405 protein-coding genes, 1 tRNA gene, 1 pseudogene and 2 riboswitches (2 of these 409 only partly in view) are annotated in these 461,373 nt (G+C 50.3%); of the genes and pseudogenes, 282 read left to right on the plus strand and 125 right to left on the minus strand.

The window, feature by feature from the left end; translation table 11 throughout:
- Nucleotides 1-1,724, plus strand: the end of a protein-coding gene (pglX, locus tag ACEPST_RS06815; protein WP_395409167.1) for a BREX-1 system adenine-specific DNA-methyltransferase PglX. It extends 1,792 nt beyond the left edge of the window; the window shows 1,724 of its 3,516 coding nt (coding positions 1,793-3,516); its start codon lies off the left edge, out of view; the stop codon is at nt 1,722-1,724.
- Between the two features lie 55 nt (nt 1,725-1,779).
- Here the strand turns inward: pglX (ACEPST_RS06815) and ACEPST_RS06820 are convergent, their stop codons facing one another.
- Both ACEPST_RS06820 and pglX (ACEPST_RS06825) read right to left on the minus strand, forming a co-directional pair.
- Nucleotides 1,780-2,868, minus strand: coding sequence for a tyrosine-type recombinase/integrase (locus ACEPST_RS06820; RefSeq protein ID WP_395390986.1), 1,089 nt, complete (start codon nt 2,866-2,868; stop codon nt 1,780-1,782).
- A gap of 54 nt (nt 2,869-2,922) precedes the next feature.
- Nucleotides 2,923-5,082 (minus strand): BREX-1 system adenine-specific DNA-methyltransferase PglX, encoded by a 2,160-nt coding sequence (gene pglX / locus ACEPST_RS06825; protein ID WP_420492563.1) that lies wholly within the window; start codon nt 5,080-5,082, stop codon nt 2,923-2,925.
- A gap of 88 nt (nt 5,083-5,170) precedes the next feature.
- On the opposite strand from pglX (ACEPST_RS06825), the gene pglZ reads away from it, so the two are divergent.
- The 4 genes from pglZ to ACEPST_RS06845 all read left to right on the plus strand — a co-directional run bounded on the left by pglZ (nt 5,171) and on the right by ACEPST_RS06845 (nt 11,136).
- Nucleotides 5,171-7,714 (plus strand): BREX-1 system phosphatase PglZ type A, encoded by a 2,544-nt coding sequence (pglZ, locus tag ACEPST_RS06830; RefSeq protein WP_204121711.1) that lies wholly within the window; start codon nt 5,171-5,173, stop codon nt 7,712-7,714.
- A gap of 43 nt (nt 7,715-7,757) precedes the next feature.
- Nucleotides 7,758-9,071: a replication-associated recombination protein A gene (locus ACEPST_RS06835; RefSeq protein WP_204121712.1), complete on the plus strand. Its 1,314-nt coding sequence runs from the start codon at nt 7,758-7,760 to the stop codon at nt 9,069-9,071.
- Between the two features lie 167 nt (nt 9,072-9,238).
- A complete protein-coding gene (gene arsC / locus ACEPST_RS06840; RefSeq protein WP_204121713.1) occupies nt 9,239-9,655 on the plus strand; it encodes an arsenate reductase (thioredoxin) in 417 nt (138 codons plus the stop codon).
- A 287-nt stretch (nt 9,656-9,942) separates the two neighbouring features.
- A complete protein-coding gene (locus tag ACEPST_RS06845; protein WP_204121714.1) occupies nt 9,943-11,136 on the plus strand; it encodes an ROK family protein in 1,194 nt (397 codons plus the stop codon).
- Nucleotides 11,137-11,187: 51 nt separating this feature from the next.
- On the opposite strand, the gene ACEPST_RS06850 is transcribed toward ACEPST_RS06845, so the two are convergent.
- Nucleotides 11,188-13,497, minus strand: coding sequence for a MucBP domain-containing protein (locus ACEPST_RS06850; protein WP_395390588.1), 2,310 nt, complete (start codon nt 13,495-13,497; stop codon nt 11,188-11,190).
- Between the two features lie 522 nt (nt 13,498-14,019).
- Between ACEPST_RS06850 and xylA the strand changes: the two genes are divergently transcribed.
- The 6 genes from xylA to ACEPST_RS06880 all read left to right on the plus strand — a co-directional run bounded on the left by xylA (nt 14,020) and on the right by ACEPST_RS06880 (nt 23,434).
- On the plus strand, nt 14,020-15,369 hold the full coding sequence (xylA, locus tag ACEPST_RS06855; protein WP_204121365.1) for a xylose isomerase: 1,350 nt from the start codon (nt 14,020-14,022) through the stop codon (nt 15,367-15,369).
- 470 nt (nt 15,370-15,839) lie between these two features.
- Nucleotides 15,840-17,348, plus strand: coding sequence for a xylulokinase (xylB, locus tag ACEPST_RS06860; protein ID WP_203643968.1), 1,509 nt, complete (start codon nt 15,840-15,842; stop codon nt 17,346-17,348).
- Nucleotides 17,349-17,802: 454 nt separating this feature from the next.
- On the plus strand, nt 17,803-19,176 hold the full coding sequence (locus tag ACEPST_RS06865; protein WP_204121364.1) for a sugar porter family MFS transporter: 1,374 nt from the start codon (nt 17,803-17,805) through the stop codon (nt 19,174-19,176).
- A 335-nt stretch (nt 19,177-19,511) separates the two neighbouring features.
- Complete coding sequence (locus ACEPST_RS06870) at nt 19,512-20,885, plus strand: sugar porter family MFS transporter (RefSeq protein ID WP_204121363.1); 1,374 nt, start codon at nt 19,512-19,514, stop codon at nt 20,883-20,885.
- A gap of 342 nt (nt 20,886-21,227) precedes the next feature.
- Complete coding sequence (locus ACEPST_RS06875) at nt 21,228-22,007, plus strand: (S)-acetoin forming diacetyl reductase (protein ID WP_125765394.1); 780 nt, start codon at nt 21,228-21,230, stop codon at nt 22,005-22,007.
- 1,052 nt (nt 22,008-23,059) lie between these two features.
- Nucleotides 23,060-23,434, plus strand: coding sequence for an iron chaperone (locus ACEPST_RS06880; protein ID WP_275404332.1), 375 nt, complete (start codon nt 23,060-23,062; stop codon nt 23,432-23,434).
- 53 nt (nt 23,435-23,487) lie between these two features.
- On the opposite strand, the gene ACEPST_RS06885 is transcribed toward ACEPST_RS06880, so the two are convergent.
- Nucleotides 23,488-24,003, minus strand: a complete 516-nt coding sequence (locus ACEPST_RS06885) for a universal stress protein (protein ID WP_395390589.1) — start codon at nt 24,001-24,003, stop codon at nt 23,488-23,490.
- Nucleotides 24,004-24,022: 19 nt separating this feature from the next.
- Nucleotides 24,023-24,532 carry a YbhB/YbcL family Raf kinase inhibitor-like protein gene (locus tag ACEPST_RS06890; protein WP_125765392.1) on the minus strand — a complete coding sequence of 170 codons (510 nt, stop codon included), beginning with the start codon at nt 24,530-24,532 and terminating at the stop codon, nt 24,023-24,025.
- Between the two features lie 194 nt (nt 24,533-24,726).
- Between ACEPST_RS06890 and ACEPST_RS06895 the strand changes: the two genes are divergently transcribed.
- Both ACEPST_RS06895 and ACEPST_RS06900 read left to right on the plus strand, forming a co-directional pair.
- Entirely contained in the window at nt 24,727-25,911 is a 1,185-nt protein-coding gene (locus tag ACEPST_RS06895) for an ArgE/DapE family deacylase (RefSeq protein ID WP_204121361.1), read from the plus strand.
- A gap of 295 nt (nt 25,912-26,206) precedes the next feature.
- Nucleotides 26,207-26,968 (plus strand): potassium channel family protein, encoded by a 762-nt coding sequence (locus ACEPST_RS06900; RefSeq protein WP_204121360.1) that lies wholly within the window; start codon nt 26,207-26,209, stop codon nt 26,966-26,968.
- Nucleotides 26,969-26,998: 30 nt separating this feature from the next.
- Here ACEPST_RS06900 and ACEPST_RS06905 read toward each other — a convergent pair whose 3' ends face one another.
- Nucleotides 26,999-27,607: a hypothetical protein gene (locus ACEPST_RS06905; RefSeq protein WP_204121359.1), complete on the minus strand. Its 609-nt coding sequence runs from the start codon at nt 27,605-27,607 to the stop codon at nt 26,999-27,001.
- A gap of 206 nt (nt 27,608-27,813) precedes the next feature.
- Between ACEPST_RS06905 and ACEPST_RS06910 the strand changes: the two genes are divergently transcribed.
- Nucleotides 27,814-28,677 (plus strand): aldo/keto reductase, encoded by an 864-nt coding sequence (locus ACEPST_RS06910; RefSeq protein WP_204121358.1) that lies wholly within the window; start codon nt 27,814-27,816, stop codon nt 28,675-28,677.
- A 421-nt stretch (nt 28,678-29,098) separates the two neighbouring features.
- Here ACEPST_RS06910 and ACEPST_RS06915 read toward each other — a convergent pair whose 3' ends face one another.
- Nucleotides 29,099-29,488 (minus strand): hypothetical protein, encoded by a 390-nt coding sequence (locus tag ACEPST_RS06915; protein ID WP_125765387.1) that lies wholly within the window; start codon nt 29,486-29,488, stop codon nt 29,099-29,101.
- Between the two features lie 170 nt (nt 29,489-29,658).
- On the opposite strand from ACEPST_RS06915, the gene ACEPST_RS06920 reads away from it, so the two are divergent.
- The 9 genes from ACEPST_RS06920 (at nt 29,659) to ACEPST_RS06960 (ending at nt 35,663) form a co-directional block, all read left to right on the plus strand.
- Nucleotides 29,659-30,195, plus strand: coding sequence for a GNAT family N-acetyltransferase (locus ACEPST_RS06920; RefSeq protein ID WP_204121357.1), 537 nt, complete (start codon nt 29,659-29,661; stop codon nt 30,193-30,195).
- Between the two features lie 460 nt (nt 30,196-30,655).
- Nucleotides 30,656-32,098, plus strand: a complete 1,443-nt coding sequence (gene nhaC, locus ACEPST_RS06925) for a Na+/H+ antiporter NhaC (RefSeq protein WP_204121356.1) — start codon at nt 30,656-30,658, stop codon at nt 32,096-32,098.
- A 453-nt stretch (nt 32,099-32,551) separates the two neighbouring features.
- Complete coding sequence (locus tag ACEPST_RS06930) at nt 32,552-32,998, plus strand: hypothetical protein (protein ID WP_204121355.1); 447 nt, start codon at nt 32,552-32,554, stop codon at nt 32,996-32,998.
- A 79-nt stretch (nt 32,999-33,077) separates the two neighbouring features.
- Entirely contained in the window at nt 33,078-33,452 is a 375-nt protein-coding gene (locus tag ACEPST_RS06935; RefSeq protein ID WP_395409169.1) for a hypothetical protein, read from the plus strand.
- 41 nt (nt 33,453-33,493) lie between these two features.
- A complete protein-coding gene (locus ACEPST_RS06940) occupies nt 33,494-33,856 on the plus strand; it encodes a hypothetical protein (protein WP_204121354.1) in 363 nt (120 codons plus the stop codon).
- 80 nt (nt 33,857-33,936) lie between these two features.
- A complete protein-coding gene (locus ACEPST_RS06945) occupies nt 33,937-34,287 on the plus strand; it encodes a hypothetical protein (protein WP_395390591.1) in 351 nt (116 codons plus the stop codon).
- 77 nt (nt 34,288-34,364) lie between these two features.
- Complete coding sequence (locus ACEPST_RS06950) at nt 34,365-34,691, plus strand: hypothetical protein (protein ID WP_204121352.1); 327 nt, start codon at nt 34,365-34,367, stop codon at nt 34,689-34,691.
- Nucleotides 34,692-34,953: 262 nt separating this feature from the next.
- Complete coding sequence (locus ACEPST_RS06955; protein WP_204121351.1) at nt 34,954-35,286, plus strand: hypothetical protein; 333 nt, start codon at nt 34,954-34,956, stop codon at nt 35,284-35,286.
- Between the two features lie 41 nt (nt 35,287-35,327).
- Entirely contained in the window at nt 35,328-35,663 is a 336-nt protein-coding gene (locus ACEPST_RS06960; protein WP_204121350.1) for a hypothetical protein, read from the plus strand.
- 202 nt (nt 35,664-35,865) lie between these two features.
- On the opposite strand, the gene ACEPST_RS06965 is transcribed toward ACEPST_RS06960, so the two are convergent.
- Nucleotides 35,866-36,531 (minus strand): metal-dependent transcriptional regulator, encoded by a 666-nt coding sequence (locus ACEPST_RS06965; protein WP_204121349.1) that lies wholly within the window; start codon nt 36,529-36,531, stop codon nt 35,866-35,868.
- Between the two features lie 392 nt (nt 36,532-36,923).
- On the opposite strand from ACEPST_RS06965, the gene ACEPST_RS06970 reads away from it, so the two are divergent.
- The 6 genes from ACEPST_RS06970 (at nt 36,924) to ACEPST_RS06995 (ending at nt 43,188) form a co-directional block, all read left to right on the plus strand.
- Entirely contained in the window at nt 36,924-38,516 is a 1,593-nt protein-coding gene (locus tag ACEPST_RS06970) for an Nramp family divalent metal transporter (protein WP_203644013.1), read from the plus strand.
- A gap of 3 nt (nt 38,517-38,519) precedes the next feature.
- Nucleotides 38,520-38,951, plus strand: coding sequence for a universal stress protein (locus ACEPST_RS06975; protein WP_204121348.1), 432 nt, complete (start codon nt 38,520-38,522; stop codon nt 38,949-38,951).
- Between the two features lie 501 nt (nt 38,952-39,452).
- Nucleotides 39,453-41,015, plus strand: coding sequence for an Nramp family divalent metal transporter (locus tag ACEPST_RS06980; RefSeq protein ID WP_204121347.1), 1,563 nt, complete (start codon nt 39,453-39,455; stop codon nt 41,013-41,015).
- A gap of 12 nt (nt 41,016-41,027) precedes the next feature.
- The gene (locus ACEPST_RS06985; protein ID WP_203644015.1) at nt 41,028-41,459 is read left to right on the plus strand and encodes a universal stress protein; all 432 of its coding nucleotides are present in this window, start codon (nt 41,028-41,030) and stop codon (nt 41,457-41,459) included.
- A 164-nt stretch (nt 41,460-41,623) separates the two neighbouring features.
- Entirely contained in the window at nt 41,624-42,325 is a 702-nt protein-coding gene (locus ACEPST_RS06990; RefSeq protein WP_204121369.1) for a B3/4 domain-containing protein, read from the plus strand.
- Between the two features lie 95 nt (nt 42,326-42,420).
- Complete coding sequence (locus ACEPST_RS06995; protein WP_204121346.1) at nt 42,421-43,188, plus strand: CPBP family intramembrane glutamic endopeptidase; 768 nt, start codon at nt 42,421-42,423, stop codon at nt 43,186-43,188.
- A gap of 63 nt (nt 43,189-43,251) precedes the next feature.
- Here the strand turns inward: ACEPST_RS06995 and ACEPST_RS07000 are convergent, their stop codons facing one another.
- Nucleotides 43,252-44,238, minus strand: a complete 987-nt coding sequence (locus tag ACEPST_RS07000) for a GMP reductase (protein WP_204121345.1) — start codon at nt 44,236-44,238, stop codon at nt 43,252-43,254.
- A 25-nt stretch (nt 44,239-44,263) separates the two neighbouring features.
- Nucleotides 44,264-45,550, minus strand: a complete 1,287-nt coding sequence (locus ACEPST_RS07005) for an adenylosuccinate synthase (RefSeq protein WP_204121344.1) — start codon at nt 45,548-45,550, stop codon at nt 44,264-44,266.
- 274 nt (nt 45,551-45,824) lie between these two features.
- Between ACEPST_RS07005 and purB the strand changes: the two genes are divergently transcribed.
- The 4 genes from purB (at nt 45,825) to ACEPST_RS07025 (ending at nt 48,171) form a co-directional block, all read left to right on the plus strand.
- Nucleotides 45,825-47,123, plus strand: a complete 1,299-nt coding sequence (purB, locus tag ACEPST_RS07010) for an adenylosuccinate lyase (RefSeq protein ID WP_395390592.1) — start codon at nt 45,825-45,827, stop codon at nt 47,121-47,123.
- Nucleotides 47,124-47,171: 48 nt separating this feature from the next.
- A complete protein-coding gene (locus tag ACEPST_RS07015) occupies nt 47,172-47,402 on the plus strand; it encodes a hypothetical protein (protein WP_204121342.1) in 231 nt (76 codons plus the stop codon).
- Nucleotides 47,403-47,570 carry a hypothetical protein gene (locus ACEPST_RS07020; protein WP_204121341.1) on the plus strand — a complete coding sequence of 56 codons (168 nt, stop codon included), beginning with the start codon at nt 47,403-47,405 and terminating at the stop codon, nt 47,568-47,570.
- A gap of 148 nt (nt 47,571-47,718) precedes the next feature.
- On the plus strand, nt 47,719-48,171 hold the full coding sequence (locus ACEPST_RS07025; RefSeq protein WP_204121340.1) for a hypothetical protein: 453 nt from the start codon (nt 47,719-47,721) through the stop codon (nt 48,169-48,171).
- 385 nt (nt 48,172-48,556) lie between these two features.
- Here ACEPST_RS07025 and ACEPST_RS07030 read toward each other — a convergent pair whose 3' ends face one another.
- The gene (locus ACEPST_RS07030) at nt 48,557-49,495 is read right to left on the minus strand and encodes an alpha/beta hydrolase (protein WP_204121339.1); all 939 of its coding nucleotides are present in this window, start codon (nt 49,493-49,495) and stop codon (nt 48,557-48,559) included.
- Between the two features lie 78 nt (nt 49,496-49,573).
- Entirely contained in the window at nt 49,574-50,368 is a 795-nt protein-coding gene (locus ACEPST_RS07035) for a tyrosine-protein phosphatase (RefSeq protein WP_204121338.1), read from the minus strand.
- Nucleotides 50,369-50,536: 168 nt separating this feature from the next.
- Between ACEPST_RS07035 and ACEPST_RS07040 the strand changes: the two genes are divergently transcribed.
- Both ACEPST_RS07040 and ACEPST_RS07045 read left to right on the plus strand, forming a co-directional pair.
- Nucleotides 50,537-51,421 (plus strand): alpha/beta hydrolase fold domain-containing protein, encoded by an 885-nt coding sequence (locus ACEPST_RS07040; protein ID WP_203644330.1) that lies wholly within the window; start codon nt 50,537-50,539, stop codon nt 51,419-51,421.
- Nucleotides 51,422-51,997: 576 nt separating this feature from the next.
- Nucleotides 51,998-53,842: a S53 family peptidase gene (locus ACEPST_RS07045; RefSeq protein WP_239064513.1), complete on the plus strand. Its 1,845-nt coding sequence runs from the start codon at nt 51,998-52,000 to the stop codon at nt 53,840-53,842.
- 665 nt (nt 53,843-54,507) lie between these two features.
- Here ACEPST_RS07045 and ACEPST_RS07050 read toward each other — a convergent pair.
- The 4 genes from ACEPST_RS07050 to ACEPST_RS07065 form a co-directional block, all read right to left on the minus strand.
- Nucleotides 54,508-56,172 (minus strand): MucBP domain-containing protein, encoded by a 1,665-nt coding sequence (locus tag ACEPST_RS07050; RefSeq protein ID WP_395390593.1) that lies wholly within the window; start codon nt 56,170-56,172, stop codon nt 54,508-54,510.
- Nucleotides 56,173-56,451: 279 nt separating this feature from the next.
- The gene (locus ACEPST_RS07055) at nt 56,452-58,308 is read right to left on the minus strand and encodes a DUF5776 domain-containing protein (protein ID WP_204121335.1); all 1,857 of its coding nucleotides are present in this window, start codon (nt 58,306-58,308) and stop codon (nt 56,452-56,454) included.
- Nucleotides 58,309-58,711: 403 nt separating this feature from the next.
- Nucleotides 58,712-59,368 carry a hypothetical protein gene (locus ACEPST_RS07060; RefSeq protein ID WP_125765362.1) on the minus strand — a complete coding sequence of 219 codons (657 nt, stop codon included), beginning with the start codon at nt 59,366-59,368 and terminating at the stop codon, nt 58,712-58,714.
- 81 nt (nt 59,369-59,449) lie between these two features.
- Nucleotides 59,450-60,175, minus strand: a complete 726-nt coding sequence (locus ACEPST_RS07065) for a gamma-glutamyl-gamma-aminobutyrate hydrolase family protein (RefSeq protein WP_204121334.1) — start codon at nt 60,173-60,175, stop codon at nt 59,450-59,452.
- Nucleotides 60,176-60,889: 714 nt separating this feature from the next.
- On the opposite strand from ACEPST_RS07065, the gene ACEPST_RS07070 reads away from it, so the two are divergent.
- The 3 genes from ACEPST_RS07070 to glpK all read left to right on the plus strand — a co-directional run bounded on the left by ACEPST_RS07070 (nt 60,890) and on the right by glpK (nt 64,227).
- Nucleotides 60,890-61,150: a hypothetical protein gene (locus ACEPST_RS07070; protein ID WP_203644042.1), complete on the plus strand. Its 261-nt coding sequence runs from the start codon at nt 60,890-60,892 to the stop codon at nt 61,148-61,150.
- A 404-nt stretch (nt 61,151-61,554) separates the two neighbouring features.
- Nucleotides 61,555-62,205: an endonuclease III domain-containing protein gene (locus ACEPST_RS07075; RefSeq protein WP_204121333.1), complete on the plus strand. Its 651-nt coding sequence runs from the start codon at nt 61,555-61,557 to the stop codon at nt 62,203-62,205.
- A gap of 504 nt (nt 62,206-62,709) precedes the next feature.
- Nucleotides 62,710-64,227 (plus strand): glycerol kinase GlpK, encoded by a 1,518-nt coding sequence (gene glpK, locus ACEPST_RS07080; RefSeq protein ID WP_203644051.1) that lies wholly within the window; start codon nt 62,710-62,712, stop codon nt 64,225-64,227.
- Nucleotides 64,228-64,279: 52 nt separating this feature from the next.
- Here the strand turns inward: glpK and ACEPST_RS07085 are convergent, their stop codons facing one another.
- From ACEPST_RS07085 to ACEPST_RS07100, 4 genes are all read right to left on the minus strand, one after another.
- Entirely contained in the window at nt 64,280-64,558 is a 279-nt protein-coding gene (locus tag ACEPST_RS07085) for a helix-turn-helix transcriptional regulator (protein ID WP_204121332.1), read from the minus strand.
- 241 nt (nt 64,559-64,799) lie between these two features.
- Nucleotides 64,800-66,020 (minus strand): RNA-guided endonuclease InsQ/TnpB family protein, encoded by a 1,221-nt coding sequence (locus ACEPST_RS07090; RefSeq protein WP_204121331.1) that lies wholly within the window; start codon nt 66,018-66,020, stop codon nt 64,800-64,802.
- A gap of 102 nt (nt 66,021-66,122) precedes the next feature.
- Nucleotides 66,123-66,395, minus strand: coding sequence for a type II toxin-antitoxin system RelE/ParE family toxin (locus ACEPST_RS07095; RefSeq protein ID WP_204121330.1), 273 nt, complete (start codon nt 66,393-66,395; stop codon nt 66,123-66,125).
- Between the two features lie 182 nt (nt 66,396-66,577).
- A complete protein-coding gene (locus ACEPST_RS07100; RefSeq protein ID WP_204121329.1) occupies nt 66,578-67,435 on the minus strand; it encodes a DUF368 domain-containing protein in 858 nt (285 codons plus the stop codon).
- Between the two features lie 650 nt (nt 67,436-68,085).
- Here ACEPST_RS07100 and ACEPST_RS07105 point away from each other — a divergent pair.
- Entirely contained in the window at nt 68,086-68,829 is a 744-nt protein-coding gene (locus ACEPST_RS07105) for an SDR family oxidoreductase (RefSeq protein WP_204121328.1), read from the plus strand.
- A gap of 994 nt (nt 68,830-69,823) precedes the next feature.
- Here ACEPST_RS07105 and ACEPST_RS07110 read toward each other — a convergent pair.
- Complete coding sequence (locus ACEPST_RS07110; protein WP_204121327.1) at nt 69,824-70,273, minus strand: hypothetical protein; 450 nt, start codon at nt 70,271-70,273, stop codon at nt 69,824-69,826.
- Between the two features lie 477 nt (nt 70,274-70,750).
- The gene (gene rlmD / locus ACEPST_RS07115; protein WP_204121326.1) at nt 70,751-72,307 is read right to left on the minus strand and encodes a 23S rRNA (uracil(1939)-C(5))-methyltransferase RlmD; all 1,557 of its coding nucleotides are present in this window, start codon (nt 72,305-72,307) and stop codon (nt 70,751-70,753) included.
- A 239-nt stretch (nt 72,308-72,546) separates the two neighbouring features.
- On the opposite strand from rlmD, the gene ACEPST_RS07120 reads away from it, so the two are divergent.
- From ACEPST_RS07120 to ACEPST_RS07165, 10 genes are all read left to right on the plus strand, one after another.
- Nucleotides 72,547-73,194, plus strand: a complete 648-nt coding sequence (locus ACEPST_RS07120) for an ABC transporter ATP-binding protein (protein WP_204121325.1) — start codon at nt 72,547-72,549, stop codon at nt 73,192-73,194.
- Nucleotides 73,195-73,953 carry an ABC transporter permease gene (locus ACEPST_RS07125; RefSeq protein ID WP_125765351.1) on the plus strand — a complete coding sequence of 253 codons (759 nt, stop codon included), beginning with the start codon at nt 73,195-73,197 and terminating at the stop codon, nt 73,951-73,953.
- 880 nt (nt 73,954-74,833) lie between these two features.
- Nucleotides 74,834-75,664, plus strand: a complete 831-nt coding sequence (locus ACEPST_RS07130; RefSeq protein WP_204121324.1) for an oxidoreductase — start codon at nt 74,834-74,836, stop codon at nt 75,662-75,664.
- A 47-nt stretch (nt 75,665-75,711) separates the two neighbouring features.
- A riboswitch (TPP riboswitch) is annotated at nt 75,712-75,816 on the plus strand.
- 206 nt (nt 75,817-76,022) lie between these two features.
- Complete coding sequence (gene thiM, locus ACEPST_RS07135; RefSeq protein ID WP_204121323.1) at nt 76,023-76,811, plus strand: hydroxyethylthiazole kinase; 789 nt, start codon at nt 76,023-76,025, stop codon at nt 76,809-76,811.
- A gap of 330 nt (nt 76,812-77,141) precedes the next feature.
- On the plus strand, nt 77,142-77,957 hold the full coding sequence (gene thiD, locus ACEPST_RS07140) for a bifunctional hydroxymethylpyrimidine kinase/phosphomethylpyrimidine kinase (protein WP_204121322.1): 816 nt from the start codon (nt 77,142-77,144) through the stop codon (nt 77,955-77,957).
- Nucleotides 77,957-78,604 carry a thiamine phosphate synthase gene (gene thiE / locus ACEPST_RS07145; protein WP_204121321.1) on the plus strand — a complete coding sequence of 216 codons (648 nt, stop codon included), beginning with the start codon at nt 77,957-77,959 and terminating at the stop codon, nt 78,602-78,604. Before thiD (ACEPST_RS07140) ends, thiE begins: the two co-directional genes overlap by 1 nt.
- 696 nt (nt 78,605-79,300) lie before the next feature.
- Nucleotides 79,301-80,599: a Y-family DNA polymerase gene (locus tag ACEPST_RS07150; protein ID WP_204121320.1), complete on the plus strand. Its 1,299-nt coding sequence runs from the start codon at nt 79,301-79,303 to the stop codon at nt 80,597-80,599.
- On the plus strand, nt 80,592-80,900 hold the full coding sequence (locus ACEPST_RS07155; protein ID WP_204121319.1) for a hypothetical protein: 309 nt from the start codon (nt 80,592-80,594) through the stop codon (nt 80,898-80,900). Before ACEPST_RS07150 ends, ACEPST_RS07155 begins: the two co-directional genes overlap by 8 nt.
- 12 nt (nt 80,901-80,912) lie before the next feature.
- On the plus strand, nt 80,913-81,305 hold the full coding sequence (locus ACEPST_RS07160; protein ID WP_204121318.1) for a hypothetical protein: 393 nt from the start codon (nt 80,913-80,915) through the stop codon (nt 81,303-81,305).
- Nucleotides 81,306-81,468: 163 nt separating this feature from the next.
- Entirely contained in the window at nt 81,469-81,597 is a 129-nt protein-coding gene (locus tag ACEPST_RS07165; RefSeq protein WP_275404331.1) for a hypothetical protein, read from the plus strand.
- 14 nt (nt 81,598-81,611) lie between these two features.
- Here ACEPST_RS07165 and ACEPST_RS07170 read toward each other — a convergent pair whose 3' ends face one another.
- Together ACEPST_RS07170 and ACEPST_RS07175 are read right to left on the minus strand one after the other, a co-directional pair.
- Nucleotides 81,612-81,887: a type II toxin-antitoxin system Phd/YefM family antitoxin gene (locus ACEPST_RS07170; protein ID WP_204121317.1), complete on the minus strand. Its 276-nt coding sequence runs from the start codon at nt 81,885-81,887 to the stop codon at nt 81,612-81,614.
- Nucleotides 81,888-82,917: 1,030 nt separating this feature from the next.
- Complete coding sequence (locus ACEPST_RS07175) at nt 82,918-84,024, minus strand: hypothetical protein (protein WP_204121316.1); 1,107 nt, start codon at nt 84,022-84,024, stop codon at nt 82,918-82,920.
- A gap of 317 nt (nt 84,025-84,341) precedes the next feature.
- Between ACEPST_RS07175 and ACEPST_RS07180 the strand changes: the two genes are divergently transcribed.
- The 4 genes from ACEPST_RS07180 to ACEPST_RS07195 all read left to right on the plus strand — a co-directional run bounded on the left by ACEPST_RS07180 (nt 84,342) and on the right by ACEPST_RS07195 (nt 88,419).
- Nucleotides 84,342-84,905, plus strand: coding sequence for a sigma-70 family RNA polymerase sigma factor (locus ACEPST_RS07180; protein ID WP_204121315.1), 564 nt, complete (start codon nt 84,342-84,344; stop codon nt 84,903-84,905).
- Between the two features lie 91 nt (nt 84,906-84,996).
- The gene (locus ACEPST_RS07185; protein WP_203644119.1) at nt 84,997-85,194 is read left to right on the plus strand and encodes a hypothetical protein; all 198 of its coding nucleotides are present in this window, start codon (nt 84,997-84,999) and stop codon (nt 85,192-85,194) included.
- A 35-nt stretch (nt 85,195-85,229) separates the two neighbouring features.
- The gene (locus tag ACEPST_RS07190; protein ID WP_203644120.1) at nt 85,230-85,475 is read left to right on the plus strand and encodes a DUF2922 domain-containing protein; all 246 of its coding nucleotides are present in this window, start codon (nt 85,230-85,232) and stop codon (nt 85,473-85,475) included.
- A 625-nt stretch (nt 85,476-86,100) separates the two neighbouring features.
- Nucleotides 86,101-88,419, plus strand: coding sequence for a MucBP domain-containing protein (locus tag ACEPST_RS07195; protein WP_395390595.1), 2,319 nt, complete (start codon nt 86,101-86,103; stop codon nt 88,417-88,419).
- A 444-nt stretch (nt 88,420-88,863) separates the two neighbouring features.
- Here the strand turns inward: ACEPST_RS07195 and ACEPST_RS07200 are convergent, their stop codons facing one another.
- Nucleotides 88,864-89,592 (minus strand): hypothetical protein, encoded by a 729-nt coding sequence (locus tag ACEPST_RS07200; RefSeq protein ID WP_204121314.1) that lies wholly within the window; start codon nt 89,590-89,592, stop codon nt 88,864-88,866.
- A gap of 295 nt (nt 89,593-89,887) precedes the next feature.
- Between ACEPST_RS07200 and ACEPST_RS07205 the strand changes: the two genes are divergently transcribed.
- From ACEPST_RS07205 to ACEPST_RS07220, 4 genes are all read left to right on the plus strand, one after another.
- Nucleotides 89,888-91,126: an AAA family ATPase gene (locus tag ACEPST_RS07205; RefSeq protein ID WP_204121313.1), complete on the plus strand. Its 1,239-nt coding sequence runs from the start codon at nt 89,888-89,890 to the stop codon at nt 91,124-91,126.
- Nucleotides 91,127-91,220: 94 nt separating this feature from the next.
- Nucleotides 91,221-91,787 (plus strand): hypothetical protein, encoded by a 567-nt coding sequence (locus ACEPST_RS07210; RefSeq protein ID WP_204121312.1) that lies wholly within the window; start codon nt 91,221-91,223, stop codon nt 91,785-91,787.
- 56 nt (nt 91,788-91,843) lie between these two features.
- On the plus strand, nt 91,844-92,119 hold the full coding sequence (locus ACEPST_RS07215) for a hypothetical protein (RefSeq protein WP_204121311.1): 276 nt from the start codon (nt 91,844-91,846) through the stop codon (nt 92,117-92,119).
- Nucleotides 92,119-92,577 (plus strand): protein-export chaperone SecB, encoded by a 459-nt coding sequence (locus ACEPST_RS07220; protein ID WP_204121310.1) that lies wholly within the window; start codon nt 92,119-92,121, stop codon nt 92,575-92,577. Before ACEPST_RS07215 ends, ACEPST_RS07220 begins: the two co-directional genes overlap by 1 nt.
- Before the next feature lie 359 nt (nt 92,578-92,936).
- Here the strand turns inward: ACEPST_RS07220 and ACEPST_RS07225 are convergent, their stop codons facing one another.
- On the minus strand, nt 92,937-93,845 hold the full coding sequence (locus ACEPST_RS07225) for a LysR family transcriptional regulator (RefSeq protein ID WP_395390597.1): 909 nt from the start codon (nt 93,843-93,845) through the stop codon (nt 92,937-92,939).
- A gap of 664 nt (nt 93,846-94,509) precedes the next feature.
- On the opposite strand from ACEPST_RS07225, the gene ACEPST_RS07230 reads away from it, so the two are divergent.
- Together ACEPST_RS07230 and ACEPST_RS07235 are read left to right on the plus strand one after the other, a co-directional pair.
- Nucleotides 94,510-94,632 carry a hypothetical protein gene (locus ACEPST_RS07230; RefSeq protein ID WP_395425062.1) on the plus strand — a complete coding sequence of 41 codons (123 nt, stop codon included), beginning with the start codon at nt 94,510-94,512 and terminating at the stop codon, nt 94,630-94,632.
- A gap of 326 nt (nt 94,633-94,958) precedes the next feature.
- Nucleotides 94,959-96,173 carry a PLP-dependent aminotransferase family protein gene (locus tag ACEPST_RS07235; RefSeq protein WP_204121309.1) on the plus strand — a complete coding sequence of 405 codons (1,215 nt, stop codon included), beginning with the start codon at nt 94,959-94,961 and terminating at the stop codon, nt 96,171-96,173.
- A 69-nt stretch (nt 96,174-96,242) separates the two neighbouring features.
- On the opposite strand, the gene ACEPST_RS07240 is transcribed toward ACEPST_RS07235, so the two are convergent.
- The 4 genes from ACEPST_RS07240 to ACEPST_RS07255 all read right to left on the minus strand — a co-directional run bounded on the left by ACEPST_RS07240 (nt 96,243) and on the right by ACEPST_RS07255 (nt 97,965).
- Nucleotides 96,243-96,665: a protein-export chaperone SecB gene (locus tag ACEPST_RS07240; protein ID WP_204121308.1), complete on the minus strand. Its 423-nt coding sequence runs from the start codon at nt 96,663-96,665 to the stop codon at nt 96,243-96,245.
- Nucleotides 96,665-97,249, minus strand: a complete 585-nt coding sequence (locus ACEPST_RS07245) for a helix-turn-helix domain-containing protein (RefSeq protein WP_204121307.1) — start codon at nt 97,247-97,249, stop codon at nt 96,665-96,667. Before ACEPST_RS07245 ends, ACEPST_RS07240 begins: the two co-directional genes overlap by 1 nt.
- Nucleotides 97,239-97,583 carry a hypothetical protein gene (locus tag ACEPST_RS07250; protein ID WP_204121306.1) on the minus strand — a complete coding sequence of 115 codons (345 nt, stop codon included), beginning with the start codon at nt 97,581-97,583 and terminating at the stop codon, nt 97,239-97,241. Before ACEPST_RS07250 ends, ACEPST_RS07245 begins: the two co-directional genes overlap by 11 nt.
- 217 nt (nt 97,584-97,800) lie before the next feature.
- Nucleotides 97,801-97,965, minus strand: a complete 165-nt coding sequence (locus tag ACEPST_RS07255; protein ID WP_204121305.1) for a hypothetical protein — start codon at nt 97,963-97,965, stop codon at nt 97,801-97,803.
- 185 nt (nt 97,966-98,150) lie between these two features.
- Here ACEPST_RS07255 and ACEPST_RS07260 point away from each other — a divergent pair, with 185 nt between their 5' ends.
- Nucleotides 98,151-98,861: a hypothetical protein gene (locus ACEPST_RS07260; protein ID WP_204121304.1), complete on the plus strand. Its 711-nt coding sequence runs from the start codon at nt 98,151-98,153 to the stop codon at nt 98,859-98,861.
- A 166-nt stretch (nt 98,862-99,027) separates the two neighbouring features.
- Here ACEPST_RS07260 and ACEPST_RS07265 read toward each other — a convergent pair whose 3' ends face one another.
- Together ACEPST_RS07265 and tnpA are read right to left on the minus strand one after the other, a co-directional pair.
- Entirely contained in the window at nt 99,028-99,171 is a 144-nt protein-coding gene (locus ACEPST_RS07265; protein WP_374706462.1) for a DUF5776 domain-containing protein, read from the minus strand.
- Nucleotides 99,171-99,593, minus strand: coding sequence for an IS200/IS605 family transposase (gene tnpA / locus ACEPST_RS07270; protein ID WP_204121303.1), 423 nt, complete (start codon nt 99,591-99,593; stop codon nt 99,171-99,173). The genes ACEPST_RS07265 and tnpA overlap by 1 nt, the downstream gene beginning before the upstream one ends.
- Nucleotides 99,594-99,689: 96 nt before the next feature.
- Between tnpA and ACEPST_RS07275 the strand changes: the two genes are divergently transcribed.
- Entirely contained in the window at nt 99,690-100,943 is a 1,254-nt protein-coding gene (locus ACEPST_RS07275) for an RNA-guided endonuclease InsQ/TnpB family protein (protein WP_204121302.1), read from the plus strand.
- 122 nt (nt 100,944-101,065) lie between these two features.
- On the opposite strand, the gene ACEPST_RS07280 is transcribed toward ACEPST_RS07275, so the two are convergent.
- Nucleotides 101,066-101,326 carry a hypothetical protein gene (locus ACEPST_RS07280; protein ID WP_395425063.1) on the minus strand — a complete coding sequence of 87 codons (261 nt, stop codon included), beginning with the start codon at nt 101,324-101,326 and terminating at the stop codon, nt 101,066-101,068.
- A gap of 149 nt (nt 101,327-101,475) precedes the next feature.
- Here ACEPST_RS07280 and ACEPST_RS07285 point away from each other — a divergent pair, with 149 nt between their 5' ends.
- The 4 genes from ACEPST_RS07285 (at nt 101,476) to tnpB (ending at nt 105,456) form a co-directional block, all read left to right on the plus strand.
- Nucleotides 101,476-102,186, plus strand: a complete 711-nt coding sequence (locus ACEPST_RS07285) for a hypothetical protein (protein WP_204121301.1) — start codon at nt 101,476-101,478, stop codon at nt 102,184-102,186.
- Nucleotides 102,187-103,307: 1,121 nt separating this feature from the next.
- Nucleotides 103,308-104,849: a hypothetical protein gene (locus ACEPST_RS07290; RefSeq protein WP_395390599.1), complete on the plus strand. Its 1,542-nt coding sequence runs from the start codon at nt 103,308-103,310 to the stop codon at nt 104,847-104,849.
- 212 nt (nt 104,850-105,061) lie between these two features.
- Entirely contained in the window at nt 105,062-105,232 is a 171-nt protein-coding gene (locus tag ACEPST_RS07295) for a hypothetical protein (protein ID WP_395390600.1), read from the plus strand.
- The gene (tnpB, locus tag ACEPST_RS07300) at nt 105,229-105,456 is read left to right on the plus strand and encodes an IS66 family insertion sequence element accessory protein TnpB (protein ID WP_395390601.1); all 228 of its coding nucleotides are present in this window, start codon (nt 105,229-105,231) and stop codon (nt 105,454-105,456) included. The genes ACEPST_RS07295 and tnpB overlap by 4 nt, the downstream gene beginning before the upstream one ends.
- Nucleotides 105,457-105,626: 170 nt before the next feature.
- Here tnpB and ACEPST_RS07305 read toward each other — a convergent pair whose 3' ends face one another.
- Both ACEPST_RS07305 and ACEPST_RS07310 read right to left on the minus strand, forming a co-directional pair.
- Complete coding sequence (locus tag ACEPST_RS07305) at nt 105,627-106,001, minus strand: hypothetical protein (RefSeq protein WP_395390602.1); 375 nt, start codon at nt 105,999-106,001, stop codon at nt 105,627-105,629.
- Nucleotides 106,002-106,853: 852 nt separating this feature from the next.
- Nucleotides 106,854-107,774 carry an IS30-like element ISLsa1 family transposase gene (locus ACEPST_RS07310; RefSeq protein ID WP_071665519.1) on the minus strand — a complete coding sequence of 307 codons (921 nt, stop codon included), beginning with the start codon at nt 107,772-107,774 and terminating at the stop codon, nt 106,854-106,856.
- A 171-nt stretch (nt 107,775-107,945) separates the two neighbouring features.
- Between ACEPST_RS07310 and ACEPST_RS07315 the strand changes: the two genes are divergently transcribed.
- Nucleotides 107,946-109,328: a hypothetical protein gene (locus tag ACEPST_RS07315; RefSeq protein ID WP_395390603.1), complete on the plus strand. Its 1,383-nt coding sequence runs from the start codon at nt 107,946-107,948 to the stop codon at nt 109,326-109,328.
- 1,708 nt (nt 109,329-111,036) lie between these two features.
- On the opposite strand, the gene ACEPST_RS07320 is transcribed toward ACEPST_RS07315, so the two are convergent.
- Entirely contained in the window at nt 111,037-112,338 is a 1,302-nt protein-coding gene (locus tag ACEPST_RS07320) for a DUF5776 domain-containing protein (protein ID WP_395390604.1), read from the minus strand.
- A gap of 281 nt (nt 112,339-112,619) precedes the next feature.
- Nucleotides 112,620-113,921 carry a tyrosine-protein phosphatase gene (locus tag ACEPST_RS07325; protein WP_395390605.1) on the minus strand — a complete coding sequence of 434 codons (1,302 nt, stop codon included), beginning with the start codon at nt 113,919-113,921 and terminating at the stop codon, nt 112,620-112,622.
- Nucleotides 113,922-114,538: 617 nt separating this feature from the next.
- Between ACEPST_RS07325 and ACEPST_RS07330 the strand changes: the two genes are divergently transcribed.
- Nucleotides 114,539-115,327 (plus strand): hypothetical protein, encoded by a 789-nt coding sequence (locus tag ACEPST_RS07330; RefSeq protein WP_395390606.1) that lies wholly within the window; start codon nt 114,539-114,541, stop codon nt 115,325-115,327.
- On the opposite strand, the gene ACEPST_RS07335 is transcribed toward ACEPST_RS07330, so the two are convergent.
- Nucleotides 115,324-116,496 (minus strand): IS256 family transposase, encoded by a 1,173-nt coding sequence (locus tag ACEPST_RS07335; protein WP_057879063.1) that lies wholly within the window; start codon nt 116,494-116,496, stop codon nt 115,324-115,326. The two genes, ACEPST_RS07330 and ACEPST_RS07335, sit on opposite strands and share 4 nt — an antisense overlap.
- A gap of 124 nt (nt 116,497-116,620) precedes the next feature.
- Between ACEPST_RS07335 and ACEPST_RS07340 the strand changes: the two genes are divergently transcribed.
- The 3 genes from ACEPST_RS07340 to ACEPST_RS07350 all read left to right on the plus strand — a co-directional run bounded on the left by ACEPST_RS07340 (nt 116,621) and on the right by ACEPST_RS07350 (nt 119,029).
- The gene (locus tag ACEPST_RS07340; protein ID WP_395390607.1) at nt 116,621-117,658 is read left to right on the plus strand and encodes a DUF5776 domain-containing protein; all 1,038 of its coding nucleotides are present in this window, start codon (nt 116,621-116,623) and stop codon (nt 117,656-117,658) included.
- A 117-nt stretch (nt 117,659-117,775) separates the two neighbouring features.
- Nucleotides 117,776-118,561, plus strand: coding sequence for a hypothetical protein (locus ACEPST_RS07345; protein ID WP_395390608.1), 786 nt, complete (start codon nt 117,776-117,778; stop codon nt 118,559-118,561).
- Between the two features lie 60 nt (nt 118,562-118,621).
- Nucleotides 118,622-119,029: a DUF5776 domain-containing protein gene (locus tag ACEPST_RS07350; protein WP_395390609.1), complete on the plus strand. Its 408-nt coding sequence runs from the start codon at nt 118,622-118,624 to the stop codon at nt 119,027-119,029.
- Between the two features lie 685 nt (nt 119,030-119,714).
- Here the strand turns inward: ACEPST_RS07350 and ACEPST_RS07355 are convergent.
- The gene (locus ACEPST_RS07355) at nt 119,715-121,079 is read right to left on the minus strand and encodes an S-layer protein (RefSeq protein WP_395390610.1); all 1,365 of its coding nucleotides are present in this window, start codon (nt 121,077-121,079) and stop codon (nt 119,715-119,717) included.
- Between the two features lie 459 nt (nt 121,080-121,538).
- On the opposite strand from ACEPST_RS07355, the gene ACEPST_RS07360 reads away from it, so the two are divergent.
- From ACEPST_RS07360 to ACEPST_RS07380, 5 genes are all read left to right on the plus strand, one after another.
- A complete protein-coding gene (locus ACEPST_RS07360) occupies nt 121,539-122,432 on the plus strand; it encodes a ParA family protein (protein ID WP_395390611.1) in 894 nt (297 codons plus the stop codon).
- Nucleotides 122,422-122,790, plus strand: coding sequence for a hypothetical protein (locus ACEPST_RS07365; protein WP_395390612.1), 369 nt, complete (start codon nt 122,422-122,424; stop codon nt 122,788-122,790). Before ACEPST_RS07360 ends, ACEPST_RS07365 begins: the two co-directional genes overlap by 11 nt.
- Before the next feature lie 3 nt (nt 122,791-122,793).
- Nucleotides 122,794-122,973 (plus strand): hypothetical protein, encoded by a 180-nt coding sequence (locus ACEPST_RS07370; protein ID WP_395390613.1) that lies wholly within the window; start codon nt 122,794-122,796, stop codon nt 122,971-122,973.
- Between the two features lie 185 nt (nt 122,974-123,158).
- Nucleotides 123,159-123,851 (plus strand): hypothetical protein, encoded by a 693-nt coding sequence (locus ACEPST_RS07375; RefSeq protein WP_395390614.1) that lies wholly within the window; start codon nt 123,159-123,161, stop codon nt 123,849-123,851.
- Nucleotides 123,852-124,077: 226 nt separating this feature from the next.
- The gene (locus ACEPST_RS07380; protein ID WP_395390615.1) at nt 124,078-124,845 is read left to right on the plus strand and encodes a hypothetical protein; all 768 of its coding nucleotides are present in this window, start codon (nt 124,078-124,080) and stop codon (nt 124,843-124,845) included.
- Between the two features lie 166 nt (nt 124,846-125,011).
- Here ACEPST_RS07380 and ACEPST_RS07385 read toward each other — a convergent pair whose 3' ends face one another.
- Entirely contained in the window at nt 125,012-125,296 is a 285-nt protein-coding gene (locus tag ACEPST_RS07385) for a hypothetical protein (RefSeq protein WP_395390616.1), read from the minus strand.
- A 155-nt stretch (nt 125,297-125,451) separates the two neighbouring features.
- On the opposite strand from ACEPST_RS07385, the gene ACEPST_RS07390 reads away from it, so the two are divergent.
- A complete protein-coding gene (locus ACEPST_RS07390; protein WP_395390617.1) occupies nt 125,452-125,934 on the plus strand; it encodes a hypothetical protein in 483 nt (160 codons plus the stop codon).
- 174 nt (nt 125,935-126,108) lie between these two features.
- Complete coding sequence (locus ACEPST_RS07395; protein ID WP_395390618.1) at nt 126,109-126,687, plus strand: ImmA/IrrE family metallo-endopeptidase; 579 nt, start codon at nt 126,109-126,111, stop codon at nt 126,685-126,687.
- A gap of 99 nt (nt 126,688-126,786) precedes the next feature.
- Here the strand turns inward: ACEPST_RS07395 and ACEPST_RS07400 are convergent, their stop codons facing one another.
- The gene (locus tag ACEPST_RS07400) at nt 126,787-127,212 is read right to left on the minus strand and encodes a hypothetical protein (RefSeq protein WP_395390619.1); all 426 of its coding nucleotides are present in this window, start codon (nt 127,210-127,212) and stop codon (nt 126,787-126,789) included.
- A 307-nt stretch (nt 127,213-127,519) separates the two neighbouring features.
- Here ACEPST_RS07400 and ACEPST_RS07405 point away from each other — a divergent pair, with 307 nt between their 5' ends.
- Nucleotides 127,520-127,819: a hypothetical protein gene (locus ACEPST_RS07405; RefSeq protein ID WP_395390620.1), complete on the plus strand. Its 300-nt coding sequence runs from the start codon at nt 127,520-127,522 to the stop codon at nt 127,817-127,819.
- Between the two features lie 189 nt (nt 127,820-128,008).
- Here the strand turns inward: ACEPST_RS07405 and ACEPST_RS07410 are convergent, their stop codons facing one another.
- Nucleotides 128,009-128,929: an IS30-like element ISLsa1 family transposase gene (locus tag ACEPST_RS07410; RefSeq protein ID WP_071665519.1), complete on the minus strand. Its 921-nt coding sequence runs from the start codon at nt 128,927-128,929 to the stop codon at nt 128,009-128,011.
- A 292-nt stretch (nt 128,930-129,221) separates the two neighbouring features.
- Between ACEPST_RS07410 and ACEPST_RS07415 the strand changes: the two genes are divergently transcribed.
- Both ACEPST_RS07415 and ACEPST_RS07420 read left to right on the plus strand, forming a co-directional pair.
- A complete protein-coding gene (locus ACEPST_RS07415; RefSeq protein WP_395390621.1) occupies nt 129,222-130,673 on the plus strand; it encodes an S-layer protein in 1,452 nt (483 codons plus the stop codon).
- Nucleotides 130,674-130,905: 232 nt separating this feature from the next.
- Nucleotides 130,906-132,192 (plus strand): hypothetical protein, encoded by a 1,287-nt coding sequence (locus ACEPST_RS07420; RefSeq protein ID WP_395390622.1) that lies wholly within the window; start codon nt 130,906-130,908, stop codon nt 132,190-132,192.
- A gap of 64 nt (nt 132,193-132,256) precedes the next feature.
- Here the strand turns inward: ACEPST_RS07420 and ACEPST_RS07425 are convergent, their stop codons facing one another.
- On the minus strand, nt 132,257-132,913 hold the full coding sequence (locus ACEPST_RS07425; protein ID WP_204121299.1) for a hypothetical protein: 657 nt from the start codon (nt 132,911-132,913) through the stop codon (nt 132,257-132,259).
- Between the two features lie 336 nt (nt 132,914-133,249).
- On the opposite strand from ACEPST_RS07425, the gene ACEPST_RS07430 reads away from it, so the two are divergent.
- Together ACEPST_RS07430 and ACEPST_RS07435 are read left to right on the plus strand one after the other, a co-directional pair.
- Nucleotides 133,250-134,002: a hypothetical protein gene (locus ACEPST_RS07430; protein WP_395390623.1), complete on the plus strand. Its 753-nt coding sequence runs from the start codon at nt 133,250-133,252 to the stop codon at nt 134,000-134,002.
- A gap of 254 nt (nt 134,003-134,256) precedes the next feature.
- Entirely contained in the window at nt 134,257-134,637 is a 381-nt protein-coding gene (locus ACEPST_RS07435) for a MarR family winged helix-turn-helix transcriptional regulator (protein WP_203644244.1), read from the plus strand.
- Nucleotides 134,638-134,746: 109 nt separating this feature from the next.
- Here ACEPST_RS07435 and ACEPST_RS07440 read toward each other — a convergent pair whose 3' ends face one another.
- Both ACEPST_RS07440 and ACEPST_RS07445 read right to left on the minus strand, forming a co-directional pair.
- Nucleotides 134,747-135,004 (minus strand): hypothetical protein, encoded by a 258-nt coding sequence (locus ACEPST_RS07440; RefSeq protein WP_204121297.1) that lies wholly within the window; start codon nt 135,002-135,004, stop codon nt 134,747-134,749.
- Between the two features lie 171 nt (nt 135,005-135,175).
- Nucleotides 135,176-135,778: a hypothetical protein gene (locus ACEPST_RS07445; RefSeq protein ID WP_204121296.1), complete on the minus strand. Its 603-nt coding sequence runs from the start codon at nt 135,776-135,778 to the stop codon at nt 135,176-135,178.
- Between the two features lie 1,242 nt (nt 135,779-137,020).
- Here ACEPST_RS07445 and ACEPST_RS07450 point away from each other — a divergent pair.
- The 29 genes from ACEPST_RS07450 to ACEPST_RS07590 all read left to right on the plus strand — a co-directional run bounded on the left by ACEPST_RS07450 (nt 137,021) and on the right by ACEPST_RS07590 (nt 174,520).
- Nucleotides 137,021-137,287 carry a hypothetical protein gene (locus ACEPST_RS07450; RefSeq protein WP_203639342.1) on the plus strand — a complete coding sequence of 89 codons (267 nt, stop codon included), beginning with the start codon at nt 137,021-137,023 and terminating at the stop codon, nt 137,285-137,287.
- A 123-nt stretch (nt 137,288-137,410) separates the two neighbouring features.
- Complete coding sequence (locus tag ACEPST_RS07455) at nt 137,411-138,049, plus strand: SDR family oxidoreductase (protein ID WP_204121295.1); 639 nt, start codon at nt 137,411-137,413, stop codon at nt 138,047-138,049.
- Nucleotides 138,050-140,114: 2,065 nt separating this feature from the next.
- On the plus strand, nt 140,115-140,939 hold the full coding sequence (locus ACEPST_RS07460) for a phosphopentomutase (RefSeq protein ID WP_204121294.1): 825 nt from the start codon (nt 140,115-140,117) through the stop codon (nt 140,937-140,939).
- Nucleotides 140,940-141,233: 294 nt separating this feature from the next.
- Nucleotides 141,234-142,493 (plus strand): NupC/NupG family nucleoside CNT transporter, encoded by a 1,260-nt coding sequence (locus ACEPST_RS07465; RefSeq protein ID WP_125766241.1) that lies wholly within the window; start codon nt 141,234-141,236, stop codon nt 142,491-142,493.
- Nucleotides 142,494-142,738: 245 nt separating this feature from the next.
- On the plus strand, nt 142,739-144,052 hold the full coding sequence (locus tag ACEPST_RS07470; protein ID WP_203644253.1) for an NCS2 family permease: 1,314 nt from the start codon (nt 142,739-142,741) through the stop codon (nt 144,050-144,052).
- An 80-nt stretch (nt 144,053-144,132) separates the two neighbouring features.
- Nucleotides 144,133-145,047: a ribonucleoside hydrolase RihC gene (rihC, locus tag ACEPST_RS07475; RefSeq protein WP_204121293.1), complete on the plus strand. Its 915-nt coding sequence runs from the start codon at nt 144,133-144,135 to the stop codon at nt 145,045-145,047.
- A gap of 466 nt (nt 145,048-145,513) precedes the next feature.
- Nucleotides 145,514-146,395, plus strand: coding sequence for a metallophosphoesterase family protein (locus ACEPST_RS07480; RefSeq protein ID WP_203644256.1), 882 nt, complete (start codon nt 145,514-145,516; stop codon nt 146,393-146,395).
- Between the two features lie 1,284 nt (nt 146,396-147,679).
- Nucleotides 147,680-148,408 (plus strand): 16S rRNA (guanine(527)-N(7))-methyltransferase RsmG, encoded by a 729-nt coding sequence (rsmG, locus tag ACEPST_RS07485; protein WP_203644258.1) that lies wholly within the window; start codon nt 147,680-147,682, stop codon nt 148,406-148,408.
- A gap of 19 nt (nt 148,409-148,427) precedes the next feature.
- On the plus strand, nt 148,428-149,261 hold the full coding sequence (noc, locus tag ACEPST_RS07490; RefSeq protein WP_236000721.1) for a nucleoid occlusion protein: 834 nt from the start codon (nt 148,428-148,430) through the stop codon (nt 149,259-149,261).
- A 14-nt stretch (nt 149,262-149,275) separates the two neighbouring features.
- Entirely contained in the window at nt 149,276-150,043 is a 768-nt protein-coding gene (locus ACEPST_RS07495) for a ParA family protein (protein ID WP_125763884.1), read from the plus strand.
- Complete coding sequence (locus ACEPST_RS07500; protein ID WP_204121292.1) at nt 150,033-150,917, plus strand: ParB/RepB/Spo0J family partition protein; 885 nt, start codon at nt 150,033-150,035, stop codon at nt 150,915-150,917. Before ACEPST_RS07495 ends, ACEPST_RS07500 begins: the two co-directional genes overlap by 11 nt.
- 20 nt (nt 150,918-150,937) lie before the next feature.
- Entirely contained in the window at nt 150,938-151,141 is a 204-nt protein-coding gene (locus ACEPST_RS07505; RefSeq protein WP_125763845.1) for a DUF951 domain-containing protein, read from the plus strand.
- A 5-nt stretch (nt 151,142-151,146) separates the two neighbouring features.
- Nucleotides 151,147-152,247 (plus strand): redox-regulated ATPase YchF, encoded by a 1,101-nt coding sequence (gene ychF, locus ACEPST_RS07510; protein ID WP_203644262.1) that lies wholly within the window; start codon nt 151,147-151,149, stop codon nt 152,245-152,247.
- A 17-nt stretch (nt 152,248-152,264) separates the two neighbouring features.
- Entirely contained in the window at nt 152,265-152,990 is a 726-nt protein-coding gene (locus tag ACEPST_RS07515) for a DUF1129 domain-containing protein (RefSeq protein ID WP_204121291.1), read from the plus strand.
- Between the two features lie 1,388 nt (nt 152,991-154,378).
- The gene (locus ACEPST_RS07520; RefSeq protein ID WP_204121290.1) at nt 154,379-154,978 is read left to right on the plus strand and encodes a hypothetical protein; all 600 of its coding nucleotides are present in this window, start codon (nt 154,379-154,381) and stop codon (nt 154,976-154,978) included.
- A gap of 88 nt (nt 154,979-155,066) precedes the next feature.
- Nucleotides 155,067-156,701: a glycosyltransferase family 39 protein gene (locus ACEPST_RS07525; RefSeq protein WP_395390625.1), complete on the plus strand. Its 1,635-nt coding sequence runs from the start codon at nt 155,067-155,069 to the stop codon at nt 156,699-156,701.
- Between the two features lie 510 nt (nt 156,702-157,211).
- On the plus strand, nt 157,212-158,135 hold the full coding sequence (locus ACEPST_RS07530) for a hypothetical protein (RefSeq protein ID WP_395390626.1): 924 nt from the start codon (nt 157,212-157,214) through the stop codon (nt 158,133-158,135).
- A 202-nt stretch (nt 158,136-158,337) separates the two neighbouring features.
- Nucleotides 158,338-158,796: a histidine biosynthesis protein HisIE gene (locus tag ACEPST_RS07535; protein ID WP_125763833.1), complete on the plus strand. Its 459-nt coding sequence runs from the start codon at nt 158,338-158,340 to the stop codon at nt 158,794-158,796.
- A gap of 82 nt (nt 158,797-158,878) precedes the next feature.
- The gene (locus tag ACEPST_RS07540) at nt 158,879-160,528 is read left to right on the plus strand and encodes an ArnT family glycosyltransferase (RefSeq protein WP_395390627.1); all 1,650 of its coding nucleotides are present in this window, start codon (nt 158,879-158,881) and stop codon (nt 160,526-160,528) included.
- Between the two features lie 6 nt (nt 160,529-160,534).
- Nucleotides 160,535-162,226 carry a hypothetical protein gene (locus tag ACEPST_RS07545; RefSeq protein ID WP_204121289.1) on the plus strand — a complete coding sequence of 564 codons (1,692 nt, stop codon included), beginning with the start codon at nt 160,535-160,537 and terminating at the stop codon, nt 162,224-162,226.
- Nucleotides 162,227-162,424: 198 nt separating this feature from the next.
- Nucleotides 162,425-163,564: an IMP dehydrogenase gene (gene guaB, locus ACEPST_RS07550; RefSeq protein WP_204121288.1), complete on the plus strand. Its 1,140-nt coding sequence runs from the start codon at nt 162,425-162,427 to the stop codon at nt 163,562-163,564.
- 395 nt (nt 163,565-163,959) lie between these two features.
- Entirely contained in the window at nt 163,960-164,097 is a 138-nt protein-coding gene (locus ACEPST_RS07555) for a hypothetical protein (protein WP_239064511.1), read from the plus strand.
- Nucleotides 164,098-164,653: 556 nt separating this feature from the next.
- Nucleotides 164,654-165,343, plus strand: a complete 690-nt coding sequence (locus tag ACEPST_RS07560) for a response regulator transcription factor (protein WP_125763821.1) — start codon at nt 164,654-164,656, stop codon at nt 165,341-165,343.
- A 748-nt stretch (nt 165,344-166,091) separates the two neighbouring features.
- Complete coding sequence (locus ACEPST_RS07565) at nt 166,092-167,267, plus strand: sensor histidine kinase (RefSeq protein WP_203639321.1); 1,176 nt, start codon at nt 166,092-166,094, stop codon at nt 167,265-167,267.
- Between the two features lie 49 nt (nt 167,268-167,316).
- On the plus strand, nt 167,317-168,639 hold the full coding sequence (locus tag ACEPST_RS07570; protein WP_204121287.1) for a serine hydrolase: 1,323 nt from the start codon (nt 167,317-167,319) through the stop codon (nt 168,637-168,639).
- Nucleotides 168,640-169,379: 740 nt separating this feature from the next.
- Nucleotides 169,380-172,565 carry a YhgE/Pip family protein gene (locus tag ACEPST_RS07575; RefSeq protein ID WP_395390989.1) on the plus strand — a complete coding sequence of 1,062 codons (3,186 nt, stop codon included), beginning with the start codon at nt 169,380-169,382 and terminating at the stop codon, nt 172,563-172,565.
- 87 nt (nt 172,566-172,652) lie between these two features.
- A complete protein-coding gene (locus ACEPST_RS07580) occupies nt 172,653-173,153 on the plus strand; it encodes a GNAT family N-acetyltransferase (RefSeq protein ID WP_203644279.1) in 501 nt (166 codons plus the stop codon).
- 195 nt (nt 173,154-173,348) lie between these two features.
- A complete protein-coding gene (locus ACEPST_RS07585; RefSeq protein ID WP_203644281.1) occupies nt 173,349-174,155 on the plus strand; it encodes an AzlC family ABC transporter permease in 807 nt (268 codons plus the stop codon).
- Nucleotides 174,156-174,172: 17 nt separating this feature from the next.
- Nucleotides 174,173-174,520 carry an AzlD domain-containing protein gene (locus tag ACEPST_RS07590; protein ID WP_203644283.1) on the plus strand — a complete coding sequence of 116 codons (348 nt, stop codon included), beginning with the start codon at nt 174,173-174,175 and terminating at the stop codon, nt 174,518-174,520.
- 76 nt (nt 174,521-174,596) lie between these two features.
- Here ACEPST_RS07590 and ACEPST_RS07595 read toward each other — a convergent pair whose 3' ends face one another.
- The 4 genes from ACEPST_RS07595 to ACEPST_RS07610 all read right to left on the minus strand — a co-directional run bounded on the left by ACEPST_RS07595 (nt 174,597) and on the right by ACEPST_RS07610 (nt 179,506).
- On the minus strand, nt 174,597-175,418 hold the full coding sequence (locus tag ACEPST_RS07595) for a hypothetical protein (RefSeq protein WP_395390628.1): 822 nt from the start codon (nt 175,416-175,418) through the stop codon (nt 174,597-174,599).
- A 201-nt stretch (nt 175,419-175,619) separates the two neighbouring features.
- Nucleotides 175,620-176,447, minus strand: a complete 828-nt coding sequence (locus ACEPST_RS07600; RefSeq protein ID WP_395390629.1) for a hypothetical protein — start codon at nt 176,445-176,447, stop codon at nt 175,620-175,622.
- 327 nt (nt 176,448-176,774) lie between these two features.
- Entirely contained in the window at nt 176,775-177,653 is an 879-nt protein-coding gene (locus ACEPST_RS07605; RefSeq protein ID WP_204121283.1) for a hypothetical protein, read from the minus strand.
- 656 nt (nt 177,654-178,309) lie between these two features.
- Nucleotides 178,310-179,506, minus strand: coding sequence for an SAM-dependent methyltransferase (locus ACEPST_RS07610; protein WP_204121282.1), 1,197 nt, complete (start codon nt 179,504-179,506; stop codon nt 178,310-178,312).
- A 214-nt stretch (nt 179,507-179,720) separates the two neighbouring features.
- Here ACEPST_RS07610 and ACEPST_RS07615 point away from each other — a divergent pair, with 214 nt between their 5' ends.
- The 5 genes from ACEPST_RS07615 (at nt 179,721) to ACEPST_RS07635 (ending at nt 186,209) form a co-directional block, all read left to right on the plus strand.
- Nucleotides 179,721-180,623, plus strand: a complete 903-nt coding sequence (locus tag ACEPST_RS07615; protein WP_204121281.1) for a hypothetical protein — start codon at nt 179,721-179,723, stop codon at nt 180,621-180,623.
- Nucleotides 180,624-181,706: 1,083 nt separating this feature from the next.
- Nucleotides 181,707-182,891, plus strand: coding sequence for an ROK family protein (locus ACEPST_RS07620; RefSeq protein ID WP_125763799.1), 1,185 nt, complete (start codon nt 181,707-181,709; stop codon nt 182,889-182,891).
- A gap of 995 nt (nt 182,892-183,886) precedes the next feature.
- Nucleotides 183,887-184,978: an AI-2E family transporter gene (locus ACEPST_RS07625; RefSeq protein WP_395390631.1), complete on the plus strand. Its 1,092-nt coding sequence runs from the start codon at nt 183,887-183,889 to the stop codon at nt 184,976-184,978.
- Nucleotides 184,979-185,152: 174 nt separating this feature from the next.
- Nucleotides 185,153-185,845 carry a 2,3-diphosphoglycerate-dependent phosphoglycerate mutase gene (locus ACEPST_RS07630; RefSeq protein ID WP_125763795.1) on the plus strand — a complete coding sequence of 231 codons (693 nt, stop codon included), beginning with the start codon at nt 185,153-185,155 and terminating at the stop codon, nt 185,843-185,845.
- A 112-nt stretch (nt 185,846-185,957) separates the two neighbouring features.
- Nucleotides 185,958-186,209, plus strand: a complete 252-nt coding sequence (locus tag ACEPST_RS07635) for a hypothetical protein (RefSeq protein WP_125763775.1) — start codon at nt 185,958-185,960, stop codon at nt 186,207-186,209.
- 111 nt (nt 186,210-186,320) lie between these two features.
- On the opposite strand, the gene ACEPST_RS07640 is transcribed toward ACEPST_RS07635, so the two are convergent.
- A complete protein-coding gene (locus ACEPST_RS07640) occupies nt 186,321-187,094 on the minus strand; it encodes a hypothetical protein (RefSeq protein WP_204121279.1) in 774 nt (257 codons plus the stop codon).
- A gap of 339 nt (nt 187,095-187,433) precedes the next feature.
- On the opposite strand from ACEPST_RS07640, the gene ACEPST_RS07645 reads away from it, so the two are divergent.
- The 4 genes from ACEPST_RS07645 (at nt 187,434) to ACEPST_RS07660 (ending at nt 200,505) form a co-directional block, all read left to right on the plus strand.
- Entirely contained in the window at nt 187,434-187,811 is a 378-nt protein-coding gene (locus tag ACEPST_RS07645; protein WP_204121278.1) for a hypothetical protein, read from the plus strand.
- 50 nt (nt 187,812-187,861) lie between these two features.
- Nucleotides 187,862-188,350, plus strand: coding sequence for a hypothetical protein (locus ACEPST_RS07650; RefSeq protein WP_204121277.1), 489 nt, complete (start codon nt 187,862-187,864; stop codon nt 188,348-188,350).
- A gap of 839 nt (nt 188,351-189,189) precedes the next feature.
- On the plus strand, nt 189,190-197,724 hold the full coding sequence (locus ACEPST_RS07655) for an MBG domain-containing protein (RefSeq protein ID WP_395390632.1): 8,535 nt from the start codon (nt 189,190-189,192) through the stop codon (nt 197,722-197,724).
- Nucleotides 197,725-197,964: 240 nt separating this feature from the next.
- A complete protein-coding gene (locus tag ACEPST_RS07660; protein WP_204121275.1) occupies nt 197,965-200,505 on the plus strand; it encodes an AAA family ATPase in 2,541 nt (846 codons plus the stop codon).
- A 61-nt stretch (nt 200,506-200,566) separates the two neighbouring features.
- Here the strand turns inward: ACEPST_RS07660 and ACEPST_RS07665 are convergent, their stop codons facing one another.
- Nucleotides 200,567-201,085: a MarR family winged helix-turn-helix transcriptional regulator gene (locus ACEPST_RS07665; protein ID WP_204121274.1), complete on the minus strand. Its 519-nt coding sequence runs from the start codon at nt 201,083-201,085 to the stop codon at nt 200,567-200,569.
- Between the two features lie 149 nt (nt 201,086-201,234).
- Here ACEPST_RS07665 and ACEPST_RS07670 point away from each other — a divergent pair, with 149 nt between their 5' ends.
- Nucleotides 201,235-202,170: an ATP-binding cassette domain-containing protein gene (locus ACEPST_RS07670; protein ID WP_204121273.1), complete on the plus strand. Its 936-nt coding sequence runs from the start codon at nt 201,235-201,237 to the stop codon at nt 202,168-202,170.
- Nucleotides 202,171-202,187: 17 nt separating this feature from the next.
- Entirely contained in the window at nt 202,188-202,961 is a 774-nt protein-coding gene (locus tag ACEPST_RS07675) for an ABC transporter permease (protein ID WP_203643611.1), read from the plus strand.
- Nucleotides 202,962-203,030: 69 nt separating this feature from the next.
- Here ACEPST_RS07675 and ACEPST_RS07680 read toward each other — a convergent pair whose 3' ends face one another.
- Nucleotides 203,031-203,852 carry an aldo/keto reductase gene (locus tag ACEPST_RS07680; RefSeq protein WP_204121272.1) on the minus strand — a complete coding sequence of 274 codons (822 nt, stop codon included), beginning with the start codon at nt 203,850-203,852 and terminating at the stop codon, nt 203,031-203,033.
- A 432-nt stretch (nt 203,853-204,284) separates the two neighbouring features.
- Between ACEPST_RS07680 and ACEPST_RS07685 the strand changes: the two genes are divergently transcribed.
- Nucleotides 204,285-204,944 carry a helix-turn-helix domain-containing protein gene (locus tag ACEPST_RS07685; RefSeq protein ID WP_395390461.1) on the plus strand — a complete coding sequence of 220 codons (660 nt, stop codon included), beginning with the start codon at nt 204,285-204,287 and terminating at the stop codon, nt 204,942-204,944.
- Nucleotides 204,941-205,837, plus strand: coding sequence for an IS3 family transposase (locus ACEPST_RS07690; RefSeq protein ID WP_395390462.1), 897 nt, complete (start codon nt 204,941-204,943; stop codon nt 205,835-205,837). Before ACEPST_RS07685 ends, ACEPST_RS07690 begins: the two co-directional genes overlap by 4 nt.
- 102 nt (nt 205,838-205,939) lie before the next feature.
- Here ACEPST_RS07690 and ACEPST_RS07695 read toward each other — a convergent pair whose 3' ends face one another.
- From ACEPST_RS07695 to ACEPST_RS07720, 6 genes are all read right to left on the minus strand, one after another.
- A complete protein-coding gene (locus tag ACEPST_RS07695) occupies nt 205,940-206,611 on the minus strand; it encodes an NAD(P)-dependent oxidoreductase (protein ID WP_239064510.1) in 672 nt (223 codons plus the stop codon).
- 30 nt (nt 206,612-206,641) lie between these two features.
- Nucleotides 206,642-207,289 carry an NAD(P)H-binding protein gene (locus ACEPST_RS07700; RefSeq protein ID WP_395390634.1) on the minus strand — a complete coding sequence of 216 codons (648 nt, stop codon included), beginning with the start codon at nt 207,287-207,289 and terminating at the stop codon, nt 206,642-206,644.
- A 13-nt stretch (nt 207,290-207,302) separates the two neighbouring features.
- Nucleotides 207,303-208,253 carry a DMT family transporter gene (locus tag ACEPST_RS07705; RefSeq protein WP_239064506.1) on the minus strand — a complete coding sequence of 317 codons (951 nt, stop codon included), beginning with the start codon at nt 208,251-208,253 and terminating at the stop codon, nt 207,303-207,305.
- A 68-nt stretch (nt 208,254-208,321) separates the two neighbouring features.
- Nucleotides 208,322-208,699 carry a hypothetical protein gene (locus ACEPST_RS07710; protein ID WP_204121260.1) on the minus strand — a complete coding sequence of 126 codons (378 nt, stop codon included), beginning with the start codon at nt 208,697-208,699 and terminating at the stop codon, nt 208,322-208,324.
- A gap of 144 nt (nt 208,700-208,843) precedes the next feature.
- Entirely contained in the window at nt 208,844-209,731 is an 888-nt protein-coding gene (locus ACEPST_RS07715; RefSeq protein WP_204121259.1) for a LysR family transcriptional regulator, read from the minus strand.
- Between the two features lie 171 nt (nt 209,732-209,902).
- A complete protein-coding gene (locus ACEPST_RS07720; protein ID WP_204121258.1) occupies nt 209,903-210,259 on the minus strand; it encodes a hypothetical protein in 357 nt (118 codons plus the stop codon).
- 282 nt (nt 210,260-210,541) lie between these two features.
- On the opposite strand from ACEPST_RS07720, the gene ACEPST_RS07725 reads away from it, so the two are divergent.
- Nucleotides 210,542-211,474, plus strand: a complete 933-nt coding sequence (locus ACEPST_RS07725; RefSeq protein ID WP_395390635.1) for a BspA family leucine-rich repeat surface protein — start codon at nt 210,542-210,544, stop codon at nt 211,472-211,474.
- On the opposite strand, the gene ACEPST_RS07730 is transcribed toward ACEPST_RS07725, so the two are convergent.
- The gene (locus tag ACEPST_RS07730; RefSeq protein WP_015473476.1) at nt 211,440-212,369 is read right to left on the minus strand and encodes an IS30-like element ISLpl1 family transposase; all 930 of its coding nucleotides are present in this window, start codon (nt 212,367-212,369) and stop codon (nt 211,440-211,442) included. The two genes, ACEPST_RS07725 and ACEPST_RS07730, sit on opposite strands and share 35 nt — an antisense overlap.
- A 26-nt stretch (nt 212,370-212,395) precedes the next feature.
- Here ACEPST_RS07730 and ACEPST_RS07735 point away from each other — a divergent pair, with 26 nt between their 5' ends.
- From ACEPST_RS07735 to ACEPST_RS07805, 15 genes are all read left to right on the plus strand, one after another.
- Entirely contained in the window at nt 212,396-213,916 is a 1,521-nt protein-coding gene (locus ACEPST_RS07735; protein ID WP_395390636.1) for a DUF5776 domain-containing protein, read from the plus strand.
- A 192-nt stretch (nt 213,917-214,108) separates the two neighbouring features.
- Nucleotides 214,109-214,669, plus strand: a complete 561-nt coding sequence (locus tag ACEPST_RS07740) for a hypothetical protein (RefSeq protein WP_204121256.1) — start codon at nt 214,109-214,111, stop codon at nt 214,667-214,669.
- A 29-nt stretch (nt 214,670-214,698) separates the two neighbouring features.
- Nucleotides 214,699-215,262, plus strand: a complete 564-nt coding sequence (locus ACEPST_RS07745) for a hypothetical protein (protein WP_204121255.1) — start codon at nt 214,699-214,701, stop codon at nt 215,260-215,262.
- 98 nt (nt 215,263-215,360) lie between these two features.
- Nucleotides 215,361-216,431 carry a CAP domain-containing protein gene (locus ACEPST_RS07750; RefSeq protein WP_204121254.1) on the plus strand — a complete coding sequence of 357 codons (1,071 nt, stop codon included), beginning with the start codon at nt 215,361-215,363 and terminating at the stop codon, nt 216,429-216,431.
- Nucleotides 216,431-217,195: a CAP domain-containing protein gene (locus ACEPST_RS07755; protein ID WP_204121253.1), complete on the plus strand. Its 765-nt coding sequence runs from the start codon at nt 216,431-216,433 to the stop codon at nt 217,193-217,195. Before ACEPST_RS07750 ends, ACEPST_RS07755 begins: the two co-directional genes overlap by 1 nt.
- Nucleotides 217,196-217,323: 128 nt before the next feature.
- Entirely contained in the window at nt 217,324-218,247 is a 924-nt protein-coding gene (locus ACEPST_RS07760; protein ID WP_204121252.1) for a hypothetical protein, read from the plus strand.
- A gap of 649 nt (nt 218,248-218,896) precedes the next feature.
- The gene (locus tag ACEPST_RS07765; RefSeq protein ID WP_203643586.1) at nt 218,897-219,331 is read left to right on the plus strand and encodes a hypothetical protein; all 435 of its coding nucleotides are present in this window, start codon (nt 218,897-218,899) and stop codon (nt 219,329-219,331) included.
- Between the two features lie 80 nt (nt 219,332-219,411).
- Nucleotides 219,412-224,250, plus strand: coding sequence for a lectin-like domain-containing protein (locus ACEPST_RS07770; protein WP_395390637.1), 4,839 nt, complete (start codon nt 219,412-219,414; stop codon nt 224,248-224,250).
- Nucleotides 224,251-224,425: 175 nt separating this feature from the next.
- On the plus strand, nt 224,426-224,890 hold the full coding sequence (locus tag ACEPST_RS07775) for a VOC family protein (protein ID WP_395390638.1): 465 nt from the start codon (nt 224,426-224,428) through the stop codon (nt 224,888-224,890).
- Nucleotides 224,891-225,220: 330 nt separating this feature from the next.
- Nucleotides 225,221-225,949: a nuclease-related domain-containing protein gene (locus tag ACEPST_RS07780; protein ID WP_395390639.1), complete on the plus strand. Its 729-nt coding sequence runs from the start codon at nt 225,221-225,223 to the stop codon at nt 225,947-225,949.
- A gap of 412 nt (nt 225,950-226,361) precedes the next feature.
- Nucleotides 226,362-227,582: a Firmicu-CTERM sorting domain-containing protein gene (locus ACEPST_RS07785; protein WP_204121248.1), complete on the plus strand. Its 1,221-nt coding sequence runs from the start codon at nt 226,362-226,364 to the stop codon at nt 227,580-227,582.
- A gap of 46 nt (nt 227,583-227,628) precedes the next feature.
- Nucleotides 227,629-228,228 carry an exosortase family protein XrtG gene (xrtG, locus tag ACEPST_RS07790; protein ID WP_204121247.1) on the plus strand — a complete coding sequence of 200 codons (600 nt, stop codon included), beginning with the start codon at nt 227,629-227,631 and terminating at the stop codon, nt 228,226-228,228.
- A complete protein-coding gene (locus tag ACEPST_RS07795) occupies nt 228,228-229,583 on the plus strand; it encodes a TIGR03111 family XrtG-associated glycosyltransferase (protein WP_204121270.1) in 1,356 nt (451 codons plus the stop codon). The genes xrtG and ACEPST_RS07795 overlap by 1 nt, the downstream gene beginning before the upstream one ends.
- On the plus strand, nt 229,580-230,011 hold the full coding sequence (locus tag ACEPST_RS07800) for a 6-carboxytetrahydropterin synthase (protein ID WP_125763734.1): 432 nt from the start codon (nt 229,580-229,582) through the stop codon (nt 230,009-230,011). The genes ACEPST_RS07795 and ACEPST_RS07800 overlap by 4 nt, the downstream gene beginning before the upstream one ends.
- Nucleotides 230,004-231,593: a TIGR03766 family XrtG-associated glycosyltransferase gene (locus tag ACEPST_RS07805; protein ID WP_204121246.1), complete on the plus strand. Its 1,590-nt coding sequence runs from the start codon at nt 230,004-230,006 to the stop codon at nt 231,591-231,593. Before ACEPST_RS07800 ends, ACEPST_RS07805 begins: the two co-directional genes overlap by 8 nt.
- A gap of 121 nt (nt 231,594-231,714) precedes the next feature.
- Here ACEPST_RS07805 and ACEPST_RS07810 read toward each other — a convergent pair whose 3' ends face one another.
- Nucleotides 231,715-233,553, minus strand: coding sequence for a DUF5776 domain-containing protein (locus ACEPST_RS07810; RefSeq protein WP_395390641.1), 1,839 nt, complete (start codon nt 233,551-233,553; stop codon nt 231,715-231,717).
- Nucleotides 233,554-234,335: 782 nt separating this feature from the next.
- On the opposite strand from ACEPST_RS07810, the gene ACEPST_RS07815 reads away from it, so the two are divergent.
- Together ACEPST_RS07815 and ACEPST_RS07820 are read left to right on the plus strand one after the other, a co-directional pair.
- Nucleotides 234,336-236,795 carry a phosphoketolase gene (locus ACEPST_RS07815; protein WP_204121244.1) on the plus strand — a complete coding sequence of 820 codons (2,460 nt, stop codon included), beginning with the start codon at nt 234,336-234,338 and terminating at the stop codon, nt 236,793-236,795.
- A gap of 204 nt (nt 236,796-236,999) precedes the next feature.
- Nucleotides 237,000-237,425, plus strand: coding sequence for a hypothetical protein (locus tag ACEPST_RS07820; protein ID WP_204121243.1), 426 nt, complete (start codon nt 237,000-237,002; stop codon nt 237,423-237,425).
- Between the two features lie 79 nt (nt 237,426-237,504).
- Here the strand turns inward: ACEPST_RS07820 and ACEPST_RS07825 are convergent, their stop codons facing one another.
- The gene (locus ACEPST_RS07825) at nt 237,505-238,047 is read right to left on the minus strand and encodes a TetR/AcrR family transcriptional regulator (RefSeq protein WP_204121242.1); all 543 of its coding nucleotides are present in this window, start codon (nt 238,045-238,047) and stop codon (nt 237,505-237,507) included.
- A 318-nt stretch (nt 238,048-238,365) separates the two neighbouring features.
- On the opposite strand from ACEPST_RS07825, the gene ACEPST_RS07830 reads away from it, so the two are divergent.
- The 3 genes from ACEPST_RS07830 to ACEPST_RS07840 all read left to right on the plus strand — a co-directional run bounded on the left by ACEPST_RS07830 (nt 238,366) and on the right by ACEPST_RS07840 (nt 241,829).
- Nucleotides 238,366-239,370, plus strand: a complete 1,005-nt coding sequence (locus ACEPST_RS07830) for an NADP-dependent oxidoreductase (protein WP_395390642.1) — start codon at nt 238,366-238,368, stop codon at nt 239,368-239,370.
- Nucleotides 239,371-239,484: 114 nt separating this feature from the next.
- Nucleotides 239,485-240,429, plus strand: a complete 945-nt coding sequence (locus ACEPST_RS07835; RefSeq protein ID WP_239064505.1) for a helix-turn-helix transcriptional regulator — start codon at nt 239,485-239,487, stop codon at nt 240,427-240,429.
- Between the two features lie 722 nt (nt 240,430-241,151).
- Nucleotides 241,152-241,829, plus strand: coding sequence for a hypothetical protein (locus ACEPST_RS07840; RefSeq protein WP_395425064.1), 678 nt, complete (start codon nt 241,152-241,154; stop codon nt 241,827-241,829).
- A gap of 454 nt (nt 241,830-242,283) precedes the next feature.
- Here the strand turns inward: ACEPST_RS07840 and ACEPST_RS07845 are convergent, their stop codons facing one another.
- The 4 genes and pseudogenes from ACEPST_RS07845 to ACEPST_RS07860 form a co-directional block, all read right to left on the minus strand.
- Nucleotides 242,284-243,546, minus strand: a complete 1,263-nt coding sequence (locus ACEPST_RS07845) for an ABC transporter substrate-binding protein (RefSeq protein WP_204121239.1) — start codon at nt 243,544-243,546, stop codon at nt 242,284-242,286.
- 4 nt (nt 243,547-243,550) lie between these two features.
- Nucleotides 243,551-244,372: a carbohydrate ABC transporter permease gene (locus ACEPST_RS07850; RefSeq protein WP_374706461.1), complete on the minus strand. Its 822-nt coding sequence runs from the start codon at nt 244,370-244,372 to the stop codon at nt 243,551-243,553.
- Between the two features lies 1 nt (nt 244,373).
- Nucleotides 244,374-245,279 carry a carbohydrate ABC transporter permease gene (locus tag ACEPST_RS07855; protein WP_204121238.1) on the minus strand — a complete coding sequence of 302 codons (906 nt, stop codon included), beginning with the start codon at nt 245,277-245,279 and terminating at the stop codon, nt 244,374-244,376.
- 212 nt (nt 245,280-245,491) lie between these two features.
- Nucleotides 245,492-246,220, minus strand: a pseudogene (locus ACEPST_RS07860) (ABC transporter ATP-binding protein); the annotation flags it as partial.
- A gap of 896 nt (nt 246,221-247,116) precedes the next feature.
- On the opposite strand from ACEPST_RS07860, the gene ACEPST_RS07865 reads away from it, so the two are divergent.
- The 4 genes from ACEPST_RS07865 to ACEPST_RS07880 all read left to right on the plus strand — a co-directional run bounded on the left by ACEPST_RS07865 (nt 247,117) and on the right by ACEPST_RS07880 (nt 252,078).
- Nucleotides 247,117-247,821 (plus strand): response regulator transcription factor, encoded by a 705-nt coding sequence (locus ACEPST_RS07865; protein WP_203643541.1) that lies wholly within the window; start codon nt 247,117-247,119, stop codon nt 247,819-247,821.
- Nucleotides 247,802-249,187, plus strand: coding sequence for a sensor histidine kinase (locus tag ACEPST_RS07870; RefSeq protein WP_204121237.1), 1,386 nt, complete (start codon nt 247,802-247,804; stop codon nt 249,185-249,187). The genes ACEPST_RS07865 and ACEPST_RS07870 overlap by 20 nt, the downstream gene beginning before the upstream one ends.
- A 274-nt stretch (nt 249,188-249,461) precedes the next feature.
- A complete protein-coding gene (locus ACEPST_RS07875) occupies nt 249,462-250,130 on the plus strand; it encodes a GNAT family N-acetyltransferase (RefSeq protein ID WP_204121236.1) in 669 nt (222 codons plus the stop codon).
- Nucleotides 250,131-250,947: 817 nt separating this feature from the next.
- On the plus strand, nt 250,948-252,078 hold the full coding sequence (locus tag ACEPST_RS07880; RefSeq protein ID WP_204121235.1) for a GGDEF domain-containing protein: 1,131 nt from the start codon (nt 250,948-250,950) through the stop codon (nt 252,076-252,078).
- A gap of 701 nt (nt 252,079-252,779) precedes the next feature.
- Here the strand turns inward: ACEPST_RS07880 and ACEPST_RS07885 are convergent.
- The 5 genes from ACEPST_RS07885 to ACEPST_RS07905 form a co-directional block, all read right to left on the minus strand.
- Nucleotides 252,780-252,977, minus strand: a complete 198-nt coding sequence (locus ACEPST_RS07885) for a hypothetical protein (RefSeq protein WP_204121234.1) — start codon at nt 252,975-252,977, stop codon at nt 252,780-252,782.
- 647 nt (nt 252,978-253,624) lie between these two features.
- Nucleotides 253,625-255,088, minus strand: coding sequence for a WxL domain-containing protein (locus ACEPST_RS07890; protein ID WP_204121233.1), 1,464 nt, complete (start codon nt 255,086-255,088; stop codon nt 253,625-253,627).
- Between the two features lie 18 nt (nt 255,089-255,106).
- Nucleotides 255,107-256,189 carry a DUF916 and DUF3324 domain-containing protein gene (locus tag ACEPST_RS07895; protein WP_204121232.1) on the minus strand — a complete coding sequence of 361 codons (1,083 nt, stop codon included), beginning with the start codon at nt 256,187-256,189 and terminating at the stop codon, nt 255,107-255,109.
- Between the two features lie 306 nt (nt 256,190-256,495).
- Nucleotides 256,496-257,221, minus strand: a complete 726-nt coding sequence (locus ACEPST_RS07900) for a WxL domain-containing protein (protein WP_204121231.1) — start codon at nt 257,219-257,221, stop codon at nt 256,496-256,498.
- A 370-nt stretch (nt 257,222-257,591) separates the two neighbouring features.
- Entirely contained in the window at nt 257,592-258,023 is a 432-nt protein-coding gene (locus ACEPST_RS07905) for an Rrf2 family transcriptional regulator (protein WP_204121230.1), read from the minus strand.
- Nucleotides 258,024-258,763: 740 nt separating this feature from the next.
- On the opposite strand from ACEPST_RS07905, the gene ACEPST_RS07910 reads away from it, so the two are divergent.
- The gene (locus ACEPST_RS07910) at nt 258,764-259,339 is read left to right on the plus strand and encodes an NADPH-dependent F420 reductase (RefSeq protein WP_395390643.1); all 576 of its coding nucleotides are present in this window, start codon (nt 258,764-258,766) and stop codon (nt 259,337-259,339) included.
- A 132-nt stretch (nt 259,340-259,471) separates the two neighbouring features.
- Nucleotides 259,472-259,636 carry a hypothetical protein gene (locus tag ACEPST_RS07915; protein WP_204121228.1) on the plus strand — a complete coding sequence of 55 codons (165 nt, stop codon included), beginning with the start codon at nt 259,472-259,474 and terminating at the stop codon, nt 259,634-259,636.
- Between the two features lie 302 nt (nt 259,637-259,938).
- Here ACEPST_RS07915 and ACEPST_RS07920 read toward each other — a convergent pair whose 3' ends face one another.
- A complete protein-coding gene (locus tag ACEPST_RS07920; protein ID WP_204121227.1) occupies nt 259,939-260,979 on the minus strand; it encodes an alcohol dehydrogenase catalytic domain-containing protein in 1,041 nt (346 codons plus the stop codon).
- 108 nt (nt 260,980-261,087) lie between these two features.
- Complete coding sequence (locus ACEPST_RS07925; RefSeq protein ID WP_204121226.1) at nt 261,088-261,963, minus strand: LysR family transcriptional regulator; 876 nt, start codon at nt 261,961-261,963, stop codon at nt 261,088-261,090.
- A gap of 561 nt (nt 261,964-262,524) precedes the next feature.
- On the opposite strand from ACEPST_RS07925, the gene ACEPST_RS07930 reads away from it, so the two are divergent.
- The 3 genes from ACEPST_RS07930 to ACEPST_RS07940 all read left to right on the plus strand — a co-directional run bounded on the left by ACEPST_RS07930 (nt 262,525) and on the right by ACEPST_RS07940 (nt 265,594).
- A complete protein-coding gene (locus ACEPST_RS07930; RefSeq protein ID WP_204121225.1) occupies nt 262,525-263,394 on the plus strand; it encodes an aldo/keto reductase in 870 nt (289 codons plus the stop codon).
- 6 nt (nt 263,395-263,400) lie between these two features.
- On the plus strand, nt 263,401-264,264 hold the full coding sequence (locus ACEPST_RS07935; RefSeq protein ID WP_204121224.1) for an aldo/keto reductase: 864 nt from the start codon (nt 263,401-263,403) through the stop codon (nt 264,262-264,264).
- Between the two features lie 151 nt (nt 264,265-264,415).
- Nucleotides 264,416-265,594, plus strand: coding sequence for a DUF998 domain-containing protein (locus ACEPST_RS07940; RefSeq protein ID WP_204121223.1), 1,179 nt, complete (start codon nt 264,416-264,418; stop codon nt 265,592-265,594).
- Nucleotides 265,595-265,634: 40 nt separating this feature from the next.
- Here ACEPST_RS07940 and ACEPST_RS07945 read toward each other — a convergent pair whose 3' ends face one another.
- The 4 genes from ACEPST_RS07945 to ACEPST_RS07960 form a co-directional block, all read right to left on the minus strand.
- Entirely contained in the window at nt 265,635-266,174 is a 540-nt protein-coding gene (locus tag ACEPST_RS07945) for a hypothetical protein (protein ID WP_204121222.1), read from the minus strand.
- Nucleotides 266,175-266,300: 126 nt separating this feature from the next.
- Entirely contained in the window at nt 266,301-266,699 is a 399-nt protein-coding gene (locus ACEPST_RS07950; protein WP_203639757.1) for a transglycosylase, read from the minus strand.
- 239 nt (nt 266,700-266,938) lie between these two features.
- Nucleotides 266,939-267,766 (minus strand): undecaprenyl-diphosphate phosphatase, encoded by an 828-nt coding sequence (locus ACEPST_RS07955; protein WP_204121221.1) that lies wholly within the window; start codon nt 267,764-267,766, stop codon nt 266,939-266,941.
- 132 nt (nt 267,767-267,898) lie between these two features.
- Nucleotides 267,899-268,810 carry a hypothetical protein gene (locus ACEPST_RS07960; RefSeq protein ID WP_204121220.1) on the minus strand — a complete coding sequence of 304 codons (912 nt, stop codon included), beginning with the start codon at nt 268,808-268,810 and terminating at the stop codon, nt 267,899-267,901.
- Between the two features lie 373 nt (nt 268,811-269,183).
- On the opposite strand from ACEPST_RS07960, the gene ACEPST_RS07965 reads away from it, so the two are divergent.
- Nucleotides 269,184-271,373: a hypothetical protein gene (locus tag ACEPST_RS07965; protein WP_204121219.1), complete on the plus strand. Its 2,190-nt coding sequence runs from the start codon at nt 269,184-269,186 to the stop codon at nt 271,371-271,373.
- A gap of 98 nt (nt 271,374-271,471) precedes the next feature.
- Nucleotides 271,472-272,260, plus strand: coding sequence for a type I methionyl aminopeptidase (gene map, locus ACEPST_RS07970; protein WP_204121218.1), 789 nt, complete (start codon nt 271,472-271,474; stop codon nt 272,258-272,260).
- 58 nt (nt 272,261-272,318) lie between these two features.
- Here map (ACEPST_RS07970) and ACEPST_RS07975 read toward each other — a convergent pair whose 3' ends face one another.
- Together ACEPST_RS07975 and ACEPST_RS07980 are read right to left on the minus strand one after the other, a co-directional pair.
- The gene (locus ACEPST_RS07975) at nt 272,319-273,062 is read right to left on the minus strand and encodes a glucose 1-dehydrogenase (protein WP_204121217.1); all 744 of its coding nucleotides are present in this window, start codon (nt 273,060-273,062) and stop codon (nt 272,319-272,321) included.
- 134 nt (nt 273,063-273,196) lie between these two features.
- Entirely contained in the window at nt 273,197-276,346 is a 3,150-nt protein-coding gene (locus ACEPST_RS07980; RefSeq protein WP_204121216.1) for a bacterial Ig-like domain-containing protein, read from the minus strand.
- 458 nt (nt 276,347-276,804) lie between these two features.
- Here ACEPST_RS07980 and ACEPST_RS07985 point away from each other — a divergent pair, with 458 nt between their 5' ends.
- Nucleotides 276,805-277,689 (plus strand): tyrosine-protein phosphatase, encoded by an 885-nt coding sequence (locus ACEPST_RS07985; protein ID WP_204121215.1) that lies wholly within the window; start codon nt 276,805-276,807, stop codon nt 277,687-277,689.
- 375 nt (nt 277,690-278,064) lie between these two features.
- Nucleotides 278,065-281,088, plus strand: coding sequence for a KxYKxGKxW signal peptide domain-containing protein (locus tag ACEPST_RS07990; RefSeq protein WP_204121214.1), 3,024 nt, complete (start codon nt 278,065-278,067; stop codon nt 281,086-281,088).
- An 83-nt stretch (nt 281,089-281,171) separates the two neighbouring features.
- On the opposite strand, the gene ACEPST_RS07995 is transcribed toward ACEPST_RS07990, so the two are convergent.
- The 3 genes from ACEPST_RS07995 to ACEPST_RS08005 form a co-directional block, all read right to left on the minus strand.
- Nucleotides 281,172-281,495, minus strand: coding sequence for a nuclear transport factor 2 family protein (locus ACEPST_RS07995; RefSeq protein ID WP_204121213.1), 324 nt, complete (start codon nt 281,493-281,495; stop codon nt 281,172-281,174).
- A gap of 77 nt (nt 281,496-281,572) precedes the next feature.
- Entirely contained in the window at nt 281,573-282,355 is a 783-nt protein-coding gene (locus ACEPST_RS08000) for a DUF1828 domain-containing protein (RefSeq protein WP_204121212.1), read from the minus strand.
- A complete protein-coding gene (locus ACEPST_RS08005) occupies nt 282,355-282,789 on the minus strand; it encodes a DUF6978 family protein (RefSeq protein ID WP_204121211.1) in 435 nt (144 codons plus the stop codon). The genes ACEPST_RS08000 and ACEPST_RS08005 overlap by 1 nt, the downstream gene beginning before the upstream one ends.
- A gap of 197 nt (nt 282,790-282,986) precedes the next feature.
- Between ACEPST_RS08005 and ACEPST_RS08010 the strand changes: the two genes are divergently transcribed.
- From ACEPST_RS08010 to ACEPST_RS08045, 8 genes are all read left to right on the plus strand, one after another.
- A complete protein-coding gene (locus tag ACEPST_RS08010; protein ID WP_204121210.1) occupies nt 282,987-283,793 on the plus strand; it encodes a Cof-type HAD-IIB family hydrolase in 807 nt (268 codons plus the stop codon).
- A gap of 480 nt (nt 283,794-284,273) precedes the next feature.
- Nucleotides 284,274-285,470, plus strand: coding sequence for a multidrug effflux MFS transporter (locus ACEPST_RS08015; RefSeq protein ID WP_395390645.1), 1,197 nt, complete (start codon nt 284,274-284,276; stop codon nt 285,468-285,470).
- Between the two features lie 134 nt (nt 285,471-285,604).
- Complete coding sequence (locus ACEPST_RS08020) at nt 285,605-285,787, plus strand: hypothetical protein (RefSeq protein WP_204121208.1); 183 nt, start codon at nt 285,605-285,607, stop codon at nt 285,785-285,787.
- Between the two features lie 270 nt (nt 285,788-286,057).
- Nucleotides 286,058-287,515, plus strand: a complete 1,458-nt coding sequence (locus ACEPST_RS08025; protein WP_204121207.1) for an NCS2 family permease — start codon at nt 286,058-286,060, stop codon at nt 287,513-287,515.
- Nucleotides 287,516-287,643: 128 nt separating this feature from the next.
- Nucleotides 287,644-288,102, plus strand: a complete 459-nt coding sequence (locus ACEPST_RS08030; RefSeq protein ID WP_204121206.1) for a hypothetical protein — start codon at nt 287,644-287,646, stop codon at nt 288,100-288,102.
- Between the two features lie 102 nt (nt 288,103-288,204).
- On the plus strand, nt 288,205-288,657 hold the full coding sequence (locus ACEPST_RS08035; protein WP_204121205.1) for a hypothetical protein: 453 nt from the start codon (nt 288,205-288,207) through the stop codon (nt 288,655-288,657).
- Nucleotides 288,658-288,814: 157 nt separating this feature from the next.
- A complete protein-coding gene (locus ACEPST_RS08040; protein WP_204121204.1) occupies nt 288,815-289,534 on the plus strand; it encodes a matrixin family metalloprotease in 720 nt (239 codons plus the stop codon).
- 116 nt (nt 289,535-289,650) lie between these two features.
- Entirely contained in the window at nt 289,651-290,121 is a 471-nt protein-coding gene (locus ACEPST_RS08045; RefSeq protein WP_204121203.1) for a glutathione peroxidase, read from the plus strand.
- A 183-nt stretch (nt 290,122-290,304) separates the two neighbouring features.
- Here ACEPST_RS08045 and ACEPST_RS08050 read toward each other — a convergent pair whose 3' ends face one another.
- The 6 genes from ACEPST_RS08050 to ACEPST_RS08075 all read right to left on the minus strand — a co-directional run bounded on the left by ACEPST_RS08050 (nt 290,305) and on the right by ACEPST_RS08075 (nt 296,765).
- Nucleotides 290,305-292,242, minus strand: coding sequence for a copper-translocating P-type ATPase (locus ACEPST_RS08050; protein WP_395390646.1), 1,938 nt, complete (start codon nt 292,240-292,242; stop codon nt 290,305-290,307).
- A complete protein-coding gene (locus tag ACEPST_RS08055) occupies nt 292,239-292,511 on the minus strand; it encodes a cupredoxin domain-containing protein (protein ID WP_203643459.1) in 273 nt (90 codons plus the stop codon). The genes ACEPST_RS08050 and ACEPST_RS08055 overlap by 4 nt, the downstream gene beginning before the upstream one ends.
- Nucleotides 292,512-292,527: 16 nt before the next feature.
- The gene (locus ACEPST_RS08060; RefSeq protein ID WP_125763640.1) at nt 292,528-292,899 is read right to left on the minus strand and encodes a cupredoxin domain-containing protein; all 372 of its coding nucleotides are present in this window, start codon (nt 292,897-292,899) and stop codon (nt 292,528-292,530) included.
- Between the two features lie 194 nt (nt 292,900-293,093).
- Nucleotides 293,094-294,065, minus strand: a complete 972-nt coding sequence (locus ACEPST_RS08065) for a serine hydrolase (protein ID WP_239064504.1) — start codon at nt 294,063-294,065, stop codon at nt 293,094-293,096.
- A gap of 571 nt (nt 294,066-294,636) precedes the next feature.
- A complete protein-coding gene (locus tag ACEPST_RS08070; RefSeq protein WP_204121201.1) occupies nt 294,637-295,470 on the minus strand; it encodes a DNA-binding domain-containing protein in 834 nt (277 codons plus the stop codon).
- Complete coding sequence (locus tag ACEPST_RS08075; protein ID WP_395425065.1) at nt 295,470-296,765, minus strand: sensor histidine kinase; 1,296 nt, start codon at nt 296,763-296,765, stop codon at nt 295,470-295,472. The genes ACEPST_RS08070 and ACEPST_RS08075 overlap by 1 nt, the downstream gene beginning before the upstream one ends.
- Nucleotides 296,766-296,873: 108 nt before the next feature.
- Here ACEPST_RS08075 and argF point away from each other — a divergent pair, with 108 nt between their 5' ends.
- The 10 genes from argF (at nt 296,874) to ACEPST_RS08125 (ending at nt 307,185) form a co-directional block, all read left to right on the plus strand.
- The gene (gene argF / locus ACEPST_RS08080; RefSeq protein WP_203643451.1) at nt 296,874-297,872 is read left to right on the plus strand and encodes an ornithine carbamoyltransferase; all 999 of its coding nucleotides are present in this window, start codon (nt 296,874-296,876) and stop codon (nt 297,870-297,872) included.
- A gap of 14 nt (nt 297,873-297,886) precedes the next feature.
- Nucleotides 297,887-298,816, plus strand: a complete 930-nt coding sequence (gene arcC / locus ACEPST_RS08085) for a carbamate kinase (RefSeq protein WP_125763630.1) — start codon at nt 297,887-297,889, stop codon at nt 298,814-298,816.
- Nucleotides 298,817-298,924: 108 nt separating this feature from the next.
- A complete protein-coding gene (locus ACEPST_RS08090) occupies nt 298,925-300,475 on the plus strand; it encodes a YfcC family protein (RefSeq protein WP_204121199.1) in 1,551 nt (516 codons plus the stop codon).
- A 254-nt stretch (nt 300,476-300,729) separates the two neighbouring features.
- Nucleotides 300,730-301,398, plus strand: coding sequence for a hypothetical protein (locus tag ACEPST_RS08095; RefSeq protein WP_204121198.1), 669 nt, complete (start codon nt 300,730-300,732; stop codon nt 301,396-301,398).
- A 460-nt stretch (nt 301,399-301,858) separates the two neighbouring features.
- On the plus strand, nt 301,859-303,058 hold the full coding sequence (locus ACEPST_RS08100) for an NAD(P) transhydrogenase subunit alpha (protein ID WP_204121197.1): 1,200 nt from the start codon (nt 301,859-301,861) through the stop codon (nt 303,056-303,058).
- A gap of 2 nt (nt 303,059-303,060) precedes the next feature.
- Nucleotides 303,061-303,375 carry an NAD(P) transhydrogenase subunit alpha gene (locus tag ACEPST_RS08105; RefSeq protein WP_125575806.1) on the plus strand — a complete coding sequence of 105 codons (315 nt, stop codon included), beginning with the start codon at nt 303,061-303,063 and terminating at the stop codon, nt 303,373-303,375.
- Nucleotides 303,372-304,787, plus strand: coding sequence for an NAD(P)(+) transhydrogenase (Re/Si-specific) subunit beta (locus tag ACEPST_RS08110; RefSeq protein WP_204121196.1), 1,416 nt, complete (start codon nt 303,372-303,374; stop codon nt 304,785-304,787). Before ACEPST_RS08105 ends, ACEPST_RS08110 begins: the two co-directional genes overlap by 4 nt.
- Nucleotides 304,788-305,350: 563 nt before the next feature.
- A complete protein-coding gene (locus tag ACEPST_RS08115) occupies nt 305,351-305,740 on the plus strand; it encodes a GntR family transcriptional regulator (RefSeq protein WP_395390647.1) in 390 nt (129 codons plus the stop codon).
- Nucleotides 305,718-306,428 (plus strand): ABC transporter ATP-binding protein, encoded by a 711-nt coding sequence (locus ACEPST_RS08120; RefSeq protein WP_204121194.1) that lies wholly within the window; start codon nt 305,718-305,720, stop codon nt 306,426-306,428. The genes ACEPST_RS08115 and ACEPST_RS08120 overlap by 23 nt, the downstream gene beginning before the upstream one ends.
- Nucleotides 306,421-307,185, plus strand: coding sequence for an ABC transporter permease (locus tag ACEPST_RS08125; RefSeq protein WP_239064503.1), 765 nt, complete (start codon nt 306,421-306,423; stop codon nt 307,183-307,185). The genes ACEPST_RS08120 and ACEPST_RS08125 overlap by 8 nt, the downstream gene beginning before the upstream one ends.
- A gap of 60 nt (nt 307,186-307,245) precedes the next feature.
- Here ACEPST_RS08125 and ACEPST_RS08130 read toward each other — a convergent pair whose 3' ends face one another.
- Complete coding sequence (locus ACEPST_RS08130) at nt 307,246-307,680, minus strand: MarR family winged helix-turn-helix transcriptional regulator (protein ID WP_203643428.1); 435 nt, start codon at nt 307,678-307,680, stop codon at nt 307,246-307,248.
- 101 nt (nt 307,681-307,781) lie between these two features.
- Here ACEPST_RS08130 and ACEPST_RS08135 point away from each other — a divergent pair, with 101 nt between their 5' ends.
- Together ACEPST_RS08135 and ACEPST_RS08140 are read left to right on the plus strand one after the other, a co-directional pair.
- Nucleotides 307,782-309,170 (plus strand): MDR family MFS transporter, encoded by a 1,389-nt coding sequence (locus ACEPST_RS08135; protein ID WP_395390649.1) that lies wholly within the window; start codon nt 307,782-307,784, stop codon nt 309,168-309,170.
- 106 nt (nt 309,171-309,276) lie between these two features.
- Nucleotides 309,277-310,347, plus strand: a complete 1,071-nt coding sequence (locus tag ACEPST_RS08140; RefSeq protein WP_204121192.1) for a 2,3-butanediol dehydrogenase — start codon at nt 309,277-309,279, stop codon at nt 310,345-310,347.
- A gap of 46 nt (nt 310,348-310,393) precedes the next feature.
- Here the strand turns inward: ACEPST_RS08140 and ACEPST_RS08145 are convergent, their stop codons facing one another.
- Entirely contained in the window at nt 310,394-311,110 is a 717-nt protein-coding gene (locus ACEPST_RS08145; protein WP_204121191.1) for a sulfite exporter TauE/SafE family protein, read from the minus strand.
- Between the two features lie 132 nt (nt 311,111-311,242).
- Here ACEPST_RS08145 and ACEPST_RS08150 point away from each other — a divergent pair, with 132 nt between their 5' ends.
- From ACEPST_RS08150 to ACEPST_RS08165, 4 genes are all read left to right on the plus strand, one after another.
- The gene (locus tag ACEPST_RS08150) at nt 311,243-311,695 is read left to right on the plus strand and encodes a VOC family protein (RefSeq protein ID WP_204121190.1); all 453 of its coding nucleotides are present in this window, start codon (nt 311,243-311,245) and stop codon (nt 311,693-311,695) included.
- A 267-nt stretch (nt 311,696-311,962) separates the two neighbouring features.
- On the plus strand, nt 311,963-312,316 hold the full coding sequence (locus ACEPST_RS08155) for a VOC family protein (RefSeq protein WP_204121189.1): 354 nt from the start codon (nt 311,963-311,965) through the stop codon (nt 312,314-312,316).
- A gap of 154 nt (nt 312,317-312,470) precedes the next feature.
- A complete protein-coding gene (locus ACEPST_RS08160) occupies nt 312,471-313,001 on the plus strand; it encodes a MarR family winged helix-turn-helix transcriptional regulator (protein ID WP_204121188.1) in 531 nt (176 codons plus the stop codon).
- Between the two features lie 42 nt (nt 313,002-313,043).
- Nucleotides 313,044-314,813 (plus strand): ABC transporter ATP-binding protein, encoded by a 1,770-nt coding sequence (locus ACEPST_RS08165; RefSeq protein ID WP_204121187.1) that lies wholly within the window; start codon nt 313,044-313,046, stop codon nt 314,811-314,813.
- A 71-nt stretch (nt 314,814-314,884) separates the two neighbouring features.
- Here ACEPST_RS08165 and ACEPST_RS08170 read toward each other — a convergent pair whose 3' ends face one another.
- Nucleotides 314,885-316,609: a phosphatase PAP2 family protein gene (locus ACEPST_RS08170; protein WP_204121186.1), complete on the minus strand. Its 1,725-nt coding sequence runs from the start codon at nt 316,607-316,609 to the stop codon at nt 314,885-314,887.
- Between the two features lie 300 nt (nt 316,610-316,909).
- Here ACEPST_RS08170 and ACEPST_RS08175 point away from each other — a divergent pair, with 300 nt between their 5' ends.
- Nucleotides 316,910-318,469, plus strand: a complete 1,560-nt coding sequence (locus ACEPST_RS08175) for a glycoside hydrolase family 31 protein (protein WP_204121185.1) — start codon at nt 316,910-316,912, stop codon at nt 318,467-318,469.
- A gap of 27 nt (nt 318,470-318,496) precedes the next feature.
- Nucleotides 318,497-319,933, plus strand: a complete 1,437-nt coding sequence (locus ACEPST_RS08180) for a glycoside-pentoside-hexuronide (GPH):cation symporter (protein WP_204121184.1) — start codon at nt 318,497-318,499, stop codon at nt 319,931-319,933.
- An 83-nt stretch (nt 319,934-320,016) separates the two neighbouring features.
- On the opposite strand, the gene ACEPST_RS08185 is transcribed toward ACEPST_RS08180, so the two are convergent.
- Both ACEPST_RS08185 and ACEPST_RS08190 read right to left on the minus strand, forming a co-directional pair.
- Complete coding sequence (locus ACEPST_RS08185; RefSeq protein ID WP_204121183.1) at nt 320,017-320,331, minus strand: winged helix-turn-helix transcriptional regulator; 315 nt, start codon at nt 320,329-320,331, stop codon at nt 320,017-320,019.
- A 20-nt stretch (nt 320,332-320,351) separates the two neighbouring features.
- On the minus strand, nt 320,352-321,371 hold the full coding sequence (locus tag ACEPST_RS08190) for a PucR family transcriptional regulator (RefSeq protein ID WP_204121182.1): 1,020 nt from the start codon (nt 321,369-321,371) through the stop codon (nt 320,352-320,354).
- Nucleotides 321,372-321,662: 291 nt separating this feature from the next.
- Between ACEPST_RS08190 and ACEPST_RS08195 the strand changes: the two genes are divergently transcribed.
- Both ACEPST_RS08195 and pcp read left to right on the plus strand, forming a co-directional pair.
- Nucleotides 321,663-323,882 carry an alpha-galactosidase gene (locus tag ACEPST_RS08195; RefSeq protein ID WP_204121181.1) on the plus strand — a complete coding sequence of 740 codons (2,220 nt, stop codon included), beginning with the start codon at nt 321,663-321,665 and terminating at the stop codon, nt 323,880-323,882.
- Nucleotides 323,883-323,999: 117 nt separating this feature from the next.
- Nucleotides 324,000-324,647 carry a pyroglutamyl-peptidase I gene (pcp, locus tag ACEPST_RS08200; protein WP_395390650.1) on the plus strand — a complete coding sequence of 216 codons (648 nt, stop codon included), beginning with the start codon at nt 324,000-324,002 and terminating at the stop codon, nt 324,645-324,647.
- Nucleotides 324,648-324,738: 91 nt separating this feature from the next.
- Here pcp and ACEPST_RS08205 read toward each other — a convergent pair whose 3' ends face one another.
- Together ACEPST_RS08205 and ACEPST_RS08210 are read right to left on the minus strand one after the other, a co-directional pair.
- On the minus strand, nt 324,739-325,362 hold the full coding sequence (locus ACEPST_RS08205; RefSeq protein WP_204121179.1) for a DUF4867 family protein: 624 nt from the start codon (nt 325,360-325,362) through the stop codon (nt 324,739-324,741).
- A 130-nt stretch (nt 325,363-325,492) separates the two neighbouring features.
- A complete protein-coding gene (locus tag ACEPST_RS08210) occupies nt 325,493-325,840 on the minus strand; it encodes an iron chaperone (protein WP_204121178.1) in 348 nt (115 codons plus the stop codon).
- Nucleotides 325,841-326,064: 224 nt separating this feature from the next.
- Between ACEPST_RS08210 and ACEPST_RS08215 the strand changes: the two genes are divergently transcribed.
- Entirely contained in the window at nt 326,065-327,813 is a 1,749-nt protein-coding gene (locus tag ACEPST_RS08215) for a DUF262 domain-containing protein (protein ID WP_204121177.1), read from the plus strand.
- Nucleotides 327,814-328,003: 190 nt separating this feature from the next.
- On the opposite strand, the gene ACEPST_RS08220 is transcribed toward ACEPST_RS08215, so the two are convergent.
- Nucleotides 328,004-329,944, minus strand: a complete 1,941-nt coding sequence (locus ACEPST_RS08220; RefSeq protein WP_204121176.1) for a DUF262 domain-containing protein — start codon at nt 329,942-329,944, stop codon at nt 328,004-328,006.
- Nucleotides 329,945-330,170: 226 nt separating this feature from the next.
- Between ACEPST_RS08220 and ACEPST_RS08225 the strand changes: the two genes are divergently transcribed.
- The gene (locus ACEPST_RS08225; RefSeq protein ID WP_204121175.1) at nt 330,171-331,115 is read left to right on the plus strand and encodes a 3-hydroxyacyl-CoA dehydrogenase family protein; all 945 of its coding nucleotides are present in this window, start codon (nt 330,171-330,173) and stop codon (nt 331,113-331,115) included.
- Between the two features lie 48 nt (nt 331,116-331,163).
- Here ACEPST_RS08225 and ACEPST_RS08230 read toward each other — a convergent pair whose 3' ends face one another.
- Complete coding sequence (locus tag ACEPST_RS08230) at nt 331,164-332,588, minus strand: APC family permease (protein ID WP_204121174.1); 1,425 nt, start codon at nt 332,586-332,588, stop codon at nt 331,164-331,166.
- Between the two features lie 259 nt (nt 332,589-332,847).
- Here ACEPST_RS08230 and ACEPST_RS08235 point away from each other — a divergent pair, with 259 nt between their 5' ends.
- The 5 genes from ACEPST_RS08235 to ACEPST_RS08255 all read left to right on the plus strand — a co-directional run bounded on the left by ACEPST_RS08235 (nt 332,848) and on the right by ACEPST_RS08255 (nt 337,497).
- Nucleotides 332,848-333,297: a hypothetical protein gene (locus ACEPST_RS08235; protein ID WP_204121173.1), complete on the plus strand. Its 450-nt coding sequence runs from the start codon at nt 332,848-332,850 to the stop codon at nt 333,295-333,297.
- Between the two features lie 87 nt (nt 333,298-333,384).
- Nucleotides 333,385-334,785, plus strand: coding sequence for a subtype B tannase (locus tag ACEPST_RS08240; protein ID WP_239064502.1), 1,401 nt, complete (start codon nt 333,385-333,387; stop codon nt 334,783-334,785).
- 223 nt (nt 334,786-335,008) lie between these two features.
- Complete coding sequence (locus tag ACEPST_RS08245; protein WP_204121172.1) at nt 335,009-335,332, plus strand: thioredoxin family protein; 324 nt, start codon at nt 335,009-335,011, stop codon at nt 335,330-335,332.
- Nucleotides 335,333-336,673 (plus strand): dihydrolipoyl dehydrogenase family protein, encoded by a 1,341-nt coding sequence (locus ACEPST_RS08250; RefSeq protein WP_204121171.1) that lies wholly within the window; start codon nt 335,333-335,335, stop codon nt 336,671-336,673.
- Nucleotides 336,674-337,125: 452 nt separating this feature from the next.
- Nucleotides 337,126-337,497, plus strand: coding sequence for a hypothetical protein (locus ACEPST_RS08255; protein ID WP_204121170.1), 372 nt, complete (start codon nt 337,126-337,128; stop codon nt 337,495-337,497).
- Nucleotides 337,498-337,555: 58 nt separating this feature from the next.
- Here ACEPST_RS08255 and ACEPST_RS08260 read toward each other — a convergent pair whose 3' ends face one another.
- Entirely contained in the window at nt 337,556-337,966 is a 411-nt protein-coding gene (locus ACEPST_RS08260) for a peptide deformylase (protein WP_204121169.1), read from the minus strand.
- Nucleotides 337,959-338,507 (minus strand): DUF1697 domain-containing protein, encoded by a 549-nt coding sequence (locus ACEPST_RS08265; protein ID WP_204121168.1) that lies wholly within the window; start codon nt 338,505-338,507, stop codon nt 337,959-337,961. The genes ACEPST_RS08260 and ACEPST_RS08265 overlap by 8 nt, the downstream gene beginning before the upstream one ends.
- A 299-nt stretch (nt 338,508-338,806) precedes the next feature.
- Here ACEPST_RS08265 and ACEPST_RS08270 point away from each other — a divergent pair, with 299 nt between their 5' ends.
- The 35 genes from ACEPST_RS08270 to ACEPST_RS08440 all read left to right on the plus strand — a co-directional run bounded on the left by ACEPST_RS08270 (nt 338,807) and on the right by ACEPST_RS08440 (nt 370,241).
- Complete coding sequence (locus ACEPST_RS08270; RefSeq protein ID WP_204121167.1) at nt 338,807-339,352, plus strand: hypothetical protein; 546 nt, start codon at nt 338,807-338,809, stop codon at nt 339,350-339,352.
- A 209-nt stretch (nt 339,353-339,561) separates the two neighbouring features.
- Nucleotides 339,562-340,107, plus strand: coding sequence for a hypothetical protein (locus ACEPST_RS08275; protein WP_203643342.1), 546 nt, complete (start codon nt 339,562-339,564; stop codon nt 340,105-340,107).
- A 79-nt stretch (nt 340,108-340,186) separates the two neighbouring features.
- The gene (locus tag ACEPST_RS08280; RefSeq protein WP_204121166.1) at nt 340,187-340,885 is read left to right on the plus strand and encodes a type 1 glutamine amidotransferase; all 699 of its coding nucleotides are present in this window, start codon (nt 340,187-340,189) and stop codon (nt 340,883-340,885) included.
- Between the two features lie 199 nt (nt 340,886-341,084).
- Nucleotides 341,085-341,435, plus strand: a complete 351-nt coding sequence (locus ACEPST_RS08285; RefSeq protein WP_204121165.1) for an ArsR/SmtB family transcription factor — start codon at nt 341,085-341,087, stop codon at nt 341,433-341,435.
- The gene (gene arsA, locus ACEPST_RS08290) at nt 341,410-343,137 is read left to right on the plus strand and encodes an arsenical pump-driving ATPase (RefSeq protein WP_395390651.1); all 1,728 of its coding nucleotides are present in this window, start codon (nt 341,410-341,412) and stop codon (nt 343,135-343,137) included. Before ACEPST_RS08285 ends, arsA begins: the two co-directional genes overlap by 26 nt.
- 13 nt (nt 343,138-343,150) lie before the next feature.
- Nucleotides 343,151-343,477: an arsenite efflux transporter metallochaperone ArsD gene (gene arsD, locus ACEPST_RS08295; RefSeq protein WP_204121163.1), complete on the plus strand. Its 327-nt coding sequence runs from the start codon at nt 343,151-343,153 to the stop codon at nt 343,475-343,477.
- A 229-nt stretch (nt 343,478-343,706) separates the two neighbouring features.
- Complete coding sequence (locus ACEPST_RS08300; protein WP_204121162.1) at nt 343,707-344,429, plus strand: ABC transporter ATP-binding protein; 723 nt, start codon at nt 343,707-343,709, stop codon at nt 344,427-344,429.
- Nucleotides 344,429-345,643: an ABC transporter permease gene (locus tag ACEPST_RS08305; protein ID WP_395390652.1), complete on the plus strand. Its 1,215-nt coding sequence runs from the start codon at nt 344,429-344,431 to the stop codon at nt 345,641-345,643. The genes ACEPST_RS08300 and ACEPST_RS08305 overlap by 1 nt, the downstream gene beginning before the upstream one ends.
- Nucleotides 345,644-345,952: 309 nt before the next feature.
- Nucleotides 345,953-346,591 (plus strand): TetR/AcrR family transcriptional regulator, encoded by a 639-nt coding sequence (locus tag ACEPST_RS08310; RefSeq protein WP_395390653.1) that lies wholly within the window; start codon nt 345,953-345,955, stop codon nt 346,589-346,591.
- Between the two features lie 332 nt (nt 346,592-346,923).
- A complete protein-coding gene (locus ACEPST_RS08315; RefSeq protein ID WP_204121160.1) occupies nt 346,924-347,820 on the plus strand; it encodes an energy-coupling factor transporter transmembrane component T in 897 nt (298 codons plus the stop codon).
- On the plus strand, nt 347,808-349,454 hold the full coding sequence (locus ACEPST_RS08320) for an ABC transporter ATP-binding protein (protein ID WP_204121159.1): 1,647 nt from the start codon (nt 347,808-347,810) through the stop codon (nt 349,452-349,454). Before ACEPST_RS08315 ends, ACEPST_RS08320 begins: the two co-directional genes overlap by 13 nt.
- Before the next feature lie 70 nt (nt 349,455-349,524).
- Nucleotides 349,525-350,163, plus strand: coding sequence for an ECF transporter S component (locus tag ACEPST_RS08325; RefSeq protein WP_204121263.1), 639 nt, complete (start codon nt 349,525-349,527; stop codon nt 350,161-350,163).
- Between the two features lie 14 nt (nt 350,164-350,177).
- Entirely contained in the window at nt 350,178-351,227 is a 1,050-nt protein-coding gene (locus ACEPST_RS08330) for a fucose-binding lectin II (RefSeq protein ID WP_204121158.1), read from the plus strand.
- A gap of 24 nt (nt 351,228-351,251) precedes the next feature.
- Complete coding sequence (locus ACEPST_RS08335; RefSeq protein WP_204121157.1) at nt 351,252-351,971, plus strand: DUF4430 domain-containing protein; 720 nt, start codon at nt 351,252-351,254, stop codon at nt 351,969-351,971.
- Between the two features lie 280 nt (nt 351,972-352,251).
- Entirely contained in the window at nt 352,252-352,812 is a 561-nt protein-coding gene (locus tag ACEPST_RS08340; protein WP_203637931.1) for a cob(I)yrinic acid a,c-diamide adenosyltransferase, read from the plus strand.
- Nucleotides 352,813-352,858: 46 nt separating this feature from the next.
- Nucleotides 352,859-353,011: riboswitch (adenosylcobalamin (AdoCbl) riboswitch) on the plus strand.
- 270 nt (nt 353,012-353,281) lie between these two features.
- The gene (locus tag ACEPST_RS08345; protein ID WP_204121156.1) at nt 353,282-354,421 is read left to right on the plus strand and encodes a 1-propanol dehydrogenase PduQ; all 1,140 of its coding nucleotides are present in this window, start codon (nt 353,282-353,284) and stop codon (nt 354,419-354,421) included.
- 154 nt (nt 354,422-354,575) lie between these two features.
- A complete protein-coding gene (locus tag ACEPST_RS08350) occupies nt 354,576-355,145 on the plus strand; it encodes an ANTAR domain-containing response regulator (RefSeq protein ID WP_203637927.1) in 570 nt (189 codons plus the stop codon).
- Nucleotides 355,145-356,584: a sensor histidine kinase gene (locus ACEPST_RS08355; protein WP_204121155.1), complete on the plus strand. Its 1,440-nt coding sequence runs from the start codon at nt 355,145-355,147 to the stop codon at nt 356,582-356,584. The genes ACEPST_RS08350 and ACEPST_RS08355 overlap by 1 nt, the downstream gene beginning before the upstream one ends.
- 119 nt (nt 356,585-356,703) lie before the next feature.
- Nucleotides 356,704-358,137: an ethanolamine ammonia-lyase reactivating factor EutA gene (gene eutA / locus ACEPST_RS08360; protein WP_204121154.1), complete on the plus strand. Its 1,434-nt coding sequence runs from the start codon at nt 356,704-356,706 to the stop codon at nt 358,135-358,137.
- 39 nt (nt 358,138-358,176) lie between these two features.
- Nucleotides 358,177-359,541, plus strand: coding sequence for an ethanolamine ammonia-lyase subunit EutB (locus ACEPST_RS08365; RefSeq protein ID WP_204121153.1), 1,365 nt, complete (start codon nt 358,177-358,179; stop codon nt 359,539-359,541).
- A 16-nt stretch (nt 359,542-359,557) separates the two neighbouring features.
- Nucleotides 359,558-360,481: an ethanolamine ammonia-lyase subunit EutC gene (eutC, locus tag ACEPST_RS08370; RefSeq protein WP_204121152.1), complete on the plus strand. Its 924-nt coding sequence runs from the start codon at nt 359,558-359,560 to the stop codon at nt 360,479-360,481.
- A gap of 36 nt (nt 360,482-360,517) precedes the next feature.
- Nucleotides 360,518-361,171, plus strand: a complete 654-nt coding sequence (gene eutL, locus ACEPST_RS08375) for an ethanolamine utilization microcompartment protein EutL (RefSeq protein WP_203637918.1) — start codon at nt 360,518-360,520, stop codon at nt 361,169-361,171.
- Nucleotides 361,172-361,185: 14 nt separating this feature from the next.
- Nucleotides 361,186-361,791, plus strand: a complete 606-nt coding sequence (locus tag ACEPST_RS08380; RefSeq protein ID WP_204121151.1) for a BMC domain-containing protein — start codon at nt 361,186-361,188, stop codon at nt 361,789-361,791.
- Entirely contained in the window at nt 361,788-363,266 is a 1,479-nt protein-coding gene (locus tag ACEPST_RS08385; RefSeq protein WP_204121150.1) for an acetaldehyde dehydrogenase (acetylating), read from the plus strand. The genes ACEPST_RS08380 and ACEPST_RS08385 overlap by 4 nt, the downstream gene beginning before the upstream one ends.
- 29 nt (nt 363,267-363,295) lie before the next feature.
- Nucleotides 363,296-363,604: a BMC domain-containing protein gene (locus ACEPST_RS08390; RefSeq protein WP_203637912.1), complete on the plus strand. Its 309-nt coding sequence runs from the start codon at nt 363,296-363,298 to the stop codon at nt 363,602-363,604.
- Between the two features lie 38 nt (nt 363,605-363,642).
- Nucleotides 363,643-364,302, plus strand: coding sequence for a hypothetical protein (locus ACEPST_RS08395; protein WP_204121149.1), 660 nt, complete (start codon nt 363,643-363,645; stop codon nt 364,300-364,302).
- Nucleotides 364,302-364,934 carry a phosphate propanoyltransferase gene (pduL, locus tag ACEPST_RS08400; protein ID WP_204121148.1) on the plus strand — a complete coding sequence of 211 codons (633 nt, stop codon included), beginning with the start codon at nt 364,302-364,304 and terminating at the stop codon, nt 364,932-364,934. Before ACEPST_RS08395 ends, pduL begins: the two co-directional genes overlap by 1 nt.
- Nucleotides 364,935-364,943: 9 nt before the next feature.
- Nucleotides 364,944-365,555: a hypothetical protein gene (locus ACEPST_RS08405; RefSeq protein ID WP_204121147.1), complete on the plus strand. Its 612-nt coding sequence runs from the start codon at nt 364,944-364,946 to the stop codon at nt 365,553-365,555.
- Between the two features lie 29 nt (nt 365,556-365,584).
- Nucleotides 365,585-365,863 (plus strand): EutN/CcmL family microcompartment protein, encoded by a 279-nt coding sequence (locus ACEPST_RS08410; RefSeq protein ID WP_203637904.1) that lies wholly within the window; start codon nt 365,585-365,587, stop codon nt 365,861-365,863.
- 32 nt (nt 365,864-365,895) lie between these two features.
- Nucleotides 365,896-367,029 carry an ethanolamine utilization protein EutH gene (gene eutH / locus ACEPST_RS08415; RefSeq protein ID WP_204121146.1) on the plus strand — a complete coding sequence of 378 codons (1,134 nt, stop codon included), beginning with the start codon at nt 365,896-365,898 and terminating at the stop codon, nt 367,027-367,029.
- The gene (locus ACEPST_RS08420; RefSeq protein ID WP_203637900.1) at nt 367,019-367,462 is read left to right on the plus strand and encodes an ethanolamine utilization protein EutQ; all 444 of its coding nucleotides are present in this window, start codon (nt 367,019-367,021) and stop codon (nt 367,460-367,462) included. The genes eutH and ACEPST_RS08420 overlap by 11 nt, the downstream gene beginning before the upstream one ends.
- 31 nt (nt 367,463-367,493) lie before the next feature.
- Nucleotides 367,494-367,862, plus strand: coding sequence for a BMC domain-containing protein (locus ACEPST_RS08425; RefSeq protein ID WP_225893665.1), 369 nt, complete (start codon nt 367,494-367,496; stop codon nt 367,860-367,862).
- Between the two features lie 224 nt (nt 367,863-368,086).
- Nucleotides 368,087-368,941 (plus strand): ethanolamine utilization protein EutJ, encoded by an 855-nt coding sequence (gene eutJ, locus ACEPST_RS08430; protein WP_204121145.1) that lies wholly within the window; start codon nt 368,087-368,089, stop codon nt 368,939-368,941.
- Nucleotides 368,942-368,968: 27 nt separating this feature from the next.
- Nucleotides 368,969-369,415, plus strand: a complete 447-nt coding sequence (locus tag ACEPST_RS08435; protein ID WP_203637897.1) for a EutP/PduV family microcompartment system protein — start codon at nt 368,969-368,971, stop codon at nt 369,413-369,415.
- A 37-nt stretch (nt 369,416-369,452) separates the two neighbouring features.
- The gene (locus ACEPST_RS08440; RefSeq protein WP_204121144.1) at nt 369,453-370,241 is read left to right on the plus strand and encodes a tyrosine-protein phosphatase; all 789 of its coding nucleotides are present in this window, start codon (nt 369,453-369,455) and stop codon (nt 370,239-370,241) included.
- 51 nt (nt 370,242-370,292) lie between these two features.
- Here ACEPST_RS08440 and ACEPST_RS08445 read toward each other — a convergent pair whose 3' ends face one another.
- Complete coding sequence (locus ACEPST_RS08445; protein ID WP_204121143.1) at nt 370,293-371,384, minus strand: helix-turn-helix domain-containing protein; 1,092 nt, start codon at nt 371,382-371,384, stop codon at nt 370,293-370,295.
- Nucleotides 371,385-371,662: 278 nt separating this feature from the next.
- Here ACEPST_RS08445 and ACEPST_RS08450 point away from each other — a divergent pair, with 278 nt between their 5' ends.
- The 5 genes from ACEPST_RS08450 to ACEPST_RS08470 all read left to right on the plus strand — a co-directional run bounded on the left by ACEPST_RS08450 (nt 371,663) and on the right by ACEPST_RS08470 (nt 378,133).
- Nucleotides 371,663-371,932, plus strand: coding sequence for a EutN/CcmL family microcompartment protein (locus tag ACEPST_RS08450; RefSeq protein WP_204121142.1), 270 nt, complete (start codon nt 371,663-371,665; stop codon nt 371,930-371,932).
- A 26-nt stretch (nt 371,933-371,958) separates the two neighbouring features.
- Nucleotides 371,959-373,026: an NADH:flavin oxidoreductase gene (locus ACEPST_RS08455; RefSeq protein WP_204121141.1), complete on the plus strand. Its 1,068-nt coding sequence runs from the start codon at nt 371,959-371,961 to the stop codon at nt 373,024-373,026.
- A 117-nt stretch (nt 373,027-373,143) separates the two neighbouring features.
- Nucleotides 373,144-374,334 carry an MFS transporter gene (locus ACEPST_RS08460; RefSeq protein WP_204121140.1) on the plus strand — a complete coding sequence of 397 codons (1,191 nt, stop codon included), beginning with the start codon at nt 373,144-373,146 and terminating at the stop codon, nt 374,332-374,334.
- A gap of 528 nt (nt 374,335-374,862) precedes the next feature.
- A complete protein-coding gene (locus tag ACEPST_RS08465) occupies nt 374,863-376,056 on the plus strand; it encodes an MFS transporter (RefSeq protein ID WP_204121139.1) in 1,194 nt (397 codons plus the stop codon).
- A 289-nt stretch (nt 376,057-376,345) separates the two neighbouring features.
- The gene (locus ACEPST_RS08470) at nt 376,346-378,133 is read left to right on the plus strand and encodes an LPXTG cell wall anchor domain-containing protein (RefSeq protein WP_204121138.1); all 1,788 of its coding nucleotides are present in this window, start codon (nt 376,346-376,348) and stop codon (nt 378,131-378,133) included.
- Nucleotides 378,134-378,828: 695 nt separating this feature from the next.
- Here ACEPST_RS08470 and ACEPST_RS08475 read toward each other — a convergent pair.
- Both ACEPST_RS08475 and ACEPST_RS08480 read right to left on the minus strand, forming a co-directional pair.
- Complete coding sequence (locus ACEPST_RS08475) at nt 378,829-379,578, minus strand: DUF4811 domain-containing protein (protein WP_204121137.1); 750 nt, start codon at nt 379,576-379,578, stop codon at nt 378,829-378,831.
- A complete protein-coding gene (locus ACEPST_RS08480; RefSeq protein WP_204121136.1) occupies nt 379,575-381,029 on the minus strand; it encodes an MDR family MFS transporter in 1,455 nt (484 codons plus the stop codon). The genes ACEPST_RS08475 and ACEPST_RS08480 overlap by 4 nt, the downstream gene beginning before the upstream one ends.
- A 307-nt stretch (nt 381,030-381,336) precedes the next feature.
- Here ACEPST_RS08480 and ACEPST_RS08485 point away from each other — a divergent pair, with 307 nt between their 5' ends.
- The 5 genes from ACEPST_RS08485 (at nt 381,337) to ACEPST_RS08505 (ending at nt 384,794) form a co-directional block, all read left to right on the plus strand.
- On the plus strand, nt 381,337-381,906 hold the full coding sequence (locus tag ACEPST_RS08485) for a TetR/AcrR family transcriptional regulator (RefSeq protein ID WP_203643288.1): 570 nt from the start codon (nt 381,337-381,339) through the stop codon (nt 381,904-381,906).
- Nucleotides 381,907-382,077: 171 nt separating this feature from the next.
- Complete coding sequence (locus ACEPST_RS08490) at nt 382,078-382,497, plus strand: MerR family transcriptional regulator (RefSeq protein WP_203643662.1); 420 nt, start codon at nt 382,078-382,080, stop codon at nt 382,495-382,497.
- A gap of 15 nt (nt 382,498-382,512) precedes the next feature.
- Nucleotides 382,513-382,926 carry a cupin domain-containing protein gene (locus ACEPST_RS08495; RefSeq protein WP_204121135.1) on the plus strand — a complete coding sequence of 138 codons (414 nt, stop codon included), beginning with the start codon at nt 382,513-382,515 and terminating at the stop codon, nt 382,924-382,926.
- Nucleotides 382,927-382,938: 12 nt separating this feature from the next.
- Nucleotides 382,939-383,259: a carboxymuconolactone decarboxylase family protein gene (locus tag ACEPST_RS08500; protein ID WP_125763517.1), complete on the plus strand. Its 321-nt coding sequence runs from the start codon at nt 382,939-382,941 to the stop codon at nt 383,257-383,259.
- Nucleotides 383,260-383,663: 404 nt separating this feature from the next.
- Nucleotides 383,664-384,794, plus strand: coding sequence for a glycosyl hydrolase family 8 (locus tag ACEPST_RS08505; RefSeq protein ID WP_395390654.1), 1,131 nt, complete (start codon nt 383,664-383,666; stop codon nt 384,792-384,794).
- A gap of 131 nt (nt 384,795-384,925) precedes the next feature.
- Here ACEPST_RS08505 and ACEPST_RS08510 read toward each other — a convergent pair whose 3' ends face one another.
- The 3 genes from ACEPST_RS08510 to ACEPST_RS08520 all read right to left on the minus strand — a co-directional run bounded on the left by ACEPST_RS08510 (nt 384,926) and on the right by ACEPST_RS08520 (nt 388,743).
- On the minus strand, nt 384,926-385,870 hold the full coding sequence (locus ACEPST_RS08510; RefSeq protein ID WP_204121133.1) for a GH25 family lysozyme: 945 nt from the start codon (nt 385,868-385,870) through the stop codon (nt 384,926-384,928).
- Between the two features lie 271 nt (nt 385,871-386,141).
- Entirely contained in the window at nt 386,142-387,689 is a 1,548-nt protein-coding gene (locus tag ACEPST_RS08515) for an MFS transporter (protein WP_204121132.1), read from the minus strand.
- A gap of 124 nt (nt 387,690-387,813) precedes the next feature.
- Nucleotides 387,814-388,743, minus strand: a complete 930-nt coding sequence (locus ACEPST_RS08520; protein ID WP_204121131.1) for a matrixin family metalloprotease — start codon at nt 388,741-388,743, stop codon at nt 387,814-387,816.
- A 223-nt stretch (nt 388,744-388,966) separates the two neighbouring features.
- On the opposite strand from ACEPST_RS08520, the gene ACEPST_RS08525 reads away from it, so the two are divergent.
- The 5 genes from ACEPST_RS08525 (at nt 388,967) to ACEPST_RS08545 (ending at nt 395,773) form a co-directional block, all read left to right on the plus strand.
- Entirely contained in the window at nt 388,967-389,527 is a 561-nt protein-coding gene (locus tag ACEPST_RS08525) for a DNA-3-methyladenine glycosylase I (protein ID WP_204121130.1), read from the plus strand.
- Nucleotides 389,528-389,542: 15 nt separating this feature from the next.
- Nucleotides 389,543-390,676, plus strand: coding sequence for an exonuclease SbcCD subunit D (locus ACEPST_RS08530; RefSeq protein ID WP_204121129.1), 1,134 nt, complete (start codon nt 389,543-389,545; stop codon nt 390,674-390,676).
- Nucleotides 390,673-393,822, plus strand: coding sequence for an AAA family ATPase (locus tag ACEPST_RS08535; protein ID WP_204121128.1), 3,150 nt, complete (start codon nt 390,673-390,675; stop codon nt 393,820-393,822). Before ACEPST_RS08530 ends, ACEPST_RS08535 begins: the two co-directional genes overlap by 4 nt.
- Before the next feature lie 509 nt (nt 393,823-394,331).
- Nucleotides 394,332-395,315 (plus strand): choloylglycine hydrolase family protein, encoded by a 984-nt coding sequence (locus ACEPST_RS08540; protein ID WP_204121127.1) that lies wholly within the window; start codon nt 394,332-394,334, stop codon nt 395,313-395,315.
- Nucleotides 395,316-395,326: 11 nt separating this feature from the next.
- The gene (locus ACEPST_RS08545; RefSeq protein WP_204121126.1) at nt 395,327-395,773 is read left to right on the plus strand and encodes a GNAT family N-acetyltransferase; all 447 of its coding nucleotides are present in this window, start codon (nt 395,327-395,329) and stop codon (nt 395,771-395,773) included.
- Between the two features lie 85 nt (nt 395,774-395,858).
- On the opposite strand, the gene ACEPST_RS08550 is transcribed toward ACEPST_RS08545, so the two are convergent.
- Complete coding sequence (locus ACEPST_RS08550) at nt 395,859-398,108, minus strand: glycoside hydrolase family 3 C-terminal domain-containing protein (protein ID WP_204121125.1); 2,250 nt, start codon at nt 398,106-398,108, stop codon at nt 395,859-395,861.
- Between the two features lie 445 nt (nt 398,109-398,553).
- Between ACEPST_RS08550 and ACEPST_RS08555 the strand changes: the two genes are divergently transcribed.
- The 7 genes from ACEPST_RS08555 (at nt 398,554) to ACEPST_RS08585 (ending at nt 407,634) form a co-directional block, all read left to right on the plus strand.
- Nucleotides 398,554-400,194, plus strand: a complete 1,641-nt coding sequence (locus ACEPST_RS08555) for a peptide ABC transporter substrate-binding protein (protein WP_204121124.1) — start codon at nt 398,554-398,556, stop codon at nt 400,192-400,194.
- A 709-nt stretch (nt 400,195-400,903) separates the two neighbouring features.
- Complete coding sequence (locus ACEPST_RS08560; RefSeq protein ID WP_395390993.1) at nt 400,904-401,452, plus strand: DNA-3-methyladenine glycosylase I; 549 nt, start codon at nt 400,904-400,906, stop codon at nt 401,450-401,452.
- Nucleotides 401,453-401,972: 520 nt separating this feature from the next.
- Nucleotides 401,973-402,782 (plus strand): MetQ/NlpA family ABC transporter substrate-binding protein, encoded by an 810-nt coding sequence (locus tag ACEPST_RS08565; RefSeq protein ID WP_203637862.1) that lies wholly within the window; start codon nt 401,973-401,975, stop codon nt 402,780-402,782.
- A gap of 648 nt (nt 402,783-403,430) precedes the next feature.
- Nucleotides 403,431-404,495, plus strand: coding sequence for a methionine ABC transporter ATP-binding protein (locus tag ACEPST_RS08570; protein ID WP_204122240.1), 1,065 nt, complete (start codon nt 403,431-403,433; stop codon nt 404,493-404,495).
- The gene (locus tag ACEPST_RS08575; RefSeq protein WP_204122239.1) at nt 404,496-405,179 is read left to right on the plus strand and encodes a methionine ABC transporter permease; all 684 of its coding nucleotides are present in this window, start codon (nt 404,496-404,498) and stop codon (nt 405,177-405,179) included.
- A gap of 908 nt (nt 405,180-406,087) precedes the next feature.
- Nucleotides 406,088-406,999 carry a DMT family transporter gene (locus ACEPST_RS08580; RefSeq protein ID WP_125763868.1) on the plus strand — a complete coding sequence of 304 codons (912 nt, stop codon included), beginning with the start codon at nt 406,088-406,090 and terminating at the stop codon, nt 406,997-406,999.
- Nucleotides 407,000-407,010: 11 nt separating this feature from the next.
- Entirely contained in the window at nt 407,011-407,634 is a 624-nt protein-coding gene (locus tag ACEPST_RS08585; RefSeq protein ID WP_204122238.1) for a histidine phosphatase family protein, read from the plus strand.
- Nucleotides 407,635-407,769: 135 nt separating this feature from the next.
- Here the strand turns inward: ACEPST_RS08585 and ACEPST_RS08590 are convergent, their stop codons facing one another.
- On the minus strand, nt 407,770-407,985 hold the full coding sequence (locus tag ACEPST_RS08590; protein ID WP_125763483.1) for a hypothetical protein: 216 nt from the start codon (nt 407,983-407,985) through the stop codon (nt 407,770-407,772).
- Nucleotides 407,986-408,153: 168 nt separating this feature from the next.
- Here ACEPST_RS08590 and ACEPST_RS08595 point away from each other — a divergent pair, with 168 nt between their 5' ends.
- On the plus strand, nt 408,154-409,176 hold the full coding sequence (locus tag ACEPST_RS08595; RefSeq protein WP_374706476.1) for an aldo/keto reductase: 1,023 nt from the start codon (nt 408,154-408,156) through the stop codon (nt 409,174-409,176).
- Between the two features lie 44 nt (nt 409,177-409,220).
- On the opposite strand, the gene ACEPST_RS08600 is transcribed toward ACEPST_RS08595, so the two are convergent.
- Nucleotides 409,221-409,604, minus strand: coding sequence for a glycine cleavage system protein H (locus tag ACEPST_RS08600; RefSeq protein WP_125763477.1), 384 nt, complete (start codon nt 409,602-409,604; stop codon nt 409,221-409,223).
- Nucleotides 409,605-410,488: 884 nt separating this feature from the next.
- On the opposite strand from ACEPST_RS08600, the gene ACEPST_RS08605 reads away from it, so the two are divergent.
- From ACEPST_RS08605 to ACEPST_RS08615, 3 genes are all read left to right on the plus strand, one after another.
- A complete protein-coding gene (locus tag ACEPST_RS08605; protein ID WP_204122237.1) occupies nt 410,489-411,529 on the plus strand; it encodes a lipoate--protein ligase family protein in 1,041 nt (346 codons plus the stop codon).
- Nucleotides 411,526-411,840, plus strand: coding sequence for a DUF7671 family protein (locus tag ACEPST_RS08610; protein WP_204122236.1), 315 nt, complete (start codon nt 411,526-411,528; stop codon nt 411,838-411,840). The genes ACEPST_RS08605 and ACEPST_RS08610 overlap by 4 nt, the downstream gene beginning before the upstream one ends.
- A 164-nt stretch (nt 411,841-412,004) precedes the next feature.
- The gene (locus ACEPST_RS08615) at nt 412,005-412,847 is read left to right on the plus strand and encodes a Fic family protein (protein WP_204122235.1); all 843 of its coding nucleotides are present in this window, start codon (nt 412,005-412,007) and stop codon (nt 412,845-412,847) included.
- A gap of 109 nt (nt 412,848-412,956) precedes the next feature.
- Here ACEPST_RS08615 and ACEPST_RS08620 read toward each other — a convergent pair whose 3' ends face one another.
- Complete coding sequence (locus tag ACEPST_RS08620) at nt 412,957-414,609, minus strand: peptide ABC transporter substrate-binding protein (RefSeq protein ID WP_239064557.1); 1,653 nt, start codon at nt 414,607-414,609, stop codon at nt 412,957-412,959.
- A gap of 714 nt (nt 414,610-415,323) precedes the next feature.
- On the opposite strand from ACEPST_RS08620, the gene mutY reads away from it, so the two are divergent.
- From mutY to ACEPST_RS08645, 5 genes are all read left to right on the plus strand, one after another.
- The gene (gene mutY, locus ACEPST_RS08625) at nt 415,324-416,463 is read left to right on the plus strand and encodes an A/G-specific adenine glycosylase (protein WP_204122234.1); all 1,140 of its coding nucleotides are present in this window, start codon (nt 415,324-415,326) and stop codon (nt 416,461-416,463) included.
- Between the two features lie 88 nt (nt 416,464-416,551).
- The gene (locus tag ACEPST_RS08630; RefSeq protein WP_203637855.1) at nt 416,552-416,872 is read left to right on the plus strand and encodes a hypothetical protein; all 321 of its coding nucleotides are present in this window, start codon (nt 416,552-416,554) and stop codon (nt 416,870-416,872) included.
- A gap of 11 nt (nt 416,873-416,883) precedes the next feature.
- The gene (locus tag ACEPST_RS08635; protein WP_204122233.1) at nt 416,884-417,498 is read left to right on the plus strand and encodes an alpha/beta hydrolase; all 615 of its coding nucleotides are present in this window, start codon (nt 416,884-416,886) and stop codon (nt 417,496-417,498) included.
- 187 nt (nt 417,499-417,685) lie between these two features.
- Nucleotides 417,686-417,889: a cold-shock protein gene (locus tag ACEPST_RS08640; RefSeq protein WP_024746588.1), complete on the plus strand. Its 204-nt coding sequence runs from the start codon at nt 417,686-417,688 to the stop codon at nt 417,887-417,889.
- Nucleotides 417,890-418,058: 169 nt separating this feature from the next.
- Complete coding sequence (locus tag ACEPST_RS08645) at nt 418,059-418,301, plus strand: cytochrome b5 domain-containing protein (protein WP_125763463.1); 243 nt, start codon at nt 418,059-418,061, stop codon at nt 418,299-418,301.
- Between the two features lie 81 nt (nt 418,302-418,382).
- On the opposite strand, the gene ACEPST_RS08650 is transcribed toward ACEPST_RS08645, so the two are convergent.
- A tRNA-Arg gene (locus tag ACEPST_RS08650) sits at nt 418,383-418,456 on the minus strand.
- 127 nt (nt 418,457-418,583) lie between these two features.
- Here ACEPST_RS08650 and ACEPST_RS08655 point away from each other — a divergent pair.
- Both ACEPST_RS08655 and ACEPST_RS08660 read left to right on the plus strand, forming a co-directional pair.
- Nucleotides 418,584-418,901, plus strand: coding sequence for a hypothetical protein (locus tag ACEPST_RS08655; RefSeq protein ID WP_203637852.1), 318 nt, complete (start codon nt 418,584-418,586; stop codon nt 418,899-418,901).
- Nucleotides 418,902-419,009: 108 nt separating this feature from the next.
- Complete coding sequence (locus ACEPST_RS08660) at nt 419,010-419,159, plus strand: hypothetical protein (protein WP_164511283.1); 150 nt, start codon at nt 419,010-419,012, stop codon at nt 419,157-419,159.
- 570 nt (nt 419,160-419,729) lie between these two features.
- Here ACEPST_RS08660 and ACEPST_RS08665 read toward each other — a convergent pair.
- On the minus strand, nt 419,730-420,491 hold the full coding sequence (locus ACEPST_RS08665; RefSeq protein ID WP_204122232.1) for an SDR family NAD(P)-dependent oxidoreductase: 762 nt from the start codon (nt 420,489-420,491) through the stop codon (nt 419,730-419,732).
- 176 nt (nt 420,492-420,667) lie between these two features.
- Between ACEPST_RS08665 and ACEPST_RS08670 the strand changes: the two genes are divergently transcribed.
- Both ACEPST_RS08670 and ACEPST_RS08675 read left to right on the plus strand, forming a co-directional pair.
- Nucleotides 420,668-421,363 carry an NAD(P)H-dependent oxidoreductase gene (locus tag ACEPST_RS08670; RefSeq protein ID WP_204122231.1) on the plus strand — a complete coding sequence of 232 codons (696 nt, stop codon included), beginning with the start codon at nt 420,668-420,670 and terminating at the stop codon, nt 421,361-421,363.
- Nucleotides 421,356-421,535 (plus strand): hypothetical protein, encoded by a 180-nt coding sequence (locus tag ACEPST_RS08675; protein ID WP_203637849.1) that lies wholly within the window; start codon nt 421,356-421,358, stop codon nt 421,533-421,535. Before ACEPST_RS08670 ends, ACEPST_RS08675 begins: the two co-directional genes overlap by 8 nt.
- 806 nt (nt 421,536-422,341) lie before the next feature.
- Here the strand turns inward: ACEPST_RS08675 and thiD (ACEPST_RS08680) are convergent.
- Nucleotides 422,342-423,157, minus strand: coding sequence for a bifunctional hydroxymethylpyrimidine kinase/phosphomethylpyrimidine kinase (gene thiD, locus ACEPST_RS08680; protein ID WP_203637848.1), 816 nt, complete (start codon nt 423,155-423,157; stop codon nt 422,342-422,344).
- Between the two features lie 109 nt (nt 423,158-423,266).
- On the opposite strand from thiD (ACEPST_RS08680), the gene ACEPST_RS08685 reads away from it, so the two are divergent.
- Together ACEPST_RS08685 and codA are read left to right on the plus strand one after the other, a co-directional pair.
- The gene (locus ACEPST_RS08685) at nt 423,267-423,572 is read left to right on the plus strand and encodes a hypothetical protein (RefSeq protein WP_395409173.1); all 306 of its coding nucleotides are present in this window, start codon (nt 423,267-423,269) and stop codon (nt 423,570-423,572) included.
- Nucleotides 423,573-423,600: 28 nt separating this feature from the next.
- The gene (gene codA / locus ACEPST_RS08690; protein WP_204122230.1) at nt 423,601-424,836 is read left to right on the plus strand and encodes a cytosine deaminase; all 1,236 of its coding nucleotides are present in this window, start codon (nt 423,601-423,603) and stop codon (nt 424,834-424,836) included.
- A gap of 624 nt (nt 424,837-425,460) precedes the next feature.
- Here the strand turns inward: codA and ACEPST_RS08695 are convergent.
- Nucleotides 425,461-425,931 (minus strand): hypothetical protein, encoded by a 471-nt coding sequence (locus ACEPST_RS08695; RefSeq protein ID WP_203637844.1) that lies wholly within the window; start codon nt 425,929-425,931, stop codon nt 425,461-425,463.
- A 274-nt stretch (nt 425,932-426,205) separates the two neighbouring features.
- Here ACEPST_RS08695 and ACEPST_RS08700 point away from each other — a divergent pair, with 274 nt between their 5' ends.
- The 6 genes from ACEPST_RS08700 to ACEPST_RS08725 all read left to right on the plus strand — a co-directional run bounded on the left by ACEPST_RS08700 (nt 426,206) and on the right by ACEPST_RS08725 (nt 433,422).
- Nucleotides 426,206-427,126: a ribonuclease H family protein gene (locus ACEPST_RS08700; protein ID WP_204121820.1), complete on the plus strand. Its 921-nt coding sequence runs from the start codon at nt 426,206-426,208 to the stop codon at nt 427,124-427,126.
- A 117-nt stretch (nt 427,127-427,243) separates the two neighbouring features.
- Complete coding sequence (locus ACEPST_RS08705; RefSeq protein WP_203637841.1) at nt 427,244-427,714, plus strand: VOC family protein; 471 nt, start codon at nt 427,244-427,246, stop codon at nt 427,712-427,714.
- A 1,050-nt stretch (nt 427,715-428,764) separates the two neighbouring features.
- The gene (locus tag ACEPST_RS08710; protein ID WP_236000709.1) at nt 428,765-429,376 is read left to right on the plus strand and encodes a sugar O-acetyltransferase; all 612 of its coding nucleotides are present in this window, start codon (nt 428,765-428,767) and stop codon (nt 429,374-429,376) included.
- 309 nt (nt 429,377-429,685) lie between these two features.
- Nucleotides 429,686-431,299, plus strand: a complete 1,614-nt coding sequence (locus ACEPST_RS08715; protein ID WP_373300830.1) for a BCCT family transporter — start codon at nt 429,686-429,688, stop codon at nt 431,297-431,299.
- A 521-nt stretch (nt 431,300-431,820) separates the two neighbouring features.
- Nucleotides 431,821-432,279 (plus strand): universal stress protein, encoded by a 459-nt coding sequence (locus tag ACEPST_RS08720; protein WP_203643208.1) that lies wholly within the window; start codon nt 431,821-431,823, stop codon nt 432,277-432,279.
- Nucleotides 432,280-432,750: 471 nt separating this feature from the next.
- A complete protein-coding gene (locus tag ACEPST_RS08725; RefSeq protein WP_204121821.1) occupies nt 432,751-433,422 on the plus strand; it encodes an HAD-IA family hydrolase in 672 nt (223 codons plus the stop codon).
- Here the strand turns inward: ACEPST_RS08725 and ACEPST_RS08730 are convergent.
- Complete coding sequence (locus ACEPST_RS08730; RefSeq protein WP_204121822.1) at nt 433,376-433,768, minus strand: DUF488 domain-containing protein; 393 nt, start codon at nt 433,766-433,768, stop codon at nt 433,376-433,378. The two genes, ACEPST_RS08725 and ACEPST_RS08730, sit on opposite strands and share 47 nt — an antisense overlap.
- Before the next feature lie 56 nt (nt 433,769-433,824).
- Between ACEPST_RS08730 and ACEPST_RS08735 the strand changes: the two genes are divergently transcribed.
- Together ACEPST_RS08735 and ACEPST_RS08740 are read left to right on the plus strand one after the other, a co-directional pair.
- Entirely contained in the window at nt 433,825-434,454 is a 630-nt protein-coding gene (locus ACEPST_RS08735; protein WP_204121823.1) for a DNA-3-methyladenine glycosylase, read from the plus strand.
- Nucleotides 434,455-434,513: 59 nt separating this feature from the next.
- Entirely contained in the window at nt 434,514-435,362 is an 849-nt protein-coding gene (locus ACEPST_RS08740; protein WP_203637835.1) for a helix-turn-helix domain-containing protein, read from the plus strand.
- A 92-nt stretch (nt 435,363-435,454) separates the two neighbouring features.
- Here the strand turns inward: ACEPST_RS08740 and ACEPST_RS08745 are convergent, their stop codons facing one another.
- The 3 genes from ACEPST_RS08745 to ACEPST_RS08755 all read right to left on the minus strand — a co-directional run bounded on the left by ACEPST_RS08745 (nt 435,455) and on the right by ACEPST_RS08755 (nt 438,960).
- Nucleotides 435,455-436,174 (minus strand): demethylmenaquinone methyltransferase, encoded by a 720-nt coding sequence (locus ACEPST_RS08745; RefSeq protein WP_204121824.1) that lies wholly within the window; start codon nt 436,172-436,174, stop codon nt 435,455-435,457.
- Nucleotides 436,175-436,842: 668 nt separating this feature from the next.
- Nucleotides 436,843-437,637, minus strand: coding sequence for a type I methionyl aminopeptidase (gene map, locus ACEPST_RS08750; RefSeq protein WP_204121825.1), 795 nt, complete (start codon nt 437,635-437,637; stop codon nt 436,843-436,845).
- Between the two features lie 1,149 nt (nt 437,638-438,786).
- On the minus strand, nt 438,787-438,960 hold the full coding sequence (locus ACEPST_RS08755) for a hypothetical protein (protein ID WP_164511281.1): 174 nt from the start codon (nt 438,958-438,960) through the stop codon (nt 438,787-438,789).
- A 188-nt stretch (nt 438,961-439,148) separates the two neighbouring features.
- Here ACEPST_RS08755 and ACEPST_RS08760 point away from each other — a divergent pair, with 188 nt between their 5' ends.
- The gene (locus tag ACEPST_RS08760) at nt 439,149-440,567 is read left to right on the plus strand and encodes an MFS transporter (protein ID WP_204121826.1); all 1,419 of its coding nucleotides are present in this window, start codon (nt 439,149-439,151) and stop codon (nt 440,565-440,567) included.
- 62 nt (nt 440,568-440,629) lie between these two features.
- Here the strand turns inward: ACEPST_RS08760 and ACEPST_RS08765 are convergent, their stop codons facing one another.
- Entirely contained in the window at nt 440,630-441,073 is a 444-nt protein-coding gene (locus ACEPST_RS08765; RefSeq protein ID WP_203643195.1) for an ASCH domain-containing protein, read from the minus strand.
- Nucleotides 441,074-441,355: 282 nt separating this feature from the next.
- Here ACEPST_RS08765 and ACEPST_RS08770 point away from each other — a divergent pair, with 282 nt between their 5' ends.
- The gene (locus tag ACEPST_RS08770; RefSeq protein ID WP_020089766.1) at nt 441,356-441,664 is read left to right on the plus strand and encodes a DMT family transporter; all 309 of its coding nucleotides are present in this window, start codon (nt 441,356-441,358) and stop codon (nt 441,662-441,664) included.
- 15 nt (nt 441,665-441,679) lie between these two features.
- Entirely contained in the window at nt 441,680-442,063 is a 384-nt protein-coding gene (locus ACEPST_RS08775) for a DMT family transporter (protein WP_395390659.1), read from the plus strand.
- A gap of 87 nt (nt 442,064-442,150) precedes the next feature.
- On the opposite strand, the gene ACEPST_RS08780 is transcribed toward ACEPST_RS08775, so the two are convergent.
- From ACEPST_RS08780 to ACEPST_RS08790, 3 genes are all read right to left on the minus strand, one after another.
- Nucleotides 442,151-442,969, minus strand: a complete 819-nt coding sequence (locus ACEPST_RS08780) for an SDR family NAD(P)-dependent oxidoreductase (RefSeq protein WP_203643191.1) — start codon at nt 442,967-442,969, stop codon at nt 442,151-442,153.
- A 14-nt stretch (nt 442,970-442,983) separates the two neighbouring features.
- Nucleotides 442,984-443,835, minus strand: coding sequence for a quinate/shikimate dehydrogenase (locus tag ACEPST_RS08785; RefSeq protein ID WP_204121828.1), 852 nt, complete (start codon nt 443,833-443,835; stop codon nt 442,984-442,986).
- 656 nt (nt 443,836-444,491) lie between these two features.
- Nucleotides 444,492-445,724, minus strand: a complete 1,233-nt coding sequence (locus ACEPST_RS08790) for an MFS transporter (protein WP_204121829.1) — start codon at nt 445,722-445,724, stop codon at nt 444,492-444,494.
- 494 nt (nt 445,725-446,218) lie between these two features.
- Here ACEPST_RS08790 and ACEPST_RS08795 point away from each other — a divergent pair, with 494 nt between their 5' ends.
- Both ACEPST_RS08795 and ACEPST_RS08800 read left to right on the plus strand, forming a co-directional pair.
- Nucleotides 446,219-447,103, plus strand: coding sequence for a LysR family transcriptional regulator (locus ACEPST_RS08795; protein ID WP_204121830.1), 885 nt, complete (start codon nt 446,219-446,221; stop codon nt 447,101-447,103).
- A gap of 643 nt (nt 447,104-447,746) precedes the next feature.
- Nucleotides 447,747-449,465 carry a phosphoenolpyruvate carboxykinase gene (locus tag ACEPST_RS08800; protein ID WP_204121831.1) on the plus strand — a complete coding sequence of 573 codons (1,719 nt, stop codon included), beginning with the start codon at nt 447,747-447,749 and terminating at the stop codon, nt 449,463-449,465.
- A 404-nt stretch (nt 449,466-449,869) separates the two neighbouring features.
- Here ACEPST_RS08800 and ACEPST_RS08805 read toward each other — a convergent pair whose 3' ends face one another.
- The 5 genes from ACEPST_RS08805 to ACEPST_RS08825 all read right to left on the minus strand — a co-directional run bounded on the left by ACEPST_RS08805 (nt 449,870) and on the right by ACEPST_RS08825 (nt 455,924).
- Nucleotides 449,870-450,481 carry an ATP-binding cassette domain-containing protein gene (locus tag ACEPST_RS08805; RefSeq protein ID WP_204121832.1) on the minus strand — a complete coding sequence of 204 codons (612 nt, stop codon included), beginning with the start codon at nt 450,479-450,481 and terminating at the stop codon, nt 449,870-449,872.
- A complete protein-coding gene (locus ACEPST_RS08810; protein WP_395390660.1) occupies nt 450,481-452,487 on the minus strand; it encodes a hypothetical protein in 2,007 nt (668 codons plus the stop codon). The genes ACEPST_RS08805 and ACEPST_RS08810 overlap by 1 nt, the downstream gene beginning before the upstream one ends.
- 534 nt (nt 452,488-453,021) lie before the next feature.
- On the minus strand, nt 453,022-453,987 hold the full coding sequence (locus ACEPST_RS08815; protein WP_204121834.1) for an electron transfer flavoprotein subunit alpha/FixB family protein: 966 nt from the start codon (nt 453,985-453,987) through the stop codon (nt 453,022-453,024).
- 13 nt (nt 453,988-454,000) lie between these two features.
- Nucleotides 454,001-454,792 carry an electron transfer flavoprotein subunit beta/FixA family protein gene (locus ACEPST_RS08820; RefSeq protein ID WP_204121835.1) on the minus strand — a complete coding sequence of 264 codons (792 nt, stop codon included), beginning with the start codon at nt 454,790-454,792 and terminating at the stop codon, nt 454,001-454,003.
- A 10-nt stretch (nt 454,793-454,802) separates the two neighbouring features.
- A complete protein-coding gene (locus tag ACEPST_RS08825; protein ID WP_395390661.1) occupies nt 454,803-455,924 on the minus strand; it encodes an acyl-CoA dehydrogenase family protein in 1,122 nt (373 codons plus the stop codon).
- A 254-nt stretch (nt 455,925-456,178) separates the two neighbouring features.
- Here ACEPST_RS08825 and ACEPST_RS08830 point away from each other — a divergent pair, with 254 nt between their 5' ends.
- The 4 genes from ACEPST_RS08830 to ACEPST_RS08845 form a co-directional block, all read left to right on the plus strand.
- Nucleotides 456,179-457,201: an aldose epimerase family protein gene (locus tag ACEPST_RS08830; protein ID WP_204121837.1), complete on the plus strand. Its 1,023-nt coding sequence runs from the start codon at nt 456,179-456,181 to the stop codon at nt 457,199-457,201.
- Nucleotides 457,202-458,254: 1,053 nt separating this feature from the next.
- Nucleotides 458,255-459,988 carry a phospho-sugar mutase gene (locus tag ACEPST_RS08835; protein ID WP_203637811.1) on the plus strand — a complete coding sequence of 578 codons (1,734 nt, stop codon included), beginning with the start codon at nt 458,255-458,257 and terminating at the stop codon, nt 459,986-459,988.
- 793 nt (nt 459,989-460,781) lie between these two features.
- Complete coding sequence (locus ACEPST_RS08840) at nt 460,782-461,027, plus strand: hypothetical protein (protein ID WP_204121838.1); 246 nt, start codon at nt 460,782-460,784, stop codon at nt 461,025-461,027.
- Nucleotides 461,028-461,089: 62 nt separating this feature from the next.
- Nucleotides 461,090-461,373 carry the 5' portion of a glycoside-pentoside-hexuronide (GPH):cation symporter gene (locus ACEPST_RS08845; protein WP_204121839.1) on the plus strand. Its footprint extends 1,162 nt past the window's final position, so only the first 284 of its 1,446 coding nucleotides appear in the window; its start codon is at nt 461,090-461,092; its stop codon lies beyond the right edge, outside the window.

Genomic DNA, 461,373 nt, shown 5'->3' on the forward strand with positions numbered 1-461,373 from the left:
AGACTGAAGAGCCCGGCACTTACCTCAAATTATCAGCCTTCAAAGGTGGTATGGATGTCCAAAAGGACCGGGTTTTAGAGGCAATCGCTAATCCGGATATTGACTACCTTTATCGAACTAACCAAGCGAACTTTGCTAAGATTCCGGGGATGCCAATTGCTTATTGGGCTAGCGAGAATTTATTTAGATTGTTTAACAATGATGTCGAACTATCATCAAAATTCAGAGGAAAAGAAGGATTGGGAACTGGAGATAATGCTCGATTTTTAAGACAGTGGTTTGAACTCTCTGAAACGCAGAAGGGCTGGTATCCCTATCAAAAAGGTGGTTCTTATCGAAAATGGTACGGTAATAATGAGTATTACGTAAATTGGAAGAATAACGGGTTGGAAATGAAAAGCTTACCTAAATCCAACATTAGAAATATGGAGTACCAGAACCGTACCGGAATTACATGGTCAGCAATCTCATCAGGGAAACCTTCATTTAGATATTCCGTTCGAGATTTCTTTTTTGATTCAAAAGGTCCAATGATGTTCGGATTGGATGCGTATCCCTTTCAGTTGGTTTTAGGTTTATTGAACTCTAAAGTAGCAGAATTCATCTTATCGTTTTTATCCCCAACTTTAGATTATCGGTTAGGTCAAATTCAGAAGATACCTTTGCTTCCGGTTAAAGAATCAGCAATGAGCGTTAGTAAGTTGGTTGATTCATCAATAGAATATTCGAAGAATGATTGGGATTCTTTTGAAACCTCCTGGGACTTCACCCATCATCCACTGCTATCCCACATCGCTGACGACAAGCGAAATGAAGTTGATGGCAAGCTGAAAAACGCTTTTAGTTTGTGGCAGAATGAAGCACAAGAACGCTTTGATCAATTGAAATCCAATGAAGAAGAACTAAACAGAATTTTCATTGATCTCTATGGCCTAAACGATGAATTGACTCCAGAGGTTGCAGATAAAGATGTATCTGTACGTCTAGCAGATGAGGTACGTGACATTAAATCATTCCTCTCGTACTTTGTGGGGGTTGTCTTTGGACGTTATTCTTTGGATGTTGAAGGCTTGGCCTTTGCTGGTGGTGATTGGGATAAGTCGAAATACCAGTCCTTTGTGCCAAATGAGGATAACTTGTTATTGCTGAATGATGCAGATTATTTCGGCGATTCACGGGATATTATTAACCGACTACGAAGCTTCTTAACAGTTACTTTTGGTGCGGAGTCCGTCGATGAAAATCTAAGTTATATTGCATCTGTGATTGGGAAGAAAGCAGATTCTGACGAGATGGCAATTAGACGGTATTTTGTGGAGGACTTCTTTAAAGATCACAAAAAGATCTATCAGAAGCGGACAATCTATTGGGAATTTACTAGCGGACGACACAATGGATTTAAGGCACTGATGTACTTACATCGGTACGAGTCCAATGAATTGGCAATGGTACGAACGAACTACCTACATCCGCTGCAAGGCCAATATGAAGCACGAATTGATCAGTTAACGCAATTAGCTAACAATGAAGCAGTGGCAAGCCAGAAGAAACGGTACGAAAAGGATCTCAAGCATCTGGAACAACAGGTAAGTGAGATTCGAAAATATGATCCAGTGATTCAACATATTGCGAACCAAAAGATTGAACTTGATCTCGATGATGGTGTTGTTGTGAATTATGACAAGCTACAAAATGGCAGTGCAATCCTGTCCAAATTGAAGTAAGTAAAGAGGGCCTCTCAACGCTGAGAGGCCCTCTTTGTGCCAAGTTATGTGCCAACTATTTTATCCTGTTTTCCAAGATAGAAATAATTTTATCCTGGTCTTGAGATTCGAGCTCTTTAATGATGTGTAAATAGGTGGATTGGGTTGTCGTAATGTTGCTGTGACCTAATCTTCGGGAGACTGAGAGAACGCTAACACCCTTATACAAAAGGATTGAGGCGTGGGTGTGGCGTAATCCATGGAAAGTAATTCTAGGGATTTTAAGCGCCGCAAGTTTATCAGTTAACAGCCGATTAATTTCAGCACTAACGAAGATATGCCCGGTAGTAGTCATAAAAATGGGTTGATGTGGACTTAGTGAATGACTTTTTTCAAAGTCTGATAATTGCTGGACAGTTTGGTGGTCAATCGTCATTTCACGAATTGAAGAGTGGGTTTTGGTCTTCATGAATCCAGTCTTGTACTTGTAATCCCAGGCCTTGTTCACTTTGATGAGATGATTATCTAAGTCGATATCATTCATCGTTAGGCCAACGATTTCACCATAGCGCATGCCGGTCACAGCCGCTAAGTAGATAATCATTTCACCAATTTGAGAGGTGTCGAGGTTAGCCAATAAGGTTGCCCAGTCCGCATAGTTTAATGTTTTAGCAATTTTAGGCCGCTCATGACCAGTGATGACAGCTTTCCGAGTGGGGTCAGAGGTGATGATTTTTTCGTCCAGTGCTTCAAGAATGCAGGCACGAAGCTGTTTGTGGAAGCAAGAGACCGTTCGCCGGGCATGAGTCTCAGCGAATTTATTTAGTCGTTCCTGGTACACTAATTTAGTCAGGTCCTTTAGTTTAAGGTTGCCGAAGAGTTCAATAGCATGTTTAGCCGTGTTTTCATATTTGTTATAGGTGATGGGGGTAACGGCATTTTGCTTATAAACCTTGATCCAGCGCTGATAGTAGGACACTAGAGATTCACTGCCAGATTTCACGGTTATTAGATTGGGGTGCTCAGTCTGGACTTTGCTAGCAGCTAGAATAGCTTCAGATTTAAGTAGAAATCCGGATTTGCGAAGCTTCTTGTATTTGCCGTCGTGGTCTTTATAGGAAATTTCATACTGCCAAGCATTGCCGCGTTTTCGATAACTAACCATATATTTTTCCTCCATAAATCTTTTGTTGGCACAAGTTTGTCACAATTAAGCTTATTAGCCAACGGGAGAACGACAGTGTGATAGATTGTCGTCAGCGATGTGAGTTAGGAGTGGATGATGAGTGAAGTCCCAAGATACTTCAAAAGAATCATAATCCAATTTAGCATTAGTGATATTTTGTGCACTTAAAACATTTGTATTGGATTTCTTTTCGTAAAAGTGCTGAGACAAAGGAATTCGATTCATATCTCCGTTTTGTAACGATAGTGTTGGATTAATGATATGAATCAGGTAATTCATAACTGGTGAATTAAAGAAGCCTAATAAACTGTGAGCTTGTTCCACGCTATCGGGAAATATCATTGGACCTTTATTGGAATCAAATATACTTCCCGTAGGACTAAAGCGAAATGAATTTCGTGAACTCGTTAAAGCAGTCCAAGTTATTCCAAAATTAAAGTAGTGACTTTTCCCTTGAAACCCATGTGATTTTCCAGTCAAGATTCCATTCTTTTGAATCTGTGTACCGGAGTCTTTATAGTTAACGACTAATTCACGATTTCCATACCAATTCCGGAAATTACCACCCTTATTATAGGGAAACCATGTACTCAAAGATTCGCGCGCTTCGATGGCAGACTGATTAATCCCTATATTATTTATCGGAACTTCCCACCATCTACGCAAGAACAAATCATTATCTCCTGTTTTTAGCCCACTTTGCGCTGGGAAAAAAGAACCTAATCTTTTAGAGTCTTCAAATATTTTGAAAGTATGATTGCTAGCCCAGTAAGCAATCGGCATCCCCGGAATCTTAGTAAAGTTCGCTTGGTTAGTTCGATAAATATAGTCAACTTGATTGTCTTGAACAGCCCTTAAGTATGCCTCTTCCTTCTTCTGCTGCGAATCAAAATTAACCAACCGTTCATAGGTTCCAATGTAGTTTGGCACGCTATGCACCTTGAATACGAAGGTAGTGGATTGTACAACCTCACCACCAATTTCTTCAAAAGCCCGAGTACCCAGGTGAGCCATGTTAATCAGGGTATCTTCTTTCAAAACTTCTCGCAATTTTTCAAAGCTAGAGAGAAACATCCAAGCGTGCTGCGTAATCATGGCGTAATAGCCATCAGTACATGTCATTGCTCGCAATCTTTCCATAAAGACAGCGAATAAATCGGACTTACTATTTGGAAAATGGCGTTTGACATATTTCCCTAGGTTCGCATCCATTTTTCCTGAGCCCATGTAAGGCGGATTCATTGCCCCCAAAGTAAACTTCTTACTCAGGACTTTTCCTACTGCTGCGATTTCGCCTAACTTAGCTTGGTTCTCGGCCAGTAAAATAGTGTTTAAGGATAGTTGACCAGCTGGGATATCGGCGTTCACTAAACGATCAATCAACAACCAATCAACAGGTTTTTCAAATTGAATTAGTGACCCGTACTCGTTACCGTAACGAAACTTATCAAGCAGGTAGTCCAAGCTTTTAGCTTCATCCTCAGTCTCTAACAGTCCCTGAAAATCAGAACTGGTAAGCATTCCTGCTTCGGGAATATCAAACACTTGCGGCCGGATATGAAGTGTTAAGAAGCGTCGATTTGTCTCCCGTGCCTTCATCATCAATGAAAAATAGGCTAGCTGAAATGCCCGGGTATCAATATCTAAACCGTATAAATTGCTTTGAATAATAGATTTCGCGGCATCTCTGCGTGAGTACCCCTCACGTTCATAAATCTGCATGAAAATTTCAAAAGCATAGATTAGAATGTGGCCGGATCCCATCGCAGCATCGATAAGCGTAACTTGTTCAATCTGCTCGTCTGCCAATGCCACAGTATTGGATTGAACAGTTACTTGGTCAATCTGCTGTGCAGCAGACATAAAATAGTGCCATTCAAAGTCGTTAGCAATTTCCTTGTCAGAACGTTGGTCGCCTTTGGCCTGCAAGACGTCAATCCAGTATCTTCCTAACGAGTTTTCAACCATGTACTTAACGATCCAGTCAGGTGTGAACAGCTGCGTTACTGCTGGGATATCTGACTCGAGATATTTTTTCTTCTTGAAGGCCTGGTCCTTAGGCTCCGTATTATAGTACTGATACAGCCACCCAATAATCTCCACCTGACCACCAACAGCTACGTTAAAATCATCGGCACTCACGTCAGTAATCAAATGCTGAATGACGCCATCGTGATAGTTTGGAGTGAACAATAAATTTCACAAATTCTACTGCAGTCTTAACCGGTTTACGTTATGATTAGGCTATATCATAAAACGGAATAAAGAGGGAGTAACCACCGTGGCAGACGTGGACATTAATCAAATTATCACAACGCTTAAACAGCGATTCACTGCGCAAAACCAATTTGTTTTCTGGTACGACGACAATGGTGATTTTGTAGATAGTATTGCGGAAATTCAGGCGGCATTAGCCGGAATTGCTGAGGTTGTTGTGATGAAACCAGGACACCAACTAGAAACGAAGCAACATTTATTGGTAATGCCTTATCAGACTAAGGCATTGATCTATTCACCACAGGCAGAGCCGGCACTGGAAGAGGATCACCTGCGAAGCATTGTTTTGTACTCAGGAACCTTTACGGCGGATTCCAAAGAGATTTTGCGTAAAGAACTAGGATTACCGGAAAGTCTACGACCATTTATTAAGCAATACACTAGTTTCTTTGCTAATGGGCGCCGGCGCAAAATCTTTTCGCGGTATGACGTTGCCAGTTATTCTGCAAAGCCAGAGTTAGCTATTATGGCCTCGTTAGTGCCTTTGAACCAGCCAATTGTTGATTTCTTTGATCTCTTACAAGAGTTATTGGTTAAAGGCATTCAAGATAATCCAGTGCTGGCCGAGTTTTCCCGCTTTGGAGTGACTCAAGCCTTTTGGCAGGAAATCGCGACTCGCTTTGGGTATGTTTCAGAAACGCCGCAGCTAGAGGACTTAATGGCAGACCTTTATCTGACCATGACTTACCAGCAGATGGAAAAGCCAGTTCCAGTTAGTCTCAAACAATACGATTTAAGCGACCATGCTGCCAACGTTCAGACATTTGTGCAGCAGTTTGGTAATCGTGGCATCTCAAATGGGGCCAGCGCGAGCCAAGGTGAGGACAGCTTTGATAGTATTGCAGATTTAGTTTGGCAAAAAATTAACGGTGATCGAATCTTTAAAAACGCAAAAATTGATGATTTAGCGAAGTCGGATATGTTCTCCAGATTTGACCAGCTGATTTTACTGTGGATTCAGGAGCGACTACAGCTAGAAGATTTGGATAGTCGGTTGAACGACTTAGACATAGCTGCTGTGACGCGTCAGCGCTTGAACACACACTATGGCAGTCAGCCACGTTTCTCTCGTCTTTATCGAATGCTTCGACGTGCTTGGAATATTGTGCGCAAGGGCCATCAAGAGCCAGCAAACGGGCTACAACAGTTGCTAGCTGACTATGTGGCTACGGACTACCGAATGGACACAGATTACCGTAAATTTACGTTTTATTATCAACAGGCGGGGCTACCCGAGGCATTTGCCAAGACGAAGCAGCTGATTGAATCCATCTATGTGAATAATTATTTGGACAAATCAATCTATGCCTGGAACGAGCAGTTCGACGTCAGAGAAATCAAGCCACAACATTTGCAGCGAAACTTCTATCGATTTTATATTGCACCAGAAAAGAATCGGATTGCCGTCATTATTTCAGATGCCTTTCGTTTTGAAGCCGCTAAGGAATTAGAGAAGCGCTTGGGTCGGGAAGATCAAGTGACTGCTTTGGCAATGAACTACTTAGTCACAGGATTACCGTCAGTGACGTATATGGGGATGCCCATGCTGTTACCTAATCGTCAACTAGAACTTCAGGACAAAGAGTTGCTAGTGGATGGCCAGCCAACGACCAATCGGCAGCAGCGCCAGACTATTCTTCAGAACCAAAATTCAAAGAGTGCGGCCTATAGTTTAGATGAGCTTAAGGGAGCGACTTCCAAGGATATTCGGGCTAAATTCGTTGGGCAAGAGGTCGTCTATATTTACCACAATCAGGTTGACGCGATTGGTGATAATAAGAAGACCGAGGATGATGTTTTTAAAGCGACCGAAGAGGCCATTACTGAAATTCAACAGCTAATTACACGACTGCGAACGCAGGGAATCAGTCATATCTACGTGACCGCGGACCATGGCTACATTTATCGTAATGACCAATTGAAGCCAACTGACAAGATTGAGGTGGCCACGAACGACGATGAAATCAAGTCCCAACGCTATTTGGTGACGCCACGTTCGTTTGAGTTGCCAGGGGTTGGCCGTCAGAAGTTAAGTGATATTTTGGCGAACGATGATCAACGCTACGTGTACTATCCGAAGACGGCAAATGTGTTTAAATCAGTCGGGTCGTTTAATTATGTTCATGGTGGGTCCTCACTGCAGGAAATGGTTGTGCCACTGCTTGAAGTGAAAACAACCTCTAATCGTTCCGCCGCACAGAATGTTGAACTGGAACTCTTCAGTATGAATCGACAAATTACAGCGTTGACTGTACCGTTAGTCTTGCGACAGGCACAGCCAATCAGTGCAACTGTCATTCCCGCTGAATTTACGTTGTACTTTGTCAATGACCAAGGGCAACAGATTTCTGGACAACAGACAATTAATGCCAATAATCGTTCAGAGTCAGTGAAGGATCGCATGCAGAGCATCCAATTGATTCTGGCTGACCGAATCTATGATAAAACGAAAACTTATTCGTTAGTTATCGAAAATATGGGGAGCCATGAGAAGACAGAAATTCCATTTTCTATGGACATTGCCGATTTGAATGATTTTAATTTTTAAATTGAATTAGCGGTATCATAGACCTAAAAGGGTGGTGTTTCACGTGGAACAAGAGTCGTTGTTTGCCAGCCAACAGAAGTCGCCGTTGGCCAGTCGGGTACGGCCACGGACATTGGACCAGTTTGTCGGTCAGACGCACCTGCTGGGCACCGGGAAGATTCTGCGGGAACTGATTGAAAATGACCAGGTCTCGTCAATGATTTTCTGGGGGCCGCCGGGTGTGGGCAAGACCACGCTGGCTGAGATTATTGCCCGTCAGACCAAGGCCAAGTTTCTGAGCTTCAGTGCCGTCGACAGTAGCATCAGCAAGATTAAAAAAATCATGCACCAGGCTGAAAGCGACCGTGAAATTGGTGAGGAGACCATCGTCTTCGTTGATGAAATCCACCGGTTTAACAAGGCCCAACAGGATGCGTTCCTGCCTTACGTGGAACGGGGAAGCATCATCCTGATTGGTGCCACGACCGAAAACCCTTCATTTGAAGTGAACTCGGCCCTGTTGTCGCGGTGTAAGGTCTTCGTGCTCAAAGCGCTAGAGACCAGTGACATCACGCAATTACTAACTAATGCCCTGCAGAACCCCGATGGTTTCAAGGCAGATGTCAAAATTGGGCCGGATGAGCTGCGGGCCATCGCGGAGTTTGCCAACGGGGATGCCCGGAATTCCCTGAACACGCTAGAGATGGCGGTGTTAAACGGTGACAAACAGGGTGACCAGATCACCGTGACCATGGACGACTTGAAACAGCTGATCAGCCAAAAGTTTGTGCTCTACGACAAGACCGGCGAGGAACACTACAATATTATTTCCGCACTGCATAAGTCGATGCGTAACTCCGACGTGGACGCAGCCATCTATTGGTTGTCGCGGATGCTAGAGGGTGGCGAAGATCCCCTGTACATTGCTCGTCGGCTGGTACGGTTTGCCAGTGAAGACATTGGTCTGGCCGATACCAACGCGCTCAACGTGACCATCAATGTTTTTCAAGCCTGTCAGTTTCTGGGGATGCCGGAGTGTGACGTTCACCTGACCGAGGCCGTGACCTACCTGTCGCTGGCGCCCAAGTCCAACGCCATTTACAAGGCACGGCAAGCCGCGAAGAAGGACGTCAAGGAAACGCGTGACGAGCCAGTGCCACTCCAGATTCGTAATGCACCGACCAAGTTAATGAAGGATTTGGATTACGGTAAGGATTATCAGTACGCCCACGATACCGAAGCCAAGCTGACCAACATGCAGACGATGCCGGACGACCTGCAGGGCCACGTGTACTACGAGCCCACTGAACAGGGACGTGAGGGTCGTTTTAAGCAACGGCTGGCCTACATTAAGCAGTGGCATCGGGAACATCAATAGAAGATTTAAGGACCGACCGGCATGTGCCAGGGTTGGTCTTTTTTTGGTGGCATAAGTAGCGGTATGCCAGGATTTAATGCGCGTATTGCTGGATAGAAAATTAATGGTCGTAAACCGCCGAGCTTTCGATTATACTGGAGAAAATAACCTGCCAAGGGGGGTTCACCATGTCCCAACAACTCTATTTTCTCTGTACCGGAAACAGCTGCCGAAGCCAAATGGCGGAAGGTTTTGCCCAAGCGTTAGCGCCCGCCGATTGGACGATTGCCAGCGCCGGTGTTGAAACGCACGGGCTCAATCCCTTAGCCGTGAAGGCCATGGCTGAAATCGGTATCGATATTTCGCAGCATACGTCGAAGCTGATCGATACCGCCTACCTGAACAGCAGTGACGTGGTGGTCACGCTGTGTGGGGATGCCCGTGACAAATGCCCAATGACCCCGCCGACCGTGGAACGTCGCCACTGGCCGTTGCGTGACCCCGCGCAAGCAACCGGGGATGAGGCCGCACAATTGGTCGTCTTCCGCCAGGTTCGTGATGAGATCAAGGACCGTGTGTCCGCATTGATTGAAGAACTGTCTTAATTTAACAAGTGAACTGAAGCCACTGACAGCTTGCTGTTGGGGGCTTCTTTTGGCTAGTTAACAAAGAAACTGGTGAATTGCTCGTGAGTAGATAGAAAATTTTGAAAAATGGTTGAATTTTGATGATGAGTAGGTGATACTGAAGTTAGTTGGTTCACTAAACCATGATAGCGTGATTGTTACCGCTTTCAAAATCAGCTAATTCAGGATTTGTGACGAACACGGTTAGTTGGTTTTCTCAATGGTCCAACGTAATAATATTTACTGACCCAAGAGGAGGGGACAAGATGGTGCAACGAAGCATGAATCGGAATCAACTGCACGACCAAAATTTAAGTTTTGTCTTGCAGCAAATTTTTAATAACCATCCCACCTCGCGGATCGAGATTTCTCACCAGTTAAGCCTAAACAAGTCCACGATTTCATCACTGTACAACACCCTGATGGCCGCCGGTTACTTGAGAGAGCTGGGCCTGGGTGAGGCCTCGACCGCGGGTGGCCGCAAGCCGACATTGGTGGAAATCAACCGGGATTACGGGTACACGGTCACGTTTGACCTGGGGTACCGCCACTTGCACGCGCTGGTCACGTTCTTGGACGGCCACGTCTGGAAGTACGACCGGATCGAAACGCAGGGCCAGTCCATCCACGAAATGCTGGACCAAATTAAGCAGTACCTGGACGACCGGGACCAAGAAAGCACCACGAGCCACGGCCTACTGGGCATCTGCTTCTCCATTCACGGTATCGTGATGGACAACCAAGTCCAGACCTCACCGTTTATTGAGATGGCAGACGTTGATTTGGAACAGGTCTTCACGACCGCTTACCAGGTGCCCGTCGTCTTGGAAAACGAAGCCAATCTGGCTGCCGTTTACGAACGCGACTTCAACGGTGCCCGGGATCTCAACAGTACCGTCACCGTCAGCATTCACCGCGGGATTGGGGCCGGCATTATTTTGAAACGCGACCTCTTCCGGGGCGAGCACGGCGATGCCGGTGAAATCGGCCAAACCGTGGTCAGCGTTGCCCAGGATGGCGCGGGTAACCCGCATCCCGTCCACGCCGAAGATATTAGTTCCGAAGACGCCATTATCCAAGAGATTGAGGATAAAAAGGGCTTGGCTAGTTTAGACCGGGCCGGGGTCGTCGCACTGTACGAAAAGCATGACATGGATACGATTGCGGTGCTGACGCAGTTTACCACGGCGATTGGCGGGTTGATCTACAACCTGATGCGGTCGCTCGATCCTGATGCGTTCTTCCTGAACTCACCCTTAGTGGAAGAAATTCCTGATTTGTTGACGCAGATTCGGGGCGTTTACCAACGGTTGGCGCAAAATGATGTGCCGATTAACCTGACGCAAAATGCCCGTCTAGCAACGGTTTTGGGTGGGTGTTCCTTGATTACGCACCGTGTCTTAGGCTTGGATCACTATGAATTAAACTTTGAACGGCCGAGTGCCGATGAAACAGCATAAATAAAAAACTTGTCCCCTGTTAGTGGTGGACAAGTTTTTTGGTGGTTGCGCTTAATGCTGTTTGCGTTTCAAGCCAAATCCGAGGAACGTTCCCAGTAGAAGGGCAATGCCCAGCAGTGGGGTGACACGGTGTTCGCTGGTTTGAGGCAGTGTCGTTTTGCTGGCTGAGCTTGTGGCGACTGACTTAACCGGAGTTGTCAGTTTCTGATTAGTTAAAGTCGTTGCCGGAACCCGGACGGCCGCGCCACCTTTTTGGTTAGTGCTTCCGGGGTGATGGATCGTTGCGGCCTGGTCGCCGGTTGTTGGTTCTTGCTTGGCTGGCTGAGCGGGGTCGGCGGGGTCAATGTTGACTTCAACGCCGTTTCCGGAAGTGTGGTCGCTGTAGACGTAGGTCACGGACGTATCGGTGTCGCCAAACGTGCCGCTGGCATTTTCAGGCGTCGTCGTGAGGTCGTAACCTGGAATCGTGAAGGCCGTCGTGCTGTAACTGTCACCAGCATGGCCGGTCAGGACTTGGTCGGCGTGAACGGTCTTGCCGTTTTGGTCAACGTAGTGGGCGGTCACGGTCGTTTGCGTGGTTGGCGTGACGACTGGCGGGGTGACGGGCGGGGTGACGGGCGTTACGGGTTTCGTCGGATCCTTGGTGAAGTACAAGGTTACCGTCAATGGGTCGGCGGAAAAGTTACCAGTCAACGCACCATCCGCGTGGTCGAAGGTGTAGCCTTTAACGCTGGTTTCTTCGGTGACCAGGTCGTAGGTGTCGCTAGTGAGTTTATCCGTGATGACCTTGTCGTCTTGAATGGGTTTGTTGTCAGCCATGTCGACGTAGTGGACGGTGAGGTCGGCTGCTTTTTCGGGGTTGGCGTAGGGAATGAAGACGGTGAAGTGGACATTCTTTTTACTAGTACTCCCATTTGGGGTGTAAGAAACTTGAAGATTGGCCCGTAAATAATACTTGTAAGGGTGTTGAATAGGGGTGACATTGGGATATTCATAAATGCCAGTCCAATCAGTATAGTTGATGGTATAAGGCGTAATCTGTGGGGAGATATTGGTAAATTGCACGGTGCCAGTATCGTCGAGCACTTTATAATCAATGAGCGCTGTTCCGGATCGGTAGAAGAGCATATTGCCAGTTAGTGTATTAGCAGAGTCGACTGCCATTGAAACGAATCGGTGAAATGTAGAATAGTTACCTTGCTGATCGAAAGGCTGTGTATACTGACCATTAAAGTTTTGAGGTAATCTCATCAATTGGGATAGTGTGAGGGTTGGACTTTTTAGATCAATAAAATGAACAGTATCCGGAGTGACGAGCTGCTTATCAATGGACAAGCTAGTAAATTGAGAGGCATCTAGCATGGAAAAGTCAGAAATTTGGTTATCCGATAAATCTAGGACTTTCAGATTCTTAAGGTCCCCAAGAGGTGAAATATCTGTGATTCGATTGTGGGCAAGAATCAGCGTTTGCAGATTGGTTAAACCAGCAAGCTTCTCGAGAGAAGTGACATCACCCCAATATGAACGGGTACCACTTTGGAGACTAAGAAAGTCAACACTTGGGTCAAATGAGAGGTCCAAGTAGGTTAAATTGGTTGCCAGTTCTAATCCTGTAAGATCGAAAGAGTCGGTAGCATTAACAAAAACGTTTGGACTATATTGTTTATGCGTGGCGGCTAAGGTGGTTAGACTGGCCATGTCCTTTTTAGTCAAACTATCAACAGACTTATGCAGTTGGTTGGCAACTAAAGCCTGTAAAGCCTTATTCGGCATCCAAACATCAATCGACTCATCGTCTTCAGCAATGGGCGCAGTTACGGCAACCGGAGAATCCGCTGGAGCAGGAGTTGGCGCGCCTGGTGCCATAGCTAATCGTGATTGTGGGCGTTCAGGAGCGGCTTGCTTAATCGACGAAACATCTGAACCTCCTGGCGTTTTATTAAGTGAATCAGTGGTGACGCCGGAAGTACCGTAGTTGTTCTTATGTAGGTTTGAAGAGTTCGTTTCTCCATTATCTTGTTGGGTAATGTTTTTATCAGGCTCATCACTAGGTGTAGGGTCGTTATCTGATTGACTGTCCTTGGGCTCAGTCGGGGTGTTATCTTCAGGAGATTGCGCTGGGGCGGGATCTCCTGAAGATTTTGGCAGAGTAGTGGAATCGTCCTGGTTGGGTTGCGCGACTGGTTTTTCCGGACTCACTTGTTCCGTCTGTGGTGCGGCAGAATCTGCGGATGTATCGGCGAAGGCCGTTTCACCACCGAAGCCTAATAACAAACCAGCTGAAATGAGGCCAGCGAAGACCCACGACTTGCCACTTTTGTACATTTTGTAATGGATTGAATGATTATCGGTGCCTAACATGACAGTTCCTCCTTTAATGGCTGTGTAATCGTTGTGATAATCAATGGTGACGGGGAATGATTGCCCACGTTTATCGGTTGCTAAGCTACACCATTTGTCACTAGTATAGCCGGTAGTTGAAATAAAATCTACCGCATACTAATAAAAGTTAAACATAGTTATTATATGAAAATACCCTCAACGTCTTTAGTGGTCATAAGCTGTCATAGTAGTATTTATCGCCCATAGAAGGACATGCCCTTTTACGGATTTATGACGCCGACCTAGCTAAATCAGCTAATTGCACGCTTAATGGTGTGTGGCTAAAAAAAGAAGGAAACCAATCAGCCTGCGGGTGTCAGTCAGATTCGCCAGCTTACCGATCAGTTTTCGAAAGCTAGTCCACGAATCACCCCAATGTCCCCACCCAAAAAGTTTTTTAACTTTCTTCAAGAAAACGCTTGCAATAACGAAAAAAGATTGTATACTAGGATTTGTAAGTTGGTTGTCGCAACGAACTAACTAGGAGGGTATTATAAAATTATGACTGAAGAATACTGGAAAGGCGTCGACAAGATTCAATACGTCGGCCATCAAGATAAAAAATCAGGTTTAGGTTTCCAATACTACAATCCAGAAGAAGTTATTGCTGGTAAAAAGATGAAAGACTGGTTACGGTTTGCCGTAGCTTACTGGCACACCTTTGATCAACGCTTAGTCGACCCATTCGGTGACGGGACCGCGCAACGTCCTTACGACAAGTACACCGACCCAATGGACTTAGCTTTGGCTAAAGTTGACGCTGCATTTGAATTCTACAACAAATTAGGCGTTGACTACCTTTGCTTCCATGACCGGGACTTAGCTCCTGAAGGCGACACGTTACGTGAAACTAACGCTAACCTGGACAAGGTTGTTGACAAGATCGTTGAATACCAAAAGACTTCTGGCATGAAGGTTCTCTGGAACACCTCAAACATGTTCACCAACCCTCGTTTCGTCGAAGGTGCCGGGACTTCTCCATACGCTGATATCTTTGCTTACAGTGCTGCCCAATTGAAGCACAGTTTGGAAATTGGTAAGCGTGTCGGTTCCGAAAACTATGTCTTCTGGGGCGGCCGTGAAGGTTACGAATCACTCTGGAACACCAACATGAAGCAAGAACAAGAACATGCTGCTAAGTTATTCCACATGGCTAAGGACTACGCTAACGAAATTGGCTTCGACGCTCAAATGTTGCTCGAACCAAAGCCTAAGGAACCAACGACGCACCAATACGACTTTGATGCCGCTACCACGATTGCCTTCATGAAGGAATACGACTTGGAGAAAGACTTCAAGCTGAACCTTGAAGGGAACCATGCCAACTTGGCTGGTCACACTTACCAACACGAAATTCGCGTTGCTCGTGAAGCCGGCATGCTCGGTTCATTGGATGCCAACCAAGGCGACAAGCTGATCGGCTGGGATATCGATGAATACCCATCTAACTTGTACGAAACCACTGCCGCAATGTACGAAGTTGTTGAAAACGGCAGCATCGGACCTCGTGGTGGGTTGAACTTCGATGCTAAGCCTCGTCGTTCCTCATTTGCCCCAGAAGACCTCTTCTTAGGCCACATCGTTGGGATGGACAGTTTCGCTGCCGGCCTGCGTGTTGCTGCTGCTATGAAGGAAGACGGCTTCTTGGACAACTTGAAGGCTGACCGTTACAGCTCATACGAATCTGGTGTCGGTGCTGACATCGAAAGCGGCAAGGCTGACTTCAAGTCCCTTGAAAAGTACGCTATCGACAAGCCACAATCAGAATTGATTGCTGCTACGCACTCAGATCACCTTGAAGAAGTTAAGGACACAATCAACCATTACATCGTTGAAACCCTTAGCAAGTAATCTTCAGTTGAATACGAAATAACTGACATTAAATTGGCGGACGAACGGTGTGTTCGTCCGCCAATTTTCGTGACTGGATTGTGCGTGGGCAAGTATCATTAAAAAACACAATTCGGTAAAATAGGGCTAGCTGATTGGCTAGTTTAAACCAATCTAACAACCAGTTAGTCGATAAATAAGTGAAATGCGATTAGTTTTGTTGGGTTAAACACCCGTTAGCCGCAGGGGTGGTGAAAATGAGCCTAGCCGTGGGAATTCTCTTAGCAGCGGTCCTTGCTGGTTAGAGAATTGATAGTTTTGAGACTCGTTTTTGGAGGCTCAAAATAAGTCTGGAGACCGCTCCTTGGCTCCAGACGTTCGCCCACAGCGTCCCGGTCTCATTTTCACTACCCCGGAGGCGCTGCCAACGAGGTGTTTGACACAATTCAAGAACTAAACCAAATGAAAAAGCCATTTAGGAGGTATAACCCATGGGGAAGTACGTACTCGGCGTGGACCTCGGCACCAGTGCCGTCAAGGTTTCCGCCCTCGACCACAGCGGGCAGATTGTTGCCCAAGAAAGTTTTGATTACGATTTGATCCAGAAGCAACCCGGCTATAACGAACAGAATCCAGAAGACTGGGTTTCTGGGACGACCGTGGCCATCGTGCGCTTGATTTTAAACGACCACCTGGCCGCCGAAGACATCGAAGGCCTGAGCTACTCTGGTCAAATGCACGGGCTAGTTTTGTTGGACGAAAACAAAAAGGTTCTGCGTCCGGCCATTCTCTGGAACGATACCCGGAGCACGCCACAACGTGAAGAAATTGAAGCCAAATTGGGCGACGAGTTTGTGGACATCACCCGGAACCAACCGCTGGAAGGCTTTACGCTGACTAAGCTGTTGTGGGTCAAGGAAAATGAACCCGACATCTGGGCTAAGGCCAAGTATTTTGTGCTGCCGAAAGACTACGTGCGTTACCGGATGACCGGCAACCTCGCCATGGATTACTCCGATGCCACCGGGACCGTCTTACTCGACGTTGCCAAGGGTGAGTGGAGCAAAAAAATCTGTGACACCTTCGACATTCCGATGAGCATGTGCCCACCATTGATTAAGTCGGTGGACTTTGCGGGAACGGTCACGGCCGCTTACGCTGAATTCTCTGGATTGACGACCGCTACCAAGGTCTTTGGTGGGGCCGCCGACAACGCTGCCGGGGCCGTGGGTGCGGGGATTTTACACCCGAACATGGTGCTCTCCAGTATCGGAACCTCTGGCGTTGTGCTGAAATACGAAGACAATGCCGACGTGAACTATCATGGCGTCCTGCAGTTTGAGGACCACGCCATTCCTGACAAGTACTATTCCATGGGTGTGACCTTGGCTGCCGGCTATTCGTTGAGCTGGTTTAAGAAGACCTTTGCGCCAGCCGAAGACTTTACGGAATTCGTGTCGAGTGCTGCCAAGTCTACGGTTGGGGCCAATGGCCTGCTGTACACGCCGTACATCGTGGGTGAACGGGCGCCGTACGCGGACGCTGATATCCGGGGGAGCTTCACCGGTGTCGACGGGACGCATCAACGCTACGACTTTGTCCGCGCCGTGCTGGAAGGCATCAGCTACTCCTTTAGAGATCTCTTTGATATCTACGAGGAAAATGGCGGTGACTTCGATACGGTCGTGTCCATTGGTGGTGGGGCCAAGAGCCCACTCTGGCTGCAGATTCAGGCCGACATCTTTAACCGTAAAGTGGTCAGCCTGACCAATGAACAGGGACCAGGGATGGGTGCCGCGATGATTGCGGCCACCGGTCTGGGCTGGTTTGACTCGCTCCAAGACTGTGCTGAAACCTTCGTGCACTTCGGCAAGGCCTACGAACCAAATCCTGAGAACGTCAAGAAGTATGCCAAAATGCATGCCATTTACAAGCAAGTTTATCAACAAACCAAGAGCATCAGTGCGCAGTTACTCGCGTACCGGAAGGCTGAACTGTAGCCTGCTGGTCAGTGGCGACTGGCAACACTCTGTTTAATAGAGACGATACCCGAACTGACAATGACGTCGGTTCGGGTATTTGTCGTGGGATGAAAAAAAGTGGGACTAAGGGCGGTTAGCTAGGGAGTGGGCGGACAGACTTAACCTGGTTAGACCAATTTCATGGAAAATTTTTAGCCGAGATTTTGGGGAGATCCGTAAACCGCTAAAGCAGGGGTTAAGTCTGGCGTTAGTGAGTGGCCGATGACTTTCAGAAACTCGTCAAATAAGCTAAAATTCATATTTTTAAAAGAAAACGCTTTCAAAACAAACCGAAAGATGGTATTCTACTTTTTGAGGTTGGTTTATCCGACCAACCAACAGCAAAACCAACTTACATGTTCAGCTATACTTCCACATACCTTGTCACTTTTTAAAGAATTTGTGGCGCGAAGCCACATAAGGAGCGAAATCTATGCGAAAAGTTTCGACCGGATTTGTTTATTTCTTTGGCGCGTTGGGCGGCTTACTCTTTGGGTACGATACCGGGGTAATTTCTGGCGCAATCTTATTCATTCAAAAGCAGATGCACCTGGGTTCCTGGCAACAGGGCTGGGTCGTGAGTGCCGTGCTCTTGGGCGCAATCCTGGGGGCCGCCATCATTGGGCCATCCTCTGACCGCTATGGACGGCGCAAACTGTTATTGTTATCAGCTATTATCTTCTTCATCGGGGCCATTGGCTCCGGGTTAGCACCAGAATTCTGGACGCTGATCATTTCCCGAGTCATTCTCGGAATGGCCGTGGGGGCCGCTTCGGCGCTGATTCCCACGTATTTGGCGGAACTATCTCCCGCTGATAAACGGGGAACGGTCTCCAGTTTGTTCCAGTTGATGGTCATGACCGGAATTCTGCTGGCCTACATCACCAATTACGCCTGGGCGGGCATTCCCACCGGCTGGCGGTGGATGTTGGGTTTCGCGGCGATTCCCGCTGCCTTGCTATTCTTGGGCGGATTGATCCTGCCTGAGAGTCCCCGGTTCCTGGTGAAGACTGGCCACACGGATCAAGCCCGGGCCGTCTTGGATACCATGAACAAACACGATACGGCCGCAGTTGACGCGGAACTGAATCAGATTCAAGAACAAGCTCAGATGAAAAATGGCGGCTGGTCCGAACTGTTTGGTAAGATGGTGCGTCCATCTCTGATTATCGGGCTGGGCCTGGCTATTTTCCAGCAGGTCATGGGCTGTAACACGGTGTTGTACTATGCACCAACCATTTTCACCGATGTTGGTTTCGGTGTGAACGCGGCCTTACTCGCCCACATCGGGATTGGGGTCTTCAACGTGATTGTCACGGCAATTGCGGTGGCCATCATGGATAAGATCGACCGGAAAAAGATGTTGAACATTGGGGCCGTTGGGATGGGAATTTCCCTGTTCGTCATGAGTATCGGGATGAAATTCTCCGGTGGCTCACAAGCCGCAGCCATTATTTCTGTGATTGCGCTGACCATCTATATTGCTTTTTTCTCTGCAACCTGGGGTCCCGTGATGTGGGTCATGATTGGGGAAGTCTTCCCACTCAACATTCGGGGACTCGGTAATTCCTTTGCCAGTGTGATCAATTGGTCCGCGAACATGGTCGTTTCCCTGACGTTCCCAGCTCTCCTGAACTTCTTCGGAACCGGGAGTCTGTTCATCGGGTACGGTGTGCTGTGTTTCGCTTCCATCTGGTTCGTCCAGAAGAAAGTCTTTGAAACGCGGAACCGTTCGCTGGAAGACATTGAAGCGACACTGCGGGCAAAGGCTGGCGAGACGGCTAGTGACCTGAGTACGGTTAAATAATCTAAACACCCACGTGACTGTAGGCGTTTGAAATCTAGGGATGGCTGTTCGCAATTTGCGGGCAGCCATTTTGAATTATTACAAAATAAACCGTTAAACAGAAAACGCTTTCAAAAACCAGCAAAATGTGATACCATAATTGTCATGGTTGGTTGCGACAATCAACCAACTGAAATACCAACTTACACTTATTCACATAGATAGGCGTTTGCCACGCTACCAATCCAGAAACCAGACTGCGAGACAGCTGGTTGCCCGATTCCTAACTGACAGAACACCACAAGATTCTCGAAATTATTACGTCAACGGCTAAGGGCCGCATAAGGAGCGAGATTATGCGAAAAGTTTCAACCGGATTTGTCTATTTCTTCGGTGCACTCGGTGGATTACTCTTTGGGTACGATACCGGTGTCATCTCCGGAGCCATCTTATTCATTCAAAAACAAATGCATTTAGGTTCCTGGCAACAGGGCTGGGTCGTTAGTGCCGTCCTGTTAGGGGCCATCTTAGGGGCTGCCATCATTGGGCCATCGTCTGACCGTTACGGCCGGCGGAAATTATTACTGTTATCTGCCATTATCTTCTTCATTGGGGCGTTAGGCTCAGCCTTTTCACCCGAATTCTGGACGCTGATTGTGTCGCGAATCATCTTGGGGATGGCCGTCGGGGCCGCCTCAGCCTTGATTCCCACGTACCTGGCCGAACTCTCACCCGCTGACAAACGGGGGACTGTTTCCAGTCTGTTCCAACTGATGGTCATGAGCGGGATTCTCCTGGCCTACATCACCAACTACAGCTTCTCTGGCATGTACAGTGGCTGGCGTTGGATGCTCGGGTTCGCTGCGATTCCAGCGGCCTTGCTCTTCTTGGGTGGGTTGATCTTACCCGAAAGTCCCCGTTTCTTGGTCAAATCAGGCCATATGGATCAAGCACGTGAAGTCCTTGAAACCATGAACAAGCATGACGAAGTTGCCGTTAAAAAGGAAGTTGATGCCATTGAAGCCTCAGCCAAAATTGTGAGTGGCGGCTGGTCCGAATTGTTTGGTAAGATGGTTCGTCCTTCGCTGATTATCGGGTTGGGCTTGGCCATTTTCCAACAGGTCATGGGCTGTAACACGGTGCTCTACTACGCACCAACCATCTTTACTGACGTTGGTTTCGGTGTGGACGCCGCCTTGCTGGCCCACATTGGGATTGGGGTCTTCAACGTGATTGTGACCGCGATTGCTGTGACCATCATGGATAAGATTGACCGGAAAAAGATGTTGAACATCGGTGCCGTTGGGATGGGGATTTCCCTGTTCGTCATGAGCTTTGGGATGAAGTTCTCTGGCGGTTCGCAAACGGCGGCCATCATTTCCGTGATTGCCTTGACCATCTACATTGCCTTCTTCTCCGCCACTTGGGGTCCTGTCATGTGGGTCATGATTGGGGAAGTCTTCCCATTGAATATTCGGGGCTTAGGGAACTCCTTTGCGTCCGTTATCAACTGGACGGCGAACATGATCGTTTCCTTAACCTTCCCATCTTTGTTGGACTTCTTTGGGACTGGGAGCCTGTTCATCGGTTACGGTGTGCTGTGCTTTGTCTCCATCTGGTTCGTCCAAAAGAAGGTTTTCGAAACGCGGAACCGTTCTTTGGAAGATATCGAAGCTACGTTGCGGGAAAAGGCTGGCGAAGAAGCCACCACTTTGAGTGTAACGAAGTAAGTTAAATAGGTAACTAACTGAGGGCCTGACACTGTTGTCGGGCTCTTTTTGATGAATCGGTTTCTTTACGTAGGGGGTTCAACCAGAAAATTCTAGGTGAAGTCTTTCAGAAAGCTATCGGCACAGAGACGGCCTTTTTAAGTGAGCAAACTATGAATTTAACAAACTATTTAACACTGCATATAGCGATGGGACCAGCCTTGAGACGGATTAATTAACCGACCATGTGATAAATGAACATTTTTTCACAAAATATGATGCAATCGCTTTCCTTTTCATAATTTTTCCGTTATGATAAGAGCGTACCTGGAAATTTACTTATTCTGAAGGAGTGAATGGCACATGGCATCAAATGGAAAAGTAGCAATGGTTACTGGCGGCGGACAAGGAATTGGTGAAGCTATTTCTAAGCGCTTAGCTAGCGACGGTTTCGCAGTTGCAATTGCTGATTTGAACTTAGATAATGCCAACAAGGTTGCTTCTGCTATCGAAGCTGATGGTGGAAAAGCCGTTGCAGTCAAGACGGATGTCTCCGACCGCGACAGTGTCTTTGCGGCAGTTAAGGAAGCCTCAGAAAAGCTTGGCGGCTTTGACGTTATCGTCAACAACGCCGGCCTTGGCCCAACTACCCCAATCGATACGATCACCCAAGAACAATTCGACACAGTTTACCACGTTAACGTTGGTGGTGTTCTGTGGGGGATTCAAGCTGCTCACGCTAAATTTAAGGAACTCGGCCATGGTGGGAAGATTATCTCAGCTACTTCTCAAGCCGGTGTTGTCGGGAACCCTAACTTGGCCCTCTACAGTGGGACTAAGTTTGCCATCCGGGGGGTTACGCAAGTTGCTGCCCGTGACTTAGCTGCCGAAGGAATTACGGTTAACGCATACGCACCTGGGATCGTTAAGACGCCAATGATGTTTGACATTGCCCACAAGGTTGGTCAAAACGCTGGTAAAGACGACGAATGGGGCATGCAAACCTTTGCTAAGGACATTACCTTAGGCCGTCTGTCAGAACCAGAAGACGTTGCTAACGGTGTTGCCTTCTTAGCAGGTCCAGATTCAAATTACATCACCGGTCAAACTCTCGAAGTTGACGGCGGGATGCAATTCCACTAAACATTTAATGATTCATAAAGATTGATTGGTAAGGTCACCACGCAGAGATGTGTGGTGATTTTTTGTATAAGAGTGCGGAACGAGCCGTTTAGGTCCTGAGCATTAACGTCGGCTAAGTGATGACCCCGGGCTTGGGTCATTGCTTAGCCGGGGTTAAGCGCAGGGACCTGTCTCGTGGAGCACGTTTCGGAAGTTGCCGGGACCAGGATATAAGGGCGAGAGAAAGATTAACGATCTAAGCGAATATAAGAATTATAGGAGTCGACGTTAAGTGGAACTGTCTGCCCGGTAGTGGCACGTTTCGGAGGCTGCCAGGAACAGGATATAAGGGTGAGAGAAAGACTAACGGTTTAAGCCAACAGAAGACTATAGGAGTCGGGGTTAAGCGCAGGGACCTGTCTCGTGGAGCACGTTTCGGAAGCTGTCAGGACCAGGATATAAAGGCGAGAGAAAGATTAGCGGTCTAAGCAAATAGAGAATTATGGGTTAAGCGCAGGAGTCTGGTTCGTGGAGCACGTTTCGGAGGCCGCCAGGATCTGGCTATAAAGACGAGAGAAGTTAAGCGGATGGAAGTTCAGCCACATCTGGACTAAACGAAACTGTCTGCAGCAGCACACCCTAACAACAATAGGAATAGTATCCTGAATAATATATAAGGCTAGATGAACTGCCCCAACATCTATTCCCCCAAAACCAGTCCCCACAAATCGCAAACAAAAACATCCAGCAACGGAGGGTAAGGACGTTGCCAGGTGCTTTTGGCACTACTTTGATTGGAGTTCTTGGACGGCGGCAGTTAGACTGGGACTGCCAAAGCCGACCAGGAGAAGGGACAGCAAAACTAATTCGATGAGATTGGGTGTGTTGGTTTGAGACATTGATGAGGCCTCCTTAGGTATCATCGAGGTTCATTGTAGCAAGCTTATATAATGATTGCGTGTGGTTTATGTATTGAAGATGTAAAGACCCAAATTGACGATTAATACGGCAATATTCCCCCGAAAAACCATGGTACAATAGGGACGATTGATTAACCGTTTAGGGGTGAAAGCATGATTGCAGAATTTGAAGAATATATCGCTAAGATTGATGATCCGGCGCACCAAGACCGCTTACGGACCGTGTTGAATTGGGTTCAGGACACTTTCCCACAACTAGAGCAGCGGTTTGCTTGGAACCAACCGATGTTTACTGACCACGGGACCTTTATCATTGGTTTTAGCGTGGCTAAGGCGCACATGGCTTTCGCTCCGGAAGGACCCGTGATGGCCCAATTTGCTGACCAGATTGCCGCCGCAAAATACAATCCGGGCAAGAAGTTCGGGCGCATCAAATGGACGCAGGACGTGGACTACGACCTGCTGAAACAAATTATTGCCTTTAACATTGCCGATAAGGCCGACGTCACAACGTTCTGGCGTAAATGACTCAAAAAAATTCCCCGCTAGCTGAATAACAGCTGACGGGGAATTTTGATATTTTAAGAAAACTTGGGTTGGTTCTTGTTCTTTGTCGCAACTGTTGAAGCGTCAATGGCCAAACCATTTTCATCGGTCCGGACCACGAAGACGTCGACCGCCGTCATTCGGCTAACGTAAGCCGTGACGGAGCCTTCAACCATCCGGGCAACGGCGCTCATCCCGGTAGCCCCGATAACGATCAAATCGTTCTTATGGTCGGTGACGAACTCGTGAGAGATAACCGTTTTGGGATTGCCGAAACGCACGTGAATGGCCATATCTTTGAAGCCGGTGGCCGCGCGGGTCGTTTGGACCAGGGAATCCAGGTAGGACGTGGCGTCCGCAACCAAATCGTGAATGACACCACCGGGCATGGACCCACTCGCATAGAAGCCGTAATGGTTGATGCGTAAGACATTCAAGAGGTCAATGTGAGCATTATCTTGTTGGGCAACGATGACCGCTTTCTTTAAGGCCAGTTCCGCTTGGACTGAACCGTCCATGGGAACCAGGATGTTGGTATAGTGCTGTTCCATAATTAGCCTTCTTTTTAGTTTAAACGCGTCCGCGTAACGTAATCGTTGCGGTGTCGAGGACGTGGCCGTTGATTTGATGGAGCAGGTCGTTCAACCAAAAGCCTTCGTCCAGGTCTAGCTTGGTGTTCAGGGCGTAGACGGTCAGGCTGTAATCGTGGTCGCCGTTGGGTGGGAAAGGACCCGTGTAGTTTTGGAAAATAGCTGGGTCCGTGTTATTAATGAGGGAACCGGCATTACTGTTGCGACCGTGAACGTGGGGAATCGCGTTCGTCCGGGACACGTCCGCGGTAATTTCACGCGTGGTGCCAGGGAAGTTCGCGGCCACCCAGTGAATCCACGGAAAGCCACTGACGGGAACGGCATCGAAGTCGATGAGGTTCAGCGCAATGGTCTGTGTTTTCTTGGGAATCTTGGATAGACTGATAGGGAACGACTTGACGGGCGTCCCATCGTAAACGTCGTCGCCAGTGGCGTGCTTACTGTATTCGTCGGCTAAGAAGCCGTTTTCGGTTGGCACAAAAATTCTCATAAAACCCCTCCTATGATCAATCCTTAACTTTATTATACCGCAGGAGATGGTTGTTCCGCGAATATTCATTAATAATGTATAAAAATGCGTATAAAATGGATATAGGTAATAAAATTACGGAAATTGGTTGATTTTTTAGTTAACGGGCGTATGATGAATAACAATAAGTTTGGTTCCGAGAAAGGATGACGCCCATGACGCCCGCAAAGAAAATTGAAATTTTACAAAAGCTGATTCAAATTAAATCCGTTAACGACCACGAAACCGATGTGGCCGACTACATCGCTAGCCTGTTCGCCTCGTATCCACAGGCCAAGGTTGAGAAGGTGCCGTTCGCAAAGAACCGCGACAACCTGGTCGTGACGATTGGCAATCCGGATGGGCCGATGATTGGGTTGTCTGGGCACATGGACGTGGTGTCCGCGGGGGATGAAGCCGCTTGGCAACACGCGCCATTTGCCGGGGAAGTTGTGGGCGACCAACTCTTTGGTCGGGGCGCTTCCGACATGAAGAGTGGTCTGGCGGCTATCGTCATTACCATGCTGGAATTTTTGGAAACGGGCACGCCACTAGCCGGAAGTATTCGCTTACTGGCAACGGTCGGTGAAGAAACCGGTGAATATGGGGCCGCCACCTTGACCGATGCGGGTTATGCAGATAACCTAGCGGGCCTGGTCATTGCAGAACCGAGTGGCCTCGACAACGTCGTTTACACCGCGCGGGGCGTGATTGATTACAAGGTTGTTTCTACCGGGAAGGGCAGTCATAGCGCGCACCCAGAGAAGGGTATTAACGCCATTGATAATTTGATGAAATTTTATAACGCTGTGGGCCCACTGATGGCGCAACACACCAAGACCGATCCCGTCCTGGGTGGTCTGTTACACAACGTCGACCTGATCTCTGGTGGGGAGCAGATCAATTCGATTCCCGCCCACGCCGAGTTGATGGCCAACATGCGGACGATTCCGGCTTATCCCAACCAGGTCATTTACGACGAGCTAGAGGCCTTGATTGCCCAACTGAACCAGGAGGATGGCGTACAGCTTGAACTGAGCTACAGCTACCCTGAAGAGGCAATCCCGGGCGATCCCGAGGCACCACTGGTGAAACTGGCTAAGCAGATCAGTGATGCGGTCTGTGACCACGATACCCAGGTTGTCGGGTCAGGCGGCGCCAATGATGGGGCCGAATTCTTGCGGGCCAAGGGCGATTTCACCAGTATTGAAATGGGTCCCGGGAGTAACACGTCACATCAAGTTGATGAGTACGTCTCCGTCACGGAATATCTGCAGGCCATTGAGGTTTACAAGCAGTTGGTGCCAGCCTTCTTTGACCAGGTTGCTGCGAAGGACGCGCACGCAACCGCCAATAACTAACTAAATTGAACCGGGTACGACCAGTTGACTAGGAACTGATTGGGCCCGGTTTTTGATTGGGTGGGGAATGATTTGGGGGATGGGTATGATGACTGTAGAAATGACTTCGTTGTTTGGGTATACTGGGAAGAACCTTGGATAGAGACGCTTTTTAGACGGAAACATTAAGTTTGCAATTATTTTCTTACTAAATCACTAAAATTAACGATTATGGCTGGAAAAAATACGGAATCTGACTATATTAGAAGGTAACTTATGTCGGATAACAAATAAGTCATGGGGGAAGGGGAACACTATGGCCAAGCAATCACGCGGCCTGATTGCCTATCACGTGGGGGTCACTGCCTTGACGTTGGGCTCGGTGCTGAACGTTGGGTTACTCTTTTTAAAACAGGGAAATTACGCAGTCGAGATGGCGATTGCCAACGGGTTGTTGGCGATTTTTGCCATAGATTATTTGGTACGTCTGATGATCACCAAGAATCGTAAAATTTTCCTGATTCAGTCAGCGTTTGACCTGCTGGGTATCATCCCGTTACACCCGGTCTTCGCCTTCTTTCGATTGGCCCGACTCGTCCGGTTGATCCGATTTCATCATCTTTTCTGGCGGTTAGGCATCTCTGGTAAATGGACCAAAGCCTATCACCGGTTCATTTATCAAACGGGTTTTATCTATTTGTTCTCAATTAGTGTGGCGATTATTGTGTTGAGTGCCTTTCTCTTTTCGCTGACGGAGAAACAGAGCCTGGCCGATTCACTGTGGTGGGCCATCACGACGGCGACCACCGTGGGGTACGGGGATGAGACGCCGCACACGGCCTTTGGTAAAATCATCGCCAGCTTCCTGATGGTTGGGGGCATTGGTTTTATCGGGTTGCTGACCAGTACGATTACGGACTTTATCGCTGACCGGGCCTCTCAATCGGCTACGGCTCAGGAAATGCAGCAACAGACGGATATCACAGCGCTCTTAACGAAAATCGATACGCTAACTGGCAAGGTCGATCAGTTACAAAATCAGCTCGATCGACTGGAAAAATCAACGCCAAAAAAATAGCGCGAACCCGGTCAGGCTCACGCTAAAAAATTAACGGACAAACTGTAAATTGTAATTACCTTGGCCATCGGACGTGATGGTATAGGTGGTGTAGCCCGCCTGTAGCCACTGGTCCTTAGAGGCCTGAGCCCAGTTCTGAGCGTCGGCGACCGAGGAGAAGGTATGGGTGCTAGCAAACGTCGCGTCGGCATGGCTGCTGGCAGAGGAAGAACTCGTTGAATTGGCCGAACTCTTTTTAGTTTGGGCCTGATTCAATAATTTCTGCTCACGGTCTTGCACGGCACTGTTGGACTCTTCATTGACGATACTTTGTAATTTTTGTTTTTGCGTCACGGTTAACCCGTTGTCATTGTAGCTGCTGTACGTTGATTTAAAGCTCTCGAAGGCGGCCTGTTCCGACGCGGATGATGACTTGGCCACGACGGAGGCACTGGTGCTCGATGATGCACTGGTGTTGGAGCCAGCGTTATTGTGATGATTGATGGCTAAGACCAGCAAGATGGCAATCGCCAACGTAATCAGTGTCATGATCCAAGGCCACCAACGCCGCGGCTTCCGTTGCCGCTGACGGGTAGGCTGGTCCGGCCCCTGATTAAAGTTATACCGTTGTACGCGTGATTTTGGTTCTTGGTTGTTCAACTGAAAAACCTCCATGTCCAGAACGGTGTGAAAAAACGAGTTTGCCGCCGAGACGACAAACTACCACACCCTCCATAATACCTCAAAACGCCAAGAGAAGAAAATTTTACTCCTGATTTCGGTCATTTTTCAATCATTCTAATCCCGATATTTCCAAACGTATTGTATGATAGAAGTGGAACTAACTTTGAAAGGTGGTTTTATTTTTGCATAATGATATTCCCGAATTACCATTAAATAATGGCAACCGGATTCCACAGCTCGGCCTGGGTGTCTTCCAAGTCGATAACGCTGAGGATACGAAGAATTCAATCAAATGGGCCTTGGCCGCTGGCTACCGTCACATTGATACGGCCGCATACTACGGCAACGAGCAGTGGGTGGGCGAAGCCATCCGCGAGAGTGATGTCAAACGCGAAGACGTTTTCGTGACATCTAAGCTGTGGAACAGTGTCCGGGGCTACGATGAAACCAAGGCAGCCTTCCAAGAAACGCTGGATAAGTTAGGCTTTGACTACTTAGATATGTACCTGATTCACTGGCCAGCACCCGGCTATCTGGATAGCTGGCGGGCCATGGAAGACCTGTACAAGGCCGGCAAGATCAAGAATATTGGGGTCTCTAACTTCAATCAAAAGCAGATGGCAGATATTCTGACAAATGGCACGGTTAAGCCCGTCGTTGATCAGATTGAAACCCACCCTTACTTACAACAGGATGAAATGCATGCTTACCTGGAAAGTGAAGGCATCTTGCATGAAGCCTGGAGTCCATTAGGTGGCGGTTCAAACAACGCCTTAACGGATCCTGTCATCAATGAATTGGCCGCTGCCCATGACGTGAGTGCCGCCCAAATCATCTTACGTTGGCACGTGCAACGCGAAGAAATTGTGATTCCCAAGTCCATCCACGAAGAACGGGTCCAACAAAACCGCGACATCTTCGCCTTTGGCTTGGATGAAGACGAAATGAAAGCCATCGCAGACCTCGACGCTGGTAAGCGCGTGGGTCCTAATCCCGATGACGAAGAGTGGTTGAAGAAGTCCCAGACGTATTCGGGACGGAAGTAAAAGAAAGAGTGCGGAAAGAGCCGCTTAGACTCTGAGCATTAACGGAAATAGGGCTTCTGGTCGACAACGTCGGCCAGGAGTCCTATTTTGGTTAAGCGCAGGAGTCTGGCTCTTTCCGCACGTTTCGGAGGCCGCCAGCTTCCGGATAGATTGGCGAGAAAAAAGTTAGCGGTTTACGAAAGTATCGTCAGCCAGAATTTGTCTAACTCAAAAATATTCGAGATGGTAAATAAAAAAACCAATCAATACCTACGCAACGTAGCGTGGATATTGATTGGGCTAAAATGATCCTACAAGTTCTACTTAGTTAATCTGATTACGTGAAAAAGTCCCAAACATACAAAGCAGTGAGTCGTCCAAAGTAAGTGACCACAGCAGGCCAGCTTGAGCCCGCCGCCGGGAACGTAAATTTACCGCGACACTACTTATACAACGGAATCCCCTGTTCCTTAGCCAAAGGAATCAGCTTATCGGATAAGACGTTCACCACATTAATCGGCACCTTCGCAAAGGGGCTGAAAAAGTCCGGATGATCGGGGTCGGGAACGTCCTGGGTTTCCTTGCGATTGGGTACCAATGCCTCCAAATCAGCCTTATGGAGGCCCAGTTCCTTAGCGTAGTAGACGATTTCACGGTAGGTGACGTTTTTAAAATAAAAGTAGTAACAGAGCGCGGCAACGACAAAATACCAGAAGATGGTCCACTCTAGACCAATTTTACTGGGGTCTAAAAAGCCAATCACGATGGCCGCAACCACGAAGACGACGTAAATCAGGGCTGAAATAGCGGCCCAACGCTGTTTGTGCGTCAAATTTAAGTACCTCGATTTCCTTAATTGTGTTGGTACCAGTGTACGGGGTTTGGGGTAGTAAATTCAAGCGATTTCGCTAAAATCTAATTGGAAAGGTCGATTTTCCGCGTCAGTCGTGTATAATAACACGGTAATGTTGCCAATCGCTTAGGAAATGAGAGGTAGACGAAGTGAGTTTAAGTTTTGAAACAATCCAACCAACAGATTTCAAACAGGTAGACCAATTAGTTTCAGCAGCGTTCGCCCCCGTCGAAGAGAGTGACGGTCGCGAGGTCGACTTGATTCACCAGCTCCGGTCAACATACGAGTACCAGGGCAGCCTGGAAGTCGTTGCGAAGCCCGCAGTTGATCAGGTCGTGGGCCATGGCTTACTGAGCCCGGTCACGATTCGGGGCAACCAACACAAGACGACGGTGGTTGCTTTGGCGCCACTGGCCGTTCATCCCGACTGGCAAGGCAAAGGTGTTGGGAGCCAACTACTAAGTGAGTTAGAGACGCGGGCCCGGCAAGCCGGCTTTCCCGCTATCAGCGTGGTCGGCGACATGAACTACTATGGCAGTCGCGGTTACGTGATGGCCGAAGATTTTGCCATCCACAACACGTTACCCGTACCAATGGGCAGCCACTTGATCAAGCCGTTGACGGCGGGGTCGCTGGCTCACGTCGGTGGGATGCTGGAATATCCTGGCATGTTTTACAATGATTAACGTTTGCTGAGAACGGCCGAATTTGATGGTAAAAAAATTAATTGAACTTTTTTCGAATCACCGTTAAAGTCAACGGCTACACCGGATTCGGCGACTAGCCATTAAGATTAAAATTAAATTAGAGGTTGACGGGTATCTGTCGTCGTGATAGTATCAAAGTCAATCAAATACAGAACGCTAATTTCCATTACCAAGTAGCGTGTCATCTGAGTGTCAGAAAGTCGGTGGTTGCTGCGAACCGATCAGGGTGATTACGACGAAATACAGTGGAATGTCCTGGTACGCCAGGCGGAGAATGACTAGAACCGTTACCTTCTAGAGAGTGGAGTTACTGGGTCTAGAACCAGTGGCTCAAGTTGGGTGGTACCACGGTTTAGTCTTAATCGTCCCTGTTGCATAGTTGCAGCGGGGACGATTTTTTTATTACATAAAACTTGGCAAATAAGAGGGAGCGATTTTTATGAAAGAACAATCCAACAAGAGTCACAAGCCGGTTAGTTTCGGCGAAGCCATTATTATTTTATTAGCAATGTTAGCTATCATGGGTCTCGGTGTTATCAAATTTGGGCTTTCCCCAACGACGCCAGTTCTGCTGGTTATCGCGTTAGTGATTCTGTGGGCGAAGGTCCGCGGCGCCGACTGGGACACCATCCACGGCGGGATTACTGAAGGAATCAAGACCGGGATCATTCCCATCTTCATCTTCCTGTTGATTGGGGCCTTGATCAGTGTCTGGATCGCCGCGGGGATCATTCCATCTATGATGGTCTTCGGGTTCCATTTAATCTCTGCCCAATGGTTCGTGCCATCCGTCTTCCTGGTCTGTGCCATCGTTGGGACGTCCATCGGGAGTGCCTTCACCATCATCTCCACGATTGGGATTGCCCTGTTCGGGATGGGGACCACGATGGGCTTCAACCCCGCATTAGTCGCTGGGGCCATCATCTCCGGTGCCATCTTCGGTGACAAGACTTCACCGCTGTCTGACTCCACGAACCTGGCGTCAGCCATCGCTGAATCCGAATTATTTGCCCACATCAAAAACTTAATGTGGTCCACGATTCCCGCATTCTTTGTTTCCTTGATCCTCTACTTCATTCTGGGGACTGGGGCATCCGACAGTAACGCCATGGGTAAGATCAACACGACTGTGGCCACGTTAAACGCCAACTTCTCTATTACCTGGTGGGCGGCATTACCAATCATCGTCATGTTCGTCTGTGCTTGGCGGAAAATCCCAGCCATTGAAACATTGTTGTTAAACGTTGGTTTAGGGATTGTCATGTTATTCATCGAAAAGCCTTCAACGTCAATTAGTAGTATTGCCACAATGATTGAATCTGGGTTCGTTTCTAAGACCGGTAACGCCAGCGTTGATGCGTTACTGAGCCGTGGTGGGATTAGTGCCATGATGTCCACCGTTTCCTTGATTATCTTAACGCTGACCTTAGGTGGCCTGCTGATGCAGTTTAACATCATCCAGACGGCTATGGTGCCATTGGCTAAGCGCTTAAAGAGTTCTGGTTCCTTAGTCACCGCCGCCATCCTTTCCGGGATTGGCGTGAACATCTTCGTTGGGGAACAATACCTCTCCGTCATCTTACCAGGGAAAGCTTTCAAGCAAACCTTTAACGACCGAGGATTAGACAACTTGGCCTTGAGCCGGGTCTTAGAAGATGGTGGGACTGTCATCAACTACTTGATTCCTTGGGGGGTTGCTGCCGTCTTCGCTGCCAACACGTTGGGCGTTTCCACGTTGGCTTACCTGCCATTCTGTTTCTTCAGTCTCTTCTCACCCGTCTTCTCCATCCTCAGTGGGTTCACTGGCGTTGGTCTGAAGCGGTTGCCATCATCTGATGATCAAAGTGCCACGGCTGCCTCAATGGCCGCTGACGGACGTTAATCGCTAGGTAGAATAGAAGCATCGTGGGTTGTTACACGACCAGCAGTCGTTCTTGTGGGTGGTCTCAGGTTAGGGGCCGAGGATGAGCGGGTGGTTGTGAAATGACCGCGATGGATATGAATGTTAGTTAAAAATGGTCGTTTCCGTTGGATATTCTTTCCAGCGGGAGCGGCTATTTTTTTGAAATTAGTGAGTTAAATGGTTTTTAGCTATAACTATTAGTGGTAAAAATAGAAAAGGTGTTTACTATGCTTGGATTTAGGCTTACTCTTAAATATAAAGAGATGAAAATAGCCACGATGGAAAATATGTGCGGTTAACGATGGGCGTGAAAGATGGGTAACAGTCACTTTTACAGGATGTACACTGTTAGCCTATTAGAACCGTTACAGCCATAGTAGGAAAATGGCTAATTTATTGAGACAGAAACTCAGTAGAAATGGATTTGATTGGATGAATTTCGTTACCAAACGGCAACTCGCAATAAGTGCTCTATTCTTTAATTTAATATCTATAGGGGTACTGACAAAATGGAAAATTGGGTGGTTTCATCTGAATCAATCAGGGACTGTTTCCGCTGTCTTGTGTTTGGGGTGGTGTGTAGTAGCGCTGGGACTGGTGATGTTTCAGCATGGAGAAGAAACTAGCGAGAACATCGGTAGTTTTCGCTACAGAAGTTTATCCGAATGGGAAAAATTTGGTGTTGCAATAGTCTTTATCGCGGATGTTTTCCTAGCCAATACGGTCATAATTGGGTTCTTCATTATTTTCTTTATGATCTATTGGATTGTGACTTTTCGGATTGGTCATCGTCATATTTCAGGTGAAGCTGGCTATCAAATTGTGGGATCCATGCTGTGGGTTAATTTGATATCTATTTGGACGCTGTTCGCGGTATAAATTAGTTGCGCATTGTCTGGTCAATCTTAAGCCGGTGAGAGTTCTACAGGTAATTGGCTTACAAGTGAAGGAGTCAAGCATGAATCAGAGAAGAACAATCGCAACGTGGCTAAACATAATCATAGCCCTCTTAGTATTGGTTATTGCATTGGTAAATGGATTAAGCATTGTGGCAAGCAATCACGAACTGGCTCCAGGACCATGGAAAGTCAGCTGGATAGTTGTCAATATTCAGATGTGGGTGAACTTGCTTTGGGGCGTAGCTATCTTGGTTAAGCGGGTTCCAAACTGGTTTTTATTTATCTTAGGATTAATGGGAACGGCCTTATTTGGTTATCTGAATATCTACGTTCAGTATTTTTTCTGGTTCCAGGACTTGATCTTAAGTCTGGTTTGTCTATTCTTCGCGTATGAGACCTATCGCAATTATAAAGTTAGGGCGAGCAATACTTAATATGAGACCTGTATGACATCGGGTGAGTGGAGGCACTTAGCATGAACAGAAAAAGAACAATGAACAAATGGGGCAATCTGATACTCGGGTTGGTGGTACTGCTTCTAGCTTTGGGACACGGACTAGAAATTTTAGCAAGCAATGCTGGTGCTGGCTCGGAACCGTGGGGAATGCGGTGGACAATTATAAATATTGGCATGTGGGTGAATTTACTTTGGGGGCTTTTAATTTTCGTGAGGCGCCTACCTAACTGGATTTTACTGATTGTGAGTATGATTGGTTTGGCCTTTTTTGCTTATTTTAATTACTATGTTCAATATTTCTTCTGGCTTCGGGTTTTAATTCTGACAATTGTTTGTGGGTATTTTGTGTATGGCACTTATCGAGACTACCGGGAACGGTAGCTAAAGGTGCATCAGATATGCTTTACAGAGTCTATTTTAAGCAGTGATTCGAAAAAATATAAGGAAAGTTGGTGAGTGGCGTGCGCCATAACGCTAAGCAATGGATTAAATGGCCTGTTAGCTGGTTGTGGATGGTACTGGTATTGTTGGTGTTGCTTCTGACATTTACCCCATTTATCCCGAGCAACGCCGTTAGACTGTGTATTTTACAAAGCGGGCATCCGTTTGCGGCTGTGCTTTCAGGCCCCAGCAAGCTGCCTAAATCAGAAATTAAGTACTACAGCGGAAGCAAGAAACAGATGCATTATCAAATCAATGTGCCTTTTTCTACGGATAGTGCCGACGTGGATGTCTTAGTGGTACATAAGGTTTCTAAAAACCATTTTTATAATAAGTATGTTGCGACACTTGCCTATGCAGTTGGACCGTAAGGAGGAATCCGCAAGACTTGGTTTGACGATAAGTAAGGCATGGGTTAGTTAAAATGGGTGTGTCTGGGGGAAGTTATTTGAAGAAAAGAATTATTCTAATGTTTTTGCTCTTTGCAGTTGTATGGAGCGCTACAACTGTTGCAACAGCTATTCCGTATTCACCTCAAAATGCGGTTCGCTTGTATGTATTAAAGAACGGTCATCCAATTGCTTCTATGTTTGCATTCCCAAAAGTTATGTCACGAGCTGATAGTAAACTACAATCGGGTAATAATAAATTAACTTGTTATGGCGTAAACATCAATTTTTCGGCAGGCCCCGCAGGTGTGCCAATATACGCTGTTCGAGTTAAAAGAGTTGGTTTGCATAAATATCAAGCATATTCGGCGTATCCTTTGGGATAAGAAGCTTGAATGATTCACTGGATTTTTTGAAGCCACATTGTCACTTGTGAAAGATGATCGACAATATAGAGAAAGAGTGACACGACAATTGGAATAGAAGCGGACTGTTTAAGAAATGCTGTGAGACTATCATCATGTGACTGTTGCTTTTCTCAATGGATTTTGCGAATATATGACACTTTTCAGTGTATTTGCTCAGTTTGCATACATATGTGGTATTTAGATAGGCTGTTCCTTGTGAATTGTGCTGGGGGGGATTATTTTGAACAAGCTATTTTCAAAAATCATTATATTTTTTTCTACAATACTTCTTATTGTGGTAGGAGCTTTCGTGATACCATTTTCACCGAAAAATGCAGTTCGATTACGAATGATAGAGGATTTAAGTTTGAAGTCAGCGATTGTAGCTAATCCGACTAGGTTAACTGTGAAAGACACGCCGACTGTCATACAAAAGGAAGCAGCAGGTGACATTTATAGCGTAAAGCCATTTGAATCTTACCTCGCAGGAGGAGATGTCAGCATGCTGAGTGTATCGAAGATGGGTGGAAATAGTCCATTTTATAAAGCAACATACATTGCGAATGCTGTCTAAATAATGAGTAGCGTGTTGTCAAGACAGCGGGAGCAAGATTGATGAGTGACCTGATTAGCGATTTACGAAATGGACTAAAGGACATACGAAATGGCTGGGGAGAAGGGATGATATTGCGTAATAGTCAAATACCCATGAAATTATTTGGATTCGTTGGGCTCATAGTTACGGCATTTTGTATTCTAGGTTACATGATAAATGAGGAAGCCATTTCCGCTCAGGTGGCTTCCCCGATTAATAATTGGGTGTGGGGGATGACTACAGTCTTTGCGCTAGCATTTACGCTCTGTTCATTTTTAAAGCAAAAACGATTCGCAATTATTAGTTTTAGTCTCATGGTGCTGGGGATGGTTATCTATTTTGGCTTTTTTAGTTAGATAAGTGGCTAAAACACACCCTTAGCCTGAACAGAAAGAGAATGACTAACAGATGGGCAATGATGTATTTGGAAATGATGTGAGCGAGCTTACATTATCTCCATAACGATTCCAACAGCCTAACAAGGCACAATCTAAAAAGGCAGCAGGCACGACGTAATTCCTAAAGTCGTACCTGCTGCCTTTAACGTATTCTAATCGCTTAACTTTCAACCGAAGCCATGACCGGCACCGTATACAAGTACGTGGCTACCAACGTATTCACGGTCACTTCCCGGTCGTCCGGCAGTCGCAGATAGAGCAGATGGAGCTCCTCATCGCGCGCGGTAATCGTAATCGGCACGTTCAACGGGAGGTCCAGGTGGTTGACGTAAGCCACCAAATTGGCCGTTTCCAGGTAGCCGGTTAGGGTGACGGTCGTCGCCACTGGCACGTCGCTGAGACGGGTGATGTGGCTATCGTCCGGCAGGGCCGTCGAATCCAGCAGGCCGCCAAAGGGACTCCGCTGTGGGTGGTCGAGGTATTCGGCCAGCGCGCTCACCGTGACGGGTGTTAAGGCATCGGCCATTTGCCAGGCCTGCGTTGGAATCTGCGCGAGAGGTAGGTGTAACTGCTGATCACAAAAGACCTCGCACAGCCGGTAAGCGTAGAGTAACTGGCCAGCGACAGCTTTACCCTGTTCGGTCAGCGTCACCCCCGTATAGCGGCGCCGATGAACGAGACCCTGCGTCTGTAGTTGGCGGGTCGTCTCGGTGACTGTGGCAGGTGTCACGTTGGCGAAGTGAATAATTTGTTTATTGCTGACGCGAGGGCGGGCAAAGCTACACTCCGCGATGATTTTTAAATAAGTATTTTGATGGTTCGACATCCAATCAACTCCCCAGTGAATTGAAAATAGTTAAGTACCCCTAAAAATTTATTTTACTAGTTTAAATTCTACTGGTAACGGCCGAAAGTTGCAAATATTTCTGAGTAATCATAAATATCGTGATAGTCTTATATGTTTATTTTAAAATAAAACGCCTAATTAACGGCGTTTATCGTTGGAAAGTTTTGTGAACCAAAAAAACTTTTCGATGGATTTCACTTATTCAGTTCACTAAATTCAGTGGCGAAGGGCCGGGGATGAAACCGCTTAAATTACGAATATTATTATTAACAAGTTCACATTTTAAAGTTAAGCCACCCTAAATTTCTATTTGATTTAAGTGAACTTTACGGTACAATGGGCCTTGTAGGAAACAGAAGGGGGTCTTGATTTTGAGTGATACACCAAAGAAGCACAAACTCATTGAATATGCCAATGGGCGGTCACTTGAAGAGATTAACGGTACTGTTAAAGTGCCAAAGGGGAAAGGGTTCTGGAAAACACTATTTATGTATTCCGGGCCTGGTGCGTTAGTTGCGGTCGGTTACATGGATCCAGGTAACTGGTCAACGTCCATCACTGGTGGGCAAAATTTCCAATACTTATTAATGTCGATTATCTTGATTTCAAGTTTGATCGCGATGTTACTGCAATACATGGCGGCTAAACTTGGTATCGTGAGTCAAATGGACTTGGCCCAAGCCATTCGGGCACGGACCAGCAAGTCCCTCGGCATCGTGCTGTGGATCATGACGGAGTTTGCCATTATGGCAACGGATATTGCGGAAGTTATTGGGGCCGCGATTGCCTTATATCTGCTGTTCCACATTCCATTGGTCATTGCCGTGTTTATCACGGTGTTAGATGTTTTGCTCTTATTGTTACTGACCAAGATTGGGTTCCGGAAGATTGAAGCCATCGTGGTTTGCTTGATCTTAGTAATCTTGGTGGTCTTCGCTTATGAAGTCGCCTTGTCTAACCCTGACTGGGGTGGCGTCTTTGGCGGTTTGATTCCTAGCATGAAGACAGTTGCCTCAACGCCACACATTGGTGGACAAACGCCTATCAGTGGGGCCTTGGGAATTATCGGGGCGACGGTTATGCCCCATAACCTTTACCTGCATTCAGCTATTTCGCAAACGCGGGAGATTGATCACAAGGATGAAGAAGACGTGGCCCGGACGGTTAAATTTACCAGCTGGGACTCCAACATCCAATTGACTTTGGCCTTCTTCGTGAACGCCTTACTGCTGATCATGGGGGTTGCCGTCTTCAAGAGTGGGTCCGTCAAAGACCCGTCGTTCTTCGGCTTGTTCCAAGCCCTGTCTGACACCAGTACCATGAGTAACGGGGTGTTAGCCGGCGTGGCACGGACGGGGATTCTGTCAACGCTGTTTGCCGTTGCCTTGTTAGCTTCTGGGCAAAACTCAACGATTACTGGGACTTTGTCTGGTCAAGTTATCATGGAAGGTTTCGTGCACATGCGGATGCCATTGTGGTTGCGGCGTTTAGTCACCCGGCTACTGTCCGTGATTCCTGTCTTGATTTGTGTCATGTTGACCAGTGGCAAGAGTGCCATCGATGAACATGAGGCGTTAAATGATTTGATGAACAACTCGCAAGTCTTCTTGGCCTTTGCCCTGCCATTCTCCATGCTGCCGTTGTTAATGATGACGGATAGTGCGGTTGAAATGGGCAAGCGGTTCAAGAACGCGCTGTGGATCAAGGTGCTCGGCTGGATTTCTGTGCTGGCCTTGACCTACCTGAACCTGATCAACATGCCAGCTTCTATCCAAGGATTCTACGGCAATGCCATTACGGCGAGCCAAACATCCACGGCAAACGTGATTGCTTATGTCTTAGATGCAGCTATTATCATCCTACTGATTTGGATGATGGTGGAGCTTCATAAGGGGAGCAAGCGCTTAGTCGCAGAACTTGCAGCTGAAAAGGCTGAGAAGTCTTTAGGAAACGAGGAGGCATAGCTCATGGCAACGACATTTAAACGAATTTTAGTGGGGGTCGATGACTCAGCAGACGCATTATTAGCGTTTGACTACGCCATTCACCAAGCTAAACGAGATTCAGCCGAACTGATTATTGTGTCGGTTCTGGAACATGATGACATGAACGTCTACCAGGCCTTAGATAGCGACTACGTCCACGGGGAACGGGACGAGTTGCGTGAGCACATGCAAGCCTATCAAAAGCAGGCCCAAGATGCCGGTGTCGCAGACGTGAAAATGGTTATCGCGGAAGGCGAACCAGGGGAAACCATCGTCCGCGATGTGATTCCACACGTCAAGCCAGACTTACTGGTCATCGGCTCAATCGCCAAGAAGGGCGTCAGCCGCTACTTCGGGAGCCAAGCGGCCTACATGGCAAAGTACGCACCCATTTCTGTGATGGTCATTCGGTAGGGGATTAAAGTAGTAAGTATAGAAAATTTGAACTTATTAATGTAGATACTGACTGATTTATTGACTAAGTAAGTCTTGGTCGTAGAGAAAGTTTTTCAGTTAGAGCTGATGTGTTACATCAATGTTAGCCGAGAGGGTAGTTAAAAATAGGCTCAGCCGTGGGATTTCCTGAGGATTTTCCTCAGGAAATGGCGACTTTGAAACGCGGTTTATGCGGTTCAAAGCGAGTCAGAAGACCGCTTCTCAGGCTTCTGGCGTCCTGCCCACCGCGTTCCGGCCTATTTTTAACTGCCCGGCAGGCGAAATCACGTTGATGTAAGATAGTAAAAGCGTACGAACTAAGCCGTTAGCCCACTAAAACGTGGTCTAGCGGCTTTTTTGATTCCTTAAACTTAACCGGCAGCCCCCTAAATTTAACGACTCGGCATTTAACAGTGCCGTTAGCTAGGCATTGCCGTACACTAGCCTTGGTCAGAAAAGTTGGCCAGGAGGAGTGAGAGCATGCCAGAAGAAAAGAAGCACAAGCTGATTGAATATGCGAACGGCCGCTCACTAGAAGAAATCAATGGGACGGTCAAGGTGCCCAAGGACATTGGTTTCTGGAAAACCTTGTTTGCGTACTCAGGGCCTGGTGCGTTGGTTGCCGTGGGGTACATGGATCCCGGGAACTGGTCGACGTCAATTACCGGTGGTCAAAATTTTCAGTACCTGCTGATGTCTGTCATCTTGATGTCAAGTTTGATTGCGATGCTGTTGCAATACATGGCGGCTAAACTTGGTATCGTGAGTCAGATGGATCTGGCCCAAGCCATTCGCGCGCGGACCAGCAAGTCACTGGGGGTGGTCCTATGGTTATTAACCGAATTGGCCATCATGGCGACGGATATCGCGGAAGTCATTGGGGCAGCGATTGCGTTGTACCTGCTGTTCCACATTCCGTTGATCATTGCCGTCTTCATCACGGTCTTTGATGTGCTGTTGCTATTATTGCTGACCAAGGTCGGCTTTCGAAAAATTGAAGCCATCGTGGTTTGCTTGATTATGGTGATTCTCTTCGTCTTTGTGTATCAGGTCGCTTTGTCCAATCCCGATTGGGGTGGCGTCTTCAAGGGCCTGATTCCCACCGGTGAAACGTTCTCAACTGGTCATGCGGTTGCTGGAATGACGCCATTGAACGGGGCTCTCGGCATCATTGGGGCCACCGTCATGCCGCACAATTTGTACCTGCATTCGGCCATTTCACAGACGCGGTCGATCGACCACAACGATGAGGAAGACGTGGCGCGGACGGTCAAATTTGCTGGGCTGGATTCTAACATTCAACTGACCTTTGCCTTCTTTGTCAACGCCTTACTGTTGATCATGGGGGTTGCCGTCTTCAAGACCGGCGCAGTCAAGGACCCTTCGTTCTTCGGCCTGTTCCACGCGCTGTCAGATACGACGACCATGAGCAATGGTGTCTTGAGCAGTGTCGCACGGACCGGGGTTTTATCCACGTTGTTCGCTGTGGCCTTGCTGGCTTCCGGGCAAAATTCCACGATTACCGGGACCTTGTCTGGGCAAGTCATCATGGAAGGCTTCGTGCACATGCGGATGCCACTGTGGTTGCGACGGTTGGTGACCCGGTTACTGTCCGTGATTCCCGTCTTGATCTGTGTCATGTTGACCAGCGGCAAGAGTGCGATTGCGGAGCACGAGGCGCTGAATGATTTAATGAACAATTCGCAAGTCTTTCTGGCGTTTGCCCTGCCATTCTCCATGCTGCCCCTCTTGATGATGACGGATAGCAAATTGGAAATGGGCGAGCGTTTCAAGAACTCCTGGTGGCTTAAGATTTTAGGCTGGTTCTCCGTCATTGCCTTGACCGGGTTGAACCTGGAAGGCATGCCGGGGCAAGTTCAGGCCTTCTTCGGCAGTAACGTGACGGGTGGCACGTTGGCCTTGGCCAATGGCATTGCCTACGCGTTGATTGCGGCCGTGCTGGGCTTGCTGGCGTGGACCATCGTGGAATTACATTTTGGCAACAAGCGCTTAGCCGCATCGCTAGCGGCAAAGGGAAAGTAGGGGGATGAGTGCATGCCAACCACGTTTAAACGAATTTTAGTCGGCGTCGACGATTCGGCGGATGCCTTGCTAGCCTTTAGGTACGCGATTCATCAGGCAAAACGAGACGGTGCCGAGCTGGTGATTGCGTCGGTTTTGGAAAAAGAAACCATGAACGTTTACCAGGCATTGGATACGGATTTCATCCACGGCCAATATGATGATTTGAAACGGCATGTTCGTGAGTACCAGCAACAGGCAGAAGACGCGGGGGTTGCCGATGTCCGCATCATGATTGCGGAGGGCGAGCCGGGTGAAACCATCGTGAAGGAAATCATTCCCCAGGTTAAGCCGGACATTCTCATTGTCGGGTCGATCGCCAAGAAGGGCGTCAGTCGTCACTTTGGTAGCCAGGCCGCGTACATGGCTAAGTATGCGCCGGTCTCGGTGCTGGTGATTCGGTAAAGCAGAGTTAGAAAAAATTCCCATAAAAAACACACAAAACGACTCATCCGTAAAATAGGATGGGCCGTTTTTGACTATCGTTGCAATTTTTTTCCAGTGGCTTATGATGAGAGAGTAAGAATTTAAACCAGCGATTAACCGAAAGGATGAATAGAATTATGACGATGAAGGATGTCATTATTGACGATAGTTTTTGGCAAACGTATCCGGAGGCCCAGATCAATTTGATGTGGCTGACGGGTTTTGATAACCACGATACGGATGATAATCTGGCTGAACGCCAAGAATTATTGCGTACGGCGACGGCAGAATCTGACAAATTTACCAAGGTTGACCCCTTCCGGAACAACCCGGTCGTGGCCGAATGGCGGGATGCTTACCAACAATTCCCTAAGCGTAAAGGGGCACGTTCTTCGATTGAAGCCTTGTTAAAGCGGGCTAGCCAGGGTCACGAGTTCACTCCAATCGAGCCACTGGTTGACGTGTATAACAGCATTTCACTGCGTTATGGCGTGCCAGTCGGCATTGAAGACCGGGATAAAATTGCTGGTGACCTGCATTTAGGCACGGCGCAAGGTGGCGAATCCTTCTTCCCATTAGGTGCGGAAGAGGATGACCCGGCCCGGGCTGGCGAGATGATTTACTACGATGATGAAGGCGCCGTATGCCGGAGCCTGAATTGGCGGGAAGCCCAACGGACCATGTTGACGGACGACACCACCAACGGCATTGTTGTGATGGAATCGGTCAACGCGGACCAGGCTGCCCGTGCCAATGAAGCCATGGCAGCCTTAGCCGAATTAATTCCAACCTATTTCGGGATCAAACCGGATAAGACGGCCATTTTGACCGCGGAAACGAAGTAACTAGTTTAATCGCTACTGATACAGAAATTTCGGGGAAGCTTGTGTTGGTTAGCGATAGACTGAATTTTTAGTGGAAACAGAAGGGGAGAATTTTCTTGGAATTAAATCAGGGGAGAAGACAGCCGGCGTACCAGCTCATCCTAACGTGGGTACTGGTGATTGTCGTGATGAATGTCGTCGGCTACTTGCTGAAAAAAGCCAGCTTGTCGACGACGTTAACATCATTTTTAGAAGAAATTGTTGTCCTAATAATCGTTTGCTTGGCTAACCGGTTTTGGTTAGGTGTGCCGATTCATTTAAAGTCGGAACTGTCATTTTGGCAACAGGTTAAGACTAACGGGGGACCCGTGTTTTTTATGGTGGTGAACGGGTCCTTACTGGTCACGGCCAAACACTTTACGGGACACTCAGCCCTGCTGGTGTTACTGGCGCTGCTGATTGCCATCTTTGAGGAGCTGCTGTTTAGAGGCGTCTTGCTCGGCGGCTTTCTCCGGCGGTTTGCTAACAATGTGCGGTGGGGCGTGTGGTTAGCGGCAATTTCCAGTAGTCTATTGTTTGCTGCGAGTCACTTGATCAATCTGTCACACCAAAGTCTGACCATGACTGTCGGGCAGGTCCTGATGGCGTTCGGTTTTGGCCTGCTGACGAGTGCCATGTATCTCCGGACGGGGAGCTTGTTGTGGACGATTGCGTGGCATTTCTTGGAGGATGCCCAGGTGTTGGTCAATACGGGATTGCTTCAGCAGGGGGTAAATTTACCTGCTTGGGCTGGCATTGGGCCACTGGTCGTCTATGGCGGCATTGCCTGGTTCATGTTGCGGCGGTCTAAGTTGGCTGACATTCGAGCTCGTTTTTTAAACTAAATGATAAGCAAAAAGTCACGCGTCACTTTCCACACCGGAAAGGACGCGTGACTTTTAGTTTAATTAGTAATTGTCGCCGTTCATGATGGAACTCTTCACGATAACGTAGTCTACGGTCCGAATGTCCAGCAGATTACGACCACCTGCGTAGGAAATTGAGGATTGCAGGTCTTCTTGCATGGCGTTTAACGTATTGGCGATATCGCCACGGTAAGGGACCAGCATCTGCTTGCCCTCAACGTTGCGGTAGGCACCTTTTTGTTTTTCAGAGGCGGAACCCCAGTATTGCTTGAAGGTCCGGCCGTCGATGGTTAACAGGCTACCAGGCGATTGTTCGTGACCGGCTAACATTGAGCCAATCATGACCATGCTGGCACCGAAACGAATCGACTTGGCGATGTCGCCGTTGTAGCGGATCCCACCGTCAGCGATGATCGGTTTCCGGGCAGCCTTGGCACAGAGCCGAACGGCTGCGAGTTGCCAGCCGCCGGTCCCGAAGCCCGTCTTGAGCTTGGTGATGCAGGCCTTACCAGGTCCGATACCAACCTTGGTAGCGTCCGCACCGGCGTTTTCCAATTCCCGAACGGCTTCAGGAGTGCCGACGTTTCCGGCAATCACGAAGCTATCAGGCAGCTTCGTCTTGATCTGTTTGATCATCCGAATGACTGCGTCACTGTGGCCGTGCGCGATATCAATCGTGATGTATTCAGGCACCAGGTTGGCTGCGGCCAGTTCGTCAATGAAGGCGTGCTCGTCGTCTTTGACCCCTACACTAATGGAAGCAAAGAGGGACTTGGCGTGCATCCGTTCAATGAAGCCGCGGCGTTCTTCTGGGTGAAACCGGTGCATGACGTAGAAATAATCATGTTGAGCCAGCCAAATGGCTAGGGGTTCATTGATGACCGTTTCCATGTTTGCGGGAACGACCGGAATTTTAAATCGATGGGGACCGAATTCAATACTAGTATCGGCCTCGCTTCGACTGTCGATGATACATTTGTTAGGAATTAGTTGAATGTCTTCGTAATCAAATACTTCAGCAGGATGCATGTGCAGTCACTCCTTGTTCGTGGGGTTAGGCGTTCCAGACGTCTTGTAAAATGTTGGTCTGTTCGCGGTCGGGGCCGACGGAGAGTGTGGCAATATCCACACCCACCAGTTCGGCGAGGCGCTTGACGTAGTTTTGGGCGTTGACGGGAAGTTCTTCGACTGAGTGACAGCCGGTGATGTCTTCCGTCCAGCCAGGGAATTCTTCATAGATGGGTTGGCAAGCGTCCAGGTCAACCAGGCTAGCGGGGTAGTGGTAAATAGCCTCGCCGTTTAATTCGTAAGCCTTGCAGATCTTGACGGTCTTGAGACCAGTCAACACATCGAGGCAGTTCAGAGACAGGCTCGTTAAACCAGAAACGCGCTTGGCGTGGCGGAGAACGACGCTGTCGAACCAGCCGATTCGACGAGGACGCTTGGTAACTGTCCCGTATTCGTGGCCAATCTCACGGATGGTGTCCCCGATTTCATCAAAGAGTTCAGTAGGGAAAGGACCATCACCAACTCGTGACGTGTAGGCCTTGCAGACACCGACAACGTGGTCGATTTTGGTCGGGCCAACGCCGGCACCGATGGTTACCCCACCGGCAACGGGGTTCGAGGACGTGACGAAGGGGTAAGTCCCGTGGTCGATATCCAACATCACCCCTTGAGCGCCTTCGAAGAGGACGTTCTTGCCGGCATCAATCGCGTCGTTGATCACGACGGATGTGTCGGTGACGTGGCCTTTGATTTGTTGGCCCAGTGCATAGTATTCATCGAAAACATCAGCAAAGTTAAGTGGTTCGACATCGTATAACTTGGTTAAAACATTATTCTTTTCAATTAAGTTTTGGCGTAATTTATCAGCAAAAATGTCGTGATCCAACAGATCCGCGATACGAATCCCGATTCGTTCGGCTTTATCCATGTAAGCCGGGCCGATACCCTTGTTGGTGGTCCCAATCTTGTTTTCCTTCGCCTTTTCTTGCGCTTGGTCTAACAAGATGTGGTAGGGCAGAATCACGTGTGCCCGGTCGGAAATCCGTAAATTATCGGTAGAGATGCCATTTTCATGGAGGTAAGTCAGCTCTTCAATCAGAGATTTCGGATTGACGACGACCCCATTACCAATCACGCTCAGCTTGTCGGCGTAGAAAATCCCAGAAGGAATCAGCCGTAACTTGAACGTTTGACCATTGAAAACAATGGTGTGGCCGGCGTTGTCACCACCTTGGTAGCGGGCAATGACATCAGCCTTCTCACTCAGAAAATCCGTGATCTTTCCTTTACCTTCATCGCCCCATTGACTACCAACTACTACTGTTGATGACATTGCAAACACCTCATCGTTATTATTTGCCGGGCCGAACACCCAGCAAGAATAAGTGTATCAAGTTCGGAATTAAAAAGCAAGCGAAAAGCGAACAATTTATTTAATAATGCAGTATAAAGTTCTTTTAATTATGGGTAGAAATTAATTAATAAGGGATATACCACGTAAAACACTAGCTAAAGTGGGATATTCTGTGCTAAAATAGATATCAGAGAAAAGAACGAAAATTAAAATTAATGTTCGTGTTTCACCTATTTTTGAGGAGGAAATGTGCATGTTAGAACGCTATACCCGACCAGAGATGGGCCAGATTTGGTCCCTAGAAAACCAGTATCAGTCTTGGCTTGCCGTGGAGATTGCCATTGACGAGGCTTGGGCAAAGTTGGGCGAAGTCCCCGCTGAAGATGCACGTAAGATTCGTGAGAACGCGACCTTTGATGTCGACCGTATTGCCGAGATTGAAGCCGTTACCCACCATGATATGGTCGCCTTTACGCGGGATGTTTCGGAATCACTAGGTGCCGAACGCAAATGGATTCACTTTGGGGTCACCAGTACGGACGTGGTCGACACGGCTCAGGGTTACCGATTAAAACAAGCCAACGCCGTGTTACGACAGGATTTGGTGACGTTGATTGCGACGCTTAAGGACATGGCGCTTCATTATAAAGACACGGTTATGATTGGACGGACCCACGGGGTTCAGGCCGAACCCACCACGTTTGGCTTAAAGATTGCGCGCTTCTACGCGGAAATGGAACGGAACTTGGCGCGCTTTGACCAAGCCGCAACCGCCGTGGAGACTGGGAAAATCAGTGGGGCAGTCGGAACGTTTGCTAATGTGCCACCAGAAGTCGAAGCCTCAGTGTGTGAAGAGCTGGGTATCAGTGCGCAACCAATTGCCAGCCAAGTACTGCCACGGGACTTGCACGCAGACTACATTTCAATGTTGGCCTTGATCGGAACGGGTGTTGAAAATATTGCCACGGAGATTCGGAGCCTACAACGCTCAGAAATCCATGAAGTGGAAGAACATTTTAGTGCCGGGCAAAAGGGCTCCTCAGCCATGCCACACAAGCGTAATCCCATCGGTTCCGAAAACGTGACCGGGCTGGCCCGTGTCTTACGGGGAACCATGGTCACGGCGTATGAGAACGTGAGTCTCTGGCACGAGCGGGACATTTCCCATTCTTCAGCTGAACGCATGATTTTGCCTGAGAGCACGACGCTGTTAGACTACATTTTGCACCGGATTAACCGCATCTTGACGAACCTAGATGTCTTCCCAGAAACCATGAAGGCCAATATGAACCGGACGTACGGCTTGATTTACAGCCAACGGTTATTGCTGAAGCTGATTGAAACGGGACTTAGTCGTGAGGCCGCTTATGACTTAGTCCAACCATTGACTGCCCAAGCCTGGGACCAACAAACGCAGTTCCGGCCACTAGTGGAAGCTAATGCAGAAATTACGCAACGGTTAACGCCGGATCAAATCGATGATGCGTTTGATTATCATTACCATTTGCGCCGCGTGGACTTTATCTTTGATCGCTTAGGGTTAACCAAATAGGTTTGTCGACGTCGTTAGCTTGTCTGTGAACTATGGGAGGAATGGCCAATGGAAAAAGTGTATTCACCAATTGATGCGCAACAGAATTTGTTAGAGTTGTTACGGCAAGTTCATGCCGGAAAGGCCGTTAAGATTGCGTCACCTCAGCAAACTGATGACGGCGCCATTTTGATGAGTGAAGCGCAGTGGGCAGCCATTCAAGCACAACTGACTCAGGCAACCCAAACGCACGAGACGCAGCACCGGCAGGATCTGTATAAGGCTTGGCGGTGGTTGTAGGTGAGTGAGAAGCCTTCTGAAAAGATTGTGGTGGATGCGGATGAATGGCGTTCACTTCAAGAGACCTTGTTCCTAATTAATCAAGGTGTTGACCGGCAGATTAGGGAACATAGTAACGATAAGACTATCGGGTTCGCCGAAGCTTGGCGCCAAATTAAAGATAAATAGCATAAAGTAAACAGGAAAAGTCCAGGAGAGGTCTTCTGGACTTTTTTGGTGTCTAATGGTGTTCTGCCTTACGTCCCGCACTTTTTAAGACCATTTAGTTCGTAGTAGACTAACCATGAGTCTATACATAAACAAGGAGTGACAAGGTTTGAAGTTCAAGAGAATGATTTTAATGCTACTAGCAGCCCTCTCAGTTGCCGTAGTATTTGGCAGTACACCCCAGACGGCACAAGCGGCTAGTTGGAAGACTGGTTTGCCGAAGGTGTTGCGGGGTCACTGGTGGAGTAGCTATGTGCCAGGCGGCGTACGGGTTCGTTATAAATTTAGCAAGAAGTATATCGGTGAAACAGATTGTTTTTATCAAAGTCATGGTAGATGGATCAATAGTCACCAGGAGTTGAGCTCGGTCAATACGTTCAATCATCTCGTGAAAATTAAGCATTCTGCTAAGAACAAGTATGTGATTAAGCCTGCTGATAAGCTTCCATCCAGTGGTAGTAATCGGGTTAAGATTACCAGAAAAGGTAAGAACAAAATCGTCATGACATCTCGGTTTAAACGCGCGTGGTCAAAGCCAGAAACCTTAACACGGGCGAAGTAAGTCGATGTTCAGGTGGGGGTAGAATTCCAGCCCAAAATAAAAGGTTCGTCGCACTCTCGGGGAAGAGTACGGCGAACCTTTTTTTCATGAGGAGTGCATTTACATAGGGGGTGTAAACGCAACTTAGAGGGGTGATTAGGCTTGAGGGAACCTAATCAGGAAGGATTCTCTTAGGGGGAGAGAATCTAAAAGGGATTGGATATAGAATTTGGTTAGTAATAGTTATTGGCTAATTACTATGATGTTTACTATACCCGCCGCTTGTGAAGAGAAAAGGGCCAAATTCGTGATGACTTTTTGACAAATTACTAAAGAAAAACTAAAGTGTGAAGATTCTACGATAATCGTAAGGGAGCCGTAAACGCCGTTAAGTTAGGCTTAAGCTTCAGTCCTCGTCGAAGTAGGTTTGCAGGAATTCCGTCACATGTTGTTGGTAACGCGCCGGGTTAGTCCAGAAACTTTCCGCGTGAGAGGCATTTTTCACAATCCACAATTGTTTCGGTGCGTGAGTGGCGGCGTAGTTTTCGTAAGCCATGCCCACGGGCACGTAGACGTCCTTTTCGCCGTGGATAAAGAGAATTGGCCGCTGGTTTTTCCGCAATTGTTCCGTAGCGGTCACATCGCCCAAGTAGTAGCCCAATCGACGCTTGGAAATGGTACTGACGAGGGGTTCGATGGGGTATTTAGGTAAATGAAATTGTCGCTTCAACAGGTAAGTCAATTCGGCCTCGATACTGGAGTAACCACAGTCGGCGATGATGGCCTTGACCTGAGGGGGCAGACTTTCACCGGAGAGCATCTCCATCGTGGCGCCGCCCATACTGACACCAAATAACAAAATTTTGACGTCGTTGTCGGCACGGTCGATGACTTGCTGGATCCATTGCAGGTAATCCAACCGGTCTAGCCACCCAAAACTGATATACTTACCGGCACTCTCACCGTGACCCCGGTCGTCCGGCAACAGGACGTTGAAGCCCAGGCGATGGTACATCTGGGCAAAGTTTGCCATCGTTTCACCGTTACCCTTATAACCGTGAGAAATGATCACGGTCTTGGCGCTTGGCGTTTCCGCGGGGATGTACTCCGCCACCATCCGGTTTTTCGGGTCGTGTTCGTGCAGGTACCATTTTTCCTTAGGAATCTTCTGGTACCAATCAACGTAGGCGTAATAGGCATCGGCGTATTTTTGCTTGTCCGCAGAGGTTTCTGGGACGTAATTCACGCGCTTAAAGGCGAAATTAAAGAGGTGTTCACTGGCAGCCAGTGAGGTCAGGGCGATTCCGGCAAGTGGCAGGGCCCAAGTCAACGTTTTTTTCTTCATCAGCAATCAGTTCCTTTCGTAGTAGGTGGGGTTAAAAAACCAGACTACCCGTTAAAACGGTTAGCCTGGCGTGGATGTTTAGTCCAAATAAAGTCGTTTCAAAGTAGTTAAGTCACTGTGGGATAAGCCCAGAACGTCGTGCAAATAATCTTGGGTGCCACCGTATTGGGTGTTGATGACCTTCGTTGCCGCGTCTAAATAGTCGGGGTTGACCGTGGACAGTGCCCGGATGTTGGTCACAAAGGCTTCTGAATGGCCTTCTTCACGAGCTTTGTCACTTTGGCGGTCTACCAGTGGCATAACGTTTGGATTCGTTAATAGGTAGTCCTGATGAATGGTTTGGGGATCAACATTCAGGGCGCTCAAGGCTAAGAACGCGCCCATCCCGGTCCGGTCCTTACCAGCGGTACAGTGGAAGAGCACGGATTGATCGGCCGTTTCATTGCTGAGGAGCGTGCCGAAAAAGTTGTGGTAGGCTTCCTGCGCCGTGGGCAACGTCACCATTTTCTGGTAAACGTCTAACATGTGGCGGTACCCAGCCTGGTCATCGCCGTTGAACCGGGCTTCGAGTTCTTCCTGTGTGGCTGAAGCGTCGGTTTCATCGCCAGCCGGAAAGACGGGGAGAAAATGATAGGTTACGCCAGCCGGAACCTTGTCCGGTGCCAGTTTCTTTTCATCGTTGGAACGGAAATCAACGTCGGCAACAACGCCGTAGTCCGTCAATAATTGTTGGTCATCCGGGGTGAGGCGCGCTAGCCCGTCTGTCCGCAATAACTTGTGCCACTTAACCGAGTGGCCGTCAACGGTGGTGTAACCGCCCAGTTCTCGGAAGTTCCAGCCGCCCGTCACGTTTAATTTTCGGTTATTTGTCATTGGTTTCTTGCCACCCTTTCAGATTTACTGTTACGCCTTCTATTCTAACGGTTTTTCGGGAAATTACCTAGTAATTCAATCTGAGGGAAGCGTTTTTAGTGGAAACGCTGTATACTGGCAATATGAGTCGAGCAAAAAATGAAGTCAAAAAAGATAAGGGTGATAGTCGTGAGTTTGCGCGGGAAATGGTTACTCTTCAAGACCCAGCACAGTCAGCTCAAACAGCAGATTCAACAAGCATTTTTACAGCCCAGCCGGCAAAACCGGGCCGTGGTGCCAGAAAAGTTTCCGGCTACCATCGTGACTAAGGAACGCAAAGTCTTTGGCGGCCGCATCCTGACCGCTGCGTCGGGCGCACCATTACCGCAACACGTGTTGTTATTTCACGGCGGGGCGTACACCATGCAGGGCATCGACAGCCATCGTGAATTGATGGAAACGTTGGTCCAACAGGCTAATTTGCGAATCTCCTACATTGATTACCCCCTGGTTCCAGAGGCAACGGTTGACGAAACGGTGATTTTTGCCATGAACGCCTACGATTACCTGCGGGCCCAGTATCCGGACGATCAGTTCTTCCTGATGGGGGACTCGGCTGGGGGTGGCTTAGCGCTGACCTTGTTACAACAATTGAAAATTCACCAAGAACCCTTGCCAGCCGGGACGGTGCTGATTTCGCCGTGGACCGACCTGAGCATGATGAATCCTGACCTCCAAACGGCGGCCAAGCACGATCCGTATCTCACACTGGCCACTTTGAAAAAAATTGGCTTCGATTACGCGGGAGACCACCCCGTGACCGATCCCCTCGTCAGCCCCATTTACGGCGATTTTGACGACTTGGGGCCAATCCTCCTATATTACGGGACCAATGAATTATTGGCGGCAGATGACGAACGGCTGATTCAAAAGCTAAACGAAGCTAGCGGTACGCCAGCCAAGGTTCACGAACTGAAGTCGATGCTCCACGATTACATCCTGTGGGGCAAGCTACCCGAGTCCAAGCGGACGTTGAAGGAAGTTAAGCAGTTTATTTTGACTGGGAAGTTATAGAGTGTAGAGTGCGGAGCGGGGCGGTTAGGTCCTGAGCATTAACGTCGGTTCAGTGATGACCCTGAACTTGGGTCATTGCTGAACCGGGGTTAAGCGCAGGGACCTGCCCCGCGTAGCACGTTTCGAAAGCTGCCAGGACCAGAATTGTTCCGTGTAGAGCCAGAGCAACGAACCGAGACAAGCCAAAATAAAAGGGATATCTCGGGCTAAACGAGTCTCAAACTAGTCCCAGTATTAACCCCCAACAACCATTATGTACAAGACGCATTCAACCTAAAATACATTCAACCCAAAACAACAGGTTGCCGCGACCCCCAAAACAAGGTCACGGCAACCTGTTTTTAGTTAACCCACCAAAAGTCCGTCAAAATCACGAAATTGCCCCGCCCTTAACCCGTGAAACCATTTCAATTGCTCACAAACGTAAGCGGTAAGACCACTACGGCCGGTAACGGTCACCCACCATTTAGCGGGACCTTGGTTCGACCATTTAATTATGTCATCAGCAACTAGTGATTTGTGCCACCTTTTCGCGGAGTGGCGGGGTATAATGAAGCTTAAATGGAGGGGATGCTCATGAGGATTCGTCTGATTGTGGCCGGCTTAATTGTGGGGCTGGGCAGTTTCGGTGGCGTCACAGCGACCGCGGCTAGCACCAGCACGCTGGCGACACCGTACCGTGAGAGTGAATTAACCAATTTAAAAAATGTGAAATCCGTTTCTGGTAGTAAAACCGTGACGCTGGACCTGGTCCTCAACACGCGGAATAGCGCACAGCTGACCAAGACCGCCTACGCCGTGAATACGTCGGGGAATAAGCAGTTTAAGTCTTACCTGACGCCCAAACAGTTCCGGCAAAAATTTGGACAGTCCACGACCACCACAAAACGTTTGGCCAAGTATTTCAAGTCACGCAAGTTTAAGGTCACGACCTTTAACGACGGCCTGATCATGCAGATCAAGGGGAGCACGGCGGCCGTGAACAAGACCTTTGCGACGAACCTGAAGACGGCCACCTATCACGGCAAGAAAATTCAATTTTCTAAGAAGACGCCGAAGTTGCCAAGTAACGTGGCGAAGCCCATCAAGGCGGTCGTCGGCATCACCAACCTGGCGAAGATGAGTAGCTTGGCGGATACGTCCAGCACCAGTTCCGACGGGCCAACCAGTGATGGTGCGCCGCAGAATTTCTTGAGCCAGTACAATGCGACGAACCTGGCCAAGGGCAATGACGGCAAAGGCCAAACGATTGGTATCATTAGCTTTAGTAAGGTCAACCAGAATGACATCACGCATTTCTGGTCTGAGGAAGGCGTTGCGTCGTCCGCGAGCCGAATCAGTGTGAAGACCACTGGTGGCATGAATATCTGGGGCAACGTCGATCCGGGCAACGAGGAAACTTCGCTGGACGTTGAACAGGCCGGGGCCATCGCGCCAAAAGCCAAGATTCGCGTGTACACGGCTTCACTGAGCGACGTGGGTTGGCTCAATGCGTTTGCGACAGCCTTTGGTGAGAACCAAGCCAGTTCGTTGTCGTTGAGCTGGGGCCTATCCGAAGGCGTGCTCCAGAGCCTGAACAAGGAGCACCTGTTAACGCCACTTTATGGCAGCATCATGAACACGTTGCTGGCACAGGGCGCGATTCAAGGGATTTCGACCTTTGCGGCAAGCGGGGACACCGGGGCCTATGGCGAAGAGCTCGACAGCCAGGGCAACACCAACGAAGGCATTTACGCCAACTTCCCTGCCAACAATCCGTGGGTCACGGCTACTGGTGGGACCACGTTGCCAGTCTCTGGTACGCTGGCCAACGGCATCAAGGTCGACATCCCCAAGGAACGGACCTGGGGCGGCGACGAACTCTTTGGCGCCTACTTCCAAGATGAAGGCTTTTTCAAAAAGAATTCTGATTTGATGGACACGCTTCAGAGCGGCAGTGGCGGCGGTATTTCCGAACTGTACGCGACCCCGCAGTATCAAAAGGGCGTGTCTGGCGTGAACACCTATAACGCCCGCCAATACCTGACGGCGAGTGGGTTGCCACGAGAAAATCCGAGCCTGATCACCGGGACGGCCAGTGGGCGAAACTTCCCAGACGTCGTGGCCAACGCCGATCCGTTGACGGGGTATGACGAATACACCAGCGCAGATGGCTGGGAACTGACCGGCGGAACCAGCGTCGTGGCACCACAGTTTGCGGCGATGGCGGCCGTTATCAACAGCGGGCGCAGTAAGCGTATGGGTCTGTGGAATCCACAGCTTTATGCGTTGGCCCAGACGAGTCAGTCACCGTTTACCAAATTGGATTCGGCCACGAACAACGGGAATCTGTTCTACGTTGGGCAGCCGGGGAAGACTTATAACCAGGCGGCCGGCTTGGGTACCCTGGACTTCGACCAGTTAGCCAAGGTCTTCAAATAACTGGGTTAAACTGGGTTTTATCATCGCCTTCGGGCTGGTGAAAACTGGTCCTGGTCGCGTCCGTTCCCGGCGGCGCGCTCAAGGCGCCCTGCTGTGGGGCCGGTTCCAGCCAAAGGGCGGTCTGGGACCTCAACTTTGAGCCGAAGTGCGGTCTCAAAGGTTGTCCCATGCTCTAAACTGAGAAAATCGCTCAGTTAAGACCATCGACACAGCTGGGCACCTTGGCGCGCCTCTGGTCACTCCCACGACCGGCCCAGTTTTCCCAGCCCTGCGGCTGACACGGGTTTAACCCGCAAGCTTGTGACTGACTGGCTAACTGATTTATCCAGGCTGTCGACGTTATGGCTAAATAATATAAGCATCGTAATCAAAAAACCAGCAGCTCACCCAAATGGTGGACTGCTGCTTTTGATTTACATAGAAAGTAGATAATCGACGTCACTAACGCAACGGATGTTGGTCGGATGGTTAAACACAATGTTAGCCGTGAGGGTGGTGAAAATAGCCTCAGCCGTGGGATTTCCTGTGCTCTTCAGGAAATGGTGACTTTGAGACGCGGTGTTGGCGGCTCAAAGCAAGTGGGAAGACCGAAACTCAGGCTTCCCGCGTCCTTCCCACCGCGTTCCGGGCTATTTTCACCGCCCGGTAAGGCGGCCAACGATGGACTATTTAACCGTCTGAACCAGCTTCTTGTTAGCGGTGACGTAGGTGCCGTTGGTGAGGACGAACCGGGTCGTCAGGTTGTGGGTCACAATTTTCTTCACCTTGAGGACCTGGCCTTGACGGTAGTGGTGGCGCTTGCCCGTCAGGGACTTTTTACTGTAGGCGTTGACGCCGGCTTTGTTGATCACGGTGATCTTAGGTTGTTTCTTAGCATAATACACGCGAGCAGTGTAGCGGCTGTTGGCCGTGATATAACCGGTCTTGCCAGCGGTCTTACTGTGGTGGTTGACGTCCTTCACGCGGTAACGTTTGACGCCGTTCTTGGAGGTAGCATAGCCGGTGACGACAAACATCGGCCGGTTTTGCCGCGACTTTTTCGCGTACCATTGTTTACGAGCCTTTTTAGTGAAGGTGGCTGACCGATACAGGCCAATCTTCTTAGTGGCGTAAACCACTGTGCCCTTAGGTGCCACGACCGCGGCCCCAGCACCACTCGTCAGAATGGCCTGGTACACGTAGGTGACGGTCTGCGCCTGGCTGGTAAATTTACCAGTGGCGTTGGTTGGCGTCGTCTTTAAGGTGTAGTTGGCAATTTTCAGCGCGGTACTCTGATAGCTCGTTCCCAGGTCACCCGTCAACCTTTTGGCCGGGGCAATCACCTTGCCAGCGGTATCGACGTAACGGACCGTCACCGGTTGACTGGTCACGGGTTCTGGGTCGGGCGTTGGCTGCGGGTTGGGATTCGGATCTGGTGTCGTAGTCGGTGGCAACAGGGCGTCATCGGAACTGAAAATTTTAAACTCGATGGCCATCAGGAGGCCGCTGACTTGGTAGGTGCCATCCCCTTGTGGTAACAGGAAGTCAGCCATCGGTTGGTTCATGGCGCGTTCCGTTTCCGCCGCGGAGATTTCTGGATTCAACTGGGTCAATTGTTCGTTGGTATACTGGCCTAGGTAGTTCGCTTGGATGAGACCGGGGAATAGCTGGTTGTAGAGCATGTTCTGAATATATTGGTCTTCAAAATTTTCTTGCGCAGCGAACATGGAGTCATACTGGGTCATAACGCTGGTGTCCGCGCCAGTGGTAACCAGATAGTCACGCAAGAAACTGTGGTAATCCGACTGCATTTGCGCATAATTACTCTGGTCGATTTGATATTGTGCAAGGTTTTTCAGCCACCAGGTGGTGATGAAAGTGCTGAGGCGGCTACTTTCGATATAGTCAGCGGCGCTAGAAAAGTCCTCGGTATTCTGAACGTATAAAAATTCGCCGACAGTCGTGTCCTTGGCAATGGTTGGGTCGGCGTAGAGGCCTTGATAAATATAAGGCAGGCTGGCGGCCATATCGTCGTTATTGTTGTATTTGACGAAGTTGTCCATGTAGCCAGTATTTTCCAATTGACCAACGGTGAGGGCGTGGGGCCCACCATCGGGATCAGCGGTCATATCCTTTTGGAACCAGTAATCCTTGGTAACTTGCTGGTTCGCAATCAGTTTCGTGTAGGGTAGCTCGACAGAACTAATGGTGTAGGTTTGTTTGGCAGCTTGAGTCGTAGCGGTTGGGACGGCGGTGGCGGCTTCAGCGTGAATGACGCTGGGACTGAGAATCCCGCCAAATAAAATCATGGCGAGACTCACGGTCACGAGTTGTCTAAAGCCCCTAGTCATTTTTGAACACTCCTTTTACTTTTTGTCCTATTATCTAGTAGCAGTATACCATGGATATAGGGCTAAAAGCTACAACAATCGCCCATATAAAGGCGATTATAGCTAGTTCAACAAATGATTTCAAAGGTCGTTAATCAGTTGAATTAACATTGCACAGATTTTATAAAATGGGTTAACGTGAGAAAAAGAATTCCTATATAGTTCTCATGAAAATAGGGGAAATCCGTAAAAAAAGAAGCCCCGACCGGTAGGGTCAGAGCTTCATTTCAAGAAATCACATCAACGAACGGTTTTCACCAGGTGCCGGTTAGCGGTGATGTACCCGCCAGCCACGTGGTACCGCAGCGTGTCGTGTTTACTGAAGTCGTTGGCGTTCGAGTAAGCCCAGCCGCGGACGGCTAATTTGGTGCCTTTCTTGAGGTGTCTATTCTGCTTGGTGAGACTAACGTTGCTGTAACGGTTGATGGCGTGTTTAGTCTTGATCTGCCGTGGCATCGTGACTTTACCCGCCTGAACCAGTTTCTTGTTAGCGGTCATGTAACGGCCATTTTTGAGAACGAAACGGGTCGTTAACTTGTTGGAAACCACTTTCTTAACGGTCAGCGTTTGTCCTTGACGGTAGTGGGTCTTTTTGCCGGTTAACGTCTTCTTGGCGTAACTGTTGACCCCAGTTGGATTGATCACCGTCACGGTCTTGTGCTTAGCTGCGTAGTAAACGGGCGTGGTGTAGGCGTTGTTGGTCGTGAGGTAACCGGTCTTGCCAGCCGTCTTGCTGTGGTGGTTGACGTCCTTGACGCGGTACCGTTTGACACCGTTCTTAGAGGTCGCGTAGCCGGTGACCACAAACATCGGCCGGTTCATCCGGGACTTCTTCACGTACCAGCGCTTCAGGTTCTTCTTGGAGAAGGTGGCCGTCTTGTAGAGGCCGACCTTCTTGGTAGCGTAAACGACGGCGCCCTTAGGAGCCAGCGTGTTGGTCTCAATGGTGTCGGCCGCTGAACCGCTTTGCAGCGTGCCTTGCTTAGTGTACACGTAGGTCACGGTCTGTGCGTCGCTGGTAAACTTGCCAGTGGCGTTGGCGGGCGTCTTGCTCAGCTTGTAGCCGGCGATGCTCAGGGCGTCACTCTGGTAGGTGGCATCCAGGTCGCCGGTCAGCGTCTTGCTGGGTGCCAGCGTTTTGCCTTGGTCATCGACGTAGGTCACCGTCACGGGTTGGCTCTTGGCGGGCGTTGGTGTTGGGTCGGGGATGACGGGGTCGGGCGTACCAAAGTTTAGAAATTGGAAGCCAGTTGCCATTAGTCCGCTTACTTTGTATGAACCATCGGGAAGCTTAGTGTAGTAATTGGAAAGGGGGGCTAACCATAGTTTTAGTTGTTCATTGATAGTCTTAGCGGGGTCGAGTTTGACGAACTGCTCATCAGAAATCTTGCTAAAAAGTTGATTTTCTTTGAGCATGACATAATCGCTTTCGTATACTTTAGCCAGCTTATCGTTAAAGGTTTCTTCTGGGTAATTTCCAGGATTGTAGGCGTCAATGACTGATTGAGGAGCGTTTAGTTTGAGCAGTTCGGGTGCAGCGTTCTCTACATAATCTTTAATGACATCCTCGCGATTCATAAGCTTCAGGCTTAAGTTTACGTGGATGTACGCATCCCAAAGCTTCACATAGGAGTTTAGGAGCGACAGTTTTGCAAGGCTCTCTGCGGTATAACCATTACCAGCCGGTCCTGAGGAAGCTAGTATAAAATCTGCATAGGATTCCTTAGGGCTCGCTGTAAGTTCATTCGCGGCGATTCCAAGCATGGTATCTCTAACGTCATTAGAATCACTAACCGTGTTTTCTGGATGATCAGCGATAAACTTTGTCATGTAGTCGTTATCGTTGAGCTGTTCAGTTGTTAAAGAATCTGGCCAACCAGTAACAATGGGGGTCTTCTTGATGCCGCTGGTTGAAGAAATTAAGACATAAGGCGTTTCAACGGCACCAACGTGATAGGTGATTTTGTCGTCAGCTTTAGTCGAAGCTACGACAGTATCTGTCGAAAAATCCGCGTAAGCCACCGCTGGTGTGGCCACGCCCCCTAATAAAATCAGTGTGAAGGTGGCAGTCATTAATTTGCTAAGTCCCCTAGTCATTTAGCACACTCCCTTTACTTTTATTCTATTTATTAAATGCAGTATACCATGATTTCGGTAATAATTGCTAGTGTAAATCGTATTGTAACGGCGTTCATGAAGATTGAATAAAAGTTTAATGTGTAAATGTAACCGTTTAAATAAAATTGCACACAATTGATAGAATGGCAAAAGGACGGAACGGTTTTGGGCCAGAAAGTTCCGTGGGGATGGTAAGCTGTCGAAACTGACCCGGTGAAAACTGATGAGGTCAGTCTTTCTGAACGACGATAGTTGTCCTTATATTTATCGACCGATTAGTTGGCCAGCAAAACCAAGCACAAAAAGAGCAGCGTCGTTCGGCTCCGAAGAGTCAAACGACGCTGCTGAAATTAAATGAGAAAATTGTTAGTAAATTTTGAGGTTACACATCCACATGATGTTTTAACTGAGGGAAGACGTGGTAATCTGCCCAACCCATGACGATTCCCTGGGTGACTAACGCCCAAACCGTCCCGAAGCCAATCGCGTGTAACTCGCCCGTGAAAATATAGGAGAGAATGATGATTAGCAGGGGTGGTGCGTAACTGGCCCACTGGGCAATGATAGCCGATCCCCGCAGGTATTTAAATCGCAGGATATAGGCCAGATCGTCATTGGGATGCATGATGATATTACACCGGTTATAAATGGAGACGGCAAAGGCCACGCCAAACAGGCCAATGATATCGACGATGACCCGCCCAGTTAACGGCAGACGACCGACGCCAATCCAATTCCAGAAGTATCCGATCCACTCGACCAGGTAACTGAAGGGAATGATATACAGCAGGTTGGAAATAAACCGCCTGCGGTCAAATTGCCCCAGTAACAGTTGGTTCAACAGGGTAATCACGATGCCATACATGAACAGGGTGGTTCCCAATGGAACGTTGATCCAGTTGGCCAGGTTGACGGAAGACCCCGTCCAGACGGCACTCCCGAGGTTGGTTGAGATGGTTAAAGCGTTAGCGGCTGAGTTCAGGACGATAGAGAAACCCAAAAAGCGCATGCGTTGCCCAAAGTCCTTCATTTTTGCCACTGATGCTCGCCTCCGATTTTTTTGCTACAAGCTCTAGTGTATAGGAAGTGGCGGCCAATGAAAAGGGCCTTTACCACAATTTTACATGCGAGCTGCGGCCCGGTCGACGAAATTTTGGAAAATTTGCCGCGATTCGGCGTGGTGCTTGTACATATTCTCGGGATGCCACTGCACACCTAAGATTTGGTCGGTGTCCTTGGATTCCAGCGCTTCGATGACCTGGTCGTCGGCCGTCGCCGTGACGCGTAAACTTGGGGCGACATCCTTGATGGCCTGGTGGTGCCGGGAATTCACGTACGGGCGGTCGCCAGTCAACGTGGCCAGTGTGCTGCCGGAAACGACGGTGACGTGGTGGCTGGGTTGGTTGCCCATGGCGGCCTGACTGTGTTTAATCTGGGCCGTGGGGTCTTCACTCAGGTCCTGGTAGAGCGTGCCACCCAAGCCAACATTGATCAATTGCAGGCCACGACAAATACCGAGAATGGCCTTGTTGGCAGCAACCGCCTGCTTCAGCAGTTCGATTTCAAACAGGTCGCGCTTGCGGTAGGTCTTGCCCAACCGAACGTGCGGTTCCTCGCCAAAGAAGGTCGGGTCAACGTCGGCACCACCCAAGAAGGCGACCCCGTCAAATAGGGACAGGTAATCGGCGACATCTTCGGGATCGATACTAGGCAAAATAATTGGCAGACCGCCAGTTTTGACAATGGCTTCAACGGCCGGTCGGGGCGCAAAGGCCGCGTTTCTTTCATTAATAATGTTCGTCGCCTCGTCGAGCGTGTCGGCGGGCAAAGCAATACGTGGACGCATAGCGTCGCTTCCTCTCTTTTTTCGGGTTAAACTGTTGTTGTCAGCGCCTTACCGGGCGGCCCAAATTGACCGAAACGCGGTAGGCGGACGCACGGAGCCGAAGAGCAATCTCCGCACTCACTTTGAACCTCAAAGAGCGAGTTTCAAAGATGCCAGTGCTCTAAACGGCAAGGTTCAGCGTTAAGAGCACGCCTACGGCTGAGTCGATTTGGGCCGCCATCACGGCTAACACGAGTTTAACCCATGCCATCGTTTTTCTAACCTGCGTTGACGAGTGGGTAAGATTTTGAACTGGGTTAACCGTGAGAATGGTAAAACTGGGCGGATGAGGTCTGTGTTAGTGACCAGAGGCGTGCCAAGGTGTCCGGCTGTGTCGATGGTCTTGGCTGGAGTTCCTTTCCAGCCTAGCCCATGGGACGACCTTTGAGACCGATTTTTGGCTCAAAGTCGAGGTGGAAGCCTGATCTTAGGCTGGAACCGACCCCATAGCAGGATACCTTGAGCCCACCGCCGGGAACGAACAGTACCGCGTTCCGACCCAGTTTTCACCATCCCGGAGGAGCTGACAAAGACTAGTTTAGACTTAACCCTATTCTAAGGACCCAAAGAACGTTTGTCACCCGAAACTTAGGTGAGGTGTAACAAACTAGTTAACAAATTTTGTAAAGAACCCTACAATAGAGAAGTAGACTAAATTTAAGCGAGGTAAACATGATGACAGAACGGCAGTTGATTCAAGAAATTTTGAATTCCGAAGCGGTTGAATACAGTTTCGAAAACGTCGATGAAGACTCAAAAGAATACACGCTTTTATTGAAACGGCAAGAACAAGATGTCCGCGCCGTAGAGACAATCAACGATGAAATCAAGAAGTACTTCCAGAGCGCAAACTTCGATTACAAAGAAGAGTTGAACCCAGAAGGTGTTGACGACGATATTCGCTTGGTCATCAAGCGTAATAGCGACGCCAAATAAACAAAAGAATTAGCGGCCAACCACGATTTTTGTGGTTGGCTTTTTTGATGCGGTGAAGGGGTTGGGGACGGCCAAGCCACAGATTGACGTTGGTAGTTGTATAATTAAAAGTCTAATGTTGTGCGTTGTTAAGTAGAGCATTAGTTACAATTGCGGTGTTATTGGGTGTTTAAACAAATGTCAGCCGCAGGGCTGGTGAAAATGGGCTCAGCCGTGGGAATTGCCTTAGCGGTTTACCGCTTAGACAACTGATATCTTTGAGCCGCGTTTCTAGCGGCTCAAAGTAAGCCCGGAGACCGTTCTTTGGCTCCGGGCGTTAGCCCACAGCGTCCCGGCCCAGTTTTCGCCAGCCCGAAGGCGTTGACAAAGTACCAGTTTAACCAAAGAAATAGGGAGAGAATTGCATGACAATTGAAGAATTATACCGCGAAATGGCTAAGCAGATGGGCCCACAACCCTGGCTAAAGCCCGGCACACCGTGGGCCGAGACACCGGTTGAAATCATGTTGGGTGCCATTCTGGTTCAAAACACCAATTGGCGCAACGTGGAACCATCTTTGATCAATCTAAAACGAGAGACCGGGTTCGTCCCCGCTGAGTTGCGGAAATTAACGCCAACCGCCATCACACCACTAATCAAGACCAGTGGATTCTACAATCGCAAGGGGCCCACCATCCTGGCACTCGCCGATTGGTTGGGCCAGGCGGATGATGACCTGGACGTGTTGAAACACCGTGACGGCGCCAGTTTACGCCAAGACCTGATGAGCATCACCGGCATTGGTAATGAAACCGCGGATTACATTTTAATGTACACGCTGGACCACGGCACCTTTATGGTCGACACCTATGCCCGTCGGCTGTTCACGTGGCTGGGTGCAACAATGCCCAAGACGTACCCGGCCTTTCAAAAGAAAGTCCTCGGCCAATTTCAACTGGAACTGGCGGACTATCAGGAATTTCACGCACTAATTGACGAGTTCGGCAAGAAAATCAAGAACGATACGGACTTTGAGAACTCATTTCTAGCGGGGAAAAAGCTAGCCGTGGACTAAATAGACTGGCTTAACAGAACGTGTTTAAGGTGCTTAGTTAGATAACCTTAGCTACTAAGCCATTGTCGAATCCAACAGATTCAGCAAGAACAATAACAATTAAAAGTTAACGCCAAAGACAATTGAAAACACAATCAGGACCGCCGACTTAACGGTTTAAGCGGATGTTAGCCGCAGGCAGCCAGGGATGGAGCCTGCTGTGTCGGTGCCGTTAGACCGGGCGGGGTTCCCGGCCTTACAGCACGGGACGACTTTGGAGACTCGCGGTTCTTAGCGAGGCTTCAAAGCGAGGTGGCGGACCGTTTCTCAGGCCGGAACCGGGCCCCACAGCAGGTGGAATCCCTGGAGGCCGCAGGCGGGTAACATCCGCTCAAACCTTAAGAAAGTTTCAAGGGCGGGGGAGGCTGGGGCAAACCCTAGCGTTTTTCACAAGCGGCGTGCTATGATAGACGCAACGAATTTGGAACCGCTTACCACAGCGATATTTTGGAGGGAGTTTTACATATGGCACTTAAACAGCCGGAAAACTATATCTTAGCGATCGACCAAGGGACCAGCAGCACGCGGGCAATGATTTTCGATCATACTGGGCGCAAGGTCATCGAAGGCTACAAGGAGGTTCCCCAGTACTATCCACACAAGGGCTGGGTCGAATCCGACGCCAATGAAATTTGGAACAGTGTGTTGTCCGTGATTGCTAGCGCGCTGATTGATGCGTCGATTCACCCGGAAAATATTCAGGCCATCGGGATCAGTAGTCAACGGGAAACGACAATTGTGTGGGATAAGGTTACCGGCGAACCCATTTATCATGCCATTGGTTGGCAAAGTCAACAGACGGCGCCCCTGGCCAAGGAATTGGTTGCGGCGGGCCGGGCAGAAACGATTAAGGAAAAGACCGGTCTGGTGGTCGATGCGTACTTCAGTGCCACCAAGGTGCGCTGGATTTTAGACCACGTGCCGGGTGCTCAGGAACGCGCTGAAAATGGTGAGTTACTCTTTGGAACCGTGGATAGTTGGCTGGCTTGGAAATTGTCCGGTGGAAATATTCACGTTACCGACTACAGTAACGCAAGTCGGACCATGCTCTTCAACATTCACACGTTGGAATGGGACCAGGACATTTTAAGTTGGCTCAACATCCCGGCGGCTATGTTGCCAGAGGTTAAATCGAGTTCGGAAGTCTACGGCGTCACCCAGAATTTCCAATTTTACGGGGTGGAAGTGCCCATCGCGGGGATCGTCGGGGACCAGTCGGCGGCCTTACTGGGCCAGCTGGCCGTGGAACCCGGAACCGTCAAGAACACTTACGGCGACGGGGCCTTCGTCATGATGAACACCGGGAACGAACCGCAACTGTCGAAGCATAACCTGTTGACGACGATTGCTTATGAAATGAACGGCGAGGTGACCTATGCACTTGAAGGGTCCATCTTGGTGGCCGGGACCGCGCTAGCTTGGCTGCACGAAAGTATGCAGATCATCAGTAGTGTGCCCGAATCCCGGCAGGCGGCCATGGCCTCGACCGACGAGGATGAAGTTTATGTGGTGCCTGCCTTTAACGGGTTGGGTGCGCCGTACTGGGATCCGGACGCCAAGGGGGCTGTGTTTGGCCTGACCCGTGGGACCGACCGGAACGACTTCGTGAAGGCGACCCTGCAGTCGATTGCGTACCAGACACGAGACGTTCTCTTAACGATGAAGCAGGATACCGGCATCAAGGTGCCCGAATTAATGGCCGATGGCGGGGCGTCACGGAACCGCTACCTGATGCAGTTCCAGGCGGATATTTTAAATATTCCCGTTCAACGGGCCGCCGACGAGGAAACCACGGCGATGGGGGCGGCTATCGTGGCCGGCCTGGCCGTGGGTTTCTGGCAGAGCATTGATGAGGTCAAGGAAATCAGAAATGCCAGCCGGACCTTCACGCCAAACATGGACGACGACCAACGGCACCGCCTCTATGCGGGCTGGCAACAGGCCGTTGCGGCAACGCGGGCGTTTAAACCTAATCAAGATTAAGAGCTAATAAAAACAGCTAATCCACTTTACGGCGGGTTAGCTGTTTTTGGCGTTAAATAAATTGGATGGAGAGTTCTTTGTTGGCGGCGATGGCAATTTCCTTGAGTAACAGGACCGAGACGTTCATCTTGCCTTCTTCGATGCGGGCAATGGTTGATTGGGGTTTGCCCACTAACCGCGCAAACTCGCGCTGACTCATTTTTTGTTCGGCCCGCAAGCGAGTGACGGCAACGGCGACGTCAAGGTTTAGACTTTCTTGCTTTGCAGCCTTGGCGAAACTTGGGTCCTCGGCACTTCGCTTGGCAATATAGGCATCAATTTTAGTTGTCATGGGGGTGATCCTTTCTGGTTAGATAGATAATTCTTCGTTGACGCCCCTTGCTGATTTCCTTCAGAGGGGTCTTCTGTGTCTTCTTGGTAAAACCATGTGTGGTCAATTGCCCCTGAATTAATTCAGAGGCTTGTCGCTCACGTGTCTGTCGACACAGTAGTCCAACATGCCCGTTAGGCACTCCTACTCGTAGTGGCAACATCATCGGGTAATTGACGGCTACCCGTTTAACTATCGGGATTTACCCAATAGCTGTTAGCTTCGTAATCTTTGGGTGCTTAATGCCGGTCAACCATTCTTGACCTAGCATCTCAATATTCATAGCTCCTAATCGGTCATCATTACAACGATACTGGCATTGTTTACACCAATACTCGTGAGTATCGTGATGCCGGTTGGTTTTCTCAACCAGTCCACACTTGGGACAGCGTTGTGAGGTAAATGCTGGACTCACTTTCAAAACAGCACTTTGAATAGCCTGAGCCTTATACGTTAAGAAAGATTCTAGCTGGAAAAATGCCCACGAACGATGACTATTGCGTAGAGATTTAGGCAGGTCATCGGTGTTAAACGTCACATTAGTTAAGTCTTCCAAAACAAAAAGTGTATGCGACCCATATGCCGCAACGAGTGTCTTAGCTAACCAATGATTCACATCGGTCATCCAGCGGTTCTCTCGTTGAGCTAGTTGCTTAAGCTTTTTCTTGGCAGACTTGGTACCTTTACTTTGTAGCTGTCGACGAATTTCTAAGAACTTCTTGCGCCTGCGTAAGATTTTTTGGCCGTCGAAGAATAGTGTTTTTCCTTCATTATCAAAGGCAGTTGCTAGGAAGCGTAAACCACGATCAATTCCCACAACTTTAGGATTATCTTTGGTATCGAAATCACTAACTTCCTTTGTGATACCAATATGCAAAAACCACTTACCTCGATTGTGGACCAACTTAGCAGTACCAAGCTTCCAATTCTCAGTAAAGTATTTTTCGAATCCTTTGTTGGTACACTCTAACTTTGTTCGTTTACCCAGAGTGGTTATCGAGATTTCCCGCATGCTATCTACGAAAGAATAGTTACTCTGACGTACCAAGTCTGCTTGTGGTCGACGAAACTGGATGGGTTGCACTAACCAGTTCAGGTCTCTAGGAACTTGAACCCACTTTTTTTCTTCGTTCTTGCAACGGTAAGAATGTTGCTTCATTTGTTCCTGAACAGTTTTGTAGCGAGCTACTACTGTCCGAAAGACAGACTGGACCATCTGACTGTTGAGTGATGATTCTTGCCGAAGCTGTTTGTACAGCTGGTGATTGATTTTTAACCAACTTAACTGAAACTCATGGTCAAAGATCCATTGACTAACAATGTTAGCTAATCGTTGATACTCTTGACTCATTGCAAGAAATTGTTCTGCTTGATTTGTGTCTGGATAGAGTCTCAGCTTAATTGTCCGCCCTAATTTAACCAATGGATACCTCCCCTGTAGATTGGATTAAGTATACCATGTTCAGCTCTCTAGGGGAACATATGTTTCGAGAAAACTTATTAAGTTCTGGCATTCATCCCGCGATTAAAATCGCAGGTTTTCTGCTTGATCTTTAATAATATACTGGTCATTTTCGATGTGAAAATAGATGATCCGTTGAATATTGTGTGCACGTTGCGTTCTAATCTCGAATAGGTTACGCGTTAATTTCTTAACCCAACCCTGTTGCTTGGCAATCTGCATGCCATATTTCTGAATCTTTGAGATGGTTGATGTGAGTTCAACTTCATCTTTTTGTGGCAATGATGACAAAAATTTTTGAAATTCGGACCAACTATAATAATCAAATTCAATCAAATTGCACCTCCTATGATAGCCAATCCGCTATCAAAAAGCAAAGAATGCCTCCGAATAGGGGCCTGAATTTTGGCTTCCATAGGTTAACTGCGTAAAAAGAACGTGGAATTTTTATAAAGATAGATTTATTCGGACATACTAAAAAGCCATCCAACTAAGCTGCCAGTTGGATGGTTCATCGGTTATTTATATTTTTCTTCGAGCTGGCTCATCCAATAGCCCAGGGCAATGCCTGCGACCAACGCCAGGGCGCTCCACACCAGCGTCAGCCAGGTCGCACCGGCATACGAAATGCTCTCGGCGGCGTGACTGTTGGGGACGAGAATCAAAATGGTGCTGGCGGTCACGATGCCCAAAATGAAATGGTAGACCCGTGAGTGGAAATGGTGAATCAGGTAGTCCATGCCCTTTGAGAAGAGCGCCATGGATAGGATGCCACCCAGTGCAATTGGCAGGTAGACGCCCAGAATATCGAAATTTTTAAAGCCAGTCAACATGGGTGTGAACAACCCCAGAATCAACAGGAGGTTCGACGGACTCAGCCCGGGAACCAGGACGCCCAGCGCAATCAGGGCGCCGGCCACCACGAAGCCCCAGAAATTGGCGGGCAGGGTGCCAAAGAGGTCACTCATGAAATACAGGAGACCGCCGCTGATCAGCAGGGTGCCCCAGAACCAGAGATGGTCGATGCTATCCCGGGGTGTTTGGGAGCTGGCGGTCTGGGTCAAAGCCGGTAGAGTGCCCACGATGGCGCCGGCAAAGCCCCAGAGGACAATGACCTGCCAGTGGTCCAGCAAGTATTCCAGCGGGGCGGATAACAGGGCAATCCCCACGATGCCGCCTAGGCCAACCGGCACAAAGTACCAGAAGTCCCGTTTGAAATTTTGGCGGAAATGGGCCATGAAACCCAGGAGTCGTTCGTAAATTCCCAGAATGGCGGCCAATACCCCGCCAGAAACACCGGGGAGGATGAAGCCCAGGGCGATGATGATGCCTTTAAAGAAGCGTTTCACCGGGCTGTCGGGTCGAGTCGTTTGCATAAGCGTCTTCTCCTTAGTTCGTCGGTTCGCGTTTTCCCCTAAGATACCAGAATTGGTGGGCGGAGGCAATCACTCCCTAACAATCACAGGATAACTTAACATTTGCGGGTGGGTCTTTGTCATTGCCTCCGCGATGGTGAAAATGAGCTGGGACGCGGTGAGCAAGTAAGTCGTTCCCGGCGGCAGACTCAAGATACCCTGCTGTGGGGAACGACTCCAGCCTGAGGAGCGGTCTTCCGTCTCGCCTTGGAGCCTGAAATGCACAGTCTCCAAGGTCGTCCCATGGTCTAAACTGAGAAAATCGCTCAGTCAAGACCATCGACACAGCTGGGCATCTTGGTCTGCCTCTGGTCACTGATACTTACCCAGCTGGCTCATTTTCACCATCCTGCGGCTGAGACTGGCCTAACTCGCAGTTAAGTGATTCCGATTGTTTGGCGAGGTGTTTGGATTGTCGTAATGACAGGTGTTGTGTTCTAGCCGTTGGCGGGCGTTAACCGTTGCTGTTCCAGCCAATTAGTATTGCACGGTAAGAAATTGACCACAACCCCTGTAGCCAGCCAAAATTAATTTCAACCTGATGCTTGACTTCGAGTCGCTCGAACCTCATATACTGAGTGCATCAATTATGAGATAGGAGCGATTTATTTATGACAGTTACAAATAAAGTTGTTGTGATTACCGGGGCATCCTCAGGGATTGGGGCTGCGACCGCGAAGCTGTTGGCTAGTAATGGTGCCAAGGTGGTTCTGGGTGCGCGGCGTGAGGACCGGCTACAGAGCTTGGTCCAAGAGATTACCGCTGCTGGCGGGCAGGCTGCTTACCAGGTGACCGACGTGCGGGATGCCGCTGAAGTTCAGGGCTTGGTTGACTTGGCCAAGTCTCAATTTGGCGGGATCGACGTCATCTTTAACAATGCCGGCATTATGCCAACCTCGCCCATCAGTGCGCTAAAGACGCAGGAATGGAATGACATGATCGACATTAATTTGAAAGGGGTGCTCAACGGGGTCGCCGCTGTGATGCCTGACTTCACCGCGCAAAAGCATGGCCAAATCGTGACGACCTCTTCCGTTGCCGGCATCAAGAGTTTCCCTGGCGCTGGGGTTTACGGTGCCACGAAGTTTGCAGTGCGGAACTTAATGGAAGTTATCCGAACTGAAAGTGCTCAAGAAGGGACTAACATCCGGACGGCCACGCTTTACCCAGCCGCCATCAATACGGAATTGTTGCACACAATTACGGATGCTACGGCTAAACAGGGCATGGACCAATTGTACGATGCTGTTGGAATTACCCCAGATGCCATCGCACGCGTGGTCAACTTCGCTATCGACCAACCGGCCGAGGTCAATGTTAACGAGTTTACAATCTACCCAACCAAGCAGGCTTGATGATTGAACGAGTTCATGGGTTAAAAACTTTGTGAACTTTCCGTGTAGCATGGTATACTGAAACGGTCGAAAGTTTAGAGGATGATTTCTTAGATATCCGGATGTTTAAATTGGCGCCACGTCTTTTGTAACTTAGTGATAGATTTAAATGGTGGGAATCAGTTAAATCTCATGGTATACTGAACGCAACAAAGGCGAAGGTGTTCAAGCACCCCCGCCAATGGCAGAGTCGTTATTCACGACCAACAGTTATGAATCGAACAAAAAATCGTCCTGAACTGTCGTAAGTTTAGAGGACGATTTTTATTTGTCCGGATGTCTAAAGTCATGCCACGTCTTTTGTAACCTAGTGACAGTAGGTAAATAGATTTAAATGGTGGGAATCAGTTAAAACTCATGGTATACTGAACGCAACAAAGGCGAGGGTGTTAGAGCACCCCCGCCAATGGCAGAGTCGTTATTCACGACCAACAGTTTTATAAACGAACAAAGAATCGTCCTAACTGTGGAAGTTGAGAGGACGATTTTTTATTTGTCTGGGTGTTTAAATCGGCGCCACGTCTTTTGCAACTTAACGATAGCCTTAACGAGGCTCGTCAATCGATGCACCAACAGAGTGCAGAGCGATATCAAAACAACGCCAAAAGCGACTAGGTCAAGTAACGTGACAGCTATCCAAGACAAGGCAACCTCCTTTCGTTTGGTATGGTGAAACGTTCTTACAACTCACGTCATAAGCCCCAGTCCCTTACAATTAGATTTGCCGGTCGTCATTAACTTCTCTACAAAACTCAGTGTACCAGAGTTGTGACGAATAACCGCCTAAAAGCCCTCCATATCAGCATTTAAATGGTTTGTTATAACGGATTTTGTATTTCCGCGTTTAACGTCTAAAACAATAATCATCTGCACCAAAAAAGGATTGATTCAGCCATCAAAGCTGAGTCAATCCTTTTCGTTTACGTAAAATTTAGCAACCGAATCCCTAAGCCGCTTACTCTTTGGGTTGGGACCAGTAATGGGTCCGCGTTAAGAGGTCGCGTGACCGCTCATCTGCTGGGCGGAAACCGCGGTTGAATAGGTGTTTGAAGTACATCAAGTTGTAGAGTGACCCCCACACCAGTCCAAAGAACAGGGTGAAGGAGGAGTTGATGATTACGGCAAACTGGTTGGCAGTCGTGGTCATCGACAGGAGCATGAACGCGCCCAACTCGACCCCGAGAATACAGAGGAAGTTATACCAGTCCGCCCGAAAAATGCTGGGGAGGGGACTGAAGAAGAACATCGTCCACGAGAAACCAACCTTGGCGATCCGCATATTCCCCGTCTCAGGGTTAACGACGGTCGCATAGTTTGGGGGTAACGGCAGTCCTTGAGGGCCGTCACCATTTTGATTGTTTTGATCATCGTCATCGTCGTTAAAGCCCTTGAAAGGATCTTGCATGTCATTTGCCAACTTTCTAAAAATTCGATAGGTATCATTGATTGGGTGTTTGTCCAAACATCGGGTGGTACTAGTAATCCAATTAATCCGTTAAGCGGATAGTAGATTGCTGGTTAACTCAAACCATAATTACGCACAAGGACACGTGGAAAATAATCCGGAACGTCCTCAACCAGCGTGAGCCGCACAGGTAGTGAAAGTATCACGATCCCATGTGAGTGACCAGAGGCGGGTCAACCTGACCAGCTGTGTCGGTGGTCTTGGCTGAGGTTCTTACTCAGCCTAGAGCACGGGACGACCTTGGATACTCGCGATTCTTAGCGAGGTTTCAAGTCGAGACCCCAGACCGCTCCACAGGCTGGAGCCGGTCCCCGCAGCAGGGCTGGTTGAACCCGCCGCCGGGAACGGAACGGTTCAGGACTCCCAACCGATGTTTAACTAAAAGTCTAACACGAAAAGTGCATGCTGCCTATTAATCTATTGACGGCGACTTAGTTTGACGACCGCTTCGCACCGGGCCGTTTGGGGCATCATGTCCACGGACTGGATGTAATCAACCTGGTAATCGCTGGTTAATTTGACCAGGTCCTTGGCCAAGGTCGAGGGGTTGCAGGAAATGTAGACGAATTTTTCGGGGCGCACGCCGAGGATGGTATCGATCAGCGTGTCGTCCAGACCGGTGCGGGGTGGATCGACCACGATTGCGTCCGGCCGGAAGCCAGCCATCAGCCATTTTGGCAACAGCTCTTCGGCGGTCCCGACTTCGTAATGGGCGTTGGTAATGCCGTTAGCGGCCGCGTTGGCGTTGGCATCGTCGACGGCTTCGGGGATGACATCCATCCCGCGAACCTCTTCGGCCACGTCGGCTAAGGACAGGCCAATCGTTCCGATACCGGAGTAGGCATCGACCACGGTTTCACCCGGTTGGAGGTCCAGGGCCTTCTTGGCCTCACCGTAGAGAACTTCCATCTGGCTCGGATTCAACTGTAGAAACGCACGAGCGGATAGCTTGAAAGATAAGCCGTCTAATTTTTCGGTAATCGCGTCGTTGCCGGCCAAATGCTTGGTCTCGTCGCCCCAGACCAGTGAGGTCTTGCCGGGGTTGACGTTTTGCATGACGGAGGTCACTTGGGGCAGTTCCGCAGCGATGCGGTCCAGCAATTCGTGCTTGCGAGGCAGCTTCTGGGAATTGGTGATGATGGTCAGTTGGACGTCGTCGGTGTGTGCGGCGGCCCGGACGACCAGCGTTTTCACGATGCCAGAGCCGGCTTCTTCGTCGTAGATGGGCATGTCCAGGTCTTGGAGCATGGCCACGACGGCGCGCATGACGGTCATGGTCGCAGGCATTTGCACGGAGCAGGTCTCGAGGTCGACTAAATCATGGCTGCGTTCGGCGTACAGTCCGGCTTCGATTTTGCCATCGGCGTTGCGCCGAACCTGGAATTGGGCCTTGTTGCGGTAGCCGTAAGGGTCGGTCATGCCGAGCGTTGGCCGAAGATCGTAGCTGTGGAAACCTTGGGGTTGGTAGCGTTCCAGGGATTGGGCCACGATGTCGCGTTTGAAGGCTAATTGTTCGGGATAAGCTAAATGTTCCAGTTCGAAGCCACCGACCTCATCGGCGTAGCTGTCGCGGGGTTCAACCCGGTTGGGGCTGGCGAGACGAATCCGGTGGACCTTGCCGCGTAAGTAGCGGTTTGCCACGTTGGTGACCTCGACGACGGCCTCTTCACCGGTCAGGGCGCCAGGTACGAAGACGGTCATCCGCTTGTAGTAGCCGATTCCCTCGCCGTTGATGCCCATGCGCTTGATGGTCAGTGGAAAACGTTGGCCAACTTCGACCTCAACGCTGGGCGCTTCCCGTTCCTGGCGCCGGCGGTCGTTGTAGCCGCGGTCGTGGCGGTTGTCCCCGCGTTGGTCGCGGTAGCTGTGCCGGTCATTGCGGTTACGGTCGTTGCCCCGCCGGTCTTGCCGGTCGTTATGGGCGTGGCGGTTATAATTGTTGCCACGGTGATTATTGGATTCAAAGTTTGGCATATTTTCTCCTATATAAAACTTCAGTCATAAAGTGTCAGACACTTACCGATTAACACGGTCCTAAACATTATACCAAACTTTAGCAGTCGCCGGGCCGTGGCCGGTTCGGAAATTAGTGGTGGTGGGAACCCACTAAGTCCCTGGTGACGATTCGAAAAATTGTGGAGTCGTTTCCATAGTGAAAGGGCCGGCGTTTGGGTACAATTGGTGAGAACCTGATAAATGAGGAGGGATGGCTCGTGAGTTTGATTGAGTTGCAAAATGTGGGCTACCAGGTAGACGATACGCCCATCCTACAAGAGATTAACCTGTCCATCGATGCCCAGGAGTGGGTGACGCTGTCGGGACCGTCCGGCGGGGGTAAGTCCACGCTGGTGCGGCTCATCGCGTCGTTGTTGAGCCCGACCAGTGGGACGCTGCTATTTGATGGCCAATCGGTTGAAGATTATGACCCCATCGCGTACCGGCGGCGGGTCTCGTATAGCTTTCAACAGCCGACTCTGTTTGGCCAAACGGTGCGTGACAACCTGAGTTTTCCGTATCAAATTCGCCAGTTGCCGTTTGACGAGGAGCGGGCCGTTAGCGGACTGGAATACGTGGGCTTGCGCGCCAGTGACCTGGACAAGGGCGTCAACGACCTGTCCGGTGGGCAACGACAACGGGTGGCCCTGTTGCGCAACGTGATGATCTACCCGGAAGTTTTGATTTTAGACGAGGTGACAGCTGGGCTGGACGCCGATAACAAGGCGTTTGTCTGGTCCTTGGTCGAGCATTTTAACCAGGATGACAACCTGACCATCATCGCCATCACGCATGACCAAGCGGAAATCGATGCGGCCAAACGGCTGGTGACGATTGAGAACGGCCGCATCGTGGGAGGTGCCTAAATGAATTTAGCAGTGAATAATCAATCCTTGATGTTGGCGTTGGGGCTGGTCGTGATTGCCCTAGCAATCGGCTGGAAGGAAAAACTCGGCATCGACCGCGACATGATTATCGGGGTCGTGCGCGCCGTGATCCAACTGTTTGTGGTCGGCTATTTATTAAAATACGTTTTTCGCCTGAATAATATTTGGCTAACGGCAATTTTGATTTTGATTATCATTTTCAACGCGGGCTACAATGCGAAACAGCGGAGTAATGGGATTCCCAACGCCTTACCGATTTCAATTGGCGCCATTCTCATCAGTACCAGCGTGACGCTAGGCGTATTGATGTTGGCCGGCGCCATCAAGTTCATCCCGAGCCAGATGATTCCCATTTCGGGGATGATTGCCTCCAACTCGATGGTCGCAATTGGCCTGTGCTACCGCAACCTCAACGCCCAGTTCAGACAGGAGCGGCAGGCCGTGCTGGAAAAATTAGCGTTGGGTGCGGACCTGAAGGATGCTTCTAAGGAAATTCTCCGTGACAGCATCAAGACCGGCATGCAGCCAACGATTGATTCCGCCAAGACCGTGGGTATCGTGAGTTTGCCGGGGATGATGTCCGGTCTGATCTTCGCGGGCGTCGACCCGGTCCGGGCGATTAAATATCAGATCATGGTGACGTTCATGCTGATGTCGGCGACTAGCATTGGGTCGGTGCTGGCGTGCTACTGGGCCTACCGCGGCTTCTACAATGACCGGAAGCAGTTAACGGTTTAGTTTGGTCGTTGGTGGCGCCTTCCGGGTGCTGAAAAATAGGCCGGAACGCTGTGGGCAGGACGCCCGAAGCCTGAGGGGCGGTCTTCAGGCTCGCTTTGAGCCTCCAAGGGCGAGTCTCAAAGTCGCCATTTTCTGAGGAGAACACTCAGAAAATCCCCCGGCTGAGCCCATTTTTCAGCACCCTGCAGGCTGACATGGTGAGCGTCGTTAACTGCTTGCGGTTATGGTTTCATTGGCTGGTGTGTGGTGGATTTCGTGATAGTAGTTGGTTTTACCTAAACGAGAATAAACTAGTCGTTGCTGAAACGAGAGTGAATTTGGGACTAGAAGGCTTTTCTCTGTGAAACCGGCTGTTTTGTCTTAACTATTGGAGAAATCGGTCCGAGATTCAGAACGATTCACCTGGTGTTTCGGACGATACTTCCTAAGTAACGGGTAACCGATTTGTCCGACCCAATCTATTTTCCCAATAATCCAAGAAAACATGTCAGATTAATTGCAATCGCTTACTTAAACTGGCTATTCTAAAGACAAGTAGCTAAGATAACGGACTATCTAATGGTGATGGTCGCTCGAACTAGTTCAAAGTAGACTGACAAATAATAGAAGAACGAAGAAAAAAGACAAACGAGGCGTGGTTCTGGGGTTGGGACTGGAACCGGAGGCGTGGTGGGTACAGAGACCTGTGACAGTGGTGTTAGTCGGCGTTTTTGAGCCGGGGCCGACCTTGGAAACTCGCGAACTTTAGCGAGGTTTCAAGGCGAACCCGAAGACCGTACTTTGGCTTCGGGTGTGCCCCACAGGCGGGAGTACCCACCAAAGCCGCAGGTGGAAGTGCCAACCCCAGAACCCAGGACCAAACCCAGAGGAGGGTTATTTTATGAGAAAAGTGGCTTTAGTGACTGGTGCCTCATCCGGCATCGGCAATGCGATTGCCCGCAGCCTGCACCGTAACGGCGTGATCGTTTACGCCGGTGCGCGGCGGGTCAACCGAATGAATGATTTAGACGATTTGGGCATCACCACGTTGGCATTAGATGTGACGGACCCCATTAGCGTGGAAAACGTGGTCGACCGCATCGTGAGCGAAACCGGGCGGGTCGATATTTTAGTGAACAACGCCGGTTATGGCCTGATGGGGGCGCTCGAAGACGTTCCCATGGACCAAGCTCGTGACCAATTTGACGTGAACTTATTTGGGGCGGCGCGGTTGATTCAGTCCGTTCTGCCAATGATGCGGCAACAGCATAGCGGTCGGATCATTAACATTACCTCGGTGGACGGCAAGGTGGCGCAACCACTGGCTAGTTGGTACGTGGCGTCCAAATTTGCGCTCGAAGGCCTTTCCGATGCGTTGCGGCTGGAACTGAAGCCGTTGGGCATTGACACGGTGGTCATCGAACCCGGGGCCATCCAATCCGAGTGGGCCGACATTGCGGCGACCCATCTGCGGGAGACTTCGGCGCAGGGCCCATACCAGGAGACGGCGGACCGGGCGGCGGCCATTTTAAGCGCGGTCAAACGGTTCTCCAGCAAGCCACAGGTGATTGCCAGACTAGTCGACCGGGCGGCGTTATCCCGGCGGCCGAAGACGCGGTACCATGCCGGCTCCGGCAGTCAAATTTTGGTCGCGCGGCGGTTCTTGTCGGACAAGACGATTGACCGGTTGTGGCGGGTCATTGGTGAAGCAGCACAACGAATTACCCACTAATACGAGTGACGTTGCCCTGTTGTGGAAACCTGTTATACTTAACTTAACTAGAACACTAGGGGTGTCCACGACTGGGCTGAGATGCGGGTGACCGCGATCCCTTGGAACCTGTCAAGTTCAGACTTGCGGAGGGAATGTGTCGTGGCACCCAGACGGGCCACCAGTTCACCTCGATGTGAGCCGGTGACCCTTTTTATTTGGCCTATCAGTTAGTTAACCACCGGACCGATGCGGGTTAAGAAGTCATCAAATAACTTGACTACCTGGTATTCTAGACCTAACTAGTGGCTGAAATATCAGCCCGGAGCATCAACCGATCACAGGTAAAGTCAGCGGCGTTAATCAAGGGAGGACAATCATGAAAGTTACCTTGTTAGATGAATTGCGAGCTAAGAACCCCATTGTTTTCAACGTTTCCAACTTCGTCACCGTCCAGGACGTGGCCAACGGTATCAACGCGATTGGCGCGTCGCCCATCATGTCCGAGGAAGTGGCGGAGGCCGACGAAATGGTTGGGCTCGCTGGGGCCGTTTGCCTGAATTTGGGAGCGGTTACCTCTACCCAAATCACGCAGATTCGGGCGGTCGGGCAGTCGGCTAACCGGCAACAGCGGCCACTGGTCATCGATCCAGTGGCGGTTGGCGCCGTGAAATACCGGATGCAGATGGCGACCGGCCTCCTGAATGATTTTCACCCGGACGTGATTCGCGGTAATGCCGGTGAAATTGCGGCGCTGGCAGGCATTGACTGGCAGGCCAAGGGCATCGATGCGGGTGAGGGCACTGGTGATATCGAAGCCATCGCCAAGGCCTGCGCTCAGAAATTAGCGTGCGTGGTCATCCTGTCCGGCCCAACCGACGTCATCACCGACGGCACCCAGGCGGTCAAGGTCAAAAACGGCACGTCCTTGTTCCAGGTCCACGTGGGGTCTGGCGACATGCTGTCGAGCATCGTGGCGGCTTTCTGCGCGGTCACGGACGATTACTATGAAGCAGCGCAAACGGCCTGCCTGGTCTTCGCGGCCACGGGCCAACTGGTCCACGACGCCACGCCAAACCTGGGTGCGGGCACGTTCATCATGAAACTCCTAGACGCCCTGCAAACGACTACGGTTGCGGACATTGAGGGCATCGCCGACTTTGCGTAAAAGAACCAGGGATTCACAAGTACCACAGAAAAAGCATTGAGTGGCTAAAGCCATGAGGGTGGCAAACATCAAGAAGTAAAACCAAGCAAAGACTGGCTGTTCGGGCTCGGCTTGTGTCAGCCGGAGGGATAATGAAAATGGGCTCAGCAGTGGGATTTCCTGATGAAATCAGGAAATGGCGTCTTTGAAACGCGGGCTTGGCGGTTCAAAGCGAGTCCGGAGACCGCACTTAGGCTCCGGGCGTCCTCCCCACCGCGTTCCGGCCCAATTTTCATTATCCCGGAGGCGACTGCGAGCTGGAACCCGGACAGATGAAGGGATGAAGGTAGTATGGCAAATGAATTTCCACAAACCTTGACGATTGCGGGGACCGACAGCGGCGGCGGTGCCGGCGTCATGGCGGATTTAAAAACGATGCAGGAACGGAACGTTTTCGCAACGGCCGTGATTGTCGCGGTGACCGCGCAAAACACGTTGGGGGTGCAGGACTTTATGGCGCTGCCGCAGAAATTGATCGATGAACAATTTGCGTCCCTGGCGGCGGACCTGAAGATTCGAGCCTGCAAGACCGGGATGTTAGCGGATGCCGAGCACGTGCACGGCGTCGTTGAAAATTTGAAAAAGTACAATTTTGGTCCCTTAACGGTTGACCCCGTGATGATTGCCAAGGGCGGCGCGGCCCTGTTGGCAGACGACGCGGTCGCCACGGTGCGCGATGAACTCGTGCCATTGGCAGACGTGTTGACGCCCAACTTACCGGAGGCCGAACGCTTGACTGGCACGGCCATCACCGATAGCCAGGGGATGGAACGTGCGGCGGTGGCCTTGCAGGACCTCGGCGCCAAGAACGTCATCATCAAAGGTGGTCACGAGGCCACGCCGGAACAGGCGAGTGATTTTGTCTTGTTAGAAGACGGTCGGTCATTTTGGCTGACAGCGCCACGGGTGGATACGGTCCGGACGCACGGAACGGGCGACACGCTATCGTCGTGCATCACCGCCGAACTCGCCAAGGGCAAGGATTTTGAATCGGCTATTCGAATCGGTAAAGATTACGTGACGGCGGCCATCGCGAATCCCATCGCGGTCGGCAATGGTCACGGCCCACTGAATCATTGGGCATACAATCAAGGAGGCGCTGAGTAATGTCAGTAACGTTTGAACCAGGCCTATTGCGGGCCTACTTTGTGGCGGGGAGCCAGGACGTTCCCGGTCAAGATTTACGTCAGGTGTTGGCGACCATGTTAGACGCCGGCATCACGGCCTTTCAGTTTCGGGACAAGGGCAACAGCCAGCTGACCGAGGAACAACGGTTGGCGTTGGGCAGCGATTTGCGAGTCCAGTGTCACGACGCCAACATTCCCTTTATCGTGGATGATGATGTGGAACTGGCACTGCTGCTAAACGCGGACGGTATCCACGTGGGCCAAAGCGACCAGAAAATTCAGAGTGTGATCAAGGAAGTGGCCGACCGGGATATGTTTATCGGCCTGTCCTGCAACACGGCCAAGCAGGTCGCAGCGGCGAATAAATTGCGGGGCATCGACTACATCGGCAGCGGCCCCATTTACCCAACGGTGTCAAAGGACGACGCCGACCCAGCCATGGGCGTCGAGGGGTTGCAAAAATTGGTTGAGCAAGCCAACGTGCCCATCGTGGCCATTGGCGGCGTGACGGTTGCCTCATTGCCAGCCATCGCCAAGAGCGGGGCTGCCGGCGTGGCAGTCATCACGCTACTGACGCGTAGCGTGAACCCAGCCGCAGACGTGCAAGCGATGCGCCAAGCCTTTTAAATTAAATAGAAGCAAAGGAAGCACCACGGAACGTGTCCTAAAGGACTGCCGTGGTGCTTTTTCACGCAACTAATCGATTGTGGGCGAAAAGGTTCAAATTGGTAAGCGCATACAGTTGGACAGAACCGACTAGTTGTAACAGACAAATTAAATCGTTAAAATCACGAAAAAAACAGGATCGATTTCACCGTGTTTAAGTGCGGCAAACCAATCCTGTTTTAAAAGTTGAGGAAGCTAGTTGACTAGGGCTAACTTCACAAGTACATTCTAACACGACTCGCAAATAAAAGCTATCAAAAATGAATGAAATAACAGAATGTTGGTTAAGTAAATGAATGATGGTTGCAAGATGGTGAGCCGCTTGCGTAGTTTACGGAGTGCCACATATTATTAAAAAATTGGTAACTACTCATAACCGCTAATCATGGGATAAGTGAAATGAGCTGATGCCTGAGCGGGTTCTCAGTCGATTAATCGCAAAAAAATTGGCCAGGATTCGATAATTTTCCCTTGCAAATCAGAACAAGTGTTCGTATAATGAGAACAGCAAGTTGTTAAGCACTTGTTTACGTTAGTTGGATAGGAAAGACCTGGCCCAGATAGTTTGTGCTTAACGTGGTCAGATAACGGTTGAGGCTAGTATCTGTCTCAGGAGACTGGGTAACGCAAAAGCCTAAACCAAGGGAGGCATGTGCCATGGATTACTCGCAGGAACCACACGGATTGTTTTTCATGATTGATAATAAGTCCTTTTACGCCAGCGTCGAGAGCGTTGAGCGGGGACTGAATCCGCTGAAATCAGTCATCATTGTGATGTCGGAGGCAGACAACACGGGGAGTGGCCTGGTGCTAGCAGCCTCGCCCATGGCGAAGAAGTTGTTTGGTATCAGCAACGTGTCGCGGCAATACGAGGTTCCGCACGATGAACGGATTCTGGTGGTGCCGCCGCGCATGAATCTGTACATTCAAAAGAACCTGGCTATCAACAAAATTTTCCGTGAGTACGTGGCGGATACCGATCTCTTTCCCTATTCAATCGACGAATCCATTCTGGATATGACCAAGTCGTGGCGGTTATTTGGCCGCACGCCAGAAGAGGTGGCGCGCAAGATTCAGTTGCGCATCCGTAACGAGCTGGGGTTGTACACCACCGTGGGCATTGGCGAGAACCCCGTGCAGGCCAAGCTGGCCCTCGACCTGCAGGCGAAGCACGACCACGAACTGATCGGTCGCCTGACCTACGAGACCTTTCCCGAGCACATTTGGCCGATCACCAATTTAGAAAAGGTCTGGAGCATCGGGCACCGGACGGCCGCGCACCTTCAACGATTGGACATTCACAGCATGGGCGACTTGGCCCACGTCAATCCGTATGAACTCCGCCATGAAATGGGGATGATTGGCGCGCAACTCTTCGCGCTAGCTTGGGGCATCGACCGCAGTCATTTCCAACAGGTCCGTCCGCCCAAGGAGAAGAGTTGGAGCAACTCGCAGGTCTTGCCCCGTGACTACCGTGTCCAACGAGAAATTGAATTGGTCCTGCGCGAAATCGTCCAGCAGACGACCTCCCGCATGCGACATCACCACCAGCAGGCTGGCTGTATCAGTCTCTTCGTGGGCTTTGCTTGGGATGGCAAAGCCAGCGACGGCCGCAGTGGCATGAGTCATAGCCGCCGCATTGACCCGACCGACAACGCCCAGACGATTATCCGGGAATTCATGACGTTGTTTCGAGAAAATTGGGAGGGGCAACCCGTCCGGAACTTGGGCGTGGGCCTCTCACGGCTAAGTCACAGCGGCAACCTGCAGCTAGACCTATTTCAAAAACCTGACCGACAAATTAAGGATGACCGGTTCGACCGGATTCTCGATGAGCTCCGGGATAAATTTGGCAAGACGGCTGTGATTCCAGCCAGCAGTCTGATGCATGGCGGGACCATGTTAAGTCGGGCTTCGCTGGTCGGTGGGCATAATGGGGGGAATAGTTTTGATTGATGAAGCTAAGGAAGCGACGTTGATTCTAGAACGCCTGAAGCCGCTATTTACCGCGCAGTGGCATTACCAGTATCGCATCGACGTGGTCAACAATCAGTACGGTCACGTGTTCAATTTTTTCTTGGACATTCGCCGGCCGAAACATCGGGAACGGTCGATTCCCTTGCACTCGCTGCGGACGACCGACCTGGAAGTCTTAGAACGCGTCATCAGTCAAATGCGGCAGGGGACCGCGCTGACACTAAATTTTGTTGACTTCGGTCACGTGCGCTGGCCGTTGAGTCAACGCTGGATTCGCTAGGAAGTGAACGCCATGTACCTGAAAAAATCGTCAGATGATCAGCTCGCGCAAGATTTTTTTCAGCGCGATTACCAGGACCGAGGCATGTTGAAGTGGGGCGGGTTCTACCTGTCCGACCACACCAGTGCTTTGGCCAAAATGCACGCGGCGGAGCAGGTGGAACAGCCATTGCCAGAGCAAACTGCGGCGGACGTCAGTGAGCGTCTCGTCGCAGCCTGGCAAAGCCATCGTCCGGTCCATCTCCAGCTTAACGTGCTCGATGATAACCAGGCCATCACCGTCATCGACGGCGTGGTCGTGGGCGAATTTGACGACCAAATCGTGATTCAACTGGCTTCCGGTGAATTCCGTCGGCTCCAGCTGGCGGCGATTCGGTGCGTGGCACCAACCAAAGAAGCACCCTGACCAAGTTGATTTGGTGAGGGTGCTTCTTTTAGTTATATAGAAAGTCCTTGGGTCCGGCGACTAACAACCGGTTGACCGGATAATCCCATGGGTGCGATTACTGTGGCGATTTACCTGGTAAACAAGTAAGGTTAGGGATGGATCTAAGGGAGGTGTCTAGCAATTGAAATTACTGGAAACGCGTCATGTTAAGGTTAGTCTACGACGCACGACCCGCCAAGAAATGAGAGAGGGAATTTTTGCCTTGATCATCGTCTTTGCCATTTTTTGGCTCTGGTCTGTTTGGTCGTAGGGGATGCAGTTAACCTAGTTTTGAATTTTCTGCCATTCGGATTTGGAGAGTGTTTTGGTGTCTCCTGCCAGCATTTGATCGATTGACGTATCTAAAGCGTGATGATTAGCGGCGGATTCTAACAGGTACAAAGTTTCTTGCCAGGAATTGAATTCGTCTTCAGACATGATGATGACTTTGCGGTTGTGGGGCTTGGCAATGATAACGTGGTCCTGGTAATCCACAACATTGTCAGTTAAAGATTCTAAGTTTTTACGTGCGTCAGTGATATTAGTCGTAGTCATAGCCATCTTGTAGGTCTCCTAATCTGTGTCAGTACTAGTTGGGCATCAAAAATGACTTAGAGAGTTAGCAAAGGGACCATTAATGCCGACCGCGACGTTAGTGTTCCCTTTGTTGGAGATTGAGTTATGGTGTGTTTCACAGATGGGTCAAGCCCACCTCGGGGCCAGTATAACATTGTCCCCACCATTTGTTCAGTCCTTGGTCACTGGTCTTGTCTTTGAACTCGCCTTACCGGGCGGTCGAAATAGGGCGGAACGCGGTGGGGAGGACGCCCAGAGCCGAAGGGCGGTCTCTGGGCTTGCTTTGAGCCGCAGCCCACGTCTCAAAGGCGCCATTTACTGCGCTCCGCTCCGTAAATCCCACGGCTGACCCTATTTCGACCGCCCTCACGGCTAACACAGATGTGACCAGTACGAAAGAGGGGGATGGTTGGCCACAATATGGTGGATCAAATTTAGCGAGCCAGTGTAGTTTCACCCGGCACAGTGTCTCGTTGACCACATACATAGAAGTTGAGCGGTGGGCTAACACAATCTAAGCATAGCAATCTCCAAGCACCAGTTCAATCCAATGTAACAACATCGCCAGACCCGCACCACGGCCGCCAGAAAGCACCACCCCCACCCAAACCATTGGTTATCTTCGACCCAGTATGAGCAGGGTGGTGGCTGTGGAGCCGGAGGACGCTAGGTTGCGAGTCCTGTGTCGGTGGTGTTAAACTGGGCGACTTTTGCCCAGCCTTACAGCACGGGACGTCCTTGGAAACTCGCGGTCCTGGCGAGGTTTCAAGGCGAGGCGCCAGACCGTTCCTCAGGCTGGCACCGGTCCCCACAGGAGCGAAGTCAACCTAAAGCGGCCGCAGGCGGCGGGTCAGCCACCACACTGTCTCTACACGCTCTTGACCCTAATCCCTTAATCTCCAAACAGATAGATAACTAAACAAATACATAACCAAACAACAAAACCAAAAGAAGAAAACCAAAAAGAGCAGTAGCTGCGGACCACTCGCAGTTACTGCTCCATTTCAATTATAAGCTAAAAGTTGTTACTAGTCGTCTTCATCAACTCGGCGGCCTTGTTGGTCATCAGGTAACCGGCACCATTCTTGGTGAATTGGAGACTTTCGAATTCACGCTTACCGTTGAGGTTCGTGGCTTCGACCTGACTAGCCTTCAAATGGCCCAACTTGGAAACGGGCACGGATGAAATACTGCTGTCAGAGAGGAAGTACAGACGGTTACGCTTAACGTTGTAATCCATGGATTGTGGCTTGGTACCTGGACGGTAACGCAGACCTTGCATGACTAAGTGGAACTTAACGGACTTCTTGTTGATCTTACCCTTGTAGATCTTGACGGCGCCCTTAGGAGCCCAGCCACCATTGGAGTAAGTGAAGAAGTAGGCGTTACCCTTCTTATCAAACGTCAGGTTAGAGCCCATGGTAACGGTGCTCTTCAACATGAAGTTGATCTTCTTGGTTGGTTTCAGCGTGCTAGTGGAAACTTGTTGCACGTTGGAGTGAACTTTGACGGGGGCACCGATGAACCAGAGTTGGCCGTTCTTCGGGTTCATAGCCAGTGATTGACCATGGCCGGTGTTAAATACATGTCCAATCTTGATGTACTTCATGATGGCCTTGTCGGTGCTGGTCATTTGCTTGACGGAGTGGTCGTAAGTGGCGCGACGCAGGGCGTCCATGTGGTTCGTGCTGATGCCAAATTTACTCCGCAAAGCACCGAGGTTGTAACGAACAATCCAGCCACGCGTACTCTGTGAACTCGTGGTGATCAGTTCGTACAGCGTGTTGCCATCCTTAGACAATACTTCACTTTGGGGGTTGCCCCAGTCAGCGGAATGGTTGTAAGTAACGGGTAGGAAGACGTTGGACTTGAATGAAACCTTCTTGCCCTTGATGCTGGAAATGCTGGTTGGCGTCGTTTGGAAAATGTCCGAGTAACTTTGCTTGAACGTGTAACGCTTAACGAACATGTTCTTGTTCTTAACCGTCTTATACTTGTTGACGTTGTAGTTGGCCAACGCATTACCGTGTTGGGTATACGTCTTTGCGTGCGCTAAGGTCGTGGTACCGCCAAATAACAGGGCGGCAGCGGCCACAGCGGTTAACAATGCTGCTTTTCTCATAACTAAAAATCTCCTCTGGATATATGTAGGTAAACCGATTACATAACTATTTATACCACTAATTGGGGTGATGTGGACAAAAAATTAAAAATTTTAAGGCTTAAATCGACAAATAACTGAATTTTTCGGCAATTTCACTATTTTAACGAATCCCGTCAGCTTGCCCACGGTGGCTATTTGTGGGGTAAACCAGTTGGATATTTGATAAATATTGGGGTCATTTTAGATAATATTCGCTGTTCGTCAAAAAAAGGGCGCTCGGGTAAAGTGGGACTCATCCATGGCCATGGATCATCATGTTTGAGAGGATGATTCAAATGAAGGAGTCACCACACGCTGCTGCTTACCGGTTTCTGTATGACGGGGACCACGAGATTATTTTATTTGCCGCGCTGAAACGGCTACACATGAATCGTAGCCACGCCGATTACGAGGATTACCTGCAGGAGGCCCGGCTGTTATTTCCAGAAATCTACGCCGCCTTTCCCGAGAATCCCGAGGCCAAGCCGCATCAATTCTTGGCGTACGCCCAGCAGAAAATCTATTGGACGCTGTTGGATAAGCTCCGCCGCGACCGCAAACAGCTGGAACGCCAGGAACCCGGCAATCAGGACGAGTTGATCACGGCGGTCGCCAGTGACGACGATATTTTAGATGCCATCGGCCAGGCCGACTTTCGCCAGTATCTATTGAAGGTGATTGGCGGGGCCGGCACGACCGGGGAGTGGCGCTACCTGGTGGGCACGCTGCTCGACCAGCTGACGGCCGAGGAGATTGCGACCCGCCACGGCGTTAGTCGTAATACCGTTTATAAATGGCGGCGCTCGCTGATTCGCCGATTGGTCCGCAATTTGACGCCACCCGAAAACTTTTCGAATTAGGGGGTTACAAATCACCGCCGGATTTCGTTAGTAGGAGTGTAAGGGTTGGCCAATCACTTACCAAAATCAGCGTCACGAAGGGAGTACCACCATGCATAACAACTGGAATAAGACCACCATCATCTTTAGCTTAGGTGCCGACTCGGCCCACCCCGTGAAAGTTACCTTTCAAAACGCGGTGCCAGCACCGGATACTAAGCAAATTGAAAACTTTGGCGGCATTCTGGCACAATTGACCGGGTTACCTTTCCAATCCGCGACCGTTGCCAAGCAAGACATCGTCGCCTAACGTCCGTCACTCAGTCATTGAAAGGGAGTTATTAAATGAAGTCATTAGAATTGAGCTTTAAAGGGACCGACCTGCGGATCAAACATTTACGGTTGAAGTACGTCAACACCAACCTGACCGGCGAAGAAGTGGCGAGCCTCATGAAACAAATCGCCGACGCTAAGCTGTTTGTCAAGGATGACATGCCACTCTACGCCACCCCAGTGCGCGCCGACATCGTGGAAACGACGAAGACGGCCTTGATGGGCGGCACCGCGGTGGAACCAACGCCCGCTGCGTAGTCACGTAACCGAATAAAACGTCACACAACCTGAGAACGGCCGGCCTCCCCACGGAGTCCGGCCGTTTTTGGCTTGGTTTGGTCTGAGCTGGCTTCCGCCTCCGCCAGTTTCAGGTTGACCACCTATGGGGCCCACTCGAAGCCAAAAAGCGGTCTTCGAGTTCACGTTAGAACCTCGAAGGTCACGAGTTTCTAGCGTGGCCCGTGCTGTAAGCCGGAAGGGCATCGGCTAACACCACTGTCACAGGTGGCCAACCTGAACTGGCTCCGGCTCCAGCCAGCTCAGACCAAACAGACTGGTGGGGTGTTTAAATGTGTATGGGAATTATTGCGATGTCTAGGGCTTGGCGAAATTAAATAACTAGTAACGAGCGGCTAGGACACCACGTCTAGCCGCTTTTTTGATGCCTAGATTGGTCGTGCAAGATTGAAAGGCTTATCCTGCCATCAGTGAAAAGGCGTTGAAAGGTCAGCAGGCAAAGAAATCGGTTCAATTTGTTAATAATCCACCACGGATTCTAAAATACCAGCTATACTGATTTTTGTTCGAGGCACTTAGAAAGACTGGTGGCCTCAAAATAAAGCAGTATTAGCGAACTAGACCAATATTTCGGGGGAGAAAACGGATGAGAATTGAGCAGACTGAGAAACGCCATTATAAGATGTATAAAAAGGGTAAGCTATGGGTAACGGCTGGTATTATTAGTGGGGCCGTCTTGCTGGGTGCGGGGACGACCGCTCAAGCTAGCGTGGAACCGGGGGTGACAGAGAGTGCGTCGACCGTGACGGTTTCTACGGAAAAGCCTGTGGAGGATGAGGTGGAAACGACTGATTCGGCGGTGACGGATACAGAAACTGGTGCAACGGAGATGGTTGCTAACGAATCTGTTAGTGAGGAAACCACAACTGAATCACCTGCGACAGATTCCCATGAGACTGAGCAGACGGTTGGTGATAACTTTGTAAATGAGAACGCTACCACAAACGAACAATCGGGAGTTGGGGCAGGATCAGCCGAGACTGAAGCGCCAGTCCAAACGCCAGTTGGCAGCACACGACCAGTCACTGATTTGGCCGAAAGTGTGGTTCCGGCAACTGAGAGTGAGCCGGCTACGACCACGATGCCAGCCACAACTGAAACGGTAGTCGCGCAACCCGCAACCGCAGTCACACCGGCGACTACCGTGACGCCAGTGAATGTTACCGTGCCCGAGATCCGACCGGCTGAGGTGACTCCTGTGCCGGCGGACACCATGGTCGACACGCTGGGGGCTGATTTAGCCACCGCGGCCGTGCCGTTAGTTCAGACCGAGTTGGGTAAGACCACGACGATGAAATTGACCCACACCAAGGAGACGGCGACGATTGACTTGTGGATGCCGAATAAGAAGCTGCAACAGGTGATTCTTCAGGCACTACAAGAGTTGAAAGATACCGACAAGACCTGGGATAGTGTGGCTGATATTACGCAGGAAGACATGGCGTTAATCAAGAATTTGAGTAAACACAGTCACAGCACCTACATCGACGGCAAGACCGCGTACTCGCTGGAAGGCTTGCAATACGCGGTTAACCTGGAAAGCGCAAACTTTGGCGGCTCCTTTCAAGAGCATCCCGGCGCAGCCTATGGGGATATTGTGGACATCACGCCACTGGCTAATCTGCAGCACTTGACGGCGCTTGACCTCCAGTACAACCGGATTAAAGACATCACGCCGCTGGCGACTTTACAAAATATTGAAGAGATGTGGTTATTTCACAATAATATTCAAGATTTTTCACCACTAAAAGGAAAGGTTAAGCCTTCTAAATTTAATTGCATCGGCCAGCTGATTACGTTGGACCCGGTTGTCATCAGTGATAAAGATCGTGAGGGGCACCTGCAAATTGCCTGCACGACAATCGATGGTGAGGTTGTGCAGCTGGTAGGCAAGGAAGTGTTGACGCCGCTAGCCTTTTATAACAATGACGATGGTTTCACGTATCAGGCCTATTTTGCTGGCGGAACCGCGGCTTCAGATGGCCAAGGCGGCTTATACTACAGTGGGTTGCAAGACCAAAAGCCGGGAGCTACAGCCATTCCGGGTCATGAGGACGTGAACGTGGACGTCCAGCCCTACTACCATTACATGATTGGGGTATCCGATGTTAACACGGGCGCTGCCACATTCATAGTCGTCCAGCCCTACACCATCGCGCAATCGGCAGCCGACGTGACGGTCCACTACGTCGATGAGACGGGTAAGGACGTCGCGCCAGCTCAAACGCTGAAACCGGGCCTGGTCGGGGAAGCCTACACGACGACACCATTGGAGGTTTCAGGGTATGTGCTCCAAGAGACGCCGGAAAATGCGACCGGGACGTACGGTGAGGCCGCTATTGACGTGACCTACGTTTACGCGGAAGAGGAGGCGGACGCTGAAGGAAACAAGCCGGGTGGCAACGGCAACCAGGGGAGTGGCAACACGAACGGTGGCGGCACGACCACTACACCCGATGGCCCCGGGGTTGGGGCGGAAACGCCAGACAGTGGCCAGGACGGGGATGCCAGCACGTCGGGCAACGAGACCGGTAATGGCCACCACCCAGACGGCACGGTCACGGGTAATCCGGCTGGCGATGGGGATGTTGCGGTACCTGGCACGCCGGGTGGACTCCCAACTGGTGGCGCTAATGGCACTGGCACGGGCGTCAGTGTGGGTGGCCAAGCCAGTCAGCTGAGCACCGGCAGTTACGGCCATCAGCACCAATACCAGGGGCAAACAGGTAGTGCCACGACGGCCAATTTGACCGAAAGCGAAGAGACGGGCGACCAAGTCCTCTCGAACAGTGTCGGCAGTATGGCATTGCCGCAGACCAATGATAGTCGCGGCTCCATCGCGTGGGGCGTGGCATTGCTGGTGAGTTTACTGAGTTTATGCAGTTTCAAACGGAAGACCAAATAGATATTTGCCGCGCCTCCGGGATGGTGAAAATGGGTCTGGTCGCGTCCGTTCCCGGCGACGAGCTCAAGGTGCCCTGCTGTGAGGTCGGTTCCAGCCTATGAAGCGGGCTTCCACCTCAACTTTGAGCCTGAGAAACGGTCTCAAAGGTTGTCCCATGTTCTAAGCTGAAAAAAATCGCTCAGCTTAGAACATCGACACAGCTGGGCACCTTGGCTCGTCTCTGGTCACTCCCACGACTGACCCATTTTCACCATCCCTGCGGCTAATACTGGTTTGGTCCATTTAGCTAGTCGTATTGGATTCACCAGTAGTTATATATTTTCTGGAATCAAAAATGTGTTGTACTCAAATAAGATCAAACTGACTAAAAACACCTGAGAAGGCAGCGCAACCCATGCGCGTGCTTCTCAGGTGCTTTATTGGTTAGTTTAGTGGAAATGGGTGTTACCGGAGACTTGAAACAGCGTCTTGCAAAGCGTCAACGAGAGTTTGAGCAGCTTGGTCGATATCGAAATCATCGCTTGAACTGTCAGCCATCGTATCAGCTAATTGATCACTGAAGGCAGCTAATTTAGCATTGGTAGTAGAGCCGAAACGTCCTTTGAAACTGGCGTTTACTTGGAGTGCAGCTTGACCATCTTTGACCGTATAACCGTGGATTTGGTCGATAGCGTAAGGGAGTTGGGAATCGTCGTAGGTGTTGCTAGTAGTAACATCTTTCATAGAATCTAATGCCCAGCCTTGGTCGTCAGTACTCATCGAACGAATAGCAGACAATACGTGCTTAATGTCAGCTTTTCGTTGGGCTAAAGCCTTGGTGTTGACCTTCTTCAGGTTACCCTTCCAAATGTACCCCTTGACGTTGCCCTTGCTGTTCTTGATGTAGTAGTAAGTAGCGGTCTTGCCGTTAGTTTTCTTGACCGTAACTGACTTGGTCGCGTAGAAAGTCGTCTTCAGGTAATTGAATGCCTTGTGAGACTTCTTGGTCAGCTTGGCGCTGGAGTAGATGTAGCCGCCGTTAGCGTGGTAAGCGGTCTTCTTCATCTTCTTGGAGCGGATAACCTTAGCGGACTTTTTCTTAGCACTAGCTGATAAAGTGGTGCTAGGGACGATCACAGCGCCCAGGCTAAACGTCAGGGCAGTGATTGCGGAAACTTTAAGTAACTTGTTCATGGTGGTGCCTCCAATTTATGTATAGTCGAAATTACTTCGCCATTATAGCACGATAAGCATGGTGGATACTAGTTGTCTTGGGCAATTCTTTTTGCATTGAATAGTGCATTACTTTAAACAAATAGTGGGGTAGCGAAAAATACAGAAAATTTGGTTAATTTGTTATGGTGGATTATTGGTGGATTTATAGTGAAATTCTGTTATAAATTAACGATTTTTCTATATTTGAGAAAACATCTCAATTATTTGCTAATTGTTGTTATAGCAGGTATATTCAATCTAAGAGGTGAGGATGATGTTGCATCAGTTTACGTTTAAAAATTTTAAATCGTTTCGCCAGGAAGTCACACTGGACCTGACCGCTTCATCACTGAAGGAACTCCCAACGGATGTGGTGACCGACATTTTGCATGAACGGGTGTTAAAGCTGGCTGCCCTGTACGGCGCCAACGCGTCTGGCAAGAGCAACGTCATTCACGCACTGAGCGTCATGACGGCTGTGGTGCTGACCTCGTTTGCGGATGAGGACGCTTTGAAAAAGGTTACGCCTTACTGGTTTGAGGACCCCAGCGTTCCGACAGAGTTCAGCGTTTTATTCTCCACGCGGACAAACATCTATCAGTATGGATTTAGTGCCACCAAGCAAGCCGTGACAGAAGAATACTTGTATCAGCGGGATAAAAGCAAAGTGGGTGAGCAGTATCTGGAAATCTTTGACCGTACAGACGCGGGAATCGTGGGCAGTCTGACGGAACAGGTGGAGGTTCAGACACTAGCCAAATTAATCACGAAGAAATCGTTACTGCTGTCCGCATTATCTCGGTTAGAAATCCCCGTCATTCGGGAGGTTGCCGACTGGTTCCGGGCTTTACGAATCGTGGATTATGGGAATCCGCAGAATGAGGTGACCAAGACCGCACGCTTTCGTTCACGCCAATCACTGAGTCCGATGATTGCGCTACTGACTGATCCGCAAGAGAAGCAGAAATTTGAACAGTTTGTCCAAGCAGTCGATGTAGGAATCGCGCAGCTAGGTGTCGTGCAAGATGACTTCGCCGATGACAATGAAGCCCGGCAACGGGTCGTCAGCTATCACCGTAATCCGACGACGGGAGAGCTTCTCCAGACGCCAATCAGTGCGGAATCCAGTGGGACGCGCAAGATGTTGTGGCTGTATGTTGATTTGAAACAAACGCTGGATGAGGGTGGCACGGTCGTCGTAGATGAGCTGGATGCCAAGCTGCACCCGTTATTGTTGCGTTACATTCTAATCCTGTTTCATGATGCGCAAATCAACCCGCGTGGCGCCCAATTAATTTTTACCACCCAGGAACTATTTACGCTAGATAAAACTAATTTTCGCCGAGACGAGGTCTGGTTCGTGGATAAGAATCCGGCGGGGATGTCGGACCTGTATTCGTTGGATTCGGTTAAGGTCAACGGCAATCAGAAGGTACGGAATGATGCGAGTTATGGGAAGGACTATATCTTGGGGAGGTATGGGGCCGTCCCTCATTTAAAAAGAGAAAATTAAACTCTTATTTACAGAGACTTAAACTTTGGCGCAATGTGTTACTTGGGTGTGGTGAGTCTTTGCGTGGTATACTCTGTACATAAGGGAGAGAGATATGGAAAACCTAACTGAAGTTACGTCATTCCATGGAACAAACAAGCAAAATGCAAGTAAAATTGCAAAGCAGGGTGTCCGAATTTCTATACCACGGTTTGATGATCAGCGGGTCAAGAATCCGGGATCTTTGGGATATGGATTTTATACATTTATGGACGATTTTCCTGAGGCTCGGGAACTGGCATTTGAATTCTCGAACAAGTTTACTAGTGAGGTTGTTGTTATTAGGGTGATGTCACAAGTTGATATGTCTAGTATTCTTGATATGAATAATGCCAATGATAGAATGCAGTATCTGCACTATTTTCGACGCGCTCATAAAAAGATTATGGGCATATGTAAGCAGAGGGGACTCAGTTTATCTAACCGTAAGCAACATGTTTTTGATGGCCTCATGATTGAAAGTTACATTAGATATTTAAAAACAAGACAAAAAACGATCGTCAATGGCGTGATTCACGATACAGTCACATACGTAGGAACCGATGGTATGAGTGACATGGAAAATGGTCGTGAATTTTGCATCAGAAATACCGGTATGATTATAAGCACTAGCGAATGTTGATTTTTTCCTTTTAGCTACTGTTGTAAAACGGAAGTGTTAGATTGGAGATGTTTTTAATGGCTTTAAATGTTTTTGACCTAGATGATAAATCGATAGACGATTATATTGATTCAATTGATATGGAGAAGCTCCTTCGCCAGTTTGATTTAGTAGAGTCGAATGACTTTGTAGATAAGACAGATAGTCTTACTTTCAAAGAAAACAGAATTAAGAATCCTGTTTTATCAAATGGTAAGGATCTAGTTAAAATGATGACGAAAGACTACACTGATTTTAAAGGAAACTCATTCAGCGTGATTGCCAGTGCTAGTACTTACGGGGAAGCGGTCTAATGGCAAAAAAGCTGGAACTGAGCGATCTTAAGTTAACGGGTATTAGTGTGTTGGATTCAGAATTTTCTAGAAATATTGCGGTAGACTTTCAGCATTGGCAACAAGAGAATGATAATTATGAGTTTTCTATTGTGCCAACGTTAGCGAACGCAAAGAACGATGCTAACTCTGCAAGGGTGATTTTAGAGGCGCAACTCTTCTCTAAGGATTTTAAGGAAAGAGATAAGCCATTTTATATGCGGGTTAAGACGGCGTTTTACTTTCAAGATACTGCTGATTATCAAGATGGAAGTACGGTCTTGGATAAATATGCTGCTAATATGATTAGTATGGCATTTCCATATGTGCGGGCATATATACAAACTGTAACTTCGTTGTCTGGTATCTCTAGCGTGACTGTTCCTGGCATTAATGTTTTTAAGCTCATGGAGGATATGAGTAAAGAATCTGATCTCTAGCTAGTTTGCAAGAGTCTATTGAAATCAAAAGTAAATAGCGACATAAAAATACCGCGGAAGCCCAGCCAAACAAATGGCCAAGGACTTCCGCGGTATTTGGTTTAATCAAAGTTAAGTGAAAACAGGACAAGCACCAGAAACACACACCGCGTGGGCTAAACCAGTGTCAGCCGCAGGGAGCGTGAAAATGAGCCCAGCCGTGGGATTACATGAGCGGACCCGCTCATGTAATGGCGTCTTTGAAACGTGGTCTTGGCGGTTCAAAGCGAGGTTGAAGACCGCTCCTCAGGCTTCGACCGTCCTGCCCACCGCGTTCCGGTCTCATTTTTCACGCTCCCGGAGGCGAGGCAGACGCAAGTTTACCCCACGTGTGGGTGTTGCAGGACCTTGTCCGGGTACTTGTGGGCGACGTAAGCCGTGATCGCCGCAATCATCTTAGCCGTCGACGGCGCCTTGGCCTGCTCGGAGTTGACCACCAAACAAATCGTCCGGTAGAACCGCTGGTCAAACGGGTAGACGTTCACGTTGCCGCTGACCCGTTCCAGCGCCAGCTCGGGCAAAATGCCCATGCCCATGCCGGCCTCGACCATCGCCAGGATGGACTGGTCGTCGATGGAGAACCGCAGCGCGTTCGGCCGGATTTGGTAGTGGTCCAGCGCGGCCTTGGTGTCCTTATCGTAGTCGCCTCGTTGCAAAATGAAGTTCTGGTCGACCAGGTCGGCGGCCGTGACCGTCGTGCGGTTGGCGGGGATGAAATCGTTGGGCGTGATGCAGTAGATTTCGTCCTTGACCAGCGGCAGGACGGTTAATTTTTCTGCGACCGGCAAGGCGGATAGGCCTAAATCCAAGCGCCCGGTCTTGACGGCGGCCGCAATGTCACTGAAGCCGGCCTGTTCTAAATTGATATCGATTTGGGGAAAATCCTGTTTGAACTGCCGAATGATCGGTGGCAGCCAAGTGATGCAGACGGAGGAGAAGGCCCCCAGCCGCACGGATCCGGCGTTCATGCCGTTAATGTTGGCGGCGGCCTGTTGGAGCCGGTCCTCGGCATTGATGACGACCTGAATCAGTGGCAGGACGCTTTCGCCATCCGGGGTGAGCTCCACGCCGGTCCGGTTACGGATGAAGAGCGGAAAGCCCAGCTCCTTTTCCAGCTGGTTAACGGAGTGGCTGATGGCTGAAGGCGTCACGTTCAGCGTTTGCGCCGCTCGGTAGAAAGTTTGTTCCTGAACAATAGCTTGAAAGACGCGATAGGCAAACGGTAACATCGACGACACCTCCTGAGATTGGTAAAGATGAATTACATTCACGTTATTTCTGGATAGTTGAAATGGTTTTTCTTTCACCAGTATCTTATCATAAACGCGAGGTCAGAGGAAACCACCCCCAGCAGTTCGGCCGGTGACTGTACTGCTAAATACAGACTGGTTTGAAGCACGCGCCTTACCGGGCGCTCAAATATGGCCGGAACGCTGTGGGGAGGACGCCCCGAGCCAAAGGGCGGTCTCGGGACTTGCTTTGAGCCTCTGAGAAACGAGTCTCAAAGTCACCATTTACACCGCTAGCGCGCTGTAAATCCCACGGCTGAGCCATATTTGAGCGCCCTCACGGCTGACATTGGTTTCCTGACCGGCATTTAGCGGTCGTCACGGGCTGAACTGGGGGAGTGGTTTCACTGTCCGGATGAATGTGTGAACTAGCTGGAATACGTCATGGCTGAGCCCGTTTTTACCGCCCTCTCGGCAGGCTAGCCGTTGTTGGCAGCAAAGGCACCAGGTTTCCTGACCAGCATTTAACGGTCGTCACGGGCTGAACTGGGGAGTGGCTTCACTGACCGGCTGAGTGTGTAAATCCCATGATTAAGCCCATTTCCACTGCCCGACACAGTGTGGTGAAAATCTGACTGAGCTAGAACCGGAAGTATTAGCTAATATGTTAGGTTCCACAGTCGCCACCCACCAAGCCAACACGACCAGCTTAACCGGACCGCCACACCGACGGCCAACGGCTTTGGCTGCCGGTTCGCCACCACCGTTGACTCTGACCGGGCACTAAGCCGCGGTCAAAAGCAACGCACAACCAGAGCCGGAGGAAGCCAGGTACGGAGACGGCTGTGTCGGTGGTGTTAGACCGAGCGATTTTTCTCGGCCTTACAGCACGGGACAACCTTTGAGACCTGCATGATCCTAGCAGGGCTCAAAGTTGAGGTGGGAGCCTGCACCCTAGGCGGAAACCGGCCCCACAGCAGGCGTAGTACCTGGAAGCCGCAGGCGGCCAGTAAAGCATTGTTTTTGACCTTAAGGTCTTAGGTCCTAAGGTTTCAAACCAAAAGTAACCCAAGAACCGGCAGCCAAAGTAGCTGCCAGAAAGGTGTGACTGTCATGTTAAATGATCTGTTAGCAACCCGTGTGAACCCAGATGTCCCTTCCGCCCTAAGTGGCCTGTTCGTCAACGACCCAGACCCCCGCGCCATCTCGTTTGCGGCCGGGAGCCCCAACGAAAGCCTGTTCCCGGTGGCGGCGGTCAAGGAAGCCTTTAACACCGCCATCGACACGCAAGGCGCGCACCTTTTTCAGTATCAGTCGACCCAGGGAAACCCGGACTTGCGGGCAAAGCTGGCGGCGCGGATTGGCAAATGGGGGCGGGTCACGACCACGGCGGACCACGTGATTTTGACGGTCGGCGGCCAGCAGGCCATTGAGCTGGTGGCCAAGGCGCTTCTGAACCCCGGCGACGAGGTGGCGGTCGAGGTGCCGACCTACGTAGGCGCGCTGGCGGCCTTAGACCTCTACCAGCCGACATATTACGGCGTGGGCTTACAAGCAGATGGCCTGGACCTAGACGCGCTAGAAACCGCCTTGAAACGCCATCCGGGCATCAAGCTGTTGTACACCGTGCCGGACTTTCACAATCCGACCGGAATCACCATGAGCGTGGCCAAGCGCCAACAGCTGGTGGCCCTGGCGAACCGCTACGACTTCATCATTTTGGAGGATTCGCCGTACCGCGACCTGGGCTACGACCAACTGCCGCTACCGGCCATCAAGAGTTTTGACACCGAGGGCCGCGTGATCTTCGTGTCGAGCCTGTCGAAAATTCTGATGCCAGCGCTGCGGACGGGATGGCTGGTGGCCGACGGAGACCTGTTGGCGGCTATTTTAAAGGTGCGGCAGGCCAGTGACCTGGAGGCGACCGGCGTGACCCACGCGGCCATCAACGCCTACCTGGACGCCAACGATTTGGACGCGCACGTGACGGTCTTGAAGGACCACTACCGCGAGCAGTGTGCGGCGATGGTGGGGGCGCTGCGGGCCTACTTCCCGGACGAGGCGACGTTTACCACGCCAGCTGGGGGCTTCTTCGACTGGGTGACCTTGCCAGAGTCTGTCGACGTCGACCAGTTACTGCGGACCCAGGTCATGCCAAATGCCCACGTGAGCTACGTGCCGAGCACCAATTTCTACCCGGCCCGTGACGTGCACAACGGCATGCGCCTGTGCTTTAGCGGCCTGACACCGGACGTGATTGACGCCGGCATGCACCGGCTGGGCGACCAGATGAAGGCCGCCGTGCGTGGGGTGAAGCCAGTCTTTTAGTGAAAAAGAACCCGTGATTCAAGCCATAATTAAGTGGGCTTGAATCACGGGCTCTTTGTAAAAGACAAATTATTCTTCAGTCTTATCTTCAGATTTCGCTAGCATTTGCCCCACATTGATTGTGGGCATATTGAATCCAGGAAATTCATTGGACGAGGTTGTTAAGGATGCGACTAGAGCACGTGCATAGGGATATAAAATGGCAACGCAGTTATTACGGATGAATGTATCTATGCCAATATTATTATTATCTTCTGTAGAATTATAAATGAACTTTCCTTCAACAGAACAGAATACTTCAAAAGGATAATTTTTGTCTTCTAAGGAACCTACCCGAACATTAAGAATTACTCTGGCATTTTCACCATTATTAGTACTATTAACACTAAGATTGGGAACTAATTCTATGCTTTTCTGGTTTATATCAAAGGATTCATTCCTTTTGTAAGTCATTTCTTTGACAGTATATCCGATAAATTTTAGTACAGTCATTAGATGGCTTCCTCCAGTTCTATCGATGGTAAAATGTAAGTTTGATTATCAGGAGTTCTGTACTCTAGGGCGTTATTGCGATTGTAAATTAAGCTATTACCAGTATCTCCTGTAGTACTTGTATTAAAGGAAAATGGAATGTTAGAAGGAACGTTAATATTGGAAAGTGGTTCATCATCGGCAAATCTGAATAAAGTATCCTGGTACTTTACTTGAAGCCTCTGGTTATTCTCAATTTGCGATAACGTGGACACACCTAAGCCAAGCTTTTCGGCAAACTCTCGAAGTGACATGCCCTTTTTTCTACGAATATTGTATATTTCGGTAGGACTAAGGAATCCTTTACGATTTCTATATGTGTCAAAGTCTCTTCTAAGGTTTTCCGAAGGATCATCGAAATCACTCCAGAGTTCGCCGTCAGCATCTTTCCAGTATCGGTGGAGAACTAGTAAATTATGTTCATCCTTTACTGTCATAGATTTAATTGTTAAAACTTCCGTATAGTCTTCAGTAATTTCCTTCTCAGGATTAAAAAATTGCTTGGTTATAGTGTGCATATCAAGAACCTCACTTTCAGTAGTCACGGTAAGGATACCTCATAGGGTGTAGTGCAATATGGAGAGAAATCCACATGACTGTTTCATTGGGCTTATCTTGGAACTTCAAATAACATTCTTGACCAGAGATTATTAGCCCAAACACCCAAACGTCGCCAGGTAAATGATGATCATCTGCCATTGGCCCTTGAGAGTAATCTCTCCAAGAAATGCTATCGTAGATTTGGTTAAATGCAATTTCTTCCATTAGCCCGAGTTCAGCCAATGTGTCGCGATTAATGGCACGCTGACTAAGCTTCCATTTTGTGCGCCTGGTCTTGATTTTATCGATGATGTTTTTGATAACATCTGTCTCATTCAACTATTCCACATCCAGCCTTAGAGTTAACAGTTAGTAATCAGGAGCTTACTAGCTATCTTAACATGAATGTTTTCCCTGAAAAACTAATAAGCTCATTTAAAGGTGAAATGTAGAAAATTAATCGTTTTCTTTATTTATGGTATCTAAAGCCTCAATTAACTGAAAAGGTCCAGTAACGCGTTCAACCATCAAGGTTGTCCGGTTACTGGACCTTTACTTAGTTCTCATGCTTGTCATCAGGCTCATCTTCGTCGTCTTGTTCCAAAGCGGCCCACAATTCTTCAAGCGTGTCGTAGGTTTTGACCTTGTCAGAGGCAATCGTCTGACGAAACTCTTCTGGGGTGCGAGTGTTAGCAAATGGTTCGGATTCTGGTTCGGGCATGGTGCCACCTACTTTCTCGATTGCTGTTAGTATGAGCGACAAGTAGCCAATCACCTAAATTTTAGCTCGCCGGCAATTGAACCGCGGAACTATCCACCCACCAATCTGTCACCAACCAAAATAACCGGCCCACCAACCCCCAATCTGTGCTAAGCTAGGACCACTAATCTCCGGGGGCAAACGACTTGAAAAAAATTCTCATCGGCCACAAGAATGGCCACGACTACACCGATTACCAGACCTCACCCGCCGTGTACCAGGGCTATTTTCGCTACCGGCGGGAACAGTTTCCCCTGGAAGTCGAGGGCTTGGACGACTTCACAGACTACTGGCGCATCTTGGCGGAGCGCGACACCGAGCGCTTTGCCGCGGACTACCAGCGGTATTACTGGGAGGACCAGGGTGAGCACGACCGGGCTAGCTACTTCACCGACAGCGACACGCACAAGCTGAACTTAAACGTGTTCTGCGAGGCGGGCGAGTCGCTCACGGCCTTTGAACAAATGCTGACGCGGATTCGCCTGAACCACGTGACCATCTGGGACTACTGGCTGGACGGGCAGGACCCGGCCGTGAAAAATTGGCGCGACGCCGAACACAGTCTGGCGGCCAACTGGTCACTGGACTTCGCGTCCCAACAGGCCGAGGAAAATGTTTACTTCCTATATTGGGGTATCGACCGCCTGAATTGGCCGACGGCGTATCAACCGGACGTGTATGACCCCAAGGACCTGTCGCGGCAAAATGTGATCTTCATGCTGCTGTCAGCCTGGGGCTACAACTACCGGCGCAATAGCCCGGCCAAGTTCGCCGTGTTCATGACCAAACAGAAGGCGCAGTTCTCACAAAACCTCGGTGATTACTTCAAACACGTTGCCGATGGTTATTTGGGGTAAACGGAATATGTCAGACGCCTCCGGGCTGGTACACCTTGGCCGTGACGCTGTGGGCGGACGCGGGTTTGTCCCAGGTAGCCGCACACAACGTTGAGCCACGATTCTATAAAATTTAGCCAAATAAAGACGTCACAATCAAATCGACTGTGGCGTCTTTGCGTTGCATCTATTTAGCAATCACGAAAGTCTTGTTCCCGGTAATGTAGCGCCCGTTAGTGAGCACCAACCGCGTGGTCAGGCCATGCGTCTTAATGGCTTTAATATAAATTAGACAGAATTCCCTTGCTTTCAAACAAGGGATGAATGCCACTAGACCTTTCTCTGATTAGCAATGTAGTTTTCCACGGTCGTCTTGCTCATATCACCCAGGGTGCTCATGAAGTAACTAGGCGACCAAAGATGTCCACCCCAGAACTTTTGAGCCTTTATCTCTGGATGTAGTTCAAAGAATAGGCGGGCGGAACCGCCCTTGAAGGCTTTGACAATATTGGTTGGGGCGTATTTGGGCTTAAAGCTTAGCAGCAAGTGCACATGGTCCGGCATTACTTCCATCTGCTCAATGGTCACTTCATTTAGTCGGGCTATCTTTGTTAGAATATCCGTCATTTCGGCCACTAACTTTGGCGTTGTAAACGCTTCGTGCCGATACTTGGTGACCCAGACTAAGTGAAAATGAAAGTTGTAGACATAGCCTCGTTCGTGAATCATCATTTCCCCCTTATTTTCACTCATATGTTACCTCTATAAATATCATTATGAGACAACTTACTATGGTTACAGTATACTCATATGATATGCTTGTTATCAAGCAAAAGGAGGTGGCAGTTTATGACGAAGACGATGGCACAATTACCTTATCACTATGGGGTTAAGGTCCGGGTCTTTCCTTCAACCGAACAGAAACGGTTGATCAAACGTAACAGCGATGCTAGTCGTTTCATTTATAACGAAATGAACGGGATGAACACTGACCTATTCTGGCTAAAGAAAGTCAAAACACCAATTACACTTGTTTTGAAGCGAATCGCTGATTTGACTGAGCGTCTGAAAAAGCCATCAACTGCCATTTCCAATATCCACGGCTGGCTCAATCATCCGGATTTTGACAGTCTGATGAAGGCTAATGCCATCAAGAACTACAAGACAGCTTGGAAACTATTCCGACAGGTTCATCAGGCGGGGACGCCTAAGTTTCATAAGCGTGGCTATACACAAACTTATCAAACGTCCTGCCTCTATGGGACCAAGGTATTGAAGCCAACTATGAGTAATGGAAGCGTCAGATTAACTGATACCCACCACCTTTGGCTACCCAAGCTAGGACGTCTCTGTTTCAAAGGGCTTCCAGTAAACATTTTAGAGCGAGCTAATGACATTAGAATTGGGACGACAACAGTCTCGATGGACGCTGCGGGTCATTATTTTGTGTCCATGCAGATTGGGTCAGAACACCCCTTTGTTGCCAAGCAACCCGTGCTTGAATCTAAAGTCGGCGTTGATTTGAATCTTGATAATTTCCTGACGGATTCCGATGGCCAGGTGATTGATAATCCGCGCTATTACCGGATGATTAAAGGAAAGCTGGCTAAAGCCCAACGGAAACTTTCACGGCGGGCTAGACGAGCTAAAAAGAGTCAACGGCGGTTATCAGAATCAAAGAACTATCAAAAGCAGCGGTTACTAGTAGCTAAGTTACAGCTCAAAGTTGCCAACCAACGTAAAAACTTCCTGCACCACGTCTCTACGGCTTTGATCAAAAACCACGATTTAGTCGTAGCTGAAGAACTACGGAGTAAAAATATGTTGCGGAACCATGCCTTGGCAATGAGTATCTCGGACGTTGGTTGGCGAACACTATTGGACATGTTAGCTTACAAAGCTGACCTGTACGGCCGAAAATTTTTGACAATCAATCCCCGTAACACGACACAAACTTGTAGTCACTGTGGGCATGTCATGACCGGCAAGCGTAAGTTGACATTGTCTGACCGCAAGTGGACGTGTCCTAGTTGTGGCACGTTTCATGTGCGTGACCATAACGCAGCTAAAAATATTCTAGCTAAAGGTTTAGCAACTCTATAAGAAGCAAGTCCGTCTGGCAACCTGCGGACCTAAAAGGCTTTGGTAATTAGCGGATAAGTCCTATTCGTAGGCTAACGCTGTATCTAAGCAAATTGTAGTCGCCATGCCATAGGGTGTGGTTCTCACAAGCGTCCGTTTTTAAACGGGCGTGGTTGACCGGTCACAACGGATCCACGCTTGTAGTGCCGCAGTTTCTGACCATTCAGCGCCACGTTACCATAGGCATTCAGCCCCTTAGCACTGATGACTTTAACCTGAGACGGCTGACTCCGGTAGTATAGCGGCTGGACATACTGGCTATTCGCGGTGATGTATCCGCGCCGGTCATTAGTCAGCGAGTTATAGTTGAAGTCCCGAATCCGGTAACACAAGGGGCCATTCATACTGTAGGTGTGGCTGGTCACGATAAATTGGGGCCGCGCTCATGCCACACAAACCTCAATCCCCACTCACCAACCCAACCCACGCGAATCCATGTACTTCCCCCAACCACCGTGCTAAGCTGGCGGCAACACAGAGAGAACGTGAGAACATGCTAAAAGACTTTGAAGCATTCAGTATTGACGGTCACTACCACATGGGCTGTAACATCGAACAGGACGTGCCGAGCGTCCTCCAATGGTATCGCCGCTACTGTCGGCAAGAAGACCGAGTGGAGTACCCGCTGATGAACATCCTGGCCAACCGGCTATCGGACCTGCACGCGGGGCGCATCATCGGGACGGTTCGGCCCCAGGCCGTGCAAGCGACCTCGGCCTCAGAGGTTCTGTACCGCCTGAACGTGGACCTGTACGCCCATGGTGGCCGCAACACGAGCTGGGAGTGGCAACCGTACGTCGGTATCTCCTTTCGGCAAATGACCATCTGGGACTTCTACCTGATTCGTTACCGCGAGCGGTTCCTGGCCGCGACGCACTTGGCGGCCGACTACCAGGACCTGCCCTGGTTCTTTCCGTTACCCTATACGGATTCGCAAATAGATGCGGACCTCATCGCCCAACTGGAACGGCTCTACTGGGTGTTCAAGGGGGATCCCGTCAAGCCAACGACGGACCCGGCGCCGTGGATTACGCAGGAGGTCATCTTCATCATGTTGGGGTCGCTGGGGTATAACCTGGACAAGCACGATCCATACTACTACCGCGCCTTCATGGACGATCAGACCAGGCGTTTCAGCGACCGCGTGAACCGCTACTTCACGTGTGAGAACAACTATCTGGAATTCGACACTTGGAAATTGTAGGTATGACAAATAGCGCCGTAGCTGGCTCCCTGGGAGGGGAGAGCTGCGGCGCTGTTTTATGTAGAGGTCTAGGTGTTATAAAAATGGGGATTACGTGTTGGCTAATTGAAATGAGGTGGGCGTCCTGACTGGATAGTAGTGCCATAGCCGGAACCCTTAACGGGTATCCATCAGGTAAGCAATCGGGTTGATACTGTACGGCTAGCGGATCACAGAGGTGATTGTCTGATAGTTGCGGATGACGTCAGCTCTTCTTCTGAACAAACAAAAAGGCCGACGAAAAGATTTCGTCGGCCTTTACCTTAAAGAAGTTAATCGTTTCCGTTCTCCGCGGAAGCGACTACTTTAAGGTAACAATTTTCTGTTGCCAAAAAGCATCACCCCCTTTCATTTAATGCCATCAGTATGGACCGTCACCAGCTGAATGCAAGAATAGTGACTTCACCTAACAAACGTTGGGGACTGAGTAGTTACTGGTGGAAAAAGAGTATGAGAATAGGGGAGGCTAAATGGTAGCTGGTAATGATCTGAGGACAGTACGGGTAAACTTACCAGTCATCCGTTAGAAAGTCACCAGGGGGACAAAGAACGTGGTTAATGAGTCAGTCGACAGGGATGACCACCTGAATATAGTAATAACTGGTTCAAGACAGACTAGCGACAACTTGTAAAAGTAAGTAACAACCTACTGCCAATTGGACTCTCACCTACAAACAAAACCGACTGATCACCCACAACAAAGTAACGGAACAATCAGCAACCAAAGAGAAAGTTATCCGCCACAGAAATTAATCTTAAAGCCACATTAATCTTAACCAATCATTCTTAAGGTCTTAATAAATCCTTTAATACCGCACCAACACTGCAATCACGGCGTTTATAGCCATAATAGTCATGTAACAAACACATTACAGAAGCCCGTTCATTGTTTCAATCCCACGACAAAAAGAGCATAATCCTTGTTTCTCCGCAACTATCCGTCTATAATCATAGTCGTAGTTAGGGGATAGCTAAACGAATCCGCCTAGTTAAGAAATAAAATTCTTAACAAAAGCGCTAACTTCGGTTATACTATTCTTGCTTGATAAATTACATATTTTATGTTTGGAGGAAGAAATACTATGCAATCAAGTTTAAAGAAATCACTTTACTTGGGCTTAGCCGCATTAAGCTTTGTCTCAGTTGCCGCAGTATCAACTACTGCTTCAGCTAAGTCATATGCTAAGGCTGGTGCCTATACTGTTTTGAAGGCTGACGCTACTAAGCGTAACGTTGAAGCTACTGGTACTAACGCTTTATACACTAAGCCAGGTACTGTTAAGGGTGCTAAGGTTGTCGCATCTAAGGCTACTATGGCTAAGTTAGCTGCTTCAAAGAAGTCAGCTGACTACTTCCGTGCTTACGGCCAAAAGACTACTAACCGTGGTTCAGTTTACTACCGTGTAGTTACTATGGACGGCAAGTACCGTGGTTACGTTTACGGTGGTAAGACCGCTGATACGTTTGCTGGTGGTGTTAAGTCTGCTGAAACTACTGTTGACAAGACTGCTACCGACACTACTGTTGGTAAGACTGTTTACTTTGCTAACCCTGGTAAGACTAATGTTACGTGGACCGCACCTAAGTACACGCAATACAAGGCTTCCAAAAATGTTACCAACACGCAACCATTTGCTGCTGATGCTTTGAAGGTTACTAAGGCTGCTACTAAGACGCGTGAAGGTTCATTATACTACTACGTTGAAGACGCTGCTAACCCTTCAGTAAGTGGCTGGATTTACAGCAAGGCTGTTACGACTGATTCATCAGTTGCATTCAACCAAACTACTGACGTTAAGGTTAACTTCGTTGATGGTAGCACTGTCGTTAAGTCAGGCGTCTTACAAGATGTCTTATCCGATGACACTAATGCCGTAGCTAAAGCTACTGGTACTGCCGTTGGTAAAGATGCTACGGTAAAGGCTACTACTAAGGATACCACTACTAATACTACTTGGGTTGACAACGAATTGAAGGGTACTGGCTACACTTACGTAACTTCGAGTGCTAACGCTGCTGCTTTATTGGCTGCCAAGACTGGTGACACTATCACCTTAAATGTTAAGAAGGGTGACACTGTTACTACTACCATCTCTGCTTACGAAAACTCAACTGCAACTGATGGTACTACTGTAACTAACACTAAGTTGACTAACGTTGATGCTACTAAGTACAACGCAGCTGTCGAAACAGCCAAGACTGACCAGTCTGCATTGAACTACACCGACTTTGGTAAGCAAGTTGCCGTATTCCCTAGCTTGACCACTGGTTTTACCGGTGTTTCTGGTGCTTCATTCACTTCAACTGATCTCTCAACTTTTGCTAACAGTAACAAGTTAGGTACTCTTTACTCACCTACTTTCTATGTTGCTAAGAGTGGTGCCACTGATGCTGTTGCTTCAAATGGTACCAATGGTGTTCCTGCATATGTTGAATACGATTTGAAGTCGGCAAATGCTGGTACCTATGGTGACAAGGCACAATTGTTCTACAACTCTAAATTTGTTTATGGTTCAGAATCTCCTGCAAAGGTAAGTTCTTCTAACCAAGGTAACGACATCTTTGATAATGCTACGACTGCTCCTGACCCACAAGTCGTTGCTGATGCAGGTGCTACTAAATAATCATTAAATTGATTATAATTTTTCGTTAATAAGTATTGGCGGAAGATGCGAAGGGTTCAATTCATCGTGAATTGAACCCTTTTTAGTGTCTTTAGGCCCGGTTGAGCACGCTAAAGGGGTTGGTGGTAAGCACCAAATAAATGACCGTCTATGATTGGCGGCAGATTCACGATATGATAACCTCATCAAATAAATTGGTGAGGTTTTTATTTATGGATAAACAGGACATCGTTCAAATCCGGATGCCACGTGAGGCTGCTGGAACAACGTCAGTTGTTCCCAGCCGGGCAATCCAATTGAAAATTGGTAAGAACAAAGCAGTAATTATCTATAACAAGGCCAATGGTTACGTCGTTGACGCCGTTTTAAAGGATGCTCATTGATCCAGGCGATTAATCAGGTTTATATTGTCTGCGGGAGGACCGACTTACGCCGTGGTATTAACGGCTTAGCATCCGTTGTGCAAGAACAATTCGAGCTGGATCCATACAATCAAGCTTTGTACTTGTTTTGTGGTACCAGAAAGGATCGTTTTAAGGCACTTTACTGGGACGGCGATGGATTTCTCCTTCTGTATAAACGGCTAGAAAACGGGAGGCTCCAATAGCCGGAGCAATCAAGACGCTGTTCGGCGGCAGGCTAAATATGAAGGTTGCTTAAGACATGGAAAGAAAATGGCGCCCTCAAAAGTCGAGGACGCCATTTTCTTTTTTTTGATCTGCATTTCAATGTGGTCAATTAATAGATGCTATGGTCTATAGCAGTGATAGAAGACAGCTATTTTGTATAGCTAACCATTAAGCGAATGAAGAGGGCATCATCAGTCAGTACTTCATGGATAATGCTCTGAAAAACGTTAGCCATCCCCTCATCATGCCCGCTATAGCTATGGCTCAACGGGCCTAGTAAACCAACTAACTTACTCAGCATTTCGTCAGCCTCTTTCGTGGTGTCCTTACCAGTAGCCTCCGTGTAAGTCGACAAGTCATAGACTTTTGCGAGGAGTTCTCCCTCACGTACGGTAAGCTGTCCCGGCTGTAAGTCACCTGATTTCAGCTCTTTAATCGTTTCGACATCAACGTGGGTGATATGGGCAAACTGTTCAGCGGTCATTCTTGGAATCACAAGCCTTATTTTTTCCTCAATTGTCATGTAAACACCTCCTCGTATTGAAGTAGGAAATAATAGCATAGGTTACCCATTAATGGATTGAAAAGTTGGGAAATATTGAATGCTTGCTACAAATATTCAAGTGGATGAACATTTTTCGCTATCAGGGTATCCAATCTTTTACAGGTAGTATTTACCGCAATACCGCGAGTTCTGAGAAGCCTGGTACCCATGGTTTAAGCACTACCACCGGCCTTTCTGGCGAGGGCGCTCCCACTGATAAACCAAAGGAAATTTCTCTTAAAGGATGAGAGCAACCCTCTTTAATCCTGGAACCAGTATGGAAGTTCACCGTTACTAGCCTTGCAGTAAAGTCGTCGTTCTGGTAGTCACGTCGCTTATGTGGTCTAATCAAGGTGTTCCCAGGATTCATCGTCGGGTACTGGGAACAAGCTCTACCCCATATGGCTGGTCCGCCAACCGAGACGCTAGGTCGTTACGGTAAAGGGCCATAAAAAGCTAGTTGTATCGAGTGATTTCGGAAAAAATCGCTCGGTAGAGCTAGCCTTTTATTTTAATTTTTTACAATTAGTATTTACCGCAATACTACTTCGGGAGAAAAATATGTTTGAAGAAAATGTTAACGATACTTGGTATTGTCGTAGTGTTTGTAGGTATTGGACCCAATCATGGACCCAATCATCGCTAGCATCCAGTTTTTATAGGACTTCAGTGCAGCTAATGCTATACTTCAGTTAGTAGATTATTTTGAAAGAAGTTGGCTAGATTGATTAGACAGAAGAATTCTTTTATAAAACGATCAATGTGCTGGGATTCTGTTTTATTATTGGTTGTTATTCTTGAAATTCGTTTTGGTGATGGCAAATTACAAGTTTAATCCGAACAAGCCCGGAATCTTTCAATGGCAGTCTGTTGATGATGTATTTTTAATGGTCGTTGATTAATTAGTTCAAGTGCTGCTAGGATCTCATCAGTCGTTACTTGGCTAAAATTGGTCTTTTTCGGGAAGAACCAGCGTAACCGTCTATTAAAATATTCATTGGAACCTCGCTCCCATGGTGAATATGGATGGCAAAAATAAACTTTGATCTGATAATCCTGTTCTAAGGCCTGATAATTGGCAAACTCTTTACCATGATCAACAGTAATGGATTTTACTTGGGGACCGAAGGCCCCCATAAACTTGCCAAAGGCGATGTTTAGAGCCTTAGCCGTTCTATTAGGGGCTTTGATGGCCCATAGAAGTCGGGTCTTACGTTCTACGAATGTAACCAGACATGATCGTGACTCACTTCGACTAGAAAGCACCGTATCTACTTCCCAATGACCAAAAGCTAACCGTTGATTAACAGTTGTTGGCCGTTGTTCGATGGAAGTCCCACTTGTAAATTTCCCACGATTTTCGCTCACTCGGTGCTGGCGGACATTCCGATTGGGTAGATCAGTCAATTTGAAGGGGAGCCAGCCACGATTAAGCCAATTATAAATTGACGCAGTGCTCAAGTTATAAGCGGCCGCAATGGTTTCTGGTGACCAGGTTAATCGTAAGTGATTGGTAATTAAAGTCGCTAATGCTGCCGTCAGCATCGAACGACGACCGCAATTCCGCCTTTTGCGATCTGCATCTTGCTGAGCTAATTCTGGATCATAAGGTTTAACCCGGTCCAACTCATAGCTAATCGTAGCTTTGGCGACGCCTAAGGCGTCAGCCATTACTTGGTAAGATTTATTCCCCTCATTGACCAGTTGTGCTAGTGCGCCACGTTGAAAACGTGATAAAGTAGATGTACCCAAAGTAATCACTCCCTATATTGGTTGGAATTAGCTACTACCATTGTAAGTGATTGCTTTGGGCTTTTTAATTTCTGTTCGGATTAATTATAGAATTTGCCTGATCTATTTAAAATAAGGACGGTGATAGTCACTGCGACATTGAGTTTCTTTTTTACATTACTGCTATTCCAGATGCAAAAAGTGGAAAAGTATTTAGATGGAATTCGAGATTCCTATCCTCTGTGGAAGTTCTCTAATTTTCCAGAGTCCATTAATCTCTATTCTCTTACTGATAAAAAAATTGAAATTGATTGGGTGAGGCTATACCTTGTCAATCTTGATGAAAATGATAATCTTGAATATATTAACGGTGTAAGATTTGATGGTATAGAATCAGGGAAATCAAAGTTTGAAAATATTTTTCCTGGAGAAAATGCAGTTTGTGTGAGTCCATATAATTGGAAAATAAATAAAATTAAGTATAAATCGAGAGAGCACCTTGTAGCTATTATTACTGCCAATACTCAAAGTGGCGAACAGACCGTTTTCTTTCAGGGGAGTGGCCTGTCGGCGTCGTATGTTTGCCGGAATCGAAACTTTAAGCAGTATGATGGAGACAGTGATAAGAAATCTTTCCGTAGAGCAACTAAAATATACAAAAAAGTTGTTTGTGTTGGGGAGAACACTACACCTCATGGATTAAAGGAAGGGAATATTATTAAGAGTTTCATTAAACGAGCAGGGGTATTTTGGGGCGGAGTTAGTTCCCTAATTACAAACACTGTTTTATTGATTGGTGGTTTCGTTTTATTTGTGGCCGCAGTGCTGTTACAACGATATTCTGTGTTTTCAATTGGTTTGCTAGCTGTTTCAGCATTATTTTTCGCGGTTTGCAGTGTTAGAATGCTTATTCGAATCTTTACTATCACTTTTGACTGGACTAATGGGTTAGTCAATAAGTACAAATTTATGCGTAATTCAAGCCTGATTTATTCTTTGAAGTATAATGATGTTGCGAAGTCACCCTATTTTTTTGAAGAACTGAATTCCAAGTTGAAAGATCATCCCGATTTGAAACTTTCAAATAGTTCTGAAGAAGAAAACGTGTTAAAAATGCGGTTAAAACATTCAGTAACTAAGGAGGATGGACTGCTTAATATACGCGCAATATTCGAAAGAGATGATAAGTATATTGAAATTGTCAAATTAATCTCTTTGGAAGATTTGTACAGCTGGAAAAAATTTTTTGAGACTAAAGAAGCACCACACTCGGTTCAATCATTCTTGCGAAATTTAGTTTATTCTGCAGTATCGATTACAGTTATTAGGGCTATTTGGAAAATGATAGTGGTGTACGTGAAAGTAAATCCAATCTTAATGTATGTATACTTAACTCTTACGGTGATCCTTATCGGTGCTTTTGCAATTTTATATTATGTAGATCGGGCTAACCAGGAAAAGCTTTCTAGCTATAATTTGAATGCTATTATTAATGCTATTCAGATTAAAGAAAAAGAGAGGCTAGAGATGAAGTCCAGAAAGCGTCAAATTAGTATGGAAGTTCACCGTCACTAGCTCCCCAATAAAGTCGTCGCTCTGGTAGTCACGACAGAGCTAGCCTTTTATTTTGGCTGAAATTTGACTTCTGGGGAAGTTGGGTCACTGCTAATTTGCCCAAGGGTTAGCGATACGGCTTAGTATGTCAGTTGGACTTTTCTCCGTGGCGTCTAGTTGGTAGCTGGGGCCGAATGGTGGTTTAATGAAGACAGTTCAGCGACGCGGCAACTCTCCTAACCGGGGGAGTGGGGGTTACTGAATGAGAAAATACGTGTCGATCACACAAATACCTGTTTTGCCTGAGCGAGCTATGTTGCCGATTACTCAGGTTTTTTTGTTGGGTTGAGATTGGTGGGATTTGGCGGATTTGTCTTTGGGTTGGCGTTGTGGTTGGTGACTTGGGGAATGGGTGATTGGTGAGTGCTAGGTGGTCTCTGGTTGTGCTGGTGTGTGTTTGACTGTTTATCTTGGTGAGTAGGTGCTCGGTGGTTAGGCGAGTGTAGGCGGCTGATAGAGGGCCTCCTGGCTGACGAGAGTTGTTGGGATTTTAGGTTGTACATAATTGTGATCAAGATGAGTTTTTAGCCTGGCTATCTTTACTGGGAATTGGCAATTTATTGAGGCAGCCAACTCAGTATGGCAAGTGGCCGTTACTAGCCCATGAATCCAAGCGGGCAATTGGTAGTCGACCGGGATATGTGGTGTAATCAAGCTGTTCCTAGAGAACAGAGTCATCTTGTCCTTCGGGAGCGGATTGAACGCCCTCCCCCAAGGGCTCCAGCGAATACAAGAGAATAGGTCCCAGCAAGTTGTCGTTTCGTAAGCGATGACTTGGTGGGGCTTGTTCTTTGGCTGAGTTCTAGTGATGGAGGTGGCTTAGCCCTAGGGGATTAGGGATGGACGACGACCACTAATCTGTTTGAACAGGGTCTTGGCGCAACTAGGCTGAATGCCTCGCGAAATGGCTAGTTCTATGGTGTAATGAAGATGCCGATAGGCGGAAAACTGTCAGCATTTGCATTTCACCCAGCAATCTGTAAGCCATCTAATTGTTTTCAGATTACTGGGTCTCCTTTAGGAGGTAGCGAGTGAATTTCACGCGTAGCCTCCTTTTTATTTAGAAAGATGGGCCACCGCAAGTGAACTACAGCTAGTGGGTAAGCAATGGGCGTGGCTCCCCATTCGGTTGCGCCAGTGACGGGGAGTAACTATGGGAATCCGGCGGTGTTTCTAGGTTATTCGGCTGATAGGTGGTTTAATGAAGGCGAGCTAAGGGAGAACATAAACTTTCCTTAACCCCTAGGCTGGCGCCACAGAGAGTCCCCATGGTGTCAAACTCTAGTTTGTCCCCCACTTGGGGTTCTCAACAATTCAGAGCCAAGCGATTGCGTATTCAACGTGACCGGTTGGTAGATCTCAAACAGGGTCGCTTCTGAATTGAATTTAATGCAGGAGAAGGTATTCTCGCTACGAAAACTCGGGGGGTACCTTCTTTTACTGTGGTTTTGGGGTGGCGGAATAGGATTGGTTGGATGATCAATCTGGGTGACCCTTTTTGGGGGCTGGGTTGGTCATTTTTGTGCTTGCAGGAAGGTAAAACTGAATGAAACGGCGACTTGGATATTTCCAACGAGACTAAATCGTGCAATGCAAAAAGGCGTTGCTAGTCCTGATGGATTAACAACGCCTAAGCTTGGATTTTTAAATGGCGAATCTGTTTGAGAGCTTACTTCACTGCGATGACTAATTTCTTATTCGCCGTAATGTAGTGACCGTTGCTCAAAACAAAGCGTGTTGTTTGATGATAGTGCTTTAGCCCAACGACTTTGACCGTCTTGTGGGTTTTAAGCGTTTTGACCTTTCTTGTTAAGTTAACATTTCGGTATTCGCTGATACCAGCCGGAGCCAGTACCTTCACCTGTTTAGTTGACTTTTGATAGTAGACAGATGCTACGAATCGCGAGTCTGTCGTCACGTAGCCAGTCTTTCCGGCTGTTTTACTCTGATGATTGACATCTTTAACGTGATATCTAAGAAGTCCATTCTTGGAGTAGGCGGTTCCGAGGACGACAAACATTGGCCGTGCAGCCCGTTTTGTTTGGGGATAGGTTGCTAACCGCTGCTGCTTCTTGAACGTTGGGTGCTGGTAGAGATAGAGTTTCTTTAGCGCATAGATTGGCGTTTGATTAGGCAATTTTTGAGGTGTCGTTGTTGTGACAGTGCTGCTCGTTGTGGAAGCAGCGCTACTGGAAGAAGATGCCGCGGCTGGGCTACTCGTTGATGTGCCAGTCGTACCAGGTTTGGCATAATGAACGGTAATCGTATTCTCCTGGCCGGTGGCAAAGTTAACCGTGACTGTTTGCTTATCTGGCACGTATCCTGGAACGGCTGGACTGTCAATATTAACGGGTTCCTCGCCGCCGTACCCACGGACGACTTTGGATTCAGGTGCAGTTACGCCGTCAGGGACACTGTACTTAATAGTCGTTTGGCTATCGTTGGCGACCATATAGATAATAAATGGGGGATTGACAGTGTAATTGGAGTTGGATCCGTCGTCAAGTGTTGGAATGATGACGGTTTTGGCTTCTTCTGAGGTCCTGGGGAGGTTAATACTGCTGTCTGGAAAGGGTAAATTGTTGTTAACGTCGTATGTTAACGACTGAAAAGCCTCCTCATCGTTTAAACTAGGAGTTATGGATTTTTCAACTGCTATGCCATCAGCTTTACTCATTGTGCCATTGGCATAGCCTATAAGCGTGCTGATTGCCTTGTAAGGAGACATTCCTTTTTCCTTGGTGTATTCATCGAGCATTGTTTGGTAAGAGAGACCGGCTGTATTAGTGGTTGGTAATGAGACCTCTATCTCATCTGCAGGAGATTGCTGACCTTTTAATTCTAGGTAGAAATCAGTTTTAAACTGCACGTCACCGGAGTCGGCACGGGCCAACCTAGATGGACCACACAACAAACCAACTAATAAAGTAAGAATAGAAATTGCTAACCAAGAGATAATCTTTTTTTTCATGACTTTCACCTCCAAAATAAGTTTAACGTTAAAAACGTACTTACACAACACTTTTTAGAATGATAACTAATCAAAGTGATAAGAATCCTTCTAGAGATTACATAAGTGGTGGGATTTATGATGAGATTTCGAACACAGTGGGCGTCATAATGAATGTGTTGTTACATTTAAGGGCTTTATCGAAGGGAATAGATGATGGACGACTATAAGCTAGTAATACCAGCAGTCGCTTTAAAACAAACCAGGGTAGCCATTTGAATAACGGCTACCCTGGTTTACGTTTACTTATTTCTGATTAAGTGAATCGCGTTACTTTGAATCCAACGATGATGGCCATGGGTTCCTTTAATCTGGAAGTAGGTCATGGTGTGATTGTTGACACGAATCTTTGCCCGTTTGAGTAAGCGCCACTTGGCCTTGGTGGATTTACCTGTTAACCCGACTTTGTGTTTAAGATGCATGTCGTAGAAGTATGGTCGGTGATTTTTCAAGTGTACATACTGAGCTTTCTTAAGTTTCTTGACGGAAAGTACCTTAACCTGTTTGCGCTTTGGCGCGGTTGGCTGCGGTGTTGAAGGCTGTGCAGGTTGTGTCGTTGTTGGTTTTTGATCTGATTCTGGTTTCGTGGGGATAGTAGGTGCTGGACTAGCCGGTGCCGGGTAAGCCCGTTCCTGACCATCAGTGGAGACCAGGTACTGGGACTTCAGAAGTTCCTGTTGATATTTAGAGAAGTTAAGCCCTTCGACCAGGTAGTGAGGCATATTGGTGTAGTAAATATTAATCTCACGGAAGTATTCTTTGATCCAGCTGAAGTGAACTTCGTGGCCGTAAGTTTGGGAGAGCATGTAGTCCGTGGCAATGGTGTTCGCGGACATCCCCAGCGCGGACATGATGAGGACGCTGGCGATACCCGTCCGGTCTTTCCCAGAATGACAGTGGAAGAGGGTCGCGCCGTTACGGGACAGCAGTCCGGTCAGAAATTGGTGGTAACCGGTCAAGGCGGAAGCACTGAATTCTAGTTGATGATTGTAGAAGCCACCGTCACCATTTTTCGCTGGTACATATTCGTTATTAACCAGACTATAACCACTATCAGGTTTTCTACCAAAGATGGAAATGTTTTCCCAACTGGCACCGGGGATAACTTTGTCTTTACTACCGCTCACTTGACCAGCCGTTCGGAAATCAACGATGTGTTTGACGTTATGTTGCTGGAGAATCTTAATGTCGTCGTCAGAAAGTTTAGCGAGCTTGGCAGATCGTAGGAGACGGTTATTCTTAATCTTCCATTTGCCATCGGCCGTGACGTAGCCACCTAATTCTCTGGTGTTGTTATTGTATTGGGTCTTTCCGCTATTGACGCTTAGCGTTAGTCGAGAGCCGGGTTCACCGGCGGCTGGTTCTGCCGGGACCGCAAAGTCACGAGGAAAACTGGTAGGCATTTTGTCGGGGTCGTATCCCGGGGCTGATGTTGTGTTTCCAGACGGGGTAGCAGCTAGGCCAGAGATGATGGGGCTACTCACAGTCCCCAGAGTTAGGGCTAAGACGGTTAAGCTAAATGCGTGTTTCCAATGATGAGTCATGTAAATCCTCCAAACAGATATTTTTATCACAAGAAATAATCATACTGAATGGATGTCGTATTTTGATTAACTTTCTGTATGTTTTTGGTATGCAAGATATTTTTATATTTTTGAAAGCAAGACTTTCACAGACCATTGGTACGGCTAGAAAACCAGACTGTAATCAAATGCTGGTACATAGGCCTTTGCGACTAGTTTAGTCATAAATAAGTAAATGGTATCTTGAAAAAGTTGTCAGTGAACGACAACTTTTTTGATGACGTTAATTTTACGTTTCCCTCATTAAATGCCAAATACTTATATACTATTTATCGTTTATTATATTGACCACATTAGTGAAAGTGTGGTAGCATGTGTTATTAACTTAATGTTATTGTTACTGCATAGAAAAAACTAATGCAGTAAGTCGACAGTTAAGATGGGAGTGGGATGATGAAAAATTAATTGAGAAGATTGGCTTCGTGGAAGTGGGCACCACGTCGCTGGTATGAATCGTTATCGGGCTGTTGGTGGGTGACCTCACGACTGACGGTCAGTATGGCAAGACACTTTAGACTTAACAACAGAAACAAAAATTTGACGAATGAAGGCGATCAAACAGAAAAAGGAGAAAATATATGAAGAAATGGGTTAAAGGCATACTAGCCTTATCAATAATTGCTGGGATTGGATTTGGTGGGAACTATCTTTGGTCTAAGACTAATCATAGTCGGTTGGATGATAGTTCGATTGAGGCTGATGCGGATGTGGAAGGCGTGAGTAGCCTGACGTTACAGCCGGTCGATGAGAATGGAAAAGACATTACGAATCCAATACCTGTTGTTTTAGGGAATGTCAAAATTGAGGGTGGGGATACGTATAGGAGTGTGTTAGATAAAGTTTCTTCTGATGGGAAGCAAATTAACTATGAGGAAGCATTGAAGTACTTTTCTCTAGTAAATAATAACATTGGTAGTAAGCCTCTCTATGCTGGGGTGTTGAATGATCATGTGGAAGATAAGTACGGTGGGGATACGTTAGAGGTTGCTAAGGGTATCACTTTAATTGAGAGCTTAAAGGGAAATGGATACACACTTAATTCAGATGCGTTGAATTTAAAGTTGGGAGACCAAATAACCGAGAACAATGGCGTACTGAAAGTTCCTTTCACAAAAAATGATATTGAAGCAAAAATCAAAGCGCATATTGAATTTTTTGGAGGATATACTTCAGAGACGTATGATTATTGGGTTAGTAAAGACCAAATAATTGATTTAGAATACTCTCAAGCTAACAATGAAATGCATAGTAGTTTAAGTAATACTAAATTAAAGATTGGCAGTTCTTCAAATCACGAATATGATGTTTTTAGGGAGTGTCAAATTTTTTGTGTAAATGGAAGTCCTCTCCCATTAGCTAGCTTCTAATACATGGATTCTAACGTATCTTGAATTTGCTTGAAACCTCGATGCGTTCGCTCAAAATTTTGGCCGTTGTAGTCACGAATAACTGTGACCAGAACGCGTTCTAGTGCTGGTTCATTTGGAAATTGTTCTTTCTTCTTTGTCTGCCGTTTTAGCTTCTTGTTGAATGATTCAATGAGATTTGTGCTGTAGATGCTACTGCGTATCGCAGCTGGAAAAGTGAAACAGGTCAAGAGATGAGGATTATTTTCTAGCTTGCCCGTTACTTTTGGATACGCCTTTTGCCACTTGTCTATGAAGTCAGCTAAGGCCTGTTTTGCGTCGTCCATGGTAGCTGCTTGATGGATCAGTTTGAAGTCGTTAAGGACCTCTTGTCGGTCCTTAGTTCGAACGTGAGCTTCAATGTTCCGACTGACGTGGATCAGGCACTGCTGGAGCTTAGCCTTAGGGAAGTGGTCACCAATTGTGTTGGTAAGGCCGACTAAGCCATCGGCCACGAATAAGAGGACTTCTTTTACACCACGCTGCTGAATGTCCACGAGAAGCTCTTCCCAAACGGTACTGGATTCAGTTGGAGCGACTTGGTATGCTAGGACCTCTTTCATACCATTTGGTCGAATGCCAATGGCGATATGCACGGCTTCTTTAGCCACTGAGTCCCGGCGCAGAGGTAAGTATGTTGCGTCCACATAAATGACTGCGTAACGACTCGCTAGAGGGCGCGTCTTGAAGGCGTTGACCTGTTGGTCAACGACCTTCGTGAGGTTTGAAACCGTTTGTGGTGTGTAATGAGCACCATACATTTTCTCAATCAAATCCGCGATCTCACTAGTGGTAATCCCTTTTTCGTAGAGCTGGACAACCGTGGCTTCTAAACCATCCGTTTGGCGTTGATAGCTTGGAATAGTTTGCGTATTAAAGGCGCCATTTCGGTCGCGTGGAACCTCCAAGTTTAGTTCCCCATACTTAGTTTTAAAGGTTCGCAGATAATGCCCATTGCGTGAATTGCCGCTGTTAAAGCCTTGGCGGTCGTAGGGTTCATAACCGAGGAACGATGAAAGCTCCTCGTGCATTAAATCATTGATGGCCGTTTCCAAATGTTGCCGAAAAACTTCGTCCAAATCTTGCTTTTGTGCTAGTGCTGCCATAATTTCTTTGTTAAACTGAGTCATGGGGAAAGCCTCCTATGTCCTATGAAGTGAGTGTGGTTGCTAACTATCATAAGGGAGAGGCTTTCCCTTTTCAATTGCTTATTTTTCTATTTACACATAATTATTTAAACACTCTGTTTTTAACATGAATGAAGAAGTATTAGCAAAATTAGAAAAAGCAACTATCGAGTACATCATGCCAGAAGGTCATGAAAGTAAAGCACCTGACAAATTGGAAGTGCCAGGGTATCCTAAATTCCAGTGCAAAATTGATTCACCAGTCATTGAAGGGTATGTGACTGACCAAAAGATTGTAGAAATTGATTTTAAAAAGGAACAAAGAGATTTTCAAGTTGTCTACACAGAAGAAAAAGGTGATAATACCGGGACTGGTGGAGAAACTGTTACTGGAGGTGGCGGCTCAGACGTAGATTCTGGTGACAAGGATACTGACACGAATGTGGATAACGATGAAAAGGCTACGAATCCTGGCAACACTAATAACAACACGAACAACGTCACTAAATCCGTAACGCCATTCAAGGTCTACGGCAAGCAAAAACTCTACCGTTACTCTCACCCCAACTTCACCAATAAACGGCGGGTTCAAGCCCATGCCAAGAAGGTTAAGGCGCACGCCCCAGTCTTCACGGTGGTTGGCAAGACGACTGCCAGCAATGGTGCCGCTCGTTACAAGTTAAGTGACGGCACGCACATTACGGCTAGCGACAAGTATGTCGGCAAGCTGTACTGGAACGGTAGTTACAAGAAGCTGCACGTGACGAACCCGAAAGGCATCAACACTTACAAGACCAACGCGTTAAGCGGAAAGGTCAAACATGTGAAGCAAGGCACGACGGTAGCGGTCAAGCAAATTTCCAAGAAGAACGGCATGACGCGTTACCAACTGGCCAATGGCAAGTATATCTCTGGTAGCAAGAAGTTAGTCTCACCGACGAAACCGAAGCAGGTCAAGCAGGTGAAGGCGAAGACGACCGTTCGACTCTACAAAGACGTGGACTTGAAGAAGGTTGTCAAGACGTACAAGAAGGGCAGTGTCATCAACGTTAAGGGTTGGAATCACTCCCACGGCAACGTCCACCACGTTTCCGGCTACAAGCGTTACAAGGTCGCTGGCGGTTACATCACGGCTAACAGCAAGTACGTGAAGATTGCCCAGTAACCATTTGCTAAGGGAATCAGGCATCACAGGAACACCAGGTGCGGGACTCTCGCAGGTCGCGCACCTTTTGAAAATAAGGATGGATGAAGGCGATTAAACAAGATAAGGGGACTATCTATGATGAAAGCAATTAAAGCACTACTGGCGTTAGCGGTCGCATTGGCTATCGGTGTCGGCTGGAACTTTATTTGGTCGAAGACTAGCCACCACAAGAACCTGATGACGCGGACGACCTCGGTTAGAGCCGAGGCGGATGAGAAGGGCAAGGCCAGTTTCAAACTTCAGCCGTTTACCAGCGTGAGTGGTATCCGCCAACGGATCACGGCGGACGGCGTCAAGGTCGACCTGTCCGGGTTGAACGACGTTAGTGGGTTGCGCTACGGCATGTTACTGAATGAGCTGGCACACCTGAAGTCAGCTAAGCGGGTGAACTACTGGCAGGCCCTGAAGTATGCCGAAATGAAGAGTAGTGAGGGTGAAGGCGCCAAGCTGTGGGGCCAGCGACTGGATAACCAGATTCGTGGCCAGTACGGTGAAAAGACCTTAAAGGTGGCCAAGAACCTGACATTTTCCAAGAGCATCAGTCCGTGGGGCTACTCGGCTAAGTCCAAGATGACCACGGTCGACCCGTTCTATCCCAATGAAGACTTGGATGTGGCCTACGCGGTGAACAACCAGGTCATGACGATCGAGGTCCACATGGATTCCGTTTACGGCTCACAGATTGCGTCGTATCAGATTCACGGGGTCCGCGGCAAGACGGTGAACCTGGAGAATTCAGAGATTGCGACGCTGCTGCAGAGTAATGGCCGGATTGGCTACCAGATGGACCGCAAGACGGTGACGTTTAACGATCATGACTTGCAGGTTGAGAAGATTGTGCTGGAGCCGGTGGTGTCTTAGAAGGTTTGGACTAGTTGAAATAAAAACAATGACTGAGGCGATTAATAAAGGAGAAAAATCATGAGTGTATGGACTAAAGGGATTCTATCAATAATGGTGGCGGCGAGCGTGGGGTTTGGTTGGAACTATGTCTGGACGAAGAGCAATCACTACACCGGCCGGCTGTATGAGAGCAGCACGCTGACGGCGGAGGCGGATGGTGCGCGCGGGTTGAGTTTACGGACTGATAAGAATGGGGAAGCGGCTCCGTTCAAGGTCTACGCGAAGCAAAAACTCTACCGCTACGCCCAACCGACCTTTACCGCTAGCCAGCGGGTCCAGGGTTATGCTAAGGAAACGAAAAATCACGCGCCGGTGTTTACGGTGGTCGGGAAGGCCCGGTCGAGCAATGGCGTGGCCCGGTACAAGCTGAATGATGGGACGTATATCACGGCTGACCAGCAGTATGTTCAGGCTGTTGGGGAATAGTGATTGGGTTGAGGAGTCGCCGTGGGGCGGCTTTTTTACATATTTCCCTACCAGTTAGGCAACTCACCGCCACTAGTCCCATCCCCTGAGCGGCTAGTTACCAGTCACCCCGGGATCGTGGTTTACTGAAGGTGTTCAAGCTAGCGAAGGGAATTCGTGACTTGAGCCGTCGACCGGTCCGAATCCTAGAAAGCAGCTGTTAACGCATAACCGTTGCGGACGCGAGAGGTAGGACCGGCACCACCCCAGTGACTGCCTAGGCGATTGCTGGTAGTTGTTAGGAAGCGCGAATCCGGCCGGGAACCATTGGCCGATGGCAAGGGGCGCCTGCGACCCGTGAGAAGTTTCATGCAGGTTAACCTTGTTTGACCGAGGGGTTGAGGCCATAGATAGGTGGTGCGCAGTCGCGGTCCACACTGGGCGTCTTGCGCAGGACGCTTCCGAGTCAGAAGCTCACGATTGTTGTGGGCTGGCCTTAACAATGTGAATGAAATAGCGACGCTTGGCTGGGGAGGTGACTTCCTGGTGGGCGTTGCTATTTTTTGTGGTTGGGGATGTAGTCGATTGACGACAAAAAGCTTGCGACCACCGGAAAGGGCGGCCACAAGCTTTTTTGATGTTGCATTTAAAACAGGCGACTACAGCCCATTATGGTTAAAGGTTAAACAATCAAGCCAAAATCAATCTACTGCGCAGTCATCGTACTAGACCCACTCGTCAGCGCGTATGAGCCCGCGGCGTTGTAAGTCAGCGCTAAGGACGTACTGCCAAAGGTGATGCCGGTTGGCAGAGAGGCCGTGTTCAGCGTGTACTTGGTGTACAGCTTGGCGCCATCGGAGTTGGTTGACTGGGTGGTCCCGTCTGATTCGTAAACGGGGATGTAGATCGTGTTCAATTTATCACTGGTCAAGGCGGCGCTCAGGTCGCTTTGAGAAGCCGTGGTGCCACTGACGCCGGTGTAGTCCTTGGTGAAGTCGGACTGGGCGGTGGCGACGGTCGTGCTGGCATCGGCGGCCAGAGCGTCGGTGGTGGTCAATTTGTCACTGGCCCCGGTCGTACTGTTCAACGCGGAGGAAGAGGCAATCGTGATGCCCGCGGCGGCGTTGGCGGTGACAGGCACGGTCACGCTGCTGCCCCAGGTGTCGGTGCTGGTCACGTAGGTGTTAGTGGAACTGGTCAGACTGTAGCCGGCTGGCAGGTAGGTCGATGAGCCGATGGCCGTGTTGACGGTCGCGGCGTCCGTGGTGCCCAGGGCGGCCCCGGATTTGGCATCGCTCGCGGTGATCAGGGCGCCACTCTTGACGCTCTTGCCGGTACTGCTGTCGACGTAGTTCACGGTGACACTCTTGGCGCTGGTGATGGCGCTGTTCTCACCCGTTTGCAGGGCGCCGGCGTAGATCCAGCCGCTGACCTTGGTATTGTTGTTGTCGGTCACGTGGTAGTAGAGCGAGCCTTCCTTGGTCTTGGTGGCGGCGGAGTCGACGGTAAAGGAATCCGTGGCGAGGGCGCTGGTGCTGTTGATGACCTTGGTGGCCTTGTATTGGGTGTACTTCGGCGCGCTCCAGAGGGTATTGGCGGTGCCGGGATTCTTCAGGTAGTAGGTCTTCGTCGTTGGCGTCGTGGCCGCGGTGGTGGTGCTAGCGGTCTTGATGCCCCCGGCAAATGTCCCCGCGGTGGTGCCACCGTAGATGTAGCCGCGGTATTTGCCATCCATGGAAACGACGCGGTAGTAAACGGACCCGCGGTTGGTGGTCTTCTGGCCGTAAGCGCGGAAGTAGCTAGCGGACTTGTTGGAGCTGGCCAGGGACTTCATGGTCGCCTTGGAGGCCACGACTTTGGCCCCTTTGACCGTGCCGGGCTTGGTGTACAGCGCGTTGGTCCCGGTGGACGCCACGTTGCGGGCGGTGGCGTCCGTCTTCAGGGTGGTGTAGGCTCCGGCGGTCGCATAGGACTTGGCGGAAGCGCTCGTCGTCCCGGCGATGGTCGCGACACCGGCGAGGCTGAGGGCAGCCAAGCCGAGGGTAACTGATTTCTTTAAACTAGATTGCATATCTAGGTCTCCTTTGTGATTTGAGTCGTTAAGTTTGCGCTTAACAGGAGTTAGTATAGCAAGGAAATTGGCCAAATCAGCGCGACCCCCGAGTTATGACGGGGAGTGGGCATCCGGGGATTAGCTAGCGTGGGTGCGGGTTGGGGTGGGTGTTGGTTGGGGATAAGGGGACGGCGATTTGCGGTGGCGCATGGGTGTGGCGGGGACCGGTGATTTAGGTGGTGAATGGTTGGTTGGCGGTGTCGGGATTTTTTTGGTGGCGTTTAGGTTGGGTTAAGTTAGGTTTTGATTTGGTTAAGAGTGGGGAAAGCTTTTTAGCGTTTTGAACTTTGATTTTAAAAATACCAATCATTACGGCGAATAAGTGAAATAGTGCCTGAATACTTTATTATACAGGGGGTGTTATAGTAATATTAAGTAGGGTTGAAGACTCTTAGTCAGTAAACGAGGTGCAGTTAAATGGACGTTGATGGAAATGTGGTTTCATTTATTAATATGAAGGGTGGGGTTGGTAAAACTACTTTGTGCAAGGAAATTGGTTACACTTTGGCAAATAGATTTGAAAAGAAAGTACTTTTTGTAGATATAGATCCGCAGTCAAATCTTACTCAATCACTGTTTGAACGCTTTTCATATGTTTCAAAAGAAGGAATTAAGGATTTGAGTAAGTCTGAAAAAAAGGGGCTTACTGTATGTGATAAATCTATTAATTCGCTATTTCAAGCAAATGCGAATTCAATGGTTCCTGAGCCAGAAGATGTAATTCAAAATTTAGAGAAAAATAAGATTAGTCTAATTCCTGGGGATCTTTCCACCGTCTTTCTTGAAAGAAGTAATGGTGGAGCAGCACGTGAAAATGCTTTGGATAATTACATAGTTGACAAGCAACTGACAAGCACCTATGACTACATTCTTATCGACTGCCCCCCAACTTATTCGTTTTATACAACCGCGGCATTAAAGGCAAGTCAGTATTATTTGGTACCGGTTGGAATTGACCCATATTCAGTTTTAGGAATAGATTTACTGAAGCAAGTGGTTAAAGATCTTGAAAAAACAGATGTTAGAAGATTTAGAGATAAACCTTTAATCGATCTTGGAATCATATTTAATCCAATTTCTAAAGGCGTCCAGACAAATAACCAACTAGGCCGTCAAAAGACAAAGATTCGTCAGTCGAAGCGTTTGTCGAAGTATAATTTACATTATTTTGAAGAAGATTTTAATTTTAATTTTAAATTTAGAGATGAAGTAGGATACTTTGTTTTGGATTCCCAAAATAAAAAATCAAGATCGAATATTATTTCAATAACCGAAGAGTTTTTAAGTCAGGTGGAAAATAATGGAAAATAAAGAAAACGTAATGCTCAGGCGAGACATATATGCGCTAGATAAGCGAACGGATAAGGAAAGAGTTAGATATAGTTTGTATTCAATTTATATAAATATATTGCTTTCTAAGTCGCTATTTCAAAAGAATGATGACATAAAAAAATTGTCTAGTGAATTAAATTTTAGTCTTAAAGACTATGTGTATCGGAGCAGAACACTGATTATTGCAAGATACGTGAAAAAAATTGAAGAGTTGGATTCTTCTGCGATAGATAGGTTCTTAGATGTTGCTAAAGATTTTGTACCGGAAGAAACAACTAGTAGGCACATAAAGAAGAATAGGAAGGCATCCACATTTGATAAGTTTGGACGGGGATAGTTAATGAAGAAAAGTTACTATGCATCGTATCAAAAGTTCTTAGAAAAAAATTTTCCGACCACAAGTATAAATAAACAGCTTGATGTAGATGTTGCTAAAGATTTTGTACCGGAAGAAACAACTAGTAGGCACATAAAGAAGAATAGGAAGGCATCCACATTTGATAAGTTTGGACGGGGATAGTTAATGAAGAAAAGTTACTATGCATCGTATCAAAAGTTCTTAGAAAAAATTTTCCGACCACAAGTATAAATAAACAGCTTGATGTAGATGTTGCTAAAGATTTTGTACCGGAAGAAACAACTAGTAGGCACATAAAGAAGAATAGGAAGGCATCCACATTTGATAAGTTTGGACGGGGATAGTTAATGAAGAAAAGTTACTATGCATCGTATCAAAAGTTCTTAGAAAAAAATTTTCCGACCACAAGTATAAATAAACAGCTTGATGTAAAGGAGCAGGGTTACTTAAAAGAAATCGTTGATAACATTCAAGTTGTTTTATTTCATTTAGACTTAGTTCGAAGAGGCCAAATCTCAAAGCAAGAGGAGGATTTTGTAAACGAATGCAGACAGCTATTGTTAAAAATTTTGCTCACACTTCCGTTAAATGATGAATATTTAATACAAGTTCTTTTGAGATCGTTTTCAGAGTCTATGCTTCGATTGATAGTGATGAAAAGTCCTAATTCACGTAGTACTTTTCAGGAGGTTCGAAGATACTCATTCACTTCCATTAAGAAGGCGGTATTAAAAGATGGGTATCTTTTTAAACGTAAGAGGGACTTTGACTATTTATATGACTTGTTTAGCGTTTCCTCTAGGTCACTACATGATCCGATTGATAATGTAAAATTAGTGGCTTCACTTAACGAACAAATTAATTTGAAGATAAGTCACCGTTCTTTAGCAAAAAAAACTAAGCAGATTAGAAAAATCGAGTTAAAGGCGATGTCTTATTTATTTAGGTTGCGTTATCAAAGTCTATCTATTGAGGATTTAACTAATATAAAAAAGATGTTGAGCAAGAATGAACAGATGATTTTTTATGGGCTACCATAAATTCTATACTTAAGTTAGAAAAATAATTAAGCGTAGGATGAATATCTTAAATTCCATTAGTCTCTAAAAGATGTTGGAACTAGGGGACATATTTTACCAGCTTTTAAGGATGACTGCGTCTGCTTTGTAGGGAAAGTCAAATCTGTAATCGGTTACATTTACCGTAGCGATGAACGCCTCACAGGTATATTCTAGAACTAACCAATCAATTACGGAGGTGGACGTTGTGAAGAAGGAGAAACAAATCAGCCCGGTGACCAAGCGGTACCTGTGGCTGGGAACGGCAATTGTGGTGGTGCTAGTTTTAATTGCGCTAGTACTCCACTTAGCCTTTCGGATGGAACTGGGGAGTGTTTCTGATCTGGTCAGCGGTCTGGGCGCCATCATTGCTATCTTGGGAATTGGCTGGCAAACGACGGTGCAGACGGAATCTGAGGATGAAAAACGTCGTAAGGACAGCCGGCCATTCAGTATTTCTATGCGCTATCGGACGGATATTTTACAAGCAAACGATGTGTACATGTATGGTGAAATGTTTGCCTCGCAGGCGTTAAATTTGTCGCGAGAAAAATCCGATGCGCGAATTGATCAGGTTCTGCGAGAGATGCGGGGACATGCGGTTGGTACGATGCGGATTCAGCTCCAGGGTGATTCGCCCATCTATAATGTGGTTTTGCGATTGGTGAATGGCAATCTCAAATTAAGCCCTAATCCTAAATATAAATATGATGATGAAACGTTATTTATTCCCGTCCTGCAACCTGGCACCCGTTATGTGTGGTTAACGACGGGAACACTGGTTAAAATAGGCGAGTTTACATCGGGAACGACGCCTAAGTTTGATACGTTAAAGCCGAAAGACCTGGAAGACGCGATTGCTGGTGAGGTGAGCTTCACCACACTGACGCGGGAGGAAGGGCACCATCGCGCTCAAGAAGGATACAGAGAAGCTCACAAAATTGTTGCCGGAACCGACCGTGTATGTGGATGCTAAGCAGGCTGAAAAAGCCCGAGCAAAGGTGGATAAGCATATTCGGTATAGTGATTCTGCTGGATACTCTACACGAGTCTTTCAGGTAGCCGACGAAGCGTAATCAAAAATCTTTGTGACAGAAAAAACCGACCATTTCCCATCGGAAAACAGCCGGCAAATAACGAAATTAAGCTTCCAGCGCAACCACGCTAGACGTTTGGATAAGCTGCTTGAAGTCGGGACCCACGGCAAACCAGTCGGCGTGACTGAGGAAGCCTTGCAGGGCCACCATCAGGTCAGCGGCGGTTAATTCCGTGTCGGCCAGCAGGGGACCGTCGAGAATAGATTCGGCGTAGAATTCGCGTTTGCCGGTCTCCTCGTTTTTATCGTGCGTGCCCTTCCAGGCCTTGAGTGGCGTGTCTTGGTCGATGGTCAGGACTTGGTTATTGGCGAGCGTAAGTTTAATGGACATGGTGCACCTCATAGTTTTAGATTTGATTGGTCTATTGTAACGTAGATTGTCAGTGGGGGAAACCAATCCGATGAAAAATGGCGTGGGGTGTATACTGAAATTATCTCGTTAGTGTCAAGATTAGCGGGCAGATTGGGTTTCTGGGAGGAGAAAATATGCAACAATCATTTCGTTTAGGGTTAACCATTCTCGCGGTGAGTGGGGGCTTGTTAGCTGGCACCACGACCGCACACGCTGCGGTGGTCACACATCGCGGCACACCAAAGATGGCACGCGGCTGGTGGCGGACACCGAAGCACAAAGTCTACTTTCAATCACAGGGCCAGCGGAAGTACCACTGGGACTACGCCACCCTACATATCACGCGCCACGCCATTCAGGAGACGACCGGCACCTGGGGTGAAAAAATCGGGATGAACGAGCTGATCAATTTCAAAACGACCGTTGACCACCGCAAGACCTACACGGTAACAGGTGGTTTCGTTCAGGCCAGTGACCGGACGTATACGAAATCGTTCGCGCGGTCCGGCAAACGGCTACTTACATTTGATGCTGAACAGGGGACGGCGTTACGGATGCAAGTCTGGACGTCTTTCAGCGGTCGGCATTCACGGACGACGGATTATCCATATAAATAGGCTGGAAAATGATCACTGATTAGAGACTAAAGGATTCGCCAATAGTTAGGCAGTTGGGCAACTGATTGGGTGAAACGAAAACAGTAGGACCGATGGTTGTCCCGTGGTAAGATTGGTGACAGCTAAGAAAGTCGGGAATGGGCGTTTCGCTTAACGAATATGGAGGTGGCCGCTATGGATAGTTCTACCCGTCAGACGATTGATGAACTCGCAGAACTTTTGCATAAGGAGATTTTTGCAGAACATAGTGACTATCGAAATATTGATAGTTACTTGGAGGCCGAAGGTATTGACGTTAAATACATTTTAACTGAAGAATTTGACGGCTATTTACGGTGGGATGGGCAAAATAATCGGCCGGTGATTGCGGTGAGTGCTTTGAACGTTCCGGTTCGGCAGAATTTCACTAAAGCCCACGAGCTGGGGCATTTGATTTTACATTGGAAATGGTTACCTGACATGACACAAGTGGAGCTAGCTGATTTTAAGCAGGACCAAGTTCTTGAAGTGTCCTATCGCGGTAAGGCTGACTACACGGCACAGGAACAGATTCGGGAAACGCAGGCCAATGAATTTGCCGCGGCGTTTTTGATTCCAAATTATAAGCTGACAGAGACCGTAGAATTAGCCGCTCAGGCGCATGACCCCTTACCACAATTAGTTAAACGAATTGCGAAGACCTACTTTGTGGCCGAAGTGACTGCTAAGATCCGATTACAAAACTATCGGAGGCTCCTGCTGGATGGCAAATGATGATTTGCGGCGTTATCTCGAGCAAGTGCAGCGACAAGATTCCGAATAAATAATTCAATTTAAAAGCACAAGTGACGCCCCCAAGAGACTGGGATGGCGTTACTTGTGCTTTTTTGCTTGCCACGCGTTAATCGCCAATCGTTTACGTTTCTGCCGGGCCCGGTCCTTTCGAATGCGCTCGGCTTGCCTTTCATCCTCGGCGGTCCACAGGCCACAGCCGTATTCCGTGAATAGGTCGCGCTCACAGGTGCCGCGGGCCTGAGCGAACGTATAGCGAGCGGTGTCGAACAGGAGGGTGATCACGCCCTGGTGGTAGGCGTCGTCCCAGATGCTGCGGACCAGCACCACCATGCCTTTTCGCTTGAGGTAGTCGTGCAAGGGAGCCAGCGCCGCGCCAGTGGGGTCAACTAGGTCGAGTGCGCGATAATTCAGATTGGTGATGATGCCCCAGCGCAACAGGTGGGCATGGACCGCGGCCAGTGATTGGGGTTGCGCGTGAAAATGGGCGTTAGGGGTTGAACGCATGAGCTAGTCTCCCTTCTATTTCGCACCAAAAAGCCGGGTAGCCGCCGTGAGCAACTACCCGACTGAATGGCCGAGCTTAATCATGGGGGTCGCCAACTGACAAACGCCTGAGCATTACGCCAGTCGCAAGGTGGTAACGGCCACCGGATAGGCGGTTTAGCCGTTACCATCTTGAAGTTTAGCATAGGTTGGTGGGATCGGCGGCCCAACGGGTTTCCCGGCCGCACGTTGGGAAAGGTTGGGGGCGCAACCGTGTGAGCGGGCGTATACTGAGGAGGTAGTGAAAATGTTTGGGGAGGATTTTTTGATGAGAAAATGGGTTATGGCAATTGTCGTTGGTTTGAGTATTGGTTTGGTGGGTGAGACGCAGGGACAGGCGGCTACCTGGCATCAGGGGACGCCGAAAGCTCTGCGGGGCGTTTGGACGGGAAAGAAGACGTTCATGTTGGGTTCGTACATTCACCCAACGATTTCGTTTCGTAAAAACTTCTTTGATGCTGGCTCGGAAGGTGATCCGGCGCAGTATAAGCGGATGAGCTACCGGCATAAGCGGTGGCAGCCACAGCTACGATTTGAAGGGACACGAATGGTTTTACTCGCACTATAAGACGGTGGGGTATTTCCACGTGCAGGTGCGCTCGGCTGGGCATGGGAAACGGAAAGTGCATTTTAACTGCTATAGACTGCTGGATCATGGTCGCCGGATTGGTGGTAGCCGGGCTTATAGTGCTTGGTTTTATCAGTGAGAGAGATTGGATTCTGAAAGTTTTTCTCATTATTAAGGCAAATTACAAGTTTAATCCGAACAAGCCCGGAATCTTTCAATGGCAGTCTGTTGATGATGTATTTTTAATGGTCGTTGATTAATTAGTTCAAGTGCTGCTAGGATCTCATCAGTCGTTACTTGGCTAAAATTGGTCTTTTTCGGGAAGAACCAGCGTAACCGTCTATTAAAATATTCATTGGAACCTCGCTCCCATGGTGAATATGGATGGCAAAAATAAACTTTGATCTGATAATCCTGTTCTAAGGCCTGATAATTGGCAAACTCTTTACCATGATCAACAGTAATGGATTTTACTTGGGGACCGAAGGCCCCCATAAACTTGCCAAAGGCGATGTTTAGAGCCTTAGCCGTTCTATTAGGGGCTTTGATGGCCCATAGAAGTCGGGTCTTACGTTCTACGAATGTAACCAGACATGATCGTGACTCACTTCGACTAGAAAGCACCGTATCTACTTCCCAATGACCAAAAGCTAACCGTTGATTAACAGTTGTTGGCCGTTGTTCGATGGAAGTCCCACTTGTAAATTTCCCACGATTTTCGCTCACTCGGTGCTGGCGGACATTCCGATTGGGTAGATCAGTCAATTTGAAGGGGAGCCAGCCACGATTAAGCCAATTATAAATTGACGCAGTGCTCAAGTTATAAGCGGCCGCAATGGTTTCTGGTGACCAGGTTAATCGTAAGTGATTGGTAATTAAAGTCGCTAATGCTGCCGTCAGCATCGAACGACGACCGCAATTCCGCCTTTTGCGATCTGCATCTTGCTGAGCTAATTCTGGATCATAAGGTTTAACCCGGTCCAACTCATAGCTAATCGTAGCTTTGGCGACGCCTAAGGCGTCAGCCATTACTTGGTAAGATTTATTCCCCTCATTGACCAGTTGTGCTAGTGCGCCACGTTGAAAACGTGATAAAGTAGATGTACCCAAAGTAATCACTCCCTATATTGGTTGGAATTAGCTACTACCATTGTAAGTGATTGCTTTGGGCTTTTTAATTTCTGTTCGGATTAATTATAGAATTTGCCTTAATAAAAAACTTTGCAGAAATTTGGACGTTGAGGTCGCCTGATAGAGGTGGTGTTAACGTCCTTTTTATTTATCCAGTTATACCGAATATAATTATTTACATGAGATATTTTACATACGCTATATCATTTTGCTGGGGCTTCTTGGTATACTACCCGAGAACAACTAAATCTATTTTCTAGGGGAGAAAATTATGCAAGCACAATTAGCGAAATCATTGTATTTAGGTTTAGCAGCGCTGAGTTTAGGGGCTGTGGCAACGGTCACGACGACTGCCACGACCGCAGACGCAGCGTCTAAGGCCAAAGTTGTGTCCAAGTCTTCACTGGGCAAGGACAGCAAGAACGTTGAGTTGACTGGTACAAACGCCATCTACTCAAAGCCAGGAACGGTGAAGGGTGCCAAGACAGTTGCTTCCAAGAAGACCGTGAAGAAGTTGGCTAGCTCAACACACTCCAAGGACTACTTCCGGGCCTACTACATGGCCGTTACGAACCGGGGAACGGTCTACTACAAGATCGTTTCAATGAACGGTAAGTACCGTGGCTACATCTACGGCGGTAAGGTAAAGGGGACGATTGGTGCCGGTATCAAGGAGGCCCAAACGACCAAGGAAGCTACGATGCCAACGCGGACGGCTGGTTTCCACATCAAGGACGTGAAGAAGAACACGTTGTGGACCGCACCACAACACACGACTTACAAGGCCCACAAGGTGAACATGTATGGGACGACTAAGGAAGATACGTTTACTGTATCTAAGGCAGAAACTAAGACCAAGGAAGGCTCACTGTACTACTACGTGACCTCTGACAACAATTCGGCTGTTTCTGGATGGATCTTTGCAGGTGAAGGCTACAAAGATGCTTCAAGTACCGACTTTGGTGGTTTAAGTGTTAACAAAACTGAAGCAGAAGCGACTAACAATAACAGTGTGAAAGTTGTTTATCGTGATGGTTCTAAGCAACTTGGCGAAGTAACATGGATCAATTCAGCTGGTGGAACTAAGGCCGGTGATAAGGTCAATGCTACTACATCAGCCGCACCCGCTGCATCCGCACCCAAGGCTGCAACTACTACAACTGAGCCTAAGAACAATGCCGGATTAACCTTAGCAGAATTCATTACTAAGAACGCTCCAAGTGGCTACTCAATTGAAACGTCTGTTACAAAAACATTGGCAAGTGGTGCCTCATATGGTAACAATGTTTATGCAGATGTAACTGCAGCAGCATCTTCTAAGATTAAAATGGTTTTGACGACTATCAATACTAATAACCATGTTGTTTCCGGTGCCCTCAGTGAAAATGTACAGCTGACGACCAGTGACTTGCTGATTCCTTTAGGCAATGGTGCAATTGGTGCATTAACTGGGAAGCAGGGGACGCAGCTTGGGGAAACGAATCTTGGAACTATTCGAGATGGACTTAATGCTACGAAGACAGGATACTCTGGTGCCAAGACATACACTGATAGTACAGGGGCTCAGTACCACTACGTCTTTACATTTGACGAAAATTCATTCGTTGGGAACAATAAAACGGCGTACTATGGGGATGCCTTGAAGGCTAACTTCACAGCAACCTTGGAACCAAATGGTGTAAATGAACAAAAGCCAGGAAATAATATTAACGTATTTGCATAAGTGAGACTACTTGCACTTGATGAAGGAGTCGGATTAAGCTTTAGGCTTGAAAGCAACTGATTTAAAACAAAAGTCGCTACCCACAAAAAAGTCCGTGGTTAGCGGCTTTTTAAGCATTTCCAACCGTCTTAAGGTAGTTTAAAAATGTCTAAATATGCGTAATTTGTGAAGATTTTTGGTATACTGTATTCCGTTAACAAATAAACTTATATTTCAGAGGAGAAATTATAATATGCAATCAAGTTTAGCAAAATCGCTTTACATTGGTTTAGCTGCGTTGAGTTTTGGTGCCGTTGCTACGGTCTCAACTACTGCCAACGCTGCTAGCAAGGCCAAGGTTACTTCAAGCCAAACCTTGAAGACCGCTGCTGACACTCGTAACGTTGAAGTAACTGGGACTAACGCCCTTTACTCCAAGCCAGGGACTGTTAAGGGTGCCAAGGTCGTTGCTTCTAAGAACACTATGAAGAAGTTGGCTTCATCCAAGAAGTCTGCTGACTACTTCCGTGCTTACTACCAAAAGACCACTAATAAGGGCTCCGTTTACTACAAGATCGTTTCAATGAATGGTAAGTACCGTGGTTACATCTACGGTGGTAAGACTGCTGGCACTTTTGCTGGTGGGATTGCTTCTGCTAACACGACCACTAAGGCTACGATGCCAGCCAACACGACTGTCTACTTCACTAAGCCTGGTAAGAGCAACGTTACGTGGGATGCACCTAAGTACACCCAATACAAGGCTTCTAAGCAAATCAAGGACACCACAGCTTATGCCAGTGATCCTTTGACTGTTACGGATGCTGCTACTAAGACGCGTGAAGGCTCATTGTACTACTACGTCAAGGACGCTAAGAACCCAGCTATCAGTGGCTGGATTTACGCTGGTGCCGTTACCGCTGGTAAGAGTGATGCTGCTAAGGCTGAAAACGGGATTACCTTTAACTACATCAACAAAGCTACTGGTGCCAAGGTTTCCTCAGCTATCTACGAATTTCCAGCTGGTGCTGCAACTATCACTAATACTGAAGCTCAAAAGCAAGCCGGTGCTACTGGTGTCTTGCCTGCCGGCTACTCATTAGCTCAGACTGGTGTTCTGGGCAGCAGTGATGCTAACTTTGCTAAGAACTCTTCAGTAACGGTTTACGTTGTTGCTAACCCTGCAGCTGCTTTGACGGTTAACCCAGTCGCTTACAACAATGATGTTAAGTTGCCTGATGGTATGAAGATTGAATACCCAGCAGATGTTAAGGCTAAACTTGCTGCTGATACTTTCTTCAGTCAACCTAAGGGTACTATTGCTAATGCTGCTGACATTAAAGCTCACTTAACCGCTGACGGTGCTGATAAGTTTGTTATCGCTACTAGTACCGCTTCAACTAATGGCGACCAAACCGCATACCAATTCACATTGAATAATGTTGAGAGTGGTATCTTCGGCGATAGCGTTAGTGCTTACTACGCAATTGCCAAGGGGACTGTGTCTAACTCAACTAGCACTTTCACCCCAGCTAACTAGTATTTTAACCAAGCAACACAAAAAGCATCGTCCACCAAGGGCGATGCTTTTCTAATACATAAAATTAATAATTCCCAGGCATCTTCACCGGTTCTAACGAGTACTTACAAATGTCCAGCTGCCCGCATAGCGCACTAAACAGGTCGTCCACGTAAAAGAACCGACTCAAGTCCTCAACCTCCAGTCGGTAACACAGCAGGCGCTCAACTTCATCCGTGATGGCGAGTTGGGCGGCCTCCATTTGCCAGTAGGCCATGGGCGACAACCGATAGTACACGCTGGCGGCCATGACCGGATCGTGGTCGATCTGAATCCGCAGGCAACGTAAAATGTCCGCGTAGTTATGTTTGGCCGCGGGGTCGCTCTGGCTCAGGCTACCCGGTTGTTTGGCGGCCAACGCGCTGTCGGGCCAATCTAGTCGTTGCTGGCGGAGAAAGGTGGCCGTTGCCTGGTCACGCTGTCCCGCCAATTCAGTCAAATCGGTGGTGAGTTGGGGCGACTGGCGCAGGTCAGCCACGTCTGCAGGCGCTAGTTCGTAAGCTTGACAAATCAACGTCAGCAAATCTTCATTTGGCCGCGTGATATGGTCGTGTTCTAACTCCGCTAGGTACCAAGCCGGTACATCCACGTCGCGCAAGACTTCTGCGGGGGTCGCACCGTTCATCAAAATTTCCCGGGCGCTGGTCAAAACCGTGCCCAAACTTTGCCGTCTCATTGTCATCGAACTCCTCCTCACTAATTATATCCGCATTATACCAACCTTTTCTGGCATCCTTGTGAAATTTTAATGAGAATATACGAATGAATATGATATTAAAATATTTATAGTTCGTCAATGCTACTGGTAATCATTTCTCCCAAACACCATTGATACTACGATTTATAACGAATTATTTGCTGATTTTATCTTTTAAAAACGAAGCGTCTTTCTTGCTATTATTCGTGTTTTGTGAGAATCTATAGCCGGGTAACGGAGAGATGTTTAATCGATTACCCACGTAGTTTTCGGAGGGGATGCGACATCTTGAATAAAGCCTGTTTGAATGGCTTATCAAGTGTGTATCGTAATCAGATCAATGCCCAGGGCGTCGTTAACTTTGATGAGTTGCGGCCCGAGGACGTGATCCGGCAAGTCCCCACCGAACAACTGGACCTTGATTGGTCGGCGGTGATCTACATCAAGAACTTTCAAGGTAGCCAGGCTGGCGGCACCGTCATCTGGAGCAACGATGAGGGCTTTTTCCGAACGAACTGTTCGTCGAAGGCCGCCATGGATAAACTCACGGCGACGCAGGTGCTGACCTGGTTCGACATGAACACCATGGTGGAATTTCTACAGTTGAGTAGTCCGGTTCCCTTTGTTCTAGGGCCCATCGTGCTCGTTTCAACGGACCGGCCATCTGGGTCAGGCTATACCAGTTGGTTGGGGTGCCAGTTTGAAACACACATCAACGGGACCATGCAGGAACGACAGGTGCGGGTCTTGCTCAGCAATGGGCTGGCACTGATTGCCCACGACACGGCACCACGACTCCGCAAGAAGATTGATGAAGCGCGACAAGTTTTGTTACTTCAGCAGCGGATTCAACAAGAAGTTGTGCAACGACACGGAACGGTGCCAATGGCGGGAGAATATCGTGCCGTGATGGACGTGGCAAGGCAGTTCCAAGAGAAACGGGATTGTCGGTTGATTGGTGAGATTTTTGGTAAAGCGGGGCTTGACCCCGACCCCCAACTTTTAGAGAAGGCGTTACACAGTCTGTATCAGGGTGAAGGGCGTTCTTACGATCTCATCAATGAGCGGAGCTGATTCCTAGAGTGACGGGGAGTGAGAGGGGTAAGTGACAACTTAATATGAGTGAATTTATAACAAATTTCGGCTGAGATGTGATTTGTTTATAATATAGTCGGTCATTTATGCTAGTATATTAAGAGTGATGCGTTAGGGGTCAACCTTTTTGCCCACTAACGAATTATTTTGAATGCGGACTATGTTTAGACTTACCGGCGGAAGTAAAAATTATCGGCATAAGGCCGTCGGGGGTCATGAGGAGGAAGAGAATCATGATCGACACGCAAAAGCTTGCTGGCGATGTCCAGCGAATCCACCAGTTGAATTCACTTTTACGGCCATTCATCAAACGTCCAAGTAGCGGGGACGCTCTGACGTTTGAACAATACCGGATCCTACACGAACTGGTTGCAGAAAAAATTAGCACCAGCGAGTTGTCTCGGCGCTTGAACGTTGGCCAATCAATGGTTTCCATTCAAATTAGCCGCCTGTTAAACGGGGGATATATTCAGGATGAGACGCTACCAACGGACCGGCGCTACCACGTTTTCCAGGTAACGGCTCGTGGTCGTAAGATTGAAGAGCACGTAAATGAAACGCTGTCAGCGGAGTTACCAGTCTTGATGAAACAACTGACAGAGATTTTAAAGTGAGTCTTAGCAAGGAGTGGGGGCCGGTTGGTCGCCACTCCTTTTGTCTGGGTCTTAGAAAATGGGAGCAACAAAAAAAGGCCCGGCAAATAGCCCAGTCCCTTAACTAATGTTATTCAGCTGCTTCCAGTTCTTCTTCAGGTTCAGCGATAGCGTTCCCCTCAGCATCGACCAATTGCAGCTCAGAGTGGCGAATGACCACCAGGTCGCCGAAGGAATCAATCTTGTCCGTTTCCTTCTTAGAGAGTTGGTCGGGTTCAACCTTTACGATTGCTGAGTGTTCGTACATTTTCGTGATGGTGCCGTAGAAAGAGTCGGAGAAGAGCTCCGTCTTTTCACAAAACACCCGATTATTTTCGTGTAGTGCCATTGGCGTTCGTCCCCCATAAAAGTAATTTATAACAGAGTAATGGTTGAATGACTAAAAGTCAAGAACTTTCCGACAAAATGGTCAAAATCTGTTAAAATATTTGCGAATTCAGTCTTTTGTGGGTGATTCGTTAAGTGGCAGTATAAACGGGCGAATAATGGGCTTGTGAAATTAGCCCCGCCGAAGTTGGTCGATTTTGGATTGGGTGGCAAAGTTTTGTAACAGTTCGCTCTGTTTGGCGACCTGGGCGGCAAAGTCCGTCAGAAAGTTTAATTCAAGGTCGGTCAGGGGGCGTTGGGCCTGGGCAGCGGTCAGGAGGTCGTCAATGGCCTGGCTGAGGTGCTGGTTGGTGTTGACGACCTGCGCAAAGGCTGGGGTGCCGGCAAGGCCCTTAACGGCGGAGAGCGCCAATGGGGCCGTTACCGTGGCAGCGGAGGAGGCGACGCCAGCGCCACTCGTGGCAGCACTGGCTGCGGCCGCCTGGACCTTAGCGGGGGCCGGCGTGTTCACATCAAAGTAGTAATAAACCTCGCGTGGCTTAACCGCAGCCTTCTTGATCCGCGGGTCAGTTGAAGGCGCAGCGGAAACGGCCCCCATGACGACGGACGCCTTGTACCCCAGGTCGCCCAGCATTTGCCGCAGGTTCACGGCCCGAATGCCCCGGATACCGGGGAACTTCGCTTCGGACACGACCTGGGTCTGTTGGTCGTCTTGAAGCCAGGTGATAATTTGTTGCCGAATCTTTGCTGCTTGACTGTTTTTCGTGTTTGCCATGTTTCATCCTCCATTGCTCTTCAAGCCCGCACGGTTGGTTGGGGCTAAACTAGTGTGTTTTTAGCGCCTCCGGGTCGGTGAAAATGAGCCGTGACGCTGTGGGCGCCGCCTGGAGCCAAAGGGCGGTCTCCAGACTTACTTTGAGCCTCCAAGTGCGAGTCTCAAAGATAGCAGTCATCTAAGCGGTAAAACCGCTAAGATGACTCCCACGGCTGAGCTCATTTTCACCGACCCTGCGGCTGACACACGTTTAACCCGCTAACCAACTGTCATGAGCTGTTTGGTTATCTTCGTTATGTTGTGCTGAGTTGGTGTTTATTTGTTGGGTATTGATTAATGCTGCGTAATTTTGGCTGGTTGAGTATTAAGCGACTGATTAATAATTGTCGTCAGTTGCCCTAAACCAGCTATTATTAATTATTGAAACATTTCTAACCCATGGCTGGCAAGAGGGTGGGGTGAATTGACTGGTGTTTTTGGTAATTATTAGGATTTTAAGTGGGATAATTGATAATTACTTGGTATCTGGGGAGCGAGAAGTACAGTCGTTAATGAAATTGGCTACCAGATTGACTGACGAACTGTCAGGATGGCATCAAACCACAGACTGTTGGCAAAAGCTAAGCGACCGGGACAACGCCTTCGCTTGGGCTAAACTAGTGTTAGCCGCAGGGCCGGTGAAAATGGGGTTCTCGGCCAATGTCAGTGACCAGAGGCGGGTCAAAATGCCCAGCTGTGTCGGTGGTCTTGACTGGGGTCCTTTCCCAGTCTAGTCCACGGGACGATCTTTGAGACCGATTCTCAGGCTCAAAGTCGAGGTGGAAGCCCGTCCTATGGCTGGAACCGGCCCCATAGCAGGGCGTTTTGAACCCGCCGGCGGGAACGGCAAGTTGTGCGCCGACCTATTTTCACCGGCCCGGAGGCGACCAACGACGTAAGTTTAGCCCACGGAGAAGACAATTTCCGGGGAAGCTAATCTTTTACAGGCAAGTATGGTACAATCAAGGTACATAGAGGAATTATCCGGTGATACCAAACTGGACGTGGTTTGGCCAGGCTAACATCACTGTGCGCATGGAGGTTAATCATTGGTTTTTTAGCCGTGATTGTCGAAATAGTCGCGGCGGGTCCGAAAATCTTTGATTGAGCGAATGACGATATCGAGGAGGAGCCGTGGTGGCGGCTTTTCCTTTTTCTTTTCCACATCGTGCGGCATCTAATCAATATAGGAGTGAACAAATTTTGCATATCTTTAGAGATGAAAACGGAATTCGGTTGGTCGTTTCGCACCAACTCGGCACTTATGCCGTCCGTTTCGCTGACTACGCCCCTGAACAAGAATTCGTGAACTATGAATTAAAGCGTGATCGGCATGGCCGTTATCATCTGACCATTCAAAAAACTAACCTAACCGAATTGAGTCAACCCGTCTTCAAAAAAGAATTAGTCTTTGGCGATCTCGGCGACAGTTTGACGCCAGTCGAAGGCGTTACGTTAATGTTGATTTAATTTTAAAGCTTCGCAGTCGTTGGACTGTGGGGCTTTTTTATTTGTCTTGACCCCTTTGACTTGCTAAATGTAACTGCGAGTATTACAGTATAACCGTAGACAAAAACGAAAAGGGGTATTCATATGACGAATGTATTAGTTTTAGGTGCGAACGGTAAGATTGCGAAATTAGCGACGGCCCAATTGCTGGCAAATCCAGACAACCACTTAACGTTGTTCTTGCGTAACAGCAAGCGGTTAGCCGACGTAGCCAGTGACCACGTTAAGGTCGTCGAGGGTGACGCGGCGAGCGAAGCCGACCTGCAGGCTGCCATGGCCGACGCCGATATCGTGTACGCCAACTTGGCCGGCAGCATTGAAGCCGAAGCCAAGGCCGTCGTGGCCGCGATGGACGCCAGTGGCCTGAAGCGCCTGATCTGGATCTCCACGCTGGGCATTTACGATGAAGTCCCTGGGAACTTTGGCAAATGGAATCACCAGATGCTGGACGGCGGTTACCTGGAAACCTACGGCGCCGCAGCCAAGACCATCGAGGACTCCGACCTGGACTACACGATCATTCGGCCAGCTTGGCTCTCCAACAACGACGAAGTGGCCTACGAGACCACGCAGAAGGGTGAGGCCTTCAAGGGCACCGAGGTTTCCCGCAAGAGTATCGCGGCGCTGGTTGCCAAGTTGGTCGCTGACCCTAGCCAAGCCATCCACGAGTCACTCGGCGTCAACAAGCCCAACACGGACGGCGACAAGCCAGCCTGGTATTAAAAAGTTTTCTACTATAAATGCCCAGGCGTTAGCATTTAGTCCACTAACCGCAAAATTTGCGATTCAAAAAGTGTGCAATGGTCACGGTTTCGCGGTATAACTATGGTGTGCGTTGAGAATGTCTCCGCACGACTTGCGGTTCATTTATTTAGATTGGAATCAATTTACTAAGCTCATTCTGTGAAACTTTTCCTCCAAACAAGAACCCATGGATTTGCCGGGAATTGATTCATACGTTGCGGAATATCGTTGGTTAAGCGCCAACGGTATTTTTTTGCGCTCAAAATTGTGTGGGTGCCACTGCGGCCGCCAGGCGCTCCCTGCCTGTGGGGAACGGTTGGGTGAGTGGAAAATGGTGGGGACAGGCCGTTCCCGGCGGTGGATTCAAGCTGACCTGCTGTGGGACCCGGCTCCAGCCTGAGAAGCGGTCTTCCGCCTCGCCTGAAAGCCTGGAAACCCACCAGTCTCCCAGGTCGGCCCATGCTCTAAACTGAGAAAAGCACTCAGTTAAGACCATCGACACAGCTGCCCAGCTTGATCCACCTCTGGTCACTAACACGGTCCATCACTTTCACTTACCGAAAGATTGCCACAGGTGTTCCGCACCTGGTGGCGGCCACTCTGACGACAGGGGAGAGAAAAAATATCGTCGGCGGTTACCGGCGTTATTGAACTTGAATTTACCTTTGACGTTGATCTTGGACGGGGGAGTGATTGTAGCGAGCGCAAACGTCCAATTATCCTCGCCGTCATCTCAAAACCAGCATCGACGGGGAGCTCACAGTAAAAACCAAAACCAGAAAAAGTGGATTGGTGCGTGGGGTTACGCCAGTGTTAGCCGCAGGGATGGTGAAAATGGGCTCAGCCGTGGGAGTTGCCTTAGCGGTTTACCGCTTAGACAACTGCTATCTTTGAGACTCGGTCCTTGAGGCTCAAAGTAAGCCTGAAGACCGCTCCTCAGGCTTCAGGCGGCGCCCACAGCGTCACGGCCCATTTTCACCATCCCGGAGGCGATGGCACTGTCACAACCGCCGTACCTAACCCACTTGTTCAAAAAAATACAAGAAGTTTGGGTGTTTCTGTTGCAAACGCTTACAGCCTATGATACTATTATGGTGCGGAAAGGAATTAAGAGTTGTGACGTTCCACAGCATCAAATTGCATCAATGTTTTAAAACCGATTTCCGCTTCAACGTGAGTCAGGTTTTAAAGTAGCTCCGAGATACTGAAAGATAGAGACAACTCCGATAAACCTTCTAACGAACTCTAGCAGTTCCAGGCAATGGTTTCACAGATTCGGCTCCACAGAATCAGGTACCATCAAAACTGAATAGATTTTAGACTTAGTGCTTGTAAGTAAGCGTCAAATGTTTAAAGACTAGTAAACAGTTCCAGGTAGTAGCTAGAGCTCGGATGTTACGGTTGCAAGGATCATGCGAGGATTTCAAGTAGAATCGTTAGTAGCGTGTCTTGTGTCAGTAATGAAGGAATTAAGTTCCACTGGTAACAAGCTGAAACGGCAGCCAGAAACTAATTAAAACGATTTGTTGGCTGCGGCCGCTCGGCGAAACATTCTAGTTATGAGGCGATTAAGAATTACAATGATTACGAAACGGGAATTTAGTAGTAATCACAACCTCCTTTCCGAGAGTTAGCGGACTTCAAGTGATTTTCGAACACTAAACTTGAAGCCCGTTTTTTATGTTCTCAGGAGGGTGACGTTCGGGTACCTCAGACTTTACAGTTTTAGTTATAGCGGTATTAATTAATGTAAACGGCCTCATCTTACCGTGTTGGTAAGCGGTCGCGCTTCCTTTTGCTCTTTGAAAACTAGGGAAAATGTTAAAGGTAAATCCTTTTAGCAAAAACTATGGGTCGTTCGGTTAGCCTCCGGACGGACCGGTTCCCGCAACTGATTCAGGGTAGTAATGTTCGGAAATTGATGATATGAACTTTTCTGCAATCGGCCATTTACAGGGCGCTTAAGAAAAGGTATATTGTTACTAGACCGAAAAAGTTTTTGGCAGAAAGTCTTACCAAAGACTGACCTAAGGAGTGAGAAATAGTGGCCTTTCATCGCATCTTTGTGATTGATTTTGCTGGATTAGGTTTGGGGGAAGCCCCAGACGCTAACCGCTTTCAATCGGTAGGCGCTGACACGTTGGGTCATGTGGCGGTTAGTTGCACGGATAAACTAAATCTTCCAACATTACAGCGGTTAGGGCTCGGTAATATTCGGGTTGACCACCCACTACCGGGGGTCGAACCGATTGATCATCCGGCTGGCTTCTTTGGCCGCCTGCATGTGCAGGCCCAAGGCAACCGCCGGGCAACGGGCCTTCGTGAAATGTGGGATTATCCGGGAACCAACCGCACGGAAACGGTATTTGCCACCTTACCCGCAGCGGGTTACGCTGTGACGCTGGCGGGACCGTTTCTCAGCTACCTGCAGACGCAGAGCGCCGCACAACGCTTTCAACTTGGCAGTAACCAAGATGCGTTTCGGATTCTCTATGATCAATTGAACCAGAATGCGTCTGGCCTGACCTACGTCATGTTGCCAGACTTCCGGTTCGCTGGGGAACATCGAGACGCTGAAGCATTTGCGAGTGCCCTGATGAGTGCTGACAATTACTTGGCCCAAGTCCAACACGATTTGAACGCCAACGACTTGTTACTCATCACGGCGACCCACGCCGATGACCCGGCCAGTGAAACGACCCCGACCCGCGAGTATTTACCATTAATAGCGTACTCGCCATCGCGGCCCAGTGTTCACGCATTGGGGATTCGCCGGACGCTCGCTGATGTGGGTGCCACTGTCTTAGAGAATTTCGGCCTGGCTGGTCATGCAGCCGGACATAGCTTTTTAAATGAGATTACGCAATAAAAATTAATTTTGTCGAACGGACCTTGAAGGGGGGTGAGAAGGTACCAAAGCCGGAACGCAACGTTGGGTTGCAAAGGTCAGTAAGTCATCAGAAAGTATTCAGATATTATTCACCGTTTAATTTCACCATTTAACTGATGGTTTACTGAAATCCAACTGTTATGAACTGGTTATCGTTCGTTCGTAACAGAAGTTATGCTTTACATAATTTCTGCAGCAACACATCGCGTCAACTTTTGTGTGGCAATCGTGCCATGCATCAAAGAATAATATCGGAAAGAGGTATTTTGACCAATGCTAGTCGCAGTCAATATTTTAGGGGTAATTGTTTACCTCGCAATCGCTTTCTTGTTCTCCAAGAACAAGAAGAAAATCAACTGGAAGTCAACGGCCATTGTCTTAGTTCTTAACTTAGTCTTGGCTTGGTTCTTCACTAGTTTCTCACTCGGGCAAGACATCGTTAAGGGTGCCGCCGATGGTTTCAACTGGTTAGTCCAAGTGGCTTACCAAGGGATCGTCTTCGCCTTACCTAACTGGGTTACGCCACAGTTCGGTGGGACTGCCAAGTCAATGAACTTCATTACCAGTTCATTGCTGCCAATCTTATTAGTTGTTCCAATGTTTGATATCTTGACTTACATCGGGATTCTTCCTTGGATCATCAAGTGGGTTGGTCGTGGCCTTTCCTTCATTACTGGTCAACCTAAGTTCGAATCATTCTTCTCTGTTGAAATGATGTTCTTAGGGAACACTGAAGCCTTAGCCGTTTCACAATTACAATTAAAGAGCATGCGTAAGGAACGTAACTTGACCCTTGCCATGATGTCCATGTCATGTATCACTGCCTCCATTCTGGGTGCATATACCCAAATGGTTCCTGGTCAATTTGTTTTGACGGCCGTTCCAATTAACATCTTGAACGCCATCATCGTGACCAACATGTTGAACCCTGTTGAAGTTGCCCCAGAAGAAGACACCATTGCGCGTATCGGTGGTTCTAACTCTGCTGCAGCTGAAGACGGTGAAGTTGAAGACGATGGCAAGAAGGAACCATTCTTCTCATTCTTGGGTGACTCTATCCTTGGTGCCGGCCGTCTGATCTTAATCATCGCTGCTAACGTTATCGCTTTCGTTGCCTTAGCTGCTTTGATTGACCGTCTGCTTGGTTTATTCAACCCATGGCTCTCATTGGAACACATCTTAGGGATCATCATGTTCCCATTTGCTTGGTTAATGGGTCTGAACGTCCACGATGCCTTCGGCTTTGCCCAATACATGGGGACTAAGTTAGTAACGAACGAATTCGTTGTTATGGGTAAGATTTCTTCAACCATCAACACGGGTGCTTTCTCTAATCACTACCGGGCCATCTTGACTGTCTTCTTGACTTCATTCGCTAACTTCTCAACTACTGGGATGATTATCGGTTGTTTCAAGGGGATCGTTGACCGTGAAAACAACGAACTTATTTCTAAGAACGTTGGTTACATGTTACTTTCCGGGATCCTGGTTTCCTTGCTATCAGCCGGAATTGTAGGTCTCTTCGTTTGGTAAAAAAATAAAACCTCAGTTTACTTGGGGTTGACTTGATAGCCCAGGGGCCCTTCGTTCCTGGGCTATCTGTGTCACTATGGCGAAAGAAAGCCATTGCGGCTGACGGGGTAACCCGGTCAGTCCGTACGGGTGCCGACCTTCCTGAAGAGGGGAGTGAAACCCAGCCGGATGGGTGAAAGCATTCGGTTGCAAAGCCCGTGAAGTCTGTGCGCCGGTCGCTGGCGTACCGAAAGATAGGGATTTTTATGGATAAGCAACAATCGCAGGTAGACTTAGCCAATCATATGACGCTAAGGGAAGCCCTGCGGCATAAGGATATCGTCCGCAACGAACTGATTGCCGGAGTGACTGGTTTCTTTGCCATCTCGTACATCATCATTGTGAACCCGTTGATTTTAAAGGATGCGGGGATTCCCACTGACCTCAGCGTGTTCGCCACCATCTTCTCGTCCGTCATCGGCTGTCTGATTATGGCCTTCTGGTCTAATGCACCAGTCATCTTGACGCCAGGGATGGGGGTCAACGCCTTCTTCACGTACACCATTGTCGTGAACATGGGGCTGAGTTGGCGCGAAGCCTTAGGGATTGCGGCAGTCGCCAGTTTCATTTATATGTTGATTGCCTTCACTAAGGTGTCCACGATTCTCTCGGAAGCGATTCCGGAGTCACTGAAGAGTGGGATTACCGCGGGGATTGGGCTCTTCCTGGTCGAAATTGGCCTGGAAAAAGCGGGCCTGATTGTCGCCGGTAAGTCTTCCCTGATTGTCCTGGGCGACCTGACCCAACCGACGCCACTGCTGGCGCTGTTTGGACTGGTTCTCAGTTTGATTCTGTACATTCGCAAGATCAAAGGGAATTTCTTCATTGCCATCATCGCCACGAGTCTGTTGGCGTTCTTCCTGGGTGTGAAGGATAGTGACACGCCAACCGTTGATTTAGCACGGTTGGGCCAGTACCACAAGATTGTCTTCCAAAACGACTTCTCCCATATTTTCAGCACGCCATTTATTCTGGCGGCCTTCTCGATGACCATGATTTTGGTCTTCGAATCCATGGGGCTGCTACAGGGCCTGCTGCCAAATCAGAAGAAGTTTAAGAAGACCTTCGAGGGTAGTTCCGTAACGACGTTCATTTCCAGTTTTCTGGGAACGAGTCCCACCGTTGCCGCTGCCGAAAGTGCTTCCGGAATTGAAAGTGGGGGCCGGACCGGGATCATGGCGTTGACCGCCGCAGTCCTGTTCGCCTTATCACTCATCTTCGTGCCACTGTTGGCCTACGTGCCGTCCGCAGCCATTGCCCCCGTGATTATTATCACTGGTGCCTTGATGATGGCTGCCATCGGCAATATTAAGATGGCCGACTTCTCCGAATGGTTCCCAGCCTTTTTAATTATTGTGCTGATTCCATTTACCAATAGTATTTCCACCGGGTTGGCATTCGGTTTCGTGTGCTACCCCGTTATGAAAGTGGCTTTAGGGAAGGGTAAAGACCTGACCTGGCCAGTTTACTTGTTAGGCGTTTTGTTCCTGCTCGACTTGGTCTTCAGTGCCATGCTCTAGCGCGAACTTTTCGCTAGTTTTAAACGTAAGCGGTTCCGCTTTACAAAAAACATAACTTTTCATTGGGAGGAAATTTTATTATGACTATTAAAGTTCTTATGGATACTGACCCCGGGATTGACGATGCTGCTGCCTTAACTATGGCAATCAACGACCCAAAGATCGATTTGAAATTAATCACGACCGTTGCTGGTAACGTCACTGTTGACAAGACCACCATCAACGCTTTGAAGATTGTTCGGTTCTTCAACCAAAACATTCCAGTCGCAGCCGGTGCTGAACAACCACTGTTCAAGGACTTCGAAGACGCTGCCCGGATTCACGGTGCTTCAGGGATGCCTGGTTACGAATTCCCAACTGACTTACCTAAGCCAATTAACAAGACGGCCGTTGAAGCTTTGCATGACGAAATTATGGCCAGCGCTGACCCAATTACTTTGGTGCCAACCGGTTCATACACGAACATTGCCTTGCTCTTCTCCGAATACCCAGAAGTTAAGAGCCACATCGACCGCATCGTTGCCATGGGTGGTGCTCTGGGCAAAGGGAACATGACCAGTGCCGCTGAATTTAACGTCTTCACCGACCCAGACGCTGCCGCTATCGTTTACAAGTCTGGTGTGCCAATCGTCATGGTTGGTTTGGACATCACCATGAAGGCTTTGCTGACCCACGAAAGCATCGAAGAATTACCAAAGATCAGCGAAACTGGGAAGATGTTGCACGACATCATCATCAATGATGGTGACAACAATGAAAATGGGATCGCCATGCATGATGTCAACACCATCTTCTACCTGCTTCACCCAGAAGCCATCAAGACCCAAGACATGTGGATCGACGTTGTCACTGATGGCCCAGCCATTGGTGAAACGGTCGGCGATATCCGTGGGGCCTACCACGATGGCAAGACCAACGCCAAGGTATCTGTTGATATCGACGCCGCAGCCTTCAACAAGTGGTTCCTCGAAGAAGTTCGCGCCATTAAGAACTAATTCAACCGAAAAATTAGATACAGCACGCAAAGAAGCTTGGGAGCAATCCCAGGCTTTTTTGTTTGAAAAACTTTACACGAATGGGTGGGTAATTCATACGAAATCGTTACATGAGCTTGGTAGACTAAAGGAAAATCAGGGGAAAGAGGATGATCACATGTCTGCCATGAATTTTGACACGCTCGTGCTGCTGGTCGTCACTTGGTTACCAATGTTATTCTTCGTGAAGAAGCCGAAACGGCCGTGAGAAAAGTGAAATTAAAATCCATCACAACAGAGTGGCGTGATGGATTTTTTGTTGCGAGGACTTTGCTCACCGTTGGCAAAAATTTTACAAGATGTTGACGGGGACAACATCAAATCTTTACATCGCTTCGGTATGCTGGACCTAACTTAGTAATAGTCGGGGACTGTTGCCGGGTGGTGCCCCGGTAATGGCGACTTATTTGATGGGGGCCACGGGGGTATGAATAAATTCACAATTGTTCACTTATCAGATCCACAGTTATCGGCGGCCAATGGGCCACAGTACAACCAACAGCTCCCGCCGGCAGCCAAACTACAACGTATCTTTGATGACATCATCGCGCACGACCTACAGCCGGACCTCATTGTCATTAGTGGGGACCTACTGACGGCCGGCACAAGCCGCGATTACGCCAAGCTACGCGACTACTTAGCCACGCAATCCGACCGATTGCAGGCGCCCATTCAGGTCATTTTGGGTGATCAGGACGACCGTGAGGCCTTTAACCTTGGGTATCTGGGCGAGCCGCATCAGCCGTACTATGCCTACAAACAGGTTTACCAGAATATGGATTTCTATTTTCTGGATTCCAAATGGGAACCGAACAAAGAGGCCGGGTGGCTGGACCGTGAGCAATTGGATTGGCTCAACAAAAATCTCCATCTAGCGCCACGCCGACGTGCCTTTTTGTTTCTCCATCATCCACTGGATGCACCAGCGTTGCGGGGAATGCGGTACGCGCTCTTGCAAAATAATCGAGAGTTGTTGGCGATTCTTCACGGTCACAACATCGGCGGCATCTTTGCCGGCCACCTACATTTCGGGGCCAACTATTTGGTGGATACGACCATTCCGGTTACCACGGTAGCCTCGGCCTCGACTTACATCGATTGCCAGGACCCACACCACCATGAGGTTCATGACGCCACCAGCTACAACGTCATCACGATTCAACGGGGGATGGCCAGCATTACCAACCATCCGCTTTACCTGGGCCAGTCCGTGATCGATACGATTGACATCACCAACACGGGCTTCGCCAAGCACCGGCCGCGGCTGACTAATCCGCGCCGGGCGGGCAATGGTCTGCCACTAATTTAAACCACCAACCTAGCGCCACAAAACCAGCACCAACGGTTTTGTGGCGCTATTTCACGTGCTAAACTTGTCATCGCCTCCGGGCTGGTGAAAATGGGCCGTGACGCTGTGGGCGAACGCCCGGAGCCAAAGAGCGGTCTCCGGGCTTACTTTGAGCCGAAGGACGCGTCTCAAAGATATCAGTTGCCTAAGCGGTAAACCGCTAAGGCAACTCCCACGGCTGAGCCCATTTACACCAGCCCTGCGGCTAACACTGGTTTAACCCGTGAATAACGCCAATAACGTTGAGCGGTGTTGGTCTTGTCCATTGTCGTATTAAAACGCAGGGATTAGAGAGCGCTTCAGAAATAAGTTAGTTGTCAGCTCTCCCTAAATTAAATGTTACTTGCTGAAACCATCTAACATGAAACCACCAAGCTGTGGCCAGCCAAGGGGCGGGCTTCCACCTCAACTTTGAGCCAAAAGGCGGTCTCAAAGGTTGTCCCATGGTCTAAGCTGAGAAAAATCGCTCAGCTTAGACCATCGACACAACCGGACACCTTGGCGCACCTCTGGTCACTTCCACGACCGGCCCAGTTTTCCCAGTTCTGCGACTAACACTGGTTTAGCCCGTGATTAGCGCCGATATCATTGGGCAGCCATTTGTTTTGTCAGTAGTCGTACTAAAACGTAGGGGTTAAAGAAACTTTCCGAGCCGGTGTAGTTTCCAATCCCTCTCAACAGTAAACGTCGATCACAGAAACTACCTAACATGAAACCACCAATCGGTTCTTTAGGTTTTCGCTCGTCCAGCCTCACCGGACGAGCCACTGACGCGTCCCAGAAAATTTAACGTTGGTGATCAACCTTAGCCGGAGGCAGCCAGGGATGGAGACGGCTGTGTCGGTGGTGTTAGACCGGTGGGCTTGCCGGCCTTACAGCACGGGACGACTTTGGAAACTCGCGGGCCGCAGCGAGGTTTCAAAGCGAGGTGGAGGACCGCTCCTCAGGCCGGAACCGTGCCCCACAGCAGGCGGAATCCCTGGAGGCCGCAGGCGACCACGTTTCGCCAGGGAGATATTGGTAGTCAGCGCGTCAGTCAGTGGCTTGCCCGGTAAGGCGAGTAAGACCAGCAAAACCCAAAAGTAACCGATAGGCGTTTCATGTGGCGGGGATTTTCGGTATAATAGGTAACGACGCTATGGCGAAGCCCAACCGGTTCGGTTGCGTTTCGCCTGTAAGTAAGGTAAAGTATAATCAAGCGTGAAACAATTGTGTTTCACAGAGAACTGAGCAGGGAGATATTGCATGAATCCTGAAGAATTTCGTGCCGCGCTGTCGGCGCAAGGCATCGAATTAAACGCAACACAGCAACAACAATTTGCTGACTATTATCAGTTCTTGGTAGCGACGAATGAACACGTCAATTTGACGACCATTACTGCGGAGCCCGAAGTCTACTTGAAACATTTTTACGACTCGTTGACTCCCGCTTTTTACGTGCCCGCAATCCGGACCGAGCCGCTCACGCTCTGTGATGTCGGCGCCGGGGCCGGGTTCCCGTCACTGCCACTGAAAATCGTCTTTCCACAGCTCCAGGTGACCATCGTGGATTCCTTAAACAAGCGAATCACGTTCTTAAATGACTTGGCCGCCAAGCTGAACCTGACCGGCGTGGCCTTTCATCACGCCCGGGCCGAGGAATTCGGTGGCAAACGGGCGCCATACCGCGAGGGCTTTGACCTGGTCACTGCCCGCGCTGTGGCTCGGATGTCCGTCCTGAGCGAACTGTGTTTACCCCTGACCAAGGTCGGTGGACAGTTCGTGGCCTTGAAAGCCGCTCAGACCGAGAACGAATTGGCCGTTAGCCAGACTGGAATTACCACGTTAGGTGGCCAGGTGGCTGGAGACTTTGCGTTCAATTTACCAGAATCCAACGACCCCCGGCATATCGTGGTCGTGGACAAGGTCAAGCACACGCCCAAGCGCTACCCGCGTAAAGCTGGCACGCCCAACCGGGAGCCGTTAGAAGATTAATGGGATGGGGGTAAGATAATTGCCATTTTCATTATTTGGAAATAATCGGGAGAAGGCCACGCATCCGGCCCATCCCGTGAAACAAAATGTGGTGATGATTCCAGTCGCCCAGATCATTCCCAACCGGTTTCAACCCCGGCAACGGTTTGACCAAACGGCAATCGCCGAACTGGCCCAAACGATTCAAGAACATGGCCTCCTCCAACCCATTGTCTTACGGGAATACGAGGATGACCACTACGAGATCATCGCTGGTGAACGGCGTTTTCGGGCCGTTTCGAGTCTGAAATGGGACACGGTCCCGGCCATTTTAGAAAAAATGGATGATGACGAAACGGCTTCCATGGCCCTGATTGAAAACCTCCAACGGGAGGAATTGACCGCCGTGGAAGAGGCGCACGCCTACCAGAAACTGATGGAACTCAACCACATGACCCAGTCGCAACTGGCTGAGGGCATCGGCAAGAGTCAGGGATTCGTGGCCAACAAGCTGCGGCTCCTGAAGCTGGCCGAACCTGTGCGCGAGGCCATCTTGAACCGCGACATTTCCGAGCGCCATGGTCGGGCCTTATTGGCCTTGGACGAAGCCGCGCAGGTCGCCGTGCTCCAGACGGTCATCGCTGACAAGCTGACCGTCAAGGAGACCGAGGCGCTCATCGCTAAGGAACAACATCCTAAGAAACGCCGCCGTAAAGTCACCAAGCACGGCGTTTCCGGCGATACCCGCGTGGCCGTTAACACCATTCGTAAGTCGGTGAAGATGGTCAGCGATGCGGGCATGACGCTCACCACCAAAGAAGAAGAAACCGCGGACGGTTACCGCATTATTATTGACATTCCCAAAGAAAGCTAGAGGTGAAACGACATATGGGCTACATCATTGCATTAGCCAATCAAAAGGGTGGCGTGGGTAAAACCACGACCGGCGTGAACTTAGGGGCCGCTTTGGCCACCGATGGCAAGCAAGTCTTACTTGTGGACACCGATGCCCAGGGTAACGCTACCAGCGGGGTCGGCATCCAGAAGGCCACCATTGAACAAGAAATTTACGATGTGCTGGTCAACGAGACGCCGATTCAAGACGCCATTTTACACACGGAACACCCCGGGTTAGACATCGTTCCGGCGACCATCCAGCTTTCTGGGGCCGAAATTGAGTTGACCCCGATGATGGCCAGAGAAACCCGGCTGAAGGCCGCTCTCGACGAAGTCCGGGACCAGTACGATTACATTTTGATCGACTGTCCCCCTTCGCTAGGCCTGTTGACCATCAACGCGTTCACGGCCGCTGATTCCATCCTGATTCCCGTGCAGAGTGAATACTATGCGCTGGAAGGGTTGACCCAGCTGTTGAACACCGTCAAATTGGTGCAAAAACACTTTAACCGCGACCTGAAGATCGAAGGCGTGCTCCTGACGTTGTATGACGCGCGGACCAACCTGGGGAAACAGGTCAATGAAGAAGTTAAAAAGTATTTCCAAAACAAGGTTTATGCCACAATTATTCCGCGTAACGTGCAATTAGCGGAGGCACCAAGTCACGGGATGCCAATCATTGATTACGCGCCAAAGTCTAAGGGTGCGGAAGTTTACTCTGAACTCGCAAAGGAAGTGCTAGCTGCCCATGGCAAGTAAGAAAGAGAAAAGTTTAGGACGGGGAATTGACGCGCTGTTTGCGGAAAATGGCGTGGATACCGCTGAAGAAACCGTTGTTGACCTGACGTTGGCCGACATCCGGCCCAACCCGTATCAGCCACGGCAGAAATTTGATAAGAAGGGGCTGGACGATCTGGCTGCTTCGATTGAAAAGACTGGGGTGTTCCAACCCATCATCGTCCGGCAACCGGACAAGACGTTGGAACGCTACGAGATCTTAGCTGGCGAACGGCGCTTCCGGGCGTCCAAACTCGCGGGTAAGACCACAATCCCGGGCATCATCCGTGACATTACCGAGGAACAGATGATGGAGATCGCCGTGCTGGAAAACCTCCAACGCGAAGACCTCACGCCATTGGAAGAAGCCGAAGCCTACGATACCTTGATGACCAAGCTCACCTTGACGCAGGCCCAGGTCTCCGAACGCTTGGGCAAGAGTCGGCCATACATCGCCAACTACCTGCGTTTGCTGGGATTGCCCAAGGCGGTCAAAGACATGCTGCAACACAACGAGCTGTCGATGGGTCAGGCCCGGACGCTGCTGTCCTTAAAGGACAAGACTAAGTTGGTGGCGTTGGCCAAGAAGGCCGTGGCCGAGGGGATGACCGTTCGCGCGGTCGAAGCCGAAGTCAACAAGCTGAACGGTGCTGCTAAGAAATTAGCCAAGAAGCCCGCCAAGAAGAAGTCCCCGTTCCTCCGGTCGACTGAAAATCAATTACAAGAACGGTTCGGGACCCAGGTCTCCATCAACGAGGCCCTGAACAAGGATCATCAAGGTCGAATTGAAATCGAATATCTGTCCAATGATGATCTGAACCGCATCCTAGATTTGCTGGACATCCACTTAGATTAGCGAGCATTGGAGGGAACGCCATGTACGATTTAGGTGATTTGGTAGAAATGAAGAAGGCCCACCCCTGCGGCACCAACCGCTGGGAAATTACCCGGATGGGCGCGGATATCAAGATCAAGTGTACCAACTGCGGCCACGTTGTCATGTTGTCACGCCGTGAGTTTGAGAAGAAATTGAAAAAGGTGCTGGTCAAGGCCGACGCCAATAATGGAAAGAGTGAATAATTGTTATGTCATTAACTGCAGGGATCGTTGGGCTACCAAACGTTGGGAAGTCCACGTTATTTAACGCGATTACAAAGGCTGGGGCCGAAATGGCGAACTATCCTTTCGCCACGATCGACCCAAACGTCGGCATGGTGGAAGTCCCAGATAGCCGGTTAGACCGTATTCAAGAACTAATTCCAGCGAAAAAAGTTGTGCCCACCACGTTTGAGTTTACCGACATTGCCGGGATCGTTAAGGGTGCCAGCAAGGGTGAAGGTCTCGGGAACCAATTCCTGGAAAACATTCGCCAGGTCGACGCCATCGTCCACGTTGTACGGGCCTTTGACGACGACAACATCACCCACGTTTCCGGGAAGATCGACCCAATTGATGATATTGAAACCATCAACCTGGAACTGGGTCTGTCCGACTTAGCCGCCGTTGACAAGCGGTTGTCTAAGGTTGAACGCGCTGCCAAGGGGAGCGACAAGGAAGCCAAGGCTGAATTGAATGTCTTGCAAAAGATCAAGCCCGTCCTCGAAGCCGGTGGGGCCGTCCGCACGATTGCCTTTGATGAAGACGAATTACCTATCGTGAAGGGCCTGTTCCTCTTGACCTCCAAGCCCGTCCTGTACGTGGCCAACATTGCCGAAGACGACATGGCTGACCCCGAAGACTCCAAGTACTTTGGCGTCATCAAGGACTACGCTGCCAAGGAAGGCGCCGAGGCCATTGCCGTGGCTGCCGAAGCTGAAGAAGAAATCGCCCAATTGGACGATGACGAGAAGCAAGACTTCTTGGAAGCCGAAGGGGTTGAAGAGCCTGGCTTGAACCGTCTGATTCGGGCCTCATACCACCTCTTAGGCCTGCAAACGTTCTTTACGGCTGGTGGTAAGGAAACCCGTGCCTGGACGTTTAAGACCGGCACTAAGGCCCCTCAAGCGGCTGGTATCATCCACTCCGACTTTGAACGTGGGTTTATCCGGGCCGAAGTCATGGCCTTTGATGCTTTAGACGAATTCGGTTCCGAAGCTGCCGTGAAGGAAGCCGGTAAGCTGCGGGTCGAAGGGAAAGACTACGTGATGGCTGACGGCGATATCGTCGAATTCCGTTTCAACGTTTAGAAGGGAAACAACTATAAATGAGTGATAACAAGCAAACGCCGCGTAACGCCGGTGTTCGTCAGGACCGCAATAGCGTGGCCGTGAACGAACGGGCGGCCTTCGACAACGTCGGGCTGACCAAGCGTAACGCGGACTACATGTTCCGGTTCAACAAGGCCTTAGACAAGACCAAGCTGAGCCCAGAAAAGAAGGCTAGTGCCGTTCAAGACATGGTCAACGAACTGGTTGAAGGCCAAAAGGCGGGGAAGACCGCCAAGAACCTATACGGTGACGTCGATGCTCGCGTGAAGGCTGTCGTTGACGGCCCCGTAACGGCCACGGCCGTTATCGGTGGTCCCAACTACTGGCCCAACATGATCTACAACGCGCTGACGTTCTTCATGATCTTTAACTTGATGTTCGGGATCATGTACCTCTTCAGTCCAAAATTGATGACCAGTAGCCAACCCGTTGGGATTACGGCGATCACAGTGAGTGCCGTTGTGGCTGGGTTTATCTTGCCCATCATGCCCCGGCTGTTCGATCCTAAGATCAAGCACAAGTACAACGGCTGGATTCGTGCCCTGTTCGTGCTGTTAGGGTTCATCGTCTGGATGGTTCTGTTCTACGCTGCCCAACTGTTACCTGGCGTCATCAACCCTGTGCTGATGCCTTGGCCAAGTATCATTCTGGGGGTTGTGTCCATTGCCCTCATGTACTGGCTCCGCCGCACCTACAAGATTCGTGGCGGGTTCTTCGGGTAAAAATTTGTTCAGTGCCTAGGGGCGTGCGGGAGCTGGTCGCTCCCTGCGGCGGTCCTGGGGCTGGAACGCTGGGGGGAGGACGCCCGGAGCCAAAGAGCGGTTTCCGGACTTGCTTTGAGCCGCTGAGAAGCGCGTCTCAAAGGCACCATTTACGCTGCTGCGCACCGTAAATCCCCCAGCTGAGCCCCGGCCGCCTCCGGTCGCTGATGTTGCGGTTCTCTGGCAACATTGGTTTGGCCCGAACCCGCCACGAGTCTGGTGGTGGGGGATGGTTGGGTGAAATTTGGCTGAGTGCTTCGGTGCACGACAGCTGGTTGCTCCCTGCGGCGATCCTGGGGCTGGAACGCTGGGGGGAGGACGCCCGGAGCCAAAGAGCGGTCTCCGGACTTGCTTTGAGCCGCTGAGAAGCGCGTCTCAAAGTCACCATTTACGCTGCTGCGCACCGTAAATCCCACAGCTGAGCCCCGGCCGCCTCCGGTCGCTGATGTTGCGGTTCACTGGCACCATTGGTTTGGCCCGAACCCGCCACGAATCTGGTGGTGGGGGATGGTTGGTGGGTGTTTGTGCTCGCCGACTAGGGTGGCTGGACTTGCTAACTAAATAAATGATGGTTGAGACGGACTTAACAGTCTTCAGCCAGTTAAACGAGTAAGGGATTCCAGATTGGGATTGCTTGCTCGTTTTTGTTTTGTTCTGCGGTGGCTAAGGAAAGTGGGATAACCGTGCCGGTCCCGACAGTAGGCTCAGAGTGACTACATTGGCCTGCCTCTGGTCACTCTTGCGATAGAACTTTATAGTGGCCAACGATTGGAGTCCAGAAAAGAATAAACCTGTAGACTGGGTGTTCTGTAGTCTGCCGGGAAAACCGACCAGAGGGCCAAAACCGTGTTAGCCGCAGGGATGGTGAAAATGGGTTCAGCCGTGGGACTTCCCTTAGTGGTGGGCTTGGCCGCTTAGGGAAGTGCTATCTTTGAGACGCGGTCCTGGCGGCTCAAAGTAAGTTTGGAGACCGCTCTGTGGCTCCGGACGTGCGCCCACAGCGTTCCGACCCATTTTCACCATCCCGGAGGCGAGTCAGTTATGCAACCGGGGGCGCTCGTTTAGTAAGGCAGCAGACCTAAGTGAAAAAAGATTTTTGCGACAGGTTTTAAACGACGTCGCGCGTGAGTGTCTTACCCCCTTAGACAAAATCCACGGGGCACTAAGGATGCCGCAAACGCCTGATACTTAAGGCCTGACGCCATTTACAGTCGCACTTTCATTTTCCTAGTGAAACCTGAAAGACGGATGCTTGACCCTTTCTTTCGATGGCACTATGATGCTCACAAGTAATCGAGCTAGAGAGTAGTTCGACGAAAAATATGTCATCATCTCGGGGAGGATTTCTTATGAAGAAAATCTTTGGGTATGTTTTAGGTTTGGTTGCGGCGCTGACTTTTGCCGGGGCGATTGCCACGACCGCGAACGCTGACGGGAGTAGTGCGGATGCGGCGAGTGGGAGTTCAGGCAGCGATGCCGCGGCTAGCGGATTAGTCGTGCCACGGGGCGGCACAGATACCGGCGCCGGTGCGGGCTCAAGTAGCGCAATCATTGCGTCCGACAGCTCCAGTGCGGTTGCCAGCAGCGAATCCGCCGCTAGCAGTTCAGCCGCCAGCAGCTCCTCCGCAATTTCAGAATCGCAGAAGCCATTGCAAAAACCAGCTAAGGCCAAGGTTTTAGCTAAGTCCAAGCGCGTTAAGCTCCGCAAGCACTACCGCAAGGATGCCCGGATTCTCTACCTGGAAAAGGGTCGCAAGGGTGAAAAGATTGAATTGCTGACTCGCAAGGGCAAATTGGTTAAGAAGTACACGGTCAAGAAGAACGGCAAATTCGACATTCGCTTGACCAAGAAGGAAGCTAAGAAGTTAGCCAAGGGCGAAAAGAGCTTTTTGATCAAGGTTAAGGCCAAGGGTTACAAAGCTTTCGAAGTCGTGGTTAAGATTTACTAGCTTGCTAGTGAAAAGGCGCGGGTGACCGCGTCTTTTCTTATGGCGTCAGATCGATTGTTAAGCGAACTAATGGGGAGGGGCAACCATTATGGAACGCATTAGATTAGTGCTGCATAAGCGCAGCGCCCAAGTATTTGGCTTGTTTACCATTGTCGGGGCTTTCATCATGACCTTCTGTTCGTACACCTCCCCGGCTTACTACTTCGATGTATCGCCGGACAACAACGCCTTCTTCACGGTCGGCAAGGCCATGATGCACGGCATTGTGCCCTACAAGGACATTTTTGAGCAAAAGGGCCCGTACGTCTATTTCCTGCACGGGCTAGCCTACCTGGTGAGCCATCGCAGTTTCGCCTTGATCTTCGTGTATGAAATTGCGACGCTGGTGGCCGCGATGTACCTGGTCTACCGGATTGCCAAGTTGCTGGACACTCATGAGCTACCGGCGTTATTGACGGCCTTGCTGTCGCCGGTCCTGTTCCTGTACCACCCGTACTACGATTACGGCGACACCGTGGAGTTCTTCACGCTGCCATTTCTGCTCTCATTGATTTATCTGATTCTGTTGCTGGACCGCCACGATTTGACCGTTAGTCATTGGTGGTACGTCGCGCAGGGCGCGCTGGTCGGCGTGGTTTTCCTGTCCAAGTACACGCTACTGGGCGCCTGGATCGTCTTTTACCTGGTGATGCTGGTCACCCGGCTGGTTAAACGCCAGTGGCGGGTATTGGGCGAACTGATTGGCTGGAGCGCGGCGGGGTTCCTGTTGACGACGGTGCCGTGGCTGGTTTATTTCCTGGTGACCAAGAGCCTGGGGGCCTTCATCAACGTCTACATCCTGTTCAACACCAAGGTGTACCTGACCTCGTCGGTGGCCTTCTTCGCCAACTTGATTCAGTCGATGGCGTTGGTGTCCCAATTTTACCTGAGTAACGTGCTGTTCTTCCTGCTGGGCGTGGTGGGGACGCTGGTGGTGACCTTCGAACGCGGCGTCTTCCACAGCAACTTCACCCGGGGACTCTACCTGGTGGCAACGCTGGGCAGCGATATGTTCGCCCTGTACGGCTACCAGGCCGGGGCGGTGTACCAGTATTATGAATTGATTTATTTCGCGAGCTTCGTGTTGCCGTTCGCAGTGTTCTGCCAGCTGCTGTTCCGTCACCTGAGCTTGCCAAATGGGGATGACAGCTTTGCCATCCTGGCGACGCTGGTGATTGGCTGGTTCCTGGTGCTCGGCGTCAACAACAACGTGACCAACTCGAAGGTCTTTCCCAACAATGCGTCGGTCACCGAGGAGACGACCAGCGTGCCGCAACAGCCGGCCCAGGTGGACTTCGGCAATTACATGCGGCAGAGTGGCTTGCCTCTGACGCTGTTAAATTACGGGTCAATCGACATGGGCTTCTACACGGCCTCCGGGGCGGTGCCGTCGACGTATTACTTCCAGAATTACAATATCGCCCAGAGTGCGGCACCCCAGATTCTGCGCTCACAGGTCGATCAGATTCGCCAGCACAAGGTCGAATGGGTCGTCCTCAACACGCCAGCCGGCAAGACGGTTCGCGAGTGGCAGGGCGGTGGCGGCCGCATTACCAGCGGCAACCTGAACCCGGGCACTAGCAAATTAGCCAAGACGCTGTATCGCAATTACCTGCCGGTGGGGAAGCATACGCAGGTGTTTGAAGGGGTGAGCGTGACTTATTGGTTGTTTGAACGAAAGTAAGGTTGGCTAAACCTTTCCGTTCCCGGCGGCGGATTCAACTTGCCCTGCTGTGGGACCCGGTTCCAGCCTGTGAAGCGGTCTTCCACCTCGCCTTGAAGCCTGGAAAGACACCAGTCTCCAAGGTCGGTCCATGGCCTAAGCTGAGAAAATCACTCAGCTAATGCCATCGACACAGCTGGTCAGGTTGACCCGCCTCTGGTCACTCAGTTTTGCGCGCTTACTTTCAGTAGTTTTGTGAGTTGATAGTATGTGGTTCACCGATTCACGCTTTTTTTGAAATATTTGCTTACTTGAAGTAACTAGAAATATCCACTTTATGAATATATTTGTTAGGAGAAACATTCTGAAATCATGGATGCTTCTCTTTTTTTATGTATAAATTCATTTTCAGTTAGGGGTCAAATTTTGAAAAATGGCGCCTTGATGTTTCTATAAATCGGGACTAGGGTGGAGGCGTAATCAACACCACAAATGGCTTGATTCAAATTTACATATTTTAGGAGGAATTTGATGAAGAAAGTTTATGGATACGCTTTAGCTTTGGTCGCCACCTTAACTTTTGGTGGGGCATTGGCAACGTCTGCGAATGCTGCGGATGATGATTCTGCAACTAGTACGCCTGCTGTGACAAACAGTGCAAACTCTGATAAGTCGGTAGCGGCTACTCCTGGTGAAACGGTTACTGGTACTGGCGACAACACTGGTAACACGGGTGCCGCAGCTGGTACTGGTGACAACACTGGTAACACGGGTGCCGCAGCTGGTACTGGTGACAACACTGGTAACACGGGTGCCGCAGCTGGTACTGGTGACAACACTGGTAACACGGGTGCCGCAGCTGGTACTGGCGACAACACTGGTAACACGGGTGCCGCAGCTGGTACTGGCGACAACACTGGTAACACGGGTGCTGTAGCTGGTACTGGTGACACTGGTACCACAACTAATCCTGGTACCACTACCACTACAACAACCACAACCCCAACAACCACAACCCCAACAACTACAAACAACACCGCAACAACCCAAAGCTCCAGCAGTGTGGCTTCCTCAAGTGCCAGCCAAGTAGCTGCCACCAGCAGTTCCAAGCCAGCTACGAAGACGACCAAGACGGTCAAGAAGACCACTAAAAAGTCTGCCAAGAAGACGGTTGCCAAGGCGAAGAAGATTCGTGCGCAGAAGACCTACACCAAGAATTCACGCCGCGTTCAGTTCAAGAAGGCCGTTAAGGGTAGCAAGGTCGTTTTGAAGAACAGCAAGGGTCAAGTGGTTAAGACCCTTAAGGTGAAGAAGTCTGGTAAGCTCAGCATCAAGTTGAGCAAGAAGCAAGCCAAGAAGCTGAACCGCACCAAGAAGAACAAGCATTACTTCACGGTCACGGTGACGCAGAAGGGCTACAAGCCTTACACCATCAAGTACACGATCAAGGCTTAATTTTCTAAATAAATGCGTAACCAATGGGTAGCTGTCTTCAACGGGCAGTTACCCATTTTTAGGCTTAATTATCTGGGCTTACATTAATTGCCAAGATAATTGAAAATGCCCCTTGACGGAATCATTTGAAAGAACTACGATTATTTAGTGATAAAACCGGTTTATGATTTTATTAGAATTACATATCTGGGAGGAATTTTTCATGAAGAAAGTATTTGGTTACGTTCTTAGTTTGTTAGCCGCATTAACGTTTGCTGGTGTCATTGCTACGACTGCTAACGCTGCCGGCAACAATGCCGCAGCTACTAGTGGTAGCGGTAGTGGTGTTTCTAGTGTCGTTGCTTCAAGCAGTTCCAAGAAGGTTGCTAAGAAAGCAACTAAGAAGACTGTCAAGAAGTCAAAGCGCGTTCAACTGAGCAAGAAGTACAAGAAGAATGCTCGTAAAGTTTACATCAAGAAGGCTACCAAGGGTTCAAGCATTGCTTTGAAGAACAGCAAGAAGCAATCCGTTAAGAAGTTCTCCGTTAAGAAGAGCGGCAAGAAGACCTTGAAGTTGACCAAGAAGCAAGCTAAGAAGCTTAACAAGGGTAAGAAGTTCACCATGACTGTTACCAAGAAGGGCTACAAAGCTTACACTGTTAAGGTTACCATCAAGAAGTAAAGCTTTTTAAAACAAGCATTGAGGAGACGTGGCAGAACCACGTCTTTTCTTTTCTCATTTTTTAGGAAAAGGAGTCGGGTCCGTGTACTTACGAATCAAGGAAAAAATGCAGCGCCACGAAACTCAGTATTTCATCTTACTTGCGTTCATTGGGATTTTTATGATGGCGTTTTGTTCCTACACCTCACCAGCGTATTACTTCGACACCTCGCCGGATAACAACGCCTTCTTCACGGTCGGCAAGGCCATGATGCACGGGATTACGCCGTACAAGGACATCTTTGAACAGAAGGGGCCCTACGTGTACTTCTTACATGGGTTGGCCTACCTGGTCAGTCACCGCAGCTTCATCCTGATTTTCGTGGTGGAAATCGCGGTGTTGGTGGCGGCGATGATCTTAACGTTTAAGATTGCCCGGGTTATGAAATTAGCCGAGCTACCGGCGTTTCTGGTGGCGATGCTCTCGCCCATGCTGTTTCTCTACCATCCCTACTACAATTACGGGGACACGGTGGAGTTCTTTACGCTACCGTTAGTGCTGTCGTTGATCTACCTGATTTTCCTGCTAGACCAGCACCAGCTAACGGTCAGTCCGTGGTGGTTCTTCGCGCAGGGGTTATTTGTCGGGATTGTTTTCCTGGCCAAATACACCCTGCTGGGGGCGTGGATCGCCTTTTACCTGGCCTATGGCGGCTACCTATTGGTCAAAAAGCAGTGGCGGTTACTGGGACAGCTCGTCCTTTGGAGTGGGGCGGGCTTCCTGCTGGCGACGGTGCCCTGGTTGATCTACTTCCTGGCGACCGGGTCATTGGGTTCCTTTATTAATGTCTATATTTTATTTAATACCAAAGTTTATATGACCTCGTCCGTGTCATTCTTTTCCAACTTGATTCAATCGACCATCTTGGTGGCCAATTTCTACCTGAGCGACGTCTTTTTCTTCCTGTTGGGGGTCGGTGGCACGCTGCTGATTCTGTTCCAACGGACGATTTTGAAACGACGCCTGACGCGGGTACTGTACCTGTTGGTCTTCTTGGGGACCGACCTGCTGGCACTTTACGGCTACCAAACGGGCTCGCTCTACCAGTATTATCAGTTGGTCTACTTTGCCTTCTTCGTGGTGCCATTTGTTTATTTCCTGAACCTATTTTTCAACTGGGTCCGGCTGCCGTCCGTGGATGATCCGTTTATCATTTTAAGCACCCTGGTACTCAGCTTTTTCCTGGTGCTGGGGGTGAATGACAACGTGACGGTCTCCCGGCTATTTCCGAACAATGCGGCGATTACCAAACGTAGCACACGCAAGCCGCAACAGCCCGCGCAGGTGGAGTTTGGCAACATCATGCGCCAACGGTCCGCGCACCCAACCCTGTTAAATTACGGGTCAATCGACATGGGCTTCTACACGGCGGCCGATGCCGTGCCAACCACCTATTATTTCCAAAATTATAATATCCCAGAGAAGGCGGCTCCCCAGATTCTGCGGTCCCAACGACGCGTGATTCAGCGTCATCAGGTCCAGTGGGTCGTCTTGAACACGCCGACCAAGCAATCCGTGCGTGAATGGGAAGGGAACAAAGAAATTCCAGGCCGCATTTCCAGCGGGAACCTGAACCCCGGTACGGCCAAGCTGGCGAAGTCGCTCTACCGGCATTACCGGCTGGTCAAGACGCATCGCCAGGTCTTTGAACAGGTCGACGTGAAGTACTGGCTGTTTGAGCGAAAGGGGTAAGCAAACATGTCAACGAATGACACGGCAAATGGGCCGTCCCGGTCAGATTGGTTGCGACGGTACCGCTGGCTGTTAGAGTTGGGTCTGTTTGGCTGCCTGAGCCTCTTCTGGCTCTTTTTGTGGGCGGCGCAGGGGAAGATTTATCTCGGGGATGACCTGGGCTTTCACTTAAACCGCGTTCAAGGTCTTTATCAGCAAGTAATTTCGGGTCACTGGGGCTTGGGGCACATCGCCACGACCACCTTTCAGGGGTGGGGCTACCCGATCAATCTGTTTTACCCGGCGTACACGCTACTGCCCATGGCCATTCTACAAGTCTGGTTCGGCGGGGTGCACGCGTACGCGATTTTTCTATTTCTGATTACGCTACTCACCCTGTACACGACCCGATTCGTCGGGCAACGGGTACTGGGGAGCTACTACCAGGGCCTACTGATGGCGGTGCTCTACAGCTTCTCACAGTACCGCGTGCTGGACTTCTTCGTCCGGGGCGCCTTAGCCGAGGGCATCGTCTTTGCGTTTCTCCCGCTGGTCTTTTACGGGGCCTATAGCATTGCCATCGGTGACGCACATCAGTGGTATTGGCTGACGCTGGGGATGGCGCTGATTGGCCTGACGCACGTGGTCTCGCTGATTTTGGCGTCCGTCTTGGTCCTGTTGACACTGGGACTCTTTTTCCTGAAACGAACGGGGCTCAAGCAACGACTGGGCGCCCTGTTCCTAGCAGTGGTCACGACCGGCTTACTGGATCTGACCTTCCTGGCACCACTGATGGAGCAGCTCCACCACATGAAGGGTCTTGGCGTCATGCAATTTCAACTGGCCAGCAGTGCGGTACAACCGTGGCCGTTTCTAGTCAACTCGGCAGTCAATCAAATGGGATCGAATCAAATCAACCTGGGTTGGCTGATGTTGATGCTCTTACTCCTGACGCTCGGCGTCTGCTGGAAATTTAACGGCGTGGAGCGCTACCTGGTTGGGTTAGCGGTCGTCTTCGTGTGGCTCGCGACGACCTGGTTCCCGTGGTCGCTATTTCAGGGGGTGCTGGGGACGATTCAATTTCCTTGGCGCTTCCTGGCGATTGCCAGCTTCCTGATTGCCTTAGTGGGAACCCGGGCGCTAGTACTGGTCTTGCCACGAAATACCCGCCACGTTCGGGGAGTCTTGCTGGCGGCCATGGTTGCCTTGGGCATGATACTAAATGTTGCGAGTTTTATTAACTACTTTCAAAATCCGTACAACAATGCGATTACACCCGAAAGTTATCACACGGTGGCAACGGACGTGGCCAGCACGGATTACGTCCAACCGGTTTCGTTGCCCGCGATGCCGGCGCTAAAAACGCACTCTATCGTGGTGATGAACCCAACGAAGGGGAAGACCACGCTACGGCAGACCAGTCGCCAGGTGGGGGCGGATTCATTTACCTACCGTCTCTGGAGTCGTCGTGCCCGGCGCCTGAAGCTGCCACACCTGGCCTATCCGGGTTACCAGGTGACCGTCAATGGCCACCGGCAACCGTTGCGCCAGAACCGAATGGCCATTCTACTGGCCAACGTCAAGCAGGGGACCAACACCATTCGGGTGGCCTACGTGGCGACGCCGATGCAACGCGTGTCAGCGTGGATCTCTGCGTTGGCGTGGGTGGCGTTGTTGGGGTGGCTCGGCTGGAAAGCTTGGCGACGTCTACGTCAGTGAATGGGCAATTTGGTGGCTCGATAAATGCCGTTTAAAGTAGTTCGTCACCTGACCAATTTAATCACTGCCGTTAATTACTCCATGATAGTTCAATGAGAAGCCTTGACCTGAATGGCCTAGACTGGTAAATTAAGAAACAATATCTCCCAGGATTCCTAACCGAGCCTGAGACTAAAATTAAGAGGAGCGATATCAACTATGTCTAATTGGGACACGAAGTTTGCTAAAGAAGGATTCACTTTTGATGATGTTTTGTTAATACCCGCTGAAAGCCACGTTTTACCGAATGAAGTCGATCTGAGTGTCCAATTAGCCCCGAACCTCAAGCTGAACGTTCCGTTTTTAAGTGCCTCCATGGACACCGTTACTGAAACCAAGATGGCTACGGCCATGGCGCGTAAGGGGGGCCTTGGGGTCATCCACAAGAACATGAGTGCCGACGACCAAGCACAAATGGTCGCTGACGTGAAGGCTATCGAAAACGATGCTAGCCAATTTCCAAAGGCTGCGGTCGACGCGAACAACCATTTGTTAGTCGCCGCTGCCGTTGGGGTCACGTCCGACACGTTCGACCGGGCCAGCGCCTTACTTAAAGCTGGCGCGGATGCCATCATCATTGACACCGCCCACGGTCATTCCGCTGGGGTGTTACGCAAGGTCGCTGAAATTCGCCAACAATTGCCAGATGCCACGCTGATTGCCGGGAACGTCGCCACGGGTGAAGGTACCCGGGCACTGTTCGAAGCCGGCGTTGACGTGGTCAAAGTGGGTATCGGCCCCGGTTCTATCTGCACGACGCGGGTGGTTGCCGGTGTCGGTGTGCCGCAATTGACGGCCATTTACGACGCTGCTCAGGTAGCCCGTGAATTTGGCAAGCCAATCATCGCCGATGGTGGGATGAAGTACTCTGGTGACATCGTGAAGGCCATCGCTGCCGGAGGGAACGCCGTCATGTTTGGTTCCATGTTCTCCGGGACCGACGAAGCCCCTGGCGAAGTCATCGAAGACAACGGTAAGAAATTCAAGACGTACCGGGGGATGGGGAGCTTGGCTGCCATGTCCCACGGCTCAGCCGACCGTTACTTCCAAGGTGGCGTCAACGAAGCCGATAAGCTGGTGCCAGAAGGTATCGAAGCCCGCGTGGAATACAAGGGTAGCGTCAACGACATCATCTTCCAAATGGTTGGTGGTCTGCGTTCCGGGATGGGTTACACCGGGAGTGCTACGATTCAAGATTTGATCAATGACGCACAGTTTGTTCGGATTTCCAACGCCGGCCTGATCGAGTCTCACCCCCACGACGTCCAAATCACCAAGGCAGCCCCTAACTACAAATAAAACCGTTTGGGGCGGGTCAAACTGAGCTTGGCAGCGCCTACCGGGCGATTTAAAATGGACCGGAACGCGGTGGGCAGGACGCTGGAAGCCTGAGAAGCGGTCTTCCAGCTTGCTTTGAGCCGAAGAACGCGTCTCAAAGTCACCATTTATCACGCGCACGCGCGTGATAAATCCCACGGCTGAGTCCATTTTAAACCGCCCTCACGGCTCCAACTGGTTTGACCCGCAACGGTTTTGTTTGTGGGTTGCCGCAGCCAGACGATTTGGCTGTGTGAATATGTAAATTTAAATTAGACGGAAGGCTAACTGGAATTTTCTGGTTAGCCTTTTTTGAGCGCAATTTGTGGGATTGGCAGGGGTGTGGCGTATACTTCAGGGCAAGTGAGGTGAGTCGGATGGCAACAATTTCTATTCGGGTGAGCGCCGCCGAAAAGGTGTGGTTACAGCGGATGGCTGAAGTTTATAGATTATTGTTGTCGGCATTGATTCTGACGTATTCCTTTGACCAACTTGAAACACCTATGATGCCTTGATAGCCGAGTCCGCGTACAAGTATTACCATGCTAAGGGCCAGTCGACCGTTTCGATGGCACAGGTGTTGGCTGAATTTGGTGGTGGGGATGAGCATAAATTATAGGTTCGTTGAGTGCGGTGCAACTTGCCAACCCGGCAAGCCCAATTGGGGCTAAACATGTGTGAGCCGCAGGGATGGTGAAAATGAGGCCAGCCGTGGGAGTTGCCTTAGCGGTTTACCGCTTAGACAACTGCTATCTTTGAGACGCGTTCTTCGGCTCAAAGTAAGTCTGGAGACCGGTTCCCAGGCTCCAGACGGGCGCCCACCGCGAACCGCTCTCATTTTCACCATCCCGGAGGCGCGTAAACCAGGTGAGGACTTAATCGGAGCTTAACGCCGGGTTGGCGAGTCGCCCGCAAATAGTGTAAGATTAAGGAATGGTAAAGTGCCTTACGCCCGACTAAAGGTTCGGGTTTTCCGGTCACGTCACGCGGTTTATTTGCTAGAATAGACGTAAACCTACGGGGAAGACCGCTAGTGTTATTACCTAGCTGTTAAAGGAGATTAGCCCAATTATGAAAATTTTAGTTGTCGATGATGATAAAGAAATTGCACAATTACTCGAAATTTATATTAAAAACGAAGGTTACGAACCCCTGACCGCCTACAACGGTAAGGAAGCGCTGACCAAATTACACACCACGCCGGACATTGCCTTGATGATTTTGGACATCATGATGCCTGAAATGAGCGGGATCGAAGTCATGAAGGAAGTTCGGAAAGACTCTCAAATCCCAATTTTGATTCTGTCAGCCAAGACCGGTGACATGGACAAGATTCAGGGATTGATTTCCGGTGCCGATGATTATGTCACCAAGCCATTTAACCCACTAGAAGTTATGGCACGGGTCAAATCATTGTTGCGGCGGAGCCAAGACCAAGTGACCGACGATGCGCCAGACGTTCTGGACATTGGGACCCTGACCATCAACAAGGATTCACACGAAGTCAAAACGATTGCCGGTAAGACGATTTCCCTGACGGCCTTAGAGTTCGGGATTCTCTACCTGTTAGCGAGCCACCCCAACCGGGTCTTCTCCGCTGACGAAATTTTCGAACGCGTTTGGCGGCAGGAAAGCATTGTCTCCGCTAAGACCGTCATGGTTCACGTGAGTCATTTGCGTGATAAGATCGAAGACGCGACTAACGGGGAAAAGGTCATCCAGACCGTCTGGGGCGTCGGCTACAAGATTGAATCACACTAATATTGGTTTAAAGATGGTTTAGTTGGTGCTGGTGCCTTACCGGACACGCAAATATGGCCGGAACGCTATGGGGAGGACGCCCGGAGCCAAAGAGCGGTCTCTGGACTTGCTTTGAGCCGCTGAGAAACGCGTCTCAAAGTCACCATTTATGACGCGCTTGCGCGTCATAAATCCCATGGCTGAGACATATTTGCGTGTTCTCTCGGCGTATACTGGTTTTTAATGGCCGCGAAAGTCGTGTGAGTCAAGCTGGTAGCTACTTGGTGTGTGCTTGCCGTTTTTGGCGGCAGCGTTCACTCGCGGGCTCATCCGGTGTGGTTGGCGTGGGTCACTTTCTACGTGGCCGTTCAAGTGGTGTCGCTCAGTTGCGGCCACCCGCCACCAAGCCAATGGGTGACACGCCCGCAACCATTTTCACGTGAACGCACCATCTGAGCCGGAGGAAGCCAGGTACGGAGACGGCTGTGTCGGTGGTGTTAGACCGAGTGATTTTCCTCGGCCTTACAGCACGGGACGACCTTTGAGACCTGCGTGAACTTCGCAGGGCTTAAAGTCGAGGTGGGAGCCCGCTTCTCAGGCGGGAACCGGCCCCACAGCAGGCGTAGTACCTGGAAGCCGCAGGCGGCCAGCCAACGCACATCCATCCGCACCGAAACAAATGTAAAAAGAAGTGTCACCAATTGGAGAAGGAGTAAGTTATGGGCAAATGGGAACAAGTCCAATTGAATCGTCCGCGGGGGGCCGCAGTATGAAGCTAACCACTCGCGAGAAAAGCGCGCTGTTCATGGAAGGCGTCGTCACGGTCATCCTGTTGTTGATGCTGAACCTGGCGCTGCTGGTGCTGATCAGCCAAGCCATTCAGAGCAACCCTGGACTGCGGGACGGCATTTTTATCATCAAACGGTCCGTGGTCTTTGGCCCGAATCACTTTCAGCTGTGGAGCTGGGAAAATGTCTTCATTGGCTTCATGATCATCGCGGATGCCTTGGTCGTCTGGTGGCGGCTGATTCGACGTTACCGGCAAATGCAGCTGCATCATATCATTGAGGAGCTGCATTACATTGCCAATGGCCATTTTGATCACCGGATTCCGTTCCGGGTCAGCGGCGACGTGCAGCGGGTCGTGGATTCCGTCAATGCCCTGGTCGATTCCGTCATTCACTCGATGGATGAGGAGCGGGCGATTGAGAAGTCCAAGGACGAGCTGATCACCAACGTCAGCCATGATATCCGGACGCCATTGACGTCGATCATTGGCTACCTGGGTTTGATCGAAGACCAGCAGTATCACAGTCAAGAAGACGTTTTGAAATACACGCACACGGCTTTTTTGAAATCGAAACAGATGAAGTCCCTGGTGGACGACCTATTCGAGTACACCAAGGTCCGCCAGACGGACACGCCGCTGAGCCTGACGACCATCGACTTGGCCGCCATGCTCGAACAGCTGGGCGCCAGCTTCGAGTTGGAGGCCCAGAAGAAGGGCATGACGATTGGTGCGGCCAGCGAGCCGGCTAGTCTAATGATGGAAGCCGACCCCGAGAAGTTGGTCCGGGTGTTTAACAACCTGGTCTCGAACGCGCTGAAGTACGGCGACGGCGGGAAAGAAATCAACCTGCTCGCCAAGCGCGTCAGCGACAACGAGTTGGAGGTCCGCGTGACCAACGACGGTCCCAAGATTCCCAAGGAGTCGCTGGCCCTCATTTTCGAACGGTTCTACCGCGTGGAAGAATCCCGTTCCAAGGAAACTGGCGGGACCGGGCTGGGGCTGGCGATTGCGCAAAGCATCGTGGCCCTGCACGGCGGGTACATCTACGTCGAATCCGACGACGACCTGACCAGTTTCGTGATTCATTTACCCGTTAAACATGATCAACCCTTGGCCATTCCCCAGCGGTTAAAAACGGCGGGAGCGGTCAACTAAAGCTGCCGGACTTTTCCGGTAACTACATAAGATAGAGGAGTTTTAATTGATGAAACGTTTAAAACAAGTTGTTATGGGCTTGGTAACGGCGATGACGCTGTTTGCCGGGAGCCTCAGTACCCTTAGCGCGCCGGTCACGGCCCAGGCGGCCACGACCAGTACTAGCACCACGGTCAACCTGAAGGCCAAGGCTGGGATTGCCGTCGATGCCAAGACCGGGCAGATTCTCTACGATAAAAATAGTGATCAAGCCTTGCCAGTCGCCTCGATGACCAAGCTGTTGTCCATCTACCTGGTGCTCGACGCGGTCCACAACGGTCAGCTGAAGTGGGACCAAAAGATCACCGTGAACAAGGCTACGGCCAAGGTGGCGCAAAACACCAACCTGTCCAACGTGCCACTGCGCGCGGGTCACAAGTACACGGTCAAGGCGCTGTACCAGGCTTCCTTGATCTACTCCGCCAACGGGGCCATCGAAGCCCTGGGGACGGCGGTTGCCGGGTCACCGCACGCCTTCGTGGATAAGATGCGGGCTCAAGCTAAGAAATTGGGCATGACGAATGTTAAAATTTACAATGCTTGTGGACTGACGAACAAACAGGTCGGTAAGCTGGGTTACGATAACGAGGCTGGCTCCGCCGAAAACGAATGGTCCGCTGCCGACCAAGCCAAATTGGCCGTTGCGCTGTTAAACAAGTATCCAGAAGTCCTGCAGACCACCAGCGTCAAGAAGATGTGGTTTGAAAAGGGTACCAACGACGCCACCAAGATGGAAAACTGGAACTGGATGTTGAAGGGCTTATCCGCCTCATACGCAAAACTTCACGTGGACGGCTTGAAGACCGGGACCTCCGACGCGGCCGGTGCCAACTTTACCGGGACTGCCAACAACAATGGCAACCGAATTGTCACCGTCGTCCTGCACGCGGCCCACAAGTCCGAGACCGATCCGTCTCGTTTCAAGCAAACGCAGAAGATGATGTCTTACGTTTACAACAACTTCAAGACGGTTAACGTCAAGGCCGGTAGTCAGGTGACTGGCAGTAAGACGGTCAAGACCAACGATGCCAAGGAAAAGACGGCTAAGCTTGCGTTGACCCAAGGCCTGAAGCTGTGGATTCGCAACGACCAAGTCGCTAGCAATGTTCAATCCACCACGACGCTGAAGAGTAAGCTGACTAAGAACAAGGCCTTGGAAGCGCCCGTTGCCAAGAACACAGTCGTCGGGACCGCCAACATTTCCTTGAAGGGCGATCAACTCGGCTTCTTGGGGAATACCAAGACGACTAGCGTGCCGGTTAAGGTTACTGGGGCGGTGGAGAAGGCGAACGTCTTCGTCCGCCTCTGGCGCGCCATCGTCGCATTGTTCTAAACTTTTGTGTCTTTGGCCGCGCCTCCGGGCTGGTGAAAACTGGGCCTGGTCGCGTCCGTTCCCGGCGGCGCGCTCAAGGCGCCCTGCTGTGGGGCCGGTTCCAGCCGAAGAGCGGGCTTCCACCTCAACTTTGAGCCTGAAAAGCGGTCTCAAAGGTTGTCCCGTGAACTAGGCTGGAAAAGAACTCCAGCCAAGGTCACCGACACAGCCGGGCACCTTGGCTCGCCTCTGGTCACTTCCACGGCCGGCCCAGTTTTCCCAGCCCTGCGGCTGACACTGGTTTAGAACAAAACAACGATTGTCGTTTGGGTGGTTTCATTTAAAAGTGTAAGTTAGAATCCTCAATCAGGGTGGTTACTCTGGTTGGGGATTTTTTAGTGGGGTGGAGTTAGGAGGAATGATCAATTGTCATTTCAAGGAGGGGTGCTCGTAGCCTTAGGACCCAGGGGACAGTGCTCATCTACCCATTTGATTCAAATCAATGTACCTAGTTGACGCGTGGGATATAATATTTTATGTAGTTAAGGGCCAACCTTAAATGTGTCTGAAATTTATTTTATTTTATAAAAAGTTGGCTAAACGTTGATTTTACACTGTTGGTGGCGATTACGTTAGATTGTTGATGGCGTGTTGTTGTTTTGACAAGTCAAGTATTAATGTGCGAAGATACTCTTTAACATTAGCTGAGAACGCGCAATTTTAAGATTATTTTTAGGAAAAGGGAGTTGGCATTCGTGAACATGATTAAAGGCGAGTGGAATTACATTCGGCACAACCGGTTGATTTTAATCTCCGTGTTGGCCATTATGTTTATTCCATTCCTCTACAGTATCTTCTTTCTGAAATCGGTTTGGGACCCATACGGCGAAACCGGTGAACTACCCGTCGCGGTGGTTAACCAGGATAAGCCAGTGACTTACCAAGGCCAAAAATTAAACGTTGGGGATCAAACGATTACCAACTTGAAGAAGAATAAGCAGTTGGGATGGAAGTTCGTTTCCGCTAAGACGGCGGCTGACGGGCTGAAGCACCACAAATACTATACCGTTATTACGTTTCCTAAGAACTTTTCGGCAAACGCTGCGACGGCGCTGAACAAGCACCCGAAGAAGATGACGTTTACCTACAAGACGAACGGTTCTGCCAACTACATCGCTCAGGTTATGAGTGAAGTGGGGTCCTCCAAGCTGGACAGCGAAATCCGTGCCAAGGTGACGAAGGCGTACGCCCAAGCTACCTTTAAGCAAATCTTCGCCGTTGGTAAGGGGATGGACAAGGCTGCCAAGGGGTCCGCTCAGTTGAAGAACGGGACGGTTACCTTGACGGATGGTCTGAACACCTACACGACCGGGGTTCACACGTTGAACAACGGCCTGCAACAAATGAAGACGTCCGTGACGCCACTAGCTACCGGGATTCAACAATTGTCGACCGGGGCCAAGACGTTACAGACCGGTTTAGGCACCTACACGGCTGGTGTGGGACAATTCGCTAGTGGGGTTAATACCTATACTAGTGGGGTTGGCCAATACACCAGTGGGGTTAACCAATTTACCGGTGGTGTCAGCAAACTGAGTGCCGGGATGCCTAAGTTGACCGCTGGGACTTCCCAATTAGCTTCCGGTGCCAAGTCCTTGAAGTCTGGGACTTACACCTACGTTAATGGGGTCTACACGTTGAACTCTGGGGTGAAGACTCTGGGCAAGGGCTCGACTTCTCTGGCTAGCGGCGTTACTAAGCTGGCTGACGGGAGTAAGAGCTTGAACTCTGGGTTGTCTACTTTGAGTGGGAACTCTAAGTCATTGAACGATGGTGCCACTGCCCTGGCTACTGGTGCAACTACCTTAAAGAATGGGGTCGACCAGTTAGAGACAGAGTTGGGAAACATGGCAGCTATGTCTGGTGATTTAACAAACGCCCAAGGGCTATTACAAAATATTCAATACGCCGCATCAATTTCAGGCAGCGATGGAACGAGTATGGAGACTGCCTCGGGCCAATTGTATACAGCTATGCAACAATTAATGGCAGCACAGGCTGCAGCTAAAGCGGCTGCATCCAGCGCCCAGGCTGCGACGAACCAGATTAAGAGCGATGTTGCTGGGTCAAATGCTGGTACTTCTGGTTCAACAACGGGTAGTGCCAACGAGACGGCCAAGAGTAACATTGAAGAAGCAACTTCTAAAGCAAATGATTTGGCTGGAGCAATTGGATCGGCAAGTAGTGACGCTGATATCAAAAAGAATGTAGCAGACCTACAAGCACAATTGACTATAATCAATGATAATGCTAAGAACATTACGGCTGAAAAACAGGCTTCGGCTGCCACAGCCAATGCCTCGGTGCTTAAGGATGCAACTGCGGCATCTGCCGCACAGGACGCGGCCCAGACGGCTATGCAAAATGTGCAGGTAAAAGCTGGGGAGCTGTTAAAGATTATGCAGTCTGCGAACATGACTGATGATCAATCTGCTGCACTCAAGGCATTGATGGCTGGGAATAGTCAAGATGCTGCAGCTCAAATGACTAAGTTATCTGCTGATTTAAAGGTATTGTCAGGACTAAACTCCGATGACAGTAAGAAACAATTGCAAGCCTTGAAGGATGGCGCCACAGCTTTAAGTACGGGTGCTACGCAATTAAGTACCCAATTACCTCAATACACGTCCGGCGTCGACCAAGCCTTCGCAGGCTCAACCACGCTGAACAACGGGTTATCTACGCTTAACAGCCAAGTGCCAACCTTAACCGACGGGGTCACCCAGATCATGAACGGGACGGCCAAGTTAGCTAAGAACGGTCCTGCCCTGAAGAGTGGGTCCAAGAAGGTTGCTGCTGGGGCTACGCAATTGAACGGTGGGCTGAAGACGGCCGCTGCTGGTGTGAACCAGTTGAACGCCAACACGGGCAAGTTAACGGCTGCCGGCAACAAGCTCAACACCAACACGCCTAAGCTGACCGCCGCTGGCAACAAGCTGACTAGTGCTTCTAGCCAACTGACCAACGGTGCCGGTCAACTGAGTTCTGGGTTGAACACCTTGAATGGCAAGATCCCAACGTTAACCAGTGGGGTCAACCAACTGGCCGATGGTTCACAACAATTGGACGACAACAGCAACAAGCTGATGCAAGGTGCCAACAAGCTCAAGAAGGGGAATGGCACGCTGGCCAAGTCCCTGAAGAGTGGTGCTGATCAACTCAAGGCCCAACCGTTGACCAACAAGACGGCCGACATGTTTGCCGCACCAACGCATTTGAAGCATGAAAGCTACAGTTACGTGCCTAACTATGGCCATGCCTTAGCACCTTACGTGTTATCCGTTGCCCTCTACGTTGGGGCCCTGGTCTTCAACTTTGCCTTCCCAATTCGGAAGGTCTCACGCGAAGGTGGGAGTGCGACTGGCTGGTACTTGAGTAAGGTTTCCATTGGTGCCGCCGAAGGGCTCGCCATGGGGCTGATCGAACCCGTCCTGATGATGTTAGGTGGCTTGAGTGTTGATCACCCAGGTCAAATGATTCTGATTTCCATCTTCTTCGCGGAAGCGTCGATGTTTATCGTCATGTTCCTGTCGATGTTACTGGACAACCCTGGTCGTTTCATCGCCATGGTTCTCCTGATGCTACAACTTGGTGGTTCCGGTGGGACGTTCCCAATGGAAGTCACCAACCACTTCTACAACGTCGTTCACCCATTCCTGCCAATGACTTACTCAATCCTCGGATTCCGTGAAGCCATTACGTCGGGGATGTCGGGAATGGTCGGTCAAGCCTTATGGGTCTTAGCACTCTTTACCATCATTGGTTTAGCGCTGCTCTGGCCAACGATGATTTGGCTGCAGAAGAAGCATCTCATGGGCAAGTCACAACTGGATGATAATCAAAAACTCCAGGCCGTTGAAGACCCAGAGTCGAATTCACATTCATAAAATTTAAAATGGAAGCGTCGTGAAACCACTGGTTTTGCGGCGCTTTTTGCGTATAATCGATTTTATTGAGAGAAATGAGGGATGGATATGTCAGTCACGTTTCGGTTAGCCACGACCGCTGATCAGCCGCGGGTGGTCGCGATTTATAATCAGGCAATTGCCACCAAGGGAAGTACCGCCGACCTGACGCCGATGACGGTCGCCCAGCGCCAACCGTGGTTCCGGGAGTTCTCTGCGGACCACTTTCCGTTGTGGGTCATCGTAGAAAATGACCAGGTTGTTGGCTTTGTCGGGCTGGAGCCCTATAGTGATCGCGTAGCCTACGCGCAAACGGCAGAAATTGCCCTGTATTTGGCGTCTGAGGCGCAGGGCCACCACTTGGGTGGACAAGCCGTAGAATGGGCTGAGAGGGCCGGAAAACGCCTGGGACTGACGACGATTATTTCGCGGATCTTTGGGCACAACCAGGCCAGTCGCCATTTATTTGAAAAGCACGGCTACGAGCACTGGGGCCATTTGCCAGCGATTGCTGACATGCAGGGCTTCACGGCCGATTTGGAAGTCTACGGCAAGCATTTAACGGAATAGGAAACGATGAAAATTCGCTGGATTTTTTCACAAACCTTTAATCAAACGAGGGGGTAACGGGGCTGACCTTTGCTAAATATCACAACTGTTATATGAAAATGACGTGAAACATGTTAAAATATCATCGTGTGGTTTTATCATGTAAACCCATTAACTTGCTTCATATCTCAGAGTATTCGACGGAGGCAAACATTCTTGAATAAACGACGGCCAAACCCCAAGCAGGTGCCGGACCCCAATGAACCCTTATGGCGGTCGACACTGCGGGTAGCCATGCCCCTTAATTTGAGTTACATTCCGATTGGGCTGGCTTGTGGGATTTTGCTACACGCGGCAGGGTTCAATACCTTACTGACTGGATTAGTTTCGATATTGATCTTTTCTGGTGGGGCACAATTTTTAATTGCCACGATGTTGACCATTAATTCCCCACTACTTTCAATTGTTTTGATGTTGTTCTTTTTGGAATTACGGTATGCATTACTGAGTTCGAGTTTATCGCCTTACTTAAAAGGCCAATCCAATCGCTTTTTATTTGCGTTTGCGATTTCTTTAAACGATGAAAATTACGCCATAAACTACTTAAAATTTGCCACGGATAAAAAGTGGACGGGTAAGGAAGCCTTGATGGTGGAGCACTATTCCTTGCTGTTCTGGGCCGTCAGCAACATTATCGGGAGTTTGATCGGTAGTGCGCTGAAGATTGACCTGGGAGTCGTGAACTTTGCGCTAACGGCGTTGTTCTTGTACATGATCGTGATGCAGATCAAGAACCGTTTGACGATTGTCATTTGCCTGATTTCTGGGGTGTTGGCAGCGCTCTGCATGATGCTCACCAAGAGTACGTTAGGGCTGGTTATTTCGACGATTATTGCTTCATTGATTGGGTTCTTCCTGGAGACGACGTTGCGCAAACGCTTGCCAGATAGCCACTGGCTGTGGAAACTTCGCAGTCCGGGGTCGAAGAAGTCAACCGTGGAGAGTGAATCGGACGCTGATTAGGATACAGGAGACGCTATATGAATGCAGTTAATACGTGGAACAGTACGCAACACTTTTGGTTGATCATTCTCGGCTTTTGTGTTGCCTTCGTGCCGCGCTTCATTCCCTTAATGTTGTTCACGAAGCGGGCCATTCCCGAATGGTTCAACGAATGGATGAAGTTTGTGCCGGTTTCATTATTTACCGCGCTGGTCGTGAAGGATGTCTTCATCGACAGTGCCAGTTACCAGATTATCTTTAACCATTTTTCCGAAATGATTGCGGCGGTTATCGTCGTCATCATTGCCTACCGCACGCGCTCCATGGCCATCTCGGTCATCGTCGGCTTGATAGCCGTGTTCTTGTTGAGCATGTTTATTGCGTGACGTGGGTTAAAATTAAATTGATTTGTTGTATGTAAAAGGCGGAGCTGTTGGGCTCCGCCTTTTTTGATTGCTTGGATTATGCGTTGGGGTCTTTGGTTTCTGATTGAACAGGTTTCTTATCTGGATTAGTGGTGTTCGATTCGCCCGGTTGGGCTGGGGTAGGTTCGGCAGGGGCGACTGGATTGACTGGCTTTTTATCATTATTAGTAGGCGTAGATACGTTGACATCACCGTTAGAGGCAGTGTTGCCACCTGGGATAGTTGGTGCAGGAGTGCCGGATTGTCCAGGTTCGGCCGTAGTGTTGCCACCTGGGATAGTTGGTGCAGGAGTGCCAGGTTTTCCAGGTTCGGTCGTAGTGTTGCCACTTGGGGTAGTTGTCCCGGGAATACCAGGTTTCCCAGGCTTCCCAGGCTTGTTTGGGTGACTTGGAATACTTGGCTTGTTTGGTTTTTCTTGTAGGTTTGAGCTTTCAGAAGGTGTTATTGGTTTGTTTGGATGTGAGTCTGATGTTGATGATCCCACATTGTTGGTTGATTTTGCCTTGTGGGTATAAGTGCGTGCCTTTAATCCCGCTTTGGTTGCCTTGAGCTTGAAGTTTAACTTCGTGAGGTTATTGTGCTTAACCGTAAGTGTGAACTTACCATGCTTGTTGGCAGTTGTCGAAGACTTTTCTCTGTGTTTCAGCTTCAGCAGTTCGATGTGGGATTTTGCTGTCGTATAACCAGTGACCTTGTGTTTAGTGACCTTGACGTGGGTAAACTTAGCAACGGATTGTTGGGTCTTAGCGGCTAGCGCACTAACTTCTCCACCAGTAACGATTGAGACTAACGTAGCGGCCATAACAATCTTCTTCATATCCATAACAAATATAATCTCCCTTATAACTGTTTTTACCAACTGTTGTGTTGGTGAAATTACTATATCATGAAATGTAGACCAGCAAAAGAAGAGATGAAAATCACGGATAAATGCTTATGTGGTAAGTTATGGTGATTAGGCGAAGATTGAAAATTTAATTAATGCTATTTAAAAGTTTGTATGAACAGTATTTATTTGGTATATATCAAAAGCGGAGTCATTTACAACTCCGCCTTGGGTTTAGTTTGATGCAATCTCTAATAGGTCCTCGAGTTCATCTTTGAGGGTCCTTTGTGTGCTCTGTGCAGCGCTAAGTTCCTTTTTTAATTGTTCTGACTTATTGGCATCACCTGCATATTTTGCAGTTAAGTCTGTAACTTGTTTGCTTAATGCCTCCTTATCTTTAGTTAGCGTGTCAATTTCTGCTTTTTTCTTATCTGGATCTAGGGCAGAAATGGCAGCGGTCTTTTGAGATATCTGGTCGCCAAGACTATTGATTTCTGTTGTGTGGCCGGTGATTTTCTCTTGCTCTTTTTTGATATCATCAATCTTTTTTTGAGCATCCTTAAGAGTTCGGGTGATTGTTTTGACGGACGAGCTATATGACTGGTCAACGACGACATACTTAGGAGTATCGTGTTTCTTTTCAGGCTTCTTATCCGCACTAGAACTATCAGGCTTAACAGTAGCAGGGGGGGCGGTCTGCGTCTCAGTAGTAGCGCCATCATCAATCGACTGCACAGCCTTCTTAACCTTATGCGTGTAAGTCCGGGCCTTCAAGCCAGTCTTAGTAGCCTTCAGCTTAAATTTCAACTTCGTCAGGTTGTTGCTCTTAACTTTCAGTGTGAACTTGCCGTGCTTGTTGGCAGTAGCCGAAACCTTTTCCCCGTGCTTCAGTTTCATTAGTTTGATGTGGGACTGGGCGGTCGTGTAGCCCGTGACCTTGTGCTTCGTGACCTTAACGTGCGTAATCTTAGCGACAGAGTGTTGGGTCTTGGCAGCTAGGGCGCTAACTTCTCCCCCGGTAACAATCGAAAGCAACGTGGCAGCCATAACAATCTTCTTCATATCCATCTTCAATATAATCCCCTTTATAACTGAGTTGGCCAACTATTCTGCTGGTTGAAGCTACTATAGCATGGGGGTCACCCCGGCAAAAGCGGAGATGAAAATCAATCAAAAAGGTTCATACGATTAGCCGTGCAAATCACCAATAGCGACGGCAATCCAGGGGCCACACGTTTTCACAATAAATACAGTTGTGTCGAAAATTAATAAAAAGGTATGTAAAAATAGCTAAACGGATATGAGTCAGCTAATAGGGGAGACCAAAGCAAAAAGCACACAGCCCCCACCGTGTGCTTCGTCCTCTTTTCCCCCAAAATAGTGTGTTGCTTACCTAATCTCCTCTGGCACATAGGTCTTATCTAATGAAGCCAATTCATCCATCAGACTACTGAGCTTCGTCCGCGCATCTTCCAATGGAATCAGGTACTTGTACAACTCAGCGCGTTCGTCCTGTGCCGCGATGATGGTAGCATTGATGCGAGCAATCTCCTGCTTAGCTGATTGGATTCTCGCTGCATCTTGCTTGGCGATGGCGTCGGCCAAATCCTTTTTGACGACGTCACGATTGGCTCTTTGGTTAAGGATGATAGCGCCGCATTCTTTAATTCGATTGGATGTGGGCGCTAACTGCTGTGTTATCCGGACGTATTCCGCTTTAGCCGCGGCCACTTCCGCACGTTTAGCTAGAACCAGCTTGGATACGTTGACCCCAGTATCCGCGGCATTCCCCCCAGAATTACCGCTGGTGCCAGGTCGATGGTTCCCCGTTGATGGTGAGGTGGGCCGCGCCGGTGTGGCGGGCTTCACTGGCTTCGTTGATGCTGGTTTATTTGGCGTGCTTGCCACCTGGTTAGCTAACGCCTGCGTGATGGCTTTCTTGATCTGTTGACTGGTAAACGTCCGCGACCGGTAACCTGGTTTCGTGGCCGCCAGCTTGAATTTCAACTTCCCCAAGTTTTGATGCTTCAAGCTGAGTTTGAACTTGCCAAGATGATTGGTCCGCCCACTCGCCAACGACTTCCCCCGAGCGTCGAAGAGCTGGACCTTGGCATTCTTGGTCGTTTTGCCGGCCACGGCGTGTTTGGTCACCCGCACCTGCGTGAGCTTGCCAATGGTTTTGGTTGCGGCCAGCGAACTGATTTCCCCGCCGGCGGCAAGCGTCAGAGTTGCCGTCAGTAACATCGCTTGCTTAATCCCCGTAATCATATGAAGTCTCCTTACTCTTTTAGTAGGCACAATTTAATTGTGTACCCAGAGTTTATCATGAAAACCGAGTCAAAAAAAGGAGAACTGAAAATCACAAACAACGGTTGAGGGCCATCACTTCACTAATTTAAAATTCGGATGAATGGTAATTAAACGGCAAATGAAACGATTACATAAGTCGTCGTTTTCACAATATCCATATTAAAAGCTTTGTGAAAATATGGTTTCGAGAACTATGAAGAGACAGGCTCACCTGATGAAAATACGTTATCAAGGTCCGTATACCTAGTTGTAAAAACTAGGTACTTATATTTTCAAAGTTGCATGTTCACAATGGAGAAGGGGCGGGTGTTTGGGTCTCAACCAGTGTTAGCCGCAAGGCTGGTGAAAATGGCCTAAGCCGTGGGAATTCAGTAAGCGGCCGAGCCCGCTTACTGAATTGGTAGCTTTGAGACTCGGTTTTATGAGGCTCAAAGTAAGTCCAGAGACCGCTCCATGGCTCTGGACGTCCGCCCCAGCGTTCCAGGCCATTTTCACCAGCCTGGAGGCGAAGGGACAAACCAGTTAAACGCAAAAAACACCCGCCAACCGGTGATCAATCCGGTTAGCAGGTGTTTTTTTAGTCGAGTGATCCGCGGTCACCCGAGTCATTTGAATTAGTTAGCGACCTTGTCGTGGGTCTCATCGTACATGTAGTCCCGCGTCATTGGCAGCATCCGGGCAGAAGGGCCCTTCGAAATCAAATACTGAATCACGTCAATATTACCAGACTTGAAGGAAGCCGCGCAAGCCTGCAGGTAAAGATCCCACATGCGCACGAAGTTTTCGTCAAACATCTTGGTCACTTCATCGCGGTGGGCGTTGAAGTTGTCATCCCAAATTTCCACCGTCTTTTGGTAGTGACGGCGCAGGGGTTCCATGTCATCAATTTGTAAGCCACTTTCGATGATGTGCGTGGTGTTTTCAATCAAGCCGGGCACGTAGCCACCTGGGAAGATCCATTTGTTCAACCACCCATTGTTGGCCCCACCTTGTTGACGGGTAATCCCATGAATCAAGGCGACACCGTCGTTCATCAGGTACTTTTGCACGCACTCGAAGTATTGGCCCAAGTTTTCTTGGCCAACGTGTTCGAACATCCCAACGGAAGTGATGTAATCCCATTGTTCGTTGCCCAATTCCCGGTAGTCTTCCAGGCGAACTTCGGCGACGTCTTCGAGGCCTTGGTCCTTGATTTGTTGGTTCACGTAGTCGTATTGTTCTTGGCTCAACGTGATCCCGGTAACGTGCAGACCGTAGTCCTTAGCCGCCGTCAACATCAAGGTACCCCAGCCACAACCAATGTCCAAGAGCGTCTTGCCCGGTTGCGGGTTCAACTTCTTGATGATGTGGTGGACCTTGTTCATTTGCGCCGTGTACAGGCTATCTTCTGGCGTTTTGAAGTAGGCACAGGAATACGTCATGGTGTCATCCAACCATAAGTTGTAGAAATTATTACCGATATCATAATGGTTTTGAACGTCGGTGATACTTTCCTTTTCCGTGTGTTTTTGTTTAGGTAAGAAATGAATGAACTTCTTATTGTGGAAGAAACTGTCGGCGTTTTCGTAAGCGGCCGTCAGTAAGTCTTCGATGCTCCCATCGATTTCGATGGTGCCGTCCATGATGGCTTCCCCCAGCGCGATGGACGCGTTGCGGGAGATTTCCTTGACCGGAATGGCCTCGTGGAAGGTGATCGTGATGTCGGGAGTGCCAGTCCCATAGACATCGGAAGTCCCGTCCCAATAGTTAACGCGAACGGGGATGTTGAAGGTGTGACTCAGAAACGTTTTGTAAAATGTTTTTTCAAGCATGACAGGGGTCCTTTCCGGTTTTCTAGGTTTGAATTTGGACACAAAGAAAATAAAATTCACTTGGTCATTATACGCCTTTAAGGGGGTAAAGGGTAAGGGGAGACTTGGTGAAAGCGGTTAACATTAATTTGCGATTAGTCCGCGGTAAAATTGGGGGTTTCATTCGGCTTGCATGGTATAATGGAGATACAATTAACCAGCGGAGGTCTTTCATTTGAAAAAATGGGTATGGGTCGTGGCAACAATCGTTGTGGCACTGCTGATTGGCGGGTACGCGTATTCCAATCATCACGCGACAGCCAAAGAGTACCAAGCGGCAATGGCCAACGGTCGGACTGCCATTCAAGATAAACATTACACGCAAGCGGAAAGTTATTTCCAAAACGCTTTAAAGCGGCGGCTGAACGACAAGCCAGCCCAACGCTACTTAACGCAAACGCAACGCTTCGTGTCAGCGGAAAATGCGCTGGACGATTTGAAATTCGCTAGCGCAGCGGATCACTATGCCGAGGTCAAGAACACGACCAACGCGTCCACGGTACTGGTCAAGCGGGCCACCACCCAGGCCAAATTGGTCAAGGGAATTCGCGCCAACGTTAAACAATTTAAGAAGATTTTGAAGACGGCTTCGGGCCAGAACCAAGCGTTGAACTACGGGCAATCAAACACCACGTTGGATGAGCTCTTCAACAATGCTAAGTTCCGCCAGAAGTACTACAAGAACTTGTACGATCAAGCCTTAGCCCTGCGCAAGGCCAACAATGCCGGTCAAACGTCGGCAGCCTCGAGTGACAGCAGTAGCAGTTCCTCGTCGTCAGCGGCTTCCAGCAGCAACAACACCGGTGCCACCAACAGTTCCAGCGCATCATTGACGTCGTCAGAACAGTCAGCGGCCAACAATTATTCCGGTAGCAACGAATACACGGTCACGCAAAAGCAAAAGGAATTGGACGGCAAGACCATCACGGCCGGCCAAATCACCAGTGCCCGCAAGACTATCAACGCGGCCGGTGGCCAGGCAGACGCCATGAGTGATCAAGACGTCCGGGTCGCCTTACAAACGGCCAGCAAGAAGGGCATCTCCCTCACCAAGTACACGGAACAGTATCTGAAGTAGTCTTGGTGGTCGAAGACCAGATTGTGCTTTGCCAGCGCCTTACCGGGCGGGGCAAATAGGCCGGAACGCTGGGGGCAGGACGTCCCGAGCCGAAGAGTGGTCTCGGAACTTGCTTTGAGCCGAAGAACGCGTCTCAAAGTCACCATTTAACGCTAATCAGCAGAGCTGACCAGCATTAAATCCCCCGGCTGAGCCTATTTGCCCCGCCCTCACGGCTGATATTGGGGTTCGACCACCAAGGTGGCGACTTCAGGTTCTGTTCGTGACGGTGGGCTGGCATAGACTTTAATGAATACGATAATTTAATTTTGGGAAGAACGTTTCGCATCGACTATTGTTGGTGCGAGACGTTCTTTTTGTTTTACATGGTAATCACTGTTGTCTGGACCATGGTGGCCATGGGCTAAACCAGTGTCAGCCGCAGGGGTGGTGAAAATGAGCTTAGCCGTGGGAGTTCCCTTAGTGGCGGGTTGGGCCGCTTAGGGAACTGCTATCTTTGAGACGGGGTCTTCGGCTCAAAGTAAGTCTGGAGACCGCCCTTCGGCTCCAGACGGGCGCCCACCGCGTTCCGGTCTCATTTTCACCGCCCCGGAGGCGCTGACGAGGACTTGTTTAGCCCACAGCAGACGGAATGTCCAGAGGCCGCAGGTGGAGTGAATCCAACGACCGCCATAATGGATTAATGCAAAAAGAGTTAAGTCGATTAAGTAAGAAACCTTACCATATTCAACGATTGAAGGACAAAACTTGACATGTAAGGTAGGTTAGTAAACAAATCGGTTAATCAACTGATTGGCTAAATGACTAACACATTTAGTGATTTCGCGAGCTGTATCCCAATAGGCACGCGGTTTGTCTGGAATATTCCCGCAAAAACCGCCAAAAAATTCACGAGTCGTTTTCCATGCTATATTCGTTAGGAGGATTTACTATATAGTTAGAATCAGAATCTACAAGGGGGGTTAGGTAACGCGACCCCCGCAAATAGCGGGTGAGCACCAATCTTGGGGGATGGGGCAACCTAAACTGATTTGATTCCCGAATCGCCACAAGCTATTTTAGGGGCACGTTATCAAGAAAATTATGATTATCAACAAACACATTATGCGCACCACCAATGAGAAACAGGTTTTGCAGCAGATTGTGAATGCTGGCCCGATTTCGCGGAGCCAGATATCACGAAATCTTAGTTTGAATAAGGTTACGGTCTCGGATATTTATAGTCAGTTACTTCATGAAGGGTTGATCCGTGAGGTTGGTCACGGAGTAAGCACCCGGAATGGTGGGCGGAAGCCCGTTATGGCATTACTAAACGTGGGGTATGGTTATGTCATCAGTATCAACATTTTACGTTCTCGCTTCTCAATGATCACTTGCAGATTGGACGGGCGGTCCGAGAACTACGAAAGCGTGTCGACCAGAGACGTTGATCTGACGTCCGTGTTAGATATGATCGACGAACGCATCGCCAACATCATGGCGGCAAGCCAGACCCGGTTATTAGGTATCGCATTTGGCTTGGATGGCACGATTTATGAGAATCAGATTTTAGGCGCCTCACTGAAGGGCTTTAAGAACTTTGATTTGGCAAAATACTTTAGCGATAAATTCCAGGTGCCGGTGGTCTTGGAAAACTTGGCCAACGAGTCCGCGATTTACGAACGGGACTTTTCCGGTGAAGGAGTTTATCAAAACCTGATTTCGGTTACGATTCGTGATCAAGTTTCGGCCGGAATCATTACGGAAGGTCACCTGTATCGGGGGCACAACGGCGAGGCCGGTAACATCGGTAACTGTCCGTTGGCTGACCGGTATAAAGAAGATAATATGGAAACGGTGAACCACTACGTTGCGGAGGGGAACGTGCTGCAACGAATCATGGCCTACCAAAACATTGACCGGGTTGACGTCAACCGAATTCGGCGCGACTACCTGGGTCACCGGCCAGAACTGTTGTCCATTTTGGACGAGTTTGCCTACTACCTGAGCAAGGTCCTGGGCAACCTGTCCAGCACGTTCGCCCCAGACGCCATCATCGTCAACGCCCCCATTTTGGAGCTGTTGCCAGAGCTGATGGATCAGGTGCGCGACTACGTGGGCAAGTTAGAAATTTTAAGAAAAGCACCTTTGCTGTTAACCAAGAACTCCAAGGAAGCCTCACTGATGGGTGGCGCATCGGCCATCATTCACCGGGCGCTGGCCTTGGACGACTTACAACTGACCTTTAGCAATCAGCGGTCGGCAGTCTTAGAGGGAGTCGAAGCATAACGAAAACGAAACGGCATACGTAAGGGCTTCTGTTCATCGCGGACAGAAGTTTTTATTTTGCCCTTGAAACTGGTCTTTGTCAGCGCCTTACCGGGCGGGGCAAATAGGCCGGAACGCTGGGGGCAGGACGGCTGAAGCCAAAGAGCGGTCTTCAGCCTCGCTTTGAACCTCGAAAATCACGAGTTTCAAAGTCGCCATTTATAATTAGTCAGCTTTGCTGACTAGTTATAAATCCCCCGGCTGAGCCTATTTGCCCCGCCCTCACGGCTTGGACTGGTTTTAAGGGCGAAATAAACTAGTGTCCCTCCTTGGGTTGTCAGGTTGTTCAACGTTAATTCAATCTGAGTCGTTAATCAGGGTTACGTGTGATGTCTATTAGTTAAGTCTAGTGTGTGATCAGCTTAAAAGCCGAATTTGGTTCCAGCACAGTAAACGAGTTGGCCAGTCTGAGTGACCAGAGGCGGGTCAACCTGAACAGCTGTGTCGATGGCATTAGCTGAAGGGGCTATTTCAGCTTAGGCCATGGGCCGACCTTGGAAACTCGCGGTTTTTGGCGAGGTTTCAAGGCGAGGTGGAAGCCCGTTTCTCAGGCTGAAACCGGGCCCCAAAGCAGGGCAGGTTGAACCCGCCGCCGGGAACGAATGCCGGACGTAGCCATTTATGGGCCAAAATATTTTCGATGGGAACCACCCAACTTGAGCCGGAGGCAGCCAGGTACAGAGCCTGCTGTGTCGGTGGTGTTGGACCGAGCGGGCTTCTCGGCCCTACAGCACGGGACGACTTTTGAGACGCGTGGGCTTCGCGGCTTAAAAGCGAGCTGGAGGCCCGCTCCTCAGGCCGGAAGCGGGCCCCACAGCTGGTGGCGTACCTGGAGGCCGCAGGCGGCATGGTTTCACAGAACTCGTCAGCCAGCGAATATTTTCCAGGTAAACTGCTAGGGAATCTGGCGAGATACGGTATAATAAAGCTATTGAATGGATGGGGGAGATTCACAAGTGAGTGTATGGCAACGCTTCGTAGAAAATGTCCGGCTCCGGCGATTTACGGTGCTGGCGCTGATTATCTTTGTCCTGTGGCTGATCAGAGCGGAAATGAACATGATTCTACTGACGTTTATTTTCACGTTTTTGGTGCTGCAGTTGGTCAAGGCGGTGCGCAAGGTCGTTAAATTACCGCCGGCGTTGATTGTCACGGTGACCTACGTCGTCATCATTGGCGGCCTGTATTGGGCGGTCACGACCTATTTACCACAGATTTTAAATTCGTCGATGCATGGGATTGAACAGTTGTTTAAGTTCTATCAGAATCCGAAAAATGACAGCAACGAAATCATCAGTTACGTGGCGAACTACATCAAGACGTCTGACATTGTGAGCCAGCTGCAAAATGGCGCCAAGCTAGTCCTGACGTACGTTTCCACGATTGGCTCGTTCGGGGCGACGCTGTTTATGTCAATGATCTTGAGTTTCTTCTTCACGATTGAAAGTAAGCAGATGGGTGAGTTTTCCAAACGCTTCCTGACCAGTACGTATGGCTGGTTCTTTGAGGATATCAAATTCTTCGCAACCAAGTTCGTGAACACGTTTGGGGTCGTGCTGGAGGCGCAATTCTTCATTGCCCTGTGCAACACCGTGATTACCACGATTGTGCTGGCCTTCATGGGGATGCCGCAGCTGTCAACGCTGGCGATTATGATTTTCATCCTGAGCCTGATTCCAGTGGCCGGGGTCATCGTATCCGTGGTGCCACTGACGATTCTGGGGTATTCGGTCGGCGGGTTCCGCTACGTGGTCTACATCCTAGTGATGATCGTCGTGGTCCACGCGCTGGAGGCCTACGTGCTGAATCCGAAATTCATGTCGAGCAGAACGGAACTCCCCATCTTCTACACCTTCGTGGTGTTGTTAGCGGGTGAGCAACTGTTTGGCGTTTGGGGCCTGATCGTCGGGGTGCCAATTTTCACTTTCTTCCTGGATATCCTGGGTGTCCGGCCGGTCCATGGCCTGCATCAGCCACCCCACGTGGATGTGCAAAAATTACGTGAAATTCGGCGCAATTACGGCCCGAATAATGATAAAAAAGAGTAAATGAACGTGGCGCAGCCGAAATGGTGAGCGCCACTTTTTGTTAGGTTGCGGGCGCTCTGAGAGTTCTCACAGAAGAAAACGGTTTCATGTAAAGAACCACACAATTTAGCTGAAATTCGCGGCTAGATGGTGTAAAATGACAAAGTATTCTACGACAGAAAGAGGTTATAAGTGATGGCAAAATTAGTATTGATTCGCCACGGCCAAAGTGAATGGAACTTGGCAAACAAGTTCACTGGTTGGGTTGACGTTGATTTAAGCGAAAAGGGTGTCGAAGAAGCTAAGGCAGCTGGGAACAAGATCAAGGAATCTGGCTTGAAGTTCGACTACGCTTACACGTCAGTTCTGAAGCGGGCAATCAAGACGTTACACTACGTTTTGGAAGAATCCGACCAACTTTGGATTCCAGAAACCAAGACTTGGCGTTTGAACGAACGTCACTACGGTGCTTTGCAAGGTTTGAACAAGAAGGAAACCGCTGAAAAGTACGGCGATGACCAAGTCCACATCTGGCGTCGTTCTTACGATGTTTTGCCTCCACTTTTGGATGCAGACGCTGAAGGTTCAGCTGTTAAGGACCCACGTTACGCTAACTTGGACCCTAACATCGTACCCGGTGGTGAAAACTTGAAGGTTACCCTGGAGCGTGTAATGCCATTTTGGGAAGACCAAGTGGCTCCTAAGTTACTCGACGGTAAGAACGTCATCATCGCCGCTCATGGGAACTCATTGCGTGCCTTAAGCAAGTACATCGAACGGATCTCCGACGATGACATCATGGACCTCGAAATGGCTACTGGTGAACCAGTTGTCTACGACTTCGATGACAAGTTAAACATGACTAACAAGACGAAGTTGGGCAAGTAGTCCTTCTGAATCGAAGCCGCCTCGCACATGGGGGGCGGCTTTTTCGTGGCCTGAAACTGGCTATCAGTATAGATAATTCGCAACTAACCCATAAAGAGAAAAGAGATTGAATTTGGCAGACAAAGAAGTATCACAAATTGAAATGATGAAGATTATTGCACTGTTTAGAAAAGAAGGATTCAAGGGTGAGTACGAAACGTTCCAACGCGTTAGTGGCACGGATCGTGAATTCTTCGTGGTCATGAGTAATGAACAGGGAATCAAGGCGCTGTTCCGGGCAAGCCTAATGCTCAACGCCGTTGAATTTCAGTATGTGTTAGACGACAAGCACACGTTTGTGACGGAAGACGCCGACGCTAGCTAGATAGTCGAGAACGTCAAATAGGGACTAGCCCACAACTGCGGGCTAGTCCCTATTTGACGTTCATTTATTTAACGAGATTTCAAAAACAATCTTAAATTCGCAAATTTTAAATTACTTTGCTGGAGCCAAGAAAATAGCCGCGTCGCCTTGATTGACGCCTTCGCCATAACCATCTTCGGTTTGCACGCGGACACCAATGTGCCAGCCGTGGTACTGGGCCCGTTTGGCGGCAGGATAGCCAGCCTGCGCCAACAGGTTTTGGTAATTTTGCGTGTCCATGGTCGTCGATGAGTTGCTCAAGTGAATGTAGGTTTCACCGGCTGGCACCGTTGGCGATTGCTCACCATCGTCAGTGTAAACGACGCTACCCGCTTGGCTAGACAACTTCTGGTCGACCGTTGTGCCTGGGAATAAGCTCAAGATTTCTTGAATCAGGGTGTTTTCATTCGCGATTGGCAAATTTTCTGCTGGATCAGCTGGGTTTGTCTGCGTTGTCACCGTAGATGAAGCTGGCTTTTTAGCAGTGGCTGATGTTAAATAGCCCCGCCAAATCCAACCTTGAAGGGTTCCATCGCCACTCTTGACGTGATAATAAATAGCATTAACACCCTTGTTCTTTTCATACAATTTTTCGTGAGCATCCGTATACCAGACAACGGTTGGGGTCACGTCATTGTTACTATAACGAATTCCCAGGTGCTTTGAATAACGCGCCCCGGTAGTGGCCATCAGGGCATGACGCTTCATGCTTTTACGCCAAACCAACCGGACGGACTTGGACCGAGCCGCTGAATACTGACTGTTCGCGGAAGCTGTGACACTGGCTGCCCCTAAAACGCCAGCCCCAACTCCCAACACCATTAACGCCTGCATAACTTTTTTCATAAATGATTTTCCTCCCATTACCCCTAAAAACGACTTGAATAATCTCCGATGTATCTCGGTTGCTAGCTTATGTATCGGCAATCACTCATTATTGTAGAACTAAAGCAGCGGGGTGACAAGGACACGATTGTGCTGGAAGACGCGGACGGTGGTAGGTTTGAAACGAGGGGACAATTCAGTAAAAGGGATACACCTTTTTTGAAATTAAATATAGGAATTTTGGTGCTATACGTAAGTCGGTTTGCAAGGAAAAACACTCTGTTACCTGATGTATCAAAGAACAACACGTTGACGTATACTTAAACCGTTAAAAATTTTAAGTATCGGGGATGATGTGTCATGAAATTAGGAAAAATTGGTCGGTTACTTGGTATTGTCATTTTGGGATTATTACTAGGTGTTGTCACAGAAACTAGCATCACAGCGCCTACAAATGCCAGCGCGGCGACGAAAGCCATTTCGTTTCGTGAGGCTAAGCGAATTTTGAAAAGATCCGGATATTCTTCGGAGCTAGGCTATGCCAAGCTAAAGCATAAGACGCACGCCAAGACGATTATTTATACATATCCGGGAGCCAAGGGGATGGATAAATTCAGTCTGCATCCTTATGGGAAATCGCGGGTTAAAATCTACGCCTCGTTCGGGACGCTAGACACGGGTCACTTTACTAAGATCAGTTATATTCACTTGCCTAAATACAAGGTCGTTAAAAGATAGTCTCAATTACAGGCAAAAAATTCAAACAACGATTAATGGAGATGGATTAGATGCGCGTGAAACAAATCGTCATTATGGCAATCGCCGTACTTGGACTAACCCTTACTGGGGGCCAGGTGGCAAGTGCTTCGGTACGTTATACGAATGGGATGCCCAAACAATTAGTAGGTAAGTATTGGCGGAGTAAAATCAAACGGGGGACTGGCCGAGATGGCTATCCGAAAGGTTATCCCAAGTTTCTTTACGCTCACGGAACGAAACATAGTTTTTGGGTCAAAGCTTCCATGGCTGAAGGATTAGGAATCTATAAGCATGTCAGTTATTATAAAGATGGGGCTAGACACTGGTATTTAGCCGAAGATAACCCTTATCCGAAGAGTGGGGACTATGACTATTTCGAGGTTAAGCTAAGTAAGTCACATAAGACGTTGACGGTTAGCAATCTATTCTTTGATAAGGACTGGAATAGCCATCGAACGTATACCAAGATGCACAGCTTTACCCATCTTCCTAAATGGCATGGTCATGCGGCCAAGTAAGCTTTAAAGAGGAGTCAAAGAGAACACGAGATGTGCTGCAATTAAAAAGCATACGTCTCGTGTTTTTGTGTTCACGAGGCGCGAGCGCTCCGGCTAAATTGCATATTTGGTAGTAGAAGCAGGTTGATTAATTCAGCCTGTTTTTTATGCGCCAAATAGAAAATCAAATACAGCTTGGGAGATGGTGAGATTTAGACAAAATTGAGGTAGCCATCAAGAAAACAGTTCACCGTATGGGTAATAGAAACAAACTATAAATTCTCAGCGATTTTTCCTAATAAAATAAAAATATTTATTTAAAAGCAAACCGGCTACAGAATGATGTACGGCGCTATACAACATCTTTAGTAACACGTGGAATCGTTTGTAACTGCGACTAAATTCGAAACACAAACGTCTTGAATGTTGGTCCTATCACACTTATAATGATACTGCAATTGGAATATCCACGAAAAGGTTATTGGAACTGACGGTTTCGGACTAGAATGTTTATAGCTTGTTATTTAGCTGTGAGGCAGTGTAGCCAAGTTTATGTACAAATCTGGCAGAATGATGACTGAACGGCTCGTTTTCAACAGACCGTTTCAAATGAGCAAAAGCAAATGTGCTTTTTTAAAATTCCAAGGAATTTCTCGATAGAAGTGACTAAGTTCTTGCGGGATACCACGAGTTAATCATGAGGACTATCGGCAGGTTAACCAATGAAAGGTAATTTTACTAACTGGTTGCCGTCAACAATATCCAGGCAATCGGTTATCGGAATTGTCAATCGGATTCTGGGGATGGATTTATTTTAAATAAATAAGTATTCGGTACCATTTAAAAGGGAGAGGTCAAGCTTGAGACAAAAAGTAGCAAATCAAAACGCAAAGAAAAACTTCATTTTATACAAGGGACATACGGGCTGGAAAATTAAGACCCGTTTATTTGGGACGCTTTTAGTGAGCCTTTCTGCGGTAGCTATCGCTGAAAGTACCGGTATTGTTGAAGTCCATGCCGCAACAGGGAATGATGCTCCAGCGGCGGATACGTCTTCAACATCAACACCAACGGTGACGGGGAGTGCGACACTTAGTCCCAGCAAAACTGATGGAACGACGCCAACGACACCAACGGCGCCAACGACACCAGAAGCACCGGCAGCGCCAAAAGTACAAAAATCTTCAAGACTTGCTGCGCCAATGGCTGAATCAGAATCCATTACGCCAACCGACACAGCAGTTACGCCAACTGATACAACGACCGTTAAGCAATATCAAACCTTAACGCCAGACCAATCAATGACGGTTGGCCAAACGGATGGTTCCGGCGTGACGCTATCTGGTAGCCAGGTTCAGGACCACTTTACGAATACGGTCCAAAACTATAGCCAAGCGCCAGATCCGACAGCTGCGGAAGGTAACGTTGATAAGAATAAGACCGTTCAACCAGCTGATGAGAATGGCGTTTGGCATTTGACTAGTAAAGACGGGCATGATTTCACATCTGGTGGAGACAATGGCTATACAATGCACAACAATAAAGGCCCTCAAACTGCCCATGTCTCTTTTGAAAACGACATTGATTTTGGCCATGATTTTACGTTAACAGGTGCCTTGGGTATTGGGACGAAAACCTCAGGCGGGGCCGATGGTATCGGCATTGTTTTCGCACCAGGTGATCCGGCATATGCAACGACAGGTAAGGTCGGTGGTAATTTAGGTGTAGGTGGCTTGGATAACGCCTTTGCCTTCGTTTATGATGATATTCATAACGATGGTTCGGATGATACCAAAGTTGTTGACCCTGGTACAGGGGCATACTTTGGCTGGCGGTCGACGGATGCCAATGGGGTTATTCAACAGGTTAGCAATTCAAGCGATTGGAAAGCGGCTAGCGCATTCGATTTAAGCCAACGAGCGACCAATCCACTGATAGGCTTCACGATGTCCTATGACTCGTTTAATAAAGTTTTAACCATGACTATTCAGGGCCAAAAATTCACCCGATCACTTGCTGACATCGATACCTCGAAAGGTTATTCAATTTCAATTGCGGCCTCTACCGGAGGATCGTCTAATGATTACTCCGCCAGAATCGACAGCTTTACCTATACCCCAAAGACAGCTACAGTATCTGTCAATGTGACTGATTCCGGAGACAAAACTGTCAGCACCAAGACACCAGTCACTGCCAACATTGGGGATACCATTTCTGTCTTCTCGACGAAGGCAGCAGCGGAACGGGCAGTTGCCGCAGATCCAACGCTGGATCCTAGCCTGGTGACAGTCATTCCTGCCAGCACGACTAGCAATGTCTATCTGGTCGATGGCGACAATACCACTGCCAGCACCGGGACGGTTGGCCATATCACTGGCGAGGAAAGTAATGCCGATGCGGCATACTACAGCTACAAGGTGACCGGGGATGATAACCAAGCGTTTAGCGTTCCTGTTGCCCAAGCCTTTAAGGCCAATGTCACACCAGTTGATTCCGTGACTGGGGACGCCATTCCTGGTTTGGATCCTATCCAAGTGACCACGGTTTCCGGTAAGCCAGTCGTTATTCAAGTGCCTGGTTATACCCCAGTGACCGTTACTCTGGATGCGCCCGCAGCCGGCGAAACGGTCGCCAATGATAAAGTGCTGATTAACACGGGGACGACACCATCGACGGACCCGGCTGTTGCCAACCCAGTCGAACACTATTACAGCGCTACCGGTGAGACGATGGACGGGACAAAGGTTACGGCCAGCGCAACGGTAGGGACGAATCAATCCGTTACGGATGCCCTCAACGCAACACCAATCGGTGAAGATGGCAAAGCTATCACTGACGGTAGCACGCCAGCCTACACTTGGTCGACGGTTCCTAATGCCGCTGGGACGGATTCCACGGATTCTGCGACGCCTCAGGATAGCAAGAGTATCTTGGTGCCAACGAAGGCCACGCTTGATAAGTGGCTACAGAAGGCCGCCGACAACCAAACCCAAGCAAACACTTCTAAACAGCAAGCGCAAGACATCTATGATAAATTTGTTGGCTTAACAGGTATTACACAGGAGCAAAAGGACGCGGCCAAGCAGCTGCTGGATTCTGTTAATGATATGTATGACCAAATTTCAACGAATAATGCCACGGCTAAGGATGCCTTACAGGCCGCTGAAGATTCTACGGATCCCGAGACAATCTTTGAAAAGGGTCAAGTCGGGTATGGTGCTTTAGCCGACGTGGACAATACCATGGCGACGTTCCAAAATGACTTGAACAACCTGACTTCGACTAATGATGCCGCAGTTAAAGCTTTAGCAACCTTTGTTTCCTGGTCAACAGATTACGGTCAAGCTTTAGGCTTCCCTGATGTGACCGTTGGTGCTGACTTCGGGGCAACGTTGACCGATGCCCAAAAGGCTGGTTTTGGCGACCCAGCTAACTATTACTATGTTAATGCCGCAGATTCGGATACCCATGTCACGCCTAAAGATGCCGGGACCTATTACTACAAGTTAACGGATGCTGGTCGTACTTACCTTAAGAGTTTGACGACTAACACCAATGCTGGTCTCTACACGTCGGCAGCGCTCACGATTAATCCGGTCGATGCCAATCCAACCATCACTAACACCAGTCTGCAATATGGCGGTGTTGACGGTAAGCTGGACGGCGTCAAATATGACCTCGGTACGGTAGCTGGTGACGACGATTCACGGCTCAGCCTGACACAAGATGATTTTGAAATTGATGATGCTAAAGGCAATCAAGTTGCCGTCAAAGATTTGCAAGCCGGTAGCACCTACACGATTCGTTATAGCGATGCTGCTCAGACTGCCTTGAAGGAAGATAAGAATTACAACTTCAACACGTTTGGTACGGCCACATTGACCGTGACGCCACGGAAAGTTACGATTGCGGCTGCAGATACCGGCAAGACTTATGGCGACAGTACCGATCCAGCTCTGAGTCTGGACAGTGATTCTACCCATGCCGCTTTGGTTAACGGCGATGATGTCTCTAGTCTTGGCGTCGTTCTGACGCGGGCTACTGGCGAAAATGCTGGTACCTACGCCATTACTGGTACCGCCATGGGGAACAAGAATTATACCGTAACGGTTACGCCTGGAACCTTTACCATCGACAAAAAGGCGATCACGGTCAAGGCTAATGATGTCAATGTCGACTACGACGGCACGGCCCATCAAGTTGATCAATCAGGCTTTACGATTGCGAATGGTGATCAGTTAGCTACTGGTGACACGGCTGCCGACTTGGATGTGACGTTGACGCCAACTGCTGAAACTGACGCTGGCACGTATACTATTAAGGGCTCCTCAACGTCAAGTAACTATGCTGTTACCGTCCAAGATGGTACTTTGACCATTGCTCAAAAGGCTGGCACTATTACCGCTGATGCAGCTACCGTGGGCTATGGCGATGCCTTACCAACGTTTACGGTAACCAACAGTGATACCGGCTTAAAGACCACACTGGATAATACTGATTTTGAAATTTTTGATAATAAAGCAAACGCGGTTGCTACGGGTCAGTTACAAGCCGGTGGCGACTACACGATTCGTTTGACTCAGGCGGCTCAAAACAGCTTGAAGACTGATAATCCTAACTACAACCTTACCTTTGGGGCGAACAAGTTGACTGTGACACAACGGGCCATTACGGTTCACGTTGAAGACGGTGGCAAGGATTATGGTGTGGCGACTGATCCAACGTTGACGTTCACCATTCCAGCAACCACTGCCACCGGTGAAGCTAACGGCACGTTGGTTGACCCTGATACGCAGGATAAATTAGGCGTGACGTTAACTCGGACGACCGGGGACGACGCCGGTAAGTACACGATTACCGGGATGGCTGCCAATGATGGTAATTACAAGGTTTCCATTGAAAATGCTGGGACCTTCACGATTGCGCCAATCGCTGGAACGGCCACGGTTGCCGGTACCAGTGTGGTTTACGGTGGCACCTTGCCAGCAACCGTTGACGTGACGGTTAACGGGACCACTAGTGCACTTGACTCAAGCAATTTTGAAACTGTGGACGCTGTCAGTGGTGCTACCGTTGCCAAGTTACAAGCTGGTGGCAATTACCAATTACAATTGACCACTGCCGCCCAAGCTGACTTGAGCAAGGCTAACCCTAACTACACCCTTAACTTTGTTGCGGGTGGCTTGACTGTCACGAAACGGCCAATTAAGGTAAACATTAATAACGTCACTGCTAATTATGATGGTAATGCACCTGAGACGGCTGGCTTTAGCATTGCGACGGATGATAAGTTAGTCGATGGCGACAGCGATACTGATCTCGGCGTTACGCTGAACCCAATCACGGCGACTGAAGTTGGGACATATACAATTTCAGGAACAGCTAATTCCACAAACTATGATGTCACCCTTAACAATGGGACATTGAAGATTTTGGGTGAGGTTGTTGATGCAAATAAAAATGTGACAACCACTGAAAAAGATGCAAATGGTAAGGTGGTTAAGGTTGTTGAGAAGTGGGCTGATGGCAGTAAAACGACTTATACCTATGATTCTTCGAATGGTACCCAGAAGGTCACGGAAGAAAGCGACGGGGAAATTCCTGTTACGCAGACATTCAACACGCAGACAACGGTAAAGCAGGGGAATACTGATACAACCGTGACAGCGCAACCAGGTTCAGCACCAACGTTTACGCACGATACCACTAAGACGGATGGCGATACGATCACAACGACAGATGCCAACAACAAGGTTATCAAGGTCGTTAAGACATGGAATGATAAGAGTAAAACGACGTACACGTATGATCCTTCGAATGGTGGTACCCAGACGGTTACGCAAGAAAGCGACGGGAAAGTCCCTGTTACGCAGACATTCGAGAAGGGTGCTACGCAGACAACAGTCAACCAAGACAATGTTGCGACGACTGTTACAGCACAACCAGGTTTAGCACCAACGTTTGCACACGATACCACGACGACGGTCGATGGGACTACCACGACCACAGATGCCAACGACAAGGTTATCAAGGTCGTTAAGCAGTGGGACGATGGTACCCAAACGACGTACGCGTATGATCCAGCCAAAGGCACACAGACTGTCACCGAACAAAAGGGTGACGACATACTTGTTGGCCCAAAGACAGTTGGCGCTGGCACAACGGAAACGTTGACGAGTGTTAATGATGATAAATCCGTTGAAACTACTAATGTTAATGTCGGTCAACCAGGTTCACAACCAACATTTGAACATGAAACGACACAGACTGACGGGGCTGGGAATACTACTGCTACGACGAAAGATACCGATGGCAACGTGGTTAACGTCGTTAAGAAGTGGGCTGATGGTAGCCAAACGACGTACACCTACGACCCAACCACTAAGGCCGGAACTGTCACTGAGCAAAAAGGTAACGACACGCTTGACCAAACGAAAGTTGGTACTGATTCGAAGGCAACGTTGAACGGCAGTACTGGCGTTCAAACCGTCGTTAGCACCGGTCAACCAGGTGCAGAACCTACGTTTGAACATCAGACGACGGCAACGACGCCTGATGGGATTACGACGACCACAGATGCCAACAAAAATGTTATCGCGGCAGTTAAGCATTGGCCAGACGGTAGTCAAACAACTTACACTTACAATCCAGTCACTCAGACTGGGACTGTCACGGAGCAAAAAGATGGCAAATCAGATCAGGGGACAATTAACGCCGCTTCCTCGACGGCAACGGTCTCAGCTGATGGTAGTGCTAAAACTATCGTTGACGCTGGTCAACTAGGCTCACTGCCAACGTTTGAACATGAGACGACTCAGACTGACAAGGCTGGTAACGTTACTGATACGACGAAAGACGTCAACGGGAATACTATCAAGGTAGTTAAACATTGGACTGATGGTAGCCAAACGACTTATACGGCTGATCCAACTAATGATGACTGGACGGTAACGGAAGAAGATCCTGGTCAGGCACCTGTCGAAAAATCATTCGGAAAAGCTGATACGACGGCAACGTTGCCGAGCGTTGATGGTGATAAAACTGTTAATACCATCGTTAACGCAGGACAATCAGGCGCAGAGCCAACGTTTGAACATGAAACGACGCAAACCGTTGACGGGACTACCACGACGACAGATGCCAACAAAAATGTTATCCAGGTCGTTAAGCAATGGCCAGATGACAGTAAAACGACATACACGTATGATCCAGACCATGGTACGCGGACTGTCACGGAAGAAAAAGCTGGCCAAACTCCTGCCGAAAAGTCACTCGGAGATACTGATACGACGGCAACGTTGACACGTACCGATGGTGATAAGACTGTTAATACCATTATTAACGCCGGACAACCAGGTTCACAACCAACGTTTGAACATGAGACGACGGATGGTGATACGACCACGACGACAGATGCTAACGGCAATGTAATCCAGGTAGTTAAGAAGTGGGCTGATGGTAGCCAAACGACTTACACCTACGATCCAGTCGCTAAGACGCAGAAAGTGACGGAGCAAAAGGACGGTAAGACGATTGACAACTCGTCAATCACAACTGATGCGCCGAAAGCAACGTTGAAGAGTGGTGAGGGCGTTGAAACTCTTGTTACTGCAGGGACGCCAGGTGCAGCGCCAACGTTTGAGCACGATACCACGAAGACGGATGGTAATACGACCACGACAACAGATGCCAACAAAAATGTTATCCAGGTCGTTAAGAAATGGTCAGACGGGAGCAAAACGACTTACGCGTATAATCCAGCCCTTAACACCCGAACCGTAACGGAGGAAAAGAACGGCAAATCGGTTCAGCAGCCAATTGACCCTGATACTTCGAAGACAACGGTGTCGGCTGACGCTAGTGCTAAGACGATTGTTAACGCTGGGACACCAGGTTCACAACCAACGTTTGAGCACGACACGACGGCGACTACTACCGATAAGATTGGAAACGTCACTGCTACGACGAAAGACGATTCTGGCAATGTTATCAATGTAGTTAAGAAGTGGACTGATGGCAGTCAAACGACTTACACCTACGATCCAGTCGCTAAGACGCAGAAAGTGACGGAGCAAAAGGACGGTAAGGAGATTGACAACTCGTCAATCACAACTGATGCGCCGAAAGCAACGTTGAAGAGTGGTGAGGGGGTTGAAACCCTTGTTACTGCGGGGACGCCAGGTGCTGAACCAACGTTTGAACATGACACCACGAAGACGGATGGCGATACGACCACGACGACAGATGCCAACGGCAATGTCATCAAGGTCGTTAAGCAATGGCCAGATGACAGTCAAACGACTTACACGTATGATCCAGCCGATGGTACCCAGAAGGTGACGGAAGTAAAAGATGGCCAAACGCTTGATGATAAGACAATCACAGCTGATACGCCGAAAGCAACGTTGAAGAGTGGTGACGGCGTTGAAACCATCGTTAACACTGGGACACCAGGCGCAATGCCAACGTTTGAACACGACACGACGGAGACAGTGACCGATAAACTTGGTAACGTGACTGCCACGACGACAGATACTGATGGCAACATCGTCAAAGTCGCTCAGCAGTGGAAAGATGGCAGTGAAACCATCTACACCAACGACCATGGCACCCAGATGGTAACGGAACTAAGAAACGGGAAGACTGTTGATCAGAAGCCAGTTGTGCAACCAGTTGTTGACCCCGACAATCCCGATGCTACCAAACCAGCGGAAGTGACCCTGTCGGATGGTGCTGGCGGGACCGCCACAATCAAATTCGGCCAAGATGGCGTGCCAACGTTTACGCATGCGCCAGCTGTCTACAGTGCGGGTGTTAGTGCCCCAACCTCAGAGACGGCCGCCGATAAGATCGTGACGTTTACCAAGCAATGGTCTGATGGCCTTCAGGTCGTTTACACGTATGATCCAGTAAGCGGTAAACGGATGATTCAGGAGTTGGACAACGGCAAGCTCGTTGAGCAACGTACGATTACACCAGGTGTCTTACTGGCGGTTCTGTCTGACGGCAAGGGTGGGTCAACCACCATTGAGTTTGACGCGGACGGCGCAGTCGCCCCAACCTATTCACGTCGGCTTGATGCCGTTAGCCACTATGGCGCGGCACAGAAGAAGCCAACGAAGAAGCTCGATGCAGCCCAAAACAACAACGGGCGTAAGCAAGCAGCCGCTGCGAAGCCACTGGCTCAAAATGAAACGACTCGTCGGGTTAATGGCGCACTGGCGGCTAAGGCCGTTGCTACTAGCCATGAGTCGCAACAGAACAGCCAACCGGTAGAGCAACAGTCAACAGAGTTGCCACAAACGGGTCAAAAGAATGAAGGTTTCTTGGCTCAGTTAGGCGCACTCTTATTAGCATTGCTGATTACCCCATTTGTTCGTCGGCGCTCGCATTAACCTAGTCGACTAGAACTTTTAGAAATACAGATACACGAAGAGGCCGTCTCGAGTTGAGAGACGGCTTTTTTCGTGCGAGTAGGTCGTGTGAAACTGTTCGGTAATCAGGGGCGAAGACGTTCAAAGTCACCAGCCAAGAAAAGATGCCTAAATTCCAGCTGCATTCCTTGACTATAACGTTACGGGATAGTTTAAAATGGTAAGTATGATGAAAAGAACAAAACACAAAGGTGGGCAAGTATGACAACGAGTGAAAAACAACGTGAACATATTAGTGTACGTGGTGGGAACGTCCATAATTTAAAAAATATTGACGTGGATATTCCGTTGAATCAGTTCGTGGCAATCTCTGGTCCCTCGGGCTCCGGAAAGAGTTCCTTAGCCATGGGCATCTTGTATGCAGAGGGGTCGCGGCGGTACCTGGAGGCGCTATCCACCTATACCCGACGGCGGATTGGGCAAAGTAAACGGTCGCAGGTCCAGGAAGTGCGGCACATCCCCTCCGCCATTGCCCTGCGGCAACGGCCGGGCGTCCCTTCCGAGCGCTCAACAGTGGGGTCCATGAGTGAGCTGTTTAACGTCGTGCGCCTCATTTTCTCGCGCCTTGGCTCAATGGTGTGTCCCAACGGCCACCGGATTGCGCCCAGCTTGAAAGTCGCCCAGGCCATGGATCTCCCAGGTGGCGCCGACAGCAAGATGGGTATCGTGACCTGCCCGGAGTGTGGCGTCGAGTTCATGGCGAAATCGGCCGAAGACTTTGCCTTCAACTCCGGCGGTGCCTGTCCCGAATGCCATGGGACGGGGACGGTTCAGACCTTAGACGAGGCGAAGCTGATTGGTGACGAGAGCCTCAGTTTGGCCGAAGGGGTCGTGGCCTCCTGGCATTTGCCCGGCCGGAACTTTATGCCGACGGTGGCGGAAACCTTGGGCGTGCGCATCGACGTGCCCTACAAGGACCTCACCGACCGGGAGAAAGACATTGTCCTCAACGGCGCCAAGAAGCAGTATCCCGTTGACTTCCGGACCTCGACCGGGCGGGTTTTCCATACCGACAACACGCTGTATGAGAACGCCCACGAAGCCGTTTACGATTCCCTGAAGACGGTGAAGAGTGACCGGGCCATCAAGAAGGTCAACGAATTTTTCCACTTCTCCGTGTGCCCGACCTGTCATGGGACGCGGCTGAATCCAGAACTCTTGACGCAATTAGTTGGGGGTAAAAATATTGCCGAAGTGTCTGACCTGACCCTGGGGTCCTTGTCCGAGTGGCAAGCGGCGGCACAAAAAGAGTTGCCCGCTGAGATGAAGGCCATGGCCGACGTCCTCTTCAAGAATTTAACGGACACGTTGCGGCCCCTGCTGGAACTGGGATTAGACTATCTGACCCTATCGCGAAACGGCAATACGTTGTCGACCGGAGAACTCCAACGCCTGCAATTAGCCAAGACCATTCGGACGGAGACGACCGGCGTTTTGTATGTATTAGATGAACCCTCCATTGGGTTGCATCCCGATAACGTTAAGGGACTCATCCGCATCTTCCGGGAACTGATTGCCCAGGGAAATTCTTTGGTCGTGGTCGACCATGAAGTCGACATCATTTCGGCGGCCGATTGGGTCATCGAAATTGGCCCTGGGTCGGGGGATGCCGGCGGTCAAATCATTGCCGAGGGCACGCCCCAAGACCTAGTGGGAAATCCCCAGTCGTTGATTGGACCCTACATTTCGGGCCAGGCTAAGATCATGCACGACAAGGTGCCCGCTAGTCAGAAGGCCAGCGAACTCACCACGCAGTTTGAGGTGCAGGATTACTTTAATCTGCATGACATTGCCGTGACCATTCCTGGCAACGAGATCACCGCGGTTACCGGGTTCTCCGGCGCCGGCAAGACCAGCTTGATTTTAGATAGCCTGGTGCCGGCCATTCAGGCGGCGAATGCCAAGGCGGCTTTGCCCAAGCAGGTGACGACCCTGAAGACCCATTTGAAAGACGTGGTGTCCGTGGATGCCAAGCCAATTGGGAAGAATGCCCGCTCGACGATTGCCACCTACACCACCATCATGGATAACCTGCGGCGGATGTTTGCCAATCTACCGGAAGCCAAGGCCAAGAAGTTTGGTCTCGCTTACTTCTCGTACAATAACAAGCAGGGGGCCTGCGAGCAGTGTGGCGGCCTGGGGACGATTACCCTGGACATTCAATATTTGCCGGACATGGAAGAGGTCTGCCCGTACTGCCACGGCGCGCGGTATAAGGACGAGATTCAACAGATCCGCTGGCACGGCTACAACATTGTCGACTTGCTGAACTTATCGGTCCGTGAGGCATTGGCCGTCTTTGAAACAGTGCCCAAGATTGAAAAACAGCTCCAGTTACTGGATGAAATGGGGCTGGGCTACCTGCATTTAGGCGAAAGCACGCCGAGCCTGTCCGGTGGGGAAGCCCAACGGTTAAAGCTTATGAGCCACTTGAACAAACGCCAAGGCAAGACGCTGTTTATCTTCGATGAACCCTCCGTCGGCCTGCATCCCCAAGACGTGCAAACGCTACTGGGCGTGATCAACAGCCTGAAGGCCAAGGGCGCCACGATTATCATCATCACGCATGACCTCGACCTGATGACCAACGCCGATTACCTGATCGATCTCGGCCCCAAGGGTGGGCAAGCCGGTGGCCGGTTGATGGCTAGCGGCGAGCCGCAACGGCTGATCAAAACGACCAAGAGTCTGACGTTGGATTACTTGAAGGCCCATTTTGAAAAATTCCATTTAGCTAACTAAATCTGTACGACAAAAATACGGTCAGTCCCGCGGGACCAACCGTATTTTTTCGTCGCATAAATTAAAGGAACCAATCCCGCAACCAATCCGTCACGGCCTGCTGGACCTTGCCGGACTGGCTGGCGTCCGCCGTGTCGATCTCGTCGTACAGGCTGGCATTGAGCTTCGTCAGGATGCTGGTGAACTGATCCAACTCGGTATCCGTCAAGACGTTCAAAAATTCGGGCACCTTGGCCGTTTCCGTGTCCGCGGTGGTGCGGCCCAGGTCCGTCAGGCGAATGATGGTCTTGCGCCGATCCGTCGTGGACTTTTCCTTAGTCACCAGGTCCTTTTTGACCAGTTTGTTGACAAACTCCGCGGTCGATTGGACCGTTAAATTGAGGCGCGTCGCCAGCTCTTTTTGTGAGAGGCCGTCGTCTTGGGACAGGGCCAGCAGAATCTTGCCTTGCCCCTGAAAGCGCAGTGGACGCTCGCCCTTATCCGTGTGGTTGCGGTGGGCTATTTCGTCGGCGGTGTGTCTGACCATGCCGAACTCGATCAGCTTGCCCGCCGCATTTTTTTGTTTTTCTAAATTAGGCATAAGACCGTCCCCCTGTTGCCATTATACCCGACAATGCCGCGAGCGGGCGCAACATTTTTTCGCAAACAGTTGACAAATTCATCAGGGGGCCTTATTATAATTTTAGTCAGGGGGACCTGATTAAAAAGTAAACCTAAGAAGGCAATCATATGACAACTAAAAACGCAATTGAAGTCAGTCATTTAACGAAAAAATTTGGCCAAAAGCTGGCCGTCGATGATGTGTCGTTTAACGTGCGGCAGGGCGAGGTCTTTGGACTGCTCGGACCCAATGGGGCGGGGAAGACCACGACGCTGCGGATGCTGACGACGCTGCTCAAGGCCGACGCGGGTCAGGTCAAAATCTTTGGCCACGACACGGTCAAGGAGGGGCGGTTGGCGCGGTCGCTGTTTGGCCTGACCGGACAGTACGCCGCCGTTGACGAGGACATTTCCGCGCGGCAGAACCTGATGATTTTTGCCCGGCTCAACGGCCTGTCCCGGCCGGACGCCAAGCAACGTACGACGGAATTACTGCACGAGTTTTCCTTAGAGAATTCAGCGGATAAGGCGTTGAAGGACTTTTCCGGGGGGATGCGGCGCCGGTTGGACCTGGCCGTCAGCCTGATTACGCGGCCGGCCCTGATTTTCCTGGATGAACCCACGACTGGGTTGGACCCGCGGACGCGTACCCAGATGTGGGACACGATTCGCCACCTGGTCCAGCAGGGGTCAACAATCGTGCTGACCACGCAATACCTGGACGAGGCCGACCAACTGGCGGACAACCTGGCCATCATCGACCACGGCAAGCTCGTGAAAATGGGGACGCCCGCCGAACTCAAGCAACAGATTGGTGGCACGCGCCTGAACTTCACGGTCGACCAAAGTACCCAGGTCGGCGCGGCCGTGAAACTGGTGGCAGCCCAAGTGGCGGATGCCGTGCAGCAGACCGGGCAACAACTGAGCGTGCGGTTAACACAGATGGCCCAGGCGGCCCCCATTTTAACGGCGCTGAACCAAGCCAAGATTACAATCAGTCAGCTGGCCGTTCAGGAACCATCGCTCGACGATGTCTTCTTGAATCTGACCGTCGGCAAGAATTAAGAAAGCGGGTTATTAATATGGATGTACAAACACACAGTGGCAATTTATTCATGAACACAGCGACCATGGCTTACCGGAACTTACTGAAGACCGTGCACAATCCGGATCGCTTCATGGATGTGATCATCCAACCGGTCATGTTCATGCTCATGTTTGGGTATTTATTCGGTGGGGCCATCGCCGGTGGGGTGCAGGCCTATCTGCCGACCATCGTCCCCGGTATCTTGATGCAAACCATGTTATCGGCGGCTTCCGGGTCGGGTGCACAAATCAGAGAGGACCTCGACTCCGGCGTCTTTGACCGCTTCAAGTCCCTGCCGATGGCCCACGTGGCACCATTAGCCGGCCAACTCTTTGCCGATAGCCTACGCCTACTGATGGCGACGGTGGCGTCTTTGACCACCGGCTACCTGATGGGCTGGCGGCCAGCCGTTGGGTTCGGCTGGGTCGTTGCCATCGCTGGACTCGCCATCGTGACTGGCTGGGCCTTGTCCTGGCTGTTCGCCCTGTTGGGCCTGCTGGCCAAGAGTGCCGGGGCCGTTCAGAGCGTGTCACTGATGACAATGCTGGTGCTGTCCTTCATGTCCAACGCGTTTGTTCCCCTGAAGTCGTTGACCAAGCCGCTCCAAGTCATCGCGCACCTGAACCCCGTGACCTACGTGATCACCGCGATTCGCCAAATTCTAGCCACCGGCAGCTGGACGCACGAGGCCCTGTTGGTCTTGGGGGTTGACCTCATCATCGTTGCCATCTTTGCGCCGCTGGCCGTTTGGGCTTACGACCGGAATTAAAGAATCCTGTTAGCAAAAACGACTAATCCGAAAATCTCGGACTAGTCGTTTTGTCGTTGCTATCAGCGTTTAGTAAGCATCCTCACGCATGGATTGCGGCCAGTCCTTGATGGAGTGGTGGCGGTCGAATTGGCGGAGACTGTCGATCTCAGCTTGAGTGAGGTTAAAGGTCGTCGCGTCAAAGTTGGATTGAATGTGCGCGAGGTTGGTGGACTTGGGGATGGTGACGATGCCTTGCTGGGTCAACCAGCGCAGGAGCACCTGAGCCGGAGCCACGCTGTACTTTTTTGCCAACGCGGTCACGGCGGGGAGGGCCATCATTTCACGGCCAAAGTTTTCACCCAGTGGCGCCCAAGATTCGTGAACGATGTCGTGGTCCAGCAGGTAGGGATGCATCTTGGCCTGTTGCCAGAAGAGGTGGGTCTCGATTTGGTCGATGACGGGTTTCACTTGCGTGTTGGCCAGCAGGTGATCAATCTGAGCGCTGTTAAAGTTGCTCAACCCAATCGCCCGGACTTTCCCGGCCTGGTAGGCTTCCTCAAGCGCGCGGTAGGTTTCCAGACTGTTGGCGGTTGGCCAGTGAATGATGACGAGGTCAAAGTAGTCGTGACCAAAACGTTGTAGCGACGCGTCTAAGCCCTGAACTGTGGCCGCGTAGCCATCCGTTTGGGTCTTGGTCGTCACGAAGAATTGGTCGCGAGCCAGGTCGCTGTGAGCGATAGCGGCGCCGACACCGGCCTCGGTCCCGTAGACCTGCGCGGTATCAATGCTGCGGTAACCGATTTGAATGGCCTTGGCAACGTTTTCCTCGGTGATGGCTGGGGGCGTTTGGAAGGTTCCGTAGCCCAGGACGGGCATGGTGACGCCGTTGTTGAATGTGATGTTTTCCATGAATAAGCACTCCTTTTAGGTGAACATTTTTTGATTGCCCCTAGATTACTCGTAATTTAGCTATAGGTAAAATGCTTAGATTACATAGATACTATTCGTAAATTGAATACCTGGTGTTTTGTTCGCCGATAGGAAAAAGCGCCGTCCCAGTCTCTTCTACAGAGTAGAGAGCGGGGTGGCGCTTTTTTACCAAGGCATGGTCGTCGGCATTTTTTGCAATTTCAGCGGTCACGGTTTTAACAAATTCCGCCACGGTCGGCGGTAACTGGTGATTCTTTCGGTAAATCAGGGTGTGTTGCGTTAACGGCAAAAATAGAGACGAAAAACGCGCCTGGAGATGCTATAGTCCCCTTAAGGTTGACAGATGAAAAACTATAATTCATCTGTTAACTTTAAGGGGATTTTTCTATGCCTAGGACAAGATTTACAGCTATGGAGAAACTGGATATTTTGACTGGTCTATCACAGACCAAGTTGAACAGAAGCAAATACCTTGAGCAATATGGTATTTATGGCTCTACTATTCGTTTGTGGCGAGAACTTTACAAGCGTGATGGCCTCGACGGCCTAGAAGAACGCCATATCTGGACACGTTATAGTGCAAAGACCAAGCAGCAAGCCGTGGAAGCCTATCTAAATGGTAAAGGTAGTTTAGTTGAAATCAGCAATCGTTTTGGATTGAGAAGCGACAAGCAACTTCGCGACTGGATTAAGAAATTCCAGTATAATGGGACCAATAAATCATTGATGGCTACCCCGTCAAGAAGGCAGGTCCGCATTATGAGTCGTAAAACAACATTCGAAGAACGAATTAAAATTGTGGAGTATGTCACAGCTGGAAAGCATTCGTACTCCCAGGCATCCGAACACTTCAACGTCTCTTACCAACAGGTAAGAGCCTGGGTTCTCAAGTCCAAAGATGGTGGGTACACAGCATTAAAGGATGGCCGTGGACGTACTAAACCAGTTGAAGAAATGACTGAAGTTGAACGTTTAAAACTAGAGAATCGTCAACTAAAGGCCCAGCTCAAAGAACAGGAGGTAATGGAGCTCTTCGCAAAAAAAATCCGGGAACTACAGAACAAGGAGTGAACGCCCAACATAAATTAATATTCCAGACAATCCAGGAACTCAGTCCACAGATTCATGGCGCCCAAACCATTATTCTTCGCAAAGTGGGTCTATCTCGCCAAGCATTTAATCAATGGCTTCATCGTGAAGAAACCCCTTGGGAGCAACAAGAAGCGCAGCTTAAGCAAAAGATACTCATGTACTTCAATGCACATCGTCAGAGAATCGGCGCAGGAAAATTGAAGATTTATCTAGATCATGATTCAGATCTTGATTTTTACGTCTCGCTTAAGCGCGTTAAGCGGATTATGACTCTCCTGCATCTCAAGTGTCAAAGCAGACTGAAGAAACACCATCGAGTAAAACAAGCCGAACAAGAAATACGAGACAACGTATTAAATCAACGGTTTAATATGGCAGATAATCCAAATGAAGTGTGGTTGTCGGACGCCACCGAAGTTCGTTACGGTATCAATGGCGAGTACAAGGCTCGTTTGTGTGGTGTACTAGATCTATATGGCAGATATCTTTTATCCTACAATCTGAGTGTTACTGAGACCAGTGACGCAATGGTTGAAGTCTTTGAGCGAGCCTTTAGCAAAGCTGGAGAAGTTCATCCAATGGTTCATACCGATCGTGGTTCGGCTTACACTTCCAAAGATTTTAATAATCTAATGACCGAACACAAAGTCGTTCGGAGCATGTCCCGACCGGGAACGCCTTATGACAATGCCCCAATGGAACGTTGGTGGAATGAATTCAAGTTAAACTGGCTAGACAGCCACCCAATGCCTAAAACCAAGGAGGAGCTAATTAAGCTTATTGAGGAAGGTATTCACTACTTCAACTATATTGACCGTACAGCACAAAGAAACGGCTCCACCGCGGTTGAGTACCGCGGTGAAGCCGCTTAAACACATCTACAAAAATTATAGTATTTCATCCGTCAACTTGACAGGGACTAGTACAAGAAAATTCCAGACGCGTTTGTTAGGTTAGTTTGGCTAGTCAATGGTCTAGTACCGCTGCGTTGGGTGCGGATTGTCCCCCGAGAACAACGTGACCTGTTGCTGGTCATACCGGTCATGTTCAATGATGTCCAGCACCCCTTTGGCAAAGTCGGCATAGGTGATGTAGTCCTGGCGACCGTCATCGGGGTTTTGCGAGTGTGCCGGGTGGAAAATATCGCCGGCAACGTGATAGGTCCCGGTACTGTGGCCGGCGGGATCAAAGTTATACGTTGGCGTCACGTAGGTCCAGTGAACGGTCGTTTCGCCTTGCAAAATGGCCAGTCCTTCGGCGTGAACGGTGCACAGATCCTGCATATAAGCCGGATAATACTGCGGCAATTCCTGGAGGACGTGGGTCCGGGCGTCATTGATGAAGAGCGTACTGGTGGCGCCCACCTTGAGGTAGTGAATCGGGGTGCCGCGCAGCAGGGCGACGACGTGTGCGAGCCCCGCCGCGTGGACGATTTCTGTGGCGGGAGTCCAAGCACCCACGGCATCCACGATGGCATCGACGCCGACTAGGTCAGCGGGGGCTAGATCAAACAGATCCTTGATAATGACTTGGGGATTCTGCCGCTCGGCATGTTGTCGGTGGGCGATGCCAATGACCTGATGCCCGCGCTTGTTAGCGAGGCGCAGCACCCGTTCGCCCAGCCGACCATAGGCGCCAATAATCATAATTTTCAAGTGAAGACTTCCTTTATCTGTTTAGTAAAAGCTGGGTTTCGCACCGTCAGTATTGGGTTCACTGATGCCCACGGATTGGTGGATGGCTTGGCTGTCATCCAGAATGAGACTCGTGAGGTAGGCGGCTACACTCTGACGGGAGACCTCGGTGCCCTTAAAGGCTTGGCCCTTCTGCGTCAGTTCGTAGCTCACGACAGGACTGTCGGAGAACCAAGCTGGCCGGACAATCGTGTACTGGAGGCGGCTGGTTTCAATGACCTTAGCACCCGCAGCGTAGGCCGTCAGGGTCGATCCCAGTATTTGCGCGTTCCACTGCCCGTATTTCCCAGGAATTTCGTTGTAGATGCCATTGGCAGAAATCCAAATGATCCGCTCCAGTTGTGCCGCCGTCATGGCCGTCACTACGGCCTGGGCCTGTTGTTTCAAGTTAGCGCCGTACAAATTGGCATAAACCAGGTCTTGGCCCTGCATGGCAGCGGTCAGTTGCGCGGCATCCTTGACCACGTCGGCCACAACCACGGTGACCCGACTATCGTTGCAAATGTCTGCGGCTAAACGGTCGGGGTGCCGCACCAGTAAGGTGAGTTGGACCCGAGTGTCGTCAAGTAGGTTGCGTGTTACCAGAGTTGCGATGGACCCAGAAGCCCCAAGAATTAAAACTTTTTTCATAATTAATATCCTCCTAAAATGTCATCATTTTTACGATTAAAACACCCATGAACATGATTATTAAACCAATTATTTTAGCGCGGGACAGTCGGGTGACCTGTGAGCCAAACAGCCCGAAATGTTCCACTAAGGCGCTGAAGACTAGCTGGCCAAACAGGGCGAGCACCACGACCTGGCCTGTCCCAATGAGGGGAACCAGCCAGGAGCTGCACAGGACGTACAACGCCCCAATCACGCCGCCGAACCAGATCCACCAGTAACGGGGGCCTTGCTGAAGAGCCAGTTTAAGGTTGGCCAGGCGAGCCCGGGTGACCAGGTTTACCAGAATCAGGCAGAGCACGCCGATACTAAACGAGATAAAGGCGGCGTGAACCGGCGACTGCAGGACCGTTCCCAGATACCCGTTGATCGCGGTCTGCATGGCCATGAGCATCCCGGCCAGCACGGCGAATAGTTGATAGAATAGCTGGGAACCACGCTCAGGTCCTGAGGTGGCGGCCTTCAGCAACGGGTCTCGGGGGGCAAAGATGCCGAGTGAGAGCACCACGCCTCCGACAATTAGCAAGAGCCCAATGATCTTGGAGAGGGTCAACGCATTGGTGGGTGAGTGAAAGAGGCCAAATTGGTCGATCACTACGCTCATGATGATCTGCCCCATGATGGGCAGCACGGTCGTCTGTAGGCTACCGATCTTTTGAAATAACACGACGTTGCCGGTCAGGGCGATGGCGCCGAAGAGACCGCCCAGCCAAAGCCAACCGGGTCCGTGGGTCATCACGGCCCCACTGATCAGGAGTGGTTGGTGGGTTACCCCGCTGAGAATGAGTAAGAACAGCCAGGCTATCAGAAAGGAAAAGCCGGATGAGAGGTAGGGTGAGCCGATGAACCCGCGGAGCTTGGCGTTGACCGCCGTTTGCATAGCGAGACCAATGCCCATCGCCACTGGAAAAGTTAAGAGTAACACGCAATCACTTCCTTTAATTATTGAGTCGAGTTCTATCTTACCGGGCGGGACAGTGAAAACCAATTCGACTAACCAATCCAATCAATCGGTTTTTCCGATAGCTCCCAATCCCGGTAGAGTTGCCAACAATCCGGCTCCCGAATGAAGGTGAGCTGGAGGGTGACCGGTCTTGCCCGGTGCGGGTGCTCGGCCAGTCGGGCGGTCAGGTGGACCTGCCCTTGGCGACCAACTAGCTGGTCCAGCGTTGGCGCGGTGAAATGGTCATAGATTAAGCTTTCATTTTGAATGGCATCAATCCAATCGTATTTTTCCTGTGGGGGTTCCTGCGGTGTGCGGCGTTCGGCCGTGGGGGCGAGATGGTCGTTGAGCCAACAGATATCCTTGGTTGCCAGGGCAGTGGTGAGGGCATCGCAACAGGTCAATAGCGTGCTTGCTTCGGCTGTCATTACGGTCAACTCCTTTCGTTAATTTACTTACGAGTCCTATCATAGCGGCTAGGCCACTTGGAACCAATTGCGTCTCACGATTGGACTAATCGGCTAAACCGATGAATTAAAAAAGACCCGCCGGTTAGGGGCGAGTCGGAGTGATTAATCGAATTGGGCTTTTAAAATCTGGGCGAAGGTTTCAATGTAATAACCGGAGTTATCTTTTTTCCAGTAAGCGTAGTAGTGTTGCGTCAGGTCCCGGCCGTGGTCGACCAGCTTGAGGACGCGGTTGGCCGTGGCATTGATCTGACCGGCGGTGCGGCTATTGACCACGATGTAGCCCTGACCCGTGGTGGCGAGCATCTGCGCTTCACCAAAACTGGAGGCAATTTGAAAGGGACTTTGGATGCCCAAGACATCGCGGTAGTAGGCTTGTTCCGAGGCGTATTCGTCGGCGCCGGTGATTAAGATGCAGGGCAGGTCGGCGAGCTCGGTGGTGTCGATGATGGTTTGGTCGCTGGCGAAGCTGTGGGGGGCGACCACGACCATGTAGTCGGCAGCGGTCAGAAATTCATTTTCAAATGCCGGCGAGAGCTCGTAGCGTTGGTCGGAAAAATTCAAATCCAGGTGGCCATCACGAATTCGGGTGAACAGTTCGGCGTAGGAGTCACTGTGAATCTGGACTTTGACCTGGGGAAACTGGCGGGTGAACTCGGCGACGGCCTGGAGAAATTCGCGCGACCCAAACTTGCGGAGGTAGCCCAGCTTGAGCGTGTAGGCCTCGGCGGTGTTGGTCGCGATGGCTTGCGTTTGGGTGACGAGCTGGTTGACCTGTTCGAGAAGGACTTGGGCATGTTGATAAAAATAGTCGCCCGCGGCGGTCAGCTCGAAGCTGCGGCCTTTTCGTTGAATCAGGGTGACGCCTAGACTCGTCTGGAGCTCCTTGATGCGCTGGGAGAGGGAGGACTGGGACAGGTGGCATTCGATGGCGGCCTGCGTGTAGCTGTGATTCTTGACAACGGCAATAAAACATTCGATTTGACGAAACACGATACCAGCTCCTTTGACTGGACTTAGTTACTGTTCAGCATACCCGACTGGCGGGGGATTGCCAAGGGGTGTGGGGGTGGCTAGGAGTAGCGAAAAACGGTCAGTCCTGATTGAAAAGGGATTGGCCGTTTTTGCGGGTACCTGATAGGGTGTGAAGATAATTAAGTTAACCTATTTCCCACGCAAAGCCTGGCCGTAAACCCAGTAACGGTGTGTGGTGTGGTTGGTGGTCGTCTGGATGCGATACCAGTTATACTGGGTTCCTTGATTGGCCATCAAATCAATTTTGACCTTGCTCCCGGCCTTGAGCTGCGCATGTTTCCAGCTCGTGACCTTGATGTGTGGATAATCGCTGTTAGGCTGATGATTGGTCAGCTGGAATTGCCGGTAGTTGCGTTTGATGGTCGTCGTGCCATGTGCCTGATGGTAGCGCACCGCGCCCGTCATGGTGCTGGCGGAGCCGATGACGGGACTTAACCCCAGTGTGGCTAGTCCGACGACGCTTAAAAGTATGGCTAATTTTTTCATAAAATAAACCCTCCCCAAATTTGTCCCCGTGGAACGCGTTTAAATATAGCACAAGTTCGACGCGCTTATAGCTACGTGGCAGAATGTTTGTTAAATCGTATAGATTCCGCGATGAAAGATTGCCGAATCATGATTATGATATTAATACAGATTGCCAACTAAAAAGCGGTTAAAACGAAAGTCCTGATTTTCAGCCATTGTGAGCTGAATTAAGTGGTGGGGCTATGCTACAATCAACACCAGAAATGATTGTTGGAATCTTGCTAGGTTGGGGGAGTCGGGATGGAGAAGAAACGAATTGTCACGTTGTTTGCTGGATTAGCTATTGGAGCTAGTTTGGGATTAGTTTGGTTGCCGGGTGGATCATTGGTTACGCCGTCGGTGACTGTTCAGGCTGAGCCGCTACCAACGAAGAATTATAGTGGAACGATGGGAACCAACTGTCAATGGCGGTTGACCAGTGACGATACGGGCCAACATCTGGTTATTGATGGCGGGGACGGGGGAATCTTACCGGATCAAAACTCGGTTTCTGGAGCTAATTATAATGAGGGCGTTATTGTTCAGACACTGTCTAAGGGCCTGCCAGAAAACTTCTGGCTCCAGCTCCAACTGCAGTCAATCGAACTAAAAGGCAAACTTAAAGCACCCCAAGATGCTAGTTTCCTTTTCAGTGGGCTGGGCAAGAACGGCACGTTTACGGGGCTGACCAACCTTGATACGCATGAAACAACGAATATGACGGGGATGTTTAGTAGTGTGCGTGTCCATCAGCTAGACTTGTCTAGCTTAGATACGGGGAATGTGACGAACATGGCCGAAATGTTTCAGTTGTCTGGTCTGACACGCTTAGATTTGTCTAGCCTTGATACAGGACAGGTCACTACTATGAACCATATGTTTGCTGGAACGTCAGTTAAGACCCTTGATCTCAGTCACTTTGATACAGGGAATGTGACGGACATGGCCGGAATGTTTCGGTCGTCTGGGCTAACGCACTTAGATTTGTCGTATCTTAATACGGACAACGTGACACTGATGCCCGACATGTTTAACCAAATGACGGCATTGAAGGAGTTGAAAATTGGCTTTAACACAGCCAAGGTCACTGATATGGCGAGAATGTTTAATGGTGACAACCAGTTGACAAATTTAGTAATTAATAAGGTAGATTGCAAATTTAATCCGAATTTTTGGACAAATTTGTCAGCATAACCTGATACGGTGTTTGCCAGTCGAGTATTTTTAGCGGTCGCTGGTTAATTTGGAGTAACGTCGTCGTTAAATCTTGAGCACTAATGTGCTCAAAACGAGTCCCTTTAGGATAAAAATAACGTAAATTCCGATTAAAGCGTTCATTACTACCACGTTCAGCTGGCGTATAAGCATGGCAGTAATAGGTCTTAATACCATATTGTGATTCAAGTGATACTAGCCCACTAAACTCAGTGCCACGGTCCACAGTAAAGCTGTGCACCGGACCATTAAAAGTGGTTAGGAACTTAGTTAGTGCTTCATTAACAGTCGCTGTCGTCCGATCTTTTAACCGGTATGCCCAAAGGAACCGTGATTTTCGATCGATTAAAGTTAATAAAACTGCCTTACTATGCCCACGAGGACCAACGACTGTATCTAGTTCAAAATCGCCGATGCGATTACGTTGATTAATCATCATGGGACGCTGTTCAATTGATCGCCCCAAAGATTGATTATATTTGGATCGTTGGTCAACGTTACGCCGTTGGCGTACGCCATGTTCAGGTAGATCATTCAAGGAGAAATCAATTCTCCCCTGATTTAGCCAATTATAAATAGATTTAGTAGCTAGTTTAAATTCGTGAGCAATCATTCCTGGTGACCAGCTTAGACGTAAATGGTTGAGAATTTTTTGCTTTAACTCATCGCTCAGCTTAGTTTTCCGACCACATCGTGATCGCTTGTATTCGGCATCTGTTTGTGCTAATTCAGCCTGATAAGGTTGACATCGAGATAATTCATAAGAAATTGTTGACGGTGATCGGTTCAGCCGAACGCCCATTTGGATATTGGACAGCCCTAGTTCACAAAAGGTTTCGATTTTAATTCGTTCGGAATAGGTTATACTAGACAAAAGATCAGCTCCTAAAAGATGGGTTTGTGGTAAACACCATTTTAAAGGAAGCTGATCTTTTTTGTCCGAACAGCGTTCGGATTAATTTTACAATCTACCATAAGAGCAAATTTAAAACCAGCAACGTTGGTAATATGGCAGACATGTTTAATGGCGATAGCGAGCTACGTTACGTGGATGTGTCCGGTTTTGACACACACCAGGTTCATTTTATGCAGAGAATGTTTGCTGGGATGACGAATCTACAATCTCTAGATTTGAAAAGTTTCAAGACCAAAGAGGTGCAGGACTTTAGTCTGATGTTCAATAAAGACACTAGCCTGAAACGCCTTGATTTAGCGAACTTTGAGACCGACTCGGTCCTCTCAGATCCCACCGATAAGGAGGACGGGCTCAATGGATTAATAGGCATGTTTGAAGGCGACAGCGAGTTGACCAGTTTAGACATTTCTAAATTTAAAATAACGTTGGATTCTAAGGCAGGCAAATATACTTACACACAAGATATGTTTAAGGATAACGATGCCCTTCGTAGACTGATTCTGGGTCCCCAGATGCAGTTCTATGCGGAGAATACTTTATCAGCTGTGGGCCTCTTGGGGCATGCGGAGCAAAATCCGCAACTGTCACCCGTACCAATAACAGCCACGTCCACGGGAAAGTGGCAGGCCGTGGGCGCCGGGACCGAAGCGGATCCGCTGGGTGCCAGATATACCAGTGACGGTCTGATTGCGGCCTACACGGGCAATCACCGTCCGGCTGGCAGACAGGTCTACGTTTGGGAACCGGTTAATCGGCCCGTCATACCACCGGTTCAGCCGCCATTGCCGCCCGTTCAACCGGCCCCGGAACCCACGCCAGGAGCGGACGTTTTTGTTGGCAGTAGTCTCACGGTCATTCGCAAACTCGGTCTCTACCGGCAACCGACCTTCACATCCCGGCAGCGCCTGACCTGGTATAAACGGCAACCGCGAGGCCGGCAACCCCAGCTGGTGGTTATCGGTCAACGGCTGTCCCGGCATGGGCGACCGCGGTATCGGGTCCGCGATGTCAATCATCAGTCGCCAACGTACCGGCTGACGGGCTATGTGACCACCCAGCCGGCTTACGTTCAGCCAACCTACTATTTACCGCGGCAGAGTGCCCGGGTCATCACGGTCATCAATCCGCGTGGGGTCAATCAGTATCGCCACGCGACTCTAACGGGCAAGGTCCGCCACGTCCGGCAGGGCCAACACCTCCGAGTCAAACGGCTGGTTCGCCATCATCTGACGACCCGGTTTTACCTGACGAACGGCCAGTACGTGACGGCCAACCGTCAACTGGTTCAGACGGGGCGGCAGAGCTATCCTCAGCACATCCGGACGAAACGGGCGATTGTTCTGTACCGGGACGTCAACTGTCGACAGCGTAAGCGCCGCGTGCCAGCCGGACAGCGGTTAGTCGTGCGTGGCTGGGACTTCTCGGATCACGGGACCCGGCGTTATCGCGTGGCTGGCGGGTTTGTCACGGCCAATCCGCGCTTTGTTCAACGCATTTTCAGTTAAATCAGGTATCACGAAGCGTTCTCGACACCACGCCGGGAACGTTTTTTGATTATTTCTGTTCGATAACGGGCAAACGACAAATTGTGACACCGGCGATTGCTATACTTAAATTTGTTAGTTACATAAACATTTATCGTACCTAATAGATGTGCGAAATACGCTAACGGATTTGAAATTAAGGAGGAACACACGATGCGAATGACTCATATTTTTAGCGCGCTGATGGTCGCAACCACGATCGGCGCCACGGCGGCGATTACCAGTCCCACCACGGTTCAAGCCCAAGCGGCGAAGACCAGTCTGGCTGCGTTTCCGAAGAGTATCCGGGGAACCTGGTACCACTACGAGGAAAACAATGGCTATTACTATAAAACGGTGACCATCGGGGCCAAGAAGATGACGGTGAAGAACTACTTCGATGCCTTTGGTAAGCAGAAGGCCAAATGGACCGGGACGCTACATACGACTAAGGACCAAGAAAACTTTAGAGCAGGTTGGAGCAATAAGAAGCTTCACTGGACCAGCGCTAAGAGCGTTAAAGACGGCTATACCAAGGTTGTCGCTTACGGCATGTTTGCGACCAATGGGGGCGGAACTTACAAGGTGATTCACAAGACCTATAAGGGCAAATCCGTTAAAGTCCTGTACAACAAGGCCGTCGTGAAAAACTGGGGTAAACAGCTGGGGGACCACTATTACCAAACCAAGGCCCAAGCCAAATTCTTCAATCCAGTTGGTGCGCTACACAAATAAGCGATTCGGAAATAAGGAGGAACACGACAATGAAATTTACCAACATGATGGGCGCACTCTTGGCGTCAGTTAGTTTTGGCGCGGTCTTGGCCGTTGCCAACCCCACAGTTGATGCGCAAGCCAGTGCCAAGATGAGTCTGGCTAGCGCGCCGAAGAAGTTCCAGGGAACTTGGTACTATTACCAGAATGGTCATTACAATCGGTATACGATTGCGGCTAAGAAAACTTCGTACCGGAATTTTAAGGGGAAGAAGTGGGATACGGGAACCAACTATATCAAATCTGGTAACCTAAATAAGAATATGACGAACATCAAAAAGGGACAGCTCGATACCCTGCTGTATATGAGCAAGGGGTGGCTGCTTGATGAAAACTGGGGAAACCACACCAAGGCCTCTGCAATGGGGACGCCCGGCACGGAAGGCTACAAGATTGTCAGCCGTCATTATAAAGGCAAGACCATCAAATCACTGTATACGAATGCGATGTGGAATGTCGGCAACGGTGAAGTCCACCTGCAACACTACTACAAGACCAAGGGCCAAGCGAAAGCCTTCAACCCAACCGGGGCAAGCGAAGACTTCACTGATTAAGTAGACAGCTAGCTGAAAAAACAATCGAATTCTCAACGGTCAGTAGCCGGCGGATTTGATTGTCTTTTTCGGTTCACAAAAGCAAAGGAGCAACTCACATGGCAAAATGGCAACGAATTCTCGCCGTCAGTGCGGTAACGGTCTTTATGGCCGGTGGCGTCGCGGCGGTCCAACCTACGCAAACCACTGCTCAGGCCGCAATGACCAAGGCTCAGAAGAAAGCTAAAGCTAAGAAGGCAAAGGCCAAAAAGCTGCGGCAAGAGAAGAAGCATTTCACGGCCAGTCAATGGTCACAAATCACCAAGTACCGGAAGCATGCCAAGAAGATTGGTACGAGCACCAAGGGGATGTACGCCCAGAAGCCGAGCGTGAAGAAGCACTTCCGGCCCGGCAAGCTGAGTAAGAGCTACATCAACCGCACCGTGAACTGGGTCAACTTCTATCGCAGCATGTTTGGCCTGAACAAGGTCACGGCGGACAGTGCCTGGAACACCTCGGCCCAAATGGGTGCGGCCACCTTGGCTGCGGCAGATAAGGGTCTATCTCACGGCCTGGTTGGGTTCAAACGGCCGGCAGTCGTGTCCAAGCAAGACTGGCAGGCTGGTGCTGATGCCACGAACCAAAGTAATTTATTTGAGGGCGTATCCTCACCCTACGATGTGGTGACTGGATATCTCAGCGATGACGGTGACTTGAGCGGTTTGGAACCTGGTCATCGGATGTGGATCCTGGGTGGCATTGACAAAATTGGCGTGGGTCAAGCCAACGGCTACAATGATCTGCGGGTCTATAGCGACAGCCATTACAATGATCACGCGGCCGTGAAGACCGTGGCCTATCCCCGAGCTGGTTTGATGCCGTACGCGCTGGTAGGTCAGGGGGCGCCGTGGTCCGTGTCCTTTGCCGATGAGTATTCTGGCGATGGCGATACCTCGCTGACCGTTCATGTTTACGACAAGACGTCTAAGAAAAAGGTTCCCGTCTCTCACATCTCGATGACTCCCGGTGGTTACGGCCATTTTGGCACCAACGTCTACTTCTTACCCAAGAAGAGCCTGATTAAGGTGAACCATGCCTACACCGTTAAGATTTCGGGTATCGAGGATCAACCCGATATTTCTTACCAAACGCGGTTGTTCGATTTGAAAGTGAATGGAGCGTTCTACTAATGAAAAAATTAATGCAAGGGTTACTCGTTGTTTTCGGCATGAGCTTAGTCGGTGTGGGGTTGACCCAAGCGCCGACCGCCCAGGCCGCCAAGGTAGGCAAAGTTTCTAAGGTCACGAAGGCCCCGTACCACGCGACCAAGGGAACGATTTACACGTCCACAAAGCTGAATAAGGTCCAGGGGAAGGCGAAGAGTTACCTGCACGTCACCCTGTACGTGACCAAGCACGCGACGTTGAAGCAAAATGGCAAGAAGAAAGTCTTCTACTACGTGAACACCAAGCAGGTTAAGGGCTGGATGTGGCGCGGTTATTTGAAGAACGGCAAGGCAATCCCCTCTGTTGCGTCAATGAATCCGGCAATGGCCCGAGAATTTGTGAAGCAAACCAACCAGTATCGGACGGCTAAGGGGATGCAGCCGGTGACCTTGGACCCGGCAATCATGGCGGTGCTTAAGGACCACCAGAGCTGGTTGAAAAAGTCTGGTGCCGGTTATGAAACGGACTGGCAGGCTTATGGTAAAGTTGCTGGGAAGTGGGGCCTACCAACGGATATTAGTCTGGTGACTTACGCGGAAACTAAGTCTAAGTGGGACTTGAAGAACAGTCAGAACTTAGCCCAGTTCGGCATCGACACGGCCATGATCGTGGGTAATCAGCAACCAGATTACGCGAACGCGGACATTTTACAGCCAGATGTTAGTCGGGTAGGGGCCTTTTGGTTTGCATCTAAAGCCGGCGCCTATGTCGTCTACATGGTGGTTTAGCGTGAATCTGAAAGATGACTAGTCTCTAAGGAGAAATTCTGAGAGGTCGGTCATCTTTTTAATTTGTTCTAGGCCGTGCGTTAACCAATTACGAATGGTAAAATTAGGTTCGTCTAGGAGGAGATTTCATGAACAAAAGAATGTTAGGATTATGTATCGCACTGGTCAGTCTGGGTGGCGGCCTGAGCATCAGTCAACCTGCTTCGGCCAACCAGCAGTATTCGGCGGCTCGGTCACGTTCCGTTCGGTTGATGTGGCGGCGGAGCATGCGCCAGCACAGCTACACGGCAACCACCGGCGCCCGTTACTCGAAGCATCTGGGGCTGCGTTACAGCAATAATGACGTGACGCCGACTGTGGTGTGGACGACGGATGCGCACGAAAAGCTGTACAACAAGCGTAAGGGGACCACGCCAATTTACTATCACGTCAAATCGGCCGATGGCACGCTGAGTGGGTGGATCTGGCGCGGCTATTTGAAAGCAGCCACGACTGCGACGACGCCAGCAACGACCAAAACCACGACGACGCAACCGACCGCAAAGCCAGCAACCAGCACGGATGACCAACTGGCCCAGACGATTGCCAAGAGCCTGGTCGGGGGTGTGAAACCAGATGCCGCAACCATGGCGCAGGCCAAGCAGGTCGCTGCGCAGGTGGCGGGGCCAACCTACCATTTTTCTAGAGCAACGAGTATTACGCCAGGCTTTTGGAATGGCCCGCTGACTAGCTGGCTGGGGTCGTCTGACAATGACCAATTTAGCAAGCTCTTGGCAGCCAATAATCTGACCTATGGCTTCGGGTATGACAAGACCCTCAGTACGGTGGTCGTTGGGAGCAAGGATGACGTGCTGAACGGCTTGGCATGGGAGACCTGGGTCGAGGATAATATGTTTGACGGCTCCGGAACCGATGGTGTGACGGAACAAAACTTCTACGTTCCCGCCAAGGTGGGGGTCGGCGTCAAACGGCTGGCCAATGGGGACTACGCGATGTTTAGTATCGTGCGGGTTCCGGCGTACTATGGCCAAATTGCGTTGTATGATGAATGAGTGATCACCACTTAAATTAGAGTTCAGGATAGGACGTGCTTGCAGTTTGCAGGCACGTCCTTTTAGGTTGTCCTGAGCAACCTAAGGGCCAAAATTTAAGCGACACCGACCGTCAGAGCTTCGACAGGTCATTAGCCGTATATACAGTGAATCGGACACTAAATGCATAAAGTTCATGTTACAGATAATATAAGGCGTGATAATAGCGATATATTAAGTGTAAACGCCTTGAATGTTTGTCGGGGCGCAACTATACTGTGAGTGCCATCGGGACCCAGTTAACGGTCCTGGCGAGCTTGGTGGCCGAGTTGCCGGGCGCGTGTTAGTCACGAATCGGGGGATGCAGATGACTGGTGGCATAAGGGTTAAACGAATAAACTCGGCGGATTAACGGACAAAGCATGACGAATTTGTTCGAGATTTCTAGGATTCAGGACACTGACCGCCGGATTTTTCGGCTATTTTTCAGTAAAAACTTATTTACAGACAGTGTTACTGATTAACAGCAACAATCTCGAATTAATCGGGCGATATACCCTGAATGGGGTTGGAAACGTTTACAGCCACACCTGGTAAGTCAGCATTTAGAGATGATTGACTCAAAACTTACATAAGTACCAAAAATTAAACTGTTGGGAGGAGGGATTCGATGCTTACCTATCAAGCGGCTTACGCCAAAACGGTGACCAATATTACCGATCGCGTGGTTGACCTACGCAAGACCCTGTTGACGCTGCCTCGTCAGCAACAGCCAGGCACACGCCACTGGTCCTGGATCTTGGCCCCCACGTGGTCAGCGACGTCATCTGAGCAAAATCAAGACGGGGAACTCTACGTTGACCTGCAGGTACATCTGGACTATTTGGTCGATTTACTCTTGTTCATCGAACGTGATCAGCTCAGCGGACTGTCCGGCGAGATGACCAGTTACTTTGAAAAGCACGACCTGTACTGGTGGCAAAGCGCCCTGAGCCTTGTGGGCAATCCACCGTATTTAGCACCGGAAATAATCGCACACGACTATTATGTTTTAGCTAATCAAGCACAAAAGCGGCACGCGTTGCCGATTCCAGGGGAAATTTAAGCGTGAGCGTTAATTAAAAAGAGAACCTAGTCCGTCGTTGGCTGGAACGACCGCTACCAGGCGAAAAGGAGATCTGGGTCTTGAGACAAAAAATTGCGAATCAAACGGTGAAGAAGCATTTAATTCTGTACAAAGGGCACACTGGGTGGCGGGTGAAGACCCGGCTACTGGGTGGCCTCGTCATCACCTTTTCTGCACTGACCTTAGCTGAGGGAACTGGCATTGTCGACGGTCATGCGGCGACGGATTCAAATGGTGCGGTTGAATCGCCAACACCAGCAACGAACCAAAACAAGGAACAGGTATTGCGGTCAACACCAACACCAACACCAACACCAACACCAACACCAGCTGCTAAAGAATCACCCACCCCCGCAGCGACAGTACTACAGGCTAATTCTGATACGCCGGCGCCAGAGGCAGTTTCGGTGCAGCAGCCGACTGAAATACAGCAGCCGCAAGTAGAGAGCGAGTCTCTTGCGGAAGATACAGCGGCTACTGCAGCGAACACCAAATATCCTGTGCTTAATGTTGATCCAGACAAGCAAGTTAACATAGGAGCAGACACGACACAGGTTGATTTGTCTGGCGCTCAAATTGCACAACACTTCACAGCGACAGTGGAAAATCGTGATGAAAACGACAACGATTCTGACCAGAAAGATAATACACACCAACAAACGATTGATTCAAAAGGTAATATTTCTTTGACGACGATCAATCCTCACAAAAATTTCAGCTCGCCCGGGAATAGTACGAATGTCACGGGACATCAGGTTGCTCACGTTTCATTTGAGCATGAAATCGATTTTAGCCATAACTTTTCGATGAGTGGGGATTTAGGAGCTGGGAGTAAGGAGACTGGTGGTGCTGATAGTGTTGGGTTTGTTTTTGCACCTGGAGATCCATCCGCAGCGACTAAAGGTGGCTCTGGTGGGCAGTTAGGCCTAGGTGGCTTAGACAATGCCTTTGGTTTTGTGTTTGATGAATACTACAATGGTAACTTTAACGATCCCAGTCGTAGCCCTTACGTCGGTTGGCGGACGACTGATGGTTCTGGTAATTTGCAGTCGGTATCGTCGAGTCAGGATTGGAAAGCAGCTAGTCAGATAGATTTGGATCACGCGGCAACAGCGACCAATGATTTTACCATGAACTACGATGCCACAACTAAGACCTTGACGGTGGTATTGAAAGGCTATAGCTTCCAAAAGACAATCAGCGATACCAGTACCGGATACTCTATTTCAGTTTCAGCCTCCACCGGTGGTTCAAGTAATGACTATTCGGCCAGAATTGAGAGCTTCAGTTATACGCCTAAGACGATTCCGCTGACGATTAATCTAGTTGACAACGCAGAAGGTGGGGCCTTACTGAATAAAACTCAGGCAAATGTTGTCGCTAACATTGGGGACACGATTTCGGTCTTCTCCACACAAGCTGCAGCTGATCGGGCTGTGGCGGAAGGCATAGTTACCAATCCTGCTTTGGTGGCACTATTACCTACGGACTCTTCTGGCAATGTTTATGTGATTGACAAGGCCCCTGTTGACGGTAATGAGGGGACGGCTAAGTCGTTTGGGGATACTAAGCTGGCTGATTCAACCTACTACACCTACACCGTCACGGATAAAGACAATCAGAGTATGACGGTGCCAGTTCGCTTGGCATTTACGGCTATAGTTACGCCAATAGATTCGAGCACCCAAAAGGCAATTCCTGGATTAGACCCTGTCTCAGTGGTCGCGGTGGCGGGGGAACCCGTTTTGGTTCAGATTGCTGGTTATACGCCGACTAGCGTCATCCTGGCAGCGCCAACTGATGGACAGAAGACAGCTAATGATAATTTATTAATTGATCAAACGACCATTGCAACAGATACGCAAACGACACAGACTACGGCGAATGCCTTGGGTCACTACTACAGCGCCAGTGGACAAACGGTGGACGGTAAGACGGTTACGGGTGCCGCAACTGTCGGCACAGGTCAGAACATTGCCACCGGGTTAACGAACGGCCAGAACACAGCCTCGGATACTTCAGCAACTGCGATTGGCAAGGACAATTACTATTGGTCCAACGTTGGGAATGCGGCGGCAACTGACTCCACTACTGAAGGTCAGCGCCAGGCGACGCAAAGCGTTTTGGTGCCAACGAAGGTGACGCTCGATGCTTACAACCAACAAGCTGTGACTTACCAAGATCAGGCCGAGACGTATAAAAAGCAGGCACAGGATCTTTTTGACAAGTTTATTGCCATCGGCGGGTTGACCGCAGAGCAAAAGAAATCAGCACAAGATTCATTAGACGCTTTAATTGCGACTTATACGCAAGCCTCAGAAAAGAACCAGGCAGCGCAACAGGCATTTGCCGATGCGGAAAACTCGACGGACGATGCAACGATTTACTCTAAGGGACAATTGGGCTATGCAAATTTGCAGGCCGTAAAAAACCTATTAGTTCAATTTTCAACGGATTTAACGACATTGAAAGCAAGTGATGATAAAACCGCAAGTAGTTTGGCCACGTTAAGCTCGCAGACCATTGAGTTTGGTGGGACGATTGGGCCTGTGACGGCTGATTTAGGCGAGGGGTTTGGCAGCCAGTACGGTAGTCAAACCATTAAGATGCCCGATGGAACGATTATTTTTGTTAATCAAGACGATTCGACTGACCAGACAGCCAATCCAACAGCCGTGGGCAAGTATTTTATTAACTTAACGGAGGCTGGTCGGACGTATCTCAAAAATCTGGATCCGAGTCAAACGAACGCGAATATCGGGTTGTTTCTTTCTGGGGCTTTGACGATTAAGGCTAAGGAAACGCAAGCCACACTCAAAGATGTATCGGTTACTTATGGCGACACACCGGTAGTTCAAGGCAACTTCGGACAGGGTGGTGTGGATCAAGCACTAGAAACTGGGGATTATGAAATCCTTGATAGTGATTACAATGATGTCACCGGTCAAAGACTACAAGTCGGTCAAAAATACACGATTCAATATACAGCTACTAAACAGGCGAGTTTGGAAAAGAGTACAACAAATTACGTCTATGCCTCTACGGATTCATCAAAACCATCATTTGGTACCGCTAAACTCAAGGTAGTGCCAAAAGATATCACGGTGACGGCTCAAAACATCGGGATTACCTATGGTGATAGTAATCCGGAACTGGGATTGACTACTGATGCTCAAGGTGAGTTACTCCAAGGAGACTCTTTAGAGGATCTGCATGTGACTTTAACTCGTAACGGAGGAGATGAGGCGGGAACCTATCAGATTACTGGTACACAGGACCCGTCCGTAACCTCAAACTACTACGTAGTCACTGTGAATCCAGGTACTTTTAACATCGCTAAAAAGCGGGTCACGGTCGTGGTGAATCCACAGACCAAGGTGTTTGGCGATGAGAAGGATCCTGATTTAACTTTTACAGTAGCAAATGACTCCGATGAAACTATTTCTGTGCCGGACTTAGGTGTAACGCTTGCTCGTGACGCAGGAGAGAATGTGGGTAGCTATGCCATTGGTCTTGACCCCAATGCCAAGACTAATTCAAACTACGACGTGACTGTGAAAACAAGCAAGCTAACCATTACCCCCGCCAAGGCGACAATCACCGTGAAGCCAACGACCAGTACGTATGGGGATATTCCTGTTTTGACGGGGATCTCGAATGTTACAGAGCAAGGTCCAATTACCACTGACGCCTTTGAATTTGTAAACGCTGACGGAATCGGGGTTGCACCAGCTGATTTGCAGGCCGGAGAATACACGCTTCAATTAACGCCAAAAGCACTGAAGGATCTTAATCCTAACTACACGTTCTCATTGGTTAACGACAAGTTCACGGTCAAGCCTCGGCAAATTACGGTTCAAGTGACAAATCAGGTAAAAGCTGCTGGTGACGATGATCCAGCCAATACGGTGACCTTGACAAGCGGTAGCCTTAAAGAGGGAGATGCATTGACGACTGAGGGGCTGAAACTCAAGTATAGCCGGTCGGAGAACGAGGCAGTTGGGACTTATTCAATTGATGCCAAGGCGGCAAACCCAAACTACGATGTGACAGTACTCCCAGGAACACTGACTATCTTAGGGGTGACGGTTGATAAGCAAGGGAATAAGACCACGACACAAAAGGACGTAGATGGTAACGTAACTCAGATCACGAAACAGTGGGCTGACAAGAGTGCCACGGTCTACAGTTTTGATCCGAAGACCCGGCAAGTGACTATTAGTGAACAGGTCAAGGGGCGGCCGGACAAGACCCAAACGTCGGCCTTGCCCGTAAAGCAAGTGGTCTTCCAAGATGGCAACGATACCTTTACGGAAGTCGACGTGACGGACCCCAATAATCCGCACATCACACACTATCGCGTGAATCCATCAAGCGCCAGCGACCAGCCAACAAAGTTGCAAACGCCAGTTACTACGGATGGTAATACCGTTGATCTAGCAAAATTGGTTGGCGATAATCCATTGTTGACGGACATGCCCCGTGCTGTGGCCCGTAATGGTAAGAAAATAGTTGGTCATGTATCACTTGCGCCAGTGATTAAATCAGTTCGTCCCGGTCGTACGAGCCGGGCTAAGCAGTTGGCAACGGAACAGCGGCGCCTGCACTTAACAAAAGCGAGATCTGACGTGCATGCTCAGAACCTTGCAGTAACCAGACAAGCTGGTCAGTTACGCCAGCAACAGGTCCATTTTGACCAGCTGGCAGACCAGGGATTGCTCCGAGGACCATCGACATTGACGGACACACAACTGGGTAAGCAGGAGAGAACTCAGAAGGCGGGGCAAACCAGCTTGCCACAGACGAGTGAGTCACAGGTCAATGGCTGGCAACTTTTAGGCCTCACACTATTAGGGTGGTTATGCCTGCCGTTTCGGCGTAAGCATCCAATGGAATAACTAGTCAATAAGCATGAATAGAACGGGTCTAATCCTTAGTAAGCGTCGTATTGCTGAGGGTGGGGCCTGTTTTGTTCTGTTGAGTGCCACTCTCAACCGCCAAGCGCTCTCACTTGAACCCACCCCAAAAATCCAGTACGCTTAACGAAAAATAAGCTTTCCAGGAGGGTTTCCCATGAAGCAAATCGTTCCGAGCTTGTGGTTCGCTGACAACAACTGTGACGAGGCCGTGCATGATTACCTCAGTGTCTTTCCCAATTCGACGCTGGACGAGATGACTTACTATCCCGATGCTGACCTCGATTCACATTTCACCGACATGCAGGGAAAAATCTTAAACGCGTCCTTTCATTTGAATGGGCAAAAGTTTTTGGCGCTCGATGGTGGGCCGAGCTTTCGCATCAACGAGGCGATTTCGTTTACGATTGAATGCGCTGATCAGGCCGAAATTGATTATTACTGGCAAAAACTGTCCCACGTGCCCGAAGCCGAACAGTGTGGCTGGGTCAAGGACCGTTTCGGTGTCTCCTGGCAAATCGTTCCGGCAAACATTGGGGAGCTGACCCAGACGCCGGCGCAGGTGCAGGCGTTGATGCAGATGAAGAAGATTGAAATTGCGGTGCTCGAGGCCGCTAAATAGAAGATGTGTCCGCGGTTCAGTCCTGGTACAATGGGATTGAACCGTTTTTTAGTGAGGGCCTGGCCGTCCTAAACCGGATGGTCGCCTATCGGGGCGGCCTCTCAGCCGCGACGGACTTAATCGAGGCCTGGCGTCAGGCCTATCCGCGGCGCCCGGCCATGCTAGACGAACTCCGTCGGTTTGACGGGTCACCGTCCTAACGACCGACTAGCCAATCCGGTGGTCAGCCTGCTTACATGTGGGACGACCACGTACGGCTAAAAGGTCCAACTGGCTTCACTAGGTGAGTCAGCTATTTTGGCCTATACTGGTTCTATGGGGGGAAGTAAAATGTCAGAAAACTATACTAATCGCGGTGAATACCGCACCTATAAAATGCTACGTCAGCTCGATAAACGATTTCCGGAGGATAAATTTCATATTTTTGCCAACCTCTACATTGATTCGGATGACAATCGTTTTCCCAATCGGCAAGTGGATCACTTAGTGGTTTGCCGCAAGGGTATTTTCATGCTGGAAACAAAATACTGGACTGGGGCCGTGTACCACAACATCAAGCTCGCCGACCTACTGCGGATGATTGGCGTCGGTAAGGATGGGTCGATGGATGGCTTGTATCTGGTGAAGCGGTTGCTGCCTAAGGAAGTCATGCAGCAGGGCACCGAGAGCTTTACCATGTGTATCAAGAATCCTGATAATATCCAGGTTTATGCGGGGGACGAGAATCCCATCAACCAGGTGGTACTCTCCGGCCTGAGCCTGAACCGGCTGATTCAAAATAAGCTCAATCAATTGGGTATCAAACCCTACATCCACGAATTTGTTTTCTATAATTACGTGAGTGAGGACCCCGACAACAAGGTCATCGATCTGCACAACGTCTTGAACCAACCGTACGACGATGACTACAACAAGTGGGGTGAGGGCTTCTCCAAGCCAGCCCTGTTCCGGAGCTTCTACAGCGAAGTCCACGAAAAACTCCCCGACTGGTTGGGCCTCACCGACGACCAGGTCAACGCAATTGCCCGGTTGATTCATGAGACCGTGGTGTTGGATTAAACGGAAATTACCAAACATAAAATGATTAAACGTTGAAAAGGTCAGTTCATTTAATGGGCTGACCTTTTCACATCAGCGAAATTCGTGGGTCCTCACAATTCTTAAAGATTATTTGGTCGCTACTTGACCCAAAACCTAGTACAATGGGGGTGATTGCCAATGGGTTATTATTAGCGTCAACAAATACTTGTGGGCGTTAATCAATTCCCGTAATGGCGTACTTTCAGGCCGGCTCGGTTTCAGGTGAAAGGCGCGGTCAAGAAAGCATATTTGCGTGAAAAATGTTGTCTTGCTTAATTGACTATGGTGGCATAGACTAACCGTATAATAGTAAGTTAAGTTGTCAATTTAAATGATGTCATCGGCCAATTGGACGGGTGACAATTTGTTCTTAGAGGGAGGAGTTTACCTCATGAAGTTGTGGAAGTTAATGATGGCTGGGGTTGTTGCGCTAGGACTAGCTGGCGCAGTCGTCACTGCTGAACCGGCAACGGTGACGGCACAGGCGAGTGATAACATCACGATTGATGGGAAGTTTTCGGATTGGAAAAATGATGATCTGACTGAGGGCTATAACGGATATACTGCGTTAGGCAGTGGGGGTAAGTACGTTGATGCCTATGTGAAGATGAAGGGTCAGCAGAAGATGCCCACTTCAGGGTACACCTTTGTGGTTAATAATAAGACCTACCATGTTTCCCTCAAAGATATCCCTGACGTGCAGGCTGGTGAGGCCAAGGCGGTGACGGTCTATGCTGGAGATTACTACGGCGGTAACTCGTACGGAGATGTTGGTACGGGCTACGTCGGTAAGGATGGGTCGGACTACGTCGTAGAGTTTAGAGTCGACTTCACTAAGTTTAACTTGACCAAGGCTGATGATGGTCAAGTCGTTACCATGAAGAATGATAACGTGAGTGGTGATACCGCAGTGACGAAGCTAGATGCTTTGGAAGATACGGATGATAGCGCACCAACCAGTACGGCCGGCGTGATCGATGGTAAGGGTGATAAAAACGCGAAAGATACGACCACCACGGACAACGATGCCAACAATGATAATGACAACCTCAATATTAAAATTGATGGTAAGTTCGCGGACTGGAAGAATGTCACTTTAACGAGTGGCGATTACGACAATGGTTATACAGCAATGGTCAGCGATGGAAATTATGTTTATGTATATGTAAAAATGAGATATGGAACGGTTCCTGGCTATGGTGATTACAACTTTGATTTTAATGGCAAGAAAATTTACGTGTGGACTGATGAAATGCCAAGTAGTCAGGTCAGTTCTGATAATCCCAAAGCAGTTAACTTCACTGCTGGGGAATACAACGAAGGTCACCAGTATGGTACTGTGGGCAACGGCTATGTTTCCAGTAATAGCAAGGGTAACAACATCGCCGAGTTCCGGATTGACGTCAGCAAATTAAAGCTGTCTAGCATGACGGGCCAGACGATTACCATGTACAATCCTAATATCACAAACGCAAAAGTGACCGTTGCCGGTGGGTCTACCGGTCCTTACGTCATTGCCGGTATCGGGGTGCTCATCGCTGGTTTCGGTTACTGGCGACTCAGAAAGTCTGGTAAGCTGAAGCGGCGTCAAAACGATGCTGCCGGTAAGTAAGCAGCACAGCAACCGTTTGACAAGTTAACTAATAGGACTGGTATTGATGAGAGTAAGTATTCTACTAGGAATCGTGGTGTGGCTGTACGTACTATCGGTGTTAAAACGAGCTCGGCTATCCGCCTTCTACTTTATTGCGGGGAGTGCCGGACTCTTCTTTATCCTGACATCTATTAGCCGGCCATACTGGGTCTGGTTCTTTACCCATGCGGTGATTCACGGCGTCGCACTGTTTAACGATGTAACCAATTGGTGCACGATTATGTATAAGATGGGTCTGGTTTACATCTCAAATGCGGGCAACTCGGTCATCATGTCAATCGATTATGAATGCTCAGGAATCATTGAGACCTGTGCCTTCATTGCGTTGGTGGCGTTCTTTCCGATGTATAAACGGAAGGAAAAGGTGTTCTACGCGCTGTTTGGCCTGATTTACATCTTTCTCATCAACGTCTTGCGCTTAAGCGTGGTGATTACCTTCGTTCATTTCGGGGGTGGTCAGACGTTCTTCCTGGCCCACTCGATTCTCGGCCGGCTCATCTTTTACGTCTTGATTATTGTCCTGTACTACAACGTTTTCACCTATTCTCAGTTGGCCCAGGGGCTGTATCGAGACTTTGTTGATTGGAGGCATGATAAGCTGTGATGTACTGGATCAATCTAGCACTGACCAGAATGGGATTCTGGATTACATGGGCGTTAATTCCAATTATTGTGGAAATTATTCCAGCAATTGTTTCGACAATTAAATTAATGCACCTGCATCTCCACCAGCCCAAACTAGTGCCACCAGGAAAATGGCCATGGGTCACAATCATTGTGCCGGTCTACAATTCCGAGGACACTTTATTTGAGTGTATTCGATCCATTAACAATCAATCGTACCCCAAGAACGCCATGCAAGTTGTTTTGGCCAATAATCAGAGTACGGATGATAGCTTTGGCGCCTATGCCAAGGCCCAAAACACCTTTCCCGAACTGATTTTACGGTATGTCAATACGGATAAAGGTAAGGCCCGGGCGTTAAACACAGCGATTTATGAAAGCATTGGCATCTACGTCATTAACATTGATAGTGACGGGCTGTTAGAAAAAGATGCCGTTAAGAATATGGTGTTAAAATTTGAAAATGATCCCAGTATCGCCGCCATGACGGGGGCTATCTTACCTAAGTGGCAAATGGTCCAGGGGGTTAAGGGCCTCTGGCACAAGATACTGGCCAAAAATGAATATTACGAGTACGCTCAGGCCTTTCTCTCCGGGCGGACCATTGAGTCGTCCAAGGATCAGCTGTTTACCATGTCGGGGGCGTTCTCTGCGTTTCGGCGGGAAGTCCTGATGGAAACCTTCCTCTATGATATTGATAGCATTGGGGAGGACACCGACATGACCTTCCAGATTCGGACCCGGCTGGGCAAGAAGGTGGTCATCTGTGCCGACGCGATTTTCTACGTCGAGCCCATCTCCGGGTTTTCTGAACTTTACACCCAACGCCAGCGATGGCAACGGGGGGAGCTCGAGGTTACCGAGAATTATATGACCCAAACTTCCAGTTTGAAACGATTCTTTAACAACTTCTTGGTTCGGCGAATGATTATTGATCACACGTTTGTGTTTCCCCGGATGATCTGGACCTTCGCGAGTATCGTGTTGATTGCCTTTGGGTATTCAACCCTGGTCGTGGGGATGTCTTACCTGCTGATTTACTCGTTGTATGTCTTCGTGGCGCTCATCAATTTTGCCAGTGTGGCGATTCTGCTACGAAAATATCCCAGCGAGCAACATTACTATTTACATCTCTGGTGGGTGACACTGACGTTGCCAGTCTATCAGTTCGTTAACTCGTGGATTCGGTTGGTCGGCATCATTAATGCCATGACCACCAAGGCCACGTGGCGGATGCGGGGGATTAATGAGGAAACGAGCCGACTAATGGCGGTGCTACGCGATGATGGTAAAACCCTTCGCGAACAGTACCGACGGCGTAGGAAAGGAAAATGAGTATGAAACAACGGTCCTATAAAATTAAATCATACGTTAATGCGAGTCACGCGGTCCGGTGGAAGTCCGGGACGGGTAAGAAGCATAATCATACTTGGGAAATCGTCTGTGAGCTTCACGTGTTTGAAGGGATGGTCTCCTTCTTTGATATCGAGAAATCGCTGGGGAAGGCCATCGATGCCTTATCCGGTCAGTATTTAAATGATTTGCCCGAATTTAAGGTGATCAATCCGACCGTGGAAAATGTTACGGAATACTTGTTTAATGAAATTGATGGCATTTTGCGGCAGAACAACGCGGTTTTACTGCGAATCGAAGTCAGTGACTCGCCAACCCGGTCATTCTGTATTGATGTGACGGAACGGAAATTCCCGACGGAAGACGAAGTAGCCGCTGAAGTGGCGAAACAGGTAAACGACGATGCGTAGGTTCTATAAGTTCAGTCAAGCAGTGATCAACCTCTTTTGGCGCGTCCTGTTTTTTCTGACACTTTTTTTTGCGGTGACGTCGCCAAACATTATCTTAGGGGATAACAATACCTTTGGGACGAGTACCACAATGTTGACGACGGGCTTGGTGATTGGGTTGGTGGCCGTAGCGGTCGGCATCTATGCCTATCCACGGTTTCGCGCGTGGCTGTACCGTATATTTATTACAGAACGGGTGCGGACGGGGACAATTCTCTTACTGATGGTGTTGGTGGGCCAACTGTTCTTCGTCTACTTTGTGCACCCCAATAGTGGGTTTGACTCGGGGATGTTGCTGCATACGGCGACGGACCCGACCAGTGTGACGGACCCGGATATCACGTCTTATTTCAGTTTGAACCAAAATAACATGCCCATCATGTTGTTCATGCACTGGATTTCAACGACTTTCAATCAGACTACTTGGGAGTTCTTTGACTTTGTCACGCTCTTCTTCGTTGATTTGTCTGCGGTCCTTAACCTGTTAAGTGTCTGGGTCGTTAAGAAGAAGGCTCTGGGTGCGGCTATGTACATTCACGTCGGCTGGCTTGCCGTCTTTCCAAGTATCATCATGCCCTATACGGATGCCTGGGGACTGCCGCTGGTGTCGTTCTACCTGCTGTGTTATTTTGTCATGCGGAAGTCGTCCATCCATTCATTGATTCGGGCGGCGGCGGCCAATGGGTTTGGGATTAGCGTCATGCTGACGTACTTCATGAAGCCGTCGTCCATCATTCCCGTGATTGCGATTGTGATTATTGAGATTTTAATGGCGATGGCCAATCATAAACACTTACACATGGAAGCCCTATTCATCGCCTTTGCCATGGTCCTGTTCGTTGGCCGGAGTGGTTACGAAACCTATCAATACGTGAATCATAAGGTTGAAAATCAAACGTATATTCAGATTGATAAGTCGCGAGGAATTCCTGCGATTCACTTCATGGCCATGGGGGTCTATGGTCAGGGTGGTTACAGTTGGTGGCAAGCCGTTGAAATGACGTTTCTGCCAACCAAGCAGCAGAAGACGGATTACTCCGTGATGATGCTGAAGAAGCGACTGAAGCAATTGGGTCCGGTCGGTTATCTAAAATTTTTGGTGATGAAGCAGCGGAATAACACCGCTGACGGGACCTTTGGTTGGTTAAAGGAAGGGCACTTCTTCCTGGAAAATCAAAAGCCCAATAATAAAGGTATAACCAATAAGCTTAAGAACTTTATTTACCTGTATGGGAGGCACATCGCGGACTTCCGGTTTGCAGCCCAGTTGTGGTGGATCACGCTCCTCACAATCATCGCACTGGGCTTTGGGCCGGAGCAGCGGGTCATTCAGATTTTAAAGGTGGCCATGATTGGTGGTTTTGCGTTCCTTCTATTGTTTGAAGGTGGGCGGAGCCGGTATATCATTCAGTACCTGCCGTGCTTGCTATTACTCGCGACGATTTCCTTCGACCGCGCGGTAGCTAACGTGAACCGGTTACTAAACTGGTACAAAACGAAGTTGGCCGCGGCGATTGCGGCGGATGCTGTTGGTCATGAGTAGTGTTTTATCCTATTTGAATCGTTTAAATGGGGACTGGGTCTGCTGAGACTGAGTGCCGCAATAAAAGGGATACGCCGGACGACGTATCCCTTTTGCATTATCAACTTCTAGGCGTGATCGACTACTTCATGGCCCTAACCAGTCGTGGATTAGCGGTAATGTACCCACCGGCAACCCGGTAACGTAATGTTCCGGCGGTTGTCGCATTCTGGCCTTGGGAGTAATCCCAGCCGAGTACTTTGAAGGTGTGGTGCGCCTTCTGTGGATAATGCTGTTTCTGTTGGGTGAGGTTCACGTTAGCATAGCGGTTTACGGCGGTCCTAGCTTGGACCTGGGCAGGCACACGATATTTTCCGGCAACGACGAAGTGGCGGTTTCCTGAAATGTATTTGCCATTGGTGAGAAGTAAGCGGGTCGTCTGCCCGTGTGTGACGACCTTTTTGACCGCTAGTTGTTTGCCTTGGCTGTAAGCAACTTGGGGTTGAGACAACGCCGCGAAATCATAGCCGTTGATGCCACCAGGATTGATGACGGTCACCGTCTGGGGAGCGTTTTGGTAGTAGCTAGCCGTGACATAGTCGGCCTTAGTGGTGACGTAACCGGTCTCGCCATACGTCTGAGACTGCCGGTTGGTGTCTCTAACCTGATAGCGGTGATTACCAGCCTCAGAAGTTGTGACCCCAGTTACTAAGAAGGTCGGCTGCTTCATCTGTGGCTTTTTGGCAAACCAGGCCAGTCGGTTGGCGGCACTGAAGTCCTTATCGCCATACAGACCGATTTTTTGGGTTGCTGAGATATAAAATTGTTGGAAGTCTGCTGTGTCATCTTCCGTTGGTGTGGTTGGTGAGGGCGTCGGCGTTGGTGCCGGGATATCGGGTTCCTTGATGGCCATGCCGGGTTGGGGTTCACGCACGTACGTTTGATTGCCAGTGATTCCATGATCTTCACCATCATAGAGATTAAGCAATTGTTGGGTACTGTCATTCACCGTTGTGTCTGAATCACCCAGGACGGGGCCCTGCGGATCATAGACCTGGTAGTTCTGTAGAAAATCGTCGTAGCCCGCAAACGGCGGCTGGTGGTTTAAGTTAAAGCTGACTTTGCCGCTACCGACTGCCTGCCAACGATTAGTGACCACTGCATTACTTCTCGTTAGATTGTAGAGGCCACTATCTTTGAGAATGAGAGTGGGACTGACGGTGAGGCAGTTGATTTGGGCGGTGGGCTCAATGTAGTTGCTGTAATTCTCAGCGACTTTGTCGGGCGAAGAGAAGTTACCTAAGTTGAGGACCTGTAATGCCGTACAACCCAACGTTAGCCCACTCAGGTTGGCAACGTTAGCCGTCTGCATTTTGGAGAGGTCCAAGTAAACGAGCGAACTATCGTTTTGAAACATATTTGCGATGGAGTGGGGATTGTTGGCTGCGAAGCTCGGTGCAGTAAAGGCTGTCAAAGTTGAATTGCCGGTAAACATGCCCATGAGACCCGAACCGCCGACAATATTTGTGCTGTCTAAGTTAGTAAGGTCTAAATTATCTAGCCCGCTGTAATCGGTTACATTTGTAAAGCCAGCAAATAGGTAAGCAGCGTTGACACCGACGTTAATTTTCCCCGTGACAGCAATCTTCGTCACCTTGTTTTGGAAATCGGTTCTGGAGAGATTGTCCTGGTTATCTTCAACCAGGTCAGTCAAAACTTGGCCATTGGGAAGCGTCATCCAGCGACCAGAAAATTTGCGCAACGTGCCACCTTGTAGCGTTAACGTGCCGTCATTTAGGGCCCAGGGAATACTGGTCTCACCGGAGCCGATGGTGCCCGAATAGCTAGTTTCATCGACAGTAGCTGCCCGGGCACTTAGTAAGGAGGGTGCCACGGGCAGACTGCCCGGATGGGGAACGGGAGCTAATGGATGCAAACCAATGAGTAATCCCAATGCGAGTAAGCCTACTTTCCATTTCATTAGATAAACCTCCCCGAAACGAATGCGTGCTAAACGAGTCAAATTGATTACTTGTTGTCACCGTTAGTGTATCATTGAGCAACCTTAATCATGAACGATATTGACTCGTTTAGGGATAAGTATTTAGCAACATTAGCAGAAAATGAAATTTCGGTGGTTCTATCCGATAGAATGGGTTGCGTGGGTGCTTGGTCGATTGCGACTGAGCGCCCTTTCGTTTGCGCTATTGTCCAGAACCTAAAGGATTTCCTAAGCCCCACCAATTCCTAACAGATTACCGGCAATCCCGAATAGCCTTTGCTATACTCGATTCACGTTGAGCGATTGCCTTCCAGTGAGGAGGCAGGCTAACGTGTCATCGGTGACTCGTGTGGGCAGATTCAAAAAAACGGGGGCCTGCCGATGATAGCTCGCAACGCAAGCCAGTCATTTTCAACAGAAATTCCTATGAAAATTGCGTTCGCTGAGCAAACCAATGCGAGATTTTTTAAAAGTCTGCTATACTTTAAGCGCAAATGTGATTTTTAGCTTCAGCGCGCGGGAAAGCTTGTTAGGTCAGCAAAGAGAAAGGGTGACCAGCAGTTGAATGCGGGTGAATCGGCGGGCCTTTTTCCAAGGATTCACGCATGAAAATCAATTTATTTTATAATTGGGACGAACCAATTTATAAAAAGGTTGACTTTTTGTGAAAGTTTAGTATGATAAGAGAATAGAAATTAACCTCGATCATTGATGTTGATTTAGATGATGTAACTCAACGACACGAAGGAGTGTATGAATTCATGGCAGTAGATTACGATTCCAAGTCATACTTGGAAAAAGTTGACGCATGGTGGCGTGCCACTACGTACCTTTCCGGTGGTATGATCTTCCTGAAGAGCAACCCATTGTTCTCAGTTACGAACACACCAATCCAAAAGGACGACGTTAAGGTTAAGCCTATCGGACACTGGGGTACTATCTCAGGACAAACTTTCCTGTACGCCCACGCCAACCGTTTAATCAACAAGTACGGCTTGAACATGTTCTATATCGGTGGTCCAGGTCACGGTGGCCAAGTTATGGTAACGAACTCTTACTTGGACGGCACCTACACGGATGCTTATCCTGAAATTACTCAGGACCTCGAAGGGATGTCACGTCTGTACAAGCGGTTCTCATTCCCTGGTGGAATTGGTTCCCACATGACTGCCCAAACGCCTGGTTCCCTTCACGAAGGTGGAGAACTTGGTTACTCACTTTCCCACGCAACTGGTGCTGTCTTAGACAACCCAGACCAAATCGCCTTCACTGTTGTTGGTGATGGGGAAGTTGAAACCGGCCCTGCTATGACTGCATGGAACTCCATCAAATTCTTGAACCCTAAGAACGATGGTGCCGTATTACCAATCCTTGACTTAAACGGGTTTAAGATCTCTAACCCAACTCTGTTCTCACGGATGAGCGATGACAAGATTGCTAAGTTCTTCGAAGGCTTAGGCTGGTCACCACGTTTCCTTGAAAACGAAGATATCCATGATTACATGACTTACCATGAAAAAGCTGCAAAGTTATTTGATCAAGCTATCGCTGATATTCAACAAATCCAAAAGGATGCCCGCGAAAACGGCAAGTACGAAGATGGGACTATCCCAGCTTGGCCAGTTGTTATCGCTCGTTTGCCTAAAGGTTGGGGCGGTCCTACGCACAACCCAGCTGGCGAACCAATCGAAGGCTCCTTCCGTGCTCACCAAGTTCCACTTGGCTTAGCACAAGGTAAGCTTGATGAATTACCAGAATTCGAAGCTTGGATGAACTCATACAAGCCTACTGAATTATTCAATGCTGATGGTTCATTGAAGGCAGAAGTCGCTGATTTCGCTCCTAAGGGCGACAAGCGGATGGCTGCTAACCCAGTTGCCAATGGTGGCCGTGCTCGCGGTGCCAAGGCCGACACGCTCGACCTGCCTAACTGGAAAGACTTCGCTAACGACATCAACGAAAATAACCGTGGGACTCAGTTACCAGATGGTAACAAGAACATGGATATGAACGTTCTGTCAACCTTCTTCGCCGGCGTTGCTACGAAGAACCCTACGTCATTCCGGATCTTCGGACCTGACGAAACGATGTCTAACCGTCTTTGGGAAATGTTCAAGATTACGAACCGTCAATGGATGAGTAAGGTCAAGGAACCAAATGACCAATACGAAGCCCCAGAAGGCCGTATCTTGGATGCCCAATTATCAGAACACCAAGCTGAAGGTTGGCTTGAAGGTTACACCTTAACTGGTCGTACCGGTGTGTTCACGTCTTACGAATCATTCTTGCGGGTTGTCGACTCAATGACGACGCAACACTTCAAGTGGATCCGTCAAGCCGCAGCAGAAGACTGGCGTAATGATTACCCATCATTGAACCTGGTTTCTACTTCTACTGTATTCCAACAAGACCATAACGGTTACACCCACCAAGACCCTGGTATGCTGACCCACTTGGCTGAAAAGAAGTCTGACTTCATCCGCCAATACCTGCCAGCTGATGGGAACACGTTGTTGGCTGTCTTTGACCGTGCCTTCAAGGACCGTCAAAAGGTTAACCACATCGTTGCTTCCAAGCAACCTCGTCAACAATGGTTCTCCGTTGCCGAAGCCGAAGAACTGGCTAACACCGGTTTGAAGACTATCGACTGGGCTTCCACTGTTGCTGAAGGCGAAGATGCTGATATCGTCTTTGCTTCTGCTGGTGTTGAACCAACCATCGAAACGTTGGCTGCCATTGACTTGCTCAATGCTGCATTCCCAGCTGTTAAGATGCGTTACGTCAACGTGGTTGAATTAGAACGTCTGCAAAAGAAGAACGGGCCTCTTAACGACGAACGTGCTTTGAGCGATGCTGAATTCAGTTCATTCTTCGGCGAATCCGGGACTCCTGTTGTCTTTGGTTTCCACGGTTACGAAGACTTGATCGAATCATTCTTCTACGAACGTCAACACTTAGGCTTACACGTTCATGGTTACCGTGAAGATGGTGATATCACGACTGCTTACGACATGCGTGTATACTCCGAACTTGACCGTTTCCACCAAGCCAAGGATGCTGTTAACACCTTGATTGCCAAGGGTGTTATTGACGAAGCCGCCGGTAAGGCCTTCGACAAGAAGATGGATGACATCTTAGCTAAGCATTTCAAGGTTACCCGTGACGAAGGTCGCGATATTGAAGAATTCACTAAGTGGGCATGGACCCCACTGAAGAAGTAATTCTTTAGTTAAATCAAAACTTAAACGCATGACTTGCGACTTGTTCGTGGGTGGTGTGATGAAAGGTCAATCCAGTGATGGGTTGGCCTTTTTTATTGGCTTGGAAATGGAAAATCCGCAGCCTGTATTTTAGCGTTCGTTGAATTAAAATGTATAAGACTTATAATTAATTTAAGCCGATCTTTAGGAGGGAGAACTTTTTTCATGAAAAAACGTTTATTTACTATGGCCTTAATAGCATTGCTTCCCGTTGCAATGGTATCAACGCTATCAGAAGCTACACCTGCAAAGGCTGCAGTTACGCATACGACTCCAGTGAAAATGCGTGGGACTTGGTATGGATATGACAAAGATATAAAAGCTTGGGAAAAAATCCATTTGACCAAGTACACGTTTACTTATCAAAGCGGTAGTTATAAGGTGGTCTTACATCATATAGATAATGTTCATGGTAAATCCGGGGGAAAATATACATATACTTTCCAGATGCATAAGCACATTGCGGCAACTGATTTTTATGCGTGGGGAAAAGCTAAGGTTAAAGGAAAATACAAGAAATGTTTAGTTCAGGACGGGACAACGGCTATGTTTAGAACAAAAATTAAGCACTATAGTTCCGTAAAGTACTAAGAAAATGAATGCAATAGAAAAATCCGTAGCCAACTGGTTGCGGATTTTTTGCGTAACGTTTGAAAGAAATTAAAGTAAATTAGAGTCCCCGGACAATCAAGTGCCAGAGCGCTTCAAAGCGGGCGGCGTAGTCATCGTCGTTCCAGGTGTCCTTGAAGGTGGGGAGGGCAAAGACGGAAAAGGCTGACAGAATGGTTTCGGCCCGCTCGTGATGCACGTCATCGTAACCCATGATGGTGTCGATCACTACGTAGGCGCTGGTCAAAACGGCGCGCAGGGCGGTCGGATTGCTGTCGATGTAGCGGGTGTTGAGGGCAAACATTTGGGGGTGGTCGTTGTAGGCGTGCTTCTTCGCATTGGCAAACGCCCACAGCCAATCGTGAAGCCGTTCAGCTGGCGTGCCGGTTGAGGGTAACGGAATCTGATCAATGATGGTGCGTTGGAACCAGGCGGCGGCCACGGCCTCCCAAAGCGCTTGCTTGTTGGCGAAGTGCTTGTAGATGGCCGCGTGGGTCACATCGAGCTGTTGGGCAATTTGATCTAAGGTAACAGCCGGTTGTTGGTTCGCGGTGATTAGTGTTTCAGCGGTCGCCAGAATTTTTTCGCGGGTAATTTTAGCCATAATCATAACGGACTGAACGCAAGCGTCACGAGTCCTAACTCCTTTATTTGGTATTTCTTCTAGTGTAACACAAAATGCCAGTAAGTTACTTTATTTGACTTTTGTTACTAAATGATTTATTCTTACTAAGAAGTTACCGGTGAGTGATGTGCGTGTGACTGATTAGAATTTTAATGGTCAGAACCGAGCACGGAATACTGCTGGGATGGTGAAAATGAGCCCGCCGCCGGGAACGAACAGATAGAGCCAATCCATTTTCACCAAAACAAAAGACAATAAACTAAAGATACCGACCAAGGTCGGGGAGGAGCCAATAACATGCAAGCAGCCCAATTAGACAAGTATGACAAGCAATTCAAACTCGTGGTGCGGGACGTTCCAACACCCACGCCCAGCGCCAATGAGGTGTTGGTCAAGGTGCGCTATGCGGCCGTGAATCCCTTAGAGATGTTGATCGGTACCGGGAGCGTTAAGCTGATTCAAAACTACCAGATGCCAGTTACGATGGGGAATGAAATCTCCGGTGAAGTGATGGGCGTTGGGGTCAACGTCGACGATTATCAGGTTGGCGATGCCGTTTACGCCCGGTTACCCTTGCCACAACAGGGCGGTTTCGCTGAATACGTGGCCGTGGACCAAGCAGCGTTAGCGCCAATGGCCAAGACCCTCGATTTTGCCCACGCGGCGGCCGTACCGTTGACCGGATTAACCGCCTACCAAGGGCTTCACGAAGAGCTGGGCGCCAAGTCCGGTCAATCCGTGATGATCCCGGGTGGTTCCGGTTCCTTTGGTCAAATGGCCATTCCGTTAGCCAAGCAAATGGGACTGGAAGTCAGCGTTAGTGGTAATGCCGAGTCCAGAGAGGGCGTTATGGCGTTGGGGGCGACGAATTACTTTGATTTCCGTCAAGAAAATTACTGGGAAAAGTTATCGTCAGTCGACTACGTGATCGACACGCTTGGGCAGAAGGAATTTGCCCATGAACTGCAGATCTTGAAGCCCGGTGGCCGCGTGCTGTCCCTACGGATGGGGCCTAACCGCCAGTTTGCCAAGGACCACCAGTTATCTTGGTGGAAGACGGCGTTGTTTGCCCTAGCCGGCCGCAACTTCGATAAGCAAGCGGCCAGCGTGGGTGCCGATTACCGATTCATCTTCGTGCGCAGCGATGGCGAACAATTGTGGGAAATCACGCGGGTGGTCGAAGAGAATCAGATTGAACCCGCCATTGACCCCACGGTGTTCCATTTAACCGACATTAACAAGGCCTTGGACTTGGTCGCAAATGGCCGTCCTAAGGGTAAAGTGCTCATTCAATTCGATTAGTAAACGAAGGCGGCGACTCTACGGGGTGGCCGCTTTTAATTTGGTTGTAAGTTTTTTGAAGGTTGCTGGTATAATGAGGGTTAACGAGATTGGCAGAAAGCGGGGTGACGGCACGTGCAGAGTAATCAACGAATTGCAGAGCTCATGGTGCAGTTAATGTCCGGGGAAACGCTGAAGCAGAGCGATTTGGAAGCAAAATATCATATCAGTCGACGGACGTGTCAGCGGGACTTTTCGTACGTGCGCAGGGCGTTGTCGGAGTATGCGGCGGGCGACCTGGTGGAACACGATGGCACCTATCGCCTGGCTCGCCGGAGTGAAGAGACCGACGTGGAAATGGTTTTAACGATGAGCAACATTCTGTTGGGGTCCCGCGCGTTAGACCAAGACGAGCTGACGGCGACCTTGGATTACATCAGCAGTAGCCTGTCACCGGTGATGCAGGCGGTGGTCCGGCAACAATTAATTTTGTCGCGGGGCAGTTACGTGCCGTTATCCCGCGCCAAGCCGTTGCTACACCGGTTGCGGGAGGTCGCGGCCAGTATCGTCCGCACGGAGAAAATGGTCTTCACCTACCGTGGCAGCAGCCACAACAATTCTCAACTGCAGGTTCACCACGCCCAGCCGGTGGCCTTGTTCTTCGAGACCTACTATTTCTACGTTGCCATGATGAGCGAAGAGCACCACGGTTACTGGCTCTACCGTCTGGACCGGATGGGGGACATTTTAGATACGCTACCGGGAGACCACCTCGACTACGCCGAACGTTTTTCCCTGCAGGAACACCGCAACTATACCTATTTGATAGATTCGGGGGCACTGACGCAGATTCGTTTCGAGTACCGGAACTATGTGCAAACGGCGCTGGACCACTTTCCTGGCTCACGGGTCGTCAAGCAAAACGCGGATGGCAGTGTCGTAATTGAGGCCTTCGTTAAAGTTGACGGGGCCTTACTGTGGCTGATGAGTCAGGGCGCGGGGCTGAAGGTGTTGTCGCCGCTGTCGCTGGTCGACCGCATCAAGTCCGAGCTCCACCACGCACTGAATCAATACGAGTGAAAAATCATTCGTTCCCGGCGGCGAATTCAAGGTTCCCTGCTATGGGGCACGGCTCCAGCCTGAGGGGCGGTCTTCCGCCTCGCCTTGAAACCTCGCTAAAGACCGCGAGTTTCCAAGGTCGGCCCATGTTCTAAGTTGAGAATAGACCGCTCAACTAAGAACATCGACACAGCAGGGAACCTTGATTCGCCTCTGGTCACTGATATTTTCCTCGATTTATTCGTGGTCGGGTAGCTGATGGCCATTCTTTGGGATGGTTGCATTAAGATCTGCTGTTCCCGACGGCGGGCTCAAACCGCCCTGCTGTGGGGTCGGTTCCAGTCTGAGAAGCGGGCTTCCACCTCAACTTTGAGCCAAAAGGCGGTCTCAAAGGTTGCCCCATGGCCTAAGCTGAGTGAGAAACCTCAGCTAACGCCATCGACACAGCTGGGCAGTTTGGCCCGCCTCTGGTCACTGACATCGGTCGCCGATTTTTCACGTCGTGTTGATTAGATGTCCGTGGTCGGGGCTCAGGGTGTACGTATCGTGCTTGATACCAAATAGATAAGCTACCTAGTGTTTTAGATGCACAAATAGCGCTACACGTATCTGCTAACAACAGATAACATGTAGCGTTTTTACTTACGTTTTTCCCAAACGACAAACTGTGACGCCACCATTTTGTATACTGAACCCATCATCTGGTATCGGACTAGGTGAAGTCATTTGAGGAGGAAACAATGATGAATCGGTTAACGAAAATGATTGGCGCAGCCTTGGTGGCGGCGAGCTTGGGCTTAGTGGTCAGCGGGATTGGTCAGACACCAGAAACCGCTAGTGCTGCGGTGAAGACCCACAAACTGGCAAGCTTACCTAAGGCGTTTCGGGGAACTTGGTATACCAGCTACAAGGGGAAGGGTCGCAAAATCAAGGCGAGTGCGAAGAAGTTTGATATCTCAACTTATCGGCATGCTTTGGACCATAATAGCTATAGTGCTGCCAGTCAACAATACTTTACGCCATATCGATTAAGCGGCAAGAAGGTTCGTAAGCAGACGCTATATCTGTTGAATGGCACGGGAATAAGTACGGTTCGGCGGACGACAATTAAGGGCAAGCCAGTTTTAATCCAATACAATGAACAACAACATGGGACTAGCTTAACAATCTTCACTAGAACTAAAAAATCCTCAGTCCAAAAGGCCTATTTTGGTTCTAACCCGTTTGGGATGGCCGTTAACAAGCGAAAGGACGCCTTGAAGAACCGCAAGTTTTATCGGACAATTGATCCAATTGTGAAGAAGCAATTTGGTGCAGCGGTGAAAAAGAAAGTCGACAAGGGTGGTAAGACGGGGCCATTTAAGCATATCAATGTGGTTTCCTATACGGCCTATGGTTTTTGGGAAGGTATTGCAAATTAGCCTATTTTAGTCGTCAATTAAGTAAGCTATCTATTATTTTGAATATGGAAAAGACGTTACGTGTTATCTGCTAACAACAGATAACACGTAACGTCTTTTTAGTACAACTAGTTAAGTTTTAGAACCAGACACAAGGTCACAAACCGTCCACAACAGTAGCGAACCAGCTACGGACCAACGCCATGTCAGCCGCAGAGCTAGTGAAACTGAGCCACGGTGGTCGATGTCAGTGACCAGAGGCGGGCCAAAGTGACCAGCTGTGTCGATGGTCTTGGCTGGGGTTCTTTCTCAGCCTAGAGCATGGGACAACCTTTGTGACCGCTTCTCAGGCACAAAGTTGAGGTGGAAGCCCGTTTCTCAGGCTGGAACCGGCCCCACAGCAGGGCGCTTTGAGCCCGCCGCCGAGAACGGCAATCACCACTGTGTCCTGGCTCAGTTTTCACTAACACAAAGGCTACTGTGCCCGTAACTGTTTCGCGCGTTGTTGCTGGAGCTGTTTCAGAGCTTTTTCTGGCGTCGTGGAACCGGCGCTCAGCTGGTCAGACGCTTGGTTCACCGCGTTCAGATAAGCCGTGTAACCGTAGAAGGTCGGGTCCGGTGAAGCGTGGGGCAACGACTGCACGGTCGCCTTGGCCGCCGGGTGCTTGGTCAGGTAACGCCGGTAGTCGCGACTCTTCAGGGCCTGGGTGGTCAGCGGCAGGTAGCCGGTGGCCTTAGCCCATTTGAGCGTCTGTTTCTGGCCCAGCAGGTAGGTCATGAAGGCCGCAGCCCCGCGGCGTTGGGCTGGGGAGGCTGATTTGAACATAACTAAGTCATTCCCCTGAATGGCGCTGACGTGGCGGTTGCCCCGATAGCTGGGTAGCGGCGCCGTTCCCCAGTGAAAACCCTTGGGTGTACTGGTTTGGAGCACACCAATCGCGGCCGAGGAGCCACTGTAGAAGAGCGTTTTGCCCTTGAAGAATTGCACGTTGCCGTAGCCGTCCGTCCCCGCCGTGGTGGCCGTCTTGGCCTTTAACATGTCGTAGACCACGTGCGTCGCCGCAAGCATCTTGGGACTCGTGAGCTTCGGCCGCGGCGTCATCAGCGGCGTACCCGCCTGAGAGGTCAGGGTGTCCCATTCGGCACTGAAATTCTGGTTCAGCGCCAGCCCAGTCAGCCCCTGAGCCTTGACCCGAGTGGCATCACGCTGGAGCGCCTCCCAGGAGCGGGGTACGGCCGTGTGGGTCTGCTTGAGCAGGTCGCGGTTGTAGAATAACAGGCCGATGGATTTGGAAAATGGCATGGCGTACGTTTGTCCACGGTAGTAACTGACCTGCCGGAGATTGGGGTCAATACGGGCCATGGTGCGTTTCGACAAATAACCGTTTAGTGGCACGATAAATTGACCATGCACGTAGTCGGGTACGTTGGTATACGTGGTCTGGGCGATGGTTGGCAGGGTATCGGACTTGGCGGCGGCCATGATTTTCTGCTGGACGTTGGCGAAGTTGCCCTGGCCACTGGCAACGACGGTGTATTTAGACTGTGACTGGTTAAAATCGCGAACTAAACCATTAAGTGTTTGTTGGTTGGTGCCAGTCATGCCGTGCCAAAAGGTTAGAGTGACCCGTTTATGAGTGGACTGGCGGCTACTGGTCGGCTTACCAGAACAGGCGGCCAGCGCCCCCACAGCCAGGATCGCGGTGAGACTTAGGAGCAGACGGAAGTGACGTTTCATGTGATCAGCCTTTCAACCGGGATGCAGTCACCCCGAGAATTAAGTATTTTTGACAAGCAAGATAGAGAATGAATAACGGCAAAATGACGCAAACGGAGGCGGCCATCAGGAGCGGGTAGTTGGTGCCTTGGTCGCCGGTGAAGGTCATCAGGCCTACCGGCAACGTGCGTAACGCGTCAGTGTTAGTGACGATGAGTGGCCACATGAAGGCGTTCCAGGAGCCGATGACCTGGAGAAGCGCCACGGCCGTGATGATGGGCCGGTTGGTGGGCACCAGCACGTGCCAGAGGTATTGCCAGTCGCTGGCACCGTCCAGCCGCGCGGCCAGGTACAGCGTTTGCGGTTGGGCCTTGAAGGCTTGATGAAGGGCAACCAGCATAAAGGGACTGGCCAGCCACGGCACGATGAGCGCAGCGTAGGTGTTGATCCAGTGGAAATGGGCCAGGGTGATAAAGTTGGGAATGATCAGGAGCTCACTGGGGACCAGCATCAGTGCCACCATGAGCGCGAACAGCCACCGCTGCCCGTAGAAACGCAGATGGGTGAAGGCAAACGCCGCCAGTAGGCTGGTAAACAGCTCGCCTGCCGTGGTGGCAACGGTCACCAGCAAGGAATTCAGGCAGTAACGCGCAAAGGGGGCCGCCTGCCAAACGTGCCAGTAGTTGAGCCACCGGAGAGATTTGGGCAGCCAGGTCGTGGTCACAGTCAGTGTTGTTGCGGCCGGTTGGAGGCTAGTGAGGACCATCCAGCCAAAGGGCAGGAGAGTCAGGATGGCGCCCGCCGTTAGCAGGAGATACCAGAGGGTGGTGCGAATGGGATGGGCCACGTTACCGCCCCCCTAACTGACGTTGCCGGTGGTGGAAGTAGCCGACCGTGATCAGGGTCAGGGCGCTCACACACAGAAAGAGCACGACGCCACAAGCTGCGGCGACCGCCATTTGATTTTCGACGTAAAATTTTTGATAGAGGTAGACCATCAGGGTGAGGTCGGCGTCCCCCGGTCCCGCGGCACCGTGAAAGAGCGCATAGACCTGGTCGAATACCTTGAAATTGGTGATGCTGGTGTTGATGATGACCAGAATGGTGATGGGCATCAGCAGCGGCCAGGTCACGTTGGTGAACCGCTGCCAATCGCTGGCACCGTCCAGTTCAGCCGCTCGGGCAAAGCGGTGGTCAATGTGGTTCAGACCGGCGAGAAATAAAATAATATTGAAACCCAGCCCCTGCCAGATGCAGACGATAATCAGCGCGCCCAGCGAGTAGTGCGGGTCGTTGAGCCAGTCAATGGCGGGGATATGTAGGAGGTCCAGGAGTCGGTTGAGCAGGCCGCCGTCTAGCCGGAAGATCCAGTTCCAGACCAGACCAATGGCCACCGTCGACGTGACGAACGGTAGGAAGTACACCGTTTGAAAAAAGCCAGCGAGCCGCGGAATCTGGTTGATGCCCAGCGCAATGGCGAGGGCCAAAGCCACCGATACGGGCACGACGACCAGGACTAACAGTAAGGTGTTACGTGCGGCTAGGTGAAAGGTCGGGTCGTGCCAGAGGTAGCCAAAGTTGGCCCAGCCCATGGCGCTGACGTGGCCGGTATAGTAGTTGTATTTGGTATATAGGCTGATGAGAAACGCGTTCAGTAGCGGCCAGAGGATGAAGATCGCGGTGAGCACCAACAAGGGTGCCAGGTAGAGCAGGGCCTTGAGCGTGGATTTGGCGGTCGGTGTTTGGTTAAGCATCGCGGTCACCTCCCTCGAGACTGTGGCCATCGGCGGCGAAGAGCGTACAGCCGGTCGGGACCAGCGTGACGGCAATCGTTGCGGCGGTTGTCGTGGGGATGGCGGTGCTGACGAGCGGACCCAGCGCCGTTTGTAAATGGGTTTGGACGTCGCGGCCCAGTTGAATCTGCTGGGTCACGGTAGCGATCACGTGGGGCTGGTCGGCCGTTTAGCGGCACCACGTTGATCCGGGGCCGGCCAATGAATTGGGCCACGGTCAGGTTGGTGGGGTGCTGGTAAAGGCCGCGGCCGGTGCCGACCTGTTGTAGACGGCCGTTGGCGAGGACCATGATCTGGTCGGCTACCTGGAGCGCGTCCTCCTGATCATGGGTCACCAGGACCGTGGTCACGCCGGTCGTGCGTTGAATCTGGCGGATGACGCCGCGGAGTTCTTCGCGGAGCGTGGCGTCCAGGCTCGACAGCGGTTCGTCCAACAATAAGAGGCTGGGTTGCTTGGCTAGGGCCCGGGCGATGGCGACCCGTTGTTGCTGGCCGCCGGAGAGTTCTTGGGGGAATTTCGTCAGCTGATCGGTCACCTGAACCAACTCGGCCAGTTCGGCCACGCGTTGGTAGCGGGCGGCCTTTTTGACGTGGGCCATTTTTTACGGGAAGCCAATGTTATCGCGGACGGTCAGGTGCGGGTATAGCGCATAATCCTGGAAGACCATGCCAATGTTGCGGTGCCGACTGTCCGTGGCGGTCACGTCGGTCTGGTCAAAAATAATCTGACCGGCGCTGGGTGTTAACAGACCGGCTATCAGGTTTAAGAGGGTGGACTTGCCACTGCCACTGGGGCCCAGGAGCGCCGTCAGCTGGCCGTCTGGAACCTGGCAGTCAAAGTTGGTGAGGATGGGCGGCTGCTGGTCGTAGGTTAGTGTGATGTTTTTTAGGGTGACCCGCATAGGCCCAACCTCCTTTCAAAAAATAAACTGATTGACGTTTTCGTTCCCGGCGGCGGGCTCAAACCGCCCTGCTGTGGGGCCGGTTCCAGCCAAAGGGCGGGCTTCCACCTCAACTTTGAGCCGAAGAGCGGTCTCAAAGGTTGTCCCATGGCCTAAGCTGAGTGGGAAACCTCAGCTAACGCCATCGACACAGCCGGGCAGTTTGGCCCGCCTCTGGTCACTGACACGGTCGCTTATTTTTACAATGCCGTGGAACTCCGAGTCAGCCGCAGTTGCGTGATTGATGTTGCCGTTACAGGCGGCGGTCTCAAACCGCCCTGCTATGGGGCCGGTTCCAGCCAAAGGGCGGGCTTCCACCTCAACTTTGAGCCGAAGAGCGGTCTCAAAGGTTGTCCCATGGCCTAAGCTGAGTGAGAAACCTCAGCTAACGCCATCGACACAGCCGGGCAATTTGGCCCGCCTCTGGTCACTGACACGGTCGTTAATTTTTACGACCCTTTGCCTTCCCGAGTCAGTAGTAAGTGTGTGGTGGATTGATGACGGCTATTTCCATCTTGGTGGCTGGTGGGCTGGCGACCCTTGAATCTGACCAGCACCAAATGTATACATTGTATCGTTGTTTAGATATGTCCCATTATAGCCTATCTGGACAGAGGGTGGTATCAATAATTTTGCGGTGGAATGGTCTTGAGCCGGCGTCGTAAAGCTTAGAATTTGGTTAAGCCGCCTAAGTTAGGGAAGAAACCATGCTAAAATGAAATCACCCGCACTTGAGGTTAATTAAAGCGAAGACCTTTCAATTAGTTAATTGATGAGGCGCGCGACCTATCGTGCAAGTTGTTGGTTGGCTAGTAGCGATTAAGAACAACTAGGGATGTTTAAGGGGGAGACCACACATGAACGTAACCATTTTATTAGTCGAGGATGAAGAGGGGCTACGGACGCTCTTGAGCGCCGAGCTGGCGTTTGAGGACTACACCGTCATTCCGTGTGCCAGTGGGGAAGACGCCCTGACGCAGTTTGCGGCCCATCAGAGTGAAATTTCACTGATTATTTTGGATTGGATGTTGCCTGGTATTGACGGGCTGGGGGTGCTGCGGAAGATTCGGCGGCACTACGACGTTCCGGTGATCATGATGACCGCCCGGGATTACGTCGGCGACAAGGTTTCCGGCCTGGATGCCGGCGCCGATGACTACATCACTAAGCCGTTTGACACCGAGGAATTGCTCGCGCGGATTCGCGTGATCTTGCGGCGCAACGTCGTGAAAAATATCAACGATAAGAAATTCCACGTGGGGCCACTGGCGTTGGACACCAAGACGCGCCAGGTCTTTGCGGCCGACGCCGAGATTCAGTTGACCCAACGCGAGTTCGATTTACTCCTGACGTTCATGCAGCATCCGGGTGAGGTCCTGACCCGTGACGACCTACTGGACGCCGTGTGGGGCACCAATTTCGACGGGCAGGTCAACATCGTCGACGTTTACGTCCGCTATTTACGCAATAAATTAAAGGAAAGTGTTGCCAGCCAGATGATTCAAACGATTCGGGGCGTGGGTTACAAACTGGGTGCCGCTGATGAAGAAAACGCTCTTTAATACCAGCGCGGCGCGAATCACCAAGGTGTACGCGCTCCTTCTGCTGGGAATTACCGTAATCCTGGGGGGCGTCATCATTTCCGTGGTCGGGGTCAAGCAGGCCGAGGTCCAGCGGCAACAGGCGTTGGGCATCGTGCGCGGGCTGAAGCGGACCTTCGTGGCCAACCGCGATGACTGGTACTGGTGGCGGATGAGTAGCTGGGCCGACAAGCGGACCACTTTTATCCGGATCAGTGTCACTAAACCTGGCAAGCCGACTAAGCACCTCTATTCGCCCAACACGCAACGGTTCTTGCGGACCAAAGCCCACGAAACCGTGCACCAGGTGACGCCCAACTTCGGTTACCTAGAGAAGTCGGGGCTGTATTATCACGTGCGGGCGTCCGACATCGCCACGGATAAACGGGACCCGACCGTGCGCTACGACGTCTGGTTAAAACTCAACGACGTCACCGATTTACTCTTATTACTGGTGAAACTGATTCTCTTGATTTCGCTGGCGTTCCTACTGATTGGGACCTGGTTCATTTACCTGTTGGCGCGGCAACTGAACCGCCCGCTGGTTGAGCTGACCGGCACGACCAAGGCCATCAACCAGGACATTTCGGAAAATTATCAACGGCAGTTACCGGTGCCGGCATCGCCCCAGGAAGTTCACGACTTAACGGTCGAGTTCAACCTCCTGCTGCATTCGCTGAGCGAGCAGGAACAGGCCGACCGACGTTTCGTGGCCAATGCCTCGCACGAATTGAAAACGCCTATCGCCACAATTCGCGGGTACGTGTCCATGGTCAAACGGCGCGGCACGGCGCATCCCGAGGTGATTCCGACGGCCCTGCAGTTCATTGACCAGGAGTCCGAGCGGATGCAACGGTTGGTGGAAAGTTTGCTAAAGCTATCGCGGGCTAATCAGCTAGAGCTGACCACGGCCAGCGTGGATCTGAGCCAATTGGTGACGGAGACGGCGGCAAATTACGGCACGTCGATGGGGCGCGAGGTCATTTTAAACGTCCAACATCACGTGACGGCGCAGGTCAATGCGGACAGTCTCACGCAGATCCTCACGAGCCTGTTGAACAACGCACAGAAATATTCGCCGACAGACACGCCCATCACGATTACGCTGGCGGCCGTGGGCAAGCAGCTGACGGTGGCTGTGGCGGACCTGGGGATGGGCGTGCCGGACGACCAGAAGGCCTTGATCTTCGGCCGCTTTTATCGGACCAGCAACGTGCGCAACAGCGTGGCCGGCAACGGGTTAGGCCTGGCCATCGTCCATCAACTGGTCACCCTCAGTCACGGCGACATCGTGGTGAAGGATAATCAGCCGCGGGGAAGCGTGTTTGAAGTGACCCTGCCGCGGTGAGTGGGCGTTTCTGAGAAATTCTCAGCAAAGTTTCTTTTTAAATAGATAGAGCCCCTTCACTAAACTGTGTAGAATGAGTCACAGTTAATCAGGAAGGGGTTTTTGATTAACGGGGGAAGCATCATCCCGGCACCATCTGCGGGGGAGCAACACAGCAGAGGCTAGGAGTAAGCAGAATAGAAGCAGGTTAATGGTTATTGGAGTAGTACGGAAAATTTAAAATGGGCGCCGGACTGTGGGGACAGACACGACGCCAGAAAGGGGGCAGCCAATCATGCTGAGTCCGTTACAAATTCGGGAGCTCCACTACGCAGACGTGCCAGCGTTGGCGGAAATTGTGGGTCAACTCTGGCAATTCAATCAAACTAATCGGGGATTAAATGAATCGGCGGCGCGGGTCTACTTGCGGACGTGCTTGACGCAACAGAACTACGTCCGGGTCGCCGTGTGGGAGCACCAGGTGGTGGGGGCCATCTTGGCGGATACCAAGTACCGCAAGAAGGAACGCGCATATGATCTGTGGCAACTGGCAGTGGCCAAGACGGCTTTAGCCGTTCGGCCGGGGGGCTGGCAATTGTTGCGGCAATTACGCGAGCGAGGCACGATTGATGACCATCTCTTGTCTAGCCTCCAGCGGCACGAGTTCTTGGGGGAAATCGTGCTGTTGATGGTCGACCCGGAGTATCAAAACCTGGGTATTGGCCACCAACTGGTTCAAACGGTTGCTGAGTATTGGGATACAGCACCGGTTGATAAGGTGTACTTATTTACTGCGGCAGAACGCGTGGGGCGTTTCTACCGCCAGCAGGGCTTTCAGGAAAGCCAACGTGAGCAAGTTGATTGGCCAGCGGCCGACCAGCCGCGCCAGTTAGCTGGGTACTTGTACACGGGCCACGTCAGTGATTTGGCGACTGCCCCCAAGCACTATCTATCCAAGGAATAAGGTCAGGCCTGGGCCGAACGGGTTGCGTTCGCTCGAGGTCAACACAAGTTTTTCAGTCAAATAAACCACGAAGACCGGTTGATTATGAACCGGTCTTTTTGTGTTTTAGGACAATTAGTTAATAGTTATATTAAGACGCTTAGTAGAATTGTTTACATAATTCAGCACTTTGGCCATTCTGGTGATAGTTTTCCCGTAATAAATGGCTTAATATTGGACACAGTCAATTAAGTGGTAATAAATTGACTGTGTAGACAACTAATTGGGTCATTTAGCAGAGGTGTTGGGTATCAATTCCCCGCAACTAAGCGTAAATGACCCCTTTAATCAGTGCTACGTGGTCGTTAAACTAGTTATGTGGCTACGGTTTAAAGCCGTGTCAGTTGCTGAGTAAAGCGACCAAGACACACCGAACAGACGATGGTAGGGTGAAAACCAGCCACCGTTTATGGTTTAAACCAGTGTCAGCCGCAGGGCTGGTGAAACTGAGCCGTGCAGGTCGATGTTAGTGACCAGAGGCGGGCCAAAGTGCCCAGCTGTGTCGATGGTCTTAGTAGCGTCCTTTGCTACTTAGCCCATGGGGCAACCTTTGTGACCGATTCTCAGGCACAAAGTTGAGGTGGAAGCCAGCTTCTCAGGCTGGAACCGACCCCACAGCAGGGCGCTTTGAGCCCACCGCCGGGAACGGCAAGCATCAACCCGCGTTCCGGCTCAGTTTTCACCGGCCCGGAGGCGAAGTTAACAATTGTTAAAACCAGGGCCAAGCGTGGCGCTGGCTATTCACGTAAAAAAATTTAGAAAAGAAGAGGGTTTCGCCATGACGTGGTCTCATTGGCAAGTGCCGCCATTTATCACCAGTGTGTTCTTTGTTTTAGGGGTTTTCACGCTCTATTGGGTCTCATATAACTGGATTGCCTCCTGGGCGCGGAACCACTGTTTAAAAGTTTCAGAGGAATCCATCAACACGTGGTACGGTATCGCGTACATGGTGGCCTTTGCATTTGGCATTCAGACCTTCGTAGTGGGGCAGCCAAATTCCTGGGAGTTCATGAATTTTCAGTTGATTGCCGTTATTTTCTGTGCGTATTTCTTAAATATTCACATCCCGTACTATTGGTTCTTCCCGATTCTGTTGGCGTACATGACGTTCAACGGGTCGCTGGGCTACTGGGAGTCGTGGGGGCACGCGGCCACGATGATGACGTTCTTCATCACGTTAAATGTGATCCGGGTGCGTTATCACAATCACAAGATGGCGCCAGTGCTGTACATGGCAGTCGGTATCCCATTTGGGGGCCTACTGTGGCTGTGGATGAAACTGAAGGTTGATTTCACCTGGATGACATTCTGGGAAGAGTGGGCCTACCTGATCATTTTTGAGGTGTTACTCTATATTTACGTATCCATGCTGTCTCACGATGTCGAGTTAAAATTACGGCTGGCCAAGTTTGCCAGTCACGACGCCTTGACCAAGACGGAAAACTTTGCGGCTTATACGGATGCTATCCAGTACCTGTTTGACGAGCACCAGAACAGTCGCCGGCCGCTGGCCATGATGATGTTTGATATCGATCATTTCAAACACATCAACGATACCTACGGCCATTCGGCGGGGGATGCCGTCTTGCAACAGGTCACCGACACGGTTCAGACCGTGCTAGAGGCCAATGACTCGACGGTCAAACTCTACCGGACCGGGGGCGAGGAATTTAACATCCTCTTCCCAGGGTATGATTTGGCTGAGACCGAGCACATCGTCAAACAGATTTTTACCGCGGTGAACCATTTGGAAATTCACTCCGCGCAGACCATTATTCACGTGACCATTTCCGTGGGGGTCTCGGCGGTTTCTGGGGATGACCAGTCGCCGATTGATTTCTACAACCGCGTGGACCAGAACTTGTACCACTCCAAGCGCAACGGCCGGATGCAGGTTACTGTGGCTTAGCCTTTTTACACTTGTTTGGGTCGTTTAGGGCGGGATTGTGGATGATTGGCCGCCTGCGGCTTCCAGGACTACGCCTGCTGTGGGGCCGGTTTCCGCCTGAGGGGCGGGCTCCCACCTCGATTTGAAACCTCGCTGAAGTTCGCGAGTTTCCAAAGTCGTCCCAGGCTGTAAGCCGGCTCAAAACGCCGACTAACAGCCTCGACACAGCCGTCTCCGTCCTGGCTTCCTCCGGCTCTTGGTTGAGTTCTGACTGGCAGTTGGTGTTAGAACCAGACCCCCACCTGCCCATGGTAGTTGTTGGTGGCAACAGTCAGTAGTCATGTGGTGTTGGTCCTAGTGGCTGGTAAAATAGCTGATTCCTGTCAGTGACCAGAGGCGGGCCAAACTGCCCAGCTGTGTCGGTGGTCTTGGCTGAGGTTTTTACTCAGCCTAGCCCACGGGACGACTTTTGAGACCGCCCCTTGGCTCAAAATCGAGGTGGAAGCCCGCCCTTCGGCTGGAACCGACCCCATAGCAGGGCGGTTTGAGCCCGCCGGCGGGAACGACCATTAAAAACAAATTTTACGATTTTAGATAGGTTCAAAGCAGATAGCAAAAGACGCGACTAACGCCATGCGGAAGGTTAGTCGCGTCTTTTTGCGCTATTCAGAAATTTGTGTAGGGGATACAGTATGTGACAGCGCCTGAATAGCGCGGTGAGCTTAAGCCATCAGGTACGGCACATCCCGGCCGATGGAGGCGCGGATGATGGCTTGGGCCGTGGCCCAGTCTTCCTGATTGACCAGGATGGCCGTTGCATCGGTGTCAGTTGCATGCAGCGTGACGGGATGGTGTTCTGAAACCGCTTGTTGGATGAATTGATTCAAGTTAGAGTTGTTTTCGGTATTCATATTTTTCATGTGGAGTTCCTCCAGTTTCAAAGACTACAGTCAGGTCGTTTGAAGTTGGTAGCGACTTGCGTTTGAAACGGTATCGCTATCCATGAACCTATCATAGCTGATGGGCCAAACGACTGCACTGGGGTTTGCCTGAAATTTTTCTGATAAATTCTCAGATAAGGCGTAGCGGTGGAAATCGGCGGTAGCCGTAATCGGGTGACCACACAAAAATACTGGGTTCTCGGCATTGAGGACTCAGTATTTTTGTGAGATGTGAAAGAATAACTAGTCGGTCAAGTCCAAATAGACAGACCAACAACAAATCTAAGCAGGGCCAGTCCAACCAAATACACTTCGGGATAGACCAGCCCAGTACAGTACGTGTACCAAAGTAAGCAACCTGTCAGCCAAGCGGTCAGTAAAAAGCGCGGTCGCCATCAGTGACCAGAGGCGGGCCAAACTGCCCAGCTGTGTCGGTGGTCTTGGCTGGGGTCCTTTCCCAGTCTAGCCCACGGGACGACTTTTGAGACCGGACTTTGGCTCAAAATCGAGGTGGAAGCCCGCTTCTCAGGCTGGAACCGACCCCATAGCAGGGCGGTTTGAGCCCGCCGGCGGGAACGAACAGTTACCGCGAATTTTTCACTAAGACAGTCAGACTGACAGGCAAGCTAGCTTGGGGCGACGGAGAGGGTCCAGGTGACGGTGCTCTGGTAGTCGCCCGCCGTCACCAATGGATCTTGGCTCAACAACAGCTGACTATCGGTGACGTCAAAGTCCTGGCCGTCGTAATCGCTGGAAGTGTAAATCGTGGTGGCTTCATTATTGGCCGGCACGTTCTGGTCCAGCCGGTCGGCGGGGTCGTAAATGTCGAGCGTGGTTGCGCCCAGGTGACCACTATCCGTTCCACCTAGTGTGAATTGGGGCAGGGTCGCCGTGAGCGTCCAGTCGCCGCCGGTCTCGCGACTGTCGGTGACGGTCAGTGAGCCGTTGTTGTTGCCATCGTAGTTACTGCCATTGCTGGCGACATCCATGTTGTCCAGGGTCGCGTCGCCTTGGCACAGCGTGGCGGCGTCAATTCCGCCGAAATTAAAGTTCGGCACCGCCGTCAGGGATAGCAGGCCGGTCTTTTCCACGGTCAGGAGCGCTGAGTTGGTGGTAACCGATTTAGTACTCCCGTTTAACGTGTAATTCAGCGTGGCGTAGTACGAGGTCCCGTTATCGCCGGCCACGGAAGCACTGTTGACGGTGTAACTGGTGTCCGTCGAGTCCAGGGCCGTGGCGGTGCCGTCCTCAACGCGGTACCAATTGGAAACGGTCATGCCCTCTGGTAAATCTCTGAGGGTAAACGTGGCGTCGCTGCCTTCCTTAACGGTGACGTTTTGTAGCGTCCCAACCATGATTTTGACGGAATCTTTTTTGCCGTTACTGGACCCGGTAATCGTGACGATGCCGTGGTCGTTGGCCAGACCATCGGTGTTGCTTGAGGTATCGGCCGCGACGACGTTCCCGTATTCATCGACCGAGGCCAGCGACGGATTACTGCTGGTCCAGGTGATGGGGTCGGTCGCGGTGCTGGGCGTGACGGTCGCGTGAACCGTCGTGATTTCACCGTTGTACAACGCGGTGCTGTCGGCCGTGACTTTGATACTGGTCGTAGGCACCCGGTCGGGCATGATGATGACATCGGCGATCCGCGACCATTCGTTGTAGAACAGGCCGATGCCGGTAAAGTCGTATTGACATTGAAAGTACAGGTGGGTGACGCCACTGACTTGGGGGGCGGTAAACGTATAGGTCGTGCTGTTCGAGCCGACCTTACTGTAGGTGTTGCCGCCGTCCGTGGATTCCCACCAGACGTATTTCCGACTGCCAAAGGGGTTGGTCAGAGCTTCCAAAATGTTCCGGGTCCCCTTGGCGGACAGCGTGACAGTGTCGCCGGAAATGTGGTTAGAGTCGATGGGCTCCTGCGTGAAGCCCCCGGCTAAGTTGATGCCCAGAATCGACGTTGGGGGTGACGTCGGCGTTTGCGGTGCGGTACTGGCTGCCTGAGCGGAAACGCCAATATTGAGGATGCTCAGGCCAACTAGGAGCCCAATCACCAGCCGGGTTAATTGCCGTTGCCATTTACGCATGTCCAACACCCCCATGTCTTACGCGTGCGTATCGTTTGTTGACTGCGAATCGTCTGAATCATCTGAATCATCGTCGCGTGACCGCCGTTTGCCTAGCAGGTAGGCGCCAATGATCAACAATAAGGATAGGAATAAGAAAAGTAATAACCAGAGCCACCAGTAGGCCGGTTGCTCATCGGATTTGATCACGGAATTGTGCTCCGCGATTTGTTTTCGGGTCAGGGTAAACGTGCCGCTAAAATTCCACGTGCGTTTGCCACTGGTGACGTGGAGCTTCAACGTGTACTTGCCGGCCGATAGTTTTTTACTGCCGAGGCCGACCTGGTAGTCGAACCAGCTATTGGGCGCCATGGAACCGTTGTGGAGGTTCTCCGTGGCAATCTGCTTGCCCGTGCTATTTTGCATGACGCGGGCCGCAATATCCATCCGGCCAAATAGGGCGGGTGTCAGATTACGGATGCGGGCGAACGCCGTTGGATGGGTGTTCGGCTGCCGCACGCCGACACCGGCTAGTTTCAACTGGGTGCGGAAGGTCTGATTGGGCTGACACTGGAGCGCCACGGCGGTGACCTCGGCGTAGCGGTTGTTCAGCCGGAAGTCGGAGGCGTCGCCGTTTTCCGTTTGCGCCTTGGTGGCGTGCGGGTCGGTCACGAACAGGCCGCCGAGCACCTCACCGGAGAAGCCGGCCGTGGGAATCTGGGTATGAAAGGTGACCGTCTTCCCTTGGCGTGGGGCCAGTGTGATGCTGACGGGCCCCGACGTCATCTTGGTAAATGTGGTCTGGGCCGAGGCATCGGTCCGTTTGGACGGAATGTAAACAGCGTTGCCACTGTCGGCAGTAGTGGCGTTGACCGGAATCACCTGGAGTGTCCGGGTGGTGTTGCTGGGGTTCGTTACCGACAGCTTCAGCACCTGGGTCGCTCCGGGCGTGACCTTGAGATCGAAGTAGCCCGCCTTCGTCGAAATCTGATTTTTAGGCAACAGGGGGGTCGCCGCAAAATTGGCGGGCACCTTGGCGGCGGAGGCGGGTACGGCACCAGCCAGTCCCCCCGTCAGGAGCAGGCTGGCGGCGAGGAGGGGGTAAAGCCATTTGAATTTCATTTCAGCACGACCTTCCTTGATCAGTGAACCGCAGCCGTTGGCGGGGAAACGTCTTAGTGAGGTGACCTTAACTGTTTAGGCGGTTAGGGGGATTCTGCTTGAGTAACTAAGACAAAAAGTAGTCAGAAGCCGGCGCCAATCGCGACGCAGATGGTTAGTTAGATTAACCGGTTGCGGTAAGTATCGGGTTTAGCTAACGTTCAGTGCTAGTTAAACCCGGACCTACGGGTATTAGACGCCATGCGGCTGTACAGTCAAACGGCGTCTAATCCCAGACTATTTAACTGACAAATGACTGGTACGTGGCTATTGGGCAGGCGTGGTGGTTGCTGGGGCATTTTGTAAGGCCCAGTAAAGCGTCGCGTCGTAAGTCCCAGCGACAATGGTGGGTTGCTGATCGACCAGTAAGTTACTGCTCGTAGCGGTCGTGGCGCTGTTGTTGCCTTCACCCGTTTCAGCGGACGCGTTCCACAAGGTTTGTGGACTGCTGATCCAGCCGTTGGTGACGGCGGACTGCGTTAATTTCAGACTGCTTGGCGCAGCGGTGGCACTGTTGTCGAGGGTGCCCGGCGTCTGATTCAAGTTCAACGTCGCGTTGGTAATGGTCGATTTGCCCGAGGTAAAGGGACTTAACCCCACGGAAAGTGACCAGCCGGCGTTGTTGCCACGGAAGTCAGTCACGTTCAGGGTACCGGTATTGTTGCCGTCGTAAGCGGTTCCACTAGTGGGTGCCCCACTGGTGACCGGAACCGTGGTGTTAGCCGTGGCGATGTCTTTAACACTGACGGTGCCTAACATGATGTTAGGTACCTGGTTCAGACTCAACGTCCCGGGGGTCACCGTAAATTCCGCGTTGGACGTGGCTTCGGCATTGCCGGTGCTGTCCGCAACGTAGCCACTGGAAACGTTGGTCAAGTTACTGGTTGCGGTCCCAGGACCAGCGGCGCCAGCGACTAACGGATTCAAGGCCAGCACGGTTGCGGCGACGGCCACAGTACTGCCAACGCCACTCAGTAATTTTAGAACACGCATAATTTTCTCCTCCAATCTGGGTTAGACCCAAGTTTGACTAAGCAAAGTACCGACTTGGTTGGGTGGCCAACGGTGCCGGTCGCACTGGGGTGACAGAGGGCTGTTTGCGGGGGTTGGCCGGCAATGGTTGGTCACGGGAACCAAGTTAGGGTTAAATAAGTGTCGCTCTCCTCCGGTGGCAACTGTATGGTAACAGGGATTGGGTAGTGACAGTTATGAGAAGGCTAAGCTTAGCGTGGTGACTACACCAACTGCAAAACGTGGGGTGTGTTTGCTGGTAAAATGTGGCGCAGCACTTCGCATGATACAGGGGAGACAAAAATTGCCGGCTAATTGGCTGCGAGCGCAATTAGTCGGCAATTTGAATAAGTTACTCGGTGGTGAGTCGTTGCATCAGCGTGACGTCATTGAGGACGTCCTGCAGCGTGATCTTGGCCATCTTGGCCTCCGCAGCGGCCTGAATCTCTTGGTAGTAGTTGGTTAAAACCTTTGGGACGGTCTGACCGACTGGACAGTTCTGCGAGGTGTGGGTGTCCACGTTGAGCAGGGGTGCCTGGTTGGGCAGTGTCGCGTAGATGTCCCGCAGCGTGATGGCCGCCGGTTCGCGGGCGAGCGCCAGTTGGGTCGGTCCATGCGTTGGCGCTAAGAGGTCGTGGTGTTTTAAATTGGCCATGATCTTACGGATGAGGCTGGGGGAGGTTTCTAGACTGCTGGCAATTTCTTGGCTGGTCATTTTTTTGCCTTTGAAGTAGGCGATGTAGACTAGGACGTGGATGGTGTCACTGAACTGCGTGTTCGCCATGTTTTTTGGCGCCTCCTTTATTTTTTGGTTACATTGGTTTTGGGCCTGGGTTCAACGTTAGTTCTTGGCAGCGCCTCCGGGCTGGTGAAAATGGGCCGTGGCGCTGTGGGCGCACGTCTGGAGCCAAAGGGCGGTCTCCAGACTTACTTTGAGCCTCTGAGAAGCGAGTCTCAAAGATAGCAGTTGCCTAAGCGGGAGACCCGCTAAGGCAACTCCCACGGCTGAGCCCATTTTCACCAGCCCTGCGGCTGACACTGGTTGAACCCAGAACCAGCAGTGGCGGCGTCAAATGAGTCGGCGCCAGTTCTTGCTGCTTTGATTCTTCTGTTGGTTGTGGGGTGGTCTGCTATATCTGACGAGGTTTAACCTTGGCTCGCCTCTGGTCACTCCCACGACCGACCCAGTTTTCCCAGCCCTGCGGCTGACGGTGGTTGAACCCAGAACCAGTGGTGGCGGCGTCGAATGAGTCGGCGCCGGTTCTTGCTGCCTTGTTTTTTCTGTTGGCCAGTGTGACAGATTGGATTGTTGAGCTGTTTTACTTTAAATACAGACAGTAATTAAATGAAAAGTGCAAATCAATTCTGTATTATATTCTATAACACTTTGGCGAAAAAATCAGGTAAAACCGTTTGATTAAATTAATTTAAGCGAATTCATTGACTTTAATCGTTAATTGACGTATCTTAAAAGTGTACTTAAAAATAATACAAAATATAAAAACACATCAGGGGGTCTGCATTATGGCAGCAATTACAATTTTTGGTAAGGGTAACATGGGTCAAGCAATCGGTGACGTCTTCACACAAGGTGGGAACCAGGTTAGTTTTATTGACGCTGGTGACGCTGTTGAAAACTTGGGTTCAATCGTCGTTTTGGCTGTGCCATTCAACGCTGCGTTGAGCATTGCCAAAGCTAACCAAGCCGCTTTAGCTGGCAAGGTTGTCGTGGACATTACCAACCCATTGAACTTTGACACTTGGGACGAATTAGTTGTTCCCGCTGACAGTTCCGCAGCTGCACAAATCGCTGCCTTATTGCCAGATTCCAAGGTGGTTAAGGGCTTCAACACGACCTTCGCCGCAACGCTACAAAGCCGCAAGGTCAGCGACCAAGTCCAAACGACCGTCATGGCCGCTGGGGATGACGCCGCTGCTAAGCAAGAATTAGCCGACGCCTTGACCGACAGTGGTGTGGCCTTCGTTGACGCTGGTTCATTGAAGCGTGCCCGTGAACTCGAAAGCTTTGGTTTCTTACAAATGACCTTGGCTGCCAGCAAAAAGATTGGCTGGACCGGTGGCTTCGGCGTTTTGAAGTAAAGAGTAGAATAGAAGATTAGTGAAATAGTAAGGGCCCGAGAACGTTGATGTTCTCGGGTCCTTTTTGTGAGTTGCGGCAGGGTATCATTTTCTAAGAACCTGTTATACTGTGTTGCAAGGAGTGATTCGGTAATGGCTAATCAGCAAAATGAGCATCACGTAAACCCTGAAACTGAGGCGGCCAAAGCGTTAAGTGTGGCGATTCAACAGGAAATCGCCGCTGGCCGGGTTCGAGAAATTAAGACTGACAAGGAATTAGACGAGTGGTTGTTAGAGCCAGACGAAAAGAAGGATTAAGCCGAGGTTGCTGGCTTAATCCTTCTTTTTTAATATGAAATACATCAATTTTAAATGACGTTGTTAATACGAAAAACTGAAAATAGATGATCATTGTTAGTGACCAGAGGCGGGCCAAAGTGTCCAGCTGTGTCGGTGGTCTTGGCTGGGGTACTTTCCCAGCCTAGCCCACGGGACAACCTTTGAGACCGTTTCTCAGGCTCAAAGTTGAGGTGGAAGCCCGTTCTTTGGCTGTAACCGACCCCACAGCAGGGCACTTTGAGCCCGCCGCCGGGAACGGAAAACAAACGATCAATCTATTTTTAGTCGACAACGACGAGGGACTTGATAGCCTCACGCTTCGTCATAGCTTGGTAAGCATCGTCAATGGCGTCCAAGGTGAAGGACTTCGTGAAGACCTTCCCAGGATGGATGTCGCCGTCGAGAACAGCCTTCAACAAGGTTTGCTTGTCGTAGGTCGTCACGGAAGCGGGGCCCCCGGCGATGATGGTGTTGCTGTAGAAGGAACTGCTCATGTCCATCTTTGGTTCGTGTGGCAGGCCAACCCGGCCAACGATGGCGCCTGGACGGCCGACCTTCATAGCGGTGTCGTTAGACTGTTCCGTCCCGACACATTCGAGAACGGCGTCGGCACCAGCATTGTTAGTCATGGCCATTACCTTGGCAACCGCGTCGTCACCACGTTCAGCGATGATGTCGGTAGCACCAAATTCAGTGGCCAGCTTTTGCCGGTCTTCGTGACGGCTCATGATGATGATCCGCTTAGCGCCGCGCATTTGAGCAGCGATGACCCCACAGAGACCCACGGCACCGTCACCAACGACAACAACCGTGTCACCGGTGGAAACGTTAGCGACGCGAGCGGCGTGGTAACCGGTAGCCATGACGTCGGCTAAGGTCAGCAGGGACTTCAGCATTTCTTCGCTGTAGTCGGCTGGCTTGCCAGGAATCTTGACCAGGGCCCATTCGCCGTGTTGGAAACGAATGTATTCGGCTTGGACACCGTTACTGAAGTTGTCGGTGTGGTTTTGGCAATCGCCGTCAAAGCCGGCCCGGCAGGCTGCACAGTGGCCGCAACCATGAGTGAATGGGGCGATAACAAAGTCGCCGGGTTGGACGGTCGTGATGTCACTGCCAACTTCTTCAACGATCCCGATGGCTTCGTGGCCGGTGTTTTCGGAGTGCTTTTCCTTGTCTTCAAGCCCGCGGTAAGCCCACAGGTCGGAGCCACAGACGCAGGTCCGGACAACGTGAATAATCACGTCGTCGGGTGCTTGCACCGTTGGTTTGTCAATATCTTCAATTTGAACTTTTCCAGGTTCCATGAACATGGTGGTTTTCATAAGTTTGTGACCTCCTAAACATATCTAAGTGAATTTTAAGCGTTTGCTTTTTGAATGTAAAGTAACTGAACTTTTCAATCTTTCTGTCGGGTGGGTGGTACTTTCAGGTCACGCCTCAGGCCAGGCGTCCTTCAGCGTCGTGATGACGGGCGTTACCCGGGACGTAGTGGCTGTTAAATAGCTGGCGTAAATGGCCATGTGGGCCGCCGCATCACTGATGGGTAGGAGTCGCCGGTTGTCATTGGCCGTTGCTTGTGGCGGCAGGGTCGGATCGAAGGGCGAGACGTTGGTGGCGAAGTAGGGGAAGTCGGAGAATTTGGTAATCTCCGCCATGGCTTCCCGTTCCTTTTGGTAGAAAAACTTGGCGTCGGGGATGTTGTCCTGGATGATGGCGCGCCAGGGACCGATGTCGACGGGCACCACGAAACTCAGACCGGCCAGATCCGCGAAGGTGACCGCGGACTGATTGGCTTGGTACATAAACTTGTTGAGGTGGATCGCTAAATTTTCCGGGCCAATCAAATTGCTGGTGATGTCGGTGGCATCCAGCGGGTGGTTGGTGAAAACTAACGTGTACTCATGATTACGAAGGCTTTGCGCTGGTTCGGGAAGCGTGACGGTCGTGACCAGTTGGAGGCTAGCGGGGAGCTGGGCTGTCAGTGATTGCAGGACAATCATGGGCCCGGGCAGAGTGGCCGCCACCTTAAGCACGCGTTGATTGTGGTCAAAATTTTGAATACGGACCGCGGTCTCCTGATTGGCTTGTAATAGCTTGGCGGCTTCCCGGGCGGCGAGTTCCCCGGTCGCGGTCAGGCGTATCCGGTTGGGTTGACGGTCGAAGAGCTGCACGCCCAGGTCGGTCTCGAGCTTTTGCATGCCCCGGGTCACGGTCGGTTGCGTCACGTTGAGCATAGCCGCGGTCTTAGCCAGTGTTCCCGTCTGGGCAAAGGTGACGAGTTCTTGGAGTAGGTAATTGTCTAACAAATTGGTGAACCTCCTTGATGGGTAAAAGGAATTTTGAAGCAGGGGGCGGAGGTACTTTGAAGTGCCTTCTTCTATTTGGTTGAGTGGCGGTTATAATGAATTTTGTGGTTAAGACTGATTGAGGTTAAATAGACCAATCAGTCGTTGCCGTTGAGAGGGTAATTAGCAATTTAAACTTGGCTGTACCACAGGATGGTGAAAATAGGCTAGCCGTTGTTAGTGACCAGAGGCGGGCCAAAGTGACCAGCTGTGTCGATGGTCTTAGCTGAGTGGTTTTTACTCAGCTTAGCCCATGGGACAATCTTTGCGACCGTTTCTCAGGCGCAAAGTTGAGGTGGAAGCCCGTCCTTTGGCTGGAACCGGCCCCACAGCAGGGCATTTTGAGCCCGCCGCCGGGAACGGACTAGCCACCGCGTCCCGGTCTATTTTCACCATCCCGGAGGCGAAATCAAAGACTAGTATACATCAACCGCATACTAGCATAACTTATTGGTAATTTTCAACGGATTGGTTTGGGACTATAGTAATCTCATCAGTTGAGCGAAAGGCAGGATGAGTTAAATGACAAATGTCCCAACAATTAAATTAAACGATGGTCATGAGATGCCACAATTAGGCTTCGGGGTCTTTCAGGTTCCCGATTTGAAGGAATGTGAGGACGCCGTGGTGGCCGCTTTGCAAGCGGGTTACCGGTTACTGGATACAGCGACGGCTTACCAGAACGAAGAAGCCGTTGGCCGTGCCATCAAACGCAGTGGCGTGCCCCGCGACGAAATCTTTGTGACCTCGAAGCTGTGGGTGTCTGACTTCACCTACGACCGGGCCAAACAGGGCATCGATGCTTCACTGGCGCGTTTGGGCCTGGATTATTTGGACTTATACCTGTTGCACCAGCCTTATGGCGACACGATGGGGGCTTGGCGCGCACTGGAAGAGGCCCAACAGGCCGGCAAGATTCGCTCGATTGGGGTCTCTAACTTTTACGCCGATCAGCTGAAGAACCTGGAGCTGACCATGAACGTGAAGCCGGTCATTAACCAGATTGAGGTCAATCCGTGGTACCAACAACCCACTGAGGTGGCGTTTAACCAGGGCGAGGACGTTCGCGTCGAGGCCTGGGCGCCATTCGCTGAGGGCAAACATGACATCTTTACCAACGAAACGATTGCCGCAATTGCCCAGGCACACGGCAAGACGGTGGGTCAGGTCATCTTGCGGTGGCTCCTGCAGCGCGGTATCACGGTGATTCCCAAGTCCGTTCACGCAGAACGCATGGCGGAAAATATCGCCGTCTTTGATTTCGAATTGACTCCAGCAGAAATGACCACGATGGCGACGTTGGACCGGCAAGAAAGCCAGTTCTTTGATCACCGCGACCCGGTCACGATTGAACAAATTTTCGGTTCCAGTTTAAAACAATTAAAGGAGTAAGCTAATATGACAACGACACCAACGATTAAATTAAATGATGATAACGAGATTCCTGCAATTGGATTTGGCGTTTTCCAAATTCCTAGCGACGGGTCCACTTACAAGGCCGTGACAGAAGCGCTCAAGGACGGTTACCGCCACATCGACACGGCTGTGGCCTACTTTAACGAGGCTGAGGTCGGCCGGGCGATTAAGGATAGCGGCATTCCGCGTGACCAAATTTGGGTCACCAGCAAGCTTTGGCTGCAAGACTTCGGGTATGAACCAGCCAAGAAGGCCATCGATTTATCCCTGAAGAAGTTGGGCCTGGACTATTTAGACCTTTACTTGATTCACCAACCCTATGGTGATGTGGTCGGCGCTTGGCAAGCCATGGAAGAAGCCCAAAAAGCGGGCAAGATTCGCTCAATTGGGGTCTCCAACATGACACCGAAAATCTGGAACCACTTTGTGCCTGACTTCACGGTTATGCCAGCCGTCAACCAGGTTGAATTCAACCCGCTATTCCAGCAGCACGCCATCCGCGAAATCATGGCGGCCGACGATGTGAAACTGGAAGCCTGGGCACCCCTGGGCCAAGGAAACCAAGCATTGCTAACTAATCCAGTGATTGCCAAATTGGCGGAAAAATACCATAAGGACGCGGGACAAATCATCCTGCGGTTTGAAAACCAACTCGGCGTCATTGTTTTTCCTAAGTCCGTGCATGCCGACCGGATCAAGAGTAATTTGGATATCTTTGACTTCACCTTAACGGCCGATGAAATGAAGCAGTTAGAAGCCTTGGATACCGGCAAGGGGAACCATGACCCCGATGCCCCAGGCGTTGAACAGATGTTAGCGGCTTACGATGTGCACGCCGACGACTAATAACTAATCAAAGGGAACTGACCGTGAATGGGTCGGTTCCTTTTGGGCTTCCAGGATAAATTAATCACGTCCTTCACCAGAATGGCGGGGCGGGCCGTCACAAAATTTGTTATAATTGGCTTCATTGTGATATGAACGACCTGGAGGAAAAATGACAAAGAAAGAGTTTCATTTAAAAATACCCGCAGAAATCAGCGACCAACTGCATCTGAAGGAAGATACGCCCGTCAAATTGGTGGTCAAGCGGGACCGGCTGGTGGTGCAACTCAATGAACCCCGGCAACAATTATTTCAAAATCGGGTGCTGCTGTGGCCGGTGTTAACGGCGTTAGTGGTCAGCCTAGGATTCTATATATTTTTACGGCTTCAAAGTATTCATACGGTAAAACTGGTGGGCAACTACTCGTTAGCGACGATGATTATTTTGTTGGGGGTTAGCATGGGGACGCTCTTGTTCGCTGGCTTCTTTATTCGCGACCGCAAGAATCCCCACACGCATTTTAGCCAAAACATCTACTGGCGAAACTTCCCGGTCATCGTGTTATCCTTCGCCCTGATTCTGGGATTGGCGCTGACCGGAAGCATGTGGCTGCTGGGCGTCCTATTCAAGGGGGCAAGCTTCGGCCGGGTGACGGCTAGTCTGATTCTGTTTGCCTTTGGCGTGGTGACCAACTCGGTGATGATCTACTTTGCCCTGGTGGTGGACGCCGGCGTGTTGTCGACCGTGCTGATCCTGGTGATTATTAGCGGCGTGGTCATTGCCATGGCCGTGAACAACCAAAAATATTGGTGGCAACATAACCTGAGTTTCTTGGGAACCAATGGGGCGGCGAGCGGGTGGCAGTTCAATGCCACGCTGATTTTCTCGGCGCTATTGATGATTGCGTTGATCGATTACCTCTTTGTTCGGCTCCATGAGGTCTTCCCCAAGTCGCGGCAGTTGTTGGTGTTACGCACACTGTTGACGCTAACCGCACTGGATTTGGGGATGGTCGGGGTCTTTCCGAACAATGCCAACTCGCATGAGCTTCACGACCAAGTTGCCGTGTTCCTGGTGTACTTCATCATTGCGCTTATCGTGGGCGTGCGCTGGCTCTTGCCAGATATTACCAAGGATTTCCTGTACCTGTCAGATGGTGTCGGCGTGGCCCTGGTGGTTGCGGCGCTACTGTTCCAGGTATTTGGGTACTTTTCCCTGACCGCGTTTGAAATGATGGCGTTCGTTCTGGCCTTTGGTTGGCTGTTAATGCTGCTGGACCGGATTGAAGCGTTGATTGATGTGGGAACCGAGGGTGTCTTAGAACGTGAAAAGAACGAAAAAAATGGTTAATGCCGGTTGGGGCGTTAACCATTTTTTTCGTTGTTTGTGTTTAGCGATGATTCAGAACCGTCATCTTCGTGGGCATCGACCGGACTTTCTTCATGGCGTGGTCGGCGTTGAGTTGCTTGATAACTTTCGACAGGGTCGTGGTGGCCGTCTGATCCTTATGAAAGGAGTGGACAATCATACTGTCGTAGGTGACCTTGTCACCGCTGAGTGAAAACCAGTTGGGCGCCAGGTTCTTTTCCGCGGACGTGATGTTCATGCCTGACCAGACCAGGTAGCGCGTCGGGTGCTTCTTGGCGAAGTGTTCAACCTGCCAACCGGCTTGAAAGTCGTTGACCTCTTGCCACCGCTGAAGCTTGGTGTCTTTGATGGCGTAATAGATTAGACAACTGTAGGTGAGCTTGGGACTGGCCTTCAATTCGGCTAGGGTGAGCGGCGGTGTGGTGTGCTTAGCCACCTTTTTAGTCGACTGAGAGTTAGTTGTGGGGGTTGGTGTGCTTGAAGGGGTGTGGTGAGTCCAAACCAGGCCGCCAACAAGCAACAATAAGACAACGGCACCAGTGGCGATTAGCCATTTTTTCAAAATCATCATTCTTTCGTAGATTAGCGTTTAGTTCTCAGTGTAGGGGAATCGGGGGTGAATGACAAATTTGGGCAAGAAAAAACGACCGAACGGGTTTAAGCGTTCGGTCGCAACTTAAAATCTAGTTTAGTACCAGTGGTGATGTTGCCAGAAGGACTTTGCTTTCGTCCAAGAACCGTAACGACCAGCGACGTACTTGTTGGCAGTCTTTTCTTGGTTGACGGCGGATAAGTCACCGTGCAGGTAAGACTTCAATAATTGGTAACGACCATAACAGTTACCGTTACGCGCACGGTAGCTGTAGCGGGATTCGCGGAAGGCAATCCAGTTCTTGGCGGCCTTTTGCTTCTTGGACAGGCCGGAGTTGATTTGGGCGATTTGCTTCTTTTGGTTAGCAGACAGTGTAGCGGCTTCAGCGGTCACACTAGGTTCTGAAGTGAAGCTAGTGGCAACATTGGCGATCATGCCGAATGAGAAGCCAAAAATTAATAAGATTGAAGCTAATTTGATTTTAAATTTAGTCATATTTTTTTAAACACTCTTCCTCGTTTGTTAATCTCTACCCTATAGGATACGCGATGAATGTTGCAATCGTGTTACTACGCAATTAAAAGGGCGTCACAAGCGAGTAAAGTTATATGACGTAAACTCCGGATACATAGGGGTTACGATACCCTCTCAACCTAGATGGCTCTAAGCATGTAACCGAATTTATACAAATGTTTCAATAGTGAATAGGAAGACTTATTAGCAGTCAATAAAATCTACCGGATTAATCCGAAATAGCCAATCACGATGATTCCGAGGACAATTCGGTACCAGCCGAAGGGCTTGAAGTCGTTGTTTTTAATGTAACTCAGGAGGAACTTGATCGACAGGTAGGCCACGATATAGGAAACGATGACCCCGGTCAGGAGGACAATCACCTGGCTGTAGGTAAAGGTGTTGCCATGAATGAAGTATTTGAGGACCTTCAACGAGGAGGCGCCAAACATGGTCGGAATCGCTAGGAAAAAGGAAAACTCGGTGGCCACGTAGCGGGAGGCGCCAATCAAGATGGCGCCCAGGATGGTGGCCCCTGAGCGAGAGGTCCCGGGCACCATGGCCAGCACCTGAAAGAGGCCAATACTAATGGCTAAGGTGAGGGGCAATTGGTTCAAGTCAGTAAACCGGGGAGTCTTAGTCCGATTGTAATTTTCAATGATGATAAACAAAATACCGTACAGAATTAAGGTCGTGGCGATGACTTGCCAGCTGGTCAGGTGGGCATCCATCCAATCATTTAGCGGCAGGCCAATGATAACCGAGGGTAAAACGGCGATGATGACCTTGACCCAGAGCGTCCATGTCTGGTGACGCTCCAGTTGATTTTTACTGCGGGCCCAAGGATTCAGCTTGGTGAAGTAGAGAACCAAAACGGCCAGAATGGCGCCTAGTTGGATGACCACCATGAACATATTAATGAAGGCGGTGGGCTCGTCTAATTTGATAAATTCGTCGGCGAGGTACAGGTGACCGGTGGAACTGATTGGTAGGAACTCCGTGACCCCTTCGATGATACCGAGAATAATGGCTTTAATAATATCTAACACAAGAAGACTCCTTTTATGTAGAAGAATAGTAATCTCTAGTTTACGGGAGTCGTGTAAAACTCTGATGATGGTTCAGTAAAAGATTGGTAAATGAAAAAGGCCCACAACCTATTAACGTTGTGAACTGCAAGTTTAATCGTTTTCCGAAGCCAGGCCCCGCATCGCCGTGACCTTGCGAAAGGCAAAGACCGACCCCAGGAAGAAGCAGGCCGCCAGCGTGGCCGCGATGGGCAGCGTGTGGAACATATTTGCCGGTAAGACCAACGCTAGTAAGGGAAAGGCGTAGGCGGCTGGCAGCTTGATGCGTAATAGTTGCAGCAGGACAAAGACCAGCGGCAGCGCAATCAGCGTGGTTAGGAGCCAGGAGGCCAAGGCCAGGTGAATCAGGACGCCCAGGGTTGCGGCGCCGGCCAGGGCAATGATCTGCTTGATGGCGAGTTTGCCGGGATAGGTTGGCATCTGGGACACCTCGAAGAAGACGACCAGTACCGGCGGAATCCCCGCCATTTGGGGGAAGCCGGCCAGCCAGACTGCTGCGACCCAGACGGAAGCCACCAGCGTGAAGCCTAACATGTGGGACACGTGGAGCGGTTGGCCCGCTGGCTTGCCGCGGTAGTGGCCCTGCAACAGGACGCCCACGGTAAGCGACAACGTGAAGACCAGGATGGCCACGATAAATGACCAGTGCGTGGCGTTGATAATGATGGGCAACAGGCCAGTCGCGAAGGACGGTGCTAGGGTTGAACGTAAAACGCTGAGTAACAGTAAGATGAGCAATAGCGTCAGGTAGACCTTTTCGGCGTAGGTGATGCCGAGTTGATTGACCAGAAAGCCAATCACGGCGGTGCCGGATGGGGCGAGGAAGATTTTAAATGGCTGCGCAATCCAACTACTACTATGGTAGATCCAGGTGCCGGCCGTTAACGCGCCAATTTCGGGTAGGATGATTTCGTAGTCGCCGAGTAAGGTGGCGGTGGTGACCATCAACAGGACAAAAACGAATCCTATCAGGTAATCCCGGACTTCAGTTTTAGACAATGACATGGTGCAGGGGTCCTCCTTAACAAGTTGCTTTATATATAATCAGAATTTTTGAATAATCGTTTTTGATTATAGCACGTTATTCGTTTGCTTTCAGGCCCGAATGGAATTGGAAACGTTGTCATTACAGTGATTTAGCTGTATTTCTGCCGGACCAATAGCAACTAGAGCAGTGCCTTTCATTTTGATGACAAATCCAAGAAAACTAGGCAAGTGATTTTCACCGCCTGAAAATCGGCGTTCACCCGATAACAACGACGAGAAATAGTTTGTTATTTAAAATACCTTACGATTTAAACGATTTTAGTGTATAATAAAAACCATTGAATATGTTCGACAAAAAATGCTTCAAAGTAAATCGAAGGAGTGAGCAGACATGCGGGTAACACAATGGGGCCTAGGACTAGTAGGGTTTATTGTGGCAATGGGGATTGGTGCCAATGGGGTGGCACACGCCGACGCGGACTTAGACAATGCTTTAAACACGGCGCCCCAAGGCATCAAAATTCAGGATGCTAGCGACAGTAGCGCAAATATTTTTACGCCCGGGACGGCTTGGAGCAAACAGAAATTCAATCAGTCCAAGGTGGTTGATGTGCCCGAGAGTGCCGGTGTCTCCGGGACCCAAGCGGTCGAGGTGACGAATGGCGCTGGCCAATCCGGTGCCATTTGGTCCACGGACAACAATCCCTTTCCACTGAACTCCAAGCACGTGCAGGAAACGGCATCGATGTGGATGTACTTTGGCAATAAGCAGAGTGCCGGAACTGCGGGCGAGGGGATGGCCTTCGTCTTGCAGAATGATAGCAATGGGTTAGCGGCGACGACTAAGTATCAGACGGCGTTTTTAACTGGAACGCCAACTATCCAGGGGGAGAGTTTAGGCGTTTGGGGGGCGAGTTACTTCGGCAATATTTCGCCTGACGCGGTAGCGAAAACAGCGATTCAGCACAGTTGGGCGATGGAATTTGACACAGAAGCTAATAAGGCGGCTAATAATGCAGCAGATTTCAGTAATTCTTTTGATAATATCGCGAGTGTTTCCGGCGCACACATTGCCTGGAATTATCCTAGTGATTCCAAGACCTATATAGCTGATTCCAGCATTTCATCTCCCAATATGTTGCATCGAGGAATTGTGAACAATCTAAGTCTATCCGATGGTAAATGGCACCACATCACCCTGACGTGGAACGGGTACAACACGATGACTTACACCATCGACGACAAGGATCCCCAGACCGGTGAGGCGTTGAAGGGCCAGGGGGCCGACTTTGGTTTGGACCCTGGTGGTCAAGTCGGTGGGGGAAATGACCCGACCACCATCACGACCACGGACTCCGGCGAAACGCGCTGGGGCTTTACCGGGACGACGGACTCGTCTAAGTGGGAAAATAACTTGGTGATTTTTGAACAGGTTCCTGGGCTGGTCAACGCAACGGCGACCAACACCCTGACCGATGTCACGACCGGCAAAGACATTGCCAGTGGGGACAAGGTCAAGTCGGACGACAAGGTTAAATTGACCTACAATCTGGGGTACGTCAACGGCCGGCAGGACTGGAAGAACATTGTGGCTAAGCTCAGTCTGCCGCGTGACCTGACGTTTAGCCAGGCGACCGTTAGCTACGGCGCCACCCAGGTAGCGACCCTGACCGGGGACAATTTAACCAGTCAGCTAGCCAAATACACGTTGCCGCAAGACTTGAGTAGCTCGAATACAAAAGCTAGCATTACGCTACAGGGGACGGCCGATGACGTGACCAAGGAAACGACCGTGCCCGCCACAACCAGTAATTTTGACGGTACAAATGACATTCTGAGTACCGATACAGTGCCGTTTACCCTGACACCGAACCGCTTGATCTCAATCCACAAACTCAGTGGCGACCCGGTCAACGTGCAGCCAAACCAGGACACTAAGGTGATTGGGACGGTGGGGATGAGCAACATTCCCGACGACTACGATTACCGAAACGTTACCGTGACGGGGACCCTCAACGGTAAAACGCTGACGACTCAACCGGATGACGAAGGGGAGTTTAACTTTACAATTCCCGCTGCCGACCTGACCTCGGGTAGTAATTCACTAACGGTGAAGGCAACCGATGAAGAAGGCAACAGCTCCGACGCCGCCACCTGGACGCTGAACATGGGCGTGCTCCAGTTGGCCAACGTTTCCGACCAGGCGAAATTTACCACCAAACTGACCGGTTCGGCGCAAGATGTTGAGCCGGATGCGGGGTGGACCATTAACGTGGTCGACACCCGTGGCACCGGGAGTGCGTGGACCTTGCAGGCCAACGCCACAGCTCAGGCGACCACGCCGGATGGCCAGCTCTCGGGGAATCTGGTTTATAAACGCCAGAATGGGACCGAGGTCACGCTGAATCAGACACCACAGACCGTGATGACCCATACCAATACGGCGACGGACACGGGCACGACGGACGTGACCAGCAGCTGGGGCCAAAAGGCCGGGATGCAGGCGCAGATCAACAGTGATGCCATTGTGGGCGATTATACGATTGTCGTCGGCTGGCAGCTGATCGATGGCGTTTCCTAATTTTAAAAATAACGCAAGAGGCTGGTTGAAGTTTGCCAGCCTTTTCATGTGGGTTGGGGTATACTAAAAAGAGCAATCAAACCATCAGGAGGAACAACATGATAGCATTAAAATCACAACGTGAAATTGCGGGGATGCAGGCGGCTGGCGACATTCTGGTCGGCCTCTTCCACGAGCTGGAAGCCTACATCAAGCCCGGCATCACCACCTGGGACATCGACCACTTTTCCTACGAATACATCGTCGGTCACGGCGCTACCCCGGGCGAGCTCAACTTTGAGGGCTACAAGTACTCGACCTGTGTCAGCGTCAACGACATGATCTGCCACGGTTGCCCCAGCAAGGATATTCTGGTTCACGAGGGCGACTTGATCAAAATGGACACGGTCATCGACTACGACGGCTACCTGAGCGATGCCTGCCACGCGTTCGTCGTGGGCAAGCCATCCGCCGAGGTTGAGAAGCTCATGGACGTGACGCTGAAGGCCCTGTACAAGGGCATCGACCAAGCCGTTGTCGGCAACCGTATCGGCGACATTGGCTTTGCCATCCAGGACTACGCTGAAAATCAATTGGGCTACGGCGTGGTACGCGATTACATTGGCCACGGCATTGGGCCGACCATGCATGAAGACCCAGACGTGCCCCACTATGGGCGTCCTGGTCACGGCACCCGGCTGAAGGCGGGGATGACCATTACCATCGAACCCATGATCAACGTGGGGAGCGAGGAATGCAGCGCGCCCGCCGATGATGGTTGGACCATCCGCACGGTCGATGGCAGCCTGAGTTGCCAGTACGAGCACACCATCGTGATCACGGATGACGGTCCGAAGATTTTGACGTCGTTTGACCATGAGTTGGATGCTAAATACTTGTTGAAGTAAGCGAAAAGACCGATTCCTGTGGGGAGTCGGTCTTTTTTGAGTGGAAATATTTATGAGATTAAACAGCGGTATACCCACCATCAACGGTGAATTCGGACCCGGTCACGTAGTTGGATTCATCCGACCCCAAGTAGACGCAGATTTCACCAATGTCCTGGGGCTGACCGACACGCTTCATCGGAATCGCCGCGGAGACCTGCGCCACTTGGTCGCTAGGCCCACTGGTCATTGGCGTGTTGATGACACCGGGATGCACGGAGTTGACGCGGATGTTGTAGCCCTTGGTCGTGGCGTCGATGGCGGCGGCCTTGGTCAGCATGCGGGTGCCGCCCTTGGAAGCGGAGTAGGACGAAATCAGGGGACTGGCGACCATGCCGGCAATGGAAGAAATGTCGATGATCGAGCCGCCGTGGGCCTTCATTGCCTTAATGGCGTGCTTCATCCCCAAAAAGTTCCCGGTCAAATTGATATCGATAACGCGTTGCCATTCGCTGAGCGTAATCTCATCGAGCGGTTTCATTTCGGGCAAAATCCCGGCACAGTTGACCAGAATATCCAGCTGACCATACTTGGCCGTGATGTCGCCGATAATGGCTTGCCAGGTATCCTCGCTGGTGACGTCTTGCTTCGCAAATGACGCCTGGTCGTTGGCCTGAACCAAGTCCTTCTCGGCAGCGCTTTCATTCAAATCCGTCAAAATTATCCGCGCCCCTTCACGCAGGTAGCATTTCGCAATGCCAATCCCAATGCCACCGGCACCCCCGGTAATCAACGCGGTTTTATTCTGTAAACGATCCGTCATACCCAAGACCTCCTAAAATTTTAGAGCTTAAATTAATGTTATCACAATGAGGTGGACGCACGTAAGCCAACCGTCAAAAAAACGCGTGACCACAGCCGAATAGGTCTAGGGTCACACGTTTCGTGTATGTGAAATTAGTTACGCTTGCGCCGGAAACCCAGTGCACCGGCCAATCCCAATAGGAGGACGCCGAGTTGGGCGGTCCAGGTGGCGGGTTGGTCATTAGTTTGCGGCAACGTGGTAGTGGCGTTAGTGCCGTCAGTCGGTTGGTTCTGTTGATCCTGCTGGTTGGCGTTGTTAGTGTTACGAGCAGCGGCCTCACGTGCAGTCTCTCGTTCAGCGGCTAACTGGTCGGCTTGGGCCTGTGATAACACGGTTGCCGGATTAGCTTGGCCGTTCTGATTTTCCAGAGCCGCGGCAGCTTCACCACCGGAAAGGGGTGCGTTGTTGACAGTAACGCCCGTCTGAATGCCTGGGGTGTACTGTGGCTCACCGATAGCTTTGATTGGTGGATCCTTGATAGCGACTCCCTTGACAGTGACTGGCTTCACCGGACGAACCGTCTTCGCTGGCTTCGTCGTTTTGGCTGGATTAGTTGGCTTGACAGGCGTCGTCGGTGTGGTTGGCGTTTCGCCGTTGTCCGGCGCGGTTGTGCCGGTGTTGGTGTCGGAGCCGCCAGTTGTTGGGGCGGGGTCGATGGTCAACGTGACGGGGTCAGAGACGACATCCAGTTTTGTAGTCGGGTCGGTATAGTGGTAAATGACGGTGTAGGTGCCAGGCTTACTGGTATCGACTGACAAACCGTCTTTGTTGGTAACGGTGATGTCTGAATCGGTTGGTGTGACTGGAGTGCCATTTGCAGCGGTTAATGAGGTGATAGCCTCTGCTGGTGACCACTTTACGCCAGCGGTTGTACGCGTATCTTGTGCGGTAAGTTGGCTTTTACTTGTCACTTTAACCGTAGCAGTCGCAGGGTGGCCTGTTCCTGCTGAGTCCGTATACGTGTAGTTGACGGTGTAAGTTCCTGGAACATCTGTATTGACCGTAGTACCTTTACTTTTATCAGGGTTCTCCACGGAAGTAACTTGTAAGTTATCAGCAGATGGTGTGACTGGCTGTCCGTCGGTATCTGTTAAACTGACGAGTGGCTGTCCATCGATGTCTGTTAAGCTGACGACAGTATTAGGATTCCAGTCTTGGCCTACGACTAATTCAGCTGGCTTAGAACTGGTGCTGATGCTAGCTGAATTAGTAATCGTGATAGAGGTTGAGATGGGTGCCTCATCAGTTCCTGTGACATTGCCTTGAGCATCCTTGTAGCTGTAGGTGACAACATAAGTCCCAGCCTTTGAGGTGTCAACCTTAGATACTAGACTGCTAGTTGCGTCCCCTTTAGGCGTGAAATCTATTTTGACAGTCAGATTACCTTCGCTTGTTGTGAGTTTAGATGAAGAATCATAATCAAGTCCTGTTGGGGAAGTGAAACCAAGATGTGTGAGAGGATCCCAGGTGCCCGTTGTAGCAGAGAGCGTTTCATTTGGGGAAGCCGTTAGCTGGGTCTTGATGGGATCGATGTAGAAAACGAATGTATTACCGTTAGACGTGTTTACAGATAAATCGAGACTTTTCGGTTCAAACGTGACTGATGTGGGGATAGCAGCATTTTCATCAATGTTATCTGAGGTTCCCATATACTTCAGAGTAGGGAGCCAGTACAGCGTTTTATTGATTCTCGATGACTTGATGTCATCTGGGTTCATTGAATAGCTAGGGGCAAAGTAGGTTGCTGATCCATCTGTCGTGTCTTTAGTGGTAGACGTAAGTTCCTGTGGATTGTAGGTAATGCCAGTGGCACCAGTTGCAATAGGGAGGGGAGCTCCATAGGTGGTCCCATACTTTGAAGGGTCCGCTGAATTATAAACGACAAAGTGATCAGTGACGTTGACAGTGGTGTATTGAAGTTTTTTTTCGTACGCAGTAGCGGTAATACCAACCACATATGCATCTTTTAAGTCATTACCAATATCACTTGAGGAATAGACGGTATAGTCTCCATTTGTGGAAGTGGAATAAGCACTTTTATCATTACCAATTCCAGCAAAGATAACGTCATTACTTGGAGTCGATTGGCCGGCCGGATTATTAGCAGTAATCGACTTATAATCTCTGTTATTAGTTGTCTGGAGCTTGACCCTTAAGGAAGGTTGGCCACCAGTCAGGCCGCTAGTTGACCGTGTGTCACCAGCCTTTTTAGCAAAAGCATTGGCATCCGGTTGGAAGCAATAGATTTGACGTCCATTGGCATCAGCTAATCTTGTGACTGTTAATGAGTCAATCTGAATATAGCCACCTTCATCCTCTTTTAAGTCGTTTACGTAGTTTGTAGCACCCGCTTGCATATCTGCTTGGGTAGATGTGATGGATTCGGGGAGTACGATATAGAAATTAAACAGTTTCTGACCAGCCGTCCAGTGCTCTGTGTCATATGGATAGAGATTTGCAGAGGCAACGGCATTGTATGGGAGGTATTGTCCCTTAATATTAAGGTAAAAGTTAGATAAAGGTCCAAGGGTGAAGCTACTGTCAGCAGGGGTCGTTGTATCAGTATTATCGGATTCGACGACAGGCGTAACAGCTGTGTGCGCAAGGGAGACTGGTGCTAAACGAGACTTCATTAGTGAATCGACAGACTTCTTCACAGTTAGACCACTGGAAGCCAAGACGGCAGCGGACTTACCTGTTTGTGCTGGAATCTTTAAAGTGTTTGTATTAGTTGATGAGTCAGCAGGCGTATTATTAACTTTGCTGGTATTTAAAGATTGTGTGGTTGATTGAACGTTAGAGGTACTTGTAGCAGTAGCGTTTGCGGGAGACTCAGTTTCTGAATTCTGCGTAGTGTTCTTTGAATTAGTTGAGTCAGAATTATCTGAGGCCGGCTCACTAGTTCCGTTATCAGATGGATCAGTTCCTTTACTAGTTGCGGGAGTGGTCGTTTCGTCGGCGTTACTAGTCTTGGTGTCGTCGGTGTCGGACTTGGTAGTTGAGGAATCCGTTGATTTCGGAAGGACAACAGCTTTGCTATCGGTAGAACTCATTTCCGATTCAACTGAGCTGTCCGTTGCGTCTAAATTAGTGTTCGTAGTCGTATCTGCTTGAGCAGAGTTGGTGACCGCCAGACCAGCCACCAAAGATACCGTGGCCAGTGTGCCAACTAGCCAGAATTTACCAGCCTTGTAAAGCTTGTAATGGACCTTGGTCGTGGTCGGTGTGTGTGCTTGTTTCATAAGAGTCTGCTCCTATCCTACACAGTGGCCGTGGCAGGGGATGTCAGAAGCAAATCCGAGAAAACGGACGCGGTCGTGTGTTTCATTGATAGTTTAATAATAACATAAAACAGTTATATTAAATGGTAGTTAATTGGCGAAACCGATTATCCCCGTTGCCGGTTTAGCTGTCGTCTAAATAATAGTGTGAAAATACACCGATAGCTGTTATGACGCGGAAAATGGCAGTTACTTATTACCTTTGTGTGACCCTTTTCACTTTAAGCGAAAATACCTGAAAAGGGGTTGAAAAGTCAATGGACTGTGACTTCTCAGATTTTAAAAAAAGTAACGGAATTGACAGTGGCACTGATTATAAAAATTGTAATCAGACGACTACAAGACCTTTACAGCATTTACATCAAAAATCTACAGTAGCTTGTTATCCTGATTTCGGAGTAAAAATTAGGAGGTAGATTATGTTGAAATCTAAGTTACGGTTAGGACTTTCGTTGGGAACTTTGCTGGTCACGCTGGGGTTGGGTGCCCAGGTTGTGGTCACGCCCGTTCAAGCAGCCACGCACGCGGTGACGACCAGTGCCAGCACCAAGGCCGGTTCGCAAATCAAGCTGAAAGGGGCCGTCAACGTTCGTGACCTAGGCGGGTACCGGACCAAGATGGGTAAGACGGTCAAGGCCCACGTGCTGTTACGGGCAGCGGCTTTAAACAAGCTGACCAAGGCGGACGTTCAGAAGCTGAAGAAGACTTACCATGTCCGGACTGATATTGATTTGCGCTCCAAGGCGGAAGCGGCCAAGGATCCTGATGTGAAAATGTCTGGCGTGAACTACGTGTTCGACCCGGTCGTGAAGGACGTTTCCCAACAGTTCTCTCTGACTAGCAAGGATGGCAACAAGGTCATGCAGGACGGCTACAAGGCCATGGTTATGACTAAGCAGGGGCAGACGGCCTACAAGAAAATGTTCAAGGTGCTGTTGAAGAACCCTAAGGGCCAGGCTGTGCTTTGGCACTGTACTGCCGGCAAGGATCGGACGGGTGTCGGGACTGCCTTGGTTTTGAGTGCCTTAGGCGTGAACCGCAAGACGGTTATGAACGACTATCTGTTATCCAATAAGTACCTGGCCACCAGCAACAAGGCCGCCATTCAACAATTGAAAGATAAGGGCGCAGACGCCGCCACCATCAAGATGATGACTGACATGATGAGTGTTAAGAAGTCCTATTTGAACGCGGCCTTCTCCGCCATCAACAAGAAGTATGGGTCAGTAGATAAGTACCTGCAAAAGGGCTTGGGACTGACAAAGGCGGATCAAACGAAGCTGCAAAAGCTTTACCTGAAATAACGCGGATTAACTAAGTAGACCGACTCTGGAAAATGGGGGTCGGTCTTTTTGTTGTGAGGTCTTGTTCAATTTACTGAGTATTTCAGGTGTTACTAAGTTAGGGGAGTGCTGATTCGAAACTTAAATTAAGCTTAAACCATGACAAGTATAGCTTGGTCTTAAAAGAGCGGTAGGAAGGTAAAACATTGGGATACAAGACTTTATGGGACTGAATCTGCACGGTATATTAGTTTATTAATTTTCCTTTTGTGGTAAGGTTAACACATATAGAAATAATCAATATATAAAACTTATTCAATAACAACTTGTTCTATCACTAAAGACAAACCCAGACGGCATACTGAGCGAGTGAGGGGAAAGCGGGAGTCAATCATGATGGCTAGGAAGAACTGGCAACGGGTAGGAACAGCAACTGGAAAAACACATTACAAACTTTATAAGGCAGGGAAACTATGGCTGACCAGTGGCATTACGACGCTGGCCCTTTTTGGTGGCCTGTTGATGACTAGTGTTGTGGGGCAGGCAGCGACGGGAGATCAGTCTAATGCGGATAGTACGGGTGAGGTCAGCAGTAGTGCGGCGTCCTCTGCCGCAGAAGTGGTCTTGCCACAATCGTCGGCGACACCCTCAAGTGGGTCCTCGGTGGCTAGCTCAGCGGCCAGTAGTGCAGCGAGTTCTGCAGCACCAGTAGCGTCTTCGGTTGGGAGTCAGGCGGACTCAAGTGCCCAACCGGCACCAAGTTCCGTAGCAAGTCGGGTCAACAGTGCTGCCACTCCGGCGCCAAGTTCTGCGAGCAGCGTTGCTAACAGTGCTGGAGCAGCCGGCTCATTAGCGGACAGCCAAGGCACCAGTGAAGCGGGTTCTTCAGCTGAACCAGCAGGTAGCAAGGCTGCCAAGCTAGCTGCCCGCTCGTTTGCCATTTCTAGTCGAATGGTCGCTCCGGCCGCGGCAGTTTTGCCAACAGATACGGTAGTTGAGGATACTTCGGTGGCTGCTGATGATTCCGCGACGGCTAGTGGGGACACGATTGCCTCTAATGGGGATGTGATTACTGCAGGAAAAAACATTACACCACCAGTTACTAACCAAGATACGACGGAATATGGTTATTCAAATTTTTTTGTGACAACTGAGAGTAAGTTTGTCTTGTATAATGCGATTGCAGAAGTGACGGTCTATCCGTATAATACGGAAAAACTAACCACCCTCAATGTTCAGCTTTGGGGATTTTATTTAGTTTTGCCAACGTCAATTACCAGTACGCTAGCTGACGCACAAACGGCCGCTGATAATTTCATTCCAACCGTTTCAGGGAATGGCGAGTTTTCCCAATATTTTGATAATTTTACATCATTGACGGCATACAGATTATCAGATACTAGTGATGGGCGACAGGTATTTTATTTTTTACCTAATACAGGAGCAACTGCAAAAGCCCAAAACAAACTTCGTCCTACTTGGCCCGTGTTTAAAATGTTAATTCATACCGGAGCAGACGATGCAAGTACCCCAAGTACCTTAAATCTAAATGCTTCTGGTTATAATGACTTAGGTACAGAAGGAATTGTATTTGCAGGTGTTGGAAACAAGGTCGTATCATCAGGATCGTATCCAAGTATTAATGCTAAGGAAGCTCTAGGCATTGACGCACCTGACGAAAATATTGCGGGGCTTTCTATGAACGGAGCTGCACACAGTTCTAATAGCACAGCACTACCTTTGCTAACTTATGTGCACGTTAATGTACATGATGTTTATAACATTGTTGATGGAACTACCGGTGAAACATTGGGTACAATAAATTCTCCTGTTAGCCAAGATGGAACGACCTATAATCGTAGTGATATCCTATCGTTGTCCGCGTTAGCCTCGAGTATTTCTGGGTTAGATACTAGTAAATATTCAAGCGACATGGCAGTTAGCTCAGGAACGGCAACGGATACGATGACGTTAAATCCATCTGTTGCGGATGCTAAGAACATTACAGCCGCTGGGGTTCTTGGTTCTACTTATACGGTATATCTCAATCCAGCAGATAGTGATAGCCAAGCAAAACTAGACGTCACCAACAAGTCCATCCCCACCGGTTCCGCCTGGACGCCAGCGACCAATCTAGTTACTGCCACCGATGTCGATGGTACGACGGTCGACCCTAGTAAGATTACCGTTTCAATCACGAATTTAGACGACCCGACAGTAGCAGCGGTGGACACGACACATCCGGGTAACTATGCGTTGGTTTACAAATTCACCGACCAAGATGGAACTGTACATCAGGCCACGACCACGCTATTTGTGATTGATTCGCCCATCTCTGTGACCGCTAACGATACGGAAATTTACGCTGGCAAGAATGGCTGGCAGGCGGCGGATAACTTTACCGGCACGGACGCTAATGGCAGTCCTTTAACGATTGATCAGTCAGGTGTTTCAGACGTTAAGCGGGTCAACGATGATGGCACGACGACCAATGCGACGCTGGATGATCTGTCACAAGTAGGAACTTACCAGATTACTTATACCTACACGAGTGGGTCGATTAGTGCCTCGGCTGTGGCGACGGTGAGTGTTAATGCCAATCAAGCCGCAATCACTTATACGCCAACGTCAACAACACTGACGGTTGGTGATACGTGGACGCCCGATACGGTGGTAGCGACCGATGTTAATGGGGAATTTGTGACTAATGTGACGACAACAATTACAAATGACAAAGGGGATACCGTTACTCCTGGGATAATGACCAGTACGCCTGGAACCTACAGTGTGGTGTACAGCTTCACAGATTCTCAAGGTGTTGGCCATTCGACGACTGACAAGGGAACGGTGACCGTTAGTGCCAAGGCAACGACTGGTGGCACCACGAATCCGGGTACGAGCACGGGTGGGACTGATCCGACAACACCGGTCAATCCAGGTGAGACGGGAACGACGAGTAAACCTAATCAGGCAACCAAGCCGGTAACGCCGACGAAAACGACGAAGCCAAAAGCTGACACTGATTTACCGACAAGCCAGACAACTGGACACTCACCAGTCGTGACCAGCGTCAAGGTGGCTGCTGCCGTGAAACGGGCCACGAGCACCCAGGGAACCAAGAGTACGAAGCTGTCGTTGAGTAACGGCGGGGATGCCGGGACGATTATGGCTAGTCACCGACAAGTGCCAACGCAAACGCAGTCTAGCTCGTCTATGCAAGCGGGATTCAACAGGGCTAGTGCGACGGTGAAGGTCTCACGTTATGCCACAGGGCAAAATAATGTGACCGCTATGCAGGCGGCAACGACCTTGCCACAGACGAGCGAGGCTGATGGTGCGTGGTTAGCCACTATTGGCACTTTATCTCTCACACTATTAGGGCTTTCTACGGGATTGGAAAAGCGTCGTAGAAAAAACTAGATTTGAATTTTAAAAATGACCAAGAGTTACATTGGGTCTAAAAAATGCTCATCATCCTTTTCCAGGTGACGAGCATTTTTATTTTAATCTGGTAAAATCTGCACACTTTGTAACTGCTCACCCACAACCGTCATTTGGAAGGGGCTAGTACCGTTAAAGCCATTACCACTAACGGTTAAGTTGACCGTCCAGCTACCATTGTCATTTTGGGTGGCGTCGACGAGTTCGAAGTGAGATTGCTTACCGATGTTGTCGGTTTGATTCCATTTCGCAATGCCACTAGGTCCGTGGTATTCAGTGCCCCAATCATTCAGGACAGCGTCGGAGGTGAAAAGTGCAACGAAGCCGGTTGAATCAGCGTTATTAGTCGTGGTGATAAAATTCGTAATCGCAGTCGGAATTGTCATAGTGTGTGGTGCCTCCTTAAGTTGCGTTTAGTAAACCACTTCTCCTGGTGGGGGTCAACACTTGTGGGTTAGCTATATTAACGGGTCAAATCAGTGAGGTAGTTTGTTCGGCGTGAATAGAATAGTGGGACGATTTGATTTAGGCGAAACAGACTCAAAATATCTGGATTGATGGACTTACGCTTGCTAGGCGTGTCATTTAGAAAAACGTAGAACTTAGTTGGTCCGGGAACGATTGGCCGTGTTTGCTCGATATCAGCTAACGTGGCTTTAGCTAGTAAGGAATTGTTGGCACTACTCAAGACTTTGATGAGCTTGGCGGGAATTTGGTTGGTACCGGGAATAGAAAAATCAAATTTATGGATCAGACCACTTTCACCAACGTAGGCCATGTTTTGATTGGTCCGAATATTATTTTCCGTTAAAAAATGGGCTACATCCTCTAAAAAGACCGGGGCAGCTTCGGTGGATGCTAAGGTAAACATGTCATTGATGAACAGAATTGCCTGAAGCAAACGGTGTTTTGCTTCAGCAAAATGACGTCGGTCACTGTGAACGACGAAATCACCGTCACTAAGCTGGACGCCATAAGCGACTAATTGGTTGTAGAGTAGTTTTTGACGGTGGGATGGACGAGCGAAGTTAATACCATGTGCGGCCAAATTGTTGAGCGTCCAACCATCATCTGTGAGAAGAATCATGTTGTCTGACTGTTGCAGGGCATACATGACAATCTCATCATCAATTGTGTCGGTGAATGGACTATCAATACGAACGGTTCCCGGACCGAGCTGTTCAAAGGTAGTATTCGAGTCTAGCCAAGACAAATAATCTTGGTTTAATGAATATGGATTAAGCATTAGGCAACACCTGCTAACTTTAGATTGATGTAGGTAACGAATTTGGTGATAGCGGTAGTTAGATTGTCATTTTCAATGAAGGGGAAAGCAGTTAGGGCATGAGCGTAACTCTCTTGATTCTCCGGTCGGTAGACGTGAACGTGACTGCGACCAACGAGTGTCCCGTCTTGGTTATGGTGGCGAGAACCATTGATGCAAAGTCTCAGGACTTGCTGATTATCAGTAGAAAAACGGATGTGCAAGCTGTATTTGTTTTCAATATTTCCGCGGTAAATTTGAAGCTTATAGCCTAAGTTATGCAACTTGTCGACGATAACCTCAGTTCGCCTGAACTTACCGGAGACTAGGGGATACAATTCGGGATGAGTCACAAAATATTTTATCGCAGTAATTAGAATCTCAATATCTGCTGAAGTCAGTTGGTCAGTCTCCATGTGGTTGTTTCCCCTCTGTATTGGCGGCCATTTAATTCACCTCATCATAGCATGTACGGAGGGGCGGAGGTACTGATTTGACTAACGAAGTTGTTGTAGGTGGTTATATTCAAAAAACATCAAGTTACGTGATTGGCCTATACCTATTAACCATCCCATGGTACACTAAACCTAAACCACAGAGGGAGCGGATTACCTTGTACAAGATTATCACCAGCGATTTAGACGAAACGCTACTGCGGAAGGATGGCACTATTTCTCAGGCCAACATCGACGCGATTGCGGCAGCCTCGGCCAAGGGCGTTAAGTTTGTGCCCAACACCGGCCGGAGCTTTTTGACGGTGCAAAATCTGTTGAAACAACTCGGCCTGTACCAAAAGCCGGGCGAGTACGTCGTGTCTTACAACGGTGGCGTGGTCGTGGAAAACCAAGACAATCAAGTCATCGTTAGCAATCAAATGCCGTTTGCGGAAGCGAAAAAGGCGTTTGAAATCATGACACAGTTCGACGTCGACATCCACGTCTACACGCTGGACCACTTGTACATCTATCGGCCCCGGGCAGATGACATGGCTTACCTCAAGACGCGCGGCGTGACCTTTGACGAAATGACCGGGTCCTTTGACCAATTTGAAAATGAGCGGATCATGAAGGTCATCGTCATGAACCCTGACTTGGGTGTGCGCCAGAACGTTTTCCAAGCCATCACCGCCGCGTTTGATGAAATCAACTGTACCTATTCTTCCGGTATCTACATGGAAGTTAACCATGCCGGCGTCGACAAGGGGACCGCGATTCTGGACCTCGGGCACAAGCTGGGCGTTGGTGCCGACGAAATCATGGCAATTGGCGACAACGCCAATGACCTGGGCATGCTGACGAAGGTGGGAATGCCCGTCTCCGTGGCTAACGGAATTGATGAGGTCAAGCGCGTTGCTAAGTTTGTGACGCCACATGACTACGAGTCCGGCGTAGCAGACGCGATTCAGGAATTTATCCTTTAGTCTTTGACCTTGCCTCCGGGCCGGCGAAAATGGGCCGTGGCGCTGTGGGCGCACGTCCGAAGCCGAAGGGCGGTCTTCGGACTTACTTTGAGCCGGAAATCACGTCTCAAAGATAGCAGTTGCCTAAGCGGGGGACCCGCTAAGGCAACTCCCACGGCTGAGCCCATTTTCACCAGCCCTGCGGCTGACACTGGCTTAATTCCTTCATCAGTCGTTGATGATGGTAACGTTATTCACTTGAATTTAAAATTATTGATGAGGTTGTGGCTGATGCTACAATCTCTTTTTTTATTTGGCAATATATGTCATACGAGTCAGCTATTTACGCGCCTTGACAGAAATCCCAGAATCCCGTAAAGTAGGGGGACATTCAACAGAGAGGGGTGACAAACCCATGAGTATCGATAAATTAATGGCGTGTGTCCCCGCAAATGGAAAAGGACGTTTTTCCCTAGATTAACTTTATAAAGGAGAAAAATCTTGAAAAACGTCCGTCAAACAGTCCCTTCCTTGGGATTGATCATTGCGCTGGTGGGATTTCCCCAGATCAGCGAATCCATCTTCACCCCGGTATTACCGCAGCTACAGCGCGCCTTTAGGGTGAGCGCCAACCGGGCACAGTTAACCATGAGCACGTACTTCGTTGCCTTTGCCGTTGGTGTCCTGATTTGGGGCCAACTGGCTGACAAATGGGGGCGGCGTCCAGCCATGCTGGCGGGGATTGTCGTCTACTTGGCTGGAAACCTGGGACTGATGCTGAGTCCAACTTTTGGTTGGCTGATTGGCAGTCGGTTGATTCAGGCGTTTGGTGCCAGCGCCGGTTCCGTGGTGACTCAGACCATCATGCGAGAAAGTTTCAGTGGACTGACCGGGGCCAGAGTTTTTGCCCGCACCAGTGCCGCCATGGCCTTAGCCCCAGCCCTGGGGCCCCTAATTGGGGGAATCATGCAGACTTATTTTGGCTACCGCAGCGTCTTTGGCACGCTGGTCGCGATGGCCGTGGCCGTTGGTTTGTATGCGGGGGCCTGTTTACCAGAAACGCAACCAGTGACGACAAAGGTCAAACGGGTCAACCAAATAGCCTTGCTACGGCGCTTACTGACAGACCCGGTCGTTTGGGGTTACGGCTTGTTAATCGGTGGTATCAATGGTGTATTGTTTAGTTACTATGCCGAAGCACCGTTCATCTTTATCAGTCATTTTGGCTATTCCGCCGTGCAATACGGTTGGCTGGGGTTAATTTTGGCCAGTGCCAGTCTACTTGGCGCCGTGCTGGTCAACTGGCTACTGAACTGGGTAACACCGGAACAGGTGGCTCTGGGCGGCTTGCTGTTTAGTGTCGTTGCCAGTGCGGGGCTAGTGGGCGTCGCTTACTTGGATTACGCGGGCCTCTTATTAGCGTTCGTGTTTCTCACCTTTCTCGGGCTCAACGTGACCCTGCCCAGCGCCTTGAATCGCGCGCTGGTGGGGTACGAAGCCGTGATGGGCAGCGCCAGTGGCTGGTTCAGTCTCGGCTACTATTTAGTGGTCAGCGCCTTGACCTACGGCATGAGTTGGCTCCACAATGGGGCCGTTGAAACGTTACCGTGGTACGTGTTGGTACTATGTAGTGGCATGCTGGTCGGGTTCGTTTGCCTGGTCCAGCGGTCGTCAGAAGTCTCTGTGCAAGAAGAATAATTGGGGTGCCCCGCAATAGGTCTGTTGACCAATGCGGGGCATTTTTTATAAATAAATTTGTAAGACGTTCGCCCAGAAACCGCGGTATACCGGTGATATACTGGTGCCGAAGTTTAGTGAGGAGGCGTAACAACGTGCAGAAAAGATTGGCAACGGTGGCGTTCACTGGTCCGTTAAAGCTCAAACGGGAGAGCGTCGCGCCGAAGACAGTTGAGGTGATGGCCGACGTTGATTTGATTACCGGGGAGGTCAAGCTACGGGTCAGTGATCGGGATTTACAGAAACTGCGACAGGACGCGGAACATAGCGTGCGGTGATGGCATAAATGGGGCTAGCAATCAGGACGATTGTTAGCCTTTTTAGATTGTCCAGAATAATTAAGTGAACGTGCCAACGTCAGCGAGTGTGTGCCCACTAGTGACGGCAATGGCTAGAATGAAATTAGTTGGTGAACAAGTAGCCAAAGTTCGTTAAATTATATTACGACTATCTTTTTCACCCTGAATCTGGTATAGTCGTTGATGTAATAGCTAACGTTTATCAATTATAATTATTTTAATGTTCGGATTTTATAGGAGGAATCGATTGTGGATAAATTCTTCAAGCTTAAGGAATCGGGAACAACCGTCGGTACCGAAGTTGCGGCCGGCGTCACGACTTTCTTTGCCATGTCCTATATCTTATTTGTGAATCCCACCATCTTGGGGCAAACGGGAATGCCGCAACAAGCGGTCTTTCTCGCAACAATTATCGCGTCCGTCGTTGGGACCCTGGTCATGGGTCTCTTTGCCAACGTGCCTTATGCGCTGGCGCCTGGGATGGGGCTAAATGCCTTCTTCACCTACACCGTCGTTATGGGACTGGGCTTTAGCTGGCAACAGGCATTGGCCTTGGTTTTCTTCTGTGGCATTATCAATATCATTATCACCGCTACCAAGATTCGGAAAATGCTGATTTCAGCGATTCCAATCAACCTTCAGCTGGCTATCAGTGGGGGGATTGGGGCGTTCATCGCTTACGTGGGGCTGAAAAACGCGAACTTTCTCCAATTTACCAGTGATGCCAGTAACATCGTGTCAATCAACGGCAAGGCCTTTGATGCCACGCAAAAGGCGTTTGGCCAGGGTATCGGTTCAGTCGTCACGGGTGGTGGCATTGTGCCAGCGCTCCAAGTCTTTAACTCACCGTCATTGGTGCTGGCCTTGATTGGCCTGGTCATTACGGTCATCTTTAAAGTCCGCAAGGTGCCGGGCGCCCTCCTGATTGGAATCCTAACGACGACCATCATCGGGATTCCCATGGGGGTCACCAACCTGCATTTAGCCAGTGGCTTTTCATTTGGCGCGTCGGTTCATCAGCTGGGCACGACCTTCCTGGCGGCCTTTTCTCACGAGGGGATGGGCTCGCTATTTGCGGAGCATAACCGGGTAATCTTAGTCCTGATGACGATTCTATCGTTCAGTTTGTCCGACACCTTCGACTCCCTGGGGACCTTCATTGGGACCGGCCGGCAGACCGGAATTTTCTCTGGCAAACGGGAGCTTGAGCTGGAAAGCCAACCTGGTTTTAAATCCAAGCTGGACAAGGCGTTATTTGCCGATTCGATTGCGACCGGCGTTGGCTCCATCTTTGGCACGTCTAACCTGACAACCTACGTGGAAAGCTCCGCGGGGATTGGGGCCGGTGGTCGGACGGGGTTGACCAGTGTCGTGGTGGCCGTACTATTCTTGGCCAGCTCCCTGGCCTCACCGTTACTCTCAATCATTCCGACGGCAGCCATTGCGCCATCACTGATCCTAGTAGGAATCATGATGATGAGTTCCCTCAGCAAGATTCCGTGGCACGATTTGAATGAGGCGATTCCGGCCTTCATGACCACGTTCATCATGGCCTTTGCCTACAACATTACCTATGGGATTGCGGCTGGTTTCATTTTCTACTGCATCGTCAAGGTGGTCCTGGGGAAGGCGAAGGACGTTCACCCGTTGATCTGGATCGTATCGATTCTGTTTGTGATTAACTTTACGGTGTTAGCTTTGGTTTAAGAAATACAACGCTGGATGGCTACGGCTGTTCGGCGTTTTTTAGTACATTTTTTCCCGCGGTTACCCGTGTTCAACCTGCTTTTGCGGTGTACAATTAATTTGTTAAATTAATCCACTGGAGGAATTGTATGAAGTCACAAATGAAATTAGGTATGACGGTCGTTGCGTTGGCAGCGGGACTGTTAATTGGAGGAAGTACCACCCAAACCGCTAGTGCGGCAACCTGGCATCGGGGAACGCCGAAAGCGCTGCGGGGAAAGTGGACGGACGGTAAGAAGAGCGCAATCTTAAATTATTATCCTTCCATTACGATTGAGTCTAAGGAGTTAGGTGAGAGTGGTATTGATCCAGTCATCAACAAGGACCTACACTACCGTCATAAAAAGGGGAGTCACATCTATGATGTTAAGGGCCACGAAACGATGTACAGCCACGGCAAACTGGTCAACTATTACCGCTTCAAATTAAGTAAGACTACACGGAAACATAAGTCCCATAAGATCAAGTTCTACATTTACAAGCAGAGAGGAAACGGCCAAGATTACCAGGCAAAGAAGGCCAAGTACGGTCACTACTTCTACAAGTAAAGGGCTAGAAGATGTGCCCCAAAATTACTTATGTTCAATTTGGTTTTACTGATGTATGATTAACCTTGTAAGAGCAAATAATTCACCCTGGGAGGACTTTTAATGAAGAACATGTTGAAAGCAGGAACCACTGCTTTAGCCGTTGTTGCTGGTTTAGCTATTGGCGCCAGTACCACCCAATCCGCCAATGCCGCGACCTGGCACAAAGGGACGCCGAAGATTTTGCGGGGCAAGTGGGTTGATCCGAAGAAGGATAAGACTTTAGACTATTACCCTTGGTTTACGATCAAATCCAATGCCTTGTTACTGCCATTTGTCACAAATAAGAATATGACGTATCAACACAAGAAGGGCAGTCACGTTTACTACATTAAGGGACACGAAATGGGCTGGACCCATGGCAAGCTGGTGAACTATTACAAGTTCAAGGTCAGCAAGACCAACCGCAAGCACAAGTCCTACAAGGCTCAGTGGTACGGCTACAAGCAGACCGGTGAAAGTGTTCAAACCTCACCTAATAAGCACCCAACTTACGGTCACGTCTATTATAAATAAATCACTAAAAGTCCGCTTCCGGCGGGCTTTTTTTACCCAATCGGTGTACCTAGAAATTATTAGGTCAATCTAGTTGCGCCCCACAACTAGATAGCCTAGAATCAACTTAATTGGAAACATTGTCCGGGCAGAAGAGAGTCGAAGGGAAGATTGCGCTGTGAAAATTGTCAGACGTTTGTTACTTGCCATTGTTTTTGGAATCGTCGTTTTTATCGCTGTCAATTGGCAGCCGCTGTCGACCCAGTTCACCTATTACCGCGCGGCAATCGTGGCCACACTGACGGGCAAGGCACAGTCGGCCGCGAGTCAGAGTCAGTCTGGTAATTATCAGGCGAGTGGTTATATCCTGCGCAACACCAGTGACGCCACCACCCAGACCGGTGCGGATGAGACACCGGTGGAAGAGGCCATGCAGGGGCTCCTCCTTCAGAAAAAGTACTACTATCATTTTGCCAAGAACACGCCGGAGAAGGTACGTGAGGTCTTTACCTACGCCGTCGACGTCTATAATCAAACCGGCATCGTCCAGCTGGTGGCGGACACCGGGAGTTCCAAGACCAACCAGATCACCTTTGGCACCTATCACAAACGTGAACCCAAGGGTCAGACCATGATTGAGTACGGCCACGGGGGACCCCAGATTACGCAGCGCATCAGTTGGCGGGGCATCTTGACGACCAACACGGCTACGGCCAAACTCAACGCCACTTATCCGCACGCGTTCAAGCACTCCGTTGCCGTTCACGAGTTGGGACACGCGCTGGGTCTGGACCACAGTTCGGACAAGTCTTCCGTCATGACGCCGTTGGATCATGGCAAGACGCAACTATCCACCGCTGATTTAGCTAGTTTGCGGGCCATTTATGACAAAGACTAGGGTCGGACGTTCCGGCGAATTGCGGGCTAATGTGAACTTAATGATGTATAATTAATTTGTACACAACTAATTTGAAAGCTAAACATTAAGCACGCAAACAGAAGGGATGCGGTTCTATGGCAGCGATTTACGAATTTACCGAAACGGAAATGAGTGGCCAGACCATTGACTTCAAGGACTATCAGGGCAAGGTGTTGTTGATCGTGAACACCGCCAGTAAATGTGGCCTCGCGCCCCAGCTAGAAGGCATTGAGGCACTCTACCGCAAGTACCATGAGCAGGGCTTCGAGGTTCTGGGTCTGCCCTCCAATCAATTCCATCAGGAGTTAGCGACCGACGAGGCCACCAGCGACTTCTGCCAGATGCATTACGGGGTCACCTTTCCCATGACCAAAAAGATTGCGGTCAACGGGGATGACGAGGACCCACTGTTCACCTACCTCAAGGCCACCGCGGGTCACGGTCGGATCAAATGGAACTTCACCAAGTTTCTAATTGGCCGCGATGGCCAGCTGATCGACCGCTACGCCCCAATTACCACGCCCGAGAAGGTTGAGCCCGATATTCTCGCAGCTCTCCAAAGGTAATCAAAAAGCCGTTGCCACCAACGCTCACAGGCGCTGATGACAACGGTTTTCGTTTGGCTAAAATTAGTGATTCATGATCAACATGCCAACACCTGTGGCTACGATGAGGTAGACGATGGCGGCGATGGCGGTTAACCGCGTACTTTTACTCCAAAATTTTTCATCCATGAGAAATCCCTCCGGTTAGGCAACGTGGGCGTCTGTCGCCGGCGTTGACGTTAATTTTGACTTGTTCAACAACAGGGAGCTGGCGACGACGGACAGGGAACTCAAGGCCATGCCCAGACCAGCAATTTCAGGATTCAGAGCCAGGCCGAAGACGGCGAAGACCCCAGCGGCGACGGGAATTCCCAACGTGTTGTAGATGAAGGCCCAGAACAGGTTCAACTTGATCCGGTTGAAGGTCTTCTTGCTGAGTTCGAGGGCGCGGACCACGTCCATCAGGTCATTCTTGACCAGGACGATGCCACCGGATTCGATGGCGATATCGGTCCCGGAACCCATGGCAATCCCCACGTCGGCGGTGGTTAAGGCGGGGGCGTCGTTGATACCGTCACCCACGAAGGCAACTGGCCCCTCGGCCTGAAGCTGCTTCACGTGGTCGGCCTTGTCGCCAGGCAACACGTCGGCGATGACCGTGTCGATGCCCACTTCGGCCGCAATGGCCTCGGCGACCCGTTGGTTATCCCCGGTCAACATGACCGTCCGTAACCCACGCGCCTTGAGGGCGGCCATGGCACCAGCGGAACTGGCCTTTGGCGCATCTTGAATGGCAATCAACCCAATGATTTGGTCGGCGATGCCCACGAGAACCACCGTTTTGGCTTCACCTTGTAGCTGGGCCATGCGGTCACTTAGGTTCGCGTCTAATTTGTAATCGGCGATTAATTTATCATTCCCAATAAAGGCTTGTTGGCCGTCAACCGTGGCCTGAACCCCTTTACCTTCGATGGCTTGGAAGTTTTCAGCAGCGGTGACGTCAACCTTTTCAGCCTTGGCCTTGTCCAAAATGGCAGCGGCCAGGGGATGTTCTGAAGAAACCTCGAGGTTAGCGGCTACCCGTAAGACCGTGGCTTCGTCGCCGACAATGTCCGTGACCTGGGGATGCCCCGCGGTGATGGTCCCAGTCTTGTCGAAAACGACCGTCTTAACGTGGTTAGCGGCTTCGAGGACTTCCCCATTTTTAATCAGGATGCCCATCTTGGCACTGCGGCCGGTTCCCACCATTAAGGCGGTTGGCGTCGCAATTCCAAGTGCACATGGGCAGGCGATGATGACGACGGAAACGGCGAAGAGCATGGCCGTGACCAGGGAGGCGCCGATAAAGACGTACCAGATGGTAAAGGTGGCGATGGCCACGATTAAGACGGCGGGCACAAAGATATCGGCGACCTTGTCAACGGACTTTTGAATCGGTGCGTGACTGGTCTGAGCCTTCTTGACCATTTCCACGATTTGTGAAAGCAGGGTGTCGTTGCCGACCTTGCTGGCCTTGAACATGAAGGTCCCGTTGCTGTTCATGGTGGCGCCGATAACGTGGTCGCCAGCCTTCTTGGTGACGGGCATGCTTTCACCGGTGACCATGGATTCGTCGATGGTCGAGGTGCCTTCGGTGATAACGCCGTCGACGGCAATCTTTTGGCCGGGACGGACGCGAATGATGTCACCGACAGCGACTTCGGCCAGAGGAACCTTGACCAGTTGGCCGTCGCGCATGACTTCGGCGTCCTTGGCCTGCAGGTCGACTAACTTGCTGACGGCGCCGGACGCGGAGTGCTTCATTTTCTCTTCGAAATATTGGCCCAGTAAAATCAGGGTGACCACGAAGGCGGCACTTTCAAAGAAGACGTCCTTGCCGGCTAACATCGCGTAGAAACTGTACAGGTAAGCCGTGATCGTCCCAATGGCGACCAGGGTGTCCATGTTGGCGTGGTGGTGACGGAAGGCGGCCCAGGCACTTTCGATGAAGGGGCCCGCCGAAACGGCCATGACCGCCGTGGTCAGGAAGAACATGGTCCAGACGCCGCCGGGCAACATGATACCTAGTGGGCTGGTAAACATTTCAATTAGTAAGGGTAAGGACAGGATGAGTGAGAAGACGAACCGATTTTTAATACTCATGGGTGAACGACCACCTTTCCGAAGAACATGTCCATCCCACAGCTAAATGGAAACTCGCCGGCCTTGCTGGTGTCGATGGTGACGGTGCGGGCCTCGTTTAAGGGGAGGTCTTCGCTGAAGTTCAGGCTCTCGGAATGAACTTGGTCCAGACAGCCAGCGTCGTTGATGCGTTTGAAAGTGAGTTCGGCGGGAACGCCTTGGGTGAGGACGACTTCTGCTGGGGAATAGCCGCCGTTGACGATGACCGTTGCTGATTGTTTGTTTGTCATGATGAAGACCTCCGATTTATTTGATAATAACCTTGCCGTGGAACATGTTCATACCGCACGCGTAATCGTATTCGCCAGGCTTGCTGGTGTCGATGGGAATCACGTGCGCTTCATTTTGCGGTAAAAATTCGTTGATGCCGAAGTCGGGGAAGACGACCTGTTCCAAACAACTGGAGGGGTCCTTCCGGTTAAACGTGAGCGTGGCGGGCACGCCCTTCTTCAAAACCACGGTGCTGGGGGAGTAGCCACCGCTGACTTCAACGCCCACGTCCTGGCTGGAACCAGTCACGGCGGCGTCAACTGCGGCGGTGGTGTGCTTGCCGAAGAACCACCAAGCGATAAATCCGATGAGTAATAAGGCAACGATAAGCACTAAAATTTTTGTCATGAGAGCGATCTCCTTTTGTGTTTACAACTGTAATCCTCAATTGATGAATTAAGCATACCGCCATCGTTTACATTTGTCAACGATAAAAAATCGGTATGCCAAGATTAGATATTTGGAGGGGAATATTGTGACACCAAGGGGACAAAAAAACGAGCAGATCGCCGGTCGTACAGCGATTGCTCGTTCAGAAAAGCCTATTCTAAATTTTTAACCAATTGCGGATTGTACACGAGCTTCTGCACGTGCTTGGTAATTTTGGCCATCCGGGGGAAACCAGTGAAACCGGTTTGACCGTGGCCGTGGGTCATGATGACCAGCACGTAGCGTTGCCCATTGGGTAGGGTGACGATGCCGGCGTCGTTGTTGGTATCGGCCAACCAGCCGACCTTGTCCGCCACGAGGGTGCCTTTGGTTGCGGCGGCTGCTCCGGCGGGAATCCCGTCACGGTAAACCTGTTGCTTCATTAAGGATAGCAGCCATTGACGATTATGGGCATTATTAAATGGCGCATCCGCCCGCGCTAATTTAATCAGCATCTTCTGCAGGCTGGCGGCCGTCGTCATCGATTCCTCGTTCATGACAAAGGTGGGGGCGTAGAGGCCCTCGCTGCTGAGAAATTCATTGATGCCGGCGAGGCCGTACGTATCGAGGATACCTTCAGGAAAGTCGTTGTCACTATTCACAATCATCCGGTGGAAGCCGTCCTGATTCGTCGGCGTCCAGGTGTAGGCCTGTTGGCTGCTCAGGTGGAAAAGGTAGGCCGCGATGTAGATTTTGTAGGTGCTGGCGGTAACCTCTGGCGTATGGGCATTGGCCGACGTGGCTAGCTTACCGGATTTGTAAAACCGATTGGCGACGGCTGACTTGGCCGATTGACTCCCCTTGGTGGCACCCAAGTTGTAGAAGGTGATGCTGGTGGTACCATCGGCGGTGAGCTTTTTAAAGTAGGTATGTAGTTGTCGTTTGACGTGCCGTTGTTGGGCACTGATCTGCCGACTGGTTGCCGGCTTATCGGCTTGGACGTGAGGCGTGGCTTGTTTTTGCCGTGCTTGCACACTGAAGATGCCAGTAAAACCAAGGACCACAATGGCGCCAATCATGACAACGATGCGGTATTTGACCAGCAGGTCTTTGAGGGGAAGGCGTTTCGCGTGTTTCATGGGCATCTATCTCACTTCTTTAGGGTTTGTCTGGCTAACTAATTAATGTTTTTAATTATACGCTCAAATATCGATGGCGTACACGTGAAAATAACGGTAGGTAATTGTTGGGGTTGTGTCGGGATGTTGGTGGGGATTAAAAAAGAATGGTGGGGGCCATTCTTTTTTGGGACGTTGGGATTTTGATTTTGGATGCTTGTTGGGGTCTGTGGAGTGGAAATCTGCGTTTAACCAGTTTGGCTCAGTTCTGGGATTTGCCGTTAGTTTTTTACTTTCTCAGGTCATTTGTCTGGTTCTTCCTGAAACAATCCCAATCCTTGCGGCCTCCGAAACGTGCTACGAGAGCCAGGTTCCTGCGCTTAACCGCATTGGCTCGGGTCTAGGATTTGCCGTTAGTTTTTTACTTTCTTAGGTCGTTTGATTGGTTCTTCGCGGAACAATCCTGGACCTTGCGGCTTCCGAAACGTGCTACACGAGCCAGACTCCTGCGCTTAACCCCGGTTCAGCAATGACCCAAGTTCGGGGTCATCACTGAACCGACGTTAATGCTCAGAGTCTAAGCGGCTCGTTCCGCACTCTAAACCTCTTGCACCAACCCATCAAAAAACCGCTTCAAAGAAGTCTTCCCGCCGGTAGTCCGGGTGCCTTCTAGTAGGAGCATTTCGCTGCGGACGTTCTTGTATTCGTAGAGGGTGTTGGCGTATTCGACGACGATTTCGTCGCCCATGCCGTCTAGACTGATGTTGGCGAGGTTGGTTAGGCCGGTCTTGATGGCGCGGCGGATGCGTTGGAACATGATTTTCTTTTCGCGGTCGTCGATGTGGTAGGTGGCGTTGAAGTCGATGTCGCGGAAGCTGATGTTTTGGTCGAGCATGACCTGGGCAATCGCCAAGATGTCTGACGAGCCGGCCTCCGAGGTGATTCCCAGGAACCGCAGAATCGACAGAATCTTTTCCTTTTGGTGTTGGTGCTGGTCGACCACGGGGGCAGCGGTGACGGCGCCGCCACCGACTAGCGATTGGATGTTGTTGAGCTTGGTGGCCATTTGGACACTCTGGGAGACCTTCTCGACCACCGTTTTCACTTCGATCACGTTGATGGGTTTATCAATGAAGAATTCGATGCCAGCCTCGTAGGCTTGAGCCCGCAAGTCGCTGTCCTTGACCTGGGAAATCATGATGGAACGCAGGTTGGGCTTCAGGTCCTTGAGCTGTTTGATCAGGTCGATACCGGAAATGCCCGGCATCAAGAGGTCCGCCAGCACGATGTTGACGTCCATGATCATGATGTCTGACAGGGCCTTTTTCGCGTCGTGGGCGATGCCGACCACCGTGTTGTCGGGGTTCTTTTCCAAAATTTGCCGTAAAATCATCGGAATCGAGGGGTCGTCGTCAACAATGTAGAAATTCATTAGGCTTCTTCCTCCTGCTCTAAGCGTTTCTTACTGAGGGTCACTTCAAAATTGGTGCCTTTGCCGAGTTCGGATGTCACGTTGATGTCGCCGTCAAACTGTTCCTGGGCAATGATCTTCACGTGCGACAGGCCAATGCCCCGGTAGACGTCACCGTTCTCGTTGAACTTGGTGGTGAAGCCGGGCTGAAAGATCATCGACAGCGTTTCCTGGTCCATGCCGCTGGCGTTGTCACTCACGTTTAGGATGATATGATTGCCGCGGTCGATGGCGCTCACGACGACGGTTCCGGAAGGCTGGTTTTCCATGGCGTCCACGCTGTTAAAAATCAGATTGGACAGGATGGATACGACGTAGTAGTGGTTGGGAATGACGAGGTCCACGTGGTTGTGGACGTCGATGGTCACGTGCGGGAACTTGGGCTTGATGGATTCTCGAATGTAGGAAGTCGTAATTGTTAAAATGTCTGACAGTTGCATGGCGGTATCTTCATCGTCATTGAAGTAATCGCCCAGCCCCCGAATCACATTTTGGTAGTCCTTCTTAATTTCATGCACGTCGCGGGCAATCTGTAAGGCCTTATCCTGCTCAGCCTTGTCGACGTCCGTGTGCTGGAGGTCCTGGTTCAAGAGGTAGGCGTTCTTCATGACGTTCTCGATTTCACTGATGTTCTTGCGCATGAAATAAACTTCGCTGTTTACAGCCGAGGCCACCCAGATGAAATGATAGTAGCGTTGCTCGTGTTTTTCGTCCCGTAACATCAGTTTAAAGTAATGGTAGAGAAAGGCCAAGAGACAACTGACAATGCTGCGGACCAGTGCGGCGATAAATAAAATCTGAAAAAGCCGGTATGTATAATGGGAGAAATCGGTCAGCAAGCTAACTTCTAAGAGGTTAGAAAGGTAGTCACAGAGCACGATGGTGAGGAAAAAGGTCGTGTTGGTCCGCTCCGTTTTGCGCCAGTACAAGAAGTAGTAGAGAATGCCGTAACACATGTAGAACGCCATGTCCGCGAGGATGTAGATGACGTTGTCGTACGGATCGACGGCGTGGCCGATGAATAGCAGCAGGCCTCTGAAGATGGGTGAAGCAATCGTGACCGCGACCAACAACTGAATGGGATTCAGATCGCTATTGAAGTACAGGATGACCGGTAAAATGAAAACGGACAGCGTAATAATGAAGCCGGGGGCGTAGGTTTGAAAATTCACCTGCGAGGCTAAGGCAATGCAAATCGCTGCCAGGATAATGCGTTGATAACGTTCCTGGCGGTATAAATGGAACTGTTTCATCATATTTTGAGCTCCTTCGAAAAAAGTTTAACAAAGTTTTGAAGCATTTTGAAGTTCTATGAAACCGCTTTCTATACTAGTACTTGTAATTAACTAAAGGAGGAACACACAATGTTTAATCTTCGTAACCGTAGCTTTTTAACTTTATTGGACTACACCCCTAAGGAAATGGGCTATTTACTGCAATTAGCCGAAGACCTGAAAAAGGCCAAGTACGCTGGGACTGAACAACAAAAATTAGCTGGTAAGAACATTGCTTTAATCTTTGAAAAGAGTTCAACTCGTACCCGTTGTGCCTTTGAAGTCGGTGCCCATGACCAAGGCGCACAAGTTACATACTTAGGACCTACTGGGACCCAAATGGGTAAGAAGGAATCTGCCAAAGATACTGCCCGCGTTTTAGGTGGGATGTTCGACGGGATTGAATATCGTGGATTCTCTCAACGGACTGTTGAAACGTTAGCCAAGTACTCAGGCGTGCCTGTTTGGAACGGTTTGACCGATGAAGATCACCCAACCCAAGTCTTAGCTGACTTCTTGACGGCTAAAGAAGTTTTGAAGAAGAACTACAGCGACATCCACTTCACTTATGTTGGTGATGGCCGGAACAACGTGGCCAACGCCTTGATGATCGGTGGCGCAATCATGGGGATGACGTTCCACTTAGTTTGCCCTAAGGAATTACGGCCAACCAAGGAACTCCGTGACAAAGTTAACGCTATCGCCGAAAAGACCGGTGCTGAAATCTTAATCACCAGCGACATCGACGAAGGGGTCAAGGATTCTGACGTCTTATACACCGACGTTTGGGTATCCATGGGTGAACCCGACTCAGTCTGGGCCGACCGGATCAAGTTACTCTCACCATACCAAATCACTAGCGAAATGATGGCCAAGACTGGCAACCCAGACGTCATCTTCGAACACTGCCTGCCTTCATTCCACAATGCTGAAACCAAGGTTGGTAAGGAAATTGCTGACAAGTTTGGCATCACTGAAATGGAAGTTACGGATGAAGTCTTCGAAAGCGATGCTTCAGTTGTCTTCCAAGAAGCTGAAAACCGGATGCACACCATCAAGGCTGTTATGGTTGCAACCTTAGGCGAATAGTGGGGGACTAACATATGGCTAAAATCGTTGTTGCTTTAGGCGGAAACGCTTTGGGCAAATCACCAGAAGAACAATTAAATCTAGTAAAGCACACCGCTAAGTCTCTGATTGGCTTAGTCGCTGCCGGTAACAAAGTGGTTATCAGCCACGGTAATGGTCCCCAAGTTGGGGCGATTAACTTAGGCATGAACTATGCTGCTGAAAATGGTCAAGGCGCGGCCTTCCCATTCCCAGAGTGTGGCGCGATGAGCCAAGGTTACATTGGCTACCACTTACAACAAAGTCTGCACAACGAATTGCACCGTCAAGGCATCAAGAAGGACGTTGCTTCCGTTGTGACCCAGATTGAAGTTGACCAAAATGACGCCGCCTTTGATCACCCATCCAAGCCAGTTGGGTCTTTCTACAGCAAGGAAGACGCTGACAAGATTGCCGCTGAAAAGGGCTACACGTTTGTTGAAGATGCTGGTCGGGGCTACCGTCAAGTTGTCCCATCCCCACTTCCTAAGTCTATCATTGAAATCAAGAGTATCAATGACTTGATTGAAAATGATAACTTGGTTATCGCCGGTGGTGGTGGCGGGGTTCCCGTCATCGAAACTGACGAGGGCTTAAAGGGTGTGCCAGCCGTCATCGATAAGGACCGTTCAAGTGCCTTATTGGCGGCCAACATTTCCGCAGAACAACTGATCATCTTGACCGCCGTTGATGACGTTTACGTCAACTACGGTAAGCCAGACGAAAAGGCTTTGCGTGAATTGTCTACCAAAGACGCCCAACGTTACATTGACGAAGGTCAGTTTGCCCCAGGCAGCATGTTACCTAAGATTGAAGCTTGCTTGAGCTTCGTGGCTTCAGGTAACGGCCGCACGGCACTGATTACGTCACTGGATCACCTCGATGACGCCTTAGCTGGCAAGGTCGGGACGCTGATCAAAGCTTAATCATTGAAATTAACGGAACGTGGTCCAATCGTACGGTGATGTTGGTGACACCCGTTCTTGGACCACGTTTTTCGTTTGGCGTTAAAAATCACTTAAGGGGTGAAATTAATGGATGCATCAGTCGCACCAAAACCGAAGAAGAAAAGATTTAAATTAAAAATGCCCGGCGCGTTTGTCATTTTATTTGTTTTGACCATCGTTGCCGTGCTCGCTACCTACATTATTCCAGCCGGTTCATATTCTAAGCTATCATATAGTGGTTCCCACCTGGAGATTTCTCGTCCAGCTGGTAAGACCGTTAAAGTACCAGCGACGCAACAGGAACTGGATAAACTGGGCGTGAAGATTAAGATCAAAGAATTCACGTCTGGTGGGATTACGCAAGCGGTCTCGATTCCCAACACGTATCACCGCTTGAAGCAACGGCCAGCCGGAATCGGCGCCATTACCACGAGTATGGTCAACGGGACGATTGAAGCCGTTGACATCATGGTCTTCATCTTCGTTCTTGGTGGCTTGATTGGGGTCGTTAAGGCCAGTGGGGCCTTTGAATCTGGCCTGATGGCGTTGACGAAGAAGACGAAAGGGCACGAGTTCTTACTGATTTTCATGGTTTCCATTCTCATGGTTCTTGGTGGGACGTTGTGTGGGATTGAAGAAGAAGCGGTGGCCTTCTACCCGATTTTGGTGCCTATCTTCATTGCGATGGGCTACGACTCCATCGTCTGTGTGGGGGCTATCTTCCTGTCGAGTTCAATTGGTACCGCTTTCTCAACGATTAACCCGTTCTCCGTCGTGATTGCCTCTAACGCTGCCGGGATTAACTTTACCGAAGGGATTACTTGGCGGATTGCTGGGTTGGTTGTGGCGGCGGCCTTCGTCGTCGCTTACCTGCACTGGTACAGTAAGAAGGTTAAGGATACGCCATCATTCTCATATTCATACGAGGATAAGAGTTCCTTTGATAAAATGTGGTCCGTTTCCTCTGATGACACCGCCAACACGGCCTTCACGATGCGTAAGAAAATTATCCTGGTCTTGTTCGTGGTGACGTTCCCCATCATGGTCTGGGGCGTTATGTCCCAGGGCTGGTGGTTCCCAACCATGGCTTCTTCCTTCCTCCTCTTTGCCATTATCATTATGTTTATTACCGCTACTGGTAAGTATGGTATCGGTGAAAAGGGTGTTGTTGATGCCTTCACCAATGGGGCCGCAAGTTTAGTTGGGGTGTCATTGATCATTGGGTTAGCCCGTGGGATTAACTTGGTGATGAACAACGGGATGATTTCCGATACGATTTTGCAATACTCCTCGAACCTGGTTGCCCATGTCAGTGGGTCCGTCTTCATCATTGTCATGATGCTGATCTTCTTCGTTCTGGGATTCATCGTGCCTTCATCATCTGGTTTAGCTGTTTTGGCAATGCCAATCTTTGCGCCGTTGGCCGATACGGTTGATATTCCTCGGTTCGCCGTGGTTACCGCTTACCAATTCGGGCAATACGCAATGCTGTTCCTGGCCCCAACCGGTCTGGTGATGGCCACGTTGCAAATGCTGGACATGAAGTACTCGCACTGGTTCAAGTTCGTTTGGCCAGTTGTGCTGTTCGTGCTGTTCTTTGGTGGCGCCATCCTCGTGATGGAAGTGCTGTTCAGCTAGAAGGGCGATGTGGTTTCTGTTACGGACTATCACAAAGTGTCATATTTTGGCATCAATCACGATTAAATCAACTGAGGATCGACTTGCGGGTCGGTCCTTTTGTGTCATCAGTGGATTTTGGTTTAATTATTTTCCGGCTAAAATGGTGGCGCTAGGCACATTGTCTACCAGAAAAATAGCTGAGACCCGGCAAACGTGTGGTATACTAACGCTTCGTAGGCTTTAATTTCGAGATTTTCTAAGGGGGAACCAACTTGGCACTCACAACCGCCAAAAACTTTTTACTAGTAACCGAACATATTGGGCAAAAACCCACGTTGCGGACGCGCTTCACCACGCAGGCATACCTCGTGCTGGCGACGCTCCTCGACCTATTGGACCAAGAGATTCTTCAGGTAGAGGGTGACCGGTTGATTGTGGTTGACGAGGCCCACTTGGATCAACAGCCGGCATACCTGAATTCATTCCGGATTCGGTTGACCAGTGACCTTGCCCAGGATGACCGCTTGAAGACGGCGCTGAAATTGGTGACGAGCTGGGATATCGTCAACGCCATTTACGACGGCATCGGCGCGGAAACACTGGCGGAGCAGACCACGGAGCGGGTGCTTTTTCAAAATAATTTGAAGCCCCACGTGATCTACGAACCCACGGCGACCAGTAAGCAAGAGGTCCTGACCACACTCAAGGACCAGATTCAGGCGGGCAAGCTGACCCGGGCTGGCAGTAATTTGTTCCTGATCTTGTCGCAGCAGGACGCCTTGAAATGGTTGTTTGACGAGGCTGAATCCGCGACGTTGTCCGAGCAATTCGCAGCCGCGACGGCGGGGGATAGCTACGTGCAAACCGTCAAGCAGGTGACGGTGGCCGCCGCTGAAATCATCCAGATGAAGAAGTTCGAGATGGATGGTTGGCTGAGCTAAACGTCGCCATGGCCTCCGGGCTGATGAAAACTGGGCCTGGTCGCGTCCGTTCCCGGCGCCTTGGCTCGCCTCTGGTCACTTCCACAACCGGCCCAGTTTTCCCAGCCCTGCGGTTGACACGTGTTGTACTCGGCACCAGTCCACGACTTGGTGGTGTTCACTGAACAAAGTCTGGCTAAATCTACCGCGTTTGCGGCTGGCCTGATAAATCAGAATTCACCATTATTTGCAAGTCAGGACATTCACTGAATTTATTTGCGTCAAAATAAGTGGCCACTCACAATCATGCTGAGTGGCCATTTTTGTTGTCCTGGCTGGTTTTAAGGGTGAATGACCGGTGGACGAATCACGTTGGACGGTCAACTTATTAACTGTCGAATAAAGCAGGTCAAACTTGTTTTGACCCCCGGAGAGGCCTATGCTGAAATTGTGAAGGAATTCTCAAAAGGAGATGGGTGGCATGTCATTAACGATTGCTGCTTTACGGGAAGCACCCGGGGAAAACCGGGTTGCCCTCTCACCAGAAGTGGTACGGAAGCTGGTCAAGAGTGAATTTCAAGTGCTGATTGAGGCCGGGGCCGGGACGCGGTCCTTCTATCCGGATGCCGTTTACGAGCAGGCCGGGGCCAAAATCAGTGAGCGAAGCGCCGTCATCAAGGGCGCCGATGTGATTGCGACCATTGGTCAGCCCGGCGCTGACGTGGTCGACCAGTTGACGGCCGGGCAAACGTTACTGGGCCTGTTGCGACCGCTAACGGATTTGGATTATGTCAAAGAATTAGCGGCGAAAAAGGTCAATGCCTTAGCCTTTGAGTTATTGCCACGGACCGTTTCGCGGGCCCAGACCATGGATGTGTTGAGTTCACAGGCCAGTGTTGCCGGTTACAAAGCGGCATTGTTAGCAGCCGACAGCTTTGCCCGGTATTTACCGATGATGATCACGGCTGCTGGGACCGCGAAACCTACCAAAGTCTTGGTCTTAGGGACCGGGGTTGCCGGCCTGCAGGCCATCGGGACCGCCAAACGGCTCGGTGCCATGGTATCCGGTTATGACATTCGGCCAGCCTCACGCGGGGAAGTCGAATCACTGGGTGCGACGTTCCTGACCACATCCGTCTCTGCCACCGGTGAGGGCGGGTATGCCCGCGCCTTGACGCCAGAAGAAACGGCGCAACAACAGGACGAGCTGGCGGCGTTCATTGCCCAAAACGATGTGATCATCACGACCGCGCAAGTGCCTGGACGGCGGCCACCTTTGTTGGTTACCCAGAAGTCCGTGGATACGGCCAAGGCGGGAACCTTGTTTATCGACCTCGCGGCGAGTGAATTGGGTGGTAACGTCGCCGGTTCACAGCCGGGCAAGACCGTGACGACGCCACAACAGGCGCAAATCGTGGGGGCTGGCGACATGGCCAGTCAATTGCCCGCCTCGGCATCCGACATGTTTGCCAAGAACGTGCAAGCCGTGCTGAACGCGGTTGTCCAGGATGGCAAATTGGTGCTGGACGTGGACGACGAAGTGGTTGGCGAACTGCTGGCCACCTATCAGGGTGACATCATCAGTAGCCGGGTACGTGAAGCGATGAAATTGCCACCACGTGAGCCCGCCAAACCGGCGGAAGCACCCGCAGAATCAACTGAATCCAAAGGAGTTGATTAGGCATGAGTCAGGAATTATTTACAAATTTAGCGATTTTTGTCTTGAGTCTGTTAGTGGGATTTGAAGTCATGAGTAAAATTCCCGCGACCCTCCAAACGCCCATGATGTCCGGGGCGAACGCCATTCACGGCGTCGTTGTCGTGGGGGCCTTCGTGATTGCAGCGGAAGCCAACAGTGCGTTATTTTATGTTCTCGCCTTTCTGGGTGCCTTCTTTGCGGCCGTCAACGTGGCCGGTGGGTACACCGTGACCGACCGGATGTTGGGCATGTTTGACCGGAAACCAGCTGCCAAGAAGGGGGAGGCTGAGCAGAAATGAGTACGCTACAAACAATTTCGTCCTTAATTTATCTGGTCTCCGCCGTTTGCTACGTTCTGGGGGTCCACCTGATGCGCTCGCCAAAGACGGCGCGGAAGGGGAACGGCCTCTCCGCCGTGGGGATGTTTCTCGCGGTCATCACGATTATTGTGACGATTATTATTGAAGGTAAAATTGATGCGATTGGCTGGATTGTCTTACTGGTCGGCCTGGCGCTGGGGATTCTCTACGGGGTCGTCAAGGCGCGCAAGGTGCCGATGACCGACGTGCCCCAGCTGGTCAGCCTCTTTAACGCCGTGGGTGGCGGGGCTGCCGCTACAATTGGGATTTTCGATTACCTGTTAAAGGGTGACGGTGCCGGTCTGAGCGTGGCCTTCTCCCTGCCCGTCTTTCTGGACGTGGTCATCGGGGGCATCACCTTCTCCGGCTCACTGATTGCGACCGGGAAACTCTCCGGCCACGTTTCCGGGAAGCCCATTAGTATTCCGGGGTCGCGGTTGCTAAATATCATCGTGGTCATCGCGATTCTGGCCTCCGCCTACCTGATGATGGGGCTGACGACCAATGTCTGGTACGTCACCTTGGCATTGGCGATGAGTCTGATCTTTGGCCTGCTGATGACCTTACCAATTGGTGGGGCCGACATGCCGGTCGTCGTTTCGCTATTAAATGCGTTCACGGGTTTAGCCGTCGCCTTTGCCGGCTTTGTCATCAACAACCAAGTCCTGATCATTGCCGGGGCCTTGGTCGGGGCGGCCGGAACCATTTTGACCTTACAAATGGCCGATGCCATGAACCGCTCCGTGGCCAATATCTTGGCTGGGGGCTTTGGGACCGGTGACAGCGACAGTGGCGCGGCCGCAGCGGACGTGCCCGTCGACGTGAAGGAAACCTCTGCCGACGACATTGGCCTGCAACTGGCCTACGCCCACAGCGTCATGATTGTGCCCGGTTATGGCTTAGCCGCCGCCCAGGCCCAACATGAAGTGGCCGAGTTGGCCAAAGTCTTGACCGACCAAGGCATCAGCGTCAACTACGCGATTCACCCAGTTGCTGGGCGGATGCCGGGTCACATGAATGTTTTATTGGCCGACGTCAACGTGCCGTATGAACAAATGAAACAGCTGGATGATGCCAACCCGATGTTTGAAAGCACCGATGTGTCCTTGGTCATTGGGGCCAACGACGTCACAAATCCACTGGCCAGAGAAAGTGGCAACGCCATTTCGGGGATGCCAATTCTGGACGTGGACAAGTCGAAGTCCGTGGTTGTCATCAAGCGTTCCATGAGTACCGGGTACGCTGGGGTACAGAACCCGCTGTTTGCGATGGATAACACGCAAATGTTCTTCTCCGACGCCAAGAAGGGTCTCCAGGAGATCGTGGCGGCTACTAAACAGTATTTGGAATAGTTTTTGATTTTTGATTGCTGACGAGGTTGTGGTAGGCTGGCCGCCTGCGGCTTCCAGGACTACGCCTGCTGTGGGGCCGGTTTCCGCCTGAGGGGCGGGCTCCCACCTCAACTTTGAGCCCTGCGAGAATCATGCAGGTCTCAAAGGTTGTCCCAGTCTGTAAGCCGGCTCAAAACGCCGACCAACAGACTCGACACAGCTGGCTCCGTCCTGGCTTCCTCCGGCTCCTGGTTGTGGTCTCACTATGCCATTGTGGTGGCCACAATCTACTGGTGTTCCTGCTGGTCCGGTTAGTCGGTTGGCTGTTAATGGACTGCTGGCGTTGACTGATTAGGTAGATTCAGTGCTTGCTGAAGGCAGTTATGTTGGCTTAATTCTCTAAAAATAATCACCTACATTTGGTGAAAAAGCACGTTCCAACAAAATTCGTTTGTAACGACGAAGGCAGTTGGGACGCGCTTTTTACTGTGTCAGCGGAATTATTTTAGAGGCAGGGACTTGTTAACAGTCAGTTTGCATGTTATAGTGTAATAGTCAAATAGAACACTAGGGAGGCAGGACAAATGAAGTTTGATGATAAGGTGCCAATTTACTATCAAATCAAGAATTATCTTTATCATGAAATGATGACCGGCGCTTTAAAGCCAGGGGACAAGCTGCCGGCCGTTCGTCAGTTGGCGGTGGATTTGACGGTTAACGTCAACACCGTGCAGCGGGCGCTCGGGGAAATGATCACGGAGGGGATTCTTGAATCTCAACGGGGAAAGGGGAATTTCGTCACCATGGATGAACAACGAATTACCCAGTTAAAGGAGCAGTTAGTCATGGAACAGTTGGAGCGGGTCTACGAACAATTACACGCACTTAACTTAACCGATGAACAAATCATTACGAGCTTGAAACAATACATTGCACAAAGGGGGCAGCGAGATGACCAACGTGTTAGCGATTAATCAATTAACTTACAAGCACAACTTGAAAACGATTTTGAAGGACGTTGACCTGACCCTGGAGACGGGCAAGATTGTCGGCCTGTTAGGGGAAAACGGTGCCGGGAAGACGACCCTGATGCGGTTGATCACGGGGAGCGCCAAGGGGTCTGGCACGATTGCCGTGTGCGGTGACAGCGTGGCGGCGCACCATAAGAGCCACGTCAGTTTCACGGAACAACTGCGCGGATTCAAGCCCAACACGCGGATCGACCGGGTGGCCAATTTTTACCGGACGGTCTACCCAGACTTTGACGGGCAACGGTTTGAAGAACTGATTACGTTCTTACAGATCGATACTAGCCTGAAGCTGGGGGCGCTGTCCAAGGGGATGAAGGAAAAGGTGGTTATCGCCTTGACCTTAGCGCGCCAAGCCCAGTTGTACCTGCTGGATGAACCATTCAGCGGGATTGATTCCATGAGCCGAAAGCGGATTATCAGTAGCATTATTAAATGGAAGCCAGAAGACGCCACGATGGTCATCTCGGATCATTACGTGTCAGAAATCGCGCCCATCCTGGATGAAGTGGTGATTGTGAAGGACCAGGGGATTTATGCCCACAAGCCAAGCGATGCCATTCGTGAAGAATTTGGCATTGGCATCGAAGCTTACTACGAAAGTTTATACGAGGGGGGCGTCAAGCATGACTAGTTTTGGGTCAGTTTTTAAAGTGATGAGTAAGGACCGGTTCCGAACCACCAGCAAGGTGATCCTGGCGGAACTGGCTGTGATTGCGGTTACCCTTTTGTGGAGCGTGGCGACACGGGAAGTTTCTTCCGGGGAATTCTTTGGCGTCACGGCGTCTTGGTCGGGGCCAGCTTTCCTTGCCGTGTTTATCTTGATGTCAGTCGCTAACGAACACGTTTATACGCGCGATACTTACCGACTGATTCCGGTTGGCGAGACGAAATTATATACCACGAATTTGCTATCTTCCTTCGTCATGTACCTCTACTTCGGGATTGTTCAGGTGGTGCTCTACACGATTACCGCATCGATTGATGCCGATTTCATTAAGGGCATCTTGGACGGTATCACGGGGCCTGCGTACACGAACCTGGAAGCCGGTAAGATTGTCATCGGCTTACTGTTGATGGGACTAGCCATGGTTATTCTGGGCTGGACCACGATTTCACTGGTCCACTTAGTGGTTAGCGCGACGAACAATTTCTTGCCAAATGTGAGCCGCCGGGCCATCAACGTGGTGCTCTACGTGGTCGTCATCTACCTGGTTGTGCGGGTTGCTGCCTTCATGCTGCACGAGGTCAACAACCTTGGTGGCATCATGAGTACGGGTGGACAAGGCCAATTTATCCTCAACATCGTCGGTATCCTGGTCATTGCCGTGATTGAGGCTGTGATCAACGTCTTCCTGCTGAAGAAGTGGGTCGAGACGATTCCAAATTAATAGATCAATTTAAAAAAGCCCCTGAACGACCGCGTAATCGGCAACGTTCAAGGGCTTTTACTAGTCTTGGGGTAAATGCACGTGGTCCTCCACGTATTGCATGGCGGCCAGCAGGTGCTGCGTTTCCGCCGCGGATAGGCCAGCGAAGAGGGTGGCGACCTGGTCGTCGGCCCGCTGGTTCAACAGGGCCAATTGCTCCTGGCCGGTGGGGGTCAGCGACAGACGCTTGGCTCGTTTGTCAGTCTCGTCCGGTGTTTGGCGCAGTAAGTCTTGTTCCACCAACCGCTTGAGGACGCGGCTGAGATAGCCCTTGTCCACGGTCAGTTCCTGAATCAGGAGGCTGGCGGTGTCGCGGTGGTGCTCGCCTATTTCTAAAAGGATGCGGGCTTCCAGTAGCGTTAAATTTGTTTTGAGGTGGTACTTATCGGCGAGGTGAAAGATTCGGGTATAGAAACGGTCGAATGCCCGAATTTGGGTGATGGCTTCATTATTCATGGCAGGGCTCCTTCTGTAGTTGACAAAGGCAACTATCGCCATTATGATTAGATAAGTTGCTTTTGTCAACTAAATTCTCTGGAAGGTCGTTTGACTTACATATGCATAAGAACCGCTTCTCCTTTAGCCTCATCATGGTGGGGGCATTCCTCAGCGTGCTGAACCAGACGCTGATGTCCACCGCCTTACCCGCCATCATGCGGGCGTTTCACATTACGACCGCCCAGGGACAGTGGCTCAACAACGGGTATTTACTAATTAATGCCCTGATGATTCCGACCACGGCGTACCTGATTAAACGCTACACCACGCGGCAACTGTACTTAACGGCGTCACTGATTTTTATCGTCGGCTCCCTGATTGGGGCCACGGCGCAGCTTTATCCCGTCCTGATCATTGGTCGGATGATTCAAGCGCTAGGGGCCGGGATTATTATTCCACTGGTCAACGTGGTCGTGATGACGTCGACCAAGCCCAGCGAACGGGGCGCGGCGATGGGCATCGTCGGGCTGGCGCTGAACCTGGCACCGGTCCTCGGACCCACTGTGGCCGGGGTCATCCTGACGCACCTGAGCTGGCAATACTTATTTGGCCTGACGTTGCCACTCATGGTGGTCGACATTATTTTAGCGCCCAAATTCTTGCGCAACGTGGGGGAACTCCATAAGCAACGTCTCGACCGAACGGGCTTACTGCTGTCTGGGTTCGGTTTGACGTTAGCCCTCTATAGCTTCTCCAACGTGGGGGAGACGGCGTTCTGGTCAGTAAAAGGCGTCGTGCCCCTGGTGGCCGGCGTGATTCTGCTGGGCTTGTTCGTCAAGTGCCAGTGGACCAAGCGCTATCCATTATTAAATTTGCACGTGTTCCGTTATCGCCAATTTAATTTACCACTGATCATCAACATGTTACTGATGGTCACGATGTACGGGAACGCCATCATCATTCCGGTACTGGTCCAAAACGTGTTTCACCAAAGTGCCTTCGTCTCGGGGCTGACACTCCTGCCTGGGTCGGTCTGCACGGCCATCATTTCGCCGCTGAGTGGGCGTTTTTATGATAAATATAACTTCCGCCGGATGGTCATGATTGGCCTGACCATCGACATGAGTGGTTCGCTTATGTTGAGCGCCACGGGGAGTCACGCCTCAATGGCCTACGTGGTCGCGGGGCAAACGATTCGGCAACTGGGACTGGTCTTGGTCCTGATTCCGATTCAGACGCACGCCTGGTCGATGTTGCCGTTGCCAATGATTCCCGATGGGGTCGCGGTCTACAACACGTTGCGCCAGGTGGCGGCTTCCTTTGGGACGGCGCTCCTGGTGGCCATTATTAGTCTGACCAGTACCAGCCACATTCACTGGTCGATGAACAGCCAGCTGGTCGGAATCAAGTTCAGCTACCTATTGTCGACGGGGATGGTCTTCGTCTGCTGGTTGCTGGCCCGTCAATTGAAAAAGTCTTCGAAGCTTGATCCGGTCGAATCCGACTAGGTCGGGCTTTTTGATTGAGGGGAAATGTTTGATACTAACCTTTTGAAAGAGCTATACTATCATTAGTTACATAATTCACATACTATCTTTGAGGAGGTTCCTAACAGTGAAAGCAGTTAGAGTCTATGGCAAACAAGACGTTCGGTTAGAAGACGTGACCATCCCTGAGCCCAATGATGATCAGGTCCAAATCAAGGTGAAATTTTGTGGGATTTGTGGAAGTGATTTGCATGAATATTCAGAAGGGTTGACCCTTCCGACTAGTCGGCATCCTCTTAGCGGTAAGAAACTCCCGATTACAATGGGACATGAATTTGCTGGTGAAGTTGTCAAAGTAGGTCAGGCAGTGACCCAGTTGAAAGTGGGCGATCCAGTTGCGGTGGAACCGCTGATTGCTTGTGGTCATTGTGATAACTGTCGTGCAGGAAAATATAATCTTTGCGAAAATGCCATTGGCGATGACGGTAGTAGTAATTTCATTGGTTTCTCCGATGACGGTGGCTATGCAGAGTATGCCAACATTCGTGAATTCTTTGCTCACAAGATGCCAGCTGGTATGAGTTATGAATTAGGGGCCGTCACAGAACCGACGACGGTTGCATACGAAGCTATTAAAAAGAGTGGCCTACGTGAAGGTCAAACTGTCGCAGTTATGGGGGCCGGCCCGATTGGCTTATTGACGGCGGCCTTGGCAAAGATTGCTGGGGCAACTCGGGTGTTCATTTCTGACGTGTCTAAGGAACGATTACAAAAAGCAAAAGAGTTAGGTTTGACTGATCTATTGAATCCTGAAAAGGACGATGTTGCGACAACGATTAAGCAGGCAGTGCCAGGTGGTGTCGATATTGTTTACGATGCTGCTGGTATTCAAGCAACATTTGATACCGCAATTCGCTCGGTCAAAAAGGCAGGTAAAGTGATGTTGATTGCTCTATTTGCTAAGTCAATTACGGTGGATGTGACTAACCGATTAATTATGCAGGGGTTAGATATTTTGACAACGCTGGGTTACAACAATGATTACCCAGCTGTTATGCAAATTATTAATCAACACCAAGACTTGTTTAATCAAATTATTACGAAGAAAATCCCACTTGATCGGGCTATTGAAGATGGGGTGAAGACGTTGGCTGTTGACAAATCTCAAGTCAAAATCTTAATTTCACCTGAACTGTAGTGAAACCCAAAAAAGGAAGCAGCCAGCACGGTTGCTTCCTTTTAGTTTAAATAAATAAGTAATAGAGTCCACTGAGACCAATGAACACGTAAATCAGGCGTTTCATGGTCGTCACGTTCAGGCGATTCAGCAGGTGGGCGGCAATCATGGTCCCGGTGATGGCGCCGACCATGCCAATCAGAATCAGGGGAACCAGGTGAATGGTCACGATACCACTGGCCACCCGCAGACTGGTGATGTAGAAGGTGTCAATCAGGAAAAATGTTTGGAGGTCCGCCAGATACTGGGACATCGAGTGGGCTTTGGAGAGAAAGTAGAGCGCCATTAGCGGTCCGCCAATCCCAAACAAGCCGTTGAAGAATCCCGAGATAATCATAAAAAGCCCGGCGATGAACCAGGGATACTGGCTGTCGCCTTGTCGCTTGCTGAAGGTAAAGTAGATGGAGAGGGCGACTAACAGGCCTCCCAGCAACATCCGTAAGAGGTGGACATCCAGAACGTGGCCGAGATGTACCGACCAGGTCGCTACGCTGGCGTAAACCAGAAAGGGAATGATAATGCGGGTCAGTCGAATTTCGTGTCGATTACGATAGACCAGGGTGATGACGCTGCCGAGCATCATCAAACCGGCCACCCCAGCACTTTGGTCGATGGGCAGAATATTCGGTAGAAAAATCATCATCATGATGACGGCGCCAAAGCCAGTCAGGCCTTGAACCAAGCCACCACAAAAGCCCGCGAATAAAACAATAAACCATGCCAACGGGAGTGCCTCCTTTGTTAAGTCTCTAATTAGTGTGGCCGAAATGGGGTTAGCTGTCAATGAGTAACGTCACTTGACAGTTTGGTGGGCAACTCGTTTAATGAAGCTAAGACGATTAAGGAGATGTTCACGATGGATGCCAGAACCACACCTTATTTTTCCTTTGCCAACGCGAAAGAGGCCGTTGCCTACTACCAAGATGTTTTTGGGGCGACCGAGGTCTATCGACTGAGTCCTGATCAACAACAGGCCCAAGCCCTGAATCTCCCGCCAGACACGAACCTAGCCGATATCACGATTTACGGGGGATTCAAGATCATGGACCTGAATTTCTGCTTCTCGGATGCTTCGGGTGACCAACCACAGTCGTCCAATCAGGTATCGGTCATGTTGGATATTAACAGTCAGGACCCGACAGCCGAAGCGGCCTTGCTCAAGCTGTATCAGCGGGTCGTGGCTTCGCGGCAAGTGACCGTGAAGGTGCCGTACAAGACGCAGTTCTGGGGCAATAAGATGGGCACCGTGATCGATCGGTATGGGGTGTTCTGGATTTTTAACAGTTCACCGTGGACGACTCAAGCTTAACGAGAAAATAACGCCAGTGAGGGATGACCTCGTTGGCGTTTTTTAAAAGCGTACAAAAAAGCCCTCATCAATCCGAGATGAGGGCAACTAGTTGATCCATAGGTTACATCTGGAATGTACAGAGCAACTAGGCAGGCGCAAACCTGCATGACCTATCATAACTGTTTTGCGGTGGAATAGCTAGGGTTATTTGGCAAGTTGTCTAAATTGTTTTTGATTCGGTGCTGGGGTAGACTAGGTTTTACCAAATTCAAAGGACGTGAATCGATGAATAAGACCCGCATCATGCTCTACGTGACCGATGTTGATCAGACTGTTAATTTTTGGCAGGAGAACTTTGCCCTGCCTATAGTGGCGACGAATGCGTTGCCCGATGGCTCACAGAACATTGTGCTCCAGATGAACGCCGGCACCGAGCTCTCATTCTTCTCACGGGACTTCATCAAAAAGTTTTCTCCGGAGGTCCTCGACGATGTGCCTTCGCTCATGTTTTTCAGCGACAACTTTGACGCCCTACATGAAAAATTGGCAGGCGCCACGCCAATCGCTGATAACAATGGACTACCCACGTTTGCTTTTCCGGACCCCGACGGCCGATACTTTGCCGTGGCTAAGGTTTAGGGGATAAAATTTAAGGATAAATTTCAAGGCCGCCCTTACGTGGACGGCCTTTTATCTTGCCCAGAAAAAATAGTTCAAAAGTAGTTAGTTTTAGTTTACAAAAGCTAACTATCGTGATAATATAATTTCCATCAAGAACGAGGAGGCATTTTCGATGAGTGAAAAAAGTCGTGAGTTAATGCAAACGTTTGGCAAGTTACTACAGAACCGGGCCTTCATCATGTCCGTGGGGCATCAGGCGGGGATGGGCGGTCACGGAGGACCCGGTGGGGGTCGCGGTCAAATGCGGCTGCTCCACCTGTTGTATCAGGCCAAGAATGGGCTGACCAACGCGGATATCTCCGAGATGCTAGATATCCGGCCCAGTTCCGTTAGTGCCGGTATCAGTAAGTTGGCGGATGCGGGACTGGTGGAACGGGTGCCGAGTGAAAACGACAAGCGGGCCGTCATTGTTAAATTGACCGACCAGGGGCGCCAGATGTTTGACCAATATGACGAGCGCGTCGACGATTGGTCCGAAAAGTTATTTGGCAGTCTATCCGATGAAGAACAAACGCAACTGCGTGACCTATTGACGAAGGTGACGCACCACGTGGGCGATTTGAAGATGGATGAGTTCATGCCCAATCACCACAACTGGCCCCACCGCGGCATGGGACCCATGGGACAGCGGCCCCGCTGGTAAGCAATCGTCGCTAATTAAGAGAGTGCTGGAGGCATAAGAGAAATGGAACACAGAATGGCAGCACCGGCGACCGCCCGCAAACGGCCGACTGGCAAGTTTGATATCAAAGGATTTTTACATCTGATTCGGCAAACGAAGCCGAAGTATTGGCAGTTGTGGGTCGGCCTGTTCCTAGGCTTACTTGCCACGGGCGCACAGTTAGCGGTGCCCAAGCTGGCACAATCATTAATCAACGGACTGGGTCATGCGCTGAACAAACCCATGTTGATAACGGTCATCGTGTTATTTATTGTGAGTGCGGTCGTGAGTGCTATTTCCGGCGCACTGCTGGGGTTCTTCGGTGAAAACGTCGTGGCCCGGTTACGCGAGACCTTGTGGCAAAAATTAGTCCGGTTACGGGTCAGCTACTTTGACAACGTGAAGACCGGGGAAATGACTTCCCGGCTGGTCAACGATACCATGCAGATCAAGAATCTACTGGCCAACTCGTTTCCCCAGATGGTCACTTCCTTACTCCAACTAGTGGGGGCGTTAGTGATTATGGCCCTGATGGATTGGCGGATGACGACCATCATGTTCGTCGCCGTTCCCGTCGTCATGCTGGTGATGTTCCCCATCATGCGGCAGTCCGGGAAAATTGGCCATCAACGGCAGGATGCTATGGCCACGTTTAGCGGTGCCACGGACGAAACGCTGAGTGAGATTCGACTGGTGAAGTCGTCTAACGCTGAGGGGTATGAAACGCAAAACGGCGCGACCCAGATCAATGATCTGTACCGCATTGGGTTGAAGGAAGCCATTTACGATTCCATCGCAGGGCCGGCCATGACTGCGGCCATGCTGGCGGTCTTTGTTGGGGTCCTGGCCTACGCGGCTGCTCGGGTATCGGCCGGCACCATGACGATGGGCACCATGTTCTCCTTCCTGATGTACCTCTTTCAAATCATCGGCCCAGCCGGCACGTTAGCGCGGTTCTTTACGGACCTGTCCAAAGCCAACGGCTCGACCGAACGGGTTCGGGATTTACTGGCAGAACCAGAAGAACGGCTGACCAGTGGGCCAACCCAGTCCGTGACCGACCAGACCTTGGCCATGGAACACGTGGACTTTGCTTACGAGGATGACGGGCAACCGGTCTTGCGGGACGTGAATTTTGAAGCGAAACCCAACACGGTCGTGGCCTTTGCCGGGCCATCCGGTGGTGGGAAGTCGACCATCTTTGGGATGATTGAACGTTACTACCACCCACAACAGGGACGGGTCACCATTGGTGGTGAGGACGTTGAGGCGTTTAACCTGAGCGATTGGCGGTCTCAAATTGGGTATGTCAGTCAGGACTCGGCCATCATGGCGGGGACCATCCGGCACAACTTAACCTACGGGGCGGACCAGAACTATAGTGACGCGGAACTCTGGCACGTTTTACAGTTGGCTTCCGCGGATGGCTTTGTCCACAACATGGCTGACGGCCTGGACACCCAGGTAGGTGAACGGGGCGTGAAGGTGAGTGGCGGTCAACGCCAACGGCTGGCGATTGCCCGCGCCTTCCTGCGAGACCCGAAGATCTTATTGCTGGATGAAGCCACGGCTAGTTTGGACTCAGAGTCCGAAGCCATGGTCCAACAGGCATTGACGGAACTGATGAAGGGCCGAACAACGCTGATCATTGCCCACCGGTTGAGTACTATCGTGGACGCGGACAACATCTACTTTGTTGAGGACGGCCACATTAGCGGTAACGGGACGCACCAAGAACTGATGGCTAGCTTACCAATCTACCGGGATTACGTTCGGATTCAATTTAAAGAATAGACCATGCAAAAGGGACCGCAATAACTGGCCAATACCAGTCATTGCGGTCCCTTTGTCATGCCTTGATAAAATTACTTAACGAGTTTAACAGCGTGCTTGGTGTAGCTGATGTGCCAGCCCTTAGGCAGACCAGAAACGTGGGTGAACTTACCCGTCCGCTTGTGGAAGGTCAGGAGCTTGGTGCCATTCTTGAGACTCCCCTTGGTCAGCTTCAAAGTGCCACCCAATTTGGCCGTCTTCTTGATGGTCACGTGGGCGTTGCGAGCCAATTTCAGTTGACCAGCCTTTTGTTGGTAGTTGCCCTTGACGGTAACTTTGGCCGTGCTGAGTTGCAGCACACCACCGGCCAACTTAACGTTACCGGTACCGGCTGCGGTTGCGTTCGCGAGTTCCAACGTCCCGGCCTTCAAAGTCGTGCCGTTGAAGCTGTTGTGGCCGCTTAAAATCAACCGTCCAGAGCCTTGCTTGGTCAGTTGACCCTGACCAGCAATGTCGTTTCGCCAGTTGTCCTTGGCGTTGAAGCCACCTTGTTTGGCATCCATGTTGACGGTAACGTTGTCGTTCAGGGCACCGTAACCATTGGCAGCGGAGAAGAGGTCTAACCGACCCCAGCCTTCAGCGTCGTCCATCACAGGGTAGCCAGAAGGCATTCCTGTCGTGTAGAGCACGTCACGGCGTTGGGTATCGCTTAAGTAAGGCAGGCGGGTTGCCAACAGAACTTCGGCGCCCTTAGGCACGCGCATCGCTTGGGTCGTGTCGCCGGTTTGGTTGAAGCCGTAAGTCATTCGGAAGCGGTAGGCGTCACGGTTCGTTTGGTAATCGCTGAAGGTATCCGTTGCGGTGGTGTCCTTGCTACCAAGCAAGGCGTCAGAATGCGCCACTTGGTAAGCTTGCTTCATGAGGTCGCGGTTGTTGCTGTCGTTCAAGGTTGCGGCGGTCATGGCCGTCCCAACCATCCGACCACCCATGACGGCGAGTGGGGAGTGCCGGCCAGCCAGAACGCGGTCGTAGCCGACTTCGGAAGAACGCGTCAGGAGTTCCTGGAAGCGTTCAGGAACGGCGTAGGCCAGTGTCAGCCCACTTTCAAATGCGGCGGTCGTGTGGCCACTAGGGAAGTCGTAGTCGTCGGCCTTGGCAGCGGCCATGACTTTGGACAGGGCGGGCACGACTTTGACTTGATCACTCTGACGGTAAGGCCGGACGTACTTCACCACGTGCTTCACCACACCGGTTCCGGAGAATGGTGAGCGGGCCGTGGTGTTCACGAGTTGGACCAGGGGCCCGAGCGTTGAGGTTGTAGAAGCCCAGTTGACCTTGCTGTAAGGCGCGTTAGCGGGAAGCGGTTCGCTAGGCATCGAGTTGAAATCGGTTTGGGCATCGGCGTTCTTGACGAAGGCAGTGGCGTAAGGTCCTAAGCCGGAGATCAGGTTGTAGCGCAGGTCCCGCCGGTCGGTGAGGTAGGAACGCTCGGCCTCGGTGTCATTTCTGTGCTGCGTGATATCGGCTGCTTTGGCCACGTTTTGTGCCAGCAGGCCTTCGTTCAGCTTCTTGCCGTCTGCCCAATATGTAGAAAATTCAGCCATTTCACCCACGACCGGATTGTTTTGTTGGGTCGTGTTCTTGCTGACGTTGGCTTGGTACGTGTCCACAAAGTAGCCGTAAGGTGCAGCTTGTGGGGTCAGGTTGTCCGTGACCGTTTTGGCTTGGGCGACCGTGGTCATCAGGGGTAAAGTGACGGCTGCAAGGGAAACCATCGCAGCAGCTTTGCGGGTCCAGGTGCGTTGTCGCATTTTCATGAAAATTCCGCCTTTCATCTTGAACGTGTCGAGTTGTTTTCAACTTTCAGGTACGTTTTCATCATAACCGACCTCGTTTACAAAGTCAGTAGGGTTAATGAAAATGATACAGAAAGCATACGGAATCAATACATAACGTTCGTTTTAGACCGGTAAAGTAAGTGATTTAACTAATTAGGGGCGGGGATGTCTTAGGGGGTCAAATGAAAGCGATTCACTTTACTGTTATTTTGCCTGCTCATTCGATATGATGTGTGCGGAGTCGGGTTTTAAAAATTAGCATTGGAAAGGAATTTTGTGATGATCACTGTCAACGAATTAACGACCAACCTAAAGCAACCACTTCAAATTGAAATTTTAACCGGAGAGGAGTGGTATGGGGGCGACATTTTTGCTGGCTCACAGTATCCCTTGACCAAAGGGAGTTCGTACAAGTTAGACCTGTTCCACCTGGAAACGTACAATCAGGTGGCGCCAGCCTTCATTTCGTCCAAGGGTCGCGTCTTGACCAGTCAGACGCCATTTTCACTGACAGTTAGTGGGGACCGCCTGAACGTTGTCACGCAGGATCACGTCAAATTAGTTGCGGGCAATGATGGTCTCAAGGGGTCACAGCAATGGCTAGCGCAGCATACGTTCGAGTTGGGCAGCCTGCCACCACAAGAGTTCTTTGAGCTTCCCCAGTGGAATACCTGGATGGAGCTGTTGTACAAGCAGAATCAGACCGACATCTTAGCTTATGCACACAGCATTGTGGCTAACGGCTTTCCGGCCGGCATCATCATGATCGATGACTTGTGGGCGGATTACTATGGTCGGTGGGAATTCTCGGCGCGTAAGTTCCCAGATGCCCCGGCAATGATTCAAGAGCTACATACTTTGGGCTTTAAAGTAATGGTCTGGGCCTGCCCATTTGTCAGCCCAGATTCACCAGAGTTCCGTGACTTACGGGACCGGGATATGCTGTTGAAACGCCCAGATGGCAAGCCAGTCGTCCGCGAATGGTGGAACGGCTACAGCGCCATTCTGGATCTCAGCAATCCGGCCACCTATCAATGGTTCAAGGAAACGCTGCAAAACCTTCAGGAAACCACTGGGGTCGACGGGTTCAAATTGGATGCCGGCGATAGTTACTTCTACCGGGACGATGACGTGTCTCACATGAATTTATCCCCGGTCCAACAGACCGAGTTGTGGGGCAAGTTTGGCAAGGAGTTCCCTTACAATGAATTCCGAGCGCTCTACAAGAATCAGGGCGCAGCACTGGTAAACCGCTTACAGGATAAGCAATTCGCCTGGGGTGAACAGGGGTTGTCCGAATTGATTCCGGATACCATTGCGCAGGGGTTGATGGGGTATTACTTCAGTTGTCCTGACATGATTGGTGGCGGGGAGATTGGCAGTCTGAAATCCCTTGAGACCTTTGATCAGGAGCTCATCGTGCGCTCGGCACAGTGTTCCGCGTTGATGCCAATGATGCAATTCTCCTTGGCACCGTGGCGGGTCCTGGACCAGGAACACTTAGATATTTGTCGGCAGACGGCTGACCTGCATCAACAATTCGCGCCAACCATTATTAAATTAGCGGAACACGCCGCTAAAACAGGGGAACCCATTGTTCAAACGATGGCCTATGACCATCCAGAGACGCCGCAAGCCTACCTGAAGAGTCAGTTCAAGCTTGGCCCCGCCTTACTGGTAGCCCCAGTCTTGGAAGCCCACGCGACGACCAAGTCCGTGTATTTCCCAGCGGGTCAGTGGCAGTCCGTGACGGACGAGACCGCCGCAACCATCACCGGTCCGGCCGAAGTGGATGTGCCCGTGACCCTCAGTAGTTTACCGGCTTATCGGCGTCTGTAATTAATTGATAGAATCGAGGATGAAAGCATGGAAATGGATCAGAGCGTCAAGCAAAACAAAATTTTAACGCGAACCACGTATGCCTTTGGGGCCTTTGGTCACGATTTATTTAATCAAGTCATGAATAGCTATTTTATTATGTTCGTGACCAATCACCTGTTCAACGGTAGCGATACCGCCGCCAATAACCGGATGATCGGGATTATGACGACTATTATCTTTGTTCTGCGGATCGCCGAACTGTTCATTGACCCCTTCATTGGGAACACGATTGATAAGACGAATACCAAATGGGGGAAGTTCAAGCCATGGGTGATCATTGGGACCTTGATTTCCGGGGTCTGCATGATGCTTCTGTTCAGTAACCTCTGGGGCCTGACGGAAAGTCCATTCATGTACCTGTTTGTCTTCACCTTTATTTACATCATCATGGATATCTTCTTCTCATTCAAAGATATCGGCCTGTGGTCCATGTTACCCGCACTGTCCTTCGATTCTCTGGAACGGGAAAAGACCGCAACCATCGCGCGGATTGGCTCGACCTTAGGTGGGACCATTGTGACCGTGACCATTATTCCGGTTATTCTCTTCTTCTCTAAGAGTAATGAAGGGGGTACCGGGGACTCCCGTGGGTGGTTTATCTACGCCGCCATCGCTGCCATTATCGCAATTTTGGGAGCGCTTTCTATTGGCTTTGGGACCCGTGAAGTGGAATCACCACTGCGGGAAAACAAGGAAGAAACTGGCTTTAAGCAAGTGCTGGGTGTCCTGGTCCACAACGACCAACTGATGTGGTTATCCTTTGCCTACCTGCTCTACGGGATGGGCGCTTATCTGACCAACTCCCTGATGCTGTACTACTTCACCTACGTGCTGGGTCACGCGGCGATGTTCTCCATTCTGGGGATGGCCAACATGGTGATCGGTCTGCTGGCTGTTTCCATGTTCCCAGCCTTAGCCAAGAAATTTAAACGGCGGAACGTGTTTGTCTCATGTATCGTGATTCTCTTAGTGGCGTTGGCGCTGTTCTCCTTTGCCGACAAAAACGTTTGGCTGGTCATCTTAGCGGGTGCGCTGTTTAACCTGCCACAACCCCTGATCTTCCTGGTTGTGCTGATGACCTTCACCGATATCGTGGAATATGGGCAACTGAAGTTGGGTCACCGGGACGAATCCCTGGTTCTCTCCGTTCGTCCACTGATTGATAAGTGTGCCGGCGCCGTGGTTACTGGGATTACGGGGATGACGGCCGTCCTTGCCGGGATGTCTGGCAACGCCAAAGTGACCGACATTACCGCCAGCAACGTCATGACCTTTAAGCTGATCATGGTGGTTGGACCAGCGATTGCCGTCTTGATTGGGACATTCATTTTCCTGAAGAAGGTCAAGATTACTGAAGAAAAGCATGCGGAAATTGTGAATGAGTTGGAAAAGACTTGGAACAAAGACGAGAATGACAAGTAAGTGAATTGACGTCAAAAAAGCGGTTGGCATGAGGTTAGTCCAACCGCTTTTGGTGTATTCAAATGGGGGGACTGAGCTGGAATTTAGCGGGAAAGTTCTCGCGTTAGCTGCAGATTGCCCCAGTCCTCCAGCGTCGTCAGAATCGCGTGAAACGTGGCGCCGTCAGTGGTTAACCGGTAACTGTAGTCGTCCTCGGGGATGGTTTCAATCAGGCCAAGTTCGCTCAGCTTTTTCAGCCGGAGTAAGAGGTTGAACGTGGAAATACCGCGGACGGTCCGGCGAAGCTCCATGAAGTCCGTGGGAGCGGGATCAAGTTGGTACAGAATCAAGGCGTACCAGCGTTGGTGGAGCACATCTAGGCCAAGCTCGCTTCCCAAATTTAACTGTGTTAATGCCATGAGTCAGGTTCCTTTCGTGATTAGAGTGCTAGGTAATTGAACAGGCGGTAGCTGAGACGCATGCCGAAGGTTCGGTCGGGATTGTCAAAGTCGATGTCGATCAGGTCTTGAATCTTGGTGAGCCGTTTGCCCAGGCTGTTGCGGTGTAAATCGAGCTTGGCCGCGGTCTTGGTGACGTGGCAGTCGTTTTCCAAATAGACGGCCAACGTGTGGAAGAGCGCGGCGTGCTGGGCCTCGTCGTACTGCCGTAACGTGAACAGCTGCGTGCACATGGTGTTTTTCAAGAGCGTGCTGTTATCCACGTGGTCCAAAATGATGTAGATGTTGTACTTTTGCGTGGGGTTGAGTACCGTAACTGTCCCTAAACGCCGCGCAATCTGTTCGGCCTGGCGACAGATGCTGAGAAATTCGGGTGTCTGGGCCACATCTTCGTACGGTTCGGAAATGAAGAAGACGTGGTGGGACTGCTTGCCCAGCTTGGTCAAAACGGCCTGGGCCCGGGGTAGCTGACTGGCTGACAGAAGCAGGACCAAGCCGGCCGGCGTTTCGGTCAGGGGCAGTGGTGCCGCTAAGGTTTGTAGCGCGGTCATCAGCTCGGCTGGATGGGCGATTCCCGGTTCGGTGCTCACCGTGACGCAGACGATTTTGTCGGTGACCAGTGATCGGAGCAGGTGCGTGTCTGTTTGGTCAGGGGCCTGTAGGAGCTGTGCCAGCACCGTGTTGACCTCACGTTGAGTGGGATTGAGTGCATACCGGTCGGTGAAGTTGTTGATGACCTGCAAGACAAGCCGCAGCTGGTCTGCGGGGATGGCTTGGGTTTGCGGCCGAACCAGGTACCAGGGATGCAGCGCTTGTGAATTTAATAGGGTCCGGGGGTGTGGTTGATCAGGTTGGTCGCCGGCAGTCGGACTCTGGCTGATAATCGCGCCGGCTTGGTCCACGATTGAGACGGGTTGTTCTAAGTAATGAGCAATCAAAGCCATGAGTTGGTCTAGTGAGGCACATTGAATGGCGTTCAGTAAAAATGCTTCGTTTGTCAAAATTATTCCTCCGGTGTGCAGAGTGCCTATTGATTTTATTTTTGAGTGGTCACTGTTACCGCTGAACGGGTGATATAACAGCGCTGTCGCGATATTTCGCTGAAAAATAGCTTAGCATTTAGTGGGCAACTTGTCCACTGATACGACGCTGGCTGGCGGGGAACCGTTCCAATTTCAGAACGACCGTGGCTATCGTTGTATCACTCAGATGTTGTTCAGTTTGAGATGTCAGCGCTTACAAAATATGCTACGATACGTATAGAGGTCAAAACAATTGAAGGGAGCACAATCATGTCAATCTTAGTTAACCAGCACCAGTTTCACCTGCAAACGGCGCACAGTAGTTATGTCTTTCATGTGATGGAAAATGGGGAATTGGGCCAGCTTTACTACGGCCCCCGTATCCACGACCAAGCCGCCTATCCTGAGCTGATGGTCCGCGAGGTTCACGGGGCCGCCCCGGCCTGGCGGTTGGATAAACCAGACTTCCAGCCGGAAACGTTGAAGCAGGAGTTTGCTAGCCTGGGCAAGGGCGATTATCGCGACCCGGCGTTTCAGATTACCGGACCGGATGGCAGCCGTATCAGTGAATTTCAGTATCAGGATTATGAAATTATTGATGGTAAGCAGCGACTGGTTGATTTGCCAGCGACCTTTGACGATTCGGACGACGACGCGCAAACGCTGCTAGTCACCCTGAAAGATGCGGTGAATGGCGTCACGTTGACGCTGAGTTACGCCGTGTTCCCTAACCAGGACGTAATTGTCCGGAGTGCTAAATTTGACAATCAAGGTGAGCAAACGGTGATGTTGGACCGCGCCTTGAGCCTGCAACTGGACTTGCCGGATGCCAAGTATGACCTGCTCCAGTTCTCTGGAAGCTGGGCCCGGGAGCGCCACCTGGTGCGGTCGCCGTTACACAGCGGCACCCAGAGCATTGGTAGCCTGCGGGGCGCATCCAGTCCGCAACAGAACCCCTTCATCGCCTTGGCACGACCCGAAACGACCGAGGATCAGGGGGCGGCGATTGGCCTGAACCTGGTTTACTCCGGGAACTTCCTGGATCAAATCGAGGTGGATTCCTACGGGGCCGCCCGGATTTTGACCGGCATCAACCCAACCGAATTTGGCTGGCAGCTGACGGCGGGAAGCAGTTTCCAAACGCCGGAAGCCATCCTGAGTTACACGTCGGCCGGCCTGAATCAACTGAGTCAGCAGATGGGGGCCTTCTACCAGCATCACCTGGTCAATCCCCGGTTTGCGCAAGAGCCACGGCCTGTGCTGATCAACAACTGGGAAGGCACCTACTTTAACTTCGATGAAGCCAAGCTAACGGCGATTGCCAGTGATGCCAAGAAATTAGGAATTGAAATGTTTGTTCTCGATGACGGTTGGTTCGGCCACCGGGACGACGATACCACGTCGTTAGGGGACTGGGACGTTTACGCCGCCAAGTTGCCGAACGGCATTGCCCACCTGGCCGAACAGATTCATGGCATGGACCTCAAGTTTGGCTTATGGTTCGAGCCGGAAATGATTTCCGTCGATAGTGACCTGTACCGGGCCCACCCCGAATGGTTGGTCGTGGCGCCACACCGCGAGAAGACGCCGGGCCGGAACCAATTTGTCCTCGACATGGCCAACCCGGACGTGGTCGATTATCTCTATGGCAAAATTAGTAAATTGATTGTGGAAGCGCATTTGGATTACATCAAGTGGGATATGAACCGGAACATCACGGAAGCCTACAGTGCCACGCTGACGGCCGACCAGCAACTGGAATTCACCCACCGCTACATGCTGGGCGTTTACCGGCTATACGCGCGGCTGACCACGGACTATCCGGAAGTCTTGTTTGAATCTTGTGCCTCCGGTGGTGGTCGGTTCGACCTGGGCATGATGGCCTACGCGCCTCAAGCCTGGACCAGTGACGATACCGATGCCATTGAGCGGCTGCGGATTCAGTACGGCACCTCATACGGGTACCCGCAAGCGATGATGGGCGCGCACGTCTCGGCTGTGCCAAACGACCAGACTGGCCGAATCACCTCGATTGAAACGCGGGCAGCTGTGGCCTACTTTGGCGACCTGGGTTACGAGCTGGACGTGACAAAATGTTCGCCCGCGGAGAAGGCGGCCATTAAGGAACAAGTGGCGTTCTACAAGCAACACCGCGAGTTGTTCCAGCAAGGCACGTTCTACCGCATCGACAATCCCTTTACCGGGGATGGCAACGTGGGTAGCTGGGCGGTCGTCAGTCCCGACGGCCAACACGCCATTGCGGCGCGCTACCAAATTTTAAACCGGCCCAATCCAGCCTACAATCGGCTGTATCTGCGGGGACTCCTGCCCGACCAACAGTATCGGGTGTCCGGCGACCAGCACGTGTACTTTGGCGATGAGCTGATGCATGTCGGCCTGTTCATTCCGCACCTTCTGGCCTCGACGGAGGGTGTCGAGGAGTCGGCGGACTTTAGTTCACGGTTGTTTGTGATTGACGCTGTAAAATAAGTAAGCAACTTAAAACTCAGGTAGCCGACGTTATGTTGGTTGCCTGATTTTTTTGACCAATTTTGGCTGAACTGGCGTATAATTCTCATCAAATACTCATAATAGGAGGCCGAGAATATGAAAATTTTAGTCACGGGGTTTGATCCGTTTGGCGGCGAGCCCATGAATCCAGCGATTGCCGCGGTTAAGCAGCTACCAGATGAGGTTGCGGGCGCGACAATCGTGAAGCTGGAGATTCCCACGGTGTTTGGCAAATGCGCGACGGTGGTGCGGCAGGCTATTTTGACGGAACAACCAGATGTCGTGTTGAATATTGGCCAGGCCGGTGGGCGCGCAGCCTTGACGCCGGAGCGGGTCGCCATCAATCTGGATGACGGGCGGATTCCGGACAATGCCGGACAACAGCCGATTGACCAGCCGATTCAGGCGGACGGGGCTGCGGCGTACTTCACCCAACTGCCGGTCAAGGCGATGGCCCGGGCCATTCGGGCGGCGGGGCTGCCGAGTAGCGTGTCGACCACGGCGGGGACCTACGTCTGCAACCACATCATGTACCAGGTCCAGTACCTGCGCGCCACGGAATTTCCGCAGTTGCGGGCGGGCTTCATGCACATCCCGTTTCTCCCCAGTCAGGTGACGACTAGGCCAAGCCAACCGTCGTTGTCCTTGGCGGATGACGTTCGGGGGATTACGGCGGCCATCACGGCCATCGTGGACCGCGACGGGCAGGGGGATGTGGCGACGATTGAGGGAACGTTGAATTAGAATTTTGATAATTGTGGATTGAAAAAATCGTGGACTGGGATGGGCTCAGTTCACGATTTTTTATGCGACAAATTTTTTAGTTGAAAGATGGCTAAACCTGAACATTCTCGCCGACGAGACCGACGAAGGCGCCGTCTATATGCGCGTCGGGGTGGGCAATCAGCCAGGTGTTGGTCTTGAAGAGAAGCCGATTTAGCGGATCGTCATGGTTGACGGAAAATTCCAGGTCGCGGTTGGTGCCGGCTGGTAACATGACCAGCCAACGGAAACCATCCTGGCCGGGGGCCTCACAGGGCACACCGTGCAGGGTGGTGGCGTAGAGCTCAATGGCCGTGCCTTTAGGAATCAGGAAGGCTGTTAGCTGGTCGGTGTCGTAGGTCAGGTCCTCGTGGATGTCCTGACGTTTGCCCAACAGCAGGATCAGGTCGGTGGCGGCGAGGTTAATTTCAGAACTGTTGTGGAATTCGAGGCTATTCAGAAGGTGATTGTGCCCGATGCAGTAGCCGGTCTCGGTCGGCAGACCACCGAAGAAGGTTTGCTCCAAGCGGTGGGCCGCTTTGGTATCGGCGAGGGAGGTCTTGTTGGCCACGGCCTTCGTCTTTTCAGCGGGATAGGGAACGGCAGCGAGGTTGGTGAGCAGTTCATCCAGGTCGCCAGCGTGAACAATTCGGCCGTATGGGCGAAAGCGCTCATCGGTGACATCAAAGATTTGCATCAGAATCATCCTTCCAAATTTAAGTTGCGCTAAGTATGGTCGCTAATCGTGAATTTTTTTAGACTTTGGGGTAAACATTTTAGTAAGGTGCCGATAGCGTGAAAAAAAGCCGGCTGGCCAGAAAATTAGGTCAGTCGACAGTTTGAATTTCAGCGACGCGAAACGCCACGAGCTGGGCGACGAGGGCGGTGGGCAAAGGTTGGTCATAGGGTAATTGGATGGCACCCTTAGAGGTCTTGAAGTTAGTAAGGTCATCGGCAAAATGGGCAATGGGCGCGGCCGTCGGGTACAGTCCGAGGTGGTGCTTCATGGCGGCAAAATAAATGACCGGCTTGCCGGCAACGAAGAAGGCGGGCATGCCGTAGCTGAGTTTCTCGGTGGCATCTGGGAGCTGGTTCTGTAAGAAGTGATATAGTTCCGTTAGCTGGGAGCGATGTTCAGTGGCGACGGCGGCGAGGTAGGTGGGGATGGGGGTCATGGGTGGGGCCTTCTTTCTGGTTGTTTTGGGTTTATTATAGCAAAGTCTAGTGGTGCCTATGGAATTGATGCTTGCAGGTTTCGAGAGAAATGCGGCATTGCTGTTATTTTACAGTGATGTCTTTTAATTTGATGGACTGTTCAGGTATAATTGAATCAACCTTTTTAAAGTACATATCTGATCGTCAATAACATTTAATTATAGAAAGAATTCGAGGTAGAAAAATGGACTCATTTGTTGATATCCCGCAGCCTTCAAGGTTCCGGATTAATGGTTTATTCAATGATAATAACTTTGTTGTGCCAATTTACCAACGGAATTATGCTTGGGGTAAAAATGAAGTTGAGGATTTCTGGGATGACTTGAAAGATTTGATTGATGGTGAACGAAGTAGCCATTTCTTTGGTCAAATTGTGACGTATAAGAACGGTAAGGAAGAACAAGAAATTATCGATGGCCAGCAACGGCTGACGACGAGCACCATTTTCTTAGCCGTCATTCGTGACATTGCCATGCAGATGTATGCCGATAATTTTAAGGGCAATGACAGCGCGGTTAACTTAGACAGTGGGGATGACCTGCGTTTAATTGGTCGTCAGGTTGATAAAATTATTCGTGGGAATAAAGGCATTAGTCCATCATTAACGGTCCAGCAAGGTGCCGATAGCGTTGGTGAAAAGCCACTACAAGAGTATTTCTTTGATTTAACGCATGGTAGCCAGAGCGCCCGGGATGATCGAGTGGCGTCCGAACCCATGCAAAACATGCAGACGGCCTACCATGATATGGAGCGAAAAGTTTGGGAGACGCTGAAGGAAGAGACTCGGCTTAGCGATCGGATCGATAAGCTGCAGAGCATCTTTGAACTATTCGTTAATAATTTTTATATTGTCATGATCTCTGCCCCCAGCTTACAGGACGCCTTTACCATCTTTGAAACGTTGAACAGTCGAGGCAAGGACTTGAAGGCCTCTGACATTATTAAGAATCATTTGATGTCATTAATGGGCCAAGATATTGAAGAAGCCAACCAATTGTGGAGTGGTATTACGGACAAACTGGATAGCAATAGTAACCGGATTACGCGGTTCATCCGGACATACTGGGCCGCTCAATATAAAATTGTGTCGGAAGCCAAGTTGTATCGCGCAGTCAGTGATAAGGTGCGCGACGTTAACCAGGCTCGGGCTTTTCTGAAGAATTTGGATAACTTGGTTGATCTGTACACAGTCTTGGAAAGCCCCATGGCACCTAAGGCTCACACGACGTTCTTTAGCAACGCCGGTGTGACGCGTCGGTTAGACATTTTATCACGGATGCGGGTGATGCTGTATTACCCAATTGTAATGGCCATGTATCATTGTGACTACACAGAGGCCGATATTTTAAAAGTTGTGAATAAAATTATTTCCGTCTTTATTCGTCACCGGACGATCATTAATGATGGAACGAACAAACTAGAAACTGGCTTTTCCGAAATTGCTAAGAATATTTGGTCGTTGGAATATGCTGGTGTTGATGATATCATTGCCGGCATGAACAACCGATTACTTAAGACGGATGAAGCGACGGAAGCAGCCTTTAGCGTATTGAGCAAAGACGGTGGCTTACGTGGTGCTAAGAAATGGACGCTGGTTTACTTGTTGTCGGAGTTGTATGAGGTTCATTATGATGATTTCAATGATGACCTTTATGACAAGGTCTTTGATGATGACAACTATCAGTTGGTTCAGCTGAGTACGGCGCCAGAAGTCGGTGAATACCAAACGTATATCGGCAACTGGACTATTTTAGAGAAGAATCTAGTGGCTTCCGACTTCAAGGACAGTGATCAGGTTGCTAATCAGTTAAGAAAGTCCAGCTTAAAGGGCAACCAGGCCTTAGCCGATCAATTGGCAACGGGTTCCTGGACAGTGGACGATATTAAGCAACGCCAAGAATCGTTTGCAGATGATGTGACGTTGATTTGGTAGTTGTGTAGAACCCCAAGAACTGGTGACATAAATTTTTAAATTAAAAGCTGGTGGAAGGAAAATCCGAAGATTTTCTCCCACCAGCTTTTTCAATCAAAAAGACAGATGTTTTGACATGAACCATAGTAAAAACTTGGTGCGCCGGACTTGGACCATACATTTACACGCTAAAGAGCTTTAAAATTGAAATTTAGTAATCACCTAGCAACTTGTTCTGAGCAATCATTTTCATTAAATCTATGATTTTTCGAGTTCTGTGCTCAATCTCTTCTTTTGTCCACAGTGTTGGTGTAGCAGATTCAGCAAAGAATCCATGCTCGTACTCGTTAATAATTTTAAATCTTGCGCTGGTTGCCCCGTGCTTAACTGTTGATTGTATTTCTGTTGCAATAGCCCTTGTAATAGTAAAAGACGAATTTTTATAGGCCGGCAACTTATCTTTAAAATCACCATCTGAAATGGAAATGTTTTCAGATTTTCTAAGGAGAGATAGATTTCCAATTCGGTTCATGTATTGCTTTATTTCTTCTGTATCTTCGAAATGTAACAATGAAAGTTTGTCATTGTCGGTAAGTTTAAGCGTATTCTGGGGGAGAATGTGTTCACGTTCTAGGTGATTTACACCACGACCAATATTTCGAACATCAGAGTTTTGATTAATATAAAGTTCAATGAAACGTAAAAGTGATTTAGACTTTTCAGGCTTTAAGTTTTTCGTCTGCATGACAGTATCTAAAAGCTGAATGTCATCATCAATGCGTAAATTGATGTTTTCGATGACGTTAGTAAGCCTTTCTTGCTCAGTTCCACCCTCATAATATGACCCAATAATTTGTGGTAACAATGCTTCGATAGCGTTTGTTTGCTGGAACGAATACAGCACGGTTAATCCTAAACGTAGGGCAGCTTGAACAATGCGTTCTTTTGAAGTGTCATCGGAAGTGTAGTAAAGCATTATTAGTGGGTGAAATTGTTTAATCTTAAATAGTTTGAACAAGATATACATGTATTCTGCTAACTTACTATTTTTATTAACGAATTCATTGTCCTGTGGATTCTTCTCAATTTCACTATAAACTTTTGATTTGTAGTTCAGGTCTTTTGCTAACTCAAGGATATCGGAACCGTGAATTGAGTAGCCTTCGTTAGTATTTTCCTGATCACCCTTAAGTTTGCTTTTATTAAAGAAACTAAAGAGTTCAGCTTTATTAAGATTTTTACTATACTTCATCAGGATATAGCTTTTCATAAACGTAGATGTTGAAATTTTTGAGTCAGTCAAATTTTGTATAAAAGATGACCATTCTTTGTTGAAGGTACTCTTTTGATTTTTAGAAATTTCATCGTCTTGGTCTAGTCGCTTGAGTAACATATTTTTAATTAGGTCCAAGGGCTCTAGTGAACGGCCTCTGTCGTTTAACACCTCAAATAGTTGAAAAGCTTTAGACTCGGATGGCGCAATTGTTCGAATTAACATGACCTTGCTTCTTATATAAGAATTAAATTCAATAAATTGATCTTTGCTGAGTTGTGAAATTTGATCATTTATTTCATCCCAAACGAGGCTGATGTTTTTCTCTGATTTTGTTGTTAGCGTGGTAAGGTCGGGACTGCTTTTTTGCAGGATGTCTTCATAAACATTACCAAAATTGAGTCCGTTATGAAGAATCCGAAGTGACTCAGCTTTGTAAGTATTCTTATCCAAAATCTCATAGCCAGATCGAGCTGTGCTTTCCATAGTACTGAAAAGATCTTCGTCTGAACTACTGTCATCTGTATTTGACGATTGTTCTAGCTCTATGGCGGTCCGCTTGAATTTTCTTGCTCGAATATTTATTGCGCGATAGATTAATGTTAAAACGGTTAATCGTTGTTGTCCGTCAACGACGATAAAGTTGTTTTCGTTTTGATCGGATTGTATTAGCACTATATTGCCTAGTAGGTAACCAGACAAGGTGTTGGACTTTGTTGTGAAGTTATTAGTGTCCTCCTCAAAATCCAGGAAAAGTTGAATGATATCTTCATCTGTCCAAACGAATTCTCGTTGAAATTCAGGGATTGTAAATTGCGTTATATTTTCTAAGTCGAATGTTTCGGAGAGAGCAAACATTTTTGAAACGATTTCTGTCAAGACAAATCACTCCTATAAATTATAGTTTAGTACGGTAATTATGTATAACACATGGTTAAGTTTATCATGATTTCGTACATAAGAGTACTACACTCGTTTTCTAAAGGTGTTATTGAGCGAATTCGATATTATATCGTTTATAAATGATCTCGATCCATGCTAAACTAAACCCAGAGAGCAGAAAGAGAACGCAAACCAACTAACAACTTATTTGGAGGCGTTTCAAATGAACCTAGAAGATATCAAGACCATTACCAACCTCGGCGCAGGGACCATGGGGCACGCCACGGCGCTACAATTTGCCATGAAGGGGTATCCCGTTCGCTTGCTGGACACCAGCGATACCGCGTTTGACCAAGGATTGACCGCCATCAAACATGACCTGGCCACCTTCCGTGAGGCGGGGCTACTACACGAAGACGACGCGACCATCCTGGACCGCATCACGCCCACGACCGACTACGCTGCTGCGCTGGCCGGCACCGATTTCGTGATTGAATCCATCATCGAGGACCTCGACGTCAAGAAGCAGGTCTGGCAACGCGTTGAGTCCCTGGTCAGCGAGGGGACCATTCTGGCGACCAACACGTCAGGTCTCAGCCCGACCGCCATTCAGTCAGTGCTGCAGCACCCGAACCGGTTTGTCGTGGCCCATTTCTGGAATCCCGCACAGCTGATGCCGCTGGTCGAAGTCGTTCCCGGCAAGCAGACCGACCAAGCCACGGTCGACCTGACGACTGCGCTGATGAATCACATTGGCAAGCACGCCGTTAGTCTGAAGCGCGAGTCACTGGGCTTTGTCGGCAACCGCATCCAGTTGGCCGTCATGCGGGAAGCCCTGCACATCATCGACGCCGGCATTGCCTCACCCGCGGCCGTCGATGACATTATCAAATACAGCCTGGGCCGTCGCTGGAGCCTCGTCGGGCCCGTTGCCAGCGCCGACCTGGGTGGCCTCGATATCTTCGACAACATCAGCAAGTACCTCTACGCCGACCTTGGTGCGACGCAGGGCGAAGACCCCGCATTGGCGAAAAAGGTGGCCGACCACGACCTCGGTCTCAAGACCGGCCACGGGTTCTTTGACTGGGACGGGGATGCCGGCGCTGAAATTGTGGCGCAGCGGGACCGCGATTTGCTAAAACTATTGAAACAGGATCAGGACGATTAAACTGAACGCAAAGACGGCCACCCCATAGCGAGGCGGCCGTCTTTTTGGCTATTTTTTCAAATCCTTCAAGCGTTGAAATTCCTTTTCGCCCAACAGGTGGTGGAGCGCCTGATCCTTGGGCTGGTGTTCCTTACGGCCGAGCGCGTAGAACAGCAGGCCCAGGCCAATCCAGACCGCCAGCATGATATATTCCGTCGGCCAGGCCAGGGCGACCGGTGACTTGGGATAGAGCGTTGCAATCGCAATCGTGACCGCCAACAGGCCACCCAGCAGGCTGGGCCACAGGTGTTTCAGCCGGAAACCGCCATTGAGCGTTGGGTAAGTCCGGCGAATCCGCCAGAGAGCGACCGCCGTAATTGCCCAGGCCATGGCCACGAAGAAGCCGCCGAGGTCCAGAAAGTAGGTCATCGCGCCCTTGCCCAGCCAGCCGAAGCCGACCGCAAAGACCAGGACCAACACCGTCGCGTTGACCGGCGTATTGTGTTTTTCATTAATTTCGGCAAACTTGGGTGGCAACAAACCCGCTCGCGCCAGCGATAAAATCAGTCGGGGCGCCGCCGTGAACAGGCCGATGAAACTGGTCAGCAGGCCCAGAAAGGCAATTAGGTAGGCCGCCGTTCCCAACAGCGGGAAGCCGGCCTCGGTAAATGCCGTGATGGAGCCCATGCTGAAGGTCGCTGTCTTCTGCCACGGGTAGACCCACGCGCTGGCCAGCAACACGATAATATAGTAGCTGGCCGCCAGCAGAATGGCGCCGACCACGGCTTTCCCAATTTTCCGTGGGGGCATCGCCGCTTCCTCGGCCAGAATGGTCACGACCTCCCACCCCGTCAGAAAGGTCATGGCGGGCAGGACGAACCGCACCACGTTAGCCAGGGGATCACTCCCGGTGGCGAAGGCCGGCCAGAAGTTTTTCGGACTCCCTTGCGTAAAGCCGGTGACGACCAGCGCGCCACCCAGGATGAGCAGGCCGATAAATAGGACCGCCTGAACGCCCGCCGTCAGCTTGGTGCCGCGGATATTTAACGCGAAAATGAAGAGGGTGAATGCCACCCCAATCGCCAGTTCCATCAAGGAGACGTGCGCCCCAGCAATCGTGTAGCCTGGCCCCGTCGAAATCTTTGGGACCAGCGTCGCCAGCAACATGCTCGACGCCGTCACATAGAAGGATAACGCGCTCAAATAGGCCCCCAGGATTGCCCAACCGGTCGCAAATCCCCAACGTTTGCCAAAGGCCAGATAGCTGTACACCACGGGCCCGCCACTCCGCGGAAAGATGGAGGAGAGCTCCGCAAAGGACAGGGAGGCCAGCACGGTGATGAACGTGGCCAGCATGAAACCAAAGATTTCGCCCCCAGCACCGTACTTGTCGAAGAAAATACCATTGGTATAGATCCAGCTACTGCCGATGACGCTGGACGCACCCAAAATCAGGAGGCGGGGAAACGAAATGTGACGGGACAAATTCTGCATAGTTATCGCTCGCTTTCATTGAATTAAATAATGGTTTCGGGTCGTATGTACTTGTGAAATTCCTCTAGTCATTCTACCTGATGATAGCGTTTACAACAACGAATACGGCTCGAGATTTTCACAAATGGGTTGCGGGCAGGGGCGACCGTTGCCGGGCCCCGGTTCTGATGGTTGGTAAAGGTGGCGGCCAAACTATTTTTAAATTCAAAAAAACATTTGGCGATTAATTACGGAGTTAACCTAAAAGGGGGCGACAGCTATGAAGGCACGGTCGAGTCAGCGCCAGAAGTTGGCAGAGTTAGGGAACATGGAGCGACACCCATTCAAGGGGATTTTCGAGCGGTATGGCATCAAGTCGGGGTACAAGGGGGAAGAGCCGACGATTTTATTGCGGCAAGTGCGGCTGATTCCCACCGAGCAATTATTGACCGACCATCTTTGGTTCAACCTGACCAAGGGCTTTCAGCGGTTGGGTCAGCTAGAACGGGGCGATGTGGTCCACTTTAACGGCCGAGTGAACAGCTATGTCAAAGGGTATCGGGGCCATCAGCTGAACCTGTTCAGTGAACTTTCCCTGGACTATCAACTTAGCTGGCCGACCAAGGTGTGCCGACCGGCAGATAGTCCTGTACGTCCACCATTGCCCATAGAACGGTGGGCGCTCATCACCTTGATTCAAACGCAAAATCAGGACCTCCCGCGCAATTAGTCCCGCGCTTCGGCAAATGAATTGCGTCCGACCGGCATTTCCACTAAAGTAGAGCCAACGAAGATGACTTAAAATGGAGGAATGAGGATGCCAACAGGTTTGCGATTCGATGAGACTCAGGGTCGGTCGGCAACAGCGACGGTAGGGGCTGAAACGGTGGCCTACCGGGCGTTCAGAGATATTAGCTACGTGATGATGCCGGTCGACCCGATTCAACGGTTGAACGTGTTTGTGCCGGAGGCCTACTTCCACGGCGGCACGGTCAACGGTTACCAGCGGGTGACGGCGCCAATTTTTATGCCAAATACCGTGGGGGGCTATTTGCCTGGTCCCCGCGACTTTCCGGAAAATCCGGATGCCTTTAGCCGCGGTGACACGATTGTGCAGGCCTTACAACGGGGCTACGTCGTGGTCTCAGCAGGTTTACGCGGGCGCACGTCGACCGATGGCCAGGGGCAAAACACCGGGAAGGCGCCAGCGTTTATTGTGGACATGAAGGCCGCCGTGCGTTACGTGAAATTCAATGCCGGCTGGTTACCGGGCAACCCTGAACGCATCATCACCAACGGCACCAGTGCGGGTGGCGCCACGTCAGCGTTAATGGGCGCTAGTGGCAACACCGATTTCTTTGAAACACGCCTACAGGAGTTGGGCGCTGCTCCCGCAACCGACGACATCTTTGCCGTCTCGGCTTACTGCCCGATTCACAACCTGGAGCACGCCGATGCCGCCTACGAATGGCAATTTAAGGGGATCAATCAATGGCACCGTCAAAGAGTTCGGGTCGAAGCCGGCCGGAAAATTTGCACGCCGGTTCACGGACGACTGACTCCCAACCAGCAACGGCTATCGCCAGAGCTAAGTGCGGCCTTTCCGGCGTATCTGAACCGTTTAGCGTTGACGGATCAGGCGGGGAACCCGCTGACATTGGACGCGGCAGGTGAGGGCAGTTTTAAAAACCAGATTATCCACGAGCTGACGGCCTCTGCCCAACATGCATTAGATGCCGGGCAAGATGTGATCAAGTATGCCGGCGTCATTATCAAAGGCCAAACGGTCACACGGATCGACTGGCCCCAGTACCTGCGCGCCATTACCCGAATGAAGAGCGTGCCTGCCTTTGATGCGTTGGCGGTGAACAATCCTGAAAATGACCTCTTCGGGAGTCGCTTGACGGCGGCCCGGCACTTCACGGCGTTTGCCCAAAAGCACACAACGGTGCCCGCCCAACTGGCTGACGCCGACCTGGTAGCTGCGGTTAATCCGTTGACCTATCTGTTAAAGAAGCAGTCGCAGGTTGCCCCACACTGGCGAATTCGCCACGGCGCCGCTGACCGGGATACCTCGTTTGCCATTCCGATGATTCTAGCGACGAAGCTTCGTAACCAGGGTTATGACGTCGATTTCGCCATGCCGTGGGCCACGCCCCACAGTGGGGATTATGATTTACCCGAGTTATTTGAGTGGATCGATCGGTTGTGTCAGTGAAAATAAATGCAGCGCCAGCATTCGCGTGCTAGCGCTGTTTTTGCGTCCTGTCTTATAAAAAGTAAGCAAAAAATCTTGCTAAATTATACCTATGGGGGTATATTGAATCTCGTTGTTAATTGGCGACTGATTTAGAAGGCATGATGATAAAATGAAACGATAAAAAAGCTGGCTGATTAATAATTCAATGCCTATCGGGGTATATAACCAGGAGAAACTTAACATGATTAAGGAAATTCATGATTATAATTTTGAAACTGAAACCAATACCGGCGTCACCGTTGTCGACTTCCGGGCCGACTGGTGTCCGCCTTGTAAGATGATGGACCCCATCCTGAAGAGCCTGTCGACCAGCGAAGAATTTGGTGAACGGGTGACCTTCACGTCAATCAATGTGGACCATGACCAAGAGGTTGCCAGTCGATTCAACGTTCAGGGGATTCCGACCTTCCTGATCAAGAAGGATGGCCAGGTGATCAATCGTTTGGTGGGTGCCCGGCCCAAGCCGTTGTTTGCTGCAGAATTGCAGAAAGCGTTAGGTGCTTAGATGACTCAAAAATTTGATTATATTGTCTTGGGCAGTGGCCCGGCTGCGTTCGGCTTAGTGACAGCGTTGAAGGAAGCCCACAGTTCTCAGACCGTTTTGATTGTGGACAACGATTTGTTCGGGGGGACCTGCCCCAATTACGGTTGCGAGCCCAAGATTTTCTTAGAGGGTGCCGTGCGGTCCGTTTTGATTTCCCAACAGCTTCAACAACGGGGGATTCAGACGGCGGCTAAAATTGATTGGCCCGCACTGATGGCAACGAAGAAAGCCACCTTTGCACCATACCCAGCGAATGCGCAGGCAGCGTTTGATTCGGAAACGGTCTCCACGCGCCAGGGTACGGCCAGTTTCGTTGATGCCCACACCGTGGCGGTCAACGATGAACGATTTACGGCGGATAAAATCGTGATTGCGACCGGTGTGACGGCTAATCAGCTGCCGATTCCGGGTAAGAAACTCACCCACAATAGCAACGATGTGTTGGACCTGGCCGAGTTGCCCCAGCGTGTCCTCTTCATTGGTGGGGGCTACGTCAGCATGGAATTGGCCACGGTACTGAGTTCGGCGAGCGCCAGCGTGGAAATCGTTGAACACGCGCCTCATGCTTTAGGCGCATTCTATCAGCCACACGTGAACGTGGTGGTCAAGCAGATGCAGTCACGGGGAATTAAATTTCACTTTGGCCAATCCGTGAGCGCAGTAACGCAGACCGGAACGGACTTTAGCGTGACGACCGCGGAAGGCGACAGCTACACGGCCGACTACGTGATTGACGCGACCGGGCGTCGTCCCAACATTGATAAATTAAATCTGGCCGCGGCGGGCGTCGAGACCAATCGGCAGGGCATCATCGTGGATGACCATTTAGCAACCAACGTGGCCGGCATTTACGCGGCTGGCGATGTGGTGGCAAAGTCACCCGCAGTTGCGCCGAAGCTCACGCCGGTTGCCCAGTTCGAGGGCGCCTATTTAACCGCGACTGATGATGAACCTATCCACTACCCAGTCACGGGCACGGGGTCCTTTACCTTTCCGCAAGTGGCACAAGTTGGGGTGCCGGTGGCAGAAGCGACCACAGATAGCCAGTACCATTTGAAGAAAATGGGCTTGGCGCCTGACTTTGCCTATGCGGGGACCAATGATCAAGACGCCGAATTGATTGGGGTCTTTGACCACGAGCAACGACTGGTGGGCGCGGCCGAGGTCAGTCAAACAGCCACGGACGACATGAACCAGTTGGTGAGCGTTATCGGCTTGGGACTGACTGCCAAAGATTTCCAGCAGAAGCAGATTCTGATTTTCCCAACCTTGGGTACGAAACTGAAGGAGTTTTTAGCTTAGCTAGATAGAAACCTGGAGGGAGACTTCTGGGTTTCTTTTTTGGTTAGAAGTGTGTGTGGGCTACGAATATTAAAAGCACGCCCGTATTTTCAATCTCAAGTCTGGCAGCTTCTGAAACGTGCGTCCGCGGGCAGCTGGTTGCGCTTAACCCCACTAAGCAAACGACCCAGACCCGGGGGCATTCACTTAGTGACGTTAATGCTCGCCAGCTAACCGCCCGCATTTTCAATACCGAGTCTGGCAGCTTCTGAAACGTGCTACGCTAGCCCAAGACCTGCGACTCCTGCCCGACGTTGTCGAACAGAAGCCTCAGGTCTCCCTAATGCTCAGGACCTAAACGGCTAGCTCCGCACTCTGTTTGTAATCCCAAACAACCTACCCCCAGCGAATTGGTTTACTTTCCGTCCAAACTCCGTTACAGTCGAGGCAATCACAACGGAAGGGTGACAATCATGCAAAGACTCTACGGCTGTGTCCCTCTGTTGAACGCAGTGGGGAGCTTGATGTTTCTTCTGATCATTTCGCTTCGGCCATCCACCATGAGTAGCTTCGGCGTCGACTTTGACTGGGGCGAGGCCAATGTGGTCATGGTGGCGATGATGCTCCTGGTTATTGCGGCAACGGCCTTTGCGAAACAGCGGCAGGCCAAGCGCATTGGGCTGGCTATCAATGGCGTCCTGATTATTGGCATGGCTTTGGCGCTGTGGCACGCTCAGGTACCGGCACTCATCAGCGACTATCTGTGGCTATGGGCCTTGATTATGATTTTTAACCTGGCTTTGATTGGTTGGGGCTGGCTAAAGTTAACGGCCAAAAAGAAATAGCCCAGAGAAATCGTCGTCAGTGATTTCTCCGGGTTATTTTTTACAGAAAATTAGGTTGCTAGATAATAATGCCGTTACAGTGGTCGACTTCGTGTTGAACAATTTGCGCTACGAAACCGGTGAATGTCTGGTGTTGTTTCTGGTAGGCCTGATTAAGGAAGTCAACTTCAATCGTCTTAAACCGTTTCGTTGGACGTTCGCCGGTCAGTGAGAGGCAGCCCTCAGTGGTTTGAAACGGATCGGCCTGCTTGGTGATGACCGGATTGATCATGGCGACGGGCAGAATGCCCATGTCGACCACAATAATCCGCAGGTTGACGCCAATCATGTTGGCGGCCATTCCCACGCAGTTTTCGCTGTTGGCCTTGAGCGTGTCGAGTAAATCGGTAACGGTTGCGGCGTCGGCCTTGGTAGCGGGCCGGCTTTTTTGTGCTAAACGGGTTTGGTCGTGAACAACGGGTCTAATCATGGGAAGCCTCCAAAAGTTGTTTGAGTTTCATCGTCGTGTTGTAGTTGCGGGTACTGGTCTGCTGGTAAAGCGGCGTGCCCATAATTTTTGAATAAAAGGAGCGACTAAAGTGGTGTTTGAACGTCGACGTCCAGAAAATCACGTTGGGCGTGACCAACACCTGGTCATAGTCCGTAGTGACGTGGTCGACCAGCCAGACATCATTGGCGTTGGCGTAGTCATTTAGCTTGAAGAGCGCGTTGTGTCGGAGTTGGTCGTCGGCGCCCCACCAGTCGGGAGCTTGGGCGAGGTCGGCGAAAAATTCTGGCCGGGCTAACAGACGAAACGGGAGGGAAAAGTCAAAATGACTGGTGAGCACGTGTTGGATGGTGGCATCACAGTCGACTTGCGGCTGGTCGCTACTGACCAAAAGGTTGCCACTATTGATATATGAGCGCACATAGGTAAAGCCAGCGGCTGTCAGGTAATCGCGCAGGTCGGCCATTGGCACGCGGTGCTTACCGCCAACATTGATGCCGCGCAGGAGAAGTAGGTAGTCCATGGGGTCAGTCCCTTCTAAACGTTAATTCGATTTTATTATAGCATGGCCTAGCATGTTCATTTGTTAAAGTGCTAGGTGGTTGAATATCTAAGCGTGCTGATTTCTTAGGTAGACATAATAGTTGAGTCATTGGCAAAGTGAAAACATCAAATCTGCAACAGAAACTAGGCTATCTTCGACAGGCATTGTCGTAAATGAAAATATTGCTTGAAACCTAATAATTTTTTGGCGAAGACATACTGCTAGCGGTGTACACTTAATCTGTACATAATTTTAAGGAACACTGGAGGACTGGTCAAATGAAAAAACAGATTTTGCTGACGACGATTTTACTGGCTGCTATGGGGGTAGGCGGATTCCAAACTAGTCAAGTCACGACGGCACACGCTAGGGCGAAGAAAACAATGAAGGTTTATCCTAAGAGATATCGGCATAGTTGGTATCATTATGATGGTCATGGGAAGTATGATAAGGTTCGTTTTACAAAGAAGGTCTGGCACTACGCGCAGTACTACGATGGTGCAACTACTAAGGGAACGTCAACGCTTCATTCGCGCAGCGTACGTGCTGATCCGGATAAGGCCAAAATTCATGGTAGTTGGGTTGTTGGTCAAAAGTTTTCTTTCCGTCATGCAAATTGGATTGATTTACGTGGTTGGAATCAATCTGCTGGGGATGGAACTTATTACAAGGTGACAACGAAAAAGTTTCATGGGAAAAAGTTGTCAGTCTTAACTGACGCGTATGGCGCTATGGTTACCACTGATAGGCACTGTTATCGGTCTAAAAAAGTTGCAAAGCGTTTAGGGAATCACCACTTTAAAGGTGAATCATATTCAGTTTAATTAATATATAGGATTGTGACAAACGTCGCAGTTCTATTTTTTCTGAGTTAATCAAATTATGTCAGTTACTAAAATATTAGTCAGCGTTGCTTTCAATTGTTACAAATTCAATTTCACCAGATTTTATCGTCTGAAAAACCGCCCGGAAGCGTATAATTAAGGGCATAGAGACGGGCCAGACCCACTCTTATTTCGGGGAGGATTTACACATGAAAAAGATGATGCTGGCGGTTGCGACCGCTGTGACGTTGTTGGCTGTCGGGGGCGTGTCACTGGGGACACCGGTGACGGCGCAGGCGAAAACTAAGACGACTTTGAAAGCGGTGCCGCAACGTTACCGGCATACGTGGTACCACTATGAACATGGCAAGATGGACACGCTGACGTTTAGTGCCAAGCGAATCTCTGGCCTGACGTACTACGATGGGCAGGGGGCCAAGTACGTGGCCCACATTCACCATCACAAGTTAAGCGCGAAGAAATTTAAGAAACACTATTCCTGGAGCACGGTCACAAACAAAAAGGCGCACCAAGCGCAATGGATCAACGTTCGTGGCTGGAATCAAATCATGGGGGATGGCGATTTCTACAAAGTGATGACCAAGACCTACCATGGTAAGAAAATCAGCGTCCTGAGTCAGGCGGGCGGTGCCGGTATCTGGACCAGCGCGCACTATTACCGGACGAAACAACTCGCCAAGCAACGGGGACCGCGGTACTTTAGCAATGAAGTTTACTATCCCATGAATGTTTAACCGCAAGAACTAACGGGACGTCAAGGCCTGGCCAATCAATCCTGTGTCTAGTGTTCGAACAAATGTAGGAGGGATTTTCATGCGTATCAACGTGTTACAGCATGCGGCCGACGAGGGCCCCGGTGCCATTACGAGTTGGGCCAACGCCAACCGCCACGAGCTTTATGTCTATCATCCGGCCACGTATGGCAAATTACCAACCGCGGCGGAGACGGACCTGTTGGTGATTCTAGGCGGACCGATGAGTCCCAACGACGACCAGCCGTGGATCAAGGCGGAACGTGCGTTGATCCAAGAACTGTTAGCCGCCCACAAGCCAATCTTTGGCGTGTGCTTCGGTGCCCAACAGATTACGAAGCTACTCGGCTATCCGGTGAAAAAGGCGCCGGCCAAGGAAGTGGGCTGGGCCCCGGTCACGCGGCAGAGTACGGCAATCGCCGGGATTCCTGCCAGCCTGGAAGTCTTACACTGGCACGAGGACATGTTTGAGATTCCCCAGGGCGCGCAGCTGTTATTCTCCAGCCAACATCTGCGTAATCAGGGATTTTTGTTAGGCGACAACGTGATTGGCTTACAGTTTCACATCGAACCACAGGCCAACAATGTTCGTGAGATGGTGGTCAACGATGGCGACTACGTGGCGGGGTCCGTCTTGCAGCAGACACCACAAGAAATCCTTGACCATGAGGAATCCGTTGAGACGGAGGCGTTGACCTTTCGTTTGCTAGATTTCATTAGTAAGCACGTTTCGGCCGATGACAATGGTCAGCTGACCTAAAAATAAATGTGTGAACACCCGCTACCGAACGTTTGTCGGCGCGGGTGTTTTTGGTTTCTGATGGGTTAGAAAACGGTTCGTCAACTGGCGAGGGTGAGTCCTTGTCGAATCCTTGTGAAAGCGTTATCATGTTCATATAGATAAACGTCAATATGAACTCTGAACTAACAGGTAAAGGCACAAATAGGGAGGCGAGCAAATGGATGATGCAGCTTACGTGGCCGCGCTAAAGGCGATGGCCGATGAGAACCGCTTGAAGATTATCGCGTTACTGTCGCAGGGGACGCTGTGTGCGTGTGATATTTTAGATCACTTCGATTTCACCCAGCCGACCCTGTCACACCACATGCGGGTATTGGCGGATGCGGGCATCGTGAACAGTTATAAAGAAGGTAAATGGAAACATTACACGCTCAGCGAGGATTTTGCAGCGGCCTTTTTCCAGCAGACCACCACGCTCCTGTCCAGCGACCAGCGCTGCGTTTGTGAGCTGGACCGGCAACGACTAAGGAAGGATGAGTGCCATGGTAAACGTTCAAAAACAACTTGATTTGACCAAGTACCTCTTTTTCACCGGCAAGGGGGGCGTCGGCAAGACCACGATTGCGGCCAGCTCGGCCGTTCAGTTGGCGGACCAGGGCAAACGCGTGGCACTGATTAGTACCGACCCGGCCAGCAATCTCCAGGACATCTTTCCTGGAGACCTGACCAACCAGCTTCAGCCGGTGGCGACCGTGCCCAATCTGGACGTGGCCAACTTCAATCCGACTGAGGCAGCCGCGGCGTACCGGGAAAGTGTGATTGGCCCGTACCGGAATATGTTGCCGGAAGCCGCGCTGACCAACATGGCCGAACAACTCTCCGGGTCCTGCACGGTCGAGGTGGCCGCCTTCAATGAGTTTGCGAATATGTTGACGAATCAAACCGTTAACGAGACCTATGATTACGTGTTCTTTGATACCGCGCCAACCGGCCACACGTTGCGGATGCTACAGTTACCCGCCGCTTGGAGCCAGTACCTCGATGAGAATAAATTGGGCACGAGTTGCCTGGGCCAGTTATCTGGATTAGGTGAAGAAAAAGAACGCTACCACCAGGCCACCCAGGTGTTGGCAGATGGTCAACAGACGACGCTGATCCTGGTGGCACGGCCGCAACGGGCAACGCTGCAGGAAGCCAGTCGGACGGTGACGGAGCTGGCTAAACTGGGCATCACGCATCACCAACTGGTGATCAACGGGGTCTTACCAGCCGACCAGCAGGCCGCGGCGCCAGAACTTTATCAACAGCAACAGGCCGACCTGGCGGCGATTCCGTTCAATATTTTGCCCGTCGCTTGGCAGGTGCCCCTACGTGCTTACAACGTGAGTGGCGTGCCCCAACTGCGCCAGTTATTGGCGGATGAGCAGCCAAAATTAACTCAGGAAGCAACAGCGGTAACCGATTATCCAGGATTGGATCGCGTCGTGCAAGCCCTACAGAACCAGCGCATCATTTTCACCATGGGTAAGGGCGGCGTGGGTAAAACGACCATCGCCGTTCAAGTGGCCCAGCAGTTGGCCCGCCAAGGCAAACGCGTGCATTTGACCACGACCGACCCCGCGGACCATTTGAGCTGGTTCCAGTTAGACACGGCCATTCAGGTCAGCCACATCGACGAGCAGCAGGTGCTCAAGGACTATCAGGAAGCCGTCATCGCCCAAGCTAAGCAGGACATGGGCAGCGAGGACGTCGACTACGTGATGGAAGACCTGAAGTCGCCGTGCACCCAAGAAATCGCGACGTTCGAGGCCTTTGCCAAAATTGTGGACGAAGACGACAGCGACGTGCTGGTCATCGATACCGCGCCAACCGGGCACACGTTGCTCCTGTTGTCCTCGACGGAGAGCTACGCGGCCGAGGTCAAACGCACGACTGGGACCGTTCCCGCCGCGGTTACGCGGTTGTTACCGCGGCTACAGGACCCGAAGCAGACGGAAACCATCATGGTCACTTTGCCAGAGGCCACGCCGGTGTACGAAACGCTCCGGCTACAGCGGGATTTAGACCGTGCGAAGATTGCCCACACGTGGTGGGTCGTCAACCAGAGCTTGCTCGGAACCAGCGGCGAATTGAGTCCGTTTCTCCAAGTCCGGGCACAAAATGAGCAACCGTGGATTGACCGGGTCGCCACAGCCGCAGACGATCACTTTGCGGTGGTCGGTGTGCAAGCTAATTTTGAAGCCCAACGACTCCAGCCAGTGAAAAGTTAGGAGATAAGCGAAAATGAAAAAAATCAATATTTACGAAGAAGCGCTGTGTTGTCCAACCGGGGTTTGTGGCCCCAGTGTCAATCCGGATTTGATTCGGTTGACTGCGCAGACTAAGCTGATCAATCACAGCGAGGATGTCCGGGTGTTGCGGCGGAATCTGGCGCAGAATCCACAGGCGTTCGTGCGAGAAAAGCAGGTTGCCAAGCTGATTGCCGACTACGGCATTGAGGTCTTACCCGTGACCATCGTGGGTGAAAAAGTCATGAAGCTGGGCGGCTACCCGACAACGGCGGAGATGGAAGACTATAGTGGCCTGACGTTGCGGGACGAGGTTCGTTAACTTAGCTGATTTTAGACGGGTGGTCGACGATGAAAGTTGACCACTTTTTTGCTACCCACAATTAGCGAGATTGCTAGGGAAGCACGAGATAGACGGCAGAGCGACCTGTCAAAACGATAGAATTTTTTTCAGAGTTATTGACAAAAAGCAGAGGTGAGTATATACTCACCTTATTGAGTAAGTGATTAATCACTCACCTATCATAAAATTTGTTTTGGGAGGCACTATTATGGCACAAGCAATGATTGATTTAGCCCATTTAGCCAAGAAGTTCGGTGATCAAACTGTCTTGAAGGATATTAATTTAACCGTTAACGCTGGTGAAATCGTCGGGTTGATTGGACCGTCTGGGGCTGGGAAGTCTACGGTCATCAAGGTGGCCTTGGGGATGGAAGTTGCTAACGGCGGGTCCGCCAAAGTTTTTGACACCGTCATGCCCGACCGTGAATTGCTTGGTCGGATGGGGTACATGGCCCAAACGGATGCGTTGTACGACGACCTGTCTGGTGAAGAGAATTTGAAATTTTTCGGTTTGATGAAGGGCATTACGAAGGCCAACATGGCCGCAGAAATTGCCCATGCCGCGGGCGTCGTTGATTTGACGGCTGACCTGAAGAAGCGCGTCGCCGGTTACTCCGGTGGGATGAAGCGGCGGTTGTCGTTGGCCATCGCACTGCTGGGCAATCCGGAATTGCTAATTTTAGATGAACCCACGGTCGGCATTGATCCGGCTCTGCGGCGTCAAATTTGGGCAGAGCTGGGGAGAATTCGTGACGAGGGGCGTGCCATTTTAATCACGACTCACGTAATGGACGAAGCTGAACTGACCGACCGCGTGGCCCTGTTGCTGGGTGGCAAGGTCATGGCATTTGATAAGCCAACGGCCTTGAAGCAACAGTACGGTGTCGACACGATTGAGGATGTCTTCTTAAAGGCGGAGGGTGTTGAATAATGAGAACAATTGCGATTATGAACCGGGTGCTGAAGGAACTCTTCCGGGACAAGCGGACGCTAGCGCTGATGTTTGTTGCGCCCATCCTAGTGATGCTGTTAATGAGTGTGATCTTTAATACCAACTCAACCACCGACGTGAACGTGGGGACGGTTGCTGTCACTCGGAAGGTCAATCAAGAAATGGGCGACATCAAGCACGTTGACGTGAAGACCTACGACACCAAGGCGGATGCCAAGCAGGCGTTGCAGGACGAAAAAATTGATGCCATCATTAAGAAGACTGGCAATAACTATGATCTGACTTACGCCAACACCGACTCCAGCAAGACGGCGGCGGTTAAGATGGCATTCAAGAACGCCGTGACGGCCACCAGCATTGACCAATTAAAGTCGGCGCTGAAAAAGAGCACGACTGGGATGGCCAAGCTCCAAGCCCAATTGATGGTCATGCAAAAGCAACAGGCGGCTAGCACCACGGCCACGACGGGTAACGCCGCAGCCGCCAAGCAGGCCGCAGCGACTAAGGCCAAGTCAACGACGACGGCCACCAAGAGTACCAGTCAAAAGACGCCGAAGATCACCAATCACTACGTTTATGGGGATAAGAACACCGGTTACTTTGCCAAAATGTTACCAATCTTAATGGGCTTCTTCGTGTTCTTCTTCGTCTTCCTGATTTCCGGGATGGCGCTGTTAAAGGAACGGACGACGGGCACCCTGGATCGGTTGCTGGCAACCCCAGTTAAGCGGTCGTCCATCGTCTTCGGCTACATGTTAAGCTATGGCATTCTGGCCGTGCTTCAAACGGTTCTCATCGTTTTGATTACGGTTTGGTTGCTCGGCATGGAAGTGGTCGGCAATATGGCCAGTGTGGTTGTCATCAACCTGATTCTCGCGCTAGTAGCCTTGGCCTTTGGGATTTTACTCTCAACGTTTGCCAACTCCGAGTTCCAAATGATGCAGTTCATTCCACTGGTCGTCATTCCGCAGATCTTTTTCTCCGGAATCATTCCGCTGGACTCCATGGCCGATTGGGTCAAAGGTATTTCCTACATCATCCCGCTGAAATACTCCGGCGATGCCGTTAGCGATATCATCATGCGGGGGACGTCCATCTTTGACGAAGGTGGCAACATCCTGGTCTTATTAGTCTTTCTGGTCGTTTTAACTTTCTTGAACATTATCGGCTTGAAGCGGTACCGAAAAGTTTAGGAAAGTACGAGAGATTAGGCTACGAATCGCGTATAATGAATTGGATATAGATTGTAACTAACAATGAGTTGAGGACGGACTAAACCAGTAACAAGCCCGGTCTAACGACCTAAACAGAAGTAAGCCGCAGGGTGGGTGAAAATAGGCTCAGCCGTGGGAATTCCCTTAGTGGCTATGCCGCTTAGGGAATTGGTATCTTTGAGACCGCACTAAGGCTCCGGGCGTCCGCCCACAGCGTCACGGCCTATTTTCACCTACCCGGAGGCGAGTAAAAGATCAAGTTCAAAAGAGTTAGAAAGGGTGAAGGGTGTGGAACCAGATGTATTTAGTAGTTACCGCCAATGGCTAGACCACGAAAAGATGCCAAAAGGTAAGAAATCTGCGCTGGTGGCTGCGCTGGCGCTCTTCTCGGAACAAGGATTCGATGGCACCTCGACCGTTCAGGTAGCGGAAAAGGCGGGCATCAGTCAGGCCACCATCTTTAAGTATTTTCACACGAAACAGGATCTGCTGTTGGCCATTGTGGAACCCGTCATGGAAAACTTTTTCCCCCATTACCGGGATGAATTTTTCAGTGGTATCCGCGCCTGCGAGACCTTGCCAGAGATGGTGAGCTTCATGGTACACGACCGATATGCGTTCATCATGGGCAATAAAGAAGCGGTTAAAATCTTGGTCATGGAAATGATGACCAGTCAGGAAATGCGCGACTTATTTGGCAAATTGCTGGCGGCCGATGACTTTAATTTCTTGGCAGAACTTTTGAAGATGTTTCGTGAGACGGGTGAACTACGTGACGACATCGATGCTCTGGGGATCATCCGCATCATTGCGGGCCAATTGATGGGCTTCATCATCGAGTCCAATTTTGCTCCCAGTATTATGGGCGATAAGCAGCGAGATCTGCAGCTGATCAGTGAGCAAATCGTACGCACCATTGCAAAATAACCTTAATCAGAAGTCAGTATTTCACGCGTAATAGCGGAAAAGTACTGGCTTTTTGTGTGTCGCCCAAAATAAAAGTGGCTTGGTGAAAAGGCGACCGGGCGGGTGCGCTGAGGTCGTCAAGGGAGCAGTTGGGCCGACTTGTCTAAACAGAGAAGCTGGATTACTGGTATAATTTCACCCAGTAGCGACAAGAAAAGATAAAAATTGCAATATAACACAACTCATAGTATTAAAAAGGATAACCTTAACAAGATATTGGGGATTGTGAAATAACTGAGATGCTATCATAGAATACTGGAAAACGGTTTCATAACGAATGGGTGGGAGAAAACATGAGAGTCGGGATCTTTGACGAATTGAATTTTTTTAGTCGCCTGCATCCTCTGACGGCGACAATTTATTTTGTTGAGCTTTTTGTCCTCTTACTGGTGTTTAACCATTTATTAGTGACGGGCGTTTTGTTTGTCGGGTTAGCCGTCTTATGTAGTTGGTACTTCAGTCGCCAAAAGGTTTGGGGGACGTTAAAAGGTGTCGGCTCATTGATGCTGATGATCTTTGCCTTTAACGTGATTCTAAATCAGACCGGCACCAAGACGTTGTGGTCATGGCAGTTGGGCGGTTGGACCTTTCGCATCACGCAGACCGCGACACTGTACGGGGTGACCATGGCCCTGTCGTTGGGTGGTATGATTCTGGCCTTCGTCCTGTTTAACGGCGTGATTACCACACCTAAGTTGAGCTACCTCCTGTTTCCGGTGGTCCCACGCTTGGCGATGCTCTTGACGATTTCGTTACGAATGGTCAATCTGTTTACCCAGAAGTTTCGGCGGTTACTGATGCTCCAAAAGACCCGTAACGTGGTATTGAGTGAGGGTAGCTGGCGCGAACGGTTGCAGAAGACTGGCCGGTTACTACGCATCCTATTGATTGATTCTGTTTCGTCAGCGATGGAAACAGCGGTCTTAATGGAGGCCCGCGGGTTTGGTGCTAAGAAGCGCAGTCACTACCAGACGTTTCGTTGGCAGGCCATGGACGGCTGGTTTATTGTTGGTAGTCTGGTTATTTTCAGCCTAACCATGATCCTCCGTTTTCAAGGATGGGGCTGGACCGGCGATGTGACTCGGTTTACCATTTTGGGCAGTCATGATGGTTGGTTACTCCTCCCATTACTAGCGTTTGTGGGATTACCATTAGTCGGTGAGGGGGGATACAAGTTATGCGAGAATTGATTTCCTGTTCGAATTTATCATTTACATATGCGGGGCAGACCCAGCCGATGCTGGTGGACATCTCCCTGAAAATCGCGGCCGGCGAGTTCGTCACCATTGTGGGGGCGACCGGGAGTGGTAAGACCACCTTACTGAAACAGTTGAAAACGGAGCTCAAGCCAGCTGGCGAACAGCGCGGCGATGTGCTGTATCAGGGAACGCCGGTGGCTGAGCTCAGTAGTAACGTCAGTGCCCAACAGTTGGGCTACGTCGCGCAAGACCCGCAAGTCCAACCCATCATGGCCACGGTGATTGAGGAGTTGGCGTTCCCTTTAGAAAATCTCGGCTATTCAACGGCTGAAATGAACAGTCGCATCGCTGAGGTCTCCAATTTCTTAGGGCTAAATCAGTTCCTCCACATGCCGATTCAGGACCTTTCTGGGGGGCAACTTCAGTTAGTTAATTTGGCCTCAGTCTTAGCGCTGAAGCCCCAGGTCATTCTGCTGGATGAACCCACCGCCCAGTTAGATCCGACGACGGCGCAGAACTTTTTGAACATTTTACAGCAGGTGCACGATGAGCTCGCGATTACCATCGTCCTGACGGAGCACCGGTTGAATCGGGTGTTGGCCTTGGCCAACCGGTTGGTGCTTCTGGAAGACGGGCATCTCACGTATGACGGGGATGTCTCGACGGGATTGCGGCGCATGCAGGCGGCACCCAAGCTTCAGCCGTTTGTGCCGGCCGTGCCCCAGTTTTTCCTGGCGCATCACTTGGATGCGACGCCCTTGCCGTTAACCGTGACAGCAGGTCGGCGACTGATTACCCAGCGGGGCTGGCGGTTTAAAGCGGCGCCATTAGCGGAACCCAATCCCATCAAGCGGCCTGTTGACTGGCACTTTGAGGTCCAACACGTGTCCTTACGGTATCCGACAACCGGTGATATTTTACATCAACTCGACCTGACCGTGACACCAGCGAGTTGGCTAGCCATCATCGGGAAAAATGGGTCCGGCAAGTCGACGCTATTAACGGTTCTGGCGGGCCTCCGCAAACCCCAGCATGGTAAGGTTCGCTTGAATCATCAGATTATTTGGAAGATGAAAAATCGCGACCGACTGCGGCAGCTTAGTTATTTATCACAGAACCCGACGGAGCAGTTCAACGGCGACACGGTCACCGAGGAGCTAACGGCCCAAGCCAAGTTGGCATCTGGCGATGTGCCTGAGCGTGTGCAGGCAGCGTTAGAGACGTTTCAGTTGCAGGCAGTCGCCGAGCAGAACGCGTTCGACCTCAGTGGTGGCCAGCAACAGCTTCTCGGTTTAGCCTTGGCGTTGATTACGCGGCCACAAGTCCTGCTGTTGGACGAACCGACAAAGGGCTTGGATCCGGCGACAAAATTGCTGGTTGGGCGTATCTTGCAAGCGAAGCACCAAGCCGGGCTAACGCTGATCATGGCCAGCCATGACATGGACTTTTGTGCAGAATTTGCGGACACCTGCACGTTCATGTTTAACGGGTGTCTGACCGAACCGCAACCAACGCGGCAGTTTTTCACGGAGAACTTCTTGTCCACGACGGCCGTCAACCGGCTGCTCCGGCAACAGGTGCCAACCGCATTGTTTAGTCAAGACGTCACACAGATAACCGATTAAGGAGGTGAGAAAAATCGTACAGCGTGGATGGTGGAAAAACAATTGGAATTTGGTTGTGTCGGTGGGATTAATCCTGGTTCTATTAGCGGGGATGCTCCTGCTAAAGGGTCATCATTTTGTGATTTTTAGTTTTGCCTGTCTGGCCTGCAGTCTCATGCCAGCCTACTGGCACTTTGAGAAACGGCAAATGGGTACGCGATTGTTAGTCTTTTTGGCGGTCATTGTGGCCCTAGGCGTTATGGGGCGCGTGCCCTTAGCCGCAATTCCCAACGTGCAGTTGACTAGTTTTGTGGTCATCGTGAGTGCCGTCAGCCTGGGACCGGAGCTCGGCTTCGTTTCCGGGTCGATGATGGCGTTGGTCTCCAACCTATTCCTGGGACAGGGACCGTGGACCCCTTGGCAAATGCTAGCCTGGGGGCTCATGGGCTTGACCACGGGACTCCTGGGTCGCACCCAGTTGAAAAATAATCTCTGGGTGATGGTCATCTGGGGAACGTTATGGGGCCTCTGGTTCGGCTGGATCATGGATCTCTGGTACGCCTTGGCCTACGTTCGGCCATTACGGCCCGCCAGTTTCTTCCTGTCGTTTGCAGCCAGCCTCATGTTTGATGCTATGCATGCCGCAACGAACGGGATTAGTTTACTGCTTCTGTATCAACCATGGCGTAAGCTTATGGATCGTTTGATTACCAAATATAATATTTTATAAAAGGGGATAGTTTTATGTTGAATAATAAGTTAATCGCAGTTTCATTGACCGCCGTAATGGCTTTAGGGGCCGTCGTACCCGTTATGGATGTTAATGCCGCTAGCATCAAAGTCGCTTCCAAGAGCTCCCAAAAGACCAAGAACAAGGCGATGTATACATATGCCAAAAAGATGATGAAACAAAATAAAGACGGTGTGAACGGCACCGCCAAAATCTTTAGCAAGACCGATTTTAAGACGACGGGTGCCGCTTCCGGTTACTCCGACTTCCTGTTAGGCTTGAAGAAGCAAGGTTACAAATTTACCAAGGCTAACAAGAAACTGGTTAAGAAGAACCTGATTGTGTCCAGCAAGAGTGATCCCGCAACTTTGGCCACGGCTATCATCGGCCTGCAAGCTATCGGGGTTAACCCAACCAAGTACACACCAGCTGGCTCTAAGAAGAGCTTGAACCTGGTCAACACGTTGTACAAGCAATCCATGAGCAAGCAAACGGTTAACGTGCAAAGCCAAGCGCTGGTTGCCGTTTCCTCAAACAAGACCTTCAAGAAGCCTAGCAAGGCGAAATTCTCCAAGTCTTCCTTAAGCTTGAAGATTGCTAAGAGCCAACAATCTAACAAGGGTTGGGCTTACAACAACACCGTTGCCAGTGTCGACAGCGATACCACTGCCGCTGCTGTGAACGCTTTAATGATGGGTAAGAGCACCAACAAAACCGTTACCAAGGCCGAAATTGCTGGTCGCAGCTACCTGAAGAAGAACATCTACAAGAGTGGGGCCTTTGGTTACACGTACCAGGGCAAGCAAAATCCTAACGCCAACTCAACTGCCGAAGGGATCTTAGCTTTATCAACCACTAAGACGTCCTTCAAGTTTGTGAACAAGACGGCTTTAAAGAAGGGTCAAACTGCAACGCCACTGAAGACGATGTTCAGTTACGTTAAGGCTGATGGTTCTGTGAAGGATGCTTACAGCATGGTCTTGGCTTACGGTCAAGTTAGCTTAGCTGCAACGGCTGCCAACAACGGAAACTACAGCAAAAAGTTAGTTTACACGTTCAAATAAGCGTTAGATTAAGGAGTAGTCAACATGAAGAAGACAAGATGGATCATCGCGGCGGTCGTCGTCACGATTTTGGTGATTGGCGGCGCGCTCGCGCTACAACAAAGTCATCAGAGTCAGGCGACCTCGGCACCGGATACGGTTGCGACGAGTAGTTCCTCGTCTGCCCAATCTGCCAGCAAGGCCAGCAGTTCAGTAGCCAAGAAGGCACACCACAAACGGGCAAGTTCGTCGTCGAAGAAAGCCGCAACCAAGAGTCACGTATCTAACGCCAGCTCAGCCGCAACCACGAGCCATCAAGCTAGCCAAACAGCCGGTACAAAAGCGAGCTCAGCCGCCAATACCGGTTCGGCGACTACTCATCGGCAGGCAACTAAGTCGAAGGCCGCGACAACCACGACGCATCACGCAGCCGCAACTAAGAAAGCCGCAAAGAAGACGCAGACAGCCAAGAAGGCCCATTTAGTGGTCACTGGCTACAAGAAGACCTTCTTTGACGGTGACGTCACCATTAACAGTCAATCAAATGCATTTACCGTGCTCCAGTCCTCCAAACTGAAACTGGTTTACCAAAATGGTGCCGTCGTCTTTGTCAGCAGTGTGAATGGCTTAGCACAAAACGACGTCAAGGTCGGTAGTGGTTGGAAGTACCGCGTCAATGGTAAGTTTATTGACAAGGCTGCCAACAAAAAAGCGATTAAGAATGGCGATAAGGTTCACTGGTACTTTACGACTGAAGGGTATTAAACTCAGCTGTGAGACTAAATGAATCCGCAAAGTTGTTCGTTAAATAGGGTGAGTCTACTATCTTTAGGGATGCTGGCTTCACCTTATTTGCGTTGTTAGGAAAAGAAGTCAGCGGACGATGAGTCAAGATACAGGTTTAACTTAAAACCACGCACCTGGGTGTTGAATTAAAATAATGTAAGCGCTATACTGATTTTGAGAACTTGGCAAAGGCGCCAAATAAGTCACTCATCGATGAGTGGGTTATTTGGTGCCTTCTTTTTGTAAAGGAGGAGTAACTATGCAGCTATACACGGGTGTTGGTGATAAAGGGATGACCCGGCTAGTCGATGGCGCCAAGGTCAGCAAAGATTCAGATCGTGTCTGGGCTTACGGGACCATCGATGAGCTCAATACTTATTTAGGTCTGGCAATTGCTGAACTTGACGACAAGGAAACTGAGCTTAAGGCCGAATTGACGCGCTTACAGCATTGCTTGTTTGATCTGGGAACAGATTTTGCGAACCCAAAGTTGAACTGGGATAACATGCGCTTCGACCCGAAGTACGTGGACTGGATTGAAAAACGCATTGACGTCTATCAGGATGAGCCACCTGAAATTTCTCGGTTTATTCTACCTGGTGGGAGTAAAGAATCAGCACTGTTTCAGATTTGTCGGACGGTGACCCGCCGTGCTGAACGACAAATTGTTACGTTGGCCTGGTCGACGACGTTGCCACCAGAATTATTGGTTTTTGTGAACCGATTGTCCGATTACTTTTACGCGTTAGCCCGGGTCATCAATTACCGGACGGGGACGCCGGAAGTCTTTTATGAACATGGCAAAGAAGTTTTTCATTAGCTAATTAGTAGCAAGTTAGCGTGAAATATGCTAACCTTAAGTTACCAATTGACAAGAAGTACTTAATTAGATGGAAATCGGTGTAAACCCGATACGGTCCCGCCACTGTGATTAGCAGGGTGCTCTCTGCTATAAGTCAGATCTTTCTATTAGGCTACTTGTGTGACATTTCACCTCGAGGAATAGGTGGAATGTCTTTAAGTTCAATTAAATGCACAATGACGTGCTTTTTCGGACGTAAACAATGGCGTTTGCGGGGGACTGCAATTTTATTGCGGTCTTTTTTTTTGTGATTTTGTTGACAAACACTGATGTAAGCGCTATATTTGTTTTGTAAATAAAACTGAAAAATTCGTACAATGGCGTACATAAAAGCAATGATGCTTAGGAACACACTTTATTTGTGTGTTCTTAAGCATCTTTTTTTCAGGCCTATTTACGGAGCATGGTTGTAAAGGAGGTTGGGAGTTTGGAGAAAATACAGTTTAAAACTCAGATCTGGACTGGTGATGGCTCGCTGAAGGGTCTGGAAGATATCAGTGGAGAGCGGATCTTTGTGGTAACTGATCCATTTATGGTGAAGTCGGGAAGCTTGGATAAGATCACGGTTCATTTGGAAAGTAAGAACGAACTGGAAGTCTTTTCCGACATTCAACCCGATCCGCCAGTGACGAAGATTGTGACTGGAATTGAAGCATTACAGAAGTTCAAGGCTACCTTATTGGTTGCCGTTGGTGGGGGTTCAGCAATTGATGCCACCAAAGCAATGAAGTTCATCCTGAAGCAAATGACGAAGGGTGAAACGGACCTTGACTTGATTGCCGTACCAACAACGAGTGGGACCGGTTCTGAGGTCACCAACTTTGCGGTCATCACGAACAGCGACAAGGGTATCAAGTACCCGCTAGTGACGGATGACATCTTACCTAAGGTGGCGTTACTCGATGCCGACTTGGTTGCCTCAGCACCCCAGAATATCACGGTAGATACCGGGATGGACGTGTTGACGCACTGTTTAGAGGCTTACGTCTCCATTAATGCCAACGACTTCTCAGATGCATTAGCTGAAAAGGGCTTCCAGATGGTCTTTACTTACCTGGAACGTGTTAGCAAGGATGGCTCGGACATGGAAGCACGGCAAAAGATGCATGATGCTTCATGTATTGCTGGGATGGCCTTCAACATGGTTAATTTGGGACTGAACCACGGCATTGCGCATGCTGCGGGTGCTCAGTATCACATTCCCCATGGCCGCTTGAATACCATCCTGATGCCACACATCATTTCGTACAACGCAGAGATGGCTGCTGGCATCATGGAAAAACCAAACCGGGCTGCCGTTAAATACGCTAACCTGGCACGGTTGATTGGCATTCAAGTTGCTAATCCAAAGATTGCGGTTCGTAGCTTGATTAATACCATCGTGCAACTCAGACGGAAGTTAAAGATGCCAGCAACCTTCCAAGAATATGGTCTGGATTCAGAATTATTTGAATCAACGAAGGATGAAATCTCGGAAGCAGCTTTAAAGGATCGGACGACTTCAGCGAATCCACGGGTTCCCGTTGCCGCAGATGTTAAGAGCATCTTGGAAGACAGCTTTTCCTAACATTGACACCCCCATGATAATCGCTTTATAATGCCATTGGAACTCTATCTTGAAGTAGGCACTCGTGCTGAACTGTTAATAGTAGAGAGTGTGGTATGACTTAATCAGTGATAGTCACTTTTAAGAATGATTATGACGACAAGGAGCTATTATCATGAAGGAACGTATTGTAATTGTCGATGATGAACCGATCACGCGCATGGATATCCGGGACATTGTTGAACAAGCCGGGTACCAGGTTGTGGGTGAGGGTAGCGATGGCTTTGAAGCCATTGATGTTTGTCAAGAACAGAAGCCTGATCTCGTAATTATGGATATTCGGATGCCCATCTTAGATGGCTTAAAGGCCGGTAAGAAAATTTTGGCAGACCATTTAACGCGCTCAATCGTCTACCTATCCGCCTATAGTGATGAGGAAGACACGGATACCGCCAGCCGCATTGGTGCAGTCGGCTATCTAGTGAAACCCCTTTCAGAACGATCTTTATTAACCACTATTCAGGTCGGATTAGCCAGTGGTAAACGGGATCAACAACTTACTAAAAAGGTTGAAGACCTGGATACAAAACTAGCTGAACGGAAGGTTATTGAACGGGCCAAAGGAATTTTGATGGAAGAAAATAATCTATCAGAAGATGCTGCCTATAAGATGCTTCGGAACTTGAGCATGAGTAAGCGGCAGTCCATGAACGCGATTGCGGAATTGATTGTGATGGATGCCTAATGAGTGAATTCGAAGAGTTATGTCAACAATATACGAATTTAGATCAGTCTGACGTTGCGACGCTCTTGGCAGAAACCAAAGAGATTGAGCAGACGCCAGCTTATCGAAACTCAGATGTATTTATCGATGTTCGCAATCAATATAACAATCAGGCGGTTGTGATTTATCACAAGTTGCCAGTAGATGTCCCATCCTTGTATCATCGCAAAGTCACAGGTAAAGAAGCCTTACGAACCAACGAACCCGGGGTATTTCATACCTTGGAAACCAAGTTGGCTTCGATGGATCTCCTAGCGGAAACGCAGGAACAGCGATTGATTCGCCAACGGATTTTTCCCATCATGCATGAGAAGAAGACAATTGGCGTGACTATCGTTGAATCTGATGCCTCTCATGACGTTTTGGATGATTTTCAAAGTGAGGATACTCAGAGCCGGTACTCCGACGTCTCAGCAACCATTAAGATGTTTGGTCGGCTAGACACGACGATCACGGATCAGCTGGCAGATGCCATTTTGGGATTTGACCATACCGGACGGTTAGTTTTGGCTAACCACACCGCGTTGGCTCTCTACAAGAAGGTCGGTTACATTGGGAACATCATTGGGTTGGACTACGAAAACCTATCGTTAGACGGGTCCCGATTCAAGGATGTTCTGACACAGTTACAAGGACTCAGTGAAGAAGAGCAGCCTGTAACATTTGATTTTAATTACTTGAACTACTTCTTTTCGGAGCGGAAGTTCTGGAATGAGAGTAACCAACAATTGGTGGTATTGATTCAAGATAAGACGGATGTCAAAGCCAAAGAGGCTGAGATCATCTCCAAGTCCGTTGCCATTCGCGAAATCAATCACCGCGTTAAGAACAATCTCCAGTCAGTCATCTCCCTGCTCCGCATTCAACAGCGGCGGCTGGAAGGTGATGAGGCCAAGAAGGCGCTTAACGAGAGTATCAGCCGCATCATGGCGATTTCGTCAACGTACGAGCTGATGTCCAAACAGTTGGGCGATCACACCAGTCTTCAATCCGCTTTACATCTGTTGATTTCCCACTTCAAACAACTCAACGATGACAATCAAGAGTTGGATGTGCAATTGCAAATTGATCCGCGCATCACGGTGGATAGTGAACAGGTTGTGACGATTTCCATTATCATCAATGAGCTATTACAAAACGTGATTTCCCATGCGTACCCTAATGGTTGCGTTAAATGCGGCCATGTGGCTATCACGGGAACCACAAACCAAGAAATTATTACCCTACGAGTTACCGACGATGGCGTGGGTTTCGACCTCGACAAGACGCGGGCTGGTAGTTTGGGCTTAACGATTATTCGGAGCTATGTGAAGGATAAGCTGTTGGGTCGCTTGAAAATTGAATCGTCGGCACATGGTACCGATGTTTGTTTCTCATTTGATCAAAAAACACAACACTGACGTTGTGCAAAAGCAATGGGGCTTAAGATCAAACTATTTTTTCTACGGGAGTACTAGCTTCTGCACGGGAAAAGTGGCTTGATTTTGAGCCCCATTTTTTTGGAAAGGAGGGAGGTTATATGCAAGATGATCAAATTTTGAGTGTCGGCATTGATTTAGGGACGTCGACCACGCAATTGATTCTTTCTCGGTTAACGGTGAAGAACTTTGCTGCAGCCTTCTCAGTCCCCAGAATCAATATTTCAAAAAAAGAGGTCATCTTTCAAAGCGACATCATATTCACACCGCTTGCTACGCAGACTGAGATTGATGCAGATGCGATTACTAAATTCGTAGCTGATCAATATCAGGCAGCGGGCATCGACAAGCGTGATATTCAAATGGGTGCCGTCATTATCACGGGTGAAACGGCGCGGAAGGAAAATGCAAGCGCTGTTACGCAAGCCTTGAGCGGTTATGCCGGTGACTTCGTGGTGGCAACGGCCGGGCCAGACCTAGAGAGCATCATTGCTGGGAAAGGTGCCGGAACCAACGTCACAGCCCGCAAGAAACGGCGGAACGTGGTCAACATGGATATCGGTGGTGGGACTAGTAATCTCGGATTATTCAGTGATGAAGATATTCTGGATACGGCCTGCTTCGATATCGGTGGTCGGTTAATCAAAATTACCCCTAGCACGAAAGAAATTACTTATATCTCGCCGAAGGTCAAGGAACTGATCCAAGACTTGAAGCTAGACGTCCACGAGGGGATGCGCGTCAGCCTCGACCAATTACAGCCAATCATTGATGTGCTGGTTAACGTATTGGAGAACAGTATCGGCGTTGGGGACAAGAGTCCTTACTTCGATATGTTTGTCACCAATCATGCCTTACATCCGGAACACAAGATTGACGGTGTCACCTTCTCTGGTGGGGTGGCCGATTGCTTAAACGAAGAGTTGCCACAAGATGTCCTACGTTATGGGGACATTGGGTTGCTTCTCGGTTATGGCGTCCGGCATTCCCGTATCTTTAAGGACAAGACAATTTACCCATCAGTTGAAACGATTCGCGCAACCGTTGTGGGTGCTGGTTCACACACAACGGATGTCACCGGGAGCACGATTGCTTACACGGATGGCATCCTCCCTCTCCGGAACTTACCGATTCTGAAAATTACTAAGAGTGATGAGGATCTAGCAGAGGACGAGTTAGCCAAGACGGTTGAAGAAAAGATTAACTGGTACAAAGTACAAAACGAGTTGAGTAACGTTGCATTAGCCTTTACTGGCAAGCACAGTCCTTCCTTTAATGATATTCAGCGGTACGCCGCCGGAATCGTGAAGGGCGCGCAGGTCCTGATCGATAAACATGAGCCACTGATTATCATGGTGCATGAAGACATGGCCAAGGCGCTGGGTCACAGTTTATTCGCCAAGTTACCAGACCGTTATCCATTTGTTTGTATCGATAGCGTCAAGGTAGAAAATGGCGATTACATTGACCTCGGGGAACCTGTTGCTGGCGGTGAAGTCTTACCAGTAATTGTGAAAACGCTTGTATTTGGATAAGAAACTCAAAAGCAATTTATTTGCAAAGGAGGCAGCAGAATGATTTTACAAACATATTTATCTGATCATTTATACAGCTTTGGCTCAGTCAAAGAAGTTTTGGCTAAAGCTAACGAATTAAAGTCCGGTGATGAATTGGCCGGGGTTGCCGCAAGTGATGCCACGGAACGGGTTGCAGCGAAGGTTGTCTTAGCACAATTAACGTTGAACGATATTTACAACAACCCAGTTGTGCCTTACGAGGATGATGAAGTTACCCGGATTATTATTGACGGTGTGAACACCCGGATCTTCGATAGCATCAAGAACTGGTCAGTTTCAGACTTACGTGAATGGATCTTGTCTGACAGCACCACGGACCACGACATTAAGCGCATTCGTCGGGGCCTGACTTCCGAAATGGCCGCAGCCGTTACCAAGCTGATGACGAACATGGACTTGGTCGTTGCCGCTAAGAAGATTCACGTTGAAAAGACTGCTAACACGACGATTGGTCGCCCAGGGACCTTCTCCTCACGGCTCCAAACTAACCATCCAACCGACAATATCGATGGGATCATGGCTGGTGTTATGGAAGGTCTTAGCTGGGGTGTTGGGGATGCCGTTATTGGTTTGAACCCTAACGATGACTCAGTTGACAGCGTTACCAAGATTTTGAATAAGTTCGAAGAATTCCGTTCACAATGGGATGTGCCAACGCAATGTTCCGTCTTAGCCCATGTGACGACGCAAATGGAAGCTATTCGGCGCGGTGCTCCTGCCGGCTTGATCTTCCAATCCATCGCCGGCTCTGAAAAAGGGAACACGGCCTTTGGGATTAACGCTGACATGCTGAGTGAAGCTTATGACTTAGGCTTACACCAAGGCCAAGCTGCTGGTCCTAACGTGATGTACTTTGAAACTGGTGAAGGTTCAGAATTATCTGCCGACGCTAACTTCGGTGCTGATGAATTAACAATGGAAGCGCGTTGCTACGGTTTCGCCAAGAAGTACGATCCATACATCGTCAACACGGTGGTTGGGTTCATTGGACCAGAATACTTATACAACTCCAAGCAAGTTATCCGTGCCGGTCTTGAAGACCACTTCATGGGTAAGCTGCAAGGAATCTCCATGGGTTGTGACGTTTGCTACACCAACCATATGAAGGCTGACCAAAATGATGGTGAAAACTTAGCCGTGCTCTTAGGTGCTGCTGGGTGCAACTACATCATGGGTGTGCCACATGCCGATGACGTTATGTTGAACTATCAATCAACTGGGTTCCAAGAAACTGCCACGATTCGTGATATCTTCGGTTACCACCCAATTAAAGAATTTGGCGACTGGATGGAAAAGATGGGCATTACTGAAAATGGTCAGTTAACTGCCCGCGCCGGTGATGCATCGATTTTCTTAAACTAAAAGGAAGTGATACGACATGGATGAAAAAGACTTAAAGTCAATGATCGAAAATATTTTAGCAGATATGACTGAAGACAAGAAACCAGCCGCTGCAAAGACGACGAGTTCAACGTCAACGGCAACACCTGCTAGCAACGATTCAACTGTTAGCGATGACGTGTTAGACGATATCACAAAGATTGATTTGAAGAAGCAATTCTTACAAGACAATCCACATGATCGCGAAGGTTACCTGAAGATCAAGTCCTTCACACCAGCTCGTTTGGGAATGGGCCGTGTTGGTACCCGTTACAAGACCGCTTCAGTTCTCCGCTTCCGTGCTGATCACGCGGCTGCACAAGATGCCGTGTTCAGTGACGTTGATCCACAATTGCCAAAAGACATGGGATTCTTTGAAACCCAAACGACTTGTTCCTCTAAGGATGAATTCTTAACCCGTCCAGACTACGGTCGTAAGTTCTCAGATGAAACCGTTGCCGCTATCAAGAAGAACATCACGCCAAACGCCAAGATTCAAATGGTTGTCGGTGATGGCTTGAGTTCAGCTGCTATTGAAGCCAACGTTAAGGAAATCATTCCAGCCATTCAACAAGGTTTGAAGGTTTACGGCTTGAGCTTTGATACCAAGGACGTCATCTTCGTGAAGTACGCTCGGGTCGGTGCTGAAGACCAAATCGGTGAAGTGACTGGCGCAGATGTTGTCTGCATGTTAGTCGGTGAACGTCCTGGATTGGTTACTGCTAAATCAATGAGTGCTTACATTGCTTACAAGCCAACCATTGGGATGCCAGAAGCTAACCGGACCGTTGTTTCCAACATTCATGATGGTGGGATGCCAGCCGTTGAAGCTGGTGCCTACATCGCCGAATTGCTAGACAAGATGGTTCGTTTGAAGAAGTCTGGGATTGACTTAAAGGCTGCTGAAAACGCCGGTGCCTAAAGTTAATGCGACATATCCGAAAGGAGGAATTACACAGTGAAAGATAGTGCGATTAAAGCCAATGTCCTCAGTACAAGATTGATTCCTAATGTGGACAGTGAGTTAGCGAAATCTTTGGACTTGCCAAGTGACATCAAAAGTCTCGGTTTGATTACTTCTGATTGTGATGATGTAACTTATGTTGCATTGGACGAGGCAACCAAGACAGCTGACGTTGAAGTTGTTTATGGGAAGAGTATGTATGCTGGGGCCGGCAACGCCTCAACGAAATTAGCGGGTGAAGTTATTGGGATTCTCGGTGGGCCAAGTCCTGCTGAGGTTCGTAGTGGCCTGGATGCCTGCATTCGGGTGATTGAAGAAGAAGCCCACTTCGTGAGTGCTAATGAAGATGACAGTATTGTCTACTTTGCACACACGATTTCACGGACGGGGAGCTACTTGTCTAAGGTAGCCAATGCCCCTGAAGGTGGCGCCATTGCTTACTTGATCGCGCCGCCACTGGAATCCATTTACGCCGTCGATGCTGCTATGAAAGCAGCCGATGTCCAAATGGGTGTGCTCTATGGCCCGCCTTCGGAAACCAACTTTGGTGGTGCTCTGTTGACAGGTAGCCAATCTGCCTGCAAAGCTGCTTGTGACGCTTTCGCTACGGCAGTGAAGGAAATTGCCAATAATCCGATGGTTGACTAAGGACGTGAACTTAAATGACAGGTGAAAGTCTAGGAATGATTGAAGTCAAAGGCTTTCTGGGTGCTGTCGTTGCAGCGGATGCAGCCTTGAAGGCCGCTGAAGTTGACATGCGTGACTTTCGGGTCACACGTGGGGGCCTGGTAACCGTTTTGGTTACGGGAGATGTTGCTGCGGTCAATGCCGGTATTGATGCCGGGGTTGCTAGCATCGAACAGTTTGATTGCCTCATTTCTGAGCACGTGATTGCGCGCATGGATGGTCAAACTGATCTGATGGTCCAACGGCCAACTCCTGATCCAACACCGGAAAAATCAGAGAAACCAGAAGCACCGGAAAGTAACGGTGACGCCGCGGTTGATGACGCGACAACACCAACGCTGCCAGTCGCTCAACCCGCAAAGGTTGAAGAAAAAACAGTTGACGAAGAACAGTCTACGACTGATCAGAGCGACTGGGCGACCGACAGACAAGCGTTAGAGAAGATGCGTGTTGTGGACCTGCGGAAGCAAGCCTACCACATGAATATCCAAACTCTGACGAAGAAGCAAATTAAGATGGGGAACAAGCGGACATTAGTTCAGGCTATTCTTGATGATTTGCAAAGGAGGAATAATTCTTGAGTCTAACAGATGCTGATTTACTATCAATTCAAGAGGTTCGGACGTTGCTTCATCAAGCGACTAAGGCCCAAAAGATTTTTAGCCAATTCTCCCAAGAAAAGGTTAACGAAATTTGCCAAGCCATTGCGGATGCAGGTGTTGCTAACGCGGAACGCTTAGGTAAAATGGCGCAAGAAGAAACCGGCTTTGGGATTTGGCAAGATAAGGCTATCAAAAATGAATTTGCTTCCAAGACGGTTAACGATCGTTATCGCGATTTGAAGACCATCGGTATCTTGGGTGAAGATTCAGAACACAAGACCATTGATATGGCCGTGCCAGTTGGTGTCATTGCTGGATTAATTCCATCAACCAACCCAACTTCCTCAGTGTTCTACAAGGCTTTGATTGCTGTTAAGGCGGGGAATGCGATTGTCTTCTCCCCACATCCTAACGCTAAGAAATGTATTCTGGAAGCTATCAGAGTGACCAGTGAGGCTGCTTACCAAGCTGGTGCGCCAGCCGGTTTGATTTCCGGGATGACTGCCCCAACGCTTGAAGGTACGGATGAACTGATGCACAACGATGAGACCAAGTTAATCTTGGCAACTGGTGGGACTGCAATGGTTCACGCGGCTTACTCTTCAGGGACACCAGCCTTAGGGGTTGGTCCTGGTAACGGGTCAGCTTACATTGAAAAGAGTGCGGACGCTTCCTTAGCTGTTAAGCGGATCATGGATTCCGAAACGTTTGATAACGGGACCATCTGTGCTTCTGAACAATCCGTCATCGTTGAAGATGCCAACAAGGATGAAGTTCACCGTGAACTGGAAAAGCAGGGCGGTTACTTCTTAACGGATGAAGAAAAGGAACGTGTTTCCCACTTCATCTTACGGGCTGACGGCACGATGAACCCACAAATTGTTGGAAAGTCAGTTCAAGTGATTGCTGACTTGGCCAAGATTGAAGTGCCAAACAGCGCTCGGGTCTTAATTGCCCGGGATTCCGCAGAAAACGTGGGTAAGGGCGATCCATTCTCACGGGAAAAGCTCACCCCAATCATGGCTTACTTCGAAGTTAAGGATATGCAGGCAGCTGCTGACTTAACGAACAAATTGTTGATGAATGAAGGGGCAGGTCACACGGCCATTGTCCATTCTGAAAACCACAAGTTGATCTGCGATTACGCAGCGATGGTTCCAGCTTCTCGGGTTTTGGTTAACACGCCAGGTGCCTTAGGTGGTATCGGTGCCACGACCGGCCTGAACCCAGCCTTAACCTTAGGCTGTGGGGCTATCGGTGGGAGTGCTAGTTCCGATAACATCAGCCCACTGAACTTGTTGAACCTGAAACGTGTTGCTATTGGGGTTCGTGAACTCGAAGATATTCGGGGCGCTGCAACCGCTGTTTCTTCACAAAGCACGCCAAGTTCAACTGGCAATCAAGAACAATTGGTTGAAGAATTAGTTCGTCAAGTTTTAGCAAAAATCCAATAAAGTCATTTAAATTTTAGGAGGAAATTCTTATGTCAAACACAAATGCTCTAGGTATGATCGAAACAAAAGGTTTAGTTGGTTCTATTGAAGCTGCCGATGCTATGGTTAAGGCTGCTAACGTTACCTTAATCGGTAAGGAACAAGTTGGTGCCGGGTTAGTTACTGTTATGGTTCGTGGTGACGTTGGTGCCGTTAAAGCTGCTACCGATGCCGGTGCTGCTGCTTGTGAAAAAGTTGGGGAATTAATTTCCGTTCACGTTATCCCTCGTCCACACAACGAAGTTGATGCTATCTTGCCTCACATGGTAGGAGACAACGCTGACCTCGACGAAGACTAATGAATGGTCTTTGCTAGACTCGTGAAAGGAGGTGCCTCTTGGACAAATTATTAACTGAAGATTCTGTACGACAACTGATGCGTCAAAATAAGTTAGCTAACCAGGATCAATTAACGTTACCAAGAGGTACTATTTTGACCCCAGCTGCTCGGAGCTTTTTGGGCGAGCATCAGATTAAGATCAAACAAACGAATGCAACCTCTGCTCAGATGAAGGTTCAGGCGAAAGAGGCTGCTAAGCCAAATCGTTGGCTCGAGTCCGCAAACGTTGTGATTCCACCGGTTGATTTTAATCAGCTTTCCCGATTGGGCACACCGCTCATTCGCTTACAATCCACGTTACGGCAACAAGTCTTGTTGTTACTAACGTTGTTGAGTGAACAGTCAGAGGAGATTGACCAGTCAGTCGTCACCGAGTTAGTCGAGTTCGTCAACTCCTTGCTTACGAAGACGTTTGATCAGATTTTGACCAATGAGGACTGCGCAACGGATCAGTTGAAATTAACTTCTATGAAGTTGGTTCAGCCGAAAATGCTGGTGGTTCAACAATTACAAAGTAGTATTGGCGATGTTGCAGCCGTCCTGGGCGATTACGTTCGGGTACAGCCAGAGCTGCAGCAGTCAGCTTACTACAAAGCCATTGTTCAGTGGCAAATGATGATTCAAACCTGGACACAAACAATTTTGGAGAGTAGGTGATGACGACGGATAACTTAAACGATATTGTTGAAGCAATCGTCGCCGAGTTAAGGGAAAAGACTTCATTTGAAATTGAAGCCTCTGCCCGCCACATCCATCTTGATCAGCCCACCATTGATGCCTTATTCGGCACCGGGCATCAGTTGACCCCCAAACGGCCGCTGTCACAACCCGGTCAGTTCGTTTCCGAAGAACGCTTAACGTTGGTTGGACCAAACGGCAAGCTTGCTAATGTTGCCGTGTTAGGACCAGCCCGGAAGCAATCTCAGGTTGAACTGTCGATGACGGATGCCAGAACCTTAGGCGTTACGCCACCGTTACGGGAGAGTGGTCACTTGGATCAAACACCAGGGGTAACCTTGGTGAGTGACCAAGGCAAATCAGTCGGCATTGAGTCCGGCGTGATTGTTGCTCAGCGGCATGTTCACATGACGCCAAGCGATGCCAAGCTCTACGGTGTCAAGAACGGTGATGTCGTTGATGTTAAGACGACGGGTGACCGTGGCTTGATTTTTGGAAACGTGGTTATTCGTGTCAGTGATCGGTTTGCTACCCGAATGCATGTTGATTTTGACGAAGCAAATGCTTGTGGACTCAAGAAGGGCATGCGGGGAACAATCTATAAAAAGTAGGTTTTTAAAATGCAGTCTGCTGATTTAGAAAAGCTGATTCAAGCAATTACTAACCGGGTCGTCGCACAGCTTGGAGCAGCAACGAAAAGTGAAATTCTCTTTCAGGGGAAAATTGAAGCGTATCCTGCGGCTTATGTGCAAAGGCTTTCAGCTGACTATCATTTCATGTTTGGGACAAAGCAGGATAGCGATGCTATCCTGCTTTGTCTTAGTCAGATGACTTTACCGCAGTTGCTAGCAGTCGTTAAGTTAACGCCAATTGATGAGGAGACGACCCAAGCGGTAGCCTTCTTGTTGGCAGGGAAACCCGTCTGGATTTTTGGGACGGCGCCTCGCCTAGCCACCTATCGGCAACAAACACGGTATGGCGTTTGGCGGCAACTCCAAGCGGCTTTGCAGCAATTGGAGTCGATGGATATTCACTTCATTAATGACGACCAACACTTTAACAGTCAGTTGCAAGCGCTTCAGCGTCAGCAACCGGCCCCAGCCGTTAAGCGCCACTATGTGAGTCGGTTAGCGTTGGAGCATCGGTGGCAGGCGGGGCAATATGACCTCGCAGCCAATGAAGTGCTGACGGATGAAGCTGCCGAATGGGCTGGTAAGCACCAACATAAATAAAACGGTAATCCTGAAAGGTGGTTGGCAAAATGGTAGTTGGAGAAGTTGTTGGTAATTTATGGTCAACGAAAAAAGTCGATGCCCTTTCAGGTGCACGGTTCCTGTTGGTGAATGTGGCCGATAAGAAGCCCGGGACCGCCAAAACCTGGCAGACGCGACAAATCGTGGCCTGTGATATGGTTGGCGCCGGTTTCGGTGAACAAGTCTTAGTCGTTGAGGGATCGGGGGCCCGGGTCGTGGACCAGGGTGAACATGTCCCAATTGACGCCACAATTGTCGGAATTATTGATTCAATCGATGAACAGTAACGTTTTTCAATTAGAAGGGAGGCAGTTCAGTTATGGGAATTAATGAAATTATTATGTATATTATGGTGTTCTTCATGGCTTTAGGGGCACTCGATAAAATGATTGGGAACAAATTTGGTTTAGGTGCCAAATTTGAAGAAGGGATCATGGCCATGGGGTCCTTAGCCATGTCCATGGTCGGGATTATCATCCTGGCCCCTATCTTGGCCAAGATTTTATCACCAGTCATCGTGCCATTATATCGGGCATTAGGTGCCGATCCTTCAATGTTCGCAACGAGTTTAATTGCGATTGACATGGGTGGTTTCCAATTAGCTAAGCAAATGGCGTTGGATCCACAAGCTGGGTTATTCGCCGGGGTTATCCTTGGTTCCATGATGGGGCCAACCATCGTGTTCTCTATTCCAGTTGCCTTGGGGATTATTGATAAGAAGGATCACCGTTTCTTAGCTACCGGGGTTCTTTCCGGGATGGTGACGATTCCTATCGGGTGTTTTGTTGGTGGACTGATGATGGGGATGCCAATCATTTCCGTCTTGAAGAACATTGTGCCAATTATTCTGTTCGCTGTCTTGATTGCACTGGGACTGTGGTTTAAACCAGAAGGCATGATTAAAGGCTTCGCGATTTTTGGTCAAGCTATTATTGTGATTGGGACCTTGGGATTAGCCTTAGGGGCTGTACAGTCCATGGTCGGCGTCACCTTGATTCCTGGTATCGCCAATGTTCGTGGCGGTATTCAAGTTGTTGGGAGCATTGCCATGACACTGGCCGGAGCCTTCACGTTAGTTTACGTGATCACGAAAGTCTTCCGTAAGCCATTGATGAAGTTAGGTCAAGCGATGGGGATGAACGAAACGGCTGCTGCCGGATTAGTTGCCACCTTGGCCAACAACATTCCAATGTTTGAAATGATGAAGGATATGGATGACCGGGGCAAAATCATCAACGTTGCCTTTGCCGTATCCGCAGCCTTTGTTTTCGGGGACCACTTAGGTTTCGTTGCCGGAGTTGCTAAGGAAATGATTTTCCCAATGATTGTCAGCAAGCTAGTTGCCGGGATTACCGCTATCTTTGTTGCGATGTTCATGGCTAACCGAGTATTGGGTAAGCAACCTAAAAAAGACAAAGCAGATGAAGGGAAAGTGGCAGTAGATGAACATTGATCGCGCACAAATCGAAGAAATTGTTCGTAAAATTGTGACTGAAAAGTTGAGTGTGAAGAAGAGTATTACACCAGACGGGTTAGTTTCGATTGATTTGCCTGCTTGGGATGTTTCTGAGGATGACCGGATGGATACAGGTAATCCAACCGACCAAGTCTACACCAAGGACTTCTTTGACTTGAAGGAAAGCCCACGTTTAGGTGCTGGTTTAATGGTCATGGATCACAGTACCTTCGACTGGACACTGAACTATGACGAAGTCGACTACGTTATCGATGGCACGTTAAAGGTCATTGGTAAAAATGGCACCGCCACCGCTAATGCAGGCCAAATCATTTTGATTCCTAAGGGCAGTAAGATTAAGTTCTCTGTCGAAGACAAGGCTCGCTTTATTTACATTACTTATCCTGCTGACTGGGCTAACCAAGCTTAGTCGTTAGACTTGAAGAAAGGAGGCTAAATCCATGAGTTTAACTAACTCAAGCGAACACCGAACGGAACCGGAACGGATGATTCAAGAATACGTTCCTGGGAAACAGATTACGCTGGCACACGTTATTGCTAATCCTGACAAGGATGTCTTTAAAAAGTTAGGGTTGGATGATAATAACACCGCGTTGGGTATCTTGACGATTACGCCTAGTGAAGCGTCAATCATCGCTAGTGATATTGCCACGAAGTCCGGGAGTGTTGATCTGGGTTTCATCGATCGGTTCAGTGGTTCAGTTGTTTTGTGTGGGGAAGTGTCAGAGGTTGAAGCTTCCTTGGAACAAGTCGTTAAGCAGTTGCACGATATCTTAGACTTCACCGTTTGCAAGATTACCCGGACATAACGGGTTAAACAAATCGTTGTTGGCGCCTTACCGGGCGGCGAAAATGAGCTGGAACGCTGAGGGCAGGACGCCCAGAGTCAAGGAGCGGTCCTTGTGCCCGGCTGAGCTCACTTTCGCCGCCTTCGCGGCTTAAACGGATTTGATCCGGTTGGTCAGGCATCATGGTTGTGGTGAATGGTGAGGATAAACCAGAAGTTGATAGAAATTTACGATAAAGTCGAGGAATGAATATGGGTGCAAAACAAACATTAGATTTAACCGCAGTTAATCAACAGTTACATCAGTTTGCTGAGGTCGTTAATACTGACCGCCCAATTCGTCAGGTAGAGCCGCAGGAGCACCTACGAGTTGGTGTCGATCTAGGAACCTCATCGATCGTCCTGACCGTGTTAGATGAAGACAATCAGCCGTTATACGGTGCGTTTGAGTATGACAATGCGGTTCGAGACGGCATCGTGGTGAACTTCATGGAATCTGTACAGATTTTAAAGCGCTTAAAGGCCAAAGCCGAAGCCGTTTTAGGGGTTGAATTGACCACCGCGTGTGGGGCAATTCCACCTGGAACGGGGGACAGTGCCGCTAAAATTGTTAGTAATGTCATCGAATCTGCAGAATTAGAGTGTCGGAACGTGGTTGACGAACCGACTGCGGCAGCAGCATTTCTTCAGATGAAGACGGGAACGGTTGTGGATATTGGTGGGGGAACCACTGGGATTAGTATCTTTAACCGGGGTAAGCTCGTTGAAGTCTTGGATGAAGCGACTGGAGGGTTCCATATGACGTTAGTCTTAGCGGGCTATCATCATATTCCGGCAGACGAGGCTGAATTGATTAAACGTGACCCTAATCGGGAAGCCGAAGTCTTTTCAATCATTCGACCGGTAGTGGATAAGATGGCTACGATTGCGCGCGATACTGGTGAGACGCCGGTCAAGGAACCCGTCATTGTTGTGGGTGGGGCGATTAACTTCAAAGACTTCGTGAAAGCCTTTAGTAAGACGTTGAAGTTACCGGCCTACAAGCCAGAACATCCACAATTCGTGACGCCATTGGGTATTGCGATGTATGATCATGCTTAAAAACGTTGTGAAGGGAGTTGAACCGAGATGAAGAAACCGATTTTTATTGGTGCCGTCGCCTGTGGGAAGACGACCCTTTGCCAACGGTTATTGGGACAAGCGATAGCTTACAAGAAGACCCAAGTTGTTGAATTCTATAAACACAACCGGATGATTGATACGCCGGGTGAATTCATGGAACACCGTGAGTACTACAGTGCACTAACCGTAACGGCAGTTGATGCCGACGTGATTGTGCTGGTGCAAAGTGTTTCTGATCACCGCCAAACCTTTTCCCCTGCATTTGGGAGTATGTTCCCCAAGGATAAGATTGGTATCGTCACCAAAATTGATTTAGCTAAGAGTCAGGATGATATTGATTGGGCCGTGGATCAGCTGAAAGCTGCCGGGGCTAGTCAGGTTTTCTGCCTATCAGCTAAGGACAATACGGGTGTGAAGGCGATTGCTGACTTCTTGGAAATCACCGGAGAATAGCTAGCGACAACTATTTGCGTTTAAAGGAGGTGGGGAGATGATTCAGGAACGAGTAATTCCGGTGACGAAAGGTCTTAATTTCCGTGATCTTGGTGGTTACCAGACCACGGATGGTCGGACTGTCAAATGGCAGAAACTCTTTCGAGCTGGCCATTTGTCAGAGTTAACGTCGGCTGATCAGCAGTTATTGCTGGATCGCGGGGTTACGGTTGATATTGATCTGCGGTCTACAGCTGAGTTAGCGCAGTTTCCGGACCGTCTCCCTAATGGCATTTGGTTCAAGCATTTACCAGTGTTTGATGACGATGAAACGGAGAGTACTGGTACTGCAGCCGAGTTACAGCGGCAGTATGCTAGCGATGCTCAGAGCGGCCATCAACAAATGCTAAATGTCTATCGTCGATTGGCTAGCCAGCAACAGCCGCAACAGGCTTACCGTGAGTTTTTTCACTACTTATTAGCTCATGGTGACAGTGAAGGCATCTTATTTCATTGTTCTGCTGGAAAGGATCGAACGGGGATGGCGGCAGTCTTACTGTTAGCGGTTCTTGGGGTTCGACCGGATCAGATATTAGCAGATTATTTGTTGACCAATTCCTTATCAAAGCCCCGGGTTGTGGCGCGGGTTCAGGAAGCACAAGCGGCAGAGATGAACGCGAATTTTATTCAGTCCATCCATGATTTATCCATCGTGACGGAAGCATACTTGTATCAAGCATTGGCTCAAATTGCGACCGAGTACGGTGGTCTACAGCCATACTTGCATCAGGTATTGGACCTGAGTTCGGCGGATGTATCGCGGCTAAAAGAAATTTACCTGACCTAAATAAAGCCCCAGCCGCTGTTCTAGTTGGCTGGGACTTTTCGCTTCATTTAGTTAGTTGGCGTAGTTCATGTAAACCCATTGAATGACTGATTTGTTTTTAGCGTTGACCTCATTAGCGGATTGCAGGGGTTGCTGACCGTCGACGGTGTAGACCCAGCCACGTGAGCCCTCGGTATCGGCTAAGTCACCGATTCGCGTCAGGTAGGTGTCGCCATCATCTGAATCCGTTTGATAGTTGATGTCGTGGTGTTGAAAATAGTTCTTGGTCACGTCATAGATGGACGTTGCGTCATCCCAATCCAAATCACGTGGAATGGTGTAGACCTTCTGAATCGCGTGATTGTGTTGGCGGAATTCAGAGGGGGTCATGTGCGTTTTGCGTTTGAAAATTTTCGTGAAATAGCTTGTTTGAGCAAAGCCAAGTTGCGCGGAAATTTGATTAATGGGGGTGAGGGTTAATGCCAACTTTTCCTGAGCCAAGGCAATCTTTTGATTGTTGACGTATTCGACAAAATTAACGTGTAAGTATTTTTTAAAGAGCCGACTTAGGTACGACGGAGAAAGATAAGCCGCTTCGGCAACATCATTTAATGAGAGTGATTGTTGGATATGCTTGTGAATGTAAGCTACGGCCAGTTTAATACTATGGTAGGCATCATTGTTACTGATAGTCTGGCCATTGATTGTCGCCAGTGCGGGCGCCACTGAAGTTGGTGACAACGGATCGTGTTGTTCAGTCAGGGGAAAGAAATTATGAAAGTAATTGATTTGTTTGACCTGATCAGGAGTTAACGCGTCCCAAACGGTGAGCGAATCCGTCGTACCAGTAAAGGACTCACGAAGCGTATTCGTGAGGTAGCCTTGCGCCAGCGTTAAGCGCTTTTTGGATACGTCTTTGGCATCACACATGATTGTACCCCAAAGCTGGGTTCCTAGTGTGACAGGAAAAATAGCAAAGTGTTCCAGCGCCTCACCGGCTAGGTTTTGTTTGATGGCAGAATTGTTGAGGAAAACGGCATCGTCTTTAAGTAAAATACCGTTAAAACTATAGCACAGGGCTTTAATTTGTGTAAGACTGGTGAATTTCGCCAAAGCATGCGCGAGATTACTGTAATTTTCTTGTGTGGGTGAAGAATTAGACATATAGACCCTCCTAAGTAAAGCTGGTAGAGTCCCCGTTGACTCAGCGATGTATCCGTTAACATCTAACCGAATTGTAACGGATAAGTAGCGGTATTTCAACCCTGAGACAAAATAGTACTGGTCAAATTTTGTAAAACTGTTTTATTTTGTACTTGCAATAGATCCATGATGAAAAGTTTTCCAGATTAGTTAGAAAGTAATGAAAGCGATTTAGTATGCGGTATAATTGGCCTAGCTGAGATTCTAAGCGGTAAACCATAAGTGAGGATTGATAAGTTATGTATATGGCAAAAGTAGTGGGAAGTGTGGTTTCAACAGTGAAGGATCCGTCTCTGATTGGCCGTAAATTAATGATCGTACAACCAGTGGACTCCAATGGGCAGGCAGTGCGGCACGAAGAAGTAGCTGCCGATGCCATTGGTGCCGGGGTTGGCGAATTTGTTCTGCTAGTCCGTGGGGCTGGTGCGCGGCAGGTTCACCAAGAAGAGGGCGTCCGCGATGTTAATGATTGCGCGATTGTTGGGATTATTGACCGCTTCGACAGTTAATCTTTAAAAGGAAAGTTGGTTGGGTAATGAGTGACTTGCAATATGAAACACCTTATACTTTTACCAGCGGGTTAAAGCTTCGCAATGGGTTTTGTTTAGCCCCATTAGATACGCGCACCTCATTATTTGATGGTGAAGTGAGTCAAAATGACTGTTATTTTTACCAGGAGCATACAAAAAACGTTGGATTGGCCATCGTGGGCTCGGTGTACGTTGACCTTGCTGGATGCACAGTTACGGGTTCAATGAGTATCGCCAATGATCAAATGGTGCCTGGACTGGCCACTTTGGCAACTGCTATCCATCGGCAGGGAGCAAAAGCGATGTTGCAGCTGGTCCATGCAGGTCGGATGACCAATCACTACGCAACTAATGGTAAAAAGGTTGTTGGTCCCAGTGCAGTCAAAGGTGAGCACGGAATGGTCGACATGCCAGTTGCTTTGACTAGTGATGAAATTGAAACGATTATCGATGAGTTTGGAACAGCTACGCGGCGGGCCATCGCTGCTGGATTTGATGGCGTTGAGATTCATGGGGCGAATAGCTTTTTGCTCCAGCAGTTCATGTCGCCGCTTTCTAATCAGCGAACGGATGCGTATGGTGGAAGTCTAGTTAACCGAATGTTCTTCCCGATGCGAGTGGCTCAGCGGGTATTAAAAGTCGCAGCAGAGGCAGACAGACCATTTGCTGTTGGCTATCGGATTTCGCCTGAAGAGATTGAGCCCGGTGGCTTAGGCCTGGCAGATAACCTGGTTTTGATGCGGGCCTTATCACAGTTGCCATTGGACTACTTAAGCCTATCCTTACGCCATTATGATCAGCCGGCTGTGACCCTAACTGCTCCTGCCACAGTGACTCAAATTGTGCGCCAGTTCGTCCCTAAGCTACCGTTGATGGTGGCCGGTCATATTCGAACGGCGGCGGATTTGCAGTCTATTAGTAAAACGGGGGTAGACCTGGCTGCTGTTGGTCAACAGATGATTGTTGATTCTGATTGGCCGAAGAAGTTTCGCCACCCAGACTCACTAAAACAGCGCACAGACTGGACGGCGACGTCATTGGGAATTCCCCAAAGTATCTATCGTTTCTTATAGAAACAGGCAGAGTTTTCACCAACTTACTGGCGGAAGCTCTTTTAATTTCTCTGACGGCAATGGGTGAAATAGTGTACCCTAAAAGAAAGCAGTTTTTTTCTGATTGGAGGAACGAAAATGAACAAGTATCGCTGGCAGGCCAGTGCCTTGGTGCTCGTGGCGTTTATGCTGGGATGTAACGAATTTATGGTGGTTGGGGTCATCTCGGACATCGCCCGTTCGCTGCGCGTGACCGTGGCGACGGCCGGCTACCTGGTGACCATCTTTGCCATTGTCTATGCGATTAGCACACCGTTGATCACGATTTTCGCCAACCGCTTTAACCGGTATAAAACGCTGATGGTCTTGCTACTCATTTTTCTAGTGGGCAATACTTGGAGTGGTTTTGCGACCAGCTACGGGTGGTTCCTAGTGTCGCGCATGTTGACGGCGGCAGTTGCCGGAGCGATTGAGTCGTTGATCATTCTCTTTGCCAACGATATTGCGCCCCGGAACAAGCGGGCGATGCTGATTTCTTGGCTAGCGGCCGGCTTCAGTATTGCCTCCGTCGTGGGGGTACCGATTGGCACGGCCATCAGTACCGCGACCAGCTGGCACGTCGCTTTCCATTTGATCTCTGTTCTGAGCCTCCTAACATGTGTGGTCATGGCGTTTATTTTACCCCGAGGCCTGCCACAAGCCGCGGGTGGCATCAAGGACCAGTTAGTCCTATTGACGGACAAGCGCATCTACCTGGGGGCCATTTTGATTCTCTTCTCCGCCGCGGCCCTGTACGCCTATTATACTTACATCCGACCGCTCCTCACGACGGGGCTGGGATTCGGGACCACAGCGCTAAATTGGTTGCTATTTGCGCTGGGACTCATGAGTATCCTGGGTAACCGGCTGTCGGGGACCGTGGCGGAACGGGATGGGTTGACCACGATGCCCCGTTTTTATGTCGTAGATATTATCTTGCTATTATTGTTGCCAATTGCGATGGGTAATCGGGTGACGGGCTTTGGCCTCTTCTTAGTGTTGACCCTCATCATTTCCGTGGTAAATTCACCGATTCAGATTCACTTTCTCGACGTGGCGGAGGCGGATTATCCCCAGGCAACGCTCCTGGCGTCCTCACTCAACGCCATTTTCTTTAACATCGGTATCTCGCTAGGGTCAGCCACGGCTTCAATTGTCCTGGTCCGCGGCGGGCTCCTGAGTCTGGGATATGGCGCCACGGTTTTTGCTATTCTATCGTTGATTGTCGCCATCATTTTAAATCGAGCCAACGCGGCTCATCAGCGGCAGGTCGCGGTTAAAGAAGACTAAGCAAACGGTCGTTAGAGCGTCTAAAGAATGCTCAAAAAATAATTTGCGAATGTAAGGGATTACCTGAGTCGTCCCCCTAATATTTTGGGGCGAGATAGTGTAATGTTAAAGATAAAGTTACTGTCATTTCCCCCAAAATTGAGAAGTGGGGATGACCAGTAAGAAATCATTCGCATGCGAACGGACAAAAATGATGTTAGCTGTCGGGATGACGAAAATGAGCCTAGCTTGGCTGATGTGAGTGACTAGAGGCGGGGCAAGGTGACCAGCTGTGTCGATGGTCTTAGCTGAGTGAATTTTCTCAGCTTAGACCATGGGTCGATCTTTGAGACCGGTTTTGGGGCTCAAAGGCGAGGCGGAAGACCGTTTCTCAGGCTGGAGCCGTACCCCACAGCAGGGCGCCTTGAGCCCACCGCCGGGAACGGAAACAGAAACAGCAACCAATGTGCATCGGCTCATTTTCACCATCACAGGCGCAGACATCGGTTTTAAGCCGTTCGCAAGTTTAAGAAATCAGAGGAATTGCAAATGAACAAGTATCGTTGGCAAGCCATCGTGTTTGTCCTAGTTGCCTTCATGTTGGGGTGCAACGAGTTTATCGTGGTTGGGGTCCTGTCCGACATTGCCAAGGAGTACCAGATTCCGGTGGCCACCGTGGGGTATTTGGTGACGATCTTTGCGACGGTGTATGCTGTTAGCACGCCGTTTATCACGATTTTAACCAACCGGTTTAGTCGCTATAAGACGCTAATGACCCTGATGGTGATCTTTTTAATTGGGAACACGTTGAGTGGGTTAGCAATGAGCTATCCGGTCCTGTTGCTGTCCCGGATTCTGACGGCCGTAGTGGCTGGGGCGATTATTTCCCTCATCATGACGTTTGCCAGTGCGATTGCGCCGCGAGAAAAGCGGGCGAGTCTGGTTTCGTGGATTTTTGCCGGCTTCAGTATCGCGTCCGTCTTTGGGGTGCCAATTGGAACGGCTATCAGTACCAGTTATAGCTGGCACGACGCCTTCTATTTAATCTCCGTCATCAGCGCCATCACCTGTGTCTTGCTGGGCTGGCTGTTACCACGCGAGGTTGAACAGGTGCAGGGCAGCGTGAAGAACCAACTGGTCTTACTGAAGGATCGCCGAATCTACGTGGGTATCGCGCTCGTGCTATTCACGGCGGCCACGATGTACGCGTACTACACCTACATTCGGCCACTGCTGACGACCGCGCTAGGCTTTAGCACGACCAGTTTAAATTGGCTGCTGTTTCTGATTGGGATTATGAGCATTCTCAGCAACCGTTTCTCCGGGATGCTGGCGGAACGTAATGGACTACGCATCATGCCGCGCTTTTACGTGGCGGACGTGATCCTGTTAGCCCTCCTGCCATTTGGTCTAGGCAACAAGTTTGTCGGCCTGGCCATCCTATTAGTGATGAGTCTGATTGTTACGATCCTCAACTCACCCATTCAGATTCACTTCTTAAATATTGCCGAGAAAGACTACCCGCAATCAGCCGTATTGGCATCTTCCTTAAACTCCATCTTCTTTAACTTTGGGATTTCTCTGGGGTCAGCCACGGCTTCCGGAATGCTGGGTGTCGTTGGGTTGAACCGTATCAGTTGGGGCGCAGCCGGGTATGCGGCCATCTCCTTGGTCTTAGCGTTAACGCTGAACCACGTGATCAAGCAACACCGCCAGACCGAGCTGGAGCAACAGACGGATTAGTTAGCTAGCAATTAGCTTAATACGATAAATGCATGAACGCGCAATCATTGTGGTTGCGCGTTTTTTGTCGGGCAAAAAGCGTGCCACCAGCAGGAGTGGATGGTGAATCACCGGTAGCGTCAATGGGAAGGCGTTTTAAACTGCGGGTTGGCGGCCGCTGGCTTTTTAACCCCCGTTTTTAAATTTAGGACTTAACCCCTAAGTCGGTGTTGGGCCTATAGTGAGGGCAAGGTTGCGGATAGTCAGGAAGAAGTTAGGAAAGCATGTGTTAGATTGGAGGAGGATTGCAATGCGCAGGAAGATCTATCAGGTCGTGCTGGGCTTCGTTATAGCTCTGGCCGTCTTCCTTGGCGGGGGAGCAGTCTTTGACGGCGTTGTCGCCCATGGCATGCCCGTCGCTACAGGCGGGTTAAGTGGGAGCGACGCCACGATTACCGATGTTCATGGCAAACCCATTCAGAATGGCAGTAGCTTGGACAAATGGACAACTTATTCCGTCGAGTACGAGTGGGGCATCAAGGATGGCGCACCGATTGCCGCGGGCGATACCGCAACTGTTGAGTTACCAGCCGGGTCCGTTGCTGAACACGATACGACAGTGCCACTGCTGGACTCATCGGGTTATGAAGTGGGGACGTTTGTCATTAAGGCTGGTCAAACCACCGGGACCATCACGTTTAATAATGTGCTGGCTGGTGTTGGGACCAATCGGGGTGGCAAGCTCCAATTTTACGTCAAAGGCACGACCAATAATAACGGCTCCGGCCTCGACTGGGGCATTAACAAAATTGGTTGGGTCGCCGAGAAGGATGAGAACGGCGTGCCGACTAAGCTGACCTGGAATATTGCCTTTAACCCCGGTGGTCAGAACGTGGGCTCAACCGTGGTGACCGACACCTTGGGCGGCGACCAGGATTATATCCCGGGGTCGGTCCACGCCGAAACCGGGAACTATAGTGCCGATGGGAGCTTTACTTCGACCGGGACAATCACCCCTGAGGTCACCAATAATGACCGCGAGATGACGTTTAAATTTGATAACGTGACCTCCGCTGTGAATATGACCTACCAAACCAAGCCCATCTTAAATACCGGTGGCAGCTGGTTCAACCAGGCCACCTGGGATGGCAAGACGGTCGGGTCGCAGATTGCTTGGGGCGGCAACGGTAGTGGTAATGGGCAGAACGCCACGGGTGAAGTTGTCCTGACAAAACGGGATAATAAAACCAGAGAGGAACTGCCCGGAGCCATTTATCGGTTGCAAAAGACTGATGGCACGGTCATTGCCGACCGATTAGCTACCGATGAGCAAGGACAAATCGCGTACACGGACTTGCCCGCTGGTGATTACGAATTCGTTGAACTGACGCCACCAGCCGGCTTTGCGCTAGATCCAACCCCCATCCCATTTACCATTGTGGCGGGGCAAACGACGCCAGTTGAAGTTTTCGCAGTCGATGAACGGGAAGACAGTGGTGACATTGGTGGTGGCGGCGAACCAAATCCAGGAAATCCTGGTGGATCTGTAACTCCAGAGAATCCAAATCCTGGTCCTGGCGGAGGTGGTAGTACGACAACACCAGGGAACCCTGGAACCGGTGGTGGCGGTAATACGATTGTGCCGCCAACAACGCCGACAGAACCGCAGAAACCTGAGAAACCAACTAATCCACAGAAACCACAAAAGCCTCAGAAACCTCAGAAGCCTCAGAAGCCTGAGAAACCAACTAGTCCTCAGAAACCACAAAAGCCACAGAAACCGGGAACCAGCACGCACAAGCCAGGAACTTCAGCGACAACGCAGCATCCCGTAACCGGTGGCAGTGGTGCGAATGGCACGGCTACAACGACGGGCACTACGACGTTGCCAGCTGGGAATGCGACCGGAACTGGCTCTGCGTCAATAACAGGAAGCGCGACTAGTTTGCACCACGCTAGCAGCAGCACACCGCAGTACGCCGGCCACACGTTACCACAAACTGGTGAACGACCAATCAATCAGGCCTTGACCTTAGCGGGTATCGCCTTACTGATTGTCACGTTGCTGGGGTTCTACGATCGTCAGCGGCGGCATTAATTTTGATAAGTGACTGTAGCACAAAACGACCAGGACGCCATTGTCCTGGTCGTTTTGTTATGGGCTAAACTTACTGTTGTCATCGCCTCCGGAACGCTGTGGGCGATGAAATTGTCGTAACTGTTCGTTCCCGGCGGCGAATTCAAGATGCCCTGCTGTGGGGCCGGTTGCAGCCTGGAAACCGGGCTTCCACCTCGACTTTGAGCCTGAGAAACGGTCTCCAAGGTCGTCCCATGGCCTAAGCTGAGTGAGAAACCTCAGCTAACGCCATCGACACAGCAGGACACCTTGATTCGCCTCTGGTCACTGAAATTGGGATTTCTTTGTCTACTCGTTCGAGGATGGCTCATTTTCACCGGCCCTGCGGCTAACGTTGGTTTAGCCCCGAGACCTTGGCCAACGACATTGTTGCCCGGCCTCAGGAGGTAGTGACTTGGCTAAAGGGTAACCCTAGTAGGTGGCTACTGCCAGTCGAATTGCAATGATCCGTGTGCGCGACCAGAGGCGGGTCAAGATGACCAGCTGTGTCGGTCGTCTTGGCTGGGTGGGTTGCTCAGCCTAGAGCACGGGGCGACCTTGGAGACTGGTGATTTTCCAGGCTTCAAGGCGAGGCGGAAGACCGTCCCTCAGGCTGGAGCCGGACCCCACAGCAGGGCGTCTTGAACCCGCCGCCGGGAGCAGATGATGACTCTCTTCTATTTTGCTGGTTGTTGCTGCGCTTGCTTTAACAGGCGGGCTAAGCCGTTGGCAGCTTGTTGCGTCGCCTGTTGTTGGGCAGTGTGCGTGGCCTTCTGTTGAATCTGTTTGAGCTGTTGTTGTGTCAGGTCAGGTTGGGCTTCTTTGGCCGCGATGACCGCCGCGGTGACGGCCTTGGTTGTCTTAGCCTTGACCGTTGCTTCCTGCTTAGCGACCGTTTGTGACAACCACTTGGCTTGTCGGACACTAAGCGTGGTCCAGCTGTGCGGTAGAATGAAGGTATTTTGGCGCTTGACCAGCGTTTGGTGTTGGCCGGTCCAGGAGAACAAGTCCCGCCACAACGCGTTGTTATAGTGCCAACGCGTTGTTTGGGTTTGCAACTTGGCTTGGGTTACGGCGCGATAGGCAACATGGTTATGGGTCTTTACGCTGGCCGCGGTGTGCCGCTGTTTTTGCTGATTTGGCAGCCGGTAAACGTAGACCCGTTCCTTTTTAGCTTGCCGGATTGGCTGATAAACTAAGAGGTTAACTTGCTTAGAGGGTGAAATGGCCGCGATGTTGGTTGTTCGCGTCGTCGTTACTTGGTGCATCCCCCAGTGCCAGTTGTCGTTGCCAATCATCAAGGTCGCGGCACCGACTAGAACGATGAACCCCAGACCACCACCGACGAATCGTTGGCGTTTCGTGGGTAGTAGCAGGAAGCCGCCGATGAACAGCAGAATCCCGAGTAAAAGTAAAATTAAAATCATGCGGTGGCCTCCTGTTCTTGATCCTGGACCTGTCGTTTAACGAAGCAGGCAAAGATGAAATCGATGATGCCAAAGGCCGTGGCCACCAGGAAGGCGGCGTGGAAACCGGTCATGGCCGCGTCGTAGGCCTGGTTCTGGTACGCAAGCGGTGCGCTGGTCAGTAAAGCGTGAGCCGGCGTGTGTTGGGTCGTGACGTTGGTGAGAACACTGCCGAGAATGGCGGTCCCCATCGAGGTCATGACCTGCCGCATGGTACTGTTGACGGCGGTCCCGTGACTCAATTGCAGGCCGCGCAAGTCAATCGAACTGGCGGCGGTCAGCGGCATCGTGACAATGGCGACCCCAATCATCAGAATCGTGTACTCACAGATGATGTAGCTGTAGGGTGTTGCGCGGGTGAGAAAGGCAAAGGGCAGGGTTCCCAGTGTTAATAGGAAGGTCCCGACCAAGGCCAACCGCCGGCCCCCCATTTGATCGTAAAGGTGGCCGCTCAACAGGCTGACCAGGCCGTAGACCAAGGCCCCGGGCAGAATCATCAGACCGGAGTGGAAGGGCGTCAGGCCGCGGACCTGTTGCAGGTACATGGGTAAGACCACTTGAATCCCAATCATGGCGGTGTTGGAAAGCGCCGTGATAAAGGAAGCTACGGTAAACGACGGAATTTTTAACAGGCGGACATTGAGAAAGGGATGTGCTTGCGGCCATTCGTGGCGGGCGAAGAGCCCAATGAAGAAGAGGCCAATCAGGATGCCAGCAATCACGCTGGTCGAGCCCCAGCCATTTTCACCGACTTCGGAAAAGCCGTAGAGTAGGCTCCCAAACCCAACCGTTGACAGTAAAATCGCCAGTAGGTCGATCGGTGATTTTTTCACGGGAATGACCGGGCGTACGAAGATCAGCGACAGAATCAATACCAAGATGACCGGTGGAATCATGACGCCGAACAGATCGCGCCAACTGGCATTGTCGAGAATCCAACCGGAGACGGTCGGCCCTAAGGCTGGTGCGAGGCCAATCACAATGCCGCCCAGGCCCATCATCGATCCCCGTTTATCAGCGGGAAAGGTGACGAGCAGAACGGTTTGAATGGTCGGGAAGGTAATTCCCACACCGATAGCCTGAATCAGCCGACCTAGAAAAATCAGGTTAAAGCTGTTAGCGGTATAGCTGATGACCAGTCCGGCCAGGAAAAAGCTCAGGGCGGTCAGGTAAATGATGCGTAAACTAAAGTTGTTGATCAGCCAGGCACTGATGGGAATCATAATCCCCATGACCAGCAGAAAGCCGGTCGTCAGCCACTGAACGGTGGCACTAGAAATATCGAAGCGGGTCATTAACGTGGGGTACGCGGTGACCAGCATGTTGGTGGTCAGGGCCGTACAAAATGTCCCGAACATTAGCGTCACCATTAGCCACACGCGGCTAAAAGGTTTGCCATTGGTATCTGTCATGATAAAAGCCTCTTTTGGTGGGAATCATCCGGTTCCCGTAAATTTTAAAACCATTATAACCTGTTACGAGAAAATAATAAACTACTTAGAACAGTTTATTAAAAATTCTTTTCAAGGTATAATAGCAGTACGTGGTGCCACGGGTACCCGAGCGCTTATAGCTGACACAAAAATAATCATGAAGACAACTCAGTTTGTTAATCGAACGCTGAAATTTCAGTCAGGTTGAAGAAGACTGAATGGCAGTTTTCTATCGCTGTAAACGACAGCTTGCTTGAGGAACAGACAGGAGAAGAGGGGTAACAATATGGTAAAACGACGGACATTAACCAGGGAAAAGGTCTTGGACCAGGCCAGTGACATCATTGCTGTGGATGGGTTAGACCATTTAACGATTCGGGAGTTGGCCAGCCGATTAGAGGTACGGCCACAATCCATTTATAATTATGTTGATAGTTTGAACGACCTGTTGGATCAGGTGGGGGTCGCCTTCGTGCAGGAAATTGCGGATCGTTTAATGCGGCGCCTGGTGGGGGTAGCTGGCAAGGAGGCCTTGTGGGTCTTTGCCCAGGAATTTCGGGCGGGCTGTTTACAACAGCGGCATCTAGCCCCCATCCTGTTAAATCCCAACGACCTGCAACATTTGACGGCGACCCATCAAGCCTTGGTCGACCTGTACAAGCAAATGTTTGCCAGCCTACATTTAGATGAGGTCGACAACACGGCGCTGGTTGAATCCACGCTGTACCGGTCCGCCTTATTTGGTTTTATCTTGCAGGAAATTGGTGGCTTCTTACGGTTGCCTGCCCGCAAGGTTGACGACCGGTTTGACCAGACCATGCAACTCGCTATTGACCAGTTCACAACGATTCAGTAGGGGATGTGAACGGTCGACCATAAGTTTGACGTTAAGACGTTATCACGCTGTTTCGGCGGGGATGGCGTTTTTATTTTTTATTTTTTAATTTTTTGGTAAATAACCCTTGCCTTCGAGTGCACTCAAAGGTGTTTACTAGGGTCTGTAAGCAAGAGAGGGAGGCGTTAGGTGTTGCACGAAAAGCAGTATCGGATTGGCGAGTTTGCAAAGCTGGTGGGGCTGTCAGCCTACACGTTGCGATATTACGAGGACCAGGGCCTGATTCGGTCTCAGCGAGATGAGCATGGCGTTCGGTACTATACGGCGGAAGATATTCGCTGGATCGGGTTCATTTTGCATCTGAAAGGCACCGGCATGCGACTGAATGAGTTGAAACGCTACGTCCAGCTTCGTGCCGAGGGTGACGACACAATTGCCGAGCGTCGGGCGATGCTACAGAAGGTCAAGGACGATGCCGAAGCAGATATCGCTGAACTTCAAATGCATTTGAAAGTTTTGGGTCGCAAGATTGACTGGTATGACGGCAAGACCGACCACACCATTCCGGACACCGAGAGCTTTCACGATTATCTACAAAAATTTAATAAATAAAAGGAGCAATCAATAATGGCAAAAAACGAAAGTGTTAAAAACGGGGTTATTTTCCCCCTCGGCGACAAGAATGAGGCGTACCAACAATTCTTCACCGGTCAAAGCTACTTACAAGGGTTAGTCAGTGATCCCGACGTCAGTGTGGGTGTGGGCAATGTCACCTTTGAACCCGGTTGCCGGAACAACTGGCACATTCACCATGATGGCTTCCAAATCCTGCTGGTAACCGGTGGCGAAGGCTGGTACCAAGAAGCAGGCAAGCCGGCTCGGCGGTTACACGCTGGCGACGTGGTGGTGACCAAGGATGGCGTGAAGCACTGGCACGGCGCAACCAAGGACAGCTGGTTCAGCCACGTGGCGATTACTGCGGGCACCCCAGAATGGTTGGAACCCGTTGATGACGCGCATTACGATGCATTAGAAGACTAGGAGGTCATAAACATGGCAAAGAAACAAACAGCTGGTCGGGATAACTTAGGTGAATTTGCCCCCAAGTTTGCCGAACTGAATGACGACGTTTTATTTGGGCAAGTCTGGTCACGTGAGGATAAATTATCCGCCCATCAACGCAGCCTGATCACCATTTCCGCTCTGATTTCTGCGGGGAATTTTGAACAATTACCGGCGCATCTGAAGATAGGAAAGGGTAACGGCATCACTAAGGACGAAATTGCAGAAGTGATCACACATCTATCGTTCTACGTGGGCTGGCCAAAAGCCTGGTCTGCCTTCAACATTGCTAAAGAGATTTTTACGGATTAATCTAGTTATTGCAGGCACCTCCGGTATGGTGAAAATGAACCTGGTTGGGTCAGTGTTAGTGACCAGAGGTGGGCCAAGGTCCCCAGCTGTGTCGGTGGTCTTGGCTGAGGTTTCTTACTCAGCCTAGTCCACGGGGCAATCTTTGAGACCGTACCTCAGGCTCAAAGTTGAGGTGGAAGCCCGTTTTACAGGCTGGAGCCGACCCCACAGCAGGGGGCCTTGAGCCCACCGCCGGGAACGGACAGCGCCCACCGCGCTCCGGCTCAGTTTTCACCAGCCCGGAGGCGCCAGAACCGTTAAATACAAGTCAAAAACTTTAGCCATCGAATCCATTTTGGGTCCGGTGGCTTTTTTGAATTTAGCTTATAATAGAGGTAAGTAATTATGAAAGGGGTTTCGCACACATGAATTTACATAAATTTTGGGCCAGCCTGGCGGGAATCGTTGCCGTCAGTGGGTTGGCCTTGACCGCGACCACCATCGCGACGCCAACGACTACGGCTCACGCGGCTTCGGCCACAACGTTGTATAAGCAGTGGCAAAAGGTTTACGTGGGTGGCAAGACGCAGAAGTACGTGAAGACCAACAGCGGTTCTGGCACCACGACCGCGCTGTCTGAAGGACAAGGTTACGGGATGCTGGCCGCAGTTTTGGCCGCTAAGAAGGGTGTGAATACCCGGACCACGTTTAACCAAATGTACAAGTATTATCGCGCCCATCGGGTCTCCAGCAAGGTGCCACTGATGCAATGGCAACAAACCAAACGTAACGGTAAGATGACCAGTGTGGGTCAACAGAAGAATTCCGCGACCGATGGGGATTTAGACATCGCGTACGCGTTGATTTTGGCTGACAAAAAGTGGGGCAGCAAGAAGGTCAACTACAAGGCCGCTGCCAAGAAACTGATTAAAGCCATCAAGCAAAAGGAAATCAACCAGACGACCTACCTGCCAAAGATGGGGAATTGGGCGACTAATTCCTATGACGTCAGCAAGCTCCGGACGGCCGATTTGATGACCGGGTACTTTAAGACGTTTGCCAAGTACACCAAGGATAGTACCTGGACCAAGGTGGCGTCTCGCAGTCAAACGGCCGTTAAGAAACTGAGTGCACGGCATAAGACCGGGCTGTTCCCCGACTTTATTTTTGCGACCGGGAAGAGCATCAAGCTAAAGGCCGTGAAGCCCTACACGATTGAATCGGGAACTGACAACCAAGTCGGCTACAATGCTTGCCGGGTCCCATGGCGGTTAGCCCAAACTTACAAAATGAAGAAAGATGCCATCACCAAGAAAGCACTGAATAAGCAACTCAAATTCTATAACCAGAAAAAGAAAATTTTAGCCGGTTATACGTTGGGCGGCAAGGCGGTCAACAATTACGCCAACACGGCCTTTACGGCACCCGTTAATTTTGGCGCCAAGGTCATGAAGAAGACCAGCTTGAAGAACAAGTCGGCCAAGCAATTACCCAAGTCGATTGAAAAGAGGAACTATTTCTCCGCCACGCTCCAAGTCGTCATTGCCTTAAGCTAAACGGAAAATTGAAAAAGGTGTGTCAACGACAAGCAAACTTGTCGTCGGCACACCTTTTGTGATTGTGGCGCAAGTGAATTTTGGTCGCAAAAAAAGCGCCTCCCGCGGGAGACACTTTTAGAAAAATCAGTTTAGTAAGTTGAAACGTAAGCCTTGTTGGCCGTGACGTACTTGCCGTTCGTTAATTGGAACCGGTAAGCGTCCTTGCTATTCTTGGTGATGCCCTTAACAGCTAAGGTCTTGCCAGCAGCTAACTTGGTGCTCCGTTGGCCATTGGTAAAGAGAATGTTGTTGTATTCGTAGACGGCCTTCTTGATCTTGATACCCTTCACACCACTGATGCTATTGTAGTAGCTAGCGGTTGAATGAGAAGAGGTGTCAGCGAACCAGCTCTTAACGACGGAACTGTTTTGAATCTTGTTCAAGTCAACGTTGCCACTGATACCGGAAACGCGGCCAGAACTGGTGTATTGCCAGAGGTCGATGGACGTGCCAGAAACCTTAGGCTTGGTTGAGCTGTACTTGGCGATCCAAGACCCATCGAACTTGGAGAAGTCCAAGTTATGTGAGTTGGCGTAGTATTCACCAGCGTACATAATCAGGGGCTTGTCAGTCAGGCTCCGCATCGTCTTCAACCAAGCGTTCACGTAGGTTTGTTCGGAACTCTTAGCAGATGGCATCCGCTTTTCTTCGTCCAGGACAAAGAATTTGGTATGGGAGTTACTACGCTTGTAGAAGTCTTTAGCTTCCTGTTGGGCGTCCTTAACACTGGTAAATTCGGCAAACATGTATTGACCGAATGGCACACCAGCCTTGTAAGCACCGTTAGCGTTGACGTTGCGCTTGCTATCGACCATGTAGCCGGCGTCGCCCTTGCTACCATGTTGTACCCGAATGATGGCGTACTTTAAGTCCTTTGACGCCTTCGTCCAGTTGATGTTCCCTTGGTATTGCGAAACATCGGCAACCTTATTGCCGGCTGCGTTGGCGGTCGTGGTGTTCAAACTAACGCCCACGGCTAAGACAGCGGCAAATGCAGCGGCCCCAGCGACAAATTTATGTAACGTGATCTTCATGAATGATGTCCTCCTCAAGTCTTTGGGTTCATTGTACACGGTATGGGTTGCCCGGAGGTTACGCGCAATTTACATTTGATTACAGTTCCGTTGCAATTAAAAAGAGTGGGACACAAGGCGGTTAGCCGGCGAGCATTAAGGCTGTTAACCGAATAATCCTGGTCTTGGATTGTTTGGTTAGCAGTTTTAAGCGGAACCGGGTGCCTTTTGTCGCACGTTTCGGCCATATAAATGGGTGCAAAAAAGCCCGGGCTCATCCCAGGCTTCTTGCTTAATTGTGATTCGTTTGACGGGTGCGCATGAGAATCGCGGCACACAGCGCACCAGCAATGGCAATGCCAGCCGAAGTCAACGTGACCGCACGCGTGCCATTCGCATAGGCTTGCCACACGGTCTGTTGGACCGCATGAGCGAAGGGCATTTTAGCCAAACGGGCGCTGAAGGCAATGCCGTGACCAGAGAAGGGCCCGGCACTGACCAAAGCCTGATGAATCGCGGTGGCGGCCTTGTGTGGCATGTTGATTTGGCCGAAGTGGCTGGTCAAATAATTTTGATAAACGTTATTTTGAACCAATCCGAGGCTAACGATTCCTAAGGTCACCCCGATTTGGCGGAAGACGTTGATTAAACCAGAGGCCATCCCCATCTCCCGAACCGGCACGCCCTCCATCCCCGTACTGTTCAAGAGGGGGTTGACCATCCCGTTGGTGATCCCCATGAGGACCATGCCCGGCCATAACTCGGCGAAGGAGACGTGAATGGTCATGGCGTTGGCTAACATTAAGAAACCGATGCCGCCCAGAAAGAGGCTACCACTGATCATCCATTTCTTAGAATAGCGGTTACCCAGGTACCCGGTCAGCGGCCCGAGAATTAGGGACCAAATGCTAATGGTTAATTGCCGAACCCCGGCTTGCAACGCTGAGTAGCCCATATAATTTTGCATCAAGGCGGTCAGGTAGGTGTTGTAGGAGTAAATACCGGCACCCAATGCTAGGGCAACCATAACCGTTCCCACAAAATGGGGGTTCTTGAACATGGCCAGGTTGACCATCGGTTGTTTCAAACGGGCTTCAACCAAGATGAAGACGACGAAGAACAGAATAGCCGCGCCAAACCAGCCCAACATTTGGGGACTCGTCCAGTGCCAGTCCTGATGGTTTTCTTTTAGAATCAAGCCGTAGATGAGGGCAAATAAACTTGCGGCGGATAGGGCCATGCCAGCAAAATCAATTTGATGATTTTGACTTAAGTCAGGCACCTCATCCACGTAAATCAGAGTTAAAATAATGGCAATAATCCCAATGGGGATGTTCACGTAAAAGATGGAGCGCCAGCCAAATTGGGCGACTAGATAACCGCCGACCAGGGGACCGGACGCTGAGGATAACCCGATGATGGAGCCCAAAATACCAAGCGCCACGCCCCGTTTGCTGCCCTTGAAGCTGACGGCGACCAAGGCCATGGCGAGGGCGTTCATCCCAGCACCCCCGAGGGCTTGAACACCACGCCCAATGTCTAAGACTAGCAGGTTAGGCGCCATGCCGTTAACGGCGGAGGCCAGGACAAAGATGGCCAGGGAAATGACAAAGATGCGTTTCAGCCCGTACATGTCCCCAATTTTAGAAACAATCAAGAGGGTGACCCCCAGAACCAAGGAGTAGGCGTTTAGGACCCATTGCACATTATTAAAGGATTCATTGAAATCCCGGACCATGGTGGGTAACGCCACGTTAACAATGGTGACGTCTAGTAGGGCCATGAAGACCCCGAGGGAAAGGGCGCCAAGGCCAATCCAGTTTCGTGTTGAGTTAGTCAATTTACTAAGTTCCTCCGTTTCGGTCAGTTGAAGTCAGCTGCCGATTTATTTATTTGGGATGTGACAATTTTCGGAAAAAAAGTTGCCGATTAAAAAAATAATCAGCAACTTTTGACGCAGTTAATTAGTGTACGGCCGTGTAAATCTTGATGGCTAACTTGGCCCGGTTCTTATCCGTTTTGGTAATTGGATTGTACTTGGACAGGCCGGCTTTGACCTTTTTGTAGCTGTAAACGTTGGAACTGCCACTCTCGAAGTACATCAAATCAGCTTTCTTCGGGGAATGGTTCAGGCCAAGCACGTGGCCAAGTTCGTGGGCAATCGTGCTGGCGTACTGATACTTCCGACCTTCATTGGCTAGCGTCGAGCGTACCAGGGACACATCTTTTTTCAAGACGGCGTAGGACGGCAGGGCCTCTTCCACGCGGGCAGCCTCTTCGTTAAACAGTTGGTCGTAATTTTCATCCGTAGCGGCGATGCCTTCAGCCTCTAAATTGGCTTTCGCTTTACTCTTAACGGTATTAGAATATTGGTTGTAGAAGGCGTCGTTCAACTGGTTGGTCATCGCGGTACCAATGTCTTGTTTGGCGGCCGTGTAGAAGGACGAGCGAATCTGCAGTTGCTTCTTGGCTGGTGTCCACCAGGCATCACTTTGATCGCTCTTAGTGGCAGCGGACTTGGAGACAGAGAAGGTCAGCGTATGATTTTTCTTGGACCCTTGCGTGAATTCTTTCTTACCCAACTTGTTGTTCCAGTAAGCCATGGCAATGGTGACACTCTTCTTTAAGGTTTTATCCTTGGTATTTACGTAGACCACGGCTTTACCATTTTTCTTGAGGGCCGTCTGGGCGTCGTAGGCAAGCTTGTACTGCTTTCCTAAAGCCTTGGCGTGCTTCTGGTAGTAGCTCTTGGACTTCTTTAGCGTGGCGGCCGATGGATTGACGCTGGCGGCCTGAGCGGTGACGGTACTAGTGGTAATGGCGGGCGCCACGATGAGGGTTGCCGCAACAGCCATCATCAGTGAACGCGCGCGAATGTGGTGAAATCTGCGCATGATGTTAACCTCCCTTAAAAATCCCCAAAACAATTCGTATTTACAATAGCATAGGCCAAACGTCGCGTGGGGTCAAGAATTAACGGTTCAGTAAATATTGATGGTGGAACTCATTAATACCGGGGTTGGACCCGGTTTCAAAAAGCAATTAGTAGAACATCTGTTTGGTCTTGGATCAGGAATCTGGTATAGTAGTTGCAGAAGCAAAATTGGAGGGAAAGCAATGGTTAAACGATGTGATTGGGCAACGTCTTCACCTGAGATGGAACGGTATCATGACGAGGAATGGTGCCGGCCGGAACATGATGAACAACGGCTCTTTGAACTGCTTTGTTTGGAGACCTATCAAGCAGGACTGAGTTGGCAAACGGTGTTAAATAAGCGCGCCGCATTTCAACGGGATTTCTACAATTATGACCTAGCACGTGTTGCCGCTATGACTGCCACTGACGTTGAACGGCTGTTACAAGACGCCCAGATCATTCGGAATCGCCAGAAATTAGTGGCAACCATTAACAATGCGCGAGTCATTTTAAATTGGCCAGCAGAGAGTACGTTTAGTGCATGGTTGTGGGGCTTTGTCGATGGCAAACCGATTCGGCATGCCATTGCGAGCGATGCCCAGCTGCCAGCAACGACGGATCTAGCGCAGCACATTTCCCGTGAGATGAAGAAGCGGGGCTTTAAGTTCGTGGGACCGACCACGACGTATTCATTCTTACAGGCGGCGGGCTTGGTGAATGACCACCTGTTGAGCTGTGACTGGGCGCCAGAGAACCAATAGAAAGAGGGCAGAACCATGCGTTTTTTACATACAGCAGATTGGCACATTGGCAAGAAACTTCACGGATATGATTTGATTCCCGAACAGGAGGATGCTTACCAGCAAATCAAGGCGATTGCCAAGCGAGAAAAGGTAGATGCCGTCGTGATTGCTGGAGATTTATACGATCGAGCACTCCCCAGTGAACCGGCTGTGACGGCGTTGACTAACATGTTGGTTGACCTGAATCGTAAAGAAAAATTTCCACTGTTAGCAATTAGCGGGAATCACGATTCGGGCGTGCGCTTGGGTTACGGCCAAGAGTGGTTTGCCAGCACGGACTTTTTCTTACGGACGCGGTTGGCGGACGCGTTAAAGCCGGTGACACTGAAAGATACGCAATTTTTCTTGTTACCTTACTTTGAGCCCGTGCAGGCGCGCCAATTTTTTGACGACGAATCGATTCGAACGGTTAATCAGGCGATGGAACGATTAGTTGCTGCCATGCAGGAAAAATTTGATGCCACGAAGAAACATGTGCTGATTGCGCATTTCTTTGCGGCGGGCAGTAATCACTCGGATTCGGAGACCTTAGTCCAAGTCGGCGGCTTAAATGCCGTGCCCGTAGATATGTTAGCGCCATTTGATTATGTTGCGCTGGGCCATTTACACCGGAAAGAAGCCTTGCAGAATGAACCGACTGTTAAATACAGCGGGTCACCCCTAAAGTTTTCGACCAGTGAGGCAGCCGACACGAAGGGCGTTTGGATCATTGATACGGATCAGACACCGGTCTCGGTGACGTTTGAACCGTTGAAGCCGTGGCACGACCTGGTCGTTTTGGAAGATAGTTTTACCAATCTGATGGACCGCGACCACGCGTATGCGGTCACGCCAGAAGATTTTGTGGCGGTTAACTTGACGGATACCACGCCCATCACCAACGTTATGCAGCGCTTGAAAACGCGTTTCCCCCGGGTGATTGAACTCAACCGTGTGAACCAACTCGACGTGACGCCGGATGAATTGGATGTGAAACAAGTCCAACAAGATCCGTTAACTTTATTGGGTGATTTTTTTGAACAGGTCACGCAACACCCACTAACGGATCAGCAACAGGTTTGGGCCCGGCAAGCCTTACAGGCCGCAGAAAAGGAGGGAGACGAATGAGTCCCGTAACTTTACATCTAGAATACTTTGGTCCTTACCGAGATGAAACGGTTGATTTCACAAAATTTTCCGCTACCCCCTTATTTTTGATTAGCGGGAAGACTGGGAGTGGCAAGACCACCATTTTTGATGGCATGTGTTACGCCCTGTTCAACCAGACTTCTGGCGTTGACCGGGAAGCCAAATCCATGCGCTCAGACTTTGCGACCCACACGGATCAGACGCGGGTCACGTTTACCTTTACCCACCGGAACCGGTCCTATGAAATTGTGCGCGAACCCACGCAGATTTTGGCTAAGAAGCGGGGAACTGGTCTGACGGAGTCCGCGGCCAGTGTGACATTGACCGTCTTTGAAGACGACGCGGAAATCACACAGCTGACGAAAGAAGGCCAGGTTCGCGATTATCTGCAGGAATTGTTGCAGATGGATGGCAAGCAGTTTGCTCAAATCGTCTTACTTCCACAGGGCCAGTTCCGCCGGTTCCTGATTGCCCCCAGTGAAGACAAAGCAGTAGTTTTGGAACAACTATTTAATACCACAATCTTTGCGCGGTGGACGGACCGCCTCAAGCGCCAGCTTCGGCAAAATGAGGCTGCAAATAAGGAAACGGCGGCGACCCTTGACCGGTTACGGGGTGAGCTACAGTGGACAACTGACAATAAAGAGAAAGCCGCTAGTTTGTTGGCCAATCAACAAACGACTGATATTTTAGCATTAATGGCTGAACAGCAGGTCACGACTAAGACCCAACGAACGGCAGTTACCACGCAACTCAAGCAAGCAGACCTGTTGCACAGTCAGCTGGTCCGACAAGATGAGCAAGAATCTGTCTTACTGGCCGATCGGAAGCGGCTCGCGGAGCGTCAACAAGAACAACAAGCATTGACCCAGCAACAACCAGCCATGAAGGAATTGAAGAAGCGAATTGCTGAGCTGGACTGGACGCAGCAGATTCAGCCGCAATGGCAAGACCAAACGCAGGCCCAGCAAACGCGCCAACAGCGGCAACAGGCCAGTGAACAGGCGGCAACGGTCTTACAATCAGCGAAGCAGAAGTACCAAGTAGCCGTCGCTGAGCAACAGAAACAGCAACCGCTGGTTAAAAAAATCAAGCAAGAAAATGATCAATTAGCCCAACAACAGGAACTGATTCCGGTCTACCAACACGTGGCTGAATTGACCCAACAAAAGCAACTCGCGCAAGAACAGGTTGATCAGACACAGGCGCACCTCAAGCAAGTCCGAACCGCCGTCGCTGAAAATAAAACGGCTCAGCAGGCTCAACAACAGGTAGTGGACCAGCAACCGGCTATTTTCGACCGTCAAAATCAACTGACACAGCGTGACGCTCAGCTGCAGGCAAGCAAGAAGCAATTGGCAACCGTGCAGCAGGCGGACCACCAACTCACAACTAGTCAACAGAAAGTGACTAGTTTAAAGACACAAGCGCAGACGGCCCAAACAGCTGCTAAGGAAAAGCGGACGGCCGCTGATGCCAGTTACCAAGCCTTCTTACGGAGCCAAATTGCCGAACTGAGTGCGCAGCTGACTGAGGGGTCACCTTGTCCGGTCTGTGGGTCGGAACATCATCCCCACCCAGCTGCGACCACGACGGCGACTGCTGTGTCAGAGGATGACGCCAAGGCGGTTCAAGCACAAGCGGATCGGTTAGAAAAGCAGGCTAGTGAGGTCGCTGCCCAGTTAGCTAGTTGGCAACAACGCGTCACGGAACAAGCAGCGACCCAAGCCATCCAATTGGCTGAGCTGCAAGCGGCCCTGGGACAACCAACGACGACCACGCTAGCCGAACTTACCGAGCAACAACGTTCAGCCCAGCAGGCCTATCAGCAAGAAGAAGCCAAGAATGAACAAGAGCGGCAAGCCTTGCACCGAGCTCAACAACAGATGAAGACGTTGACCGCAGCGGCGACTACCTTGCAGACGCAGGTACAGACGGCTGAGCAAGCGGTGCATGACCAACAAACGCAGGCGGCTAAGCTGAGTGCTGAACTGGCGACGGAGACGAAGCGGTTACCGGATCAGGCACCAACGCTGGCGACATTTATGCAACAGCTCGCTGATTTACGGGCCCAAGTGAAGGCCGACCAGCAGACCTTGGACGCGGTAAACGCAGCCGTCCAACAGGCAGAAAATCAAGTGGCTGTCGCACAGTCCCGCTTGACGCAGGCTGAAGAAGAAGTACAGACCAGTCAAGAAAGACTGACCCAGGCCCAGACGGTCGTAGCAAAGCTTTTGACGGAACATTTTGGAACCAATGATGAGACCGTGGTCGAACAAGTCCAGACAGCCCTAGCGGAAGTGGGGTCGTTAGCGACTAAGCGGCAGACTTTAGCCGATTTTGACAAGCGCCAGGACAGCCTAGCCGCAACCATTGCCGACCTGGTTGTCCGCACGAATGACCAGCCAACACCAGACCGGGAGAAGACGCAGGCCGCGTTGGCTCAGGCCAAGGCCCAGATGACGGACCTTCAGGAACAGCAACGACAATTACAAAATCTCTTTGAATTTAACACCACGCACACCCAGCAATTACAGACACAGGTGGATAAGCAGGCTGCGGCCATGCAAATGACGCAGGAGCTGACCGAACTCAGTGGCGTGGTCAATGGGGATGGTCCCAACAGTAAGTTAGGCCTGGAACGGTATGTGCTCCAAACCTACTTACGTCAAATCCTACGAGTCGGTAATCATCGGCTAAAGCAATTAACGAACGGGCGGTATCAATTCGTGATTGATGAATCCCAGGCGAACTCCAAGAAGCGGTCCGGCCTGGAAATCAACGTTTATGACGATCACGTGGGTGAGCAACGGAGCGTGCATACGCTCTCGGGCGGTGAAAGCTTCATTGCCTCATTGGCGTTAGCTCTGGCCCTGGGTGAAGTTATCCAACAGACCACGGGGAGTGTTGACGTCGATGCTCTGTTCATTGATGAAGGCTTTGGGTCATTGGACGAAGATGCTTTAATGACGGCACTGGAATCGTTGGAAACGATTGAGGGTAAGCACCGGATGATTGGTATCATCAGCCACGTGAGTGAACTCCGTGACCAGGTTGAAAACCAATTACAAGTGATTGCCAACGGTAACGGAGAGAGTACGATTCGGTACCACGCCGCGGAATGACAGCTTTTTCCAGACTAAAAAGGTCTTGGACTGCTTGTATATCCAAGACCTTTTTTCTGTCGAGTCACAGGAGAACAGTTAAAGAGGTGACGCAACGTGCCGCCGAGATGCTGCTAGCGTGCTTAACTTAGCCAGCACCTTACAAGAACGACACACTTCAATACGAGTCCCCAAAGAAAAGCTGGAATGGCATTTCCCCTAGGCTGGGGTTACATGACAACTCTATTCTCTGGGGCAACTCTAACAGTAACTGGATTCAATAGAAAGTTAATGGCTAGTTGATGAGGTAAAATAGAGACGTTAAGCCGTTCAACTTAAAAAGTTGCCCTAACTTTGCGGGTGAATCATCCGTGAATCAGGTAGTTGGTGGCGTAAATGGTTAATGAACGCCAAATGAAGTTTTTAAACAAATTAACATAATTGGTTATAGTTTTAACGATTATCCGTGCAAAACGGATTTTGATGGTTTAGAATAATGGGTAACTATATTAGAAACGGGATGATTTTCAATGTGTACGAGTTTGACCTATGAGAACAGTCGGGGCGATCAATTCTTAGCCCGGACCATGGATTTTGCGTTTGAACTGGGTGGCCAACCCATCTTTATGCCGCGGAACCAACAGATTCAAGGGGATGCGGGGACCTTCACCACGAAGTATGGCTTCGTCGGGGCTGGCCGGAACCTGAGCCATTACATTTTTGTTGATGGCGTGAATGAATATGGTCTTGGGGCAGCCGCATTGTACTTTTCACAATACGCGAAGTACGAAGCAAGTGCACCAGCCGACAAGTTGGGCTTAGCGCCACATGACGTGACAGCCTGGGCTTTGGGCAACGCCAAGAGTGTGGCTGACCTGCGGGAACTGGTCAAGCACATTCAACTCTTGGACATCCCGGTTGCCTTGCTCGGCATCACGGCACCGCTACACTTTATCTTTAGTGATCCAACGGGGGAGACTGCCGTACTTGAAGCCACCAGTCATGATATTCATTTGATTGATGATCCGGTCGGCGTCATGGCGAACTCACCACAATTGAGCTGGCATTTACAAAACCTCAGCACTTACGGCACGCTGCAAGCTGCCGACGTACCTTTGCATGATTATGAAGGGTTTGAGTTAGCTACCCAGGGTCCTGGGACCGGGGCGTTGGGCCTGCCCGGGGACTACACGTCACCATCCCGCTTTGTCCGGACGGTTTACAACAAGCATTTCAGCATTAAGACGGACGATACGCCGACGACCCTGAACCTCTTACAACACCTATTAGACAGTGTCACGATTCCGAAGGGGGTCAAGCTAAAGGCTGACGGTCACAGCGACTACACGCAATACCGGGCCTACGCCAACCTGACTGAGCGTTCCTACTTCATGGAACCTTATGACAACTTGGAATTGCAAGGCGTTAAGATGACTGACGAAATGTTAAACGACTGGGACACGCCCGTGGAATACCCACTGGACCACCAGCCACACATTAGTGCGTTGAACTAGGAGCTGAACAAATGGGTTTTAATCAAAAAAGTTTTGCTGAACTAACGACCACGGAACTCTTCCGTATTTACCAGTTACGGGTGGCAGTTTTTGTGGTGGAACAAGACTGTGTCTATCAGGAAGTTGACGACGATGATCTGATTGCGCAACATCTGTTTCGAACGGACGATGTGGGTCAGGTGTTAGCCTACGCACGGTTAATTCCGGAACCCAATCAAGTTCGGATTGGCCGGGTCCTCGTTGCCGCTTCGGCGCGCAAGCACGGCGCTGGTCGTGAGTTAGTGACCGAAGCCATTGCCGCCGCTCGGGAGACCTATCCGGAAGCACAACAGATCGTGATTCAGGCCCAAGCCTACTTGCAAAAGTTTTACGCATCGTTTGGGTTTACGCCCACTAGCGAGGTTTACCTGGAAACAGGGATTCCCCACTTGGATATGGTTTTGCCATTGAATCGGTAAGCAAACTGCACACGAAAAAGGCGAGGCCTCGACGTTTTAAATAACGTCGGGACCTCGTCTATTTTTGTCGAATTTTAGCAGTTCACTACCGCTTGTTGGCGGCGTTAATGAAATCGTGAATCAAGTCAGCCGGACCACCGAGCGCAATGACCGCGCGCAGTGGCATGTTCAGGAACATTTGATCTTGGAGTAGGGCTAAGTTGCCGTGCTCGTCAGTTGTTGCCAAGAAGTTATTGCCGTTGGCATGTTCTGGCGCCAGGACCGTCTCCTTGAAAATCTGTTGCAGACGTGGATCTCTGACAATCGTGGACAGGTAAGTCTCGGCCGTCACAGGGGCGGGGGAGTTTTTAAAGTCCATGGTCAACTTGGTCTGTAGCCGGATGTCCCGTGAGGAATCGCCGACCATGAGTTCATAGTCGCCAGAATCGGCTTGCCAGCGGGACTTACCTTCGCACCACCAGCTAAAGTCACGCCGGTTGAGTTTTAAGGTCACGACCTTGGTTTCGCCAGGTGCGACGGCGACCTTGGTGAAGGCGCGCAGTTCCTTGGTTGGCATTGGCACGTGTGAGGCATGGTTGGCCACGTAGAGTTGTGGCACCGCTTGACCAGCGCGGTCGCCCGTGTTGGTCAGGTCAAAGGTGATGGTCGCGCCGTGTTCGTTCTCGTCGACGGCCAAATTGGTATATTCAAAAGTCGTGTAACTGAGACCATGACCGAATGGGAAGAGCACGTGCATTTCGTGGGTGTCGTAGTAACGGTAGCCCATGAACATGCCCTCCGTGTAATATTCGTGATGGGGGTCCTGCCCAAACGTTGGGGCCATTGGGGTGTCGGTCAACCGTTGAGGGAAAGTCTCGGCCAAGTGACCGGACGGGTTGACCGCACCGGTGATGATATCCCAGGTGGCTTCACCGACCGCTTCACCGGCCAGATAAGTTTCGACAACGGCGTCGACTCCGTGAATCCAAGGCATTTCAACCGCGGAACCGTTTTGGAGCACGACCGTGACGTGATTGTTGATCTTTGACAGGCGGCCAATCAGTTCGCCTTGATTTTCGGGGAGCATCAGAGACGTCTTGTCGAAACCTTCCGATTCCGTATTTTCAGGATAGCCGGCGAAAATGATGACGTGATCGGCGTTCTTAGCGGCGGTGAGGGCAGCTTCGACTAAGCTATCGTCCGTTTCACTTTGATCCAAACGGTAACCAGGGTAATAATTGGCTTCAAGGTCGCTGTCTTGCAGTGCGGCTAATGGCGTGGTCAACTTCGTTGGGTTGACGTGGGAGCTGCCGGAACCTTGGTAGCGTGGTTGATCGGCCAATTCGCCGATAACGACCACTTTGCCAGCGGTCGTGGGATCTAGTGGCAGTTCAGCGTGACGGTTCTTTAAGAGCACGATGCCATCATCGGCCAACTTGCGGGCAAATTGGTGATGGGCCGCGTGGTCATAGGTACCGGCATGGTCGGCGGGTAACCAGTTTTCAATGATGTGCAGTAAGTGCCGGACCGCCTTGTTCAGCGTCCCTTCGTCCAGTTCGCCGGTTTCGACGGCCCGGATAATGTTGTCCACGGAAGCTTGGCCCTGACCTGGCATTTCCAAATCGAGCCCGGCGCGTAAGGCCTGGACGTTGTCAGCGACGGCGCCCCAGTCAGACATGACCGCACCGTGGAAGCCCCATTCGTCACGCAAGATGCTCCGGAGCAAACGACGATTCTGGGAATTCAGCGTCCCATTAATCTTGTTATAAGAGGTCATGATGGTGGCAGGGTAAGCGGCCTTGACGATGATTTCAAAAGTGCGTAAATAAAGTTCGCGCAACGTTCGTTGGTCCATGTCACTGGAGGCTGTGAACCGTTGATTTTCCCGGTTGTTGGCGGCAAAATGTTTAACGGCCACACCGACGTGTTTGGATTGGACGCCTTGAACGTAGGCACTGCCTAGTTCGCCGGCCACTAAGGGGTCTTCTGAAAGGTATTCGAAGTTACGCCCACCCAAGGGAGAACGCTTCAAGTTGACGCCAGGTCCCAGCAACAGACTGACTTGCTCTGCGCGAGCCTCGTCACCCAGGTGTTCACCTAGTTGGTGCATAAGATCGCGATTCCAGGAGCTGGCACTCAGCGCGGCAGCCGGATAAGTAATGGCTTGAACCGAGTCGTTAATGTTCGTGGTGCCTGAATCCGCGGTCTGCTTCCGTAAGCCGGAAGGGCCGTCCGTCATCATGAGGGCGGGGATGTCCAGCCGGTCAATAGCGGCCGTGTACCAACTATTTTTTCCTGAAACCAGAGCGGCCTTCTCCGGTAACGTTAGTTCAGCAAGCATGCGTTCGATGTCCATACGTTCAAATCCTTTCTACTAGTTAAACTTGTTTCAAGTATACCTTTTTCCACCACGGAATGTTACCCGCCACTTTTGAAATCTGTCGGTGGTCAATTTTAACCTTTGACAAACACTGAGGAAGAGGGTATCTTAGGTCTTGTACAATCCAATTAATTACAAAAAATAAGTCTAAGGAGGAAAATCACGATGTTGAAGAACGCCACTCAAGTTAAATCACTGCTTGCCGCATGTTGCGAATGTAACGTGTCTTTTTGCGCTACCTCAATTCGTGATTTTCCGGCTAAACCGTAGTAGTACATAGCGCCGACCTAGGTTGGCAGTGTCGAACGGGCTACCGCTTTCACGAGTTAAGTGAAGGCGGTAGCCCGTTTTTTCTGTATTTAAATCATAATTTTGCGGATTGTACACCACAAAAATTTGAGGAAAAGGGAGCAAACTTTTTATGAAAAAATGGACTGGGATTGGGTTAGTCGCAGCGGTATTGGCAATTGGTATGGGGTTAGCTGCCTGTGGCCAAACTGCTGCAACGTCCAAGCCACAACAAGTTTTGCGGTTACCAGCGACGGCTGCACTCGACACCATCGACCTCGCCAAGGCCACCGGTTATGGCCAGACGGGGAACGTTTTTGAAAGTTTTTATCGGTTAGGAAAAGACGGTCAGGTTGCACCAGGGTTGGCAGATTCGGCAAAAATGTCGAAGGATAAAAAGACGTGGACGTTCCATATTCGCGACAATGCGAAGTGGAGCAACGGCGATAAGATTACCGCGCAGGACTTCGTTTATTCCTGGCGACGGACGTTGACGCCGTCCACCAAGTCGTCGTACATGACGATGTTTTCTGGGATTAAAAATGGGGATAAGATTATCGCCGGTAAGGCTAAGCCCAGCACCATTGGGATTCACGCCAAGAACCAACAGACGGTGGTCATCAAGCTGGATAAGCCCATCGCTTACTTTAAAATTTTAATGGCTTACCCGTTATTTGCTCCACAAAATAAAAAGGTTATCGACAAATACGGCAAGAAGTATGCCACCAAGTCCGAGTACATGGTCTACAGTGGGCCCTTCAAGATTCAGGGCTGGAACGGGACGGGCAACACCTGGTCCTTTGTGAAGAACAACCAGTATTGGGATAAAAAGGTCGTTAAGCTTCAAAAGATTAATTATCAAGTTGTGACGAATCCCCAAACGGGTCTGAGTTTGTACCAGAACAAGAAACTTGATTTCGCGCAGTTATCCAATGAACAAGTTAAGAACTACAAGAATGATAAAGAATTCCAGCAATATCCGTATTCCATCGTGATTCATTTAAAATACAACTTCCAAGATGCTGACAAGGCCAAGCGCCGGATCATGAATAATCAAAATATCCGCCAGGCCATCGCCTTATCCATTAACCGCAGTCAATTGACCAAGAAGGTGCTGGGGGATGGGTCCGTCACGCCAACCGGTTTCGTTGCCAGTGGCTTAGCGCGTGATCCTAAGAGCGGCAAGGACTTTGCTAGTCAGCAGAAGGTCAAGAATACGACGACGTACAATCCTACTTTAGCCAAGCAGAAGTGGGCGGCTGGATTGAAGCAACTCGGCATCAAGAAGGTTGACCTGAGCATCATGGCCGGGAACGATGACGTTGCGGCCAGCACCGTGACCCAATACTTAAAGGGTGCGCTGGAAAAGAATTTGAAGGGTTTTGACCTGAAGATTCAAAACGTGCCGGCTTCCGTGGCCCAATCTCGTTCGACCAACGGCGATTTTGACCTCTACCTGTCTCACTGGGGCGCCGACTTCAACGATCCGATTTCCTTCCTGCAGATTCCAGTCAGCTCGAACTCACTAAACTACGGCAAGTGGTCCAACAAGCAGTATGACGCGCTGATCGACAAGGCTCAGAACCAAGATGCCGGCAACGATGAGGCCCGTTGGCAAGATATGGTTCAGGCGGCCAAGTTGGTGAACAAGACGCAGAGCTTCACGCCCTTGTACCAAGCGAACTATGCTTACCTGACGCGGTCCGATGTTAAGGGGATTATTCACAACACGGCGGGCACCCAGTGGAGCTACAAATACGCTTATATCAAATAACGGTTTTGACTGATCTTTGGGTCGCCTTACCGGGCGGGAAAAATAGCCTGGAACGCGGTGGGGAGGACGCCTGGAGCCAAAAAGCGGTCTCCAGGCTTGCTTTGAGCCTCTAAGGAACGAGTCTCAAAGTCACCATTTTCTAAGAAGAACCCTTAGAAAATCCCACGGCTGAGGCTATTTTTCCCGCCCTCACGGCTAAGATTGGTTCAAATCGTTAGTTGATGGCTTCTTCTACGTTACGTGTTTATTCAATCGAGCTGGTGTCAAAGGTTTTATGAATTCAAAAGTCAGTGGGCCTACTGACTAACTACACCAGATACGTTACAACTAAATTTTGCAGTTAACTGCTATTTCCAATCATCTGGAAAGAACCAAGCCACTGGCTCTTCTCGAGACTGACTTAGGTGGGCTAACGTCAGTGAGTGGGGACGAGGGACTGGTTACAGCAGGTTTTATCGAATCCGGTTTTGCTAGACCAAACGCTAGTGGAACCGGATTTTTTCGGGGCATAAGTGGACCAATGACCATGATTAGCTTTCAAATTGTGTCCGTTCATGGTATGATGATTCTCGTAGACATGTACCCATGGTCGGGTACTTTCGAAAATCCTGGCAATTCGCGTTGTTGGGTAATGGCTCTCGGATTGTAAAATCCGGGAGCTTTTTTTGTTTTTAGCGTGTTAGTATGGAAGCGAGAAGGGGATGGCGACATGGCAATTGGACCGGATGATGGGCACGTTTGGGATAGCGATGGGACCCAGGAATATCAAGCGTATTTCGGCACGCCCACTCATGATGACCACGTGCTGTACGAACTTCTAACGGTCGGCGTGTTTCAAGTCGGCCTGAGTTGGCAGGCGGCCGCCAGCAAGTTACCCGTTTACCGGCGGCTCTTTGCAGGGATGGACCCGCAGCGGGTGGCTGGGTTCGAAGACGAACTCGATGGCGAACGGATTGCCAACGACCCAGACATGATCAGCAACGGTCGAAAAATTCGGGCGACTATTCACAACGCGCGAGCCATGGTGCAGGTACAACGGGAGTTTGGCAGTTTCAGTGCCTACCTCTGGGAATTTGTGAATGGCACCCCCTTGTTACTGCCGGCGGTGACCCGAGATCTGCTGACCAATCAATCAGGCATCGGCAGCGCGGTCGCCAAGGATTTAAAACGCCGCGGATTTAGTTTTGTCGGTCCGGTTGTGACGCACATGTTTTTGTTAGCTGCGGGCCTGTTACGCGAGCAAATTATCGATGACTAAGTGAAATTTAGGTGAGAAATTTATTTAAGCCGCAACCGGTTTCTAAGGGACACTTATTAGGAAATGCCGGTATCATGCGGTTCGTTATGAATAAATTTATATCAACTTTGTCTTGACACCCAATTAAAGTTGCATTAGACTTACAGATAAATTAAGCGATTGAAAAAACAATGTGATCAGGAGAGTAACCACCGTTAATGGTTTCAAGAGAGCTCGCGATTTGCTGAAAGCGGGTAACCCACGGCGGGGTGAAGATGGCCTGAAATGAATTGGTATCACTGAGTCCTTGCGATGAGGTGGTAATGTCCGGCACTCATTATCGTGCACGCACTTCAAGGCGCAAGCTGGCGAGTGTTAATGAGGAGCCGGGTGTCTTTAACCTGACTTGAATTAGAATGGTACCACGACAAAGTTCGTTTCTATTAATTTAGGAGCGGACTTTTTCTTTTGGTCGCATTTTTCAATCGTGGCGTTTATCTTATGAGGATAATAGTTTAAAAAACAAAGGGGATTACTGAGTATGAAGAAATCATTTAAGCATTTTAGTTGGCTCTTATTATTGTTGATTCCACTTTTAATTGTTTCCGGCTGTGGCAAGTCTAGCAGCAGTAACAAGACGGTTAAGGTTGGGATCATGGGTTCCGATGAAAAAATCTGGAAACCTATCCAAACGAAGTTAAAGAAGGATGGCATCAACATCAAGTTGGTCACCTTCACCGACTACAACCAGCCTAACGCTGCGTTGACGAACCATGAAATTGATTTGAACTCGTTCCAACACACGTTCTTCATGGATCAATGGAACAAGGCGCACAAGACGGACATCGTTTCCATTGGGAAGACCGTCCGCGCACCACTACGGTTGTACTCCAAGAAGGTCAAGAGCGTTTCAGCCATCAAGAAGGGTGACCAAATTACCATTCCTAACGACTCCACAAACGAAGGCCGGGCCTTACACTTACTGCAATCCGCTGGCTTGATCAAGGTGGATTCCAAGGTTAAGTTACCAACGCCTAAGAACATTACGCAAAACAAGTTGAACCTGAAGATCACCGCCGTTGATGCTGCCCAAACGCCACGGTCATTGACCGATGCCACTGGTGCCGTTATCAACAACGAATTCGCTGCCGAAGCTAAGCTGCCAAACAACGAAACCATCTTCAAGGAAAAGATCAACAAGGCTTCCATTCCATACATCAACATCATCGCAACCAACAAGTCTGACAAGAACAACAAGACCTACAAGAAGATCGTGAAGGCTTACCAGACCGAAGCAACGAAGAAGTTGTTGAAGAAGTACTACCACGGCCTGACTATCCCAGCTTGGTAAGATTTGCGCGTAATTGACGCCTCCAGGATAGTGAAAATGGGATTGGAACGCGGTGGGCGGACGCCCGGAGCCGAAAGGCGGTCTCCGCGCTTACTTTGAGCCACTGTGAACCGTGTCTCAAAGATACCAGTTTCCTAAATGGTCAAAAGCACCATTAAGGGAACTCCCACGGCTGGACCCATTTTCACCATCCTTGCGGCTCACGTTAGCCTAACTTAACCGCCGTCTCGCGTTTATCTGGAGTCGGCGGTTAAGTTATTGAAGCTATATAGTGAGTGATGGTGAGGACACCGAAGCTACTAATTGGTTAACTGACTATCTTCCTGGAAGACGGTTTAAAATGATGGTCAATGTGAGTGACCAGAGGCGGGCCAAGGTGGTCAGCTGTGTCGGTGGTTTTAACTGAGTGATTTTCTCAGTTTAGAGCACGGGACGACCTGGGAGACTGGGATTTTTCCAGGCTTTCAGGCGAGGTGGAAGACCGCTTCTCAGGCTGGAACCGTTCCCCACAGCAGGGCACCTTGAGCCCGCCGCCGGGAACGGCAAATCAGCCACCATTTTTAAACCGTCCGGAAGGCGAAACAAATATCTGTTTAAACATATTAATGAAGAAACTGCCGGCATTGGCGAGTAAGGAGAATGAAGTCTGTGACTAACGAAGCGATTATTCAGTTAAAAGATATCGACGTGACCTTCCATAATAAGGGTCAAACCGTGACCGCCGTCAAAAATGTTTCATTGACGGTCAACCGCGGGGACATCTATGGGGTCGTCGGGTATTCCGGCGCCGGGAAGAGTACGTTGGTGCGGGTCATTAACCGCCTTCAACGGCCAACAGCCGGTTCTGTCGAGGTTAATGGTCAAGATATTTTGGGACTCAAACCTAAGGAACTCCGGGTTGCCCGGACGAAAATTGGGATGATCTTCCAACACTTTAATTTGATGGCATCCCGGACGATTGCCGACAACGTGGGCTACCCCCTAAAGGGTGGCGAGTTGTCCCATGAGGAACGCCAACAAAAAGTGTCCCATCTCTTGGACCTAGTTGGTTTGACGGAAAAGGCTGAGGATTACCCAGCCCAACTTTCCGGGGGGCAAAAGCAACGGGTCGCCATTGCGCGGGCCCTGGCCAACGACCCCGAGATTCTGATCAGTGACGAAGCGACGAGTGCCTTGGACCCCAAGACCACCTCATCTATTTTGGAATTGTTGAAGCGGTTGAACCAGCAATTAGGCTTGACTGTTGTCCTCATCACCCACGAAATGGAAGCCGTGAAGGAAATCTGTAACAAGGTGGCCGTCATGGATGATGGTGAAATCATTGAACGCGGTGACCTGGTCAGCATCTTTAGCCGTCCTGAAAAGCCATTGACGCAGGACTTCATTAATACCGCAACACAAATCAATCAAGCACTTGAAAAGATTTACAAACAGGCGCGAACCCTGGGCCTGGACGACCATCAACAGTTGGTTCAACTCCAGTACGTGGGGGCCAGCACCGACGCACCGCTGATTACTGACTTGTACAAGCGTTACGGGGTGGTTTCCAATATCCTTTACGGGAACGTGGAAATTCTCCAAGACACGCCGCTAGGGAACCTGATTGTTGTCATGACCGGGGACCCCGACAAGTTACAGGCCGCTTGGCAGTACTGTCAGGACGCCGGTATCACCATTACGCACTTAAAACCAACAGATCCGGAGGTGGCCTAAATGACTTGGTTTGCAAAATATTTTCCTAATGCTGTGACCATGAAGAGCGATTTCCTTCAGGCCACCGGCGAAACACTGTACATGACGTTCTTCACCGCCGTTGTGGCGGGGATTCTGGGGATGGCCATTGGGGTTGGCTTGATTGTGACCCAACCCGGCGGCATTCTGGAAAATCGGATTGTTTATAACATTCTCGATAAAATCGTTAACCTGTGCCGGTCGATTCCGTTCGTTATCTTACTGGCCGTCATCGCGCCACTGACCCGGTTGATTGTGGGAACCGCTATCGGGACCACTGCAGCCATCGTGCCACTGGTGATTGGGTCTGCGCCATTCTACGCGCGGCAGATTCAAAATGCCCTGTCCGAAGTTGACCGTGGCGTGATTGAGGCCGCTGAATCAGTTGGTTCCGGTCCCATCGCGATTATCTTCCGCGTGTACCTCAGAGAAGGATTGCCGGATATCATCCGCTCGTCCGTTCTCACGTTGATCAGTCTGATCGACCTGACTGCCATGGCCGGTGCCATCGGTGGTGGGGGCTTAGGGAACTTGGCCATCAATGTCGGGTACAGCCGCTTTGAAAGTGACGTCACGATTTTGGCAATGTTGATCATTCTGGTGATTGTGTTTGCTATCCAGCTTCTCGGTGACCTCTGGGCCCGTAAAGTTGACCACACCGCTTAGAAATGGTGGATAACCGCGCCTTACCGGTCGGCGAAAATTGGCCGGAACGCGGTGGGGAGGACGCCCGAAGCCTGAGAAGCGGTCTTCGAGCTCGCTTTGAACCTCAAAGAACGAGTTTCAAAGTCGCCATTCTGCGAGAAAATTTCTCGCAGAATCCCACGGCTGAGCCAATTTTCGCCAACCTCACGGCTCATACTGGTTGTTAGCTGTGTGGCCAACTTTACTGGCGAGTCCTTGCCAGTGAGGTTGATATTAAATTTTAAATTGAAAGGCAAAATTACTTCGTCGGTTTTGATGCGGTGATTTTGCCTTTTTTGCTGGAATTTTGGATGTCTCATGCAATTGGTCAGACCTGGTTAGTGACCAATTGGGTTGGAAGTGGTAAGCTAATTTAGTTCGTTTGCTGTTCACGGGGATGGCGGGAGACACTCACGTGAGTAGCGAACAATTGGGTAACCGGAAAGTTGGGCTGATTGACTGGTGTGCGGGCGGTTGACCCGCTTCGTAATATAACAAAATAAATTTTTGGAGACGGTGATATTTGCCTGTTTTTGCCGCCAAATTCTAATGGTTTTCCGGTAAAATGTAAAAATTATGTCACGACCCGTGTTAATCGTGTCGGTTAAAAACTAATCGAAAAGATAAGTGACTGGGAGAACTAGTGGGTCAGAAGATACTCAGCTAAATTGCTGATTGTGGTCATAAGCTCGGTATTGACTAGTAGGCATGGTGAAGATAAGCAACCTGTGTCAGTGACCACAGCAGGGCATCTTGAACCCACCGTCGGGAACGAAAGATACAGACTATGTTCACCATCCCAGTAACGAAATGATGATGCATACTTGAGGTATGAGAGAGAAAGGATTTATCGTGTTTTGAAAAATGTAGGTACGCCAACGGAAAACGTTATGAAGGGGATTTTCTGGGCCACGGTGGCTTCGGCTATGTTCGGGGTTTCCGGAACGGTCCTTCAGTTTATTTCACAGGGTCAGTCGATTCCGACCAGTTGGTTCCTGTCCGCCCGGACGATGGGCGCCGGCGTTATTTTATTACTGATCAGTCTGGTTTTATATGGCAAAGAAACGTTTACGATTTTTAAGAGCTGGCGTGAAGTGTCCTGGCTTTTGGCCTATGCTTTGATTGGGTTGGGCGCGAACCTCCTGACCTTTTACATTGCCGTCCAGTCGGGAAATGCGGCCGCAGCCACAATCTTGCAGTACCTGAGTCCCTTATTCATTGTGTTGGGGAGCCTACTGTTCAAACACGAACGACCACTACGCAGTGATCTGATTGCCTTTGCGGTCGCATTAGTCGGGGTTTTCCTGGCGATTACCCGGGGGGACATCACGCAATTGGCCATTCCCGTTAATTCCCTGTTATGGGGGATTGGTTCCGGGATCACGGCGGCCTGTTACGTAGTTTTACCGCGGCCATTGGTACGAGACTATGGTCATGCGCCGATTACTGTGTTAGGCTGGGGAACGTTTATTGCCGGAATTTTCTTCAATCTGTACCATCCGGTATTCCTGAACATGCCACCAATCACCGGAACTCTGATTGGGTCAATGGCCACGGTGATTATCGTGGGAACGATTTTGCCATTCTCCTTGATTCTGTACAGTACCCACTTTGCGCCTTCCGATGTGATCAGTATCGTTGACGCAACGCAGCCAGTGGTGACGTTTATTTTATCCATTATTTTCCTGAGTTTAAAAATTACGATTGCGGAAGTCATTGGTTCCGTCCTGGTGATTGTGGCGATTTACCTGCTACAACAGGGCCGACGAAAGATTGAGACGCAGTTTGAGAGAGAAAATTAGGAAGTGAGAAAATGACGACCTTTGATTGGGTGCGTCATGGTCAAACGCAAGCCAACGTTGACCAGATCATGCAAGGACAATTGGATACGGCGGTCACGCATTTAACCGTGAATGGCTTACAGCAGGCCGAGCGCCTCGCTCAGTGGCTTCAGGGAAGTCACTACGACCAGTTAGTCAGTAGTCCCTTACATCGGACCCGGCAAACGACAGCGGCCTTAACGGCGAAGCTAGACGTCTTACCGCAGTTTGATGATCGGCTGATGGAGGCCGATTATGGTCAGTGGACGGGGGAAAACTTCCGGGTCTTACAGGAACGGCAACCGGCCGACTTTGACTCACTGACGGGCGAAGCCTTGCCAGATGTGCTGGTCGCAGCCGGTGGGGAGACGTACCGTGACATTCAACGGCGCGTGGGGCAGTGGCTGGCCGAAGAAGTGGTTGACCATCCGGATGATCACATTTTGGTGGTGAGCCACGGGCTAACTATCAAGGCGACGGCGCTGTTGATGCTGAACGCACCAGCGACGACGGCATTGCCAGAACCGGCTAATACCAGCGTGACCCGAATGGAAATTGATCCGGCGACTGGTCGGCGTTATCTTCGAACTTATGGGGTAACGGCACAGTTTAACTAATTTTAAAATTCAAACGAGGCCCCTTAGATGCGTTACGTATCTGAGGGGCCCTTTTGCATTCGGGCAGATTAATTTTGGCCAAAGAAAAATAACCTCACCACAAGGGCGAGGTTATTTTTAGGTTGAGACAGCCGGTTACTTCTTAAGGTTATCTTCCACGTAAGAACGAACTTCATCGTCGGACTTAGCGTCGATTTCCTTCATCGAAGCTTCAGTTTCATCGGTGTTGTGACCATTGGATTCCATGAAGTGATCCCAGAGAGCGTCACGAACAGGTAACTTCTTGTCGGACCAGTCGAACACTTCACTCATTTCTTTATCCAATAATGCAGTCTTTTCTACAACAGCCATAACCATTACCTCCAAAAAAAATTTGGGGTCAGCGGATCTGTTACTGGCATGGGTACCACCGGCTTCAATTTTCATGGTAGTCCTTTTTAGCGGAAATGGTAAATATTTTGTTCATGTGGCGGGGGTTAGTTATTGACGCTCATTAAATAAAACGGCAGAATATAGGGGATGGCGCCGGCAAGACTGGCGCAGAAAGCAGGGATTACGGTGAAGTATCGTCAATTTGGTAAAACTAACTTTAACGTTAGTGAAGTTTCCTTGGGGACTTGGCAACTGGGGTCAAAATGGGGCGACCCCTTCGATGAGGCAGACGCGCAAAACACGTTGGCCGCGGCCTATGATGCGGGTGTGAACTTCTTTGACACCGCTGATATTTATCAGGATGGACAGAGCGAACGGGCGCTCGCCAAGTTTATCAAGGGCAAGCAAGACAAGGTATTCGTCTCGACCAAGGTTGGCCGGAAGCTTGATCCCCACGTGGCCAGTGGGTACACCGCAGCCAATATTACTAAATTTGTGGAAGAGAGCCTGACCAATTTAGACGTCGATGCGCTGGACAACGTGCTGTTGCACTGCCCACCAACCCCCGTTTACTATGAACCAGAAGTCTTCTTCACGCTCGACCAACTGAAAAAGGCCGGTAAGATCAAAAACTATGGGGTTTCTGTCGAACGGGTCGAAGAAGCCATGAAGGCCTTGGACTATGACATTTCTGCCGTAGAAATCATCTACAACATGTTCCGCTTGCGGCCAGCCGATAATTTCTTCAAGATGGCCCAAGCCAAGAACGTCGGCATTATCGCCCGGGTGCCACTGGCTAGTGGCCTGCTGAGTGGGAAATACACGCTGGACACCACCTTTGGCAAGGCGGACCACCGGAACTTTAACCGGCACGGCGAAGCCTTCGACCAAGGCGAAACCTTCTCCGGGGTAGACTATGCTACGGGGGTCAAGGCCGCAAACGAATTGCACGAACGGTTAGGCTTAGACCAAGCGTTGGCACCATTAGCTTTACGCTACATTTTGATGGCCGATGCCGTTAGCACGGTGATTCCGGGTGCTTCTAAGCCAGAACAAATTACCCGCAACGTTGCCGCCGCTGATTTGCCAGCCTTTACCGCTGACCAAATGGCCATTGTGCGTGACGTTTACAACAAATATATTAAGAATCCGGTTCAATACAAGTGGTAAATAAAAATGGAAGTCCAGTGTGGGCTTCCATTTTTTAATGTCGCTTAGGCAACTTGTAAATCCAATACCCAGTTGTCGGCTTGCTTGTTCTTATTCATAGTGGCAGGGTCGCCAACTAAATCTTCATTGACCTTAACGACCGTCCCGGCGAATGGCGTCTTGAAGTTTTCGACGGCCTTGTCGCTTTCGACTTCCAAGATGTCGTCGCCAGCGGCCAACACGTCATCGGCCAGAATAGGTAGGTCGGCGAAACTAATATCACCGATTTGTTCGAGGGCGTCACTGGAAAGTCCCATCCGGTAGTGACCTTGGTCACGTTGTTCCAGCCAAACGCCATCCTTGACGGTAATTTCTGGTGCGGCCGGGGTTTTATTTCCGCGGAACCAGTTCATTAGTCGTTGCCAAAAAGATTGTGGGTGTTCAGTCATCGTAAATTCCTCCCTAAATGTCGTTGTTAATTTCTAGTATACCCTTTGCTTGTAACCGCTGACAATAACTTGCTCACGCTGAGGGTGCATGCTACACTAAAAATAATTTCAATCAGTGCTCGCTGGGGTTGAACGGCATTCCGCCTCCAGGCTGGTGAAAATGGGCCGTGACGCTGTGGGCGAACGCCCGGAGCCAAAGAGCGGTCTCCGGGCTTACTTTGAGCCGAAGACCACGTCTCAAAGATATCAGTTGCCTAAGCGGTTTACCGCTTAGGCAACTCCCACGGCTGAGCCCATTTACACCAGCCCTGCGGCTGACACTGGTTTAGCCCGGACGTGAGCAGCTCATTGGATGATTGTTAGTCAGACAATGGGTTAACTGGTCCGCCTTCGGTCTGGTGAAAACTAGGCCTGGTCGCGTCCGTTCCCGGCGGCTGACACTGGTTTAGCCCAGATGCGAGCGACTTATTGATTATTGTTAGTGAGGCGTTGTTTAGCGGATTTACGTGTCTCGGTGACAATTAATGTCGCTAGAAATTGTAAACAAAACAATAAAAATAAACAGAACGGTGTGTTGTTGCCGTTGGTGTTTACGCCGACAGAGCCTTGGATTTCTGATGGAGCCGGAGGTCGTTAGGTGGCGAACCCTGTGATAGTGGTGTTAAACTGGGCGTCTTTCCCAGCTTTACACCACGGACCGTGTTGGGGGACTTGTGATTTTGCAAGGCCCCCAACCGAGTCTGAAGACCGGTTCTCAGGCTTCAGACGGGTCCCATAGGGTGAAGATACCTAACGACCGCAGGCGGAATCAGAAACCCAAGGCGGAATCCTGTCAGCCGCAGGCACCAACACGAAAACCACACCTGAAGGGAGCGTTACCTGAAATGTTTTTAATTGATACCAATCGCAACGGCCAAGTCGTGACCGATGCCATCGTCAATCAATCCATCGACAACTACTTAGTCAATGATTTAAAATTACCCGGCCACGGCCTGATGATGTACGTCAACCAACCAGCCGTCATTGTCGGCATTAACCAAACGGTGGGGGCCGAGGTTGATTTCCACTACTTAGAACAAAATCACGTGCAGCTCGTGCGGCGGACGTCCGGTGGCGGCGCCGTTTACCATGACGAACGCAACCTGATTTTTGAGCACATCATTAATGGTGATCCACAAGATGGGTCGAAATTCGGGGACTACACGGTCTTTGCCGAACCCGTTTTGCGGGCACTCAAGGCGATGGGGGTGGCCGACCTGGGCATCAGCAACAAGAGTGCCTTGACGGTCGACGGCAAGAAATTTTCCGGCATGACCATGTTTAAAAATGGGGCAGGCTACGCGGCCGGCGGGACCATTATGTACGACTTGAACGTGGATGCGGCCCACGCCTCACTTCTGCCAGCCAGCGACCGACCTCACCGCGGCGTCGATTCCAACCGGGTGGCGATTACCAACCTGCGGCAGTACCTCGCCCCAGAATACCGGGACTTGGACATTCAAGCCTTCAAGGAAGCCTTACTCTGCCACATTTTTGAAGTGGACAGCTTAGACCAAATCGAAACGTATCACTTAAGCGACAAGGACTGGGCCGTGATTGATCAGCGGCTGGCCGAAAAATACGATACGGATGCCTGGAACTACGGCGCCAATCCTGGCTTCCGGGAATATCATAAGCTGACGGTCGCTAACGGTGAGTTGCACGTCAACTTTACCCGCCACGCTGGCAAATTGCGGACGGCCATGTTATTTGGCGCAATCGGCACCCCGGCTCAGTTGCACGCTATTTCGGAGCAGCTGACTGGCTTGGATGCCACACCCGCTGCAGTCGAAGCCGTATTGACACAGCCGGATGTGACGGCCGTGCTGGGGGCGGATGCTATTGCGCCGCTCGTTCAGGTATTCACTGAGGAGGCGGCGCAATGAAGGCCAAGTACGACGTGAACCAGTACGTCGGGGTGCCCGTGCAGGCGAATGCCTCCGGCGAGTACGAAATCAAACGTGAACCGGATGGCGATTTTAAGCTCCATTCCTGGCGTACCGGCCGCCACAGCAAGGGCAAGTACAAGGGGACTGGTCAAATTTTTCTGACCGAAAATCACTTAAAGGTGGCGGTAGTGGCCGCCTACCCAGTCGCCTACAAGGAACGGCACGACTACACGCCAATGCAGCGACTGACCAGTGAATTTGTCAGTGAAGACCTGGTACAAGTTGCTACGGCTAAACTGCCGAGTTAAGCGTAGCGAATTCAGTTGGTGACAACTCGCGGTTTACCTGCCCGTTTACTAAGTCGTTTGTTCCGACTTAATTGACTAGACTTTAAGACGACCGATAACGTCTCGGTCGTCTTTTTTGCTATAATAGGGGCAATATAACTTGCAAAAAAGGAGTTGAAATTCTAATGCCAATCGAAAAAAAACTAGCTGAAATTAGCGAACTTAAAGCGAAGATGGACACTTTTCGACCCTTATCAGTTGAACAGGTCAAAGAACTGGACCAGCGCGTTCGGATCGAACATGTCTGGTCGTCTAACGCCATTGAAGGGAACACGTTAACCCGCTATGAAACCGCCTCAATTTTAAATACAGGCATGACGATCCATGGCGTTCCCGTTAAAGATGTCCTCGAAACATTAGATTTGAACGAAGCATACGAGTACATGATGGAACTGGCTAGTCAACAGACGCCGTTGAGTTCCACCTTTATTCGAACACTAAATCGCATCGTGACCCTGCAAACGACTAGTGACAAGGTTAATGCAGGCGTCTATCGAATTTTAGCGGCGTGGCCGTTTGGTAGTGAAGACAAACCTTATGTCGCGCCATTTGATATTGCACCGCAAATGGACCAGTTACTTGATTGGGCGCACACGGAGCAGAAGACCCTACATCCTGTCCAGTTCGCTGCTGATTTGCATCAAAAGTTCGTTTCAATTCACCCCTTTGCTGATGGTAACGGACGAACGGCACGTCTGTTGATGAATATGGCGTTGACTCAAGCCGGTTACCCGGTCATTAACGTCCAGCCAGACAAAGAGGCGCGGACCATCTACATGGAAGATTTGGCCGTTTCTCGTGAAAGTGGCAATCTACAACCATTTGAAATTTTAATCAGCGATTATGTACGCAAAACGTTGATACAGCGAATCAGTATTCTTGAGCTCAATGAAAAAAATCAGGAAGACGCTAAAAATGATGTTGATCCGCGGTTTGAGAAATTTTTGCGGGATAAAGATAACGACTAACAGAACAGACGACAGGCCGATATTAGCGGCAAAAAAGATATGATGCACCTGGGAGCGTAACGCAAGCCTCAGGTGCATCATATTTTTTTGACAACTTGTATTGAGTCAATTATTTCACGAAGTAAGCACCCTTAAAGTTGGATTGTGTGCCAACCGTATTGTACTGTACCCCGTTGAGTTTGGGGTTGACGAGGTAGGTGCTGGCCGGTTGAAAGAGGGGCGTGACCCCTTGAGACTTCATCAAGACGCCATCCGCCTTGAGCAAGGTTTTCCAGCGCGTGCTGTTAAAGGCGGGCGCCGTGCTGGCTTGGGCAATCAGTTGGTCGTAAGCGGAATCTGCCCACTGACCGGTGTTGGCCATGCTGGTGCTGGTAAAGAGCGCCAGCATCGACAGGGGGTCGGCGTACTGCGCGTGCTGAGTCGTCAGCGTTAAATCGCTACTGGTTGGCTTCGGTAGTTCGTCGACGGACCACTCGCGGGGCACCAACCGAATTGTGAGGCCCGGCAAGGCTGTGGTCAGTTGGTGTTGCAGTGTGTGGGCAATCTTGTAGCTGTAGGTGGCGTCCAGGTAGCTCAGGGTCAGCGTGATGTGTTTGACGCCAGCCCGTTTTTTGGCCGTTTGCCAGAGTTTTTTCGCCAAAGGTAAATTCAATTTCAGCGTTTGCTGTTGCGGTTGGGCGGCTGCAAAATCTGACGTGCCCCGTTGCCCGCGACTCAGCCCCGCCGGCACGATGCCCTGGGCGGGAAGCGAGGTGCTGCCATACGACGCGGTGCCTAGCTTCTGTCGGTCAATGGCGTGGGAAATAGCTAAACGGGCGATTCGTTGGTGAAGCAATTGATTGACCGTCGATTTAGGTCCGGCCTGACGATAGTTTAACAACACCATTTTTGAGTATGGTCGTGCGGTGTAGGCGGCCTGTTTTTCAAACGATTTAATGTTGGCCTTGCCCAGCAAGCGGACCTCGTCGAGCGTGCCCTTGCGGTAATCCGTCCACATCTTGGCGTTGCTATGGTAAACGTCCACGTTGATCCGTTGCAGGTAGACGTGCTCGCGGTCCCAGTAGTGGGGGTTAGGAATCATGTGACAGTGCTTGGCCGTGTTGCCTTTGCTGGCGACCATGAACGGTCCGGCGTAGACTTGGTACTGCGGCTTGGTCGCGTATTTTTTGCCATATTTTAAAGCGATGCGCTCATTTTGCGGGCCAAACAGCGGGAACGTCAGTCGTTGTGGGAGTTCAGCCATTGGGTGATCCAGGTGGACGACTAATTTGAAACGACTCGGTGCGCTCACGCCCAACTTGCTGGCGGGTAGCTTGCCATCGAGAATCTGGCGCGCGTTTTGCATCCCGACAAACAGGTCGGCGTTCGGCGCCTTAGTCGTTGGGGACAGCGCCCGTTGCCAGGAATAAACGAAGTCGTGGGCCGTGATGAGGTCGCCGTTGCTCCAGTGGGAATCGCGCCAGAGGGTAAAGGTGTAGGTCTTCTTATGATTGGTCACCTTGACCTTTTTGGCCAGCGCTAGTTCACTCTGGCCCTCACCAGTCGTTGAATAGAGGCCCTCAATCGTGTTGTTGAGTCGCCCAAATTGGGTGAGCTTGTCGGTATCCAGCGTTGTCAAGGGCCGTGAGGTGGCCAGGGTAACGACCTGTTTGCGGGTCATGACGCCCTTGCTGTCACTGGTCGTGTGGGTTTCCTTGGCCATCTGGCAGCCGGCTAAGCTGGTACACAGGATTAATATTAGAAAGAATCGCCAACGTTTCACGTTTACCACTCCGTTATGTATAGTCTTGGGTTAAACTTCGCCTCCGGGTCGGTGAAAACTGGGCCGGAACGCGGTGGGGAGGACGCCCCGAGCCAAAGAGCGGTCTCGGGACTTGCTTTGAGCCACGAAGGTCGTGTCTCAAAGTCACCATTCTCTGAGAGGAACCCTCAGAGAATCCCACGGCTGAGCCCATTTTCACCAACCCTGCGGCTGACACGAGTTTAACCCGTTCAGCCTTGTGTGTTTGTTTTCTGTGTGGGTTACTGGTTTTAGATAATTACTGATAAGTTAGAGCCAATGAACTGTTACAGCCGGGCACCTTGGCGCGCCTCTGGTCACTTCTACGACTGGCCCAGTTTTCACCACCCCTGCGGCTGACACGAGTTTAACCCGTTCAGCTTTGTGTGTTTGGTGTCTTAATGCTTACGAATTGTTTGATTGGATTAGATGTAGGTAATTAAATTGGTAGGTCGATCAATTGTTCTGATTTACGACTTAACTAGGCAATCAAGTCTTAGACGATTACCTATCGAGAATCAACAATAATTGGTCCACTAGGCAGTCAACCTTGTCGGTGTTTCTACCTATGTTGTCATTCCTCACTGATGATAGGGGAGTCGTGGGGGGACGTCAAGCTTTACTTGTTCCGGGTGGGCGAATTCGCTAGAATAGGAAAAAGGTTTCGTAAATTAGAACGGAAGAAGGGGTCAGCTGATGGAAAAATGGTCGGCAGCCACCATCCGGGATTTTCGCCGGACGTTGTTGGCTTGGTATGATCAAGAAGGGCGGGACCTGCCGTGGCGGCGGGACCACGAGCCCTATCACGTTTGGGTCAGCGAGATTATGCTGCAACAGACGCAGGTCAATACGGTGATTCCGTATTACAAGAATTTTATGGCGACCTTTCCCACGGTCACGGCGTTGGCCAATGCCGAACAGGCGGACCTCTTGAAGGCCTGGCAGGGACTGGGTTACTATTCGCGGGCACGGAATCTACAACGCGCGGCACAGCAATTGGTTACGGACTATCACGGCGAGTGGCCACGAACTGCGGCTGGTCTGGCTGATTTAGTCGGCATCGGCCCCTATACGGCTGGCGCCATCGCTAGCATTGCGTTTGGCGAGGCGGTTCCGGCGGTCGATGGCAATGCCTTTCGCGTTTTTTCACGGCTATTACTGATTGACGATGATATCGCCAAGCCACAGACACGGAAAATTTTTGAACAGGTGATTCAGCCCATCGTCGACCCGGAGCGGCCAGGTGCCTTTAACCAAGCCATCATGGACCTGGGTTCCAGCTACATGACGGCGAAAAATTCTGATCCGGCCCATTCGCCGGTCCGCGAGTTTGACGCTTCTTACCGAGAAGACCGGGTGGCCGAGTTTCCAGTGAAGACCAAGGCCCCGCGGCCAAAACTGATGCCATATTATGGTCTGATCATTCATTCGCCCGCAGGTTACCTGATGGTTCAGCGGGATGCCAATCAAATGTTGACGGGGTACTGGACGTTTCCGTTGGTGATTCAGGCAGAGCTCCGCGAGGCCGTGCCGGTGGATACCCCCACGTTAGAGACGGACATTGCCGCGTTGGAACAACAATTTTCCACTGACTATCAGCTTCCCATCAGTCTCACAACAGTCAGTGGGCAGCCCGTCAGTCACACCTATACTCACCAACGCTGGCAGGTTAAGCTACTGGTCGCAGAACTGGCGACGACGCCCACACTGACTTTTTATCCTGGCAAATGGGTGCCGGCAGCCGAAATTCGGGCATTGCCACTGCCCAAGGTGCAGGAAAAAATCATGACGCGCTACCAAAACCAGGGCCATCCGCAGGCATTTCCCAAGAATTAGTTTCCGTTCGGGTAAAATTGCAGTATCATCGAGTTAATTAGAAAAAGACTGTCGTTTTGGGGAATAACCTATGAAGGAGTGACTGGGCATGCAAACGATTTTTGATGTATTGAAGCATATTTCGGTAAATCACCAGGAAGTAGAAAGCAACCAGGTTGTCATCACCGATAAAGTTGGCAAGCCAAATGGCTTATTGACCGATTTGTTGCATGACTTGATCAATAACGCCTTACTTTTTGTCACGCTGGCGGACTTAGAATCAGCCGATGAGTTGATTGAACACTTACGAACCCACACGCCGCTACCCGTGGACGTGCTGAGCGAATACGGCAAAATCCTAACGGAAACGTGTGAAGGCTTGAATTTTGCGCCCCAGAAGGGCCAGATTGAAATCATCGTCCAACGTTAGGAGGCTGACCGATGGCGGAAACGGATTTAATTGAAACGATGCCCGGTGCCAATACGGCAGCCCCGCTCTTGCTCTTACAGGGAACTGGCGGGACGAACCAGGAAATGCTGACGTTTGGTCGGCGACTGGCCCCACAGAGTCCACTGATCACGATTGCGGGCCGGCAGGGGATTGGCGCGCAACGGCAATATTATTCGCAAACGGCGGCGGGACCCGTGAACCCGGCACAAATCGATGAAGAGGCTAACTGGCTGGGCGAGCAGGTCCAGCAGATCTGTCAGGAGCACCGCTGGGACGCAGAGCGACTGGTGGTGGTCGGTTATTCAAATGGCGCGGCCATGGCTGCCTACGGGGTCCTAACGGGGCAAATTCCGGGGCAGGCGGCGTTGCTCTTCCATCCGTTGCAGTTACCAGTGGCGTTGCCAGTCCAGCGACATGGTTATCAGGCTTGGCTGTCAGCGGGGCAACATGATCCGCTGGTAACGGTCGCCACGGTAAAAAAAGTTTTAAAAAGTTTTGACGAGATTCAGGCGAAAACGACGATGGAAATAACGGGCGGAACTCACCAGCTGACGCCGCATGAGGTGCTTGCGGCACAAACATGGTTAACAGTGAATGCTTTATAGGGGTCGCTAAAAAGTTTGCCGATTTCGACACTTTGCATTTGCTATTCTCGGGAATACCTGTTATTCTATGACTAATGTATTTATGGTTCGGAAGTAAAGGCTCGACGTTCTTATAAGAATGGCTCCTTTTTACCCCAGCTTTCAAATGCAAATATTATTGCGCTATGCGCATGGAGGTTTCATTCTTATGGAACAAGGTACTGTTAAATGGTTCAACGCTGATAAAGGTTACGGCTTCATCACTTTGGAAAACGGCTCAGACGTTTTCGTTCACTTCTCCGCTATCAACAGCGAAGGCTTCAAGACTCTTGAAGAAGGCCAACACGTATCCCTTGATGTAGAACAAGGCGACCGTGGCCCACAAGCTGCTAACGTTACGGTAGTTGACTAATTTACATTAGCCTAAATCGTGCTTAGTAAAAAACCACTGACTTCGGTTAGTGGTTTTTTTGCGTACAATTTTAGAGTTAAAAACAAGGTTATCACCTGACAAGCGAATTACTTGTATTGTTTGCCAACTCAGTTTACGATAAGGGTAAATCTATTAGGCGGTGAGTTGTGTGAGTGAAGAAAAAGTTTTCAATCAAGCAGAATTAGCGAAGTTTAACGGTCAAGATGGCCAACCAGCCTACGTGGCAATTGCGGGCGTTGTGTATGACGTCAGTGGCGTTGAAGCCTGGGCCGGTGGCAAGCACCACGGTAACTTGGCCGGTCAAGAACTGACCAGTGTGATCGATGGCAAGTCGCCCCACGGTCGCAAGGTTCTGAAGAACTTACCCGTTGTTGGCAAGTACGAAGACTAAATCGTTTAAACGGAACATTTATAGATACGAAAAAGGTTGAGACTTGGTCCCAACCTTTTTTGATAACCCATTTAATTGTGATGTCGCAAGAGAGATTCGAACCCTCGACCTACGGTTTAGAAGACCGTTGCTCTATCCAGCTGAGCTATTGCGACAAAATCCCAATAACTCCTTAATTATAGAGAAGCAACGTAGCCGTGTCAATCACTGTTCTGCGCCGTTAGTTGACAGAGACCGGTCGTTCCAGTAAAGTTAGGCTAAATCACAGAAGGAGGGTTTCCCTTGGGTGTCGTTCATATCGTTGCTGAGGCTATTGTCTTTTTCGCTGCTATTTTACTTATTTATTATTTCTTCCAAATTACACAAGCACTCGGCGACCGCAAGAAAAATATTCGTTACTTAATTATCTCTGCCGTGGTCCTGTTCATTGCCTACCCAGTGTCTAATTTATCTGGGAAAAAGACGGTCAATCCGTCAACCCAGATTTCGGATCAGGTTCGCAAGGTTCAGAAGAAGCACAAAGAGAAAAAGGAATCAGAGAAAAAAGAATCCGAACAGAAATCGTCAAGTAGCGCAAAGAGTCAGTCAGAAAGTAAGTAAATTACTAAAATTATCAAGAAATTGTAACGACTGGTCCCCACGACTTGCAATCTTCCTGTAACATTAGGATAATATATTTGTAACCTAATGTTGACGGGGGGAATTGTGATGCATGCAGTAGCTATTATTATCATGATCATTTTGATTGCCGGGGTTAGCCAGTTGTATCTGAATAACCGGAATGCTTTCCGTAAGAAGAGCAAGCATCTGGCAACTCGTGACAAATTCCATGACGATTCAAATCGTCGGTTAAGTTAATTTTTGGGTAACGTCTAGTGTTCCAGCTAGGCGTTTTTCTTTTGGTCGAAAATGAGTGCGGTCGATTTTCGTTCCCGGCGGTGAGCTCAAGGCAGCCTGCTGTGGGGACCGCTTTCAGCCTGAGGGGCGGTCTTCCAGCTCGCCTTGAAACCTCGCTGAAGTGCGCGAGTTTCCAAGGTCGTCCCGTGGTCTAGGTCGGGAAATAACCCCGACCAACACCATCGACACAGCTGGCTGCCTTGGCTCACCTCTGGTCACTGACAATCATCACACATTTTCGACGTTCTTTTTTGGGGGTGACGAGTTTTCGTTTCGTTCCAGGCGGCGGATTCAAGTTGCCCTGCTGTGGGGAACGGCTCCAGCCTGAGGGGCGGTCTTTTGCCTCTAGTCACTGACAGTCGCCACGCATGTTCGACGTTCTTGTGCGTGATTGGCGTGTGGCTGTGGCGGTGTTTTAAAGTCATGTAGTCAGGTAGTCTACTTGCTCTGAATCTAAGGATACGACTCAAAAAGCCGCCACGCAGAAAACACTCAACGTGACGGCCTTGTATTAAGTTAAACAGCAATCATTTAGTACATCTGAATGTCGCCACCGTCGACCATCAGCGTTTGGCCGGTCATGTAGGCGCTGGCACTGCTGGCGAGGAAGAGGGCGACAGAGCCGATGTCTTGTTCGGGGTCACCCAGACGGTGCAGCGGAATGCTGTTGACCAAGTGGTCGTATTGTTCTGGCGCAGCCTCATGCCACTGCTTGACGCCCTCGGTTTCAGCGATGGGGGAGATGATGTTCAGACGAATGCCATCGGGGGCCCATTCGTGGGCGACGACACGCGTCAATCCCCGAATGGCTTCCTTAGCCGCAGCGTAGGCCGCTTGCGTTTGTTGGCCGCGGATACCGGCACCGGAGGCAAAATTGATGACGCAACCCTGCGTGGCCTTTAAGGGTTCATGCGCCAATTGCATCAAATGACGCGTTGGGTTGAAGCTGGTGTTGAAGGACAACGCAAAGTCCTCATCGGTCAGCTGGTCAAACGGCTTTTGCCGAGAAGCATGGGCGTTGTTGATCAAGACGTCCAGCTTGCCAAATTTTGCGATGGCCGTTTCAATGATCTTCTGGTCATTCTCGTATGTAGAAATGTCCACGTTAAGCGTTTCAATCGTGCCGAATGTGGTTAATTTTTTCGCGGCAGCCTGAAGATGTTCGTCGTTCACGTCGACGATTAAAACCTGCGCGCCCGCCTTAACAAAAGCCGTTGCCATGCCGAGGCCGATACCGCCCGCACCACCGGTGATGATGACGCTCTTACCTTGTACGTCCCACTGAATTGCCATATGTGTGTTCCTCCTTGAATTAAGTTAATCATTAGATCAGCGAGCAATTATACAGGAATTTATTATTTTTGTAAACGGTTTCATAAAAATAGCCAAACTAACCGGGCGTTGGTTTCAGTCGTTTCACTATTTTGTGATACAGTAGTTCTAGAGAAAATAGAAAAGGAGCTGAGGCCATGACGACCCTTGTGTTAGTCTCCCATCCCCACCTAGCGGATTCGACCAGCCAACAATTTTTGAAGGCCAGTCTGCCGGCGAATGAAGACATTATTTGGGAACATATTGAAAGCCAACCAACCTTAGACGTGGCAAAGGAACAGGACCAATTGCGCCACGCCGACCGCATCATTTTACAATTTCCCTTGTATTGGTACGCGGCCCCCGCGGGACTCAAGCAGTGGGAGGATACCGTGTTGACCCGGACGTTCGTGTATGGTGACCACCGCTATCCCTTGGCCGACAAGGAATTGGGCATCGTGGTGACCACGGGGATGCCGGGCAAGGCCTTTCAACGGGGCGGTGCCGAGCAAATCACGTTGGACGCGGCCTTGGCCCCCTTAGCCGCTGTTGCCGAACGGGCGAAAATGACCTGGCTACCTATCTTTGCCATTCACCAATTTGCCTACCTTGAGGAACCCGAAAAGCTCCAATTGGTCGTGGACTACCAGCGTTATCTGACGCAGGAGCAGCCCGATAGTTTGGGCGACCGCCAGGCTTGGTTTGCCCAACGCCTGCCAGAAATGATCAAGCAGTTGCCGCCGGAACAACAGGCGACGGGGCGGTTGATCGAAGCCGAATTTGCCCAACAAAAAGATGATATCGATGCCTTGGCGGACACCTTGTCGCTGATTAAGGAGCAGGAAGATGACTGAACATGCACAATGGCTCCAACTTCAAATTGATAAATTAGCGGAACAGCAGGGAAAGTTCACCGACCGGGCGTTTTGGCTGGCGTTAGCCGAATTGGTGCGCGAGCAGGAACGGCGAAGTGACCAGCTGCGCGGCGAGGTAGACGGCCGCACCTGGCGCCCCGACCGGTGGTAATTGGTTTAGCCGTTGATGTCGTTGCGCTTGCGGCTGGTGGGGTGGCAGCGCCTGAGGGGACCGATACAAGCCTGAGAAGCGGTCTTGTATCTTGCCTTTGAGCCTTGAAGGGCGCAAGTCTCAAAGCTCATCCCGTGCTGTAGGCTGAGCAAGAACCCCAGCCAACACCACCGACACAGGCCTCGCCACCCCACCAGCCTCCAGCTCCACTGACATTGGCTAAACCAATACCGGTGGCTTGGTTTGAGCTTTATAATATGACATGTATTGGGTTGTAGAAGAAGGCCGGCAAGCAAGACTACTAAGCAAAGCGGATACATTTGTGACAGCCGCACATTTGGCTGGCGACTGATGTTTCGCTCCACGACTGTGAAAATGACCTGGTCGTTGTGAGGGACCAGCGTCTTGAATCCGCCGCTGGGAACGGACAGGATTACTTTTTGCCGATGCACGTTTGACAGTTAACGTCAGGACACAAGCACCAATGACTAGTAGGCAAGACACGGCCACGAAGCAGTTACTTTTACATTGGTCTTTTTTGTTAACGGAGCCGGAGGAGGACAGATACGTAGCCCTGTGTCGGTGGTGTTAGACCGAGTGAATTTTCTCGGCCTTACAGCACGGGACGACCTTGGAAGCTCGCGGACTTTGCGAGATTTCAAGGCGCCTCCGAAGACCGCATCTCAGGCTTCGGAGGTTGCCCCACAGGAGCGGAGCTATCTGGCAGCCGCAGGTGAAGTGATGACAACGAGCAATGTAAAAGAGTAAACAAAAAGCCCAGCCGAATGGTCTGGGCTTGGAACCAATTAGTATTCGCGTTGCTGGGCGGCCCAGTGGTTGATGGGGCCGAACTTGTGGCCCACCTCAATCGGACTCCCGATGGCGGTGTTCACGAACTGCTTGGCAATGGCGATGGCGGTCTTCATCGGCGTGCCCTTGGCCAATTCGGCCGTGATGCAGGCGGACAGTGAATCACCGGTGCCGTTGACCCGGTCCGTTTCGTGGTAGGGCTCGCTGAGCCAGAAGCCTTCGCCGGACTCGAGGAGCACGTAGTCCCGAACGGCTTGCTGGTTGGTGTCGGCGTGACTACCCTTGGCGACCACGTTTTTGGCACCCATTGCCTGCATCTTCTGGGCGGCGGCAATCATGTCGGCGTCGCTGTTGATGGTCATTTCAGCAATTTTTTGAACTTCGTAAAAGTTTGGTGTCAGGACGGTTGCCAGCGGAATTAATTTTGTCCGCAGGGTGTTAAAGGCACTTTCCTCTAACAACTGGTTACCGTGCTTCGTCATGATGACGGGGTCGACCACTAAGGGGCCAAAGTCGGCGGCCTGATAATTCTTGACCACATCTTCGATCAGTTCGGAATCGGCGAGCATCCCCGTCTTGGCGGCACGAATGTGGTAGTCGTCAGCTAGGTCAGCGAACTCTTGATCAATAAAATCTGTTGGCATCGGCACGCTCGCGTGGATACCGTAAGAATTTCCCGCCACACAGGCAGTGATGACGGACGCACCATAGACGTTGCGGGCGAAGAAGGTGTGCAGATCAGCCTGCATGCCGGCGCTACCGTCGCTGTCGGAGCCGGCGATAGTTAGAGCTTGGGGATAAGAATTTAGCATAATGTAATCAGACCTCCGTTTTCATAAATTGATTAGATTTAGGATAGCATAGAATACAGAAAAATTGCTACTAAACACCACAGATAGTTTAGCAACAAGCAAAAGGGGTATGGAGCACATGACTTTCGGGGCGCGACTGGTTTTAGAATGGAGTTTCATCGGAGCGGTGGCGAGTTGGGTGGCCATTGCCGGGGCATTTGACCAGCTTTATTTGCTAATTCCCAACGAACCACTGACTTTAACGCTCGGATTGGGACTAACTGTGATAAGCTTGTATGGGTTGGTTCACTCGGCACGACGGGGACCACGATGGGCACTGATACCGGCGACGGTGGCGATTATTGCCGTTATTGCGGGCATCGTCACGGACGGTTCCTTGTTAGCGTTGGGCTTGACCATTCCGGGATTTTATTAAGTGAAATTTAGGAGGCAGGTTAACGCGCATGTTAATTCAACAAGGGCACATCGAAAACGCAAAGCAGCCACAAGATATTCGCATCGAGGACGGGAAGTTTACCGCCATCGCTGACCATTTAGAACCAAAAGATAATGAACAGGTGATTGATGCCAAGGGTAAATTGGTATTGCCACCATTCGTTGATCCACACGTCCATTTGGACAGTACGATGACGGCGGGGGACCCCGAATGGAATCAATCCGGGACCCTCTTCGATGGGATTCGGATCTGGTCAGAACGCAAGAAGACGTTGAGCATCGAAGACGTCAAGACCCGTTCTCGCCAGGCTTTGGAACGGCAAGCTGCCAACGGGATTCAGTTCGTGCGTTCCCACGTGGACGTCACCGACCCTAGCCTGACCGCTTTGAAGGCCCTGATTGAAGTGCGCGACGAGGTCAAAGACTTCATCGAACTCCAATTGGTTGCCTTCCCCCAAGAAGGGATTCTCTCGTTCCCTCATGGTAAGGAATTGATGGAACAGTCCGCCAAATTAGGCGTTGACGTAATCGGGGCCATTCCTCATTTTGAATTCACCCGTGAATACAGTGTCGAATCCTTACACTTCGCCGTTGAATTGGCGCAAAAGTACGGCAAGTTAGTCGACGCCCACTGTGACGAAATCGACGACCCCGCTTCCCGTGGGTTGGAAACGTTGGCGACCTTAGCCCTCGAAACCGGCTTGGGTGACCAAGTAACGGCCAGCCACACCACGGCCATGGGGTCTTACAACAACGCATATGCTTACAAATTAATGCGTCTTTTACAAATGTCACACATCAACATGATTTCTAACCCATTGATCAACACCCACTTGGGCGGTCGGTTTGACACGTATCCGAAGCGTCGGGGCTTAACCCGGGTTAAGGAATTGAACGAAGCCGGTGTCAACGTGGCTTTCGGTGAAGATGACATCAAGGATCCTTGGTACCCAATGGGCGATGGTAACATGCTGGATTCCCTGCACATGGGGATTCACGTCACCCAAATGATGGGTTACGACGACATCATGAATTCTTACCAATTCGTGACGACCCATGGGGCCAAGGCCATGCACGTGACCGACCACTACGGCATTGAAGTCGGCAAGCCAGCGAACTTGGTTGTGATGAACAATGATAACTTCTACAACGTTTTGAACCAGCGGTCGGAAGTGCTTTACTCAATCCACCACGGCAAGATCATCGTCAAGACCGACCCTAAGCAAGTTCACTTAGATCTCTAAAACAGGTGTTTGCAGCGCCTCCGGGCTGGTGAAAACTGGGCCTGGTCGCGTCCGTTCCCGGCGGCGAGCTCAAGGTGCCCGGCTGTGGGGTCGGTTCCAGCCTGTGAAGCGGGCTTCCACCTCAACTTTGAGCCTGAGGAGCGGTCTCAAAGGTTGTCCCATGGGCTTAAGCTGAGAAAATCGCTCAGCTAAGACCATCGACACAGCCGGGCACCTTGGCTCGCCTCTGGTCACTCCCACGGCCGGCCCAGTTTTCCCAGCCCTGCGGCTAACACTGGTTTAGTTCGTGGACTTGCGGGGACCGGTCTTCGCTGTTGTGCCGAGTATTTTATTGGCTCGCCTCTGGTCACTTCCACGACCGACCCAGTTTTCCAAGTCCTGCGGTTGACACTGGTTTAGTTCGTGGACTTGTGTGGGTCTGGTCCTCGCTGTTGTGCTTGTCTATCATTGGCAAGTGGGACTAGCTGCAGGGCCGTCAACGTTGTGGCTTAATTAACCTAAAAATACAGTAAGACCCGTTCACCTCAGCCATTGTGGTTGGGTGAACGGGTCTTTTAATTTTGGGTAAACAAAAACGCCATCACTAGCAATTGCCGGGGATGACGTTTTGATTGCCACGCGCGCTTATTTCTTGACGTGCTTGGTCTTTTTGACGGTTACGGTCGCTGGTTTCGGCGCCGCAACGGGCTTTTTCTTTTCGTGGTGTTGGGTTCTGAGTTGTTCCTTCAGAACCTCAATTTCAGCAGTGTGTTCGGTCTTCCATTCCTGATAGGAACTGGTCGAGTCGGTGTCGCCAGGCTTTAAGCCGGTGTTTAACCAGAAGCAGGCTTCAGACAGGCTGGGGAAATTGTGAATCCACAGGGTCTGACCGTTGTCGGAGTCGAACGCCACGTAGGAGCGGAAATGCTTCTTCAAAAATGTGTGGCGCCGAATCTTAAAGGCTTCCCGCTTACGGGTTAACCGATAGTCTGGTAAGATGTATTGACCGGAGACTGCTAGTTGCGGAAAACGTTCATCGCGCTGTTCACGCTGGTCCTTCAGCATGGCACGAGCTTGGTCGACGGTTATGATGGTCGCACGGATCGGATTCTTCATGAAAAACCCCCTCAAAATAGTAAAAACATCGTAAAAATGGTCGTTCTCCGGTCATTGTTTCACACCTTCTAGATTAGCATAATCTAAAAGTTATGAAAACAATTTACGCTCTAAATTCACGAGTTTTTCCGGATTATTAAGATTTGCGCAAAAAGTTTTAGGTGAGGGGTGGCTGATGGTGACGCGTGCATAAATTTGGTAATAGCAGATTTCAATAGCCACGGGGAAAAGTATGGTAAACTAGCTAAGAATTAGTTCGAAAGTGGGGATACATTTGGCACAAAAATACTATGCGGTCAGACGCGGCAAGCAGCCGGGCATCTACCGCACGTGGCCGGAAACGCAGAAGCAAGTTAACGGGTTTTCTGGCGCACAGTACAAAAGTTTTACCACCGAGGCTGAGGCCAAGGCCTTTATGCAGGGCAGCGCAGCGAAAACGCCCGCCCATCGCACAGCCAAAACGGGCCGAACAGCCACGCCCAAATCGGCTTCAGCGCCCGTATCAGCCACAATCACGGTCTATACCGATGGTGGCTCGCGAAACACCGGGAACGTCGCTGGCGGGCACGTGAAGGACGCTGACAAGGCGGCCTGGGCCTACCGCATCGAATTGCCCGATGCCATCGAGACCGGTTCCGCCGGTGAATTTGGCGCGACCAACAACCGAATGGAAATCATGGCCTTTCGTAACGCTCTGCAGAAGCTCGTCGACCTAGGTCAAACGACCGAAAGCATCCTATTTGTGCTGGATTCCCAGTACGTTTTGAATGCCGTCAACAAGGGGTGGCTCGCCGGGTGGAAACGCCGCGGCTGGAAGCGCAGTGCCGGACCACTGGTCAATGCGGAACTTTGGCAAGACGTGGATCGCCTGTTGCCGCAATTTAGCAATCTCAACTATCGTTGGACCAAAGGCCACGCGACTAATCAAGGCAACGTGTTCGTCGATCATTTATTAAACGAAACGATGGATGGCATGCGTCGTGACGCCGAGCAACAACCAGTCACGCACCGACATGAGGCCGTGACTAAGACGCAACCCGTGGCCAAGACACAACCCGTGACGAAGACCCAATCGGTAGTGGCCAAGCCAACGTCAGCGAAGTCCAGTGCGGCCACACAGTCGCATCGGACAACGGCGCAATCGGTGGCGGACATTGCCGAAAGTTTGCGGAACCTACCGTTTGGAGATAATTAAGGGTATAATGAGACCTAGAAAGTTTGTGCGGGTTATCTAATTGGGGGAACTAGGACCCGAGAATTCAGGGACTAGCCTGGATTTACCAAAAATTTAGTATTGAATGGGGTACCGATGATGCAAGCAAAATTAATTCCATACTTGGAGTTTGAAAATGCCAAAGACGCCATTGCGTATTATCAGAGTGTATTCGGCGCAACCAATGCCTACCGGGTCAGTCCAACGGTGGCAGAAGCAGAACGGTTCGGCCTAGATCCAGCGGTCGACCTGGAAAAAATGACGATGCGCGGTGGCTTTCAAATCATGGGGTTAGATATTCAATGTGCCGATGCGTTAATGGGGCAACCAACATCGTCCACATTGATTTCACTAATGTTAGCGGTCAACGAGGATGACAGCGCCAGCGTGAAGGCGTTGGATGCACTGTACCAGCGATTGGTGAAGTCTGATGTTAAGGTCATCAGTCCGTTTGCCAAGCAATCGTTGGGCGGTAAGATGGGGCAGATTGTGGATGCTTACGGGATTACTTGGATTCTCAGCGAACAAGACATGCCCGTCTCTTCCACGCCTACCGACACTGCGGAATAACGCTTTGGGGCTGGTTAAACTGGTCGTTGTCAGCGCCTCCGGGCTGGTGAAAACTGGGCCTGGTCGCGTCCGTTCCCGGCGGCGCGCTCAAGGAGCCCTGCTGTGGGGCCGGTTCCAGCCGAAGGGCGGGCTTCCACCTCAACTTTGAGCCGAAAAGCGGTCTCAAAGGTTGTCCCATGGGCTAGGCTGGGAGAATACCCCAGCCAAGGCCATCGACACAGCTGGTCACCTTGGCTCGCCTCTGGTCACTTCCACGACCGGCCCAGTTTTCCCAGCCCTGCGGCTAACACTGGTTTAGCCCGCTACGCGTTAGTTCCGGGGTGTGGCGTGTCGTGTAGCAGCCGTCATTACTTGAAATTGTATATGTGTTTGTGGTCGTCTGTCAGTTTATGCTGGTGGACGACCTTTTTATATTAAGCCGGGCGCCTTGGCTCGCCTCTGGTCACTCCCACGACTGGCCCAGTTTTCACCAGCCCTGCGGCTAACATTGGTTTAGCCCGCTACGCGTTAGTTTCTGGGTGTGGTGTGTCGTGGATGTGACGGTCATTACTTGAGATTTTGTATGTTTTTGTGGTCGTCTATCAGTTTATGCTGGTGGACGACCTTTTGGTTACAGCAAATTTGTTGAGGATAGATGATTTAACTCTATGGGATGAAATAAGTCAGAGCAACTCGTTACTACTTGTAGAAAATCGGGGCGCCAATAACAGCCGAACACACCACACGCTTCTTCGACGGTCTCAACCCAAGTCAACATCAGCGCACAATCTGTGGAGTCGGCGGCTGGCAGGGACCACTTCCTGTGTCGGTGGCATTGGCTGAGGGTTCTTCTCAGCCTAGGGCACGGGACGTCTGGGGGACTCGGGGGTTGCGAGGCACCCAGCGAGGGGCAAGACCGCTCTTTGGCTTGCCCCGTGCCCCAGAGGAGTACTGGTCCCTGCCAGCCGCAGGCGGAACGCTTCTGCACTGATTTTGATTTTGACCCTCATGTCTCGAACCCAAACACCAAAAGAAGCAGAGTGTTATCATGGAAATAGAGGAGTGATTTGAATTATGGCAACTGAACGCGAAAAAATGACGGCGGGACAACCCTACGACCAATTTGATAAGGAACTGATCGACCGGCGGGTGCTGGCCCGCAAGACCTTGCAGGCGGCGAACCAATTACCAGACAATCAGCAGCGCAATGCCGCTTACAAGCAACTGATCAGCGATACCGGGGATGACTTTTTTGTCGAAGCCAGCTTTACGTTTGACTACGGCTGGAACATTCACATCGGTGACCACTTCTATGGCAATTACGACATGACCTTCCTGGACACCTGCCCAATCACAATTGGCCGGAACTGTTATTTTGGCCCCAACATTGGCCTCTACACGCCGGTTCACCCGTTGAACGCGATGGCGCGGACCCACGATGTTGAAATGGGTGCGCCGATTACCATTGGTGATAACGCCTGGCTCGGTGGCCGGGTCACGATTCTGCCTGGCGTCACGTTGGGCAACAACGTGGTCGTGGGGGCCGGTTCCGTGGTCACCAAATCCTTCGGGGATAACGTAGTGATTGCCGGCAATCCTGCCCGCGTCATCAAGGAAATTGACAACAGTGAAACTGGCAACGCCAAGGCTTTGCAAGAATGGCCCGATAAGTTGCAAAAGTAGGGCTATTTTCAGAAATCTAGAAATTCTAATCAAATTCTTAGATTCCTAACATGACGTGGCATGTAACCGGTTTATTTGCCGCAGAAAAAACTTATCGTCCAGCAAGATTTTACTAATTAATTCGACCGCGTATAATAGACTTTGGATATCGCTTTAAGAAGATTTTCGAAAGCAATTTGTATTCAACGGTAGCGCGCTGTACAGGTAGCTCGGATAACGACCCTGGAACCGCGCTTTTTTCGTACAATCTAATTGAGGCACCATCCGCTGGGAGCTTGGCTCGCAGGAAACAAATGAGGAGGATTATTTATTTTAGCGCGTAAAAATATTGATAAGTTAGTATTCGTACCAACCATCGTTTTATTTATTCTCGCGTCATTGCTATTTATTTTAGGTGGTGGCCAGTTACAGGCTACCCTTAGCTCAATCTTGAATTGGATTGATACTCGCATGTCATGGGCTTATATGATGGTGTACGTGGTCAACTTTTTATTTTTTATGTATTTGGCATTTGGTAAGTTTGGTAAGGTGAAATTAGGTGACCCTGAAGACAAACCCCACTACAGCAACTTCCAGTGGGGGAGCATGGTCTTCGCAACGGCGATCGATGCCAGTATCTTGATGCTGTCCATCGTTGATCCCCTGCGCTACCTGCAGCACCCGGCGTTTGGCTTCAAGCCATTCTCGAGCAACGCCTACAGCGCAGCGCACATGATGGGGCAATTCAACTGGGGGCCAATGGCGTGGATGATGTTCGCGCCGGCCACGATTGCGATTGCTTACGTGCTGTACGTGAAGCACGGTAAGGTCCAACGGGTCAGTGCCGCTATCACCAGTTTGCAAGGAGACAGTAAGGGCAAGATTGTGGCTCGCCACATCGTTGACTTTCTGGTCGTCTTTGGAATCATGGGTGGGATTGGGTCATCCGTCGGGATGGAAATTCCGATTATTTCCAAAGTTCTGAGCCGGCTTACAGGTGTTCAAGACAACTTGATGCTAAAAATTGAGCTCTTCATTATCCTATTTATTTTATTTGCCGTCACGGTATTCCACGGGTTAAACGGTGGGATCAACCGGTTAAGTTCCGCCCACATCTGGACGGCGCTGGGCCTCTTAGCCATTATTTTAATTATCGGACCAACGGTTTACATTTTAAATTCTGAAACCAACAGTATTGGGTTGATGGCGCAAAAGTTTATCGCGATGTCGACCAACACGTTACCTAATGGTGGGGACGCCACTGCACAGCAGGAAACCATTTTCTACTGGGGCTGGTGGTTGTCTTACATGCCCGTCATGGGGCTGTTCATTGCCCGGATTTCTAAGGGCCGGACGATTCGTCAGGTCTTAGTCGGCATGTTAACGTACGGGGCCTTGGGGTGCATGAGTTTCTACGCCATCTTTGGTGGATACTCCCTGTGGCTTCAACAGACCGGGGCCGTTAACTTGGTCCACATCTTAAACACGCAGGGTCAAGCTGCCGTGGTTGCCACGGTGATTGCGACGTTGCCATTTAAGATGATCATTCTGGCATTGTACTGTATTTCCTGCTTTATCTTCTTGGCCACGACGATTTCGTCGTCCGCCTTCATCGTGTCATCCTTCACGAGTTTACACTTGGATGACGGGCAGGAACCTAGTCGCTGGAACCGGATGATCTGGGTGGTCGTCTTCATCATCTTCTCCTTCGGGATTGTGATGGTCGGGGGCTTCAAGACCGTGCAAACCGTGTCAACGATTGCCGGTTTCCCACTGATGTTCGTCTGCATCCTGCTCCTGCATTCCATTTGGCATATGCTGGCAGCTAAGCCTAAGGTCGCTCCTGTGGTGGTGCCACAACCCGTTGTTGTTCGGCGGATTACGGTTGAATTACCACGCGCCGTCCGCGGCCCAATGATCTTATCACCAGACCACGCTAACTAGGTCTTTGATTGGTGAAAACTGGGCCTGGTCGCGTCCGTTCCCGGCGGCGCGCTCAAGGTGCCCTGCTGTGGGGCCGGTTCCAGCCGAAGGGCGGGCTTCCACCTCAACTTTGAGCCGAAGAGCGGTCTCAAAGGTTGTCCCATGCTCTAAATAGAGAAAATCGCTCTATTAAGACCATCGACACAGCTGGGCACCTTGGCTCGTCTCTGGTCACTCCCACGACCGACCCATTTTCACCAGCCCTGCGGCTGACACTAGTTTGGGTCGCTGGTCGGTGAGTGATCAGCGATCGGTTTGAGCTGACGTCGAGTGAAAATTAATTGAATTTGTACCATGAGGCTGGGACCTGGTGTCCTGGCCTTTTTTCGTCTTTAGACGGTCCAACGATAGAACACGTGAGGACTAGTTTCAGTAACATCACCACACTAATCTGATATTAAATGAAAAGATTAAGCCCCAGTTTCATTGTCAAATATGATACAATGAGGGCCGAATCATTCAATGGAGGGAATTAACTGATTATGGCAGATGAAAGTAATGATCCGCTGTTTTTCCGACGCATTTTAATTACAATCGATGAGGATGACCGTCCATCGACCAGTCGGGCGTTTCGGTTTGCGATGACCATGGCGAAGGACTACGGTGCTCACCTGGGAATTGCTTCCGTTCTGGAAAGTAATGACATTAGTATTTATGAATCTTTGATGCCGGATAAGCTGAACGAAAAGCGTGAACACTTGCGCCGTGTTGTTCAGGATTACGCCAAGAAGGCCACGGCGTTTGGTGTCGAAGAAGTTCGCGCCATCATCGCTGAAGGCGGCGACGTGGACGACGTGATCTTGCAAAAGATCGTGCCGGACTTCCAGCCAGACCTAATCGTCTCCGGTGCCGACGTGGACTTCGCTAGTCACGGTAAGCCCGGTGCCATTGGGTTGCGGTTGACGAAGAAGGCCGACGTGTCGGTGATTGTCATTCGTTAGTTTGAACAAATCGATGAAGGTTGGCTGCTATTTGGTGGCTGGCCTTCTTTTTTTAGCGACTAAATAGAGACGTAGATGGCTATCATGGCTGATAGGTCTACGTCTCTGTTGGTTTTGTTGCTGTCAAAATATACAGTTAAATCATGTCACTATCACAGCAATTGCCAAGGAATCAGACTGAAGTGATGGTGTATAATTGAAATATCTTAAAGGGTTAAATCAAAGACAAAAAGTGTGGTTGAACGTACCAGAGCCGTGAGGGCGGCGGAAATAACTTCAGCCGTGGGAATTATCTTGCCGGCTATGCCGGTTAGATAATTGGTAGCTTTGCGACTCGGTCTTGGAGGCGCAAAGTAAGTCTGAAGACCGTTCTTTGGCTTCAGACGTCCGCCCACAGCGAACCAATTTATTTCCGCCGCCCGGTAAGGCGCCAGCAACGTCCAACCACTTGGCTAAATAGGGGGAACTAGCATGGCGAAAATTCAAGGATTTCTTTTCGACCTCCACGGCGTGATTGCCGATTCTTGGCAGTATCATTTGGCGTCCTGGCAGGCCATTGCGGCCGAACTGGACATTCCGTGGACGACCAACTTGGCCGAGGTGTTGCCCGGCATGAGTCGCCTGGGTTCCCTGCAAACGATTCTGGCTTCGGCCAACCGGCAAGGCGCGTTCACGCCGGCGGAAATGCAGAAGATTACGGATCACGAAAATGACCTGTACCGGCAGTACGTGGCGGCCATGACACCAGCCAATCGGTTACCCGGGGTCACGGCGTTTCTCAACGAACTCGTCGCGGCCGGGTATCCACTGGCCTTGGCCTCAGCCTCGACCAACGCGCCGGCCGAAATCGAACGGCTCCAGTTGACGCACATCTTTAAACACATCGTCCCGGCAGGCAGTCTCAAGGCCAGCAAGCCGGCCCCAGACGTGTATTTGGCAGCGGCCCGGTTGCTAGATTTACCGGCCACGGCCTGTGTCGCGTTCGAAGACACCGTGACCGGGGTGCAGTCGGCCAAGCGGGCAGGATGCTTGACGGTGGCAATCAACGCCGATCCGTTACCCGGCGCCGATGCCCAACTACCCAGCACGGCGGCGCTTAGTCTGCCAGCCGTGCTGCAGGCACTCGGTCAGCCAGACGCTTAAGCACGAAGGCCTTGAGAATGGCGGCCTGGTTGTGCGTTTCGTCCTTGGCGCCGTACAGGAAAATGACGTCCTGCGTGGCCAGTTGGGTGGCAACGAGGTCTAAAAAGTCAGGTAACGCGGTGTTGGCTGCTAGTTCTGCAAGGTATTTTTCCTGAAAGGCCGGAAACTTTTCCGGCTCGTGGTTGAACCATTTGCGCAGCTCGGTCGATGGCCCCATGTCCTTTTCCCAGGACGCGAGTTGGGCGTTGACCTTTGAAATGCCGCGGGGCCAGAGTCGATCGACCAGCATCCGATAGCCGGCTAAGTCAGCGGGCTTAGTGTAAATCCGTTCCAATTTTATTGCCATATTTGACCATCTCCATGCGTCAATTCTACCATAGCGAAAGGGAAGCGAGAAAAGTCATGACAGATTCGTTAGGCGACTTCTATACGGGGCGGCCCACGGCCCAGATCGCCCAAGAGTTGCTGGGCCATGAATTAATTTATCAAACGCCGGCAGGCACCATGAGCGGCTGGATCGTTGAAGCCGAGGCCTATCTCGGGGAACAGGACACGGCTGCACACGCGTTTAATGGCCGCTACACGGCGGCTAACGCGGCGTTGTATGATGCGCCGGGGACCATTTATATTTATATTCTGCGGGGGTACTACATGCTGGACGTGGCGACTCAGGCGGCCGGCACGCCCCAGGGAATCCTGATTCGGGGCATCGAACCCCACCGGGGCCTGGACCTGATGCAACAACACCGCGACAAGCCACTGCCGGATGTGACCAATGGTCCGGGCAAGCTGACGGCGGCGCTGGGCCTGCAGTCCAAGGACCTGAACCGCACGATGTTGGGCGCCAACAATTTAACGATTACCCCGACGATAACCCGCCAGCCGCGCCAGGTGACCGCCACGTCACGGGTCGGCGTCAGCGATGGGAGCTGGCACGACCGGCCCCTACGCTACATCGTGGCAGGGAACCCCTTTGTTTCCGGCAGTCGCAAACGGGATTGGGACCGCGAAAATCATGGCTGGCAGAGCTAGGCGTTAGGGCCATTTGTTGTTATAATAGGTCCATAACGTTTTAAGGGATGGCACAAGTAATGAATATTGATATATTTATCGAAACGCGTAAACGGCTCCACCTTTCCCAGGACCAGCTGGCGCAGGGCATCTGTACCCAGGCCACGCTCAGTAAGTTCGAACGCAACGGCAAGGTGCCGTCACTCAAGATTTTGCTGCAACTCTGTGACCGGCTCGAGCTGACGTTAAATGACCTCTTCCCGCTCAACCACGATGAAGACTCTGTCCGTTCCCAAGCGTTGGAACAGGCGGAATTTCAGTTGTTGGTCGGGGAATACGATGCTGCCCAGGAGAGCCTGGCCAAGTTGGGCGATCCGGCCAGCGGCACCCTGAACTTTCAAATGCGCTTTTACTTTATCCGCGGCTACGTGACGGCCCTCAACGGCGGGAGTATCGCGGACGCACTGTATGATTTCTCACAAATTTTAAACCGCTTTGACGAAGGCCACCACTCGATGTACTCGCTGTTGGCGTACACCGGGATGGGCGTGGCCTACGATCAAGATGGCGACACGACACGCGCCGAATTCTACTTTAACAAGGTGGCCAGTGAGATTCACAACCTGACCTTTAAAAACAATCACAACATTTGGCGGTCCCTGAACATCATTTACTACACGGGCCAGTTCTACGGCCAAACGGGGGACCTCAAGGCCAGCGATGAGCTGTTAAATTACGGCGTTCAGGTCTGCGCCCGGTATCACGTGACCTACTACCTGGCTCGCATCCTGTACCAACGCGCCATCAATGCGCGGGCCCAGGACGGGGATGTGGCGGCCATCAAGCAGGACTTGCAAGATGCCGCGGCCTTTGCCCGGTTGAACAGCAACGAGAAACTCTTGAAGCTGATTGCGAAATTTGATATCTAAGTGATTTTTACCGCAAACGCTTAGGCAGTAAAACAAATAAGGTATTCCCATTATTTCAACGCTAATGGGAATACCTTATTTTTGTGATTATTTTAGCGGTAGGGCTTCGTGCCCAAATGGACCGCCGCCGCGCCTAGATTGAACTGGTGGTAGTGGACCTGTTGGAGGCCGGCCGTACGAAACATGGTGGCTAATTCCGTCACCGTGACGAATTTGTGTGTCGACCGTTGCAGGTAGTTGTAGGCCTGATAATGATGGGCAAAACGGCCCATCAAGGGAACCACGTGGCCAAAGTACAGCTGCCAGCCGGCATGAATCACCGGATTAGTGGGTTGCGACGTTTCCAGGCAAACGACTTGGCCGCCGGGCTTGACGACGCGCGCCATTTCCCGGAGGACCTGGTTGGCGTCCGGCACGTTGCGCAGGCCAAAGCCAATCGTGACCACGTTGAAACTGTTGTCCGGGTAGGGCAGGTGCATGGCATCGCCCTGACGCAGCGTGATGCGGTCGCTCAGGTGGGCCGCGCGGACCTTGCGGCTGGCCTCTTGCAGCATGACGTCGCTAAAGTCTAAGCCCACGACCTGGCCGGCGGGACCCACGGCTTGCGCCAAGGACAGGGTCCAGTCGCCCGTGCCACAACAGAGGTCGAGCGCAAAGTCGCCGGGCCGTAGCGTCATGGCGTTCATCACCTGTTGCCGCCAGATGCGGTGGGTTCCTAGACTGATCACGCTGTTCATTTGGTCGTACTGTGGGGCGATGTGGTTGAAAATGTCTTGCACCTGGTCTTCGGGTGTCTGATTGGTTAAAGCCATACAAGCCAACCTCCTAATTAATATTTGGGTTAAACAATTGTCGTTGTCAGCGCCTCCGGGCTGGTGAAAATGGGCCGTGGCGCTGTGGGCGCACGTCTGGAGCCAAAGGGCGGTCTCCAGACTTACTTTGAGCCTCATAGACCGAGTCTCAAAGATAGCAGTTGCCTAAGCGGGGAACCCGCTAAGGCAACTCCCACGGCTGAGCCCATTTTCACCAGCCCTGCGGCTGACACTGGTTTGACCCGTGACGTGGATGATTATTTATCTAATTGGTCTTGCTTGGTTTCCGCTTGGCTTGTGGTGGCTTATACGGCTACGTAAGCTAAGTAAAACATGCAAGACCATCGATACGGCCGGGCACCTTGGCTCGCCTCTGGTCACTTCCACGACCGGCCCAGTTTTCCCAGCCCTGCGGCTGACACTGGTTTAGCCCGTGACGTGGATGATTATTTATCCGGTTGGTCTTGATTTCCGCTTGGCTTGTGGTAGCTTGTCCTGCTACGTGAGCTAAGCAAGTAGGCAAAATACCTTCCCAGTAATGTCAATCATTCTGTTCTTAATGAGCTTATCTTTGTTCTACACATAGCAATGACCTTAGTGTAAAACAAAAGAGTGAGGAAACCAATCCTCACTCTCATTTTTTAGCTTAATCGGTCAAGCCTAGCTGATTAGAGCCGGTATTTTTCGTCGATGTCGTCGTCTTGTGACGTTAAGATCTTAGGACCGTCGTCAGTGATGACCAGGGTGTGTTCGTATTGGGCGGACAGGGAGCCGTCAGCCGTGACGTAGTAGTCCCATGACTTGTCAGCCGTTTGGCGCGTGGCAATTTCCCAAGTCCCCAAGTTGATCATGGGTTCGATGGTGATGGTCATGCCGGCACGTAACCGCAGGCCCTTGCCAGCTTCCCCGTAGTTGGGAACGTTTGGTTGTTCGTGCATGGTTGGTTGAATCCCATGGCCAATCAATTCACGGACGTCGCCCATGTGTTCTTGGCCTTCCGTGTAGGCTTGGATGGCGTGACCAATATCACCGATTCGGTTGCCGACAACGGCTTGGTCGATACCCAAGTAGAGGGACTTCTTGGTGACGTCCATCAGGTGTTGGGCTTCAGGACTGATCTTGCCGACAGCGTAAGTCCAGCAAGAATCACTTTCAAAGCCGTCCAGGTTGACGGTCATGTCAACGGCCACAATGTCGCCTTCCTTAAGCAACAATTCCTTGCGGGGGATGGCGTGGGCGACTTCATCGTTCACACTGACACAAGTGGCATACTTGTAGCCTTCAAAACCCTTTTCGGAAGGCTTGGCCCCATGTTCTTCAATGTACTTGTTGGCAAAACGTTCAATTTCCCAGCTAGAAATACCTGGCTTAATGATGTCCCGTAAGCCCTTGTGGACACCAGCTAAAACGGCACCGGATTCGGCCATTTTCTCAATTTCACGGTCTGATTTAATGGTTATCAACGTGTTACCTCCTAAAATTTGTATCTACTTCTAATGTACACCAATTTCACCTTTTCAGCGAATTATGCGGCTAAAATCTTTTTGAAATTGGTTTGGTACGGATTCACTTGTCGTTGTCATCGCCTCCGGGCTGGTGAAAACTGGGCCGTGACGCTGTGGGCGCACGTCTGGAGCCAAAGGGCGGTCTCCAGACTTACTTTGAGCCGCTAAGAAGCGCGTCTCAAAGATAGCAGTTGCCTAAGCGGGGGACCCGCTAAGCCAACTCCCACGGCTGAGCCCATTTTCACCAGCCCTGCGGCTAACGTGGCAGGTAATCCGTAACATAGAGTTGGCAATCAGATTTTTACCGCAGTCGGTTGTGGTTGTTAATGTGATAACTGTGTGATGACCGCGTAGGGTGATGGGCTGGTGTGAAAGCCTAGTCCATCGACACAGCCGGGCACCTTGGCTCGCCTCTGGTCACTCCCACGGCCGGCCCAGTTTTCCCAGCCCTGCGGCTAACTTTGCAGTTAATCCGTAACAATGAGGTGGCAATCAGATTTTTACCGCGGTCGGTTGTGATTGTCAATGTGATAACTGTGTGATGACTATAGGTTGGGACCAGGAGCTTTGAATTGTTGGTGTTAACGGGTAGACAACGCTGCCTCACCGCCATATAGAAGTGCCAACGACCAAATCCTTTAGCGCGTGTTAGGTCAGCGGACAATCTGTTGGAACCGGAGGCGGGCAGTCCCGGAGACTCGGAATTCACGGTTCGAAGATATCAGTTGTTTACTTGTTGATCTGCAATAAGGCGTCGACGATAAGATATTTATCGTGATGGCCTTGGAGGGAGAAGAGATGGTGAGCGTGGTTGAAAATGGGTTCGCAATCGTGAGTGACCAGAGGTGGGCCAAACTGACCAGCTGTGTCGGTGGCCTTGGCTGGAGTTCTTTTCCAGCCTAGCCCACGGGACAACCTTTGAGACCGATTCTCAGGCTCAAAGTTGAGGTGGAAGCCCGCCCTTTGGCTGGAACCGGCCCCATAGCAGGGCAGTTTGAGCCCGCCGCCGGGAACGGGGCTGACCCGCCGCAGGTGGAAACCGGGTTTTCGCAACCTTGCTTCGCACCAAAAGAAAAACCGGACGCTGGGCGTGTCCGGTTACGGCAACTAAGCCTTCAAGCTGGTGATCTTACCAGTGTTGACCTGTTCCAAAATGCGTTTGGCTTCGGTGATTCGGGCATCGCACAAGAAGTTCATGGCGTTGTCTTTTTCATCCTTAGCCCGGTTCATTTGTTCCGTTAGAAAATCAATTTCATCGGTTAAATATGCTACTAAGTCCATTATTTGCCCTCAATTCTTTGCGTAGTCCGCAACGGGTCATCCCGTTTAATAATCCCATTGTACCAAAAATTACCCAATAAGTAACTTCGTTCAACAAGGGTCACGGGTTTGGTTTACAGCGCGCGGGAAAAGGACTAGGATAGAAGTCAGTTAATAATGTTTCTAAAGTAGCAAGAGGAGTGAGAGAAGTGCAGGAAAAGGCAATCGATTTACAGGGAAGAGCGTACAGCCATTTAGCATTTATCTGGACGCTGCTGGCGGGGACCTTCACCATGTCCATCAGCCAGTCGTCACTGTCCACGGCGTATCCCACGTTGATGAAATACTTCAACGTGCCAGCGTCAACGGTCCAATGGCTCACGACCGGCTTCATGCTGGTGATGGTGGTCATGATGCCTGTCAGTCCGTGGCTGTTAAATAACATCCGCTTTCCGGTCTTATTTGTCAGCGTGCTGGCGTTATTTGACGTCGGAACGTTCATCATTTATTTGGCAACCAGCTTTCCGTTGATGATGCTGGGTCGGGTGATGGAGGCCATGGCGGTCGGCATCATGTTCCCGTCGTACCAGACGGTCATGTTGCGGATCACGCCGGAATCCCAGCGGGGCGGTGTCATGGGCTTCGCCGGATTAGTTATGGGGTCAGCGTTAGCGGTCGGCCCAATCATTTCCGGTATCGTGTTGCGCTACACCACCTGGCAGGGGCTGTTCGTCGTCTTCATGGTCATCATCACGATTGTATTCCTGGTCGCGTTGAAAACCATCAAGGATGTCATGCCGCAACATAAGGCCAAGCTGGACTACTGGTCCGTGCTGAGCAGTGTCGGCTTCATTGGTATCCTGTACGTCGTTAACCAAATTGGGAAGACGGCAGTTAACTGGACGGCCATGGGCGCGCTACTGGTCATCAGCTTACTGGCGGTCGCCTACTTTGTTTATCGGCAATTTCACGTCGACGCACCGCTCCTGGATTTACGCGTGCTGAAGACGGTTAATTTTGACCTGGCCGTGCTCTTGACCGGGGCGTCTTACATCGCCTTGATTGTGGTCACGATTGTCTTTCCGCTGTACTACCAAGAAGTGCTGGGCATCTCGCCGTTTGCTTCGGGGATGGCGCTGGTCCCTGGGGCCGTGGTGCTGAGCCTGTTAAACCCCGTTACCGGAAAATTGGCGGATAAAATTGGCTTCAAGGCCACGATGCTGACCGGGATGAGCATGATTGTGCTGGGCTGGCTGTGGTTGACGCTGGTCGGTGGTCAACAGTCGCTACTGGCGATGATCTTAACGGCCACCTTGATTGAAGGCGGCAATGCCTTCGTCATGATGCCCGCGGTCACGTTGGGGGCCAACTCCTTGCCTGACCAGTTGATCTCCCACGGGACGGCGGTCATTACCACCGTGCGGCAGATTTTGGGGTCGACCGGGGTCGCCGTGGCTACTTTGATTCTCGCCACTGTTACGGCTAGTCATTTGAAGACGGCGGGTCACGTGGCGGCGAACCTCGCCGGCTATCACGCGGTCTTTGCCACCTTCCTGGCGGTCGCCGTGGTCGGTTGGATCTTCGCGGCTATGTTGCGTGACGGTCGGAAGACTAAGGCCGCTGCTTAATTTTGAAATAAAAAAGGAGTCGTCCCACACAGTTCGTGTGAGGCGGCTCCTTTTCTGCCAGCTTAATCCACGCGTTCAAAGACTTCGCAGAAGCAGGGAATCTGCTCGTTGAAGGTGCGGCCCATCTCGTGATAGGCAGCGGTGAAGAAGGCGCGGTGTTCCCGGCGCCACGTGGTCAGTGTGCGGTCGTCCTCACCCTCGTGGTAGGCGTGCTCCCGGGTGACTTGGTCAAAGGGCACGACCTCGGTGACCTTGGTCTGCGTGATGCAAACGGGTTGGTCGTGGGCGTCTAAAATGACGTTGTACTCGCCCACAAAGGGGAGCGGTTCATCGTCTTCATAGAGGTCGAGCGCCGAGGTCGTCGCGGTCTTCTGGCCGATTTTAATCAGGTGCGCCAGCAGGTCAGCGGATTCGTCGGTTGCGCCAAAAGCATAGGTGTCGTGATGCGTCGTGGTAATTTCGGGGTGAGCAGCTTTGAAGTGCTGCCAAAAAGTTTCAACGTCCATGGGAAGCCTCCTAAATAGGTATTGGGATTACTGTACGCTATCTGGGGAGGTTAGTCTAGGAGACTTTGGTTAGCGATGACGGCAAAATGGTGGATGGCCTAGCCCAATTTTAGGGTTGCCAGCTTTGAAGTTAAGCTGACAGCACGGTGCTTCGCTAAATGGCTAGATAACGCTATCCCTTTGTCACAAAACTGTAATCAGCCAGGCGTATCTTTTCATTGCCTTTTGCTTAAAGTTTCTTTAGAATAGGACCACAGCGAAAATTTTAGCGAGGTGATAGATATGGCATACGTATTATTGTTCGGTGGTATTTTTATGGAAGTTGTTGGCAGCTTTTTCTTGAAGCAAGCAAACGGGTTTCGGAATTTAATACCCTCGATCATGGTGTTAGTGGGGTACTTTAGTTCATTGATTTTGGTGACACTCGCCATGCAAAAGCTTCCATTAGGGGTGACGTATGCCATGTGGGCAGGTCTCGGCACAGTGGCGACGGTTATTTTGGCCGTTGTGGTGTACCGGGAACGACTCAGTCTCAGCCGAATCAGTGGCTTATTGGCCATTGTTGTTGGCGTGATTCTATTAAATAGCTAAAAGGGGGTCTGCACGATGCGGGCATGGTTACAGTTGGTATTCGCCATCGGTGTCGAAATTGTCGGGACAAGCTTGTTGAAATTCTCAGATGGGTTCACTCATCGGTGGATTGGGATTGCGGGGATGTTCCTCTACGGGCTAGCAATCTTTAGTTTCTCATTGGCTTTACGGCAGCTCCCCCTCAGCGTGGGCTATGCGGTCTGGGCTGGCGTCGGCACGGCCATTACTGGTCTGATCGGCGTCTGGGCCTTTGGTGAGGTCTTGACGGGATTTAAAGTGGTGGGGTTTATTGCCATTATCATTGGTGTGGTTTTATTAAATCAACCCGTCAAGGTGAGCAGTCCGCGGCCAGTTAGTCCATGGGTCCAGCGCTTACGTTCACGGACCTCGAGTCATTGATCAGTTAAATTAAAATATGAAAAGCACCGATTCGTTTTTCTCCAACCTGTGGGAGAAACGAATCGGTGCTTTTAGTCTGGTTAAATATTAGTGGGTTTCCGCAAAGCCGCGGCGGCCACCGGGCTTGGGAATCTGATTCTGCATCATGACGCTGAAGCCGCCATCAATGGCGAGACCGGCTGCGTTGATGTAACTGGAACGGTCGCTGGCCAGGAAGAGGATGGCGTTAGCGATGTCGTCGGTCGTCCCGATCCGCTTGCTGGCGGTCAACGTCTTCCGGCCCTTTTCAACCTCAGGGTCCGCGTAGAAGGCCGCCGACATGGGTGTCTTGACCAGGCAGGGTTCGAGGACGTTACTGCGGATACCGAACATCCCCCATTCAGCGGCGACCTGCTTCGACAGCATGTTGACGCCGGCCTTACTGGTACTGTAAGCGCCACTATAAGTTTCAGGAATATCGCTGGCAACCGTGGAAATGTGGACGAAGGTCCCGTGTTTCTGTTCAATCATTAATTTACCAAATTCGTGGGTGACTAAGTAGTAGCCGTTGAGGTTAACATCCAACACTTGTTTCCAGGTGGCGTAATCCAGGTCTTCCAACGGATCGAATTTTAAAATTCCCGCGGTGTTGATGACAACGTCAACGTGGCCGAAGGTGTCCTTGACTTGGTCAACGGCGCGCTGGACGCTGGCTTCCTTAGTGACGTCACAGGTGACCGCCAGTCCAGCGATGTGGTATGTGTTGATCAGATTGGTGATCAGGTCAGCCGTTTTGTCTTGGTCCATATCCAGGGCGACGACCGTGGCGTGTTGCCCGGCCAACGCCTCACAAATTTTAGCGCCCATGCCACCGACGGCACCGGTGACGACGCAAACTTTTTCTTCTAAGCCTAACCATTCTGCCATGTGAATTTCCTCCTCTAAAGTGACATATCTTTCAGCGGCATCTCTTGCCCGGTCCACAGCTTAAAGGCTGCGGCACCTTGGTTGAGCAACATGCCCTGACCATTGATGACGTGCGCCACGTGGGCCTGGTTAGCCACGCCCATGAGTTTCGTCACGCTAGGTGCGTAGACGGTATCAAAGACCGTCATGTCTTGATGGAACCAACTCGGGTCGTCCACCAGCGTTTTGTCGACGAGCTTACCCATCCCCAAGCCGGTCGCATCGGTGTAAACGTCGCTCTCACTGATGCTTTGCTTAAATTGGTCGCGGTCCTCTAGGGGATAGAAGGTGGCGTGGCAGTCGGTCTGTTCGTTAATGATTTTGACGATGTGTTGGGCGTTTTTGACCGAGGGGTCGTTGATGTTAAAGACGTTCAACGTTTTCAGTCCAGAAAGTGCGGCCTGAATCGCAATGGGCGTCCCGGCACCACCGACGCCAGCCAGCGTCATGGTTTGTCCGGCGAGACTGACCCCGTCGTCCTTTAAAGCCTCCACAAAACCAATGCCATCGGTCGTGTAACCGGTGAGCTCGCCATCGTGGTTGACGACGGTGTTCACGGCGCCAACCAGTTCAGCCGTCTTATCGAGGTGGTCCAGCAGGGGAATCACGGCCTGCTTGAACGGCATGGAGACGCTGGCCCCCAGCATTTTAAAGGCGCGTAACGCGTTGACCGCAGCGGGGAGCTGGTCGGGTTCGACGTCAAAGGCGAGGAAACGCGCGTTGATTTCATCTTGGTCAAAGGCTTCGTTGTGCATGGCGGGGGACTTGGAGTGTCCGGCGGGATGCGCGATCAAGCCAACTAATTTTGTATGTCCATCAATTTCCATAAATGAGACCTCCAAATAGGTTTAAATCGGATTAGTTCTAGTTATTAAACGGATGTTAGCAGCGCCTCCGGGATGGTGAAAACTGAGCCGGTACGCTGTGGGCGAACGCCCGGAGCCAAGGAGCGGTCTCCGAGCTTACTTTGAACCGCTGGGGAGCGCGTTTCAAAGATATCAGTTGTCTAAGCGGTAAACCGCTAAGACAACTCCCACGGCTGAGCTCATTTTCACCATCCCCGCGGCTAACCTTGTTTTGACTGGAACAAGTTAGTTTCAATCAACACTGGTTAGTGTTTATGCGATTGGTTCCGTGTACACACAATTTACATAGCCCGTACGGCTTACATGAGTTTAAGCGCATCAATCTATTTCAATTATTGTGGTAAGTGTTAAGCCAATTTCATGCTGAACAGATGAATCGTAAATTAAGTCTAGTCGTCAATGCAATACTATCTGACTGATTGTCATTGGCAACGCACAATCAGAGTCGTAAGACTGGCAGGTACGGAACCACCTGTGTCGGTCTTAGTAGTCCATGACTACTAAGACGGCCGTGTTTGGAGACTTGCGGTTTTTAGCGAGGCTTCAAGTGTGCCCACCGGGGTGGAGTGCCTGCCAGGCGTCGACGGCATTGTTGCGCTATTGCCAATGACCAGCAGTTAGGTCGTTTCGGCGTTGACGTGCTTGCCGATGCCGCGATGGATCAGGTATAGGTCAATCAGAATACCCACGACAGCCACACCAATAGCCACCAGGTAAGAGCCATAGTAGGCCTTGGTGCCGGCGGAAGCGTTCATGGACAGCGTCGCAATTTGTGGCCCAATCAGCGCGCCAATGGCGTAGCCGAAGAACATGATGCCGTAGTTTGTGCCGGAGAACTTTTGGCCGAACGTCTTACCCGTTAAGGTTGGGAAGACGACCAGTACACCGCCAAATGAGGCGCCGAGGATGATCAAGAACAGGGTAAAGACGGCAACGTTTTCGGCGTAGCGTAAGCCGGCCAGGCCAATAATGGTGAGGCACAGGATAATCAGCAACGTCTTGGTTTCTCCTAATTTATCAACCGCGCGACCCGTGATCATCCGGCCGAAGAAGTTGGCTAAGGTGTTGACCACGACGAAGTTAGCGGCAACGATGGGTGTCAGTTGTAATTGAATTTGCGCGATAGAGGACAGGGAGCCAATCAACATGATGCCGGCCGTACAAGCAATCGCGAAGAGGAGTAGTAACAGCCAGAAATTTAAGGAGCCCATCATTTCTTTAGGCGACTTCCCAGTGGTTGTGGGAGCGGGTTGATTGTCGTCGGACTTCGGCGTTTCGGGTGATGCCATTAACCAGCCGACTAACCAAATCAGGGCTAAGTAGGCAATCCCAATCGGCATCAAGCCGTTGGCGCCCATGGTGTCGCAGAGCCAAGCGCCAGCCTTCGCTAAGACCAGCGGCCCGAGAGAAGCGGCCCCCAGCAGCAAGCCGGAGATAGTCCCACGCTTTTCGGGGAACCATTTCAGCGTGGTCAGCAGGGAAGGGTTGTAGAGTAGTCCGTTCCCACTACCGGCGAGAATCCCAATGGAGAAGTACAGGAACCAGATGTTGTGGGCGAAGGCTCCTAAGAACCAGCCGAGGCCGAAGATGAAGCCCCCCACGTACATGAGTTTTTTCGGTGAGGAGTGGTCGATGATCCGACCGGAGAGAATCCCAAAGGCTGCCATGAAAAATTGATAGATGGTCAGCGTCAGGGCAACCTGAGAGGCCGTGGCGCTGGTTGCTTTAACCAGTGTGTCGGCGAAAACGGAAAACGCTGCGGATGCGGAACAGCAGAAGATGATGATGAAGGCCGCGGTGAAGATGAGCCGCCGGTGGCCGGATACTTGCGTCGTATGTGTTGCTTCCATAATAGAACACCGCCTTAAATAGAATGTCGCCACATTTATTATATTGTCGGGTTCAGCGCCTCCGGAAGATTGAAAATGGGATCGGAACGCTGTGGGCGGACACCCAGAGCCAAAGAGCGGTCTCTGGGATGCTTTGAACCTCTGGGGAGCGAGTTTCAAAGACACCAATGCGCTAACCCGCAAAGGCCGCGGCTAAGCGCATTCCCACGGCTGGCCCCATTTTCAATCTTCCTGCGGCTGACACGGTCGCAACTTATAAGTGTGGTCGTCTAGTTAAGGCGGCGTTTTGTTATGAGTTGGGGGTGTCTTTGATTTTAAAAACTGCGTGAGCCTGACGGGAGATAAATGTGGGGATGAATGGGAATAAGTTCGAATTAGAAAACGTTTTCTACGCCCTTTATGTTAAGGTGGATAAGGAGAAAATACCAATACCGATTGGTCGGGAATTGATAGTCAGCGGCTATAGATTGTGAACCATAGAACAGGAGGCGCCTATGAATTTAAATCAATTACGTTATTTCGAATGCGTTGGCCGGTTGGAGAACTATACACAGGCTGCCCGGGAGTTACACGTTAGTCAGCCGAGTTTGACCAATGCCATTCATAAGTTGGAAGATGAATTGGACCTGACGCTCTTTGCGAAGCAGGGGCGCCATATTGTGTTGACCCGCACAGGTAGTCAGCTCCTCCAGGTGGTCCAAAAGAGCCTACAAACTTTGGACGACGGGGTGGCGACCATCCAGGCAGCCACCGCCACACGGCCCGTCACGATTCGGGTCGGCTGTATTCCCACGGTGATTGGCACCTACTTGCCGAAGGTTTTGCATCAATTTGAACAGGCGCACACCAAGCAAATCAGTTTTGAACTTCACAGCGTGCCCACCGAGAAAATTCAGACGGGGTTGGCGGCGAAACAGTATGATCTGGGCATTGCCGCCACGGACAGTCGCGAGGCGGGGGTCCTGTACCAGCCACTATTGAAGCAGGCGTTCATTGTGGTGGTTAGCCCAGACCATCCGCTGGCGGGGCGCGAGCAGTTGGAACTGAGTGACCTCGCTGGCTACGACGTGTTGACCTATACGCCAGAGCTATTGATTGGGCAAAAGGTTCGGCGGACGCTTAAACGGCAGGGTGTGACCGACCAGCTCACGGTCAAGGCAGATTACCCCGATGAAATTTCCATTGCGGGGATGGTGCAATCGTCCCTAGCGGTCGGCCTGGTGGCGGATACGCTGTACTTAGAGGCCTTTAATTTGGTAAAAATTCCCGTCAACGTGCCCGAGGACTTACGGGTGATCTACGCCATGTATCGCGCGGATAATCCCCAGCACGACACGTTGCGTCAGTTGTTTCAATTATTTAAATCGGCGGCGGACTGAGAAGTCACTTCCCACGGGCTCCAATTTAGGCTAAAATTACCTATTAAGATACCTTGAAACGGGCCGTTGTCAGTGCCTCCAGGCCGGGACAAATGGACCGGAACGCGGTTGGCGGCCGGTCGGAGCCAAAGAGCGGTCTCCAACCTTACTTTGAGCCTCGCAGACCGAGTCTCAAAGATACCAATTGCCTAAGCAGCGAAAACCGCTACTAAGGCAATTCCAACGGCTGAGTCCATTTGTCCCAGCCTTGCGGCCAACGATGGTGAGCACCCGTTTCAAGCTATCTGAAGTAAGCCTGTATCCACGGTTTATCTTGCGTTGATTAGATTGGTCATGAAATAACCAAGTACCCAAACAACCAGTCATTAAATTAACCAAGTCAGGTTAAATAGGCAAGAACGGGTTAAACCAGTGTGAGCCGTGAGGGCGACGAAAATAGACTCAGCCGTGCGATTTTCTAAGTGTTTTGCTTAGAAAATGGTGACTTTGAGACTTGTTTTTTAGGCTCAAAGCAAGTCCCGAGACCGTTCTGTGGCTCGGGCGTCCTCCCCACCGCGTTCCAGTCTATTTTCGTCGCCCGGTAAGGCGCAGGCTGGTTCAACCCATAAAGATTAGGTTACATATATTTGAAAGGGGTTTTTGCATGCTAACACCAGAACCGATTGATTTGGCAGCCTTTTATGCCAATCCAGACCGGAGCGTGGCGGTTCTCAACTATAACGCCCGCTTTATTACCAGTATTTTTGATTTAGTGAACAGCCAGGAACTGGCCAGTTTTGTTCGGCTATTCTTGGATGAACAACGGGACAAGGTGCCGTTGGATGCTGACCCAACCGCCACTTTCAACTTGGTCTCACCCGAGGAATACTTGAACACGGTCAAGGCCATCCTGACCGATCATCCGGACGCTTACAGTCAATTCAAACCCGCCGAAATTTTGGCCAGCATTGAAGACCTGTACTCTTATTACCGGACGTACTTGCGGGTCGCCACGATGACCGTCCGTCAAAACGACGTGGTCACCAGTGAATTCATGACGATCGACCAACATTTTAACGACTTAGTTATTCGCCTCTACCGGACGATTGAAGAAAAACTTCAGGGCCACGCTAACCATGTTTATCGGCAAATTAGCGCCGGGTCGAGTGCCTGCGTCCTGTTGGAACAGGTCAAGTGGCCCGAACCCGCTGGCTACGAAAAGTTAGCCGACATTCGGTTCATTAGTCGCTTAATGCTGCGGCCACCAATGATGCTCCACACCAAGAGCAACAAGCGTAAAGGCTTATTTACCGCGACCAAGGTCAACCCGCTGGAAAACTTCAAGGGGACCGAGGACGACTGGTTCTGCTACCCCGCTAAAATTGGGGAGAGCCTGGCCTACATTTACTTCCACCGCGACTATTTAGCCTCCGGGATTGCCCTAGCCAACCTGTTCCAACTGGCCGACAGCAAGGAAATCGCCGGTAAGAAGCCCGACCTAGTCCTGTTATTTGGGACGCCGGGGGTTGCCAGTGACGAACAACCTGAGAACGGTCATTACTTCTATGACGAAGCCAACGGCATCTACGTGGGGCAGGTGCCTTACAACGACCAGACCACGTACTTTGGCTACATGAAGAAGATGTGCCTGACGCTGCACAATCTGCACATGATTGCGGGAAAGAAGCTGCCAATCCACGGGTCGATGGTCAAGATTACCTTTGCCAACGGGAAAACCAAGACGGTGGTCTTCTTCGGGGACTCCGGTGCCGGCAAGTCCGAATCCATCGAAGCGCTGCAAAACGTGGCTGACGAGGAAATTGTGAACATCGAAACGATTTTCGACGACATGGGAAGCTTTACCTTGGCCGACGGGAAACTGTACGCCCAAGGGACTGAGACGGGGGCCTTTGTCCGTCTTGATGATTTGAGTAGTGAAGTGGCCTTCAACAACATGGACCGTGGGGTTTACATGAACCCTGAACAAAAGAATGCGCGGGTCATCATCCCAGCCAACACCTGGCCACGCGTCGTTGCTCACCATGAAATTGACATGTGGGTCTACGCCAACAACTATGATGATGCCATCGGGATTCACCGGTTTGAAGATCAGGAATCTGCCAAGGCAACCTTCGTTGCAGGGAAACGTAAGGCGCTCGGCACCACCGATGAAGTGGGGATGAGCACGACCTTCTTCGCCAATCCATTTGGCCCCGTCCAGGAACAAGCCGCCACTAAGCCAGTGATCGACGCTGTCTTTGACCGGTTGTTCACGGACGACGTTTACGTCGGTGAAATCTTCACCCACCTGGGTAACGACAAGTCCCAAGACAAGCTGAACGAGTCCGCTCGCGAATTGTTGCAGGTTTTATTGAAGATGTAACCAGCTTGGCGATATGGTCCGTTCCCGCCGACGGATTCAAAGCGCCCGGCTATGGGGGCGGTTCCAGCCTAAGAATCGGGCTTACACCTCGATTTTGAGCCAAAGACCGGTCTCAAAAGTCGTCCCGCGAACTAGGCTGGAAAACGACTCCAGCCAAGGTCACCGACACAGCCGGTCACTTTGATCCGCCTCTGGTCACTGACATCGACCTAGTGAGCTTATGGTCACTAGGTTTGTGTTTGGAGGTACTTACCGCAAGTAAATCTGTCATTAACGTTAACTAAAAATCGTGCCACACCAGTAAATGGCGTGACACGATTTTTAAGTTGCGAAGAGTTAAGCGTGACTCATCAGTTGTGGTGGGTCACGCTCTTTTCTGTCTCAAGGATAGAGTTTCTACTGGGTTAGATAGTATCTAAGTGGATAATTTCATCCGCACAGTCCAGGACTGTTTGTGAGTGGGTAGCGACTATCACAATTTTACCCATTTTGGCAAAGTCGGCGAGGCTATTTAACACCAATGTTTCGTTTACCGTGTCTAATGCGCCAGTCGGTTCGTCAGCTAAGATGATTGGCGGATCCTTTAGCAATAATCTAGTTAAGGCCACCCGTTGACACTCCCCACCGGACAGCGTGTAAATTTTACGAGTGAGGTAGGTAGCGTCCAAGCCGAACTGGGCTAAGGCGTTAATCAGTTGCGAGCGCAGGTAACGTTTGGTCAGGGTTAAGTTGACCTTCACTGTCTCATCGTCAATTAACGCATAGTTTTGAAAGAGGTAGCCCAGATAGTCACGGAAGTAAATGTGGTTGGCGATGTGGGTGATATCTTTCTCCTGAAAACTGATGGTTCCAGCATCTAAGGTGTCTAATGTTGCGATGCAGTTGAGGAGTGTTGATTTACCAGAGCCTGAGGGTCCGGATAACACGTAGATTTTGCCAGGGTGAAAATGGTGCGTCAATTCTGTAAAAATGACATGTTGTTCAAAGGCTTTGGTCGCTGCTGAAATAGTTAACATTAGCTGTCCCCCTTGAGATTAGACTTAAGATGGTTCACGCTACGCTTAGCTTTGAGGAAAAGTGTGAGGAGTGTCAGGACACCAGCTACCAGATAATAGCCTAGAACGACGCGATAATTGCTCGTGACTAACAGGGTTAGTGCAAGCTCGCCGACAATCAATACCGTTAAAATAGTTGCAAATTTGTAGTGGACCTTTAAGAGTGATTGGCCAGCCAATAGGCGAATGGCATGAGCCTGTTGGTAGATTCCCAGGTAAAGGGCACAGGTCAGAACGCATTCAAATAGGAACAAGTCAATTAGCAAGACGAGAATGCTCGTTAACCGAAAGACCTTTTCGCGTTGCGCTTGGTAAAGTTTTCCTGCATAGCTCTTGATGTTCGTGTATCCACCAATATTTTTGTATAGCCCCAGTGCCGTTAATTGGCGATTCAGTTGGTGATAATCGCTGAAGCTGAACGCCCCTTGTGAGAGCATGGAATTCCAAAGCCGGTCAGCATTTTCGTTGTCGCCGCCCAGTGATTGCGGTGAAACCACCACGATCACTGGGTCGGGAACTCTGGCATCATAGTAGCCTAAATCCAAGCCATCTGGGTTGTAGGTCAACTGGTGCTGGTGGGCCTGGAGCAGTTGGGTTTGCGTTCGAACCTTTGCCGACATGTGTTGTAAGCCTAGTTGATCAATGTAGGCATGAGTTAATTTTTGTTGTTGATGGGCTAGCTTTTCTGGTAGCAGAATATGGGTGGTGGCATCGTTGTTGGCAAAGTGGAGGTGCTGACCGGACTGACTCTTAACTGAATTGCGGCGCAGATACTCGGCATTGACGATCAGGACGTTGCCACCGTTATAGACATCCGAATAATCGTTGAAGTCTAAAGTAGGCCGTTCGTCAGCCGCATTGTAGCCGGCGTAGTTCGAGATAAGGCCGTGATGGTGTGCTGCCCAAGCAACTAGTTGGTAAGTTTGTTTGTCTTCGTTTGCTTGTTCTTGGGCGGTAATATTCAGGGCGAGACTCGGTGAGTAGCGGTTTGGTAGGCTGGACCAAGTGCCAACCTGTTTCTTGATAGCCTGATTTGTTAGGAGCTGTTGACCTAATGACAGTAGCGTAAACAGGACGATTAATTCCGTGACAACTTTCACCATCAGAACAATCACCAAGGTCAATTTACTTTTGGCGTGGCCTTTGATGGTTGGCAGAATAGTCGCGGGGCGATAGGACCAGGTCCAAATCAGACCGGCAATGAGATGCACCAGCAGTTGGGTAAGGTACATAAGTAAGGCGAAAAAAGCAGTTAGCCAGAAAGTCCCTAGATGATGTGTCCAGAACAGACTGATAGTCAGAAGACCACAAACAAGCGTGTAACAGGCAAGGAAGAAGCTCTGGTCGTGAACTAGGGTACGCTTGAAAATAGTCCATTTTGTTAGCCCTTGAAGTAACTGAATATTAGCTGCTCTTAACGCTTTAAAGTTGTGAATCACTAAGGTTAGGAATAGTAGTAGTAAGGTTAAAGCTAAGAAAATACTGCCGTCACTCTCGAGCAGAAAGTCCATGATTTGTGAAAGCCAGTTTTCCGAAGAGCGCGAGAATCCAAGTCCAAGGGATTTTAGTTCTTGCTGCATGGACTGTGGATTGATGTGGCCAAAAACATATAAGGGGTAACGCAGGTCACTGGTTAAAAATTCAGAGTGTGAAGCGAGACTTGACTTTGGAATCTGATTTTGTGAAAATTGCTTAGCCGTTCCCAAGACGTAAAAACTTTGGTGAGCGTGGTCATTCGTAGTGGGAATCCAGAAGGCCTTCACCAGATTGATTCGGTGGTGATTAGCGAAGTCTTCTAGTCGTTGATTAATCTCGTTAGGTGTAAACTTCTTAGAGGTGCTCGTGATGTTGTACGGTTGTTCTAGAGTTGAAAGTCCTGTGGAGCTAGCTGATTGACTGAGACCCCAGAGTAAGAGGCCAAAACATAATGAAACGACAATTAGAATTGAATTCTTAATGATCTTCAAGTAGAGCCTCCCTAGAATTTGTGGCGTCAGTGATTTACTGCTAAAGGATAGGATAGCTTTATTTCAAAAAATGTACAACCCTATTAACCTTATATGACGAGCACTATATAATTTGTTTAATAAGGCGATTACTGATACGCCGCGTTTAATCCGATAAAAAGCTGAAAATAGAGAACGACAATAAAAATTTATTGATAGTTTAAACTGAAATAACTACAAAATAAAAATCGTGCCACACCAGCAAATGGCGTGACACGATTTTTAAGTTGCAAGGAATTATCAAAGTGAGATTAGACAGATGCTTCAACGTAAAATCGACCAACAATCGTAGCCGGAGGAAGCCAGGGACGGAGGCAGCTGTGTCGGTGGCGTTAGACCGAGTGTTCTTCTCGGCCTTACGCCACGGGACGACTTGGGAAACTCGCGGTTTTGGCGAGGTTTCCAAGCGAGGTGTAGGACCGCCCCTCAGGCCGGAGCCGTTCCCCACAGCAGCTGTAGTCCCTGGAAGCCGCAGGCGGGCTGGTGTTCAAATTTTTAGTTGAATTGCGCCAGCAGCGCCGTCATAAAGGCCTGCGCATCCCCGACGTAACCGTAATCAGCCACATCAAAGATAGGGGCGTTTTCGTCCGCGTTGACGGCGACAATCGTCTGGGAATCTTGCATTCCCACGAGGTATTGCACGGCGCCACTGATTCCTAAGTTAAGAATCAGTTCGGGATGAATCGTGTTACCACTCTGACCAATCTGGTCGTCGTGGGTAAAGCGGTCCTGGTCCGTTAATGGCCGGGACACGCCGATGCGGCCGCCGAGCTTTTCAGCAAGTTTGGTGGCACTGTCGATGGTGGCTGCACTAGCAGCACCACGACCTAACGCGACGACGCGGCTGGCATCGCCGACGGTCGTAGCCGTGTTGACCACCGGGGTGGCGGCTTTGACTTCCAGCCGGTCAACGGGGTGGAAGGTCACCGTAGCCGTGGTAATGGTGGCGTCACCGGTTGCGGGAGCCGCCACGAAGGTGTTGGGCCGGACCGTCGCCATTTGTGGCCGGTGGTCGGGGCAAATAATTTCGCACATGATGTTATCGCCGTAGGACGGCTTGGTGGCAACGAGGGTGTCGTCATCGAAGCGCAGGTCCAGGCAGTCGGCGGTCAGGCCGGTTTGGAGCTTGGCCTGTAGCCGGGGCGCAATTGAGCGGCCGGTAATCGTGGCGCCAAATAAGATCGAGTTGGGCTGGTAAGCGGTGACCAGTTGTTGCAGGGCGTCGGCGTGTTCCGCGTCGGTCGCCGTGGGGAAGCGATCGTCACGAACGACCCGAATCTCGTCGGGACCGTAAGCGGTGAGTTCATTTTCCAAATGGTCGCTGGTGGCTTCCAACAAGATAGCGACGACACTAAATTGGTCGCCGGCTAATCCCTTGGCCTTGGTAATGAGTTGTTGGGTCGTGGGTTCAATGTGATCTAAGCGGCGTTCCGCGATGATCCATAATTCTGGTTTTGACATAGCAGCTTCCTCCTTAGATTAATTGACGTTGCTTCAGCGCGGTGATCAACTGACTGGCAGCTTCGCTCGGTGTCCCGGTCAGTGGGGTGAGTGCCCGTTTAACGGATTCTGGCGCGTAGACCTTGGTTACGATGGTCGGTGAACCTGCTTGGCCCAAACGGGAATCGTCCAGGTCGAGGTCGTCGTGATGCCAAGTGGTCAGCGGCTTGTTAAAACTCAATTGAATGTTTCGGGGCGTGGGGTAGCGCGGCGTGTTCAGCTCGCTACGGACACTGACGACGGCGGGGAGTTGGGCGACCAGCGTCTGCTTGGTATCTTCCAGCAGGCGTTCGGCCGTGACCTCGTTGGCGCCGCTCAGCCGTAAGTTGGCGGCATAGGTGATTTGCGGTTGATGTAAAAATTCGGCAACGATGGGGCCAACTTGGCCGGTATCGGCATCGACGGCTTGACGACCAAATAAAATCAGGTCGGCGTCGCCAATCTTCTTCACGGCCTGGGCCAAGACGTAGCCAGTCGCCAGGGTATCGGCCCCAGCAAAGGCGCGGTCGGACAGGAGGACCCCTTCGTCAGCCCCCATGGCCATGCCTTCGCGCAGGGAGTCGGCGTAGTCGTCGGGACCCATGGTGAGGAGGACGACTTGGACATCGTCGCGACTGTCCTTTAAGTTTAAGGCGAGTTCAATCGCGTTCTTATCAAATGGATTCATGACGCCGGCCAATCCACGCCGGTCCAGGTTATGGGTGACGGGGTCGATGGTCACGTCGTTGGTTTCTGGGACTTGTTTGAGACAAACCACAATTTTCATGGGGAACCTCCTATTTAGTAAATTCAGCTTTGGCAATGGCGGAACGCATCTTCTCGACGGTCCCTTCGGCAATTTCCATGGCGCGGGCGTCGCGGATCAGATGTTCCACGGGGTATTCACGACTATAGCCGTAGCCTGCTAAAATTTGCAGGGCGTCGTCACCGGCGCTTACGGCGGCCCGGGAACCGTGGGCCTTGGCCATCGCGGCTTCCTCGCTATACGGTTGGCCCGCAGCCTTTAATTGCGCGGCCCGTTGGTACAGGAGCTTCGTGGTTTCCTTGCGCATCGCCATATCGGCGACCTTGCGGTGGGTGACTTGCAGGTCGGTCAGTGGCGTGTTGCCAGCCTTACGCTCCTTGGCGTAGTCGGTGGAAATTTTTAATTCGTGTTCCATGATGCCGGTCAGCACGGCGCCCATCAAGATTCGAGCGTCATCGTGCGCGGAGTCACCAATGACCCCACCATCGCCGAGCTTGCCCAGCAGGTGGTCGTTGTCGACAACGATGTGGTTCATGACGATTTCACCGACGGGGGTGCCGCGCAGGCCGATGAAGTCTTCGCGCTTCCCAAATGAAAAGCCGGGCATGTCCTGATCGACCACGAAGACGGATAATTCAGCCGGGGCGGTCTTGACCAGCACACAGTAGATCTGAGCCAGGCCACCGTTGGTAATCATGATTTTATCGCCGTTGATGACCCAGTGATCACCTTCACGAGTGGCCGTGGAACTGATGCCCATGGGGTTCGATCCCCCGGAGGCCTCGGTCATGGAAAAGGCGAAGATACGGTCATTAGCGGTGGGGAGCAGCGCCCGTTGCAGGGCGGGCGTCCCGTATTTTAGAATTTGGTCAATCGTTTTGAAATGGCCTTCAAGGGTGACAGCCGTGCTGGCGTTCCCCCGGGCAATGTGGTTCAGCACCGTGGCCGTAACCTCGGGGCCGAAGCCGGCACCACCGAATTCTTGGGGTAGCATGATGCCTAAGAAACCGGTCTTGGTGAGCTTCTCAACGAAACCTTTTGGGAAGTCCTGAGCAGCGTCCATGGACATGTCGTAGGGACTAATTTCCCGTTGGGTGTAGTCGTCGACCATTTGTAGTAACAGTTTCTCAGCGGCAGCAGTTGTAGCTGGCATAAATATTTCCTCCTTATCAAGCACAAATTGTGTAGTTCTGAACGATTGAGGCCAGTATAGCGAATAATCATTTGATAAGTCCAGTGAAACTTTATGATTATTGAATATCCGTCATGCCTATTAGGAATAAAACGGATTCCTGAATTAAATGGTTGTTAGTAAAAGTTCTAGAAAAATTTAGTAAATAAATTGGTACTTACCGCCCGGTTAGAGTACAATGAAAACGGATTCTTTTATGGAGGTGCCAATTTATTATGAAGATTACGAAGAGCTCAGCTGGAACATTGCATGAACAAGCTGTTACGAAATACTTACTCACGAACCAACAGGGGACCCGCGTGGCCATCCTGACTTGGGGCGCGACCTTACAGGAATTTAGCGTGGTCGAAGACGGCCAGAAGCACAACCTGATCGTGAACCTGCCCGACTTAAAGGGCTACGATCACAACCCCTACTACTTATGCCAAGCCTTAGGCCGGGTCGCCGGTCGTATCGCCGGGGCCCAATTTGACCTCGATGGCAAGACGGTCCACCTCGACCAGAATGAAAAGCCTAACGCTAGTCACGGTGGTCCCCACGGCTTTACCTTTGCCAACTGGGATGCCACGACGACGGAAACGGCCGACACGGCCAGCGTTGTGCTGACCCACACGTCCACGGAAGCCGACGACAAATACCCCGGCACCATGAACACGACCATTACTTACACGTTGACGGAAGAAAACCGCTTGGACATCACCTTTGATGCCAAGAGTGACGCCGCCACGTTGTTCAACCCAACGGTCCACACCTACTTTAACGTGACCGACGACCAACACAGCTTGGACAATCAATGGTTGAAGTTGAGCGGGGACAAGCGCCTGGTCTTAAATGGTGAAAAGATTCCAACCGGTGAAATGAGCAAAACGGCTGGTACCGGCTACGACTTCAGTAAGCCCCGGACCATCAAGGATGGCTTGGATCAATTACACAAGACGGGCCAAGTCGAATACGATGATGCCTTTGTCGTTGAACCTAGTAAGGACACGCCGATCGCTACGGTCGGTGACGCTGCTGGCCACCGTGAGGTCGAAGTTTACTCCGACCGGAACGCCTTGGTCGTCTTCACGGCTAACCCAACCGATGCTAAACGTGCCGATGCCCGGGACTACAATGCCTTGGCTATGGAAGCACAGACTTTGCCGGATGCGATTCACCATGACGGCTTCGGCGACGTCATCCTGCCAGCCAACCAACCTGTCACCCACTTCATCAGCTACCAATACACGCGTAAGTAACGGGTTGCGGTGTGTTCTGGCCGCTTCGGCGGCTAGGTACTCCCGTCCTGTGGGGCAACCTGTGAAGCCAAAAAGCGGTCTTCACAGGCGCACCTGAGCCTTGTAAAAATCACAAGTCTCAAGTACGTCCCAGTTTCTAAGGCCGAGAAGAACGCTCGACCTAAGAAAATCGTCACAGGTCGTCCGTACCTAGCCACCTTCAGCTAACACACCGCCACCTAACTTACGGTTGTATTAGTAGGATTCGTGGGTGACGGTGGTATGGCTACGTTCTTGTTGGATTTTTCTGACAAGAGGCAGTTGGTGCGTGTTCTGGAGCCTCACCCAGACCGTGAGTCTCCAAGACGTCCCAGGTTCTAAGGCCGGGAAGTTCGCCCGACCTAAGAACCTCGACACAGGCATCCGCACCTGTTCACCTCCGGCTAAAGTTAGCGCAAGTTACTGACGCTAGTATTAGTAGGATTCGTGGGTGACGGCGGCGTGGCTACGTCTTTATTGGGTGTGGTTGTGCTACGGTGACTGTCCGATTAATTTTTAGGATTAGTCGGGACACGATTACGCTGGAAAATTGCGTTTGATGATATATTTAGAGAGTAATTCCTACTGGTGAAAGCTAGGGGATGATCGCGGTTGTTATTGCGGTCATCCGTTAGGTGAAGCCAGTTTAAATACCATGGACTAATTTGCCCATGAATGAATAGAATAGACACATTGCTGCGGGTTAAACACGTGTCAGCCGCAGGGATGGTGAAAATGGCCTGGCTTGGTCAGTGTTAGTGACCAGAGGCGGGGCAAAATGCACAGCTGTGTCGATGGTCTTAACTGAGTGGTTTTCTCAGTTTAGTCCATGGGACGACCTTTGAGACCGCTCTGTGGCTCAAAGTCGAGGTGGAAGCCAGTTTCTCAGGCTGGAACCGGCCCCACAGCAGGGCGTTTTGGCCCCGCCGCCGGGAACGGACAGCGACCGCCACGGCCCAGTTTTCACCATCCCGGAGGCCATGGCAACGACAAAGTTTAACCCAAGTGCAATAAAACATAAGGAGAGATTTGAACATGAGTTGGCAAGATAATTATCAAGTTTGGCAACAACAGCAAACGATGATCCCTTACATTAAGCATGAACTGGACGCCATCGCCACTGATGACGCCGCTAAGAAAGCCGCATTCACGGCGCCCATGAGTTTTGGGACCGCTGGGATGCGGGGCGTGATGGGACCCGGTATCGGTCAGATGAACGTTTACACGGTTCGTCAAGCTACCGAAGGGGTTGCCCGTTACCTGGACACCTTGGACGACGCCACCAAGCAACGCGGGGTCGCTATCAGTTTTGATTCCCGTTACCACTCCCGTGAGTTTGCCCACGAGGCCGCTCACGTCTTGGGTGCGCACCACATTCCTAGCTTTGTTTTCGATGACATGCGGCCCACGCCCGAGCTGTCCTTTGCGGTGCGGCATTTAAACACGGCCATGGGTATCATGATCACGGCCAGCCACAACCCGAAGCAATACAACGGGTTTAAGATTTACGGCCCAGACGGTGGGCAAATGCCACCCAAGGCCTCTGACATGATCACCGATTTCGTGCGTTCCGCCAAGGATGTCTTTGCGATTGCCGTGGCCGACGAACAAGAACTGCGGGCCGCTAAGACCTTGCAGATCATCGGTGAAAACGTTGACCAACCTTACCTGAAGAACGTTGAGAGCGTCACCATCAACGCCGATTTGGTCCACTCAGTGGGAAAGACCATGAAGTTGATCTACACGCCACTCCACGGGACCGGTAAGGTGATTGGCGAACGGGCCTTACGTGGTGCTGGTTTTGAAAACTTCACCATGGTGCCCGAACAAGCCATTGCTGACCCTGAATTTCCAACGGTGCCATTTCCCAATCCTGAGTTCGCTCAGGCCTTTGATATGGCGATTGCCCTTGGGAAAAAGGAAGGCGCTGACCTGTTAGTCGCCACCGACCCCGATGCCGACCGGTTAGGGGCCGCTGTGCGCCAACCAGACGGTGAATACCAACTGTTATCCGGGAACCAGATTGCGTCGATTTTGTTGGCTTACATTTTAAAAGCCCGCAAAGCAGCGGGTCAGTTGCCAGCCAACAGTCGTGTCGTGAAGTCCATCGTTTCCACCGAATTGGCCACTAAGATTGCGGCCGCTTACGGCGTTGAAATGAAGAACGTGCTGACCGGCTTTAAGTTTATCGCCGAACAGATTCACGAATACGAAACGACTCATGAACACACCTTCCTGTTTGGTTTCGAGGAAAGCTACGGCTACCTGATCAAGCCATTCGTTCGGGACAAGGACGCCATCCAATCGACGGTGCTCTTGGCCGAAGTCGCTGCCGACTACAAGCAGCGGGGGATGACCCTTTACGACGGCATCGAAGAACTCTACGCGACCTACGGCTACTTTGCTGAAAAGACCACGTTTGAGGAATTCCCTGGCGTCGATGGGGCTGACCAAATGGCTCACTTGATGAGTGAGTTCCGCGAAAATGCACCGAAGTCCTTTGCCGACAGTACGATTGACACGGTGGAAGACTTCTCGACGAGCACCAAGACCGAAGCTGATGGCACGACCAGCACGATTGATCTGCCACAGTCTAACGTCTTGAAGTACTGGTTGAGCGATGGCACCTGGATCTGCATCCGGCCTTCTGGGACCGAACCTAAGGTCAAGTTCTACATCGGGACCAGTGACACGACCGATGCCGCTGCGCAAAAGCGGTTGGCAGGGTACGAGTCCGCTCTCAAGCAATACGTCGACTCCGTTAAATAGCAGATGCGTGTTGATTTCGTTCCCGGCGGCGGGCTCAAGTTGGCCTGCTATGGGGCCGGTTTCAGCCGAAGGGCGGGCTTTCACCTCAACTTTGAGCCTGAGGGTCGGTCTCAAAGGTTGTCCCGTGGGCTAGGCTGAGTAAGAACCTCAGCCAAGCCCGCCTCTGGTCACTCACACGGATCAGCTCTTTAACTTCTCCGTGTTGACATCACTTAACTTAAATAACGGTGTACATGAACAGTCTGTGACTGGTCCTTCTGTGAGGGGGCCGGCGCGGGCTGTTTTTCTTTTTTGGGGAATTTATTGGGATGAACCCGGTCGTTTGGTTAGTGGCTAGGGGAAGGGGGGCTTGGCATTGGACTTACAGGCAGTTGGATTTTATTGGTTGTGACAAAGTAATGAGAACTTGTTCGGTGGTCATGACGAGGTGACTGGTTACCGTTCCGAAGGAGGAAAAGACAACCGGTTGTTGCCGACAGTTTCGCCTCGGTCTGTTCATTTTCACAAACTTTCAGAACGGTTGCTTGGCTGTTTTCGTGAAAAATAAAGGATTTATGATGTTTACTACGTGCTTTACTAAATTTTTTATCAAGAAAAAGCAACCGGTTGCAATCGCTTACAATTGCATGGTTCATCAATAGTTAGTATATTTTTACACAATGAAAGTGGTTGCATTTATCCGGACATGTCCTTAGAATAATGATTGTAAAGCGCTTACATTTTACTTAAACCGTTGGCGCAGGTTTTACCAGATTTAGCTAAACTTTATTTTAGAAAACAGAGGTGTTTCAAAATGGCTAAGAAGGATGACAAGATTACGTTGGACCCAGCGAAGTTTGCTGCTGCGGTATTGGGCGGGAACGCACAATATCCAGATGAAGAAAACAAGTTGTACATCAAGCGGCAACTGACCCTTTACCTGGAAGCAACGTTATTGGCCCAAGACTTTAACCGGCTGGAAGAATCCCAGTTCGATATGGCGAAGGCCCAACAACGGGAAGAAGTTCTTTCCAAGATCATTGAACACCGGTACCACTAAGACTAAGTGGTCGCCGTTAATTGTCTGCAACATTTCTCCCGTTGAAAGGTGTGAAACAGAAAATGATTAAGCAATATGTCTCATATGCTTTGGGGGCGTTCGGTCACGATGCCTTCTACGCAACCCTAAATACTTATTTTGCTATTTTTGTTACCAGTGCGCTGTTCGTCGGCAAGGGTTCCGCTGCTGAAGCCGGAATCGTTACCTCGATGGTTGTTATTATTCGTTTAATTGAAATTGCTTTTGACCCCATGATTGGTGGGATGGTTGATAACACCAATACCAAAATGGGTAAGTTTAAACCTTGGCTGCTTGCCGGGGCCATCGTTAGTTCCGCTGGATTGAT

Origin of the sequence: Levilactobacillus sp. FUA 3915 (assembly GCF_044053135.1) — a bacterium.
Lineage (GTDB): Bacteria > Bacillota > Bacilli > Lactobacillales > Lactobacillaceae > Levilactobacillus > Levilactobacillus lanxiensis.

Excerpts from the sequence above, each read along its gene's own strand:
- ACEPST_RS06820 (WP_395390986.1), bottom strand. The coding sequence starts at position 2,868 with ATGGTTAGTTATCGAAAACGCGGCAATGCTTGGCAGTATGAAATTTCC.
- arsC (WP_204121713.1), top strand. The coding sequence starts at position 9,239 with ATGTCCCAACAACTCTATTTTCTCTGTACCGGAAACAGCTGCCGAAGC.
- ACEPST_RS06845 (WP_204121714.1), top strand. The coding sequence starts at position 9,943 with ATGGTGCAACGAAGCATGAATCGGAATCAACTGCACGACCAAAATTTA.
- ACEPST_RS06850 (WP_395390588.1), bottom strand. The coding sequence starts at position 13,497 with ATGTTAGGCACCGATAATCATTCAATCCATTACAAAATGTACAAAAGT.
- xylA (WP_204121365.1), top strand. The coding sequence starts at position 14,020 with ATGACTGAAGAATACTGGAAAGGCGTCGACAAGATTCAATACGTCGGC.
- xylB (WP_203643968.1), top strand. The coding sequence starts at position 15,840 with ATGGGGAAGTACGTACTCGGCGTGGACCTCGGCACCAGTGCCGTCAAG.
- ACEPST_RS06865 (WP_204121364.1), top strand. The coding sequence starts at position 17,803 with ATGCGAAAAGTTTCGACCGGATTTGTTTATTTCTTTGGCGCGTTGGGC.
- ACEPST_RS06870 (WP_204121363.1), top strand. The coding sequence starts at position 19,512 with ATGCGAAAAGTTTCAACCGGATTTGTCTATTTCTTCGGTGCACTCGGT.
- ACEPST_RS06875 (WP_125765394.1), top strand. The coding sequence starts at position 21,228 with ATGGCATCAAATGGAAAAGTAGCAATGGTTACTGGCGGCGGACAAGGA.
- ACEPST_RS06880 (WP_275404332.1), top strand. The coding sequence starts at position 23,060 with ATGATTGCAGAATTTGAAGAATATATCGCTAAGATTGATGATCCGGCG.
- ACEPST_RS06885 (WP_395390589.1), bottom strand. The coding sequence starts at position 24,003 with ATGGAACAGCACTATACCAACATCCTGGTTCCCATGGACGGTTCAGTC.
- ACEPST_RS06890 (WP_125765392.1), bottom strand. The coding sequence starts at position 24,532 with ATGAGAATTTTTGTGCCAACCGAAAACGGCTTCTTAGCCGACGAATAC.
- ACEPST_RS06895 (WP_204121361.1), top strand. The coding sequence starts at position 24,727 with ATGACGCCCGCAAAGAAAATTGAAATTTTACAAAAGCTGATTCAAATT.
- ACEPST_RS06900 (WP_204121360.1), top strand. The coding sequence starts at position 26,207 with ATGGCCAAGCAATCACGCGGCCTGATTGCCTATCACGTGGGGGTCACT.
- nhaC (WP_204121356.1), top strand. The coding sequence starts at position 30,656 with ATGAAAGAACAATCCAACAAGAGTCACAAGCCGGTTAGTTTCGGCGAA.
- ACEPST_RS06930 (WP_204121355.1), top strand. The coding sequence starts at position 32,552 with ATGAATTTCGTTACCAAACGGCAACTCGCAATAAGTGCTCTATTCTTT.
- ACEPST_RS06935 (WP_395409169.1), top strand. The coding sequence starts at position 33,078 with ATGAATCAGAGAAGAACAATCGCAACGTGGCTAAACATAATCATAGCC.
- ACEPST_RS06940 (WP_204121354.1), top strand. The coding sequence starts at position 33,494 with ATGAACAGAAAAAGAACAATGAACAAATGGGGCAATCTGATACTCGGG.
- ACEPST_RS06960 (WP_204121350.1), top strand. The coding sequence starts at position 35,328 with ATGAGTGACCTGATTAGCGATTTACGAAATGGACTAAAGGACATACGA.
- ACEPST_RS06965 (WP_204121349.1), bottom strand. The coding sequence starts at position 36,531 with ATGTCGAACCATCAAAATACTTATTTAAAAATCATCGCGGAGTGTAGC.
- ACEPST_RS06975 (WP_204121348.1), top strand. The coding sequence starts at position 38,520 with ATGGCAACGACATTTAAACGAATTTTAGTGGGGGTCGATGACTCAGCA.
- ACEPST_RS06980 (WP_204121347.1), top strand. The coding sequence starts at position 39,453 with ATGCCAGAAGAAAAGAAGCACAAGCTGATTGAATATGCGAACGGCCGC.
- ACEPST_RS06985 (WP_203644015.1), top strand. The coding sequence starts at position 41,028 with ATGCCAACCACGTTTAAACGAATTTTAGTCGGCGTCGACGATTCGGCG.
- ACEPST_RS06990 (WP_204121369.1), top strand. The coding sequence starts at position 41,624 with ATGAAGGATGTCATTATTGACGATAGTTTTTGGCAAACGTATCCGGAG.
- ACEPST_RS07000 (WP_204121345.1), bottom strand. The coding sequence starts at position 44,238 with ATGCATCCTGCTGAAGTATTTGATTACGAAGACATTCAACTAATTCCT.
- ACEPST_RS07005 (WP_204121344.1), bottom strand. The coding sequence starts at position 45,550 with ATGTCATCAACAGTAGTAGTTGGTAGTCAATGGGGCGATGAAGGTAAA.
- purB (WP_395390592.1), top strand. The coding sequence starts at position 45,825 with ATGTTAGAACGCTATACCCGACCAGAGATGGGCCAGATTTGGTCCCTA.
- ACEPST_RS07015 (WP_204121342.1), top strand. The coding sequence starts at position 47,172 with ATGGAAAAAGTGTATTCACCAATTGATGCGCAACAGAATTTGTTAGAG.
- ACEPST_RS07030 (WP_204121339.1), bottom strand. The coding sequence starts at position 49,495 with ATGAAGAAAAAAACGTTGACTTGGGCCCTGCCACTTGCCGGAATCGCC.
- ACEPST_RS07035 (WP_204121338.1), bottom strand. The coding sequence starts at position 50,368 with ATGACAAATAACCGAAAATTAAACGTGACGGGCGGCTGGAACTTCCGA.
- ACEPST_RS07045 (WP_239064513.1), top strand. The coding sequence starts at position 51,998 with ATGAGGATTCGTCTGATTGTGGCCGGCTTAATTGTGGGGCTGGGCAGT.
- ACEPST_RS07050 (WP_395390593.1), bottom strand. The coding sequence starts at position 56,172 with ATGACTAGGGGCTTTAGACAACTCGTGACCGTGAGTCTCGCCATGATT.
- ACEPST_RS07055 (WP_204121335.1), bottom strand. The coding sequence starts at position 58,308 with ATGACTAGGGGACTTAGCAAATTAATGACTGCCACCTTCACACTGATT.
- ACEPST_RS07065 (WP_204121334.1), bottom strand. The coding sequence starts at position 60,175 with ATGCGTCCACGTATTGCTTTGCCCGCCGACACGCTCGACGAGGCGACG.
- ACEPST_RS07070 (WP_203644042.1), top strand. The coding sequence starts at position 60,890 with ATGACAGAACGGCAGTTGATTCAAGAAATTTTGAATTCCGAAGCGGTT.
- ACEPST_RS07075 (WP_204121333.1), top strand. The coding sequence starts at position 61,555 with ATGACAATTGAAGAATTATACCGCGAAATGGCTAAGCAGATGGGCCCA.
- glpK (WP_203644051.1), top strand. The coding sequence starts at position 62,710 with ATGGCACTTAAACAGCCGGAAAACTATATCTTAGCGATCGACCAAGGG.
- ACEPST_RS07085 (WP_204121332.1), bottom strand. The coding sequence starts at position 64,558 with ATGACAACTAAAATTGATGCCTATATTGCCAAGCGAAGTGCCGAGGAC.
- ACEPST_RS07100 (WP_204121329.1), bottom strand. The coding sequence starts at position 67,435 with ATGCAAACGACTCGACCCGACAGCCCGGTGAAACGCTTCTTTAAAGGC.
- ACEPST_RS07105 (WP_204121328.1), top strand. The coding sequence starts at position 68,086 with ATGACAGTTACAAATAAAGTTGTTGTGATTACCGGGGCATCCTCAGGG.
- ACEPST_RS07110 (WP_204121327.1), bottom strand. The coding sequence starts at position 70,273 with ATGCAAGATCCTTTCAAGGGCTTTAACGACGATGACGATGATCAAAAC.
- rlmD (WP_204121326.1), bottom strand. The coding sequence starts at position 72,307 with ATGCCAAACTTTGAATCCAATAATCACCGTGGCAACAATTATAACCGC.
- ACEPST_RS07125 (WP_125765351.1), top strand. The coding sequence starts at position 73,195 with ATGAATTTAGCAGTGAATAATCAATCCTTGATGTTGGCGTTGGGGCTG.
- ACEPST_RS07130 (WP_204121324.1), top strand. The coding sequence starts at position 74,834 with ATGAGAAAAGTGGCTTTAGTGACTGGTGCCTCATCCGGCATCGGCAAT.
- thiM (WP_204121323.1), top strand. The coding sequence starts at position 76,023 with ATGAAAGTTACCTTGTTAGATGAATTGCGAGCTAAGAACCCCATTGTT.
- thiD (WP_204121322.1), top strand. The coding sequence starts at position 77,142 with ATGGCAAATGAATTTCCACAAACCTTGACGATTGCGGGGACCGACAGC.
- thiE (WP_204121321.1), top strand. The coding sequence starts at position 77,957 with ATGTCAGTAACGTTTGAACCAGGCCTATTGCGGGCCTACTTTGTGGCG.
- ACEPST_RS07150 (WP_204121320.1), top strand. The coding sequence starts at position 79,301 with ATGGATTACTCGCAGGAACCACACGGATTGTTTTTCATGATTGATAAT.
- ACEPST_RS07160 (WP_204121318.1), top strand. The coding sequence starts at position 80,913 with ATGTACCTGAAAAAATCGTCAGATGATCAGCTCGCGCAAGATTTTTTT.
- ACEPST_RS07170 (WP_204121317.1), bottom strand. The coding sequence starts at position 81,887 with ATGGCTATGACTACGACTAATATCACTGACGCACGTAAAAACTTAGAA.
- ACEPST_RS07175 (WP_204121316.1), bottom strand. The coding sequence starts at position 84,024 with ATGAGAAAAGCAGCATTGTTAACCGCTGTGGCCGCTGCCGCCCTGTTA.
- ACEPST_RS07180 (WP_204121315.1), top strand. The coding sequence starts at position 84,342 with ATGAAGGAGTCACCACACGCTGCTGCTTACCGGTTTCTGTATGACGGG.
- ACEPST_RS07185 (WP_203644119.1), top strand. The coding sequence starts at position 84,997 with ATGCATAACAACTGGAATAAGACCACCATCATCTTTAGCTTAGGTGCC.
- ACEPST_RS07190 (WP_203644120.1), top strand. The coding sequence starts at position 85,230 with ATGAAGTCATTAGAATTGAGCTTTAAAGGGACCGACCTGCGGATCAAA.
- ACEPST_RS07195 (WP_395390595.1), top strand. The coding sequence starts at position 86,101 with ATGAGAATTGAGCAGACTGAGAAACGCCATTATAAGATGTATAAAAAG.
- ACEPST_RS07200 (WP_204121314.1), bottom strand. The coding sequence starts at position 89,592 with ATGAACAAGTTACTTAAAGTTTCCGCAATCACTGCCCTGACGTTTAGC.
- ACEPST_RS07205 (WP_204121313.1), top strand. The coding sequence starts at position 89,888 with ATGTTGCATCAGTTTACGTTTAAAAATTTTAAATCGTTTCGCCAGGAA.
- ACEPST_RS07210 (WP_204121312.1), top strand. The coding sequence starts at position 91,221 with ATGGAAAACCTAACTGAAGTTACGTCATTCCATGGAACAAACAAGCAA.
- ACEPST_RS07215 (WP_204121311.1), top strand. The coding sequence starts at position 91,844 with ATGGCTTTAAATGTTTTTGACCTAGATGATAAATCGATAGACGATTAT.
- ACEPST_RS07220 (WP_204121310.1), top strand. The coding sequence starts at position 92,119 with ATGGCAAAAAAGCTGGAACTGAGCGATCTTAAGTTAACGGGTATTAGT.
- ACEPST_RS07225 (WP_395390597.1), bottom strand. The coding sequence starts at position 93,845 with ATGTTACCGTTTGCCTATCGCGTCTTTCAAGCTATTGTTCAGGAACAA.
- ACEPST_RS07230 (WP_395425062.1), top strand. The coding sequence starts at position 94,510 with ATGTTAGGTTCCACAGTCGCCACCCACCAAGCCAACACGACCAGCTTA.
- ACEPST_RS07235 (WP_204121309.1), top strand. The coding sequence starts at position 94,959 with ATGTTAAATGATCTGTTAGCAACCCGTGTGAACCCAGATGTCCCTTCC.
- ACEPST_RS07240 (WP_204121308.1), bottom strand. The coding sequence starts at position 96,665 with ATGACTGTACTAAAATTTATCGGATATACTGTCAAAGAAATGACTTAC.
- ACEPST_RS07255 (WP_204121305.1), bottom strand. The coding sequence starts at position 97,965 with ATGCCCGAACCAGAATCCGAACCATTTGCTAACACTCGCACCCCAGAA.
- tnpA (WP_204121303.1), bottom strand. The coding sequence starts at position 99,593 with ATGAGTGAAAATAAGGGGGAAATGATGATTCACGAACGAGGCTATGTC.
- ACEPST_RS07275 (WP_204121302.1), top strand. The coding sequence starts at position 99,690 with ATGACGAAGACGATGGCACAATTACCTTATCACTATGGGGTTAAGGTC.
- ACEPST_RS07280 (WP_395425063.1), bottom strand. The coding sequence starts at position 101,326 with ATGAATGGCCCCTTGTGTTACCGGATTCGGGACTTCAACTATAACTCG.
- ACEPST_RS07285 (WP_204121301.1), top strand. The coding sequence starts at position 101,476 with ATGCTAAAAGACTTTGAAGCATTCAGTATTGACGGTCACTACCACATG.
- ACEPST_RS07290 (WP_395390599.1), top strand. The coding sequence starts at position 103,308 with ATGCAATCAAGTTTAAAGAAATCACTTTACTTGGGCTTAGCCGCATTA.
- ACEPST_RS07295 (WP_395390600.1), top strand. The coding sequence starts at position 105,062 with ATGGATAAACAGGACATCGTTCAAATCCGGATGCCACGTGAGGCTGCT.
- ACEPST_RS07305 (WP_395390602.1), bottom strand. The coding sequence starts at position 106,001 with ATGACAATTGAGGAAAAAATAAGGCTTGTGATTCCAAGAATGACCGCT.
- ACEPST_RS07315 (WP_395390603.1), top strand. The coding sequence starts at position 107,946 with ATGCAAAAAGTGGAAAAGTATTTAGATGGAATTCGAGATTCCTATCCT.
- ACEPST_RS07320 (WP_395390604.1), bottom strand. The coding sequence starts at position 112,338 with ATGAAAAAAAAGATTATCTCTTGGTTAGCAATTTCTATTCTTACTTTA.
- ACEPST_RS07325 (WP_395390605.1), bottom strand. The coding sequence starts at position 113,921 with ATGACTCATCATTGGAAACACGCATTTAGCTTAACCGTCTTAGCCCTA.
- ACEPST_RS07330 (WP_395390606.1), top strand. The coding sequence starts at position 114,539 with ATGAAGAAATGGGTTAAAGGCATACTAGCCTTATCAATAATTGCTGGG.
- ACEPST_RS07335 (WP_057879063.1), bottom strand. The coding sequence starts at position 116,496 with ATGACTCAGTTTAACAAAGAAATTATGGCAGCACTAGCACAAAAGCAA.
- ACEPST_RS07340 (WP_395390607.1), top strand. The coding sequence starts at position 116,621 with ATGAATGAAGAAGTATTAGCAAAATTAGAAAAAGCAACTATCGAGTAC.
- ACEPST_RS07345 (WP_395390608.1), top strand. The coding sequence starts at position 117,776 with ATGATGAAAGCAATTAAAGCACTACTGGCGTTAGCGGTCGCATTGGCT.
- ACEPST_RS07350 (WP_395390609.1), top strand. The coding sequence starts at position 118,622 with ATGAGTGTATGGACTAAAGGGATTCTATCAATAATGGTGGCGGCGAGC.
- ACEPST_RS07355 (WP_395390610.1), bottom strand. The coding sequence starts at position 121,079 with ATGCAATCTAGTTTAAAGAAATCAGTTACCCTCGGCTTGGCTGCCCTC.
- ACEPST_RS07360 (WP_395390611.1), top strand. The coding sequence starts at position 121,539 with ATGGACGTTGATGGAAATGTGGTTTCATTTATTAATATGAAGGGTGGG.
- ACEPST_RS07365 (WP_395390612.1), top strand. The coding sequence starts at position 122,422 with ATGGAAAATAAAGAAAACGTAATGCTCAGGCGAGACATATATGCGCTA.
- ACEPST_RS07370 (WP_395390613.1), top strand. The coding sequence starts at position 122,794 with ATGAAGAAAAGTTACTATGCATCGTATCAAAAGTTCTTAGAAAAAAAT.
- ACEPST_RS07375 (WP_395390614.1), top strand. The coding sequence starts at position 123,159 with ATGAAGAAAAGTTACTATGCATCGTATCAAAAGTTCTTAGAAAAAAAT.
- ACEPST_RS07385 (WP_395390616.1), bottom strand. The coding sequence starts at position 125,296 with ATGTCCATTAAACTTACGCTCGCCAATAACCAAGTCCTGACCATCGAC.
- ACEPST_RS07390 (WP_395390617.1), top strand. The coding sequence starts at position 125,452 with ATGCAACAATCATTTCGTTTAGGGTTAACCATTCTCGCGGTGAGTGGG.
- ACEPST_RS07395 (WP_395390618.1), top strand. The coding sequence starts at position 126,109 with ATGGATAGTTCTACCCGTCAGACGATTGATGAACTCGCAGAACTTTTG.
- ACEPST_RS07400 (WP_395390619.1), bottom strand. The coding sequence starts at position 127,212 with ATGCGTTCAACCCCTAACGCCCATTTTCACGCGCAACCCCAATCACTG.
- ACEPST_RS07405 (WP_395390620.1), top strand. The coding sequence starts at position 127,520 with ATGAGAAAATGGGTTATGGCAATTGTCGTTGGTTTGAGTATTGGTTTG.
- ACEPST_RS07415 (WP_395390621.1), top strand. The coding sequence starts at position 129,222 with ATGCAAGCACAATTAGCGAAATCATTGTATTTAGGTTTAGCAGCGCTG.
- ACEPST_RS07420 (WP_395390622.1), top strand. The coding sequence starts at position 130,906 with ATGCAATCAAGTTTAGCAAAATCGCTTTACATTGGTTTAGCTGCGTTG.
- ACEPST_RS07425 (WP_204121299.1), bottom strand. The coding sequence starts at position 132,913 with ATGACAATGAGACGGCAAAGTTTGGGCACGGTTTTGACCAGCGCCCGG.
- ACEPST_RS07435 (WP_203644244.1), top strand. The coding sequence starts at position 134,257 with ATGATCGACACGCAAAAGCTTGCTGGCGATGTCCAGCGAATCCACCAG.
- ACEPST_RS07440 (WP_204121297.1), bottom strand. The coding sequence starts at position 135,004 with ATGGCACTACACGAAAATAATCGGGTGTTTTGTGAAAAGACGGAGCTC.
- ACEPST_RS07445 (WP_204121296.1), bottom strand. The coding sequence starts at position 135,778 with ATGGCAAACACGAAAAACAGTCAAGCAGCAAAGATTCGGCAACAAATT.
- ACEPST_RS07455 (WP_204121295.1), top strand. The coding sequence starts at position 137,411 with ATGACGAATGTATTAGTTTTAGGTGCGAACGGTAAGATTGCGAAATTA.
- ACEPST_RS07465 (WP_125766241.1), top strand. The coding sequence starts at position 141,234 with ATGCTAGTCGCAGTCAATATTTTAGGGGTAATTGTTTACCTCGCAATC.
- ACEPST_RS07470 (WP_203644253.1), top strand. The coding sequence starts at position 142,739 with ATGGATAAGCAACAATCGCAGGTAGACTTAGCCAATCATATGACGCTA.
- rihC (WP_204121293.1), top strand. The coding sequence starts at position 144,133 with ATGACTATTAAAGTTCTTATGGATACTGACCCCGGGATTGACGATGCT.
- ACEPST_RS07480 (WP_203644256.1), top strand. The coding sequence starts at position 145,514 with ATGAATAAATTCACAATTGTTCACTTATCAGATCCACAGTTATCGGCG.
- rsmG (WP_203644258.1), top strand. The coding sequence starts at position 147,680 with ATGAATCCTGAAGAATTTCGTGCCGCGCTGTCGGCGCAAGGCATCGAA.
- ACEPST_RS07495 (WP_125763884.1), top strand. The coding sequence starts at position 149,276 with ATGGGCTACATCATTGCATTAGCCAATCAAAAGGGTGGCGTGGGTAAA.
- ACEPST_RS07500 (WP_204121292.1), top strand. The coding sequence starts at position 150,033 with ATGGCAAGTAAGAAAGAGAAAAGTTTAGGACGGGGAATTGACGCGCTG.
- ACEPST_RS07505 (WP_125763845.1), top strand. The coding sequence starts at position 150,938 with ATGTACGATTTAGGTGATTTGGTAGAAATGAAGAAGGCCCACCCCTGC.
- ychF (WP_203644262.1), top strand. The coding sequence starts at position 151,147 with ATGTCATTAACTGCAGGGATCGTTGGGCTACCAAACGTTGGGAAGTCC.
- ACEPST_RS07515 (WP_204121291.1), top strand. The coding sequence starts at position 152,265 with ATGAGTGATAACAAGCAAACGCCGCGTAACGCCGGTGTTCGTCAGGAC.
- ACEPST_RS07520 (WP_204121290.1), top strand. The coding sequence starts at position 154,379 with ATGAAGAAAATCTTTGGGTATGTTTTAGGTTTGGTTGCGGCGCTGACT.
- ACEPST_RS07525 (WP_395390625.1), top strand. The coding sequence starts at position 155,067 with ATGGAACGCATTAGATTAGTGCTGCATAAGCGCAGCGCCCAAGTATTT.
- ACEPST_RS07530 (WP_395390626.1), top strand. The coding sequence starts at position 157,212 with ATGAAGAAAGTTTATGGATACGCTTTAGCTTTGGTCGCCACCTTAACT.
- ACEPST_RS07535 (WP_125763833.1), top strand. The coding sequence starts at position 158,338 with ATGAAGAAAGTATTTGGTTACGTTCTTAGTTTGTTAGCCGCATTAACG.
- ACEPST_RS07545 (WP_204121289.1), top strand. The coding sequence starts at position 160,535 with ATGTCAACGAATGACACGGCAAATGGGCCGTCCCGGTCAGATTGGTTG.
- guaB (WP_204121288.1), top strand. The coding sequence starts at position 162,425 with ATGTCTAATTGGGACACGAAGTTTGCTAAAGAAGGATTCACTTTTGAT.
- ACEPST_RS07555 (WP_239064511.1), top strand. The coding sequence starts at position 163,960 with ATGGCAACAATTTCTATTCGGGTGAGCGCCGCCGAAAAGGTGTGGTTA.
- ACEPST_RS07560 (WP_125763821.1), top strand. The coding sequence starts at position 164,654 with ATGAAAATTTTAGTTGTCGATGATGATAAAGAAATTGCACAATTACTC.
- ACEPST_RS07565 (WP_203639321.1), top strand. The coding sequence starts at position 166,092 with ATGAAGCTAACCACTCGCGAGAAAAGCGCGCTGTTCATGGAAGGCGTC.
- ACEPST_RS07570 (WP_204121287.1), top strand. The coding sequence starts at position 167,317 with ATGAAACGTTTAAAACAAGTTGTTATGGGCTTGGTAACGGCGATGACG.
- ACEPST_RS07575 (WP_395390989.1), top strand. The coding sequence starts at position 169,380 with ATGATTAAAGGCGAGTGGAATTACATTCGGCACAACCGGTTGATTTTA.
- ACEPST_RS07580 (WP_203644279.1), top strand. The coding sequence starts at position 172,653 with ATGTCAGTCACGTTTCGGTTAGCCACGACCGCTGATCAGCCGCGGGTG.
- ACEPST_RS07590 (WP_203644283.1), top strand. The coding sequence starts at position 174,173 with ATGAATGCAGTTAATACGTGGAACAGTACGCAACACTTTTGGTTGATC.
- ACEPST_RS07600 (WP_395390629.1), bottom strand. The coding sequence starts at position 176,447 with ATGAAGAAGATTGTTATGGCTGCCACGTTGCTTTCGATTGTTACCGGG.
- ACEPST_RS07605 (WP_204121283.1), bottom strand. The coding sequence starts at position 177,653 with ATGATTACGGGGATTAAGCAAGCGATGTTACTGACGGCAACTCTGACG.
- ACEPST_RS07610 (WP_204121282.1), bottom strand. The coding sequence starts at position 179,506 with ATGCTTGAAAAAACATTTTACAAAACGTTTCTGAGTCACACCTTCAAC.
- ACEPST_RS07620 (WP_125763799.1), top strand. The coding sequence starts at position 181,707 with ATGATTATCAACAAACACATTATGCGCACCACCAATGAGAAACAGGTT.
- ACEPST_RS07630 (WP_125763795.1), top strand. The coding sequence starts at position 185,153 with ATGGCAAAATTAGTATTGATTCGCCACGGCCAAAGTGAATGGAACTTG.
- ACEPST_RS07640 (WP_204121279.1), bottom strand. The coding sequence starts at position 187,094 with ATGAAAAAAGTTATGCAGGCGTTAATGGTGTTGGGAGTTGGGGCTGGC.
- ACEPST_RS07645 (WP_204121278.1), top strand. The coding sequence starts at position 187,434 with ATGAAATTAGGAAAAATTGGTCGGTTACTTGGTATTGTCATTTTGGGA.
- ACEPST_RS07650 (WP_204121277.1), top strand. The coding sequence starts at position 187,862 with ATGCGCGTGAAACAAATCGTCATTATGGCAATCGCCGTACTTGGACTA.
- ACEPST_RS07660 (WP_204121275.1), top strand. The coding sequence starts at position 197,965 with ATGACAACGAGTGAAAAACAACGTGAACATATTAGTGTACGTGGTGGG.
- ACEPST_RS07665 (WP_204121274.1), bottom strand. The coding sequence starts at position 201,085 with ATGCCTAATTTAGAAAAACAAAAAAATGCGGCGGGCAAGCTGATCGAG.
- ACEPST_RS07670 (WP_204121273.1), top strand. The coding sequence starts at position 201,235 with ATGACAACTAAAAACGCAATTGAAGTCAGTCATTTAACGAAAAAATTT.
- ACEPST_RS07675 (WP_203643611.1), top strand. The coding sequence starts at position 202,188 with ATGGATGTACAAACACACAGTGGCAATTTATTCATGAACACAGCGACC.
- ACEPST_RS07680 (WP_204121272.1), bottom strand. The coding sequence starts at position 203,852 with ATGGAAAACATCACATTCAACAACGGCGTCACCATGCCCGTCCTGGGC.
- ACEPST_RS07685 (WP_395390461.1), top strand. The coding sequence starts at position 204,285 with ATGGAGAAACTGGATATTTTGACTGGTCTATCACAGACCAAGTTGAAC.
- ACEPST_RS07695 (WP_239064510.1), bottom strand. The coding sequence starts at position 206,611 with ATGATTATTGGCGCCTATGGTCGGCTGGGCGAACGGGTGCTGCGCCTC.
- ACEPST_RS07700 (WP_395390634.1), bottom strand. The coding sequence starts at position 207,289 with ATGAAAAAAGTTTTAATTCTTGGGGCTTCTGGGTCCATCGCAACTCTG.
- ACEPST_RS07710 (WP_204121260.1), bottom strand. The coding sequence starts at position 208,699 with ATGACAGCCGAAGCAAGCACGCTATTGACCTGTTGCGATGCCCTCACC.
- ACEPST_RS07720 (WP_204121258.1), bottom strand. The coding sequence starts at position 210,259 with ATGAAAAAATTAGCCATACTTTTAAGCGTCGTCGGACTAGCCACACTG.
- ACEPST_RS07725 (WP_395390635.1), top strand. The coding sequence starts at position 210,542 with ATGGAGAAGAAACGAATTGTCACGTTGTTTGCTGGATTAGCTATTGGA.
- ACEPST_RS07740 (WP_204121256.1), top strand. The coding sequence starts at position 214,109 with ATGCGAATGACTCATATTTTTAGCGCGCTGATGGTCGCAACCACGATC.
- ACEPST_RS07745 (WP_204121255.1), top strand. The coding sequence starts at position 214,699 with ATGAAATTTACCAACATGATGGGCGCACTCTTGGCGTCAGTTAGTTTT.
- ACEPST_RS07750 (WP_204121254.1), top strand. The coding sequence starts at position 215,361 with ATGGCAAAATGGCAACGAATTCTCGCCGTCAGTGCGGTAACGGTCTTT.
- ACEPST_RS07755 (WP_204121253.1), top strand. The coding sequence starts at position 216,431 with ATGAAAAAATTAATGCAAGGGTTACTCGTTGTTTTCGGCATGAGCTTA.
- ACEPST_RS07760 (WP_204121252.1), top strand. The coding sequence starts at position 217,324 with ATGAACAAAAGAATGTTAGGATTATGTATCGCACTGGTCAGTCTGGGT.
- ACEPST_RS07765 (WP_203643586.1), top strand. The coding sequence starts at position 218,897 with ATGCTTACCTATCAAGCGGCTTACGCCAAAACGGTGACCAATATTACC.
- ACEPST_RS07775 (WP_395390638.1), top strand. The coding sequence starts at position 224,426 with ATGAAGCAAATCGTTCCGAGCTTGTGGTTCGCTGACAACAACTGTGAC.
- ACEPST_RS07780 (WP_395390639.1), top strand. The coding sequence starts at position 225,221 with ATGTCAGAAAACTATACTAATCGCGGTGAATACCGCACCTATAAAATG.
- ACEPST_RS07785 (WP_204121248.1), top strand. The coding sequence starts at position 226,362 with ATGAAGTTGTGGAAGTTAATGATGGCTGGGGTTGTTGCGCTAGGACTA.
- xrtG (WP_204121247.1), top strand. The coding sequence starts at position 227,629 with ATGAGAGTAAGTATTCTACTAGGAATCGTGGTGTGGCTGTACGTACTA.
- ACEPST_RS07795 (WP_204121270.1), top strand. The coding sequence starts at position 228,228 with ATGTACTGGATCAATCTAGCACTGACCAGAATGGGATTCTGGATTACA.
- ACEPST_RS07800 (WP_125763734.1), top strand. The coding sequence starts at position 229,580 with ATGAGTATGAAACAACGGTCCTATAAAATTAAATCATACGTTAATGCG.
- ACEPST_RS07805 (WP_204121246.1), top strand. The coding sequence starts at position 230,004 with ATGCGTAGGTTCTATAAGTTCAGTCAAGCAGTGATCAACCTCTTTTGG.
- ACEPST_RS07810 (WP_395390641.1), bottom strand. The coding sequence starts at position 233,553 with ATGAAATGGAAAGTAGGCTTACTCGCATTGGGATTACTCATTGGTTTG.
- ACEPST_RS07815 (WP_204121244.1), top strand. The coding sequence starts at position 234,336 with ATGGCAGTAGATTACGATTCCAAGTCATACTTGGAAAAAGTTGACGCA.
- ACEPST_RS07820 (WP_204121243.1), top strand. The coding sequence starts at position 237,000 with ATGAAAAAACGTTTATTTACTATGGCCTTAATAGCATTGCTTCCCGTT.
- ACEPST_RS07825 (WP_204121242.1), bottom strand. The coding sequence starts at position 238,047 with ATGGCTAAAATTACCCGCGAAAAAATTCTGGCGACCGCTGAAACACTA.
- ACEPST_RS07830 (WP_395390642.1), top strand. The coding sequence starts at position 238,366 with ATGCAAGCAGCCCAATTAGACAAGTATGACAAGCAATTCAAACTCGTG.
- ACEPST_RS07840 (WP_395425064.1), top strand. The coding sequence starts at position 241,152 with ATGAATCGGTTAACGAAAATGATTGGCGCAGCCTTGGTGGCGGCGAGC.
- ACEPST_RS07845 (WP_204121239.1), bottom strand. The coding sequence starts at position 243,546 with ATGAAACGTCACTTCCGTCTGCTCCTAAGTCTCACCGCGATCCTGGCT.
- ACEPST_RS07855 (WP_204121238.1), bottom strand. The coding sequence starts at position 245,279 with ATGCTTAACCAAACACCGACCGCCAAATCCACGCTCAAGGCCCTGCTC.
- ACEPST_RS07865 (WP_203643541.1), top strand. The coding sequence starts at position 247,117 with ATGAACGTAACCATTTTATTAGTCGAGGATGAAGAGGGGCTACGGACG.
- ACEPST_RS07870 (WP_204121237.1), top strand. The coding sequence starts at position 247,802 with ATGAAGAAAACGCTCTTTAATACCAGCGCGGCGCGAATCACCAAGGTG.
- ACEPST_RS07875 (WP_204121236.1), top strand. The coding sequence starts at position 249,462 with ATGCTGAGTCCGTTACAAATTCGGGAGCTCCACTACGCAGACGTGCCA.
- ACEPST_RS07880 (WP_204121235.1), top strand. The coding sequence starts at position 250,948 with ATGACGTGGTCTCATTGGCAAGTGCCGCCATTTATCACCAGTGTGTTC.
- ACEPST_RS07885 (WP_204121234.1), bottom strand. The coding sequence starts at position 252,977 with ATGAAAAATATGAATACCGAAAACAACTCTAACTTGAATCAATTCATC.
- ACEPST_RS07890 (WP_204121233.1), bottom strand. The coding sequence starts at position 255,088 with ATGCGTAAATGGCAACGGCAATTAACCCGGCTGGTGATTGGGCTCCTA.
- ACEPST_RS07895 (WP_204121232.1), bottom strand. The coding sequence starts at position 256,189 with ATGAAATTCAAATGGCTTTACCCCCTCCTCGCCGCCAGCCTGCTCCTG.
- ACEPST_RS07900 (WP_204121231.1), bottom strand. The coding sequence starts at position 257,221 with ATGCGTGTTCTAAAATTACTGAGTGGCGTTGGCAGTACTGTGGCCGTC.
- ACEPST_RS07905 (WP_204121230.1), bottom strand. The coding sequence starts at position 258,023 with ATGGCGAACACGCAGTTCAGTGACACCATCCACGTCCTAGTCTACATC.
- ACEPST_RS07910 (WP_395390643.1), top strand. The coding sequence starts at position 258,764 with ATGGCAGCAATTACAATTTTTGGTAAGGGTAACATGGGTCAAGCAATC.
- ACEPST_RS07915 (WP_204121228.1), top strand. The coding sequence starts at position 259,472 with ATGGCTAATCAGCAAAATGAGCATCACGTAAACCCTGAAACTGAGGCG.
- ACEPST_RS07920 (WP_204121227.1), bottom strand. The coding sequence starts at position 260,979 with ATGAAAACCACCATGTTCATGGAACCTGGAAAAGTTCAAATTGAAGAT.
- ACEPST_RS07930 (WP_204121225.1), top strand. The coding sequence starts at position 262,525 with ATGACAAATGTCCCAACAATTAAATTAAACGATGGTCATGAGATGCCA.
- ACEPST_RS07935 (WP_204121224.1), top strand. The coding sequence starts at position 263,401 with ATGACAACGACACCAACGATTAAATTAAATGATGATAACGAGATTCCT.
- ACEPST_RS07940 (WP_204121223.1), top strand. The coding sequence starts at position 264,416 with ATGACAAAGAAAGAGTTTCATTTAAAAATACCCGCAGAAATCAGCGAC.
- ACEPST_RS07950 (WP_203639757.1), bottom strand. The coding sequence starts at position 266,699 with ATGACTAAATTTAAAATCAAATTAGCTTCAATCTTATTAATTTTTGGC.
- ACEPST_RS07960 (WP_204121220.1), bottom strand. The coding sequence starts at position 268,810 with ATGTCATTGTCTAAAACTGAAGTCCGGGATTACCTGATAGGATTCGTT.
- ACEPST_RS07965 (WP_204121219.1), top strand. The coding sequence starts at position 269,184 with ATGCGGGTAACACAATGGGGCCTAGGACTAGTAGGGTTTATTGTGGCA.
- map (WP_204121218.1), top strand. The coding sequence starts at position 271,472 with ATGATAGCATTAAAATCACAACGTGAAATTGCGGGGATGCAGGCGGCT.
- ACEPST_RS07975 (WP_204121217.1), bottom strand. The coding sequence starts at position 273,062 with ATGACGGATCGTTTACAGAATAAAACCGCGTTGATTACCGGGGGTGCC.
- ACEPST_RS07980 (WP_204121216.1), bottom strand. The coding sequence starts at position 276,346 with ATGAAACAAGCACACACACCGACCACGACCAAGGTCCATTACAAGCTT.
- ACEPST_RS07985 (WP_204121215.1), top strand. The coding sequence starts at position 276,805 with ATGTTGAAATCTAAGTTACGGTTAGGACTTTCGTTGGGAACTTTGCTG.
- ACEPST_RS07990 (WP_204121214.1), top strand. The coding sequence starts at position 278,065 with ATGGCTAGGAAGAACTGGCAACGGGTAGGAACAGCAACTGGAAAAACA.
- ACEPST_RS07995 (WP_204121213.1), bottom strand. The coding sequence starts at position 281,495 with ATGACAATTCCGACTGCGATTACGAATTTTATCACCACGACTAATAAC.
- ACEPST_RS08000 (WP_204121212.1), bottom strand. The coding sequence starts at position 282,355 with ATGCTTAATCCATATTCATTAAACCAAGATTATTTGTCTTGGCTAGAC.
- ACEPST_RS08005 (WP_204121211.1), bottom strand. The coding sequence starts at position 282,789 with ATGGAGACTGACCAACTGACTTCAGCAGATATTGAGATTCTAATTACT.
- ACEPST_RS08030 (WP_204121206.1), top strand. The coding sequence starts at position 287,644 with ATGAAGTCACAAATGAAATTAGGTATGACGGTCGTTGCGTTGGCAGCG.
- ACEPST_RS08035 (WP_204121205.1), top strand. The coding sequence starts at position 288,205 with ATGAAGAACATGTTGAAAGCAGGAACCACTGCTTTAGCCGTTGTTGCT.
- ACEPST_RS08045 (WP_204121203.1), top strand. The coding sequence starts at position 289,651 with ATGGCAGCGATTTACGAATTTACCGAAACGGAAATGAGTGGCCAGACC.
- ACEPST_RS08050 (WP_395390646.1), bottom strand. The coding sequence starts at position 292,242 with ATGAGTATTAAAAATCGGTTCGTCTTCTCACTCATCCTGTCCTTACCC.
- ACEPST_RS08055 (WP_203643459.1), bottom strand. The coding sequence starts at position 292,511 with ATGACAAACAAACAATCAGCAACGGTCATCGTCAACGGCGGCTATTCC.
- ACEPST_RS08060 (WP_125763640.1), bottom strand. The coding sequence starts at position 292,899 with ATGACAAAAATTTTAGTGCTTATCGTTGCCTTATTACTCATCGGATTT.
- ACEPST_RS08065 (WP_239064504.1), bottom strand. The coding sequence starts at position 294,065 with ATGCCCATGAAACACGCGAAACGCCTTCCCCTCAAAGACCTGCTGGTC.
- ACEPST_RS08070 (WP_204121201.1), bottom strand. The coding sequence starts at position 295,470 with ATGAATTTCTACATTGTTGACGACGACCCCTCGATTCCGATGATTTTA.
- ACEPST_RS08075 (WP_395425065.1), bottom strand. The coding sequence starts at position 296,765 with ATGATGAAACAGTTCCATTTATACCGCCAGGAACGTTATCAACGCATT.
- argF (WP_203643451.1), top strand. The coding sequence starts at position 296,874 with ATGTTTAATCTTCGTAACCGTAGCTTTTTAACTTTATTGGACTACACC.
- arcC (WP_125763630.1), top strand. The coding sequence starts at position 297,887 with ATGGCTAAAATCGTTGTTGCTTTAGGCGGAAACGCTTTGGGCAAATCA.
- ACEPST_RS08090 (WP_204121199.1), top strand. The coding sequence starts at position 298,925 with ATGGATGCATCAGTCGCACCAAAACCGAAGAAGAAAAGATTTAAATTA.
- ACEPST_RS08100 (WP_204121197.1), top strand. The coding sequence starts at position 301,859 with ATGTCATTAACGATTGCTGCTTTACGGGAAGCACCCGGGGAAAACCGG.
- ACEPST_RS08105 (WP_125575806.1), top strand. The coding sequence starts at position 303,061 with ATGAGTCAGGAATTATTTACAAATTTAGCGATTTTTGTCTTGAGTCTG.
- ACEPST_RS08110 (WP_204121196.1), top strand. The coding sequence starts at position 303,372 with ATGAGTACGCTACAAACAATTTCGTCCTTAATTTATCTGGTCTCCGCC.
- ACEPST_RS08115 (WP_395390647.1), top strand. The coding sequence starts at position 305,351 with ATGAAGTTTGATGATAAGGTGCCAATTTACTATCAAATCAAGAATTAT.
- ACEPST_RS08120 (WP_204121194.1), top strand. The coding sequence starts at position 305,718 with ATGACCAACGTGTTAGCGATTAATCAATTAACTTACAAGCACAACTTG.
- ACEPST_RS08125 (WP_239064503.1), top strand. The coding sequence starts at position 306,421 with ATGACTAGTTTTGGGTCAGTTTTTAAAGTGATGAGTAAGGACCGGTTC.
- ACEPST_RS08130 (WP_203643428.1), bottom strand. The coding sequence starts at position 307,680 with ATGAATAATGAAGCCATCACCCAAATTCGGGCATTCGACCGTTTCTAT.
- ACEPST_RS08135 (WP_395390649.1), top strand. The coding sequence starts at position 307,782 with ATGCATAAGAACCGCTTCTCCTTTAGCCTCATCATGGTGGGGGCATTC.
- ACEPST_RS08150 (WP_204121190.1), top strand. The coding sequence starts at position 311,243 with ATGGATGCCAGAACCACACCTTATTTTTCCTTTGCCAACGCGAAAGAG.
- ACEPST_RS08155 (WP_204121189.1), top strand. The coding sequence starts at position 311,963 with ATGAATAAGACCCGCATCATGCTCTACGTGACCGATGTTGATCAGACT.
- ACEPST_RS08160 (WP_204121188.1), top strand. The coding sequence starts at position 312,471 with ATGAGTGAAAAAAGTCGTGAGTTAATGCAAACGTTTGGCAAGTTACTA.
- ACEPST_RS08165 (WP_204121187.1), top strand. The coding sequence starts at position 313,044 with ATGGAACACAGAATGGCAGCACCGGCGACCGCCCGCAAACGGCCGACT.
- ACEPST_RS08170 (WP_204121186.1), bottom strand. The coding sequence starts at position 316,609 with ATGAAAATGCGACAACGCACCTGGACCCGCAAAGCTGCTGCGATGGTT.
- ACEPST_RS08175 (WP_204121185.1), top strand. The coding sequence starts at position 316,910 with ATGATCACTGTCAACGAATTAACGACCAACCTAAAGCAACCACTTCAA.
- ACEPST_RS08180 (WP_204121184.1), top strand. The coding sequence starts at position 318,497 with ATGGAAATGGATCAGAGCGTCAAGCAAAACAAAATTTTAACGCGAACC.
- ACEPST_RS08185 (WP_204121183.1), bottom strand. The coding sequence starts at position 320,331 with ATGGCATTAACACAGTTAAATTTGGGAAGCGAGCTTGGCCTAGATGTG.
- ACEPST_RS08195 (WP_204121181.1), top strand. The coding sequence starts at position 321,663 with ATGTCAATCTTAGTTAACCAGCACCAGTTTCACCTGCAAACGGCGCAC.
- pcp (WP_395390650.1), top strand. The coding sequence starts at position 324,000 with ATGAAAATTTTAGTCACGGGGTTTGATCCGTTTGGCGGCGAGCCCATG.
- ACEPST_RS08205 (WP_204121179.1), bottom strand. The coding sequence starts at position 325,362 with ATGCAAATCTTTGATGTCACCGATGAGCGCTTTCGCCCATACGGCCGA.
- ACEPST_RS08210 (WP_204121178.1), bottom strand. The coding sequence starts at position 325,840 with ATGACCCCCATCCCCACCTACCTCGCCGCCGTCGCCACTGAACATCGC.
- ACEPST_RS08215 (WP_204121177.1), top strand. The coding sequence starts at position 326,065 with ATGGACTCATTTGTTGATATCCCGCAGCCTTCAAGGTTCCGGATTAAT.
- ACEPST_RS08225 (WP_204121175.1), top strand. The coding sequence starts at position 330,171 with ATGAACCTAGAAGATATCAAGACCATTACCAACCTCGGCGCAGGGACC.
- ACEPST_RS08230 (WP_204121174.1), bottom strand. The coding sequence starts at position 332,588 with ATGCAGAATTTGTCCCGTCACATTTCGTTTCCCCGCCTCCTGATTTTG.
- ACEPST_RS08235 (WP_204121173.1), top strand. The coding sequence starts at position 332,848 with ATGAAGGCACGGTCGAGTCAGCGCCAGAAGTTGGCAGAGTTAGGGAAC.
- ACEPST_RS08240 (WP_239064502.1), top strand. The coding sequence starts at position 333,385 with ATGCCAACAGGTTTGCGATTCGATGAGACTCAGGGTCGGTCGGCAACA.
- ACEPST_RS08245 (WP_204121172.1), top strand. The coding sequence starts at position 335,009 with ATGATTAAGGAAATTCATGATTATAATTTTGAAACTGAAACCAATACC.
- ACEPST_RS08250 (WP_204121171.1), top strand. The coding sequence starts at position 335,333 with ATGACTCAAAAATTTGATTATATTGTCTTGGGCAGTGGCCCGGCTGCG.
- ACEPST_RS08255 (WP_204121170.1), top strand. The coding sequence starts at position 337,126 with ATGCAAAGACTCTACGGCTGTGTCCCTCTGTTGAACGCAGTGGGGAGC.
- ACEPST_RS08260 (WP_204121169.1), bottom strand. The coding sequence starts at position 337,966 with ATGATTAGACCCGTTGTTCACGACCAAACCCGTTTAGCACAAAAAAGC.
- ACEPST_RS08265 (WP_204121168.1), bottom strand. The coding sequence starts at position 338,507 with ATGGACTACCTACTTCTCCTGCGCGGCATCAATGTTGGCGGTAAGCAC.
- ACEPST_RS08270 (WP_204121167.1), top strand. The coding sequence starts at position 338,807 with ATGAAAAAACAGATTTTGCTGACGACGATTTTACTGGCTGCTATGGGG.
- ACEPST_RS08275 (WP_203643342.1), top strand. The coding sequence starts at position 339,562 with ATGAAAAAGATGATGCTGGCGGTTGCGACCGCTGTGACGTTGTTGGCT.
- ACEPST_RS08280 (WP_204121166.1), top strand. The coding sequence starts at position 340,187 with ATGCGTATCAACGTGTTACAGCATGCGGCCGACGAGGGCCCCGGTGCC.
- ACEPST_RS08285 (WP_204121165.1), top strand. The coding sequence starts at position 341,085 with ATGGATGATGCAGCTTACGTGGCCGCGCTAAAGGCGATGGCCGATGAG.
- arsA (WP_395390651.1), top strand. The coding sequence starts at position 341,410 with ATGGTAAACGTTCAAAAACAACTTGATTTGACCAAGTACCTCTTTTTC.
- arsD (WP_204121163.1), top strand. The coding sequence starts at position 343,151 with ATGAAAAAAATCAATATTTACGAAGAAGCGCTGTGTTGTCCAACCGGG.
- ACEPST_RS08300 (WP_204121162.1), top strand. The coding sequence starts at position 343,707 with ATGGCACAAGCAATGATTGATTTAGCCCATTTAGCCAAGAAGTTCGGT.
- ACEPST_RS08305 (WP_395390652.1), top strand. The coding sequence starts at position 344,429 with ATGAGAACAATTGCGATTATGAACCGGGTGCTGAAGGAACTCTTCCGG.
- ACEPST_RS08315 (WP_204121160.1), top strand. The coding sequence starts at position 346,924 with ATGAGAGTCGGGATCTTTGACGAATTGAATTTTTTTAGTCGCCTGCAT.
- ACEPST_RS08320 (WP_204121159.1), top strand. The coding sequence starts at position 347,808 with ATGCGAGAATTGATTTCCTGTTCGAATTTATCATTTACATATGCGGGG.
- ACEPST_RS08330 (WP_204121158.1), top strand. The coding sequence starts at position 350,178 with ATGTTGAATAATAAGTTAATCGCAGTTTCATTGACCGCCGTAATGGCT.
- ACEPST_RS08335 (WP_204121157.1), top strand. The coding sequence starts at position 351,252 with ATGAAGAAGACAAGATGGATCATCGCGGCGGTCGTCGTCACGATTTTG.
- ACEPST_RS08340 (WP_203637931.1), top strand. The coding sequence starts at position 352,252 with ATGCAGCTATACACGGGTGTTGGTGATAAAGGGATGACCCGGCTAGTC.
- ACEPST_RS08350 (WP_203637927.1), top strand. The coding sequence starts at position 354,576 with ATGAAGGAACGTATTGTAATTGTCGATGATGAACCGATCACGCGCATG.
- ACEPST_RS08355 (WP_204121155.1), top strand. The coding sequence starts at position 355,145 with ATGAGTGAATTCGAAGAGTTATGTCAACAATATACGAATTTAGATCAG.
- eutA (WP_204121154.1), top strand. The coding sequence starts at position 356,704 with ATGCAAGATGATCAAATTTTGAGTGTCGGCATTGATTTAGGGACGTCG.
- ACEPST_RS08365 (WP_204121153.1), top strand. The coding sequence starts at position 358,177 with ATGATTTTACAAACATATTTATCTGATCATTTATACAGCTTTGGCTCA.
- eutC (WP_204121152.1), top strand. The coding sequence starts at position 359,558 with ATGGATGAAAAAGACTTAAAGTCAATGATCGAAAATATTTTAGCAGAT.
- ACEPST_RS08380 (WP_204121151.1), top strand. The coding sequence starts at position 361,186 with ATGACAGGTGAAAGTCTAGGAATGATTGAAGTCAAAGGCTTTCTGGGT.
- ACEPST_RS08390 (WP_203637912.1), top strand. The coding sequence starts at position 363,296 with ATGTCAAACACAAATGCTCTAGGTATGATCGAAACAAAAGGTTTAGTT.
- pduL (WP_204121148.1), top strand. The coding sequence starts at position 364,302 with ATGACGACGGATAACTTAAACGATATTGTTGAAGCAATCGTCGCCGAG.
- ACEPST_RS08405 (WP_204121147.1), top strand. The coding sequence starts at position 364,944 with ATGCAGTCTGCTGATTTAGAAAAGCTGATTCAAGCAATTACTAACCGG.
- ACEPST_RS08410 (WP_203637904.1), top strand. The coding sequence starts at position 365,585 with ATGGTAGTTGGAGAAGTTGTTGGTAATTTATGGTCAACGAAAAAAGTC.
- eutH (WP_204121146.1), top strand. The coding sequence starts at position 365,896 with ATGGGAATTAATGAAATTATTATGTATATTATGGTGTTCTTCATGGCT.
- ACEPST_RS08420 (WP_203637900.1), top strand. The coding sequence starts at position 367,019 with ATGAACATTGATCGCGCACAAATCGAAGAAATTGTTCGTAAAATTGTG.
- ACEPST_RS08425 (WP_225893665.1), top strand. The coding sequence starts at position 367,494 with ATGAGTTTAACTAACTCAAGCGAACACCGAACGGAACCGGAACGGATG.
- eutJ (WP_204121145.1), top strand. The coding sequence starts at position 368,087 with ATGAATATGGGTGCAAAACAAACATTAGATTTAACCGCAGTTAATCAA.
- ACEPST_RS08435 (WP_203637897.1), top strand. The coding sequence starts at position 368,969 with ATGAAGAAACCGATTTTTATTGGTGCCGTCGCCTGTGGGAAGACGACC.
- ACEPST_RS08440 (WP_204121144.1), top strand. The coding sequence starts at position 369,453 with ATGATTCAGGAACGAGTAATTCCGGTGACGAAAGGTCTTAATTTCCGT.
- ACEPST_RS08445 (WP_204121143.1), bottom strand. The coding sequence starts at position 371,384 with ATGTCTAATTCTTCACCCACACAAGAAAATTACAGTAATCTCGCGCAT.
- ACEPST_RS08450 (WP_204121142.1), top strand. The coding sequence starts at position 371,663 with ATGTATATGGCAAAAGTAGTGGGAAGTGTGGTTTCAACAGTGAAGGAT.
- ACEPST_RS08455 (WP_204121141.1), top strand. The coding sequence starts at position 371,959 with ATGAGTGACTTGCAATATGAAACACCTTATACTTTTACCAGCGGGTTA.
- ACEPST_RS08460 (WP_204121140.1), top strand. The coding sequence starts at position 373,144 with ATGAACAAGTATCGCTGGCAGGCCAGTGCCTTGGTGCTCGTGGCGTTT.
- ACEPST_RS08465 (WP_204121139.1), top strand. The coding sequence starts at position 374,863 with ATGAACAAGTATCGTTGGCAAGCCATCGTGTTTGTCCTAGTTGCCTTC.
- ACEPST_RS08470 (WP_204121138.1), top strand. The coding sequence starts at position 376,346 with ATGCGCAGGAAGATCTATCAGGTCGTGCTGGGCTTCGTTATAGCTCTG.
- ACEPST_RS08475 (WP_204121137.1), bottom strand. The coding sequence starts at position 379,578 with ATGATTTTAATTTTACTTTTACTCGGGATTCTGCTGTTCATCGGCGGC.
- ACEPST_RS08480 (WP_204121136.1), bottom strand. The coding sequence starts at position 381,029 with ATGACAGATACCAATGGCAAACCTTTTAGCCGCGTGTGGCTAATGGTG.
- ACEPST_RS08485 (WP_203643288.1), top strand. The coding sequence starts at position 381,337 with ATGGTAAAACGACGGACATTAACCAGGGAAAAGGTCTTGGACCAGGCC.
- ACEPST_RS08495 (WP_204121135.1), top strand. The coding sequence starts at position 382,513 with ATGGCAAAAAACGAAAGTGTTAAAAACGGGGTTATTTTCCCCCTCGGC.
- ACEPST_RS08500 (WP_125763517.1), top strand. The coding sequence starts at position 382,939 with ATGGCAAAGAAACAAACAGCTGGTCGGGATAACTTAGGTGAATTTGCC.
- ACEPST_RS08505 (WP_395390654.1), top strand. The coding sequence starts at position 383,664 with ATGAATTTACATAAATTTTGGGCCAGCCTGGCGGGAATCGTTGCCGTC.
- ACEPST_RS08510 (WP_204121133.1), bottom strand. The coding sequence starts at position 385,870 with ATGAAGATCACGTTACATAAATTTGTCGCTGGGGCCGCTGCATTTGCC.
- ACEPST_RS08520 (WP_204121131.1), bottom strand. The coding sequence starts at position 388,743 with ATGCGCAGATTTCACCACATTCGCGCGCGTTCACTGATGATGGCTGTT.
- ACEPST_RS08525 (WP_204121130.1), top strand. The coding sequence starts at position 388,967 with ATGGTTAAACGATGTGATTGGGCAACGTCTTCACCTGAGATGGAACGG.
- ACEPST_RS08530 (WP_204121129.1), top strand. The coding sequence starts at position 389,543 with ATGCGTTTTTTACATACAGCAGATTGGCACATTGGCAAGAAACTTCAC.
- ACEPST_RS08535 (WP_204121128.1), top strand. The coding sequence starts at position 390,673 with ATGAGTCCCGTAACTTTACATCTAGAATACTTTGGTCCTTACCGAGAT.
- ACEPST_RS08540 (WP_204121127.1), top strand. The coding sequence starts at position 394,332 with ATGTGTACGAGTTTGACCTATGAGAACAGTCGGGGCGATCAATTCTTA.
- ACEPST_RS08545 (WP_204121126.1), top strand. The coding sequence starts at position 395,327 with ATGGGTTTTAATCAAAAAAGTTTTGCTGAACTAACGACCACGGAACTC.
- ACEPST_RS08550 (WP_204121125.1), bottom strand. The coding sequence starts at position 398,108 with ATGGACATCGAACGCATGCTTGCTGAACTAACGTTACCGGAGAAGGCC.
- ACEPST_RS08555 (WP_204121124.1), top strand. The coding sequence starts at position 398,554 with ATGAAAAAATGGACTGGGATTGGGTTAGTCGCAGCGGTATTGGCAATT.
- ACEPST_RS08560 (WP_395390993.1), top strand. The coding sequence starts at position 400,904 with ATGGCAATTGGACCGGATGATGGGCACGTTTGGGATAGCGATGGGACC.
- ACEPST_RS08565 (WP_203637862.1), top strand. The coding sequence starts at position 401,973 with ATGAAGAAATCATTTAAGCATTTTAGTTGGCTCTTATTATTGTTGATT.
- ACEPST_RS08575 (WP_204122239.1), top strand. The coding sequence starts at position 404,496 with ATGACTTGGTTTGCAAAATATTTTCCTAATGCTGTGACCATGAAGAGC.
- ACEPST_RS08580 (WP_125763868.1), top strand. The coding sequence starts at position 406,088 with ATGAAGGGGATTTTCTGGGCCACGGTGGCTTCGGCTATGTTCGGGGTT.
- ACEPST_RS08585 (WP_204122238.1), top strand. The coding sequence starts at position 407,011 with ATGACGACCTTTGATTGGGTGCGTCATGGTCAAACGCAAGCCAACGTT.
- ACEPST_RS08590 (WP_125763483.1), bottom strand. The coding sequence starts at position 407,985 with ATGGCTGTTGTAGAAAAGACTGCATTATTGGATAAAGAAATGAGTGAA.
- ACEPST_RS08595 (WP_374706476.1), top strand. The coding sequence starts at position 408,154 with ATGGCGCCGGCAAGACTGGCGCAGAAAGCAGGGATTACGGTGAAGTAT.
- ACEPST_RS08600 (WP_125763477.1), bottom strand. The coding sequence starts at position 409,604 with ATGACTGAACACCCACAATCTTTTTGGCAACGACTAATGAACTGGTTC.
- ACEPST_RS08605 (WP_204122237.1), top strand. The coding sequence starts at position 410,489 with ATGTTTTTAATTGATACCAATCGCAACGGCCAAGTCGTGACCGATGCC.
- ACEPST_RS08610 (WP_204122236.1), top strand. The coding sequence starts at position 411,526 with ATGAAGGCCAAGTACGACGTGAACCAGTACGTCGGGGTGCCCGTGCAG.
- ACEPST_RS08615 (WP_204122235.1), top strand. The coding sequence starts at position 412,005 with ATGCCAATCGAAAAAAAACTAGCTGAAATTAGCGAACTTAAAGCGAAG.
- mutY (WP_204122234.1), top strand. The coding sequence starts at position 415,324 with ATGGAAAAATGGTCGGCAGCCACCATCCGGGATTTTCGCCGGACGTTG.
- ACEPST_RS08630 (WP_203637855.1), top strand. The coding sequence starts at position 416,552 with ATGCAAACGATTTTTGATGTATTGAAGCATATTTCGGTAAATCACCAG.
- ACEPST_RS08635 (WP_204122233.1), top strand. The coding sequence starts at position 416,884 with ATGGCGGAAACGGATTTAATTGAAACGATGCCCGGTGCCAATACGGCA.
- ACEPST_RS08640 (WP_024746588.1), top strand. The coding sequence starts at position 417,686 with ATGGAACAAGGTACTGTTAAATGGTTCAACGCTGATAAAGGTTACGGC.
- ACEPST_RS08660 (WP_164511283.1), top strand. The coding sequence starts at position 419,010 with ATGCATGCAGTAGCTATTATTATCATGATCATTTTGATTGCCGGGGTT.
- ACEPST_RS08665 (WP_204122232.1), bottom strand. The coding sequence starts at position 420,491 with ATGGCAATTCAGTGGGACGTACAAGGTAAGAGCGTCATCATCACCGGT.
- ACEPST_RS08670 (WP_204122231.1), top strand. The coding sequence starts at position 420,668 with ATGACGACCCTTGTGTTAGTCTCCCATCCCCACCTAGCGGATTCGACC.
- ACEPST_RS08675 (WP_203637849.1), top strand. The coding sequence starts at position 421,356 with ATGACTGAACATGCACAATGGCTCCAACTTCAAATTGATAAATTAGCG.
- thiD (WP_203637848.1), bottom strand. The coding sequence starts at position 423,157 with ATGCTAAATTCTTATCCCCAAGCTCTAACTATCGCCGGCTCCGACAGC.
- ACEPST_RS08685 (WP_395409173.1), top strand. The coding sequence starts at position 423,267 with ATGGAGCACATGACTTTCGGGGCGCGACTGGTTTTAGAATGGAGTTTC.
- codA (WP_204122230.1), top strand. The coding sequence starts at position 423,601 with ATGTTAATTCAACAAGGGCACATCGAAAACGCAAAGCAGCCACAAGAT.
- ACEPST_RS08695 (WP_203637844.1), bottom strand. The coding sequence starts at position 425,931 with ATGAAGAATCCGATCCGTGCGACCATCATAACCGTCGACCAAGCTCGT.
- ACEPST_RS08705 (WP_203637841.1), top strand. The coding sequence starts at position 427,244 with ATGCAAGCAAAATTAATTCCATACTTGGAGTTTGAAAATGCCAAAGAC.
- ACEPST_RS08720 (WP_203643208.1), top strand. The coding sequence starts at position 431,821 with ATGGCAGATGAAAGTAATGATCCGCTGTTTTTCCGACGCATTTTAATT.
- ACEPST_RS08725 (WP_204121821.1), top strand. The coding sequence starts at position 432,751 with ATGGCGAAAATTCAAGGATTTCTTTTCGACCTCCACGGCGTGATTGCC.
- ACEPST_RS08730 (WP_204121822.1), bottom strand. The coding sequence starts at position 433,768 with ATGGCAATAAAATTGGAACGGATTTACACTAAGCCCGCTGACTTAGCC.
- ACEPST_RS08735 (WP_204121823.1), top strand. The coding sequence starts at position 433,825 with ATGACAGATTCGTTAGGCGACTTCTATACGGGGCGGCCCACGGCCCAG.
- ACEPST_RS08740 (WP_203637835.1), top strand. The coding sequence starts at position 434,514 with ATGAATATTGATATATTTATCGAAACGCGTAAACGGCTCCACCTTTCC.
- ACEPST_RS08745 (WP_204121824.1), bottom strand. The coding sequence starts at position 436,174 with ATGGCTTTAACCAATCAGACACCCGAAGACCAGGTGCAAGACATTTTC.
- ACEPST_RS08755 (WP_164511281.1), bottom strand. The coding sequence starts at position 438,960 with ATGGACTTAGTAGCATATTTAACCGATGAAATTGATTTTCTAACGGAA.
- ACEPST_RS08765 (WP_203643195.1), bottom strand. The coding sequence starts at position 441,073 with ATGGACGTTGAAACTTTTTGGCAGCACTTCAAAGCTGCTCACCCCGAA.
- ACEPST_RS08770 (WP_020089766.1), top strand. The coding sequence starts at position 441,356 with ATGGCATACGTATTATTGTTCGGTGGTATTTTTATGGAAGTTGTTGGC.
- ACEPST_RS08775 (WP_395390659.1), top strand. The coding sequence starts at position 441,680 with ATGCGGGCATGGTTACAGTTGGTATTCGCCATCGGTGTCGAAATTGTC.
- ACEPST_RS08780 (WP_203643191.1), bottom strand. The coding sequence starts at position 442,969 with ATGGCAGAATGGTTAGGCTTAGAAGAAAAAGTTTGCGTCGTCACCGGT.
- ACEPST_RS08785 (WP_204121828.1), bottom strand. The coding sequence starts at position 443,835 with ATGGAAATTGATGGACATACAAAATTAGTTGGCTTGATCGCGCATCCC.
- ACEPST_RS08790 (WP_204121829.1), bottom strand. The coding sequence starts at position 445,724 with ATGGAAGCAACACATACGACGCAAGTATCCGGCCACCGGCGGCTCATC.
- ACEPST_RS08795 (WP_204121830.1), top strand. The coding sequence starts at position 446,219 with ATGAATTTAAATCAATTACGTTATTTCGAATGCGTTGGCCGGTTGGAG.
- ACEPST_RS08800 (WP_204121831.1), top strand. The coding sequence starts at position 447,747 with ATGCTAACACCAGAACCGATTGATTTGGCAGCCTTTTATGCCAATCCA.
- ACEPST_RS08805 (WP_204121832.1), bottom strand. The coding sequence starts at position 450,481 with ATGTTAACTATTTCAGCAGCGACCAAAGCCTTTGAACAACATGTCATT.
- ACEPST_RS08815 (WP_204121834.1), bottom strand. The coding sequence starts at position 453,987 with ATGTCAAAACCAGAATTATGGATCATCGCGGAACGCCGCTTAGATCAC.
- ACEPST_RS08820 (WP_204121835.1), bottom strand. The coding sequence starts at position 454,792 with ATGAAAATTGTGGTTTGTCTCAAACAAGTCCCAGAAACCAACGACGTG.
- ACEPST_RS08825 (WP_395390661.1), bottom strand. The coding sequence starts at position 455,924 with ATGCCAGCTACAACTGCTGCCGCTGAGAAACTGTTACTACAAATGGTC.
- ACEPST_RS08830 (WP_204121837.1), top strand. The coding sequence starts at position 456,179 with ATGAAGATTACGAAGAGCTCAGCTGGAACATTGCATGAACAAGCTGTT.
- ACEPST_RS08835 (WP_203637811.1), top strand. The coding sequence starts at position 458,255 with ATGAGTTGGCAAGATAATTATCAAGTTTGGCAACAACAGCAAACGATG.
- ACEPST_RS08840 (WP_204121838.1), top strand. The coding sequence starts at position 460,782 with ATGGCTAAGAAGGATGACAAGATTACGTTGGACCCAGCGAAGTTTGCT.